General features: G+C 62.6%; 419 protein-coding genes, 14 tRNA genes, 8 pseudogenes and 1 riboswitch (2 of these 442 cut by a window edge). Of the genes and pseudogenes, 244 read left to right on the top strand and 197 right to left on the bottom strand.

All coding sequences use genetic code 11. From position 1 onward, the window contains the following. From FG13_RS09570 to dapC, 5 genes are all read right to left on the bottom strand, one after another. On the bottom strand, nt 1-89 hold the 5' end (the start) of the coding sequence (locus tag FG13_RS09570; RefSeq protein ID WP_035820383.1) for an ArsC family reductase. 268 nt of this gene lie to the left of the window's left edge; only the first 89 of its 357 coding nucleotides appear in the window; the start codon lies at nt 87-89; its stop codon lies beyond the left edge, outside the window. Between the two features lie 330 nt (nt 90-419). Beyond that, nucleotides 420-1,136: a hypothetical protein gene (locus tag FG13_RS28895; RefSeq protein ID WP_051958834.1), complete on the bottom strand. Its 717-nt coding sequence runs from the start codon at nt 1,134-1,136 to the stop codon at nt 420-422. A 109-nt stretch (nt 1,137-1,245) separates the two neighbouring features. Next, entirely contained in the window at nt 1,246-2,793 is a 1,548-nt protein-coding gene (locus tag FG13_RS09560) for an FAD-dependent oxidoreductase (protein ID WP_035820381.1), read from the bottom strand. A 122-nt stretch (nt 2,794-2,915) separates the two neighbouring features. After that, a complete protein-coding gene (gene dapD / locus FG13_RS09555) occupies nt 2,916-3,743 on the bottom strand; it encodes a 2,3,4,5-tetrahydropyridine-2,6-dicarboxylate N-succinyltransferase (RefSeq protein WP_035820379.1) in 828 nt (275 codons plus the stop codon). An 18-nt stretch (nt 3,744-3,761) separates the two neighbouring features. Then, a complete protein-coding gene (gene dapC / locus FG13_RS09550) occupies nt 3,762-4,991 on the bottom strand; it encodes a succinyldiaminopimelate transaminase (protein WP_035820377.1) in 1,230 nt (409 codons plus the stop codon). A gap of 186 nt (nt 4,992-5,177) precedes the next feature. Between dapC and tsaB the strand changes: the two genes are divergently transcribed. The 4 genes from tsaB to FG13_RS09530 are packed head-to-tail and all read left to right on the top strand — an operon-like array spanning nt 5,178 to nt 8,200. Beyond that, nucleotides 5,178-5,903, top strand: coding sequence for a tRNA (adenosine(37)-N6)-threonylcarbamoyltransferase complex dimerization subunit type 1 TsaB (tsaB, locus tag FG13_RS09545; RefSeq protein ID WP_035820375.1), 726 nt, complete (start codon nt 5,178-5,180; stop codon nt 5,901-5,903). Continuing rightward, on the top strand, nt 5,900-6,397 hold the full coding sequence (gene rimI, locus FG13_RS09540; protein ID WP_051958832.1) for a ribosomal protein S18-alanine N-acetyltransferase: 498 nt from the start codon (nt 5,900-5,902) through the stop codon (nt 6,395-6,397). The genes tsaB and rimI overlap by 4 nt, the downstream gene beginning before the upstream one ends. Then, nucleotides 6,394-7,269 carry a uracil-DNA glycosylase gene (locus tag FG13_RS09535; protein WP_035820373.1) on the top strand — a complete coding sequence of 292 codons (876 nt, stop codon included), beginning with the start codon at nt 6,394-6,396 and terminating at the stop codon, nt 7,267-7,269. The genes rimI and FG13_RS09535 overlap by 4 nt, the downstream gene beginning before the upstream one ends. Continuing rightward, the gene (locus tag FG13_RS09530) at nt 7,265-8,200 is read left to right on the top strand and encodes a DUF1853 family protein (protein ID WP_035827780.1); all 936 of its coding nucleotides are present in this window, start codon (nt 7,265-7,267) and stop codon (nt 8,198-8,200) included. Before FG13_RS09535 ends, FG13_RS09530 begins: the two co-directional genes overlap by 5 nt. Nucleotides 8,201-8,262: 62 nt before the next feature. Here the strand turns inward: FG13_RS09530 and lplT are convergent, their stop codons facing one another. Beyond that, nucleotides 8,263-9,525 carry a lysophospholipid transporter LplT gene (lplT, locus tag FG13_RS09525; protein ID WP_035820370.1) on the bottom strand — a complete coding sequence of 421 codons (1,263 nt, stop codon included), beginning with the start codon at nt 9,523-9,525 and terminating at the stop codon, nt 8,263-8,265. 247 nt (nt 9,526-9,772) lie between these two features. Here lplT and alr (FG13_RS09520) point away from each other — a divergent pair, with 247 nt between their 5' ends. From alr (FG13_RS09520) to fliD, 4 genes are all read left to right on the top strand, one after another. Continuing rightward, complete coding sequence (alr, locus tag FG13_RS09520) at nt 9,773-10,864, top strand: alanine racemase (RefSeq protein WP_035820368.1); 1,092 nt, start codon at nt 9,773-9,775, stop codon at nt 10,862-10,864. 79 nt (nt 10,865-10,943) lie between these two features. Beyond that, a complete protein-coding gene (gene radA, locus FG13_RS09515; RefSeq protein WP_035820366.1) occupies nt 10,944-12,320 on the top strand; it encodes a DNA repair protein RadA in 1,377 nt (458 codons plus the stop codon). Nucleotides 12,321-12,451: 131 nt separating this feature from the next. Beyond that, nucleotides 12,452-12,772 carry a PilZ domain-containing protein gene (locus FG13_RS09510; RefSeq protein WP_268747011.1) on the top strand — a complete coding sequence of 107 codons (321 nt, stop codon included), beginning with the start codon at nt 12,452-12,454 and terminating at the stop codon, nt 12,770-12,772. A gap of 229 nt (nt 12,773-13,001) precedes the next feature. Beyond that, entirely contained in the window at nt 13,002-14,387 is a 1,386-nt protein-coding gene (gene fliD / locus FG13_RS09505; RefSeq protein ID WP_035820362.1) for a flagellar filament capping protein FliD, read from the top strand. Here the strand turns inward: fliD and FG13_RS09500 are convergent. Beyond that, nucleotides 14,384-15,184 carry an AraC family transcriptional regulator gene (locus FG13_RS09500; protein WP_035820360.1) on the bottom strand — a complete coding sequence of 267 codons (801 nt, stop codon included), beginning with the start codon at nt 15,182-15,184 and terminating at the stop codon, nt 14,384-14,386. The genes fliD and FG13_RS09500 overlap by 4 nt on opposite strands. A gap of 100 nt (nt 15,185-15,284) precedes the next feature. On the opposite strand from FG13_RS09500, the gene FG13_RS09495 reads away from it, so the two are divergent. Both FG13_RS09495 and rraA read left to right on the top strand, forming a co-directional pair. Beyond that, a complete protein-coding gene (locus tag FG13_RS09495; RefSeq protein WP_051958831.1) occupies nt 15,285-16,520 on the top strand; it encodes an MFS transporter in 1,236 nt (411 codons plus the stop codon). A gap of 32 nt (nt 16,521-16,552) precedes the next feature. Next, complete coding sequence (gene rraA, locus FG13_RS09490) at nt 16,553-17,047, top strand: ribonuclease E activity regulator RraA (protein ID WP_035820358.1); 495 nt, start codon at nt 16,553-16,555, stop codon at nt 17,045-17,047. On the opposite strand, the gene FG13_RS29390 is transcribed toward rraA, so the two are convergent. Beyond that, the gene (locus tag FG13_RS29390; RefSeq protein WP_161784169.1) at nt 17,044-17,250 is read right to left on the bottom strand and encodes a DUF4952 domain-containing protein; all 207 of its coding nucleotides are present in this window, start codon (nt 17,248-17,250) and stop codon (nt 17,044-17,046) included. The two genes, rraA and FG13_RS29390, sit on opposite strands and share 4 nt — an antisense overlap. Continuing rightward, a complete protein-coding gene (locus FG13_RS09485; protein ID WP_035820356.1) occupies nt 17,237-17,620 on the bottom strand; it encodes a MerR family transcriptional regulator in 384 nt (127 codons plus the stop codon). The genes FG13_RS29390 and FG13_RS09485 overlap by 14 nt, the downstream gene beginning before the upstream one ends. Nucleotides 17,621-17,700: 80 nt before the next feature. Between FG13_RS09485 and FG13_RS09480 the strand changes: the two genes are divergently transcribed. Both FG13_RS09480 and FG13_RS09475 read left to right on the top strand, forming a co-directional pair. Next, nucleotides 17,701-18,138 carry a hypothetical protein gene (locus tag FG13_RS09480; RefSeq protein ID WP_051958829.1) on the top strand — a complete coding sequence of 146 codons (438 nt, stop codon included), beginning with the start codon at nt 17,701-17,703 and terminating at the stop codon, nt 18,136-18,138. 102 nt (nt 18,139-18,240) lie between these two features. Then, on the top strand, nt 18,241-20,058 hold the full coding sequence (locus tag FG13_RS09475; RefSeq protein ID WP_081922507.1) for a DUF4153 domain-containing protein: 1,818 nt from the start codon (nt 18,241-18,243) through the stop codon (nt 20,056-20,058). A gap of 266 nt (nt 20,059-20,324) precedes the next feature. Here the strand turns inward: FG13_RS09475 and FG13_RS09470 are convergent. Further along, nucleotides 20,325-21,752 (bottom strand): annotated as a pseudogene (locus FG13_RS09470) (IS1182 family transposase); the annotation flags it as partial. A 284-nt stretch (nt 21,753-22,036) separates the two neighbouring features. Between FG13_RS09470 and FG13_RS29385 the strand changes: the two are divergent. The 3 genes from FG13_RS29385 to FG13_RS09455 are packed head-to-tail and all read left to right on the top strand — an operon-like array spanning nt 22,037 to nt 23,776. Then, nucleotides 22,037-22,588, top strand: a complete 552-nt coding sequence (locus FG13_RS29385; protein WP_081922506.1) for a PAAR domain-containing protein — start codon at nt 22,037-22,039, stop codon at nt 22,586-22,588. Further along, entirely contained in the window at nt 22,585-23,382 is a 798-nt protein-coding gene (locus tag FG13_RS09460) for a hypothetical protein (protein ID WP_152598726.1), read from the top strand. The genes FG13_RS29385 and FG13_RS09460 overlap by 4 nt, the downstream gene beginning before the upstream one ends. A 10-nt stretch (nt 23,383-23,392) precedes the next feature. Continuing rightward, complete coding sequence (locus FG13_RS09455; protein ID WP_051958827.1) at nt 23,393-23,776, top strand: hypothetical protein; 384 nt, start codon at nt 23,393-23,395, stop codon at nt 23,774-23,776. 324 nt (nt 23,777-24,100) lie between these two features. Here the strand turns inward: FG13_RS09455 and FG13_RS09450 are convergent, their stop codons facing one another. Together FG13_RS09450 and FG13_RS09445 are read right to left on the bottom strand one after the other, a co-directional pair. Then, nucleotides 24,101-25,540: an IS1182 family transposase gene (locus FG13_RS09450; protein WP_035820352.1), complete on the bottom strand. Its 1,440-nt coding sequence runs from the start codon at nt 25,538-25,540 to the stop codon at nt 24,101-24,103. Between the two features lie 541 nt (nt 25,541-26,081). Beyond that, entirely contained in the window at nt 26,082-27,299 is a 1,218-nt protein-coding gene (locus FG13_RS09445; protein WP_035820350.1) for an MFS transporter, read from the bottom strand. Nucleotides 27,300-27,358: 59 nt separating this feature from the next. On the opposite strand from FG13_RS09445, the gene FG13_RS09440 reads away from it, so the two are divergent. The 5 genes from FG13_RS09440 (at nt 27,359) to FG13_RS09425 (ending at nt 31,619) form a co-directional block, all read left to right on the top strand. Continuing rightward, on the top strand, nt 27,359-28,354 hold the full coding sequence (locus FG13_RS09440) for an AraC family transcriptional regulator (protein WP_035820348.1): 996 nt from the start codon (nt 27,359-27,361) through the stop codon (nt 28,352-28,354). 192 nt (nt 28,355-28,546) lie between these two features. Further along, nucleotides 28,547-28,858 (top strand): hypothetical protein, encoded by a 312-nt coding sequence (locus tag FG13_RS30005; RefSeq protein ID WP_152598724.1) that lies wholly within the window; start codon nt 28,547-28,549, stop codon nt 28,856-28,858. Between the two features lie 266 nt (nt 28,859-29,124). Beyond that, nucleotides 29,125-29,709: a LysE family translocator gene (locus FG13_RS09435; protein WP_035820345.1), complete on the top strand. Its 585-nt coding sequence runs from the start codon at nt 29,125-29,127 to the stop codon at nt 29,707-29,709. A 10-nt stretch (nt 29,710-29,719) separates the two neighbouring features. After that, nucleotides 29,720-31,162: an aminotransferase-like domain-containing protein gene (locus FG13_RS09430; protein WP_035820342.1), complete on the top strand. Its 1,443-nt coding sequence runs from the start codon at nt 29,720-29,722 to the stop codon at nt 31,160-31,162. A 58-nt stretch (nt 31,163-31,220) separates the two neighbouring features. Next, nucleotides 31,221-31,619 (top strand): VOC family protein, encoded by a 399-nt coding sequence (locus FG13_RS09425; protein WP_035820339.1) that lies wholly within the window; start codon nt 31,221-31,223, stop codon nt 31,617-31,619. 22 nt (nt 31,620-31,641) lie between these two features. Here FG13_RS09425 and motA read toward each other — a convergent pair whose 3' ends face one another. Both motA and FG13_RS09415 read right to left on the bottom strand, forming a co-directional pair. Next, nucleotides 31,642-32,505 (bottom strand): flagellar motor stator protein MotA, encoded by an 864-nt coding sequence (motA, locus tag FG13_RS09420; protein WP_035820336.1) that lies wholly within the window; start codon nt 32,503-32,505, stop codon nt 31,642-31,644. Between the two features lie 42 nt (nt 32,506-32,547). After that, nucleotides 32,548-33,468 (bottom strand): LysR family transcriptional regulator, encoded by a 921-nt coding sequence (locus FG13_RS09415; protein WP_035820333.1) that lies wholly within the window; start codon nt 33,466-33,468, stop codon nt 32,548-32,550. Between the two features lie 97 nt (nt 33,469-33,565). Here FG13_RS09415 and FG13_RS09410 point away from each other — a divergent pair, with 97 nt between their 5' ends. Beyond that, complete coding sequence (locus tag FG13_RS09410) at nt 33,566-34,735, top strand: mandelate racemase/muconate lactonizing enzyme family protein (protein ID WP_035820331.1); 1,170 nt, start codon at nt 33,566-33,568, stop codon at nt 34,733-34,735. Between the two features lie 2 nt (nt 34,736-34,737). On the opposite strand, the gene FG13_RS09405 is transcribed toward FG13_RS09410, so the two are convergent. Next, nucleotides 34,738-35,442, bottom strand: a complete 705-nt coding sequence (locus FG13_RS09405) for a hypothetical protein (protein ID WP_035820327.1) — start codon at nt 35,440-35,442, stop codon at nt 34,738-34,740. A gap of 177 nt (nt 35,443-35,619) precedes the next feature. Here FG13_RS09405 and FG13_RS09400 point away from each other — a divergent pair, with 177 nt between their 5' ends. From FG13_RS09400 to FG13_RS09365, 8 genes are all read left to right on the top strand, one after another. Next, on the top strand, nt 35,620-36,678 hold the full coding sequence (locus FG13_RS09400; RefSeq protein ID WP_200880263.1) for an Lnb N-terminal periplasmic domain-containing protein: 1,059 nt from the start codon (nt 35,620-35,622) through the stop codon (nt 36,676-36,678). 79 nt (nt 36,679-36,757) lie between these two features. Further along, a complete protein-coding gene (locus tag FG13_RS09395; protein WP_035820325.1) occupies nt 36,758-38,011 on the top strand; it encodes a DEAD/DEAH box helicase in 1,254 nt (417 codons plus the stop codon). Between the two features lie 82 nt (nt 38,012-38,093). Next, on the top strand, nt 38,094-38,558 hold the full coding sequence (locus tag FG13_RS09390; protein WP_099400460.1) for a hypothetical protein: 465 nt from the start codon (nt 38,094-38,096) through the stop codon (nt 38,556-38,558). A 149-nt stretch (nt 38,559-38,707) separates the two neighbouring features. Further along, on the top strand, nt 38,708-39,550 hold the full coding sequence (locus FG13_RS09385; RefSeq protein WP_081922504.1) for a response regulator: 843 nt from the start codon (nt 38,708-38,710) through the stop codon (nt 39,548-39,550). Then, nucleotides 39,547-39,879 carry a hypothetical protein gene (locus FG13_RS09380; protein ID WP_035820322.1) on the top strand — a complete coding sequence of 111 codons (333 nt, stop codon included), beginning with the start codon at nt 39,547-39,549 and terminating at the stop codon, nt 39,877-39,879. Before FG13_RS09385 ends, FG13_RS09380 begins: the two co-directional genes overlap by 4 nt. Then, nucleotides 39,876-40,715 carry an HDOD domain-containing protein gene (locus FG13_RS09375; protein ID WP_035820320.1) on the top strand — a complete coding sequence of 280 codons (840 nt, stop codon included), beginning with the start codon at nt 39,876-39,878 and terminating at the stop codon, nt 40,713-40,715. Before FG13_RS09380 ends, FG13_RS09375 begins: the two co-directional genes overlap by 4 nt. A gap of 14 nt (nt 40,716-40,729) precedes the next feature. Continuing rightward, nucleotides 40,730-42,193: an ATP-binding protein gene (locus FG13_RS09370; RefSeq protein WP_081922503.1), complete on the top strand. Its 1,464-nt coding sequence runs from the start codon at nt 40,730-40,732 to the stop codon at nt 42,191-42,193. After that, nucleotides 42,190-43,521, top strand: a complete 1,332-nt coding sequence (locus FG13_RS09365) for an HD domain-containing phosphohydrolase (RefSeq protein WP_051958825.1) — start codon at nt 42,190-42,192, stop codon at nt 43,519-43,521. Before FG13_RS09370 ends, FG13_RS09365 begins: the two co-directional genes overlap by 4 nt. Here the strand turns inward: FG13_RS09365 and FG13_RS09360 are convergent. The 5 genes from FG13_RS09360 to FG13_RS09340 form a co-directional block, all read right to left on the bottom strand. Beyond that, a complete protein-coding gene (locus tag FG13_RS09360; RefSeq protein WP_035820315.1) occupies nt 43,518-44,843 on the bottom strand; it encodes an ATP-binding protein in 1,326 nt (441 codons plus the stop codon). The genes FG13_RS09365 and FG13_RS09360 overlap by 4 nt on opposite strands. Nucleotides 44,844-44,930: 87 nt before the next feature. After that, entirely contained in the window at nt 44,931-45,611 is a 681-nt protein-coding gene (locus tag FG13_RS09355; RefSeq protein ID WP_035820311.1) for a hypothetical protein, read from the bottom strand. Further along, nucleotides 45,608-46,618 (bottom strand): MlaD family protein, encoded by a 1,011-nt coding sequence (locus tag FG13_RS09350; RefSeq protein ID WP_035820309.1) that lies wholly within the window; start codon nt 46,616-46,618, stop codon nt 45,608-45,610. The genes FG13_RS09355 and FG13_RS09350 overlap by 4 nt, the downstream gene beginning before the upstream one ends. 52 nt (nt 46,619-46,670) lie before the next feature. Beyond that, nucleotides 46,671-47,486, bottom strand: coding sequence for an MlaE family ABC transporter permease (locus tag FG13_RS09345; RefSeq protein ID WP_035827750.1), 816 nt, complete (start codon nt 47,484-47,486; stop codon nt 46,671-46,673). A gap of 72 nt (nt 47,487-47,558) precedes the next feature. Beyond that, nucleotides 47,559-48,425: a LysR family transcriptional regulator gene (locus tag FG13_RS09340; RefSeq protein ID WP_035820307.1), complete on the bottom strand. Its 867-nt coding sequence runs from the start codon at nt 48,423-48,425 to the stop codon at nt 47,559-47,561. 115 nt (nt 48,426-48,540) lie between these two features. Between FG13_RS09340 and FG13_RS09335 the strand changes: the two genes are divergently transcribed. Then, complete coding sequence (locus FG13_RS09335) at nt 48,541-49,911, top strand: MFS transporter (RefSeq protein WP_035820305.1); 1,371 nt, start codon at nt 48,541-48,543, stop codon at nt 49,909-49,911. Nucleotides 49,912-49,915: 4 nt separating this feature from the next. Here FG13_RS09335 and ribB read toward each other — a convergent pair whose 3' ends face one another. After that, complete coding sequence (gene ribB, locus FG13_RS09330) at nt 49,916-50,563, bottom strand: 3,4-dihydroxy-2-butanone-4-phosphate synthase (protein WP_035820303.1); 648 nt, start codon at nt 50,561-50,563, stop codon at nt 49,916-49,918. A gap of 95 nt (nt 50,564-50,658) precedes the next feature. Then, nucleotides 50,659-50,809, bottom strand: a riboswitch (FMN riboswitch). A gap of 185 nt (nt 50,810-50,994) precedes the next feature. Between ribB and FG13_RS09325 the strand changes: the two genes are divergently transcribed. From FG13_RS09325 to FG13_RS09305, 5 genes are all read left to right on the top strand, one after another. Further along, on the top strand, nt 50,995-53,838 hold the full coding sequence (locus tag FG13_RS09325) for a M16 family metallopeptidase (protein WP_035820302.1): 2,844 nt from the start codon (nt 50,995-50,997) through the stop codon (nt 53,836-53,838). Between the two features lie 95 nt (nt 53,839-53,933). Continuing rightward, nucleotides 53,934-54,131 carry a hypothetical protein gene (locus FG13_RS09320; protein ID WP_010399555.1) on the top strand — a complete coding sequence of 66 codons (198 nt, stop codon included), beginning with the start codon at nt 53,934-53,936 and terminating at the stop codon, nt 54,129-54,131. Nucleotides 54,132-54,275: 144 nt separating this feature from the next. Then, nucleotides 54,276-55,859 carry a methyl-accepting chemotaxis protein gene (locus FG13_RS09315; protein ID WP_051958823.1) on the top strand — a complete coding sequence of 528 codons (1,584 nt, stop codon included), beginning with the start codon at nt 54,276-54,278 and terminating at the stop codon, nt 55,857-55,859. Between the two features lie 87 nt (nt 55,860-55,946). After that, nucleotides 55,947-56,816, top strand: a complete 870-nt coding sequence (locus tag FG13_RS09310) for a ThiF family adenylyltransferase (RefSeq protein WP_035820300.1) — start codon at nt 55,947-55,949, stop codon at nt 56,814-56,816. Beyond that, nucleotides 56,817-57,926 carry a nitroreductase family protein gene (locus tag FG13_RS09305; RefSeq protein ID WP_035820298.1) on the top strand — a complete coding sequence of 370 codons (1,110 nt, stop codon included), beginning with the start codon at nt 56,817-56,819 and terminating at the stop codon, nt 57,924-57,926. A gap of 14 nt (nt 57,927-57,940) precedes the next feature. Here FG13_RS09305 and FG13_RS09300 read toward each other — a convergent pair whose 3' ends face one another. The 3 genes from FG13_RS09300 to FG13_RS09290 all read right to left on the bottom strand — a co-directional run bounded on the left by FG13_RS09300 (nt 57,941) and on the right by FG13_RS09290 (nt 61,452). Continuing rightward, nucleotides 57,941-58,939 carry an EDSAP-1 family PEP-CTERM protein gene (locus FG13_RS09300; protein ID WP_035820295.1) on the bottom strand — a complete coding sequence of 333 codons (999 nt, stop codon included), beginning with the start codon at nt 58,937-58,939 and terminating at the stop codon, nt 57,941-57,943. Nucleotides 58,940-59,047: 108 nt separating this feature from the next. Continuing rightward, a complete protein-coding gene (locus tag FG13_RS09295) occupies nt 59,048-60,031 on the bottom strand; it encodes an EDSAP-1 family PEP-CTERM protein (RefSeq protein ID WP_035820285.1) in 984 nt (327 codons plus the stop codon). A 188-nt stretch (nt 60,032-60,219) separates the two neighbouring features. Beyond that, nucleotides 60,220-61,452, bottom strand: a complete 1,233-nt coding sequence (locus FG13_RS09290) for a glycosyltransferase (protein WP_051959585.1) — start codon at nt 61,450-61,452, stop codon at nt 60,220-60,222. A gap of 138 nt (nt 61,453-61,590) precedes the next feature. Here FG13_RS09290 and FG13_RS30650 point away from each other — a divergent pair, with 138 nt between their 5' ends. The 4 genes from FG13_RS30650 (at nt 61,591) to FG13_RS09280 (ending at nt 63,185) form a co-directional block, all read left to right on the top strand. Further along, nucleotides 61,591-61,767: a hypothetical protein gene (locus FG13_RS30650; RefSeq protein ID WP_200880262.1), complete on the top strand. Its 177-nt coding sequence runs from the start codon at nt 61,591-61,593 to the stop codon at nt 61,765-61,767. A gap of 240 nt (nt 61,768-62,007) precedes the next feature. Next, nucleotides 62,008-62,145 carry a hypothetical protein gene (locus FG13_RS30645; RefSeq protein WP_176389530.1) on the top strand — a complete coding sequence of 46 codons (138 nt, stop codon included), beginning with the start codon at nt 62,008-62,010 and terminating at the stop codon, nt 62,143-62,145. A gap of 129 nt (nt 62,146-62,274) precedes the next feature. After that, the gene (locus tag FG13_RS09285) at nt 62,275-62,643 is read left to right on the top strand and encodes a hypothetical protein (protein WP_035820282.1); all 369 of its coding nucleotides are present in this window, start codon (nt 62,275-62,277) and stop codon (nt 62,641-62,643) included. An 83-nt stretch (nt 62,644-62,726) separates the two neighbouring features. After that, the gene (locus FG13_RS09280; protein ID WP_034750191.1) at nt 62,727-63,185 is read left to right on the top strand and encodes an acyl-CoA thioesterase; all 459 of its coding nucleotides are present in this window, start codon (nt 62,727-62,729) and stop codon (nt 63,183-63,185) included. Nucleotides 63,186-63,272: 87 nt separating this feature from the next. Here the strand turns inward: FG13_RS09280 and FG13_RS09275 are convergent, their stop codons facing one another. The 5 genes from FG13_RS09275 to FG13_RS09255 form a co-directional block, all read right to left on the bottom strand. Beyond that, nucleotides 63,273-64,679 (bottom strand): DEAD/DEAH box helicase, encoded by a 1,407-nt coding sequence (locus FG13_RS09275; RefSeq protein ID WP_035820280.1) that lies wholly within the window; start codon nt 64,677-64,679, stop codon nt 63,273-63,275. A 380-nt stretch (nt 64,680-65,059) separates the two neighbouring features. Further along, nucleotides 65,060-65,581 carry a helix-turn-helix transcriptional regulator gene (locus FG13_RS09270; RefSeq protein WP_035820278.1) on the bottom strand — a complete coding sequence of 174 codons (522 nt, stop codon included), beginning with the start codon at nt 65,579-65,581 and terminating at the stop codon, nt 65,060-65,062. Nucleotides 65,582-65,586: 5 nt separating this feature from the next. Then, a complete protein-coding gene (locus FG13_RS09265; protein WP_035820277.1) occupies nt 65,587-65,865 on the bottom strand; it encodes a hypothetical protein in 279 nt (92 codons plus the stop codon). A 72-nt stretch (nt 65,866-65,937) separates the two neighbouring features. Next, complete coding sequence (gene fabI / locus FG13_RS09260) at nt 65,938-66,726, bottom strand: enoyl-ACP reductase FabI (protein ID WP_035820275.1); 789 nt, start codon at nt 66,724-66,726, stop codon at nt 65,938-65,940. 100 nt (nt 66,727-66,826) lie between these two features. Further along, nucleotides 66,827-68,239 carry a transglycosylase SLT domain-containing protein gene (locus FG13_RS09255; protein WP_034779271.1) on the bottom strand — a complete coding sequence of 471 codons (1,413 nt, stop codon included), beginning with the start codon at nt 68,237-68,239 and terminating at the stop codon, nt 66,827-66,829. 338 nt (nt 68,240-68,577) lie between these two features. Here FG13_RS09255 and FG13_RS09250 point away from each other — a divergent pair, with 338 nt between their 5' ends. Together FG13_RS09250 and FG13_RS09245 are read left to right on the top strand one after the other, a co-directional pair. After that, entirely contained in the window at nt 68,578-69,150 is a 573-nt protein-coding gene (locus FG13_RS09250) for a DUF1415 domain-containing protein (protein ID WP_035820273.1), read from the top strand. Next, nucleotides 69,150-69,344 carry a DUF1289 domain-containing protein gene (locus FG13_RS09245; RefSeq protein ID WP_035820271.1) on the top strand — a complete coding sequence of 65 codons (195 nt, stop codon included), beginning with the start codon at nt 69,150-69,152 and terminating at the stop codon, nt 69,342-69,344. Before FG13_RS09250 ends, FG13_RS09245 begins: the two co-directional genes overlap by 1 nt. Before the next feature lie 106 nt (nt 69,345-69,450). Here FG13_RS09245 and FG13_RS09240 read toward each other — a convergent pair whose 3' ends face one another. Further along, nucleotides 69,451-69,957, bottom strand: coding sequence for a DUF1993 domain-containing protein (locus FG13_RS09240; RefSeq protein WP_034779265.1), 507 nt, complete (start codon nt 69,955-69,957; stop codon nt 69,451-69,453). 259 nt (nt 69,958-70,216) lie between these two features. Between FG13_RS09240 and FG13_RS09235 the strand changes: the two genes are divergently transcribed. Together FG13_RS09235 and FG13_RS09230 are read left to right on the top strand one after the other, a co-directional pair. Continuing rightward, nucleotides 70,217-73,333 carry an EAL domain-containing protein gene (locus FG13_RS09235; protein WP_035820268.1) on the top strand — a complete coding sequence of 1,039 codons (3,117 nt, stop codon included), beginning with the start codon at nt 70,217-70,219 and terminating at the stop codon, nt 73,331-73,333. Between the two features lie 17 nt (nt 73,334-73,350). Then, nucleotides 73,351-75,624, top strand: a complete 2,274-nt coding sequence (locus FG13_RS09230) for a xanthine dehydrogenase family protein molybdopterin-binding subunit (protein ID WP_035820266.1) — start codon at nt 73,351-73,353, stop codon at nt 75,622-75,624. 6 nt (nt 75,625-75,630) lie between these two features. Here FG13_RS09230 and FG13_RS09225 read toward each other — a convergent pair whose 3' ends face one another. Next, complete coding sequence (locus FG13_RS09225) at nt 75,631-76,059, bottom strand: thioredoxin family protein (protein WP_035820264.1); 429 nt, start codon at nt 76,057-76,059, stop codon at nt 75,631-75,633. A gap of 277 nt (nt 76,060-76,336) precedes the next feature. On the opposite strand from FG13_RS09225, the gene FG13_RS09220 reads away from it, so the two are divergent. Further along, nucleotides 76,337-77,254 (top strand): 23S rRNA (adenine(2030)-N(6))-methyltransferase RlmJ, encoded by a 918-nt coding sequence (locus tag FG13_RS09220; RefSeq protein WP_034749665.1) that lies wholly within the window; start codon nt 76,337-76,339, stop codon nt 77,252-77,254. An 84-nt stretch (nt 77,255-77,338) separates the two neighbouring features. Here FG13_RS09220 and FG13_RS29380 read toward each other — a convergent pair. From FG13_RS29380 to FG13_RS09200, 3 genes are all read right to left on the bottom strand, one after another. Beyond that, nucleotides 77,339-78,705 (bottom strand): IS3 family transposase gene (locus FG13_RS29380; protein WP_425252161.1). Its coding sequence is split into 2 segments (ribosomal slippage): nt 77,339-78,202 and nt 78,205-78,705, totalling 1,365 coding nucleotides; the frame shifts between segments, so codons are not numbered across the junction. Nucleotides 78,706-78,785: 80 nt separating this feature from the next. Next, entirely contained in the window at nt 78,786-79,535 is a 750-nt protein-coding gene (locus tag FG13_RS09205; protein WP_035820257.1) for an SAM-dependent methyltransferase, read from the bottom strand. A gap of 18 nt (nt 79,536-79,553) precedes the next feature. Further along, entirely contained in the window at nt 79,554-80,162 is a 609-nt protein-coding gene (locus tag FG13_RS09200) for a Maf-like protein (protein ID WP_035820255.1), read from the bottom strand. Between the two features lie 22 nt (nt 80,163-80,184). Here FG13_RS09200 and FG13_RS30425 point away from each other — a divergent pair, with 22 nt between their 5' ends. From FG13_RS30425 to FG13_RS09055, 31 genes and pseudogenes are all read left to right on the top strand, one after another. Further along, nucleotides 80,185-80,328 carry a hypothetical protein gene (locus tag FG13_RS30425; RefSeq protein WP_161784168.1) on the top strand — a complete coding sequence of 48 codons (144 nt, stop codon included), beginning with the start codon at nt 80,185-80,187 and terminating at the stop codon, nt 80,326-80,328. Between the two features lie 55 nt (nt 80,329-80,383). Continuing rightward, entirely contained in the window at nt 80,384-80,881 is a 498-nt protein-coding gene (locus FG13_RS09195) for a YceD family protein (protein ID WP_034779242.1), read from the top strand. Nucleotides 80,882-81,083: 202 nt separating this feature from the next. Next, the gene (gene rpmF, locus FG13_RS09190; protein WP_034749653.1) at nt 81,084-81,266 is read left to right on the top strand and encodes a 50S ribosomal protein L32; all 183 of its coding nucleotides are present in this window, start codon (nt 81,084-81,086) and stop codon (nt 81,264-81,266) included. Nucleotides 81,267-81,476: 210 nt separating this feature from the next. Then, nucleotides 81,477-82,544 carry a phosphate acyltransferase PlsX gene (gene plsX, locus FG13_RS09185; protein WP_035820253.1) on the top strand — a complete coding sequence of 356 codons (1,068 nt, stop codon included), beginning with the start codon at nt 81,477-81,479 and terminating at the stop codon, nt 82,542-82,544. Nucleotides 82,545-82,559: 15 nt separating this feature from the next. After that, on the top strand, nt 82,560-83,558 hold the full coding sequence (locus FG13_RS09180) for a beta-ketoacyl-ACP synthase III (RefSeq protein WP_035820251.1): 999 nt from the start codon (nt 82,560-82,562) through the stop codon (nt 83,556-83,558). A 30-nt stretch (nt 83,559-83,588) separates the two neighbouring features. Further along, entirely contained in the window at nt 83,589-84,530 is a 942-nt protein-coding gene (fabD, locus tag FG13_RS09175; protein ID WP_035820249.1) for an ACP S-malonyltransferase, read from the top strand. 49 nt (nt 84,531-84,579) lie between these two features. After that, a complete protein-coding gene (gene fabG, locus FG13_RS09170) occupies nt 84,580-85,323 on the top strand; it encodes a 3-oxoacyl-ACP reductase FabG (RefSeq protein WP_035820245.1) in 744 nt (247 codons plus the stop codon). A gap of 178 nt (nt 85,324-85,501) precedes the next feature. Then, nucleotides 85,502-85,741 (top strand): acyl carrier protein, encoded by a 240-nt coding sequence (acpP, locus tag FG13_RS09165; protein WP_008449912.1) that lies wholly within the window; start codon nt 85,502-85,504, stop codon nt 85,739-85,741. 29 nt (nt 85,742-85,770) lie between these two features. Continuing rightward, the gene (gene fabF / locus FG13_RS09160) at nt 85,771-87,021 is read left to right on the top strand and encodes a beta-ketoacyl-ACP synthase II (protein WP_035820244.1); all 1,251 of its coding nucleotides are present in this window, start codon (nt 85,771-85,773) and stop codon (nt 87,019-87,021) included. Between the two features lie 121 nt (nt 87,022-87,142). Then, nucleotides 87,143-87,670: a hypothetical protein gene (locus FG13_RS09155; RefSeq protein WP_035820243.1), complete on the top strand. Its 528-nt coding sequence runs from the start codon at nt 87,143-87,145 to the stop codon at nt 87,668-87,670. 87 nt (nt 87,671-87,757) lie between these two features. Beyond that, the gene (gene rpoE, locus FG13_RS09150) at nt 87,758-88,360 is read left to right on the top strand and encodes an RNA polymerase sigma factor RpoE (protein WP_077406708.1); all 603 of its coding nucleotides are present in this window, start codon (nt 87,758-87,760) and stop codon (nt 88,358-88,360) included. A 72-nt stretch (nt 88,361-88,432) separates the two neighbouring features. Further along, nucleotides 88,433-88,738, top strand: coding sequence for a sigma-E factor negative regulatory protein (locus FG13_RS09145; RefSeq protein WP_051959584.1), 306 nt, complete (start codon nt 88,433-88,435; stop codon nt 88,736-88,738). Nucleotides 88,739-89,071: 333 nt separating this feature from the next. Then, nucleotides 89,072-90,478, top strand: coding sequence for a DegQ family serine endoprotease (locus FG13_RS09140; RefSeq protein WP_235211835.1), 1,407 nt, complete (start codon nt 89,072-89,074; stop codon nt 90,476-90,478). Between the two features lie 58 nt (nt 90,479-90,536). Then, complete coding sequence (locus FG13_RS09135; RefSeq protein ID WP_035820236.1) at nt 90,537-90,782, top strand: glutaredoxin family protein; 246 nt, start codon at nt 90,537-90,539, stop codon at nt 90,780-90,782. A gap of 318 nt (nt 90,783-91,100) precedes the next feature. Further along, nucleotides 91,101-92,891, top strand: a complete 1,791-nt coding sequence (gene lepA, locus FG13_RS09130; RefSeq protein WP_035820235.1) for a translation elongation factor 4 — start codon at nt 91,101-91,103, stop codon at nt 92,889-92,891. A 3-nt stretch (nt 92,892-92,894) separates the two neighbouring features. Next, on the top strand, nt 92,895-93,812 hold the full coding sequence (gene lepB, locus FG13_RS09125) for a signal peptidase I (protein WP_035820229.1): 918 nt from the start codon (nt 92,895-92,897) through the stop codon (nt 93,810-93,812). Nucleotides 93,813-93,886: 74 nt separating this feature from the next. After that, nucleotides 93,887-94,702 (top strand): ribonuclease III, encoded by an 816-nt coding sequence (gene rnc, locus FG13_RS09120; protein WP_034749615.1) that lies wholly within the window; start codon nt 93,887-93,889, stop codon nt 94,700-94,702. A gap of 1 nt (nt 94,703) precedes the next feature. After that, on the top strand, nt 94,704-95,606 hold the full coding sequence (gene era / locus FG13_RS09115; protein ID WP_034749612.1) for a GTPase Era: 903 nt from the start codon (nt 94,704-94,706) through the stop codon (nt 95,604-95,606). A gap of 28 nt (nt 95,607-95,634) precedes the next feature. Beyond that, on the top strand, nt 95,635-96,483 hold the full coding sequence (gene recO, locus FG13_RS09110; protein ID WP_035820226.1) for a DNA repair protein RecO: 849 nt from the start codon (nt 95,635-95,637) through the stop codon (nt 96,481-96,483). A 42-nt stretch (nt 96,484-96,525) separates the two neighbouring features. Beyond that, the gene (gene pdxJ / locus FG13_RS09105) at nt 96,526-97,287 is read left to right on the top strand and encodes a pyridoxine 5'-phosphate synthase (protein ID WP_035820224.1); all 762 of its coding nucleotides are present in this window, start codon (nt 96,526-96,528) and stop codon (nt 97,285-97,287) included. A 22-nt stretch (nt 97,288-97,309) separates the two neighbouring features. After that, nucleotides 97,310-97,705, top strand: coding sequence for a holo-ACP synthase (gene acpS, locus FG13_RS09100; protein WP_035820223.1), 396 nt, complete (start codon nt 97,310-97,312; stop codon nt 97,703-97,705). Between the two features lie 24 nt (nt 97,706-97,729). Next, entirely contained in the window at nt 97,730-99,610 is a 1,881-nt protein-coding gene (uvrC, locus tag FG13_RS09095; RefSeq protein WP_442905200.1) for an excinuclease ABC subunit UvrC, read from the top strand. Between the two features lie 8 nt (nt 99,611-99,618). Continuing rightward, nucleotides 99,619-99,805 (top strand): annotated as a pseudogene (locus tag FG13_RS31250) (helix-hairpin-helix domain-containing protein); the annotation flags it as partial. A gap of 126 nt (nt 99,806-99,931) precedes the next feature. After that, nucleotides 99,932-100,516, top strand: a complete 585-nt coding sequence (gene pgsA, locus FG13_RS09090; protein WP_034749601.1) for a CDP-diacylglycerol--glycerol-3-phosphate 3-phosphatidyltransferase — start codon at nt 99,932-99,934, stop codon at nt 100,514-100,516. 176 nt (nt 100,517-100,692) lie between these two features. After that, a tRNA-Gly gene (locus tag FG13_RS09085) sits at nt 100,693-100,768 on the top strand. A 92-nt stretch (nt 100,769-100,860) separates the two neighbouring features. Next, a tRNA-Gly gene (locus FG13_RS09080) sits at nt 100,861-100,936 on the top strand. Between the two features lie 71 nt (nt 100,937-101,007). Then, nucleotides 101,008-101,083, top strand: a tRNA-Gly gene (locus tag FG13_RS09075). A 55-nt stretch (nt 101,084-101,138) separates the two neighbouring features. Next, nucleotides 101,139-101,214, top strand: a tRNA-Gly gene (locus FG13_RS09070). Nucleotides 101,215-101,303: 89 nt separating this feature from the next. Beyond that, a tRNA-Gly gene (locus tag FG13_RS09065) sits at nt 101,304-101,379 on the top strand. 42 nt (nt 101,380-101,421) lie between these two features. Beyond that, nucleotides 101,422-101,495: transfer RNA gene (locus FG13_RS09060), tRNA-Cys, on the top strand. Between the two features lie 123 nt (nt 101,496-101,618). Continuing rightward, nucleotides 101,619-102,062, top strand: a complete 444-nt coding sequence (locus FG13_RS09055) for a transposase (protein WP_235211704.1) — start codon at nt 101,619-101,621, stop codon at nt 102,060-102,062. Here the strand turns inward: FG13_RS09055 and FG13_RS28890 are convergent. The 5 genes and pseudogenes from FG13_RS28890 to FG13_RS31245 all read right to left on the bottom strand — a co-directional run. Continuing rightward, nucleotides 102,046-103,098, bottom strand: coding sequence for a S41 family peptidase (locus tag FG13_RS28890; RefSeq protein WP_081922502.1), 1,053 nt, complete (start codon nt 103,096-103,098; stop codon nt 102,046-102,048). The two genes, FG13_RS09055 and FG13_RS28890, sit on opposite strands and share 17 nt — an antisense overlap. Nucleotides 103,099-103,203: 105 nt before the next feature. Next, entirely contained in the window at nt 103,204-103,956 is a 753-nt protein-coding gene (locus FG13_RS09045) for a LytR/AlgR family response regulator transcription factor (protein ID WP_035820222.1), read from the bottom strand. After that, nucleotides 103,956-105,287: a sensor histidine kinase gene (locus FG13_RS28885; RefSeq protein WP_161784167.1), complete on the bottom strand. Its 1,332-nt coding sequence runs from the start codon at nt 105,285-105,287 to the stop codon at nt 103,956-103,958. The genes FG13_RS09045 and FG13_RS28885 overlap by 1 nt, the downstream gene beginning before the upstream one ends. Before the next feature lie 120 nt (nt 105,288-105,407). Continuing rightward, nucleotides 105,408-105,596 (bottom strand): annotated as a pseudogene (locus tag FG13_RS29995) (IS66 family transposase); the annotation flags it as partial. Continuing rightward, nucleotides 105,596-105,691 (bottom strand): annotated as a pseudogene (locus FG13_RS31245) (IS66 family transposase); the annotation flags it as partial. The pseudogenes FG13_RS29995 and FG13_RS31245, both read right to left, overlap by 1 nt. A gap of 240 nt (nt 105,692-105,931) precedes the next feature. On the opposite strand from FG13_RS31245, the gene FG13_RS09030 reads away from it, so the two are divergent. From FG13_RS09030 to FG13_RS09020, 3 genes are all read left to right on the top strand, one after another. Beyond that, nucleotides 105,932-107,419, top strand: a complete 1,488-nt coding sequence (locus FG13_RS09030; RefSeq protein WP_035820220.1) for a SulP family inorganic anion transporter — start codon at nt 105,932-105,934, stop codon at nt 107,417-107,419. Between the two features lie 33 nt (nt 107,420-107,452). Then, entirely contained in the window at nt 107,453-107,905 is a 453-nt protein-coding gene (locus FG13_RS28880; protein ID WP_051958813.1) for a hypothetical protein, read from the top strand. Between the two features lie 71 nt (nt 107,906-107,976). Beyond that, on the top strand, nt 107,977-109,710 hold the full coding sequence (locus FG13_RS09020) for a S41 family peptidase (RefSeq protein ID WP_051958811.1): 1,734 nt from the start codon (nt 107,977-107,979) through the stop codon (nt 109,708-109,710). Nucleotides 109,711-109,732: 22 nt separating this feature from the next. On the opposite strand, the gene FG13_RS09015 is transcribed toward FG13_RS09020, so the two are convergent. Then, entirely contained in the window at nt 109,733-111,445 is a 1,713-nt protein-coding gene (locus FG13_RS09015) for a methyl-accepting chemotaxis protein (protein ID WP_035820218.1), read from the bottom strand. 381 nt (nt 111,446-111,826) lie between these two features. Between FG13_RS09015 and FG13_RS09010 the strand changes: the two genes are divergently transcribed. The 9 genes from FG13_RS09010 to FG13_RS08965 all read left to right on the top strand — a co-directional run bounded on the left by FG13_RS09010 (nt 111,827) and on the right by FG13_RS08965 (nt 124,478). Then, nucleotides 111,827-113,962, top strand: a complete 2,136-nt coding sequence (locus FG13_RS09010; protein ID WP_051958808.1) for a TonB-dependent receptor — start codon at nt 111,827-111,829, stop codon at nt 113,960-113,962. Between the two features lie 269 nt (nt 113,963-114,231). Next, nucleotides 114,232-117,303, top strand: coding sequence for a formate dehydrogenase-N subunit alpha (fdnG, locus tag FG13_RS09000; protein ID WP_081922499.1), 3,072 nt, complete (start codon nt 114,232-114,234; stop codon nt 117,301-117,303). Between the two features lie 13 nt (nt 117,304-117,316). Beyond that, nucleotides 117,317-118,237, top strand: a complete 921-nt coding sequence (gene fdxH, locus FG13_RS08995) for a formate dehydrogenase subunit beta (protein WP_035820208.1) — start codon at nt 117,317-117,319, stop codon at nt 118,235-118,237. Then, nucleotides 118,227-118,898 (top strand): formate dehydrogenase subunit gamma, encoded by a 672-nt coding sequence (locus FG13_RS08990; protein WP_035820206.1) that lies wholly within the window; start codon nt 118,227-118,229, stop codon nt 118,896-118,898. Before fdxH ends, FG13_RS08990 begins: the two co-directional genes overlap by 11 nt. Before the next feature lie 175 nt (nt 118,899-119,073). Beyond that, entirely contained in the window at nt 119,074-120,129 is a 1,056-nt protein-coding gene (gene fdhE / locus FG13_RS08985) for a formate dehydrogenase accessory protein FdhE (protein ID WP_035820204.1), read from the top strand. Continuing rightward, nucleotides 120,126-121,547, top strand: coding sequence for an L-seryl-tRNA(Sec) selenium transferase (gene selA, locus FG13_RS08980; protein WP_035820202.1), 1,422 nt, complete (start codon nt 120,126-120,128; stop codon nt 121,545-121,547). Before fdhE ends, selA begins: the two co-directional genes overlap by 4 nt. After that, nucleotides 121,544-123,499 carry a selenocysteine-specific translation elongation factor gene (gene selB / locus FG13_RS08975; protein WP_035820200.1) on the top strand — a complete coding sequence of 652 codons (1,956 nt, stop codon included), beginning with the start codon at nt 121,544-121,546 and terminating at the stop codon, nt 123,497-123,499. Before selA ends, selB begins: the two co-directional genes overlap by 4 nt. Nucleotides 123,500-123,511: 12 nt before the next feature. Beyond that, nucleotides 123,512-123,607 (top strand) — tRNA-Sec (locus FG13_RS08970). 157 nt (nt 123,608-123,764) lie between these two features. Then, nucleotides 123,765-124,478 (top strand): substrate-binding periplasmic protein, encoded by a 714-nt coding sequence (locus FG13_RS08965; protein ID WP_035820198.1) that lies wholly within the window; start codon nt 123,765-123,767, stop codon nt 124,476-124,478. 8 nt (nt 124,479-124,486) lie between these two features. Here the strand turns inward: FG13_RS08965 and FG13_RS08960 are convergent, their stop codons facing one another. The 7 genes from FG13_RS08960 to fur form a co-directional block, all read right to left on the bottom strand. Beyond that, nucleotides 124,487-125,227 carry a GGDEF domain-containing protein gene (locus FG13_RS08960; protein WP_035820195.1) on the bottom strand — a complete coding sequence of 247 codons (741 nt, stop codon included), beginning with the start codon at nt 125,225-125,227 and terminating at the stop codon, nt 124,487-124,489. Between the two features lie 3 nt (nt 125,228-125,230). Next, complete coding sequence (locus FG13_RS08955) at nt 125,231-125,629, bottom strand: DUF1987 domain-containing protein (protein WP_035820191.1); 399 nt, start codon at nt 125,627-125,629, stop codon at nt 125,231-125,233. A gap of 22 nt (nt 125,630-125,651) precedes the next feature. Continuing rightward, entirely contained in the window at nt 125,652-126,209 is a 558-nt protein-coding gene (locus tag FG13_RS08950; RefSeq protein WP_034756676.1) for a SiaB family protein kinase, read from the bottom strand. Between the two features lie 65 nt (nt 126,210-126,274). Further along, nucleotides 126,275-127,489 (bottom strand): SpoIIE family protein phosphatase, encoded by a 1,215-nt coding sequence (locus tag FG13_RS08945; protein WP_051958807.1) that lies wholly within the window; start codon nt 127,487-127,489, stop codon nt 126,275-126,277. A 172-nt stretch (nt 127,490-127,661) separates the two neighbouring features. Then, the gene (locus FG13_RS08940) at nt 127,662-128,252 is read right to left on the bottom strand and encodes an NAD(P)H-dependent oxidoreductase (RefSeq protein WP_035820186.1); all 591 of its coding nucleotides are present in this window, start codon (nt 128,250-128,252) and stop codon (nt 127,662-127,664) included. 59 nt (nt 128,253-128,311) lie between these two features. Continuing rightward, nucleotides 128,312-128,677 carry a MerR family transcriptional regulator gene (locus tag FG13_RS08935; protein WP_035820183.1) on the bottom strand — a complete coding sequence of 122 codons (366 nt, stop codon included), beginning with the start codon at nt 128,675-128,677 and terminating at the stop codon, nt 128,312-128,314. A 74-nt stretch (nt 128,678-128,751) separates the two neighbouring features. Next, a complete protein-coding gene (gene fur / locus FG13_RS08930; RefSeq protein WP_035820181.1) occupies nt 128,752-129,192 on the bottom strand; it encodes a ferric iron uptake transcriptional regulator in 441 nt (146 codons plus the stop codon). 358 nt (nt 129,193-129,550) lie between these two features. Here fur and FG13_RS08925 point away from each other — a divergent pair, with 358 nt between their 5' ends. Beyond that, nucleotides 129,551-130,168, top strand: coding sequence for an OmpW/AlkL family protein (locus FG13_RS08925; protein ID WP_035820177.1), 618 nt, complete (start codon nt 129,551-129,553; stop codon nt 130,166-130,168). An 89-nt stretch (nt 130,169-130,257) separates the two neighbouring features. On the opposite strand, the gene FG13_RS08920 is transcribed toward FG13_RS08925, so the two are convergent. The 9 genes from FG13_RS08920 to FG13_RS08880 form a co-directional block, all read right to left on the bottom strand. Beyond that, complete coding sequence (locus tag FG13_RS08920) at nt 130,258-131,085, bottom strand: MetQ/NlpA family ABC transporter substrate-binding protein (RefSeq protein WP_035820175.1); 828 nt, start codon at nt 131,083-131,085, stop codon at nt 130,258-130,260. Nucleotides 131,086-131,117: 32 nt separating this feature from the next. Further along, complete coding sequence (locus FG13_RS08915) at nt 131,118-131,792, bottom strand: methionine ABC transporter permease (protein ID WP_035820173.1); 675 nt, start codon at nt 131,790-131,792, stop codon at nt 131,118-131,120. Next, entirely contained in the window at nt 131,785-132,594 is an 810-nt protein-coding gene (locus FG13_RS08910) for a methionine ABC transporter ATP-binding protein (protein WP_035820171.1), read from the bottom strand. The genes FG13_RS08915 and FG13_RS08910 overlap by 8 nt, the downstream gene beginning before the upstream one ends. Nucleotides 132,595-132,779: 185 nt before the next feature. After that, the gene (locus FG13_RS31195) at nt 132,780-133,922 is read right to left on the bottom strand and encodes a TonB family protein (protein WP_081922497.1); all 1,143 of its coding nucleotides are present in this window, start codon (nt 133,920-133,922) and stop codon (nt 132,780-132,782) included. After that, nucleotides 133,922-134,536 carry a biliverdin-producing heme oxygenase gene (locus tag FG13_RS08900; RefSeq protein WP_051958804.1) on the bottom strand — a complete coding sequence of 205 codons (615 nt, stop codon included), beginning with the start codon at nt 134,534-134,536 and terminating at the stop codon, nt 133,922-133,924. The genes FG13_RS31195 and FG13_RS08900 overlap by 1 nt, the downstream gene beginning before the upstream one ends. 35 nt (nt 134,537-134,571) lie before the next feature. Next, nucleotides 134,572-137,499: a TonB-dependent receptor gene (locus tag FG13_RS08895; protein WP_051958802.1), complete on the bottom strand. Its 2,928-nt coding sequence runs from the start codon at nt 137,497-137,499 to the stop codon at nt 134,572-134,574. 106 nt (nt 137,500-137,605) lie between these two features. Beyond that, nucleotides 137,606-138,601 carry a FecR family protein gene (locus FG13_RS08890; protein ID WP_161784166.1) on the bottom strand — a complete coding sequence of 332 codons (996 nt, stop codon included), beginning with the start codon at nt 138,599-138,601 and terminating at the stop codon, nt 137,606-137,608. A gap of 8 nt (nt 138,602-138,609) precedes the next feature. Next, nucleotides 138,610-139,125 carry a sigma-70 family RNA polymerase sigma factor gene (locus FG13_RS08885; RefSeq protein ID WP_035820169.1) on the bottom strand — a complete coding sequence of 172 codons (516 nt, stop codon included), beginning with the start codon at nt 139,123-139,125 and terminating at the stop codon, nt 138,610-138,612. 44 nt (nt 139,126-139,169) lie between these two features. After that, entirely contained in the window at nt 139,170-139,397 is a 228-nt protein-coding gene (locus tag FG13_RS08880) for a hypothetical protein (protein WP_035820168.1), read from the bottom strand. 61 nt (nt 139,398-139,458) lie between these two features. On the opposite strand from FG13_RS08880, the gene FG13_RS08875 reads away from it, so the two are divergent. Further along, nucleotides 139,459-140,025, top strand: coding sequence for a YceI family protein (locus tag FG13_RS08875; RefSeq protein ID WP_035820164.1), 567 nt, complete (start codon nt 139,459-139,461; stop codon nt 140,023-140,025). Nucleotides 140,026-140,157: 132 nt separating this feature from the next. Here FG13_RS08875 and FG13_RS08870 read toward each other — a convergent pair whose 3' ends face one another. After that, a complete protein-coding gene (locus tag FG13_RS08870; protein ID WP_051958798.1) occupies nt 140,158-141,966 on the bottom strand; it encodes an NAD(P)/FAD-dependent oxidoreductase in 1,809 nt (602 codons plus the stop codon). Between the two features lie 143 nt (nt 141,967-142,109). Further along, on the bottom strand, nt 142,110-143,252 hold the full coding sequence (locus FG13_RS08865; protein WP_035820162.1) for a sigma-54-dependent Fis family transcriptional regulator: 1,143 nt from the start codon (nt 143,250-143,252) through the stop codon (nt 142,110-142,112). Nucleotides 143,253-143,477: 225 nt separating this feature from the next. Here FG13_RS08865 and FG13_RS08860 point away from each other — a divergent pair, with 225 nt between their 5' ends. From FG13_RS08860 to FG13_RS08850, 3 genes are all read left to right on the top strand, one after another. Continuing rightward, entirely contained in the window at nt 143,478-144,797 is a 1,320-nt protein-coding gene (locus FG13_RS08860; RefSeq protein ID WP_035820161.1) for a serine hydrolase domain-containing protein, read from the top strand. Between the two features lie 84 nt (nt 144,798-144,881). Next, a complete protein-coding gene (locus FG13_RS08855; RefSeq protein WP_035820159.1) occupies nt 144,882-146,459 on the top strand; it encodes a CHASE2 domain-containing protein in 1,578 nt (525 codons plus the stop codon). Nucleotides 146,460-146,521: 62 nt separating this feature from the next. Then, nucleotides 146,522-146,920 (top strand): GFA family protein, encoded by a 399-nt coding sequence (locus FG13_RS08850; protein WP_051958796.1) that lies wholly within the window; start codon nt 146,522-146,524, stop codon nt 146,918-146,920. A 129-nt stretch (nt 146,921-147,049) separates the two neighbouring features. Here FG13_RS08850 and FG13_RS08845 read toward each other — a convergent pair whose 3' ends face one another. The 3 genes from FG13_RS08845 to FG13_RS08835 are packed head-to-tail and all read right to left on the bottom strand — an operon-like array spanning nt 147,050 to nt 152,270. Further along, on the bottom strand, nt 147,050-149,818 hold the full coding sequence (locus FG13_RS08845; RefSeq protein WP_035820152.1) for an Hsp70 family protein: 2,769 nt from the start codon (nt 149,816-149,818) through the stop codon (nt 147,050-147,052). Nucleotides 149,819-149,820: 2 nt separating this feature from the next. Next, entirely contained in the window at nt 149,821-151,692 is a 1,872-nt protein-coding gene (locus tag FG13_RS08840) for an Hsp70 family protein (RefSeq protein ID WP_035820151.1), read from the bottom strand. Then, nucleotides 151,689-152,270 carry a DUF2760 domain-containing protein gene (locus tag FG13_RS08835; RefSeq protein WP_035820150.1) on the bottom strand — a complete coding sequence of 194 codons (582 nt, stop codon included), beginning with the start codon at nt 152,268-152,270 and terminating at the stop codon, nt 151,689-151,691. Before FG13_RS08835 ends, FG13_RS08840 begins: the two co-directional genes overlap by 4 nt. 265 nt (nt 152,271-152,535) lie before the next feature. Between FG13_RS08835 and FG13_RS08830 the strand changes: the two genes are divergently transcribed. The 7 genes from FG13_RS08830 (at nt 152,536) to urtE (ending at nt 159,698) form a co-directional block, all read left to right on the top strand. Continuing rightward, nucleotides 152,536-153,135, top strand: a complete 600-nt coding sequence (locus FG13_RS08830) for a transglutaminase-like domain-containing protein (protein WP_035827719.1) — start codon at nt 152,536-152,538, stop codon at nt 153,133-153,135. 16 nt (nt 153,136-153,151) lie between these two features. Next, on the top strand, nt 153,152-153,940 hold the full coding sequence (locus tag FG13_RS08825) for a DUF4349 domain-containing protein (protein ID WP_035820149.1): 789 nt from the start codon (nt 153,152-153,154) through the stop codon (nt 153,938-153,940). 198 nt (nt 153,941-154,138) lie between these two features. Beyond that, complete coding sequence (gene urtA / locus FG13_RS08820) at nt 154,139-155,392, top strand: urea ABC transporter substrate-binding protein (protein WP_035820148.1); 1,254 nt, start codon at nt 154,139-154,141, stop codon at nt 155,390-155,392. A 69-nt stretch (nt 155,393-155,461) separates the two neighbouring features. Next, nucleotides 155,462-157,048: an urea ABC transporter permease subunit UrtB gene (urtB, locus tag FG13_RS08815; protein WP_035820143.1), complete on the top strand. Its 1,587-nt coding sequence runs from the start codon at nt 155,462-155,464 to the stop codon at nt 157,046-157,048. Further along, nucleotides 157,045-158,166 carry an urea ABC transporter permease subunit UrtC gene (gene urtC, locus FG13_RS08810; protein WP_035820141.1) on the top strand — a complete coding sequence of 374 codons (1,122 nt, stop codon included), beginning with the start codon at nt 157,045-157,047 and terminating at the stop codon, nt 158,164-158,166. The genes urtB and urtC overlap by 4 nt, the downstream gene beginning before the upstream one ends. After that, nucleotides 158,163-158,993 carry an urea ABC transporter ATP-binding protein UrtD gene (gene urtD, locus FG13_RS08805; RefSeq protein ID WP_035820139.1) on the top strand — a complete coding sequence of 277 codons (831 nt, stop codon included), beginning with the start codon at nt 158,163-158,165 and terminating at the stop codon, nt 158,991-158,993. The genes urtC and urtD overlap by 4 nt, the downstream gene beginning before the upstream one ends. Before the next feature lie 6 nt (nt 158,994-158,999). After that, a complete protein-coding gene (gene urtE / locus FG13_RS08800; RefSeq protein WP_035820137.1) occupies nt 159,000-159,698 on the top strand; it encodes an urea ABC transporter ATP-binding subunit UrtE in 699 nt (232 codons plus the stop codon). 2 nt (nt 159,699-159,700) lie between these two features. Here the strand turns inward: urtE and FG13_RS08795 are convergent, their stop codons facing one another. Together FG13_RS08795 and FG13_RS08790 are read right to left on the bottom strand one after the other, a co-directional pair. Further along, nucleotides 159,701-160,285: a chromate transporter gene (locus FG13_RS08795; RefSeq protein WP_035820135.1), complete on the bottom strand. Its 585-nt coding sequence runs from the start codon at nt 160,283-160,285 to the stop codon at nt 159,701-159,703. Continuing rightward, nucleotides 160,282-160,869 (bottom strand): chromate transporter, encoded by a 588-nt coding sequence (locus FG13_RS08790; protein WP_035820133.1) that lies wholly within the window; start codon nt 160,867-160,869, stop codon nt 160,282-160,284. Before FG13_RS08790 ends, FG13_RS08795 begins: the two co-directional genes overlap by 4 nt. A 245-nt stretch (nt 160,870-161,114) precedes the next feature. Between FG13_RS08790 and FG13_RS08785 the strand changes: the two genes are divergently transcribed. Next, nucleotides 161,115-161,309 (top strand): hypothetical protein, encoded by a 195-nt coding sequence (locus FG13_RS08785; RefSeq protein WP_035827717.1) that lies wholly within the window; start codon nt 161,115-161,117, stop codon nt 161,307-161,309. Between the two features lie 418 nt (nt 161,310-161,727). Here FG13_RS08785 and FG13_RS08780 read toward each other — a convergent pair whose 3' ends face one another. Then, nucleotides 161,728-162,327, bottom strand: coding sequence for a hypothetical protein (locus tag FG13_RS08780; RefSeq protein ID WP_235211703.1), 600 nt, complete (start codon nt 162,325-162,327; stop codon nt 161,728-161,730). A gap of 362 nt (nt 162,328-162,689) precedes the next feature. Beyond that, nucleotides 162,690-163,238, bottom strand: coding sequence for a phosphohydrolase (locus tag FG13_RS08775; RefSeq protein WP_051958793.1), 549 nt, complete (start codon nt 163,236-163,238; stop codon nt 162,690-162,692). Nucleotides 163,239-163,491: 253 nt separating this feature from the next. Here FG13_RS08775 and FG13_RS08770 point away from each other — a divergent pair, with 253 nt between their 5' ends. Both FG13_RS08770 and FG13_RS08765 read left to right on the top strand, forming a co-directional pair. Next, nucleotides 163,492-166,593 carry an NAD(P)-binding protein gene (locus FG13_RS08770; protein ID WP_081922495.1) on the top strand — a complete coding sequence of 1,034 codons (3,102 nt, stop codon included), beginning with the start codon at nt 163,492-163,494 and terminating at the stop codon, nt 166,591-166,593. Continuing rightward, nucleotides 166,590-167,501 carry an alpha/beta hydrolase gene (locus FG13_RS08765; RefSeq protein WP_081922494.1) on the top strand — a complete coding sequence of 304 codons (912 nt, stop codon included), beginning with the start codon at nt 166,590-166,592 and terminating at the stop codon, nt 167,499-167,501. Before FG13_RS08770 ends, FG13_RS08765 begins: the two co-directional genes overlap by 4 nt. On the opposite strand, the gene FG13_RS08760 is transcribed toward FG13_RS08765, so the two are convergent. Next, entirely contained in the window at nt 167,486-170,377 is a 2,892-nt protein-coding gene (locus FG13_RS08760) for a hybrid sensor histidine kinase/response regulator (RefSeq protein ID WP_235211702.1), read from the bottom strand. The genes FG13_RS08765 and FG13_RS08760 overlap by 16 nt on opposite strands. A gap of 155 nt (nt 170,378-170,532) precedes the next feature. Between FG13_RS08760 and FG13_RS08755 the strand changes: the two genes are divergently transcribed. After that, nucleotides 170,533-171,162 (top strand): LysE family translocator, encoded by a 630-nt coding sequence (locus FG13_RS08755; RefSeq protein ID WP_034754929.1) that lies wholly within the window; start codon nt 170,533-170,535, stop codon nt 171,160-171,162. Here FG13_RS08755 and FG13_RS08750 read toward each other — a convergent pair. Both FG13_RS08750 and FG13_RS08745 read right to left on the bottom strand, forming a co-directional pair. After that, a complete protein-coding gene (locus FG13_RS08750) occupies nt 171,125-171,853 on the bottom strand; it encodes a YceI family protein (protein WP_051958788.1) in 729 nt (242 codons plus the stop codon). The two genes, FG13_RS08755 and FG13_RS08750, sit on opposite strands and share 38 nt — an antisense overlap. A gap of 536 nt (nt 171,854-172,389) precedes the next feature. Beyond that, entirely contained in the window at nt 172,390-175,107 is a 2,718-nt protein-coding gene (locus FG13_RS08745; protein ID WP_035827703.1) for a M1 family metallopeptidase, read from the bottom strand. A gap of 253 nt (nt 175,108-175,360) precedes the next feature. Between FG13_RS08745 and FG13_RS08740 the strand changes: the two genes are divergently transcribed. Further along, entirely contained in the window at nt 175,361-175,984 is a 624-nt protein-coding gene (locus tag FG13_RS08740) for a glutathione S-transferase family protein (protein ID WP_035827701.1), read from the top strand. 150 nt (nt 175,985-176,134) lie between these two features. Here the strand turns inward: FG13_RS08740 and FG13_RS08735 are convergent, their stop codons facing one another. The 4 genes from FG13_RS08735 to FG13_RS08720 form a co-directional block, all read right to left on the bottom strand. Next, nucleotides 176,135-178,243 carry a prolyl oligopeptidase family serine peptidase gene (locus tag FG13_RS08735; protein ID WP_035820127.1) on the bottom strand — a complete coding sequence of 703 codons (2,109 nt, stop codon included), beginning with the start codon at nt 178,241-178,243 and terminating at the stop codon, nt 176,135-176,137. A gap of 178 nt (nt 178,244-178,421) precedes the next feature. Beyond that, entirely contained in the window at nt 178,422-179,081 is a 660-nt protein-coding gene (locus FG13_RS08730) for a hypothetical protein (RefSeq protein WP_035820125.1), read from the bottom strand. Next, nucleotides 179,074-179,709, bottom strand: a complete 636-nt coding sequence (locus FG13_RS08725) for a DUF4304 domain-containing protein (protein ID WP_035820123.1) — start codon at nt 179,707-179,709, stop codon at nt 179,074-179,076. The genes FG13_RS08730 and FG13_RS08725 overlap by 8 nt, the downstream gene beginning before the upstream one ends. 114 nt (nt 179,710-179,823) lie before the next feature. After that, nucleotides 179,824-180,234 (bottom strand): RidA family protein, encoded by a 411-nt coding sequence (locus FG13_RS08720; protein ID WP_035820121.1) that lies wholly within the window; start codon nt 180,232-180,234, stop codon nt 179,824-179,826. 127 nt (nt 180,235-180,361) lie between these two features. Between FG13_RS08720 and FG13_RS08715 the strand changes: the two genes are divergently transcribed. Further along, entirely contained in the window at nt 180,362-181,294 is a 933-nt protein-coding gene (locus FG13_RS08715; RefSeq protein ID WP_035820119.1) for a LysR family transcriptional regulator, read from the top strand. On the opposite strand, the gene FG13_RS08710 is transcribed toward FG13_RS08715, so the two are convergent. After that, nucleotides 181,278-182,981 carry a CehA/McbA family metallohydrolase gene (locus FG13_RS08710; RefSeq protein WP_035820115.1) on the bottom strand — a complete coding sequence of 568 codons (1,704 nt, stop codon included), beginning with the start codon at nt 182,979-182,981 and terminating at the stop codon, nt 181,278-181,280. The genes FG13_RS08715 and FG13_RS08710 overlap by 17 nt on opposite strands. A 333-nt stretch (nt 182,982-183,314) precedes the next feature. Here FG13_RS08710 and FG13_RS08705 point away from each other — a divergent pair, with 333 nt between their 5' ends. The 7 genes from FG13_RS08705 (at nt 183,315) to FG13_RS08675 (ending at nt 194,037) form a co-directional block, all read left to right on the top strand. After that, nucleotides 183,315-184,610, top strand: coding sequence for an MFS transporter (locus FG13_RS08705; protein ID WP_035820112.1), 1,296 nt, complete (start codon nt 183,315-183,317; stop codon nt 184,608-184,610). A 10-nt stretch (nt 184,611-184,620) separates the two neighbouring features. After that, entirely contained in the window at nt 184,621-187,173 is a 2,553-nt protein-coding gene (nirB, locus tag FG13_RS08700) for a nitrite reductase large subunit NirB (RefSeq protein ID WP_035820109.1), read from the top strand. 12 nt (nt 187,174-187,185) lie between these two features. Beyond that, nucleotides 187,186-187,539, top strand: a complete 354-nt coding sequence (nirD, locus tag FG13_RS08695; RefSeq protein ID WP_035820104.1) for a nitrite reductase small subunit NirD — start codon at nt 187,186-187,188, stop codon at nt 187,537-187,539. After that, nucleotides 187,536-188,762 carry an NAD(P)/FAD-dependent oxidoreductase gene (locus tag FG13_RS08690; RefSeq protein ID WP_081922493.1) on the top strand — a complete coding sequence of 409 codons (1,227 nt, stop codon included), beginning with the start codon at nt 187,536-187,538 and terminating at the stop codon, nt 188,760-188,762. The genes nirD and FG13_RS08690 overlap by 4 nt, the downstream gene beginning before the upstream one ends. Before the next feature lie 12 nt (nt 188,763-188,774). Then, nucleotides 188,775-191,444 (top strand): nitrate reductase, encoded by a 2,670-nt coding sequence (locus FG13_RS08685; protein ID WP_035820102.1) that lies wholly within the window; start codon nt 188,775-188,777, stop codon nt 191,442-191,444. Nucleotides 191,445-191,506: 62 nt separating this feature from the next. Further along, a complete protein-coding gene (gene cysC, locus FG13_RS08680) occupies nt 191,507-192,037 on the top strand; it encodes an adenylyl-sulfate kinase (protein WP_081922492.1) in 531 nt (176 codons plus the stop codon). Further along, a complete protein-coding gene (locus FG13_RS08675) occupies nt 192,034-194,037 on the top strand; it encodes a diguanylate cyclase domain-containing protein (protein WP_051958784.1) in 2,004 nt (667 codons plus the stop codon). Before cysC ends, FG13_RS08675 begins: the two co-directional genes overlap by 4 nt. Before the next feature lie 3 nt (nt 194,038-194,040). Here the strand turns inward: FG13_RS08675 and FG13_RS08670 are convergent, their stop codons facing one another. The 3 genes from FG13_RS08670 to FG13_RS08660 all read right to left on the bottom strand — a co-directional run bounded on the left by FG13_RS08670 (nt 194,041) and on the right by FG13_RS08660 (nt 196,660). Continuing rightward, a complete protein-coding gene (locus tag FG13_RS08670) occupies nt 194,041-194,958 on the bottom strand; it encodes a pyridoxal-phosphate dependent enzyme (protein WP_035820100.1) in 918 nt (305 codons plus the stop codon). Nucleotides 194,959-195,043: 85 nt separating this feature from the next. Beyond that, nucleotides 195,044-195,547: a MarR family winged helix-turn-helix transcriptional regulator gene (locus FG13_RS08665; protein WP_051958782.1), complete on the bottom strand. Its 504-nt coding sequence runs from the start codon at nt 195,545-195,547 to the stop codon at nt 195,044-195,046. A 354-nt stretch (nt 195,548-195,901) separates the two neighbouring features. Then, a complete protein-coding gene (locus tag FG13_RS08660; RefSeq protein ID WP_200880260.1) occupies nt 195,902-196,660 on the bottom strand; it encodes a DeoR/GlpR family DNA-binding transcription regulator in 759 nt (252 codons plus the stop codon). Between the two features lie 195 nt (nt 196,661-196,855). Between FG13_RS08660 and glpD (FG13_RS08655) the strand changes: the two genes are divergently transcribed. The 8 genes from glpD (FG13_RS08655) (at nt 196,856) to glpK (FG13_RS08620) (ending at nt 206,028) form a co-directional block, all read left to right on the top strand. After that, the gene (glpD, locus tag FG13_RS08655) at nt 196,856-198,412 is read left to right on the top strand and encodes a glycerol-3-phosphate dehydrogenase (RefSeq protein WP_035820098.1); all 1,557 of its coding nucleotides are present in this window, start codon (nt 196,856-196,858) and stop codon (nt 198,410-198,412) included. 74 nt (nt 198,413-198,486) lie between these two features. Further along, nucleotides 198,487-199,581 (top strand): ABC transporter ATP-binding protein, encoded by a 1,095-nt coding sequence (locus FG13_RS08650; RefSeq protein ID WP_035820096.1) that lies wholly within the window; start codon nt 198,487-198,489, stop codon nt 199,579-199,581. Between the two features lies 1 nt (nt 199,582). Then, a complete protein-coding gene (locus FG13_RS08645; protein WP_035820094.1) occupies nt 199,583-200,674 on the top strand; it encodes an ABC transporter ATP-binding protein in 1,092 nt (363 codons plus the stop codon). After that, nucleotides 200,674-201,558, top strand: a complete 885-nt coding sequence (locus FG13_RS08640; RefSeq protein ID WP_034754965.1) for a carbohydrate ABC transporter permease — start codon at nt 200,674-200,676, stop codon at nt 201,556-201,558. The genes FG13_RS08645 and FG13_RS08640 overlap by 1 nt, the downstream gene beginning before the upstream one ends. After that, the gene (locus tag FG13_RS08635) at nt 201,555-202,361 is read left to right on the top strand and encodes a carbohydrate ABC transporter permease (RefSeq protein ID WP_035820093.1); all 807 of its coding nucleotides are present in this window, start codon (nt 201,555-201,557) and stop codon (nt 202,359-202,361) included. Before FG13_RS08640 ends, FG13_RS08635 begins: the two co-directional genes overlap by 4 nt. A gap of 1 nt (nt 202,362) precedes the next feature. Beyond that, on the top strand, nt 202,363-202,665 hold the full coding sequence (locus tag FG13_RS08630) for a DUF2160 domain-containing protein (RefSeq protein ID WP_402718758.1): 303 nt from the start codon (nt 202,363-202,365) through the stop codon (nt 202,663-202,665). Nucleotides 202,666-202,728: 63 nt separating this feature from the next. Continuing rightward, a complete protein-coding gene (locus tag FG13_RS08625) occupies nt 202,729-204,456 on the top strand; it encodes an ABC transporter substrate-binding protein (RefSeq protein WP_034779106.1) in 1,728 nt (575 codons plus the stop codon). A gap of 78 nt (nt 204,457-204,534) precedes the next feature. Next, complete coding sequence (glpK, locus tag FG13_RS08620; RefSeq protein ID WP_035820091.1) at nt 204,535-206,028, top strand: glycerol kinase GlpK; 1,494 nt, start codon at nt 204,535-204,537, stop codon at nt 206,026-206,028. On the opposite strand, the gene FG13_RS29980 is transcribed toward glpK (FG13_RS08620), so the two are convergent. Continuing rightward, complete coding sequence (locus FG13_RS29980) at nt 206,029-208,767, bottom strand: ankyrin repeat domain-containing protein (RefSeq protein WP_051958779.1); 2,739 nt, start codon at nt 208,765-208,767, stop codon at nt 206,029-206,031. It abuts the gene before it with no gap. Nucleotides 208,768-208,973: 206 nt separating this feature from the next. Between FG13_RS29980 and FG13_RS08610 the strand changes: the two genes are divergently transcribed. Then, nucleotides 208,974-209,900 (top strand): viperin family antiviral radical SAM protein, encoded by a 927-nt coding sequence (locus tag FG13_RS08610; RefSeq protein WP_035820089.1) that lies wholly within the window; start codon nt 208,974-208,976, stop codon nt 209,898-209,900. A gap of 118 nt (nt 209,901-210,018) precedes the next feature. Here the strand turns inward: FG13_RS08610 and FG13_RS08605 are convergent, their stop codons facing one another. From FG13_RS08605 to FG13_RS08595, 3 genes are all read right to left on the bottom strand, one after another. Beyond that, nucleotides 210,019-210,555 carry a YdcF family protein gene (locus FG13_RS08605; RefSeq protein ID WP_235211701.1) on the bottom strand — a complete coding sequence of 179 codons (537 nt, stop codon included), beginning with the start codon at nt 210,553-210,555 and terminating at the stop codon, nt 210,019-210,021. Nucleotides 210,556-210,675: 120 nt separating this feature from the next. Beyond that, a complete protein-coding gene (locus FG13_RS08600) occupies nt 210,676-212,289 on the bottom strand; it encodes a restriction endonuclease (RefSeq protein WP_035820086.1) in 1,614 nt (537 codons plus the stop codon). A 380-nt stretch (nt 212,290-212,669) separates the two neighbouring features. Continuing rightward, the gene (locus FG13_RS08595; protein WP_035820085.1) at nt 212,670-213,308 is read right to left on the bottom strand and encodes a cysteine hydrolase family protein; all 639 of its coding nucleotides are present in this window, start codon (nt 213,306-213,308) and stop codon (nt 212,670-212,672) included. Nucleotides 213,309-213,450: 142 nt separating this feature from the next. Here FG13_RS08595 and FG13_RS08590 point away from each other — a divergent pair, with 142 nt between their 5' ends. Beyond that, complete coding sequence (locus FG13_RS08590; protein WP_442905219.1) at nt 213,451-214,413, top strand: GlxA family transcriptional regulator; 963 nt, start codon at nt 213,451-213,453, stop codon at nt 214,411-214,413. Here FG13_RS08590 and FG13_RS28875 read toward each other — a convergent pair. The 3 genes from FG13_RS28875 to FG13_RS08575 form a co-directional block, all read right to left on the bottom strand. Then, entirely contained in the window at nt 214,396-215,256 is an 861-nt protein-coding gene (locus tag FG13_RS28875; RefSeq protein ID WP_051958775.1) for a tetratricopeptide repeat protein, read from the bottom strand. The two genes, FG13_RS08590 and FG13_RS28875, sit on opposite strands and share 18 nt — an antisense overlap. Nucleotides 215,257-215,321: 65 nt before the next feature. Further along, entirely contained in the window at nt 215,322-215,669 is a 348-nt protein-coding gene (locus tag FG13_RS08580) for a hypothetical protein (RefSeq protein ID WP_035820081.1), read from the bottom strand. A gap of 148 nt (nt 215,670-215,817) precedes the next feature. Beyond that, complete coding sequence (locus FG13_RS08575) at nt 215,818-216,318, bottom strand: Lrp/AsnC ligand binding domain-containing protein (RefSeq protein ID WP_034754979.1); 501 nt, start codon at nt 216,316-216,318, stop codon at nt 215,818-215,820. Nucleotides 216,319-216,423: 105 nt separating this feature from the next. Between FG13_RS08575 and FG13_RS08570 the strand changes: the two genes are divergently transcribed. The 13 genes from FG13_RS08570 (at nt 216,424) to FG13_RS08510 (ending at nt 230,118) form a co-directional block, all read left to right on the top strand. Continuing rightward, nucleotides 216,424-217,713 (top strand): D-amino acid dehydrogenase, encoded by a 1,290-nt coding sequence (locus FG13_RS08570; protein ID WP_035820079.1) that lies wholly within the window; start codon nt 216,424-216,426, stop codon nt 217,711-217,713. Between the two features lie 13 nt (nt 217,714-217,726). Then, nucleotides 217,727-218,842: an alanine racemase gene (alr, locus tag FG13_RS08565; RefSeq protein WP_235211700.1), complete on the top strand. Its 1,116-nt coding sequence runs from the start codon at nt 217,727-217,729 to the stop codon at nt 218,840-218,842. Between the two features lie 88 nt (nt 218,843-218,930). Then, nucleotides 218,931-219,488 (top strand): NADPH-dependent FMN reductase, encoded by a 558-nt coding sequence (locus tag FG13_RS08560; protein WP_035820076.1) that lies wholly within the window; start codon nt 218,931-218,933, stop codon nt 219,486-219,488. Nucleotides 219,489-219,630: 142 nt separating this feature from the next. After that, nucleotides 219,631-221,214: a sensor domain-containing diguanylate cyclase gene (locus FG13_RS08555; protein ID WP_035820074.1), complete on the top strand. Its 1,584-nt coding sequence runs from the start codon at nt 219,631-219,633 to the stop codon at nt 221,212-221,214. Between the two features lie 114 nt (nt 221,215-221,328). Continuing rightward, entirely contained in the window at nt 221,329-221,865 is a 537-nt protein-coding gene (locus FG13_RS08550) for a hypothetical protein (RefSeq protein ID WP_035820072.1), read from the top strand. A gap of 41 nt (nt 221,866-221,906) precedes the next feature. Beyond that, a complete protein-coding gene (locus FG13_RS08545) occupies nt 221,907-222,323 on the top strand; it encodes a hypothetical protein (protein WP_035820071.1) in 417 nt (138 codons plus the stop codon). A gap of 127 nt (nt 222,324-222,450) precedes the next feature. Beyond that, a complete protein-coding gene (locus FG13_RS08540) occupies nt 222,451-222,807 on the top strand; it encodes a hypothetical protein (protein ID WP_035820070.1) in 357 nt (118 codons plus the stop codon). Nucleotide 222,808: 1 nt separating this feature from the next. Next, nucleotides 222,809-224,167: a TolC family protein gene (locus tag FG13_RS08535; RefSeq protein WP_035820069.1), complete on the top strand. Its 1,359-nt coding sequence runs from the start codon at nt 222,809-222,811 to the stop codon at nt 224,165-224,167. A 2-nt stretch (nt 224,168-224,169) separates the two neighbouring features. Beyond that, a complete protein-coding gene (locus FG13_RS08530; protein WP_035820068.1) occupies nt 224,170-225,552 on the top strand; it encodes a multicopper oxidase family protein in 1,383 nt (460 codons plus the stop codon). A 165-nt stretch (nt 225,553-225,717) separates the two neighbouring features. Beyond that, nucleotides 225,718-227,373, top strand: coding sequence for a methyl-accepting chemotaxis protein (locus tag FG13_RS31190; RefSeq protein WP_051958773.1), 1,656 nt, complete (start codon nt 225,718-225,720; stop codon nt 227,371-227,373). A gap of 78 nt (nt 227,374-227,451) precedes the next feature. Further along, the gene (locus tag FG13_RS08520) at nt 227,452-228,216 is read left to right on the top strand and encodes a transporter (RefSeq protein WP_235211699.1); all 765 of its coding nucleotides are present in this window, start codon (nt 227,452-227,454) and stop codon (nt 228,214-228,216) included. Between the two features lie 90 nt (nt 228,217-228,306). After that, on the top strand, nt 228,307-228,804 hold the full coding sequence (locus FG13_RS08515) for a hypothetical protein (RefSeq protein ID WP_035820067.1): 498 nt from the start codon (nt 228,307-228,309) through the stop codon (nt 228,802-228,804). Between the two features lie 15 nt (nt 228,805-228,819). Next, nucleotides 228,820-230,118 carry an NAD(P)/FAD-dependent oxidoreductase gene (locus tag FG13_RS08510; protein WP_035820065.1) on the top strand — a complete coding sequence of 433 codons (1,299 nt, stop codon included), beginning with the start codon at nt 228,820-228,822 and terminating at the stop codon, nt 230,116-230,118. A 41-nt stretch (nt 230,119-230,159) separates the two neighbouring features. Here FG13_RS08510 and FG13_RS28870 read toward each other — a convergent pair whose 3' ends face one another. Both FG13_RS28870 and FG13_RS08500 read right to left on the bottom strand, forming a co-directional pair. Then, entirely contained in the window at nt 230,160-230,675 is a 516-nt protein-coding gene (locus FG13_RS28870; RefSeq protein WP_051958772.1) for a DUF6265 family protein, read from the bottom strand. Nucleotides 230,676-230,746: 71 nt separating this feature from the next. Next, entirely contained in the window at nt 230,747-231,460 is a 714-nt protein-coding gene (locus FG13_RS08500) for a sensor histidine kinase (protein ID WP_035820063.1), read from the bottom strand. Between the two features lie 282 nt (nt 231,461-231,742). On the opposite strand from FG13_RS08500, the gene FG13_RS08495 reads away from it, so the two are divergent. Next, a complete protein-coding gene (locus FG13_RS08495) occupies nt 231,743-232,138 on the top strand; it encodes a hypothetical protein (protein ID WP_035820061.1) in 396 nt (131 codons plus the stop codon). A gap of 66 nt (nt 232,139-232,204) precedes the next feature. On the opposite strand, the gene FG13_RS08490 is transcribed toward FG13_RS08495, so the two are convergent. Together FG13_RS08490 and FG13_RS08485 are read right to left on the bottom strand one after the other, a co-directional pair. Next, a complete protein-coding gene (locus FG13_RS08490) occupies nt 232,205-233,188 on the bottom strand; it encodes a GGDEF domain-containing response regulator (protein WP_035820059.1) in 984 nt (327 codons plus the stop codon). 296 nt (nt 233,189-233,484) lie between these two features. Then, nucleotides 233,485-235,986 (bottom strand): hybrid sensor histidine kinase/response regulator, encoded by a 2,502-nt coding sequence (locus tag FG13_RS08485; protein ID WP_035820057.1) that lies wholly within the window; start codon nt 235,984-235,986, stop codon nt 233,485-233,487. A 428-nt stretch (nt 235,987-236,414) separates the two neighbouring features. On the opposite strand from FG13_RS08485, the gene FG13_RS08480 reads away from it, so the two are divergent. The 3 genes from FG13_RS08480 to FG13_RS08470 all read left to right on the top strand — a co-directional run bounded on the left by FG13_RS08480 (nt 236,415) and on the right by FG13_RS08470 (nt 236,805). After that, nucleotides 236,415-236,491: transfer RNA gene (locus FG13_RS08480), tRNA-Arg, on the top strand. Nucleotides 236,492-236,573: 82 nt separating this feature from the next. After that, a tRNA-Arg gene (locus FG13_RS08475) sits at nt 236,574-236,650 on the top strand. Nucleotides 236,651-236,728: 78 nt separating this feature from the next. After that, a tRNA-Arg gene (locus tag FG13_RS08470) sits at nt 236,729-236,805 on the top strand. Nucleotides 236,806-236,874: 69 nt separating this feature from the next. On the opposite strand, the gene FG13_RS08465 is transcribed toward FG13_RS08470, so the two are convergent. Beyond that, on the bottom strand, nt 236,875-238,020 hold the full coding sequence (locus tag FG13_RS08465) for a NosD domain-containing protein (protein ID WP_152598718.1): 1,146 nt from the start codon (nt 238,018-238,020) through the stop codon (nt 236,875-236,877). A 320-nt stretch (nt 238,021-238,340) separates the two neighbouring features. On the opposite strand from FG13_RS08465, the gene FG13_RS08460 reads away from it, so the two are divergent. Beyond that, nucleotides 238,341-238,417: transfer RNA gene (locus tag FG13_RS08460), tRNA-Arg, on the top strand. A 55-nt stretch (nt 238,418-238,472) separates the two neighbouring features. Here the strand turns inward: FG13_RS08460 and FG13_RS08455 are convergent. Further along, complete coding sequence (locus FG13_RS08455; RefSeq protein ID WP_035820053.1) at nt 238,473-239,348, bottom strand: helix-turn-helix domain-containing protein; 876 nt, start codon at nt 239,346-239,348, stop codon at nt 238,473-238,475. Nucleotides 239,349-239,463: 115 nt separating this feature from the next. On the opposite strand from FG13_RS08455, the gene FG13_RS08450 reads away from it, so the two are divergent. Next, complete coding sequence (locus FG13_RS08450) at nt 239,464-240,423, top strand: phytanoyl-CoA dioxygenase family protein (RefSeq protein ID WP_035820052.1); 960 nt, start codon at nt 239,464-239,466, stop codon at nt 240,421-240,423. A gap of 82 nt (nt 240,424-240,505) precedes the next feature. Further along, nucleotides 240,506-241,651, top strand: coding sequence for an alpha-hydroxy acid oxidase (locus FG13_RS08445; protein ID WP_035820051.1), 1,146 nt, complete (start codon nt 240,506-240,508; stop codon nt 241,649-241,651). On the opposite strand, the gene FG13_RS28865 is transcribed toward FG13_RS08445, so the two are convergent. The 3 genes from FG13_RS28865 to FG13_RS08430 are packed head-to-tail and all read right to left on the bottom strand — an operon-like array spanning nt 241,648 to nt 244,667. After that, nucleotides 241,648-242,304: a hypothetical protein gene (locus tag FG13_RS28865; RefSeq protein ID WP_051958769.1), complete on the bottom strand. Its 657-nt coding sequence runs from the start codon at nt 242,302-242,304 to the stop codon at nt 241,648-241,650. The two genes, FG13_RS08445 and FG13_RS28865, sit on opposite strands and share 4 nt — an antisense overlap. Nucleotides 242,305-242,313: 9 nt before the next feature. Further along, nucleotides 242,314-243,075, bottom strand: coding sequence for a CPBP family intramembrane glutamic endopeptidase (locus tag FG13_RS08435; protein WP_161784165.1), 762 nt, complete (start codon nt 243,073-243,075; stop codon nt 242,314-242,316). 8 nt (nt 243,076-243,083) lie between these two features. After that, a complete protein-coding gene (locus tag FG13_RS08430; RefSeq protein WP_051958768.1) occupies nt 243,084-244,667 on the bottom strand; it encodes a GGDEF domain-containing protein in 1,584 nt (527 codons plus the stop codon). 141 nt (nt 244,668-244,808) lie between these two features. Between FG13_RS08430 and FG13_RS08425 the strand changes: the two genes are divergently transcribed. From FG13_RS08425 to FG13_RS08390, 8 genes are all read left to right on the top strand, one after another. Further along, complete coding sequence (locus tag FG13_RS08425; RefSeq protein WP_035820044.1) at nt 244,809-245,372, top strand: GNAT family N-acetyltransferase; 564 nt, start codon at nt 244,809-244,811, stop codon at nt 245,370-245,372. Beyond that, complete coding sequence (locus tag FG13_RS08420) at nt 245,369-245,716, top strand: SMI1/KNR4 family protein (RefSeq protein ID WP_035820042.1); 348 nt, start codon at nt 245,369-245,371, stop codon at nt 245,714-245,716. Before FG13_RS08425 ends, FG13_RS08420 begins: the two co-directional genes overlap by 4 nt. Nucleotides 245,717-245,731: 15 nt before the next feature. Beyond that, nucleotides 245,732-246,268 carry a GNAT family N-acetyltransferase gene (locus tag FG13_RS08415; protein ID WP_035820040.1) on the top strand — a complete coding sequence of 179 codons (537 nt, stop codon included), beginning with the start codon at nt 245,732-245,734 and terminating at the stop codon, nt 246,266-246,268. Next, a complete protein-coding gene (locus FG13_RS08410; protein WP_035820038.1) occupies nt 246,268-246,972 on the top strand; it encodes a response regulator transcription factor in 705 nt (234 codons plus the stop codon). Before FG13_RS08415 ends, FG13_RS08410 begins: the two co-directional genes overlap by 1 nt. Then, on the top strand, nt 246,965-248,188 hold the full coding sequence (locus FG13_RS08405) for a sensor histidine kinase (protein WP_035820036.1): 1,224 nt from the start codon (nt 246,965-246,967) through the stop codon (nt 248,186-248,188). The genes FG13_RS08410 and FG13_RS08405 overlap by 8 nt, the downstream gene beginning before the upstream one ends. 72 nt (nt 248,189-248,260) lie before the next feature. Further along, nucleotides 248,261-249,142 carry an alpha/beta hydrolase family esterase gene (locus tag FG13_RS08400; RefSeq protein ID WP_035820034.1) on the top strand — a complete coding sequence of 294 codons (882 nt, stop codon included), beginning with the start codon at nt 248,261-248,263 and terminating at the stop codon, nt 249,140-249,142. A gap of 89 nt (nt 249,143-249,231) precedes the next feature. Next, a complete protein-coding gene (locus tag FG13_RS08395) occupies nt 249,232-249,696 on the top strand; it encodes a hypothetical protein (RefSeq protein ID WP_035820032.1) in 465 nt (154 codons plus the stop codon). Further along, nucleotides 249,693-250,205, top strand: a complete 513-nt coding sequence (locus tag FG13_RS08390) for a DUF1993 family protein (RefSeq protein ID WP_235211698.1) — start codon at nt 249,693-249,695, stop codon at nt 250,203-250,205. The genes FG13_RS08395 and FG13_RS08390 overlap by 4 nt, the downstream gene beginning before the upstream one ends. 3 nt (nt 250,206-250,208) lie before the next feature. On the opposite strand, the gene FG13_RS08385 is transcribed toward FG13_RS08390, so the two are convergent. From FG13_RS08385 to FG13_RS08375, 3 genes are read right to left on the bottom strand one after another with little or no spacing between them, the layout of a single operon-like run. Beyond that, complete coding sequence (locus FG13_RS08385; RefSeq protein ID WP_035820031.1) at nt 250,209-250,664, bottom strand: hypothetical protein; 456 nt, start codon at nt 250,662-250,664, stop codon at nt 250,209-250,211. Further along, on the bottom strand, nt 250,661-251,638 hold the full coding sequence (locus FG13_RS08380; RefSeq protein ID WP_035820029.1) for a D-2-hydroxyacid dehydrogenase: 978 nt from the start codon (nt 251,636-251,638) through the stop codon (nt 250,661-250,663). Before FG13_RS08380 ends, FG13_RS08385 begins: the two co-directional genes overlap by 4 nt. Continuing rightward, nucleotides 251,635-252,597 carry a LysR family transcriptional regulator gene (locus FG13_RS08375; protein WP_035820028.1) on the bottom strand — a complete coding sequence of 321 codons (963 nt, stop codon included), beginning with the start codon at nt 252,595-252,597 and terminating at the stop codon, nt 251,635-251,637. The genes FG13_RS08380 and FG13_RS08375 overlap by 4 nt, the downstream gene beginning before the upstream one ends. Nucleotides 252,598-252,785: 188 nt before the next feature. On the opposite strand from FG13_RS08375, the gene FG13_RS30415 reads away from it, so the two are divergent. The 6 genes from FG13_RS30415 to FG13_RS08350 all read left to right on the top strand — a co-directional run bounded on the left by FG13_RS30415 (nt 252,786) and on the right by FG13_RS08350 (nt 260,801). Further along, on the top strand, nt 252,786-252,956 hold the full coding sequence (locus tag FG13_RS30415; protein ID WP_161784164.1) for a hypothetical protein: 171 nt from the start codon (nt 252,786-252,788) through the stop codon (nt 252,954-252,956). Beyond that, complete coding sequence (locus FG13_RS08370; RefSeq protein ID WP_051958765.1) at nt 252,953-253,813, top strand: alpha/beta hydrolase; 861 nt, start codon at nt 252,953-252,955, stop codon at nt 253,811-253,813. The genes FG13_RS30415 and FG13_RS08370 overlap by 4 nt, the downstream gene beginning before the upstream one ends. Nucleotides 253,814-254,084: 271 nt before the next feature. Further along, nucleotides 254,085-255,329 carry an efflux RND transporter periplasmic adaptor subunit gene (locus tag FG13_RS08365; RefSeq protein WP_035820026.1) on the top strand — a complete coding sequence of 415 codons (1,245 nt, stop codon included), beginning with the start codon at nt 254,085-254,087 and terminating at the stop codon, nt 255,327-255,329. Between the two features lie 2 nt (nt 255,330-255,331). Continuing rightward, nucleotides 255,332-258,532 carry an efflux RND transporter permease subunit gene (locus tag FG13_RS08360; protein ID WP_035820025.1) on the top strand — a complete coding sequence of 1,067 codons (3,201 nt, stop codon included), beginning with the start codon at nt 255,332-255,334 and terminating at the stop codon, nt 258,530-258,532. A gap of 44 nt (nt 258,533-258,576) precedes the next feature. Further along, nucleotides 258,577-260,022, top strand: a complete 1,446-nt coding sequence (locus tag FG13_RS08355) for an efflux transporter outer membrane subunit (protein ID WP_051959583.1) — start codon at nt 258,577-258,579, stop codon at nt 260,020-260,022. A 221-nt stretch (nt 260,023-260,243) separates the two neighbouring features. After that, entirely contained in the window at nt 260,244-260,801 is a 558-nt protein-coding gene (locus FG13_RS08350) for a fasciclin domain-containing protein (protein ID WP_035820021.1), read from the top strand. A 61-nt stretch (nt 260,802-260,862) separates the two neighbouring features. On the opposite strand, the gene FG13_RS08345 is transcribed toward FG13_RS08350, so the two are convergent. From FG13_RS08345 to FG13_RS08320, 6 genes are all read right to left on the bottom strand, one after another. After that, a complete protein-coding gene (locus tag FG13_RS08345; protein WP_035820019.1) occupies nt 260,863-261,117 on the bottom strand; it encodes a hypothetical protein in 255 nt (84 codons plus the stop codon). Between the two features lie 45 nt (nt 261,118-261,162). After that, nucleotides 261,163-261,504: a hypothetical protein gene (locus tag FG13_RS08340; protein ID WP_035820017.1), complete on the bottom strand. Its 342-nt coding sequence runs from the start codon at nt 261,502-261,504 to the stop codon at nt 261,163-261,165. A 115-nt stretch (nt 261,505-261,619) separates the two neighbouring features. Then, entirely contained in the window at nt 261,620-262,639 is a 1,020-nt protein-coding gene (locus FG13_RS08335) for a serine hydrolase domain-containing protein (RefSeq protein ID WP_081922487.1), read from the bottom strand. A 207-nt stretch (nt 262,640-262,846) separates the two neighbouring features. Beyond that, nucleotides 262,847-263,197: a hypothetical protein gene (locus FG13_RS08330; protein ID WP_035820015.1), complete on the bottom strand. Its 351-nt coding sequence runs from the start codon at nt 263,195-263,197 to the stop codon at nt 262,847-262,849. Nucleotides 263,198-263,235: 38 nt separating this feature from the next. Beyond that, nucleotides 263,236-263,625, bottom strand: coding sequence for a hypothetical protein (locus FG13_RS08325; protein ID WP_035820013.1), 390 nt, complete (start codon nt 263,623-263,625; stop codon nt 263,236-263,238). Between the two features lie 223 nt (nt 263,626-263,848). Next, nucleotides 263,849-264,172, bottom strand: coding sequence for a hypothetical protein (locus FG13_RS08320; protein ID WP_035820011.1), 324 nt, complete (start codon nt 264,170-264,172; stop codon nt 263,849-263,851). Nucleotides 264,173-264,385: 213 nt separating this feature from the next. Between FG13_RS08320 and ligD the strand changes: the two genes are divergently transcribed. Further along, entirely contained in the window at nt 264,386-266,875 is a 2,490-nt protein-coding gene (gene ligD / locus FG13_RS08315; protein WP_035820009.1) for a DNA ligase D, read from the top strand. Here the strand turns inward: ligD and FG13_RS08310 are convergent. The 3 genes from FG13_RS08310 to FG13_RS08300 form a co-directional block, all read right to left on the bottom strand. After that, nucleotides 266,859-269,168 (bottom strand): PAS domain S-box protein, encoded by a 2,310-nt coding sequence (locus FG13_RS08310; protein ID WP_161784163.1) that lies wholly within the window; start codon nt 269,166-269,168, stop codon nt 266,859-266,861. The two genes, ligD and FG13_RS08310, sit on opposite strands and share 17 nt — an antisense overlap. Nucleotides 269,169-269,288: 120 nt before the next feature. Further along, entirely contained in the window at nt 269,289-270,164 is an 876-nt protein-coding gene (ku, locus tag FG13_RS08305) for a non-homologous end joining protein Ku (protein ID WP_035820007.1), read from the bottom strand. A 3-nt stretch (nt 270,165-270,167) separates the two neighbouring features. After that, nucleotides 270,168-271,145, bottom strand: coding sequence for an SDR family oxidoreductase (locus FG13_RS08300; RefSeq protein WP_035820005.1), 978 nt, complete (start codon nt 271,143-271,145; stop codon nt 270,168-270,170). 127 nt (nt 271,146-271,272) lie between these two features. Between FG13_RS08300 and FG13_RS08295 the strand changes: the two genes are divergently transcribed. The 3 genes from FG13_RS08295 (at nt 271,273) to FG13_RS08285 (ending at nt 273,935) form a co-directional block, all read left to right on the top strand. Further along, nucleotides 271,273-271,842, top strand: a complete 570-nt coding sequence (locus FG13_RS08295; protein ID WP_035820003.1) for a TetR/AcrR family transcriptional regulator — start codon at nt 271,273-271,275, stop codon at nt 271,840-271,842. Nucleotides 271,843-271,908: 66 nt separating this feature from the next. Continuing rightward, nucleotides 271,909-273,549 carry a SulP family inorganic anion transporter gene (locus FG13_RS08290; protein WP_035820002.1) on the top strand — a complete coding sequence of 547 codons (1,641 nt, stop codon included), beginning with the start codon at nt 271,909-271,911 and terminating at the stop codon, nt 273,547-273,549. After that, complete coding sequence (locus FG13_RS08285) at nt 273,546-273,935, top strand: Imm1 family immunity protein (RefSeq protein ID WP_035820000.1); 390 nt, start codon at nt 273,546-273,548, stop codon at nt 273,933-273,935. The genes FG13_RS08290 and FG13_RS08285 overlap by 4 nt, the downstream gene beginning before the upstream one ends. Nucleotides 273,936-274,073: 138 nt before the next feature. Here FG13_RS08285 and FG13_RS08280 read toward each other — a convergent pair whose 3' ends face one another. The 7 genes from FG13_RS08280 to tssF all read right to left on the bottom strand — a co-directional run bounded on the left by FG13_RS08280 (nt 274,074) and on the right by tssF (nt 283,292). Next, nucleotides 274,074-274,553, bottom strand: a complete 480-nt coding sequence (locus FG13_RS08280; RefSeq protein ID WP_035819999.1) for a GNAT family N-acetyltransferase — start codon at nt 274,551-274,553, stop codon at nt 274,074-274,076. 72 nt (nt 274,554-274,625) lie between these two features. Further along, nucleotides 274,626-275,753 (bottom strand): T6SS immunity protein Tli4 family protein, encoded by a 1,128-nt coding sequence (locus tag FG13_RS30410; RefSeq protein ID WP_235211697.1) that lies wholly within the window; start codon nt 275,751-275,753, stop codon nt 274,626-274,628. 3 nt (nt 275,754-275,756) lie between these two features. After that, complete coding sequence (locus FG13_RS08270) at nt 275,757-277,610, bottom strand: esterase/lipase family protein (RefSeq protein ID WP_035819996.1); 1,854 nt, start codon at nt 277,608-277,610, stop codon at nt 275,757-275,759. Next, on the bottom strand, nt 277,607-280,201 hold the full coding sequence (locus FG13_RS08265; RefSeq protein WP_035819994.1) for a type VI secretion system Vgr family protein: 2,595 nt from the start codon (nt 280,199-280,201) through the stop codon (nt 277,607-277,609). Before FG13_RS08265 ends, FG13_RS08270 begins: the two co-directional genes overlap by 4 nt. A gap of 12 nt (nt 280,202-280,213) precedes the next feature. Next, nucleotides 280,214-280,501 carry a PAAR domain-containing protein gene (locus tag FG13_RS08260; protein ID WP_402718702.1) on the bottom strand — a complete coding sequence of 96 codons (288 nt, stop codon included), beginning with the start codon at nt 280,499-280,501 and terminating at the stop codon, nt 280,214-280,216. Then, nucleotides 280,498-281,478, bottom strand: a complete 981-nt coding sequence (tssG, locus tag FG13_RS08255; protein ID WP_051958763.1) for a type VI secretion system baseplate subunit TssG — start codon at nt 281,476-281,478, stop codon at nt 280,498-280,500. The genes FG13_RS08260 and tssG overlap by 4 nt, the downstream gene beginning before the upstream one ends. 8 nt (nt 281,479-281,486) lie before the next feature. Further along, nucleotides 281,487-283,292 carry a type VI secretion system baseplate subunit TssF gene (gene tssF, locus FG13_RS08250; protein WP_035819986.1) on the bottom strand — a complete coding sequence of 602 codons (1,806 nt, stop codon included), beginning with the start codon at nt 283,290-283,292 and terminating at the stop codon, nt 281,487-281,489. On the opposite strand from tssF, the gene tssK reads away from it, so the two are divergent. The 12 genes from tssK to FG13_RS08190 all read left to right on the top strand — a co-directional run bounded on the left by tssK (nt 283,239) and on the right by FG13_RS08190 (nt 298,415). Continuing rightward, a complete protein-coding gene (tssK, locus tag FG13_RS08245; RefSeq protein WP_327062288.1) occupies nt 283,239-284,816 on the top strand; it encodes a type VI secretion system baseplate subunit TssK in 1,578 nt (525 codons plus the stop codon). The two genes, tssF and tssK, sit on opposite strands and share 54 nt — an antisense overlap. Before the next feature lie 158 nt (nt 284,817-284,974). Then, on the top strand, nt 284,975-288,052 hold the full coding sequence (locus FG13_RS28860) for a sensor histidine kinase (RefSeq protein WP_081922485.1): 3,078 nt from the start codon (nt 284,975-284,977) through the stop codon (nt 288,050-288,052). Further along, nucleotides 288,049-290,214, top strand: a complete 2,166-nt coding sequence (locus FG13_RS08235) for a sensor histidine kinase (RefSeq protein ID WP_035819984.1) — start codon at nt 288,049-288,051, stop codon at nt 290,212-290,214. Before FG13_RS28860 ends, FG13_RS08235 begins: the two co-directional genes overlap by 4 nt. A gap of 175 nt (nt 290,215-290,389) precedes the next feature. Beyond that, on the top strand, nt 290,390-292,594 hold the full coding sequence (locus tag FG13_RS08230; protein WP_035819982.1) for a two-component system response regulator: 2,205 nt from the start codon (nt 290,390-290,392) through the stop codon (nt 292,592-292,594). 137 nt (nt 292,595-292,731) lie between these two features. Further along, entirely contained in the window at nt 292,732-293,598 is an 867-nt protein-coding gene (locus tag FG13_RS08225) for an urease accessory protein UreD (RefSeq protein ID WP_035827644.1), read from the top strand. Nucleotides 293,599-293,623: 25 nt separating this feature from the next. Beyond that, nucleotides 293,624-293,926, top strand: a complete 303-nt coding sequence (locus tag FG13_RS08220) for an urease subunit gamma (RefSeq protein ID WP_034751936.1) — start codon at nt 293,624-293,626, stop codon at nt 293,924-293,926. Between the two features lie 21 nt (nt 293,927-293,947). After that, complete coding sequence (locus tag FG13_RS08215) at nt 293,948-294,277, top strand: urease subunit beta (RefSeq protein ID WP_035819980.1); 330 nt, start codon at nt 293,948-293,950, stop codon at nt 294,275-294,277. Between the two features lies 1 nt (nt 294,278). Further along, a complete protein-coding gene (ureC, locus tag FG13_RS08210) occupies nt 294,279-295,979 on the top strand; it encodes an urease subunit alpha (protein WP_035819978.1) in 1,701 nt (566 codons plus the stop codon). Between the two features lie 13 nt (nt 295,980-295,992). Next, nucleotides 295,993-296,517: an urease accessory protein UreE gene (gene ureE, locus FG13_RS08205; protein WP_035819976.1), complete on the top strand. Its 525-nt coding sequence runs from the start codon at nt 295,993-295,995 to the stop codon at nt 296,515-296,517. After that, entirely contained in the window at nt 296,517-297,197 is a 681-nt protein-coding gene (locus FG13_RS08200; RefSeq protein WP_035827641.1) for an urease accessory protein UreF, read from the top strand. The genes ureE and FG13_RS08200 overlap by 1 nt, the downstream gene beginning before the upstream one ends. A gap of 22 nt (nt 297,198-297,219) precedes the next feature. Then, nucleotides 297,220-297,858, top strand: coding sequence for an urease accessory protein UreG (ureG, locus tag FG13_RS08195; protein ID WP_035819975.1), 639 nt, complete (start codon nt 297,220-297,222; stop codon nt 297,856-297,858). Continuing rightward, complete coding sequence (locus FG13_RS08190) at nt 297,855-298,415, top strand: HupE/UreJ family protein (protein ID WP_235211696.1); 561 nt, start codon at nt 297,855-297,857, stop codon at nt 298,413-298,415. The genes ureG and FG13_RS08190 overlap by 4 nt, the downstream gene beginning before the upstream one ends. 4 nt (nt 298,416-298,419) lie before the next feature. Here FG13_RS08190 and FG13_RS08185 read toward each other — a convergent pair whose 3' ends face one another. After that, on the bottom strand, nt 298,420-299,031 hold the full coding sequence (locus FG13_RS08185; protein ID WP_035819971.1) for a 1-acyl-sn-glycerol-3-phosphate acyltransferase: 612 nt from the start codon (nt 299,029-299,031) through the stop codon (nt 298,420-298,422). A gap of 249 nt (nt 299,032-299,280) precedes the next feature. On the opposite strand from FG13_RS08185, the gene FG13_RS08180 reads away from it, so the two are divergent. Beyond that, on the top strand, nt 299,281-299,502 hold the full coding sequence (locus tag FG13_RS08180) for a hypothetical protein (protein ID WP_099378736.1): 222 nt from the start codon (nt 299,281-299,283) through the stop codon (nt 299,500-299,502). 174 nt (nt 299,503-299,676) lie between these two features. On the opposite strand, the gene FG13_RS08175 is transcribed toward FG13_RS08180, so the two are convergent. The 5 genes from FG13_RS08175 to FG13_RS08155 all read right to left on the bottom strand — a co-directional run bounded on the left by FG13_RS08175 (nt 299,677) and on the right by FG13_RS08155 (nt 303,555). After that, nucleotides 299,677-300,741, bottom strand: coding sequence for an alkene reductase (locus tag FG13_RS08175; protein WP_035819967.1), 1,065 nt, complete (start codon nt 300,739-300,741; stop codon nt 299,677-299,679). 50 nt (nt 300,742-300,791) lie between these two features. Continuing rightward, nucleotides 300,792-301,088, bottom strand: a complete 297-nt coding sequence (locus FG13_RS08170; protein WP_035819965.1) for an ArsR/SmtB family transcription factor — start codon at nt 301,086-301,088, stop codon at nt 300,792-300,794. A 123-nt stretch (nt 301,089-301,211) separates the two neighbouring features. After that, nucleotides 301,212-302,384: a helix-turn-helix transcriptional regulator gene (locus FG13_RS08165; RefSeq protein WP_035819963.1), complete on the bottom strand. Its 1,173-nt coding sequence runs from the start codon at nt 302,382-302,384 to the stop codon at nt 301,212-301,214. A 68-nt stretch (nt 302,385-302,452) separates the two neighbouring features. After that, nucleotides 302,453-303,028 carry a hypothetical protein gene (locus FG13_RS08160; protein ID WP_035819961.1) on the bottom strand — a complete coding sequence of 192 codons (576 nt, stop codon included), beginning with the start codon at nt 303,026-303,028 and terminating at the stop codon, nt 302,453-302,455. A 164-nt stretch (nt 303,029-303,192) separates the two neighbouring features. Next, nucleotides 303,193-303,555 carry a DUF1304 domain-containing protein gene (locus FG13_RS08155; RefSeq protein ID WP_035819959.1) on the bottom strand — a complete coding sequence of 121 codons (363 nt, stop codon included), beginning with the start codon at nt 303,553-303,555 and terminating at the stop codon, nt 303,193-303,195. Nucleotides 303,556-303,764: 209 nt separating this feature from the next. Between FG13_RS08155 and sugE the strand changes: the two genes are divergently transcribed. Together sugE and FG13_RS08145 are read left to right on the top strand one after the other, a co-directional pair. Then, a complete protein-coding gene (sugE, locus tag FG13_RS08150) occupies nt 303,765-304,085 on the top strand; it encodes a quaternary ammonium compound efflux SMR transporter SugE (RefSeq protein WP_034783172.1) in 321 nt (106 codons plus the stop codon). Nucleotides 304,086-304,108: 23 nt separating this feature from the next. Then, nucleotides 304,109-304,438, top strand: a complete 330-nt coding sequence (locus FG13_RS08145) for an SMR family transporter (protein ID WP_070217979.1) — start codon at nt 304,109-304,111, stop codon at nt 304,436-304,438. Here FG13_RS08145 and FG13_RS08140 read toward each other — a convergent pair whose 3' ends face one another. Continuing rightward, nucleotides 304,439-305,401: a succinylglutamate desuccinylase/aspartoacylase domain-containing protein gene (locus tag FG13_RS08140; RefSeq protein ID WP_081922484.1), complete on the bottom strand. Its 963-nt coding sequence runs from the start codon at nt 305,399-305,401 to the stop codon at nt 304,439-304,441. A gap of 138 nt (nt 305,402-305,539) precedes the next feature. On the opposite strand from FG13_RS08140, the gene FG13_RS08135 reads away from it, so the two are divergent. Continuing rightward, entirely contained in the window at nt 305,540-306,652 is a 1,113-nt protein-coding gene (locus FG13_RS08135) for an acyltransferase family protein (protein WP_035827639.1), read from the top strand. Between the two features lies 1 nt (nt 306,653). On the opposite strand, the gene FG13_RS08130 is transcribed toward FG13_RS08135, so the two are convergent. Then, nucleotides 306,654-307,118 (bottom strand): hypothetical protein, encoded by a 465-nt coding sequence (locus FG13_RS08130; protein WP_035819956.1) that lies wholly within the window; start codon nt 307,116-307,118, stop codon nt 306,654-306,656. Between the two features lie 137 nt (nt 307,119-307,255). On the opposite strand from FG13_RS08130, the gene FG13_RS08125 reads away from it, so the two are divergent. The 12 genes from FG13_RS08125 to FG13_RS08075 all read left to right on the top strand — a co-directional run bounded on the left by FG13_RS08125 (nt 307,256) and on the right by FG13_RS08075 (nt 317,982). After that, nucleotides 307,256-307,332: transfer RNA gene (locus tag FG13_RS08125), tRNA-Val, on the top strand. 63 nt (nt 307,333-307,395) lie between these two features. Beyond that, a tRNA-Val gene (locus FG13_RS08120) sits at nt 307,396-307,472 on the top strand. A 213-nt stretch (nt 307,473-307,685) separates the two neighbouring features. Continuing rightward, nucleotides 307,686-309,593, top strand: coding sequence for a threonine--tRNA ligase (gene thrS, locus FG13_RS08115; protein WP_035827637.1), 1,908 nt, complete (start codon nt 307,686-307,688; stop codon nt 309,591-309,593). A gap of 12 nt (nt 309,594-309,605) precedes the next feature. Then, entirely contained in the window at nt 309,606-310,166 is a 561-nt protein-coding gene (gene infC, locus FG13_RS08110) for a translation initiation factor IF-3 (protein WP_205711303.1), read from the top strand. A gap of 227 nt (nt 310,167-310,393) precedes the next feature. After that, nucleotides 310,394-310,591 carry a 50S ribosomal protein L35 gene (gene rpmI, locus FG13_RS29360; RefSeq protein WP_038493025.1) on the top strand — a complete coding sequence of 66 codons (198 nt, stop codon included), beginning with the start codon at nt 310,394-310,396 and terminating at the stop codon, nt 310,589-310,591. Between the two features lie 26 nt (nt 310,592-310,617). Next, complete coding sequence (gene rplT / locus FG13_RS08105) at nt 310,618-310,977, top strand: 50S ribosomal protein L20 (protein ID WP_010399214.1); 360 nt, start codon at nt 310,618-310,620, stop codon at nt 310,975-310,977. 147 nt (nt 310,978-311,124) lie between these two features. Continuing rightward, nucleotides 311,125-312,141, top strand: coding sequence for a phenylalanine--tRNA ligase subunit alpha (gene pheS, locus FG13_RS08100; RefSeq protein ID WP_034751917.1), 1,017 nt, complete (start codon nt 311,125-311,127; stop codon nt 312,139-312,141). A 78-nt stretch (nt 312,142-312,219) separates the two neighbouring features. After that, a complete protein-coding gene (gene pheT / locus FG13_RS08095) occupies nt 312,220-314,646 on the top strand; it encodes a phenylalanine--tRNA ligase subunit beta (protein WP_035819954.1) in 2,427 nt (808 codons plus the stop codon). Between the two features lie 170 nt (nt 314,647-314,816). After that, entirely contained in the window at nt 314,817-315,164 is a 348-nt protein-coding gene (locus tag FG13_RS08090; protein WP_010399205.1) for an integration host factor subunit alpha, read from the top strand. Between the two features lie 10 nt (nt 315,165-315,174). Beyond that, the gene (locus FG13_RS08085) at nt 315,175-315,579 is read left to right on the top strand and encodes a MerR family transcriptional regulator (RefSeq protein WP_035819952.1); all 405 of its coding nucleotides are present in this window, start codon (nt 315,175-315,177) and stop codon (nt 315,577-315,579) included. Nucleotides 315,580-315,789: 210 nt separating this feature from the next. Continuing rightward, the gene (locus tag FG13_RS08080) at nt 315,790-316,422 is read left to right on the top strand and encodes a response regulator (protein ID WP_034783185.1); all 633 of its coding nucleotides are present in this window, start codon (nt 315,790-315,792) and stop codon (nt 316,420-316,422) included. A gap of 144 nt (nt 316,423-316,566) precedes the next feature. Beyond that, nucleotides 316,567-317,982 (top strand): sensor histidine kinase, encoded by a 1,416-nt coding sequence (locus FG13_RS08075; RefSeq protein WP_035819949.1) that lies wholly within the window; start codon nt 316,567-316,569, stop codon nt 317,980-317,982. 72 nt (nt 317,983-318,054) lie between these two features. On the opposite strand, the gene FG13_RS08070 is transcribed toward FG13_RS08075, so the two are convergent. Both FG13_RS08070 and FG13_RS08065 read right to left on the bottom strand, forming a co-directional pair. Next, the gene (locus FG13_RS08070) at nt 318,055-318,864 is read right to left on the bottom strand and encodes a Crp/Fnr family transcriptional regulator (RefSeq protein ID WP_034783188.1); all 810 of its coding nucleotides are present in this window, start codon (nt 318,862-318,864) and stop codon (nt 318,055-318,057) included. Nucleotides 318,865-319,090: 226 nt separating this feature from the next. Beyond that, nucleotides 319,091-321,148 (bottom strand): methyl-accepting chemotaxis protein, encoded by a 2,058-nt coding sequence (locus tag FG13_RS08065; protein ID WP_035819946.1) that lies wholly within the window; start codon nt 321,146-321,148, stop codon nt 319,091-319,093. Nucleotides 321,149-321,322: 174 nt separating this feature from the next. Here FG13_RS08065 and FG13_RS08060 point away from each other — a divergent pair, with 174 nt between their 5' ends. Beyond that, entirely contained in the window at nt 321,323-322,999 is a 1,677-nt protein-coding gene (locus tag FG13_RS08060) for a peptide chain release factor 3 (protein ID WP_035827636.1), read from the top strand. Between the two features lie 128 nt (nt 323,000-323,127). Here FG13_RS08060 and FG13_RS08055 read toward each other — a convergent pair whose 3' ends face one another. Together FG13_RS08055 and FG13_RS29975 are read right to left on the bottom strand one after the other, a co-directional pair. Next, nucleotides 323,128-325,020 carry a putative bifunctional diguanylate cyclase/phosphodiesterase gene (locus tag FG13_RS08055; protein ID WP_035819944.1) on the bottom strand — a complete coding sequence of 631 codons (1,893 nt, stop codon included), beginning with the start codon at nt 325,018-325,020 and terminating at the stop codon, nt 323,128-323,130. 144 nt (nt 325,021-325,164) lie between these two features. Beyond that, nucleotides 325,165-325,425, bottom strand: a complete 261-nt coding sequence (locus FG13_RS29975; RefSeq protein ID WP_152598717.1) for a hypothetical protein — start codon at nt 325,423-325,425, stop codon at nt 325,165-325,167. 184 nt (nt 325,426-325,609) lie between these two features. Here FG13_RS29975 and rnk point away from each other — a divergent pair, with 184 nt between their 5' ends. Continuing rightward, complete coding sequence (gene rnk / locus FG13_RS08050; protein WP_162835757.1) at nt 325,610-326,017, top strand: nucleoside diphosphate kinase regulator; 408 nt, start codon at nt 325,610-325,612, stop codon at nt 326,015-326,017. Between the two features lie 63 nt (nt 326,018-326,080). Here the strand turns inward: rnk and FG13_RS08045 are convergent, their stop codons facing one another. From FG13_RS08045 to FG13_RS08030, 3 genes are all read right to left on the bottom strand, one after another. Further along, entirely contained in the window at nt 326,081-327,109 is a 1,029-nt protein-coding gene (locus FG13_RS08045; protein ID WP_235211695.1) for a transporter, read from the bottom strand. A gap of 115 nt (nt 327,110-327,224) precedes the next feature. After that, nucleotides 327,225-327,923 (bottom strand): YXWGXW repeat-containing protein, encoded by a 699-nt coding sequence (locus FG13_RS31185; RefSeq protein ID WP_327062287.1) that lies wholly within the window; start codon nt 327,921-327,923, stop codon nt 327,225-327,227. A 189-nt stretch (nt 327,924-328,112) separates the two neighbouring features. Then, nucleotides 328,113-328,349, bottom strand: a complete 237-nt coding sequence (locus tag FG13_RS08030) for a hypothetical protein (RefSeq protein ID WP_035819941.1) — start codon at nt 328,347-328,349, stop codon at nt 328,113-328,115. 343 nt (nt 328,350-328,692) lie between these two features. Between FG13_RS08030 and FG13_RS08025 the strand changes: the two genes are divergently transcribed. The 4 genes from FG13_RS08025 (at nt 328,693) to FG13_RS08010 (ending at nt 334,810) form a co-directional block, all read left to right on the top strand. After that, nucleotides 328,693-331,011, top strand: coding sequence for a hypothetical protein (locus FG13_RS08025; protein ID WP_035819938.1), 2,319 nt, complete (start codon nt 328,693-328,695; stop codon nt 331,009-331,011). A gap of 19 nt (nt 331,012-331,030) precedes the next feature. Beyond that, nucleotides 331,031-333,343, top strand: a complete 2,313-nt coding sequence (locus FG13_RS08020) for an SUMF1/EgtB/PvdO family nonheme iron enzyme (protein WP_035819936.1) — start codon at nt 331,031-331,033, stop codon at nt 333,341-333,343. A 184-nt stretch (nt 333,344-333,527) separates the two neighbouring features. After that, nucleotides 333,528-333,926: an OsmC family protein gene (locus FG13_RS08015; RefSeq protein ID WP_035819934.1), complete on the top strand. Its 399-nt coding sequence runs from the start codon at nt 333,528-333,530 to the stop codon at nt 333,924-333,926. Further along, complete coding sequence (locus FG13_RS08010; protein WP_035819933.1) at nt 333,923-334,810, top strand: pirin family protein; 888 nt, start codon at nt 333,923-333,925, stop codon at nt 334,808-334,810. The genes FG13_RS08015 and FG13_RS08010 overlap by 4 nt, the downstream gene beginning before the upstream one ends. A 9-nt stretch (nt 334,811-334,819) precedes the next feature. On the opposite strand, the gene FG13_RS08005 is transcribed toward FG13_RS08010, so the two are convergent. The 6 genes and pseudogenes from FG13_RS08005 to FG13_RS07980 all read right to left on the bottom strand — a co-directional run bounded on the left by FG13_RS08005 (nt 334,820) and on the right by FG13_RS07980 (nt 342,743). Continuing rightward, nucleotides 334,820-337,297: a TonB-dependent siderophore receptor gene (locus FG13_RS08005; RefSeq protein ID WP_035819931.1), complete on the bottom strand. Its 2,478-nt coding sequence runs from the start codon at nt 337,295-337,297 to the stop codon at nt 334,820-334,822. 128 nt (nt 337,298-337,425) lie between these two features. Then, nucleotides 337,426-338,412 (bottom strand): FecR domain-containing protein, encoded by a 987-nt coding sequence (locus FG13_RS08000; RefSeq protein WP_161784162.1) that lies wholly within the window; start codon nt 338,410-338,412, stop codon nt 337,426-337,428. Beyond that, complete coding sequence (locus FG13_RS07995; protein ID WP_051958758.1) at nt 338,412-338,930, bottom strand: sigma-70 family RNA polymerase sigma factor; 519 nt, start codon at nt 338,928-338,930, stop codon at nt 338,412-338,414. Before FG13_RS07995 ends, FG13_RS08000 begins: the two co-directional genes overlap by 1 nt. 105 nt (nt 338,931-339,035) lie before the next feature. Beyond that, on the bottom strand, nt 339,036-339,638 hold the full coding sequence (locus FG13_RS07990) for a metal-dependent hydrolase (RefSeq protein ID WP_035819929.1): 603 nt from the start codon (nt 339,636-339,638) through the stop codon (nt 339,036-339,038). A gap of 389 nt (nt 339,639-340,027) precedes the next feature. Next, nucleotides 340,028-341,386 carry an FHA domain-containing protein gene (locus FG13_RS07985; protein ID WP_327062286.1) on the bottom strand — a complete coding sequence of 453 codons (1,359 nt, stop codon included), beginning with the start codon at nt 341,384-341,386 and terminating at the stop codon, nt 340,028-340,030. Between the two features lie 467 nt (nt 341,387-341,853). Then, nucleotides 341,854-342,743, bottom strand: a pseudogene (locus tag FG13_RS07980) (class I SAM-dependent methyltransferase). Nucleotides 342,744-342,846: 103 nt separating this feature from the next. Between FG13_RS07980 and FG13_RS07975 the strand changes: the two are divergent. Next, entirely contained in the window at nt 342,847-343,266 is a 420-nt protein-coding gene (locus FG13_RS07975) for a DUF2177 family protein (protein WP_035827623.1), read from the top strand. On the opposite strand, the gene FG13_RS07970 is transcribed toward FG13_RS07975, so the two are convergent. The 3 genes from FG13_RS07970 to FG13_RS07960 all read right to left on the bottom strand — a co-directional run bounded on the left by FG13_RS07970 (nt 343,247) and on the right by FG13_RS07960 (nt 345,438). Further along, nucleotides 343,247-344,197, bottom strand: a complete 951-nt coding sequence (locus FG13_RS07970) for a PP2C family protein-serine/threonine phosphatase (RefSeq protein WP_035819925.1) — start codon at nt 344,195-344,197, stop codon at nt 343,247-343,249. The genes FG13_RS07975 and FG13_RS07970 overlap by 20 nt on opposite strands. Nucleotides 344,198-344,346: 149 nt before the next feature. Beyond that, entirely contained in the window at nt 344,347-344,787 is a 441-nt protein-coding gene (locus FG13_RS07965) for a glycine zipper 2TM domain-containing protein (protein ID WP_035819923.1), read from the bottom strand. 120 nt (nt 344,788-344,907) lie between these two features. Continuing rightward, nucleotides 344,908-345,438: a GNAT family N-acetyltransferase gene (locus FG13_RS07960; RefSeq protein ID WP_035819921.1), complete on the bottom strand. Its 531-nt coding sequence runs from the start codon at nt 345,436-345,438 to the stop codon at nt 344,908-344,910. Nucleotides 345,439-345,611: 173 nt separating this feature from the next. Between FG13_RS07960 and FG13_RS07955 the strand changes: the two genes are divergently transcribed. After that, a complete protein-coding gene (locus FG13_RS07955) occupies nt 345,612-347,060 on the top strand; it encodes a M20/M25/M40 family metallo-hydrolase (protein ID WP_035819919.1) in 1,449 nt (482 codons plus the stop codon). A gap of 6 nt (nt 347,061-347,066) precedes the next feature. Beyond that, nucleotides 347,067-347,972, top strand: a complete 906-nt coding sequence (locus FG13_RS07950) for a LysR family transcriptional regulator (RefSeq protein WP_035819917.1) — start codon at nt 347,067-347,069, stop codon at nt 347,970-347,972. Between the two features lie 19 nt (nt 347,973-347,991). Here FG13_RS07950 and FG13_RS07945 read toward each other — a convergent pair whose 3' ends face one another. The 5 genes from FG13_RS07945 to FG13_RS07925 all read right to left on the bottom strand — a co-directional run bounded on the left by FG13_RS07945 (nt 347,992) and on the right by FG13_RS07925 (nt 356,157). Continuing rightward, nucleotides 347,992-349,431 (bottom strand): efflux transporter outer membrane subunit, encoded by a 1,440-nt coding sequence (locus FG13_RS07945; RefSeq protein WP_081922481.1) that lies wholly within the window; start codon nt 349,429-349,431, stop codon nt 347,992-347,994. Beyond that, on the bottom strand, nt 349,428-352,568 hold the full coding sequence (locus FG13_RS07940; RefSeq protein WP_035819913.1) for an efflux RND transporter permease subunit: 3,141 nt from the start codon (nt 352,566-352,568) through the stop codon (nt 349,428-349,430). The genes FG13_RS07945 and FG13_RS07940 overlap by 4 nt, the downstream gene beginning before the upstream one ends. 9 nt (nt 352,569-352,577) lie before the next feature. Next, on the bottom strand, nt 352,578-353,720 hold the full coding sequence (locus FG13_RS07935; protein ID WP_051958755.1) for an efflux RND transporter periplasmic adaptor subunit: 1,143 nt from the start codon (nt 353,718-353,720) through the stop codon (nt 352,578-352,580). Next, nucleotides 353,717-355,174, bottom strand: a complete 1,458-nt coding sequence (locus tag FG13_RS07930; protein WP_035819911.1) for an MFS transporter — start codon at nt 355,172-355,174, stop codon at nt 353,717-353,719. Before FG13_RS07930 ends, FG13_RS07935 begins: the two co-directional genes overlap by 4 nt. Before the next feature lie 125 nt (nt 355,175-355,299). Then, the gene (locus FG13_RS07925; protein ID WP_035819909.1) at nt 355,300-356,157 is read right to left on the bottom strand and encodes an MBL fold metallo-hydrolase; all 858 of its coding nucleotides are present in this window, start codon (nt 356,155-356,157) and stop codon (nt 355,300-355,302) included. A 166-nt stretch (nt 356,158-356,323) separates the two neighbouring features. Here FG13_RS07925 and FG13_RS07920 point away from each other — a divergent pair, with 166 nt between their 5' ends. Both FG13_RS07920 and FG13_RS07915 read left to right on the top strand, forming a co-directional pair. Next, nucleotides 356,324-356,560, top strand: a complete 237-nt coding sequence (locus tag FG13_RS07920) for a hypothetical protein (protein ID WP_035819907.1) — start codon at nt 356,324-356,326, stop codon at nt 356,558-356,560. A gap of 123 nt (nt 356,561-356,683) precedes the next feature. After that, complete coding sequence (locus tag FG13_RS07915) at nt 356,684-356,932, top strand: hypothetical protein (RefSeq protein ID WP_035819905.1); 249 nt, start codon at nt 356,684-356,686, stop codon at nt 356,930-356,932. A gap of 21 nt (nt 356,933-356,953) precedes the next feature. On the opposite strand, the gene FG13_RS07910 is transcribed toward FG13_RS07915, so the two are convergent. Further along, entirely contained in the window at nt 356,954-357,208 is a 255-nt protein-coding gene (locus FG13_RS07910; RefSeq protein ID WP_152598716.1) for a hypothetical protein, read from the bottom strand. Nucleotides 357,209-357,258: 50 nt separating this feature from the next. Between FG13_RS07910 and prpB the strand changes: the two genes are divergently transcribed. From prpB to FG13_RS07875, 7 genes are all read left to right on the top strand, one after another. Then, nucleotides 357,259-358,146: a methylisocitrate lyase gene (prpB, locus tag FG13_RS07905; protein ID WP_035819901.1), complete on the top strand. Its 888-nt coding sequence runs from the start codon at nt 357,259-357,261 to the stop codon at nt 358,144-358,146. Between the two features lie 80 nt (nt 358,147-358,226). After that, nucleotides 358,227-359,381, top strand: coding sequence for a bifunctional 2-methylcitrate synthase/citrate synthase (prpC, locus tag FG13_RS07900; RefSeq protein ID WP_035819899.1), 1,155 nt, complete (start codon nt 358,227-358,229; stop codon nt 359,379-359,381). A 23-nt stretch (nt 359,382-359,404) separates the two neighbouring features. After that, nucleotides 359,405-361,999, top strand: a complete 2,595-nt coding sequence (gene acnD, locus FG13_RS07895) for a Fe/S-dependent 2-methylisocitrate dehydratase AcnD (protein ID WP_035819897.1) — start codon at nt 359,405-359,407, stop codon at nt 361,997-361,999. A 97-nt stretch (nt 362,000-362,096) separates the two neighbouring features. After that, nucleotides 362,097-363,296 (top strand): 2-methylaconitate cis-trans isomerase PrpF, encoded by a 1,200-nt coding sequence (gene prpF, locus FG13_RS07890; protein ID WP_035819896.1) that lies wholly within the window; start codon nt 362,097-362,099, stop codon nt 363,294-363,296. Between the two features lie 137 nt (nt 363,297-363,433). Next, nucleotides 363,434-364,987, top strand: a complete 1,554-nt coding sequence (locus FG13_RS07885; RefSeq protein ID WP_035819894.1) for an MBOAT family O-acyltransferase — start codon at nt 363,434-363,436, stop codon at nt 364,985-364,987. Nucleotides 364,988-365,003: 16 nt separating this feature from the next. Continuing rightward, the gene (locus FG13_RS07880; protein WP_035819892.1) at nt 365,004-366,230 is read left to right on the top strand and encodes a hypothetical protein; all 1,227 of its coding nucleotides are present in this window, start codon (nt 365,004-365,006) and stop codon (nt 366,228-366,230) included. Between the two features lie 102 nt (nt 366,231-366,332). Further along, complete coding sequence (locus tag FG13_RS07875) at nt 366,333-368,219, top strand: propionate--CoA ligase (RefSeq protein WP_035819890.1); 1,887 nt, start codon at nt 366,333-366,335, stop codon at nt 368,217-368,219. Between the two features lie 44 nt (nt 368,220-368,263). Here the strand turns inward: FG13_RS07875 and FG13_RS07870 are convergent, their stop codons facing one another. Then, entirely contained in the window at nt 368,264-368,977 is a 714-nt protein-coding gene (locus tag FG13_RS07870) for a S24 family peptidase (protein WP_035819889.1), read from the bottom strand. 149 nt (nt 368,978-369,126) lie between these two features. Between FG13_RS07870 and FG13_RS28855 the strand changes: the two genes are divergently transcribed. The 7 genes from FG13_RS28855 (at nt 369,127) to FG13_RS07835 (ending at nt 374,047) form a co-directional block, all read left to right on the top strand. Then, nucleotides 369,127-369,543, top strand: a complete 417-nt coding sequence (locus FG13_RS28855; RefSeq protein WP_051958753.1) for a FeoC-like transcriptional regulator — start codon at nt 369,127-369,129, stop codon at nt 369,541-369,543. An 18-nt stretch (nt 369,544-369,561) separates the two neighbouring features. Further along, nucleotides 369,562-370,104 carry a zinc finger-like domain-containing protein gene (locus tag FG13_RS07860; RefSeq protein ID WP_035819887.1) on the top strand — a complete coding sequence of 181 codons (543 nt, stop codon included), beginning with the start codon at nt 369,562-369,564 and terminating at the stop codon, nt 370,102-370,104. Nucleotides 370,105-370,487: 383 nt separating this feature from the next. Further along, on the top strand, nt 370,488-370,916 hold the full coding sequence (locus tag FG13_RS07855) for a hypothetical protein (protein WP_035819886.1): 429 nt from the start codon (nt 370,488-370,490) through the stop codon (nt 370,914-370,916). 14 nt (nt 370,917-370,930) lie between these two features. Continuing rightward, the gene (locus FG13_RS07850) at nt 370,931-371,428 is read left to right on the top strand and encodes a glycoside hydrolase family 19 protein (RefSeq protein WP_035819884.1); all 498 of its coding nucleotides are present in this window, start codon (nt 370,931-370,933) and stop codon (nt 371,426-371,428) included. Further along, the gene (locus FG13_RS07845; protein WP_035819882.1) at nt 371,425-371,751 is read left to right on the top strand and encodes a hypothetical protein; all 327 of its coding nucleotides are present in this window, start codon (nt 371,425-371,427) and stop codon (nt 371,749-371,751) included. The genes FG13_RS07850 and FG13_RS07845 overlap by 4 nt, the downstream gene beginning before the upstream one ends. A 152-nt stretch (nt 371,752-371,903) precedes the next feature. Continuing rightward, nucleotides 371,904-372,077: a hypothetical protein gene (locus tag FG13_RS30405; protein ID WP_158300023.1), complete on the top strand. Its 174-nt coding sequence runs from the start codon at nt 371,904-371,906 to the stop codon at nt 372,075-372,077. A 470-nt stretch (nt 372,078-372,547) separates the two neighbouring features. Continuing rightward, nucleotides 372,548-374,047 carry a nucleobase:cation symporter-2 family protein gene (locus FG13_RS07835; RefSeq protein ID WP_235211693.1) on the top strand — a complete coding sequence of 500 codons (1,500 nt, stop codon included), beginning with the start codon at nt 372,548-372,550 and terminating at the stop codon, nt 374,045-374,047. A gap of 27 nt (nt 374,048-374,074) precedes the next feature. Here FG13_RS07835 and FG13_RS07830 read toward each other — a convergent pair whose 3' ends face one another. From FG13_RS07830 to FG13_RS07680, 31 genes and pseudogenes are all read right to left on the bottom strand, one after another. Continuing rightward, the gene (locus tag FG13_RS07830; RefSeq protein ID WP_035819879.1) at nt 374,075-379,117 is read right to left on the bottom strand and encodes a diguanylate cyclase domain-containing protein; all 5,043 of its coding nucleotides are present in this window, start codon (nt 379,115-379,117) and stop codon (nt 374,075-374,077) included. A 251-nt stretch (nt 379,118-379,368) separates the two neighbouring features. Further along, entirely contained in the window at nt 379,369-381,636 is a 2,268-nt protein-coding gene (locus FG13_RS07825; protein WP_035819877.1) for a phosphocholine-specific phospholipase C, read from the bottom strand. Nucleotides 381,637-382,110: 474 nt separating this feature from the next. Continuing rightward, a pseudogene (locus tag FG13_RS29970) lies at nt 382,111-382,215 on the bottom strand (IS5/IS1182 family transposase); the annotation flags it as partial. A gap of 478 nt (nt 382,216-382,693) precedes the next feature. After that, nucleotides 382,694-383,809: a DUF3667 domain-containing protein gene (locus FG13_RS07810; RefSeq protein WP_035819872.1), complete on the bottom strand. Its 1,116-nt coding sequence runs from the start codon at nt 383,807-383,809 to the stop codon at nt 382,694-382,696. Between the two features lie 659 nt (nt 383,810-384,468). Then, nucleotides 384,469-384,993 carry a hypothetical protein gene (locus tag FG13_RS07805; protein WP_152598715.1) on the bottom strand — a complete coding sequence of 175 codons (525 nt, stop codon included), beginning with the start codon at nt 384,991-384,993 and terminating at the stop codon, nt 384,469-384,471. Then, nucleotides 384,990-385,514, bottom strand: coding sequence for a glycoside hydrolase family 19 protein (locus FG13_RS07800; RefSeq protein WP_235211692.1), 525 nt, complete (start codon nt 385,512-385,514; stop codon nt 384,990-384,992). Before FG13_RS07800 ends, FG13_RS07805 begins: the two co-directional genes overlap by 4 nt. Then, on the bottom strand, nt 385,511-385,840 hold the full coding sequence (locus FG13_RS07795; RefSeq protein WP_235211691.1) for a hypothetical protein: 330 nt from the start codon (nt 385,838-385,840) through the stop codon (nt 385,511-385,513). Before FG13_RS07795 ends, FG13_RS07800 begins: the two co-directional genes overlap by 4 nt. Nucleotides 385,841-385,992: 152 nt before the next feature. Then, a complete protein-coding gene (locus tag FG13_RS07790) occupies nt 385,993-387,825 on the bottom strand; it encodes a hypothetical protein (protein ID WP_035819864.1) in 1,833 nt (610 codons plus the stop codon). A 96-nt stretch (nt 387,826-387,921) separates the two neighbouring features. After that, on the bottom strand, nt 387,922-390,210 hold the full coding sequence (locus FG13_RS07785; RefSeq protein WP_152598714.1) for a hypothetical protein: 2,289 nt from the start codon (nt 390,208-390,210) through the stop codon (nt 387,922-387,924). Then, complete coding sequence (locus FG13_RS07780) at nt 390,207-391,589, bottom strand: hypothetical protein (protein WP_035819861.1); 1,383 nt, start codon at nt 391,587-391,589, stop codon at nt 390,207-390,209. The genes FG13_RS07785 and FG13_RS07780 overlap by 4 nt, the downstream gene beginning before the upstream one ends. Nucleotides 391,590-391,606: 17 nt before the next feature. Continuing rightward, a complete protein-coding gene (locus FG13_RS07775; RefSeq protein ID WP_152598713.1) occupies nt 391,607-392,314 on the bottom strand; it encodes a DNA transfer protein p32 in 708 nt (235 codons plus the stop codon). A gap of 1 nt (nt 392,315) precedes the next feature. Next, complete coding sequence (locus FG13_RS28850) at nt 392,316-392,786, bottom strand: hypothetical protein (RefSeq protein WP_051958748.1); 471 nt, start codon at nt 392,784-392,786, stop codon at nt 392,316-392,318. Between the two features lie 25 nt (nt 392,787-392,811). Further along, nucleotides 392,812-393,153: a hypothetical protein gene (locus FG13_RS07765; protein ID WP_035819859.1), complete on the bottom strand. Its 342-nt coding sequence runs from the start codon at nt 393,151-393,153 to the stop codon at nt 392,812-392,814. Continuing rightward, nucleotides 393,153-393,572 (bottom strand): hypothetical protein, encoded by a 420-nt coding sequence (locus FG13_RS07760; RefSeq protein WP_035819857.1) that lies wholly within the window; start codon nt 393,570-393,572, stop codon nt 393,153-393,155. Before FG13_RS07760 ends, FG13_RS07765 begins: the two co-directional genes overlap by 1 nt. Next, nucleotides 393,569-394,009: a hypothetical protein gene (locus tag FG13_RS07755; RefSeq protein ID WP_051958746.1), complete on the bottom strand. Its 441-nt coding sequence runs from the start codon at nt 394,007-394,009 to the stop codon at nt 393,569-393,571. The genes FG13_RS07760 and FG13_RS07755 overlap by 4 nt, the downstream gene beginning before the upstream one ends. After that, on the bottom strand, nt 394,006-395,352 hold the full coding sequence (locus FG13_RS07750) for a packaged DNA stabilization protein (protein WP_161784161.1): 1,347 nt from the start codon (nt 395,350-395,352) through the stop codon (nt 394,006-394,008). Before FG13_RS07750 ends, FG13_RS07755 begins: the two co-directional genes overlap by 4 nt. A 68-nt stretch (nt 395,353-395,420) precedes the next feature. Further along, on the bottom strand, nt 395,421-396,077 hold the full coding sequence (locus tag FG13_RS07745) for a hypothetical protein (protein WP_035819855.1): 657 nt from the start codon (nt 396,075-396,077) through the stop codon (nt 395,421-395,423). Next, nucleotides 396,077-396,349 carry a hypothetical protein gene (locus tag FG13_RS07740; protein ID WP_035819853.1) on the bottom strand — a complete coding sequence of 91 codons (273 nt, stop codon included), beginning with the start codon at nt 396,347-396,349 and terminating at the stop codon, nt 396,077-396,079. The genes FG13_RS07745 and FG13_RS07740 overlap by 1 nt, the downstream gene beginning before the upstream one ends. Before the next feature lie 84 nt (nt 396,350-396,433). Continuing rightward, the gene (locus tag FG13_RS07735) at nt 396,434-397,423 is read right to left on the bottom strand and encodes a N4-gp56 family major capsid protein (protein ID WP_035819851.1); all 990 of its coding nucleotides are present in this window, start codon (nt 397,421-397,423) and stop codon (nt 396,434-396,436) included. 33 nt (nt 397,424-397,456) lie between these two features. Further along, nucleotides 397,457-398,239, bottom strand: a complete 783-nt coding sequence (locus tag FG13_RS07730; protein WP_035819849.1) for a hypothetical protein — start codon at nt 398,237-398,239, stop codon at nt 397,457-397,459. Between the two features lie 47 nt (nt 398,240-398,286). Continuing rightward, nucleotides 398,287-398,544, bottom strand: a complete 258-nt coding sequence (locus FG13_RS07725; RefSeq protein WP_035819847.1) for a hypothetical protein — start codon at nt 398,542-398,544, stop codon at nt 398,287-398,289. Beyond that, nucleotides 398,541-400,778, bottom strand: coding sequence for a portal protein (locus FG13_RS07720; protein ID WP_035819845.1), 2,238 nt, complete (start codon nt 400,776-400,778; stop codon nt 398,541-398,543). Before FG13_RS07720 ends, FG13_RS07725 begins: the two co-directional genes overlap by 4 nt. A gap of 11 nt (nt 400,779-400,789) precedes the next feature. Continuing rightward, the gene (locus FG13_RS07715; RefSeq protein WP_235211690.1) at nt 400,790-402,250 is read right to left on the bottom strand and encodes a terminase large subunit domain-containing protein; all 1,461 of its coding nucleotides are present in this window, start codon (nt 402,248-402,250) and stop codon (nt 400,790-400,792) included. Then, nucleotides 402,243-402,821, bottom strand: coding sequence for a hypothetical protein (locus tag FG13_RS07710; protein WP_035819842.1), 579 nt, complete (start codon nt 402,819-402,821; stop codon nt 402,243-402,245). The genes FG13_RS07715 and FG13_RS07710 overlap by 8 nt, the downstream gene beginning before the upstream one ends. Nucleotides 402,822-402,959: 138 nt before the next feature. Further along, nucleotides 402,960-403,298 carry a hypothetical protein gene (locus FG13_RS07705; RefSeq protein ID WP_035819840.1) on the bottom strand — a complete coding sequence of 113 codons (339 nt, stop codon included), beginning with the start codon at nt 403,296-403,298 and terminating at the stop codon, nt 402,960-402,962. 98 nt (nt 403,299-403,396) lie between these two features. After that, nucleotides 403,397-404,464: a tyrosine-type recombinase/integrase gene (locus tag FG13_RS07700; RefSeq protein ID WP_051958744.1), complete on the bottom strand. Its 1,068-nt coding sequence runs from the start codon at nt 404,462-404,464 to the stop codon at nt 403,397-403,399. A 78-nt stretch (nt 404,465-404,542) separates the two neighbouring features. Further along, nucleotides 404,543-405,304 carry a replication protein P gene (locus FG13_RS07695; RefSeq protein WP_152598712.1) on the bottom strand — a complete coding sequence of 254 codons (762 nt, stop codon included), beginning with the start codon at nt 405,302-405,304 and terminating at the stop codon, nt 404,543-404,545. Continuing rightward, the gene (locus FG13_RS30885) at nt 405,301-406,053 is read right to left on the bottom strand and encodes a hypothetical protein (RefSeq protein ID WP_051958739.1); all 753 of its coding nucleotides are present in this window, start codon (nt 406,051-406,053) and stop codon (nt 405,301-405,303) included. Before FG13_RS30885 ends, FG13_RS07695 begins: the two co-directional genes overlap by 4 nt. Continuing rightward, entirely contained in the window at nt 406,053-406,403 is a 351-nt protein-coding gene (locus FG13_RS07685; RefSeq protein WP_035819838.1) for a hypothetical protein, read from the bottom strand. Before FG13_RS07685 ends, FG13_RS30885 begins: the two co-directional genes overlap by 1 nt. Nucleotides 406,404-406,810: 407 nt before the next feature. Beyond that, nucleotides 406,811-407,014: a hypothetical protein gene (locus FG13_RS29960; protein WP_152598711.1), complete on the bottom strand. Its 204-nt coding sequence runs from the start codon at nt 407,012-407,014 to the stop codon at nt 406,811-406,813. 80 nt (nt 407,015-407,094) lie between these two features. Then, on the bottom strand, nt 407,095-407,370 hold the full coding sequence (locus FG13_RS07680; protein ID WP_035819836.1) for a hypothetical protein: 276 nt from the start codon (nt 407,368-407,370) through the stop codon (nt 407,095-407,097). A gap of 118 nt (nt 407,371-407,488) precedes the next feature. Between FG13_RS07680 and FG13_RS07675 the strand changes: the two genes are divergently transcribed. Continuing rightward, nucleotides 407,489-407,746, top strand: a complete 258-nt coding sequence (locus tag FG13_RS07675) for a hypothetical protein (RefSeq protein WP_035819834.1) — start codon at nt 407,489-407,491, stop codon at nt 407,744-407,746. Here the strand turns inward: FG13_RS07675 and FG13_RS07670 are convergent. After that, complete coding sequence (locus tag FG13_RS07670) at nt 407,743-408,246, bottom strand: hypothetical protein (RefSeq protein ID WP_035819832.1); 504 nt, start codon at nt 408,244-408,246, stop codon at nt 407,743-407,745. The two genes, FG13_RS07675 and FG13_RS07670, sit on opposite strands and share 4 nt — an antisense overlap. Further along, nucleotides 408,243-408,614, bottom strand: coding sequence for a transcriptional regulator (locus tag FG13_RS31180; RefSeq protein WP_081922480.1), 372 nt, complete (start codon nt 408,612-408,614; stop codon nt 408,243-408,245). Before FG13_RS31180 ends, FG13_RS07670 begins: the two co-directional genes overlap by 4 nt. A gap of 84 nt (nt 408,615-408,698) precedes the next feature. On the opposite strand from FG13_RS31180, the gene FG13_RS07660 reads away from it, so the two are divergent. The 21 genes from FG13_RS07660 to FG13_RS07575 all read left to right on the top strand — a co-directional run bounded on the left by FG13_RS07660 (nt 408,699) and on the right by FG13_RS07575 (nt 420,066). Then, entirely contained in the window at nt 408,699-409,421 is a 723-nt protein-coding gene (locus FG13_RS07660; protein WP_035819830.1) for a S24 family peptidase, read from the top strand. A 45-nt stretch (nt 409,422-409,466) separates the two neighbouring features. Further along, on the top strand, nt 409,467-409,745 hold the full coding sequence (locus FG13_RS29955; protein ID WP_152598710.1) for a hypothetical protein: 279 nt from the start codon (nt 409,467-409,469) through the stop codon (nt 409,743-409,745). A 69-nt stretch (nt 409,746-409,814) separates the two neighbouring features. After that, on the top strand, nt 409,815-410,102 hold the full coding sequence (locus FG13_RS29950; protein WP_152598709.1) for a hypothetical protein: 288 nt from the start codon (nt 409,815-409,817) through the stop codon (nt 410,100-410,102). 627 nt (nt 410,103-410,729) lie between these two features. Further along, nucleotides 410,730-411,179, top strand: a complete 450-nt coding sequence (locus tag FG13_RS07655; RefSeq protein ID WP_152598708.1) for a DUF1566 domain-containing protein — start codon at nt 410,730-410,732, stop codon at nt 411,177-411,179. Nucleotides 411,180-411,234: 55 nt separating this feature from the next. Continuing rightward, complete coding sequence (locus FG13_RS30875) at nt 411,235-411,867, top strand: DUF1566 domain-containing protein (RefSeq protein WP_235211689.1); 633 nt, start codon at nt 411,235-411,237, stop codon at nt 411,865-411,867. A 30-nt stretch (nt 411,868-411,897) separates the two neighbouring features. Then, nucleotides 411,898-412,236, top strand: a complete 339-nt coding sequence (locus FG13_RS07645) for a hypothetical protein (protein WP_035819828.1) — start codon at nt 411,898-411,900, stop codon at nt 412,234-412,236. Next, nucleotides 412,233-412,427 carry a hypothetical protein gene (locus FG13_RS07640; RefSeq protein ID WP_035819826.1) on the top strand — a complete coding sequence of 65 codons (195 nt, stop codon included), beginning with the start codon at nt 412,233-412,235 and terminating at the stop codon, nt 412,425-412,427. The genes FG13_RS07645 and FG13_RS07640 overlap by 4 nt, the downstream gene beginning before the upstream one ends. Next, nucleotides 412,424-412,561 carry a hypothetical protein gene (locus FG13_RS30635; RefSeq protein WP_200880259.1) on the top strand — a complete coding sequence of 46 codons (138 nt, stop codon included), beginning with the start codon at nt 412,424-412,426 and terminating at the stop codon, nt 412,559-412,561. Before FG13_RS07640 ends, FG13_RS30635 begins: the two co-directional genes overlap by 4 nt. Nucleotides 412,562-412,682: 121 nt before the next feature. Next, nucleotides 412,683-412,871, top strand: a complete 189-nt coding sequence (locus FG13_RS07635; protein ID WP_035819824.1) for a hypothetical protein — start codon at nt 412,683-412,685, stop codon at nt 412,869-412,871. A gap of 19 nt (nt 412,872-412,890) precedes the next feature. Then, entirely contained in the window at nt 412,891-413,505 is a 615-nt protein-coding gene (locus tag FG13_RS07630) for a DUF1566 domain-containing protein (protein ID WP_035827594.1), read from the top strand. A gap of 36 nt (nt 413,506-413,541) precedes the next feature. After that, on the top strand, nt 413,542-413,904 hold the full coding sequence (locus tag FG13_RS07625; RefSeq protein ID WP_035819822.1) for a DUF1566 domain-containing protein: 363 nt from the start codon (nt 413,542-413,544) through the stop codon (nt 413,902-413,904). Between the two features lie 18 nt (nt 413,905-413,922). Then, nucleotides 413,923-414,297 carry a four helix bundle protein gene (locus FG13_RS07620; protein ID WP_035819820.1) on the top strand — a complete coding sequence of 125 codons (375 nt, stop codon included), beginning with the start codon at nt 413,923-413,925 and terminating at the stop codon, nt 414,295-414,297. 197 nt (nt 414,298-414,494) lie between these two features. Next, a complete protein-coding gene (locus tag FG13_RS07615) occupies nt 414,495-415,676 on the top strand; it encodes an RNA-directed DNA polymerase (protein ID WP_235211688.1) in 1,182 nt (393 codons plus the stop codon). After that, the gene (locus FG13_RS07610) at nt 415,673-416,596 is read left to right on the top strand and encodes a DNA cytosine methyltransferase (RefSeq protein WP_235211687.1); all 924 of its coding nucleotides are present in this window, start codon (nt 415,673-415,675) and stop codon (nt 416,594-416,596) included. The genes FG13_RS07615 and FG13_RS07610 overlap by 4 nt, the downstream gene beginning before the upstream one ends. Continuing rightward, a complete protein-coding gene (locus FG13_RS07605) occupies nt 416,593-417,447 on the top strand; it encodes a DNA adenine methylase (RefSeq protein WP_035819814.1) in 855 nt (284 codons plus the stop codon). Before FG13_RS07610 ends, FG13_RS07605 begins: the two co-directional genes overlap by 4 nt. Further along, entirely contained in the window at nt 417,444-417,764 is a 321-nt protein-coding gene (locus tag FG13_RS07600; protein WP_035819812.1) for a hypothetical protein, read from the top strand. Before FG13_RS07605 ends, FG13_RS07600 begins: the two co-directional genes overlap by 4 nt. Further along, complete coding sequence (locus tag FG13_RS07595; RefSeq protein WP_035819810.1) at nt 417,761-418,048, top strand: hypothetical protein; 288 nt, start codon at nt 417,761-417,763, stop codon at nt 418,046-418,048. The genes FG13_RS07600 and FG13_RS07595 overlap by 4 nt, the downstream gene beginning before the upstream one ends. Nucleotides 418,049-418,050: 2 nt before the next feature. Beyond that, a complete protein-coding gene (locus FG13_RS07590) occupies nt 418,051-418,434 on the top strand; it encodes a hypothetical protein (protein WP_035819809.1) in 384 nt (127 codons plus the stop codon). Then, nucleotides 418,434-418,742 carry a DUF4406 domain-containing protein gene (locus FG13_RS07585; RefSeq protein WP_035819807.1) on the top strand — a complete coding sequence of 103 codons (309 nt, stop codon included), beginning with the start codon at nt 418,434-418,436 and terminating at the stop codon, nt 418,740-418,742. The genes FG13_RS07590 and FG13_RS07585 overlap by 1 nt, the downstream gene beginning before the upstream one ends. After that, entirely contained in the window at nt 418,739-418,957 is a 219-nt protein-coding gene (locus FG13_RS07580; RefSeq protein ID WP_035819805.1) for a DUF4224 domain-containing protein, read from the top strand. Before FG13_RS07585 ends, FG13_RS07580 begins: the two co-directional genes overlap by 4 nt. After that, nucleotides 418,957-420,066: a tyrosine-type recombinase/integrase gene (locus tag FG13_RS07575; RefSeq protein ID WP_035819803.1), complete on the top strand. Its 1,110-nt coding sequence runs from the start codon at nt 418,957-418,959 to the stop codon at nt 420,064-420,066. Before FG13_RS07580 ends, FG13_RS07575 begins: the two co-directional genes overlap by 1 nt. Nucleotides 420,067-420,160: 94 nt before the next feature. On the opposite strand, the gene FG13_RS07570 is transcribed toward FG13_RS07575, so the two are convergent. Continuing rightward, nucleotides 420,161-420,247, bottom strand: a tRNA-Leu gene (locus tag FG13_RS07570). A 320-nt stretch (nt 420,248-420,567) separates the two neighbouring features. On the opposite strand from FG13_RS07570, the gene FG13_RS30400 reads away from it, so the two are divergent. After that, entirely contained in the window at nt 420,568-421,341 is a 774-nt protein-coding gene (locus FG13_RS30400) for a hypothetical protein (protein WP_161784160.1), read from the top strand. Between the two features lie 130 nt (nt 421,342-421,471). On the opposite strand, the gene FG13_RS07560 is transcribed toward FG13_RS30400, so the two are convergent. From FG13_RS07560 to FG13_RS30395, 4 genes are all read right to left on the bottom strand, one after another. After that, nucleotides 421,472-423,745, bottom strand: a complete 2,274-nt coding sequence (locus FG13_RS07560) for a TonB-dependent receptor (protein WP_442905199.1) — start codon at nt 423,743-423,745, stop codon at nt 421,472-421,474. A gap of 431 nt (nt 423,746-424,176) precedes the next feature. Continuing rightward, nucleotides 424,177-425,907: a methyl-accepting chemotaxis protein gene (locus FG13_RS31175; RefSeq protein WP_035819798.1), complete on the bottom strand. Its 1,731-nt coding sequence runs from the start codon at nt 425,905-425,907 to the stop codon at nt 424,177-424,179. 327 nt (nt 425,908-426,234) lie between these two features. Then, the gene (locus FG13_RS07550; RefSeq protein ID WP_099403040.1) at nt 426,235-426,447 is read right to left on the bottom strand and encodes a hypothetical protein; all 213 of its coding nucleotides are present in this window, start codon (nt 426,445-426,447) and stop codon (nt 426,235-426,237) included. Nucleotides 426,448-426,609: 162 nt separating this feature from the next. Further along, nucleotides 426,610-426,798, bottom strand: a complete 189-nt coding sequence (locus FG13_RS30395; protein WP_161784159.1) for a hypothetical protein — start codon at nt 426,796-426,798, stop codon at nt 426,610-426,612. On the opposite strand from FG13_RS30395, the gene FG13_RS07545 reads away from it, so the two are divergent. Continuing rightward, nucleotides 426,797-428,056: a polysaccharide deacetylase family protein gene (locus FG13_RS07545; protein ID WP_161784158.1), complete on the top strand. Its 1,260-nt coding sequence runs from the start codon at nt 426,797-426,799 to the stop codon at nt 428,054-428,056. The two genes, FG13_RS30395 and FG13_RS07545, sit on opposite strands and share 2 nt — an antisense overlap. A gap of 29 nt (nt 428,057-428,085) precedes the next feature. Here the strand turns inward: FG13_RS07545 and FG13_RS28840 are convergent, their stop codons facing one another. Together FG13_RS28840 and FG13_RS07535 are read right to left on the bottom strand one after the other, a co-directional pair. After that, nucleotides 428,086-428,589: a DUF2939 domain-containing protein gene (locus tag FG13_RS28840; RefSeq protein WP_161784157.1), complete on the bottom strand. Its 504-nt coding sequence runs from the start codon at nt 428,587-428,589 to the stop codon at nt 428,086-428,088. 124 nt (nt 428,590-428,713) lie between these two features. After that, on the bottom strand, nt 428,714-429,160 hold the full coding sequence (locus FG13_RS07535; protein WP_035819793.1) for a DUF2939 domain-containing protein: 447 nt from the start codon (nt 429,158-429,160) through the stop codon (nt 428,714-428,716). A 112-nt stretch (nt 429,161-429,272) separates the two neighbouring features. On the opposite strand from FG13_RS07535, the gene FG13_RS07530 reads away from it, so the two are divergent. Then, entirely contained in the window at nt 429,273-430,112 is an 840-nt protein-coding gene (locus FG13_RS07530; RefSeq protein WP_035819791.1) for a hypothetical protein, read from the top strand. 15 nt (nt 430,113-430,127) lie between these two features. Next, complete coding sequence (locus FG13_RS07525) at nt 430,128-432,347, top strand: penicillin acylase family protein (RefSeq protein WP_051958733.1); 2,220 nt, start codon at nt 430,128-430,130, stop codon at nt 432,345-432,347. 103 nt (nt 432,348-432,450) lie between these two features. On the opposite strand, the gene FG13_RS07520 is transcribed toward FG13_RS07525, so the two are convergent. Both FG13_RS07520 and FG13_RS07515 read right to left on the bottom strand, forming a co-directional pair. Beyond that, nucleotides 432,451-433,632, bottom strand: a complete 1,182-nt coding sequence (locus FG13_RS07520) for a trans-sulfuration enzyme family protein (protein ID WP_035819789.1) — start codon at nt 433,630-433,632, stop codon at nt 432,451-432,453. Then, entirely contained in the window at nt 433,629-435,020 is a 1,392-nt protein-coding gene (locus FG13_RS07515; RefSeq protein ID WP_442905198.1) for a pyridoxal-phosphate dependent enzyme, read from the bottom strand. The genes FG13_RS07520 and FG13_RS07515 overlap by 4 nt, the downstream gene beginning before the upstream one ends. 290 nt (nt 435,021-435,310) lie before the next feature. On the opposite strand from FG13_RS07515, the gene FG13_RS07510 reads away from it, so the two are divergent. After that, nucleotides 435,311-435,859, top strand: a complete 549-nt coding sequence (locus tag FG13_RS07510; RefSeq protein ID WP_034778598.1) for a thymidine kinase — start codon at nt 435,311-435,313, stop codon at nt 435,857-435,859. A gap of 13 nt (nt 435,860-435,872) precedes the next feature. Here the strand turns inward: FG13_RS07510 and FG13_RS07505 are convergent, their stop codons facing one another. The 6 genes and pseudogenes from FG13_RS07505 to FG13_RS07485 form a co-directional block, all read right to left on the bottom strand. After that, complete coding sequence (locus FG13_RS07505; protein ID WP_035819785.1) at nt 435,873-436,145, bottom strand: putative signal transducing protein; 273 nt, start codon at nt 436,143-436,145, stop codon at nt 435,873-435,875. Between the two features lie 50 nt (nt 436,146-436,195). Next, a pseudogene (locus tag FG13_RS31240) lies at nt 436,196-436,357 on the bottom strand (methyl-accepting chemotaxis protein); the annotation flags it as partial. A gap of 78 nt (nt 436,358-436,435) precedes the next feature. Beyond that, a pseudogene (locus FG13_RS31235) lies at nt 436,436-436,729 on the bottom strand (PoNe immunity protein domain-containing protein); the annotation flags it as partial. 699 nt (nt 436,730-437,428) lie between these two features. After that, on the bottom strand, nt 437,429-438,439 hold the full coding sequence (locus FG13_RS30630; RefSeq protein WP_035819784.1) for a PoNe immunity protein domain-containing protein: 1,011 nt from the start codon (nt 438,437-438,439) through the stop codon (nt 437,429-437,431). Beyond that, nucleotides 438,439-438,738, bottom strand: coding sequence for a hypothetical protein (locus tag FG13_RS07490; protein WP_035819782.1), 300 nt, complete (start codon nt 438,736-438,738; stop codon nt 438,439-438,441). Before FG13_RS07490 ends, FG13_RS30630 begins: the two co-directional genes overlap by 1 nt. Before the next feature lie 442 nt (nt 438,739-439,180). After that, nucleotides 439,181-441,151, bottom strand: coding sequence for a methyl-accepting chemotaxis protein (locus FG13_RS07485; protein WP_035819780.1), 1,971 nt, complete (start codon nt 441,149-441,151; stop codon nt 439,181-439,183). A gap of 521 nt (nt 441,152-441,672) precedes the next feature. On the opposite strand from FG13_RS07485, the gene FG13_RS07480 reads away from it, so the two are divergent. Beyond that, complete coding sequence (locus FG13_RS07480; RefSeq protein WP_035819778.1) at nt 441,673-443,943, top strand: carboxy terminal-processing peptidase; 2,271 nt, start codon at nt 441,673-441,675, stop codon at nt 443,941-443,943. Nucleotides 443,944-444,102: 159 nt separating this feature from the next. Here FG13_RS07480 and FG13_RS07475 read toward each other — a convergent pair whose 3' ends face one another. Then, entirely contained in the window at nt 444,103-445,029 is a 927-nt protein-coding gene (locus FG13_RS07475) for a LysR family transcriptional regulator (RefSeq protein ID WP_051958727.1), read from the bottom strand. A gap of 119 nt (nt 445,030-445,148) precedes the next feature. Here FG13_RS07475 and FG13_RS07470 point away from each other — a divergent pair, with 119 nt between their 5' ends. Beyond that, on the top strand, nt 445,149-446,363 hold the full coding sequence (locus FG13_RS07470) for an MFS transporter (protein ID WP_035819776.1): 1,215 nt from the start codon (nt 445,149-445,151) through the stop codon (nt 446,361-446,363). A gap of 163 nt (nt 446,364-446,526) precedes the next feature. Here the strand turns inward: FG13_RS07470 and FG13_RS07465 are convergent, their stop codons facing one another. Next, on the bottom strand, nt 446,527-447,210 hold the full coding sequence (locus FG13_RS07465) for a pentapeptide repeat-containing protein (protein ID WP_035819774.1): 684 nt from the start codon (nt 447,208-447,210) through the stop codon (nt 446,527-446,529). Between the two features lie 308 nt (nt 447,211-447,518). Between FG13_RS07465 and alaC the strand changes: the two genes are divergently transcribed. Both alaC and FG13_RS31085 read left to right on the top strand, forming a co-directional pair. Next, nucleotides 447,519-448,736, top strand: a complete 1,218-nt coding sequence (gene alaC, locus FG13_RS07460; RefSeq protein ID WP_035819772.1) for an alanine transaminase — start codon at nt 447,519-447,521, stop codon at nt 448,734-448,736. Nucleotides 448,737-449,250: 514 nt separating this feature from the next. Then, nucleotides 449,251-449,379 (top strand): hypothetical protein, encoded by a 129-nt coding sequence (locus tag FG13_RS31085; protein ID WP_258002789.1) that lies wholly within the window; start codon nt 449,251-449,253, stop codon nt 449,377-449,379. Nucleotides 449,380-449,451: 72 nt separating this feature from the next. Here FG13_RS31085 and glpK (FG13_RS07450) read toward each other — a convergent pair whose 3' ends face one another. The 5 genes from glpK (FG13_RS07450) to FG13_RS07430 all read right to left on the bottom strand — a co-directional run. Continuing rightward, complete coding sequence (glpK, locus tag FG13_RS07450) at nt 449,452-450,942, bottom strand: glycerol kinase GlpK (RefSeq protein WP_035819768.1); 1,491 nt, start codon at nt 450,940-450,942, stop codon at nt 449,452-449,454. Further along, nucleotides 450,939-452,498, bottom strand: a complete 1,560-nt coding sequence (glpD, locus tag FG13_RS07445; RefSeq protein ID WP_035819766.1) for a glycerol-3-phosphate dehydrogenase — start codon at nt 452,496-452,498, stop codon at nt 450,939-450,941. Before glpD (FG13_RS07445) ends, glpK (FG13_RS07450) begins: the two co-directional genes overlap by 4 nt. Nucleotides 452,499-452,540: 42 nt before the next feature. Further along, nucleotides 452,541-453,302, bottom strand: a complete 762-nt coding sequence (locus FG13_RS07440; protein WP_035819764.1) for a TSUP family transporter — start codon at nt 453,300-453,302, stop codon at nt 452,541-452,543. A gap of 7 nt (nt 453,303-453,309) precedes the next feature. Next, nucleotides 453,310-455,331, bottom strand: a complete 2,022-nt coding sequence (locus FG13_RS07435; RefSeq protein WP_051958726.1) for an alpha-glucosidase — start codon at nt 455,329-455,331, stop codon at nt 453,310-453,312. 81 nt (nt 455,332-455,412) lie between these two features. After that, nucleotides 455,413-455,905: the 3' portion of a porin gene (locus tag FG13_RS07430; protein ID WP_035819762.1), read on the bottom strand. Its footprint extends 911 nt past the window's final position; only the last 493 of its 1,404 coding nucleotides appear in the window; its start codon lies beyond the right edge, outside the window — the gene reads right to left on this strand; the stop codon is at nt 455,413-455,415.

Genomic DNA, 455,905 nt, shown 5'->3' with positions numbered 1-455,905 from the left:
GTGAAATCGAGTTGTTGCGCGGCCAGCCAGGTGCGGGCCTTTTTGACGGTATCGCAGTTGGGGATACCGTAGAGTGTAATGGTCGTCATGGGTAGGGCTAAGGGGAGTGAATGCGGTTCGCTTGATCGCGGCGCTTGCGCCAGGGAAAAATACGATGTTAGCCGACATTATACAGTCGATGCGCAGTCGATGCGGCAGTGCAACAAGGTTGCATGATCCTGGCAGATTCAGTGCCAGGCGCTGCGGATGCCAAGCGGAAGGTGCCGAAGCGGGCCGCCGCCTGTGGGTGGGGATCGTCGAAGCGGTAGGTGTTCGCCCTGCCGAAATACGGTTCGCCCGTGGCATGGCCGGAGACACGGTACAGCGCTGCGGGCAGTTGCGGCAGACGGGGCAGGCGCAAGGTTGCCACGGTCGCGCGGTTATTCGTCAGCGTAGGCGCGGGCGGCCGCCATCACGGCATCGAGTTTGCCTTTGGCCAGGGCTTCCAGCGGCGACTTGCCGCCCAGCGACAGGCGCGGAGCGATAAAAAAATCCCATTTGGCGGCGCCCGGCAAGTCGCCGAGGATTTTGCTGATTTTTTCCAGGATGTGGCGGTCGTGGCGGGGATCGGCGAAAAATGCCGGATAGACATATTCGCCCGAAGCGCCGCGCAAGGCGAACAGGCGTCTGGCTTTGAGTGCCGCACTGAGCGCCTGCGGCGTGACTTCCAGCCGGGCGCGCAGTTCGGGGCCAGACAGCAAGCTGTGCGAGGCCAGGTCTTTTTGACGCTGCTGCCGCTCCTGCCCTTCCAGGCCGCGCATGAATTGCCGGGTATTGATGTGTCCTGCATGCGCGCCGATATCAGAGGCCCGGTTCAGCTCGCGTTCGGCGACGATATCGAGGTCGCGCCGCATTTGCGCCAGCAGCGCGGGCCGGTCGTCGCGCGGCACGGCGTCCAGCAGCGATGCATAGGCTTCCTGGAACGTATCTTGTGCAATGTTAAAACGCAAGCCCGTGGCATTGGGAGCGAGTGCATCCGCCAGCTGCCTGGCCAGCGAGGGCGCGGCTGGAGCATGCCCGGTGCCGGTGGCGGCCTCATCAATCGTACCGGTGTCGCCATCGCTGACAGGGGAGCGTGTGTTCGATGTGTTCGACATGGCTGTCTCCTTGAAACGCATGTTTCAGCATAGGACACGAAGTCAAACAAAGCAAACAAAGCAAGGAAATTAAATTCCCCACTTTGATTTGCCACAAACCTTGGCTGGCCTACACAGGCCGTGGCGCCGCCTTGCTCGAGTCGGCCGGGCCGAAATGAAGGCCAAGTCGCAAGGCCAGGGCGCGCAGGGCGCCGCTTTCCTGCTGGTGCAGGGCCAGCGCGATATGGCCGTCGGGGCGCACCAGGTAGGCCGCGTCGCGGCCCAGGCCGGCCAGCTTGGCGGCCACGTTATAGGTGTAGCAATGCACGGGCAGTTTCAGCACGCGCGCCTCGTCCAGCAGTTCGGGCGCCGCTTCGCCATAGATGTGCAATTGCCAATCCATGCTGCGCAGAGCCGTAAAATTGTCTTGCGTGCCGTCCGAGAACCAGGGCAGGCGGTCGCCGCCGCGCAGGTATTCCGCATGGCCGGCGGAGAGGGCGCTGTCTTCATAATGGATCTGAATTTGCGACACGGTCTGGAACAGTAAACGGCGCGCGCGCGCGAAGCCCGAGAGGAAGGGCAGCGCGTGCGGCACCAGCCAGCGCCGCAGGAATTGCCCGGCAATGCCTTGCGCGACGATGGCCTGGAAGGCGCGGTCGGTGGTGGCGACGAGCTTGCGGGCAAACACGATGCGCTCGCTTTCATAGGTGTCGAGCAGGGCGTCGTTGCTTTGTCCGCGCAGCTTTTGCGCCAGTTTCCACGCCAGGTTGACGGCGTCGCCCAGGCCCGTGTTCATGCCCTGGCCGCCCACGGGGCTGTGCAGGTGGGCCGCGTCGCCGAGGATGAAGCAGCGCCGTTCGCGAAATTGCGCCGCCACCCGGTGGTGCACTTTATACGTGGAAAACCAGTTGATTTGTTCGACTTGGATGCCCAGCAAGTTTTCCACGTCGCCACGCACATCGTCGAAGACGGGCGCGGGGGCGCCATCGGGGCGGTCGGGCAGGATGCCGATCAGGCGCTGCATGCCGCTGGTGCGCACGGGCAGCATCAGCGCAAATGAGTTCGCGCCCAGGTGGGCGTGCAAATCCGTGTTCTTGCCAGCCACTTGCGCGTCGGCCACGTAATACAGGTGGTCGTAGGTGCCGCCGGAAAAGTCGAAACCGGCGATCTCGCGTACCTTGCTGCGGGCCCCGTCGCAGCCGCAAATATAGTTGAACGTGCAATATTGGCGTTCGCCGTCCTTGAGCAGGATGGCTTGCACTTCGCTATCGTCCTGTGTCCACAGGTCCAGCGCCACGTTCCATTCCACGTGCACGCCGGCCGCCGCCAGCTTGCTGATGAGGAAGCGTTCATGCTCGTCCTGCGGCAGGCTCAGCACAAAAGGGTAGGGGCTCAGCCCTTCGCCGATCTCGCCCAGCGCCAGTTTCACCAGCTCCTCGCCACCTTCATGGATGTGCATGGCATTGATCTTGATGCCCAGGCTGACCAGCTCGTCGGCAAAGCCCAGCTGCTGGTAAAACTCCAGAGTGCGCGCATGCACGGCCATGGCCCGCGACGCCTGCCCGGGACCGCTATTTTTGTCGATGATGCGGCAATCGACGCCATGGCGCGCCAGGCGCAAGGCAAGCATGAGGCCGGTAGGACCGGCGCCGACGATCAGGACGGGAGGTGTATTCATGCCATCCAGTATAGGACAGGATGGGGGATGGCTGCACGACGATTGAAGTTGCCAGTCGGCAATGAAAATGTCCCGCCGAAGCGGGACATTCAGGGTGCTGCGTGCGCCTCGCGGCGGAGTGATTAAATCCCGCGCAGCAACTCGTTGATGCCGGTCTTGGCGCGGGTTTTTGCATCCACGCGCTTGACGATCACGGCGCAGTACAGCGAGTACTTGCCATCTTCCGAAGGCAGGTTGCCCGACACCACGACGGAACCGGCTGGCACGCGGCCGTAGGTCACTTCGCCCGTGGCGCGGTCGTAGATCTTGGTCGACTGGCCGATGTACACGCCCATCGAGATGACCGAGTTTTCTTCGACGATCACGCCTTCGACGATTTCCGAACGGGCGCCGATGAAGCAGTTGTCTTCGATGATGGTCGGGTTCGCTTGCATGGGTTCCAGCACGCCGCCGATGCCGACGCCGCCGGACAGGTGGACGTTCTTGCCGATCTGCGCGCAGGAGCCGACGGTGGCCCAGGTGTCGACCATGGCGCCTTCATCGACGTAGGCGCCGATGTTGACGTAGGACGGCATCAGCACGACGTTCTTGGCGATGAAGCTGCCGCGGCGGGCGACGGCTGGCGGCACCACGCGGAAACCGCCCTTGACGAAGTCTTCCTTGGTGTAATTGGCGAACTTGGTCGGCACCTTGTCGTAGAACTGCATCGTGCCGTCCGACGGCAGGACGACGTTGTCTTCCAGGCGGAACGACAGCAGCACGGCTTTCTTGACCCACTGGTTGACCACCCAGTCGCCCGTGGTTTTTTCGGCCACGCGGATGCTGCCGTTGTCCAGGCCATTGATGACGTGGGAGACGGCGTCGCGCAGTTCGGCCGTGCCGTTGCCTGGATTGATCTCGGCGCGGTTTTCCCAGGCCTGGTCGATGATGGTTTGCAGTTGTTGGCTCATGATGATGTCTTGTTTAATTTAGTTGGTTGATGCGGATGCGGAAAGCTGCTGGCAGAATTTTACTATGCGCAACGCTGCTTCCAGCCCTTCGGCCGTTTCAGCCACCAGGGCCATGCGGATGCGGTTGCGGCCCGGATTGATGCCGTGTGCGTCGCGCGCCAGGTAGCTGCCAGGCAATACCGTCACATTATATTCGGCGTACAGGCGTTGCGCGAATTCGGTGTCGGACAGTCCCGTGCGGCTGACGTCGGCCCACAGGTAGAAGCCGGCGTCCGGCAATTGCACGTCCATCACCGATTGCAGCAGCGGCGTGATGGCGTCGAACTTGGCGCGGTACTTGGCGCGATTTTCCTCGACATGGGTTTCGTCGTTCCAGGCCGCGACGGAGGCCGCCTGCACGGCGGGGCTCATGGCGCCGCCGTGGTAGGTTCGGTAGAGCAGGAATTTTTTCAGTACTTCGGCATCGCCGGCCACAAAGCCCGAGCGCATACCCGGCACGTTCGAACGCTTCGACAGGCTGGAAAACACCACCAGGCGCGCATACGGGCGCTCGATGGTGGACAGGCCCAGCATGTGCGCCGCCTGCAGCGCGCCCAGCGGTGGTGTGTCGCCGTGGTAAATCTCGGAATAGCACTCGTCGGCGGCGATGACGAAATCGTAGCGTTCGGACAGGGCGAACAGGTGTTCCCAGTCCGTCAGAGTCAGCACGGCGCCAGTCGGGTTGCCCGGCGAACACAGGAACAGCAACTTGACCTTTTCCCACACGCTGGCCGGTACGCTGTCGTAGTCGCAGCCGAAATTGCGCGCCGGGTCGGAATTGACGAAATATGGTTCGGCGCCGGCCAGGTAGGCCGCGCCTTCATAGATCTGGTAAAACGGATTCGGGCTGATCACGAGCGAACCGGCCGATGGATCGATCACCGTTTGCGCCAGCGCAAACAGCGCTTCGCGCGAACCGTTCACGGGCAGGATTTGCGTGGCAGGATTGAGCTTTGGGATGCCATAGCGGCGCTCGAGCCAGCCGGCGATGGCGGTACGCAAGGCTTCCGAACCGATGGTGGTCGGATAGCTGGCCAGGCCGTGGATATTGTCGGTCAATGCCTTTTCGATGAACGGCGGCGTCGGGTGCTTGGGTTCACCCATGCCCAGGCTGATGGGCGCATATTCGGGATTGACCGTCACGCCGGCAAACAGCTGGCGCAGCTTTTCAAACGGGTATGGTTGCAGTTTAGCAAGAAGTGGATTCACGGAACGGACCAGGGCAAGAGTGGGGTGATAGTGTCGCGTATGGATTGCCGGGCATGGCGCAATGACGCCGGTCAAGCAATCAGCTTAGCCTTTTATTATAGCCGTCCTCGCGCACGGGCTGTGCAAGTAGGCTGTTGTTGACCTGCACGGCATGCCGCTTCCGGGCCTGGCAAGGTAAAATACGCTATGTCTACCTTACTTCCCACACTGCTTGCTATTGAAACCTCGTCCGAACTCGCCTCCTGCGCCTTGTTGCGCGGCGATGTCGTCCTGTCCCGCGCCTCGTCGGGCGTGCGCACCCATTCCCAGTCCATCTTGCCCATGGTGCAGGAATTGCTGGCCGAAGCGGGCGTGACCCTGGCCGACGTCGACGCCGTCGCCTACGGCTCCGGCCCCGGCTCGTTTACGGGCGTGCGCACGGCTTGCGGCATCGCGCAAGGCCTGGCCTACGGCGCCAATCTGCCCGTCGTTCCCGTCGTCACGCTCGACGCCATGGCCCTCGCGTGCCACCAGCAGCATGGCGCGCAACGCATCGTGACCGTGCTCGACGCCCGCATGAGCGAAGTGTACTGGGCGCAATACGATTACCAGGATGGCTTGCAGATTGTTTCGCCACCGGCCCTGAGCGCGCCGGCCGGCGTGGCGCCGCAAGGCGAGGTCACAGGTTGCGGCAACGGTTTTAGCGCCTATGCCGACGCCCTGGCCGCGCTGCCATGTGCCGCCAGCGCGGACGCGGCCATCATGCCGCACGCCGTGCAAGTGGCGCAGCTGGCGCGCATCGCATTTACTTCCGGGCAGTTCGTGACGGCGGCCGAGGCGCAGCCTTTGTATTTGCGCAACAAGATCGCCTACACGAGTGCGGAACGCCTCGACATGCAGGCCGCCAAGGCCGCTGCGGAGTCGGCGCAATGATGGAAGCGGGCAAGGACAAGGACAGCGCGGCAGGCTGGGACTTGCTGCGCCTCGACTATCAGCCGATGCAGGAAGCGGACCTGTTTGAAGTGCTGGCGCTGGAACAGCGCGTGTATCCGCATCCCTGGACGCACGGCAATTTCGTTGATTCGCTCAAGAGCGGCTACCCGGCCTGGGTGCTGCGCGACGTGGATGGCACCTTGCTTGGCTACTTCTTGCTGATGCTGGTTGTCGACGAGGCGCACTTGCTCAACGTGGCCGTCGAGGGCGCCATCCAGGGCCAGGGCCTGGGCCGCTTCCTGCTGAACCAGTCCTGCGCCTGCGCGCGCCAGCTGGGCATGGAATCGATGTTGCTGGAAGTGCGCCCGTCGAACGTGCGCGCGCTCGACATCTACCAGCGTTATGGATTTGAACAGATCGGCCGGCGCAAGGGATACTATCCGGCCAGTAACTCGCAACGTGAGGACGCCATCGTGATGCGTTATACCTTATGAGCCGCAGCGCCGTTTTCCTCGATGAAATGGGCGTCGGCCCCCTGTGGCGCTTGCGCCAGGGTGCCGCAGCCGAGGCCGTTGATGTCGTCGAAGCTCCCGTGGAGGTGGAAGTTGCCGTGGCGGCGCCTGTGGCAGAAGCCGTGGAAGCCGTGATCGAGGTAGTTGCTGAGGCGGTCGCCGAGGTGCAGGCCGAAGCGCCCGTTGCTGTTGTCGCTACGCCAGCTCCCGCCGCCGAGCCGGACGACACGGCCTGGTTCGACGATGCGCCGCCACCGCCGCCCGTCAAACAGCTGAGCGATGCCGATATCGCCGTCCTCGACTGGGAGGGCTTGACGGCCGCCGTCGCCAAGTGCGCGCGCTGCGATCTGTGCAAGACGCGCAAGGGCGTCGTCATGGGGCGTGGCGACCGCCAGGGTGATTGGTTGATGCTGGCCAGCAGCCCGTCGCGCCTGGAAGAGCGCGAAGGGCGCGCCTTGCCGGGCGAGCAGGGCAAATTGCTCGACAATATGCTGAAAGCCATCGAAGTCGACGCGGGCAGCGGCGTGTACATCACGCACTTGCTGAAATGCCGTCCGCTGGACGAGGCCGGGCAGGAACGCCTACCCACCGAATCGGAGTCCGCCGCCTGCCGCCCGTACTTTGAGCGCGAACTGGCCCTGCTGCAGCCGCGCACCATCGTCACCCTCGGTTCGATGGCCGCCGCCGGCATCAATCCCGGCGAAAAACCCGTGCGCGGCACGGTGCGCCAGCTGGGCAATGCGTCCGTCGTGGCCACCTTCCATCCGGAAATGTTGCTGCAGGACGAGACGGGCAAGGCCAAGGCCCGTGCCTGGGCCGACCTGTGCCTGGCGAAAAGCACGCACGGTGATTGAGGCGGACGTCGGCAGCTTCCAGGCCCGTTTCGAGCGCCGCTGGGGACATTTGACGCATCCTCGCGTGCGCGCGCTGGCCTGGCTGCTCGACTCGCCCGATTTGCTGGACCCGGCCAGCCGCCACTGGGGCGGACGGATTGCCAGCCTCGCGCCCGTCACGCCTGCCTTGGCGGCGTGGCTGGGGGCGCTGCAGGATGACCCGTCGCCGCTCGATGCGGCGCTGGGGCCGAAATTCTATTCCCGCCTGGGCCTGTATGCTGAAAAGCTGCTGGCCTTTTATTTTGAGCAGCATGGACTGTTGCAAGCGCATGGCTTGCAAGTGCAGGTCAACCGCAACGACACGGTGGGTGAATTCGATTTTCTGCTGCATGATGGAGATGGCTTGCTGCACTGGGAATTCGCCACCAAGTTCTACCTGCTTGAAGGCGCGCCCGATCCGGGTGTCTTCAACCACTTGATCGGCCCCAACCTGGCCGATACCCTGGGCTTGAAGATGCGCAAAATTCTCGACAAGCAATTGGCCTTGTCCCGCCATCCTGCTGCGCAAAGCTTGCTGTCGCAGCCCGTGCGCGCGGCGCAGGCGCTGGTCAAGGGCTGGCTGTTCTATGCACCGGGCGCCACGCCCGCCATGGACGGCATTTCCCCGGAACATGGACACGGCTTCTGGTGTACGCCGGCGCAACTGCCGCAGCAGCGCTACGTCGTGCTGCCGCGATTGCAATGGCTGGCGCCATACAAGGGGCGCAATGAGGAAGTGCTGGACGTCGATGCCTTGCGCGCGCGCTTGTTTGATCTGGCGCAACCGGTGATGGTGGCCGCAGTGGATACTATCGAAGGCTGGGAAGTGGAGCGCACGCGCGGTTTTGTCGTGCCCGCTACCTGGATTGAGCAGGCTGCCGCGCGGCGGATTGCCGGCGCGCTACCAGCTTAGGTCCTGTAGGTCGTGTAGGTCGGATTAGCGGCGGCACGCCGCGTAATCCGACACCACCCTAATTAATGTTTCTGCTCGCCAATCAGCGACAGATTGTCGTGCTCCGCCTGGTTCAGCTTGTGCCTGCGCATGATCATGTACATGGTGCCGGCGACGAACAGGCCGAACAGGGTGATGATGATGTTCAGCGGCAGGTGCAGACGGATCATGATGGAGTACACGGCCAGCATGGTGAGAATCGACAGGTTTTCGTTGAAGTTCTGCACGGCGATGGAATGACCTGCGCTCATCAGCACGTGGCCGCGGTGTTGCAGCAGAGCATTCATTGGCACGACGAAGAAGCCGGACAGGGCGCCGATCAGTATCAGCAGCGGGTAGGCGATCCACACGGAATGCACTTGCGTCATCATCATGACGATGACGCCCATGGCGATGCCCAGCGGAATGACTGTCAGCGATTTGCGCAGCGGAATGAAGCGCGCCGACAGTACGGCGCCGGCGGCCACGCCGATGGCGACCACGCCCACCAGGCTGGTCGCCTTGTCGAATGGCATGTTCAACGATTGCTTGGCCCACTCCAGCACGATCAGTTGCAAGGTGGCGCCGGCGCCCCAGAACAGGGTCGTCACGGCCAGGGTGATCTGGCCCAGCTTGTCTTTCCACAGGATGGAATAGCAATTGGCAAAATCGGTAATCAGTTTGATAGGATTGCGTTCCTGGTGCGGATACACGCAGCCCGTGTCGGGAATCTTCAGGTTGGCCAGGGTTGCCAGTACATAAATGCCGACCACCACGCACAGGGCCGCTTCCGTCTTGTTGGTGATGCCCGTGTCGATCAGGGGGAAGTCGAAGGACAGTAGCATGTCGGACACGTGGCCGCTGACGAGTGCGCCGCCCATGACGGTGCCGAGGATGATGGAGGTGACGGTCAAGCCTTCGATCCAGCCATTCGCCGCCACCAGTTTTTCCGGCGGCAGCAGTTCCGTCAGGATGCCGTACTTGGCGGGCGAGTACACGGCCGCGCCAAAACCGACGACGGCGTAGGCCAGCAGCGGGTGTACGTGGAAGAAGACGAGGGCGCAGCCGAAAATCTTGACCATGTTGGCGATGAACATGACCTTGCCTTTTGGCAATGCATCTGCGAAGGCGCCGACAAAAGCGGCCAACAGCACGTAAAACAGCACGAATGACAGTTTGAGCAGTGGCGTGATCCACGCCGGTGATTTCATGGACACCAATAAATCGACGGCGACAAAAAAGAGGGCGTTATCTGCCAGCGAGGAAAAGAACTGCGCCGCCATGATGGTATAAAAACCACGATTCATTCTGGAATGCCTGAAATCATATCTGGCTTGCTTTATACCACGAAAAAACGGCAAACCCCAAGTTTGGAAGGGGCTGCTTTGCATAGTCTTGTCTAAGTGAACCTTAATTATTCTGCCGTAGAAAAATACACATACATGTAAGCATTTTATAAATGATGTCCTCTGCACACGACCGTCGGCGCCTGCCATGTCACCATACGGTGCATCCGGTAAAATACGGCTTTCCCACTCGCCGTACACGACGCATATGCCCAGGCCCCTCATCGCCACCATCCATCTCGATGCCATGCAACACAATCTGGCGCGCGCCCGTGCCGGCGCCCGCGGCGCCAACGTGTGGGCCGTCGTCAAAGCGAATGCCTATGGCCACGGCCTGGAACGGGCCATGCGGGGCTTTGCCGAGGCCGATGGCCTGGCGCTGGTCGAGGTCGATTACGCCGTGCGCTTGCGCGAACTGGGCTGGACCAAGCCCATCTTGCTGCTGGAAGGTTTTTTCGACGCCAGCGATTTGCTGGTCATGGCGCAGCACAAACTGAATGGCAGCGTGCATTGCGAAGAACAGATCGCCATGCTGGCAGCGGCGCGCCTGCCACACGCCATCGATGTGCACCTGAAAATGAACACGGGCATGAATCGCCTGGGCTTCACGCCGGATGCCGTGGCGGGTGCGTATGCGCGCCTGCGCGCCATCCCGCACGTCGGCACGATCACCCTGATGACGCATTTCGCCAATGCGGATGAGGCGGCGCCCACGCGCTTGCCGTTAGAGCAGCAGATGCTGCGTTTTGAAGCGGGCGCGGCCAGCATTGGCACAGCCTTGCCGCGCAGCCTGTGCAATTCGGCCGGCCTGCTGATGCACCATCTGGACAGCGACTGGGTACGTCCCGGCATCATGCTGTATGGCGGCACGCCCAGCGGCGCTCCCGGCGGCACCTCGGCGCAGGCGTTCGGCTTGCTGCCCACCATGACCTTGCGCAGCAGCATCATCGGCATCCAGGATATCGCCGCTGGCGACGTGGTCGGCTATGGCAGCCGTTACGAAGCGGCCGGCAATATCAAGGTGGGCGTGGTGGCATGCGGCTATGCGGATGGCTATCCGCGCCACGCGCCCGAAGGCACGCCGGTGCTGGTCGACGGCGTGCGCACGGGACTCATCGGCAGGGTGTCGATGGACATGCTGATGGTCGATCTGACGCAGGTTCCGGGCGCAAAAGTCGGCAGCGCCGTCACCCTGTGGGGCCAGGGCATGCCGATCGACGAAGTGGCGCTGGCCGCCGGCACCATCGGCTACGAGCTGATGTGCGCACTGGCGCCCCGCGTTCCGGTGATCGAGGCGTGACCTCGCCACCTTGTTTGTATATACTGTGAATCTACTGTATATATAAACAGCATTATTCCTTACCCGGGCAAAGTACACCATGGCAAAAGTCAAGACCGTCTACACCTGCAGCGACTGCGGCGCCGTCAGCAATAAATGGATGGGGCAATGCACCTCGTGCAACCAGTGGAATACCATGGTGGAAAGCCTGCCCGAAACGGGCGGCAACAACCGCTATTCGAATCCGCAGCACATGTCGCTGGCGCAAACGGCGCCCGTGCTGTCGCTCGACGATATCGACGCCATCGACGTGCCCCGTTTCGGCACGGGCATCGAGGAATTCGACCGCGTGCTGGGCGGCGGCATGGTGGCTGGCGGCGTCGTGCTGATCGGCGGCGACCCCGGCATCGGCAAGTCGACCCTGCTGCTGCAGGCGCTGGCCAACATGTCACACCACAAACGCGTGCTGTACGTCAGCGGCGAAGAGTCCGGCGCCCAGATCGCCCTGCGCGCCAAGCGCCTCGTCATCGATGCCAAGGAACTCAAATTGCAGGCCGAGATCCAGCTGGAAAAGATCCTGTCCACCTTGAACGACCTGAAACCGGAAGTGGTGGTGATCGACTCGATCCAGACCGTGTATTCGGATGCGCTCAGCTCGGCGCCCGGTTCCGTGGCGCAAGTGCGCGAATGCGCTGCCCAGCTGACGCGGGCGGCCAAGCAGACGGGCGTGACCATCATCTTAGTCGGCCACGTGACGAAAGAGGGCGCGCTGGCCGGCCCCCGCGTGCTCGAGCACATCGTCGACACGGTGCTGTATTTCGAGGGCGACGCCCATTCCAGCTTCCGCCTGGTGCGCGCCATCAAGAACCGTTTCGGCGCCGTCAACGAACTGGGTGTGTTCGCCATGACGGAAAAGGGCTTGAAGGGAGTGTCGAACCCGTCCGCCCTGTTCCTGTCGCAGCACGATAACCAGGTGCCCGGTTCCTGCGTGATGGTGACGCAGGAGGGCACGCGTCCGCTGCTGGTGGAAATCCAGGCCCTCGTCGACACGAGCCACTTGCCCAATGCGCGCCGCCTGTCCGTCGGCCTGGAGCAGAACCGCCTGGCCATGCTGCTGGCCGTGGCGCACCGCCACGCGGGCATCGCCGCGTTCGACCAGGATGTGTTCATTAATGCCGTCGGCGGCGTGAAAATCACGGAGCCGGCGGCCGACCTGGCCGTGTTGCTGGCGATTAACTCGTCGATGCGCAACAAGCCGCTGCCACGGGGATTGGTTGTGTTTGGCGAGGTGGGTCTGGCCGGCGAAATCCGCCCCGCGCCACGGGGCCAGGAGCGCTTGCGCGAAGCGGCCAAGCTGGGCTTTACCCTGGCCGTGGTGCCGAAGTCGAACTTGCCCAAGCAGGTGATCGAAGGCCTCAAGGTCATCGGCGTCGAGCGCATCGACGAAGCATTCAATAAATTGCGCGATCTGGAGTAACAGTTGGTATGGTTTAAATGCCAAGCTTGAGACAAGTCAAACAAAATTTCCGTTTGGAACTATAATATTTGTCCGATGGATTCACCCAGTGAATCCGCATCGACAATGCATAGTTAGAGAAGCGGAATATAGTGTCAGTTGAGCAAAGGCAGGGCGCACGCAAGATATTGCGTGCCAAGGCAATGTTGGTAATGGATGGCGCGGGTCCCGTGGCGGCGCGCACGCTTGATGTGGGGCCGGGCGGGATGGCGGCCGTCATCGCGGAGCCGGTGCCGACAGGCAAGCATGGCAAGGTGCTGTTCGAGCTGTTTTACGATGGCGCGGCGCACATCATCGAGGCGCGCGTGTCCGTCTCGCACTGCATTTTCAGCAGCGCAGGTTTCAAGGTGGGACTCACTTTTCTGCAACTGGACATGGCCGTCAGCAGCGCCATTTCGAAATTCATGCGCTGAGGAAATCCGGGAGGATGCTGCAGGTGAAATGCGCTAAAATGGTGCATATGGGTTTGCAGTCAGGAAAAACTTGTTCTGTTCGCTGTTTTGATATTCCGGTAATACTGCATAATTATCAACCAGAAGAGGGACGCCGCCGCGCCATGCGCGCCTGCCGTCCGTCTCCAGCGCAGCACGGTCACGACCTGAACCGTGCGCCTTGACCTTACACCCGACGGGAACGCCTACCATGTTTAATTCGACCATCAACAGCAGGGCTTACACCAACAACACGCAGCAGACGACGCAGGGCAATATCTCGGCCGATGTTTATGCGAAGGTGGAGCGCCAGATGCAGTCGCAGAACACGGGCGTCGTCAAGCTCAACGCCAGCCTGGCGCGCGACCAGGCCAAGTTCTCGGGCCTGGGCCAGCTGCAATCGGCGCTGGCAAAATTCCAGACCGTGGCCAAGAACATGGCCGGCAGCGGCTTGGCGACATCGGCCACGTCCAGCGCCAAGGATGTGCTGAGCGCCACCACCACCGACAAGGCCGCCAGCGGCAGCCATGAACTGAACGTCAAGCAACTGGCGCAGGGACAGACCCTGCTCAGCGGCGCGCAGAAATCCTCGAGCGCGCCTATCGGCACCGGTGCGCCCGCGCTGGTCAAGATTGAAGTGGGTTCGGCCGACGGCAAGCAATTTACGCCCGGCAGCGGCAAGATCATTTCGCTGACGATTGACAGCAGCAACAATAGCCTCGACGGCATCGCCGCCGCGCTCAAGCAGCAGGGCATCGACGCCAGCGTGGTCAAGGGTCCCGATGGCTACTCGCTGGCCTTGAACGGCAAGAGCGGCGCCGACAGCAGCATGCGCATCAGCGTGTCCGGCGACGCGGCCGTCAGCAACTTGCTCAGCTATGCGCCCGGCGCCGGCAAGGGCATGCAGCAGACCGCCGCGGCGCAGGACGCGCTGCTGACCGTCGACGGCAAGGAGATCAAGAGCGCCACGAATACCCTGACGACCGCCGTCGAGGGCGCCACCATTGAATTGAAGAAAAAGGGTGTGACGGATCTCGTCATCGCCAAGGACAGCAGCCAGATCGCGACCAACGTGGCCAGCTTCGTCACGGCCTACAATGAACTCAACAGCAAGCTGCAGAGCTTGCAGCAGGGCGACTTGAAGTCCGACACGGCCCTGGGTCAGGTGCGTTCGCAGATGGAGCAAGTACTGCGCACGGCCAGCACGGGCGTGCCATCGTCGGTGCTCGGCAGCGCCGGCGTGACCCTGGGCAAGAGTGGCGAGCTGGTGCTCGACGATAAAAAACTCAAGGCGGCCATCGCGGCCGATCCGGACGCCGTCAGCAAGATGTTTACCAATAACGGCAAGGGTGTGGCGGATCAGTTCGTCAGCAAGATCGGCGAGCTGACGGGCGAAACGAGCATCATCCGCAAGGAAGTGCAGACGGTCGGCAAGGACATCACCACCCTGACCAACAAGAAAGCCGTGCTGGCCAAGGCGCTGACGGCCCAGGCGCAGGCGCTGGTGAAAGCGTATTCGGCGCAGGAACAGATGGGCACGAACTCGGCCTTGCCGGGTTACACGGGCAAGAACTCGCTCTTCGACTTCATGGCCTAAGAGCGCTCGCCCTGGGCAAAGAAGGCTGACGGCGAGCTGCCGAAAGTCTTCTTGAACATGGCGGAAAAGGCCGACTGGCTGGCGTAGCCCAGTTCTTCGGCCACCTGCGACAGCGGCACGCCGCGCGCGATCAGTGGCGCCGCGTGCGCCAGGCGTACCTGCTGGCGCCACTGGCCAAAACTCATGCCCAATTCTCGTTCGAACAACCGCGCCAGGGTACGCTCCGAGGCGCCGACCTGCTGCGCCCAGTGTTCCAGCGTCTGGTTCAAGCCCGGTTTCTCGATCAGGCTGTCGCACAGGGTTTTCAGGCGCTTGTCGCTGGGCAAGGGCACGCGGATGGGATGCGTGGCCGAGCGTTTCAATTCATCGAGGATCAGTTCGGCCAGCAGCGCCTCGCGCGCCGGTTCCTGGCCCGGGTCCAATTGCTCCAGCGCCATGATCAGCTGGCGCAGCAGGTTCGATACTTCCAGCACCTTGCAGTCCTGGCCCGCGAACGGCGCGCGCGCGGCATGGATGCATAGTGGCCGCAAACGGGTTTTTTCCAGTATCGTGACGGCATGCTCCACGTTGGGCGCGATCCAGATGGCGCGCATGGGTGGCAGCACCCAGCTGCTGTTGTTGGCGGTGATGCGCAGCACGCCTTCGAGCGCCATCGTGACCTGCCCCCAAGGATGGCGATGCGGCAAGAGAAATTCATCGGTTTGCAGGTCGCGCGCGACCATCGTCACGGGGATGGTCGCGCTGGGCGCTTCCCGTGGCGGACACATGCGGGTATGGTGGAGGATAGGTACACCCATCAGCTTGGCCTTAATTCGATAAATTATGTCGTTCTGTCGGAAAACAGACGATGGTATTTTGCATACACTTGAGCTTCACCAGTATAAGACAGGGTATGACATGATCACAACTCACTCGGCATCCGAAATTCCCACCTTGCGCAGCGACGCCCGCGTCATCGGCCTGGTGGGGCTGGCGCATGGCGTGTCGCACTTCTACCATTTGATCCTCGCGGCCCTGTTCGTCTGGCTGAAACCGGCCTTCGGCCTGTCGTATGCCGAGCTGGGCCTGCTGATGACGGTGTTCTTCATCATCTCGGGCGTGGGGCAGGCGCTGGCCGGCTTTGTCGTCGACCGCTTCGGCGCCCGTGCCGTGTTGTTTTCCGGCATCTTCTTGCTGGGCGTGTCGGCGCTGGCCCTGTCCACCGCACACAGCTATGCGGCGCTGATGCTGGGTGCCATGCTGGCAGGCATGGGCAACAGCGTGTTCCATCCGGCCGATTACACCATCCTCAACCAGCGCGTGTCGGCGGCCCGCGTGGCTTACGGCTTTTCCGTGCATGGTATCAGCGGCAATATCGGCTGGGCTTTGTCGCCCCTGTTCATGACGTATGTTGCCACCCATTATGACTGGCGGGTGGCGCTGCAATGCGCGGCCGTGCTGCCGTTTGGCGTGCTGTTGATCCTGTTCCTGAACCGCCACGCCATCCGTCCCGAGCCTGTGAAAAAGGCCGCGTCGGGCCAGGCGGCAGGCGGCGAAGGCACCTTGGACTTCCTGCGCCTGCCGGCCGTGTGGATGTGTTTTGCCTTCTTTTTCATTACCGCCATCGCCCTGGGCGGCATCCAGAGCTTTGCCAGTGTGGCTCTCGTCAAACTGTACGGCATGAGCCTGGCGCTGGCCACCAGCGCCTACACGGCCTATATGCTGGCCTCGGCCGTGGGCATGCTGGCCGGCGGCGTGGTGGGTGCGCGCAGCAAGCAGCCGGACCGCAACGTGGCGATCGCCTTTTCCGCCGCCGCGCTGCTGGCCGTGCTGCTGGCCATGGCCGTCGTGCCGGCCTGGGGCGCGGTGGTGCTGATGGGCGCCATCGGCTTGACGTCGGGCGTGGCGGGACCGTCGCGCGACCTGATGATACGCGCGGCCGCGCCGAAAAATGCCACCGGGCGCGTGTATGGCGTCGTGTATTCGGGCCTCGACAGCGGCCTGGCCGTCGGCCCCCTGTTCTTTGGCGCGCTGATGGATGGCGACCATCCGGCCATGCTGTTCGTCTTCATCGGCGTGTTCCAGGCGCTGGCGATTGCCACGGCCGTGGGCGTGGGCGGCAAAACACGTGCCGCGGCGCTGCAAAAGGCATAGAATCGTTGCCATCTGCCACGAAAGGAATTCCCATGACCTTTGCCACCACCGACCTGTGCGACGACTATGCGGCCATGCTGGACGACGGCACCCTGGCCGTGCTGCCGCCCGTGTACCGCGCCTTTGGCCAGCGCGTGCGTTTCAGCGGCCCCGCCACCACCTTGCACGTGTTCGAGGACAACGCCCTCGTGCGCAGCACCCTGGAAACGCCGGGCCAGGGCCATGTGCTGGTGATCGATGGCGGCGGCAGCCTGCGCCGCGCGCTGGTGGGCGGCCAGCTGGGCGTGCTGGCCGAAAGCAACGGCTGGGCCGGCATCGTCGTCGATGGCTGCATCCGCGACAGCGAGGAAATCAATGTCTGCCAGATCGGCGTGCGCGCCCTGGCCACGCATCCGCGCAAGAGCAACAAGACTGGCGCCGGCCAGCGCGACGTGCGCGTGCAGATCAGCGGCGTGGCCGTGCATCCGGGCGACTGGATCTACGCCGATGCGGATGGCATCCTGGTGGCGCGGCAGGAACTCGACTAAGGGCCTGTCCCACCAGGGCAGCGCCGCAGATACGCTTCCGTCTGCTGCGCATGCTTGCCACCGACTTCATGGCGCTCCCTGTTTTGCTGGCAACCCTGGTAGACGAGATACGCGGGTTTCTTGCCCAGCCGGGACAGGAAGTCGCCGCAGGCCAGCTCGGCGCCCAGCAGGTAAAGCCACGGCAGTAATTTAGTGCACTGCACCGGCATCGCCCCGCAATGGACAATCGGCCGCCTGCGGCCCCATACGCAGCACCAGTTCGCCGCGCAATTGCGTCAATCCCGCGATGCGCGCATCGATTTCGCCCAGCTTGCGCGCCAGCGCCGCGCGCAGCAGGTCCGCTGTGGCGGGATCGCCGGCGGCCGCTAGCAGCGGCATGTCCGCCTCGATTTCGGCCAGCGTAAAGCCCAGTTGCTGCGCCGTGCGCAGGTAGCGCAGCCAGTCGGCCGCCTCGGGCGGGTAGTCGCGGTAGCCATTCGCGCCGCGCCGCGCGCGCAGCAAGCCCCGCTTTTCGTAAAAGCGCAGGGTATCGCGGCTCAAGCCCGTCGCCTGCGCCATCTCGCCGATCTGCATGGTATTTCTTTCATAAAATGCTTGACCATGGAGTGTACTCCAAGCTCGATCATGGGGGCTTTCCATAACCAGGAGTTCCCATGTTGACCATTTCCGCCTTCCGCCGCGTGGTGCGCGCCAGCGCCATTTATGATGTGCTCATGATTGCCCCGTTTACCACGCCGTGGACGTTTTTGCTGCTGCGCGAACACTTGAACGCGCTTAACCTGAGCCTGGGCGGCCTGCCGCTGCCCGTCTTCGGACCGTTTCATCTGCTCATCAGCAGCTTGTTTGGCAGCGTGGTGATGGTCTGGTCCGTGCTGCGCATGCTGGACCCGCAGCCGCGTTTCGGCCGCTACGACGCGGCGGCGCGCTACCTGTTTTCCACCTGGATGGCGTGGGCGCTGCTGGAGACGGGCCAGCCTTTGCTGTGGCTGTTCCTCGTGCCGGAACTGGCCTGGGGCCTCGCGCAAAGCCTGCCATTGCGCCGCAGTGAAGACGCGGGGGGAGGGCGTGCGCGTGAATCGCTGTTGAGATGACGATAACGAAATGCAATAATGGCCGTGCTCGCAGTACAGCAATGACTGCAATGAACGACTATTAAGAGGATGATTATGCAGCAGGATGTCGCAGGAAAAAACATGGCGTTGCTCGATCCGGTGGTGGCGCCGCGCATCGCGGTGACGCGCCTGGTGACGGGCCTGCTGCAAGGCTTGCTGCTGTACTGGCTGTACAGCACGGCGCAAGACAAGGTCTGGCCCGCCACGGAAGCCTATCTGCTGGCGCCGCTGATGCTGATCAGCCTGCTGCTACCGATCCTGCTGGTGTCCAGCCTGGGCCACATGTCGGTCAAGCGCATCGGCCTGTGGATGGCGGGTGCGGCCGTCGTGATGGCCGTGCTGGCCTGGCATGACGTGGCGCGCGGCGCCGAGCACGTGATATGGGGCAACTACAAGCCGGGCGCGCCCCTGCGCGTCATTTCCGCCCAGCTGTTCGGTTTTTGCGTCGTGGGTTTTTATATCGCCCACGCGCTGGTGCTGGCCAGCGCCCAGGATGGCCAGCGCATCGCCCGTTATCCTACCTACTTTGAAATCGCCTGGAAGCTCGGTATCCAGCTGCTGTTTTCCCTGCTGTTCGTGCTGGGCCTGTGGCTGGTGCTGTGGCTGGGCGGACAATTGTTCCTGCTCATCAAACTGAGTTTCCTGAAAAAACTGCTGGGCCAGGCCTGGTTCGTGATTCCCGTCATCTGTTTCGCGTTTTCGTTTGCCATCCACATCACGGACGTGCGTCCGTCCATCGTGCGCGGCATCCGCACCTTGCTGCTGGTGCTGCTGTCGTGGCTGATGCCGATCGCCGCCGTGCTCGTCTCCGGTTTCCTGCTGACCTTGCCCTTCATCGGCTTCGAGCGCCTGTGGGCCACGCGCCATGCGGCGTCCGTGCTGCTGGGCATGGCCGGCGTGCTGGTGGTGCTGATCAATGCCGCCTTCCAGAATGGCGAAGTGGGCCATGGCGTGGCGCGCGGCATCCGCCTGGGCACGCGCCTGGCTTGCCTGTTGCTGCCGTGGGTGGTGGGCATCGCCATCTATGCGCTGACCCTGCGCGTGATGTCGCATGGCTGGACGGCCGACCGCCTGATCGCTGCCGCCTGCCTGCTGGTCGCCACCTGCTACGCCGCCGGTTACGCCTGGGCGGCCAGCAAGTATGGCGACTGGTTGCACCTGATCGCCAACGTCAACGTAGCCACCGCCGGCGTCACCCTGCTGGTGCTGTTCGCCCTGTTCTCGCCGCTGGCCGACCCGGCCCGCATTTCCGTGGCCAGCCAGATGGCGCGCCTGGACAGCGGCAAGATCGGCGTGGACAAGTTCGATTTCGAATACCTGCGCTTCCAGGGCGCCCGCTATGGCCAGGCAGCCTTGCAGGAGTTGACGAAACGCACGACGGGGCCAGACGCGGCCATCGTGCGGGCCCGTGCCGAAGCCATGCTCAAGCGCCAGAACCGCCTCGACGAGACGGGGGCGCTGAGCGACGTGTCGATCAACCTGACCCTGCGTCCGGCCACGGCGAAGTTGCCGGAGAGTTTCCTGCGCCAGGACTGGACGCAAGTGAGCCCGGCCTGGCGCTTGCCCGCCTGTTTGAAGCGGGCAGGGCCGCAGTGCGACGCCTACCTGCTCGATTTCGATGGCGATGGCAAGCAGGACGTGCTGCTGATCAGTAATGACCCGCGCGCCTCGTCGGTCTTGCTGGCGGAAAAGGAAGACGGCAGCTGGACCGCGCGCGGACAAATCCCCACCGACGCCCTGCGCTGCAAACCCCTGCGCGAGAAACTGCAGGCGGGCGAATTCCAGCTGGTGCCGCCGAAAGTGCGCGAACTGGAAGTCGACGGCCAGCGCGTGCCGATGACCTTGTATACGCCAGAGGATGAGGTCAGCTGCCCGGATGAGACGGCGCCGGGGCCGTAAATCGCAGGAAGAGGGCTTGCAGCGCCGGGCAGAACCTCTTGCTGCGCTGAAGGCAGTAACTTCGTGCATTGATTTTGACTGTCCGCTTTCGGCTCAGGCTGTGTAAAAACTCAAATATAGCTGCAGGTGGCCGAACTGCGCGTGGTTGCGGCCGTGTCGCGGGTTGACGAGGCGTTAGGAGAGCCGTTTCTGTATTCTGGATTCGGTGACCCATCCACCAAGGTAACTGCTCCAAACAGGCGCTGTAGATCCAGTATAAGAGCATACGCCCTGACAGCCTCCATGATGCCGGCGACACCAAGCAGCGTAATCAATCGCTTGAAGTTATAGGCGAGCACGTGCAGGCTCATTTCCGTCTTCACACGCTCCATTCCTTTCGTCAGGAAGTGCGTCGCCCCCATCCAGGACTTGATGGTCCCGAACGGATGCTCGACCGAGCAACGCCGGATTCGCATAGCATCCGCACTTTGATCAAGCTGTACCTGCATGTCGTCGAGCACATCCTGATGCTCCCAACGTGTCACCCGGCGCTGTTGGCTCGGCGTGCACTTGTCCTTGAGCAGGCAGCCCTTGCAGTTCGAGCTCCAGTAGCGGTTAAGCGCCATGCCCTTTTCAACACTGGCGAAACGCCAGATCAGCGATTGACCAGCCGGGCAACGGTACTCGTTTTTCGCCTGATCGTAGACGAAATCGGCCTTGTCGAATCGACCGTCGGCCCTGGCGTTGGAGGTTTTAGTCGCCGGCACTAGCACCGCAATGCCGGCCTGCTTGCAAGCCAGGATTTCCTCACCCTTGAAGTAGCCGCGATCAGCAATCGCAGTCAGCGAGTTTGCCCCAATTGCAGCACGGGCCTTCTTCGCCATTCCCGACAGTTGATCGCGGTCGCTGCCGATATTGGTTACCTCGTGCTCCACGATCAGGTGATGCTTCGCATCGACCACGGTCTGGACGTTGTACCCGACGATGCCTGAGCCTCGCGTCATCATTGAGCGGGCATCCGGATCGGTTAGCGATATCTGAGTTTCGCCAGTCGCTTCCAGCCTCGCTTCGATTTCCTTGAGGGCAGCCATCTGCGATTTCATGGCTGCAATCTTGTCGTTCAGTCGCGCACTGTGCGCTTGCTTGGTCGCTGGTTCCTGTCTGTCAGCCGTATCAAGTTCTGTGAGATAGCGACCGATGTTGGCCTCAGCTTCTTCCATCCTACGCTTAAGCTTGGCTTGCGTGAAATTGCGATCACTACTATTGACCGCCTTGAACTTGCTGCCATCAATCGCAACGACCGCGTCCGCGAACAGATCCAATTGCTGGCACAGGACGACGAACTGTCGGCAGACATTGCGGATTGCCTTGCCATTGTCCTTGCGGAAGTTCGCGATCGTTTTGAAGTCCGGCGTCAGGCGTTGTGTCAGCCACATCAGTTCGACGTTGCGCTGCGCTTCGCGCTCAAGCCGACGGCTTGATTGGATACGATTGAGGTAACCGTAGATGTAGAGCTTGAGCAGCACGGCGGGGTGATAGGCAGGCCGTCCTGTTATTGCTGGCTGCACACCATCGAAGCCGAGTTCGCCCAGGTCAAGTTGGCCGACAAATACATCGACCACCCGAACCGGATTGTTCTCGGCAACGTAATCGTCCAGCAGTTCAGGCAGCAACGTACCCTGGCCCCGGCATTCACCCTCGATAAATCGTTTCATGTGGCGCTCATATTGATGAGATACTGGCATAACGTTTACCCAACGGCATCCGTTTACACAAAACTGCGTTTTTACACAGCCTGGGCTAAAAGCAGACAGTGGCTGTTCTGCGAGGCGTCTTGCATAAATTATTAAACGATTAACTTTATTGATAAAGTTTTTAGATTCTTGTTTGCAGTTCACAGTAGAGTCAAGATGTCGGGATTTTTTATGTAACAAAGCCTCTCAGGGGGGAGTACGGTTTTCGTGGCGATTCGCTATATTAAAATAGATGTGGAGCTAAAATGGCTGGCGAAATTATAAGGAAGGGAGATCCAACGAGCCACCATGGCATTGTTTTAGAGGGGTCGTTGATGGACATTTGCATGGGCCAGCCCATTGCATTCATCGGCCACAAGGTCCACTGCCCGAGGTGCAAAGGCGACTTTCCAATAGTCGAGGGCGTAATGACAACAACTTTCTACGGCAAGGGTGTCGCCGTCGCTGGCATGAAGACCAGTTGCGGCGCGATACTCATCGCGACGCAGTTCACCGACACTGTCGAGTGGAGCGTGGGCGCATCGGGATCGTCGAGTGCGACTACTGCTGCCAAAGCAGCAGCTGCAGGCGTGATGAACGTCAAGATGTCGAAGCCAGGACCCGATGCAAAGCCGTTCGACGAGCAGTTCGTGCTGTTCAACGAAGAGGAGAGCGTCCTGGCCGAAATGCCCTATACCGTAAAGCTGCCTTCGGGCGAGCTCGTCCGGGGCATCACCGACATCGAAGGACGCACGGAGCGCTACGTCACCGACGCGGCTCAACCGATCGAAATCTACTTGGGACACCACATAGCATGAGCGGACCTCTCGCGACAGCGACCACCAACACAAGGTTAGGCAGCATGCATCGGGTGACGGCTGCCACCCGATATACCAAGTCCTACGACACCACGGGCTGGCTCAAAGTCCAGCTCGAAGCTGACGCGGTGACGGGAAAAAGGACGGACTTCGCATTCATTTGCGAGTTCGTCAAAGTGATCATGGCTGGCGAGAAGGGCGACCGCGCATTCTTCGTTATCAAGGAAGGGGAACACAAGGGCCGGACCGCGAGCATGAAGAAGGAAAACGCTGCGAAGTGCCTAGTTGATGTAAAGCGTGGTTCTGGAGCAAAGCTGGTCGCGACAATGGGAACCTACAAAGAACTCGCATCAAAGCCTCGCCGCGGCCAGATCCACAACCAGCTTGTGTCCACTTTAGAGTTCGACGGGCATAGCGCGATGATTACTTTGGACTCTGACATCCCCTATGTCGAGACCAATCGAGTCAGCCCGTTCTTCAAGCAGCAGCGCCATTCCAAGCCTCTGCCGCGCGGGATCTACCGGATTATGGCACCGCAGTCCGCTAAGGCCGACAAATACACCGCCTTCTACGTTACCGCCCCCGGTGGCAACCCTGATTTGAAATACCATACCGTCTGGTTCCCTATCGAATACGCTCCGAACCACAACAGCAATTTCGTCCATGTAGGTAACGTGTCGGAGGGATGCGTGACGATGTATGATCTGACCCAATGGAACGCGCTCTACCATTATCTGATTTCAAACCGCAGCGACTCGGAGGGGATATATGTCGGCACAGTCACCATCAAATAGAAGTGCCGCCTTGTGCGTGATCTTGGCCTGCGCGATCGCGCCTCGGTGCTTCGCGGACGGCGTTCAACCGATCCAATCAGCCGACCCATTACTGCGTTATCGGACAATCGGCGGCATGCAGGGGATGTATGAAGTCAGGGAAGAGGCCCGCAAATTTCTCAAGCGGCAAACGCCTCCTGCCCGTGGGGAATGGATGGCTTTGATGCCGGACGTGCGGACATTCGTCCCCACCTGCGCCGTCGCCTTTAAGACTCGTTGGGCCGTTGCGTCTGACAACGAGGACGGTAAGCCCGGCGTAATAGTGATTTGTCCGAAGTCGATGGACAAGACATATAAGAAATGGGACGCTTTTGTCGGCGTCGTCTCTTCACCAAAAAACAACGCGCAGAAGTAATACGTTTCCGTTTTGAAAAATCATAAAGTTGTGGCCTGCGGCGATTGTTAAATTCACTCACGCTTCTAGCAGGACTCTAAATTTGCACAGAGTTCCGGTATCGAGCATCGCATCCCGTGACTGGTGTAGAAATAAGGCAACGCGCTTAACCCCGGTGGTGGCATGACTACAGACGCTAGAAAATCACCGTGAAGGCAGCGGCGCGAATGCTGGCAGTCTGCTTTGGGGCCAGGCTGTGTGAAAACCCGAGTTTTTGTATCGGGAGCGGCCGCTCCGTGCAAGCCCCCGATTTTTCCCGACGCGCGAGTCGAAGTTAAAAAGGGCTCACGCCCCCAACAACGCCGCTTTCAGCCCCTGATTTCCCATGATGTTCACCATGCGTTTCAAGTTGTAGGCTAGAACATGTAAGCTCATCTCTGTTTTCACGCGTGGTAACGTTCGAGTTAAAAAATGTGTAGCACCCATCCAAGCTTTTAACGTACCGAATGGATGTTCGACTGTTTGCCGCCTGATTCTCGCGACGTCTCCGTGCTCAGCTATCCGCTTGCTCATCCTATCGAGGGCGTCTTCGTGCTCCCAGCGGGCGATACGGCGATTTGCGCCGGTGGTGCACTGAGATTTCATCAGGCACTTGGGACAAGATGACGACCAGTACTTGTAAAACAGCAGCCCTTTTTCTAGCGTGCTGAATCGTCGGATTGCGCGTTCTCCAGCAGGACATTGGAACTCGTCGCTCTCGGGCAGATATCGGAAGTCGCGTTTATCGAATAGCCCCTTTGCACGATTGCCCGAAGTGAGCGGTTTAGGAACTAATGGCACCATCCCCGATTCCTCGCACGCCAAAATTTCGGGACCGCTGTAATAGCCGCGATCAGCGTACACTTCTAGATGCTTCAGACCGATCACCTCATTGGCTTGCTTTGCCATTGACGCCAGCTGGGCGCGATCATTTCCTATGTTGGTGACTTCATGCGCCACGATCAAGTGGTGCTTTGTGTCGACGGCAGATTGCACGTTGTATCCGACGGTGGCGGTTCCGCGTCCGCTGGTCGACATCGAGCGTGCATCAGGATCAGTCAGCGAAATCTGCTGATCTGGCGTCTGCTTCAATTTCTTGTCGAGCTCACCGAGGCTTTCGATCTGTTCTTTCAGACCTGCGATTTTTTCTTTAATACGCATTACGCGAGTTGCGGGGACAAGCGCAGGATCACGGTCGGCGCGATCAAGCTCGTCCATGTAGCGCTTGATGCTTTCCTCGATCTGCTCAATGCGGGCTTCCAGCTTGTTGTTGGTGAAGTTTCGGTCGCGATTATTTACCGCTTTGAACTTGCTGCCATCGATTGCCACGCTGCTGTCCAAGAAAACATCAAGCCTGCGACATACCTGCACGAATTGGCGGCACACTTTGCAGATGGCGGGGCCGTTATCTTTGCGAAAGTCAGCGATGGTTTTAAAGTCGGGAGATAGCCTCCCGGTCAACCACATCAGTTCGACATTACGCTGCGCCTCACGCTCCAGGCGGCGGCTGGACTGGATTCGATTGAGGTAACCATAGATGTAAATACCAAGGAGAACTGCAGGATGGTAGGACGGGCGACCGGTGCGTGCCGGGTCGGCACCGGCAAAGCCAAGGGTCCTGAGATCAAGCGCTTCAATGAATGCCTGTACAATCCGAACGATATTGTCCTCTGCAACGTAGTCATCCAGATGCTCGGGAAAGAGAACACTCTGGCTGCGGTCGGTTCCCTCGACAAAACGCTTCATCCTGCTCTCCTGATTACGTCAAATGAGCTATTAACGCTTCAGAAAAAATCTCGTTTACATTGGGGTGCGTTTTCACACACTCTGGGGCGGAAGCGGACGATGCTACCGGGGCAAAACGCCACTGGTAGCTTAGGCTTTCCATATCCATGGTTCTTGCAGGATGAAAAACCGAAGGATCGTGTTGAGGGCCTGGCTGTGTTGCCAGGCTCCTGGTGTGAGATCTCGTAGCTGCCTGATCCAACAGAGAGACCGGGTCTGACTTGTCTAGCTCCTACCCGGCAAAGACTTCTGCCGCGCTCAAGCAAAAGCTGGATTTCCTTCGTCATCATGGACGGCGAAGGATGTCATTGCGACTGGGGCAGCCGCGGTAGAGCCCCTGCTTCTGAGCCCTACATCGGCACAGTTGGCTACGACAGCCTAGCCCATCAACTGCTTTGAACGCTCGGTGAGGCAGAGAATATCGTACGCTGGCGGTGGACTGGTCATCAGCGAAAAGCAGTATTTTGATCGCCTGAAGAGCGTCTGGCGAACTCGTGGCGGGTCACTGCGGCAGTTCGACTCGAACTCTTAAAGCGATAACGAGAGCCGCGAACAGCATCACCACGCCAGCAATAATGAAAACGCCTGTCACTCCACCCAACCCGAACATCATGCCACCCAATGCAGCGCCGGCAGCTATTGACGATTGCACCGCAGCGACGACCATGCCGCCGGCTGTCTCCGCTTGATCAGGGACAGCACGGGCTACCCAGTTGGACCAGGCGACTGGTACGCCGCCGAACGCCAGGCCCCACAGAGCGACCAAAAGCATCAGGCCTGTTCCTTCGACTGGCAGTAAGATCATGCCGAATGCCGCCAAGCCCACCAGCGCAGGCATGAGCACTAAAGTAGCACGCAGGCTACGCTCCATTAGCCAGCCGGCCAGCAGCGTGCCAACGAAGTTGGCGACACCAAAACCCAGGAGCATCAGAGACAAACCGTTTACATCGATATGGACAACGCTTTCAAGAGCGGGGCGAATATAGGTGAACAATGCATATTGCCCGGTATGGGCAAGTACGCAGCCCAACATCCCGATCCCAATCCCCGGGCGACGGAGCAATTGCAGTACCGATGTCGTGCGCATCATCGTGCGCGGCGCCATACGGGGCAGCGTGAACAATTGAAACAAAAGTGTCAGCCCTCCGACAGCCGCGGCTGCTATAAATGCACTGCGCCAGCCATATAGTCCCCCCAGGTAGCTGCCCAACGGTACGGAAACGACCGTCCCGATGGCGATGCCGCTGAATATGATGGATAGCGCTCGCGGCACCAACTTTGCCGGCACCAGCCGCATGGCCACGGCTGCCGCCATGCTCCAAAAGCCGCCTAACGCGACGCCCAGAAGAATGCGCATCACCAACAATACTGTCAGGCTTGAGGACAACGCCACCAGCAAATTGGAGGCGATCATCAGCACTGTGAAAGCCAACAAGACGACACGCCGGTCAAAATGACGCGTGAGGCCTGGCACCGACAGCCCGGCGAACATGGCCACGACGGCCGTCACCGTCACTGCCTGACCAGCTAGTGCCTCCGATACACCAAGATCGAAGGCCATCGGGGTCAACAGACTGGCTGGCAGGTACTCCGCCGTCAGTAAACCGAAAACCCCCATGGCCAGTGAAAACACGGCCATCCATGCTGCCGTCGCTGGCTCTGAAACAGACACATCGTTCGCGTTGGGCGTTTGCTTGGTAGCAAAAACATCGTTGTTCATCTCTACAATCCCTAAAACAATCAGAGTCGAAAGTCTAGAGGTAAAATCCAGGATGATCTATGATGGCAACTCCTGATGTTTTGACCAAAACACCTAAAATGAGCAAGCAAAATCAAATTTCCCCATCATCTAATCTCATCAGTGAACTATTGACAGGTATGCGCCTGCGTGGAGTCCAGTACCGCCGTATTCAGACCGGTCCAGCTTTCGGCATAGGCTTTGAAGACAAGCCAGGCCATGCCTACTTCCACTTCCTGGCCGTTGGCACTGCCTTCATATGTACGGATGATGGTGAGTTGCACAAGCTGTCTGCCGGTAGCGCGGTGTTCATGCCTCACGGCAGGAGACATCAGCTTCTGTCGGATGCGGATATTGCATTTCAGGACATCGCAAAGTTCGATGCCGCGCCCCTCGGTGAATCCGTTAGCGGAGTCGACACATGTCCCAGTACGCACCCCATGCCCAGTGCGGTTATTTTTTACGGCTGCATGGAATTCGATCTCGGCGGGATGCAAGGGATCGGCAAGCTGATGCCAACCGTCATGGTGGCTGACACGCAAGCGCAAGGCTATCCTGGCTTACTGCCTGTTCTTGATTCAATGAAGCGTGAAATCTGCGCCGGCCGTATTGGCTTTGCAGGCATTCTGGCTCGCCTGGCGGAGGTCGCGGCAGCAATGATCGTGCGCGGCTGGATTGAATGCGGTTGTGAAAACGCTTCTGGTCTCCTCGCCGCATTGCGGGATCCACGCCTTGCTCTTGCCATATTGGCGCTGCACCGCCAGCCTGGTCGTGAGTGGACAGTTGCACAGTTGGCTGCGGAGTGTTATATCTCTCGCTCTGTCTTCGCGCGACGCTTTGAAACCACCCTCGGCGTGCCGCCCCTGCGCTATGCCACGGAATTGAGAATGCGTCTTGCCACACAATTGCTCACTCATGAAAGAGTGTCCATCGACGTCGTCGCCCGACGCCTTGGCTATACATCTCAAGCCGCGTTCAGTCGTGCTTTCAAGCGCGTCATCGGCAAGCCGCCGGGTGCCTGTCGGCAAATGCTTTGAGCGCTGATCAATCCATTTTTTCAGCGACATTGGCGCGCGAAGTGGCCGAACAGCACGTCGATCAAGCGCATTTCTCGACGATTTGACGCGATTTGTTCGCGCCTTTCTGTAATCAAGACGGACCACGGGATTCAGTGATCTTACAACGCCGGCCGGCCAATACAAGATTGGCATAGGCGAACAGGAAATATCATGTCCATTGCAAGAAAAGGAAGCCGCCGAATTATTGTCGATTCTTTACCATATCGATGGTCGGTCAGTCTGCCCACCTATACACAGGCCATGGGGGAAGCGAATCTGTCTTTCGCAGTGGAATCTGAAAGCGGTGGCCGAACCACCCTTCTGGTGAGAACAGATATCGCACGTCCGGATATTTGGCTGGGTAATTTCACGCGTGCTATCACGCCCTCAGTTGTGGAACACGCTATTCGACAGGCATTGATGAAGGGGTGGTATCCCGGCCAATGTGGAAGCGCCTTTGAAATGACAATTCGACTCGCTTGAGCCCACTGGCAATCCGCCAGTTGCGTTGTGCGCCTGCGGTGGACGCTGAAGTCCGTTATCAATGTTGACAATGCCCTTCGACGCTGTCGGCCGCAACCGGGAAAAAGCAGCGCTTTCCAAATGCTTGTCCGCGCGGGGCTGCCTGTATCGCCGCTGTAGCAGTCGTTCGACTGATACAGCATGTGCCTGTATGCGGCGCCTTGTGTCTTGTCCCTGCCGTGCCGGGCTTCTAGACTGGGGCCTTCTCCACGCTGGGACTGCCTGCCATGACCGAACTCCTGCCCCTGATGAGCTACTGCTTTGTGATGTCCGCCACGCCCGGGCCGAACAACGTCATGCTGGCCACCACCGGCGCCAATTTCGGCTATCGCGGTGCGCTGCCGGTGATCCTCGGCATCCAGGCCGGCATTTTTGTGCAGACCATGCTCATGTGCGTGGGGCTGGGCAGCGTGTTCGTCGCGTATCCGATGGCGCAGCAGGTGCTGCGCATCGCGGGCGCGCTGTACCTGATGTTCCTGGCCTGGAAGCTTGCCGGCGCCTCGGTGGCGGGAATCGGCGCGCCGAAGGCCGTGTCGTTTGCGCAGGCCGCGCTGTTTCAGGCGCTGAATCCCAAGAGCTGGCTCAAGGCGGTCACCATGGCGTCGGTCTTCATGCCTGCGCAGGGCAATATGCTCGCCAACGCGCTGCTGGTGTCGCTGATCGGCACCGTGGTGGGTGCGCCGTGCAACGCCATGTGGGCGCTGTTCGGCGTCTCTATCCGCAGCGTGCTGAAAGCGCCCCGCAACCAGCGCATCTTCAATCTCACGATGGGCGCCATCCTGCTGGTCCTCGCCGTGATGTTTTTACGCTAGACTTCCACCCATGCTCGCCATCGACCGTTCCTCGCCCATCGCCCTGTTCAAGCAGATCGAGGCCGCATTGCGCCTGCAGATCGCGCAACGGATCCTGCCTGGCGGCACCAGGCTGCCGTCGATCCGCCAGCTCGCCACGCAACTCGCGGTCAGCACCAACACCGTGGTGGTGGCGTATGACAGGCTGGTGGCTGCGGGCGTCATCGATACGCATGGTACGACAGGATTTTTCGTCTGCGCCCCCGCCGACGCCAGCCGCGCCATTCCCGACGAGGTGGCGCTGGAAGCGGGCCAGGAGCAGGAGCCGGTCTGGCTGAGCCAGCAAGTCAATGACCAGCGGCCGGGCGTGCTGCTGGCCAGCAGCGGCGCCTTGCCGCCCACCTGGCTGCAGGACGCGCTGCCGGCGGCGGCCGTGCAGCGTGGCCTGGCGCGCAGCGCGGCCGGCATGGCCTCGCGCTGTCCGCCGCAAGGGCTGGCCGAACTGCGCGAGCAGATCGCGCTGATGATGCGCGGCATCGGCATTGCCGCGGACGCCAGCCACATCCTCACCACGTTCGGCGGCACCCATGCCATCGATCTGATCTGCCGCACGTTTCTGCAGCCCGGCGATACGGTGCTGGTGGAAGACCCCGGATACTTCCTGATGTTCGGCAGGCTGCGCCAGGACGGCGTGCGCCTGGTGCCCATCAAGCGCCGCCCCGATGGCCTCGACCTGGACGAACTGGAAGCGGCTTGCCGCGCGCACCGTCCGCGTCTGCTGTTCATGCAGACGGCCTTGCACAATCCCACCGGGTGGAGCAGCAGCGCCGCCAACCTGCACAAGGTGCTGATCATGGCGCAGCAGTACGGCTTCCTGATCGCCGAAGACGACGTGCACGGCCATTTCCAGCCGGGCCACAGCACGCGGCTGGCGTCGTTGTCCGGACTCGATGGCGTGATCTATTATTCGAGTCTGTGCAAGGCGCTGAGCCCGGCCCTGCGCATGGGCTACCTGGGCGCGGCGCCCAACCTGCTCAAGCTGCTGATGCGCACCAAGATCCATTCCATCATGACTTTGCCTGCGCTGAACGAATACGTGCTGCTGGAAGTACTCAAGGCTGGCAACCTGCGCAAGCACCTGGAGCGGCTGCAACGCAAGATCATGGTGGCGCGCAACGCCAGCACGCGGCAACTGAGCGCGGCCGGCGTGCTGTTCGAGCAGCCCGGCGACGCAGGCATTTTCCTGTGGGGCAGCATGCCCGAAGGGCTGGACGTGGACTTGCTGGTGCAGGACGCCTACCGCAACAAGATCCTGCTGATGCGCGGCGCCGCGTTTTCGGCCAACGACACGCCCGACCAGCACATCCGCTTCAACGTCGCCTTCAGCCAGCATCCGCGCGTGAGCGCCTACCTGGAAGAACGCCTGCGCGCGGTGGCTGGCGCGCGCTCCAGCCTGGCCCGCGCCTTTCTTTAGTTTTTATTGGTATTCTGGAGGTACGATTTTTTCGTCAACGTGTGAGCAAGGAAACGCCATGCACAAACAGATCATCCTCAACCTGCCCGTCAAGGACCTGGACACATCCAGGGCCTTCTTTTCCGCCCTTGGCTTTACCTTCGATCCCCGCTTCAGCGGCGAGAACGCGGCGTTCATGAACATCGTCGACGGCAGCATCCAGGCCATGCTGACGACGGAAGCCTTCTTCCAGTCACTGATCGGCAAGCCGGTGGCGAAGGCGAAGGAGGCCAATGAAGTCGTCATTTGCCTCAGTTGCGAAAGCCGGGAAGAGGTGGACGGCCTGATCGCCAAGGCGGCTGCCGCCGGCGGCCGCATACCGCATCCGCCCGAAGACCATGGCTTCATGTATGACCAGGGCTTCGAGGATATCGATGGCCACCTGTGGAACCTGGTCTGGACGGCGCCGGAAGCCTGACGATTGAGGCTAACCGGCCGTATCAGTTCTTCGTGCGCACCTGGCGCACGTGGTTTTCCAGTTCGCTGAACGATGGGCGTTCCGTGGCGGAAATGACCTTGCGGCCGAATTCCACGGCCAGCGCCGGCGCATAGCCGTTCAGGCTGGCCAGCAGGGTCACTTTCACGCACTGGTACATCTTCGCCGTTTCATGGTGCTTGCGGCGCAGCAAGCTGGCCAGCGGCGCGATGAAACCGTAGGCCAGCAGGATGCCGATGAAGGTGCCGACCAGCGCCTGCGCGATCAGCACGCCCAGCTCGGCCGGCGGCAAGCCGACGGAGGCCATCGTGTGCACGACGCCCATGACGGCGGCCACGATGCCGAAGGCGGGCATGGCGTCGGCCAGCTGCGAAATCGTCTGGATCGGCATTTCCGCATCTTCATGGTGCGTCTCGATCTCGTTATCCATCAGATTTTCGATCTGGTAAGCGTCCATATTGCCCGACACCATCAGGCGCAGGTAATCGGTGATGAATTCCAGGATGTGCTCGTCGCCGAGCGTGTACGGGTATTTCACGAAGATGGCGCTGCGGTACGGGTCGTCGATATCGTCCTCGACCGACATCAAGCCTTCCTTGCGGATCTTGCTGAGGATTTCATACATCAGCCCCATCAGCTCCATATAGCGCGCTTTCGTGTATTGCGAGCCGTGGAACAGGGTGGGCAGGGCGGCGAACGTGGCGCGGATGGCCTTGGCGTCATTGCCGACAAAGAAGGTGCCCAGCGCGGCGCCGCCGATCATCAGCAGTTCCAGCGGCTGGAACAGGGCGCCCAAATGCCCCCCCTGCATGGCGAAGCCGCCAAAGACGGAAAACAGCACGACGAGAAATCCGAGTATGACTAGCAAAACCTACTCCTTCATAATATTGCCATATCGCAATATTGTAGTTTAACCTGATTTGGCCGCTGTGGCCGCTTCCGGCTGCAACTGCTCGATGAGAAAATTGATAAAAGCGCGCACTTTGGCGGGCAGCTGGTGGCGGCTCGGGTAGTAGGCGTACAGGTCGGCCGGCGCCAGCGCGTAATCGGCCAGCACCACGCGCAGGCGGCCGCTGTCGAGGTAGCGCGTCAAGTCCCATTCCGAACGCAGCAGGATGCCGTGCCCGTCCAGGGCCCAGCCCAGCACCACGTCGCCATCATTGCTGGCCACCGTGCCGCGCACTTTCACCGTGTGGGTGGCGCGGCCCCGGCTCAAACGCCAGATGCCGTAGGCGTCGTCATTCTGCCGGTGCACGATGCAGCGGTGCTGCGCCAGCTCGTCCGGTGTCTGCGGCGTGCCGTGCGCCTGCAGGTAGGCGGGCGAAGCGCACAGGAAGCGCCGGTTCGACATGATGCGCCGCGCCGACAGCCGCGTGTCGGGCAAGTCGCCGAAGCGGATGCCCAGGTCGTACGCCTGCTCGACCAGGTTGATGGGGCTGTCCGTCAGCTGAAGCTGCACTTCCAACTGCGGGTGGCGCAGGGCGAATTGCGACAGCAGGGGTGCGATCACCGTGCGCCCGAAGCCCAGGGTGGCGTTCACGCGCAGCAGCCCGCGCGGCTGCGCGCTGCCGCTGGCCAGGGATTCTTCCATGGCGCGGATGTCGTCGAGGATTTGGCGCGCCTGTTGCAGATAATTTTCGCCATCGCCCGTCAGGCTGATGCGCCGCGTGCTGCGATTGAGCAAACGCACGCCCAGGCGCTGTTCCATCAGTTGCAATCGCTTGCTGACGGCCGGCGGCGTGATGCCCAGTTCGCGCGCCGTGGCCGACAGGCTGCCCAGCTTGGCCAGCAGCACAAAGAAGGCCATTTCCGTGGTGGCGTCGCTTTTCATTATTAACTTCAAGTGAAGAATGGTTTAAATTGCTATCGATTATACGACTGCGTATCGCGGTTAAGCTGGCGTCACCATTCAAGCACAGGAGACCCGCATGAAAATCGTTGAAATCCGCGAAAAGACCATCCCCATCTCTTCCCCCATCCGCAACGCCTACATCGACTTCACCAAGATGACTCTGAGCCTGGTGGCCGTCGTCACCGACGTGATGCGTGACGGCAAGCCTGTCGTCGGCTACGGCTTCAATTCGAATGGCCGCTACGGCCAGGGCATGCTGATGCGCGAGCGCTTCATCCCGCGCATCCTCGACGCCGATCCCGCCTCGCTCGTCACGGCGGATGGCGGCAACTTTGACCCGCACAAGGTGTGGGACTGCATGTACACGAATGAAAAGCCGGGCGGCCACGGCGAGCGTTCGGTGGCCATCGGCACCATCGACATGGCCATCTGGGACGCCGTGGCGAAGATGGAGAACAAGCCCTTGTTCCAGCTGCTGGCCGAGCGCCATGGCACGGGTGTGCCGGACAAACAGGTCTTCGTGTATGCGGCCGGCGGCTATTACTATCCGGGCCAGAGCTTGAGTGCGCTGCAGGACGAGATGCGCAGCTATATCGACCGCGGCTATACGGTGGTCAAGAAAAAGATCGGCGGCGCTTCGCTGGACGAGGATTTGCGCCGCATCGACGCCATCATGGAAGTGCTGCAGGACGGGCAAAAGCTGTGCGTGGATGCGAACGGCCGCTTCGACCTCGACACGTCGATCGCCTACGCCAAGGCGCTGCGCCAGTACGACCTGTTCTGGTATGAAGAGGCGGGCGACCCGCTCGACTTCGAGCTGCAAGCGACCCTGCGCAGCTATTACGACAAGCCGATGGCGACGGGCGAAAACCTGTTTTCCATGCAGGATGCGCGCAACCTGATCCGCTACGGCGGCATGCGCGCCGACCGCGACTGGCTGCAGTTCGACTGCGCCTTGAGCTACGGCCTGGTGGAATACCTGCGCACGTTGGACATGCTGCAGCAGCACGGCTGGTCGCGCAGCCGCTGCATCCCGCACGGCGGCCACCAGATGTCCCTGAATATCGCGGCCGGCCTGGGCCTGGGCGGCAATGAATCGTATCCCGATCTGTTCCAGCCGTTCGGCGGTTTTCCCGATGGCGTCAAGGTCGAAAACGGCCACATCACCATGCCGGACCTGGTCGGCATCGGCTTCGAGGGCAAGGCGAACCTGTATGCGGAAATGCGCGCGTTGAGCGGACAGTAGGCTCAGGCCGGCGCCTGCCGTTTGGTCTGCGCGGCGGGGCTGGTTTTCTCCCAGCGGAACAGCCACATGATGATCAGCTTGGTCGTGGCGCTGACGCTGGCCAGCAGCAGCAAGGGCCAGCCTGTCGACAGGCCCATGACGCAGGCAAAGAAGATGGTGCTGACATCCATCGCCAGGATGAACTGGCTCATCTTTAACGACACGGCGCCCGTCCTGCCCGAGCGCCAGATCAGGCCGATCTGGTGCGCATAGCCCTGCGCCAGCAGCACGGTGACGGCGACGATCAGGCTTTGCGAGATCACGCGCTTTTCATCCGTGAAGGTAGGGCCGAAGGCCAGGCCCGCCACGCCCGCGCACAGCAGCAGCGCGCACGCCAGCAGCGCATTGCGCGATGCCCGGCTGCGCCGGTCGCGGTAAATCTCGAACAGGATGGCCAGCGCGATCAAGGACGCGATCAGGCGCGGCCAGACGATGTAGTGGTTGAATGGCGTGATCGAATAGCCGTACACAAAAAACGCGCAATACGCGAGGAAGCTGACGGTGAACTGGTTGATGGACAAAATGTCCGTCGTCTTGCCGGCGCCGATGCCGGCATCGCGCTTGCGCTGCCAGATTTTTTGCAGCTGCGACCACAAGCCAAACAGGCTGACGACAATGAAAAGGGAATTGAGGCTGCCGGCGAGGGCGTAGAGGGAAGGGGACGGCAAGGTATCTCCTGGAATGACCAAGGCAGCGCTGCCGTGACAGAGCACCTTGTCTATACATTTTATCTGGATAGCATGCTCTCATGAAACAAATTGGCAGGCAAGCAATGCTGTTGCAGCCTGTTGCATCGAAACCTGTCTGAACTCACCTGTTCCTGAGCTTGCCCTTATAATCAGGGCATGACTTTCTTATCACATCGTGCCCGCTCCGTGCTGGGCACCTTCGGCAAAATGGCCGTTTCCCTGATTCTCTTGTTGACTGCACTGTGGGGCGCGCTGGCGCTGTGGTACCAGCTGTCCGGCGGCACGGCCGCGCAAGGCATCGGCGCGCTGCTGTGGGGTGCGCTGGGCGTGGCCAGCATTGCGCTGTGGTGGATGCGGGGCGACGCGCGCGTGCTGCTGCCGTATGCGGCCGGTTTCCTGCTGCTGCTCGTGTGGTGGAGTTTCATCACGCCGAAACAGCAGCGCGTGTGGGCCGACGACGTGGCGCGCAATGTCACCGGCAAGGTGGCTGGCAATCTCGTCACCCTGGACAATGTGCGCAATTTCGACTGGCGCAGCGATGACGACTACACGGTCAAGTGGGAGCAGCGCAGCTACGACCTCGACGAACTGCGCACGGTGGACACGGCGCTGTCGTACTGGACGGGCCCGTACATTGCGCACACGCTGATCTCGTTCGGCTTTGCGGACGGGCGCTTTTTGACGTTTTCCATCGAGATCCGCAAGGAGAAGGGCGAGAGCTTTTCCGCCATCGGCGGCTTCTTCAAGCATTTCGAGATGAGCCTGATCGCCGCCGACGAGCGCGACATCCTGCGCGTGCGCACGAATGCGCGCGGCGAGGACATGCATCTGTACCGCGTCATGATGCCCAAGGCGGCCATGCGTTCGCTGTTCCTCGCCTACCTGGACGAGGCGCAAGCGCTGAAGAACCAGCCGCGGTTCTATAACACCCTGACGGCCAACTGCACCACCATCGTCTTCGAGATGGTGCGCCGTATCGTGCCTGGCCTGCCGCTCGACTACCGGCTGATGGCCTCGGGCTACCTGGACCGCTACCTGTTCGACGTCAAGGGCCTGGTGCCCGGCCTGAGCTTCCAGCAGCTGCGTATTGGGGGCCACATCACGGCGCGCGCGCGGGCGGCCAACGACGATCCTGATTTTTCGCACGCCATCCGCCGCGGCATGCCGGGCTACGATGAAGCGGGCTTTCCGAGGCTGCAAATGCCACGCCAGTAGCCGTCTGCCTTATACTGTCGCAATTCCGACCGGCCGCCTTTCGCGGCCGGTCTCACTTTACGAATAAAGAAGGCCCGCTATGCCATTTTCCTCACTGGGTCTGATTCCCTCCCTGGTCCGCGCCGTTGACAAGGCCGGCTATGCCGCGCCGACGGCCATCCAGGCAGCCGCCATTCCCGCCATCCTGCGCGGCAGCGACGTGCTGGGCGCGGCCCAGACGGGTTCCGGCAAGACGGCCGCCTACGCGCTGCCGCTGCTGCAGGCGCTGATGGCGCCCGTTTCCGGCCCGCGCCAGGTGCGCGCGCTGATCCTCGTGCCCACGCGCGAACTGGCGGCGCAGGTGGGGCAGACCGTGCACGCGCTGGCCAAGCCGCTGCCGATCAAACTGAAGATTTCCGTGCTGTTCGGCGGCGTATCGATCAACCCGCAGATGATGGATTTGCGCGGCGGCGCCGACATCGTCGTCGCCACGCCGGGCCGCTTGCTGGACCTGGTGCGCCAGAACGCCGTGAAGCTGGGCGGCGTGTCGCTGTGCGTGCTCGACGAGGCCGACCGTTTGCTCGACATGGGTTTTAGCGAGGAAATCAATGCCATCCTGGCGCTGCTGCCGGGCAAGCGGCAAAACCTGTTCTTCTCCGCCACCTTCCCCGACAGCGTGCAGGCGCTGGCCGACAGCTTGCTCAAGGAGCCCGTGCGCATCGAAGTGGCGTCCGAACCGCAGGACAAGCCCGACATCGTGCAGCGCGCCATCACGGTCGACGTGCCGCGCCGCACGCAGCTGCTGCGCTACCTGATCTTGCAGCAGCAGTGGGAGCGCGTGCTGGTCTTTGTCGCCACCAAGTACGCGGCCGAACACGTGGCCGACAAACTGCAGCGCGCCGGCCTGCACGTGGGCGCCTTCCATGGCGAATTCAGCCAGGGTACGCGCAGCCAGCTGCTGGCCGACTTCAAGGCGTGCCGCTTGCAGGTTCTGGTGGCCACCGACGTGGCCGCGCGCGGCATCGACATCGCCGGCTTGCCGGCCGTCGTCAACTATGACTTGCCCCGCTCGGCCGTCGACTACACGCACCGCATCGGCCGCACGGGCCGCGCCGGCGAAAGCGGCACGGCCATCAGTTTCGTGACGGCCGACTCGGAAGCGCATTTCCGCCTGATCGAGAACCGCAACGACTTGCGCATCGTGCGCGAAGTGGTGGCCGGTTTCGAGCCGACGGAATTGCCCGCGCCCGTCAATTCCGTCACCGATACGGTGAATGGCGGCGTGAAGGGCGCGCGCAAGAGCAAGAAGGACAAATTGCGCGAGGCGGCTGCGAAGGCGGCCGAAGGCAATTAAATTCCCCCTTATGTGCGCTAGCCGCTTGAACGGCTGGCCGTCCCGCTTTAAGATGATGTTTCTATAAAGCAAGGGGACGGCAATGCACATGACCTTCATCACGCGCGCGGGCGCTCTGGCTTGCGCGCTGGCGCTGGCCGGTTGCGCCGGCATGGGCGGAAAAAATGACAGCACCGGCATGCAGATGCCGGGCAAGACGCCGGCCGACGCCGCCGTGGCCGCCACCTGGTACAACCCGCCCAGCGAATTTCCCGGCATTTGCCTGACCCAGTTCAAGGATGGCAGCCTGCGTTTCGACGGCGGCTTCGCTTTTTTCAATCCGGGCCGCTGGGCCTACGATGCGGCCACGTCCGAGCTGCGTTTGCAACTGGCGCCGACGCCGTCGCTGGAACTGTCGCATGCGCAAACGGTGCTGCACAAGAACCTGCTGAGGGTCGAGGCCGCCAAAAATACGCTGGTCTACGCCGTGAAGGCCGACACACAAGCCATCGGCCTGGGCGGCTTTGTGTTTTACCGCGACACGCCTTGTCCTGTACAGCGCGGATAAGTGGCGGATAAGTGCCGGATTAGTGTCATACGGGAATATTTAGTCGTATAATTTCAGCGCAAGCTGGCTGCCGCGCAAGATGGTCTCGCGCGGCAAATTCTCCCTCCAGGCAAGCTCCGATATCGCTGCGGCGATGAGAGGATGGTCCGATGGATGTGCACGACGAGCATGACATGCCAGGGACGGCGGTGCCTGCGGCGGCGCCGCGCACCTTGCTGCTGGTCGATGACGAGCCGAATATCCTCGCTTCCCTCAAGCGCCTGCTGCGGCGCGACGGCTACCATATCCTGACGGCCAACGGCGGCCAGGAAGGGCTGGACGTGCTGGCCAGCCACGCCGTCGACGTCATCGTCTCGGACCAGCGCATGCCGGGCATGCTGGGCGCCGACTTCCTGCGCAAGGCCAAGCTGCTGCGCCCGCAAACCATCCGCATCATGCTGTCGGGCTACACCGAGTTGCAGGCCGTCACGGACGCCGTCAACGAGGGCGCCATTTTCAAATTCCTCACCAAGCCCTGGGAAGACCACCAGCTGCGCGAGCATATCGCCGAAGCCTTTCGCCTGAAAGGCATCGACGACGACAATGTGCGCCTCAATGCGCAGCTGCGCGACGCCAACCAGGCGCTGGCGGCCGCCAATGCCGCCATGCAGGCGCTGGTGCGCCAGCAGCAGCACCAGATCAGCCGCGATGAAGTCAGCCTGGGCATCGCGCGCGAATTGCTGCAATTTCTGCCGCTGCCCGTGATCGGGCTTGATGAGGACGGCATGATCGCCTTTATCAACGCGGCGGCAGCCAACCTGTTCGAACGGGGCGCGACCCTGCTGGGCAACGAGGCGGCGATCGTCTTGCCGCAATTGTTCGACGGGCAGGGCGCCCCCCGTCTGGCCGCCATCGATGGCCAGCCGTACGCCGTGGCCGTCCACCCGATGGGCCTGCATTCGCGCTCGCGCGGCAGCCTCGTCACCCTGAGTCGTCATGGAGCAGATACATGAGTGAAAGCGGACGCGAGATTTCCATGGAGCAGGCGCAGGAAGGCATGGTGCTGGCGCAGGCCTTGAACGACGCCAGCGGCGCCGTGCTGCTGGCCCAGGGCGCCACCCTGACAGCGGCGAACCTGACGGCTCTGCGCCGGCGCAATGTGGAGCGCTGCCGCGTCGTCATGGACGAGGTGCTTGACCCTGCCGCGCAGGTGCATGCCGAGCAGGAACGGGTGCGCCGCCTGGAACGGCTGGCCGTGCTATTCCGCGCCACGCCGGCCGATTCCGCCGGGGCCGAACTGCTGGCGCTGCTGCAGCGCTACCGGCAAGGGGGCGCGGCATGACACGGCTCAGTTTTGAACACATCATCCGCCAAATCCAGGAACTGCCTTCGCTGCCGGTGGTGGTGCTGGAACTGCTGTCGAGCATGGACCAGGATGACACGGACGTGCACGTGCTGGCGCAAAAGATCGAGCTGGACCAGGCCCTGGCGGCCAAGACCCTGCGCATCGCCAATTCCTCGTTCTATGGCATGCAATCGAAGGTCACCAGTATTCCGCAAGCCGTTTCCGTGCTGGGCTTTCACAGCATCCGCACCGTCGTCACGGCGTGCGCCCTGACGGGCAGTTTCGCGCCGGTGGCTGGCGGCTTCGATTTCCAGGCCTTCTGGCGCCACTCGCTGGCCACGGCCATTGCCGCGCGCCTGCTGGCGCCGCACTTGCGCGTCAATCCCGAAACGGCGTTCACGGCCGGCCTGCTGCACGACCTGGGCACCCTGGTGCTGGTGACGCGCTTCCCGGCCGAACACGCGCTTGTGCGCAGTTACCGCCAGGCGCACGATTGCCAGATGGCCGAGGCGGAACTGGCCGTCATCGGCATCGATCACGCACAGGTGGGCAGCGCCCTTGCCGCCTACTGGAAGTTTCCCGAGGCGATACAGCAGGCGGTGGCCGACCACCACGCCATCGACCGCCTGGAAGCGGGCGGCCTGCCGCTGGCCGTGCACCTGGCCAATGCCGTCGCCCTGGCGCTCGACCTGGCCGGCGTCGACGATGCGCTGGTGCCGCCCCTGTCGCCGACGGGCTGGCGCAGCATCGCGCTGGACGAGCCCGCCTGGCTGGCGCTGCTGGGGCAAACGGAACACACCTTCGATGAAATGTCGCGGATCATGCTGGCATGAACAGGATAGAGGCCATGGAAACAGATGCAGGGCAGGCGCTGCCGGCCAAGCCGGAACGCCGTCAGGGCGACACCATCGCGCTGTCGGCATTTTTCGACGGCCATCCCGTGGCCACTTTCGCCATCGACACGAATCACGTGGTAACGCACTGGAACAGCGCCTGCGAGCAATTGCTGGGCTTTGCGGCCGCCGAGATGGTCGGCACGCGCGACCACTGGAAGGCGTTTTATCCGCAGCCGCGCGCCTGCCTGGCCGACCTGCTGGTGGCCGACGACATCGCGCTGGGCGAAAATGACCGCTACCTTGGCAAGCTCAAGCGCTCTTCCGTGATCCCCGGCGCTTACGAGGCCGAGGATTTTTTTGCCGATATCGGCCCCGACGGCCACTGGCTGCATTTCACGGCGGCGCCCCTGCGCGATCGCCAGGGACGCCTGGTGGGCGCCATCGAAACCCTGCGCGACGTGAGCGAGCGGCGCCTGGCGGAACTGGCGCTGCGCAAGGCGCACGACAACCTGGAGCACCTGGTGGCCGAGCGCACGGCCCAGCTGGCCGACATGAACGAGCGCCTGGCCGACGACATCCGCCAGCGCCAGATCGCCGATCTGGAATTGCGCGAGCGTAACCTGGCCCTGACGGAATTGAACAGCAAGCTGTCGCTGGCCCAGCAAAAGCTGCTGCAGTCGGAAAAACTGGCCTCGATCGGCCAGCTGGCCGCCGGCGTGGCGCATGAGATCAACAATCCCATCGGCTATGTGTTTTCCAATGTCGGTACCCTGGAAGGCTACCTGGACGACCTGTTCAGCATGCTCGACGCCTACGAGGAAGCCGAGCCGGCCGTCGCCGACCCCGTGGTGGCGGCGCGCCTGCGGGCGCTGCGCGAACAGATCGACCTGGACTTCCTGCGCACCGACATCCCCATGCTGATGGGCGAGTCGAAGGAAGGCATTTCGCGCGTGCGCCGCATCGTGCAGGACCTGAAGGATTTTTCGCGCACGGATGCGCACCAGGAGTGGGTCTGGGCCGACCTGCGCCAGGGCATCAATACCACGCTCAATATCGTGAATAACGAGGTCAAGTACAAGGCCGACGTGGTGCGCGAATATGGCGACATTCCCGATATCGAATGCCAGCCTTCCGAGCTGAACCAGGTGATCATGAACCTGGTCGTCAACGCGGCCCACGCCATGGGCGAGGCGCATGGACGCATCACCCTGCGCACGGGCAGCGACAATGCGACGGAAGTGTGGATCGAGGTCGAGGATACGGGCGGCGGCATCGCGCCCGAGCACCTGTCGCGCATCTTCGACCCCTTCTTTACCACCAAGGCCGTCGGCAAGGGCACGGGGCTGGGCCTGTCGCTGGCCTACACGACGGTGCAGAAACACCATGGCCGCATCGACGTGCGCAGCGTCATCGGCAGCGGCACCACCTTCCGCATCACCTTGCCCGTGCGCCAGGCGCAGGCCGTCGCACCATGACCGAACAGGACAGCATGCATACGAGCACCAGCACCGCGCCGCCCACCATCCTGTGCGTCGACGACGAGCCGAATATCCTGTCGTCGCTGCGGCGGCTGTTCCGCCCGCACGGCTACCGCGTGCTGACGGCCGATGGCGGCGCGGCCGGCCTGGCCCTGCTCGAGAGCGAGACGGTGGACCTGGTCATCTCCGACATGCGCATGCCGCAGATGGACGGTGCCCAGTTCCTGGCCCAGGTGCGCCAGCGCTGGCCCGGCACCATCCGCTTGCTGCTGACCGGCTATGCCGACATCCAGTCCATTCTCGACGCCATCAACCAGGGCGAGATCTACCGCTACGTGACCAAGCCGTGGGACGAGAACGATATCGTGCTGGTGGTGCGCCACGCGCTGGAACGGCGCGCGCTGGAGCAGGAAAAACTGCGCCTCGAAGCGCTGACGGCCAGCCAGAACGTGGAGCTGCAGGCGCTCAACGCCAGCCTGGAAGCGAAGGTGGCCACGCGCACGCAGCAGCTGAAGCAGTCGCACGACGAAGTGCAGGCGGCCAACGAGCGCCTGAAAGCCACGTTCGTGACGACCATCAAGGTGTTTTCCAACCTGATCGAGATGCGTGGCGGCAAGCTGGCCGGCCATGCGCGGCGGGTGGCCGAGCTGTCGCGCAAGCTGGCGCAGGCGCTGGGCCTGGAAGGGCAGGAGGCGCGTGACGTGTTCATCGCGGCCCTGCTCAAGGATATCGGCAAGCTCAGCTTGAGCGACGACGTGCTGGAATTGCCGGCCAGCGCCTGGAATGGCGAGCAGCTGGCCGCCTTCCGCAAGCATCCGCTGCGCGCCGAACAGTTATTGATGGCGCTCGACGAGTTGCGCGCCGTCTCCGTGATCCTGCGCTCGCAGCTCGAGCGCTTCGACGGCGGCGGCTTTCCCGATGGCCTCGTGGGCCTGGCCATTCCCATGGGGGCGCGCATCCTGGCGCTGGCGTCCGACTACGACGGCTTGCAGATCGGCGCGATGGTGCAGCGCAGCCTGCGCGCCGACGAGGCCCGCACCCTGATCTACGACAGCGTCGGCAAGCGCTATGACCCGGCCGTGGTGGCCGCTTTCCGCGGCATCATGGAAGAGACGGAACCGCCGGCGCGCGACCTGACGGTGCTGTCGGGCCAGCTGGAGCCGGGCATGGTGCTGTCGCGCGACCTGATCAGCCGCGATGGCCTGATGCTGCTGGCGGCCGAACACGTGCTGACGGCCCGCGTGATTTCCCAGCTGCTCGACTTCGAAGGCAAGAATGGCGGGCGCCTGAGCATCCGCGTGTACGCGCCGTCGAAAGACGCCTAGGCCTTCGCGGCGCCAGGCGGCTGCAGCGGCAGGTGCACGGTAAAGCGCGTGCCGCGGCCCACTTCCGAGGCCACTTCGATGCGTCCGCCGTGCTTGTTGACGATACCGTACGACAGCGACAGGCCCAGGCCGGTGCCGCTGCCCACGGCCTTGGTGGTGAAGAATGGTTCGAAGATGCGGTTCAGGTGCTCGGGCGCGATGCCGGCGCCCGTGTCGCCGATCTCCACCCACACCCAGTCGCCCGCGTGGCCCGTGCGGATGCTGATCACGCCGTCGCTGCTGATGGCCTGGCCTGCATTGACGAGCAGGTTCATGAAGACCTGGTTCAGCTGCGACGCCAGGCACAGTATCTGCGGCAGCTCGCCATAGTGTTTTTCGATGCGCGCCTTGTATTTCAATTCGTTGGCGACGATATTGAGGGTGCTGTCCAGGCCCGCATGCAGGCTGGCCACTTGCCAGTCCGTCTCGCCCACGTGGGAAAAATCCTTCAGCGCCTGCACGATGTCGCGCACGCGCTTCAAGCCATCCATCGATTCGCGCACCAGGTCGCCGATGTCGTCCTGCAGGAAAGCCAGGTCGGCCTGCGCGCGCACCTGCGCCACTTTTTCGGCCCGGGCCGGGCCGTCGAGCGGCTCGCCCATCGCCGCTTCATACTGGGCGATGACGTCGAACAGGGTGCCGACATAGCCTTGCAGCGAACTCATGTTCGAATTGACGAAGCCGATCGGGTTATTGATTTCATGCGCGATGCCGGCCGCCAGCTGGCCGATGGAGGCCATCTTTTCCGATTGCAGCAGCTGGTCGTGCGCTTCCTGCAACTTGCTGATCAGTAGTTGCTGCTCTTCGCCGCGCGCCTGCAGCATCGCTTCCATGCCCTTGCGTTCCGTGATGTCCGTCAGCGAGCCGATCACCTCGAACGGCACGCCGTGATCGTCGCGCACGAGGCGCAGGCTGTCGTGCATCCACAGATAGCTGCCGTCGCGCACGCGGAAGCGGTATTCGTAGGCGCGCGCGCCTTCGACGAAGATCTGCGCCAGGCTGGAAAAGATGCCGGGCGCATCGTCGGGGTGGATGTGGTCGAACCAGAAATTGGGATCGGCCACCATCTCCTCGGGCTGGTAGCCCAGCACGTTGAGGGCATTGTTGCTGACAAATGTCATCTTGAAGTCGCCGCTGGGCACGGTGCAATAGATGATGGAAGGTGTATTGTCGAGCAGGTATTGCAGGCGCACGGCCGTGGCGGCCGATGCGTCATCGCCAGGCGCCGTCCCGGCATGCCGGCCGGTATCGGGAGTGGAAAGGTCGAAATCCTCGAACTGCATCGTCACACCTCGCTGCCTGCACGGCCTTGATGTCATCCTCGTTCGATTATGCCTGATTCCGCCTGCTTTGGGCCGCCATCTGCGCGCTCAGGGCGCTAGCGGCTGCTCGACGATCGCCATGCGCCGCGCGATGCGCTGCGCCGCCTGCGTGTCGCCCGCCTGTTCGGCGCGCAGGCGCTGCACACCGAGCCAGGCCAGCAGCGGACGGCGCCAGCCCTGGTCCGATGCCGTGGCGACGGCCGTATCGAGCAGCTTCGGCGTGGCGCGGCCAGAGCGCAGCAGCACGCCGGCCGCCACCAGTTGCGACAGCGGGTCCTTGATGGCGGCCACGGCGCTGGCGGCAGCCGTGTCGGAAGCGGCGCCCGCCACGGCACGCTGCGTTTCCGGCAGCAGGGCGACGTCGGCCGCCTGCGCCTTGCCGGCCAGCCAGGCCGCATACGCGCGGTCGGCGGCTGTCGCGTCGGCTTGCAGTGCGTCAAAGCCGGCGCAGTCCTCGAAGGCCAGGCTGGCCAGGCGCGCGGCGCAGCGCAGCAGTTCGATGCGCGCCACGAGGTCAAGCTTGCCCGTGCCGGCGACCTGGCTGCGGGCGCGCCGGAATTCCGTCTGCTCGACCAGGGCATTGCCATTCAAATAGGCCGCTTGAAAGCGTTCGACGGAACTTTGCACATTCATTTTCCAGTCCGGCACGGGCGGGCCGCTGGAGCAGGCGGCGAGCGTGGTGCACAACAATGCGGCCAGGGCGGACAAGGTGAGGTTGCGTTTTCTCATGGCAGTTTGATCTCCGGATTGCGCTTGAACGGCCATTTGCGGTTGATGTCATTGACCAGTTGCTCGACCTTGCGCAGATTGCTTTCCACGTCGGCGCGCAGCGGGCCCAGGTCGGCGGTGGCCGCCTTGGCGTTGGCGCCCACGGCTTGTGCTTCGACCAGCACGGCGTCGACTTTTTTCAGGCTGTTGCGCGTGTCGGCCAGCAGCGCGTTCAGCTGCACGATGGTCGCCTGCGCATCCGTCATCACACCCTTGTCGCCGAAGACGCGCGTATCGGCATTGGCCACCAGGCCATCCGTGCGGCGCGCCAGCTGGTCGGCCGTGATCAGCAGGGCATTGGCCCGCTCGATCAGCAGGCGCGACTGTTTGTCGTCGCCCGTCAGCAAGCCCATGGCGCCGCCCGGACCGCTCAATTTGCCCGTCACGGCCTGCACGTTGCGCATGGTGCCGTCGAGCGCGGAATCGGTGCCCGTCAGGTTGCCCAGGTTGTTGAGCAAGTCCTTGGCGGCGGCCAGCAGGCGGGGGATTTCCGCCGCCATGTCGCCCACCAGCAAGTCGCGCGTGGCGTCGTCGGGCAGCGGCGGGTCCGTCAGGATGCCGCTGTAGGCGCGCAGCTTGGCGCCGCCGACGATGCCCCGTTCCAGGGTGAAGATGGAGCTGGTGCGCAGCCAGTGCGCGTCTTTGCGCGGCACGTCGATGATGACGCGCGCGCGGCCGTCCGGCGCCAGTTCGATGCGCTGCACGCGGCCGATGGGAAAGCCGGAAAAGGTCAGGTCGGCGCCCACGCCGACGCCGTCGGAATCGTCGGCCGTCAGCACCAGCGTTTGCGTGGCTTCGAAGGCGCCGCGCGCATACATCAGGTAGACGACGGAGCCGACCACCAGCACGAACATGAAGACGAGCAGGATGGCCGCCTTCAGTTCGGCGTGGCGCACGGGCGGCGGGGCGGGCAGCACAGCGTCGGGCGCCGTGACGTCGGTCTGGTCGGGATTTTGAGGTTGGCTCATGGCTTCTGGCTCTGGTATGGGTGATTCAAGATTGGCTGGCGGTGGCGGGGCATCAGTAGTAATTGCCCATCAGCGAAGCCACTTCGACCAGCAGGATGACGGAAAACAGGCGCAGCATTTCGGACAGGCCGTGCGCGGCCCACAAACGGTTGCGCCGGCCATGCGGCTCCTCCGGATAGTAGGACGAGGCGAGCGGGATCAGGGCCACGGCAAAGCTGAAGAAGATGACTTTGAGCATCAGGATCAGGGCCACGGCCGGATTGAAGATCTGCCCCACGACGCGTGTGTAGCCTTGCAGCGCCCACGGCGTAAAACCGTAGATGGTGATGTAGGCGAGGATCAGCGAGGTGACGCAGCTGACGATGGCCAGCATCCACACGGCAAAGATGCCGGACATGACGCGCGGAAAGTACTCGCGGCGCAGCAGGTCGACGCCCTGGCGCTGCATGGTATCGAGCATGCCGGACGAGCGCATTTGCGCAAACGCAATGCCGTCGGGCAAGGTGAGGCGCAGCGCGACGAACAGGGCGGCCGTCAGCGGTATCAGTTCCAGCACCAGCACGCGCACCACCATTTCCAGCGCATAGCGCGACAGGCCGTAGCTTTGCGCGCTGACGACGACGATGCGTATCAGCACCAGGCTGACGAGCGCGCAAGCCACGCTGAACCAGACCAGGTTCGGGGCCGTGTTCGTCACGAGGCGGTGCGCGAGGATGGGGCGGTTGTCGCGGTTGTAGCTCGATGGCGACAGGGCCAGCGAAAACACGAGGATGGCGAAATGCAGCATGCGCCACCAGCTGACCAGCCAGGCCATGGTGGCCCGGTGCAGGCGGCGCAGGCTGATGATGAGGGAGACGGATAGGGTCATCATGGCATCTTAACATTGGATGCGTTCGATACAAGCGATTGTCCAGCCGTGCGGCCGTGCACGGCAAGCCCGCTATTCGCCGGCCACGCTCGCAATGATCGCGTCGGCCGCCGCGCGCACGCGGGCAGAACGGTTCAGGTCGGCATGCATGACCAGCCACACGTCGTAGCTTTCCGCCCGCTCGGGCCAGATGCGCACCAGTAGCGGGTCGATGTCGCCCAGGTGGGTGGCCAGCTCGGCCACGCCCAGGCCCGCGCGCGTGGCGTCCTGCAGCATCGCCGCCGAATTGACTTCCATGGCGACGCGGGCATTGGCGACGGACTCGCCGGCGATTTTGTCCCCATGGCGCGGCGTGACGGAATGGTGGTAGATGACGATGTCGTGCCCGGCCAGCGCCGTGCCGTGCACGGGTTCGCCCCGCTCGGCCAGGTAGCTTTTTGACGCGTACAGGCCCAGGCTGCGCTTGACGAGGTGGCGCGAAATGAGGTCCGGGTCGGTGGGGCGCACGCCGCGCACGGCCAGGTCCGCTTCGCGCCGCGTCAGGCTGGCCAATGCCGGCGCCACGTTGAGCACGATGCGGATGTCAGGATGCGCCGCATGCAGCTGCTGCATGGCGCGGATGACGAAATGGCTGGCCATGGTGTCGGTGGTGGCCACGCGTACCAGGCCGGACAGGCGGTTGTCGACGCCCTGCATCTCGCGCTGCAGCTTGTCGGCCGCCCGCTCCATCGCTTCGGCGGCCGTCAGCGCCAGTTCGCCGGCCGGCGTGGGCACGTAGCCCGACGGCGTGCGCAGGAACAGGGTGGCGCCCAGCGAGCCTTCCAGCGCGGCCAGGCGGCGCCCGCAGGTGGCCTGGTCGATGCGCAGCAGGGCGGCCGCGCCGCGCAGGGTGCCGGCCCGGCCGATGGCGAGAAAGATGCGCGCGTTATCCCAGTCCATCCGTTTCCTTGTGATTGGTGATGCATTTTTGCATCAAGGCGCCGATTTTATGCCTGTTTACTGCATTTCGCAACGCTCGCATAATGGCTGCCCCGCTGTCCCTGCAAGGAATTCCATGTCTGCCCCCACACCGCGCCGCGCCAGCGGCTTGATTCTGCTGACCCTGGCCTTCGGCTTCGTCATGGCCATGCTCGACGTCACGGCCGTCAACGTGGCCTTGTCCGATATCGCGCTGGACTTGCGTATTCCGCTGACGGGCCTGGTCTGGGTGGTCGACGGCTACACCTTGACGTTTGCCGCGCTGCTGCTGGCAGGCGGTGCGCTGGCCGATCGCTACGGGCCGAAAGCCGTGTACCAGGGCGGCCTCGGCGTCTTCATTCTCGGTTCGGTGCTGTGCGGCGCCGCGCCCGACGGGCATTTTTTGACGGCCGCGCGCCTGTTGCAGGGGGCGGGCGCGGCCCTGTTCATGCCCAGTTCCCTGAGCCTGTTGACGCACAGCTTTGACGACGAGCGCGAGCGCACGCGCATGCTGGGCGCCTGGTCGGCGCTGGTGGGTGTGGCCGGTGCGTCCGGCCCCCTGATCGGCGGCATCCTCGTGCACCAGTTCGGCTGGCGCAGCATATTCTGGGTGAATGTGCCGCTGGGTGTGCTGGCCATCGTCATGGCGCAAGTGCTCTTGGCGGCGCCGGCGCGCCAGCCGCGCGATTTATCGCTGTTCAGCCATGCGCTGGGCGTGGCGGCGCTGGCGGGTCTCAGTTTTACCTTGATCGAAGGGCCCGTGCTGGGCTGGCTGTCGCCCGGTGTGCTGGCGGCGGGGGCCTTGACGGTATTGTCCGCCGGGCAATTGCTGCGGCGCGAACGCAGCGGCAGCCATCCGCTGTTGCCGCGTGCACTGTTTCACAGCAGCAGCTTTGGCGCGGCCAATGGCGTGGGTTTCCTGATCAATTTCTGCGTGTTTGGCCAGCTGTTCTTATTGAGCCTGTTCCTGCAGCAATCGGGCGGCGCCGACGCCTTGCAGTCGGGCTTGCGCCTGCTGCCCATGATGGCGGCCTACACGGTAGGCAATTTCATGGCGGGAAGCATTGCGGCACGTCATGGCACGCGCTTGCCCATGCTGGCCGGCTTGCTGGTGGGGGCCGTCATGGCCTTGTTGCTGATGGGCTTGCGTCCGGGTACGCCGTTTGCGCTGCTGGCGCTGGGCACGGCCGTCATGAACGTGGCCATCGGCATCGCCATTCCCGCCATGACGGCCACCGTGATGCGGGTGGCCGGCAAGCAGCATGCGAACAGTGCGGCGGCGGCCCTGAATGCGAACCGGCAAATCGGCGCGCTGGTGGGTGTGGCCCTGATCGGCAGCATCCTGCACATGGTGCAGGACTGGTCGCTGCGCTTGCCGCTGGCCTACGCGACGATTGCCGTTGCGTATGGCCTGGCGGCGGGCCTCGTCTACCGGCACGTGCATCTGCCGAAGGCCGTCGCCGCCTGACAGTTTATTGCTCGCGCGTGCTGCGCCATTCCACCAGTTCCTCGATGGTCAGGATCGGCATGCCATGCAGTTCGGCGAAGCGTTCGATATCGTCGCCGCGCATCATGGTGCCATCCGGGTTCATCAGCTCGCACAGCACGGCGGCCGGGTTCAGACCCGCCATGCGCGACAGATCGACGGAGCCTTCCGTGTGGCCACGGCGCTCGAGCACGCCACCGGGCGCGGCGCGCAGGGGAAATACGTGGCCGGGGCGCACCAGGTCGGCTGGCTTCGCATTTGGCGCGATGGCGGCGCGGATGGTGGTGACCCGGTCGGCGGCCGACACGCCTGTCGTGACGCCGTCGCGCGCCTCGATGGACACCGTGAACGGCGTGCCGTAGCGGCTGCCGTTGTCGGACGACATGGGCGGCAATTCCAGCGCGCTGACGACGTCCGTCGGCAGGCACAGGCAGACGATGCCGCTGCATTCGCGGATCAAGAGGGCCATGGTTTCATTCGTGAGTTTCTCGGCAGACAGGATCAGGTCGGCTTCGTTTTCACGGTCGAAATCGTCGAGCAGGATGACGGGAATGCCGGCGCGCATGGCGGCCAGGGCGGATTGGATGCGACCTTCCAGATCGTTGGAAAGCAGGGTATAGCTGTTGACTAACATGGTGAAACGCTCCTCGCATAGGCGAAAAACGCTGCAGGGCAAGCGAATAGACGCAGCCGGCCGCATCGACAGGTCGAGCGGACATCGCGTTTACTGCACATCTTCTTTCATCCGGACTATACCGTCGGCCCCGGAATCACACCGGATCTGCTGACCTTATCAGGCGAAACCTGACAAGCGCTCGCGGGCTTGACCGTTGCCGGTCTTACCGCCGGTGGGGAATCGCACCCCGCCCCGAAGACGTATTGTTGTGCCGGTCCACATGACCGGCGGCAATACTTTAGCACAATTGACAAAAGCTGGCAGGGCACTGTTGAGTTTGTTATTCGGCAAAATTGCCTGGGGAAAGCAGTTTTTCCTAAGCTGTTTTTAATGGCGGAAAGACGATTTCAGTGTAAGGTACGCTTACTGAATCTTACCGTTGAGAATACATGAAGCTGAGTAAATTACGCCTGATCTCGGGCGCCGTCTTGCTGGCGTGCGCCTGCATGGCCCAGGCAGAAATCCGTTTGAGCGATCCCTTGCCGCTGGCACCAGAAGTTACCGTCGGAAAACTGCCGAACGGCTTGACCTATTACATCAAGAAAAATGCCCGTCCTGCGCAGAAAGTGGAATTGCGCCTGGTGGTGAAAGCCGGTTCCATCCTGGAAGATGACGACCAGCAAGGCCTGGCGCATTTCACGGAACACATGGCCTTCAATGGCTCCACGCATTTCAAGCGCAATGAACTGATTTCATACCTGCAATCGATCGGCGTGAAGTTCGGCGCCGACTTGAACGCCTACACGAGCTTTGATGAAACCGTGTACGTGCTGCCGATTCCGACCAACAAGAAGGAAAACCTGGAAAAGGGTTTTCTCGTGCTGGAAGACTGGGCGCATGGTTTGAAATTCAATCCGGCCGACATCAACAGCGAGCGCGGCATCGTGCTGGAAGAGGCGCGCCTGGGCAAGGGCGCCAGCGACCGCATGAACAAGGTGCTGTATCCGAAGCTGCTGAACGGTTCGCGCTACGCGGAACGCATGCCGATCGGCAAGGAGTCCGTGCTGAAAACCTTCAAGCCGGAAGCCATCAAGCGTTTCTACAAGGATTGGTACCGTCCCGACCTGATGGCCGTGGTGGTGGTTGGTGATGTGGAGCCGAAACAGGCTGAAGCGATGATCCGCCAGCATTTCGGCAAGCTGAAAAATCCCGCGAAACCGCGTCCGCGCCTGTATGCGGAAGTGCCGCAGCGCTCGCAAACGGAAGCGCTGGTGATCACGGACAAGGAAGCGCCGGACGACACCGTCTTTATCCGCTACCCGATCCGCGCCGCGCAGGAGCCCGTCACCATCGCCGACTACCGCCGCCAGATGATCGAAAACCTGTACGGGCAAATGCTCAGCGCGCGCATGCAGGAATTGACGCAGCAGGCGAACCCGCCGTTCATCCAGGGCGGCAGCAGCATGGGCAAGCTGGTGCGCGGCTATGAATCGTTCAGCGCGTACGCCTTGCTGGGCAAGGGCGGCGTGCAGCCGGCCGTCGATGCGCTGGTGCAGGAAGACGAGCGGGCGCGCCGCTTCGGTTTCAGCCAGGATGAGCTGGACCGCGCGCGCAAGAACATGCTGCGCAATTACGAGCGCGCATACAGCGAGCGCGACAAGTCCGATTCGGCCGGTTTCGTGGCCGAATACTCGCGCAACTTCCTGGAGCAGGAAGCCATCCCCGGTATCGCCAATGAATTGCTGTACGCGCAGGAACTCTTGCCGCAGGTAACCTTGCAGGAAATCAACGAGACGGTGGCCAAGGTGATTCCCGACCAGCAAAAGAAACTGGTGGTCTTCATGGGCGCCGAGCCGAAGGCGGGCGGTGCGGCCTCGACCGTGCCGACGCAGCAGCAATTGCTCGATGCCGTGGCGAAAGCCGAGCAGCAAACCATCGAGCCGCGCACGGAAAAAGTCCTGGCCAGCAAGCTGATGGATGCGCCGCCGGACGGTGGCAGCATCGTCGCTGAAAAGTTGAACAGCGCCATCGGCGTGACGGAACTGACCCTGGGCAATGGCGTGCGCGTGCTGCTCAAACCGACGGACTTCAAGAATGACCAGGTGCTGATGGGCTCGACGCGCTTCGGCGGCCAGTCGCTGTTCGGCGACGCCGATATCTATAACGCCCGTTACGCCAGCGCCGTGGTCGGCAGCATGGGCCTGAAAGACCTGGCGCCGCTGGACTTGCAAAAAGTCTTGGCCGGCAAGACGGTCAATGTGGGCGCTTCGCTGGGCGAGCTGAGCGAAGGCTTTGGCGGCTCGGCCAGCAGCGCCGACGTGGAAGCCATGCTGCAACTGGTGTATTTGTATTTCAATGACGTACGCAAGGATGCGGGCCTGTACCAGTCCTTCATCGGCAAGCAGCAGGACCTGGCGAAAAACAGCATGGCGCAGCCGGAAGCCGTGTTTTACGATGCCATCCAGCACGCCATGTTTGGCGACAACCCGCGCGTCGATGGCGTGCCGCGCGCGGCCGACTTCGACAAGGTGGGCCTGGACCGTTCGCTGGACATCTTCCGCCAGCGCTTTTCCAGCGCACGCGGCATGACCTTCATCTTCGCGGGCAGCTTCGAGCTCGACAAGATCAAGCCGCTGATCGCCAGCTACCTGGGCACCTTGCCCGTGGCTGACGTGCCGCACGCCTACCGCGACGTGGGCATGCGTCCGGTGACCGGGGTCGTCAAGAAGGATATCTACATGGGCAGCGAGCCGAAAAGCACGATTTCCATCACCTTCAATGGCGACGTGGCGTATTCGGACGAGCAAAAGCTGACACTGCAGGCGCTGGGCGAGGTGCTGAACCTGAAAGTCATCGAAGTGCTGCGCGAAAAGATGAGCATGATCTATGGCGGCGGCTTTGAAACGTCGATGGGCCAGCATCCGTATGGCCATTATTCCGTGGCCTTGAACTTGCCGACGGGACCGGAAAACGTGGACAAGGTGATCGCCGCCGCCTTTGCCGAAATCAACAAGATGAAGACGGACGGGCCATCGGCGGCCGACCTGGAAAAGGTCAAGCTGAACTGGATCACGCGCCAGCAAAAGTCGTTGCGCGAAAACCGCTACTGGATGAGCCAGTTGATGGGTTCGGTGACGCAGGGGCGCGACCCGGCGCACATCCTGCGCTACGAGCAGCGCGTGCGCGCCATCACGCCGCAAGCCGTCAAACTGGCGGCGCAGCGCTACCTGGACATGCACAATTATGTGCAGGTGGTACTGTATCCGGAACGTAAAAACGTTGCAGCCAAGTAATCCTCGTGTTTCATCTGCATGGGCGGCAAGGTGGCGAAGCTGTTAAACTGCCGCTTATTGATGCGATATCGCAATTTAACAAGCAAGGAAATACGATGGCTAAGAAAGAAGAGCTCGATCCGGAAACCCTGGAGTTGATCAACTGGTGTATCGAGGTCGAAGGCTTCCTCGTGGCTGGCGGCGCTACCGTGGCGCAGGCGCAGGACCACATCGAAGAGCAGGTCGAGTGGTTTACCGACCAGTTCTACGACGGCTTGACGCCGGAAGAGGCAGCCAAGGAAGCCTTGGCCTGACCTTTCATCCAGACTTCAGCAAGACATATGCGGGCGGTGCCTGCCGGGCATCAGCCTGGTAGCGCCGCCCGCTTTGCTTTTCTGAAAAGATTTCCACATGGAAATTGTTTATAATTCCACATTTTATTCTTTGCCCAGGCTCCCATGACTCTCCGTTCGCGCATTCTCCTCTTGTGTTTCAGCACCTTGCTGGGCATCGTCCTCATCGCTTCATTCTCCTTGTATTCGCTGCGCCAGACCATGATGGCGGAAAGGGTCGAGCAATTGACTGTGCTGGTGGAACTGGCCAATGCCTCGGTGGAAAAGGCATATGCGCTGGAACAGTCGGGCAAGCTCACGCGTGAGCAGGCCCAGCAGCAGGCCAAGCTGGCCATCGGCAGCTTCGTCAAGGACGAGATGTATTATTTCGTGCGCGATTTCAGCACCGACTTGCTGTATGTGCACCCGAATCCCGCGCGCATCGGCACGCCGCAAAAGAACATGAAGCAGTCGGGCGACCGCTACCGCGTGGCCCTGGCCAACAGTCGCATCGGCCTGGTGCAAGCGGATGGCTCGCGTCCCGGCGTGAAGGACCCGGTGGCAAAGATGTATGCCGTGGTGAAATTTGCGCCGTGGGACTGGCTCATCGGCACGGGCACGTATATCGATGACATCAACCACAAGTTCTGGGCCCAGGCGGGCGTGCTGCTGGCCATCGGCGGCGCGCTGATGGTGGTGGTGGGCGCCCTGGCGGCCCTGATGCTGCGCCGTATCCTGGGCCAGCTCGGCGGCGAACCCGACTATGCGGCAGCCATCGTGGCGCAAATCGCCCAGGGCGACCTGACCACGCACATCGACACGCGTCCCGGCGATACGTCCAGTCTGTTGATGGCCATCAAGGCCATGCGCGACAACCTGGCCCATCTGGTGAGCCAGGTGCGGACCGATGCGGAATCCATTTCCACGGCGTCGGGCGAGATTGCTTCGGGCAACCACGACCTGTCGGCGCGCACGGAGCAGCAGGCGGGATCGCTGGAAGAAACGGCCTCGACCATGGAAGAAATGACCTCGACCGTGCGCCAGAATGCGGACAATGCGCGCCAGGCCAACCAGCTGGCCATTTCTGCATCGCAAGTGGCGACGCAGGCGGGCGGCTTGGTGAGCCAGGTGGTCGACACCATGGGCGCCATCAATGCCTCGTCGAAGAAGATCGGCGACATCATCGCCGTCATCGACGGCATCGCCTTCCAGACGAATATCCTGGCCCTGAATGCGGCCGTGGAAGCGGCGCGGGCGGGCGAGCAGGGCCGTGGTTTCGCCGTTGTCGCCAGCGAAGTGCGCAATCTGGCGCAGCGTTCGGCCGCGGCCGCCAAAGAAATCAAGCAATTGATCGACAGTTCCGCCGAGCAAGTGGGTGCCGGTGAAAAACTGGTGGCGCTGGCGGGCGAGACGATGGAAAAAGTCGTCTCCAGCGTGCAGCACGTGACCGATATCGTGGCCGAGATTTCCTCTGCCAGCGCCGAGCAGAGCGCCGGCATCGAGCAGATCAACCAGGCCATCGTCGAGATGGACAACATGACGCAGCAAAACTCGGCCTTGGTCGAGCAGGCGTCGGCGGCGGCGCAGGCGATGAACGAGCAGGCGGCGGGTCTGGCGCAGATCGTCAGCGTGTTCAAGGTAGGCGCGGTGGCGCCGGCAGCGGCAGCGCTACAGCGCAGCGTGCCTGCGGCGCGGCGCCTGACGCGCTAAGCGCTTTTTTCTGTCATACGGGGAACTTATCCCCGGCTCACCTGTCCAAACTTTTTCGTCCGCAAGGGATGCACAGAAGAGGTGAGCATGACAGACGGTTTTTCGTATCACGCGGCGTTCGCCCGCAACCTGGGCTGGGTCACGCAGGCGGAGCAAAATAGCTTGCGCGGCAAGCGCGTGGCCATCGCCGGCATGGGCGGCGTGGGCGGCGTGCACTTGCTGACCCTGGCGCGGCTGGGTATCGGCGCTTTTCACATCGCCGATTTCGACACCTTCGATATCGCCAACTTCAACCGCCAGGCCGGCGCCATGGTGTCCACCCTGGGCCAGCCCAAGGTGGCCGTGCTGGCGCAGATGGCGCGTGACATCAATCCTGAACTTGAGATTAAACAATTTCCCGACGGCATACACGACAGCAACCTGGCCGAGTTCTTCGCCGGTGTCGACCTGTATGTGGACGGCCTGGATTTTTTCGCCTTCCCCGCGCGCCAGGCCACCTTCGCCACGTGCGCCCGCCTGGGCATCCCCGCCATCACGGCCGCGCCGCTGGGCATGGGCACGGCCGTGCTCAGCTTCATGCCGGGCGGCATGACGTTCGAAGATTATTTTGGCTGGGGCGACTTGCCCGAGGAAGAAAAAGCCCTGCGCTTTCTCGTCGGCCTGGCGCCGGCCGGCTTGCACGCTCCCTACCTGGTCGACCCGTCCGCCATCAACCTGAAAGAGCGGCGCGGGCCGTCGACCATCATGGGCTGCCAGTTGTGCGCAGGCGCGGCCGCCACGGAAGCCTTGAAGATATTGTTAAAGCGGGGCAAGGTGATGGCGGCGCCGCACGGCATGCATTTCGACGCCTATCGCAACAAGCTCGTGCATACCTGGCGTCCCGGCGGTAACCGTCATCCGCTGCAGCGCCTGACGATGGCCATCATCAAGCGGCGCCGCGCGGCGCAGGGGGCATAAATGGCGCAAGCACCGCAGATCGCGCAGATCGATTCTGTGCTGGAAAACATCCTCGACCAGGCGCGCTGGGCCCCCAGCGGCGACAACACGCAGCCGTGGCGCTTTGAAGTCGCGGGCCCGCGCCACGTGGTCGTGCATGGCTTCGATACGCGCAGCCACTGCGTGTACGACCTCGACGGCCATCCCAGCCAGTTGTCGCTCGGTGCCTTGCTCGAAAGCATGGCGCTGGCGGCCAGCAGCCACGGCTTGCGCATGGAGGCGCGCCGGCGCCTGTCGATGCCCGACAACTTGCCCACGTTTGACGTGCACCTGCTCGACAGCCCCGGCATGCCGCCCGATCCGCTGGCGGCCTTCTTGCCGCAGCGCAGCGTGCAGCGGCGCCGGCTCAGCACGCGCCGCTTGCGCGCCAGCGAAAAGGCGGCGCTGGCGGCCAGTTTGCCGCCCGGCTACGGCGTGCAGTGGTTCGAAGGCGGGCGCGCGCGCCTGGCCTGTGCGCGCCTGATGTTCGACAATGCGAAGCTGCGCCTGACCATGCCCGAGGCGCACAAGGTACACCGCGACGTGATCGAATGGGGGGCGCGCTACAGCAGCGACCGCATCCCGGAGCAGGCGCTCGGCGTCGATCCGATGACGGCGCGCCTGATGCGCTGGGTCATGCACAGCTGGCGCCGCGTGGATTTTTTCAATACCTGGCTTGCGGGCACCGTGGCGCCGCGCCTGCAGATGGATTTGCTGCCGGGCCTGTATTGCGGCGCGCATTTCGTGTTGCTGGCCGAGGCGCCGCCGCGCCATATCGACGATTACGTGGCGGCCGGCCGCGCCATGCAGCGTTTCTGGCTGACGGCCACGCAGCTGGGACTGCAGTTGCAGCCGGAGCTGACGCCGCTGATCTTTGCCCGCTATGTGCGCGAACGGCGCACTTTTTCACGCACCGATGGCATGCAGGAAATGGCGCAGGAGCTGGCCGTGCAATGCCAGGCCGTGCTGGGGGCGGCGGCATTTGACCGGGCCGTGTTTCTCGGACGCATAGGCGCGGGGCCGGCCGCCAGTGCGCGCTCGCTGCGCCGTCCGCTGCAGGACTTGCTGGTGGCGCCCGCGGCGGGGCAGTGAGGCGCGCGCCAGCATCAGCGTCTGCGTCGGCGTCGTGGCGCCAGGCAAGCCAGCGCTGCCAGGCCAGCCGCCAATAGCGGCAAGGTGCCGGGCAGCGGCACTGGCGTGACGCCTGGCACGTAGGCCAGTTCGGAACTGTTCAGCATGTTCAACACGAGGGTGTAGTTGCCCGCCGCCAGATTATCCGTGACGGCGCCGTACTGCCCGCCGCACGTCGTGCCGACGCCCGTGCCGGTGGGCGCGCCGCATCCGCTGGGGTCGTAGGTAAACATGCTGCCGCTGGTGAGCGGCGTTTGCGCGTAGCCCGTATTGAGGTTGGCGGCATCGGCCAGTTCGGTGCCGCCCAGGATGCCGGAGCCGAGGTTGCCATCGGGCGCCCAGTTGAAGACGATCTGGCCATTTTCATCGATGATGGTAAATGTCAGCGCCATGTTGGTGGTAGCCGCTGATCCCGTGCCGGCCAGCGCGTCCAGGTACAGCTGCATGAAGGGCAGGGCCTGGAAGTCGAAGGCCAGGGTTGCGCCCGGTTGGCCGACGACGAAATTGACCGTCATCGCGGTGCTGGAGCCATTGCGTCCCGAGGCGTCGGCGCTGCCGCCGCCCGCCAGAAAGGTTTCCGCCGCATTCACCGTATGCGTGCTGGTCGAGCCCGGTGGAAAAGGGGGGATTTGCGAAGTGACGATCTGCGCCTCGCCGCGCGCATACGAGGCGTTGCCCATGCCTTGCCGGGTAAAGTCGTTTTCTCCCTTGGTAACGGCGCCGCGCTTCGCTTGCAGCGCGTCGATCTCGTTGCTGCCGCCATTGATGATGCTGCTGCCGTTGAGCGTGGCGGTGGTGCGCGACAGGTCGATATTGCTGAGCAAGCTGGTGGAACCGGTGGGATTGCTGATGACCAGGCCAAAGACACTGGTGTACGAATAGCCGTAGGCGGCGGCACTGGCAGTGCCGCTGCTGGCCAGCAGCAGAAAAGCTAAGAGGACTGTTGGCAGCCGGGTGCAAGAAAATATAGTCATGAAAATCCTCATCTCCTGATCGGCCGCGTTGTAAGGAAAACCGACAGGTTTGCCACATAAAAAAGGCGAGGAGAGCCCCTCGCCTGTAAGTCCCCCCTGTTGCCTGGTTCAGGCGGCAACCTTGCGGCGGCGGGCATAGCCCAGGCCAGCCAGACCCAGGCCCAGCAAGGCCAGGGTGCCTGGTTCCGGTGTCGCTTGCTGTTTCACCAGATCCACGCTTTCCACCGCATTCAGGGTCAGCGTGTAGTTGCCGGCCGTCAAGGCATTGCTGACGGAGCTGAAATTGCTGCCGCACACCGTGCCGACACCGGTACCCGTGGGCGTGCCGCAGCCGGAAGGGTCGTAGGTGAACAGGTTGCCGCGCGTGAGGAAATTGGTCGCCAGGCTGGTGTTCAGGTTGGCGCCATCGGCGTTTTCAGTGCCGCCGAAGATGCCCGAGCCGATCGCGCCATCGGGCGTCCAGTTGAACACCGTCGCACCGGTCGCATCCGTGATGGTGAAGGTGACGACCAGGTTGGCCGTGGCGGTGGACAGCTGGCCGACCGTGCTTTGCAGGAAGACCTGCATGAAGGGCGAGGCCAGGAAGTCAAAGCTCAAGGTTGCCGTGGGTGAGCCGACGATGAAATCGACGGAAAAGCCCGTGGTCGAGCCGTTGCGCCCGGAGGCATCGGCCGTGCCAGCTGGGCCGTCGAGGTGGGCTTCGGCCACGTTGACGACCTGCGTGGAAGTGGAGCCGGCGGGGAACGAGGGGAATTGCGTGCTGACGATCTGTGCATCGCCACGCGAGTAGTTGCCCAGAGGGCCCTGTTGCGTGAAATCGTTCTCGCCCTTGGTGACCGCGCCGACGTTGGCGCGCGGGGCATCGAGCGAGCCGGAGCCGCCATTGATGACGCTTACGCCATTCAGGGTGGCCGTGCTGCGCGAGATGGTGGTGCTGTTGGCCACCGTGATCTGACCCGTTGGCACGGCGATCACGAGGCCGAAGATGTTGTTGTAGGAATAGCCGTAGGCGCCCGCCTGTGCGCTACCGGCGGCGCACAGCATGGCCAGTGCCGCTGCGGCCGGGAGCAGTTTCAGTTTCGAGAGTTTCATTGTATTCACCTCGTGGTTGAGTGAGTCTGGAAGTCTTGCTTGAGTCCTGTCGGCAGGTGCTCATGGCCAGATCTAAGCGACTTCCATGCCAACGCATGAGGTTCTTTTGAAATCAAGGACTTGGCGTGCTTTTGTTGACGTACTGCAGGTGTTGCCGGACGCTCTGTAAGAAAAACCGACGCCGCCCGTCAAGGCAGGCCGCCTGGTGGCAAAGAGCCCAGCAGGGCGTGCATATGGGGCAGCAAGCGTTGCCCTGGCACATAGTCGCGCATGGCCGTGGCCAGCTGGCGCGCCGCCAACCTGGCTCGGCCATCGTCGAGCATGCGCGTGGCGGCATGGCGCAGGGCGGTTTCCTGGAAGCGGTCGGCGCGCAGCAGCAGGCCGGCACCGGCCCCGGCGATGCCGTGCATGTTGAGGAATTGATCGAGGTTGCTGGCGATGCCGATGACGGGCACGCCCGCCGTCAGCGCCTGCTGGCTGGTGGGGCTGCCGCCGTTGCAGATCACCAGGCTGGCGCGCCGGGCGGCCGCGTCGCCGGGCAGAAAGGGCGCGACATAGGCATTCGGCGGCACGGCGTCGACGCGGATGGTGCCGGCCGTGGCCGCCAGTACGGTGACGGGCAGGGGCGCCAGCGCGCGCAGCACGCGTGGCAGCAATTGCCCCTGGCCGGAGCTGCCCAGGGTGACATAGATGATGGGCCGTCCGCTGCTCAGTTCCGGGCGCTGCCACCAGTCGGGCAAATCAAGCGGCGGCGCCCAGATGACGGCGCCCAGGTAGTCGTGCGTGGCCGGCATGGCTTGCGGCGGAAACAGTTGCGGAATATCCGCGTACAAGGTGCGGTCGGCATCCGTATAGATGCGCCGCAAGTCGCTGCCCAAGGATGGCAGGCCATGGCGGCGGCGCACGCGGTTCAGGGGCACGGCGTGCGAGGCGAAGGCCAGCGGGCGGATCAGGCGGAACAGGGGATCGGCCAGCCAGATGGGCAGCATGCCTGTCAGAGGCAGGCTGGGCACCGTGTAGTGCTGGCGCACCCAGGGACTCCAGTAGGCATTGCTGACGGTAATGTAGGGAATGCGCTGCAGGCGCGCGCTGACCGACAGCGACAGGCGGAAGTCGCCGATCACGAGATCGGGCTGGACGGCATTGAGCAGGCGCAAGTCGTCTTCCACATACGCGTGCAGCGTACTTTCCGTATAGACGGGCTTGCCGTGCGCCAGCGCCTGCAGAAATTGCAGCGATGAAATACTGTCGATGCGCCAGCGCCGGAAGGGCGCTTGCTTGAAGCAAAAGTCATAGCCGTCGGCACAGGCAAAATGCACCTCGTACTTGTCCTCGTCCAGGCCCTGGGCCAGGCTCAGGGGACGGCCGACGTGGGCCAGGGTCACTGCCTCGGCCATAAAGAGGATTTTCTTGCGCGCCATGGAAATCGCTTGCACTCGTAGCTGGAGGGGATGCTTGTCAAGTTGGAGTGGCGCCACGCCGTTTAGTTCCCTGCAGCGTGCCGCTGGCGGGCGCCAGGATTTGGCCGCATCGGCTACAGTGGGGCAAAGGAGGCCACCATGCAGCCACAATTCCATCTTGACCCGTTGCGTGCGCACAGCACGCCCGAACCCGATATGCCGCCACCGCCGGAAGGCGACCCGCTCACGCCGCCGCCGGAACAGCCGCCCCACATTGATCCCGTGCCGGTCGAGGAGCCGACGCCGCCGCCGCCGCCGCCCGTGAAAATGCATTGAGTGGTTTTCGGACCGTTGCACCGCGCCATGGCCTGCGGAGGGGGGACGCGCGCCGCGTTTATTTCCTATCGGAAATGGACTGCGGGGCGGCCGCCGGCGCCACGCCATTTAAACAACAAAAACGTCAATAAATGTTGCCGACTGGATACAAATCAAACGCTAACTGTCGAGTGTCATGCGGCCGTCACGATTCTGTTCTTATAATGAGACATCATAAAAATTCTTGTACAGGAGACCATCGTGGGCAATTCCTTGCATAACAAAATCTACCTGGGCCGGCGGCCTGTGATCACCAGCAAAAACCTTTTGGCGCTGGCGCTGGCGGGCGCCGTGGCGGGTTGCGGCCTGGCCTGGCTGCTGCTGCGCAGCTATAAATAAGGGCTGTCCAGCCCGTCTTTCAGCCATCCGTTCGCCGCGCGGACGGAGACTGATTCACGTTGCCTGTTGCCGATGCGCAGCGGGGCGCGTACCATGGGGGCCGAACACCTGGCCTTTTATGGAAAAGTAATGAAGAACGAGAAATTAACAACCGATGAATATGACGCGCTGGAGCAAGTTGCACGCGGCATCAAGACCGAGCGCCCCAGTGCTTGCGTGGCCCGCAATGCCAAGCGCCTGTCCGGCCTGAAGCTGCTCAGCTATGCACGCGATGGCCGTCTGTCCATCACCGAGAAAGCACAACAACTGTTGTTCCTGCGCCGCTGCATCATGGGGCTGCGCGCTGTCGCCACCGATCCGCTGACCAAGCTGGAGTCGGACGTGGCGTATTTCCTGGGCAAGAAAGCCCACATCGTGGCGCGCGCCGAAGGCGAAGGCCACGACATTTCCGACAAGGGCCGCGAATCGCTGGCCGACATCGACACCCTGGGTCTGTAAGGCTCACAACCGGCCCTCGTGGCCGGTTTTCACATCTTCCCTCACTTTTAATTTCCCCTTTGGAGAACACTTTGGACAGCGCGATGAACTGGTCGGCCCACGAACTGACGATGACGGTCCTGATGACGCCTGATATGGCCAATTTTTCCGGTAACGTGCACGGTGGCACCATCCTGAAATACCTCGACAGCGTCGCCTATGCCTGCGCCAGCCGCTATTCGGGCAGCTATGTGGTGACCTTGTCCGTGGACCAGGTGATGTTCCTGCAGCCTATCCACGTGGGCGAGCTGGTGACGTTCCTCGCGTCGATCAATTACACGGGCACGACATCGATGGAAGTGGGTATCCGCGTGGTGACGGAAAACATCCAGCAGCGCCTGGTGCGCCATGCCAACAGCTGCTATTTCACGATGGTGGCCGTGGACGCCAACCGCAAGCCCGTGGCCGTGCCGCCACTGGTGCTGGAGACGCCGGAGCAGCACGCGCGCTTCGAGCAGGCCAAGCTGCGCAAGCTGTCGCGCCAGAAAGTGTCGAAAAAATAAATGCGGCGGACATGAAAAAACGGCCACCAGAGTGATCTGGTGGCCGTTTTTTATTGCCTGCCGCCTGTGGGCGGCATGGCGCCGTGATTAACGGTCGCCGTAGCTGCGGCGTGCGCCGTCGGTGCTGCGCGGGTTGGAACCTTTGTAGCCGCCGCCGGTGCTCGGTGCGCCGTCTTTGCGTGGTGCGCCTGGCTTGCTGAACGTGCGTTGGCCTGGCTTCGCGCCGCCACGGTTGTCGCCCGGTTTCCAGCCGCCTGGACGGGCGCTCGAACGTGGTGCCGACGCCGTTTTCTTAGGCTCGAAACCTTCGATGACATTGACCGGGATCAATTGCTTGGTGAAGCGTTCGATGCGCTTGACGTTCATGCCTTCAGCGTGGTTCACCAGCGAGATGGCCAGGCCATTGCGGCCAGCGCGGCCGGTACGGCCGATGCGGTGGACGTAGTCTTCCGGGAACTTCGGCAGGTCGTAGTTGAACACGTGGGTGATCGTTGGCACGTCGATACCGCGGGCGGCAACGTCGGTGGCAACCAGCACTTTGACCTGGCCGCGACGCATGCCGTCCAGGGTGCGGTTACGCGCGCCCTGATGCATGTCGCCGTGCAAGGCGGCAGCCGAGAAACCGGCGATGTTCAGACGGTCGGCGATGGTGTCGGCGTCACGCTTGGTGGCGGTGAACACAACAGCCTGGTCCAGCGATTCGTCGCGCAGCAGGTGGTCCAGCAGGCGATTCTTGTGCGACAGGTCGTCGACGAAGTGCACGCGCTGGGTGATGTTTTCATGCTTGTTGCTCGAGCTAGCCACCTGGATGACCAGTGGGTTCTTCGTGATGCGGCGGGCCATGTTGCCAACGACGCCGTCCAGGGTTGCCGAGAACAGCATGGTTTGACGGCCTTCTGGCGTCGCTTCCACGATTTTTTCGATGTCGTCGATGAAACCCATGTCCAGCATGCGGTCGGCTTCGTCCAGCACCAGGATTTCCAGTTGCGAGAAGTCGATCTTGCCCGAATCCATGTGGTCGATCAGACGGCCAGGGGTCGCGACCAGAATCTCAGGGTTCTTGGCCAGCAATTGCATCTGTTTAGGGTAAGGCATGCCGCCCAGAATCGACACAGCCTTGATGCGGCGGATGCCGGTGCTGTACTTGTCGGTATTGGTGGTCACTTGCAGGGCCAGTTCGCGCGTTGGCGTCAGCACCAGCATTTTTGGCTGGGCAGCCTTGAAACGTGGACGCTCGCCGCGGGCGCGCGATGCTTGCATTTCCTGGTTCGGCGTCTTGCCGGCGGCGCTTTGTTCGGCGCTGGCCAGTTTGTGCAGCGATGGCAGCATGAAAGCTGCCGTCTTGCCCGAACCGGTCTGCGACGAGACCAGCAGGTCACGGCCTTCGATCGCGGCTGGAATCGCTTGCGACTGTACCGCGGTTGGCGCGGTGTAGCCCGATTCGGTCAGAGCGGCGATGATGGACGGATGCAGGCCTAAGGATTCAAATGTCATTCTTTTCTTTCGTAAAAATCAGCGTTCTTGCAAAAAGCAGAACGCAAAATAGCAACGCCAACCAAAACGAAATGACTCAACTAAAAAGAAATTTCGGCACAAAAGCTTTGCGCCGGGACGGTGTCAGGTGCGACACACAAGGCGGGAGGGCTTTATAAGCGGCATCCTGTGGATGCGCTAAGGCTTGCGAAGCTGCTAAGTTTGTAGTGCTGGACTGCGGTGTTGCCATCGCTTCAAGGAAACATATTGCAGCGCACAACGACACTATACCGTATTTGATGCCGTTTTGCACGGTCTAAATGGGAAGAAACGACAGTCCTACCACGTTTTGATGATGTTTCCTATGTGAAATCAGTAGGAATACGTAGATTTTGCGCGTTTTAATTGAGCATGGCCACGATGTCGGCGGACAGCGGCGGCGCCTGTCGCGTTTCTCTGGCCAGGTTGATTTGCCGGGTGACCTGTGCCAGTTCGACCAGGCTGCGTTCCAGCTGATACGTTCCCTTGGCATGCAGCCACGCCAGCACGTCGGCCAGGTGCCAGATGGTGGCGCTGCCCTCATGCACGGGCACGGGGAAACTGTGGCGGTATTTGCTCATCAGTTTATGCAGGTTTTGCCGGGACAGGCCGAGTACCTGCGCCACATCGCTCAAGCCCACGAGGTCGGGCGATGCCTCGACCAGCACGGCGTCGGGCACGATGGCTTTGACGTCGGCCAGGGCGCTGAGCAGCGCTTCCCTGGCATTGCTGGCCTCGCGCGTGAATTCCAGCGCCAGGCGCCCCGCTTGCCCGATGCCGACCAGGGCGTCGTCGCAACCGCCGCTGCCGAGGCGCTCGGCCAGCGCGTCGAGATCGGTTTCGTGGTCGGGCAGGCGGTACTTGAGAGTAAAGATGTAATCCATAATTGTTACCCCCTGGGTTTGCGTTGCATGCAGTCGTGGATCAGTTTATTGAAGGTGCAATTGTCGACCACTCGCCGGATCGCCCGCGCGTGGTTGCCGGGATTCTTTGGCGTGCTCCAGATGCAGGCGATGCAGAATTCGCCGCAGCGGCAGCCGTCGTCATTGTAGGGGCAATAGATTTTCCCCCAGGCATGACTGCCGCCCATTTCCACTCTCCAGCCCTGGCTTTCCGCGTGGCGCAGCGCCGCTTCGATTTCTTTCTTCGGATGCGAGGAGCGCGCCATGCGATGCCTCCAATGTAGGTCGATATCAGTCGGTTGTCAAGTGACAACCGATAAATATCGACCATCACCGCATCACTCTACTTCGGGATTGACGGCCATCACTTGCGAAAAGCCGCCATCGACGTAGGTAATCTCGCCCGTGATGCCGGAAGCCAGATCGGACAGCAAGAAGGCGGCCGTGTTGCCCACCTCTTCGATGGTGACGTTGCGCCGCAGCGGGGCGTGCTCGGCCACAAAGCCCAGGAGTTTGCTGAAATCCTTGATGCCGGAAGCGGCCAGGGTCTTGATGGGGCCGGCGGAAATGCCGTTGGTGCGGATGCCGCGCGGACCCAGCGATTCGGCCAGGTAGCGCACGGACGCTTCCAGCGATGCCTTGGCCAGGCCCATGGTGTTGTAGTAGGGCACGGCGCGCACGGCGCCCAGGTAGGTCAGTGTCAGGACCGAGGCGCCCGGATGCAGCAGCGGCAGGGCGGCCTTGGCCATGGCGGGAAAACTGTAGGCGGAAATGTCGTGCGCGATGCGGAAGCTGTCGCGCGACAGGCCGTCGAGGAAGTCGCCGGCGATCGCTTCGCGCGGCGCGAAGCCGATGGCGTGCACCAGGCCGTCCAATTGATCCCAGTGGCGCGCCAGGTCGCTGAAGACGGCGTTGATCTGTTCATCGCTGGACACGTCGCAGTCAAACACCAGTTCGCTGCCGAATTCGGCCGCAAACTCCGTGATGCGCTCCTTGAAGCGTTCGCCCACATACGTGAAGGCGAGGGTGGCGCCTTCGCGGTGGCAAGCCTTGGCGATGCCATAGGCGATGGAGCGGTTCGACAGCAAGCCCGTAATGAGGATTTTTTTGCCTTGCAAGAAAGCCATGACGACTCCTGTCTGGGTGGTGGACGGGTAAGGCGGATGTGCAACCGGCCGCGACAGCAAAGCTGTGGCGGCCGGTGAGGTGCGTCAATAACTCAGGCGATCAGTGACGCGCTTTGGCCCGGCTATTGCCGCCGCCACGCTGGATGCGCGGTTTCACCAGGGAAATTGGCGCGGCTTGCACCTTGCCACCCTTGGCGGCGCGGCGCAGTGCCTTGGCGGCCCGTTCCGGACGGTCCGCTTCCAGCAGCATGGTGGCGCTGTCGGCGATTTCCTGGGTGATGTCCTTGTTCATCGTGGCCGAGGTTTTCGGCACGAGGATGGTGGAGCCGGCGCGCAGGCTGGTGCGCTGGGGAATGTTATTGGCTTGGCGCAGCACGTCGGCCGTGGTGCCGAATTTCGACGCCAGGGTTTCGATGCGTTCACGCGCATTGGTGATCTTGTGCGTCGTCCAGCTCGACAAGGCATGGCCCCATTGCGCCAGATTGGTGGTGAACTTGGCGGCGTTTTCCTGCGGCAACAGAATCTTGGTCTTTTCGCCGCCGATGATGACGGGGCGGTTAAATTGCGGATTCAAGGCCTTGAATTCATCCATCGACAGTTCGGCCAGCTGGGCGGCAACGGTGATGTCGATGTCGCTGGTCTTGTCGATGGCCGTGAAATACGGCTGGTTGTCGACCACGGGCAGGGTCAGGCCGAACTGGGCCGGATTGGCGATGATGTTTTTTACCGCTTGCAGTTTCGGCACGTAGTTGCGCGTTTCGGCCGGCATCAGGTCGGCCAGGCTTTCGAAATCCGTCGGCTTGCCCAGCGCCTGGTTTTTCTTGATGGCGCGCTGCACCGAGCCTTCGCCCCAGTTGTAGGCGGCCAGGGCGAGTTGCCAGTCGCCAAACATGTCATACAGGCGCTGCAGGTACGTCAATGCTGCATCCGTCGAGGCCAGCACACCGCGGCGCTCGTCCTTGAACATGTTTTGCTTGAGGTTGAAATCACGCCCGGTGGCGGGCACGAATTGCCACATGCCGGCCGCATTGGCGCTCGAGAACGCTTGCGGGTTGAAGGCGGACTCGATGAACGGCAGCAGGGCCAGTTCCGTCGGCATGCCGCGCTTTTCCAGTTCCTGCACCACGTGGAAGATGTAGCGCGAGGCGCGCGCCGTGGTGCGGGCGATGTAGTCGGGGCGGGTGGCGTACCAGTTGACGTGGTTCGCCACCAGCTGGTTGTTGATGTCGGGAATTGCATAGCCGCTGCGGATGCGGCCCCAGACGTCGGCTTCGCGCAGCGGATCGGAATTGTCGCTGAGGTTTTTCAGCAGACGGTCGGTCTTTTGCAGGCGGTTGTCGAGGGTGGGGAGTTTCGCCGTGACCTGGGCGGTCATCGGGATCAGGGCGGGTGCGGCGGCGGCGACTGGCGCGTTATCGCTCTCAACACCGGCTTCGTACGCCTGGCTGAGGGCGGGCGCAAGCGCCAGGGCCAACGCCGCCAGGACGGTAGATTTAAAGGAGTTTTCGTGCATAGTGTTCCATTGTTGTCGTCGGAGAAACATCGGACAGACCCATGATTCAGCAGCGAGTGTACGTATATCCACATGCCGGAGTCAAGAATTATGTCAGCATGATGACAGGAAATAAGCGGCAATAAGTCGGAAACGGCTGAGTTTCCATTCGCAAATGCTGTCATTATTGCAAATTTAATTTGCCCAATGCGTGATTCGGCCGCTGTTATAGCATACATGGCGAGAAGGCTGGCGCAAGCCTGGATGGCGCCCGGCATGAGGCTGCGCAAAAGTGCGTACAATTTGGCTTTGGCCGGCCATTCAGCCGCCGGTCGCCATATTGATAGAGAGTCAAGTATATGAACACCCCGCCGCGCCACGACGACGACAACGCCGTCATCATCGCCAATACCGTTGCCTGGCTGGAAAAGGCCGTGATCGGCCTGAACCTGTGCCCGTTCGCCAAGGCCGTGCACGTCAAGAAGCAGATACGCTATGTGGTGTGCGAATCGAGCAATCCCGAAGATCTGCTGGCGATGCTGATGGACGAGCTGCAAACCCTGGCCGACACGGATCCCGAGCAAATCGACACGACCCTGCTGATCCATCCGTACACCCTGAACGATTTCCTCGACTACAACGAGTTTCTTGACGTAGCCGACGCGGCCGTGGAAGACATGCACCTGGCCGGTGAGCTGCAAGTGGCCAGTTTCCACCCGAATTACCAGTTTGCCGAGACGTTCGAGGACGACATCAGCAACTACACCAACCGCTCGCCGTACCCGACCTTGCACCTGCTGCGCGAAGACAGCATCGAGCGCGCCGTCGAGGCCTTCCCGGAAGCGTCGGAGATTTTCGACAAGAATATCGCCACCCTGGAAGCGCTGGGCAACGAAGGCTGGGAAAAGCTCGGCTTGCCGAAGGTGTCCTGATGGGTGACAAGGAATTGCCGCCGCGTCCCGATACGCCCTGCGTGGCAGTGTGCTCGACGACTTTCGATGAAATCTGCCGTGGCTGTGGCCGCAGCGTGGTGGAAGTGGCCCACTGGGTGTCGATGACGGATGAAGAGAAGGAAGTGGTGTGGGTGCGGATACTGGCGCAGGGGTATCCGCGCCGGAATACCTAGCCCACCCAAGGGCAACTGCTGGGGTCAGACCCGACGGGGGAATGCTTCCCAATGGGAATCATTCCGATTCCGAAGGAACTGACCCCGGTACTGTTGACGCCAGCGATTAATAGCTACCGATAAAATCTTTCTTGCCCACTTCGATACCGTTGTGGCGCAGGATGTCGTACGCCGTCGTCGCGTGGAAGAAGAAGTGCGGCAGCGCGTAGTGGAACAGATAGGTCTGGCCCGTGAAGTGCTTGGTCTTTTCGCCGCTGCCGGTGGTGATGGCGCGCGTTTCGCTGCCGTCGATGTCGGCTTGCGGCAGGCTTTCCAGGAAGGCGATGGTTTTCACGATGCGCGCTTTCAGTTCTGCAAAGCTCTGTTCGCTATCTTCATACGGTGGCACGGCCACGCCGGCCAGGCGCGCGCCGCAGCCCTTGGCGAAGTCGGTGGCGATCTGGATCTGGCGCACGAACGGCAGCATGTCCGGGAACAAACGGAATTGCAGAAGGGCGTTCGGGTCGATTTTCTTGTCTTGCGCGTGCGTTTCCGCCTTGTCCAGGATGGCGGCCAGGCTGCCCAGGATCTGTTTGAAGACGGGGATCGAAGCGGAGTAGATGGAGAAGGTCATGGTGGTTCCTCTAGGTAAAGTGGCGCGATGATAGCAAGCCGTGCGTTTTTCTGCTGGCGCCGGTCGGGCGCGCCGGCCCGCGTGTGGTTTTTCCACCCTGTTTATATGACACGAGGACACCGCTGGCGTGTGTTTATTGGTGACTTTCCCCGCTTTTTGCATGCATAATTGCTCCTCATAAAGTTTCTTCCCGCCTGACCACCCGATTCCCCTGTAAAGTCAATGATCGCCCGCCTGATCCCTGTTGCCCTGTTGCCGCATGTTTAATTCACCTTACCAGCGCCTGCGCGCCAGCCTGCGCGTGCTGTACGGCTCGTCGATCTATGGCGCCTTGCTGCTGGTGGTATTTGGCGGCCTCGTCGTGCCCGCCACCTTCGGCAGCTATGTGCTGGTCGGCGTGCATGAGCGCCAGTCGGCGCGCACCAGCCTGAACGAAGCCTTGCAGCGCAATGCCGACATCCTGGCGCTGGGCATGCAGGAGTCGCTGTGGAACATGAATGCGGAATCGGCCCACTCGCTGGTCGAGTCGGTGATGCGCGACCGCTCCGTGCTGCTGGTGAAAGTGCTGGGGCAGGGCGACACGGAATTCATCAGCCTGCAGGCGCCGCAGCGGCCCGTGGGCAATCTGTACCGCGCCGAGCGCGACATCCTCGTGCGCGGCGAACGCATCGGCCACGTCGTCGTCGAGATGGACGATGCGCGCAGCCAGCAGGAGCTGCGCGAAAAGCAGATGGCGTATATCTTCGTGCTGGGCGCGCAACTGGCCGTGTCGATGGCGCTGATCGTGCTGTTCCTGAACCGCCGTCTGCTCAAACCCCTGCGCCGCCTGACGCGTTTTTCCGACCGCCTGTCGCACGGCGATTTCGATACGCCCCTGACCTCGCACAGCAATGACGAACTGGGCCGCCTGACGGCCCAGCTTGAGCAAATGCGCGCGGCCATCGGCCAGCTGTTCGAGGACGTGGGCCAGCGCGAAGAGCGTTTCCGCACCATCGTCACGCAGGTGCCGGGTGCCGTCTTCCGTTACCGGCCCGATGGCCCCATCGATTTCGTCAGCGACGCCATCGAAGACATTTCCGGCTATTCGGCACGCCAGTTCATGCGCGGCACCACGCATGCCTGGGAAGACCTGATCTGCCCGGAAGACCGCCGCGCGCACCGCCGTGCCGTCGGCCAGGCGGTGGCCGAGGTACGGCCGTACGCGCTGGAATACCGCATCTTCGACGCCTTCGGCATCGAGCGCTGGGTGGCCGAGAATGGCCAGCCGCAGGCGGGCGAGCAGGGCGTCACCTGGGTCGACGGCATCATCGCCGACATCAGCCAGCGCAAGCACCACGAGATGCGCATCGAAGCGCTGCTGACGGAGCAGAGCGCGATTCTCGACAACGTGATGTTCGGCGTGATGTTCGTGCGCCACCGCCGCATCATTTCCGTCAACCGCCGCTGCGAGGAACTGTTCGGCTACGACCATGCCGAGATGACGGGCAATTCGACGGCCATCGTGTTTACCAGTTCGTATGATTTCGAGGACGCGGGCGAGCGTCAGTATCCGGCGCTGGCCATGGGTGGCGACTTCAGCGAGGAGCGCCAGTACCAGCGCCGCGACGGCAGCCTGTTCTGGGCGCTGGTGAGCGGCTGCGCGCTCGATCCGCTGCGCCCCAATGAAGGCAGTATCTGGGTGTATGCCGACATCACGGCGCGCAAGGAAGCCGAGGAAAAACTGCGTTTGTCGGCCACCGTGCTCGAACATATCGCCGACGGCGTGATGGTGGTCGATGCCAGCGGCATCATCGTCACCGTCAACCCGGCCTTCACGCAAATCACCGGCTACACCGAAGCCGAAGCGGTGGGCCAGCACTCTTCGCTGACACGCTCGGCGCGCCATGACGCTGCATTCTACGAGGCCATGTGGAACGAATTGAAAGCCAGCGGTTTCTGGCGCGGCGAAATCTGGCACCAGCGCAAGAATGGCGAACTGTACCTGGAATGGCTGACCATCAGCGCCGTGCGCGACGCGCGCGCCGGCACCACGCATTACGTGGGCGTGTTCAGCGATATTACCCTGATCAAGGAGTCGCAGGAAAAGCTCGACCACATGGCCCACCACGATCCGCTGACGGCGCTGCCGAACCGGCTGCTGTTCCACGACCGCCTGCAGCACGCGCTGTTGCGCGCCGCGCGCGACCAGGAGCAGCTGGCCGTACTGTTCATCGACCTGGACCGCTTCAAGAACGTCAATGACACCCTGGGCCACCATGTGGGCGACGAATTACTGCAAAAGGTGGCGGGCCAGCTGGCGGCCCGCCTGCGCGAAGGAGATACGCTGGCGCGCCTGGGCGGCGACGAGTTCATCGTCCTGCTCGAACGCGTCGACGGCGAGTATGGCGCGACGCAGGTGGCGGAAAAGCTGATGACCATGTTCGACCAGCCGTTCACGGTGGCCGATCACGAACTGTTCGTCACCTGCAGCGTGGGCATCAGCCTGTATCCGGATGATGCGCTGGACTTGAACATGTTGATCCGCAATGCCGATGTGGCCATGTACCAGGCCAAGGCGCGCGGGCGCAACGGCTACCGCTTCTATGCGCCGTCGATGACGGGCGAAGGCGTCGAGCGGCTGCGCCTGGAAACCTTTTTGCGCCGCTCGCTGGAAAAGAACGAGATGTTCCTCAATTACCAGCCGCAGGTGGAAATCGACACGGGCCGGCTGGTCGGCGTCGAGGCGCTGGTGCGCTGGAACCATCCTGAACTGGGCCTGGTGCCGCCGGCGCGCTTCATTCCGCTGGCCGAGGACAGCGGCTTCATCAACCAGCTGGGCAAATGGGTGCTCGACGAGGCGTGCCGCCAGATGATGCGCTGGCAGGCGCAGGGCTTGCACGTGCCGAAGATGGCCGTGAATCTGTCGGTAAAACAGTTCGAGCGGGGCAGCATCGCCGGCATGGTGGCCGACATTCTGAAAGAAACGGGGCTGGAACCCCAGCGGCTGCAGCTGGAAGTGACGGAGTCCGTCATCATGAACACGGGCGACGCGCTCGGCTTCATCAACGACTTGCACGCCATCGGCGTGGGCCTGGCCATCGACGATTTCGGCACCGGCTATTCCTCGCTCGCGTATCTGAAACAGCTGCCTGTGCAAACCCTGAAGATCGACCGTTCCTTCATCAAGGATATCTCGACGGACGTCAATGATGAAGCGATTGCGATTGCCATCATCCAGCTGGGCAAGAGCATGCAATTGTCGGTGATCGCCGAAGGCGTCGAGACGGAAGAGCAGGCCGCTTTCCTGCTGCGCCATGGCTGCAAGCTGGCGCAAGGTTATTTTTATAGCCGTCCGGTGCTGGCTCAGGATATGCTGGAGCGCTGGATCGATCACTAACGAATAAAGGGTATCCCATGGCCGCAGAAAAAAACACCTCGCGCCGCCGTTTCCTGCTCGGCGGTCTGGGTCTCGGCGTGGCCGGCGTGGGTGCCCTGGTGCTGGGCTGGGGCGTGCTGCCGCCGCGCCAGCGCCTGCATGGCAGCGCGCCGCTGCCGGTGGCCGATGGCGCCGTGGCGCTGAATGGCTGGCTGGCCGTTCAAATCGACGGCAGCGTCATTCTGGCCATGCCGCGCAGCGAGATGGGGCAGGGCGTGCACACGGCCTTGCCGATGCTGGTGGCCGAGGAACTCGACGTGCCGCTGGCCAGCGTCAAGCTGATCCAGGCGCCCATGGATAAAATCTTCGGCAATGTGGCCATGCTCCAGGATGGCTTGCCATTCCACCCGGACGACCACGGACGCGTCAAAGCGCTGGCCCAGTGGACGGTCGCCAAGGCGGCGCGCGAACTGGGCGTGATCGTCACGGGCGGTTCGTCAAGCGTGAAGGATGGCTGGGGCCCCATGCGCGAGGCGGGAGCGTCGGCCCGCGCCATGCTGGTGGGGGCCGCTGCCGCGCTGTGGCAAGTACCGGCCGCGCAGTGCCGCACGGAAAATGGCGAAGTGCTGCACCCGGATGGCCGGCGCGCCAGCTACGCCAGCCTGGCGCAGCGCGCCGCCGCCATCGATCCGGGCACGCCCGTGCTGAAGTCGCCCAAGGATTTCAAACTGATCGGCCAGCCGGCGCCGCGCCGCGACACGCCATCGAAAGTCAATGGCAGCGCGCGTTTCGGCATCGATGCGCGCCCGCCCGGCATGCTGTACGCGGCCCTGCATCTGCCGCCGCGCCTGGGCGATACCCTGTCCGCCTTCGACGCGGCGCCGGTGCTGGCCATGCCCGGCGTGAAAAAGGTGCTGGACCTGACGCCGCAGCTGGCCCAGCGCAGCGTCTCGTGCGCCGCCGTGGTGGCCGACACCTGGTGGCGCGCCAAGCAGGCGGCCGCCGCCTTGCCGACGCAATGGAAGGCTGGCCCGCAGGCGAATTTGTCCAGCGCCGGCGTGTATGCGGAGTTTGCCCGCCTGTTAGACACTGAAGCCGGTTATGCCTATCACGCCAGTGGCGAAGTGGAAGGTAAAGCCGTGCAGGGCATGCGTCAGGTCAGCGCCGAGTACCGCGCGCCGTTCCTCGCGCATGCCGCCATGGAACCCGTCAACTGCACCGCGCAGGTGAAAAATGGCAAGGTGATGCTGTGGGTCTCGACGCAGGCGCCCGGCATCGCCGTCGACGTGGCGGCGAAAGTGGCCGGCGTCGATGCGAACGATGTGACGATCGAGGTGCTGTTGCTCGGTGGCGGTTTCGGCCGCCGCCTGGAAGTGGACATGATCGCGCAAGCCGTGGCCATTGCGCTGCAGTGCGGTGGCGCGCCGGTGCAGCTGGTGTGGACGCGCGAACAGGATACCAGGCACGATATGTACCGTCCCGCCGCGCTGGCCCGCTTTGCGGCCCGCCTCGACGAGCATGGCCGCATCGCTTCCTGGGACAATAAATCCGTCAGCGGCTCCATCACGCACCAGTTTTTGCAGCGCAATTTCGGCTTGCCCGGCGCTGGCCCGGACAAGACCACGGCGGAAGGCGAATTCGACATGCCGTATGAAATCGCCAACCAGCGCATCGCCCACGTGATCGCCGACAGCCCCGTGCCGATCGGCTACTGGCGCTCGGTGGGCCACTCGCACAACGCGTTCTTCAAGGAAAGCTTTATCGACGAACTGGCGCACGCGGCGGGACAAGACGGCATCGCCTTCCGCCGCGCCATGCTGGTGAAGCATCCGCGCCATTTGGCCGTGCTCGACGCGGCCGTTGCCAGGGCAGGCACTCCGCCGCCCGGCCATGCGCATGGCGTGGCCTTGCACCAGTCGTTCGGCAGCATCGTTGCGCAAGTGGCGCAGGTGTCGGTGGAAAACGGCGAAATCCGCGTGCAGCGCGTGGTGTGCGCCATCGATTGCGGCATCGCCGTCAATCCGAACATCATCGCCCAGCAGATGGAATCGGCCGTGCTGTTCGGCCTGTCGGCGGCGCTGGGCGGCGAGATCACCTTCAAGGAGGGCAAAGTCGAGCAGAGCAATTTCCACGACTATCCCGTGCTGCGCATGGGGCAAACGCCCGAGGTGGAAACCATCATCATCGCCAGCGCGGAACACCCGGAAGGCGTGGGCGAACCCGGTACGCCGCCGATTGCGCCGGCCGTGGCCAACGCCGTGTTCAGTTTGACGGGGAAAAGGCTGCGCAGCCTGCCGCTGCGCCTGAGTTGATTTACATCAAGCCAGGGTGGCGGCCAGTAAATGACGCAGATTGCAGTCGCGTTGCCAGTCGCGCCGTTCCTGCGTGCTGCTGGCCAGCGCCGCCAGTTCGTCCCCGCTGAGCGCTTGCTGCGCCTGCACCATGCGGTGCGCCAGGCCACCGTCGGGCAGCACGGTGCCGAAGAAGGCCACGTTGTCTTCGTGCTGGATCAGCAGGGTGGGGAAGTTGTCGATGTCGAGGTCGCCCACCACGTCGGCCTGGTCTTCGATGTCGATCCAGACGAAGACGGTGTCCGGGTGGCGCGCGGCCAGTTCCTCGAACGTGGCGCGGTAGCTGCCGCAAGTGCCGCACCACAGCGCGCACAGGCAGGCCACCGTCCAGCGCGGGCCGGCCAGGGCTGTGGCGACGTCGGCGCGGTTGTCGGTCGTGAGGGTCAGACTGTGCATGGTCGTATCTATATAGTAGGGCGGATGGGCGCCGGGCGCCCGATGCGCGTATTCTACCGCGCCCGGCGACGCCAGTCCTGGTAATGCATGAGCTTGTTTAGCCGTGTTTTTTGATGCAATCGACCTTTCTGGTGGATAATGCTGGTAATTGCGCGCTGATTACGCTGGTCCATGCTGTTTCCTGGCCCCGCAGCCTGACCCCTCCAGTCTGTTTTCATGCCCTGCCCGGTGTCAGCGCTCCCGCCTTTATTTTTTTTATTATGGAATTAGCCAGCTTATGTTGAGTTACCGCCACGCCTTTCACGCGGGTAATCACGCCGATGTGTTGAAGCATTATGTGCAGATTCAGTTGTTGCAATATCTGAATCAAAAAGATACCGCCTATAGTTATATCGATACCCACTCCGGCGCGGGCGTATATGCGCTCGACGGTGGTTATGCCTCGAAAAATGCCGAGTACGAAACGGGCATCGCGCCCCTGTGGGACCGCACGGACCTGCCGGCCTCGCTGGCCGAGTACATGAAACTGATCAAGGAAATGAATCCGAGCGGCAAGATGCGCTACTACCCGGGTTCGCCGTACTGCGCCGACAAGGTCAGCCGCGAGCAAGACCGTCTGCGCCTGTTCGAGCTGCATCCAGCCGATGCAAAGATTCTGGCCGACAACTTCCGCAAGGTCGAGGCGCATGCGCTGGCCCAGGGCGAGCGTCCTACCGTGCGCGGCAAGCGCGTGCTCATCACCAAGGCAGATGGCTTCCAGAGCCTGAAAGCCCTGCTGCCGCCGCCATCGCGCCGCGCACTGGTGCTGATTGACCCGCCGTATGAAGACAAGATGGATTACCGCAAGGTCAAGGACACCCTGGCCGATGCCCTCGTGCGTTTCCCGTCGGGCATGTATGCCGTCTGGTACCCGGTGCTGCAGCGCATGGAATCGCGCCAGTTCGCCGACAAGCTCAAGCAATTGCCCAGCTCGGACTGGCTGCATGTGACCCTGACGGTCAACACCCCGTCGCCGGACGGTTTTGGCTTGCACAGCAGCGGCATGTTCATTTTGAATCCGCCGTACACGCTGGAGCCGATGTTGCGCGAAGTCATGCCGTACCTGGTGAAGGTATTGGGCCGCGACGATGGCGCGAAGTTCGTATTGGAAACGGGCAAGGGCGGTCAGAAAAATACGGGCACAAGAAGAGTGTAGTCATACTCGGCTTGGTAGCGCCGCAATAAAAAACGCCACGATCATTGAACTGACCCCAAATAGTTGGACGGTTTAGTTTATTTACTAGGTGGACAAGGGCTGAGTTCTGTATTGCACAGGACTCAGCCCTTTTAATTTGAGCTTGATACGCTCGTGATTATAGTAGTGGATGTACTGTTTGATGCCACGCTGCAATTCATCGACACTGCTGAACTTGTTCAGGTAGAAGAACTCCGTCTTGAGCACGGCAAAGAAGCTTTCCATGGCTGCGTTGTCGAGGCAGTTTCCCTTACGGGACATGCTTTGCTCCACACCCTTATCGCGCAGCATTTTCTGGTAAGCAGGCATCCGATATTGCCATCCCTGGTCAGAGTGCAGCATGGGTTTGTCTTTCGCCTTCAGTTTGGCCAGCGCTTTCTGGAGCATCGCGCTCACCAGTTTGAACACGGGCCGCCTGGACGTTTCAAACGCCACGATTTCCCCGTTGTACAGGTCCATCACCGGCGACAGATACAGCTTCTCGCCGGCAACGTTAAACTCCGTCACGTCCGTCACCCATTTCTGATGGGCTGCCTGCGCCTGAAATTGGCGCTGCAAGACATTCGCCGCCGCCTGCCCCACTTCGCCCTTGTACGAGCGATATTTCTTGGGGCGCACCAAGGACCTCAACCCTAACTGGACCATCTGCCTTTGAACGGTCTTATGATTGACCTGCAGGCCCAGCTGCCGAATCGCCAACGTCACGCGCCGATATCCATAACGCCCTTGATGGCGGGCGAAAATGGAACGAATTTGTTGCTTCAGTGCCTGATGCTTGTCGGCTACCTGCGCCACCTTCTGCTGATAGTAAAAGGTGCTGCGCGGCAGGGCCGCGAGCTTGAGCAAGGCCGCCAGCGGAAATTGTTGCCTTAGTTCGCCAACTACTTGCGCTTTTTGCGCGCTGTTGTCTGCTGCTCTTGCTGCTGAACCAAGGCTTTCAACTTTTTTAGATAGGCGTTCTCCATGCGCAAGAAATTCACCTCGGCGAGCAGTTCTTCGCGGCTACGGGTTGCATCATCCACATGGGGTTGAGGCTGGGGCGGTTGAGAAGTGGGCATCTTTGTCGGTCTGCCGCGCTGTCGCGGCTTCAGGGCGTCTATACCACCGCTATGATAGCAGCGCTCCCAGGCAGGGATGCAAGAGGGACTACGGATATTGAATACCGCCGCGGTCTGACGATAGGAGAGCTGGTTGGCCCACATGTGCTCGAGCACCTGCAACCGTCGCTCGGCCGGGTAGTGGCTAAACTTTTTGCTTAAGCCAGCCTGTCCGTGCAGGTTAAATAAATGAAGCCATTGCCGAACCATGGCATGATCCAGACCATGTTGCCGGGCGATTGTTTGGACTCCTGCCTCACCCCGCATGCATTGCTGAACCACATCCAGCTTGAACTGCGTACTATGCTTAGCCATAGAAAAACCCCGAAAGTTGGTGTCCAACTTTCGGGGTTCAGTTCATCATTCGATCGTGGCGTTTTTTTATGGTCGGGAGATTACTGTCCCAGCAACAGGAACACGGTCGGTTTCTTGTGGAAGTCCGGCGCCTTGCCTGCGGCCAATTGTTTTTTCCACTGTCCGCCATTCCACGTCTGCACGCTTTCCGTGTCCAGGCTCAGGTCGGTGGCGACGCAGATCAGGGTCGATGGCGCGCATTGCGCCACGAGGGCTTCCAGCATGGCGGCGTTGCGGTACGGCGTTTCGATGAATAGCTGAGTTTGCTTTTCATTGCGCGAGCGGCTTTCCAGTTCCTTGATGCGCTTGGCGCGCAGGGCGGCGTCCGTGGGCAGGTAGCCGTTGAATGCAAAGCTCTGGCCATTCAAGCCGCTGGCCATCACGGCCAGCAGGATCGACGACGGGCCCACCAGCGGACGCACTTTAATGCCGTGCTGATGCGCCAGGCGCACCAGGTCGGCGCCGGGGTCGGCCACGGCGGGCACGCCCGCTTCCGACACGAGGCCCGCATCGCGTCCCGCCAGCAGGGGCGCCAGCAAGCCGGCCAGCGCTTGCGCCGGGGTATTCACGTTGAGTTCGGAAATCGTGATCTCTTGCAAGGGCTTGGCCAGCGGATGCTGGTTGCCGATCAATTTCAAAAAGGCGCGCGCCGTCTTGGCGTTTTCCGCAACGAAATAATCGAGCTGCGACGTGATCTGCCGTACTTGCTCTGGAATGATGTGGGCCAGCGGGTCGGCCGGGCTGTCGGAGAGGCCGAGGTGGTTGGGAATCAGGTACAGGGTGCCGGTCATATTGTTATTGTCGGTAAATTAAATGGTGAAAAACGTGACGCCCGCCTTGCGCAGCATGCCGGTGAGGGCGATCAGCGGCAAACCGGTGAGGGCGGTCGGGTCGGTGGTGGCGATGCATTCAAGCAGGGCGATGCCCAGGCCTTCGTTCTTGGCGCTGCCGGCGCAATCGTATGGTTGCTCGATGCGCAGGTAGGCGTCCAGCTCGGCGTCGGGCAAGTCGCGCACGGTGACGAGGGTCTGGACGTCTTCCACTTGCGCCACGGGAGGATTCTGGCGGCCGTCGAGCAGGCAAAGTGCCGTGTGGAACACGGTCTGGCGTCCGCGCATGGTTTGCAGTTGCAGCAAGGCATGCGCATGGTTGCCGGGCTTGCCGATCTGCGCGCCGTCCAGGGTGGCGACCTGGTCGGAGCCGATGACGAGGCTGCCGGGGTAGCGGTCGAGCACGGCTTGCGCCTTGGCCTGGGCCAGGCGCAGGGCCGTGGCGCTGGGGCTTTCGCCTGGAAGGGGGCTTTCGTCGAGATCGGGCACGGCCACCTCGAAAGGCAGGCGCAGGCGTTCCAGCAATTCCTTGCGATAGGTCGAACTCGATGCAAGAATCAAGCGCAATGGGGCGGAAGTTGGTATCATTCGGTAGTGGATGGCGGCCGGCATGGCCGCGCTGGTCGATGTCAGTGGAATTTCACGTGGTTCCAAGGCGCAGAGCCCACAACGAGGCTCCATGCGGCATGACGGTGTTGATGAAGTTGTCATGTTGATGGCAATGATTGCGTCAAAAAAGATGCTTAGCCTTTGACTCCGTGCTAAAAACCCTGTTATTATCGCAGGTTTTCCGGGGAAATTTTCTACCAATGAATGCTTTTGTGATCGACGCCTTTGATTTTTGTCGTATCAGCGGGAGCCGCGAGGGTGTAACTCCTGTCGCTGAAATGACCCGGTTGACCAAGGATTGTGCAGATAGTTCCGGCGAGATCGCCTGGAAGATCGTCGGCGGCACCAGCAAGCTGGGCTACCCACAACTGACCTTGTCGGTCAACGGCACCGTTCAGCTGGTTTGCCAGCGCTGCCTGACTCCGTATGCTTACGCAATTGATTCGACGACCACTCTGATGCTGGGCAAGGATGACGAGCACGCGGACGAGATCGAAGAAATCATCAACGATGAATCGATCGACGTGATCGTCGGCAGCCGCAGCATGGATGCCGCGGCCCTGATCGAAGATGAAGCCTTGCTGGCCCTGCCGCAGGTACCCAAACACGACGTCTGCCCCGATACGGCGCAGCTCGATGCTCTCAAGACTGAAAAGAAGTCGCCGTTTGCGGCACTGAAAGACTTGAAGCCAGAATAAAGTAGTAAAGGGGTTTTCCCCATCAAGGAACGTGTCAAACGCGTGTAGTAATCGAGTATGGCAAGTGTAGTGAAATGTAATTGTAATAAACGATGTCGGTCCGGGCTATTTTCGGGTAGTCTTTGCCGCTGGGATACTCGATTCGCATGTATTTGCCAATCGATTGTGCTAAAATTTTAGAACTTATGTATTAGGAGTCATCATGGCAGTTCAACAGAACAAGAAAACCCCTTCCAAGCGCGGCATGCACCGTTCGCACGACTTCCTGGTCGCGCCGCAATTGAGCGTCGAGCCAGTTACCGGCGAAACACACATGCGTCACCATATCAGCCCTAACGGCTTCTATCGTGGCCGTAAAGTGTTGAAGACCAAAAACGACGAGTAATCGACGTTTTTGTTGGGTAAGATGAAAGCGGTGTTGCGTGGTTATTCGGCGTGGCGCCGCTTCTTCTTTTTTATCGGCTGCAATTCATCTTGCGCACCCGTCATTTTGAATCAAGCTTGCTCAGGCGGTGCATGACATGCTGCGCCCTGCATATGCTCCAGTCCGATTCACATCTTGCCGCACGCCCGCAGCGGTATTGAATCAACACAAATGACAATCAAAATTTCTATCGACTGCATGGGCGGAGATCACGGTCCCTCAGTCACTATCCCCGCAGCAATTTCCTTCGTAAAACATGAGCCTGAAGCCGAACTGATCCTTGTTGGATTGGAAGACGTGATCCGTGCCGAACTGAAAAAACATAAAGCCGACACGCATCCGCGCCTGTCGGTATTGCATGCCTCCGAACAAGTTACCATGGACGATCCCCTGGAAGTGGCTCTGCGCCGCAAGAAGGATTCCTCCATGCGCGTGGCCATCGAACAGGTCAAGAGCGGCGTGGCGCAAGCCTCCGTTTCCGCCGGCAATACGGCAGCCCTGATGGCCGTGTCGCGCTACGTACTGAAAACCATGTCCGGCGTCGACCGCCCGGCCATCTGCAGCATCTTGCCGAATCAAAAGAACGGCCCGACCTACATGCTGGACCTGGGCGCGAACGTCGATTGCGAACCGCATCACTTGCACCAGTTCGCCATCATGGGTTCCGTGCTCGTGTCCGCCATGGAAGGTATCGAACGCCCGACGATCGGCTTGCTGAACGTGGGCACGGAAGATATCAAGGGCAATGAAGTGGTGAAACTCACCTCGAAGCTGCTGCAGGCCGACCACGAGCGTGGCGCGCTGAACTTCTACGGCAACGTGGAAGGCAACGATATCTTCAAGGGCACGACCGATATCGTCGTCTGTGACGGTTTTGTCGGCAATGTGACCCTGAAAGCCATCGAAGGCCTGGCGCGCTTCATGAAAGACGTGCTCACTTCCGAATTCAAGCGCAATCCGATTACCATGCTGGGCGCACTGATCGCCCGCGGGGCCCTGAAAGCCATCGGCAACCGCCTGAATCCATCGCGTTACAACGGCGCCAGCCTGCTGGGCTTGCGTGGTCTCGTTTTCAAGAGCCATGGCAGCGCCGATGCCTATTCGTTCGAATGGGCCTTGCGCCGCGCCTTTGATGCGGCAAAAAATGACGTGCAAGCACACCTGGCCAGCCTGATCGCCGAGCTGATGCCGCGCACGCCAGTACCGGACGAACCTACATCAACAAGCTCTACCATTTAGTGGACGGGTATTTGCATGACTGTTTTTAGCAAAACTTACAGCAAAATTATCGGTACCGGCAGCTACTTGCCGGAGAAGCGCGTCACCAACCAGGATTTGACCGAACAGCTCGCCGCCAAGGGCATCGAGACCTCGGATGAATGGATTGTGTCGCGCAGCGGCATTTCGGCGCGCCATTACGCGGCGCCAACGCAAAATTCCTCGGACTTGGGCGTGGAAGCGGCCAAAAAGGCCCTGGAAATGGCCGGCCTGAGCGGCAACGACCTGGACCTGATCATCGTCGCCAGCTCGACCCCCGATTTCTTCGGCAGCTTCCCCAGCACCGCCTGCATCGTGCAAAACAAGCTGGGCATCACGAACAACTGCGCCGCCGTCGACGTGCAAGCCGTCTGCAGCGGTTTCGTGTATGCGGTCGCCACGGCCGACAGCTTCATCCAGTCGGGCATGCATAAAAACGTGCTGGTGATCGGCGCCGAAGTGTTTTCGCGCATCCTCAATTTCGACGACCGCGGCACCTGCGTGCTGTTCGGCGACGGCGCCGGCGCCATCGTCATGACGGCGTCAAAAGAGCCGGGCATCCTGGCCACCAAGCTGCATGCGGACGGCCGCCACTCGAACATCCTCAGCGTACCGGGCAGCCTGGCTGGCGGCGCGCTGGACGGCAGCGCCTTCCTCTACATGGATGGCCCGGCCGTGTTCAAGCTGGCCGTGTCCGTGCTGGAGAAAGTTGCGCACGAAGCCCTGGAGCACGCCAACATGACGTCGGACCAGATCGACTGGCTGATCCCGCACCAGGCGAACATCCGCATCATGAACAGCACGGCCAAGAAACTCGGCTTGCCTTTGGCAAAGATGGTGGTCACCGTCGACCAGCATGGCAACACCTCGGCCGCCTCGATCCCGCTGGCGCTCGACATCGCCGTGCGCGATGGCAGAGTCAAGAAGGGTGACAATGTCATGATGGAAGGCGTGGGCGGCGGCTTTACCTGGGGCGCCGTGCTGGCGCGCATGTAATCCCGCAACAATATTAAAAACGGAGTCACCATGACACAATTTGCATTTGTTTTCCCAGGCCAAGGCTCGCAAGCGATTGCGATGCTCGACGGTTTCGCCGGCAACCCTGTGGTTGCGCAGACCGTCGCCGAAGCGTCGGACGCCCTGCAATTCGACCTGGGCAAGCTGATCGCCGAAGGTCCGAAGGAAGAGCTGGATCTGACCACCAATACGCAACCGGTGATGCTGACGGCGGCCGTGGCCTTTTATCGCGCCTGGCTGGCGGCTGGCGGCCCCGTGCCGACGGTCGTGGCCGGTCACAGTCTCGGTGAATATTCGGCGTTGGTCGCCGCTGGCGTCATCTCGTTCAAGGACGCCGTGCCGCTCGTGCGTTTCCGCGCGCAAGCGATGCAGGAAGCCGTGCCGGTCGGGCAGGGCACGATGGCTGTCGTGCTGGGCCTGTCGGACGACGACGTGCGCGCCGCCTGTGCGGAAGCGGCGGCGGAAAACCCGGCCCTGGTGGTCGAGCCCGTCAATTTCAATGCGCCAGCGCAAGTCGTCATCGCCGGCCATACGGCGGCCGTTGAGCGCGCCTGCGAACTGGCCAAGGCCAAGGGCGCCAAGCGCGCCATGAAACTCCCCGTCTCGGCGCCATTCCACTCGTCGCTGCTGAAGCCCGCATCGGACCGCTTGCGCGAGTATATGGCCGGCTTGACGTTCTCGGCGCCGCAAATCGCCCTGATCAACAACGTCGACGTGGCCATCGTCAACGACGTGGCCGGCATCAAGGATGCGCTCGTGCGCCAGGCGGCCAGCCCCGTGCGCTGGGTGGAAACCATGCAAAAAGTGGCGGCGGACGGCATCACGCAAGTGATCGAATGCGGTCCGGGCAAGGTTCTGATGGGCCTGGCCAAGCGCATCGATCCGGTGCTGGTGGGCGACGCCATCGTCGACCAGGCATCGCTGGAACGCATTTTGACGCAGCTCAAATAAACATCAGATCGCGGCAGCTTGCCTGCCGCGGTTGCTTTTAAGGATACTCATGAATTTAGCAAATCAAGTCGTGCTGGTCACGGGCGCCTCGCGCGGCATCGGCCGCGCCATCGCCACCGAACTGGGCAAGCAGGGTGCCACCGTGGTCGGCACCGCCACCTCGGAAAGCGGCGCGCAAGCCATCACCGATTACCTGGCCGCCGAAGGCGTGGCGGGCAAGGGGCTGGTCCTGAACGTGACCGATGCGGCGCGCTGCGCGGCCGTCGTCGATGAAGTGCAGAAAACCTACGGCAGCCTGTCGATCCTGGTCAACAATGCGGGCATCACGCAAGACCAGTTGGCCATGCGCATGAAGGATGAAGAGTGGGATAGCGTCATTTCCACGAACCTGTCGGCCGTCGGCCGTTTGTCGCGCGCCGTGTTGCGCGGCATGATGAAAGCCAAAACTGGGCGTATCATTAATATCACGTCGGTGGTGGCGTCGTCGGGCAATCCGGGGCAAATGAATTACGCGGCGGCCAAGGCTGGCGTGGAAGGCATGAGCCGCGCCCTGGCGCGCGAAATCGGCAGCCGCAACATTACCGTGAACTGCATCGCGCCGGGCTTCATCGATACCGACATGACCAAGGCCCTGAGCGAAGAGCAGCACGCGGCCCTGTTGACGCAAATTCCCCTGTCCCGCTTGGGCAAACCGGAAGACGTGGCGGCGGCGGTGGCCTTTCTGGCTTCGCCACAAGCGGCATATATCACGGGCACGACCCTGCACGTGAACGGTGGAATGTACATGAATTGATGTGAAAGGTAGACGGGACGGGCGTTTGTGGCATGATTCAACGGTCGTTTTTGTCTATAATCGCATCTTTTAGCAGCAGCTTCGGTCGAATTAGCAGCAGACACCGAAATTAGTATTCGGACGCGCAAACCTGATAAAATGCGCGCACTTTCCGTAACACACACTTTGGAGCCATAACATGTCGGATATCGAACAACGCGTTAAGAAAATCGTCGCTGAGCAACTGGGCGTTGCAGAAGCAGACATCAAAATCGAATCCTCCTTCGTCGACGATCTCGGCGCCGATTCCCTGGACACCGTGGAACTGGTCATGGCCCTGGAAGACGAATTCGAAATGGAAATCCCTGACGAACAAGCTGAAAAAATCACCACCGTGCAACAGGCGATCGACTACGCCACCGCACACGTCAAGGCCTAAGCCTGTCTGACCGACTTCAGGAGAATCGCTTGAGCCGTTCTAAAAACCGTCGTGTTGTTGTCACCGGCCTGGGCTGCGTTTCACCTGTCGGCAATACTATTGCCGAGGCGTGGGGCGCAATCGTTGAAGGTAAATCCGGCATTGCCACGATTACCAAGTTTGATGCACAGCCATTCACCACGCATTTTGCCGGTGAAGTCAAAGGTTTCAATATCGAAGAGTACATCTCCGGTAAGGAAGCCCGCCATATGGATACCTTTATCCATTACGGCATGGCTGCGGGCATCCAGGCGATCCAGGACTCCGGTCTGGAAGTCACCGAAGAAAACGCCGAGCGCATCGGCGTGATCATCGGTTCCGGTATCGGTGGCTTGCCGCTGATCGAAGACACCAAGTCCGAGTACGAAAAGCGCGGTCCGCGCCGTATCTCGCCATTTTTCGTGCCTGCCTCGATCATTAACATGATCTCTGGCAACCTTTCGATCAAATATGGTCTGAAGGGCCCGAACCTGGCGATCGTTACAGCGTGTACCACCGGTCTGCACAGCATCGGTGCCGCAGCGCGCATGATCGAGTACGGCGATGCCGACGTCATGATCGCCGGCGGTGCTGAATCGACCGTGTCGCCACTGGGCCTGGGCGGTTTCGCTTCGGCGCGTGCCTTGTCGACCCGCAACGACGATCCGGCAACGGCATCGCGTCCGTGGGACGCCGACCGCGACGGCTTCGTGCTGGGCGAGGGTGCTGGCGTCATGGTGCTGGAAGAGTACGAGCACGCGGTGGCCCGTGGTGCCAAGATCTATGCCGAAGTGCATGGTTTCGGGATGAGCGCAGATGCTTATCACATGACCTCGCCGCTGGAAGATGGTAGCGGCGGCAGCAAATCGGTGATCGCGGCCCTCGACAACGCAGGCTTGAACCCGGATCAGATTCAATACCTGAACGCGCACGGCACATCGACCCCGCAAGGCGACGTGGCGGAAGTGATGGGCATCAAGCGCACCTTCGGTGATCACGCCAAGCATATTGTCGTCAACTCGACCAAGTCGATGACGGGCCATTTGCTGGGCGGCGCGGGCGGTCTGGAAGCGGTATTTACGGTCCTGGCATTGCACCATCAGGTGTCGCCACCGACCATCAATATCTTCAACCAGGATCCGGCGTGCGATCTCGATTTCTGTGCCAACACGGCGCGTGATATGAAGATCGATTATGCAGTGAAGAATTCGTTCGGCTTCGGCGGAACGAATGGCACGCTGATTTTCGGTAAAGCGAAATAAGCAGGAACTTTCAAGCGCTCGCTACGGTCAAATCGTAGTGAGCGCTGATTCGGCGCCAACGTTCGTTGGCGCCTGAATTTGCCCGGCATGTTGCCGGCGCGCCTTTTTTTTCCCATGAAGTATGTCGATCGCGGTAGCGGCTGTCATTCGCACGCCTGTCTGTTTGCGCCTGTTGCAAGCGGTGCTGGGGCTGTGCGCCTTGCTGGCTGCCTGGCCCTTGAGTGGTGTCTGGCGCAGCCTGCCCGTGCCCGGCCAACTGGTGGGCGGCTATGCGCTGGGCTTGTTTGCAGCCTTGCTGAGTGCGGCTGGCGGCGTGTTTTTGCTGGCCTTGCTGCGCTGGCGCAGAAAGCCGCAGGCGCTTGATATTTCGCCGGTTGGCCAGTTGCGGCTGGCGGTATATCTGGAGCATGGCGGGGTGCCTGGAAGCGGTGCTGCCGGGGTGGCTGAGACGGCTGAGCCGGCTGAGGCGGCGCCGGGGCTGCGCCTGTTGCCGGGCTCGACCTTGTGGCCGTCGCTGCTGGTGCTGTGCCTGGCGGATGCCGCCGGGCGTCGCACGGAAGTGCTGGTACAGCGCGGCGGCAGTTGCGCCGCCTTCCGCCCGCTGGCCGTGGCTTGCCGGGCTATCGCGGCGCGGAACAGGGAAGAATAAAAGTGGGGCGAACACTGAACTTCTTGCAGCGGGCCAACTCTATATCCATACAGGCGCCCACGCTGCATGACTACAGGGACATTGGGCGTGAGGACAGAGCGCGAGTATGATCAGTTACTGGTCGAGCGGGTGCAGGCTGGCGACAAACGGGCATTCGATGTGCTGGTATCGAAATATCAGCGCCGCTTGATGCGTCTTGTGTCGCGGCTGGTGCATGATCCGGCGGAGGCCGAAGATGTGGTGCAGGAAACCTTTATCAAGGCATACCGGGCGCTGCGCCATTTTCGCGGCGAGGCCGCCTTTTATACCTGGCTGTATCGCATTGGCATCAATACGGCCAAGAATTATCTCGTCACGCAGGGGCGGCGCGCCGCCACATCCAGCGATGCCGACGCCGAACAGGCGGAGTCCTTCGATGATGGCAATAAATTGCGAGACAACAATACACCCGAATCGGTGCTGGCCAGCAAGCAGATCGCGGCCACCGTCAATGCGGCCATGGATGTGCTGCCCATCGAGTTGCGCACGGCCATCGTGCTGCGCGAAATCGAGGGCCTGAGCTATGAAGAAATATCGGAAATCATGGCGTGCCCCATCGGCACCGTGCGCAGCCGGATTTTTCGCGCGCGCGAAGTGATCGCGGAGAAATTGAAACCGTTGTTGGACATGCCGATTGACAAGCGCTGGTAATCTGGGGAGTATGAGGCTGGCATGGCTGCGTCCGGTTTCCGCACCGATCCTTTTGAAATGGCAGGACCCATCATGGATACGCATACACGATTGCACGAGACTATTTCCGCCCTGGCCGATGGCGAGCTGGCGGCGAGCGAACTCGAACTGGCTTTTGCTGCCCTCGATACGCCATCGGGGCGGCAGGCCTGGGATGCCTATCGCCATATCGGTGACGTGCTGCGCTCGGAGCAGTACGGCCATGCACTGAGCGCCCACTTCGATGCGCGCATGGCCAGCCGTCTGGCCGCGGAGCCGTCGCCTGAGGGGACAGCTCATGTGGAGCCGTTGCCGCCCCTCGTGCCGCCGGGCGTGGCCGAGCCGCTGGCGCAGCGCTAGCTGTCGCGTTTTCCATCTTATGCCAGGCTTAACATCCTCTTCGCCCCCTTGACACTGGCCTTCGGTACGATTGACACTGTGGGCAGGCAATATCTTGCTTTTGCGATATATTGTTGCTGCCATGCGCGTTGTCAGGTGGGTTTGCCCCTGGATTGCCGTCATGATGGCCAATCATGCGCGCAGGCAATTGCCTGATTCGCGTTTTGATCCGTTTATATATTCGAAAAGATCCTTTCCATGAAAAAAACCATGTGTGCCGCCAGCAAGTCGTTTTCAGTGAAGACGCTTTCCGCTTTATTGTTCGGTACGGCTGGCGTCTTCCTTGCTCCCACCATGCTGGGCCTGGCGCCACAGGCGCAGGCTGCCGTGCCCGCCATAAAACTGCCTGATTTCTCGGATCTGGTCGACGCCGTCGGCCCGGCCGTGGTGAATATCCGCACCACCGAGCGCTTGAAGATGGGCGCCGCCGGAGCTGGCGCGGGCGGCCAGGACGAGCAGGAAATGCAGGAATTCCTGCGCCGCTTCTTTGGCGGCGCCATGCCGACGCCGCGCCAGCAGGCGCCACGCGGCGGCCGCCGCGCCGTGCCGCAGGAGCAGGAAGTGCAGCGCGGCGTCGGTTCCGGCTTCATCATTTCGGCCGATGGCTACGTGCTGAGCAATGCCCACGTGGTCGACGGCGCCGACGAGGTGTACGTGACCCTGACGGACAAGCGCGAATTCAAGGCCAAGGTGATCGGCGCCGATGCGCGCACCGACGTGGCCCTACTGAAAATCGAAGGCGGCAACCTGCCGCGCCTGACCATTGGCGACTCGGACAAGATCCGCGTGGGCGAATGGGTCATCGCCATCGGCTCGCCGTTCAACCTGGAAAACACGGTGACGGCCGGCATCATTTCCGCCAAATCACGCGACACGGGCGACTACTTGCCTCTGATCCAGAGCGACGTGGCCGTCAATCCTGGCAACTCCGGTGGTCCCTTGATCAATATGCGCGGCGAAGTGATCGGCATCAATTCGCAGATCGCCACCTTGTCCGGCGCCTACAATGGCATTTCGTTTGCCGTGCCCATCGATGAAGCCATGCGCGTGGGCGAGCAGCTGAAAAAGACGGGCAAGGTCGTGCGCGGACGCATCGGCGTGCAGATCGGCGAAGTGAGCAAGGACGTGGCGGAATCGCTGGGCTTGCCGAACGCCAAGGGCGCGCAAGTATCGATGGTGGAACCGGGCGGCCCGGCCGACAAGGCGGGCATCAAGCCGGGCGACATCATCCTGAAATTCAACGGCGCCCAGATCGAGCGTTCATCCGACCTGCCGCGCCTGGTTGGCGGCGCCGCCGTCAACGGCAAATCCACGATCACCGTCTGGCGCAAGGGTGCGCAGCAGGATGTTCCCGTCACCGTCGTCGAGCTCGAAAGCGAGAAAGCGGCGAAGAAGGGCGCCAAGGAGCCGGAAGCGCAAGCCGTCAATGCGCTGGGGCTGAAGGTCAGCGACGTGCCGGCCGCCAAGAAGCAGGAATTGAAGATCGACGCGGGCGTGCTGGTCGACGATGCCGATGGCGTGGCGGCCCAGGCCGGCCTTCAGCCTGGCGATGTGATCTTGCAGTTGAACAACGTTGCCGTGAAAGACGCCAAGCAGTTCAACGCCCTGGTCGCCAAGCTCGATCCGAAGAAGACGTCGGCCGTGCTGGTGCGCCGTGGCGACGTGGCGCAATTCGTTTCGCTGCGTCCGTCGGCGAAGTAAAATTTGGGGTCAGACCCGTCGGGTCTGACCCCAGCCTTCTTTTGCGCCGCCACAAAAAATGCACTTCACCCTCTATTCCCGCAGTTATTGCCACCTTTGCCAGGACATGCTCGACGCCTTGCTCCTGCTGCAGCCGCCCGGAAAACCGTTCACGGTGGACGTGATCGACATCGATGCGTCGCCCGACGCTTCGCTGCTGGCCCGTTTCGATGAGCTGGTGCCGGTGCTGTTTGGCGATCTGGCGCAGCCCGAGCTATGCCATTATTTCCTCGACGAAGCGGCCGTGCGGCGCCGCCTGGCATAGCTTAAATGTCAATATTGACACTGCATTGCACCATTCTGGTGCCGAAAACCGCCGAAAATGTCGGCTTGCCCCCGTGCCGGCCTCATAAGACGGGCTTTCTACTCTGAAATCCGGTAAAATGGGGAGGTCGAAAAAGCTACTGTCCGAGGCAGCAGCTTCTGTCGCTTCAAAAGCGCTCGCCTGGGCATGCAGATGTCCTGCCCGGAGCGCTTTTTTTCATCATGAGTGGGGCGCCCGGTTTTGGCCCTGTTTGGCCCGAGCATGATCCCCATGATTCCTGTTAAAGCAGTGTCGTCAACTTCGCACTTATATTAGTTAATGAACAACATACGCAACTTCTCCATCATCGCCCATATTGACCACGGTAAATCGACCCTGGCTGACCGCATCATTCAATTGTGCGGCGGCTTGTCCGACCGCGAGATGGAGGCGCAGGTGCTCGATTCGATGGATCTGGAGCGCGAGCGCGGCATTACCATCAAGGCGCAAACGGCGGCCTTGCACTACAAGGCGCGCGATGGCCAGATCTACAACCTGAACCTGATCGATACGCCGGGCCACGTCGACTTCAGCTATGAAGTGTCGCGCTCGCTGTCGGCGTGCGAAGGCGCGCTGCTGGTCGTTGACGCGTCGCAAGGCGTGGAAGCGCAAACAGTGGCCAACTGCTACACGGCGCTGGACCTGGGCGTGGAAGTGGTGCCCGTCCTGAACAAGATCGACTTGCCGAACGCGGACCCTCCGAACGCCATTGCCGAGATCGAAGACGTGATCGGCATCGACGCGGCCGACGCCGTGCATTGCTCGGCCAAGACGGGCTTCGGCGTGCTGGACGTGCTCGAACAACTGATCGTCAAGGTACCGCCGCCGAAGGGCGATCCGGACGCGCCGCTGCAGGCGCTGATCGTCGACTCCTGGTATGACGCCTATGTGGGCGTGGTCATGCTGGTGCGCGTGGTCAACGGCACCCTGAAACCGAAAGACAAGATCCGCCTGATGGCCACCGATTCGGTTCAGCTGGTGGAAGACATCGGCGTGTTTTCGCCCCGTTCGCAATCCTTGCCGCAATTGTCGGCAGGCCAGGTGGGTTTCATCATCGCCGGCATCAAGGAATTGAAAGCGGCGAAAGTGGGCGACACCGTCACCCTGGCCGGCCGTCCTGCCGCCGCGCCATTGCCTGGCTTCAAGGAAGTGCAGCCGCAAGTGTTCGCCGGCCTGTTCCCTGTGGAAGCGAACCAGTACGACGCGCTGCGCGACTCGCTGGAAAAGCTGAAATTGAACGACGCGGCCCTGATGTACGAGCCGGAAGTGTCGCAGGCGCTGGGCTTCGGCTTCCGCTGCGGTTTCCTGGGCTTGCTGCACATGGAAATCGTGCAGGAGCGCCTCGAACGCGAATTCGACATGGACCTGATCACCACGGCGCCAACCGTGGTGTACGAAGTGATCCAGCGCGACGGCACCATGATCAACGTCGACAATCCATCGAAGATGCCCGATCCGTCGCGCATCGAGGAAGTGCGCGAGCCTATCGTCACGGTCAATCTGTACATGCCGCAGGAATACGTGGGCTCCGTGATTACCTTGTGTATCGGCAAGCGCGGCATCCAGATGGACATGAGCTACCACGGCCGCCAGGTCAAGCTCGTGTATGAAATGCCGATGGCCGAGATCGTGCTGGACTTCTTCGACCGTCTGAAATCGACGTCGCGCGGCTATGCCTCGATGGATTACGAGTTCAAGGAATACCGCGCGGCCGACGTGGTCAAGGTCGACATGCTGATCAACAGCGAAAAAGTCGATGCGCTGGCCATCATCGTCCACCGTTCGAATAGTCAGTACCGTGGCCGCCAGGTGGCCGCCAAGATGCGCGAACTGATCCCGCGCCAGATGTTCGACGTGGCGATTCAGGCGACCATCGGCGCCAACATCATTTCGCGCGAGAACGTGAAAGCCTTGCGCAAGAACGTGCTGGCCAAGTGCTATGGCGGCGACATCAGCCGCAAGAAAAAATTGCTGGAAAAACAAAAAGCGGGTAAGAAACGCATGAAGCAAGTGGGTTCCGTGGAGATCCCGCAAGAGGCATTCCTGGCAATTTTACAAGTGGATGGTTAATCAATGAACCTGCAAGTGATTTTAGGAAATTTCGCTTTAATCCTGTTCGTGCTGATGGTGTTGACGGGCCTGGTCTGGTGCCTGGATGTGTTTTATCTGTCCAAGCAGCGCCGCAAGGCGGCCGACCGCGCTCTGGCTGAATTCGATGCGCGCCAGTCCAAGCTGGCCGCCGAGGGCATCAAGTCCGATGCGGGCGGCAGCCGCGCCAGCATCGAGGCGGCCCTGTTGCGTCAGCCGACCTGGGTCGAGTATTCGGGCAGTTTCTTCCCCGTCATCGCTCTCGTGTTCTGCCTGCGCTCGTTCCTGTATGAGCCATTCAAGATCCCGTCGAGCTCGATGGTGCCGACCTTGCTGGTGGGCGATCTGATCCTGGTCAACAAGTTTACTTATGGCATTCGTTTGCCGATCGTCAACAAGCGCATCATTGAAGTCAACGATCCGCAGCGCGGCGACGTGATGGTGTTCAAGTACCCGAAAGATATGTCGCAAGACTATATCAAGCGCGTGATCGGTGTGCCCGGTGATAAAATCACCTATGAAAACAAGCGCTTGACGGTCAATGGCAAGGAAGTCGCCTACACCCCGCTGGACGACTATCTGGATGATGAAAGCACTGTTTACCACAAGCAGCTGGAAGAAAACCTGACGGGCGTGAGCCACCGCATCCTTAACGACGAGCCTGCTCCTACGTTGAATTTGCGCGAAGTGAAGGATTTCCCGCACAAGGATGCGTGCAACTACAAAGAAGACGGTTTTACGTGTGTAGTGCCACAAGGCAATTACTTCATGATGGGCGACAACCGCGACAATAGCGCGGACAGCCGCTACTGGGGCTTCGTGCCGAACGAGAACATCGTCGGCAAGGCTTTCCTGGTGTGGATGAACTTCAGCAATCCGAAAAGAGTGGGCGGCATACACTAAGCCGTCCCTATGGCTGCCGCGCCGATTCCCCGCGCGGCGGCCAGCCGAATTACTCAGATGACACAGAAACAACAATGAATCTTCAGTTATTGCAAACCCGTTTAGGCTATACGTTCCAGGATGCTGGCCTGTTGCAGCAAGCCTTGACGCATCGTAGCCACAGCAGTTTGCATAACGAGCGGCTGGAATTTCTCGGCGACTCCATCCTCAACTGCGTGGTCGCGTCCATCCTGTATGAACGCTTCAAGTCCATCGACGAGGGCGATTTGTCGCGTCTGCGCGCCAATCTGGTGAAACAGCAGTCGCTGTATGAAATCGCGCAAAAGCTGGAATTGTCGCAATTTTTGCGCCTGGGCGAAGGCGAACTCAAATCGGGCGGTTTCCGCCGCCCATCGATCCTTGCCGACACCCTCGAAGCCTTGCTGGGCGCGATTTTCCTCGACACGGGTTTTGACGCCGCCAGCACGGTGATCCGCGCCTTCTACATTCCCATCCTCGACTCGGTCGACCCGCAAACCCTGGGCAAGGATGCCAAGACCCTGCTGCAGGAGTTTTTGCAAAGCAAGAAAATTTCGCTGCCACAGTACAATGTGGTGGCCACCCACGGCGCCGCCCACAGCCAGGAATTCGAGATCGAATGCCTGGTGCCAAAATTGAATATCCAGGTCTACGGTCGTGGCGGAAGCCGCCGCGCCGGTGAGCAAGCCGCCGCCAAACTGGCGCTGGACGTGGCCGAGCAGGCGTTGTTGAAGTCGCCTGCCGCCAGCCGCAAGCCGAAACCGCGCGCCGCCCAGCTCAAGCTGGCCGGCATTGCCACCATCCAGAGCGACGACGCGCAAGCCCCGGCTGCCCCGGCGATCGCCGCTCACACTAAACAGAATCGACACTAGCATGACAGCCACCAAAATGCCCGACAACTTCCGCTGTGGCTATATCGCCATCGTGGGCCGCCCCAACGTGGGCAAATCGACCCTGATGAACGTGCTGATCGGCGCGAAGGTCAGCATCACTTCGCGCAAGGCGCAAACGACGCGCCACCGCATCACGGGCATCCAGACGGTGCCGGACGCGCAATTCATCTACGTCGACACGCCTGGCTTCCAGACGCGCCACTCGAACGCGCTGAACAAGACGCTGAACAAGACCGTGACGAACACCCTGATTTCATCGGACGTGATTTTGTACGTGATCGAGGCGGGCACGTTCGGCCCGGCCGACCAGCAAGTGATGGACCTGCTGCCGAAGGAAGTGCCGTGCATCCTCGTCATCAACAAATCCGACCGCGTGAAAGACAAGGCCGTGCTGCTGCCGTTCGCGCAAAAGATTGCCGCCATGCGCGACTTCGCCGCCATCGTGCCTGTTTCCGCCAAGCTGCATTTCCAACTGGAAGGCTTGCAGAACGAGATCAAGCGCTTCTTGCCGGAAAACCAGCCGATCTTTGGCCCGGACGACATCACGGACCGCAGCGAGAAATTCCTCGCCTCGGAAATCGTGCGCGAAAAACTGTTCCGCTTCGTGGGCGACGAACTGCCGTACACGAGCACCGTGCTGATCGAGAAATTCGAGCAGGAAGGCGACCTGCGCCGCGTGTTTGCCGCCATCCTGGTCGAGCGCGATACCCATAAATCCATGATCATCGGTAACAAGGGCGCACGCCTGAAGGAAGTCTCCACCCAGGCCCGCCTGGATATGGAAAAGCTGTTCGGCGGCCCCGTGTACCTGGAAATCTGGGTCAAGGTCAAGTCGGGCTGGGCCGACAACGAGGCGGGCTTGCGCGCCTACGGCTACGAGTAATCCGCAACCCGGGGGCGACGCCACACGCATGAGCACCACCACGCCAGCGCTGCACCATCCTGCGCCAGCCGCCTCTGCTGCATCTGCGCCGGTCCCTACGCCGGCGGCCATCGCGCCGCCGGCCGCACCTTCCACAGCGCCCCGGCGCAGCCGTCCGCCCGCGCGCGACGGCCGCATCACGGGACAGCCAGCCTTCGTGCTGCACAGCTATCCGCATAAAGAAACCAGCCTCATCGTCGATGTGTTTACACGCGAATACGGCCGCATCGCGCTCGTCGCCAAGGGCGCCAAGCGGCCCCATTCGCAGTTGCGCGGCGTGCTGCAGACGTTCCAGCCGCTGCAGGCGGGCTGGACGGGCAAGTCCGAGCTGCGCATCCTGACGGGCGCCGAGTGGGTGGGTGGCATGCTGCCGCTGGAGAAAACTGCGCTGCTGTGCGGTTTTTACCTGAACGAATTGCTGGTGAAACTGCTGGCGCGCGACGATCCGCATCCTGTCCTGTTCGACCACTACGTTGCCACCTTGAATCAACTGGCGCACAATGAGCCGCCGCCCATCGTGCTGCGCAAGTTCGAGCGCGCCTTGCTCAAGGAAACGGGCGTGGCGGCCGACTTGACGCGCTGCACGGGCACGCGCCAGGCCGTCGATGCGGGGCAGGTGTACGTGGTTGACCCGGAACGCGGGCCGCGCCCGGCGCGCGCCAGCGATGCCTGGCCCAAGATCACGGGCAAGACCCTGCTCGACATGGAGCGCGAAGATTATCTTGACGTGGCCACGCAGGCGCAAAGCAAGCTGCTGATGCGCTTTTTGCTGGCCCATCAACTGGGCGGCGCCACCTTGAATACGCGCCAGATACTGATCGATTTAATGCAGCTGTAGCGGCGGTTTGCCGCACGACAGCACTTTACGGATACCATCACTATGAGCTTTTTGCAGCCTTCCGGCCCCGTCATCGACCTGGGCGTCAATATCGACCACGTGGCCACCTTGCGCAATGCGCGCGGCACCGCCTATCCGGACCCGGTCCGCGCGGCCCTGCTGGCCGAGCAGGCCGGCGCCGACGCCATCACCCTGCATCTGCGCGAAGACCGCCGCCACATCAAGGATGCGGACGTCATCGCCATCGCACCGCAGTTGCTCACGCGCATGAACCTGGAAGCGGCCGTCACGGCCGAGATGATCGATTTCGCCTGCCGCATCAAGCCGGCGGACGTTTGCCTGGTACCGGAAAAACGCACGGAAGTGACGACCGAAGGGGGCCTGGACGTGGTGCGCTACTTCAAGGAAGTGCAGGCGGCGGTGAAACAATTGCAAGGCGAGGGCATCCGCGTGAGCTTGTTCATCGATGCGGACGAGCAGCAGATCGCCGCCGCCGCCGAGCTCGGCGCGCCCGTGATCGAGCTGCACACGGGCCGCTATGCCGATACGCAAGGTGCCGAGCAGCTGGCGGAGCTGGAGCGCATCAAGGCCGGCGTGCTGTTCGGCGTGGGCCGCGGTTTGAAGGTCAATGCGGGCCACGGCTTGCATTACACCAATGTGCAGGCCATCGCCGCCATTCCCGATATTGCTGAATTGAACATCGGCCACGCCATCGTCGCGCACGCCGTGTTTGTCGGCTGGGAAAACGCCGTGCGCGAAATGAAGGCCATCATGGTGGCTACGCGCCTCGGGCACAGGGCCTGATAACAGATAGCAAGGAGGCAGCATGATCTACGGCATCGGCACCGATATCTGCAAGATACCCCGCATCGAGGCGGCGTTGGCGCTTCATGGCGAGCGTTTCGCCAAAAAAATACTGGGACCGCAGGAGCTGGAAAAATTCCGCGCCCGCAGCGCCAGGAATGCCGTGCGCGGCGTGCGCTTCCTCGCCACGCGCTTCGCGGCAAAAGAGGCGTTTTCCAAGGCCATCGGCCTGGGCTTGCGCATGCCGATGACCTGGCCCGCCGCGCAGATGCTGAACCATCCCAGCGGCAAGCCGATGATCGTCTGCAGCGGCGTGCTGGCCGAGTTCATGGCCGCAAACCGGCTGAGCGCGCAAGTGACCATCAGCGATGAAGAAGAATATGCGGTCGCGTTCGTGATCGTGGAGCAAGCAGGGTAACTATAAGTGCGCAATGAGCCAGCAATGACCGAAGCAAGCCCTGAACCTTTCTTGGCGGAGACGCCGCCCGACCCGCGCGCGCAGGTGCTGGCCACGGTCGCCAAGCTGCCGAACCTGCCCGGCGTGTACCGCTATTTCGACGCCGCCGACAAGGTGCTGTACGTCGGCAAGGCGCGCGACCTGAAAAAGCGCGTCTCCAGCTACTTCCAGAAAAACCTGGCCAGCCCCCGCATCGCCATGATGGTCGAGCGCATCGCGCGCCTGGAAACGACCGTCACGCACAGCGAGGCGGAAGCCCTGATCCTGGAAAACAACCTGATCAAGGCGCTGCAACCGCGCTACAACATCCTGTTCCGCGATGACAAATCGTATCCGTATCTGAAAATCACCAACGGCGATGCGCCGCGCATGGTGTATTACCGGGGCGCGGTGGACAAGAAAAACCAGTATTTCGGGCCGTTCCCCAGTTCCTGGGCCGTCAAGGAATCGATGCAGATCCTGCAAAAGGTGTTCCTCATCCGCACCTGCGAGGATAGCGTCTATGCGAACCGCACGCGGCCGTGCCTGCTGCACCAGATCGGCCGCTGCAGCGCGCCGTGCGTGGACTTGATCAGCAAGGAAGACTATAAAAACGATGTGGAAAACGCGGCGCGCTTCCTGCGCGGGCGCCAGAGCGAAGTGCTGGCCGACCTGGAAAAGAAGATGCACGCGTTTGCCGCCGAGCTGAAGTTCGAGCAGGCCGTGGTGGTGCGCAACCAGATCGCCTCGCTGTCGCGCGTGCTGCACCAGCAAAGCATGGAAACGACGGGCGACGCCGACGTCGACATTATCGCCGTGCTGGTGCAGGGCGGGCGCGCCTGCGTCAATCTGGCCATGGTGCGCGGCGGACGCCACCTGGGCGACCGCGCCTATTTCCCCAGCCAGCTCAGCGATGCGGCGGCGATTGCCGAGGAAGCCATCGAGGTGGAAGTGCTGGCCGCCTTCCTGGCCCAGCACTACACGGAAAAATTCATCCCCGGCACCCTGATCCTGAATATCGAATTCGACCAGCCAGCCCTGATGGTGGCGCTGATGGAGCAGTGCGGCCACCGCATCAACCTGATCTTCCAGCCGCAGGGGCAGCGCCGCCAGTGGCTGGAGATGGCGCAGAAGGGCGCCGAGATTTCGCTGGCGCGCTTGTTGTCCGAGCAGGGCTCGCAGCAGTCGCGCACGCGCGCGCTGGCCGAAGCGCTGCGCCTGGAAACGGAAGACCTCGACAGCCTGCGCGTGGAGTGTTTCGACATCAGCCACACGCAGGGCGAGGCGACGCAGGCGTCGTGCGTCGTGTTCCACCATCACGCCATGCAGAATGGCGAGTACCGGCGCTACAACATCAACGACATCACGCCGGGCGACGATTACGCGGCCATGCGCCAGGTCCTGATGCGCCGCTATGAAAAAGTGGCGAATGGCGATGGCGTGATGCCCGACGTGGTCTTGATCGACGGCGGCAAGGGGCAGATCGAAATGGCGCGCCAGGTGTTCGCCGAGCTGGGTCTCGATATCAGCCTGATCGTCGGCGTGGCCAAGGGGGAAGGGCGCAGGGTAGGCCTGGAAACCCTGCTGTTCGTCGATGGCCGCGCGGCGCAGGAACTGGGCAAGGAATCGGCGGCCCTGATGCTGATCGCGCAAATCCGCGATGAGGCGCACCGCTTTGCGATTACCGGCATGCGCGCCAAGCGGGCCAAGACGCGCCAGACGTCGCGCTTGGAAGAAATCGAAGGCATAGGCGCCAAGCGCCGGCAGAAACTGCTGTCGCGCTTTGGCGGCTTGCGCGGCGTGGTCGATGCCAGCGTCGAGGATCTGATGTCGGTGGAGGGGATTTCGACTCAACTTGCGGAAGAGATATATAAGCAGTTGCATTAATGCTCGAACGGGCGCGCCAGACCTCGCGCCTGGAAGAGATCGAAAGGGGCACAATGCGGCGCCAAGCGCCGCCAAAAACTGCTGTCGCGCTTTGGCGGCTTGCGCGGCGTGGTCGATGCCAGCGTCGAGGATCTGATGTCGGTGGAGGGAATTTCGACCCAGCTGGCGGAAGAGATTTACAAGCAGTTGCATTGATGGATGGGTGTCCGGTCCGGTGCTGCGGCAACCGGACTAGGCTAATACCCCTGGGCCATGTAGACTAGTGGCGCTTTCTTCATACTTTCTTCATATTCAATTTACCCGTTGGCCGATTGCTCCCTTATGCCTTTTAATATTCCCATCCTTTTGACGTGGCTGCGCGTGGCCCTGATACCGCTCGTCGTCGGCGTGTTTTATTTGCCGCCGTCGATGTTGCTGCATGGCGACCAGAACCTGGTTGCCACCCTGGTCTTTATCGTTGCCGCCGTGACCGACTGGTTCGATGGTTTCCTCGCGCGGCGCTGGAACCAGACCTCGGCCTTCGGCGCCTTCCTCGACCCCGTGGCCGACAAGTTGATGGTGGCGGGCGCCTTGCTGGTGCTGGTGCAACTGGACCGCGTCAATGCCGTGCTGGCCTTCATCATCATCGGCCGTGAAATCACGATTTCCGCGCTGCGCGAATGGATGGCGCAGATCGGCGCATCGAAATCGGTAGCCGTCAGCTCGATCGGCAAGATCAAGACGGCCGCGCAAATGACGGCCATTCCCTTGCTGCTGTACCACGAAGTGATTTTCGGCGCGATCGACACCCACGTGTGGGGCGAGAAGCTGCTGTGGATCGCCTGCGTGCTGACCGTGTGGTCGATGTTCTATTACTTGCGCCTGGCATGGCCGCTGATCAAGGAAAAAGCGGGTAACCTGCATTAGGGCGGGTGGGGCTTGATGGTGTTGGGCTGGCGTTCTTTCAGCCCAAACGCAAGAGCTGGGGTCAGACCCGACGGGACTCGGCGTCCCCGTCTGACCCAAATATTTTGCAAAAGACCAGATATTGCCCGTTGACAGCCCCTGTAATCCCTCTATAATGCTGGCCTGTTGTTGATGACGCGGGAGTAGCTCAGTTGGTAGAGCGCAACCTTGCCAAGGTTGAGGTCGAGAGTTCGAGACTCTTCTCCCGCTCCAGTTTTCTGGATCGTGTCATAGGTAAAAACAGCGAATGCAGTAAAAAGTAGTACTGGCGATGTAGTAGAGCTTCTGATACAATGTTGTCCACTGCGGGAGTAGCTCAGTTGGTAGAGCGCAACCTTGCCAAGGTTGAGGTCGAGAGTTCGAGACTCTTCTCCCGCTCCAGTGAATACTGGATCAGCAGTAAAGCAGCACTGGTAAACGGTAGCAAAAAGCAGTAAAATAGCGGTTCGTATGCGGGAGTAGCTCAGTTGGTAGAGCGCAACCTTGCCAAGGTTGAGGTCGAGAGTTCGAGACTCTTCTCCCGCTCCAGCGAAAGCTGAAGCAGTACAGCAAGATGGCAGTAGCAGAAAATAGAAGCTCCAATGCGGGAGTAGCTCAGTTGGTAGAGCGCAACCTTGCCAAGGTTGAGGTCGAGAGTTCGAGACTCTTCTCCCGCTCCAGAATTCTAAAGGGAAGCTAAGCTGGCTTCCTTTTTTTATCCGCTGCAAAGTAGTCATGCAGCGTGATTAAGCGGTAATCAAGCTCCAATGCGGGAGTAGCTCAGTTGGTAGAGCGCAACCTTGCCAAGGTTGAGGTCGAGAGTTCGAGACTCTTCTCCCGCTCCAGTTTTCAAGGTGGGCCGCAAGGCGCACCCTAGCAGTTCCTCTGGCGAGGTAGCAAAGAGGTTATGCAGCGGCCTGCAAAGCCGTTTAGACGGGTTCGATTCCCGTCCTCGCCTCCAGATGAAAAAAATAGCCCACTTTCGAGTGGGCTATTTTTTTATCCGTGCATTTGCCTGACTTTTGCTGTCAGCGTTTTCCCCGCGCCGTCTGGATGGCCTGACCACCGTCATCCATGATCGAATTTGGGCACAACATTTATGCCCATAAATTATGATTATAGTCACAAATTTCAACCGATCATTTCGGCGAATACGCGCGGCCATTATCGGCAGCGCTCGTTGGAGTTCAAGCGCGCGTTGGCGGCGTTGCCGCTCGAACCGGGCGTCTCGGTCGCTCGCATCGCGCGCGAACACGGCGTCAACGCCAACCAGGTATTCATCTGGCGCAGCCTCTATCAACTAGGACTCCTCGGCGTGCCTGCGTTGATGCGCGACGATGGCCTCTTGCCGGTGGTGCTGGCGCGCACTGCGCCGGCGCCGGCACCGGGCAACGCCACCATCGATGTGGGCCGGACGATCATGCTTGAGCTGGGCCAAGTCCAAGTGCGCATCGAAGGCCAGCCCGACGTGACAAATATGAACTTCGCCCCCGGCATATCGACCATAGTTTTTAGTGATCCTTGGTAGCACGTGGTGCGCCCCCATGAACTTGTCGCTGCATCAAAACTTTAGCCGCCGCGAGCGCATCGTTCACCTTTGCCGCTACATCCGGAGTGACGCCCGTGCCCTCCCAGTTTGTATGGGTAATTGAGTTGATCGGACGCTTGCTTGGGATAAAGATAGCAAAATGCTCGCTGAGACGATATGGCCGCGAAGCGTTGGCGCCACCCCAAGTGCGCTCCCCGATCACCTTGGCGCGTTTCAGCGCCTGCATTTGGTACGCGAATGATTCGGCGGCGGACTTAGTATCGGGGCCTGCCAAGATGAAGACCGGTTTCTTGCCCCCATAGCGTTTGCCGTCGAGCTTATCCTGCGTCCAATACTGCGTGGTGATACCGGTCGCACGTTCCCAGATGTCGTTGAGGCGGGTGCGCCCGTCAACAAGATAACTGATCAGTAGCGCCACTGAGTCTTCCCCGCCACCGCCGTTGTTGCGCAGATCGATGATGAGGCCATCGGTGTTAGCGAGTTTATTCATCGCTGCGGCAAACTTGTCGGATACGAGGAAAACCGGCCCGAATGAGGAAATCTCCAGGTAGCCGATATTGGGACTAAGATGATCCACCTTTTCCACGCCAAGGTTTGATGCAAGAACCCTTTCAAGCACGGCAGGCGGCACTTGTTTTTCCCATTCCGCCCGCGTCTGTGGCGGCGGCGGCATTGCATCATCGGGCGGCACCGGGTGGGCACTGACATCGATGAACATATGCTTGTCGTGGATAACGCCATCAATGTCATCGAATAGCTGTTTGGCGAGTTGTTGACCATCCGTGACCCTATCGTACTTGCCCTCGCGCTGATGCTGGCGCAAGACAAGCTCGACTTGTTTGGCTTTGTCTGGAAAAACGTAGTGGGCATTGAGCTTGGCAATCAGCGTATCGATGACCTCCAACCGGACTGCCGGATTGACCTCCACTGTCGGCGCCACCGGGGGTGTGGCTGCGATTGCCCCTGTCACGGTCAGCAATAACAAAGCCAGGGAGACTCTCCATTTATTTTTCATTATTGTCCTTTTTTAATATGTTGTAATGATTTACTGCGAACTGAACCAACAAATCCGCCGTCGTCACGCAGGCGGCCAATCGGCAGGGCGGCTTTAAGATCCCTGCTACATCTGGCGGAACTGCTTGGCAAATCCCTCACTAACGGTCAAGCGCTCGGTCCGGCCTTTCAGGATGACCTCCAGCCCAGGGCCGCTGCGCACCCCGGATTCAATGCGTTCAATCCGGTCAATGGCCTGCAGATTGACGACGGCACTGCGGTGGATTTGCGTGAACAACTGCGGGTCCAGTTGATCGAGCAGGGACTTGAGAGGCAAGCGAATCAGCGAATCGCCGTTGTCCGTCACCACCCGCGTGTATTTTTCGTTCGACTGGAAGTACAGCACTTCGCTCACCATCACCAGCCGCACCGAATTGCCGCTTGAGGCCTTGATCCACTTGAGGTACACCGGTACGCTCTCCTGTTCAAAGAGCTGTTCCCACACGGCCGGCGGCGGGCTAGCGGCCGTGCGCGACTTCAGACGGCGGATCGTCTGCAGCAGGCGTGAGGTCGTCACCGGCTTGACCAGATAGTCGGACGCGCCGGCATCGAAAGCGGCCAAGGCATAGTCCGCATACGCTGTAACGAACACTACCTGGCACGACTCGGGAATATGGCGCGCCACCTCCATGCCGTTCAGGCCGGGCATCTGTATGTCCAGGAATACGATGTCCGGTTTCAGCATGTCGATGCTTGCCACCGCGTCGATGCCGTTTTCGACCTGGCCGGCGATTTGCAGTTCGGGCCACAAGGCATGCAGCTGGTCCACCAGCTCCGCCCTTAGCAGAGGCTCGTCCTCGACGATCAGAGCGCTTGGCATCAGGCGTGGCTCCCGACAATAGGCACCGTCAACACTGCGCATACGCCTTGTCCGTCGCCTGGCTCCACAAAAAGGCTAGCCTTCCGTCCATATAGCAGCAGCAAGCGCTCTGTAATATTCGCCAATCCCGTTCCTTGCCCGGATTGTTCGGTCAAGCCGACCCCGTCGTCGACAACAGACACGCTCAGCAGCCCGTCCGTGCTGTCTCTTTCGTGCCTTGCGCTGATGGTAATCAGGCCCGGTCGGCTGGCCCGCTCCAAACCGTGTTTGACGGCGTTCTCCACAAGCGAGATCAGCATCGCCGGCGGGAATGGCAGGCTGCGCAATTCCTCGGCCACTTCGACAGCGTAGCGCAGGCGCGTGCCCATGCGGATGCGCATCACCGCCAGGTAGTCGCTAACAAGATCCATTTCTCGTCCCAGGGTCGAGGACACCGAGCGCATATCGGGCATCGCGTTTTGCAGGTAGCCGACCAGATGGTCGAGCATCTCTTGCGCGGCCATCTGGTCGGTGCGGATCAGATACTTGAGATTTGCCAGGGTATTGAACAGGAAGTGCGGCTCTACCTGGGCCTGCAAGGCTGAAAGGCGTGCCTGCAGAGAGGTGCGTTCCAGCTCGCGCTCACGCCGAGCCGCATTTAGCGCGCTTGCATGGCGCGCGAGTTGCTGGTGCAGTTGGGTAGACACCATCTCGGCAGTCTTTAGCGACTCACCTTGCTGGATCGCGAACCAGGCCAGGCCCGGTCTGCAGCGCAGCTCAATGTCGCAACTGGGGCCCAAATCGGACGATATTCTCACCTCGACATGGCGCCCCAGCGCCAACGGGCGCCAGCGACCCAGCACGATCCGGCCCTTGAAAGGGTCGTGAAAAAACGCAGGCGGACCGGAGTAGCCAAGTGCCGTGCCGAGCGCCAGCCCTGACAGGGACTCGGTGCACAGGTCAAAGGTGGTGTAGGGATTGAACGGCGCATGGATGTGACGCGTAACCAAGGACGCCATCGCCTCGACGCTCAGCGCCTTGCCCTCTTCGCCCAGCCGCGCTAGAAAGCCGCGTGCGATCCCATTCGACATCAGCGCGAGCCAGACCATCACCGCCGCTACAACACCGCTAACAATGTACGGAGTCAGCTTGCGGGTCTCCATTTCGCCCGGCGCCGCCGGGGCGTGGTTTAGCCAGAGCGGCAGCAGCGCGATCGCCAGCGACAGGAACAAGAGTGAACCGGCGTTTAAGCGCAGCGCCGACTGCAGCAAGTAGCGGCGCACAAGGTGGCGGTCGTGCTTGACTTCCGATACGGGAGGCGCGTTGAATGGCAAAAATGGGGGAGATCTCATCAAATTCCTTGTGTTTAACTCGCCCACCATTCTAGCGGCACGGATGCCCGTGTCTTCTCTCATGCGACGAATGCCTGCAAATCGCGGAGGAAGCCGGCGTTGGCGGGATGGACGCCGACTGGCCGTACCGGTCAGCGAATAGATGGCGGCGGCACGGTCAGCGTCCGCAAACAAATAGTTGTGGCGGCCAATAGCAACGCCACGCAGGGCACGCTCGGCGGGGGAGTTGTCGATGTCGATAGCGCCATCATCGCAGTAGCGTGTCAGAGCCGGCCATGGCTTGGGCGAGTACAGGATGGCTGCCGGGGTTCCAGGTCCACGCCCTCGCGTGCATGGATCGCGCTCTGGCGGTAGAGCGGCAAGTGGTCGGCGAATTTCTCCACCAGGACATGTGCCAGCAAACCGGTGCAGGGCCGACGCTTACCTTTTGCCGGCTGCGCATCTTGTATAATGCCGGCAAGCTCAGCTGCGCCGCCTGGCGCCTTATGAAACTTCCCCTTTCCGCCATACCCATGTAGTCACTGACGACTTTCCTGCTCCGTTCGACCTCAGCGCAGCTTTTCTGTGACGCCCGCTGGCATGGCTGCGCCTGATGATTGCCCATCAGGCCGGCATTTTCCTGTTCCGACTTTGGATACGACTTGATGATCAACGCAACTTTTCGGGATGAGTGGTTCTCGAACATACAAAAAAATGTCTTGGCCGGCCTGACCACCTCGTTTGCCCTGGTGCCTGAATGCATCGCCTTCGCTCTGGTGGCGCAATTGAATCCCCTGATGGGCCTGTATGGCGCCTTCATCATTTGCGCCTTCACGGCCATCTTTGGCGGGCGCCCCGGCATGATTTCGGGCGCCGCCGGTTCCATGGCCGTCGTCATCGTGGCGCTGGTGGCCCAGCATGGCGTGCAATACCTGCTGGCGACCGTGGTGCTGAGCGGCATCATCATGGCGCTGTTCGGCATCTTGCGTCTTGGGAAATTGATCCGCATGGTGCCCTACCCGGTGATGCTGGGCTTTGTGAATGGCCTGGCCATCGTCATCGCCATGGCCCAGCTGGAGCATTTTCGGCAAGCCACGCCGCAAGGAGAAACCTGGCTGCAAGGCACGCCCTTGCTTGTGATGGCTGGGCTGGTGCTGCTCACCATGGCCATCGTGTACGTGCTGCCGCGCCTGACAAAAGCCGTGCCGCCCGCGCTGGTGGCCATCCTGGGAGTGGGCGTGCTCAGTCATTTCCTGCACCTGCCCACGCGCACCCTGGGCGACCTCGCACATATCGCCGGCGGCTTGCCGGCCCTGCATTGGCCCACCGTGCCGCTGGACATGGCCACCTTGCACATCATCTTCCCGTATGCGGCGCTGATGGCCATGGTGGGCTTGCTGGAAACTTTGCTCACTTTTAATCTCACCGATGAGATGACTGAAACGCGGGGCCAGCCTAACCGCGAATGCATCGCCCTGGGCGCGTCGAACGTCGTTTCTGGCCTGTTTGGCGGCATGGGCGGCTGCGCCATGATCGGGCAGACGATGATCAATTTGAGCTCGGGCGGCCGCTCGCGCCTGTCGGGCGTGACGGCCGGCGTGATGATTTTATTGTTCATCCTGTTTCTGTCGCCGCTGATCGAACGCATCCCGCTGGCCGCTCTGGTCGGCGTGATGTTCGTCGTGGCGCAGCAGACGTTTGCCTGGGGTTCCTTGCGCGTGCTGGGCAAGGTGCCCTTGCACGATGCGCTGGTGATCGTTGCCGTGACGGTGATCACCGTGTTCACGGACCTGGCGATGGCCGTGCTGTGCGGCATCGTCATCGCCGCCTTGAATTTTGCCTGGCAGCATGCGCGCGACATGCGTGCCGACATCGATGACAGCAGTACTGGCGTGCGCGTCTACCTGCCGCATGGCACCCTGTTTTTTGCTTCCACCACGCACTTCCTGGAACTGTTCCAGACAGCGGCCGACCCGGCCCGCGTCATCCTCGATTGCCGGCACCTGCACATGGCCGATCACTCGGCCATCGCCGCCATCGAATCCCTGTATGAACGCTATGACAAGGCCGGCAAGCACCTGCAGGTGACGCATCTGTCGGCCCGCAACCAGGCCTTGCTGCAGCGGGCCGGAGTCGATGTGGGCGTGGCGTAAAATAGGACATTGTTGAAAGTCTGTGGAGTGTGCATGCTGTCGAACGAACAAGAAGAATTACTGGAACAAAGCCAGGCGGATTTCGATGCCTACTATGACGCGCTGGGCGCGTCACTGGTGAATTTCGTCGAGCGCCTGGGCATTCAGCCGGCGCACGAAGTGCTGACCAATGCGGCCGAATACCTGCCGTACATCGATGCTGCCATGCGCACCATCGTCATCCGCGACGAGAGCTGGCAGTGGGTGAAAACCATGCTGGGCTACTTTATCGGCGAATACTTCGTGCAGGGCCATGCGGGCTGCTGGTATGTGGAAACGCGGGCGGAATCGCCGCATTTTTGCCGTATCATGGTGGGCGGCTTCGAGCATGGCTTGCCGCTGGACGCGGCCATCGATCCGGAACAACTGGCGCTCGATTTCCTGGCGCAAGCGGTGCCGCGCGAGCTGGCCACCCTGGTCGCGGATGCGCAAGCGCGCCTGAGCTGAATGGCTGTCGTAACCCCTGTCAAGGAAGCTGGATGAAATGGATACCCTGTCTGAGACTGGCGCGCTGGTGCATGCCAGCCATTGCCTTTCTGTTCGTCGCTACGGCGCCGCCGGCTTTTTCGCAGGATGGCCGCCACACCGCGTTTGAAACGGATCACGCCTTCGATGCCGGCTCGCGCATCGCGCTCGATGCCGTGACGCCGGCACAAGTCGACAACCTCGCCGTGCTTGGCAAGGTATGGGGCTTCCTGAAATACCATCACCCCTTGATCACCGCAGGCGGGCGGCAGTGGGACTACGAACTCCTGCGTGTCATGCCGAAAATGCTGGACGCGCCCGACAGGGCGGCGGGCGATGCCGTGCTGCGGGACTGGATCGCCGGTCTGGGGCCGCTTGCCGGCTGCGACCCTTGTGCCGTCCCGGCGCAGGGTGAGCTGCATCTGCGTCCCGCGCTGCAATGGATGGATGATGCGAGCTTGCTGGGCGCGGGCTTGCGCGCCGATCTGCGGTACATTTATCTGCACCGGCCGGCGTCGGCCAGCCAGTTTTATCTGCGCATGCAGGAGCAGGTGGGCAATCCCGTTTTTGAACATGAACCAGCCTATCCGGACCTGGCGCTGCCCGATGCCGGCTTTCAGTTGCTGGCCTTGTTTCGCTTCTGGAATATCATCGAATACTGGGCGCCCTACCGCGATCTGACAGGGGAAAACTGGGATGACGTTTTGCGCCAGTCGCTGCCGCGCATCGCGCTGGCCAGGGACCGCGCCAGTTATCAGCTGGAAATGATGGCGGTGATCGCGCGCCTGCACGATACCCATACTAATCTGTGGAGTTCGATGCACGTGCGTCCGCCTGTGGGGCAATGCCGGCTGCCAGTCAAGCTACGCTTCATCGGCACCAGCGCGGTGGTGGTGGGTTACCGGGAAGCCGAAGCCGGGGCGGCGACGCGCTTGCAGGTCGGCGATGTCATTGACAGCGTCGATGGCGTGCCGGTGGCGCAACTGGTCGCCACCTGGCGGCCCCACTATGCGGCATCGAATGAGGCGGCGCGCTTGCGCGACATGGCGGGCAGGCTGACGGCTGGCGCCTGCGGTGCAATCCGGCTGCAGGTGCGCCGCGGCCAGCAGGCTGTGGAATTGACGGCGCAGCGCGTGCCAGCCGGGCGGCAAGCGGGCCGGCAAGCGGGTCCGGACACGCATGACAGGGAAGGGGGAACGTTCCAGCGCCTGGGCGACGATATCGCCTACCTCAAGCTGTCGAGCCTCAAGCGGGCCGACGTGGCGGCGCATATGGCAGCGGCGGCAGGCAGCCGCGGCCTGATTATCGATCTACGCAATTACCCGCGCGAGTTTGTCGTCTTTGCCCTGGGTGCTTACCTGGTCGAGCGGCCCACGGCGTTTGCCCGCTTTACCAAGGGCGACCTTGGCAACCCCGGCGCCTTCCACTGGACCCAGCCTGTGGCTTTGTACCCGCAAGCGCCGCGCTATGCGGGCAAGGTCATGCTGCTGGTCGATGAAGTGAGCCAGAGCCAGGCCGAATACACGGCCATGGCCTTGCGCGTGGCGCCGCGCGCGAAGGTGGTCGGCAGCACCACGGCTGGCGCGGATGGCAATATTTCGACGTTTTCGCTGCCCGGCGGCTTGAGCACCCTGATCAGCGGCATCGGCGTGTTTTATCCGGACCGGCGCCCCACGCAGCGCGTGGGCATCATTCCCGATATCGAGGTCAGGCCCACGCTTGCCGGCATACGGGCCGGGCGCGACGAGGTGCTGGAGGCAGCCATTGCCGAGATACGCCGGCAATAGCTGTTCTTGCTGTTGACGCGGATTAAAACTCTTCCCACTCGCCTTCGGCCGGCGCCGCCGCCTTGCCGCTGTTACGCATCACGGGCAGGCGCAGGGCAGGGGTGGAGGCCTTGCGGGCTGGCGCGGCAGGGGCTGTCGCCGCCGGCGCGCTGCGCTGTGCGGTTTTCACGCTGAAACGGTCGGTGGCCGCCGCATTGGCGTCGAGGCGGAAGACGCTGACCACTTGCGCCAGTTCGCTCGCCTGTTCCTGCATCGCTTCGGCCGCTGCCGACGCTTCTTCCACCAGAGCCGCATTCTGCTGGGTCACTTGATCCATTTCGGAAATGGCCTGGTTGACTTGCTCGATGCCCGCGCTCTGTTCTTCGCTGGCGTTGCTGATCTCGCTCATGATGGAGGTCACGAAGCCGATGCTTTGCACGATTTCTTCCATCGTCTTGCCTGCCTTGTCGACCAGGTCCGTGCCCACGTCGACTTTTTGCACGGAGTCGTCGATCAAGCCCTTGATCTCTTTCGCCGCCGCTGCCGAACGCTGCGCCAGGTTGCGCACTTCCGTGGCGACCACGGCAAAGCCGCGGCCCTGTTCGCCGGCGCGTGCCGCTTCCACGGCCGCGTTCAGGGCGAGGATGTTGGTCTGGAAGGCGATGCCGTCGATGACGGAAATGATGTCGACGATTTTCTTCGACGAGGTATTGATCTCGCCCATGGTGGCGACCACTTCGGCCACCACGGCGCCGCCGCGGCTGGCGATGCCGGCTGCGTCGCCGGCCAGTTTATTCGCCTGGCGCGCGTTGTCGGCATTCTGTTTCACGGTCGAGGTCAGTTCTTCCATCGACGAGGCCGTTTCTTCCAGTGAACTGGCTTGCTGCTCCGTGCGCGACGACAGGTCCTGGTTGCCGGCGGCGATTTCCGCGGACGCCGTGGCGATGGTGTCGGTGCCGCTGCGTACTTGTCCCACGATGCCGACGAGGCTGTCGTTCATGGTTTTCAGGGCGTGCATCAGCTGGCCCGTTTCATCGCGGCCTTGCGCCGTGATGACGCTGCTCAGGTCGCCCGCTGCCACGGTTTCCGCCACTTTCACGGCGGCGCGGATGGGGCCGGTGATCGAACGCGTGATCCACCAGGCGAAACCGATGCCCATCAGCACAGCCAGCACGCCCATGGTGATCAGGAAAACGCGGGTGCCGCTGTAGGCTTCGATGATGCTGTTGCCGACGCCGTCGGCGGCCTTGATCTGCATGCCGGCAAAGCGTTTCACTTCGGCCAGGTAAGCCACGGTGATCGGTGCGACTTCCTTGTCGAACACGATCTTGGCGCCTGCCATGTCGCCGTCGGCCTTCATCTTGAAGGCGCGCGCGCGCGTCGTCACGTAGTCGGTGCGCACCTTGCGCACGACCTTGAATTGCTCGATCACGGCCGGGTTGAGCAAGGACGCGATGATGTCATCCTGCAGCTTGCTGGAACGCTCCGCATCGACTTTCAAGTCTTCCTCGATCTTGGCGCGCACGACGGGATCGGTGATTTCAAACGAGGCGACGCCGCGTACGCTGTTGAGTTCAATGATCTTCGACCATTCGGCCACCATGCGCTGGTTCTTGATGCTGGTATTGATGAGGCGGTAAGTCAGGTCGCTGGCCGTTTGCATGCGCACGAGGGCGGTGACGGTCAAGGCGGCAAGCAACAGCAATACGACAGCAAAGCCGACGCCAAGGCGGCTGCCGATGTTCAGGTTTTTCATGTAATTCCTAACAGTTTAATAGTCATGATCGCCGCCGCCAGCAGGGGCGGACAGGCGCCGCAAGGCGCAGGGGATCGGGGTCTTCGGGTGCCGCGGATTGCATTGCGGCGCGCCGCGCTGTGCACGGCGTTGGAGGTAAAGCAAGGGGTGTGGCGGCGTGGGGAGCCGCTAACCAGCAAGCCGCAAGTATAGCATTGACGCAGAGAAATAGTTTTTCAAAGCAATTTTAATTATTTTTTGATATTGATTTCCTGTTGTGTTTTTACATCAAGTACCTAGCCCATAAGTACTATCACTTACAGTAACCCTTACTTTAGGCATCACTCGCTGATAAAATACTAATGATAATCATTCGTATTAAAACATCGACCAGGGAATTGTATGCAGCAACAGCGCAAGCCAGGATGTAAACCGATCACCATCGCCGTACTGGGCGCCTTGACCTTCGGCGCCACGCCATTGGCAAGCTGGGCACAGGAAAGCTTGCCCGCCGTCACCGTGACGGCGTCGAAGGACAAGGAAGGCTATGTCGCCGCCACCTCGGCCAGCGGCACCAAGACGGAAATGGCCTTGCGCGACGTGCCGCAGACGATCAACGTGGTGCCGGCCGCCGTCATCCGCGACCAGAACGCCATGTCGATCCAGGACATCATGAAGAATATCCCTGGCGTGGGCTTGTCGACGGGCGACGGCCAGCGCGACCAGGTATTCATCCGCGGCTTCACGGCCATCGGCGACCAGTTCGTCGACGGCTTCCGCGATGACGCCCTGTATTTCCGCGACCTGTCGAACGTGGAGCGCCTGGAAGTGATCAAGGGACCGGCCGCCGTGCTGTACGGCCGCGGTTCCTCGGGTGGCCTGGTCAACCGCATCACCAAAAAACCGGGTATCGATATCACGGACCTGGCCCTGAGCCTGACGAACACAAAAGGGCGCCGCGGCGAAGTCGACGTGGGCCGCGTGGGCGAGACGGTGGACTGGCGCTTTACGGGCGCGCGCGAGTTGTCGGACAGCTATCGCGACCAGCAATTCATCAACCGCACGGCGCTGTCGCCTTCCGTGGCCATCCGCCTGTCCAGCGCCACCAAACTGCTGCTGCAGGGCGATTACCTGGAAGACCGCCGCCTGACGGACTTCGGCATCCCGTCCTACCACGGCCGCCCGGTCGCCGTCGATGCGGGCACTTATTACGGCGCCGCCAATGCGCGCGATGCGGACTTCAGCCAGTCGCGCGTGGTCTCCACGGCCGCCACCCTGACGCACAAGTTCAGCGACAGCTTGTCGCTGCGCAATGCCTTCCGCTATTACGATTACCACCTGGACCGCAACAACACGAATATTTCCGGCAACGTCAACGAAGTCAAGGGCACGATGAGCCTGGGCCACGCCAAGCTCAACCGCGACGAGAGCGGCTGGTTCAACCAGACGGAACTGACGCAAAAGCTGGTCACGGGCACCTTGCGCCATGAAGTGCTGTACGGCGCCGAATTCGGCAAGCAAAACAAGGATGCGTCGAGCTGGGCCTCGACCGCGGTGGCGTCGAACGTATCGATCTTCCATCCCGTCCTGCCGCAGGTCAGCCGCAGCAAGCTGGGCGCGCGCGGCGATACCTTCGGTACCTATGACACGGCCGCCGCCTACGTGCAGGACGCCATCAGCTTCAGCGATGAGTGGAAGGCGCTGGCCGGCCTGCGCTATGACCGCTACAAGCAGCAGTCGCGCCTGGCCAATGCGCTTGGCGTGACGACGGCGGATTTGTCGCGCACGGATTCGGCCTACAGCCCCCGCGCGGGCCTCGTCTGGCAACCGAGCGCCGTGCAATCGTACTACGCGTCGTGGAGCCGCTCGTTCCAGCCGAGCGGCGAAAACTTCGCCCTGGCCGCCAACAATGCCGACCTGGCGCCGGAAACCACGCGCAACACGGAAGTGGGCGCCAAGTACGATCTGTGGGGCGGCCGCGCCAACGCCACCGTGTCGCTGTTCCGCCTGGAGCGCGACAATATCAAGAGCAGCGAACCGATCACGAACCGCATCATTCCCATCGGCACGCAGCGCACGGATGGCCTGGAACTGACCTTCAACGCGGACTTGCACGATGGCTGGAAAATGATGGCCGGCTACGCTTACCTGGACGCCACCATCACGGACTCCATCGCCAAGGACACGAGCGTGAGTGCGGCTGGCTCCGTTGACGTCAAAGGCAAGCGCGCCACCCTGACGGCACGCAACATGGCCAATGTGTGGCTGACGAAAGACCTGGGCCACGGCTTCACCGTGGGCGGCGGCGCGAATGCCGTCGGCAGCCGTTTCGCCAATGCCGGCAACACGGTGGTCTTGCCCGGCTACGTGACGGCCGACGCCATGGCCGCATACCGCACAGGCCGCTATGAAGTGCAGCTGAACATCAACAATATCGGCGACACGCGCTACATCGTGTCGGGCCACGGTTCCAGCCCGAACCTGAGCTTGCCGGGCGCGCCGCGCAATGTGGCGCTGACCTTGCGCTACAGTCTGTAATTTTTGTCACTCCTCACAACCCGCTCGCGAGCGGGTTTTTTTCATGGACGGGCGCTGCGCCGGGCAGGCTCGTATTGATTAGAGGAACTGTTCGGTACCGATAAAATAATGTTGACTATGTGCAATTTTTTAGGGCGGACTGAGCCTTGACTGAGTTTGAGGGGTAAAATAGTGTCATACGGCACAGGCATGGTGCTTATATCTTAGTGATATGACACGACCACGACGCCGTATGACTTTTTATTTACTCACATCATAGAGGCCTGAATATGGTTCAGATGTCCAGGCGCCAGTTCCTTCGGGTAACTGGCGCGACCATTGCTGGTTCCAGCCTCGCCCTGCTCGGTTTCGCACCGGGCCAGGCGATGGCGGAAGTGCGGCAATACAAGCTGTCTCGCACGACCGAGACACGCAATACCTGTCCCTACTGTTCGGTAGGATGCGGCGTCCTGCTGTATGGACTGGGCGATGGCGCGAAAAACGCCGTCTCCAGCATCATCCACGTGGAAGGCGATGCCGATCACCCGGTGAACCGCGGCACCCTGTGCCCGAAAGGCGCCAGCCTGGTCGACTTCATCCACAGCCCGAACCGCCTGAAAGTGCCCGAGTACCGCGCGCCGGGCGGCACGGAATGGCAACCGATTTCCTGGGATGTGGCGCTCGACAAGATCGCGCGCCTGATGAAGGATGACCGTGACGCCAACCTGATCGAAAAGAATGCCGACGGCAAGACCGTCAACCGCTGGCTCTCCACCGGCATGCTTGCCGCGTCCGCCGGCAGCAACGAGGTCGGGTATCTGACCCACAAGACAGTGCGCAGCATGGGGATGCTGACCTTTGATAATCAGGCGCGTGTATGACACGGACCGACGGTGGCAGGTCTTGCCCCGACGTTTGGCCGTGGCGCGATGACGAATCATTGGGTCGATATCAAGAATGCCGACGTGATCCTGGTCATGGGCGGCAATGCAGCAGAAGCACATCCTTGCGGATTCAAATGGGTAACGGAAGCGAAGGCGCATAACAAGGCCAAGCTGATCGTTGTCGATCCGCGTTTTACCCGTACCGCATCCGTGGCAGATTACTACTGCGCCACGCGTACCGGCACGGACATCGTCTTCCTCGGCGCGATCATCAATTATCTGCTGACGAACGACAAGATCCAGCATGAGTACGTGCGCAACTACACGGACATGCCCTTCATCGTGCGCGAAGACTATGCGTTCGAAGATGGCCTGTTCTCGGGTTTCGACAAGGAAAAAGGCAAGTACACCAACAAGGCCACCTGGGATTACGAGATCGGCGAAGACGGCTATGCCAAGGTCGACCCGACCCTGGAACACCCGCGCTGCGTCTACCAGATGATGAAGAAGCACTACGCGCGCTACACGACCGAAATGGTCGAACGTACGTGCGGCGTGTCGGCCGACAAGTTCCACAAAGTGGCGGAAGCCCTGGCTTCGACCGCTGTGCCGGGACGCGCCGGTACCATCCTGTACGCGCTGGGCTGGACGCACCACTCGACGGGTGCGCAAACCATCCGCACGGGCGCCATGGTGCAACTGTTGCTGGGCAATATGGGCATCGCGGGCGGCGGCATGAACGCCTTGCGCGGCCACTCGAATATCCAGGGCTTGACCGATCTGGGCCTGATGTCGAATCTGTTGCCGGGTTATATGACCTTGCCGAACGAGGCCGAGCAGGATTTCGATGGCTATATCGCCGCGCGCGCCACCAAGCCGCTGCGGCCGAACCAGCTCAGCTACTGGAGCAATTACCGCAAATTCCACGTCAGCTTCATGAAGACGTGGTGGGGTGATTTCGCCACGGCCGAGAACAACTACGCCTTCGACTACCTGCCCAAGCTCGACAAGCCGTATGACTTGATGCAAGCCATCGAGAATATGCACCAAGGCAAGATGACGGGCTATATCTGCCAGGGCTTCAACGTGCTGGCGTCCGCGCCGAACAAGCAGAAGGTGACGGAAGCGCTGTCGAAGCTGAAGTTCCTCGTCATCATGGATCCGCTGGCCGTGGAAACGGGCGAATTCTGGAAGGCGCACGGGCAGTACCACGAAGTCGATCCGACCAAGATCATGACGGAAGTGTTCCGCTTGCCGACCAGCTGCTTCGCCGAAGAACGCGGTTCGCTCGTGAGTTCCTCGCGCGTCTTGCAGTGGCACTGGCAGGCGGCCGAACCGCCGGGCCAGGCGCGCAGCGACCTGGAGATCATGTCGGGCCTGTTCCTGCGCATGCGCAGCATGTACCAGAAAGAGGGCGGCAAGTTTCCCGATCCGATTCTCAACCTGACGTGGAATTATGCGCAGCCGCATAACCCGCAGCCGGAAGAAATCGCCCGCGAATTCAACGGCAAGGCGCTGGTTGACTTGTATGATCTCAAGGATCCGACCAAGCTGCTGGTGAAAAAGGGCGAGCAGCTGGCCTCGTTTGCGCAATTGCGCGACGACGGCACGACCACCAGCGGTTGCTGGATATTCGCCGGCAGCTGGACGCAGGCGGGCAACCAGATGGGACGGCGCGACAACAGCGACCCGACCGGCATCGGCCAGACCCTGGGCTGGGCCTGGGCGTGGCCTGCGAACCGCCGCGTGCTGTACAACCGCGCTTCGTGCGACTTGAAGGGCAAGCCTTTCGACCCGACCCGCAAGCTCATCGAGTGGAATGGCACGAACTGGAGCGGGGCCGATATTCCCGACTTCAAGGTCGACGAACCGCCGGAAAACGGCATGGGTCCGTTCATCATGCTGGGCGAGGGCGTGGCGCGCTTCTTTGCGCGCGGCGCCATGGCCGAAGGACCGTTCCCCGAGCATTACGAGCCGTTCGAAAATCCGCTGGGCTACAACCCCATGCATCCGAAAAACCCGCAAGCGACCAGCAATCCGGCCGCGCGCGTGTTCGCCGATGACCGGAAAATGTTCGGCACGCATGAGGAATATCCGCACGTGGCCACCAGCTACCGCCTGACCGAGCATTTCCATTACTGGACCAAGCATGCGCGCCTGAATGCCATCATCCAGCCGCAGCAATTCGTCGAAATCGGCGAAGAGCTGGCCAAGAGCATCGGCGTCGTTGCCGGTGGCGAAGTGCGCGTCAGTTCCAAGCGGGGTCACATCATCGCCAAGGCCGTCGTCACCAAGCGCATCAAGGCGTTGACGATCGAGGGCAAGCAGGTGCATACCGTGGGCCTGCCGCTGCACTGGGGCTTTACGGGCGTGGCCAAGCCGGGGTATCTGATCAATACCCTGACGCCGGGCGTGGGGGATGCGAATTCGCAAACGCCGGAATTCAAGTCCTTCCTCGTGAAGGTGGAAAAAGCATGATGGGAGCTCAATAATGGCACTGCAATCCTTAGATATCCGGCGCCTGTCGGCGACCACGGTGACCCCGCCGCAAGCGCGCAGCCCGGTGACGGGCACCGTGGCCAAGCTGATCGATGTGTCGAAATGCATCGGCTGCAAGGCTTGCCAGACGGCGTGCATGGAATGGAACGACTTGCGTGACGAAGTCGGCGAAAACCATGGCACCTATGACAATCCGACGGATCTGACGCCGCAATCGTGGACGGTGATGCGTTTTGCCGAACACGAAAACAACGACGGCAACCTCGAATGGCTGATCCGCAAGGATGGCTGCATGCACTGCGAGGATCCGGGCTGTCTGAAAGCCTGTCCGGCGCCGGGCGCCATCGTGCAGTACACGAACGGCATCGTGGATTTCCACCAGGAAAACTGCATCGGTTGCGGCTACTGCGTGGCCGGCTGTCCTTTCGACGTGCCCCGCATTTCGAAAAAGGACGACCGCGCCTACAAGTGCACCCTGTGTTCGGACCGCGTCGCCGTGGGCCAGGAACCGGCCTGCGTGAAAACGTGTCCGACGGGCGCCATCGTGTTCGGCACCAAGGAAGACATGAAGGTGCATGCGGAAGAGCGCATCGTCGACCTGAAGTCGCGCGGTTTCGAAAACGCGGGCCTGTACGATCCGCTGGGCGTGGGTGGCACGCACGTGATGTACGTGCTGCACCATGCCGACAAGCCGAAGCTGTATTCGAACTTGCCGGAACGCCCGCGCATCAGCCCGATGGTGGGCTTCTGGAAGGGCTGGTCCAAGCCGCTGGCGGTGGCCGGCATGGCCGCCACGGCGCTGGCAGGCCTGTTCCATTACACGCGTGTCGGTCCGAACGAAGTGAGCAAGGATGAAGAGCACGAAGCGCTGGAAGAGGCCAAGCGCATCCGGGAGGAACAGCATGAAGCATAGTGAACTTCACGATGGCAAGCTGCGCGACAAGGATGGCAATCCCTTGATCGAACGCTACAACCCCAACGAGCGCACGAATCACTGGGTGACCGCCATCACCTTCGTCATGCTGGCCCTGTCCGGGCTGGCCATGTTCCATCCGTCGATGGCGTGGCTGGCGAATCTGTTTGGCGGCGGGCAATGGACGCGCATTTTGCATCCGTTTGCCGGCCTGGTGATGTTTGTCTCGTTCGCGATCCTCGTGGTGCGCTTCTGGCACCACAACAAGTTCGAGGACGGCGACAAGCAGTGGCTGAAACAGATGGACGACGTGCTCAATAACCGCGAAGACAAGCTTCCAAAGATCGGCAAATACAATGCCGGCCAGAAGATCCTGTTCTTCGTGCTGCTGGCCAGCATGATCGGCTTGCTGCTGTCGGGCGTCGTGATCTGGCGCGCGTATTTCGCGTTCTATTTCCCGATCGACGTGGTGCGCTTTGCCGCCTTGCTGCATGCCGGTTGCGCGTTTGCCATCATCTGCGCCATCATCGTGCACATCTACGCGGCCCTGTGGGTCAAGGGCTCGATCGGCGCCATGGTGCGCGGCACCGTCACCTACGGCTGGGCGCGCAAGCATCATCCGAAGTGGTTTGAATCGGTGGTGCGTAATACGAGAAAGTAGGCAGTAGGGTAGGTCGGCTTAGCTTCGCGTAAGCCGACATGCTCCGCCGCCGGCGTTTTCGTATGCCAGGGCCAGTCCCCCAGGACTGGCCCCTTTCTTTTTATCGATTAAAATACTTTGACAGCACAGCCAAATCCGCTGGCTCTGCCTTGCCTTTTTTGATGGGAAAACTCCATTGGTACAACGCATTCTTCAGCCAGGCGAAATCGAAGGCCTGGACCACAACGCGATTCCGCGCCTGCTGCTGCCGCAGCCTGACAGCCTGTTTACGGCGCGCGCCTTGCGCTTGCGCGAACTGGCGCAGGGTAAGATCAAGGGCATCCCCGTCGACGCGGGCATGCAGGGCTACCTGGTGCTGATGGCCGCGCTGGCCGACGCGCAAGCGGTCGTGGTGGGAAAACTGGCGCCCGGCGCCGTGCCTGCCGCCGACCCCGACGCGCTGCGCCGCGCCATCCAGCACCGCATGCCCGTGCTGCCCGTCAGCGGCGCCCGTCCACCCGTCTGGCGCGACATCTTTGCCAGCCTGCTCGATGAATTGGCCGCCACGGCCGCAAGCCAGCCGGCCCTGTCGGGCGGCCTGACGCAGGTGCTGGCGCAATTGCGCGCGCTCGACGCGCCAGCGCTGGACGCCTGCGCCGACGCCGTGCTCGATGAAAACGGCGACAACCTCAATCCCATGCATGCGCCGTTCGTCGCGGCCGCGCTGCAAATTTTGTGGTCGGTGTCGGCCAGCCAATTGCGCGCCGCGCGCGTGCCGGACCTGGAAACGGGCACCCTGTGCCCCGTCTGCGGTTCGCACCCCGTCGCCAGCGTGATCCGCATCGGCGGCCAGTCGCAAGGTTACCGCTACCTGCACTGCGGCATTTGCGAAAGCGAATGGCATATGGTGCGCGTCAAGTGCTCGACCTGCGAACAGAATGGCAAGATCGCCTACCAGGGCCTGGACGCGGCCGACGCAAAGCCGTTCGACCCGGTGACGGCGAAGGACGACAAATTGCCCAACAAGGCGAACGATCCGAAAAAAGTGGCGCGCGCGGAAACCTGCGACGATTGCCATACGTATCGCAAGGTCTTCAACCAGGAGCACGACTACAACGTCGAACCGCTGGCCGACGACCTGGCCAGCCTGATGCTCGACCTGCTGGTGGGCGAAGCGGGCTACCAGCGCGCCAGCGGCAACCCGCTGCTGTGGCTGGGGAAGAATGAAAACAGCGAGGGCCAGCAGTCATGACGACGGGGCAAACCGTGCGCCTGCCGTCGGTAGACCGCATCCTGGGCGACGCGGCTTGCCTGGCCCTGATCGCGCGCTATGGCCGCGTGCAGACCCTGGCCTGCGCGCGCGCCGTGCTGGCCGAACTGCGCACGGCCATGCTGGCCGGTGCAGGGTTTGGTGAATGCGGCGAGGAGGGCGCATCGATTGCCGCCATCGCCGCGCAAATGGATGAACGGCTGCAGGCGCAAGCGCGCCCGCAGCTGCGCGCCGTGTTCAACCTGACGGGCACCGTGCTGCACACAAACCTGGGCCGCGCGCTGCTGCCCGATACGGCCGTGCAAGCCGTGGTGGAAGCGTTGCAGTGGCCGATGAACCTGGAATTCGACCTGGAGACGGGCAAGCGCGGCGACCGCGACGACCTGGTCGAGGAACTGCTGCGCGAACTGACGGGGGCCGAAGCGGCCACCATCGTCAACAACAATGCGGCCGCCGTGCTGCTGATGCTCAACACCCTGGCGCAGAACAAGGAGGTCGTCGTCTCGCGCGGCGAGCTGGTGGAAATCGGCGGCGCCTTCCGCATCCCCGATGTGATGACGCGCGCGGGCGCCGTGCTGCGTGAAGTGGGCAGCACGAATCGCACGCACCTGGCCGACTATGCGAACGGGATCAATGAACATACCAGCCTGCTGATGAAGGTCCACTGCAGCAATTACGCGATCACCGGTTTCACGAAAAGTGTGGAGCTGGACGAACTGGTGCCGCTGGCGGCAAAACATGCCATTCCCACGGCGGTGGACCTGGGCAGCGGTACCCTGGTCGACCTGGCGCAATACGGGCTGCCGCATGAAACGACGGTGCGCGAAACCATCGAAGCGGGCGCCGACCTGGTGACCTTCAGCGGCGACAAGCTGCTCGGTGGTCCGCAATGCGGCGTCATCGTCGGGCGTGCCGATCTGATCGCGAAGATCAAGCGCAACCCGCTGAAACGCGCACTGCGGGTCGGCAAGCTGACCCTGGCCGCCCTGGCGCCCGTGCTGCAGCTGTACCGCGCGCCGGACTTGCTGGCCGAACGTTTGAGCACCTTGCGTTTGCTGACGCGTCCCGCTTGCGCCATGCGCGCGCAGGCGCAAACCCTGCTGCCGTTGCTGCAAAGCGTACTTGGTGCCGAATATGTGGTCACCGCCGAAGCCATGAAAAGCCAGATCGGCAGCGGCGCCTTGCCCGTCGACCAGCTGCCCAGCTTTGGCCTGGCCATCCGCAGCGCGCCTGGCTCGCGTCTGAGCAATCCCTTGGGCGTGCTGGAACAGCGTTTGCGCGCCTTGCCGTGCCCCGTGATCGGGCGCATCGGGCAAGACACCCTGTGGCTCGATCTGCGCTGCCTGGAAGCGGCGCACGAGACGGCCTTCATCGCGCAGCTCGCCGAGTTGTCCGCATGATCGTCGGCACCGCGGGCCATATCGACCATGGCAAGACGACCCTCACGCGCGCATTGACGGGCGTGCACACGGACCGCCTGAAGGAAGAGCAGGCGCGCGGCATTTCGATAGAACTTGGCTACGCCTATCTGCCGCTGGCGGATGGCACCGTGCTGGGCGTGATCGACGTGCCCGGTCACGAAAAATTCATCCGCACCATGGCCTCCGGCGTGACGGGCATCGATTTTGCCCTGCTCGTGGTGGCGGCAGACGACGGCATCATGCCGCAGACGCACGAACACCTGGCCATCTTGCAGCTGCTGGGCGTGACGCGCGGCGCCGTGGCGCTGACCAAGATCGACCGCGCCGACGGCGCCCGCGTGGCGCAGGTGGAGGCGGACATCGAAGCGCTGCTGGCCGGCACGCCGCTGGCGGGCAGCCCGATCTTTCCCACGGCCGCCAATCGCGACGACGATGCCGGCGTGGCCGCCTTGCTGGCGCACCTGACGCAGGTGGCGCGCAGCCTGCCGCAGCGCGACGAGCGGCGCCTGTTCCGCCTCGGCGTGGACCGCGTGTTCACCTTGTCGGGGCAGGGCACCATCGTCACCGGCACGGCGCTGGCGGGATGCGTACAGGTGGGCGAAATGCTGCAGCTGGCGCCCGGCGATGCACAGGCGCGCGTGCGCAGTATCCATGCGCAGAACCGCGCAGCCGGGGCGGGCATGGCGGGCCAGAGATTGGCGCTGAACCTGGCCGGCATCGACCGCGAACGCATCGAGCGGGGCAACTGGATCGTCGCGCCCGCGCTGGCACAGTGTTCCGAACGCCTCGATGTGGAACTGACCCTGCTGCCAGACGCCGGCGTGCAGCTGAAAGCCTGGTCGCCGCTGCACGTGCACCTGGGTGCGGCGCACCAGCTGGCGCGCGCCGTCATGCTCGATGGCGAAACCCTGTCGCCCGGGCAGACGGGAAGAGTACAGCTGGTGTTCGACGCTCCCATGCACGGCGTGCCGGGCGACCGCTTCGTCGTGCGCAATGCGCAAGCGACGCAGACGGTGGGCGGCGGCATGGTGCTCGATCCCTTCGGCCCCGCGCGCAAGCGCCGCAGTCCGGCCAGGCTGGCGTGGCTCGACGCGCTGGCCGCGTTCATCGCACACGGTGACTATGCGGCCCTGCTGGCGCAAAGTCCGCTGGGGCTGCGCGAATCGCTGCTGGTGCGCCTGTCCCTGCTGCCGGCGGCGGCCCTGGCGCTGCTGCCGGACACGCGGCGCATCGCCCTGCGCGGTGGCGACGCCCTGTTGCTGGCGCCGGCCGCGCTGCTGGCGCTGGAAGCGCGCGTGCTGGCAGCATTGGAAGCCTTCCATGCGCGCGCCCCCGACGAGGCGGGGCCGGAACTGTGGCGCCTGAAGCGCATCGTCGACGCGGAGATGGAAGACGCCTTGTGGTGCCATCTGGTCGAAGGCTTGCTGGCACGTGGCGAGATCCTCGCGCGCGGCGCCAGCCTGCACTTGCCGACGCACAGCGTGGAACTGACGCCGCAGGAGCAGGCGGTGGCCGAACCCTTGCTGGCCGCGTTGGAGCAGGGGCGCTTCGATCCACCGTGGACGCGCGACCTGGCGCGCGGCTTCGGCCTGGCCGAGGACGAGACGCGCAAGCTGTTACGCAAACTCGCCAAGGCAGGGCAGATCAGCCAGGTCGTGCACGACCTGTTCTACCATCCGTCGGCCCTGGCCGAGCTGGCGCAACTGGTGCGCGCCCTGGCCGAAAAAGCGGAGCTGGACGAGGGCCTGGCGCCCGGTTCCGGCGCCGTGGGCGCGGCCACCTTCCGCGACGCCAGCGGCCTGGGCCGCAAGCGGGCGATCCAGGTCTTGGAATTCTTTGACCGCGTCGGTTATACTCGCCGTGTTGGCAATGGGCATCTATTACGCCCGCAAGCGCTGTGGTCCTATACGGCAGCCTTGCCCAGCAGCTAGCTCAGGCACCGTGGAAAGCACACTCATCCGGTGATGTGGCCGGGCTTCAAACCCGGTGGAGGGCGTCAGACGTTCTCCCGTAGGTTCGACTCCTACTGTTTTCCGCCAGTTACTTTCCTCCCATCCCCTTCCGCATGGCGTTCTCCCGGCGTTGGCCTGTTGCCACGTTGTGGAAAATAAATGGTTTAACTGGCAATATGCGGCGATGCCAGGGTGAGCCGATGGTAACATCGGCTTCAATCCCCTGTAGCAGATGAAAGCAAGCATGAAACAAGCAAGCATGGCGTGGCTGCTGGCAGTGGCGCTGCTGATGCCGGCGCTGGCCGCGGCGGTAGACGTGCGCATCGTCGGCGAACATTTGCCGCCGTCGAGCATGATGGAAGGCAATGTCGTCGTGGGACGGGAAACGCTCAAGGTGCGCGACATCATGGCGCGCGCCGGTCTTTCCTACCGCATCGAATTGTTGCCGTGGAAGCGCGCGTACGCGCAGGCGCTGCGCGAGCCTGATACCTGCATCTTTTCCACCAGCCGCACGCAGGAGCGCGAAGCGCAATTTCGCTGGATCGGCCCCCTCAACGAAGCGGAATGGATACTGTATGGTCTGGCCGAGCGGCACCTGGCGCTGCGCACGCTGGCCGATGCGCGCGGCCTGGTGATTGGCACGGTGCTGGGCGACGCGCGCGACGATTACCTGCGCCAGCGCGGCATGAACGTGGCGCCCGTGACGCAGGAGTGGCTCAATCCGCAAAAGCTGCTGCTCGGGCGCATAGACCTGTGGGCTGTGGGCCTGGCGGTGGGCAGCAAGCCTTTCGTCGGCAAGGAGTGGGAGGGCAAGGTGGTGCCGCTGTTGACTTTTAACCGCGTGCAGACTTACCTCGCCTGCAACAAGCAATTACCCGAGGCGCAGGTGGCGGCCATGCAGCGCGCTGCGGCTGCCATGCGCCGCGACGGCAGCATGGCGCGCGAACATATCCGCTGAGGCCCGCTTCAGCTTTCCAGCCACTGGCGCACGCAGTTGCGTCCTTCGCGCTTGGCCTGGTACAGGGCCTGGTCGGCATGGCTGTAGGCCGTTTCGAATGGCGTGCCGGCGCGGTTCCAGCTCAGGCCCACGCTGACGGTGATGGCGCGCGTGATGGGTGCCGCATGGCGCTGGCGGCCGACGGTCTCGCAGATGCGCTGCGCCACTTGCGCCGCGTCGTCGCGCGAAGAGGTGGGCCAGACGACGGAAAACTCTTCGCCGCCGACCCGGCCGATGGCCGTCTCCTGTCCCAATAGCCCCTTCAGGCAGTCCACCACGGCCTGGATCACGCCGTCGCCGGCCGGGTGGCCGAAGTCGTCGTTGACCTGCTTGAACAGGTCGATGTCGAGCACGATCAGCGCCATGTCGCCCTGCGCCAGGCAGCGCGAGGCGTGGTCGATCACGGCGCCGCGGTTCAGGGCGCCCGTCAGCGGATCGTGCGTGGCGCGGTATTCGAGCTGGCCGGCCAGGGTTTGCAACTGGCGGTTCAGCAGATGCATGTCGCGCTCGGCGCGGTCGCTGCGGCCGATCAGGCGCCGCGTCTCGCGCATCAGCCGCTCGTAGTGGATGATCAGTTCACCGAGCACGCGCCGCTGTTCCGCGCCCGGCGCGCTGGCGTCGGCGTGCATGCGGCGCGCGGCAGCCAGGGCCGCCGCTTCCACGGTGAACAGGTCTGGCTCCAGTCCAGCCTCGGAGAGGGCGGCGCGCATGCCCTAGCTGCCCTGCACGGGATGGTCGCGGAAGTCCAGCGCCGTAAAGTCCTGCTGCAGCTCCTGGCCGAATTCCAGGATGGTGTCGTCATCCTCGTCGTGATACCAGTTCAGGCGCACCTGGTTGCCATCGACGGCCGCCTGGTTCAGGGTGTCGAACAGGGTAAACAGCATCTTCGTGCTGGAACTGTTGAAATAGGCCAGCGAGACGTTGACGGTGATGGCCGCCTCGCGGCAGCCTTCCAGGTAGGCGCGCACGGCGGTGATCAGCGGGCCATAGAAGGCGGCCGCGTTTTCCGGATACGACTCGCCCTTGATCGACAGGGTGTGCTGCTCGAAACGGAAGTCGATTTCGGGCGAACTCGGGGTCGCGGCGATGAACAGTGGTGACGGTAATTGCATATACTTTCCTGAGTCGGCTCTTTCAAATGATGGCTTTGATGCAGAAGATGGTGTGGCCTGGTTCCTGGGGATCCTGGACGAATTCGAATTCCAGCGGCTCGCTGGCGTCGCGCGCCATGGTGAGAAAACCCAGGCCCGCGCCCTTGCTGTCGGCCGGCGCTTCCTCGCGCAGGGCCTTTTTATACGCGAGGCGGATTTCTTCCATCGTCATGGTGTGCAGCGGTTCCAGGCGGGCGCGGATCTGCGCCACGTTGTCCGTCGAGACGGGGTTGGCGCACAGCAGGAAAAAGCTGTCGCCGCGCGTGCCGATGCAAAACGAGCCGCGCCGCATCTGCTGGTCCAGCTGCGCATCGGGCGTCAGGCTGTCGGCGGAATAATGCATGATGTTTTGCGACATCTCGATGAACGAGGAAAAGATGCGCCGCCGCGTGGGCCCGGCCGCGCCGGCCGTATCGAGGCGCGCCTTGATGGTTTCGGAAATGGCGTTCACCACGTGCTGCGAGAAATAGCCCACGTAAAAAAAGATGATGTTGCGCTTGCGTGCCACATCCCAAAACTCGTTGAATTCTTCGTACAGCACGTCCGTGCTCCTGGCTAGCCGGTGACCCGGTTTCTTGTTGATAAGGTGGCGCGATGGCGCCAAAACTACAGGCGGAAACAGAAAAAGGTCAGGTCGTCGCGGCGCGGCTGTTTTCCCTGCCACGCGGCGCTGTCCTGCAGCAGGGCCGCCGCCACGTCGCCGGCGGGAGCGTCGCGCCGCGCCAGCAGCTGCTCGCGCATGCGGCGCTTGCCGTAGGCGATGTCGCGCGCACCACCGATCTGGTCGAGCAAGCCGTCGGTGGTGAGGAACAGCAGGCTGCCGGCGGGAATGGCCAGCGTCTCGTTGTGCCAGCAGTAGCCGGCCGGCGTGTCGACATAGCCCACGCCCATGCGCGCGCCGTCGATGGCGCGCACGCTCTCCTCGCCCGGCGCGACCACGTGCAGCGCCAGTTTCGCGCCCGCGAAACGCAGGCTGGCGCTAGCCGTGTCGTAGCACAGGAAGGCGCAATCCATGCCGTCGTTCGAGCCGGCGTGGCCAGCGTTGTCGCTGCCGGCGCCGTCCTGGCCCAGCAGGGTTTTGATGGAGCGGCTGACGGCGCCGATCAGGGCGGCCGGATCGTGCGGTCCCAGTTCGCGCAAGGCCTGGCTCAGGGCCGACGAGGCGATCAGGGTCATGAAGGCGCCCGGCACGCCGTGGCCGGTGCAGTCGGCGATGGCGGCGAACCAGCCGCCCGCATGGCGTTCGAAGAAGTAGAAGTCGCCGCCGACGACGTCGCGCGGCTGCCATTCCAGATGGGCGTCGGGCAGGGTGGCGCGCAATTCCGCATCGGAGGTGCGCAGCAGGGCGCGCTGGATCACGCTGGCGTAATCGATGCTGTGCATGATCTGCCGGTTCTTTTCGGCCTGCATGGTGGCCACCACGTTCATCAGCTGCAAGCCGAAGCCCACGCCGGCCAGCGCGCCATCGGCGGTGATGATGAAGCCGTCGGCCAGCGCCTTCTCGCCCGCTTCCACGGCGCGGAAGGTGAGGTCTTCAATGCTCATGGCGCCGTCGACGATCAGCGGCTCCTTGTCCATGAAGGCGATGCAGCTCTTCTTGCCGTACACCTCGTGATAAAAGGGCTTGGACATTTGCGACATGAAGATGTTGCGGCTGATCAAGCCGATGGGACGCTGCTGCTCCGTGACGGGCAGGCTCATCATGTCGCGCCGTTCCGTAAATAGTTCCAGCACGGCGAAATTGCTGGCGTCGGCCTGCACGGATTCCGTGGGGATGCACAGGTCAGCCGCCACGGACGTGCGATAACGGGGAAGATGCAATCGAGAAGCGTTGAACTCCACAGCGGCTACCTTTACATGACGATCGGACCCTTGTTGTCGCAACAGCAAGGCGACTGACAAACAGGCAATATCATCATGGTAGCCTTGGAATGTGACGGCTTGATTACCAGCTTGTCAAAACCGTATGCATGATGGCTACATGGCAAGCAACTTACAGGCGCCGGGCCAGCGCCTGTGCTTGTTCCAGCCAGCGCGCTCGCTGCGCTGCGGTGGAATCGATCATGGGACCAAAGCTGGCCACCTTGACGGGCTTGACGCCGCAAAATTCCAGGGTCGTCTTGCGCAGCTGGTGAATGCCGGGCATGTGGTAGACCCAGCGGAAATACCAGGGCGGCGTATCCATCGCCACCAGCAGCTGGGCCGTGCGGCCTTTCAGTAACTGCGCCGGGAAAGCCTTGCCCGGGCGATACTTGAAGGCAAAGCCGGGCAGGAAGATGCGGTCGACGAAGCCTTTCAGCAGGGCCGGCGCGCCGCCCCACCAGATCGGGTAGGCGAAGACCAGGTGTTCGGCCCAGCTGATGGCTTCCTGCGCGGCCAGCAAGTCCGCTTCCAGCGGCTGCACCTGGCGGTAGCCTTCATGCAGGTTCTGGTCAAAGTCCAGCTGGCCCAGGCGCAGCTCACGCACCGTGTGGCCTGCGCTGCGGGCCGTGGCGGCGTAGGCATCGGCCAGGGCGGCGCAAAAGCTGTCGCTGGACGGGTGGCCGAGGAGTATCAAAATGCGCTTGGGTGTCGTCGTGGTCATGATGCAGGCTGTCCATTAAAGAAGAGCTTGCATGCTAAAGCCTGCCCCTAGTGACAGAGTCAAGCGGCCTTTTGCAGACGCTGCTGCGCCAGGCAGTCGTGGATTTCCGTGTCGATGTCGGCCAGTTGCGCGTCGAGCTGGCGCAGGCGGGCGATATCCAGCTGTATCTGTGTGCGCTTGTCAGCGATGTGCTGCGACAGGGCGGCCCAGTCGGTATCGTCGCCGGCCAGGATGGGCAGCAGTTCGGCCAGGCGGAAGCCCAGGGCCTGCGCCTGGCGTATCAATTTGACTTGCGCCAGGTCTTGCTGCGTGTAGACGCGATAGGCGCCCGAACGGCGCACATCGCCAAGCAAGCCCAGCGCTTCATAGTGGCGCAAGGCCTTGGGCGAGGTGCCCGCCAGGCGGGCGATTTCTCCGATGTACATGCTTCTTCCTTGTTGAACTGCGGCGCACGCAGTGTAGCGCAGGTGGCTTGCCAGGCGCTACCTTGCGCGCTGCCTCAGGAGGGCTTACGCGGCGGCACTTTTTTGGCAGTGCACTCGGCGCAGGTGCCGTACAGCGACAGCGCGTGCTCGTGCAGCACGAAGCCCCGCTCGGCGGCGATCTCGTTCTGGCGCAGTTCGATGCCTTCGTCGACGAATTCATCGACCTTGCCGCAACCCGTGCAGACCAGATGGTCGTGGTGCTGGCCTTCGTTCAGTTCGAAGACGGCGTGGCCCGATTCGAAATGGCGGCGAAACAGAATGCCCGCTTCGGCAAACTGCATCAGCACGCGGTAGATGGTGGCCAGGCCCACGTCGATTTTTTCGGCCAGCAAGAGTTTGTAGACATCGTCCGCACTCAGGTGCTTGATCGTGCCTTCTTGAAACAGCTGCAGAATCCGCAAGCGGGGGATGGTCACTTTCAAGCCCGATTCACGCAGTTCCCTCAATATATCCATGTCTCCCATTCCTTTTTGTAGTCGCCTAGCGAGGTCATTCATTATATCGCAAATGATAATAATTACTATTCTCATTTGTATCGTGTGAAGTGGAAATATTATGCTGCGCAGGGAGGTGGCAATCCAGTGACATCGGCGCAAGTGGCGATTGCGTGGCGGGCAACTTGCGTCAGCATGGCGTGCCGACATGGCAGTCGTGCATGCGGTCACGCTGCAATGCCGCATTTTCTTGATCTGGGCAAAGGAAAAAATGCGTCTAATGATGCCATCTAGCACTATTTGATGTGGATCAAAGTTTTTGTTGCACTGCACTCTTAGACTTCGCAGCGTTACTTAACGACAAAAAGAGGGAACTAGAATGAAAAAGTCCGCAACTGCAGCAGCAATCGTCCTGGCCGCCATCGGCGCATTCGCCGGCAACGCAATGGCACAGGAAAGCCCATGGCTGGTCCGTGCGCGCGCCGTGCATATCGATCCGGCCAACAAATCCACGCCGGTCTTTGGCGCTGGCGCATCGGATACGATACATGTCAGCAGCAAGACGATTCCCGAAATTGATATTTCGTATTTCTTCACCCCGAACATCGCTGCCGAGCTGATCCTGACGTATCCGCAAAAGCATGACGTCACCCTGTCCGGCACGAAGATCGGCAGCTTCAAGCATTTGCCACCGACCCTGTCGCTGCAATACCACTTCATGCCTGAAAAACAGTTCAGCCCTTACGTGGGTGCCGGCGTGAACTACACGAATATCTCGGACGTGAAATTGCTGAATGGCGCCGGCCGCCTGGAACATGACAGCTGGGGCTTCTCGCTGCAAGCTGGCGTCGACTACAAGCTGGACAAAAACTGGTCGCTGAACTTCGACATCAAGAAAGTGCAGATCCGCAGCGACGTACTGGCTGCTGGCGCCAAGATCAGCGAAGTCAAGGTTGATCCTGTCCTGATCGGTGTCGGTGTCGGCTACCGTTTCTAAGCATTGATCGACTGCGCCTCCGCGGCGCGGACAATAAAAAAGACGGCCAGGTGTGAACCTGGCCGTCTTTTTGCATTCCATGCGCCGTCTTATTTTTTCAGCGTCTTTTCCAGCGCCAGCTGGTAGTCCGTCTTTTCGTAGCCGGCCAAATACTTGTTCGTCGCGTCGAGGAAGGCGCGCGAGCGGTAGGCCGCTTCCAGGTCCTTGACCCATGGCTTGGCCTTGTCGGCCGTGCGGATGGCGACCAGGTTGATGTAGCTGTCCGAGATCTTTTCCACGGCGAGGGCCGACGTCAGCTTCATGCCGGCGGCCAGGGCGAAGTTACCGTTGACGAAAGCGAAGTCGGCGTCCGCCAGCGAACGTGGCAGTTGCGCCGCTTCCAGCGGCACCAGTTTCAGCTTCTTCGGGTTGTCCAGCACGTCGCGTTCGGACGCGCGCAGCGGGTCGACGTTCGGTTTGAGCTTGATCCAGCCCATCTTGGCCAGCATCACCAGCGCGCGCGCCTGGTTGGTCGGATCGTTCGGCATGGTGATGGTGGCGCCGTTCTTGACGTCCGCTAGGGACTTCTGCTTGCCGCCGTACAGGCCGATCGGCATGGTCGGCACGGTGATCAGGGAGCTCAGTGGCAGCTTGTTATCGGTGGCGAACTTGGTCAGATACACGATGTGCTGGAACACGTTGGCGTCCAGCGAACCTTCGGCCAGCGCGTAGTTCGGCTGCACGTAGTCGTTGAATTCGACGATCTTGACCTTGTAGCCCTGTTTTTCCAGGATGGGCTTGATGCCCAGCTTCAGCTGGTCCGAATACGGGCCGGAGCTGGTGCCGATGACGAGTTCTTTCGGGTCCTTGGCGTGGGCGGCGGTGGCGAAGGCCAGGCTGGCGGCGGCCAGGAGCAGGTTGCGGCGAATATGGTTCATGCTTTTCCTTGTACTGAAATACTGAAGATGAATTAACGTTTGTCGAGGCGCTTGGCGATGCGCGTGCCGGCGAACTGGATGGTTTGCACCAGCACGATCAGGATGGCCACGGTGGCGACCATGATGTCCGTCTCGAAGCGGTAGTAGCCGTAGCGGATGGCCAGGTCGCCTATGCCGCCGCCGCCCACCACGCCGGCCACGGCCGAATACGACAGGAAGCTGATCGACAGCACGGTCAGGGCCAGCACGAGGCCGGAGCGCGCTTCCACCAGCAGCACGCGGAAGATGATTTGCATCTCGGACGCGCCCATGGCGTGCGCCGCCTCGATCACGCCGCGCGGCACTTCGCGCAGATTCTGTTCCACCAGGCGCGCCAGGTAGGGAATGGCGGCGAACGAAAGCGGCACGGCAGCGGCCAGCGGGCCGATCGAGGTGCCCGCGATGATGCGCGTAAACGGCGTCAGGGCGACCAGCAAAATGATGAAGGGGAAGCTGCGCACGGTGTTTACCAGCCAGCCGAGGATCATCGACAGCGGACGGTTTTCCAGCGACTGGCCTTCCGAGACGAGGAACAGCAGGATGCCCAGCGGGCCGCCGATCAGGATGGCGGCCGTCAGTCCAATGCCCAGCATGGTCATGGTCTGGCCCAGCGCCACCCAGATTTCCGGCAGCAGGTTGATGACGTTATTGATCGATTCTTCAAACATGTGTTGCATCCTTCCATGCGGTGGCTTCAAACGCCTCGGTGCCGTAATACGCCAGCTCGCGCCCCAGCGCCGTCTTGCGCGGGGTGGCCGTGTCGCTCAACTCGAATTGTTCGGCGATGGCGCCGTTTTCCACGACGGCGACCCTGTTGCAGATGGCGCCCAGGACCGACAGCTCATGGCTGACGATGACGATGGTCACGCCAAGGCGCGCATTGATGTCGCGCAGGGTGTCGAGCAGGGCGCGCGTCGTTTCCGCGTCCAGCGCGGACGTCGGCTCGTCGCACAGCAGCACGTCGGGGTGGCTGGCCAGCGCGCGGGCGATTGCCACGCGCTGCTTTTGCCCGCCGGACAATTGCGCCGGGTAGCTGTGCAGCTTGTCGGACAGGCCCACCAGCGCGAGGCATTCCTCGACCCTGGCGGCGATGTCCTCGCCCTTGGTCGTGCCATGGATTTTCAGGGGGAAGGCGACGTTGTCGAAGACGCTGGCGTTTTGCAGCAGATTGAACTGCTGGAAAATCATGCCGATATTCTGGCGCGCGTCGCGCAATTCGCTCTTGCCCAGGCGCGTCAGTTCGCGTCCGGCCACGGTAATGGTGCCGCTGTCAGGGCGCTCGAGCAGGTTAATCAGGCGCAGCAAGGTCGATTTGCCGGCGCCGCTCTTGCCGATCAGGCCGAAAATATCACCGGGATAGACTTCCAGCGTGACCGATTTGACCGCGTGGAATTGTTCGCCTTTGGGCAGCGCGAAGGTCTTGTTTGCGCCATCGATGCGAATCACCGGCGTACGGTGTGGTGTGGTCATGCAGTGTTTCCTTTTTTATTGGACCGTGACAGGCGCGCTTGCAGGGGCCAAATCGCCCGGCCTGTTACGTCGGTTGCGTAGTATACCTCCGATCGTGTTATTACTCCTACGACAGAATCTTGCTTTGAATATGCAAATAATGTCTATATGGGTGTTTGGCGAGAGTAAACGCGGTTTTTACGCGATCAGCCGATGGAAAATTCGACGGGAATCGATAATTCCAGCGGGTCCGGCCGTTCCTTGGGAATGCGCGGCAGCGGCGCCGCCCGTTGCAAAGTGTCGAGCGCGGCCTGATCCAGTGCTGCGGAACCGGAACTGCGCTCGATGGCGGCCGCCAGCACCTGGCCATCGCGGTCGATGCGGCAGCGCAGATACACGACGCCCTGTTCCTGCTTCGCGCGCGACGCCGTCGGATAGCGGCGGAAGCGCTCCATGCGCGCCAAAACCTTGCCTTCCCAGCTAGATACGCCGCTGCGCAGCTCCTGCGGCGCGGGCGGCAGCGCAGGCGAGGGCGGCGCCGCCGCGATGGATGGCGCCGCCGCCGGTGCCGGCGTCACGGGGGCATGGCGCACCTCGACAACGGCTGCGATGCTCTCGGCTTGCGTCGGCATGGGCGCTGCCTCTGGCTGCGGCAGCACGAATTGTCTGATGGCCGGCGCTGCCTTTTTGGCAATGGCGGCGGATGGCGCGGCGGCTGCGCTGACCCGTTCAGCAAGATTCTGCTCCAAAGGTCGCGGCGGGGCAGCGGCCGGCAAGTACAGCATGGCCGGTTGCGCGGAGTCGGGCGCGATGGCCAGCACGGGGGCCGCCGGCGCGCGCTGGTACACGGCCCAGCCCAGCAGGGCGCCATGCATGGCGAAGACGGTGGCGATGCTCAGCGGCTTGTGCCAGTCCGCCGGCGGCGTCTTTTCTGGCGCAGGCGCCGGCCCTTCCGGGCGGCGCAGCAGGTAAATGATGACGGCGATTTCCATCGTTGCCACGAGGACGATGACCCACCAGGGCGGATGGCCGAGGCACATGGCGACAAAGCCGATGGCCATGCCCAGGCAAGCGAGGACCTTGCCGCGGCGTGACACGGCGCGGTGTTCGCGCCACTGGCGCAGCGGCGCGCCGAAGCGCGGGTGGTGCAGCAGCCAGTGCTCCAGGCGCGGCGAGGCGCGGCTGAAGCACGCCAGCGCCAGGATCAGGAAGATCGTCGTCGGCATGACTGGCAGCATGGCGCCGATCACGCCCAGCGCCACCATCAGCATGCCGGCGCCCGTCCACGCCCAGCGGCGCAGGCGTGCCGTGTGCGCTTCCGCGCCGGCCTGGATGACTGGCTCCTCCATCAGGCGCACGCCTCCACGTGGCCATGCATGCGCAGGAAGGCGGCGCGCGCGCCATCGATCACGCGCGCTTCACCGTCATCGTCAAGCACGGCCGTATCGAGCACGGAGGTAAACTCGCGCCAGTGGCGCGCGCGTCCGTCCGGATGGCCGGCCAGGTGGCGCGCCCCATGGTGTTCATCGAGGCCGATTTTGCCGGCCAGCTTATACAGGATGGCCGCGCCCAGCTTCGAGCCTTCGCTCACGTACAGCCAGCCCAGCGCCGTGGCCAGGTCCAGTTGCGCGTCGAACGGCGGCGTGGCCGCATCGGCCGGCAATGCTGTCTCGAGGTCGCGCAGGTCGGCCGCGATGCTGTCGTAACGGCGGCGCTGCTCCAGGTCCGGCAGCAGGGCGGCCAGCTGCGCGTTGTCGTACAGCGCGTCGACGTCGCGCAGGAACGCGTACTGCGCCTGCAGGAAGCGCGCGTAATTGTCGCGGCTGGAAAACGGCGCGCTGGCCATGATGCGCTGGTCCAGCAATTCGTGGGTGGCCATGGTGTCGGCTTTCAGGCGCTGGCTGCGGGTCGGGGCCGCGTTGGTCGGAACGGCGTTCAAAGTGGTGTCGCTTGCTGCATGCATGGAATATCTGCTCTCTATTATAAGGATGAATCAAATCAGAAACGAAGGCCAAGCGTTACGCGCGCCGTGCGGCCCGGTCCCGGCATCAGGCTCAGGGTCAGCGGATCGAGGTAGTAGCGGTCCGTCAGGTTGTCCATCGCCACGTCGACGGTGGCGTTGGGCGTGATCTTGTAGCTGGCGAACAGGTCGGCCAGGGTGTAGGCCTGCGTCAGCACCTGCGGCGAGGTGCCCGTCCACGACTGCCACACGGCCTTGTCGTCCTGGCGCGCCAGCGGGTGGCCGACGTGCGTCAGGCGCGTGCCGACGGTGAGTTTTTCCTGCAGCCAGCGCGTGCCCAGGGTCAGGTTGGCGCTCAGCTTGGGCTGGATATGGTTGCTGACATACGAGCTGGAAAAGCCGATGGGCGAGCAGTCTGGCGTGTTCCAGATCTCCGATTGCCACTTGCTGGCCTTGCGCAAATAGGCCGCCGTGGCCGCGTCGCAGATCAGGGTCTTGCGGTTCCAGGTGCCGGAAAAGTCGGCAAACACGCTACCCCGGTCATATGACGACTGCAGTTCGACGCCCGAGACGCTGTATTTGTCCGTGTTCGCCATCGAGAAATTCTGCGCGTGGGCCGGCAAGTCGGGAATCGGGCGGCGCGTGATGTAGCCGTGCGTGACGTTGTCGAAATACGCAAGGCGCAGGCGCAGCTTGTCGGCGGCGCTCCACACGCCATCCTTGACCAAGCTCACGCCGATCTCGCGGTTGTGGCTGCGCTCGGCGTTCAGGGGCGACGAATAGGTGGCCGAGAAGCCCATCGTCGATTCATACAGGCTGGGCATGCGCAAGCCGCGCGCGTCGCGTAAAAACACGCTGACGCTGTCGGACAGGCGCGCCGTCAGCGCAAACGTGGGCGCAAAACCGTGGTCCTTGCGGCGGATCGGCTTGCTGTAGGTGAACAGGCCGGGGATGGCGTCGCGGAAGACATAGTCGTTGCCGCTCCAGTTGGCGACCTGCGAGACGTCCAGCGGCGCCGGTTCTTCGCCATAGCGTTCCACCATGCCGCCCACCAGCGCGGGATTGGTGGCGGGCGTGAACTGGCCCTGCGCATCCTGGTACCATTTCGCGTCGCCGAGCTGGCCGCCGTTCTTGTCCCACATGGTGACCCATTGCCAGCCCTGCGGCTGGTATTGCTGTTCCGCGCGGCGGTTGCGGTCGCGCGAGTCGAAGCGCTGGAAGCGTCCGCCCGCCTCGACCGTCAGCCAGTCGCGCGCCTGCCACTGCAGCGAGGCGAACACGCTTTGCTCGTGGCGCTTGCCGTTGCGCAGGGTGTGGTTGGCATTCAGGTCGTCGTCGAGGATGGCCACGCTGTCGGCCGGGCCGATATCCTCGTTCTGCAGGGACAGGCCGTAATCGAGCTTGAGCGCGCCCATGCCGGTGGCGAAGCGCGAGGTGTTCGTCAGGTCGGCGCCAACGCGGCGCGCCTGGTTCTTCGCCAGGTACAGCACTTCCACGCACTCCTTGCATTCATGGTCGCCCGGATTGGTCTTGCCTTCCAGCGGATTGCTGAAGATGTCGCCGTTGCGCGACTTGCTCTGCATGTCCGTCAGCCACAGGTTGGCCTTCAGGTCGATCAATTGCTGGCCTTCCGGTTTCCACTCGTAGCGCGCCGTCAGCGCGTTGGTGCGCACCTGGCTCGGGTCCCACTGGGGAATGCTGCCGGTGCTGTTGCGGTAGATTTGCGAGGGCATGATTTCGCCATAGCTGCTGTCGAAATAGCGGTAACCCAGCTCCAGCTTCTGTTCGTGCGGCAGGCGCAGGTTGGCTTTCAGCAGGGCCGAGGTGGTGCGGTTGGCCGTGTTCAGCACTTCGTCGCCCTTCTTGAAGAACTGCGTCACGCCATTGTCGTCGCCCCATTCATTGAGCATTTGATAGCGTTCGAAGCCCCGTGTGCCGGAAAAATAATTGCCGATGCTGCGCTGGCTGATGGCGGCCACCAGGTCGTAGTCATCCTGGCGCGTGGCCACGGCGATGCTGCCAAAACCGCTGCGCGGGTTGTCCAGCTTGTTGCGCTGCGTGCGCGGCGTGCTGCCGAAATCGGCGGGCGCCGAGACGCTGTTGTCCTGGATGCCGCCGCGCAGGCGCACGCCCGTGCGTTGGCCTGGTCGCAAAATGTCTTCAGGGCGCAGCGTCTGCATGCTGACCATGCCGCCGATGGCGCCCGCGCCTTGCGCCGACAGGTTCGGACCCTTGTCGATGCGGATGGCGCTGATCAGGTCCGGGTCGATGTAGCTGCGGTCGGCGATGCCCGCGTAGCCGCGGTAGACGGTCGATGATTGCAGGCTGCCGTCGATCAGCACGGGCACGCGGCCCTGGCCCTGCATGCCGCGCACGTTGACGTCGACGGCGCCGCTGTTGCGGCTGTCGCCTACCTGCACACCGGCCACGCCCTTGAAGATGTCGGCTGGCGAGGTGCCGCGGAAGCGTTCGATCTGCTCGCGCCCGATGTACACGGAGGCGGCCGGCGTCAGGTAGGGCAGGTCGGCCGGATCCGTGTCGTCCGCTTCGAACATGCCGCTGCCGCCCTGGCCATTCACGCGCAGGGTGCCGATCTGCACGGCGCCGGCAGCGGCGGGCGCGGGCGCGCTGATGATGATGGTCGTGCCGCCCTGCAGCTGCGCTTGCAGGCCGCTGCCGGCCAGCAGCTGGCGCAGCGCCTCGGGCAGCGAGTGCCGGCCTTGCAGCGGCGCGCTGTGGCGTCCCTGCGTCAGGCGCGCGTCGGCCAGCAGCACCATGCCGGCCTGGCGCGCCAGTTCGTTCAGCGCGCGGTTCAACGGCTGCGCGGGAATCTGCCATTCCACCTGCGCCACCGGCGCGGCGGCGGCATGCATGGCGGGCGTGGCAAAGGCCAGGCCGATGGCCAGGAAGAGAGGGGACAGGCGGGGAGACAGGCGGGCGTGCAGGGGAGGGCGCGGCGGATTCATATGCAGGTTTTTCCTATGGTGATGTGGTGGTCCTTCATAGTTAAAACGAATGAGTCTCATTTACCCTGACGTGCGGATGGATTTTATTTCGCGTCATGGGGATAAATCAGCGGGCGACGATATGCAGCTTGCCGTCCCGGTGCACCACGCGCACGTGCAAGGCCAGCGGCAGGGCGGCGGCAAATTGCGCCGGCAGCGTCGCGTCGAAGCTGCCGTTCAGGCGCAGGCCGGCCAGCGCCGGATCGCCGAGCACAAGGCCCGTATCGCCATAGCGCTCGAATTCGGCCAGCGCTTCGGCCAGGGTGGCGTCTTCGAAATCGAGGCGCCCCGCACGCCAGTTGCCCACCGCTTGCGCGTTGACCCTGGCCAGCGCCGTCACGCCCTGGGGCGTGACGGTGACCGTGTCGCCCGCCTGCAGCACTTCGGCATGCGCGCCGGCTTCGCTTTCCACACGCACCGTGCCTTGCGCCACGCTCACCTGTGTCGTCGCGCCCACGTGGCGCACTGAAAAATGCGTGCCCAGCACCGTCGCCGTGGCCTCTCCCGCGATGACCTGGAACGGACGCGCAGGGTCGGCGTGGACATGGAACATGGCCTGGCCGCGCAGCAGGCGCACGCTGCGCCGGTCGCGGTACAGGGCCACGTCGACGGCGCTGCCGCTATCGAGTTCGATGCGGCTGCCGTCGGGCAGGACTTGCGTGGCGAACTGGCCGCGCGCCGTGCTGTAATCGTGCTGGAAGCCCGGTTGCTGCCAATGGCTGGCCAGCGGCCAGGCCAGCAGGCCGCACAGCAGCAGACAGCCGCCGGCCAGTGCGCCGCGTGGCGGGAAGGAGGCTGCCTGGCGCAGCCGCCGCAGCAGCGATGACGGCGCGCCCGCCGCCGGGGCAGGCTGGCTGAAGGCCGCCACGCGCTGCGCCGGCAGGCTGGCCAGCAGCGCATCGGTGCGGGCCAGCGCCTGCCAGGCTTGCTGGTGGCGCGCGTCGGCGGCCAGCCATGCGTCCAGCGCCGCCAGTTCGTGCGCGGCCAGGCCCGCGTCGTGGCGCAGCAGCCATTGCGCCGCCAGGAAATCGATGTCGTCGGCTGTCGTGTCTTGTGATGTCATGCGCTGTTTCATAGCGTATCCCGCTCGGGCATGCCTTTTTTACAGGCGAGCATGCCGTTGATGATGTGTTTTTCCACCATGTTGACGGAGATGCCCATCTGGGCGGCGATCTCGATCTGGCTCAGGCCATCGAACTTGTACAGCGCGAACGCCTGGCGGCAGCGCGGCGGCAGGGCGTCGATGATGGCCAGCAGGCGCTCCATGGTTTGCCGGTCGTGCAGCCGTTGTTCGGGTTCGTCGGCGCGTGGCGCGCGCAGCTGGAAATGGGGCGTGTCGATGTCGTCGTGGGGGCGGCGCTGGTGCAAGCGCTGTTCGTCGATGGCGATGTTCTTTGCCGTCACGTACAGCAGCGCGCGCTGGCCGCTATCGGGCGCCGCGCCGCTGTGCAGGGCAGGTGCGCCGCCGAGCGGCTCGCGCGCCAGGATGCGGGCGTAGGCTTCCTGCACCACGTCCTGCGCCTTGTCGCGGCAGCCGGTGGAGCGCGAAATCAAGCGCAGCAATTCCTGGTAATAGCGTTCAAGCACCGCGCGTTTCCTCGTTATCAAAGCCGGCAATGATAGCAAGCCCTTCAAATAATAACAAGAATCATTCTCATCTGATGCTTTATTCGAGGTGCTGGATAACGCTGGATATTTTTGGCAATGCAGACAATAATCGGCAGCAGAAGGCGCTGTCGCGGAGCGTATTGCCCGCTATTATCGATTTTATCGATGCTAACTAGGTATATTTTCCGTTTTACATCGATCTTCATGCCATGCATAATCTGTTGCAACTGAAGCCAGACAATCAGCCGCATGCGCCCCCGCCTGCAGCTGCTTGCGGTTTTGACATCCTCCACTTTCTATCAGGAACCTACAATGAAAAAACTGCTCGCTTTTATCGCCGCCGCCGGCTTCTCGCTGTCCGCTGTTGCCGCGCCTGAAGTCTATGTCATCGATGGCAGCCACACTTTCCCCCGTTTCGAGTACACCCACATGGGCTTCTCGACGCAGCAAAGCCGTTTCAATAACACCACCGGCAAGGTCACCCTGGACCGCGCCGCCAAGACGGGCGCCGTCGAAGTGCTGATCGACACCAAGTCCGTCGACACGGGTTCGACCCTGTTCAACTCGCACATCCAAGGCGAAGACTTCCTCGACACGGCCAAGTATCCTGTCGCCACCTACAAATCGACCAAGTTCAATTTCGATGGCGACAAGCTGGCCTCCGTCGACGGCAACCTGACCCTGAAAGGCGTGACCAAGCCAGTCACCCTGACCGTCACCTCGTTCACCTGCGCACCGCACCCGATGCTGAAAAAAGACGCTTGCGGCGCCAACGCCACGGCCAAGATCAAGCGCTCGGAATTCAACGCCGGCAAATATGCGCCAGCGGTCAGCGATGATGTGACGTTGACGTTTGCCATCGAAGCCATCAAGCAGTAATTTTTAAACCCGACATCTGCACTGCCGGGGTCGGACCCTGAGGGTCCGACCCCAGTTTTTGCTCTTGGGTTGAAGCTGAAAAAAACGGCGGGCAAATAGCCCGCCGTTTTTTTTTCGTCCAGGTAGTCGACATCACGCCAGGTGATGCACCTCCTGCTGCCCATACACGGGCGTGTTCAACCCTTCCATGCGCGCCTTCAGCTGCAGCGACAGGTACTGGGAATAGTGGCGCGACTGGTGCAGATTACCGCCGTGGAACCACAGCGCCTGCTGCTGCGTGGGCTTCCACATATTGCGCTGTTCGCCCTCCCACGGGCCAGGGTCTTTCGTCGTGGACGAACCCAATCCCCACACCTTGCCCACTTTATTCGCCACTTCCGGCGAGATCAGGTCGGCCGCCCAGCCATTCATGGAGCCGTAGCCGGTGGCGTACACCACCAGGTCGGCCGGCAGTTCCGTACCGTCCGACAGCACGATGGAATGGGCCTTCAATTCCTGCACGCCGACGCCGCTTTTCAGCTTGATCTTGCCGTCGGCGACCAGCTCGGAGGCGCCCACGTCGATGTAGTAGCCGGAGCCGCGGCGCAGGTATTTCATGAACAGGCCGGAATCGTCGTCGCCAAAGTCCAGCATGAAGCCCCGTTCTTCCAGGCGCTGGTAAAAATCCGCATCGCGCTCGCGGATGGCCTTGAAGACGGGCTTCTGGAAGTCGGCCAGGATTTTGTACGGAATCGAGGCGAACGTCAGGTCGGCCTTGGCGGTCGTCATGCCGGCGGCCAGCGCCCGTTCCGAATACAGGTCGCCCAGCGCCAGCTCCATCAGGGAATCGGACTTGACGATGTGCGTCGACGAGCGCTGCACCATGGTCACGTCCACGCCCGCTTCCCACAGTGCGGCGCAGATATCGTGCGCGGAATTGTTCGCGCCGATGACGACCACCTTCTTGCCCACATACGCGTCCGTACCCGGATGCTGCGACGAATGCTGCTGCTCGCCCTGGAACACGTCCATGCCCTTGAACTTCGGCATGTTCGCCTTGCCCGACATGCCGGTGGCCAGCACCAGCTGCTTCGGTTTCAGGGTGACGGGCTGGCCATCGCGCAGCACTTGCACCGTCCACTCGCCGGTGGCTGCGTCAAAGCTGGCCGATTCGCATGAGGTCGAGCCCCAGTAATTGAGCTCCATCACCTTGGTGTACATCTCCAGCCAGTCGCCGACCTTGTCCTTCGGCGTGAAGACGGGCCAGTTGTCGGGAAACGGGATATACGGCATGTGGTCGTACCAGACGGGGTCGTGCAGGCACAGGGACTTGTAGCGCTTGCGCCAGCTGTCGCCGGGTCGCGCGTTTTTCTCGATGATGATGGTGGGGACATTGAGCTGGCGCAGCCGCGCGCCGAGCGCGATCCCGCCCTGGCCGCCGCCGATGATGACGCAGTAGGGCTGGCGCGTATAGCCCAGTTCCGTCGCTTCCTGCTCGCGCTGTTCCAGCCAGCTGCTGCGATTCGTGCGCGCGCCGTGTTCCGCACCCATGGGCCGCCGGCCGCCCTTGGCTTCCTCAAAACCCTTCAATTCGCTCATGGTGGTGAGCAGGGTCCAGATCTTGCCGTCGCGGATGCGGATGAAGCCCACGCCGCGCGCCGCGTTCGTTTCCACCGTGATCCAGCTTTGCAGCACGCCGCCGGCTTCCACCGCATGTTCGCCATCGGCGATGCGGATGGAGAGCGGCTGCACGGCGCCCAGCTGGGCGGCCAGCATGGTGGCGATCTGCTCGCGGCCTTCCAGCGTTTTCAGGTTCCAGGTAAACAGCACCAGGTCGCGCCAGTAGCCATCCTGTTCGAACAGTTGCGCGGCGCCCGTGCCGTCGCTGGCGCGAAGACAGCCTTCGAGCTGTTCCAGGATGCCGGCCACGGCCAGGTCGTGCGGGTTGTTATCGGTTTGCATCGTGTCTCCTCCAAGTCTGCTGACTTTATGATGGGATGCGGCTGTGTTGCCGCTGACGATGTTGTAACACTGGCGTTCCGGCGCCGCATTGCGCAGCGCAGCATGGCGGCTATTGAGACGGAAGTCTCAGCGCGTTTGGCGCATCATTGCCGGTGCGGCGCCACGATGTGCAGCTGCTTGAGGCGCCGGTACAGGGTGGCGCGCGAGATGCCGAGCATGGCGGCTGCCTGCAGCGGGCGCCATTTGGCGGCGTTCATGGCGTGGACGATGCGTGTGCGTTCGGCCAGTTCCGGCGCCGTGTAGGCCACCACGTCTTGCGCGGCGGGCGCCTCGCGCATCGCGCGCGGACGCGCCTTGGCCGGTCGCAGCGGCGCGCGCACGCGGGCGTGCAGCCAGGTGCTGCCGCCGGCCAGGCGCAAGGACAGCAGACTGTGTCCCGCGCGCGCATCGAACAGCCGCTCGGCGCGCACTTCCAGCACTTCGCCGACAGGACGCGGCAGGGCGTCCAGGCCCCCGATGACGTCGCGCGCGCAGCGGTTGGCGGCGACGATGTCGCCATGTTCGTCGATCGCCAGCAGCATCTCCGGCTGCACTTCCACGAAGTGGCGGTTGCGGTGCGCCAGCAGGATGCAGCAATGGCTGTAGGATTTGAGAAAAAAACCGTCCTCGATCAGGGTCGCGCCTTGCCGCACCAGTTGTTTCACCAGGCGCTGGCTGTCGCGCGCGTCGGGCGAGTTCAAGGCCGACGCATCGAGCACGCCGATCAAGTCGCCGTGCGGCGAAAAAATCGGCGCCGCGCTGCAGGTCAGGCCCGTGAACGCGGCGCGAAAATGGTCGGTCTTGTGCACGGTGATGGCTTCATGGTCGAGCAGCACGGAGGCGATGCCGCACGTGCCTTCCTCTTCTTCCGACCAGCACGAACCGGGGTACAGGCCCGCCTTCTTGAAATCCTTGCGCTGGTCCGTGTCGACCACGTAATCGATGGTCACGCCGCGCGCATTGGCGAGGATGACGCAGTAACCCGCTTCGCGCACCATGGCGTGCAGACGCGGCAGACACTGGCCCGTGGAGCGCAAAAAATCTTCCTCGGACTGCTGGATGGCGCGCAGTTCGGCGCCCGTCAGGATGCGCGGCCCAGTGGTGGACGCCGGGTCGAGCCGGTAGTCGTCCAGCGAGCGCCGGTACGACGACGCCAGCCTGGCCGTATCGGCCCCTGGGTTGACGATGCGTCCGGCGATCAGGTCGCGCACGCGGTCGATATGGCTGGTCTGGCGGACGTAGGGCATGGCGCTCTCCAGTGTCTCGTGTCTGTTTTTATGGTGTCTCCGTTTTTAGCACGAAGCGCGGGGCCGCGCATCCTGCGCTGCAGCATGGCGCGCGCGTGAGACGTTCGTCTCAGCGCGTGGCCCGCACAATAGGATGCCGTAGGACAAGATAAAAAGTTTCTCTGTTAGCATGCATCGCATGAAGCGAGCGCCGTTGCCGGCGCCAGCCATGACAGGAGAAGACGCATGACGACATTGCCACCCATCCGCCGCCGGGCCCTGGCCGCAGCCTGCCTGGCGCTGGCCGCCGGCGCCCATGCGGCAGCGCCATTGTCGGCCGCTGACAGCGATCCGGCCGCATTGCAATGGATGGTGGGCGCGCCGCCGCCGGCCGATAAAATCATCCGCTTCGACGATGGCAGCTATTTCAATTTTCCGCAGCTGCGCTGGAGCGTGTCGCACTTCCGCCAGCTGATGCCGACGGCGGCGGTGTCGCGCGGTTTGACCGCGCCCGTGCCTTTGCCGCGCGCGCTGCGCAACGATATCGACAGCCTGCGCTTCACGCCCTTGGGCGCGAAGGACACGATGACGTGGGAGCAGTCGCTGGGCGCCAATTACACGGACGGCATCGTCGTACTGCACCGGGGGCGCATCGTGTATGAACGCTATTTCGGCGTGTTGAAGGAGGGCGGCCAGCATGGCGCCATGTCGGTAACGAAGTCCGTGATGGGCACCATCGGCGCGGCCCTGGTGGCCGAAGGCAAGCTCGATCCAGCCAAGAAAGTGGCCGAGTATGTGCCGGAACTGGCGAAGTCCGCGTTTGGCGACGCCACCGTGCGCCAGGTGCTCGACATGACCACGGGCCTGAAATTCAGCGAAGATTACGCCGACCCGAAAGCGGAAGTGTGGCAGCACGCGGCTGCCGGAAGCCCGCTGCCCAAGCCCAAGGATTACACGGGCCCGCGCAGCTATTTCGAGTACCTGCAAACGGTGCGGCATGAGGGAAAACATGGCGAGGGCTTTGGCTACCGCACGGTCAACTCCGACGTGCTGGGCTGGATCATCGCCCGTGTCACGGGGCAGAACGTCAATGCGTACTTGTCCGAGCATGTGTGGCAAAAGCTGGGCGCCGAGCAGGATGCCTACATGACGGTCGATTCGACGGGCACGCCGTTTGCCGGCGGCGGCTTGAATGCGGGCTTGCGCGACCTGGCCCGCTTCGGCGAAATGCTGCGCAACGGTGGCCGCTACAACGGCCAGCAGATTTTGCCCAAGGCGGCCGTCGAGGATATCCGCCGTGGCGGCGACAAGCAGCTGTTCGCCAAGGGCGGCTACGATTTGCTCAAGGGCTGGAGCTACCGCGACATGTGGTGGGTCACGCATAACGAGCATGGCGCCTACATGGCGCGCGGCGTGCACGGCCAGCGCATCTACATCGACCCGAAGGCGGAAATGGTGATCGTGCGTTTCGCCTCCACGCCGACGGCCGCCAATGCGGCTAACGACCCGACCACCACGCCAGCCTTCGAAGCGCTGGGCAAGCTGCTGCTGGCCAGGCCGCAGTAGGCTGCCGGTTTGACCCGTGCCAGTTGTGCGGCGAAACGGGCACAACTGCAATACACTATCCTTTCGTCATTATTTGTTGCTTGAATGATATTCCTGCAGCGCACGCAAGGGGAACGCACCGTGGAAACCAGCCAGCCGGATCAACCGCGCCCGCCACTCTGGCGGCGCCTGCTGTGGCCGGCCGTCCAGCTTGGCTCGGCCTTCAAGCTGACGGGCACGCATCTGCTGCACCACGTGATCGGCGCCAGCCTGATCGCCGCGCTGATGCTGGCGCTGGAAGGGTTGCACGTGCTCGAATGGCTCGATGCGGCCATGCTGCGGGCCAGCGCGGCGCAGGAACAGCTGCTGGACCGTGGCAAGGACCCGGGCGCCGCTTACCGGCCCGGCATCATCGAAATCGACCAGCCCGCGTTCGAACAGGTCTTCGACGAGCGCGAACCGCTGGAACGTTCGCGCCTGGAGCAATTGATTGCCAGCGCCGCCGCGCGCGGCAGCAAGGTGCTGGCCATCGACCTGGACCTGGCGCCGGCCGTGTATGAACAGCACAAGGCGGGCGAGCGGCCGCTGGACCGCCTGCTTGACCGGCTGGCCGCCGATGGCCGGCAACTGGTGCTGATCCTGCCCGAACAATCGGACCGCAACGCCAACCTGCCGTGGATACGCGCGCGCTGCGCGGCCGGCATCCACTTTGCCAGCCCGCGTATCCGCGAACGCATGGGCGCCGTCACGCGCATCGAGCTGAAAAGCCCCGTGCTGGCGGCCGTGGCTTTCGAGCTGGCGCATGGCGCCGACGAGCAGGAGCAGAAGCAGCCCATGCCGGCCGCCCTGTCCGAGCAAAAGGAAGTGGTGGCGCTGGCCGGCCGCGTGTGCCAGCTGGCGCGGCGCACGGACAGCGAAAAGACATTGGCGCGCTGGGCGTTCGAACCCGTCATCCGCGGCGACGCCAAGGCGGCGGCCGAACAGAACGCCGTCACTGCGCCGTTTCACCCGGCCGCCGTGGCGCCGCAATTCCTGAACCCTACGCGCACGCGCGTCAAACTGATCGATGGCCAGGCTGGCATGGATGCCGGGGCGCTGCGCAAGAACGTCGTGTATATCGGCAGCACGTATGACGTGCGCGACCGCTACACGACGGCCGAAGGCGAGCAGGCCGGCCTGCACTTGCATGCGGCCGCTCACACCTCGCTGGGCATCGGCACGGCCGATGTCAACAAATATGCGGTGTTCGTGGCCGATATCGTCATCGGCGTGCTGCTGGGCTGCCTGTTCGGCGGCCTGTGGACCCTGTACGGCCGCGCCGAACTGGCCATCGACCGGCGCATGGAAGACCACGATGTCAGCCGCCTGCACCGCATGGGGACCCTGGCGGAATTCTATGGCATCCGTTTGATACTGGTGCTGGTGTGGGCCTCGCCGTTTGCCATCGGCGCGCTGGCCATCTACCTGTCGCGCGGCTTGCTCGAGCAGGGCTGGTGGGTCAATCCCGGCCCGCTGATCGCCGGCATGTTCCTGCACGCGATGTCGCTGCGCGACGAAGCCCACCATCCGCACGAGGAAGTGCCTGGCCTGTCCGTGTGGGCACAGCTGCGCCGCACGCATCCGGGCATCGTGCTGGTGCAGGCGCCGCTGGCGGTGATGCTGTTGATCGTCGCCCTGATTTAGCGCAAACCGTGGCGCCGCAGCGGCGCTAAACTGGGCGCCTTTTTCATTTGCGGGAGGATGCCATGCTGAGCGGAGGATGTTTATGCGGCGACGTGCGCTACGAAGCGGGCACGGGCGCCTTCCATGAAACGGCCTGCCATTGCTCGATGTGCCGCCGCGCGTCGGGCGCGCCGTTTGTCGCCTGGTTCAGCGTGCCGAGGGCGAATTTTCGCTGGCTGCGGGGACAGGCCACGCCCTATGCTTCCAGCGAGCACTGCACGCGTAGTTTTTGCCCCCGCTGCGGCACGCAGCTGACGTTCGAGGACGGGCGCGACCCGGACGAGGTCGGGCTGACCACTGGCAGTCTCGATGAGCCAGGGCGCTTGCCGCCGCACAGCCATATCTATACGGACACGCAACTGGCGTGGGTGAAATTGGCCGATGGCTTGCCGCGGTATCGCGGGGCGCGTAGCGAGGGGTAAATGGCTTGTGGCAAGTAGGTCGGATTAGTGGGGGCCGCCGAGGCCGCAAGCGCGTAATCCGACAGGTGCTGCCGGCGATGTTGTCGGATTACGCCCTCCGGGCTAATCCGACCTACGTGATCAATGATGTCAGCCTATCAGCTTCAACCCCGGCGGCAGCGCCTCGCCCAGTATGCGGCGGGTAACAGCTTCGTCCAGCTGCGTCACTTCGCTGACCATCGCCTGCCACAGGGGCGGGGCGCCGACGGCTTTCAGGCGGGCGAGGATGGTGGTGCGCAGCGCGTCGCCGATGTCGCGCGAGCGGTCGCCCGTCATGCGCGCCAGGTGGGTGGCGGCAAACGCCGCCGGTTCCGTCTTTTTCCAGTCCAGCGCCAGCAGCACGTGCAGCCAGTCGGCCACGGTGGCGCTGTCGACCACTTCATGCGCGCTGCCGTGGAAAGGCTGGCGCGCGCCGACCCTGGCCAGCGCCCACAGCGTGTTCGTGTCCGCCGCTTCGCCCTTTTTATCAGCTTTCTGCAGCCGCTTGATCAGCCACGCGCCCACTTCGGCCTTGTAGGCGCCGGGGATGCGCTCGAGCGAGGCGCCCAGGCGCAGCATGTCGTCGTCGCTGCCGTTCACCAGCGTGACGGGGCGGCTGCCGCGCTGGGCCGCATCGGCTTGCAGGTTGAAGGCGAAGTCGTCGAGCAGGCGCAGTTGCTGCTCCGTGCTCAAGCCGCCGGCCACGCGGCGCCACAGGGTCCACCATTCGGCGCATACCTGGTTGTCCTTGTGGTGCTGCACGCCCGCGTCGAACATGGCCCACAGCTGCTCGATGCGCCACGGGTCGAGCGCATCGCCATAGCCGGGCCGCAAACAGTAGCCGGCCAGGTTCAGCCACACCCGCTCATGTTCGGCGGAGCGGCGCCGGCCACGGGCGCGCAGCAGCAAGGCGTCGAACAGCTGGCGCAGCAGGGGAGTGTCCCAGCTTTCTCGCCCGCCCAGTCCCCGTTCCAGGTGCTGGCGCAGCTGGCGCACTTCCTTGGTGTCGACCTTTTGCCCCTTGCCGCCGAAGATGCGCTCGATCTTGTCGACCGCTTCCTTGATGCGTGGCGAAACGGCTTGAGCCTCGCCATCGCTTTGCTCTTCCTTACCAGCCCGCAGCTGGAATTCCAGCAGCCAGCGCTGGTTCGCATCGGCTTCGGCCACACAGTGCACTTCCAGGGTGCCCACTTCCGTCATCACGGTTGCCAGCTGCACGGTGATGTCGCGCTTGTCGCCGCTTTCCGCTTGCAGCACGCTGGCCAGCGGCGGCAGGCGCAGGTATTCTCCGGCGTCCAGGTCGACGATCTCGCCCAGCTTGGGCGGCGTGCCCGCCTCAAAGAGGGACGTGGCCAGGTGAAAGCGCACGGGCCGACCCAGGCGCAGCGCGAACAGGCGCTCCGTCAGGCGGATCTCTTCGCCGCTGGCGCTGCCACGGGGCAGGATGCAGACGGCGCGCTTGTCCTTGCCCGCCTCGCCCAGCACGAGGAAATAGCTGCGCGGCGAGCCGCCGCCGATGCGCGGTGCCTGGCCACGCCGCGCCAGCGCGTAGGCGACGGCGCCACGGGCCACGGCCACGTCGGGATTGTCGTTATGCAGGATGGTCAGGGGCTGACCCCGCCAGTGCGCCATGGTTTCTGCCAGGCGGCGCGCCAGCGCGTCGGCGCGGAACACGCCGCCGTTCAGCAGCAGGGTATCGGGCAGTGCCCCTTGATGCTGTTGCAGAAAGCTGGCCAGGTGGCGCGTGATGGCCGCATCCTGCGCATACGGCAGGCCGAATTCGACGATGCCCGCGCGGCCTTTTTTCGCTGTCTCTGTGAGTTCCACCTTCGGGAAGAAGCCGTCGACCACCATGGCCGCCACCTCCTCGCGCGTGACGTCGGCGGAACGGCTGGCGCCAATCAGGCGCGAGCCTGCACCCAGCAGGGTGACGGTGGCCTTGTCGGGTGCGTCGCTGGAGAGCAGCAATTCCTTGGCGGCGCGGCAGCGCTCCATCAGCTGCGACAAGCGCGCGGCCGATAGCTTCATGCCGCCTTCGCTGCCAGCGGCCATGCGCGTTTCCACCAGGTGGGCCAGCGCCAGGTCCATATTGTCGCCGCCCAGTATCAAGTGGTTACCCACGCTGCTGCGCGTGAGCTGCGGTTCGCCGTCGTCATCGAAGGCGACATCGATCAGGCTGAAATCCGTGGTGCCGCCGCCCACGTCGCAGACTAAAATGCGGCGCGTGTCGGCCAGGTCGTCGCGCAGGGTGGCGCGCCGGCGCTGCAGGTAATCATAAAAAGCGGCCTGCGGTTCTTCCACCAGCCGCACCGTGGGCAAGCCCGCCATGCGGGCCGCTTCCAGCGTGAGTGCGCGCGCACCCTCGTCGAACGAGGCGGGAATGGTCAGCACCAGTTCCTGATCTTCGAGCGGAGAATCGGGGAAGCGGTGATGCCACGCGGCGCGCACATACGCGAGATAGCTGGCGCTGGCAGCTACAGGCGACACCTTGGCCACGTCTGCATCGGCGCCCCACGGCAGGATGGGTGCCTGGCGGTCCACGTTTGCATGCGACAGCCAGCTCTTCGCGCTGGAAACGAGCCGGCCCGGCACCTGGGCGCCGAGCTGGCGCGCCAGGGCGCCCAGCACGGCATGTTCCAGGTCTTGCTGTGGCCACGGCAGCTGCAAGTCGCCCGCCGCCAGTTCGCCGGCGGCGGGGTGGTAGCGCAGGGACGGCAGCAGGGGGCGTGCGCCCACTTCGCCTGGCGCGACCAGCTGCTCGATGGCGAACAGATTTATTTCAGCCTGCGCATCATTGGCTTTGGCATAGGCGACCACCGTGTTGGTGGTGCCCAGGTCGATGCCGACCAGGAAGGCCGGCTGCACCTTCGCGCCGCGCATGCTTATGGTTGCGGCGTGCCGCGCACGTCGAATTCCACTTTCCAGCGCTCGGCACCGTCAGGGGACACGGCCAGCAGTTCCAGGGTGCCCGCTTCCGTCACGCGCGCGTGCAGTTTGACCTGCACCACGTCGCCGGCCGACCGGCCTTCGGCGGACAAGGTCGCCTGGATTTCGCTCAGTTCCTGCAATTCATCGGGACCCCAGAAGTCGAGCAAGTTGCCGATCTGGTCGTTGCGGCGCGTGGACGAGGCGAAGAAGCGGAAGTGCACGGGTTCACCCACGACGAGGCCGAATTGCTGGCCCGGCAGTTCCAGTTCGCTGCCTTCTTCCATGCCGAACGGCGCCACGCACAGGGCCTGGATCGGCGGTTCCATGCCGGGGATGGCCGGCATGGCCGATTCGATGGCGACATAAAAGGCGCTGGCCGTGCCGCCGCGTATGCGCACGCCATGGCCGCGCCGCACGTAGCTGTAATAGGCCGCGCCGCGCGCGACGGCCAGGTCCAGGTCGGCCCCGGCCAGCATGCGCGCCGGTTCCGCGCCTTCCATGTACAGCCAGTCGTTGACGGTCGCCATGATGCGCTGGACCAGCAAGTCGGATTTGAAGACGCCGCCGTTGAACAGCACGGCCGTCGGGTGCAAGAAGCTGGCGCCGTCCGCCTGGCGGCCCGCAAAGCCTTCCAGTTCGCTGGTGGCCGCCACTTGCCGGCCCAGGAAGGCGGCCAGGTGGCGCGTGATGGCCGCGTCCTGCGCATACGGCAAGCCCAGTTGCGTCAGGCCGGCGCGCGTGCGCACGGCAGGGCGGCTCGATGCTTCGACCTGCGGGAAGAAACCGTCGAGGATGAAGGTGGATACTTCCGCGCGCGTGAGTTCCGTGCGGATGGAGCCGCCGATCAGTTTCGAGCCGCGGCTCGGCACGACGATCGGCGCCGTTTCCATGCCGCTGTCGGCCAGCAGGCTTTCCTTGGCGCTGCGGCAGCCATAAGTGAGCGCGCGCATTTGCCAGGCGTCGAGCTGGGTGCCGTTGGCGGCCAGCTTGCGCGCCACCAGGTGGGCCAGCGCCAGATCCATATTGTCGCCGCCGAGCAGGATGTGTTCACCGACTGCCACGCGATGCGGTTCCAGCACGCCGTCGCGTTCGAGCACGGCGATCAGCGAAAAGTCGCTGGTGCCGCCGCCCACGTCGACGACCAGGATGATGTCGCCCGGCTTGACTTCCTTGCGCCAGCGGCCTTCGCTGGTCTGGATCCAGCTGTACAGGGCCGCTTGCGGCTCTTCCAGCAAGGTCAATGAGGTGTAGCCGGCCGCCTGCGCCGCTTCCATCGTCAGCTCGCGCGCGGCCGGGTCGAACGAGGCGGGAATCGTCACGGTGATTTCCTGCTGCGCGAACGGCGCTTGCGGGTGGGCGTTGTCCCAGGCCTGGCGCAAGTGCGTCAGGTAGCGCGTGGCGGCCGTGATGGGCGAAATGCGCGCCACTTCGGCCGGCGCGTCGTTCGGCAGGATGGCTGCGCGGCGGTCCACGCCCGGGTGGCACAACCAGCTTTTCGCGCTCGACACCAGACGGATCGGCGTGGTGGCGCCTCGGCTGCGGGCCATTTCGCCGACGACGAACGGCGCTTCGGCTTCCTCGGTAACCCAGGGCAGGGCCAGGTCGCCCGCCGCCACTTCATCGGCGTGCGGCAGATAGACGAACGACGGCAGCAAGGAAAGCTCTTCGACGGTGCCCGGCGCCGACAGTTGCGGCACTTTCAGCACGCCGTGGCTGGATTGCTCGCCGTCGCTCTCGACCAGGTTCACATACGACAGGGCGCTGTGGGTGGTGCCCAGGTCGATGCCGATGGCGTAGCGCGGGGTGTTGTTCGTTGTGTCGTTCACAGTTCCACCTCGGCCGGTGCCAGGATGGCGGCGTCGTGCTGCTCGCTCAGTTTCGGCAGGCGCACGCTGGACGCGCGCCAGCCACGATGGCTCAATGTACCCGTGAATGGCGCTGAACCGACGACGTTGCCCGTCAGGCGTACTTGCGCGCTGTCAAAACCCTCTTGCAGGACGATGCGGCTGCCCTCGGCTTCCTGGCGCACGGCCTCGATGGTGAAGTATTCGCGCATGACCTTGGCGCAGCCTTCATGCACGACGCGGGCGGCAGCACCGATGTCGGCATCGGCATGGCTGCCCAGGTTTTCCTGGGTGAAGTCGATCAATCGCGCTTCGCGTTGCAGCAGGGCCAGCAATTGCAGGGCGGCGTCTGGCGTCGCTTCTTTCAAAATGATGGGTGCGGCGGCTGGCGTCGGCACGGGCGCTGGCGCAGGTGCCACTGGCGCGACGGGAGCGGCTTCGGGCAGGGACAGCTTTTCCACGCGGGCCGCATAGGCGGCGTCCGACAGGGTGCTGAAGAAGGCGCCGAAGGCCAGCGGGACACGGCGCCAGAACGATGGGTGGGACGATGATGTGCTCATAGGGAACTCGTTTCTCTGATCTGTAGGGAGGCGTCGGCGGCGCGCCCGGTGGCGGGGCCGCTTCGCAGGGCAGTGCATGTGCCGGGTCTATATGGCCGGCTGCGTTTGCCCGCATGATACCAGCTACCGGGCCGGCGCCAAAGTCGCCGCCCCCCGCGCAGAGAGCCTGACGCGTGGATTTTCTTTGTTCCTGCGCAAGGAAACGCTCGATTTCATGCTGTTTCGTCTAGAATCGCGCATTATCTTTTTGCATGACCTGGATGCCATGTCTACCGACTTTTCCATCTATCTAGCCAGCAGCCTGTATATCGACAGCGACCATCCGGCCGTGCGCGCCAAGGCAGCCGCATTGGCGGCAGGCGCGGTGGGCCACGCCGCCATCGCGGCCCGCTGCTTTGCCTTTGTGCGCGACGAGGTGGCCCACAGCTGGGACTACCAGCGCAATCCCGTCACTTGCCGCGCTTCCGACGTCTTGCAGCATGGCACGGGCTATTGCTATGCGAAGAGCCATTTGCTGGCCGCGCTGCTGCGCGCCAACGGCATTCCTGCCGGCCTGTGCTACCAGCGCCTGGCCGTCGGCGAAGTGGGGCCGCCGTTTTGTCTGCATGGCTTGAATGCCGTGTATCTGCAGGACTTCGGCTGGTACCGCATCGATGCGCGTGGCAACAAGCCCGGCGTCGATGCCGCCTTCACGCCGCCGCGCGAGCAGCTGGCCTTTCCCGTGCTGGCGCCCGAGGAACGCGACTTGCCGGAAATCTGGGCGGAACCGCTGCCGCAGGTGGTGGCGTCCCTGACCGGCCATGCGACGGTGCAGGACGTGGCGGCGCACTTGCCCGATATTGAATTGTTGCCTCTGCAAAAATAATCCAAAGAAAGAAACCATGAAAAAAATCTGTATTGGCCTGATCGGCCTGATGTTGCTGGCCGGTTGCGGCAGCAAGGGCGAGAGCGGCGGGCAGTCGAGCGCCGCGCGCCTTGAGGGCAAGGAAAAGGGCAGCGAGTTTCTTGCCTATGAACATAATGTCAGCGTCGATACGAATGAGGCGCAAGTGCGGCCCCTGTATGAAAAGGTGGTCGCCGCCTGCAAGGCCGACACGGAAAACGGCTGCTTGCTGCTCGATTCCAGCGTCGACAGCGGCCGCTATGTGCATGCGCGCATCAGCATGCGCGCCAAGCCGGCTGGCATCAAGAAGCTCGTCGCGCTGGTCACGGCCGAAGGCGACGTCACCAGCCAGGGCACCAAGGTGGAAGACCTGGGCCGTCCTGTGCTCGATAGCAAGAAACGCCTGGAAATGCTCAAGCAATATCAGGCGCAATTGCAAGACCTGGAAAAGCGTTCAGGCACGAACGTCGATGCCCTGATCAAGGTGAGCAAGGAACTGGCCACCGTGCAAGTGGAGCTGGAGCAGGCGACGGCGGCCAATGCGCTGTTGATGCAGCGCATCGACACGGATTTGCTGAACGTCGTCATCAGTGCTGAAGGCAAGCAATCGTTCTGGCGGCCCGTCAAGCGCGCGCTGGGCAATTTCACGGAAAACCTGTCGGAAGGCGTGGCCAACGCCATCACGGCCATGGCGTACATTCTGCCGTGGCTGATCGCTTTTGTGCTGCTGTTCCCGCTGGGACGCAAGGGCTGGCGCCGCCTGCGTGGAGCGCCGCGCAAGGATTGATGCCGGAATTGTTGCGTCCGGCGCACCGTTTTACGGCAATTTGAAACCTGGCTGCACAGTCCTTGTGCAGCCAGGTTTTTTTTCGTGCGGCAAAAGCCGCGTGCACCATGGCGGACACCTGCTGGTGCTGGCATGCATTCTGCTTTAACAACATCGTATGCCCAGCTTTGATCCCACGAACCCATCACAGGAGTCCCCATGTCACGACGCATCATCCTGAAAGCGGCCGCCGCCGGCGCCCTGGCCCTGGCCACGTCCACTTATATGCAGGCAGCCCTGGCCGCCGATACGATCAAGGTGGGCATTTTGCACTCGCTGTCGGGCACCATGGCCATTTCCGAAACGTCGCTCAAGGATGTGGCGCTGATGACGATTGCCGAAATCAATGCCAAGGGTGGCGTGCTGGGCAAGAAGCTGGAAGCCGTCGTCGTCGATCCGGCGTCGAACTGGCCTTTGTTCGCGGAAAAAGCGCGCCAACTGGTGGCGCAGGATAATGTAGCTGTCGTGTTTGGCTGCTGGACGTCCGTGTCGCGCAAGTCGGTTTTACCCGTGTTCAAGGAACTCAACAGTCTGCTGTTTTACCCGGTGCAATATGAGGGCGAGGAGCTGGAAAAGAACGTGTTTTATACGGGCGCGGCACCGAACCAGCAGGCGATTCCCGCCGTCGAATACCTGATGAGCAAGGATGGCGGCGGCGCCAAGCGCTTCGTGCTGCTGGGCACGGATTACGTGTATCCGCGCACCACCAACAAGATCCTGCGCGCCTTCCTGAAAAGCAAGGGCGTCAAGGATAGCGATATCAGCGAGGTCTACACGCCGTTCGGCCATGCCGACTATCAAACCATCGTCGCCAACATCAAGAAGTTTTCCACGGGCGGCAAGACGGCCGTCATTTCCACCATCAATGGCGATTCGAACGTGCCGTTCTACAAGGAACTGGGTAATGCCGGCTTGAAAGCCACGGACGTGCCCGTCGTCGCGTTTTCCGTGGGCGAGGAAGAGTTGCGCGGCATCGATACCAAGCCCTTGCTTGGCCACTTGGCGGCGTGGAATTATTTCGAGTCCGTCAAGAATCCCGTGAATACGGCCTTCATCAAGCAGTGGAAAGCCTATGCTGTGGCGCAAAAGCTGCCGAACGCGGGTTCGGTCGTGACGAACGACCCGATGGAAGCGACCTATGTCGGCATCCACATGTGGGCGCAAGCCGTGGAAAAAGCCAAGTCGACCGATACCGACAAGGTGATCGCCGCCATGGCCGGCCAGAGCGTCAAGGCGCCGTCGGGCTTCACCCTGACCATGGATGCGACCAATCACCACCTGCACAAGCCCGTGATGATCGGCGAGATCAAGGCTGATGGGCAATTCAATGTCGTGTGGAAAACCAAGGAACCGATACGCGCCCAGCCGTGGAGCCCGTTCATCAAGGGCAATGAGGGCAAACAAAAGCTGTAAAGAGCCACGCCAGCGCCATCGGGCAATGCGTCCGGTGGTGCCGACCATCAACGCTTTTCCGGGATATCAATGAGGCTATTCACATCGCTGCTGGTCTTCGCCTGCCTGTGCCTGTCATCCATGGCCCAGGCCGCCATCGATCCATCCTTGCTCAAACCGCTGGCCGGCGACGACCCCGATGCCAGGGTCGCCGCCGTCGCCCAGATCGCCGCCCTGGCCACGCCCGAGGCTGCCAAGGTGCTGCAAGCCTTGCAGGACGATCAGTTATATGCCGCGCCCGACGGCAAGGTGTATATCGTCGATGGCGAGCAGGCGGTTGACCCCGCAAGCGGCCAGAACGTGCCGATGCCGGAAGGCATCGATGGCGTGATGGTCAACAACCGCTTGCGCTCGGCCGTGGCGGGCGCTCTCTCGGGGTTGAAGCTGCTGGCTTCCGAGCGGAGCACGCGCCTGGCTGCCGCGCAAGCCTTGCAAAAGGCGGTCGATCCCGCGCAAATCCCCTTGATCCGCACGGCGCTGGGGCGGGAAAACGATGCTGAAATTAAACAACTATTGCAAGTGCTGATCGCCAGCGCCAACCTGCATGCGCCCGATGCGGCCACACGCAAGCAAGCTGTGCAGGCGCTGGCCGGCAGCAGCGATGCCCGGCTGCTGCCCGTGCTGCAAGCCATGCTGGACAAAGGGGGCGAGCCCGACGAAGCCGTGCAGCTGGCCGCCATCGAGACTATGCGCCAGATCAAGGGACGAGTGGCGCGCATGGAATTCGCTGGCAATGTGTTTTACGGCATCTCTCTGGGCAGCGTGCTGCTGCTGGCCGCCTTGGGGCTGGCCATCACGTTTGGCTTGATGGGCATCATTAACATGGCGCATGGCGAATTGCTGATGATAGGCGCTTACACGACGTATCTGTGCCAGCTGTTCTTCCGCAACTTCCTGCCTGGCCTGCAGGATGCGTACCTGCTGGCGGCGCTACCGGCCGCCTTCCTCGTCGCCGGGCTGGTGGGCGTGGCGCTCGAGCGCACGGTGATCCGCTGGCTGTACGGGCGGCCGCTGGAAACCCTGCTGGCCACCTGGGGCATTAGCCTGATCCTCATGCAGGCCGTGCGCACGATCTTTGGCGCGCAAAACGTGGAAGTGGCCAATCCGGCCTGGATGTCGGGCGGCGTCACCGTGCTGGGCGGCCTCGTGCTGCCGTATAACCGCCTCGCCATCATCGGCTTTGCCGTCGTTGTCGTGGTGGCCGTGTGGTTGATTTTGAACAAGACACGCCTGGGCCTGTTCGTGCGGGCCGTCACGCAAAACCGCCGCATGGCCGATTGCGTAGGCGTGGCCACGGGCAAGGTCGACATGCTGACCTTCGGCCTCGGTTCCGGCATCGCGGGCCTGGGTGGCGTGGCCTTGTCGCAGCTGGGCAATGTGGGACCGGACCTGGGCCAAAGCTACATCGTCGATTCCTTCATGGTGGTGGTGCTCGGTGGCGTGGGCCAACTGGCCGGCACCGTGATCGCCGCGCTGGGCCTGGGTGAAGTGAACAAATTCCTCGAACCGGTGGCGGGCGCCGTGCTGGCGAAGATCGCCATTCTCGTGTTCATCATCATTTTCATCCAGCGCCGGCCGCAGGGCCTGTTTGCCATGAAGGGACGCAGCGTCGAATGACTACCTCCTATCCGATAAAGCAGGGCCTGTTCACGCGGCCCGTCTGGCTGGCCATTGCCGCCTGCACGCTGCTGGCAGCGCTATTGCCGATGTTTAATCTGACGTTTGCCGAAGGCCATGCGCTGCACGTGTCCGCCTACACGGTGGCGCTGGTGGGCAAGTTCATGTGTTACGCGCTGGCCGCGCTGGCGCTGGACCTCGTCTGGGGCTACACGGGCATCCTGTCCCTGGGCCATGGCGTGTTCTTTGCGCTGGGCGCGTATGCGCACGGCATGTATCTGATGCGCGCCATCGGCGACCAGGGCCAGTACCACAGCAGCTTGCCCGATTTCATGGTCTTTCTCGACTGGAAAACCTACCCTTGGTACTGGGCGTTCACGGAACATTTCTGGTATTGCATGGCGCTCGTCGTGCTGGTGCCCGGCGTGCTGGCGTTTGTCTTCGGTTATTTTGCGTTTCGCTCGCGCATCAAGGGCGTGTATTTTTCCATCATCACGCAAGCGATGACGTATGCCTTCATGCTCTTGTTCTTCCGCAATGACACAGGCTTTGGCGGCAACAACGGTTTCACGGATTTTAAGACGATATTGGGCCATAGCATCACGGCGCCCGCCACCCGGGCCGTGCTGTTCCTGCTGACCCTGGCCTTCCTGCTGGCCGCCTTGATCGGCGCGCGCGCCATCGTCCGCTCGAAACTGGGCCGGGTGCTGCAGGGCGTGCGTGACAGCGAAGCGCGCTTGATGTTCCTCGGCTACAACCCGCTGTGGTTCAAGCTGTTCGTCTGGACCTTGTCGGCCGTGCTGTGCGGCATCGCCGGCGCCCTGTACGTGCCGCAAGTGGGCATTATCAACCCGTCCGAAATGTCACCGGCCAATTCCATCGAAATGGTCGTGTGGGTGGCCGTCGGCGGACGGGGCACACTGATCGGTCCCATGCTGGGCGCCTTCACCGTCAATGGCTTGAAAAGCTGGTTCACGGCCGCCTTGCCGGAACTGTGGTTGTTCGCGCTGGGGCTGCTGTTCATCGTCGTGACCCTGTTCATGCAGCAGGGCATGCTCGGTGTGTTGAGCAAGCTCAAACGCAAAAAAACGGCCGTCGTGGCAGAGGAGGCCGCATGAGCATCCGCATGTTGCCCGGCATGGCCAGCACCGAGGCTGGCGCCACGTATTCGCGCGTGAAAGGCGAGGGCCTCGATACGACGCATGGCGCGATTTTGTACCTCGAAGACATCAGCGTGTCGTTCGACGGCTTCAAGGCCATCAACAAGCTGAGTCTCGATATTTCCGTGGGCGAATTGCGCTGCATCATCGGCCCTAACGGGGCCGGCAAGACGACGATGATGGATGTGATCACCGGCAAGACGCGGCCCACGTCCGGCACGGCCTGGTTTGGCCAGACCATGAACCTGGCCACCATGACGGAAGCGCAAATCGCCCACGCTGGCATTGGCCGCAAGTTCCAGCGCCCCACCGTGTTCGAGCAGCACACGGTGTTCGACAACCTGGAACTGGCGATGAAAATGGACAAGCGCGTGGCGCCCACCCTGTTTGCGCGTTTAAGCTCGGAGCAGGCAGGCAAGATCGAAGCGATATTGCGCTTGATCCGCCTCAACGGCCAGGAAGCGCGGCCGGCCGGCTTGCTGTCGCACGGGCAAAAGCAGTGGCTGGAAATCGGCATGCTTTTGATGCAGGAGCCGCAGCTGATTCTATTGGACGAACCCGTGGCCGGCATGTCGGATGCGGAAACGGCACGCACGGCGGAATTGCTCAATGAATTGCGCGGCAAGCATTCCATCATGGTGGTCGAGCACGACATGGGTTTTGTGACGGACATTGCCCAGCAAGGCATCGTCACCGTGTTGCATGAGGGTTCCGTGCTGGCGCAGGGCCGCATGGACGAAGTGCAGGCCGACGAGCGCGTCATCGAAGTCTATCTGGGAAGGTGAACACATATGCTGGAAGTCGAGCAATTGAATCAATACTATGGTTCCTCGCACACCTTGCGCGGCATCAACCTGTCGGCGCGCAAGGGCGAATGCCTGGCCTTGCTGGGCAGGAATGGCGTGGGCAAGACGACCTTGTTGAAATGCCTGATGGGCGTGCTGCCCGTGGCGCAGGGCACGGTGGTGTTCCAGGGGCGCGACATCACGAAACTGACGCCGCATGCGCGGGCCAAGCTGGGCATCGCCTACGTGCCGCAGGGGCGCGACATCTTTGTGCGCCTGACGGTCGAGGAAAACTTGCTGATGGGTATGGCGAGCAAGCGGGGCAGGCAAGCGTCGCGCATCGATCCCCACGTGTATGAACTGTTTCCGGTGCTCAAAGAGATGCTGCAGCGGCGCGGCGGAGATTTGTCTGGTGGGCAACAGCAGCAGCTGGCCATCGCCCGCGCCCTGCTGGCCGAGCCGCAATTAATCATCTTCGACGAGCCGACGGAGGGTATTCAGCCCTCCGTCATCAAGGATATCGGCCGCGTCATTTCCTTGTTGAAACAGCGCGGCGACATGGCCATCGTGCTGTGCGAACAGTATTTTGATTTCGCCCGCGAGCTGGCCGACGAATTCATCGTCCTGTCGCGCGGCAGCGTCGTCGCCAGCGGACCGGCGGCGCAGATGGATGGCGACGACGTGAAGCGGCACCTGGCCGTGTAAGGTCAGACGAGCTGGAACCAGCCTAGCACGGCCCCTGCCGCCAGCAGCCACAGCAAATGGATCTTCGTGCGCCAGATGATGAGGCCAGCCACGATGGACAGGCTCCACAGGGGCCAGTCGGTGCGGATGTCATGGTTGGCGCCGCCCAAAATCATGCCCGTGGAAATCAGGAGGGCGACGACGATGGGCGCCATGCCTTGCTTGAAGGCGCGCACGGGGAGCAGGTCGCGGTTGCGGTAGCCCCACTGGGCCGCCACGTAGGTGAGGGTGGTGCTGGGCAGCATGATGCCCACCATGGTGATGAACACGCCCAGGTAGGCGGCCGTGTAGCTGCCCGCGTTCATGCCCACGTTCCAGCCCATCAGGGCGACGAACAGCACGTTCGGGCCCGGCGCGGCCTGGGCGATGGCGATCGACTCGTTGAATTGCGCCTGCGTCAGCCAGCCATGCTGTTCGACGAGGAAGCGGTGCATTTCGGAAGTGGTGGAAATGGCGCCGCCGATCGACATCAGCGACAGCATCAGGTAGTGGCCGAACAGGTTCAGCCAGTCGCCCGTGCTCAACACCAGTTGCAAGGGCGGATTCATGCTGACAGCTTTCGATAGGTGAGCAGGCAGCCGATGCCGCCCAGGCCCAGCAGGATGTACAGCAGGGGCCAGCGCAAGATCGCCACCATCAGCACGCCCAGCACGGTGATGGACAAGGTCAGCCACAGGGGCAGCGGATGCTTGGTCAGCGCGGTCGCCAGTTTCACGCCCGTGGCGGCGATCATGCCGGCCGACACGGCCGCCATGCCGCGCAAGGCGCCCGCCATCTGCGGATTGTCGCCAAAGCGCGTGTACAGCACACCCAGCACCAGCACGATGATGAGGGGCGCGGCCAGCATGCCGGCCAGCGCCGTCAGCGCGCCCTTCAAGCCGAAATAGCGCCCGCCCATCATCAGCGACAGGTTGACGACATTTGGCCCGGGCATGATTTGCGCCACGGCCCAGTCTTCCAGGAATTCTTCCTGCGTCAGCCAGCGCTTGCGCTCGACCATCTCGCGCTGGATCACGGCCAGCACGCCGCCAAAGCCTTGCAGGGCCAGCCAGGTGAACGAGAAGAACAGGTCGGCAAGCGAAGCGGGTTGCGGACGGGGCTGGTCGGGCGGAAGGGAGGAGGGTGAGGGCATAGCTGATTATCGCCGTGGCCGTTCGCGCTTGTCCATCGCTTTCGGCAGCGCTTGTGCCTGCAAGAAAAAAACCGTGGCTCATGTTTCCCTGCCATTGACATCGAGAGTTTATCGGCAATACTTTTAGCGGCAACACGAGCACTGTCCCTTTCCGCGCTGTCGCGGTTCGCACCGCTACGCCGTCTCCCCCTCCGTCCCCTTCGCAGGAGTTGTCCATCATGCCTCATTCCACAGAAACGCTGCATATGCCTGCCATACCAGTGGTGCGCCATGTGCGCGTCGACCAGAAGATGTGCGATATCGTCAATCTGGGCATTGCCGTGCAGGCCGCCTTCAGCACCTTGTGCGCGCTGGAATACCTGAAGTCATACAATGTCGCCCCCGAACTGATCGAGCGGGTGCTGCTGCACCCGGAGCAGCGCCGCCAGAGCCTGCATTGAATATCCGCACGGCAACTGTGTTGCCGGTAGCGTTAGCCTCGTGTTGTCGGTTTGATCATTACGGCTCAGTTATGCACAAATGATGGGATAACGAAATTGACGAAATAATTTTCCCGTGATTATGTGTGAGTTTATAAGTGTTTGATTTTAATGGATTTTATTTTTGCTGTTTGATTGGGCAGTTTATTGAAAGCCGCATGGGCTGTGGCTTTGAAGGCTGTCAATAGGCCCTTATCCACAAAGATATCCACAGTCCGTGTGGATATCTGAAAAAGCGCTTAACAATCCGCCACTTAGGAAATTAGCGCCGCTCAGCACACGCCATCGGCGGGAAAAAGGGGCCAAAATGGGGCATGCCGCAAGCCTGTATGCCTATCCAGTGTTCTTGTTTTTTATGACTGAAAGTAGCGGCCGATGCTCAGGGCGTGCCGCCGGCCGGCGCCGCTGGCGTGTTGCCGCACTGGGCCAGGGCGGCGGCCAGTTCGGCGACCTGCTGCTCCGCTTCGCGCAAGGTGGCGTAGGTGCGCAGCGAGGCGATCACGGTGGTAAACAACTTGCGCGTGGTGAGGTCGGTCTTGCACCAGAAATCGTTGATGTCGTAGTCGATGATGATGCGATGCTCGAGCGCCTGGCCGGGCTGGCCCGTGCGCAGGATGATGCGCACGGCGCTGTTGTGCAATTCTTCGCGGACCTGGCGCGCCACTTGCAGGCCGGCATCCTGGGTTTCCATGATCACATCGAGCAGCACGACGGCGATATCGGGCGTGCCGCGCAGCAAGCTGAGGGCCTCGGCACCTGAATACGCGTGCAAAAAGCTCAGCCGGCGCCCCTGGAAGCTGGCCTGGCTGAGGGCGAACTTGGTGACCACATGCACGTCGACATCGTCATCAACGATCAGCACGCGCCATGGCGCCGCGGTGGCAGGCTCTGCCGTCGCGTCTGTCCGTTCCAGCGGCTCATCGACCAGCCAGTCCGGTTCGTCCGCCCCCTTGGCGGCGCTATCACTATCCATGTTCATGCGTTTATCCACCGTTGATCGTGCTCGCTACTCCACACTATGCCAGTCTGCGGGGTTTGTCAAAACAATGCGGTTCAAGCAAGACGCCGTGTCGCCAGGAATGCTTATGCACAGAAAAATATATTTTCATGGTGGCAGAGTAAGTTTGCTCAAGCGCAAATTCATGATTGCAAGTCATTGATTTCATTGGGGTAAAAAATTGCCTGTGAAATCAGCAAATTGTTGAAACCCGCATCAGTACTGGTGTTGCAGCTTGTCAAGAGGGGCTTATCAACAACTTTATCCACAGTTGCTGTGGATATCTAAAAAAGCCGTGCAAAAACCGGGGCTTAGCGCCCGTTCGTGCGGCAAGGTGCCAGCATTCATGCGGCGAGGCCAAGTCCGCTCAACCGGGCAAACGCGTGCAGGAAGCGCTGCTTGGCTTCGGCCGGACCCATGGCTTCGATTATACCGGGCAAGGGGGCGATGCCGTCAAGGTAAGCCCAGCGCTCGGCCGAGTGCGGCATCAGGTCGCGCTTTTCTGTCGCCAGCGCGATCAGGTCGGCCTGCTTGATGGGCGCGTAATCGGAAAAGTCCAGGCCATAGGTGGCGGCGATGATGGCGCTGACCTTGTCTTCCAACACGGCAAACTCCGGCAGCAGCACTTTCAAGGGTTTCACCATGTCGCCCAGGTAGGCTTCGGCCGCGTCGTGCAGCAGGGCGGCCAGGCGCAAATGGGGGGGCACCAGTTCGGCGACGATCAGGCTGTGCTGGGCGACCGAGTAAAACACTTGCGTCTGTCCATTGAAGCGGCACTGGTAAGCGAGGCCGTGGGCGATGTCCTCGATGGCGACCTTGTCGATATGCGGGCGTAAGGGATAAAAACGGTTGCCTGAATAAGTGGAAACGTAGTCGGTGGTAATCATTGCCATGGCATGGTGCTCGTAACGCTCAAGATGCTTCATCGTACACCCGATGGCATGGACTTGCCCCGGCCGACGTGCGCAGGCAGCTTTCCGGATGAGCCTATGCATCTTGGCAAATCCTTTAATTTATTTCATATCATTCATTGATCTTTCTCAAATACACTGTAGAAATCTTGTTTGACTGAAACTTAAAGGGGACAGGGCAATGACGGCGACACCTTCGGCAAGACCTTCGTATATCTATCAGGGCGGTTCGGTGATGATGCATTCGCCACTGCAATTGAAACAGTCGGAAATGTACGGCTATTTCGTCCGGGGCGACCTGGCGAAACTGCAAGCGACCGTGAATACCACCCTGAACCAGGTGGCGGGCAGCAAGATGACCCTGAAAGCCCTGTCGCCGTATGTGATGCTGACCTTTACGCGTGTCAACCATGCGGACTCCGCCAATCCCGTTGACCAGGCCAAGGGCTGGATCACGGAAGTCGACATCGTCACCTGGATCATGGTCGGCCAGATGGATGAACAGGGCAAGCTCGCGCATGTCTATTGGTACCCGTGCCATATTTTCGTCGATGACGCGATGGCCCTGATTAACGGGCGCGAACTGTTTGGCTATCCGAAATACCTGTGCGACTACGAAATTCCCGCCGCCGGCAGCGAGCCGCTGCGCTGCTCCGTGGCCGCCAAGGGCTTCCAGCATTTTTCGCCGGAAACAAAACTGGCGCTGCACCCGTTGCTGGAAGTCAACGCTACCGTGCAGACGGGGCCGCACAAACCCGTCAACAGTTTCCTGGAACTCATCGAGCAGGCGTTCCAGATTTTCCTCTCCATCCCGGATTTCTTCGACATGGACCAGGCCGGTTGGGCCGATATTCTGTCCTTGCTGCGCAACCCGCGCATCGACCAGATTTTCCTTAAACAATTCCCCGACAGCGCGGGCGTGAAAGCCGTGTACCAGGCCCTCGTGGCCGCGCCGGCCGAGATCAACCGCCTGCACAGCGCGCGCCTGCTCGGCTATGAATACGAATGTACCTTGCACGCGTTCGACAGCTTCCCGCTGGACCAGACCCTGGGATTGCAACTGGGGCCGCAGGCGGCGATTTTGCCGTTCAATGTGAACTTCGATTTCACGGCCATGCCGGGCGAGGAACTGGTCGACAATTCCCGCATCGCACCGGAAAAGATCGCCATCCTCGGCGGCGGCGTGGCGGCCATGACCACCGCGTATTATTTGACGAACCAGCCGGGCTGGCAAAACCGGCACGCCATCACCGTCTACCAGCTGGGCTGGCGCCTGGGCGGCAAGGGCGCCAGCGGGCGCAATGCGCAAGTGGGCCAGCGCATCGAGGAGCACGGCTTGCACATCTGGTTCGGCTTCTACGCGAACGCTTTCAAGATGATCAAGGAAGCGTATGCCAGCCTGGAGCGTCCGCCCGGTGCGCCGCTGGCCACCTGGCGCGACGCTTTCAAGCAACACGATTACGTGGCCTTGTCGGAAGACGTCAAGGGCAAGTGGCGCAACTGGTCCATCGTCTTTCCCACCTTGCCGGGCGAGCCGGGCGAGGGCGGCGAAGACGTCACCCTGTGGCAGATGGCCATCGCCATGGTGGGCTGGATCGAGCAGTGGATACGCCAGATCCGGCAAGTGGCGGACGCCGACGCGCGCATCGAGCGTGCCAGTGCCAGCGCCAGCGCCTCGCAGGGAGAGGGCGTGTGGCCGGGCTGGCTGCGCCGCCTGGCCGATGAAGTGGTGGGGCAGGCCGATGAACTGGGGCTGGACGTGGGCTTGTCCGTGGGCGCCCTGGCGGCCTTGGTGGCGGACCTGGCGCCCGACTCCACGCGCCACGACCAGGCGCGCCACCAGCTGCTGGCCAGCACCCTGAACGGCATTCGCGCGTGGCTGCGCCTGCGCTACCGTGCCCTGATCGATGGCGACGATGAATTGCGCCGCCTGTTCATTTGCCTGGACCTGGGCATCACGGTCATGAAGGGCATGTTCGAGGATGGCGTGTTCAAGCACGGCTTTGACGTCATCAACGACATCGACTTCCGTGCCTGGCTGCGAAAACATGGCGGCGACGAGCAGTTCAGCGTCAACTCGGCGCCCGTGCGCGGCTTTTACGACCTGGTGTTTGCCTACGAGGGCGGCGATTTCTCCAAGCCGAACATCGAGGCGGGGACGCTCTTGCGCTCGATGGCGCGCATCGGCCTGGCCTACAAGGGCGGCATCATGTTCAAGATGCAGGCCGGCATGGGCGACACGATTTTCACGCCGCTGTACGAAGTGCTGAAGAAAAGGGGCGTGGAATTCAAATTCTTCCAGCGTGTGGAAGAACTGGTGCCGGGCGCGGGCGACATAGCCAGCATCCGCATCACGCAGCAGGTGCAATTGAAGGACTCCGCCGCCGGCTACGCGCCGCTGGTGGACGTGAAAGGCCTGGCCTGCTGGCCCAGCGCGCCCGACTACACGCAAATCGAACCGGCCCAGGCCGCGCTGCTGCAGGCGCAGGACGTCAACCTGGAATCGTACTGGAGCGGCTGGCCGCAGCAGTACCAGCAGGCGTTCGGCCGCGCGCTGCCCGCCACGGTCTTGAAGAAGGGCGTCGATTTCGACAAGGTGGTGTTCGGCATTTCCATCGGCTCGCTGCAAGCCCTGTGTCCGCAATTGCTGGCGCAAAGCCCGGCCCTGCAACTGGCGGCCGACAAGGTAAAAACCGTCGCCACGCAGGCCTATCAGGTCTGGCTCAACAAGAACCTGGCGCAGATGGGCTGGACCACGCAGCCGAAGGGCCAGCAACCGGTGCTGTCGGCCTTCACGGAGCCATACGACACATGGGCGCCGATGGACCAGTTATTGGCGCACGAAGACTGGCCGGCGGGGCTGGAGCCGAAAAACGTCTCCTACTTTTGCAGCGCCTTCCCCGTCGACAGCTACCCGCCCGTCACCGACACGGATTTCCCGGCCCGCTGCGCGGCCAGGGCGAAGCAGGGCGCCGTGCACCAGCTGGAGCGCGAGATCGGCGCGCTGTGGCCCGAGGCGGGCGCGCCGGGCGCGTTTCCGTGGCAATGGCTGGTCGACGCAAAAGAGGGGGCGGGGCCGGCCCGCTTCGACAGCCAGTACTGGCGCGCCAACGTCGACCCGTCCGAGCGTTACGTGATGTCGGTGGTGGGCAGCACCCAGTACCGGCTGGCCACCGACCAGTCGGGCTTTTCCAACCTGTTCCTGACGGGCGACTGGATCAAGACGGGCCTCAACGCGGGCTGCGTCGAGGCGGCCGTGATGGCGGGCATGCAGACGTCGCGCGCCATGACGGGCTATCCGGCCGTGATCCAGGGCGAGACGGATTTCAAGGCATGAAACGCCTGATGCTGGTATGCCTGGTCCTGCTCCACCTGCACGCGGGCGCCGCGCCACCCGGCGCACTATTCCTGTGGCCCGGCGCGCCGCCCGGTGGCGCGGCGCCGGGGCCGCAGCACGACAGCGCCAAAGGCTCCATCACGCAGGTGGAACAACCGTATCTGATCGCGCACCGCCCGGCGCAGCCGAACGGTATCGCCATGCTCGTGGTCAGCGGCGGCGGCTATGCGCATATCGAGGCGGGCAAGGAGAGCGGCCCCGCCGCCAACTGGCTGCAGGCGCACGGCGTCACGGCGTTTGAACTCGTGTACCGTTTGCCACGCGAAGGCGGTGGGGTGGCCGCGCCATTCCAGGATGGCCAGCGGGCCATGCGCGTGATCCGTGCGCGCGCGGCCGAATGGGGCATCGACCCGGCGCGCATCGGCATGCTGGGTTTTTCCGCCGGCGCGCACCTGGCCGGCATGACGGCCGTCCTGCCGGACGCGCCCCGCTATGCGCCTGTCGATGCGATGGATGGCGTCTCCGCGCGGCCCGATTTTGCCGTGCTGCTGTACCCCGTGCTGACCATGCAGCGTCCATTCGACACGACGCATGCGAAAAAGCAGCTGCTGGGCGCCCATCCCGCGCAGGCGGCGCGCGACGCCTTGTCGGTGGAATTGCACGTCGAGGCGCGCACGCCGCCCACCTTCATCGCGCAGGCCCTCGACGACCGCGTGTCGCCGCCCGAAAACAGTACATTAATGGCGGCCGCCCTGCGCCGCGCGGGCGTGCCCGTCGAGCTGCACCAGTTCCAGCACGGCGGCCATGGCTGGGGCCTGGGCAAGCCGGGCAGCGAACCGGCCGCCTGGCCACAACTGCTGCTGGCGTGGCTGCAGGCGCAGGGCTGGATGGCTCAGCCTGCGGGCTGAGCTTCCAGGTCGCGCCGCGCCGAATCGAGCGCCGCCTGCAGCTGCGGCAGGAACTGCTCCACGTTGTCGAGCTGGCCGTTCGACGCCAGGGTTTCCATCTGGTGGCACAGGCCGTGCAGGGTGGGGCGGCTCAGGTAGCCGGCGCTGCCCTTCAAGGCGTGGAAGGCGGCAGCGGCGGCGCTGGCGTTGCCATCGCGTACGGCGTGGCAGGCCAGGTCCAGGCGCCGTGGCGCTTCCGTCAGGAACGCTTGCGCGATGCGTTGCAAGTGCTGCGGCGACAGGCCTGCCAGCGGCAAAATGTGCACGGGCGTCGTCATGGGATCGGCCGGTGCGGGCGGCTCGTCGTTGGCGTCGTCCAGGCCGAACTGACGCGCCAGGGCGTCATCTTCGACGGGCGCGGCCGGCGGCAGCGCTTGGCCGCGCGCCAGCAGCAGGTCGATGAGGGCGTCGATTTTTTCGAACAGCAGCGCTTCGTCGACGGGTTTGCTGAGGAAATCGTCCATGCCGCAAGCCAGATAGCGTTGCCGGTCATGTTCGCTGGCGTTGGCCGTCAGCGCGAGGATGGGGATGTGCGCGTCGGGAATGGGGAATTGCGCGTTGCCGCCGTCGCGGATCAGGCGCGCGGCCTGCTCGCCATCCATCAGCGGCATGCGGCCATCCATCAGCACGCAATCGTAGGGTTCCGTGCCCAGCGCGCGCAGCGCCTGCTCGCCGTTTTCCACGATGGTCACGGCATGCCCCATGCTTTCGAGCAGGGTGCCGATGATGATCTGGTTGGTGCGCACGTCTTCGGCGCACAGGATGCGCAGGCGGCAGGCGTGGCGCGCCTGGCGTGCCGGCCGGCGCGCGTCGGCCGCCGGCGCGCTGCCCGGCGTCAGCGGCAAGGTGAAATGGAAGCGTGAGCCGATGCCGACCCGGCTTTCCACGCCGATCGTGCCTTGCATCAGTTCGACCAGTTCCTTGCAGATGGCCAGGCCCAGGCCCGTGCCGCCGTAGCGGCGCGTGGTGGAGTGGTCGGCCTGCTCGAATTTCTGGAACAGGCGCGGCAAGGTGTCCGCGTCGATGCCGGTACCCGTATCGCTGATGATGAATTCGATCTCGCTGCGCCCGTCGTGGCGCGGCGGCGTGCGGGCGCGCCGCACTTCCAGCAGCACTTCGCCATTGGCCGTGAATTTCAGCGCATTCCCCAGCAGGTTGATGAGGATTTGCCGCAGGCGCGTGGGGTCGGCGCGCACGTAGCGCGGCAGGTCCAGCGCCAGTTCGCGGCGCAGCAGCAGGCTCTTGGCGTCGGCCTGGCCCTGCACGATGCCGGCCGCGTCGCCGATCAGCGCCAGCAGGTCGAAGTCCACGGTTTCCAGGGTCAGCTTGCCCGCGTCGATCTTCGAGAAATCGAGGATGTCGTTGAGGATGGTCAGGAGCGACACGCCATTGTGCAGGCCGATGCGCAGGTATTCCTGCGTGCGGCCACGCACGGACTGGTCGCGCAGGGCGAATTTCAGCATGCCGATCACGCCGGCCAGCGGCGTGCGGATGTCGTGGCTCATGGCGGACAGAAAATCGATGCGGTGGCGGCTGACCACTTCCGCGTGCTCCTTGGCCTTCAGCAGGGCGTCGTTGCTGAGGGTGAGCGCCAGGGTGCGTTCCTGCACCCGCTGTTCCAGGTTGTTGCGCAGCAATCGGATCTGGTCGGCCAGGGCAAAGGCCAGCAGCAAGCCATCAAACGTGCCGCCGAGCAGGGTGACCAGCTGGGCGTTGGCCACCATGGCCGGCATCAGGCCCAGGTTGGCCGGCAGGATCAGAAAGCCGGGCAGCATCAGGGCGACGAAGGCCAGCACGAAGAAGCGCGCCGGCTGGTAGCCGCGGCACCAGACGACGATGCCGCAGATCAGCGCCAGCAGCATCCAGATGCTGATGGCGATGGTGGCCAGGGTGTGCGCATACGACAGGGCGAAGAAGCAGCTGGGCAGCAGCAGCAAGGGCAGCACCAGGTTGACCTTGCTGATGCGGTACAGCAGGGGCGAGTAGTCGCGCAGGCGCAGGAAATGCATGTAGAACAGGGTGCTGAAGACGGGCAGCAGGAAAAACGGCACGTAATGGAGCTGCAGCCAATGCCAGTCGAACAGGTCGGCAAAGACGTGGAAAGTCATGGCCCAGGCCAGGCCATAGGTCAGCACGTACAGCGCGTAATAGGCCGAGGCTTTTTCCAGGGTGATGGAAAAGATGAAAAAATTGAACAGGCCCAGCGCCAGCAGGGCGCCGATGGAGGCCACCATCAGGAAGTTTTCCTTGCCCACCAGCTTGCGGTAGTCCTGCTGCGTCTTCACGCCGAACAGGGGCGCGCGCGCGTAATACGGGCTGGAAAAGCGGATCAGGATGTCATACGTGGCGCCCGGCGCCAGCTGCACGTTCCTGCCGTAGTGCAACAAATACTCGTGCGGGCGCTGGTAGCCCGTCAGCAAGGTCCGCGGCGCCGTGTGCGGTCCGGGGCCATACACGTGCAGGTCGACCAGGTCGATCAGGGTGTCGTTCGGGTCGATGACCCAGGCCGTTTCGCTGCTGTCGTTGCGCACCTGCGCATGCAGCCAGTAGGCGCCGCCGAGCAGGTCGACCTGTTCGGCCGGACGCTGGCGCGCCAGCCAGGCGGGCAGGGCGGCCGCATCGGCAGGCGCGGCGTCACCGCCGGCGAGAAACAGTTGTCCACCGTTACCCAGATGCTGGATGCCTTGCTTGCTCAGGGGTAAGGGATCCGCCTGCGCCGCGCCCGCCAGGCCCAGCAGGCCGAGCAGCAGGCCGAGCAGCAGCGGCCAGCCGCATAGCCAGGCGCTGGCGCGGGAGCTGGAAGCGCGGTGGCAGGGAGGGAGCGGGTGGGCTGGCATCGATGGGTTGGGTAATGGTCGCGCGGAAACCGGCGGCAACGCCGTTTGCTGTGGAGTACCCATTTTAATCGACTCTCGGTGACATACGGCAATTTCATGTCCTGCCGGCATGGCGTCCGCTCCGGTATCATGGCGCCTTTGCCCGCGAGATATTCATGCTCAGTCCCGACCAGTTCCTGGCCTTCCTGGCCGCCGCCGTTTTGATCACCGCCAGTCCCGGTCCCGACAACCTGATGGTGCTGGGCGTGGGCATGTCGCGCGGACGCCGCCAGGGCATGGCGTTCGGCCTGGGCTGCGCCCTTGGCTGCCTCACGCACACGGTGCTGGCGACCATCGGCGTGTCGGCCCTGCTGGCCGCCTCGCCCACGGCATTTACGGCGCTGAAAGTGGCTGGCGGGCTATATCTGGTGTGGCTGGGCATCGGCGCCTTGCGTAGCCGCGGCGGCGCCAGAGTCGATGGCGCGGCGGCCTTGCCCGACGAATCCTTGCTGCGCCTGTTCGGCAAGGGATTGTTTGCCAACAGTATCAATCCGAAAGTCGTGCTGTTTTTCCTGTCGTTCCTGCCGCAGTTTATCGTCGCGGGCCAGGGCAATGCCAGCTGGCAGACGGCGCAGCTGGGCCTGGTCTTCACGGCGCAGGCTTGCGTGCTGTTTGGCCTGCTCGGCTATTTTTCCGGCGCCGTCGGCCTGTGGCTCAACCGCCGCCCGCGCGCCGGCCTGTGGCTGGACCGGGTGGCCGGCACGATTTTCATCGGCCTGGGCTTGCGCCTGATCCTGGCGCGCTGAGCTCTTGCCGGGCGGTAATGCGAAACGCCAGCTCCATCTGATCCTGCACGGCCATGGCGCCACCCAGGACGGCGAACGGCACGATGCCGAAGTCGCTCTGTTTTAATAGCAGGCTGCCGCTGGCCTGCAGGCGGCGGCCATCGACCGTTTGCTCGATGCGCACCGGCAGCCGCAGCGTGCGTGTCACGCCATGAAGGGTGATGTCGGCCTCGAACACCTCCTTGTCGCCCGTGCGCCGGGCGTCGATGCTCACCCACGGATAGCGTTCCGCCTCGAGCACGCGCACCAGCATGTTGTGGCGCGTGCCGGCGATGGCGTCGGCCGACGGCGCCGTCGTCAGGCCGGCGGCCTGGCGCAGGCTTGCTTCATCCACGCTCATTGCGTCGAGCCGGAAGCGGAACTGCGCGCGTCCCAGCGCGGGCGCCACCACGCCTTGCAGGCTGCGGCTGGCCACCACGTGGTCATGCCCGAGCCGCGCCAGCGCGCCGCCACGGCGCACGGTGATGGTCAGCAGCGATTCTTCGGGCGCGATGTGCAGCAGCTGCACGCCTTGTCGCTGCCACGCTGGCGCGGGCATGGCGGCAGGGGGGGCAGGAGTGGAAGCCGGGGCAGGGGCGGGCGGCAAGGGCGTGCAAGCGGCCAGCATGGCGCAGGCAAGCAGAAAAACGGTGCGAAGGTGCAGTCTGAACATGGGGCGGCAGGAACAAGGGCGATGGGGGAATGGTACGCGATCCACGCAGCGGCGCGCGTGCAATGTTAGAGCTACGTCATAAGGCGGTCATATGGCGCTGTTATGATGCTTTCGTTGGCACACAGCATGCGGTGCGCAAGTCACTACGTTCCGGGAGCGATAGGATGCAGGCATGACTCAACAGCTTAGCCGGTGAGCTCAACCATCGGCACCAGACAGGCTGGCGCAGCGTGAAATTGCTGCGATGGCAAGGCATGCGGGGTAAAAGCGGGAAAATACGGGGGCTTTAATGAAGTCCTAAGCCTGCCCGAGGGAAGGACTGGCATAGTGGATACATGGCGCACGGAAACCCCGGGCGCAAGGTTGCCGGACACCTCAATGACCGGCACGATTTCCACTTTTTCATGTGTTTTCCGTTTTATCCCTGCGCTCTGATACAGCGTTTCAACCGGCTACCGCACTTTGCGAAGCCGGTTTTTTTTGCCTGCGATTTCTTCCTCCCGACGCCAGGCGCCGGGAGGTTGGTTGCTCCCCTGTTAACCCGTTTGCTTCGCCAGCCACGCGTCGACGGCAGGCAGGCGCTCGGCGCGCACCTTGATGCGGTACTTGATGCCGGCCACGGAACTGTCGGCGTCGCCGCGCGCGCTGGCCGGCAGGTTGGCCTGTGCATACGCTTCCAGCTTGGCGATCATGTCCGGCTGCGCCGAACCGGCCGCCAGGCGCGGGAAGTAGCGGCTGCGCGAGCTGGCGTCGATGCGCGCATTGACTTGCTCCAGGTGCGCCAGCGCGAAGTCGAAGGCCAGTTCCGGATGCGTGCGCGACACGCGCGAGATCATGGCAGGGCTGTTGGTTACGCCCGGTTCATCCGTCAGCGCCAGCGCCAGTGCGCGCTGCGCCAGGGCCGCATCGTCGGTCGACGCCAGCAAGTCGTACAGCTGGTTCTTGACCAGCGGCGTCTTTTCCTGCTGCGCCTTGGCGTGCAGCTGCTCCCAGGTGGCGGCGTCCGCATGCTGGGCCACGACGCCCAGGATGGTGCGGCGCAGCGGCGCGGGCATGGCGGACGGATTTTGCTCACCTGCCTGTTCGCTGGCTGCGTAGCGGCGGCGCGCTTCCGCGATCACGCCCGGTTCGCCCATGTCGCCGAGGATGGCAATCAGACGCCCGCGCAGGGTTGCCACGCTCGACGCTTCGCCGGCGCGCGCTTCCCAGCCCGTCTGCGCCATCATCGGCGCCAGGCGCGCCATGGCGAAGCGGCCGAAAGCCTGCTGGCGCGCTTTGCTTTCCACGCTCTCGCCCGCGTACTGTTCATACAGGCTGTTCAGCGAAGCGGCCACCCGGCCCAGCACTTGCGGATCGGCCGACAGCGGCGTGGCTTTCACCAGTTCCAGGAAGCCGGCCGGGTCCTGCAAGCCCGCCATGCCCAGCGACTGGCTGTCCGCCAGCAAGCCCAGCTGGTCGATCGGCGCCAGGCGCGCGAAGCTGCCCGCCAGCGCGCGCGTGCCGGCTGGCGCGTACAGGGTGCGGTAGTAGCCGCTCTGGCCCGCGTTCACCAGCAGGGCGCCGCAGCCTGGCACGTTCAGGGTCGCCTTGCCATCCTTGAGCACCACCTTGGCCAGCTTGCCGTTGCCGACCGTCGAGGCGATCACCGGCACTTTCCACGACAGCGGCTTCTTGTCCGGCTGGTCCTTGGAAAACTCCGTTTGCGTCAAGGTCACGCGCGTACTGCCCTTGCTGCACACGGCGTCGCTCACGGTGACCATCGGCACGCCCGGCTGCAGGGTGAAATCATGGGCGATGGCGCTGACGGGCTTGCCGGCGGCCGCATCGACTTCGCGCCACAGGTCGTCCGACACCGTATTGCCATACGCATGCTTGCGCATGTAGCTGCGCACGGCCGTGCGCCACGTGTCGGCGCCCACATACGCTTCGAGCATGCGGATCACCGCTTCGCCCTTCTGGTAGGTGATGCCGTCGAAGGCCTGGCTGGCTTGTTCCACGGTGGCGATGCGCTGCACCACCGGGTGCGTGGTGCGCAGCGCATCCTGGCTCATGGCCGATTCGCGCCCGCCGACGTTGGACAGGGCCGTGTTCCACTCGGGGTGCAGACGCTCCGTCGTGCGGCTTTCCATCCACGACGCAAAGCCTTCGTTGAGCCACAGGTCGTCCCACCAGCGCATGGTGACCAGGTCGCCGAACCACTGGTGCGCCATTTCATGCGACAGGGTGGTGTAGATGTTTTCCTTGTCGGTCTGCGTCGAGATGGTCGGGTCGAGCAGCAGGCCGTATTCGAAGGTGAAGACGGCGCCCCAGTTTTCCATGGCGCCGAAGAACTGGCTGCGGCCCGGCGCGGCGATGTTATCGAGCTTGGGCAGCGGGTAGCGCACGCCGAAATAATCGTTGTATTCGCGCAGCAGGGCGGCTGATTCGTCGAGCGCGAAGCGGCTTTGCGCCAGCGCGCCTTTCTTCGTGATGACGCCTATTTCCGTGCCGTCGCTCATGGCCGTGGCGCGCTCGAAGTCGCCCAGGCCGAAGAACAGCAGATACGTCGACATGCGCGGCGTGGTGGCGAAGCGCACGTGCTTGGTGCCATTGCCCAGGTCCTCGCTGCTGGCGATCGGCATGTTGCCGACGGCCATCTGGCTGCTCGGGACGATCACGTCCAGCGCGAAGGTGGCTTTGTAGTCCGGTTCATCCCATGATGGCAGCATGCTGCGCGCATCCGAATTCTCGAACTGCGTGTACAGCGCGCGCTGGCGTCCTTGCGGCGTGTCGTAGTCGAGCGAGAACAGGCCCGTCGCCTGCGTGCCGATCTTGCCGCTGTAGTCGATGCGCAACAGGTACTCGCCCTTGGCCAGCGGCTGGGCGAAATGCACGGTGGCCGTCTGCTTGTCCGCATCGATATCGATCTTGCGCATCACCTGCTTGCTGCCGCCCGCGCCTTCGATGGCGGCGCCGGAAAACGCCAGGTTCAGGGCATTGAAGGTGATGCTGCTGGTCGGCGCGTCGACGGCGACCTTGATGGCGGCTGCGCCCTTGAAGGTCGAGGCGGCGGCATCCGGCGTGATCGACAGCGCATAGTGCAAGGGCGTGACGCCGCGCGGCAGCTGCGTGGTGGTGCCGAGGGCGTGGCTGGCCGAGGCGTATTTGGCGGCGGGGGCGGCGTGGCCCGTGGTAAAGGCGGTGACGGCGGTCAGTGCCAGGACGGCGGCGGCCAGTTGGCTGCGGCGGAAACGCGGAGTCGGTGTGCGATGCATGGTATGCCCTTCGTTCATGGGTAAAACGCCCGCCAGCCGGGTAGGCCGCGAGCGTGGATGGCGGTAGCGGGACATCGCTGAACTGACAGCCAGCGTTCCCGTACAGCAATCTAAGTGGAAACGGGGGCAAAGTCAACGCGCCAGGGATGCCGCACCATGGCGGTGCGCTGGTATGATGGGCGCCTGGCTGCATTGCCACAGGCTGGTGCCGCAGCCGATAGTCCAACACCATAACGAGACGAGACCCAAGCACATGAAACTGACCATCAGCCCCCGCACGCCCAATCCGCGCCGCGTCACCATGTTCATCGCCGAGAAGGGCATCACCGGCATCGAGGAAGTGGCGCTCGACCTGATGGCGGGCCAGCACCGCGATCCCGCCTTCCTGGCGAAAAACCCGCTGGGCCGTGTGCCCGTGCTGGAGCTGGACGATGGGCGCGTGCTGACCGAGACGCGCGCCATCTGCACTTACCTGGAAGGCTTGCAGCCGCAGCCGAACCTGATGGGCGAAGGCTTTGAAGAGCGTGCCTTCATTGAAATGGCCGACCGCCGCGTGGAACTGCATTTGTTCAGCGCCGCCGCCAATTGGGTGCGCCACGGCCATCCGGCCCTGGTGGCGCTGGAAAATCCGCAGTTTCCCGACTTCGCCACGGCGCAGGCGGGCAAGCTGCGCGAGACGGCGCAATGGCTGGACCAGGTGCTGGCGCAGCAGCCGTACATCGCCGGCGAGCGTTTCACGATTGCCGACATCACGGCCTTCTGCGCCCTGGAATTCGCGCGCGGGCTGATGAAGTACCGGCCCGGCGCGGAAGGGTTACAGAACCTGCAGGCTTACCGCGACCGCATCGCGGAACGCCCCAGCGCGCAGGCGAAGTAAGGATATTTTGGCACCGGCCCAAGTCAACAATGTTTGTCGGGTTACGCCCGGTGGGCTAACCCGACCTACGGCTTTGAAGACCGATATGCCGGGCAGGTCGGATTAGCGGGGCCGCCGAGGCGCGTGAGCGCGTAATCCGACACCACCACTTTACTTCAGCTGCTCCAGCAGGAAGGTGTAGGTCAGCGCCCACATCAGCGCCTGCTGGTCGTTGTTGGCCGCGCCCGCATGGCCGCCTTCCGTGTTTTCCCAGTACAGCACGTCGTGGCCTTGCTCTTCCATCTTCGCCACCATCTTGCGCGCATGGCCGGGGTGGACCCGGTCGTCGCGCGTCGAGGTGGTAAATAGCACGCGCGGATATTTCTTGTCCTTGAAGACGTTCTGGTACGGCGAGTACTTGCTGATGTAAGCCCATTGCTCCGCCACGTCCGGGTCGCCGTATTCTCCCATCCACGAGGCGCCCGCCAGCATCTTGTTATAGCGGCGCATGTCGAGCAGCGGCACCTGGCTGACGACGGCGTTGAACAGGTCGGGACGCTGCACCAGCACGGCGCCCGTCAGCAGGCCGCCATTGCTGCCGCCCATGATGCCCAGGTGGCGCGGGCTGGTGACCTTGCGCTTGATCAGATCCTGCGCCACCGAGATGAAATCGTCATACGCGCGCTGGCGGTTTTCCTTCAGCGCCGCCTGGTGCCAGCGGGGACCGAACTCGCCGCCGCCGCGGATATTCGCCAGCACGTACACGCCGCCTTTTTCCAGCCACGCCACGCCCGTGGTGCCGCTGTAGCTCGGTTTGAGCGACACTTCGAAGCCGCCATAGCCATACAGCACCGTGGGGTTGCTGCCATCGAACTTGGTCTTCTTGCCCATGATGGCGAAATACGGCACCTTGGTGCCATCCTTCGACGTCGATTCGAACTGCTCCACCTTGTACGGCGCCGCGTCGTAGTAGGCGGGCAGCGACTTGATTTTCGTGCGCTTGTCGCTTTGCGCCGTGGCCAGGTAGAGGGTGGTCGGGTTGAGGAAGTCGGTCACCGTCAGGAAGTACTGGTCCGATTCGACCGGGTCGAGCGCGCTGACGGCCAGGGTGCCCAGCTTCGGCGCATCGACGGCGCGGCGCTGCCACTTGCCGTTCACGTGGCGCAGTTCCGTCAGGCGGTTTTTCACTTTGTCCAGGGTGGTCACGAGGATGGCCGACTTGGTCGCCGTGACATTGTCCAGCGACGACGTGGCCGTGGGCGCGTACAGCACTTCCAGTTCCTGCTTGCCTTGCATGAAGGCCTTGAAATCCGTGGCCAGCAAGGAGCCTTGCACATAGGTCTTGCCATTGACCTTCCAGTCCGAGCGCAGGGTGATGACCAGCTGGTCGCGCACGGTGAAGGCCGTGGAGTCGTCCGGTTTCGGCACTTTTTTCAATTCGGCGCCGTCGCGCAGGAACATTTCGCCGCTATAGAAATCGATTTGCCGCTCGATGAACTGGTGTTCGTGGCCGGGCGTGAAATCCTTGTAGGCGCCGACGCTCAGGTCGTCGGGCTTGGCTTCATACAGCGTTTGCGCCTGCGCCAGCGGCGTGCCGCGCTGCCACTGCTTGATGATGCGCGGGTAGCCGGAGCTGGTCATCGAGCCGGGGCCGAAATCGGTGGAGACGAACAGGGTATCCTGGTCGATCCAGCTGGCGCTGCCTTTCGCTTCGGGCAGGGTGAAGCCGCCGTCGACAAAGGCGCGCTTGGCCACGTCGTATTCGCGCACCACCTTGGCGTCGCCGCCGCCGCGCGACAGGGAAATGAGGCAGCGTTCGCCCTTCGGATACAGGCAGGAGGCGCCGCCCCAGACCCAGTTTTCACTCTCGCCGGCGGCCAGCTGGTCGAGGTCGATCACGGTTTCCCAGGCGGGTTCGGCCAATTGATACTGCGCCAGCGTGGTGCGGCGCCAGATGCCGCGCACGTGCTGGGCATCGCGCCAGAAGTTGTAGTAAAACTCGCCTTCCTTGCTGACGTAGGGAATGCGTTCCTTCGAGTTGAGGATGGTCTTCAGGCGCGCCTGCAGGGCCGGGAAGCCGGGCTGGGCTTCCAGCTCTTTGGTGGCGACGGCGTTGTGTTGCCTGACCCAGGCCAGCGGCTTGTCGCCGAGGACTTCTTCCAGCCACAAATGGGGATCGGCCGGAGCAGCGGCGGCGGGGGAAGGAGCTTGCGCATGGGCAATGCCCGCTGCGGCCAGGCCGAGCAGCATGCTGCCGGCGAGAGTGCGATATGACGACATAGAGGGTTCCTGGTTGGTCCGATGGAGGCCGCGTTGCAGGCAAAACGGCGCATCCATGGTGCCATGGATTGCTGCGGGGAACCAGTGTCTATGAACGACTATTTTAAAAATAACATGTTTTTCAAATATTGTTTGCTGGAATAGAGTCAGGCCGCAGAATCTGCGGCGTGTTGCGCCCTCAAGGGGCGCCAGGCCCGAGCAATGCACTCACTGTGAGCCGCGTCCTGTCGACATCGCCGCCGTCAGGGTGATAAATCCACAATGTATCGTTGTCGCGGCTGTCGATGAACAGGATGCGCGTGGCTTCCTCGCCGATGGCCAGGCAAGCTGCCAGCTCGGCAGGACTGAACGGTGCCGCCTGCTTCGAACCAGTTCCCGCCGCTTGCGCCAGGGCCAGCGCAAAGCCTGCCAGCTGCCGGACTGCCAGATAGCTGCTTCCATCCACATCGACGTCCTGACACAGCTGGTCCAGGCTGTACAGCGTGAAGTGATCTTCATCCGTGAAAATCGCCACATCGGAACGCGATTTTCCACTGCGCAGGTGCTCGAGATAGGCCAGGGGCAGGGCCACTTTTTCCCTTGCCAGCAATTTTTCCAGCTGCTTGCCGCTTTTCTTCGCTACCCGCGCGGCCTTCGGCGCGACCGCCTCGCAAGCCTGCGCCGTCCAGGCGACGGGATTGAACTGGAACATCCTTGCACATGCGGGGCAGTGCAGGAACATGAAGGTCATTTTTTTGGCGATAGCCGTTGTTAAAAACGCGCCATCCGCGGCATCCATTGCGCTGGGGGCGAAGCGGCGCCCGCAGTCGCCGTCGTAGGGGCACGTGATTTCAGGCATGGACGTATTTCTCCATGCGCAAAGCGATTTCCTCTTTTTCTTGCGGATAAGATGCCTTGGGGTTTCTTTCCCAGTAGGCAATGCCTTCGTTCAAGGCCCACAAGGCTTGTTCCTGCTTGCCGGCCATCAGATAAAAGTCGCAGGCCCTGGCATGCGAGTCGTGCGTTTCAACCAGGGCCAGGGCCGCATTTTCCCAGTTGGAATGGTGGTCTAGCCAGGGAAGGGCCAACTCCAGCAGATTGTCCCGCAGGCAGGCCATGACTGTTGCCCGATGGGCCGGATCGACGAGCTGGTGTTCTTTGTCCTGTTTGCCATCGATGACAGGGAATTGCCAGTTTTTGATATTCCAGTCCGCCACCTCGCCAACGATATTGTTGACAGGTTCATAGCCGTAACGGGCCTTGTGCCAGCTTGTACAGGCTCTGGACGAGACCTGATAGTGGCTCCAGAATGCTGCGCAGACATCCTCTTCGTTATGGCGGTTGGCCTGGAAATGGATGGCCTGGACGAATTCGTCCTGTGCGCGCTTGAAGGTCAGCTGGCTAGGCGAGAACTTGAAGCCAGCTGCGCTCAGCGGCTCCAGCAAGAATTCTTCAATATTGGCGATGATCAGCGCTTTTGGTTTCATTCCATTTCCTGGCATGGGTTGGCGGCGTTGCCATGTTGCCATAGGTCAGTGCCAGCAAACCTAGCGGCGGGCAATCGTGCGAGCGAAAACCTGCCGCTATTTCTCCTGCGCGCCTCAAGGCGCAAGGTGGTGGCCAGGCAGCTTCGCCACCACCTTGATTTCGAACTGGAAACCATACAGCCACGTCACGCCCACGGCCGTGACCGTCGGGTGCGGCGCCTGGCCCCAATACTCTGCCTGCACGATATCCCAGATGCGCTGGAAGTTAGCCTGCGGGTCGACGATAAAAATGGTCACGTCCTGCACGTCGTCGAAAGTGCAGCCGGCGGCTTGCAAGATGGCGTTCAGGTTGTCGAAGGCGCGCCGGACCTGGGCCTCGATACCGGGTTCGGGCGAGCCGTCTTCGCGGCTGCCGACCTGGCCGGAGACAAACAGCAGGCCGTTGGCGCGCACGGCGGGCGAATAACGGTTCTGTTCATACAGGGCCTGGCGGCCCGGAGGGAATACGACGTCGCGTTTCATCAGTTTTCCTTTTTGATGCAGCGAAGTTGCTGCCTGGAGAACACTTTATCTGCTGCCGGCCTGCTGATAAAGCGGCCAGAATCGTCTGCACTGTTTGTATAATCCAAACAATCGAATGGCTGAGGTGCGGATGGACAGGTTTGATGCGATGAAGGCGTTCGTGCGGGTGGTCGAGACAGGCAGTTTTACGCGGGCTGCCGCGACCTTGCACATGAGCCGCACCACGGTGACGCAGCTGGTGCAGCAGCTCGAGGCGCGGCTGCGCCTGAAACTGCTGAACCGCACCACGCGCAAGGTCAATGTGACGGCCGATGGCGCCGCCTACTACGAGCGCATCGTGCAGGTGCTCGATACCCTGGAAGAAATCGAAACGAGCTTGCCGCACGCCGCCGCCTTGCCGCGGGGCCAGTTGCGGGTGGACGTGCCCAGTCCGCTCGCCGCCTTGCTGCTGGTGCCGGCGCTGCCCGGGTTTCATGCGCTGTATCCCGATATTGTGCTCGACATGGGCGCCAGCGACCGCATGGTCGACGTGATCGCCGACAATGTCGATTGCGTGATACGCGGCGGTGCCATCACCGACCAGTCGCTGATGGCGCGCAAGCTCGCCGACTTGCCGCTGGGCGTGTATGCGGCGCCAGCCTACCTGGAACGGGTGGGCACGCCCTTGCATCCGCTGGACTTGCAGGACAGCGCGCACCGCATCGTGCGCTTTCGCTGGGGGCGCAGCGGCAACGGCTTTCCCTACGTGATGCACCGCGAGGGCCAGAGCGTCAAAATCCATGGCCAGTACGTGCTGTCGATCGACGACGGCAACGCCTACCTGGCGGCCGGGGTGGCGGGGCTGGGCGTGCTGTGGCTGCCCGATTATATGGCGCGCCCGCACGTGGCCAGGGGCGAGCTGCTGCCGCTGTTCGAAGCATGGACGGTCGATCCCATGCCGCTCTATCTCGCCTATCCGCCGAATCGCCATGTCAGCAAGAAACTGCGCGTCTTTATCGACTGGGTGGCCGAACTGATGGCCCAGAATGCCGCCCGTCCTGCCGCCATCACGGCAACTGATTGACCCACACGGGTGCCGACCAGACGATGTTGCCATCGTCCTGCGTCAGGCGCGCGTAATAGAAATGGGGGCCGGGCGCGGGCGTGACGGTGAGCTCGGCCTGGTCCGAGATGGGGGTAACGGAACCGTTGCCGCCCGGTACGCCGTGGAAGATGGCGACGTCGGCCGCTTGCCGTCCCGCGCTGTTGCTGAAGCTGGTGGCCAGGTGCAGGGGGCCGCGGTTGTCGAAGCGCTCGCCCATCAGCTTGCCATTCGCCGTGAACAGCAGTTGTGCGTGCTTGTCCATGGTGGCGTAGACGCGGCGCGCGCGCAGCGCGTCGAGGAAACCGTCGCGTGACACGGGCGTGCCGGCGGCCGGGCTGGCCACCAGCACGGCCGTGCGGTTGCCATACGAGGCGCCCCAGTTGGCGCAGTGGTTGTCCTGGTTGCTGCTGAAAGCCACGTGGTAGCCGGCCGCCAGGGCCCGGTTGCAGGCTGCCTCGTAATTGCTGCGCCGGTTTTCCGTTTCCTCGTCATTCGTGGAAAACGCGGACGTGTTCATGACTTCGCACAGCACCATGGCCGCGTCGCCGTCCGGCGTGTAGCCGAGCGGCTGGCCGTTGACGAGAAACTGGCCTGTATAGGCGGGATGGTTGAACTGGCCGATCCAGCCCCGTTCGCGCATCAAGCTGTACAGGCCCGCGTAATCGCCCTTCGGCGTTTCCACGTCGGCCAGCAATTCGCCCAGGGCATTGCGTTCCCAGCCCAGCAATTGCTCGCTATTGAAAATGTTCAGGTGGCCGCCCTTGTTGATGACGCCCCATTCCATGCCGTACAGGGCCAGAAAGCCGGGGTGGGCGGCCGAATACGCGGCCGCTTCGGCCAGCCCCGTCTGGTACAGGGCTGTCGCTTCGGCGGCAGTGGCAGCGGCGTTGGTGCCGTCCGAGCCGTCGTACATGTGATTGTGCTCGGATGTCAGCAGGGCGTCGAGTCCGTGTTCTTGCGCATATTTATAGGCATCGATGGGGCCGAAGGGCGCCGTTTGCGGGTCTTGCGCGCCACGGCAGGCGTCGAGCGCCGCGCCGCCGTCGCTGTGGCGCGTCTGGCTATGCAGGTTGGCGTAGACGATGCGGTAGGCGGGCTGGCCTTCCAGGCTGGGCAGTTGTTGCAGGCCGGCCTGGAAGGCGGGTACCCTGGGCGCCGTGCTGGCGCCACGCTTCACCTGGACGTGCCATTGCTGTTCCACCTGCGCTTGCTGCGGCGTGCCGGCATCGGCCACGGCCAGCAGGCGCAGTTCGTACAAGCCTTCCGGCGCCAGCACGCGCCGTTCGCGCGCATCGGCGTCGGCGCGGCCATCCCAGGGCAAGTTCACGCTTTTGCCTTTGGTCCCCACCTGTTCCGTGCCCGACCAGCGCCGCAGCACGGCCCCTTGCGGCCCCGGGCCGGACAAGGTCAGGCTCCAGCGCACGGCATGGCTGCGCCCTTCGTCGGGATAGGCGAGGCGCAGGACAAATGTGCGCGCCTGCGTGACCCGCTCGCCGCGCGCGGCGTGGAAGGGCGCGACGACGGTGGCATCGAGCTCGCTGTGTTCCTTCGGCTCTTGCGCGGCGGCAGTGTTGCTCCATGTTATGAGCAGCAGCCCGGCACACGCACATGCCAGCCATGGCGGCCAAGGTGGCCTTAAGCGTCGTCGTCGCAGTGTCTTGACCATCGTGGCCTCCCGCTACTGCTTCAGATGTGGTTTAGACAAGAAATGCCACGTACTGGTTCCCGCATGCACCAGCAAGTGGCGTGCTTGCACCGTGATTGGCCATGATCTGGCGCAAACCTCGTATCGATAAGGGCGTTTGCCCGTGCGGCAAGCTGGCACGGCGCTTGCTACACAAGAGTTACGGATCAACGGCGATCCCCTGAATAAACGCACAACGGTCCAACGACGGACCACATGGACAACGGCGTCCGCCCAGGCTGATTTTTCATCGGCGGGGGCGGGCGCCGTTTTTGTTTGCATTTTTGTTATTTTCGGGATACTTCGGGAACCTATATGGCCAGCCAAAAAGCAACGCGCATCGCGCTCTTCTCCCTCGCCACGCCGCCCATGCGCGCATTCCACCTGACGTGGATGGCATTCTTCGTGTGTTTCTTCGCCTGGTTCGCCTGCGCTCCCCTGATGCCGGTCATCAAGGGCGAGTTCGGCCTTTCCTTGGCGCAAGTGGCCAACATCAATATCGCGGCCGTCGCCATCACCATCCTCGTGCGTCTGATCGTCGGGCCCTTGTGCGACCGCTACGGCCCGCGCAAGACCTACACGGGCTTGCTGCTGCTGGGCGCCATTCCCGTGCTGGGCGTGGCCGCTTCGCAAAGCTATGAAAGCTTTCTGTTCTTCCGCCTGGGCATCGGCGCCGTCGGCGCCAGCTTTGTCATCACGCAATATCACACCTCCGTGATGTTCGCCCCGCGTGTTGTCGGCACGGCCAACGCGGCGGCCGCCGGCTGGGGCAATGCGGGCGGCGGTGCGGCGCAGGCGCTGATGCCCCTGCTGCTGGGCGCCGTAGTCATGCTGGGCGTGTCCGAATCGCTGGGCTGGCGCGTGGCCCTGCTGGTGCCGGGCGTGCTGATGCTGGTGATGGCCGTTCTCTACTGGCGCTATACGCAGGATTGCCCTGAAGGGAATTACTCGGACTTGCGCGCCGCAGGCACCGCCATCGAGGGTGGTAAAAAGGGGGGCTGGGACAGCTTCAAGGCGGCCAGTTCCAACTACCGCGTCTGGCTGCTGTTCGTCACCTACGGGGCCTGCTTCGGCATCGAAATCTTCATCCACAATATCGCCGCCGTGTACTACGTCGACCATTTCGGCCTGTCCCTGAAATCGGCCGGCCTGGCCGCCGGCAGCTTCGGCTTGCTGGCGCTGTTTGCCCGCGCCTTGGGCGGCTGGATGTCGGATAAATTGGCCCTGCGCGGCAACCTGAACAGCCGCGTCACCCTGCTGTTCATGCTGATGATCGGCGAAGGCGTGGGCCTGCTGTGGTTTGCCAAGGTCGATAGCGTCACCTGGGCCGTCATCGCCATGCTGGTCTTCGGCCTGTTCACTCACATGGCGTGCGGCGCGACCTACGCGCTGGTGCCTTTCATCGACAGCAAGGCCCTGGGCGGCGTGGCCGGCATCATCGGCGCGGGCGGCAACGTGGGCGCCGTGGCGGCCGGATTCCTGATGAAGGGCACGGGCGACATCCGCCAGACCCTGATCATCCTGAGCGCCTTGGTCGTGATCTCGGCCCTGTGCGCCATCGCCGTGCGCTTTACCCGTGCAGCGGCCGAACCGAACATGGCCGCGGCCTGAGGAGACAAGCATGAACCACCCCTTGAACATCGTCGTCCTTGGCCATGGCATGGTCGGACACAAATTCCTTGAACGCCTGGCGCTGGAAAACAACACGCGCCTGTCCGTGACGGTCTTGTGCGAAGAGCCGCGCCCCGCCTACGACAGGGTGCACCTGTCCGAATTTTTCAGCGGCAAATCGGCGGAAGACCTGTCCCTGGTGGCGCCCGGCTTCTTCGACAAGGGCAACGTCGTCCTGAAGCTCAATGCGCGCGCCGTGTCCATCGACCGCGCGGCCAAAACCGTCACGGCCAGCACCGGTGAAGTGCTGGCCTACGACAAGCTGGTGTTCGCCACCGGCTCGACGCCGTTCGTGCCGCCGCTGCCGGGCAAGGATAGAGATGGCTGCTTCGTCTACCGCACCATCGAAGACCTGGAAGCCATGCTGGCCTGGGGTGGAAAGTCCACCACGGGCGTGGTGATCGGCGGGGGATTGCTGGGCCTCGAATGCGCGAAAGCCTTGCGCGATTTGAAGCTCGACACCCACGTGGTGGAATTCGCGCCGCGCCTGATGGCCGTGCAGGTCGACGAAGGCGGCGCGCGCGTCCTGCGCCGCAAGATCGAAGAGCTGGGCGTGACCGTGCACACGCAAAAGAACACCTTGGCCATCGTCGATGGCGAGGCTGCCACGCACCGCATGCAGTTCGCCGACGGCAGCCACCTGGAAGCGGACATGATCGTCTTCTCGGCCGGCATCCGCCCGCGCGATGAATTGGCGCGCGCCTGCGGCCTGGAGGTGGGGCCACGCGGCGGCATCGCCATCGACGACAGCTGCGTCACGTCCGACCCGGATATTTACGCGATCGGCGAATGCGCGCTGTGGGGCGGCCTGGTCTTCGGCCTGGTGGCGCCAGGCTACGAAATGGCCCGCATCGCGGCGCGCCACCTGTTGCAGGAAGAGGGCGAAGCCACGTTCAAGGGCGCCGACATGAGCACCAAGCTCAAACTGATGGGCGTGGACGTGGCCAGCCTGGGCGACCCGCACGGCAATGCGCCGGGCAGCCGCTCCTACCAGTTCATGGATGAACGCAAGCAGATCTACAAGAAAATCGTCGTCTCCGATTGCGGCAAATATCTGCTGGGCGGCGTGATGGTGGGCGACGCCAGCGAATATGGCACCTTGCTGCAGATGATGCTCAATAAAATCGAGCTGCCCGAATTCCCCGAATTTCTCATTTTGCCGCAGGCCGACGGCCAGCAAAAGGTCGGCCTGGGCGTGGACGCCTTGCCCGAGTCGGCGCAAATCTGCTCGTGCAACGACGTGTCGAAGGGCGCGCTGTGCGCGGCCGTCGCCGATGGCGCCACCACCATAGCTGCCCTGAAAAGCTGCACGAAGGCCGGCACCGCGTGCGGCGGCTGCGTGCCTTTGGTCACGCAGATCATGAAGGCGGAAATGCAGAAGCAGGGCCTGGCCGTCAACAACCACGTGTGCGAGCACTTTGCGTACTCGCGCCAGGAATTGCACCACCTGGTCCGCGTGGGCAAAATCCGCAGCTTCGGCGAACTCCTGGGCGCGCATGGCCAGGGCCTTGGTTGCGACGTGTGCAAACCCGTGGCGGCGAATATCCTCGCTTCGTGCTGGAACGATTTCGTGCTGTCGCCCGTGCACGCCAGCCTGCAGGACAGTAACGATTACTTCCTCGGCAATATCCAGAAGGATGGCACGTACTCGGTGGTGCCGCGCATGCCGGGCGGCGAAGTGACGGCCGACGGCTTGATCGCCGTGGGCATGGTGGCGAAAAAATATGGTCTCTACACGAAAATCACGGGCGGCCAGCGGGTCGACCTGTTCGGCGCAAGAGTCGACCAGTTGCCGGCCATCTGGGAAGAACTGATCGCGGCCGGCTTCGAGTCGGGCCACGCCTACGGCAAGTCGCTGCGCACGGTGAAATCGTGCGTCGGCTCCACCTGGTGCCGCTATGGCGTGGCCGACAGCGTGGGCTTTGCCATCCAGCTGGAAAACCGCTACAAGGGCTTGCGCACGCCGCACAAGATCAAGTTCGGCGTCTCCGGCTGCACGCGCGAATGCGCCGAGGCGCAGGGCAAGGACATCGGCCTGATCGCCACGGAAAAGGGCTGGAATTTGTACGTGTGCGGCAATGGCGGCATGAAGCCGCGCCATGCGGAACTGATCGCCTCCGATCTTGATGAAGCCACGCTGGTGCGCTATGTCGACCGCTTCCTGATGTTTTACGTGCGCACGGCCGACCGCCTGCAACGCACCAGCGTATGGCGCGACAACCTGGAAGGCGGTCTCGATTATCTCAAGCGCGTCATCATCGACGACAGCCTGGGCATGGCGGCGGAACTGGAAGCGGACATGCAGCACGTGGTCGACACCTACGCCTGCGAGTGGAAGGAAGCCGTGTCCAACCCCGCCGTGCGCCAGCGCTTCCGCCACTTCGTCAATAGCGAGAAGAACGATGAAAACGTGGTGTTCGTCGAAGAGCGGGGCCAGATCCGGCCCGCCACCGAGATGGAACGCCGCAGCACCGTGATCCCCATCCTTGCCGTGGAGGCTTGAGCCATGAATGCGATGAATGAACTTTCCGGCGCCAGCGCCGACAACTGGGTCGCCATCTGCCCCTTGGCCGACATCGTGCCCGACACGGGCGTGTGTGCGCTGCTGAATGGGCGCCACGTGGCCGTCTTCCGCGTCGGCGATGCGGCACCGCGCGTGTACGCCATCGACAATGTCGACCCGAACGCGGGCGCTTCCGTCCTCTCGCGGGGTCTCGTCGGCAGCATCGGCGAGCGCGTCGTGGTGGCCTCGCCCATCTACAAGCAGCACTTCGACCTGGCCAGCGGCGAGTGCATCGAAGCGCCCGAGCATTCCGTCGCTGCGTGGCCCGCGCGCGTGTTTGCCGACATGGTGTGGGTGGCCATATGAACACCGCCGCGCGGCCGTCTTTAGTCGTGGTTGGCAACGGCATGGCCGGCATGCGCACGGTCGAGGAACTGTTGAAACTCGCGCCGGACCTGTACGACATCACCGTATTCGGCGCCGAACCGCACGGCAATTACAACCGCATCCTGCTCTCCCCGGTGCTGGCCGGCGAAAAGTCGGTGGACGACATCATGCTGCACACGCGCGACTGGTATGCGCACAACGGCATCACCCTGCACGCGGGCGACCCCGTGGTGCGCATCGACCGCAAGGCGCGCACCGTGCAATCGCTGTCGGGCATCACGGTTGCCTATGATCGCCTGCTGCTGGCCACCGGTTCCACGCCCTTCATCGTGCCCGTGCCGGGCCACGAACTGCCCGGCGTGATCGGTTTTCGTGACATCAGCGACGTCGATACCATGCTGCAGGCGGCGCGCACGCACCGCCACGCGGTGGTCATCGGCGGCGGCTTGCTGGGACTGGAAGCGGCCAACGGCTTGCAGCGCCAGGGCATGGACGTCACCGTCGTGCACATGAGCGGCGCCCTGATGAACCAGCAGCTCGATGCGCCCGCGTCGATGCTGCTGAAAGCGGCGCTGGAAGCGCGCGGCCTGCGGTTTTTGATGCAGGCGCAAACGGCTGAAATTGTCGGCACCGACCGCGTGCAGGGCGTGCGCTTTGCCGATGGCACGTCGATCCCCGCCGACCTGGTGGTGATGACGGCCGGCGTGCGCCCCAACATCGCCCTGGCGCAAGCGGCCGGCTTGCACTGCGAACGGGCCATCGTCGTCGACGACTGCCTGCAAAGCTACGACCCGCGCGTGTACGCCGTGGGCGAATGCGTGCAGCACCGGCGCGCCACCTTCGGCCTGGTCGCGCCGATCTGGGAACAGGCGCGCGTGTGCGGCGCGCACCTGGCCGGCGCGGGCCACCGCCGCTACGTGCAGCAAGCCAGCGCCACCAAACTGAAAGTGACGGGCATCGACCTGTATTCGGCCGGCGACATCATCGGCGGCGAGGGCAGCGAAGACCTGGTGCTGCGCGATCCGCGCCGCGGCGTCTACAAGCGCCTGGTGGTGCAGGGCAACCGCCTGGCTGGCGCCGTGCTGTATGGCGACGTGCAGGACGGTCCCTGGTATTTCGACCTGATCCAGCAGCGCCGCGACATCAGCAAGCTGCGCGCCCATTTATTGTTTGGCCAGGCGCTGTGCGCCCAGGCCGCCTGACAGGACCTCCCCATGACAAGCTGCACGCCCGTAAAAACCACTTGCCCGTATTGCGGCGTCGGCTGCGGCGTGGAAGCGACACGCCTGCCCGACGGCGCCATCCGCATCGCCGGCGACACCAACCATCCGGCCAACCAGGGCCGCCTGTGCGTGAAAGGCTCGGCCCTGGGCGACACCCTGGACCTCGACAACCGTTTGCTGCAGCCGCAGGTGCGCGTCGATGGCGTCCTGCGGCGCGCTTCCTGGGATGCCGCGCTGGACCAAGTGGCCGGCGGCCTGCGCGCCATCATCAACGAGCACGGCCCCGACGCCGTGGCCCTGTATGTCTCGGGCCAGCTGCTGACGGAAGACTATTACGTCGCCAATAAATTCATGAAGGGCTATGTGGGCAGCGCGAATATCGACACCAATTCGCGCCTGTGCATGTCGTCGGCCGTGGCGGGACACAAGCGCGCGTTCGGCGAGGATATCGTGCCGGGCTGCTATGAAGACCTGGAACTGGCGGACATGGTGGTGCTGGTGGGCTCGAACACGGCCTGGTGCCACCCGATCCTGTTCCAGCGCATCACGCGTATCAAGGAAAGCCGGCCGCACATGAAACTGGTGGTGATCGACCCGCGCCGCACGGCCACCTGCGAGCTGGCCGATTTGCACCTGCCCGTGAAACCGGGCACCGACGTGTGGCTGTTCAACGGTTTGCTGTGCTATCTGGCGAAGGAGGGCGTGATCGCCGATGATTTCGTCACGCGGCACAGTTCGGGTCTCGACGAGGCGCTGGCGGCCGCCCACGTGGACTGCGGCGATCCCTTGCAGGTGGCGGCCATCTGCAAGGTCGACCCGCAAGCCTTGCTGGCGTTCTACCAGGCGTTTGCCGCCACGCGCAAGGTGGTCACGGCCTTTTCGCAGGGCGTGAACCAGTCGTCCTCCGGCACGGACAAGGTCAACAGCATCATCAACTGCCATCTGGCGACGGGGCGCATCGGCCAGCCCGGCATGGGACCGTTTTCCCTCACGGGCCAGCCGAATGCCATGGGCGGGCGCGAAGTGGGCGGCCTGGCCAATATGCTGGCGGCGCACCTGGATCTCGAAAAACCGCTGCACCGCGAGGCCGTGCAAACCTTCTGGGACTCGCCGCGCATCGCCAGCCAGCCTGGCCTGAAGGCGGTCGACCTGTTCCACGCCATCGAGGCGGGTAAAGTGAAAGCCGTGTGGATCATCGCCACCAATCCCCTGGTCAGCATGCCGGACGCCGACCAGGTGCGCCGCGCGCTGGCCAGGTGTGAACTGGTGGTGGTGTCGGACATCAGCGCCGGGTCGGACACGAACGCGCATGCCGACGTGCTGCTGCCAGCCCTGGGCTGGGGTGAAAAGGATGGCACGGTGACCAATTCCGAGCGGCGCATCTCGCGCCAGCGGGCCTTTTTGCCGGCGCCCGGCGAAGCGCGCGCCGACTGGGACGTGCTGTGCGACGTGGCGCGGCGCATGGGCTATGCCGGCTTCGATTTCACGTCGCCGCAAGCCATCTTCGATGAACATGTGCGCCTGTCCGCTTTCCGCAACGACGGGGCCACAAAGCGCCTGTTCAATCTGTCGAACCTGGTGGCGCTGAGCGCAGCGCAATACGATGCCCTGGCGCCGCAGCAGTGGCCGCAGGATCAGGCGCGCCTGTTCGGCGATGGCCGCTTCGCGCATGCCGATGGGCGCGCGCGTTTCGTGGCGACGGCGCCGCGCGCGCCGCGCAACATGCCCGACGAGGACTATCCACTCATCCTGAATACGGGCCGGGTGCGCGACCAGTGGCACACGATGACGCGCACGGGCAAGGCGGCCAAACTGTCGGGCCACGTCGCCGAAGCATTCATCGACCTCCACCCGCAGGATGCGCTGCTGTACAGCGTGCGCGAAGGCGAGCTGGCGCGCATCACCAGCGCCTGGGGCGCGATGGTGGCGCGCGTCGTGCATGGCGGCGGCATCGCGCGCGGCCAGGTCTTCGTGCCGATCCACTGGAGCGACGCGAATGCGTCCGATGCGCGCGTGGGCGCCGTCGTCAACCCGGTCGTCGACCCCGTCTCGGGCGAACCCGAATTCAAGCATACGCCCGTGCGCATCGAGCAGTTCCGCGTGCACTGGCATGCGTTTGTGCTCAGCCGCACGCCCTTGAATCTGGACGGCGTGGCGCACTGGACGCGCATCCAGGGCGAGCAGTTCCTGCGCTACGAACTGGCCGGCCGCCAGCGTATCGAGGATCTGGGCGCCTGGGCGCGCGCGCTGCTCGGCGTCACGGACGACAATGCCGACTGGCTCGATTACGCGGACGCCAGCGCCGGCGTGTACCGCGCCGTGCACCTGGACGAGGGACGCATCGCGCAATGCGTGTATGTCTCGCCGCGTCCCGACCTGCCGTCGCGCAGCTGGCTGGCGGGCCTGTTCGCGCACGCGCAAATGGATGCGGCGGACCGCGCCGGCGTGCTGCTGGGCCAGCCTATCGGCAAGGGCGTCGACGCCGGTCCCACCGTGTGTTCGTGCTTTGGCGTGGGGCGCAACACCATTTGCGCCGCGATTCAGGAGCAAAAACTGACGACGACGGCGCAGGTGACGGCCTGCGTCAAGGCGGGCGGCAATTGCGGCTCCTGCGTGCCCGAGATACGACAGTTGCTGCTGGAGGCGCGCAGCGCAGCCTGATAATCTGTCCTTTCCTGCGCGGCTTTGTTATATTGCCAGCTCTACAAAAGAGAGGCAGTGTGATGACAGCAGGACAACACCCCACGGTCTGGCTGACGGGCTTGAGCGGCGCCGGAAAATCCAGTATCGCCGAGGCGCTGGCGCGCCGGCTCAAGGTGCAGGGCCGCGCCGTGACGGTGCTTGACGGCGACCAGCTGCGCCATGGCTTGAACCGCGACCTCGGTTTTACGCCCGAAGACCGGCATGAAAACATCCGCCGCACGGCCGAAGTGGCGCGCCTGATGAACGGGGCAGGCTTGATCGTCATCGCCGCCTTCATCTCGCCCAGCCGCGCCGACCGGGCCATGGCCGCCGCCATCATCGGCGCGGCGCATTTCATCGAAGTCCACGTCAGCACGCCGCTGGCCGTGTGCGAGGCGCGCGACGTCAAGGGCCTGTACGCGAAGGCGCGCGCGGGGCGGATCGCTGAATTCACGGGTGTGTCGGCCCCCTATGAAGCGCCGCTGGCCGCCGCGCTGACCCTGGATACGGGCACCCTGGCGCTGGAAGAATCGGTCGAGCGCCTGTGCCGGCATTTGCAGCAGCTGCCGTGACGACCTGGCGCACATGGCTGCGCCGGCGCCTGCCCGCCAGTCTGAAGGCGCGCATGAGCGTGGTCGTCTTCCTGCTCGTGCTGGGCGCGGTGGCCTCGCTGGCGCTGGCCACCCTGGCCGTGGCCGAGCGCGGCATGCGCGACGTGACGGGGCGCCAGCAGTACGTCTCGCTGTCCAGCGCCGCCGTCTTCATCGATGAAGAACTCGACGCGAAGCGCAATGTGCTGCGCGCGATGGCCGACAGCCTGGCGGCCGGCGGCGCGCACGACGGCGCCAGCCTGCAGCGTTTCCTGGCCGCGCAAACGGTGCTGGGCAAGGAGTTTTATTCGGCCGGCGTGGTCGGCCTCGACGGCGTCGTCCTGGCCAGCGTGAGTCCCTTCAAGCCGCAGGCGGGGCTGAACGTGAAGGGCCGTCCTTACTTTGAACAGACGCTGGCGACGCGGCGCTCGGTGATTTCCGCGCCGCTCAACGGCAGCATTTCCGGCATGCCCATCGTGGTGGTGACGCAGCCCGTGTTCGACGCGCAGGGCGGCGTGCGCTATGTGCTGGCGGCCAGCGTCAACTTGCGCCAGCCCGATTTCCTGGGCCGGCTGGGCGCCCTCAAGCCGGGCCCGGGCGGCTACCTGTACATCATGACCAGCACCGGCGTGATCGTCGAGCATCCCGACAAGTCGCGCATCATGCAGCATATCGAAGCGCACGGCCCCGTCAGCGTGCCCACGCGGCGCGCCATGCAGGGCTTCGAGGGCTGGCTGACGGGCACCACCACGCAAGGCGTCGATGCGCTGTTTGCCTACCACCGCATCGCCTCGACGGGCTGGATACTGGCGTCCGTGTATCCGATGCGCGACGCGTTCGCGCCGCTGCACGCGATCCGCAGCAAGATTCTGCTGGCCGCCGTGCTGCTGGCGGCGCTGGCGGGCCTGGCCGGCTGGCGCGTGGTACTGCGCCTGTTGCAGCCTTTGGCGCGCTTGCGCCACCAGGTGCATGAGATCCGTCGCCATCGCCTGGGGATCGACGTGCTGCAAATCGAGCGGCGCGACGAGATCGGCGACTTGAGCCGCGATTTCTATTCGCTGGTGGCCGAGCGTGAAATCGCCGAGGCGCAGACGCGCGACAGCGAGCGGCGTTTGAAACTGCTGACGGACCATGTGCCCGTGGTGATCGTCTACATCGACCGCGAGCACCGCTATCAGTTCATCAACGCGACGTTTGAAAAATGGTTCGGCAGGTCGCGGCAGGAGAGCATGATGCAGTCGATCCGCGACGTGCTGGGCGAGGAAGCCTACCAGCTGCGCGAGGAGTACCTGCTGCGCGCCTTCGCGGGCGAGGAAGTCGAGTATGAATTCTCCATCGGCGGCGAGGGCGATGCCGGCCAGCGCGCCTTCCAGACCAGCTACGTGCCCGACGTGGGCGAGAGCGGCGCGGTGGAAGGCGTGTATGGCCTGATCCACGAAATCACCAAGACCAAGGCGGTGCACACGGCGCTGCAGTTTGCCGCCGCCACCGACACCCTGACGGGCATCGCCAACCGGCGCCGCTTCGACGAGCAACTGGCGCAAAGCATGCAGCGCACGCGGGCCGCGCGCGCGCCGATGGCGCTGGCCTATCTCGACATCGACCGCTTCAAGGCCATCAACGACAGCCTGGGACACAAGGCGGGCGACGAGGTGCTGAAGGAATTCGCCGCGCGCCTGGTGCGCAGCGTGCGCGCCAGCGATCTGGTGGCGCGCCTGGCCGGCGATGAATTCGTGATCATTCTCGAAGGCGTGAACGGCGCGGCCGAAGTGCGCCAGGTCGGCGCCAAGATCATCGACGCCATCCGCCAGCCGTTCGCGCTGGCCAGCGGCCCGCTGGCGGTGACGACCAGCATCGGCATGGCCATCTTCCGCGAAGGCGCGCTGACGCCGGCGCAGCTGCTGGACCTGGCCGACCAGGCTTTGTATGCCGCCAAGGGGCAGGGCCGCGATGGCGTGGCCCTGCTCGAGGCGGCGCCTTAGCTGCTACAGAGTGGCAGTCCAGTGGTCGAGCTGCTGCGTGGTGGCCGTCACGCCGCCGCAGACGATGACGAGCACATTGCGGTAGGGCGCCAGTGCCGGCGCCTTGCCGTAGACGGCGGCCAGCGCCGCGCCGCAGGCCGGCTCCACCACCAGGCGCTGGTCGGTGATGAAGCGTTGGCAGGCGTCGACGGCGGCCCGGTCCGACACCACCACGCTGTGCAGCGGGCGCGTCTGGCTGATGGCAAACGCCTGCGCGCAGACCTGGCGCGCGGCCAGCGAGGTGGCGATGCTCGTCACGGCCGGCAGGGCCACGTGTTCGCGCGCAGCCACGGCGGCCGCCAGCGAGGCCGCGCCTTGCGTTTCCACGGCCACGATGGCCACGTCATCCCAGCCGTTGCGCTGCAAGCCTTCGGCCACGCCGGCCAGCAGGCCGCCGCCGCCCACCGACAGCACCACCGCGTCCGGCTTCAGGCCTGCGGTGGCCACTTCATCGATCATGCCGGCGTGCCCCTGCCACAGCAGCGGATCGTCGAATGGGTGCAAAAAGGCGTCTTGCGGCGTGAGCATCGATTGGGCCAGCGCGTTCGCTTCCTGCCACGCGGCGCCGTGCACGATCACTTTGGCGCCTTCCTGCGCGATCAGGGCCTTGGCCCGTTCGCTGGTCGTTTCCGGTACGACGACGATGACGGGAATGCCCAGCTGGCGTCCCGCATAGGCGACGGCGATGCCGGCATTGCCGCCGGAAGAGGAGATGAAACGGCTGGCGCCGCGCCGCGCGTATTCTTCGCAGGCGAGGCCGATGCCGCGGATTTTGAAGGAGCCGGGCGGTTGCAAGGCTTCGAGCTTGAGCCAGATGGCGCGTTCGCTGTGCAGGCTCAGGGCGCGCGAGTTGAGCAAGGGAGTTTCGATGTGCAGGGCCATGCGTGTTCCTGGTAAACAGTCAGGCCAGCATCATAGCCGAAGCGCCCGCGCCAGCGTGTCACCCTTGCCGCGTGTGTTACTGCTGTCAGTTCAGGGGCGCGCTCTTGAGCTGGTGCGTGCGCGCCACTTCCTTCATCGCTTCGAGCAGGTCGTCGCGCAGCTGGCGCGGCAGCTTGCCGAAGAATTCCTCGTCGTTCTGGTCGGCCATCCCGGCCAGCACGGGCACCAGCGCCTCGCCTTCCGTGGTCAGCTCGATCGAGTGCTGGCGGCGGTCGGCCAGCAGGATCGATTTGCTGACCATGCCCTTGCTTTCCAGACGGTCGATCAGTTTCGAGACGGCGCCCTTGCTCATGCCGGACACTTGCGCCAGTACCGTGGGCGAGGTGCAGCCCAGGCGGAACATTTCGCGCAGCACCACCCATTCGGAAACCGTCACGCCATTGGCTTCGGCTTTCTTCTGGAAGCTGTGGGAAACGTGGTTGGAAACGAAACGCAGCCAGTAACCGAGGTGGGCTTCCAGCTCGCTGACGGGGACGCTGTTGGGATGGGCGGCTTGCGGCATGGCGGCCGTTTCAAAATTATGGCTCATTTCTTTTCCTTCACTGGGCGGCGTTGCCGGCATGGTTAAGGCCTTCACGCTTGCTGTCGAGTGGTTTGTTTGGGAACTATCATCGTGCTTGAGGTAGTTTTAACACTGTTTTCACAGGAAATCACTTACCGGCAAGAGTTTTTCCTTTTTTCTTGCTCTGGATAGATAAAAAGCAATAACAAGCCAATAATCGTATTGCCGGAGAGGAAGATTAAAAAAATAACTCTTGTTGCATCAATGGTAACAGCATTTTTGCCGAATTGATAAATATTTCATATCATTGCGTGTGCTTGCCCACACACGGCGTATTGCCCGCGCGACAGTGCGAGGTTTTCATGCAGAAACGTGGCCCGCTCAGGCCAGCACCACCTTCACACCCGCTTCGCGCAATACTTCGGCAAAGCGGGGCGGCGGCGGCGCCTCCGTAAACAAGACGTCGATTTGCGCCAGGTCGGCCAGCCGCACCAGCGCCTTGCGGCCGAATTTGTGCTGGTCGGCCACGAGCCATACTTCGCGCGATTGCTCGATGATGGCTTGCGCCACCTTCACTTCGCGCGCATCGAAGTCGCGCAGGCTGCCGTCTTCGTCGATGCTGGAAATGCCGATGATGCCGATGTCGACCTTGAACTGGCGGATGAAGTCGATCGTCGCTTCGCCGACGATGCCGCGGTCCCGCCCGCGCACCACGCCGCCGGCCACGATGACTTCGCAGGCGGCGTTGTCGGCCAGGATGGCGGCCACGTTCAGGTTGTTCGTCACCACGTGCAAACCCGTGTGCCGGCCCAGCGCGCGCGCCACTTCCTCGGTCGTCGTGCCGATATTGATCAGCAGCGAACAGCCGTGCGGTACTTGCGCGGCGACGGCGGCGGCGATGCGCCGCTTGGCGTCGCTGTTGAACACTTGCCGCTGGCTGTAATCGATGTTTTCCACGGACGAGGGCAAGCCGACGCCGCCGTGGTAGCGGGCCAGCAGGCGCGCTTCTTCCATCTGCTTGACGTCGCGGCGCACGGTTTGCGGCGTCACGTCCAGCTGCTGGGCCAGCTCTTCGACAGACATGGTGACCTTCTGGCGCACCACTTCGAGCAGGCGGCGCTGGCGGGGATTCAAAATCATGGGATTGTCTCTTTAAAAATCACAAAACGAACAAAAACGAACAAATAGTGATAAAAATATGTTGCTATCGATTCGCAATCTGGCGTATCTTATCCATATTGCATTCGAATTACATCTGTATTGATCTTAACGACAGTCGCCGGCGATGCCTAGTCTTTCCTCGCCAGCCTTTCCCCCGACAGACACGGAGTCCCGATGGCCGCAGCACAGCAGGGTATGGAGACAGCGATGGCATGCGACGTGCTGGTGGTGGGCGGCGGCATCAATGGCGCCGGCATCGCGCGCGACGCGGCGGGCCGCGGCCTGTCCGTGCTGCTGTGCGAAAAGGACGACCTGGCCGCGCACACTTCATCGGCATCGACCAAGCTGATACATGGCGGCCTGCGCTACCTCGAATACTATGAATTTGGCCTCGTGCGCAAGGCGCTGATCGAGCGCGAAGTGCTGCTGCGCTCGGCGCCGCACATCATGTGGCCCTTGCGCTTCGTCATGCCGCACGCCAAGGGCCAGCGTCCGGCCTGGCTGATACGCGCCGGCCTGTTCCTCTACGACATGCTGGCGAAGCGGGAAATCCTGCCGGCCTCCAGTGGCATCGACCTGACCCGCCACGCGGCCGGCACACCCTTGAAACCCGAGTTCAAGCGCGGCTTCGTGTATTCCGACGGCTGGGTTGACGACGCGCGCCTGGTGGTGCTGAACGCCATCGACGCGGCGGACAAGGGCGCGCACGTGCTGACGCGCACGCGCTGCACGATGCTGACGCGTGAAGGCGAGGGGGAGGGCGCTTCCTGGCTGGCCACCTTGCAAGATACCGATGGGAAGCAAACGACCGTGCGGGCGCGCAGCGTCGTCAATGCGGCCGGGCCGTGGACGGCCGAGTTCCTGCAGCAGGCGGCGCCCGGTGGACAGGGACGCCATTTGCGCCTGATCAAGGGTAGCCATATCGTCGTCAAGCGCCTGTTCGAGCATGATCACGCGTATATCTTCCAGCATCCGGATGGGCGCATCGTGTTTGCCATTCCGTATGAGCACGATTTCACCCTGATCGGCACCACCGACCTCGACTACCAAGGCGACCGTGGCAAGGTGGAAATCGATGACGAGGAAATTCGTTACTTGTGCGAGCTTTCCAGTTACTATTTCAGCAAGCCCATCGTGCCGGCCGACGTGGTGTGGACGTATGCGGGCGTGCGTCCGCTGGTGGAAGACGCGGCAGCGGACGCCAAGGCCGTCACGCGCGATTACCGCTTCGAACTGGACCGGGAAGGTGCGCCGCTGCTGAGTGTTTTCGGCGGCAAGATCACCACGTTTCGCAAGCTGGCCGAGGAAGCGATGGACATGCTGGCGCCCTTGCTGGGCAATACGCTGCCGGCCTGGACAGCCAGCGCCTGCCTGCCTGGCGGCGACGTGTACGGCAGCGCGCCGCAGAACCGGTCCGTGCGCGAGTTCGGCCAGTTCGTGCAAGGCTTGCAGCGTGAGTATGCGTGGCTGCCGGCGGCGCTGGTGGCGCGCTATGCACGCGCCTACGGCACGCGCATCCACGTGCTGCTGGCCGGGCGGGCGGACGTGGCGGCCATGGGCGAGGAAATCGCCGCCGGCCTGTACGCGGCGGAAGTCGATTATGTGCGGCGCCATGAATGGGCCGTCAGCGCGGCCGACATCCTGTGGCGGCGCTCGAAGCTGGGCCTGCACCTGCCGCGCGAGACGGCGGACACGCTCGATGCCTGGCTGTTGCAGCATCCGTTGTCATAAGTAGCACCCGTTGGCGACCGCGCCCCGCAGAGGGTGCGGCGAAGAATAAGAAACCATCACTGGAGGAGAAGCGCGTGCAACTGGTACTGGACAAGATCAGCAGGAAGCAGGGGGCTGACGACTTTTTATATCCGATGTCGCTGGCCTTGGTGCCGGGCGCCATCAACGTCTTGCTGGGCACCACGCGTGCCGGCAAGACGACCCTGATGCGCGTGATGGCGGGCCTGGACAAGCCCAGCGGGGGCACCGTGACGGCCGATGGCGTCGATGTGACGGGCGTGCCCGTCAGCAAACGCAACCTGGCCATGGTGTACCAGCAATTCATCAACTATCCGGCCTTCACCGTCTACGACAATATCGCTTCGCCCTTGCGCCTGCGCAAGGAACCCGAGGAACAGATACGTACCAAGGTGCTGGCGCTGGCCGAGCGCCTGCACATCACGCCCTACCTGCAGCGCACGCCCGGAGAATTGTCGGGCGGACAGCAGCAGCGTACGGCGCTGGGGCGCGCGCTGATCAAGGATGCGTCCTTGCTGCTGCTCGACGAGCCGCTTGTCAACCTCGACTATAAGCTGCGCGAGGAATTGCGCCGCGAATTGACGGAACTGTTTTCCAGCGGCAGCACGACGGTCGTGTACGCCACCACGGAACCGCTGGAAGCGCTGCAGCTGGGCGGCCACGTGGCCGTGCTGCACGAGGGACGTTTGCTGCAGCAGGGGCCGACTCTGGACGTCTTCAACGCGCCCAATTCCATCGACGTGGCGCGCACCTTCAGCGACCCTCCCATCAATCTGATCCCCGCCCGCGTCGATGCTGCCGGCGTGGCGCAGGCGGCCGACGGCCTGTCGATACACTTGAGCGGCGCGCAGCGCGCCCGTCTGGGCGACAGCACGGAGGTGATCCTCGGCGTGCGCGCGCATAGCCTGCATTTGTCGCCGCAGTCCGATGGCGACGTGGCCATCGCAGCTACGGTGGATCTGGCCGAAATCAGCGGCTCGGAAACCTATGTGCATGCGCGCCGTGGCGACCTGGCCCTGGTGGCGCAGCTCGGTGGCGTGCACAACCTGGAGATCGGCAGCGCCTGCACCGTGTATTGCCAGCCGCATGCCTTGCTGATCTTCGCGCAAGACGGCGGGCTGCTGTTTGCTCCTGTGCAAGGAGGGACATGACATGGCGCGCATCGAACTGGTCGACCTGGCCCACGCCTACAAACCCAATCCTTCCGCACCCGCCGACTATGCGCTGCGGCCCATGAGCATGGCGTGGCATGACGGCGGCGCCTACGCCTTGCTGGGGCCGTCCGGCTGCGGCAAGACGACCTTGCTCAATATTATTTCCGGCCTGGTCAAGCCGTCGCATGGCAAGGTGCTGTTCGACGGCAAGGACGTCACGCAACTGCCGACCGAGGCGAGGAATATCGCGCAAGTGTTCCAGTTTCCCGTCATTTACGACACCATGACCGTGCACGACAACCTGGCGTTTCCGCTGCGCAATCGCGGCTGGAAAGAGATCGAGGTGAAAAAGCGCGTGCAGCAGGTGGCGCAGATGCTGGAATTGACGGGCGACTTGAAGCTGCGCGCCAGCGGCTTGTCCGTGGATGCCAAGCAAAAGATTTCGCTGGGCCGGGGCCTCGTGCGCCCCGACGTGGCGGCCGTGCTGTTCGACGAACCGCTGACGGTGATCGACCCGCATCTGAAATGGCTGCTGCGCAGAAAGTTGAAGGAAATCCACCACGAACTGAAATTGTCCCTGATCTACGTCACGCACGACCAAGTGGAAGCGCTGACCTTTGCCGACCAGGTGGTCGTCATGACGCAGGGCGAAGTGGTGCAGACGGGCAGTGCGCAAGCCCTGTTCGAGGAACCGGAACACACCTTTGTCGGCTACTTCATCGGTAATCCTGGCATGAACTTGCTCGACTGCACCCTGGACGACGGCGGCGTGCGCGTGGCGGGGCAACTGCTGGCCGTATCTGCTGCCGCGCGCGCGGCGCTGTCTGGCGCGCAAGGGAAAATCACGGTGGGCGTGCGGCCGGAGTTCGTCGAATGCCTGAAAGCGGGCGAGGGGAATGATCATTGCCTCGACGCGACGGTCACGGCCGTGCGCAACATGGGCACGCATTACCTGGCGGAATTCCAGCTGGGTAGCGCGACGGTGGCGGCCAAGCTGCGCGCCATCGATGCCGTCGCCGGAGATGCTGTGCGGCTGCGTTTTCCGCCGCAACGCACCTTGTTTTATGTCAACGATAAGCGGGTGGCCTGATGATACATAACGGTAAAACCGACAACAACCGCCGCGCCTGGCTATTGATCCTGCCCGTGCTGCTGTGCGTGGCCTTTTCCGCCATCCTGCCCCTGATGACGGTGGTGAACTATTCCGTGCAGGATATCCTGAGCCCCACGCAAAAGGTCTTCGTGGGCACCGAATGGTTCCGCATGGTCATGCTGGACGGCGACTTGCACAGCGCCTTGCTGCGCCAGCTGCTGTTTTCCGGCTCCGTGCTGGCCATCCAGATTCCGCTGGGAATTTTGATTGCCCTGTGCATGCCGGCCGACGGCTGGAAGGCGTCCCTCGCCTTGGTGCTGATCGCGCTGCCCCTCTTGATTCCCTGGAACGTCGTGGGCACCATCTGGCAAATCTTTGGCCGCGGCGACATCGGCCTGATGGGCTACACCTTGAACCAGCTGGGCTTTGACTACAATTACAACGGCAATTCGCTCGACGCGTGGCTGACGGTGATGGTGATGGATATCTGGCACTGGACGCCGCTCGTCGTGCTGCTGTGCTATGCGGGTCTGCGCGCCATTCCCGACGCGTATTACCAGGCGGCGCGCATCGACGGCGCCTCGCGTCTGGCCGTGTTCCGCTACATCCAGCTGCCGAAACTGCGTAATGTGCTGATGATCGCCGTCTTGCTGCGCTTCATGGACAGTTTCATGATCTACACGGAACCGTTCGTGCTGACGGGCGGCGGACCGGGCAACGCCACCACGTTCCTGTCGCAATACCTGACGCAAAAGGCCGTGGGCCAGTTCGACCTGGGGCCGGCATCCGCGTTTTCCCTGATCTATTTCCTCATCATCCTGCTGTTCTGCTTTGTGCTGTACACGTGGATGCAGAGAGTCGGCACGGGAGACCAGAAATGATGCACAAGAAAATGAGCAGCGCCATCCTCGTCGTCTTCCTGCTGGCGTCATTGTTGCCCATCTACTGGATGCTCAACATGTCGCTCAAGACCAACGAGGAAATCGTGGGCGTGCTGAGCCTGTGGCCGCAGCAACTGACGTTCGCCAACTACCACACGATTTTTACCGACCGCTCCTGGTACAGCGGCTACATCAATTCCATGATCTACGTGGCCTTGAACATGGTCATGTCGGTCACGGTCGCCTTGCCGGCAGCTTATGCCTTCTCGCGCTACAACTTTGTCGGTGACAAGCATTTGTTCTTCTGGCTCTTGACCAACCGCATGACGCCGCCCGCCGTCTTTCTCGTGCCGTTCTTCCAGCTGTATTCCACCGTTGGTCTGATGGATATGCACCTGGCCGTGGCGCTGGCGCACATGGTCTTCAACGTGCCGCTGGCCGTGTGGATACTGGAAGGTTTCATGTCCGGCGTGCCGAAGGAAATCGACGAGACGGCGTATATCGACGGCTACAGTTTCCCGCGCTTCTTCATCCGCATCTTCTTGCCGATGATTAAGTCGGGCGTGGGCGTGACGGCCTTCTTCTGCTTCATGTTCAGCTGGGTGGAATTGCTGCTGGCGCGCACCTTGACTTCCGTCAATGCCAAGCCGATTGCCGCCACCATGACGCGCACGGTGTCGGCGGCCGGTATGGACTGGGGCGTGCTGGCGGCGGCCGGGGTGCTGACCATCGTGCCTGGCGCGCTGGTGATCTGGTTCGTGCGGCATTACATTGCCAAGGGTTTCGCGATGGGGAGGGTGTGACATGGAAAATACCGATAGCACAGCCAGCCTGTTCGGCTGGATGGCGTGGACGCCGGAAGTGGCCATCTTCTTCATTTGCATCGGCTTGATGCTGGCCGGCATGACGGTGTGGCAAATCCGTTCGCCCAGCATAGCACGCAAGGGCTTCTTGCCCATGCCGACCACGCGCGGCGACCGCCTGTTCATCGGCTTGCTGACGGCCGCGTATGTCAACCTGGCGTGGGCGGGGTTCACGGAAATGCAGCAGGCGATTGGTGCCGGCATCAGTTTTGTAGTGTTGTTAGTGGTAATGCGTTGGGGATAAGTCGTAGATGAGAACACTGGCCCGCTATCGCAGGCCAGATGACAACTAAAAAGGAGATTCACGATGAAATTGAAGTTCACGGTCTTCGCGGCTGCGGCCATGCTCGTGTCGAATGCGGCCCTGGCCGACGCCAAGCAGGCGCAAACCTGGATCGACAAGGAATTCCAGCCATCCAGCCTGAGCAAGCAGCAACAGCTTGCTGAAATGAAATGGTTCATCGATGCGGCGGCCAAGCTGAAAGCCAAGGGCATCAAGGAAATTTCTGTTGTTTCGGAAACCATCGACACCCACGTCTACGAATCGAAGACCCTGGCCAAGGCCTTCGAGGAAATCACGGGCATCAAGGTGCGCCACGACATCATCCAGGAAGGCGACGTGGTGGAAAAGCTGCAGACCTCGATGCAGTCCGGCAAGAGCATCTATGACGGCTGGATTTCCGACTCCGACCTGATCGGCACCCACTACCGCTATGGCGCCGTCGAGCCACTGTCCGACTACATGGCCGCCAAGGGCAAGGAATTTACCAATCCCGGCCTGGACCTGAAAGATTTCATCGGCATCAGTTTCACCACGGCGCCGGACGGCAAGGTGTATCAGCTGCCTGATCAGCAGTTCGCCAACCTGTACTGGTTCCGCGCCGACTGGTTTGCGCGCAAGGATTTGCAAGCCAAGTTCAAGGCCAAGTATGGCTACGAGCTGGGCGTGCCGCAAAACTGGTCCGCCTATGAAGACATCGCCGACTTTTTTACCAATGACGTGAAGGAACTGGACGGCAAGAAAGTCTATGGCCACATGGATTACGGCAAGAAAGATCCATCGCTGGGCTGGCGCTTCACCGATGCGTGGCTGTCGATGGCTGGCGCGGCCGACAAGGGCATTCCGAACGGCATGCCTGTCGATGAGTGGGGCATCAAGGTGGCGGCTGACAAGTGCACGCCCGTGGGCGCGTCGATGTCGCGTGGCGGCGCCACCAATTCGCCGGCGGCCGTCTTTGCGCTGACGAAATATATCGACTGGATGAAGAAATACGCGCCGCCGCAGGCGAACGGCATGAATTTCTCGGAATCGGGCCCCGTGCCGGCGCAGGGCGAAATCGCCCAGCAAATCTTCTGGTACACGGCATTTACGGCCGGCATGACGAAACCAGGCTTGCCAGTGGTGAACAAGGATGGCACGCCAAAATGGCGTATGGCGCCGTCGCCGCACGGTCCGTACTGGAAAGAGGGCATGCAGAACGGCTACCAGGACGTCGGTTCCTGGTTCCTGTTCAAGTCCACGCCCGATGACCGCAAGGCGGCCGCCTGGCTGTACGCGCAATTCGTTACGTCGAAAACCGTGTCGCTGAAGAAATCGATTGTCGGCCTGACCTTCATCCGCGATTCCGACATCCGCCACGATTATTTTACGAAGCACGCGAACGAGTACGGCGGCTTGATCGAGTTCTACCGCAGCCCCGCCCGCGTAGCGTGGACGCCGACCGGCAACAACGTGCCCGACTATCCGAAGCTGGCGCAGCTGTGGTGGAAGAACGTGGCCACGGCCATCACGGCGGAAAAAACGCCGCAAGCGGCCATGGATAATCTGGCGGAGGAAATGGACCAGGTCATGGCGCGCTTGCAGCGGGCCGGCATGAAGGCCTGCGCGCCCAAGCTTAATCCGAAAGTTGATCCGAACCAGTACCTGTCGGACCAGCATGCTCCATGGAAAAAGCTGGCGAATGAAAAGCCGAAGGGTGAAACGATTGCCTACGACAAGCTGCTGCAAGCCTGGAAAGAAGGCAAGGTAAGGTAAACTGCCTGCGCTGTCCTGAGGGCACGGAGTGAATCCGCTCCGTGCCTGTTTTTACCCGCTTTTCCGCACCACCAGACAATGACCAAATACATACTTGCTTTAGATCAGGGCACCACCAGTTCGCGCGCCATCCTGTTCGACCATGCGGGCCGGCCGCACGCCAGCGCGCAGCGCGAATTTCGCCAGATTTTCCCGCAGCCGGGCTGGGTCGAGCATGACGCGAACGAAATCTGGGCCTCGCAAGAGGGCGTGCTGCAGCAGGTCTTGCGCGACAGCGGCGTGGCGGCTTCCGACGTGGCCGCCATCGGCGTGACCAACCAGCGTGAAACGACGGTGCTGTGGGACCGCGCCACGGGCGAACCCGTCGCCAACGCCATCGTCTGGCAAGACCGCAGAAATGCCGCCTATTGCGAGCAACTGGTCGAGCAGGGCAAGGCGGACCTGATCCAGCAAAAGACGGGCCTCGTGCTGGACGCCTATTTTTCCGCTACCAAACTCAAATGGTTGCTCGACAATGTTGCCGGCGCCCGCGTGCGCGCCGAACGGGGCGAGCTGGCCTTCGGCACCGTCGACAGCTGGCTGATCTACAAGATGAGCGGCGCTCACTTGACGGATACGAGCAACGCGGCGCGCACCATGCTGTTCAATATCCACACCCTGCAATGGGACACGGACTTGCTGGCGCTGCTGGGCATTCCCGCTTCCCTGCTGCCCGATGTCGTACCATCGAGCGGCGTGGCCGCGCATACGCACGTTGATCTGCTGGGCGTGTCCGTGCCGATCGCCGGCATCGCGGGCGACCAGCAGGCCGCCACGTTCGGCCAGGCATGTCTGAAGCCGGGCATGGCCAAGAATACCTACGGCACGGGTTGCTTCATGCTGATGAACGTGGGCAAGCGCCCCCTGCCATCGAAAAACCGGCTGTTGACGACGGTGGGCTGGAGCCTGGGCGCTGGCAGCGACAAGACCGATTATTTGCTGGAAGGCAGCGCCTTTATCGCCGGCGCTGCCGTGCAATGGATGCGCGACGGCATCGGCATCATCCGCGACTCGTCCGAAGTGGAAGCGCTGGCCACCAGCGTGCCCGATTCGGGCGGCCTGGTCTTCGTGCCCGCGTTCGCGGGCCTGGGCGCGCCGTACTGGGATCCGTACGCGCGCGGCACCCTGATCGGTATCACGCGCGGCACGGGCAAGGCGCATATCGCGCGCGCGGCATTGGAGGGCGTGGCGTACCAGAACGTGGACGTCTTGTCCGCCATGCAGGATGATGCGGGCATTGCGCTATCCGAATTGCGCGTCGACGGCGGCGCGGCCCGCAACGACATGCTGATGCAATTCCAGGCCGACATATTAAATGTGCCCGTGGTGCGCCCCGTGGTGACGGAAACGACGGCCCTGGGCGCCGCTTATTTGGCGGGCCTGGCCGTGGGTTTCTGGGATTCGCAGGAAGAAATCGCCGCCCAATGGCAGGTGGGACGCCGTTTCGAGCCTCAGATGGCGGCCGATGAACGCTTGAGCCGGCTGCACAAGTGGCAGCGGGCCGTGGAACGCTCGCGCGACTGGAGCGAGTGATTAGCTGGCATTTTTCCTTTTGCCGAGCTGATCATCGCGTGCAGTGTCTGTCAGCATTGCAATAATTTGATCGAAATCCTGTTTTGATCCAATGCTGCGCCTATGGTGTGTTGCCATCATGTTCCGGAAGCCTGGCAAGTCAATCATTATCTTTTTTGCCAATTCCAGCGGTGTCTGGTGAAACGAGTTTTCCTTTGCTACGAGGTGTGCATGATGTTCGATCAAAAGGGATACGATGTCGGCATACCCCATGCGCACGGCAGTATGGAGCGCGGTGTTTCCCTCGTCGTAAGTGCCTTTGAGCGTGTCCGCCTGATGTGTCAACAGCATGGAAACACAGTGTTTTGAGCGGGCAGTAACCGCGGCATGCAAGACGGTGCGGCCCAGGAAATCCTGGGCATTGATATCGGCACCAGCAGTCAGGAACAGCAGAATCAGTTGCTCGTCACTTGCATCGGCCGCCATCATCAAGGGCGTCTGTCCTTTGAAGTCTGCAATGTTGACCTGTTTGGGCCATGCTTCGGTCAACAGATGAATGGCATGGCGCCAATGGGCCACCAACTTTTCCACCTTGCTTATTTCGCCTTGCAGATCGGAAGAGACTGCGGCACGCAGCATGGGCAGCTGTTTTGCAAAGCCTCCGTGCATCTTCAACCATGCCATGAGCACGGTGTTGCTGCGCACTTCACGCAGAGTGCCTTGTCTGAACGTTTTGGCATGCTGTTTCATCCACTGTTTCAAGGCATCCCAGTTACCTTCGATGATGACAGGAAGCGCTTCTTGGATGAATGCCTCCGCCTGTTTTTTTGCCAATGGCTGCACGCTCTCCATGCCAGGATAGGGCTTGTAAAGGTCGTCCCAGAAATACTCCGACGCCCATACGGCGGTGTCTTCCAGTGATGTCAGCTGCCCCTGAAACATGCCATAGGCAAGCATATTGCGATGGTATTTTTCGTGGTTGGCAGGAATTAGGCCCAGATTGGCAACTTCGATGGCAAACGCATCCCTGGCGATTTCACCGCGCAGTGTGCCGAAGTTTCCATCGTTGCAAGCGTCGAGTGCTGCCCGCATCAGCTTTGCCGCATCGTCGAACGCGTTTTGCGCCAGCAGGTGCTTGGCGCGGTACTGCAGCAAGGGCGCCTTCCATGTCGTATGGCCAGCGCTGGTTTCGGCATCTGCTAGGAGCGCTTCCACCTGTTGCCGGACATCGCTTGGCCTGTTCGTGTGAGGGCAATTCAACAGCTCGGCCAGTTCCAGGACGATCGCGCCAACCATTTCCGCCGGCGTTGCCGCCAATTCCCGCAACCGTTGCATCGCCAGCAACCTGGTTTTTGCAGGGGAAGTGGTCGATTTGGCAACGCGGCTGACGACGGCATAGCTGGTTTCACTCTGGAGCGCCCGCCAAGGTGAGGCGGTGCGGACCCGCTCCAGCAAGGAGTGTAATCGCATGTTTTCTTCATGCTCTTCCTTCAACCGCCGGCATTTGCTTGCGATAAGGGTTGTGGCAGTGTGCATGTCGAGTGCGACGAGGTCTTCCAGGGCATCGCCATCAGCGAGTTTCGCGAACCGGCGCGTCAGCAGGTCGGCCACGGGGAGATGCCCCTCGTTTTTAATGGAAGGCAAGATCGAGAGAAAGATGTCCGCCTTGTCCCAAGGGGCCAGCCGTGATTCGAACAGGATGTCTTCCTCATCTTGCGTGTCGGAATTTTTCCAAGCATCAACAGTCAGATTGTAGACGGTGCCGAAGATTCCCGCCAATTGCAGCAGCTTGTTCTGAGACGGGTCCGTACAAGTGGCCTGTACGCCCGGGCAGAGGAACTTCAGCAATCTGATGTATCCATCCTGCACCATGCGGGCGACCCGCAGTCGCTGCCGGATCATGGCCATGCCTGGCTTTGCATAGCGTGTCAACAGTGCCTGCACGAAAAGCTGTTTCTCCTCATCGGTGGCCGATTCATCCATGACAGCTTCAATCCGCCCCGGCTGTGTCATCGGAATCTGATCGCGAAGGTCGTCCGCAGATAAATTTCTGAATTGAATGAAGGCGAGGGCCGCTTCAAACTTGGCTTCGTCAGCAAGATCTTCTGCAAGTTCAAATACGCCTTTGAACACCAGTTTGGCGCCGTCAGAGAAGTATCCATTGATCGAATTGACGCGCGGGATAGATGCGTTTTTCCAGTTGTGCAAGTTCCTGACGATGGAGTCCTTGTCGGTATTGCCGTCACCAGGCAATCCTGTCCCGACGCCTGCCTTGCCGATGGAACAGTCCAGCAGGTCGATGAGCCAGTCGACAACGTGAGGCACAGGCAGCTCCATTGTTCCCGTGGTGATATTGACGTGAGGCAAGAACCAGAATGCTCCGCCTGGCATTCCCTTGTCGAACGCGCCGTCGAGATTCCAGAACGCGATTCTGCGGGCCAGGTTTGGAACATAGCAGTATCCGAGAAGATGCCATACCACTTGGCGCTGGTCTGCATTCGAGGTCCATGTGTTGAGTTCAACAGCCTTGTGGTACCCCTCCCATTCGCTCATTCCCAGGACCGCATCTCGGCAAGCTGCAGCATCCATATCCAGGCTATTAAAGATGGCGCCACAAATGTCGGCCGCCATGTCCTTGTGGTTTTTGTTGCGCATGCCGAGATTGGCGAATTTGTCCTTGACCTTGCTTGAATAGGGAACTAAATCAAGGCTTTGATGGATTTCAAGTAACAGCGCTTCAAAGCTAGGGATGGTTGCCATTGTGTTTTTGCTTTCATTGGTTTGATTGCAATAATGTTCCCACGTTGCTCGTGCCGGTGTCACGGAAACTTCTCGTCCCCACCCCCTCTTTTCCATGGATATCGCTGTAAATGTCAAATCCCGAGGGGGAGGGGGCGGGATCTTTCATGGTTTTTGAGTAACTTTCTGGGTATCAGTGAGGACTGATCAAACAACCGGAGTGTGCCGTGAGCCTTACCCCCACCAGTTCCGTACGCGAACTCGTCGTCAATTGGCATGTTACCGAAGTGTGTAATTATGGCTGCCGCTATTGCTATGCAAAGTGGGACGATGGCGGTTCGACGCAGGAGTTGATACACGATGGCGCTGCCATCAAGGCATTGGTCGAGGAGGTGGGACGTTTTTTTAAACCTGGCAATTCGGGCAACCCGCTGTGGACCGGCATGCATTGGACCTCGCTGCGGCTCAATCTCGCTGGCGGGGAACCTTTGCTGTATGCAGAGAAAGCGCTGGACGTCATCCGGCATGCCCGGCGATTGGGTCTTGAGACCTCCATTATCAGTAATGGCAGTCGTCTGACGCCTGCCTTGATGCAAGCACTGGCCCCCCATCTTGCGATATTGGGGCTGAGCCTGGACTCCTCGGAAGCGAAGACCAATCTGGGTATCGGACGGGTTGACCGCCAGTTGCGCACGCTGTCGATGCCTGAATTGCTTGGCATGATTGCTGTGGGCCGGCAGATCAATCCCCTGCTTAGGCTAAAGATCAATACTGTCGTCAACGCATTGAACTGGCAAGAAGACATGAGCAACTTGATTGGCAGCCTGGCGCCGGAGAAATGGAAAATCCTGCGCATGCTACCCAAAATTACGGATGACCTGGCCTTGTCTGACGCGCAATTTGACACCTTTGTCCGGCGCCATGCCCACCTTGATCATGGCGTCCGTGTGGAGGATAACGCCGACATGACCGAGTCCTATTTGATGATAGACCCCTATGGCCGCTTCTTTCAGAACATACCTGGGGAAAAAGGCTATCGATATAGCGATTCCATTCTCGACGTCGGTGCCGCCAGGGCATTTTCCCAGATCAATGTGTCGGCGACGAAGTTTTGTTCCCGCTACACAGGCGAGTTGGCTGATCTGAAAGCATGAAATGGCCGCCCGCCCTTTTGCCACCGTTGTTGTTCTGGCACAGGGCTGATGATCATCCTGGCTGGCCATGTCCGTCCCTGCCAGCGCCCGTTGGCAGGCAGGCCGCAGTAGCGCCTATTTATGGCCGCGCAAAATACACGGCATAACCCACCGTTTCGCGCGGCACCGAGTACAGGTCGCGCAGCTCGAAGTAGGGCGCGTGCACGTTGCCGCTGACGCTGATGCCGGCCCGTTGCAACGCCAGCCGGAAGCGGGGCACGTGAAAGTATTGCGTGGCGACCATGGCCGTCTTCCAGCCGTGCTGGCGCATGAGAAGCGCCGCGTTGCGCGCCGTGGCGTCCGTCGTCCAGCCTTGATTATCCTCAAGGATGGCGCTGGCAGGCACGCCGCGCGACTGCAGGTAGCGGGCCATAGCTGCGGCCTCGTCAAAACCTTCCTTGCCCGTCGCCCCGCTGACGAGAATGCGCGGCGCCCTGTGTTCCTGGAACTGCTTGAGCGCCGCGTCGAGCCGCGCCTGCAGGCGGGGGCTGGGCGTGCCGTCGGGCAGGATCGTATTGCCGGGCACGACGATCACGTCGGCGGGGGCCGGCTTGTCGTTGAGTCCATCGAGCACCAGGGCCGCCGTGGCCAGCAGGAAAACAGCAAGAGCGCTCAAGCTCAGGAGTATGATTTTTCGCATCGTTGATGATGAAACTTGTAGTGGACGCATCATACGCGTCCACTCCTGCATGTGTCAGTTCTGCAGGCGCGGTAAATGGCCAAGTAAAGTTGCAATTTAGCTTAGCGGGACAATCCTGGCATTCAAATCGGCGTGCTCACGCAACAGGTACAGCAAAGCTGAGCCGTCTATCAGTTCGATCGGCTTATCAGATGAAAAAACATAGGCATCGGGTCCATAGCGGCTGGTCGTAACCAATATGCCTTTGTTCGCACCTTCATTCAGCATGGTTCCGTACAAATCGCGAACGGCGCTCACGCCAACCGCATCCTTATATCGTTTGGCCTGGATGACCACCTTGCCACCCAACACAGGACGGATATCAAATGCCACGGCGTCTACACCACCGTCGCGCGAACCGCGGGTGAGCTTGGTTTCGAGTCCCATTTTGCTGAACAAATTGGCGACCAGGTCTTCAAATTGCGATGGGCTTAGTTCGAGCAAGTTGGAGCGGTTTTCCAACTCGTTCAAGGAATTGCCCTGCACAATGAAGCGCTTGTCGACCATGTTGAATTCGATGATAGGTTTGACCGCGAGCAGTTCCTCGGGACGGGGTGAAACATGGGCGCCCAAGGTGCGCAAGCATGCAACGGGATGCGCCCGCTGCAAATTTATGGCAAGAAACGTGTCACGCGCCGTACGCACTGAAATAACGGGCACGCGGATGTCATGGCCCGTTGCGGGGTCATGGGTATCAATGATTCCCGTAAAGGCGAGTACTTTGATTGCCGATGCCTGATCCGATTCAATCAGTTCATGCATGGTGCGCAAGGCGATTTCAGCGATCAGTCGCCGGTAAATATCCTGAATTTCCGATGGCTTGCGGATCTTTGATTCGATGCTGTCCTTGCTTTTGACGTAGCGAAATTCGCTTGTCGTGGGCACGATGGAAATCAAGGGCAACTCATATTCGACAGCCAGTGTGCCATTCAAAGCGTCATAGGCGACGCGAAATTCCTGGGGAAAGTCGTTCAGTGGGTATTCTGATCTGGATAGCACCATGTCGCAATAGGTGACCACGGCATCGCAGTCGTGCGAGAAATATTCCGCCTTGAACTGATCAATTGCACTGTTCCTTTCGGCTTGGCCAGCATGGAAGGCCGCTTTTCGCGCATCGTATTCGCGACGTTCTTGATCTTTGAAAAATTGTTTGGCGATTTCCTGGATACTGAAAGCGATTAACTGCCGGTGATAGTTTTCTGTTGAATTTTTTATTTTTAGTTCATGACGTTTCGCTACATGGGGCATGAATGCTGACCATGAAGGAGGCGGGTGGTGCAGAACTTCCTCCGGAGCGGAGGTGCTGAATAAACGGGGGGATATTTCAAACGGGGCGAATTTTTCTGTTGGCCGAAGACTGTCGAAACTGATCGTATCGTCGACATCAAGGGTATGGGCCAGCACGCCGCGCAAACCAGCGAGGCAATCCTCAATCTCTTCATTCTTGTCTGCGACCTCCTGTTGCCTCAAATCCAGATAGTCGATCTTTGCCTGCTTTTCTGCCGCCTTTGTATCGCGCATCGATTGCGCAGCAGCCATGCGTTCGTGGCGTTCATGAACCCGCCGTATCGTGGCTGCGCCTCGTGCTTGTCTTGCTTGCTCTCTCTCGGCAGCTGCGATAGCTCTGCTCGTGGCACGGATGAAACCTTCCAATCCAGAGCGTCGGCCCATGTCATATCCCTAGTTCATTGTGGTAATAATAGAATACCGCAAGAAAGTTTTTATCTGGACAATAAATTGATATTCCCAAGTAATCATTGCATTTTTACCATATGCCCAGGAGCCCGCGAGGTTAACTAGGTGTATCTGCATTCAAAATGGATGAAGCGATTCCACCCAAAGACCCTGGCCTGCGATCAGGAATGACCTCCGGATGGATATCCTCATCGGCCGCGATGACATCCGTGGCCCGTTCCAGCTCAATAGCCTGAACCGTCCCACCATGGTGATCAACCGCCGCAGCGGCGTGATCACGGTAGATGGCATGTTCAGCGGGTGCAGCGACGCCGATGGCTGGCACCGGCGCTTTTTACTTCCGCACGCCTCCGTGCTTATGCACCGGCCGCCTTGCGCGCGCGCTGGTTCGACAGATAAATATTGTCTATTTCCAGCGGCTTGCCCTCGCGCACGGCATTGAGCCAGTCCTGCGTGCTGGCGACGGCGGCAAAGTTCGAATGGAATACGGCGCTGAACACGCGGTGGATTTCCTCGGCGCTGGCCGTGCCGCCCGCGTTTGCGTAGGGCAGGGTGCCGGTGGCGTCCTGCAGGAACTCGACTTGCAAGCCGTCGTGCGCGGCGTGGTAGATGGTGGCGGCGTCGCAGTTGTGTGTCATGTAGCCGATCACGCTCAAGGTGTCGATGCCGTGGCTATCGAGCCAGGCGCGCAGATCCGTGCCCGCAAAGGCGCTGCCCATGCTCTTGTTGATGCGGTGGTCGGCGGCAAAGGAGGCCACTTGCGGATGCAGCTGCCAGCCGTCGCTGCCTTTGGCGAAGATGGGTGAGGCTTCCGGCGCATCGTGCTGGACGACGATCACGGGCACGCCGGCGGCGCGGGCGGCGGCCATGGCGGTGACGATATTCGGCAACGAGATGTCGACGGACGGGTATTCGATGGGCATGTCGCCCGTGAAGTATTCATTTTGCACGTCGATGACGAGCAGGGCGCGGCGTGGTGCGGTAGTGTTGGACATGCGTGACTCCTGAATGGTTGAAATGGGAAGGACTTCCCCGATACAGCCATTGTCAAGCCGCGCGATGCAAATAAAAAGTGGCCCGAAGGCCTGTGTGCGATAAAATCGGGCCATGACTACTTCTCTTGCTCATGCCGCTCCTCTGACGGTAGCCGTGATCGCCTTTGACGGCATGACGCCATTTCACCTGTCCGTGCCTTGCCTCGTGTTTGGCGCCCAGACGGACGAGGCCGATCTGCCGCCTTTCCACGTGCGCGTGTGCGCGGCCGATCCCGCGCCCTTGCGCACGGCGGCCGGTTTCGGCATCACGCCCGAGTTCGGCCTGGAAGGACTGGATGGGGCCGATATCGTCATCATGCCGGCCTGGCACGACGATTGCCGCGATGCGGCGGCGGCGCTGGTCGCGGCGTTGCAGGCGGCCAGCCGGCGCGGCGCGCGCATGGTGGGCCTGTGCCTGGGCGCGTTTCCCCTGGCGCAGGCGGGCTTGTTGGATGGCAAGAGCGCGGCCACGCACTGGGGCATGGCGGACCGGCTGGCGGCCCGCTATCCCAAGGTCAGGGTGGACCGGGAAGTACTGTACGTGGACGATGGCGCCGTGCTGACGTCTGCCGGCGTGGCGGCCGGCCTCGATTGCTGCCTGTATCTGCTGCGCCAGCTGGCGGGCGCCGAAGTGGCGAACCGGGTGGCGCGCCGGTTGCTGGTGGCGCCGCACCGCCAGGGCGGGCAGGCGCAATTTATCGCGCGTCCCTTGCCCGTGTCCGGCAGCGAAGGGCGCTTTGCCGAGGTGCTGGCCAGCGTGACGGCCAGCCTGGGCCAGGCGCACAGCATCGACGCGCTGGCCGAACGGGCCGCCATGAGCCGGCGCAATTTCACGCGCCACTTCCGCCAGGCGACGGGCACGTCGTTCAAGCAGTGGCTGCTGAACCAGCGCCTGGCGCATGCGCAAGGCTTGCTGGAAAAGAGCGCGGCCTCGATCGACGTCGTGGCGCAAGAGGCCGGCTTCGGCACGGCCCTGTCGCTGCGCCAGCATTTCCGTACCAGTCTGCAGACATCGCCCTCGGCCTATCGCAAGCTGTTCCGGCAGCAGCTAGGCCAGGTCGCCTGACCATAGCGTGGCAGGGTCGCGGCTGCCCTGCGGCAGCATCGCGCTGACGGCGATTTGCCGCCCGATGAAAGCGGTGGCATCGAAGCCATAGCGTTCCTGGAAAGACACGGTTTCCGCGCTCATCAATTCGGCATACGTTTGCATCAGGGTCGAGGCGCCAACATGGTTGTCTTGCGCCAGGTAGCTGGCGATGGCGGTCATTAGCACGGGGTAATCGGCATTCTCCTTGCTGCCGCCAAAGTGGAACGACAATTGCCCGCAGGCGCGCCAGATGGGGTCAATTTCCCCGTCCGGCACCGGCTGCGCGCGCAGCCATTGCAAGGCTTTCAGGGGCGGGCCGCCAAAGGACGGTGGCGAAATGATGGCCTGGATGGCCACCTTGATGGCATCATCGGTTCTTCCCGCGCGCACGTACTGGCCATGCAGCAAGGCCAGCGCGTCCGTATATTCGGGCACGATGGCCAGCGCCGCTTCCAGCAGGGCGATGGCCGCCTCCGGCTTGCGCTGCGCGATCTGTTCCTTGGCTTCCAGGAAGGCGGCGCGCGGCGAGGCGGGGTCGTCGGCCAGGGTTGGCGTGCCGACATACTCGTCTTCCGCTGCCGCGTGGGCTTGCAGGAAGGCCGCCAGGCTGGAAAAGTGCGGCTGGATGCGCCACTCGTCGTGCCAGGTTTCGACGACGATCGGTTCGGACGCTTCGCGGCCGATGGGCCAGTACAGGCCGAAGGTGTCGCCATTGCCCAGCGCGCCTTCAGAGAAGGGAATAAAACCGAGCGGTGGATACGCTGTCGTGTGTTGCCAGTCTTGTTCCGCCGAGATATGGGCGAGGCTTGCGGGTAATTGCATGGAGGCACCGGAGGATAAAACGCCAGTGTAGAACAAGAGGACGCGGTGGGCGCGTCCGCATGGGCTTACTCGCGCGGCTCGTGGATGCGGAATTTCTTGACGATACCGGCCTGGTCGAACATGACGGCCACTTCGCGCGTGCCTTTTTCGCCCAGCAAGGGAATCAGGCGCGTCACCTTGGGCGCTTGCAACTGATTCTTGTAGACCCAGACTTCATAGCCGGGGTCGAAGCTGACGACGGTGGCGTTGCCCAGGGCCGCGTCGAGGTCGAGGCGGGTGGTCTTGCCGACCTTGATGTTCTGATAGATGGCGCCATTGTCCGGCGCGCGGTTGACTTTGTATTCACTGGCGGTGCACATGGCCACGGCCAGTCCCGCGAGGCAGGAAGCTGCCAGTTTTATCAATGTGTTCATACGGACTCCCAATGTGCATCACTGCTTCCAATCTCAGAGGGGACGGGCGTGATGTCAGGAGGGCAGTGTGCTTGTGTCGCCCCGAATGTGCTACAAGATTATACAAAGGCGCACGAATCGATGCCTTTGGTGCCGGCTGGCGGTACTTTTACCGGCTCTGCAATACGTCGGTCGACAGCGCCAGGGTTTCCTTGATTTCTTCCATCACCACATAGCTTTTCGATTGCGCGGCGCCCGGCAGCTGCAGCAGCATGTCGCCCAGCAGTTTGCGGTACTCGGCCATTTCATGGATGCGCGCCTTGATCAGGTAATCGAAGTCGCCCGATACCAGGTGGCATTCCTGCACCTCGGGAATTTGCAGCACTTCGCGGCGGAATTGCTCGAAGGCGGACGCGGATTTTTGATTGAGCGTAATCTCTACAAAGACCAGCAGCTTGGCACCCAGCGCGGCCGGGTTCACCTTGGCATGGTAACCCGTGATGACGCCGTCGCGCTCCATGCGCTTGACCCGCTCGATGCAGGGCGTGATGGACAGTCCCACCTGTTCACCGAGGTCTTTCATCGAGATGCGGCCATCCTGTTGCAGGATGCGCAGGATGTGGCGGTCCAGCTTGTCGAGGCCACGTGCCGATTCTTTAAGGATTCTCATGATTTATTGCTGAATATCTCGATTTATACGTGAACAAATACTGGCTCTTTCCCAATATGATAGCGGTTAATCTGGCGTCAGCCTAAAAAATATAATGAGGAAACTATGCGTATCGTGATTCTGGGTAGCGGCGTCATCGGCGTCACCAGTGCTTACTATCTGGCCAAGGCAGGACATGAGGTGACCGTCATCGACCGCCAGCCGGGCCCGGCACTGGAAACCAGCTTCGCGAATGCGGGGCAAATCTCGCCCGGCTACGCTTCGCCATGGGCTGCGCCCGGCATTCCCCTGAAAGCCGTGAAGTGGATGATGCAGCGCCACGCGCCGCTGGCCATCTCGCTCGACGGCAGCGCCGCCCAGCTCAAATGGATGTGGCAGATGTTGCGTAATTGCACACCGGAAGCGTATGCCGTGAACAAGGAACGCATGGTGCGCCTGGCCGAATACAGCCGCGACTGCTTCAAGGTGCTGCGCGCCGAGGCCGGCATCACCTATGAAGGCCGCCAGCAAGGCACGATGCAATTGTTCCGCACGGAAAAGCAATACAACGATGCCGCCAAGGATATCGAAGTATTGAAAGATGCGGGTGTGCCGTATGAAGTACTGCAGCGCAACGAGTTGTCGCGCGCCGAGCCGGCACTCGAAGCCGTCAAGGATAAACTGTTCGGCGGCTTGCGCCTGCCCAACGATGAAACGGGCGATTGCCAGCTGTTTACCACGCGCCTGTCCGAGATGGCGGAGGCGCTGGGCGTGAAGTTCCGCTATGGCGTGTCCATCGACGCGCTGCTGACGCAAGGTGATGAAATCGCTGGCGTGCAATGCGGCGCGGAAATCGTCAAGGCCGATTCCTATGTCGTGGCGCTCGGTTCCTACTCGACGGGCTTCATGAAGCCGCTGCTGGATATTCCCGTGTATCCATTGAAGGGCTATTCGATCACCGTGCCTATCGTCAACGCGGCCAAGGCGCCCGTATCGACCATCCTCGATGAAACCTATAAAATTGCCGTGACGCGTTTCGACGACCGCATCCGCGTGGGCGGCATGGCGGAAATCGCCGGCTACAACCTGAACCTGAACCCGCGCCGCCGCGAAACCCTGGAAATGGTCGTCAACGACCTGTTCCCCGGCGGCGGCAACACGGCGGAAGCGACTTTCTGGACGGGGCTGCGCCCGATGACGCCGGACGGCACGCCGATCGTCGGCCGCACGCCGCTGCGCAACCTGTTCCTCAACACGGGTCACGGCACCCTGGGCTGGACCATGTCCTGCGGCTCGGCGCAATTGCTGGCCGACCTGATGTCGTCGAAAAAGCCGGCCATCCTGGCCGACGACCTGTCCGTCAGCCGCTACAGCGGCGCGCAGGGCCAGGGCAAACTGCAACACGCGGCGGCCTGAGATGGCGGCCAGCATGCCTCCAAAGGAACGTAGCGGCGCCATCCTGACGGTGGACCTGGATGCCGTGCGCGCCAACTACCGCTTGCTGCGCGACAAGGCGCACCCGGCCGCCTGCTCGGCCGTCGTGAAATCCGACGCGTATGGCCTGGGCGCCGCGCAAGTGGGCGCGGCCCTGTATGAAGAAGGTTGCCGGCACTTTTTTGTGGCGCACCTGGAAGAGGGCATCAGCCTGCGCCCGCACGTGGCGCCGGACGCGGCCATCTTCGTGCTGCACGGCCCGCCCGTCGGCACGGAAGGCGAATTCACGGCCCATGGCCTGATTCCCGTGCTCAACAGCGAGCCGCAGGTGGCCGGCTGGCGCGCGCATGCGAAGGCGCTGGGCAAAACCTTGGAAGCGAATGTGCAGGTCGACACGGGCATGTCGCGCATGGGTCTGTCGCCGGGGGAAGTCGACGCCTGGCTGCTGGACCCGCACTTTCTCGACGGCATCAAGGTGCGCTACATCATGAGCCATCTGGCGTGCGCCGACGAACGCGGCAACCCCATGAATGGCGAGCAGCTGGCCCGTTTCATCGCCATCCGCGCCCGTTTGCCGCAGTACCGCGCCAGCCTGGCCAATTCCTCGGGCATCTTCTTGTCGCCCGATTATCACTTTGACCTGGTGCGCCCCGGCGCCGCCCTGTACGGCATCGGGCCGCAGGGCGGCGAACCGAATCCCCTGCGCTCCGTGGTGCGCCTGCAAGGCAAGGTGCTGCAGACGCGCATGATCGCCGCCGGCGACCACGTGGGCTACAGCCGCCGCTACACGGCCAGCGAGCCGCGCCAGGTGGCGACGGTGTCCGTCGGCTATGCCGATGGCTGGCTGCGCAGCATGAGCAACCAGGGCCTGGCCATCGTCGACGGCGTGAAAGTGCCGCAGATCGGCGCCATCTCGATGGATTCCATCACGCTCGACGTGAGCGCCATCGCCGAAGAGCGCGTCGCGCCGGGCAGCCTGGTCGACCTGATCTGCGCCGAACACCCGGTCGACGCCGTCGCGGCCATGGCCAATACCATCGGCTACGAGGTACTGACCAATTTGGGCGGGCGTTACTACCGCGAGTACCAAGGGCTTGCCGGCGCACGTTAAGCAGCGCGAAACCGATGATTGTGTGGCAAGATAGCCCTGGCGTGAGCTTCACTCCAGGGCTTTCTATTAACCAAGATCGGGGATTTATATGAGTCAATATAACGTTGCTATCATCGTCGGCAGCCTGCGCAAGGATTCCTTCAACCGCAAGCTGGCCGATGCGCTCGTCAAGCTGGCGCCGCCCGAGTTTTCCTTCAAGCACATCGACATCGGCGACTTGCCGCTGTACAACCAGGATGACGATGGGGCGCAGTCCGAGCAGGTGCTGCGCCTCAAATCCGACATTTCCGCTTCGCAAGCCTTGCTCTTCCTCACCCCCGAATACAACCGCTCGATCCCCGGCGTGCTGAAAAACGCCCTCGACCACGGTTCGCGTCCGTATGGCCAGAGCGTGTGGGGCGGCAAGCCGGGCGCCGTGCTGGGCGTTTCCGTCGGCGCCACGGGCACGGCCCTGGCGCAGCAGCATTTGCGCAATGTGCTGTCCTACCTGGACGTGCCGCTGCTGAACCAGCCTGAAATGTTTATCCAGGCCAAGGACGGCCTGTTCGACGAACATGGCGGCATCGGACCGGCCAGCCTGGGCTTTTTCCAGGGCTGGATGCAGCGTTACGTGGATTGGGTTCGCAAGCACGCCATCCACGCTTGATGTAGGTCAAAGCGGCAGCGCTCTGCGTTGCCGCTTGTACACTTTCTTTGATCATGGATGCCAAGATTTCAATATTGGCACGGGCCTCTCGGTATAATGCGCTCTTTCTTTAGCGCAATACTTTCCAAATCTTGCCGACCCCATGTGGACTAAACCTGTTCTGCGCATGAATTTGCGCCGTTTGATCGTGCTCGTGGCCTTTGCCAGCGCCCTGGTGTCCCTGGCCAATACCTTCTATGCCAGCTACAGCGTGCAGCGCCAGCTGCTGATCGACACCACCCTGGAAGCGAACCACGCCTACGCGAGCAAGTTGGCGAGCACGGCCGAGGATTTCCTGCAGTCGGCGCGCCAGCAGCTGGCCTACAGCGCCGGCAGCCTGCCATCGCGCCTGGGCGACGAGCAATGGCTGACGGACGAGGCACAGCGCCTGCGCCTGCAAACGAACAGTTTCAATTCCGTGCTCATCGTCAATGCGGACGGCAAGGTGCTGGGCGTGTCGCCGGAAACGCTGGCCCTGAAAAACCGCACGCTCGATTCGGCCGGCGCCGTGCAGGCGCTGCGCGAACGGCGTCCGCTGGTGACACAATCCTATGTATCGTCTGCCGGCAACCTGGTGGTCTTCATTTCGCATCCCATCGTTGGCAAGGATGGCCGCTACCTCGGCTATGTGGGAGGCAGCATTTACCTGAAACAGAAAAACATCCTGTACACCATGCTGGGCCAGCATTACTACCGCGATGGCTCCTACCTGTACGTGGTTGACCGGAACCGGCGCCTGCTGTACCACCCGGACCCCGAACGCCTGGGCGACGTGGCCGGCAAGAATGACGTCATCGACACCATCATCGCGCAGCAGGGCGGCGGCAACCGGCGCATGCACAACAGCCTGGGCGTGGACATGCTGGCCGGCTACGCCATCATGCCGTCGACGGGCTGGGGCATCGTGGCGCAGCGCCCCACGGCCATGACCCTGGCCCCGTTGAACCAGCTGATGGCCAATACGGTGTGGCATTCGCTGCCGATCGCCTTGCTGAGCCTGCCATTCATCTGGTGGCTGGCCAGCCTGATTTCGCGGCCGCTGGTGCAACTGGCCGAGGGCGCGCGGCGCATGGATGCGCCCGGCACGGCCGAGCACATCGGCGCCATCCGCGCCTGGTATGTGGAGGCGGCGCAGATCAAGAGGGCCTTGCTGAAGGGCTTGGCATTGCTGCAGAACAAGATCGGCAAGCTGAAGACCGATGTGGAGACGGATCCGCTGACGGGCCTGTCGAACCGGCGCGGCATGGCGGCGGCGCTCGATGCGTGGCAGGCGCAGGCGCGGCCGTTCTCCGTCGTCGCCATCGACATCGACCATTTCAAGCAAGTCAACGACCGCTGGGGCCATGCCGTGGGCGACGAAGTCATCCTGCGACTGGCGCAGCTGATGCGCTCCTGTTCGCGCGATGCCGACGTGCTGTGCCGTACGGGCGGCGATGAATTCATCATGCTGCTGCCCGACGCCGACCTGGACGTGGCCATGCAGGTGGCCGAACGTTTGCGCGCCAAGGTGGCCGCCGCCGTGATTCCCGGCGCGGGCTTTGTCACGGTATCGCTGGGCGTCGTGTCGTCGGAACAGGAGGCGGGCAAGGTGGGCGGTGCGGACGCCGTGCTGCTGGCAGCCGATGCGGCCCTGTACGTGGCCAAGGAAAACGGGCGCAATTGCGTGGGCATCACGGAGCCGGCCTGATAAACTGATCCGCTGTTTTCTGTCGCATCTGAGCCTGTCCGGGTTGCCCGCCAGCGCTTACCATGTGACCCTGATCAAGTACAACGAGGACAAGGGGATGGCAGGGGTGGATGAATGACGTTTGAGCAAGAACTTGGCATCCGCTGCGAAGTCGCTGGACAGCCGCACCCGCTGGCCTATCTGGGCTGCCGCGGACTCAACTATGGCCAGCATAGTGTGCTGCCGCTGCATCCGTTCCGCCTGAGCGTGCCGGAAACGGCGCTGGCGCCCCTGCTCGACGAGCCGTTCAACAGTTTTATTCAGACTTGCCGCGAGGATGACCTGCAGGACGAGGAAAGCGACTTGCCCGAGCTGATGCAGGCCGGCTATCCCGACATCACGGCCATGCTGGCGGGCCACCGGCCGCTGCTGGCCGACATGCTGTACGACTTCATGATCAGCGATTTGATGGACGCGATCGGGCGAGCCAGCGGCTACCGGAACCAGGTTCCACGCTACTGGGGCGACGTGGAGGCGGCGGACAACCGCGCGTATTTCATCGTCAATAAAGTGGAGACAATCTCCTTCGCCGACGGCCAGGTCATATTCGAAGGGCAGGGCTACTACGGTGTCTACGTCATCTGGCTGACGCACGGCTACCGGCGCAAATAGGGACTTGACCTTCCTCATGTGGGAAGGTTTATAGTTGTGCCATGAACCGTGCCTTTTTCCGCTTTCTCGCCCGCTCGCTGCTCTGGCTGCTGGCCGTCACGCTGCCCTTGCAGGGCTTTGCGTCGGCCATGCGCAGCTGCTGCGTGGGCGAGCTGGCGGTCGCCGTCACCGTCACGGCTGTCGCAATCGAGGCGCCCACGTGCCACGACATGGCCGACATGCAAATGGCGGACCAGCCGATGAAAATGGCCATGGACGATGGCGGCGCCACGCATCACGGCCACGATTGCAGCAACCATGGCGCCTGCACCGTGGGCGCCACGGCGCCGCCCGGCATGCCGGCCTTGCACGCCTTGACCCTGCGCGCGCCGCTTCCGGCGCTGGCGCCCGATTCCCTGTTCGCCGGGCATATACCGTCTGGTCCCGAACGTCCCCCGAGAAGCACACGCTCCGCCTGACCGCCCATTGAACCTGGCGGTGCCGCCGTCGCACGTCCCTGCAGCTTGTATCGTGCACCTCGTACCGGCCGCGCCAGCGTTCCAGTCGCGCGCCCGCCGCGCCATACCCTGTCATTCAAGGAATACCATGAAATATCTGTTCAGCCTTGCGCTGGCTGTGCTGCCGCTGGCCGCCGCAGCGCAGTCCCCGTCCGCCCCGCAAGAGGCGCAAGCATCCGTGCCGGCCACCACTTACCGTTCCGCCTTTGCCGGCTACCGCCCCGCCGCCGAGGAAGACGCCACGCCCGACCAGACCTGGCGCGCCGTCAACGACAAAGTCGGCAAGGCCGGCGGCCACATGGGCATGATGAAAATGGATGGCCACAAGATGGATGGCCACAAGATGGAAGGGCACAAGATGCCGATGGCCCAGCCCAACCCCAGCCCCAAGCCGGATGCCAAACCTGCCCCGCAACATCAGCACCACCAGCATGAAGGACACTGACATGGCCCGTTTCACACAATCAACTTGCCTGACGCCGCTGGCCCTGGCGGCCGTCTTGCTGCTGAGCGGTTGCGCCAGCTTCAGCCAGGATGGCGGCATGCGGACGGTGTCCACGCTGGCCGACGTCCGCACGGGCGCCCCCGCGGCGCTGGCCGGCGAGGGGGGCGAGGAAAAACTGGCTGCCTTGCTGGCCCAGCCCCTGGACGCCGACAGCGCCGTGCGCATCGCCCTGATGAACAACCACGGCATGAAGGTGGCGCTGGCCGAACTGGGCGCGTCCGAAGCGGACCTGGTGCAGGCGGGCCGCTTGCGCAATCCCGGCCTGTCGTTCGGCCGCTCGCACGGCAGCCACGGCAACGAAATCGACCGCGGCGTCAGCTTCGACCTGGCCGGCCTGCTGACCATGCCGATGCGCTTGAACATCGAGCGGGGCCGTTTCGAACAAGCCAAGCTGCAAGCCGCCAGCAGCGCCGTGCAACTGGCGGCCGACACCCGTCGTGCCTACTTCAATGCGGTCGCCGCCGTGCAGACGGAACAGTTCATGCAACGCGCGCTGCTGTCGGCCGAGGCGGGTGCGGAACTGGCCACGCGCTTGCGGCAGGCGGGCAACTGGAGCCGCCTCGACCAGGCGCGCCAGCAAGTGTTTTACGCGGACGCCGTCAGCGACCTGGCCCGTGCGCGCCACCAGGCATTGGTGACGCGCGAGCACCTGACGCGCTTGCTGGGCCTGTGGGGCAAGCAGACCAGTTTTACTTTGCCGCCGCGCCTGCCCGACTTGCCAGCCCAGGCGGAGGAGGCGGGCAATATCGAGGCGCAGGCGATGGAGCAGCGCCTCGACGTGCAAAGCGCGAAACTCGACGCGCACGCCACGGCCAGCGCGCTGGGCTTGTCGAAGGTGACGGGTTTCGTCAACGTGCTCGACGTGGGCTACACCAACAAGAGCAGCAGCGAGGCACCGCGCGAAAACGGCTATGAAGTATCGCTGGAACTGCCCCTGTTCGACTGGGGTTCGGCGCGCAATGCCAAGGCGCAAGCGCTGTATGAACAGTCGCTGCAGCGCACGGCGGGCACGGCCGTACGGGCCCGCTCGGAAGTGCGCGAGGCGTATTCCAGCTACCGCACGGCCTACGACCTGGCGCGCCACTACCGCGATGAGGTCGTGCCGCTGCGCAAGACGATCTCGCATGAAGTGCTGCTGCGTTACAACGGCATGCTGGCCAGCGTGTTCGAACTGCTGGCCGATGCGCGCGAGCAGGTGGCCAGCGTGAACGGCGCCATCGAGACCCAGCGCGATTTCTGGATCGCCCAAACAACATTGCAGTCGGCCATCAATGGCAGCGGCCCAGCCGAGAAGGAATAATGATGATTACACGTAGAAACTTTTTCATGAATGCGGGCGCCGTCGCCCTGAGTGCGGCCGCTGTCAGCCGAGTCGGTGCGGCCTCGTTGCCGGAAGCCGTCAGCATGGCCGGCGCCGACACCAAGGCGCCGCCACCACCGCCGAACGGGCGTCCATACAATCCCGTCGTCACCCTGAATGGCTGGTCCTTGCCCTGGCGCATGAACAACAACGTCAAGGAATTCCATCTGGTGGCCGAACCCGTCGTGCGCGAACTGGCGCCCGGCATGATGGCCAATTTGTGGGGCTACAACGGCCAGTCGCCAGGTCCGACGATTGAAGTGGTGGAGGGCGACCGCGTGCGCATCTTTGTCACGAATAAATTGCCGGAACATACGAGCGTGCACTGGCACGGCCAGCGCTTGCCGAACGGCATGGATGGCGTCACGGGCCTGACCCAGCCCGGCATCGCCCCCGGTAAAACTTTTGTGTATGAATTCGTCGCCAAGCGCCCCGGCACCTTTATGTACCACCCGCATGCCGATGAAATGACGCAAATGGCCATGGGCATGATGGGTTTCTGGGTGACGCATCCGAAAGACCCGAACTTCATGAAGGTGGACCGCGATTTCGTCTTCTTGCTCAGCAACTATGACATCGATCCGGGCAGCTACACGCCAAAGATCATGACAATGACGGATTTCAATCTGTTCACCTTCAACAGTCGCGTCTTCCCCGGCATCGACCCCATGGTCGTGCGCCAGGGCGACAAGGTGCGCGTGCGCGTGGGCAATCTGACGATGACGAATCACCCGATCCACATGCATGGCCATGAATTCGAGGTGACGGGCACGGACGGCGGCTGGACACGCCCCGAATCGCGCTGGCCCGAAGTGACGACGGACGTGGCCGTTGGCCAGATGCGCGCCGTGGAGTTTACCGCCACGGACCTCGGTGACTGGGCTTTCCACTGCCACAAGTCGCACCACACGATGAATGCCATGGGGCACGACGTGCCGACCATGATCGGCGTCGACCACCAGGGCGTGGCCGCGAAGATCAACCAGCTCGTGCCCGGCTACATGGTGATGGGCGAGCGGGGCATGGCCGACATGGGCGACATGCAGATGCCGATCCCCGACAATACCCTGCCGATGATGGCCGGCGACGGCCCCTTTGGCGCCATCGGCATGGGCGGCATGTTTACGACAGTCAAGGTGCGCAAGGACCAGAAACCGGGCGACTACCGCGATCCGGGCTGGTACAAGCACCCGGCCGGCAGCGTGGCTTATGAATGGACGGGCGCCTTGCCGGAACCCGTGCGCGGCCAGGGTGTGGGCAAGCTGCCGGCCAAGGGTGGCGTGGAAATGACGGTGCGCAAGCCAGGCGGGCACAGCGGGCATTGACGCTCCCGCCCCTCGGGGCTTGCTAACACGGCAAGCTCCGGGGCATGTTGCTTTAAATCAAGGAATTGTTGCTTAGTGACAATCCGAGCATTTTAGTGGCCGTTTTTTCCTTATATTCAAGTCATACGCTTAAATTATTGGCTATCGTCTTGTCTAGGAGGAAACATGTTGAATCAAATGAAAGTGGGGACGCGCCTGCTTGCGGCCTTCTTTTGCGTGGCGCTGATGGGGGCCGTCGTGGCCGGCATCGGCATCTTCAACATGGGCAAGATCGACACCATGGCGGGGCAGATGTACAACCATGAGTTGCTGGGGCTGTCGTACATCAAGGAAGCCAATATCGCCCTGATCAAGGTGGGCCGCGCGCGCAGCAATTTCCTGCTGGCGACCACCAGCGAAGAGCGCGCGGGGCGCCAGGCCGATATCGCCAAATACCTGGAAGAGAACAAGAGCAACCTGGCCAAGGCCCAGCCGCTGTTCGTCACGCCCGCCGCCAAGGAGCTGTTTGCCCGCTTCGCCACCGTTGAGGCCGAGTATGTGAGCACCTTGCAGCAGTCGCTGGCGCTGGCGGCGGCCGAGCCGCTGGCGCAGCGCAGCGCGCAGCTGACGGCGCTGCTGGCCAAGACGCGCCAGCATGCGGACGAGCTCGACGGCGTGCTCGATAAATTGTCATTGCAGAAGGAAGCGCGGGCCAAGGCGGCGGCCGAGCAGGCATCCGGCGTGTACCAGGCCAGCCGCAGTTTCATGATCGCGCTGGTGCTGGGCAGCGTGGCGGCCGGCCTGGCGCTGGGGGCGCTGATCACGCGCGGACTGACGCGCCAGCTCGGTGGCGAACCGGCGTATGCCGTCCGGATCGCCGGCGCCATCGCCGAGGGCGACCTTACCGTCGACATCCGCACGGCCAGCCACGACAGCGCCAGCCTGCTGTTTGCCATGAAAACCATGCGTGACAAACTGGTGGGCATCGTCAGCCAGGTGCGTTCGGGCACGGACACCATCAATACGGCCTCGGGTGAAATCGCCCAGGGCAACCTCGACTTGTCGTCCCGCACGGAAGAGCAGGCCAGTTCTCTGGAAGAAACGGCGTCGTCGATGGAGCAGCTGACGTCGGCCGTGCGGCAGAATGCGGACAATGCGCGCCAGGCCAATGCGCTGGCCGGCGCCGCATCCGACGTGGCAGGCAAGGGCGGCGCCGTGGTGGGGCAGGTGGTGCAGACGATGGAGTCGATCAATGCCTCGTCGCGCAAGATCGTCGACATCATCAGCGTCATCGACAGCATCGCCTTCCAGACGAATATCCTCGCCTTGAACGCGGCCGTGGAAGCGGCCAGGGCGGGCGAGGAAGGGCGCGGTTTCGCCGTTGTCGCGTCCGAAGTGCGCAACCTGGCGCAACGTTCTGCCAGTGCCGCCAAGGAAATCAAGACCCTGATCGGCGACTCCGTCGAGCAGGTGGAGATCGGTTCCAGACTCGTGCATGACGCGGGCAAGACGATGGATGAAGTGGTCGCCAGCGTGCGCCAGGTGGCCGACATCATGCAGGAAATCACGGCCGCCAGCGCCGAGCAAAGCGCCGGCATCGAGCAAGTCAACCAGGCCGTGCTGCAAATGGACCAGGTGACGCAGCAAAACGCGGCCCTGGTGGAAGAGGCGGCCGCGGCCGCCGAATCGCTGCAGGACCAGGCGCAGACCCTGACGGAACTGGTGGGCGTGTTCCGCTTGCATGCCCAGGCGCAACAGATGGCCGTGCCGGCGGCCAGCAACGTCACGCCGCTGCGCCGCTCAGCGCCGGCCGCCAGGCAGGACGTGCGGCGCCTGGCCTGAAACGGGGCTAGCTCGGGCGTAATCGGCGCGGCGGTGGTAGGCTGTCGCTATTGCGCGTTTACTACTTCCGGGTCTTTCATGTTATTTCCCCGCTTGCTTTGCTTATCCCTGCTGCTGTCCCTGATGCCCCTGGCGCAGGCGCAGCAGGGCGATCCCGTGCTGCCTTACCGTCCTTCCGTGGCCAGTCCCGCCCAGTTGCCCGTGCCGGGCCAGCTGGAATTCGAGGCGGGCGGCCTGCTGTCGAAAACGGATGACACGCGGCGCGCCAGTCTGCCATATACCTTCAAACTGGCGTTCACGCCCGAATGGGGCGTGCTGCTCGAAGGCGAGGGTGTGGTGCGCGCACGCGATGACACGGGCCGGCGCGACACGGGCGTGGGCGATACGACGGTCGTGCTCAAGCGCGCCTTTTTGCTCGACAGCGCCACGGCGCTGGGCCTGGAACTGGGCTGGAAGTTGCCCACAGCCAAAGACAGCATCGGCAGCGGCAAGAGCGACGTGTCGCTCAATGGCATTTTCAGCCGCGACTTGGGCGCCGTGCACCTGGACGCCAACCTGAGCGCCACGCGCCTGGGGGCCTCCGACCCGGCGACGGGCCGGGTGCAAGCGGGCTGGGCGACCTCCTTTTCCACGCCCGTCAGCGAGCGCTGGGGCGCCACGGCGGAAGTATCGGGCACGCGCCTGCGCGGCGCGCCGGCCACGGCGCAATTGCTGCTGGCCGCCACCTACACCCCCACGCCACGGCTGGCCATCGACATCGGCATGGCGCGCGGCTTGACGGCGGCGTCGCCGGACTGGTCGCTGTTCAGCGGCCTGGTCGTGCCCTTGGGCAAGCTGTGGTGAGATTGCGACGAGATTCCTTATGTGTCCTTGCGAACAAACAGTTGGTCACACAAGGTCTACAATGACGGCATAACTAAAAGGAGTGTCACCATGAAAACCCTGATTCTTGCTGCTGTCTTGCTGTCGGCAACCACCGCCGCCGTCGCCCAGGTCGGCGTCTCCGTCACCGTCGGCCAGCCAGGCTTTTACGGACGTCTCGACATCGGCGACTATCCCGCGCCGCAATTGATCTATGCCCAGCCCGTCATTGTGCAGCGCCCGCAATACTATTCGGCCCGTCCGATCTACCTGCGCGTGCCGCCTGGCCATGCCAAACACTGGTCCAAGCACTGCCGCAAGTATAATGCCTGTAACCAAGAGGTATATTTCGTTCAAGATAGTTGGTATAACAATCAATATGTGCCCCGTTACCGCCAGCAGCATGGCGACCATGGCCGTCCCGATTACGGCGACCGCGGCCGTCATGACAACAAGCATGACAAGCACTTTGACAAGCATGATGACAAGCGCGACAAGCATGACAACAAGCCGGGCAAAGGCCATGGCAATGGCAATGGTCACGGCAACGGCAACGGGCACAGGGATTAATAAACAGGAGGATCTTTGCATAGTAAAATCGTTATCGTAGGGGGAGGTGCAGGCGGCCTGGAGCTGGCCTGCAAACTCAGCCGCAAGCTCGGCGCCGGCCAGGTCACCCTGGTCGACAGCCGCCTGTACCATATCTGGAAGCCGTCGCTCCATGAAGTGGCGGCCGGCACCCTGGACATTCATCAAGAGGGCCTGTCGTACCAGATGCTGGCGCACGACAATGGTTTTACCTATGTCTATGGTCCTTTGATCGCGCTCGACGCCGCCTCGAACAGCCTCACCGTGGGCGCCATCGCCACGGACAAGGATGAGCAGCTCTTGCCACAGCGCACCGTCAGCTACGACCAGCTGGTGCTGGCCGTGGGCAGCACTTCGAATTACTTCGGCGTGCCCGGCGCCAAGGAAAACACGATTTCCCTGAATGCCACGGAAGACGCCGAACGTTTCCGTCTGACACTGCTGAAGCTGCTGGCCATGGCCGAGCAGCGCCAGGGCGACGCGGGCCATCCCGGCGTCGACATCGTCATCATTGGCGGCGGCGCCACGGGCGTGGAACTGGCGGCCGAATTGCGCGAAGCGAGTGGCGTGTATGCGGCGTATGGTTTCCAAAATCTCAACGCCATCAAGGATGTGCGCATCACCCTGCTCGAAGGGGCGCCGCGCATTCTGGCGCCGCTGCCCGAGCGCGTCTCGATTGCCGCCTCGAAACTGCTGCACCAGCATGGCATCAGCGTGGTGACCGATACGCGCGTCACCACGATCGAAGCCGACAAGGTGACGGTAGCCAGCGGCACCAGCTATGCGGCCGACATCTGCGTGTGGGCCGCCGGCATCCGCGCGCCGGAATTTCTGGCCACCCTGGGTTTGCCGACCAATCGCGCCGGCCAGCTGGAAGTGACGGGCATGCTCAATGTGCAGGGCCACGCGAATATCTTCGCGCTGGGCGACTGCGCCGCCTGCACGGGGCCCGATGGCAAGCTGGTGCCGCCGCGCGCCCAGGCCGCCCATCAGCAAGCCGATTACCTGCTGAAAACTTTCCTGCTGCAAGCCAAGGGCAAGCCGCCGCAAACCAAGCCCTATGAATACCTGGACTACGGTTCGCTCGTGTCGTTCGGCCGCACCACCTCGGTCGGCACCCTGATGGGTTCGCTGAAGGGCCTGAGCTGGTTCGTCGAAGGCTTTGTCGCGCGCATGATGTATGTCAGCCTGCACCTGATGCACCATAACGCCGTGCTGGGCAGCGTGCGCACGGCCGTCATGGCCATGGGCCGTTTCCTGATCAAGCGCAGCACGCCGCAGGTCAAGCTGCACTAAGCCGTTGCTATTCCATCAAAAAGGGGCCGCGAGGCCCCTTTTCATTTGCTGCGCGTGACGGGTGCCGCTTCGCAGCGGCCCCGCGTCATGGGGAAGTCGATGGTGGTGAGTTTGCCCTTCAAGGTGCCGCTAATGCTGGCATGCAAGATGCGCTCGCTGTCGTGGCGGTAGTTGATGCGGCTGGGGAAGTCATTGTCCAGGTTGGCGAAGATGAATTCATTCGGCTTGTCCTGGCGCAGCAGGTTGAAGGTCACGGGCGGCTGGCCCGACGGCTGCACGATGTAGGCCAGCTGGCCCGGGTCGGTGAGGCGGATCTGCACGAATTCAAAGGCCGTCGTCTTGCCGCCCTTGACGGTGCGGCTGGTGCCGAGGAGGGTGCCGCCAGCGGCCGTGCTCCATTGTTCTCCGGAGCCGGGCTTGGCGCCGTCGACGTTCCAGCAGCCGGCCAGCCAGGCCAGCTTGTCCACGGTTTCCGGCGGCGGCACGGCCTTGTCGGCGGCCTGGGCGGCGCCCGTGGCCAGCAGCGCTGCCAGCAGAGTGGGGATGAGTCCTTGCATGCGGTCTCCTGTCGTCGAATCGTGCTGCGGTTCGGGGTGCCCCGGCAGTGTTCTGGCCGATGCGGCCTGGACTATTCTTTTGGGGTAATGCGCGGCAAGACCACGGTCAGGGCCGTGCCGCCTTGCGGATTGGCTGCCAGGCTCAGGGTGCCTCCCAGGTAATGCACGCGCTCGCGCACGGCGCGCAGGCCATGCTTGCTCATTTCGACGGGTTCGCTCGCTGGCAGCCCCACGCCGTCATCCTTGACGGTCATCATCAGCGCCTCGTCATTGTCATCGATGATGATGTCCACCTGCGTGGCGTGGGCGTGCGCGGCGATGTTGCCGAGCGCTTCTTCCAGGGTGCGCAGCAGGGCCACGCCCACGTTGCGCGGGCAAATCAGTTCATCTTCTGGCAGGCTGCAGCGCACGGCGATCTTGTGCTGTTCGGCAAATTGCGCGGCCAGCTCGCCCAGCGCCACATTCACGCCGAGAAACTCGAGCTTGTCGTTCCACAGCTTCATCTGCATCTGGCGGTTGGTTTCGATCACATTCAGCAGCAATTGCTTCATGGTCGCCGCGCGGTCGAGCAAGGCCGCTTCCTGCGGCATCTTTTGCGTCAGCAGCGACAAGTGCATGGTCAGGGCCGTCAGCGAAGAGCCGAGGCTGTCATGCAGCTGGCGCGACAGGGCGCGCCGTTCATTGTCCCAGCTGGTGTTGACATGACCGAGCAACTCGCTGAGATCGGCGGCGCGTTCCGCATCGGCCTGGGCCGTTTCCTTGATCGGATCTGTTTGTGCGGACATAGCGCCCCGTGAATGGTGAAAGGTGAGGACCAAATTCAAGTTGTGGATCATACATGAGGATTTCATCACGGGGCGCATGGATGGAAAATTTCTGTCTTTTCGGCAATTTTAATCTCCTTCCATCATTTTTATGTGATAGACAATATTATCGTTTGCGCCAGCAGCTACCGTTCCTGCCGTTACGTACGGCTGCGCACATACCGGGGCGCTCTACGCTGCCATAGTGGGGCTGTGCCTCCCCCATGCAGCACTGGCCCGCTTACCGAAACGAAAGGACATGCCATGAATATCGATACCATCGTCGACAAGGAATACCTCGACAAAAGCTTCCGCGACATCGTCAATGCGCCCATCAGTGCCCTGCGCGGCGTCAGCCCGAAGGACGCCAAGGCCTTGCAGCAAGCGTTTGGCGTGACCACCGTGCGCGAATTGTCCAACCTCAATTTCGTCAAATGGGCCAGCGCGCTGGCCATCCTGGCCGATGAAGAGGGCATGAGCGGCGAAGAGCGGGCCAAGGAAGAATTGCTCGACGACGCCGTGGAAATGACCTTCCCCGCCAGCGACCCGATCTCCGTCGATGCCGGCATCACGCGCATCGAAGTGCCGCCGGAAACCGTTGATGCGCAAACGGACCACCAGCATGCGGGCCAGCATGAGGCAGCCGCTGGCAAGAAATAAGATGGCCCATGCATAAAAAAACCGGCTTGCCGGTTTTTTTTATGTGCTGCGGGGCGCAAAGTCAGGTCAGGCGATCGACGGAATGCTGCTTTTCTGCATGTTGACCTGCGACGCGATCACTTCGTGCGGCGTGCAGCAAAAGCGGTTCTTGCCGGCGCGCTTGGCTTCATACAGGGCCGTGTCGGCCGCACCGAGCAGGGATTCGACGGTGCTGGCGTCGTCCGGGTAGATGGCGATGCCGATGCTGGTCGACAGGCGCAGGGTCAGGTCGTTGATGAAATACGGTTCGGAAATGACTTCGATCAGCTTGGCCGCCGGTTCGCGCGCGTCGCCCTTGCCGGCCAGGTTGCCCAGCACGATGACGAATTCATCGCCGCCGATGCGCGCCACCGTGTCTTCCTTGCGCGACGCGCCCACCAGGCGTGCCGCCACCATTTTCAGGATGTCGTCGCCATAGCCGTGGCCGTAGCTGTCGTTGATGGCCTTGAAGCCGTCCAGGTCCAGGTACAGGATGGCCGATTTGCCGCGGCTGCGGGCCGATTGCTGCAAGGTATGCTCGATGCGGTCTTCCAGCAGACGCCGGTTCGGCAAGCCCGTCAGCGGATCGTGCAGCGCCAGTTCCTGCTGCTGCTTGCTGTATTGCGCCAGTTCCTTGTACAGCAGGCGCACTTCCAGCATGTTGTGGATGCGTTTGTGCACTTCCATCAGGTCGAAGGGCTTGCTGATGAAGTCGCGCGCGCCCGCTTCCAGGGCGGCGATCTTGAAACTCGGTTGCGCCGTCAGGGCCAGCACGGGCAGGTAGCCGCCGTGTTCGATTTCCTTCAAGCCTTTCATGACCTGGAAACCATTGAGTTCCGGCATTTGCAGATCCAGCAAGATCAGGTCGTAGCAATGCTCCCGGTGCAGGGGGCAGACCTGTGCCGGCCGCATGGTGGCCGTGACGTCGGTGTAGCCGGCATCGCGCAGGATTTCCAGCATCAGGTCAACATTGTCGGGGGAATCATCGACGACCAAAATTTTGGCTTTCAAAATCTCATCTTGGCTGGGCATGTAGGGTCTCGGTTATACGGTCTATGCAACACGGGCTTTTACCGCAGCCAGGGGCTGGCGGCGGTCGGATGATAGTAGCGCCTTGCAACAAGATAGGGCGCACAACAGCGCATGAGCTCGCTTCTGTCGTCCTCGCCGGCCAAGGTCGCCGTCTCCAGCCTGCCGTGCAGGTGTGCTTCTGCATTTCAGTGTAGCAAACTTCAGCATAGTTGCTTGTAGGACAGTGCCGCGTCTGAAAGTAGGAAGGCTAACCCATGAAAATAGTCATTTTGTACTGCACTATGTATTTCTTTGCATCATCTTTTTAGGGGGGGTGTTTTGCGCTCCGTGGCAGCGTGCGCAGCGGCCAGTTGCGCCACGGCCGTCACCAGCTCGGCCGGGTCAAGCGGTTTCGAGACCCAGGCCTGGAAGCCGCTGGCCAACGCCCGCTGGCGATCCTGCGGTTGCGCGAACGCCGTCAGCGCCAGCGCGGGCAGCCGCGCCATATCGGGGGAAGGGTGTGCGCGCACTTGCGCCAGCAAGTCGAAACCGTCGGCGTCGGGCATGCCGATATCGCTGATCAGCACATCGGGGTGCACCTGGTCCAGCAGTTGCAGCGCTTGCGCCACGCTGCCGGCGCCGTGTACCTCGGCGTTGTTGTCGCGCAAGATGCGTTCCGTCAGTTCGCGCGCATCGGCTTCGTCATCGACCAGCAGCACCGTGACGCCGCGCAAGTCGTGGCTGGCGGACGGGGCGTTGCCCGCCTGGCGCGCGGCAGCGGCGGGCGTCCCCAGCGGCAGGCGCACGGTAAAGCTGGCGCCCTGCATGTCGCCGGCGCTGCTGACGGCGACCGTGCCGCCATGCTGCTCCACCAGGTGCTTGACGATCGCCAGTCCCAGCCCCAGGCCGCCGTGCCGGCGCGTGGTCGAGGCGTCGGCCTGGCGGAAGCGGTCGAATACGTGGGGCAGGAAGTCTTTCTTGATGCCGACGCCGTTGTCGGCCACCGTGATGGCCAGGCGCGATGCTTCGCGGCGCACGCCGATATCGACCCGGCCCCCTTGCGGCGTGAACTTCAGGGCATTCGACAGCAGGTTCCAGATCACTTGCTGAATACGGCTGGGGTCGCCCGTGATGTTGCCCGCATCGCTGGCGATGCTGCTGTGGATGGCGATGTGCTTGGCGTCGGCCGCCGGGCGCAGGGTTTCGATGGCCGAGGCGATGATGCTGGCGGGCGCGAGGGTTTGCAGGTCGAGCAATACCTTGTCGGAGGTAATGCGGCTCATGTCGAGCAAGTCTTCGATCAGCTGCGCCTGTGCGCGCGCATTGCGTTCGATGCTTTGCAGACCGCGGTGCAGGTCGGCCTGGTCGCGCGTGCCGCGCCGCAGCACCTGAGCCCAGCCGAGGATGGCCGACAGCGGCGTGCGCAGTTCATGCGACAGGGTGGCGAGAAAATCGTCTTTCAGCTGGTTCGTGCGCTCGGCCTCGGCGCGCGCCTCGCGTTCGCTGTCGAGCAGCACCTTGCGCTCTTCGGCGGCGCGCGTGGCGGCCGCGTACAGGCGCGTATTGTCGAGCGCGACGGCGGCCTGGGCCGCGATGGCCGAGACGATGCCTTCGCTGCGCGCGCTGAACATGCCCGCCTGCGGATGGCCCAGCAGCAAGCGTCCCAGCATCAGGCCCGAGCGCGAGCTGACGGGCAGGCTCAGGCAACTGCGCAGCGGCGGTGCGCCGTCGGCGCTGGCGTCGGGCGCGGCCAGCAAGTCGTTCTGCCGCATGGCCGGTCCCTGGCGCAGTTCCGTGGCGATGGCCTCGGCCTGGTACAGGCTGATGCCGTTGACGGCGCGCGCCGACGGCAGGGGGGCGGCGCCGTCGTGAAGCTCGCCCGCATCGTCATAATAGAAGGCGCCGAAGCGCGCGCCGCTGATGCGCGTGGCGGCATCGACGGTTTCCTGCAGCAGGGCCGGCAAGTCCAGGGTGCCGGCCAGAGCCGCGCCCGTGTTGTTGAGCAACTCGAGCACGCGCGTTTCATCGCGCAAGGCTTCCTGCGCGCGCTTGACCTGGTCGACGTCGGTGCTCGTGCCGAACCAGCGCAGCAACTGGCCACCGCGGTCGCGCACGGGATTGGCGCGCGTCAGGAACCAGCGGTACTGGCCGTCGGCGCCGCGGATGGGAAATTCCATTTCAAAGGGCGTGCCGTCGCGCAAGGCGGCCTTCCATGCGTGCAGCATGGGCGGCAAATGCTGCGCGTCATAGGCGATGCTCCAGCCGTCGCCCGCCATCTGTTCGGCGCTGGTGCCGGTGTAGTCGTGCCAGCGCTGGTTGTACCAGGCAATGGTGCCGTCGAAGCTGGCGATCCAGGCCAGTTGCGGGATGGAATTGGCCAGTGCGCGCAAGTCTTCCTCGCTGTGGCGCAAGCTTTCCTCGGTTGCCTTGCGCTGGCTGATGTCCTGGATGTACGTGGTCAAGCCGTCAATGGAAGGAAAGATGCGCACTTCCAGCCAGCGCCCCAGCGGCGGATACAGCAGTTCGAAACTGCAGCTGTGCTGTTGCGCCATGGCGCGCCGGTACTGCGTTTCCAGCTCGGTACCCTGCAAGGCGGGACAGGCTTGCCACAAATTGTTGCCTGCCAGGCTGGCGCCAGGCGGACGCTGCGGTACAAGCATGTCGGCGCCGCGCGTATTGATATAACGGATGGTCCAGTCGCGGTCGAGCAGGCAGAAGCCGTCGGTGATGCCTTCCAGCAAGTTGGCCAGGCGCTCGTCGGAGAGGCTCAGTGGCGCTGATGGAGGCAGCAGATCTTGCGTGCGGTCAGGCTTGGCCATCGGAAATCCTGCAACAGTGAGTCTGCCGCACGGGCTCTTGCCTCGCCGGGCCGCCGCCGCTCAGCTCAGTTAAATGGATCATGTTGGTCAATGCCCGCCGTCATGAATTGGGGAGGCACAAGCGCCCCTGTCTGGCTGGTATTGTAGCCCCAAGCGGCGCGGCGCCTCCGCACGCTTGCGCGCCGCTTGCAGATAGCACTGGACAGGCTGGAAAGCAGTCCCTATAATCCCGCTTCTTTCGAGACAGCAACTTCTCGATTCGCTGGAGGCTCCTGTGAAAGCGGAAGTGTCCATCGATAAAAAGGCGTGAGCTTTTTGGCAGTGACAAGGTAGTCGATCTTGCGGGGCGGTATTGCTGCAAAATCAGCTAAGCGATTGAAAAATCGAACTTTTCAAAGCGAAATGAATACGCTATAATGTTTGCCTGCGCGGCTGTAGCTCAGCTGGATAGAGTACTTGGCTACGAACCAAGGGGTCGTGGGTTCAATTCCTGCCAGCCGCACCAGAATACTGAAAATCAGGCTTTGCCTGGTTTTGCTGTACCAAGTTTCACCTCCATGTTGTTGATGGAATGTTGTAGAAGTTTTGCGGCTGTAGCTCAGCTGGATAGAGTACTTGGCTACGAACCAAGGGGTCGTGGGTTCAATTCCTGCCAGCCGCACCAGTATTGCCAAGATGGAGTTCGCTTCATCTTGATGAAAGTTTCAAGCTTCGCGCCGTCCGGCGAAGTGTGTCAGAGTTTGCGGCTGTAGCTCAGCTGGATAGAGTACTTGGCTACGAACCAAGGGGTCGTGGGTTCAATTCCTGCCAGCCGCACCAGTATCAGCAGTAAAGAAAAACCCGGAAAGTTCGCTTTCCGGGTTTTTTGCATTTCCGCCCGCGTCGTGCTTATGGCACGACATTGACCAGGTTGGACAGGCTCAGGATTTTACCCAGTGTCGCGCTATTCGCGCTGTGGCTGGGGTCCCTGTTAAGCGACAGGAATTTCCCTTCGTAATTCGAGATGCTGAGCGCCCCCGACATCATGCCGCCCGTCGTCAGCAAGGTCCCCAGCACCGTCGTGTACTTGCCCGCATTGCCCGGCACGCCGCCACCGACGAAGCTGCCTTCGTAAATGCTGCTGCTGATGATGGTATTGCTGTAGGTATTTGCTTTCAGGTTGATGCCATATTGCACCTGCTCGAAACGTGGCGCGATGATCGTGTTGTGGCTGAAATGGTCGACATCGATGCCATTGAGCAGGCTTTCGAAGCCGATGTTGTAGAACTTGTTGCCGTTGAAGTAATCCGTCTGGTTCGGGCCTTTCTCTGCCCGCAAGCCCGTTTCGCCAGCGATGCGGCCACCTGTGAACGTGTTTTCATTGACCCAGTTCTTGCTGCCCGTGCTTTCCGTCGTCAGGTAGATGCCCACCGCGTTCTGGTACAGATAATTGAATTGCACCTTGTTGTACTGGGACCCCTTGGCGCTGCCATCGCCCGTAACCTTGATGCCATTTCTGAATCCCTCGATCCAGCGTGCATTCAGATTGGTATTGCTGGCATTGAGCAGGGTGACGCCCGAGCCGCTGTAGCTGCTGTAATCGGGCGTGGCGCTGGTCCAGCTCAGGCCGACGACTTTTTCCAGGTACACATCGTGCGTGTTTTCAACGATGAGGCCGTCGCCTGGGCCGAAAAACAGGGTGCCCAGCGACGTCAGGCGGATGCGCTTGTTCGCGGGCAGGCGCAGCGCGCCCTGGAATTTGTACTCGCCGGCATCGATCACCAGTTCCTGGCCGGATTTCAGCTTGCCGATGGCGGCGGTGACGGCCGGGGTATTGTTGTTCGATGCTTCCGACAAGCCGAACCATTTCGCGTGCAAGGCGCCGCTGTAGGCGCGCTTGTACAGTTTGTTGCCGCTGAGAATGACCGTGGCGCCGTCGGCATCGGTGGCGGAACCGGTGCCGGACAGGTAAAACAGGCCTTCGCGGCCCGTATCCGAGATGAACACCACGGGCGGCGGCGCCGCATCGCCTTGCAAGGCGCTGATGCTCATCATGGTCTGGGCGTGTACGGCTGGCGTCGCAAAGATTGCGGCGAAGGCGCATGCCGTTGCGAATGTGGAGAAGGTAAAGGTGGGGCGCATTATTTCCTCTGCATGGATGGATGGGACGGTTGGAATCTGTTTGATTATCTTAAATATAATACTATTAAATAACAGTGTTATATTTAGATGCTTAAAAAATATTTTCCGTATGCCAGCCAGTCGGTGCAGGTCGCGCGCGCTGTCGCGGCGCCTGGGTAGTGGTATCTCAATTGTGAAATATCGCGGCGGCGCCCTTTGCCATTCTGCAAAGCCCTGCTATAATCTGGTCTTAGGCGGCTGTAGCTCAGCTGGATAGAGTACTTGGCTACGAACCAAGGGGTCGTGGGTTCAATTCCTGCCAGCCGCACCAGAATATTGGGGGTCAGATTGTAAAATCTGATCCCCTTTTTCGTTTCCGAATGGATTTACGCTGTGCCTGTGGCGCCGCGCCGGTATTGCAGGCGAAACGCGCGCGGCGTGACGTGCCTGGCGGCGCGGAACTGGCGGTTGAAATGCGCGAGGTTGCGGTAGCCCGCCTCTTGCGCGATGACGGCGATGGCAAGATTGCTTTCGATTAGCTGTTGGCAGGCGCGGCCGATGCGCAGCCGCGCCAGGTATTCGCCCGGCGTGCAATGCGCGTGGCGCTTGAAACAGCGATGAAACGCGCCCAGCGACAGGGCCGCCCGCCGCGCCAGGGTTTCCAGGGCGATCTCTTCCCGGAAATGCGCGTGCATGTAGTCCAGCACGATAGCCATGCGCTGTTGCTGCCCATCGGCATGCACCGGCGCCAGCGCTTCCGACGCCAGCGGCTGCGCACTGCCATCGCCGGCCAGGTCCAGCAGCACGTCGAGCAGCAGCGGCAGGCGCTGCGGCACGGGCAGTTCATTGAGTTGCAGCAACCTGGCCGCGCTGCGGGCGCTCGTTGCCGGCGAAAAATGCAGGGCGGGGCCGGCGCGGCGCGCCAGTTGCCGCAAGCTGTGCAATTCCGGAAAGCAGGCGACCAGCTGCTCCACCCATTCCAGCGAAAACCACACGACGACGGCCAGCATCGGTTGCGTGCTGTCGATGCGCTCGCTGGCCGACCACGTGTGCGGCAAATTCGGCCCCAGCAGCACCAGGTCGCCCGGTTCGAAGTCGCCCAGGTGGTCGCCGATGTAGCGTTGTCCCCGCGCATTGACCGTCAGGGTCAGCTCGAACTGCGGGTGGTAGTGCCAGAGGAAGGGAATGGCCTCGAGTTCGCGCCACAGCAAGCCCCAGGAGTGGCCCGTCGGTATCGTGACTTGTTCGAATAAAGGCGTCATTGTGACGTTTTGAGGTGGTGGATAGTCAGGATAGTATCAGTATTGGTTGCTGCGCACGCATTTTACGCGGCAATGTCGCAGCACAATCTGTCTCACACCAACACAGGAGACAGCGATGCAAGAAGACCGATACCAATACGGCGAAGACCGTCCCGGCAACCCGTCCGTGGCCTACACGGAACAGACCCAGTTGCGCGACATCCGGAAACAGCTGCCCCTGCGCGTGCTGTCCGACAGCGACTTTTTGCACTGGCAAACCTACGGTTACGTCATCGTCAAGGATGCCGTGTCGCCGCAACAGGTGCGCCGCACAACCGATTTCTTGTGGGAATTTCAAGGACTCGACCAGCATGACCCCGCCACCTGGAACCAGGACCAGTTGCGTGACCACGCGATGAAAGAGCTCAACGGTTCCGGCATGGTCGAGGCCTATCACAACCAGACCCTGTGGGATAACCGCCAGACCCAGCGCGTGTACGACGCCTTTGTCGACATCTGGGACCGTCAGGATTTGTGGGTGACCATCGACCGCGCCAACCTGAACACGCCGAACAATGGCAAGCGCAAGTTTGGCGGCTTCATCCACTGGGATGCCGATACGACGCTCGACCCGTTGCCCGTCAACGTGCAGGGCGTGCTGGCCCTGTCCGACACCTCGCCCGAGAGCGGCGGTTTTCAATGCTATCCGGAATTGTTCAACAACCTGCTGGCGTGGCGCAAGACCGTGCCGCTGGACCGCAACCCGTGGCAGCCGGACCTGGCGACGGTGCCGTACCCGATGGAATTCATCGCCATGAAGAAAGGGGAGTTGTTGATCTTTAATAGCTTGCTGGCGCACGGCATCCGCCCGAACACGTCGACGGACCAGGTGCGCCTGGCGCAATATATTTCCTTTACGCCCGCCCAGGAAGATAATCAATCCCTGCGCGACTGGCGGGTGCAAAGCTGGCGCGAGCGCAGCGCGCCGCAAGGCTATGCGTTTCCCGGCGACCCCGAGGAAAAGGAAAAGCTGCGCTATCCGCAGGCGCAGTTGACGGCGCTGGGCGAGAAGATCCTCGGCGCGCGCGACTGGTAAGTGTGACGGCATTGCCTGCCGGATAGACAATTGCAGGCAAATGCACGATCATGGTTCGACTTGCCATCGACCGAGGAAAAGCATGAGTATCATCACCTGCATCGAAGACTTGCGCGTGCTGGCCCAGAAACGGGTGCCGCGCATGTTTTACGACTACGCCGATTCCGGTTCCTGGACGGAATCGACGTACCGCGCCAACAACAGCGATTTCGCGAAGATCAAATTCCGCCAGCGCGTGGCCGTCAACCTGGAAAACCGCAGCCTGGCTTCGACCATGGTGGGCCAGCACGTGTCGATGCCGGTGGCCCTGTCGCCCACGGGTTTGACGGGCATGCAGCATGCCGATGGCGAAATTCTTGCGGCCCAGGCGGCCGAGCGCTTCGGCGTGCCGTTCACTCTGTCGACCATGAGCATTTGCTCGATCGAGGACGTGGCGGCAAACACGACGAAACCGTTCTGGTTCCAGCTGTACGTGATGAAGGACCGCGAATTCATCAACCGCCTGATCGACCGCGCCAAGGCGGCGAAATGCGGCGCGCTGGTATTGACCCTGGACTTGCAGGTGCTGGGCCAGCGCCACAAGGACTTGCGCAACGGCCTGTCGGCGCCGCCGAAACTGACGATTCCGAATATCCTCAACATGGCCACCAAGCCGCGCTGGGTGGCCGGCATGCTGGGCACGAAACGGCGTGGCTTCGGCAACATCGTTGGCCACGCCACGTCCGTCTCCGACATGTCGTCCTTGTCGGCCTGGACGCAGCAGCAGTTTGACCTGAGCCTGTCGTGGGCGGACGTGGAATGGATCAAGCAGCGCTGGGGCGGCAAACTCATCATCAAGGGCATCATGGACCCGGAAGACGCGCGCCTGGCCGTGGCAAGCGGCGCCGATGCGCTGATCGTCTCGAACCACGGCGGGCGCCAGCTCGACGGCGCGCAATCGTCGATCGAAGCCTTGCCGGCCATCGTCGACGCCGTCGGCAGCCAGATCGAAGTGCACATGGACGGCGGCATCCGCTCGGGCCAGGACGTGATCAAGGCCGTGGCCCTGGGTGCGAAAGGCGTGTACATCGGCCGCCCGTTTTTATACGGCCTGGGCGCCATGGGCGGGCCGGGCGTGACCAAATGCCTGGATATCATCCGCAACGAACTGGACTTGACGATGGCCTTTTGCGGCTTGCGCGACTTGCAGCAGGTGGATAAAAAGATCCTGCTGCCAGGGACGTTTTAAGCGGAGGCTGGCGCCAGCCTTTCCCACGGCTCGCGGAACGTGGCCGCATCGAGCGGCCGCGCATGCGGGTCGCCGGGCTGGAACAGGCCGCCGCTCAGCATATCCTGGATGGCGCCCGTGAAACCGCCATATGCGGCGCGGCCCCACTGGCGTTGCGTGCGGGCGAAGACGACGGCGTCTTGCTGCGCGGCCAGTTGCGCCAGGGATAGGCGCAGGGCGGCGGCCGCATCCGGTCCCATGTTCGTGGCGATGGCGCACACCAGGCGCTGGCTGAACTGCAATGTCTTGCCCGCCCGGCCCAGCAGCGATTCGTTGGCCAGGGCGAGGAAAAGATCGGGCGCCTGGTCGTCTTTTTCGCAGGTCGTCCACGAGGGTGCCCAGGCTTCCAGGCTCATAAAGCGCGCTTCCGTCGTGTCCGGCGTGTGCGTCCACCTGGCGTGCGATTTGCCGTCCCAGCCCAGGCGGCCAAAGGCAATCGGCTTGCCCTTGGGATTGTATTGATGGCTGCGCACGCCGGCCTTGCCCCGCGCCTGCGCGATCAGGCCATCGAGGCTGGTGGCAAACGGCGTCCACTGCGCCGCCTCCCACAGCGGCGCCGCACCGGGCGCGGCCAGCAGCAGGAAGACCTCGTAGTCACGTGAAAAAAACGCCATGCAGATTCCTTATGCTTGCAACAAGGCCGCCCGCTGGCTGGGACGCAGCAAGTAGACGCCGTACAGGCACAAGGGCAGCACGGCCAGCAGGGCGATGTACGGCAAGATGGACGCGCCGTCTTCGGCCGGGTTGGGCAAGGTGGCCGTCACCAGCGCGTAATCCCACAGTCCATGCACGAGCACCATCGGCCAGATGGAGCGGGTGCGCAGGCGGATGGCCGCATAGCCGACGCCTTGCAGGGTGGCGGCCACGGCTTGCCACAAGGCGCCGCTGACGTCGCCCGTGGCCAGGCCGTTGGCCGTATGGGCCAGGCCGAACAGCGCCGAGGACATCAGGACGGCGGGCCAGACGGCGTAGCGGTCCAGCATGCCCTGCAGCAAGATGGCGCGGAACATCAGTTCTTCCGAGATGGCCACCAGCGCCGCATTGCAAGCGACGATCAGCAGCACGCGCGGCTGCGGCCAGCCGCCGGCCCAGGCCAGCAACAGCATCAGCAGCGCATACAGCAGGGGCGGCGAGACGAGCCACACTGTTTTCCATGGCTGCGGCGCGCACAGGCCCGCTGCGCGCGGCCGGTTTGACGCCAGCAGCAGCGCCAGCGCGAACAGGGCGGCCAGCGCCCACGACAGGCCGATACGGCCGGTGACGGCTGCGCCCGGCAAGGCGTAGCCGGCCGCTTCCAGCCAGCGGCCGCCCATGCTCAAGCCCAGCCAGACGGCCAGTGCGATGAGGGCGACCGGCAAGGTGAGGGCGATTCTTTTCCTGGACATGGTCGGCCTCATGCTGCTGGTACGCCGCCGCTGACGCGGTTGCGGCCCGTGTTTTTCGACTGGTACAGCAAGGCGTCGGCTTCGCGTATCAGCTCGCTGCTCTCCGTGGGGCGGTCTTGGCCGGGCTGCAGCGTGGCCACGCCCAGGCTGACGGTCACGACACCGTTCGCGCTGGCCGCGTGGGGGATTTGCAGCGCTTCCACGGCTGCCCGGATGGCTTGCGCGACTTCCAGCGCGCCCGCCGCGCCGGTGCCAGGCATGATGACGGCGAACTCTTCGCCGCCGTAGCGGGCCGCCAGGTCTTCGGCCCGGCCGACGCTGCGCGCCACGGCGCCGGAAACCGCCTGCAGGCATGCGTCGCCCGCCACGTGGCCATATTGATCGTTGAATTTCTTGAAGAAATCCACGTCGAGCATGATCAGCGATACCGCGTGCCCGCTGCGCTGGGCGCGCTTGAGTTCATGCGCCAGGGTCTCGTCGAAACAGCGGCGGTTGGCCAGCCCCGTCAAGCCGTCCTGCGCCGCCCGCGCGGCCAGGTCGGCGTTGGCGTGCCGCAGCTCCGTCGTGGCCACGCGCAGGCTCGCTTCGATACGGTCGCGTACGGCAATCTGCCGCATCAGCTTGCGGAACAGGTAGATCAGCGCCGCGCCTGCCGCCAGCGACGCCAGCACGATTTGCATGCTCAAGCGCTGCCACTCGGCGAAGATGTCTTCCTTCGACAAGCCTGCCGCCACGATGACGGGAAAGCGTTCCAGGTGGCGATAGCTGTACAGCCGCTCGATTTCGTCCACCTTTGCCGTCATCATGGCTGTGCCCACGGGCCCTTTTTCGCGGTAGGCGCGCAAGAGTGCGCCCGACGAAATATCCATGCCGATGACATTGGGCTGGAACGGCCGGCGGTAGATCAAGGTGCCGTCGTCGAGGGCAAAGAACGCCGTGCCCGTTTTACCCAGGTTGAGGCTGTCGTAGATGCGTTCGAAAGAGGTCAGCCCCAGGGTGACCAGCACCACGCCGGCAAAGGAAGCGTCCGCCGATTCCACCCGGCGCGACACGGGCAAGACCCATTGTCCGCTCGATTTGCTGCGCACGGGCGCGCTGATGCGGCTGCCCAGCTGCGCATGCGTCTGGTGATACGTAAAGTAATCGCGGTCCGCATTGTTGCCGTCCTGCCCGGCGCCGGACGAGCTGGCCAGCCAGTCTCCGCGGCTGTCGAAAATGAAGACGCCGGCAATTTCCACGATATTTTTCGATAGCTGCTGCAGATGCGACTGCAACCGCTCGCCGGTCGCGTCATTATTGCCTTCGTTGCGGATGTGCTCGCTAATATCTTCCAGCATCGCATCGGCAATTTCCAGTTCCATGTACGCTTGCGTCGCCAGGCCGCGCGCCATGTTTTCCGTTGCCGTGCTGGCCTCGCGCAGGCGGACCGCATGCGAAGACCAGACGATCCAGATGGTCATGCCTAGCAGCATGGCGCACATGCAAAAGAAGGCGATGCTGGCCCAGACGATCACCGGCCGCTTGTGCCGGCTCAAGACCTCTGGCTGCGCCGCGATGGCGTCGGTACGTGCTGCGTCCTTTACTGCGTGCATAGGCGAATCATCAAGTTGCATCAATGATATGGTCGAAAATATTGCCATAGTACATTAAAAGCAGCATCACAAAATTGCCACATCGTTATAGTTGCATGGAATAATAAGCATCACCCCTTTTGAACCCTGGATTGGAGTTGCATGGCCTACACGAAAACCCTCACCACTGAACGCCTGATCCTGCGCAAGCCGCAGCCATCGGATGAGGCGGCCCTGTTCGCCGTGCATGCCGATCCCGAAGTGATGCGCTATTTCAGCGAACCACCGTGGACCGATGCCAGCCGCGCCGCGCGCCAGATTGCCGAGGACAGCGCCGCTTTCGAGAAAGAGGAATTCTTCCGCTTCGCCGTCGAGCTGAAGGCGACGGGCGAATACCTGGGCAGCTGCAGCCTGTTTTCCGAGCACCGCCAGAACCGCCGCGCCGAAATCGGCTACGCGCTGGGCCGTCCGTACTGGGGCAAGGGCTATATGCACGAAGCCTTGTCGGCGCTGCTGGAATACGCGTTCATCGAGCGCGACCTGAACCGCCTGGAAGCCGATATCGACCCGCTCAACGCCGGCTCGGCCAGTGCCCTGGAACGCCAGGGTTTCAACAGGGAAGGTTTCCTGCCTGAACGCTGGATCGTCGGCGGCCACGTCAGCGATTCGGCCCTGTATGGCTTGCTGCGGCGTACGTGGGAAGCGCGGCGCAAGGGCGCCGCGTGAGCCAGCAGGAAGTCGAAGCGATCGAGCGCTGGCTGGGCCACGCCTTGCCGGCGCACTACCGGCGCTTTCTCGACGACTGGCAAGAGGAGATGCGCGGCGAGCAGGTATTGCTGTATGGCGTGGAAAGCTTGCGGGAACGCAATGAAACGTATGAGACGCAGCAATTTTGCCCCGGCTACATGACCATCGGCGACGACAGCGGCGGGCGGGCCGTCATGCTGGCACTCGATGGCGCCGACCGTGCCGTCTACCTGGTGGGGCATGGCTCGATGCAGCGTGACGATTTCGAGCTGGCCGCCGATGATTTCGCATCCTGGCTGGCCGCCGATTGCCCGCTCGCCTGAGTAGGATGCAAAGCAATGAAAGCTGCTGATTTACCCGTTTCCGGCCATTCCCTGGTGACCTTGCGCCACCTGGAACGTAGCGACGCGCCCGCCTGGTATGCCTACCTGGCCGACCCTGTTGTCGTGGAACACACGAGCTGGAACTTGCGTTGCGTCGACGATCTGCAGGCCAATTTTGATGACTATGCGTCGTCTCAGCCAGCGTCGTCCATCCGCCTGGCCGTGGTGCTGCGCGAGGGCGGCCAGCTGGTGGGCACGATCGGCTTCAATGCCATTTCCCCGCAGCATCGCACGGCGGAAATCGCCTACGACCTGGCACCCGCCGTCTGGGGGCAGGGCGTGGCCGCGTCCATCGCCGCGTCCGTCGTGGAGTGGGGCTTCCAGCACCTTGGCTTCCTGCGTATCCAGGCGACCGTGCTCGATAGCAATGAACGTTCGCTCCGCGTGCTGGAACGCTGCGCTTTCGAGCGGGAAGGCTATCTGCGCTGCTACCGGCAAATTCGCGGAAGATCCGGCAATTTCTGGCTGTATGCGCGCATCGCCGGCGTGTGATGAATAAACTTTCCTTGAGCATACTGCTGGTGGAAGACCACCTGGCCATCGCGCGCCAGGTGCTCGACTTCCTCGACGGCCTGGGCTGGCAAACGGACCATGCGGGCACGGGCGCGCTGGCTGTGCAATTGGCCACGCGCAACAGCTATGACGTCGTGCTGCTGGACCTGAACCTGCCTGACCTCGATGGCTTGCAAGTGTGCCGCGCCATCAAGGCGGGGGCGCCCAGCAATGTGCCGATTTTGATGCTGACGGCGCGCGACTCTTATGAAGACAAGGCGCGCGGTTTTCGCGATGGCGCCGATGATTACCTGACCAAGCCGTTCGACTTGCGCGAAGTGGCCTTGCGCTGCGAAGCGCTGGCGCGCCGGCAGCAGCTGCATGTGCACCAGGAAATGCGCGTGGGCCCCTTCACCTTGCAGACGCGCGCAGGGCGCGCCTTGCTCGGCGACGTACCGCTGCCGCTGACGCAGACGGGTTTTAAAATCTTGCTGCTGCTGTGCCGCGAGCACCCGCACGCCGTGTCGCGCTCGGCCCTGTTGCAACAGTTATGGGGCAGCCAGCCGCCCGACAGTGACGCCCTGAAATCGCACATCTACGCGCTGCGCAAGCAACTGGAGCTGGTCGGCGGCGCGGGCGTGCTGGTGACCATACCGCAACTGGGCTACCGCCTTGCCTTCGATGCGGCGGCCAGCGATGGCTAAGTCGATCCGGCAGCGTTTGTTCGCCGCCCTGGCCGGCTTCACCATCCTGCTGTGCCTGTGCTACACGGGCCTGGCGCTGGTGATCGCATACGTGACAGAAGACATGCTGGTGCAGCGCCTGCTCGAGCGCGAAGCGGCGGCCGTCAGCATGCGCTGGCAGCAGCACGGCAAGCTTACGCCTTCGGGCAGCGACCTCATCACGGTTTATGGCGGCTACCTTGACTTACCTCAAACGGTGCGTGCGCAAGTGCCGCCGTCTGCCCCGCGCGGCGAAGTGTTTACCGAGACGGGCCAGCATTATCACGTGCTGGCGCTGGACCTCGTAGCCGCTGGCCAGCCGCAGCGCAGCTATCTGCTGGCCGACGTGGCGCCCGTGCTGGTGGTGTCGCGTCTGACGCGGGAAGTGGGAGGTGTCGTCGCTGGCGTGGCCTTGACGCTGATCGCCCTGGCCTTGCTGCTCGCGTACTGGCTGGCGCGGCGCCTGGTGCTGCCCTTGCAGCGCCTGGCCCGGGAAGCACGCCAGCTGGCGCCCGGCGGCGCCGTGCATTTCAGCGAGCGCGACCGCCCCGACGAGATCGGTTTCCTGGCGCGCCGCCTGGAAACCACCTTTGCCGAACTGCAGGCGGTGTTGCAACGCGAACAGACATTCACCCGCGACGTCAGCCATGAATTGCGCACGCCGCTGACCCTGATGCACAACACCCTGGCGCTGGCCAAGGCGCAGCCCCTGGGCGGGCGGGAACAGGCGCAGCTGCGGCAATCCACGGACGAAATGCGCGCCACCATCGACGTGCTGTTCGCGCTGGCACGGGCCGAGCAACTGCCCGGCGAAGTGGTGGAATTGCGCGGCTGCATCGAGCAATGCCTGCTGCGCCTGCTCGACGAGCATCCCTGGGATGCCAGCCTGCTGACCCTGGACTTGCCCGAGCGGCTGGACGTGGTTGCTGACCCGCAACTGGTCATGTTGCTCATCAATAATTGCCTGGCGAATGCCCTGTTCCATGGCGGTCCAGATTGCCGCATCAGCATTGCGTTTGCGCAAGGTTGCCTGAGCATCGACAATACCGTGCCGCCGGGACAGCCTCGGCGCGTCCACGGCTTCGCGCATGGCCAGAACCTGCTGCTGCGCCTGGCACAAGCCATGCGCTGGGACATTGTTTTCCACCCCGGCGCGACGCGCTACCGTGTCGCCATCGTTCCTGCTCCGGCGCCATAAAGTCAGCGGATTTCACCGCGATTTCACCTGCCCCTGCTTATGCTGGCTGCTCTTTGACTTGAAGGGAAGCCCATGAAAATCGCCATCAGCCTGTTGCTCCTGTCCTGCCTGTCCACGCCCGTGCTGGCCCAGGTGCAATCGTTGCAGCACAAGGAAGACAAGCGCCGCTACATCGTCTACACGCCGCCGTCTTACCAAAGCCAGCCGCAGCAAGCCTTTCCCGTCGTCTTCAATTTCCATGGCGGCGGCATGAGCATGGCGGAACAAATGCTGTACACGCAGATGAACAGGACGGCCGAGCGGCACCAGTTCATCGTTGTGTATCCGCAAGGTATCAAGCAGGACTGGAACGTGGGTTTCGGCATGGATTACCTGGCGGGCACGGACGACGTCGGTTTTACGCAAGCGATATTGAGTAAACTCAAGCAGGATTACCGCATCGATGACAAAAGGATCTATGCGACGGGCCTGTCGCGCGGCGGTTTCTTCGCCCTGCGCCTGGCGGCCGAGCTGCCGCAGCAGTTCGCCGCCGTCGCCTCGGTGGGCGCGCCCATGCCGGAACCCGTGGTGCAGCATCACCAGAAAACGGACAAGGTTGGCATGCTGTTGATACAGGGCACGGCCGACAAGGTCGTGCTGTTTGAGGGCAAGGCCGCCAGCTACCTGTCCGCCCAAGGCTCCTTCGATTACTGGCGCAGGCACAACGGCATCGATGGCGCCATGCCGCAGCCGCGCCTGATGCCTGGTCCCGCTGGCGACGCCACGCAAGTGAGCTGGCTGGAGCAGGGGAGTGGTGCTGGCAGCGCCAGCGTGGCCTTGCTCAGCGTCAAGGACGGCGGCCACACGTGGCCGGGTGCCGATGCCTTCAATATCGGCCTGCCCATCGGCAAGACCACGCGCGCCATCGATGCGAATGAGGTGATGTGGGCGTTTTTCAGCCGCCATCGCCGTTGACGCCATGCTAGGATGGCGGCACATGGCGTAACCATCAGGCAACAGGAAGGGCAGGCACAGTGGGATTATCAACAGCAGGTATCGCGGCCATGGCCGAGGCAATCTTCGCCAAGCCCGGCGCGGCCGTGGCGCAGGCCTATTCGGAGGCGGAACGGGAAACGCTGCATTTCCACTCGCCTGCCGAGCTGTGCGCGTATGCGGCCAGGCTGGAAGCGGAAGGGGCTAGCGACGTGCTCCTGGCCGTGCATTACCAGGACATGGCCGGGCACTTCGCCCCGCGCCGCATCGCGCTCGACCCGGCCCAGTGCGGTGGCCTCACGTATCGTTATGTGTGCGAAGGCTGGGGCGTCATCCGCGTGTACCTGCGCTTGTCTAGCGGCAAGGGCCTGGACTCGCATGTGAGCGTCAACTCGCAGAAGCGCGCGGAAAAATGGCAGCGCCATTACCCGGCATTCGGCCCGGCCGACGCCTGGGATTGGGCCGCCGTGGGCCGCCATGAACGCCGGCTGATCCGCGTGCTGAAGACGGTTGCCGCGCAGGAAGGCTTGGCATGACGGACGCGATGCACATCAATCCCGTCACCATCTTTTACCGTTCGCTGGCGCAGCTTTCCGCCATGCTCGACAAGACCGGCACCGCGCCGCAACTGCTGGCGGCGCGCCTGCACCCGGACATGCTGCCATTCGCCCAGCAAGTGCGCGCGGCCGTGAGCTTTTCCCTGCGCGGCTGCTGCCCGCTGGCGGGGCTGGACGTGGCCGATTTCAGCGCCGCCGCCAGCCTGCAGGAACAGATCGCGCAGACCATGCGCTACCTCAAGGACATTCCGGTGGAACGTTTTGACGGGCCGCTTGACCGCATCTGCCGCGACCGCGCCGGCTTTGCCGACATCGCGCTGCCCGCCGACGAGTATTTGAATTTATATATCCTGCCGAATTTCTACTTTCACTTCAGCATGGCGTATGCGATCGCCCGCAGCCAGGGAGCCAGCATCGGCAAGGGCGATTTCGACGGTTATCACGCGTACGCGCCGGGATTTTCATTCGAGACGCCGGCCGCATCGTAAGAACTACAGTCCCGCTTCCTTCCAGGACGCCAAACCGAGCCGTTTCAATAATCGGCCCGACAGCCCGCAACTCCAGCAACTGATCTGGATTTGCCGCTGCCGCGCCGGGTCCGCATGCCAGGCTTGCCCGGCGTAATCGAGCAGGGCGTCGCTAAGCGGGGAGGCGTCGGCTGTCGCAGGCAGGCGCGACATCAGTTCGAACACGCCGTACGGCGTCTCCTTGATCTGCAGCAAACCGGCCAGCAAGGCGCGCAGCAAGGCGCCGTCGATGCTGGTGCTGGCTTGTGTGAACCGTTGCTGCCAGCTCAGGCCGCGCTGCTGCCACAGTTGCAGCAGTGCCGGCACGTGGTCCATCCGCAGCTGACCGATCAGCTCGTCTGCTTCCTGAAACAGGTCGAGGCGGTCGTAGTCCTCGTCGTCGCCGCACAGCAGTTCATCGAGTTCCTGCAAGACGCTCATGCCACCACGTTCGTGGGCGCACCGCGTTCGAACGCTTCCACGTTGCCGATCAGGATGTCCGCCAGCTTTTGCATGGCCTCGCCGCTGGCCCAGGCCGTGTGCGGCGTGAGGATGAAGTTGGGCAGGCGTAAGTTCAACAACGGGTTGTCGGGCAGCGGCGGCTCCTTCGAGAGCACGTCGAAACCGGCGCCGGCGATCACGCCGTTCGTCAATGCATCGGCCAGCGCCGCTTCATCGACGAGGCCGCCCCGCGCCGTGTTGATCAACAGCGACGTCGGCTGCATGCGCGCCAGCTCTTTTTCTCCGATGATGTTGCGCGTGGTGTCCGTCAAGGGCAGGTGCAGGCTGAGCACGTCGGACGTGGCCAGCAATTCGTCAAAACTCACTTGCGTCACGCCGTCCTCATCGACAGGTGAACGGTTGTGGACTTGCACTTGCATGCCGAAGGCGCGTCCCAGCTGTGCCACGGACTTGCCCAGCGCGCCGTAGCCGAGCAAACCCAAACGGCTGCCGGCCAGGTCGCGGATCGGGTGGCCGAACAGGCAGAAGCGTTCCGACGCCTGCCACAGGCCCGCTTCCACGTCCGCGCGGTAGGCCACCAGCTGGCGGCGCAGGGCCAGCATCAGGGCCAGGGTGTGTTCGGGCACGGTGGCGCGCGCATAGTCGCGGATATTCGCCACGACGATGCCCCGCTCGCGGCAGGCGGCCAGGTCGACAATATCCGTGCCGGTGGCGGCCACGGCGATCATCTGGAGCCTGGGCAATTGCGCCAGCTCGGCTGCGCGCAGCGGCACCTTGTTCGTGATGGCGATGCTGGCGCCTTGCAGGCGAGCCACCGTCTGTTCGCTGCCCCTGGTGTGCGCATGCTCTTCCCAGCTGTGCGCGAAGGCGGGCGGACGCACGTTGGCGATCAGGCTGTCGCGGTCGAGAAAGACGATGCGGTGCGGATGCGGCGATGTGCTTGCTGCTGTCATGGCTGGGCCTCGGTCAGGGTGGCACGCGGGCTCGGGCTGGTGTTTCTGCCCTTGAGCTGCGTGGCCGGGTGATTGGTAAACATATCGGCGACCCATTCGACAAACACGCGCACCTTGGCGGACAGATGGCGGTTCGGCGGATAGATCACGTGGATGGGCAGCGGGTCGGATTCCCATTCGCCAAGCAATTCCACCATTTTGCCCTGTTCTATCAGCGGCGCAAGCATGAAATGCGTCATTTGCACGATGCCCAGGCCCGCCAGGCCGGCGGCCGAGTAGGCATTTGAATCGTTCAGGGCGATATGGCTGGGCATGGCAACCTGGATGCGTTCGCCGGCGCGCGTGAAATCCCAGTCAAACGTTTTGCCGGTCTTGGCGGAGAAAAAATTCACGCCCCGGTGGCGGGACAGGTCGTCCGGATGCAGCGGCGTGCCGTGGTGCGCCAGGTAGCCGGGCGAGGCGCAGGTCATGAAATGCAGCACGCCGACCCGGCGCGCGATCAGGTTCAGGTCGCCCAATTCGCCGCCGCGCACGGCGCAGTCGACGCCTTCCTCGATCAGGTCGACGGGACGGTCGCTGCAACCGAGTTCCAGCGAAATGTCCGGGTAGCGGGCAAAAAAATCGGGCAGGGCAGGGATGATCAGTTCGCTGGCCAGGGCCGTGGGCGCATCCACGCGCAGCCGTCCGCTGGGGCTCAATCGCGTGCGCGACAGCGATTCCTCGGCCTCGCGCACGTCGGACAGGATGCGCACGCAGCGTTCGTAATAGGCGGCGCCGTCGGACGTGATGCTGACGTGGCGCGTGGTGCGGTTGAGCAACTTGACCGACAGGCTCGCTTCCAGCGACTGGATCAGGGTCGACACGGTGGCTTTCGGCAGCTGCATGTTTTCCGCCGCGCGCGTAAAGCCGCCCGCATCGACGACTTGGATGAAAACTTCCATGGCTTGCAGCTTGTTCACTTGAATTCCTATCACTTTATTCGTGATTATTCAGAATCCTGAACAATCAATTCGTCATTGCACTCTTTATCAGATTGTAGATCAAGTCTATAGTTGTTGTACTGCAGCATAAATGTGATGCCGCAGGCAGTACAACAGGAGAGATCATGGGTCATCGGAATGGAATCTTTGCAGTGCTCGCTCTCGCTATGAGCTCGCTCGCTCTGGCCGCGATGGTATCGACGGATGCATACTCGATGGCGGCGCAAAGCGAAGCCAGCGGGTATAGCGCCCTGACCCATGAAGTGGGCGGCGCCGCCCTGTTGTGCCTGAACGACACGGTACTCGATGTTGCGGTGCAGCCGGTGGTGGCGCAATGAGCGTTGCCGACACCGCGGCCGAACTGGCACCTGGCCAGGCGCTGAAGATACGCGACATTCAGGTGCAGGGCGCGCAGGATGCGCTCGGCGCGCGTGTCTACACGGCCGGCGTGCCGGGCGCCAGGCAGTCGAGCTTGATCGTCTTCTTCCATGGCGGCGGCTTTGTCGCCGGCGACCTGGACGACGCGGACGACTTCCTGCGCTGCCTCGTGCTGAGCAACCCCGACCACGTGGTGCTGGCCGCGAACTACACCTTGGCGAAGGTGCGGCCATTCCCTGCCGCCGTGGAAGACGCGCATGCCGTGCTGCTGTGGGCAAAAAAGAACAAGTCCAAGCTGGGCTGGACGGGCAAGCAGATGGTGGTGTCGGGCATTGAAGCGGGCGCCAACCTGGCCGCCGTGTGCGCCATGATGTCGCGCGACCGGGGCGGACCGCCCCTCGCGGGCCAGGTGCTGATCATGCCCATGCTCGACCCCGGCCTGTCGACCTGCTCGATGCGCAACTTGCCGACCTGTCCTGACCTGGCGGAAGTGGCGGACCAGTGCGCCGCCGCCTACCGCGGCTACCTGCCGAATGCCGCTGACCGTACCCATCCGTACGCGTCGCCATTGCAGTCGAGCCGCCTGAAGAACCTGCCGCCGGCGCTCATCCTGTCCAGTGAAGACGACCCATTGCGCGACGAGGCTGAACAATACGGCAGCAAACTGATCGCCTGCGGCATCAAGACCACCGTGCGGCGCATGGCCGCCGCGCCGCTGCAAGACGCTACCGCCCGCAACGAGTGCGCCTGCAAGGTGCAGGTATTGAGTGAAATCGCCAGCTTTGTCGCTGGACTGGGGCAGGAGCCCGAGTCATGACGCCGCCATCCGCGGCACCGCAAAAAAACTTACACTAATCAGTTTACTTTTTGAGTTTCGGTTGCTACACTATGCAGTGTAGTTCCCATCTTGCCTGAGTTGTGCGCTCGCACAGCCAGCTTTGTCGTCCCCGTCCGCTTTTAAACAGCTGGCGGCCTGTTTACCTTTGATCGAGCGCCGTCGGGCGCCATGGCACCACCATTCACTTTTTCAGTTGGGTTGCTTCCTGCCGCCCATACCATTAGAAATTTTCATAAAACAGGGAAATAAAATGAAAAACGTTCAACAATTTTCCACTCTGCTGAAGCCCCTGGCTGCCTCGCTCGCGCTGGCCGGACTGGTGGCCGTGAGCCTGGCTGGCTGCGATTCGGCCAATAGCAAGGTGCCCGACGCGCCAGCGGCCGGCGGCCCGCCCATCTCGGCCGCCGCCGTCGTTGAAAAACAGATCACGGAAACGCAGGAATTCTCGGGCCGCCTGGAAGCGATCGAGCGCGTGGAAATCCGCTCGAGAGTCGGCGGCTTCATTACCGCCGTCAACTTCAAGCCGGGCAGCGAAGTGAAAAAGGGCGACGTGCTGTTCGTCATCGATCCGCGCCCATTCCAGGCTGAAGTGTCGCGCGCCGAAGGCACGGCGGCCTCGGCCCGCGCCAAGGCGGAACTGGCCAAGCTGGAACTGTCGCGCGCTGAAAAGCTGCTGGCTGAAAAAGCCATCGCCCAGCGCGAATTCGACGAAAAAGCGTCGGGCCTGAAAGAGCTGGACGCGAATGCACGCTCGGCGCAAGCCGCGTATGAAGCGGCCAGGCTGAACCTGTCGTACACGCAGGTGCAGGCGCCGATCAGCGGCCGCGTCAGCAAGGCGGAAATCACCGTCGGCAACCTGATCGACGCTTCCGCCATCCTCACTTCCGTGGTGTCGACGGACCGCATCTACGCCAGCTTCGACGGCGATGAAGATACGTATCTGCGCGTGGCCGGCACGGCGCAAAAGGGCACGCCCGTCACCGTCAAGGTCGGCCTGGCCAACGAAACGGGTTTCCCGCACGAAGGCAAGCTCGAATTCGTCGACAACCAGCTCGACCCGGCCACTGGCAGCGTGCGCATGCGCGCCACCTTCGCCAACGCCGAGCGCCAGCTGGTGCCTGGCCTGTTCGCGCGCATCCAGCTCGACGGCGGCAACGGCCCGCAGGCGCAAAGCACGGCGCTGCTGATCAGCGACCGCGCCGTCGGCACGGATCAGAGCCGCAAATACGTCTACGTGGTGGGCGCCGACAACAAGGCCGAATACCGCGCCGTCAAGCTGGGCCCGACCTCGGACGGCTTGCGCGTGGTGCGCGAAGGCTTGAAAGCGGGCGAGAAGATCGTCGTCAACGGCTTGCAGCGCGTGCGCCCCGGCGCCCCGGTGACGCCGCAGATGGTGGCCATGGATTTCGATCCGACCGCGCCTGCCGCTCCCGCAAAACCTGAAGCAAAAGACGCCAAGATCGCCGCGAAAGCAGCATCGACTTCCAAGGAATAAACATGAACTTTTCCCGCTTTTTCATCGACAAGCCGATTTTCGCGGCGGTGCTGTCGATCGTCATATTCGTGGCCGGGCTGCTGTCGATTTTCGGCCTGCCCATTTCCGAATATCCCGACGTCGTGCCGCCATCCGTGGTGGTGCGCGCGCAATACCCGGGCGCCAACCCGAAAGTGATCGCCGAAACCGTGGCCGCGCCGCTCGAAGAGCAGATCAACGGTGTCGAGAACATGCTCTACATGTCCTCGCAAAACACGTCCGATGGCGCGATGATGCTGACCGTGACCTTCAAGATCGGCACCAACGTCGAGCAGGCTGAAACGCAGGTGCAGAACCGCGTGCAGCGCGCCTTGCCGCGCCTGCCCGAGGAAGTGCGCCAGATCGGCGTGACGACGGTGAAATCGTCGCCGAATCTGACCATGGTGGTGCACCTGGTCTCGCCAAACAAGCGCTATGACGACATGTACCTGCGTAACTACGCGGTGCTGAACGTCAAGGACCAGCTGGCCCGTTTGCCCGGCATGGGCGACATCCAGATCTTCGGCGCCGGCGACTACGCCATGCGCATCTGGCTCGATCCGCAAAAGGTGGCGGCGCGCGGCATGACGGCCAATGACGTCGTCGACGCGATCCGCGAGCAGAACGTGCAGGTGGCCGCCGGTGTGATCGGCGCCTCGCCAGCGAAGAACTCGGACTTCCAGCTGACCGTCAATACCCAGGGCCGTCTGCAGACGCCCGAGGAATTTGGCGCCATCATCGTGCGCACGAATGCCGACGGCGCCGTGACGCACCTGAAGGACGTGGCGCGCGTGGAAATGGGCGCCAACAGCTACTCGCTGCGTTCGCTGCTGAACAATAATCCGGCCGTCGGCATGGGTATTTTCGAAGCGCCGAACGCCAACGCGCTGCAACTGTCTTCCGACGTGCGCTCCAAGATGGACGAACTGAAAAAAGACTTCCCGCAAGGCGTGGAATACCGCATCGAGTACGACCCGACGCAGTTCGTGCGTTCGTCCATCGAAGCCGTGATCCATACCCTGCTCGAAGCGATCGCCCTGGTGGTGCTGGTGGTGATCATCTTCCTGCAAACCTGGCGCGCATCGATCATTCCGCTGCTGGCCGTTCCCGTCTCCATCGTCGGCACCTTTGCCGTGATGCTGGGCTTTGGCTTCTCGATCAACACGCTGTCGCTGTTCGGCCTCGTGCTGGCCATCGGTATCGTCGTCGATGACGCCATCGTGGTGGTGGAAAACGTCGAGCGCAATATCGAGGAAGGCTTGTCGCCGCGCGACGCCACCATCCAGGCCATGAAAGAGGTCAGCGGTCCTATCGTCGCCATCGCCCTGGTGCTGTGCGCCGTGTTCGTGCCGATCGCCTTCGTGCCAGGTTTGTCGGGCGAGTTCTATCGCCAGTTCGCGCTGACCATCGCCATTTCGACCGTGATCTCCGCTTTCAGCTCGCTGACCCTGGCGCCAGCCCTGTCGGCCGCGCTGCTCAAACCGCACGATGCGCCGAAAGACGCACTGACGCGCGGCATGGACATGGTCTTCGGCCGCTTCTTCGCCTGGTTCAACCGCTTCTTCGGCCGCGCTTCGCACCGCTATGAGGCTGGCGTAAAAGGCGTGTTGGGCCGCAAGAGCGCTTCGCTGGGCGTGTATGCGCTGCTGGTCGTTGCCGCCATCTTCACCTTCAAGTCCGTGCCGGCCGGTTTCGTGCCAGCGCAGGACAAGCAATACCTGGTGGGCTTTGCGCAATTGCCTGACGCCGCCTCGCTGGACCGCACGGAAGATGTCGTGCGCCGCATGTCCGACGTCATCAAGTCGGTGCCTGGCGTCGAATCGACCATCGCCTTCCCCGGCCTGTCGATCAACGACTTTACCAATGCGCCGAACGCCGGTATCGTCTTCGCCACCCTGAAACCGTTTGACGAGCGTACCAGCAAGGAATTGTCGGGCGGCGCCATCGCGGCCGAGATCAACAAGCGCCTGGGCGGTATCCAGGACGCCTTCATCATGGTCTTCCCGCCACCGCCGGTCAACGGCCTCGGCACCATCGGCGGCTTCAAGATGATGATCGAAGACCGCGGCAACCTCGGTTACGACGCGCTGTACAACGCCACCCAGGCACTGGCCGCGAAAGCGTACCAGACACCGGAACTGGCGGGCGTGTTCTCGGGCTACCAGATCAACGTGCCGCAGCTGTTCGCCGACGTCGACCGCGTGAAAGCCAAGCAGATGGGCGTGCAGCTGCAAACGATTTACCAGACCTTGCAGATCAACCTCGGTTCGCTGTACGTCAACGACTTCAATCAGTTTGGCCGTACCTACCAGGTGCGCGTGCAGGCCGATGCGGCGTTCCGTTCGCATGCGCAGGATATCGCGCAACTGAAGGTACGCAATGACAAGGGCGAGATGATCCCGCTGTCGTCGCTGATGCGCGTCAAGGACAGCTATGGCCCGGACCGCGTGCAGCGCTACAACGCGTATGCCGCAGCCGACTTCAATGGCGGTGCAGCCCCTGGCGTATCGAGCGGCCAGGCGCAAGCGGCGCTGGAACGCATCGCCAAGGAAGTGCTGCCGCAGGGGATTTCGTATGAATGGACGGAGCTGACCTACCAGGACATCTTGTCCGGCAATACGATGATCTATGTCTTCCCGCTGTGCGTGCTGCTGGTGTTCCTGGTGCTCGCCGCCCAGTACGAAAGCTGGACATTGCCGCTGGCCGTGATTCTGATCGTGCCGATGTCGATCCTCTGCGCGCTGTTGGGCGTGAAACTGACCGGCGGCGACAACAACGTGTTTACCCAGATCGCGCTGTTCGTGCTGGTGGGGCTGGCGTCGAAGAATGCGATTCTGATCGTGGAATTTGCCCGCGAACTGGAAGAGCATGGCCGTACCGTCGTGCAAGCGGCGCTGGAAGCGTGCCGTCTGCGTCTGCGTCCGATTCTGATGACGTCGATCGCCTTCATCATGGGCGTGGTGCCTCTGGTGTTCTCGAACGGCGCCGGTTCGGAAATGCGCCATGCGATGGGCGTGGCGGTCTTCGCAGGCATGCTGGGCGTGACTTTCTTCGGCCTGTTCCTGACGCCCGTGTTCTACGTTCTGCTGCGCACCCTGGCGCAGCGTTTTGAGAAAAAACCAGCCACCGCTGCCGCCAAGCCTGTCGCCGCGCCAGCGCTGGACCTGGAAGGAGATATATATTGAAAACCAAGGAAATCATCTGGCGCGTCAAGCCCGTCTTGAGCGCCATGGCCGCCGCAGTCCTGCTGGCCGCCTGCGCGGCGCCGGAGTTCAAGCAGCCGCAGATCGAGACGCCGGCCGCGTTCAAGGAAGCGCAAACCTTGCCTGCCGTGCAGACGGCAGCCGATGGCACGCGCTGGAAACAGGGCGTACCTGCCGAGCGCCAGGCGCGCGGCGAGTGGTGGCTGACCTTCAATGATCCGGCTTTGACTGGCTTGATCAACGAAGCCACGCAAGCCAATGCCAACCTGGCCGTCGCCGCCGCCCGCGTCAAGCAGGCGAGGGCGATTGCCGGCATCGCCGAAGCGGACCGCATCCCGCAAGTGGGCGTGAACGTGGGCGGCCAGCGCAACCGCGCTTCCGCCGTGTCGCTCGGCTTGCCGAACGGCGCGCCGGTGGCGGCGACCAACGTCTACCAGGCCAACCTGACGGCCAGCTACGAAGTCGATCTGTTCGGCAGGGTGGCAGCTAACGTCAGCGCCTCGCGCAGCGATGCGCTGGCCGTGGAAGCGACTTACCGCTCGGTGCTGCTGTCCTTGCAGGCCGATGTGGCGCAAACGTACTTCCAGCTGCGCGCCACGGATGCCGAACTGGCGACACTGGAACAGACGGTGCGCCTGCGCGAGGAAAGCGTGCATGTGAACCAGCGCCGCTATGACCTGGGCGACATCGGCGAGTTCGATCTGTCGCGTGCCCGCACGGAGCTGTCGACCACGCGCGCCGAAGCCATCGGCCTGCAGCGCCAGCGCGCCACCAGCGAGCATGCGCTGGCCGTCCTGCTGGGTAAACCTGCCGCCAGCTTCACGGCGACCGTTAACCCGCTGCAGGATAGCGGCTTCCTGCCTGTGATTCCGGCCGGCATGCCGTCGTCCCTGCTGGAGCGCCGTCCCGACATCGCGTCGGCGCAGCGCACCATGGAAGCGTCGAATGCGCGCATCGGCGTGGCGAAATCGGCCATGTTCCCTGCCTTGAGCCTGAATGCTTCCGGCGGCGGCGCATCCGATACCTTCTCGGACATCTTCAAGTGGAGCAGCCGCTCCTGGCTGCTGGGCGCTTTGATGTCGATGCCGATCATCGACGGTGGCCGCAACAAGGCAGCCGTGAGCCGCAGCGAAGCGCAGTTGGAAGAATCGGTGGCGACGTATCGCCAGAGCGTGCTGGTGGCCTTCGCCGAGGTGGAAGACAACCTGGCCGGCTTGCGCATCCTGTCTGGCCAGACGCAGCAGATCGACGAAGCCGTCGTCTCGGCGCGCCGCTCGGCCGACCTGGCGCAAAAGCTGTACGATGCGGGCCGTTCCAGCTATCTGGACCTGCTCGACGCGCAGCGCAACCTGGCGGCCATCGAGCGTAATGCCGTGCAGCTGCGCGGCAACCGCGCCGTCACCACGGTGGCGCTGATCCGCGCCCTGGGCGGCGGCTGGGGCGAAACGGAGCCACAGGTCGCGGCCAACTAGTTTCCTGCCTTCGGCGATAAGCCTGTCGAAAACGGCGTCGTGCTTTGCACGGCGCCGTTTTTTTATGCTTGCGTAGGTCGGCTTAGCGCATAGCGCGTAAGCCGACACCACCCGCGTCCTCAATCAAGGCCAGACCAAAAAAATAAATTGAATCCAATCCCCGACCCACCACGTAAATACTCCTGCAATCACGCAAACGCCGTCATCCAGGAGATACCATCATGCGCACCTTCGTTCCCGCAGCACTGTTCATCACATCCATGCTGGCCGCCAGCGCCCCGTTTGCCGCCGACATGGCGACCATGGTCGGTGGCCAGAGCATGTATCCGTCCAAGGACATCGTTGACAACGCCGTCAATTCGGCCGACCACACGACACTGGTCGCTGCCGTCAAGGCGGCCGGCCTGGTCGATACCCTGAAAGGCAAGGGCCCATTTACCGTGTTCGCGCCGACGAATGCGGCCTTCGGCAAGCTGCCGGCCGGCACCGTCGAGACCCTGGTCAAGCCGGAAAACAAGGCGACCCTGACGAAAATCCTCACCTACCACGTGGTGCCCGGCAAATACGACTTCAAGGCGCTGGCCAGGGAAATCAAGATGCACGATGGTAAAGCCACCTTGCCCACGGCCAGCGGCGGCAAGCTGATGTTCGCCATGAACGGCATGCACAACATCGTGGTGATGGACGAGGGCGGCAACAGCGCCAACATCAGTACCTATGACGTGTACCAGTCGAATGGCGTGATCAATGTGATCGACTCGGTGCTGATGCCAAAATAAGCGAACACGGACGAAAAAAAAGACAGGGAAAACCCTGTCTTTTTCATGTATGCCGCCGTGATTACTTGGCTGGCGTTGCTGGTTCTGCAGGTGTGGCCGGTGCGGCTTTTTCTGCAGGAGCGGCTTTCTTCGCCTTGTGATGCTTGGCTTTCTTGTGCGCCGCTGGCTTGACGGCGGCTGCCGGCGCTTCGGCCTTGGCTGCCGGTGTCGCTGCGACGGCAGGCGTTGCTGGCGTGGCGGCAGGAGCGGCAGGCGTCTGGGCGAAAGCGGCGGTGGCGAACAGGCTGGCGATCAGGGTGGCGATGACTTTTTTCATGATGAGATCCTTGGTGTTTTTTCGGGTTGATGCAATGAGAGTGAATTACTTGGCTGCTGCAGGTGCGGCTTCAGCGGTGGCCGATGCCAGCTTTTCGTCAGCCTTGGCCTTGGTTTTCTTGGCCTTGTGATGTGCCTTGGCTTTCGTGGTGGCCGCTTCCGCTTTGGCGCTGGCCACTTCCGTTTTCGCGGCGACGACTGCTTTCGCTTCTTTGGCATCCGCTTTGACGACGGCTTGCGCTTCCTTGGCGTCCGCTTTCACGACGGCCTTGGTGTGGGCCGCTTCCACTTTGGCGGGTACCGAAGCTGCCGCAGGTGCTGCCGGGGTTTGGGCGAAGGCTGCGGTTGCGAACAGGCCGGCGATCAGGGTAGCAATTACTTTTTTCATGGTGCAGTCCTCAGTGGTGGTTTGTCTGGTATGTCTGTTGGTGCCGGGATGATTCCCGTATCACTGAGCATAAAACGCGCCCCCGGACGCATGCGTTGACGGTCATTACAAACGCTTACATCTGCGTGGCATCCGCTTTCAGAATCGCCTTCAGGATGTCTTCCGAACGGCGCTGTCCATAAGGCTTGCCATACGCGCTGGAGGCGATGCTGACCACCATGCGGCGCGCGGGTATCACGTAGATTTTGTTGCCGCCATTGCCCGAAGCGAAATGCACGGCGATCTTTTGTCCTGCGATGTCCTGCGTCTTCGCATACCAGAAATAGCCGTAGCTGTCGGCATAGCGGTCCACGGCGCCGATGGCCACGCGCGGCGCCAGCGCGGCCTTGATCCAGGCACTGTCGATCACCGTCTTGCCGTCAACTACGCCGTCGTCAAGCACCATCTGGCCGATTTTCGCCGTGTCACGCGCGCGCAGCGACAGATTGCCCTGTCCCTTCGGATGGTTGGCCACGTCGCGGCCCCAGCTCCAGCGCGTGATGCCCAGTGGCGCGAACAGCGCCTTGGCGGCGACATCTTCCAGGTCGGCGCCGCTGGCGTTTTCCACCACGCGTCCGGCGACGTACGACCCCAGCGAGTTGTAGCGGTAGATGCTGCCCGGCTTTGTTGCAGCCGGCACGCCGCGCACGAAGGCGGCGGGGTCGGACGCTTCATCGAGCTTGTCTTCATTGCCCGGCGACTGCTCGTCTTCATCGAAGGCGGCCAGGCCCGAGCGCATGGTCAGCAAGTCGTCGAGGAGCACTTTGCCCGCCGGGCTGCCGGCGACTTCGGGCCAGTAGTCGCCCACCGTTTTTGTTGTCGCCAGCTGGCCGCGCGCCACGGCCGCGCCCACCAGCAGGGCGGTGATGCTCTTGCCGGCCGAGCGGATGTCGTGCAGGGTATCGGCCGTCTCGCCGTTGTAATAGCGCTCGGCCACGACGGCGCCATCGCGCAGCACGACGACGGCGCGCAAGTCGCCATGGCTGTCGCCGTCCTGGGCTTGCAGGACGTGCGCGACGGTGGCGGGGGTGTCTTGGGCGCTGGCCGCGCAAGGCAGGCACAGGGCGGTAATCAGGAGCAAGGGCAGGTGGCGCATGGGATAGGCTTCGCGGCGATGGTCGGAGTGCCAGTGTCCCTCATGTGCTTCGTTTTGTCGCGTGCAAGCTGGCCTGTTCGATGAAGTTTGCATGAAGGCGCGGTGGAAGAGCACCATGCAAAAAGGACAGCCGAAGCTGTCCCTGGTACTCGACGTGGTCACGCTAGCGCAGACCCGGCGGACGCGCTCGCGTGACGTTGTTCGGGCTTACTTTGCCGGCGTGGCAGCAACTGCCGCGTCTGCTTTGGCTGCATCCGCTTTCACCTTGGCCTTGGTCGCCTTGTGATGTGCCTTGGCCTTGGTGGCTTTGGCGTCGGCCTTGGCGCTGGCGACATCGGCTTTCGCATCGGCGGCGGCAACTGCTTCTTTCGCGTCGGCTTTCACGACAGCCTTGGTTTCCTTGGCTTCAGCCTTGGCCACGGCTTTCGTGTGGGCCGCTTCCGCTTTGGCAGGAGCCGATGCTGCCGATGCTGCTGATGCTGCCGGAGCGGCAGGGGTTTGAGCGAAGGCAGCGGTAGCGAACAGGCCGGCGATGAGGGTGGCGATAACTTTTTTCATTGTAGTTCCTGGCGAGTGGTAAGGGATGGTGTGGGGGATTACTTGGCTGCGGCTGGTGCCGCTACCGGTGCTGGAGCAGGTGTAGATGCTGCAGCGGTGGCCGAGGCCAGTTTTGCATCGGCCTTGGCCTTGGTGTGCTTGGCTTTGTGGTGTGCCTTGGCTTTCGTAGTGGCCGCTTCCGCTTTGGCGCTGGCGACGTCCGTTTTGGCGGCAACGACTGCTTTCGCTTCTTTGGCATCGGCTTTGACGACGGCTTGCGCTTCCTTGGCGTCCGCTTTCACGACGGCCTTGGTGTGGGCCGCTTCCACTTTCGCCGGTACTGGAGCTGCCGGAGCGGCCGCAGGTGCTGCCGGGGTTTGGGCGAAGGCTGCAGTTGCGAACAGGCCGGCGATCAGGGTAGCGCTCAGGTTGAAAATGCTTTTTTTCATGGTGCAGTCCTCAGTGGTGGTTTGTCTGGTATGTCTGTTGGTGGCGGGATGATTCCCGTGTCACTGAGCAGAAAACGCGGCCCGGAAGGTTACGGTTGACCTTGTTTACACTTTCTTACAATCATGTGATTTAAGCGACGTTAATGAAAGAAGAAAGCGTGAAAATGCAAAAAAGACAGCCGAAGCTGTCTTTTTTGTGTGGCGCAAAAAACGCGCTGGGGGATTATTTGACTGCTGCTGGGGTCGCTTCTGCCTTGTCTTCGGCGGCTTTTGCCTTGGCCTTGGTGGCTTTGTGATGGGCCTTGGCTTTGGTGACTTTGGCGTCGGCCTTGGCGCTGGCGACATCGGCTTTCGCATCGGCGACGACGGCGGCTTCCTTGACATCGGCTTTGACTACGGCCTTGGTTTCCTTGGCTTCCGCTTTGGCCACTTCCTTGGTGTGCTTGGCTTCGGCCTTGACAGGCGCGGCTGGCGTTTGAGCAAAGGCTGCGGTAGCGAACAAGCCGGCGATCAGAGTAGCAGTCAGGTTGACAATGCGTTTTTTCATGATGCAGTTCCTCGAGAAGTGGGGTTGTAGTTCAGGAGATGTATTTCCCCTGTCACTGAGGCAAAAACGCGCCGTACGGCAATAGCGTTGACAGCGATTCGATCTAATTACAAACACTTACATTTGCCGGGGCAGGCACTCTGTTAGCTGGCGTACCGCGCCAGGGGCCGCAGCGGCCTAGACTCAAGGCCATCGTTACCGCATGGGTCCGCCATGAAAGCCGCCTTGAAAACCTATCAAGCCAAGCGCAATTTCGCCGTCACGCCCGAGCCTGCGGAGGGCGGCGAGGAAGCGGGCGAGGCGCTCACCTTCGTCATCCAGAAGCACTGGGCCAGCCGTCTGCACTATGATTTTCGCCTGGAACTCGATGGCACGATGAAAAGCTGGGCCGTGCCGAAAGGGCCCAGCTACGACCCGCGCGACAAACGCATGGCCGTGCAGGTGGAAGACCATCCCATTGCATATGCGAGCTTTGAAGGCACGATCCCCGAAAAACAGTATGGCGCGGGCAAGGTCATCATCTGGGATAAAGGAACGTGGCAGCCCCAGCCGGCCACGCCCGATGCGCGCAAGGCGCTGGCGGCCGGCGAACTGAAATTCACCTTGCATGGCCACAAGATGCATGGCAAGTGGGTGCTGGTGCGCATGAAGGGTAAGGGCGACAAACGCAGCGAAAAGCAGCCTGCCTGGCTGCTGATCAAGGAAAAAGACGACGATGCCCGTCCGGCAGCGGAGTTTTCTGTCGTGGACGAGTTCCCCGACAGCGTCAAGCACAAGGCCATGCCCAAGCGCAAGGTGGCCGCCGCGCCGCCTGATGCCGATTTGCCCGCCACCCTGTCGCCCCAGCTGGCCACCCTCGTCGATGCGCCGCCGCCGGATGCGCAAGACTGGATTTTCGAGGTGAAATTCGACGGCTACCGCATCCTCGCGCGTTGCGATGGCGAGCAGGTCAGCTTGATGACGCGCAATGGCAACGACTGGACGGCGAAACTGCCGAAGCTGCGGCGATCGCTGGAAAAACTGGGCTTGCCACCAGGCTGGTATGACGGTGAAATCGTCGTCAACGACGCCGGCGGCCACCCGGATTTCGGCGCCTTGCAGCGCGCGTTCGATGCGGAAACGAGCAGCGAGATTGTGTATTACCTGTTTGACGTGCCGTATTTCGATGGCCACGATCTGCGGGGCCAGCCTGTCGAGGCGCGCAGGGCGCTGCTGCAACAGTTGCTGCAGAGCTTGCCCGCGTCGCCCCTGGTGCGCCTCAGCGACGCGCTCGACGCCGCACCGCAGCGGCTGCTGGCCCACGCCTGCCGGCTGGGACTGGAAGGGGTGATCGGCAAGCGGCGCGGTTCACCCTACGTCACGCGCCGCTCGGGCGACTGGATCAAGCTCAAATGCGGCTTGCGCCAGGAATTCGTCATCGGCGGCTATACGGCGCCGCAGGGCGCGCGCGAAGGAATCGGTTCGCTGTTGCTGGGCGTGCATGATGCGCAGGGCAAGCTGCGCTATGCGGGCAATGTGGGCAGCGGCTTTGACGATGCGGCCTTGCGCGACTTGCGGCGCCGCCTCGACGCGTTGGCCATCGAAACGAGTCCGTTTGAAGGCAAGGCGGGCGGCGTGCGCCAGCCTATCTGGGTCCAGCCGCAGCTGGTGGCCGAAGTGAGTTTTGCGCAATGGACCAGTGGCGGGGCCGTGCGCCACGCCGTGTTTCACGGCTTGCGCGAGGATAAACAGCCGGCCGCCATCGTGCGCGAGCGGGCGCGGCACATCGACAGGGAGAAGACCATGGAGAGCAAACCCATGCCGGACAGCGTCTTGCCGGCCAGTTTCAAGGTCAGCCATGCGGACCGGGTGATCGACAAGGACAGCGGCGCCAGGAAGATCGACCTGGTGTGCTATTACGCGCTGGTGGGCAAGTTGATGCTCGCGCATTTGCGCGGCCGGCCCGTGTCGCTGGTGCGCGCGCCGGCCGGCGTCGGTGGCGAGCTGTTTTTCCAGAAGCATGCCGATACGTCGACCATGCCCGGCGTCAGACAGCTCGATACACGGCTGGACCCGGAACACCCGCCCATGCTGGAAGTAGCCAGCCAGCAGGGGCTGCTGTCGGCGGCGCAGTGGAATGTGGTGGAATTTCACACGCAAAACGCGCTGGCCCGCGCCTACGACACGCCGAATCGCCTGGTGTTCGACCTGGATCCGGGCAAGGGCGTGGCCTGGCCCGCCATCCGCGAGGCGGCCGTGCTGCTGCGCGCCTTTCTGACGGAGCTGGGCTTGCCCGCCTGGCTGAAAACCAGCGGCGGCAAGGGCTTGCACGTGGTCGTGCCGATCCGGCCCAAGCACGATTGGGGCACGGTCAAGGCGTTTTCGCAAGCCATCGTGGCGCACATGGCGCAGCTCATTCCGCAGCGCTTCGTTTTGAAAAGCGGGCCGAGCAACCGCGTCGGCAAGATTTTCATCGATTATTTGCGCAATGGCCGGGGCGCCACCACCGTGTGCGCGTGGTCGGCCCGCACGCGTTCGGGGCTGGGCATTTCCGTGCCGCTGGCCTGGGAAGAGCTCGACGAACTGACGGCGGGCGACCAGTGGAATGTGGGCAATGTCCACAGCCGTCTCGATGTTGGCAACACACCGTGGGATGGCTATGCGCGCAGCGCGAAAGGCCTCGACTCTGCCATGAAAAAGCTGGCCTTTACGCCTCCGGCTTGAACGGCAGGACGGCGCGCGCCAGTTGCAGCGCTTCTTCGATGGCCGCGTTGAGCAGGGTGATCTCGACGGGCTTGGTCAGGTAGCGGAAAAAGCCCGCGGCCAGGCCATGCCGGATATCGCCCTTCATGGCATTGGCCGTCAGGGCGATGACGGGGATGTGCGCGGTGCGCGCATCGTTGCGCAGGATGCGTTGCGCCTGGTTGCCATTCATGCCGGGCAAGTTGATGTCCATCAGGATGACATCGGGGCGGCGCTCCAGCGCCAGCGCGATGCCCTGGCGGGCGTCGGTGGCCGAGATCATGCGCAGGTGGGGCAGGAAGCTGACGATGTCTTCCACCAGGCGCAGGCTGGCCGGATTGTCTTCCACGTACAGCAGCAGTGCCTGCCCGCCGTCCTCGTCCCCGGCGTCGCCGGCATGCTCGGGCAGGTATTCCGCTTCCGTCTGCCCGGCGGGCGGCGCGGCCATGGTATCGAGTTCGATCCAGAACACGCTGCCCACGCCGACGCAGCTGTGCACGCCCATATTGCCGCCCATCAGCTCGACCAGGCGCTGGGTGACGACCAGGCCGATGCCCGTGCCTTCCTCGCTGCCCGCCTCCTGTCCCAGGCGGTTAAACGGCTGGAACAGTTCCGCCAGTTGCGCCTCGTCCAATCCCTTGCCCGTGTCGCGGATGGCGATGCGCACGCGTTGCGGCCCGGGCTGCGAAATTTCCAGTTCCACCTTGCCGGCAGGGCGGTTGTACTTGATGGCGTTTGATAGCAGGTTCAGCAGCACTTGCTTGAGACGCGTATGGTCGGCCCTGAGCGTCAGCGGCTCGCAGGCGGGAAAGACGAGGAGGATCTGGCGCTGCTGCGCCTGCTCTTCCACCATCACGCGCACTTCCTCGATCAGCGCGGGCAGCGTCACCGCTTCCATCGACAGGCTCAGGCTGCCTGATTCGATCTTCGCCAGGTCGAGGATTTCATTGATCAGAGTAAGCAGGTGACGGCCCGAGGTGACGATGTTTTGCACGAAGGCGCGCTTTTGCGGCACGGTCGCAGGCAGGGCTTCGTTGGCCAGCAGCTGGGCAAAGCCGAGGATGGCGTTCAGCGGCGTACGCAATTCATGCGACATGCTGGTGAGAAAGCGGTCCTTCGCCTGGCTGGCCCGCTCGAGTTCGATTTTCTGTTCGTTGAGCGTGCGTTCGATGCGCTTGCGCTCCGTGATGTCGCGGATGGCCGACGAGACCAGCACGCCTTCGTCCGTTTCCAGCGGCGACAGGCTGATTTCGACGGGAAACTCGGTGCCATCGCGGCGCAAACCGTACAGTTCCAGGCCTGCGCCCATGGAGCGGGCGCGCGGCGCCGCGGAAAAGGACTGGCGGTGGTGCGGATGGTCGTGTGCATAGCGGGCCGGGATCAGCACTTCCACATTGCGCCCCAGCAACTCCGCGCGCGAGTAGCCGAACAGGCGTTCCGTCTGCGAATTGACGAGCACGATCTCGCCATCGCCGTTGACGATGACGATGGCGTCCGGCGCCGATTCGAGCAGGCCGCGGAACTTCTGCTCGGCCCGGCGGCGGTCGCTGACGTCGCGGATGGCGCTGATGACGAAGGTGCCGATCTCCGTCTGGATCGGCGACAGGCTGATTTCGACGGGGAACTCGACGTTGTCCTTGCGCAAGCCCAGCAATTCCAGGTCGGCGCCCATGGTGCGCGTGCGCGGCTGGTCGAAATAGCGCGAGCGGTGCGCCACGTGCGAATGGCGCAGGCGTTGCGGCAGCAGGCTATCGATTTGCCTGCCGCTCAATTCGCCTTCCGCATAGCCGAACAGGCGCTGCGCCTGCTGGTTGGCCAGCACGATGGCGCCCGTGGCATTGACCATGATGACGCTGTCCGGCGTCGATTCGAACAGCACGCGGTAGCGCACGTCGACGAACTGGGCGTCGCGCGCCGCCTTCAGCAAGGTCGTGTCCTTCATGGTGGAAATCAGGTAGCGGGCACCGTCCGGCGCCGCGTGGGCGGCCTGGCATGCCACGTCGACATAGATGAGTTCACCATCCTTGCGTCGCCGCAGCGATTCGCGGTCGTAGCTGCCGTGCAAGGTCAGCTGCTCGTCGATCTGCGGGTCTGCCTCGGCCTGTCCTGGCAGCGAGATCAGTTCCCACAGCTGGTGGCCCAGCGCTTCGTCGCTGGCATAGCCGAAAATGCGCTGCGCCCCGGCCGTCCAGCGCACGACGGCATGCTCTTCGTTCGTGATGACAACGCCGCCAGGGGCGCCGTTGAGGATAAGCTGATCTAACTCGGCATCCATTTTTTCCCGCACGCATGACAGGGCTTGCCGGGCGGCAGGCCTGTGCATAACGTAGCGAGAAGCTTGATCAAAGTCAATTCATTTATATGATGCAAGGTTCTCCTGGTTGCGAAGCGTACTTCAGGCCGCCTTGCGCCTGGCGGGTGCCGGTTTGCGCGCGGTGGACGCGGCCGCACGCTTGCGTGGCGCGGCGGCCGGCGCTTTCTTGCCCAGGCTTTGCTGCAGCAGAGCCACCAGATCGATGACGTTGCTGTCTTGCTCTTCTGCCGGTTCGGGCGCGGGCGGCGTGATGGTCTTGGTCTGTTTGGCCTTGATTTTCTTTTTGACCAGCGCCAGCACGTCTTCGCGGTAGCTGTCGTGATATTGCCCGGGTTCCCACGCTTCGCTCATGCCTTCGACCAGCGACAGGGCCATCTTGAGTTCCTTGTCGGAAATCCCGGCCGCCTTCAGGCTGCTGCCGGGCAAGTCCAGGTCATCCGTGGGACGGAGCTCATCGGCGTAGCGCAGGGTGTTGAGCACGATGGCGTCGCCCACGCACACGAGCGCGCACAAATGCTGCTTGGTGCGCATGACCACGCTGGCGATCCCCACTTTATTGGCCTTGCGCAAGGTCTCGCGCAGCAAGGCATAGACTTTCTCGCCGCCCTTGGCGGGCAGCAAATAATATGGGTGCTCGTAAAAGGTCAGCGGCACCTCAAGCGCATCGACGAAGGCCAGTATGTCGATGGTTTGCGTGGCCTTCACATTGGCTTGCCGTAAATCTTCCTCGGACAGCACCACGTACTCGTCCGTCTTGTATTCATAGCCCTTGATGATGTCGTCCCACTCGACTTCCTTGCCCGTCTGCTTGTTGTAGCGCTTGTAGCCGATGGGGGCGAAGTCGCGCCGGTCCAGCATGGACAAGTCCAGTTCATGGTCGAGGCTGGCGGAAATCAGCTCGACGGGGATGTGCACAAGGCCGAAGCTGATGGCGCCTTTCCACAGTGCGCGCGCCATCGCTTATTCCCCCACGCTGCCGGTGACGGGCAGGACGATGCCGCTGATGTAGCTGGAGCAGGCGGGCGAGGCCAGGAAGACGTAAGCGGGCGACAGTTCTTCCGGCTGGGCCGGGCGGCGCATGTCCGTATCCTGGCCGAATTTCTGGATGTCCTCGGGCGATTTATCGGCCGGGTTGAGCGGCGTCCAGACGGGTCCGGGCGCGATGGCGTTGACGCGGATACCCTTGTCGAGCAAGTTGCCGGCCAGCGCCATGGTAAATGCATGGATGGCGCCCTTGGTGGTGGAATAGTCGAGCAAGTGCTTCGAGCCTTGCAAGCCCGTCACGGAGCCCGTATTGATGATGGACGCGCCACGCTGCAAATGGGGCAGCACGGCCTTGGCCATGTGGAAGTAACCATAGACATTGGTTTTCATGGTGAGGTCGAAGCGTTCCTCGCTCAGGTCCAGCAAGGATTCCGCATGTTCCTGGAAGGCGGCGTTGTTGACCAGCACGTCGATATGCGTGAATTTATCGAGCACCTGGCTGACGGCGTCCTGGCAAAAGCCCTGGTCGCGCACGTCGCCGGCAATCAAGAGGCAGCTCTGGCCTTCCGCTTCCACATAGCGCTTGGTTTCGTGGGCGTCCGCGTGTTCGTTCAGGTAAATGATGGCGACATCGGCCCCTTCGCGCGCGTACAGCACGGCCACGGCGCGGCCGATGCCGGAATCGCCGCCCGTGATGATGGCCACCATGCCGGCCAGCTTGCCGCTGCCGCAATAGTCGGGCGCCAGGAAGCGTGGTTGCAACTGCATCTGCCCTTCGATGCCTGGCTTGTCCAGATGCTGGGCGGGCAGGGGCGGGGCAGGCTGGCTGCGGTGGCCCGTCTGCACGGGTGGCTGGCTTTTCTGCTCGGCGGGTTTGGCGGTATCACGTTGATCCTGCTCTTGCTGGATGCTGCGCTGCAAGTTACCGGCGGACTGGTCCTTGTTCTCGTTCATGCTGGCCTCCCTGGAAACGAAGGTTCAGTATCGACGCGGCATCCGCATCAAACGGTGCGCTTGCTAACAGAGTGGCGCAAATGGATGCAAAGTTATATGATGATTGACATAAATATGGGAGGGCAGCATGAAGGTAAGCAGGGAACAGGCGGCGCTGAACCGCGAGCGCATCGTCGAGGTGGCGGCCAGATTATTCCGCGAAAAGGGCTATGACGGCATCGGTGTGGCCGACCTGATGAAGAACGCGGGCCTCACGCACGGCGGCTTCTATGGCCATTTCGCGTCCAAGGAAGACTTGATGATCGAGGCGTGCCAGCATGCCCTGGAGAAATCGCTGGAAGGCTGGCGGACAAAGGTCGCCAGCGATCCGCAGCAGGCGCTGCCCGCCATCGTCGGCAGCTATCTGACCACCCGGCACCGCGACCAGCCCGGCGGTGGTTGCCCGGCGGCGGCCATGGGCGTCGACGTGGCGCGCATGTCGCCCGGCGCGCGTCCCGCGTTTACGAAGGCGACGCGGCAGCAGTTCGCGCTGCTGGAAGGTTTGCTGCCCGACGGCGCGCCGGAAGAGCTGCGCCAGCAGGCCATTTCCACGTTTGCCGCCATGGTGGGCGCCATGGTGTTGGCCCGTTCCGTCGATGACGAAGCCCTGTCGGCGGAAATCCTCGATGTCGTGAAGGCGCAATTGCTGCAAGAGTAAGCACGTCCCCCTGTCAGCCGGCCGCGTCGCATGATAGGCTTCGGTTTTCAGATTTTGGGATCATCCATGCTGCTCTGGCTCAGGCAATACCGGCGTCCTCTGTTGGCCGGAGACATTACTGCCGGTATCGTCGTCGCCATGATGATGGTGCCGCAAGGCATGGCTTACGCCCTGGTGGCGGGCTTGCCGCCCGTGGTGGGCATCTACGCCAGCATCCTGCCGCCTGTGCTGTACGCCTTGTTCGGCAGCAGCATGACGCAATCGGTGGGTCCCATGGCCATCGTTTCCCTGATGACGGCCGCCGCCCTGGCGCCGCTGGCCGATCCCGGCTCCTCGCTGTATATCGTGCTGGCCGCTCAGCTGGCCTTCATCAGCGGCCTCGTCCTGCTGCTGTGCGGCGTGCTGCGCCTGGGTTTCATGGCCAGTTTTTTGTCGCGTCCCGTGATCAGCGGTTTCAGCAATGGCGCCGCGATCCTGATCATCTGGGGGCAGATCACGCCCTTGCTGGGCGCGACGCTTCCCCACTGGCACACGCCCAGCCTCGTGCTGGGACTCTCCGGCCTGCTGTTCCTGTGGCTGGCCAAGCGCTATCTGTCGCGCCTGCTGCAGCGCTGCGGCCTGAACCAGGTGGCGGCCGACGTGGGTGCGCGCCTGGCGCCGATGGCGCTGGTGCTGGCCGGCATCGCGTTGGTCGCCTATGGCGGCCTGGAAGCGATGGGCGTGCAGACGACGGGCCACGTGCCCAGCGGCTTGCCCGGCCTGAACCTGGCCACCTCTGGCGCCCATTGGCGCACCCTGCTGTCGCCGGCACTGCTGATCGCCTTCATCATCTTCCTGATGAGCATGTCCGCCGCCCAGACCCTGGCGCAAAAACGGGGAGAAAAGCTGCATACGAACCGCGAACTGCTGGGCCTGGGCGCGGCCAACGTGGCCAGCGCGTTGTCGGGCGGCTTCCCCGTCACGGGCTCCATTTCGCGCTCGGCCGTCAACTTCCAGGCGGGCGCGAATACGCCCCTGGCCAGCATCATCACGGCTGGCCTGCTGGCGATGGCGCTGGTGGCGCCCACGGGCTGGCTGGCGCTGCTGCCGCTGCCCGTGCTGGCGGCTACCATCATCTTTGCCGTGTCCAGCCTGCTGGACTGGGATACCTTGAAACTGTCGTGGCGCTACGACCGCAGCGATGCACTGGCGCTGCTGGCGACCACGGCCGGCGTGCTGGTGCTGGGCGTGGAAGCGGGCGTCGTGATCGGCGTGCTGTTGTCGATGGGCACCCTGATCTGGCGCGCCAGCCGCCCGCACATCGCCGTGCTGGGGCGTATCCCGAATAGCGAGCACTTCCGCAACGTGGAGCGCTATGAAGCGCAAACCCTGCCCGAGGTCTTGCTGCTGCGCATCGATGCGGGCTTGTTCTTCGGCAACGTCGAAGCCGTCACGGAAAGGGTGGAAGACGAGTTGCGCGGCCACCCGACGGCGCGCCACCTGGTGCTGGTGCTGTCGGCCGTCAACCAGATCGACAGCACGGCCTTGCTGGGCTTGATCGAGCTCAACAGCACGCTGAGCAAGCGCGACATCAGCCTGAACCTGGCCGAAGTGAAGGGCCCCGTGATGGACCGCTTGCGCCAGAGCAGCCTGCTGCACGACCTCAGCGGCAAGCTGTATCTGAGCACGGCGCTGGCCATGGATGACTTGAACGGAGAAAAAGCATGACGATGGAATTGAATCTGCATGGCGAGCCACGTGTGGTCGATAGCGTGCCCGCGCTGGAGCAGGCGCTGCTAGACGCGCGTGCGCTGGCCCAGTGCGAACTGTGGCTGACCATGGCCACGGATGCCGAGCAGGGTGCGGCCCTGTGCATGCTGCGCAATGGTGGCAATGCCTGGCTGATGTATCTGTCGGGTCAGGACGAGCTGAGCTTTCACTCCTTGGGCGACGAAGAGGAAGCGGGGGAATGCAGCTACCTGCTGTCCAATGGCCAGGTGGATGTGTATCCGGAAGCGTGGTGCGTGGACGTGGACTTATGCCAGCAGGCTTTCATCGCATTCTTCAAGACAGGCGGCGCGCAGCCGGCCGGCATCGCGTGGGAAGCGGATTGAGATGCTGCAAATATGAATAATCAGAAAGAACGCTTCGACGCCTGGTAGGGCGGCTCGTCCACCTGCCTGATCGCGAAACTGTAGCAATGCCTGGCCGCCTGGCCGAGTCCGAAGCTGCTGTGGCAGACGACTGACCGCTCAGGCCACCGTCAGTTGCTTTTCCATCGCCACGCTGGCCAGGCTGATGCCGCTGGGGTGCGCATACGCCTCCTCGCGCAAAGCCGTAAAGCCGGCAGCCGCGTAAAACGGCACGGCGTTCAGCGACGCGGACAGATGCAGCTGCGCAATGCCGCGCCCGCGCGCCAGCTGCTCCAGCGCCGCCAGCAGGCGCTTGCCGATGCCGAGTCCCGCGCGCGCGGGATCGACAAAGACAGCGTCTACTTCATGTTTATCCACATTCAGCATGGCGTAGCCGGCAATGGCCTCGTCCTGCATCGCCACGATGCCGCCACCCGCAGCCAGCATGGCGGCATACGCTGGCGGTACAGGCGAGGCCGTCCACACAGTAATTTGCTCCGGCGCATAATGCGTGGCGCAACCGACGCGCACGGCCACCGTGCGCAGAGCCCACAGGGCGTCGATGTCAAGGGGCAGGGCGGGGCGCAGGGTGATGGGCATGGACGCTTTCGGGGCAAAAGGATCATGCTAGCGCAATGGCCGGCATGGCGCCAGCATGAGCTGATCCAGCTGTCACTGCGCCGGCTTGTCGGGATCGATATAGTACGAACCCGGCGGCGCACCCGGCACTTTCACCCGGAACTTCAAGCCGGACAGCAGCTTGTCCCACAAGGCGATGGCCTCCTCGTCGGTCAGTGACGCGGCTTCGGCGGCGCCGACCATGTTGTGGGCGACCTTGGTGTACATGGATGCCTCCAATACCGCTGGATAGGCGATATCGCGCGGCGTACCCACCAGTGTCCATTCAAAATCATGCACGCCATCGGTACGCCGTATCAACGATTCCTCGCCATGCCAGTGCTGCACGTCACGCTTGCCCTCGCGTAGCAGAGTACGAGGAGGGTAGTTCTTGCCTTGCTGGTCTTTTGCTTCCTGGATACGAGCAAGTAATGATAATTTCCCACGTACTTTTGCATCATATTCAGCAGGAGGATAGTCGCCGTATGCATTTTTATTCGCAGTGATGGAAAAAGTCACGTCTGGAAAGCTGGGGAAATACAGGCCTGCATCCGCCATTTCCTGGCTATCATATTTGTTGTCACTCATAAAACCATTTTTGACGCAATAACCAGGTTCCTTGGGAACTTCATTTTCATCGCGCAGACGTAGGCTATTAGCGCGGACCATTTGATTTCCTATGGAATCTGCTATTGTTTCACCTTTTCGTGTTGATCCGTCAAGAATGAATATATGGTTTCCTTTTGTGATGTAGGTCTTGAAGATTAAACGCCCACCTTCTTTGGAAAATTCTCCATCATAGTATTGAAGTTGCCAGCTATTTTCTATTGGACCTTTTCCATTGTATGTAATTTCAGAGGTTGGGTCATTTTTTTTTATTTTTTCAATTTCTTCTGCAATGCGTTCGTTTTTTTCTGTCACTCCGCCTGGTATGGTTTTAATTTCTGAAAGAATTGTTGTTCCTCCTGATATGAGTTGTGCTTCTTGCGGGACCTCTAGAGCATAGCGCCCGAAGCATACAATTTTTGTTTTTAAAAATAGTGTTTCCAGGCGTTTGCTGAGTTTGAGATTTTCAGGCATTATGATCTCCTTGGCTGAATTTTTTTTCGCGTAGGCGGATAGGAATCCCATCGCAATAACTGTGATCGTGAGAAAAATTGTTTTCTTTATCTTGTTATTCATGGATTAATCCCATTTTGCCGTCTTGGCAATTTGTACGATGGAATACAGCATGGATGCCATTACATTTGTATCGGCATAGCTGTTCTGGTGGTCATAACCATTCGCTTCCGCCATGCCATGTACGAAAAGTGTGCCTGTGATGTGCCGTGCAGAACGGTCTGACGGTACCGTCCCATCACCGCGCGCACTGGCTGGCTGTAGCTTTAATTTTAAGTTTTTTCCTCCGGCCTGGACGAGGAGTTGGCCCTTGCTATCATCTTCAAGTAATTTCCATTTTTCAGGTAGCGGCTCAAATTTATTCCACGGATCGTTAGAGCCGCTGTAAAGGCCGTCAATTAATTTAAATACGACATCGCCGTAACTTAAAAAATTTCGGGAAGCACAATAGCTTGCATAAGTGTTTTTGTGAAAATTTTTCTCTATGGACGATAGAAATTTTGAAGCGTATTTTATTCTCTCCATTGTTCTTTCTATACCCCCGCCTTTTTCATAAGTGAGGTCGGCGGGGTTTACCCATTTAGGATTGATTAGCCTCCACCACGCATTGGCTGGTTGAAGGTAAATGCTTTCCAGTGCAGTTGCCTTATCGCGAGGCCAGCTCCATAAAACTTTATCCTGTGTATCTACAATTTTCAGCCAATTCTGGCCATATGCTGCACCTGGCAACATTTCCAGTGGCGCTGGTGCATTTGCCAGAATGGCGGTGGCATGTACACCGTTGATGCCCAGAATTTTGGCTTCTATTTCTGCTATAGAACCTTCTCTTTCCTGAAAGCCAAAACGCATGCGTTTATATGCCCCCGCGGCACCAATGGTTGGCATCACATTGTGATAAATGCCCAGAATTTTCACATCTTTATCATCAAGCATCTTCCCATAGCTGGGGTGTATCAATGCACGGGCCAGCAAGCCCCCCATGCTATGCGTGACGATGATGACTTCGTTACATTTGAATCCGCGTTCCTGGTAGCCTTTGACCAGGCCGCGCAGTCGCTCTGCAATAGTGACGGCGGATACCCCATTGCTCTTGATAAAGTTGTAGCCCATCGCATGCACTGGGTACCAGCAAGGAGAAATTTTCTTTAAATCGCTGACGGTAATGGCTTTACCAGATGACGCGCCAAAATTTGTTGGATCTTGCAAAAGCAGTGCGCCAAGGCCACTTGTTTGACGCCAGACAGGATGTGGCTTACCGTCGGAAATCATATTATTGAGATGCAATTCGGCTGCCCGCAACATTGTTCCGTACGCACCAGCAAATAACACTTCACTCCATCCTCGCCAACGGGCTATTTGTGCTGGGCTTTGATACGAGCAGGCTTTACCTTGATTCGGACGTGTTGTTGTCGCGATCCTGTTGGTTCCCATTAAAGGAGGAATGGGTGTAAAACTGTCGGGCACATTTTGATGCCGCGCATCTGCAGCCTTGGTTTCCGCACCATCCGGATCAAAACGACTGTTGCTTTCGGTGTAATGGTAGTACTCGACTTCGGTTTCATTGGGATCAAACACCAATTGACGCTGCCGTGGCGACGCACTTGTGAACCAGCCACCCAAGCCGTTGCCTGTCAGGACAGCCGTCTTGCCTCCCGCACCCATCATATCGTCCGGCCGCCAGGCCCGATTGTCCGGACGGCCCAATTCTTCCTGGCGAACCTTGCTCATCCTTAGATTGCTACCCATCACGCCTGGCAGGAAAATGACAGGAATTACCTTTCCTGGCGGTAGGGTGACGTCATGTCGGGCGGTATCTTTTGTTTCCGTCATCGAAACAGCGAGTTCTGCCCAGCCTCCTACGCCTTGACCAAACTTCTCAGGATGATTGCCGCGGTTATTCAAGTCATCACATTTGCTCATGGCAGTTCTCCCTTATAGCGAATGATGTAACTATCCATGCCGGTGGATTTTTGAAGTTGCGTGGAACCGTCCTCCGCGCTTTTGCCGGCCATGTTGCCGTCATCGCGCAGGATTTCAAAAGCAACGCCAACAGCCGGCGTATCGTCGGCATTCACCAGCAACACTTCCTGATCAAAACTGCTGTGTGGCCGTTCATTCAACTCCTGCGACACGCTCTTCGGCGCCAGGGTTTCCAGGTTGCCGTTGAAGAGCACGGGGGAAGAGGTGAAGAATTGCACCTTGTCGCTGATTTCCAGCATGTGGTTGGCGCCGTGCAGGCGTACGCCTTTCTTGCCCTTGATGTTGACCCAGTCCGCTTCGCTGATCAGCGACAGCACTTTCCGGGCGAGGATTTCCACCTCGTCGCTGTGCGCCTGGATGGACACCTTGCCGCTGGCGGCGATCAGTTTCATGCCGGCCTTGTGCACGAACAGGCTGAAGGTGTTGGCGATGCTGGCAAACATGCTGTCGCCGCTGGCGAGTGAAATATGCTTGCTGCTGCTGAGCGCCACATGCTCGCTGGCGGCCAGGTGGATGGATTGGGCCGTGCTCAGCTCGATGCCGGCCGGACTGGCCAGCAGCAAATGCGCTTCGGACAGCTCGGGAAAATCGCCGCCGGCGCCTTTGATGGCGGCGTTTTGCCGCTGGATGGACTCGGCCACGGCGCCTTGCTGTGCTGCGCTGTCTTGCGCACCCGCGTCGACGGCCATGCCGGCCAAGCCTTGCTGCAGCTGGCGTGCCTGCGCCAGGCGGGCCTGTGTTTCGTCGAGCTGTTTGACTGATCCCGTTCCTGTTGATGTTTCTGTGGTGATCAGCATGCCTTTGGCTGCGCGCAAGGCGCCCCAGGCGCTGCTGGCCAATTCAAAACCGACGCCGCGCGCTTCCTTGCGGCCGGCGTTGTCGTCGATGCGGGTGATGCTGCCCAATGAAAGCCGGCTATCCTGGTGCTCGCTGCGCAGCTGCGCCTGGATCGCGCCCTTGGTATCGTCGAGCACCAGATGGTTGGCGCTGCGCGCGCCCAGTTCGCGGCTGCGCAAGCCGGACAGGGCGCGCTGCTGCGGCAGCTGCCACGGCGGCGGATTGGCGCTGTTGTAGACCACGCCGATGACGATGGGATGGTCGATATTGCCGTCCTGGAATTGCACGACGACTTCCTGGCCCACGCGCGGCAAGGCGATCTGTCCCATTTGCGGACCCGCCATCGGCATCATGACTCGTATCCATGGCGAGCTGCGCTCATCGAATTCACCCAGGCGGTCCCAGTGAAATTGCAGGCGGATGCGTCCCAGCGCATCGGTATGGATTTCCTCCCCGGCCGGCCCGACCACCAGCGCCGTCTGCACACCCGCAACCACGCACGGCGTGCTGTTATAGCCGCGTCCCGGGCGCCAGCGGATGTCCCGGCGCACGCACACCAGTTTGTTCGCATAGTGCGAAGGCGCGCTGGGGCCAATCTGATAATTATTGCTGGCGCTATGCTCGGCTGACAAAATCAGGTATTCGCGTTCGGCGATGCTGTCCGGGCGCTCCTGGCCCGGCTGATAGCGTTTTTCCTCGGCACTGAAATGGCCATCGAGCCGGAAACAAAGGCCGGGCTGCGCGCCACGGTGATTGCCTGCCGCCTCGAAATACTGGCGCAAATGGTCGCTTTCTTCCATGCGGCGCTGTGCCAGAGACTCCCCATCATCGACATTCTTATAACCATAGGCGCCCGTGTTTTCGTACAGTTCGTGGGCAAATACATCACCCTGGCGATTCAGGGAGTAGCCGCTGGCAAGGCGTGGCTGGGGATTTTTATAGTCGAAACTGGCCAGTGTCATTTGCCCGGAGCCGATCCGGCGCACGGCTTGCCACTGTTGCAAGCCATCGTCTTCCATGGAGCCCGATTCGGAGTGGAAGCGCATGGCGCCGTCGCCGGCCGCCGTGGCGATCATGTCAGCCAGGGTGCTGTTGTCTGCGAGCCAAAGCGTATGGCCATCGGCGCGGTGTTCGTACCAGTAATGCCAGCCCAGCGCCTCCCAGCGCCGGTGCAGGTGGTTGTAGTCGGTTTCATTGTGCTGATTGGCGCAGGTGATTTGCGGGTCGTCGCCGTGGATGCTGGTTTTCCAGTCGCGCTGTTCGTAGTGGGCAAAGGTCGTTTCGGTCAGCTGCATCACGCTTTGGCCATGAAAGGACACATTGTCCTGGCGCAGCCGGGCGAAGGCCAGCCATGGTTGCAGCACCATGCGGTACCACGCAAAGCCGCCGTCGGCGCGCAGCAGGCAAAACTCGCCCACATAGCCATTAAAGTAGCGCAGCGTGCCATCGTCGCGCACCATGGAAATGGTCGCCATGCGGCCCAGCATGGCCTTGAGCGCGATGTGCGCATCATCGGACAGCAGTTCGGCCTCGAAACGGAAGTCGCGCGACACCTCTTCCGTACCGCTCAGCGAATTGACCAGCAGGATGGCGCCATCCGGTCCATCTGCATGGGGGAAGTCGATTTTCAGCAGGCGCCGTTCTTGCGCGGCGAGGTCGAAAGCCGACAGTGCCGCGTGGATGCTTGCATGCATGGCCTGCCTCCGTTAAAGCGATGTGATCAGATGGGCGCCACAGGCGGTGGCATCGCCGTCATAGGCGTAGGGCTTGCCCATGTGTTTTGCGCCGGCGCCATCGGGCGTGATGGCAAAGCTGCCCTTGCACTTTGGGCAGAACGTGGTGTCATCGGCCAGCGCCGCCGTCTTCCCCATCACGGTAGTACCGGACGATGCGCTGGTGACCTTGCCGCCGTGATCGGTTGCGTCTCCGAGCCGGATGACGCCGCGTCCCGCATGTTTCATGCTTGCCTCGCTTTCCAGGGATGAACTGCTCAAGCCAGCTGCAGCAGATAACGCACTTCCGCGCCGCGGACCTTGTTTTGTGCTGTCTGCAAGAACGTCGTCCAGCCCAGGCGCCGTCTTTCTGACGGGTTGGCGCTCAGGAGCAGGGGGGTAATACATGGCGGACTCAGTATCAGCCGCACTTCATATTGCAAGTCCGGTACGCCAAACAGCGCCAGCATCTTTGCCAGCGCCGCCGCGCCTGCACTGCGCGGCAGGAAGCGTTGCAGGCCAGCGGGATCGAGCGGGCCGATATGCAGGCAGACGCGCATGTCCTGGCGCCACAGCCGCAGGCCAAGCGTTGCGCCGCGCGCCAGGGTAAAGTTGACGCTGCCGAGCAGGCTGCGGCGGTTTCTTTCCAGATAGTCCCAGCCACCGACAAATTGCTGCACGGTGACGGGGACGCCGCAGTATTCGGCCAGCACGGGTCCAATCGCTTGCGCGGAGACGGGGCGGCAGCGCAGCAGACCCGCGTACCAGGCCGCGACGTCCTGCGTCACGGCATCAGCTTCGCCGCCCGGCGGCAGCGCAGCGCGCCGCACGCCGGCCAGTGCCGTCAGCAAAGGCAGTTGTACATCTGTGGCCTGGGTCTGCAGCGTGGATTCCAGCCGATACTTTTCCCACGCCTGGTAATACAGCGTGAGCATGCGGTGCGAAAAGATATCGAGGAAGGCCGAGACGCCAGCGTCTTTGCTCGACAAGCGGTAGGCGGCGATGCGCTCCGAGTGGTGCAAGGGCAAGGTGCCGCCGACGCCCAGAAAACGCATGAACGTCGGTATCAGGATCAGCTGTTCATTCTCGTCGAGCGAGAGCTGTTCGATTTCACTGGCGGGAAAACTCAGCGACAAGCTGTTCTTGAAGCGCAACACCTGGCCGAAGGCTTGCGCATGGGACACGTTCTGACTACGTAGCCAGCACAGCAGAATGCGCACCGCCTGCACGAACTGGTAGCGGTAGGGCTCGGTCAGCAAGTGATGTATTACACCAGATTCTGCAGGCCGCTTCTTGGTTTGCATCGGATCAGCTCCTCTCCGCTTTGCCCTGACAGCACCACCAGTTCGATGAAACTGTTGATTTGCACATACAGCCCAAGGAAGTGATCGATCACCTGCACAAACAGGTGCATGCTGGTGCCGACGAACGCCTCCTCGTCCAGCGTGATGCGCACTTCCACGCCATGCGCCAGCGAGGTGCCGCGCTTGTGCCGCAGCCATGTCGTGGTCGGCGAATGCGCCAGCGCGACGATGCCGCCGATCTGGCGTTGCGAGCTTGCCGATTGAGACTGGTCATACAGCGTCAGCATTTCGCGCAGCGCCGGCAGACCATCCTGGACCAGCGCGTGATGATTCAGCGTCAGGTGCGAAATCAGGCGCCAGTGCAGGCCCGCGCCCTGTGAAAAGCGTCGCGGCTGGCTGGGGCGTCGCAGCATGTGCAGTGCGGGTCCGCCGCCGCACGGTTGCAAGTCTCCTTGCGGCTGGCCGTATTTGAGCGACAGCGGAAGGTCGCGGTTGCTGCACGTCAGCGACAGCGACAAGCTGGCTTTTTCGTTGATCAAGGGATTGAAGTCGCTGTCGACCAGCGTGATTTTCTTTTCGTGGCCAGGACTGTTGATGGCCAAAGCCATGTCGTGGCGCACGACCCAGTAGTGTCCTTGTTGCGCCGTCCCTTCGCCATGGCGCAGGCTGTACAGTGGGCGAAATTCGGTCAGCGTGCTTTCGCCTCCCCGTTGGCGCAGCAAACGCACCGCATCGACAGTGACGACTTCGTAGCCATGGGCATGGGTCGCATGGGCCAGCACGGAGTAGTCGGTTTTCTGCTGGGTGACGGCGATCGGCACGCCTTCCTGGCGGAAGAGATTGACGGCAGGACTGCAGCCCAGCCTCAAGTTGTCGCTGGAAATGCTCGACAGCATGCGCGCCGCAGCGCAATCGGGGCGCAAACCGGCCATGCACAGATGCAGGGTAAAGCGCTGGCAACCAGGCGGCAGGGCCGCACTCAGCGCCGCGATATCGATGTCGAAGAAATTGAATTTTTCCGGATACGCAAAATATTCGCTCAGGATGCGGTAGGCCGGCTGCGAGCGGGCACCGAAAGGTATCAAGGCATCCGTGTCGGCGAAGCCGACGGGCGTCAACGGCACGGCGGGTAAAGCCATCCATTGCACCGCGTCGATGGACACAAAAGCGCAGACTGCATGCAGGAACAAGGCATCGCGCAAGGCGGCGGAAAAAGAAGCTTCGCCATCGATGAAAACGCGCAGTGACGCGGGCGCCGCGTCAAGATGCCGGATGCCGATGTTCAGCGAGGAACTGGCTGATACGGGCAGGCGCACGCCTGGCGGCGGCTTGATCATCGCATCGAAAACCGTGCTTTCCAGTACCGATGCGCCTGTCGTCATGGCGTAGACCGTCTTGAAGCGGCAGCGCACGCCGCGCACAGGCGTGGCGTCCATTTCGCTGCCGGCCGGCAGTTGCGCTACACCCGTTCCAGCGGCCGGGGCGCACTGGTGCACGATGGTGCACGATGGAAAGGGACGCAGATAATGCGGGAACAGGGCTTCGAACAAGGCTTCGGTAAATTGCGGATAGTCGTCATCGAGCCGTTTCGAGATGCGTGCCGCCAGCATGGCCACCGATTCGATCAAGTGTTCGACGTGCGGATCTTCGCAAGACTCGCCGGACATGTGCAATTTGCCGGCGATTCTCGGATAGCGTTCGGCAAACTCACGGCAATGTCGCCGCAGCATCACCAGCTCGCGTTCGAAATACGGCAGCAAGTCCTCCATCTCGATCTTTCCTGTGTCTTCACGCGGAATGGCCAGTATCCGAGCGTTTGCTCCAAGGTAAATTGCGTTTGCGCAATAATTGAGCAGGGTTGCTGCGCAACATCAAGGACTTTCAAGCTGGCAACATCAGACTGGCAAAGCAGCATGATTCCAACGGTCAATATGGAGAACGCCATGACATTGCCATCCAAATTACTGTGGTCCGAGGGGCTGGCCATTGGCCCCCAGCAATTCCAGCAACTGGACCGCTACCATGAAGCGCGCCTGCAACGTCTGGCCTCACTCATCAATCCACATTTATGGGGCGTGCATGGCGTCAGCTGGAATGCGGATGCACTGGCCAACAATAGCCTGCGGGCGGACGCCATGTCGCTCGTCTTTCAGGATGGCGAACTGTTTGACGCGCCGCTTGGCGATGTCTTGCCCGGTGCGGTTGACCTGTCCAAGCTGCCTTCCAGCGAACATAGTTTTACGTTTTATGCCGCGCTGCCCGCGCTGCAGGCACACGGCGGCAATGTGAGCGCTGCCGGCGCGCGCTATGTCCAGGCGGATATCGAAACCCCGGATCTGTACAGCGAGGCAGTCAGCATCGACGTGGCTTACCTGAAGAAACGCGTGTATCTGCTGTCGCAACTGGATCCCCTGAACGATTACCTTGCCATTCCGGTGATCCGTTTGTACCGCGCCGGCAATGGCGGCTTTGAAATCGATGCCTCCTTCATTGCGCCGGGCCTGAGCGTCAGCGCCGAGCCTTCGCTGCAGAAAATGCTCGAGTCGCTGATCGACCGCATGGGCGCGAAAATCGAGGCGCTATACAGCCGCCACCGTCAGCCCGGCAAAAATACGGTGGAATTTCATGGCGGGGATGTCTCCTCGTTCTGGATGCTCAACACCTTGAGCACGGCCAGCGCCACGCTCAGTCATTGCGCCAGTTACCGGCGCCACCACCCCGTATATTTGTTTGAAAAACTGATGGCGTTGGCCGGCGGCTTGATGACGTTTTCGAAAAAATACACATTGAGCGACTTGCCGGCGTATTGTCACGACGACGCGGCTCCCGGTTTTGGCAAGCTCGATGGCATCATCCGCGACCTGATCGATACGGTGCTCCTGTCGCGTTACTTCCCGATTGCATTGTCCAACGACACGCAACAGAACACCCACTATCACGGCTTGCTCGATGCCAAGCGGATTGACCGCCAGACCGAACTCTGTCTTGCTGTAAACGCCGATATGCCGGCGCTGGAACTGGTTGCCACGGTACCGTTGCAGTTCAAAATATCCTCTCCGGACAATATCGAACTATTGCTTGGCCGGGCACTTCCGGGGGCCGAGTTGCGCCATATGGCCCAGGTTCCTTCAGAAGTGCCGGTGCGGCCCAATACGTATTACTTTTCGATCGACAACAAAGGCAGTATTTATGACAGCATGATCAAGGCTCAGGCGATTGCGATTTATGTGCCATCCGGGATAAAAGGGCTGAAGCTGGAACTGTTCGGTATCAGTGGCGCCGCCGCGCAATGATGGTGGGTGTTGCGAGCGGGTTTCTTGTCAAAAGATTGCCCTAAGCAATAGACTTGCCCCTGCAGTTGACGTTATCATGTTTTTGTAAGTGTCGGTGGCTGAGCAGTCGGCGCCTGGTTGAAACATGGTGACAGCGAGAGTGAGCATGGGCATGGCGAATGATGCGTGATGTGCCTGGCGGCGGGATGGGCAGGGCAGCGGTGCGCCGCTGCGGCCGCGCATTGCTGCTGGCGTTGTGTGTTGCCGCGGCCCCTGCCGCCGTGCCGGCTGCGACGCCGGCCACGGCCACGATCGCTGCGGCGCCGCACCAGGGGCAGCGCGTGCTGTTTCTCAACGCTTACGATTACGGCCGCGCCGGCGTGGAATCGTACACGCGCACCTATGTGGCCGCCATGGCCGCCGCAGGCCTGGCCAGCGAAGACATCATGGTCGAGCACCTGAACCTCAATACCCAGGGCGACCCGGCGCTGCGCAACGAGATGCGGGATTTGTTGCTTTTAAGATACACACAGATGATGGGGCGCAAGGCCGACCTGATCATCGCCATGCAGCAGCCGGCGCTCGATTTTTTGCTGTCCGACCTGGCGCCGCTGGCGCGCGGCGTGCCCGTGCTGGCGATTAACACCTCTGGCAAGGCTTTGCCGGCCGGCAGCCCGCTGGCCATCTGGCAGCAAAAGGCGAACGTCGATTTTCCCGGTACCCTGGCGCAAGCGATGGCGCTGTTCCCGGAAACGAAAACCATCGTCATGGCCGTCGGCGCCAGCGAGGCCGACCAGGCCTTGAAGCGCGGCATGCAGCAGGCGGCGCAGGCGTGGCAGGGCAAGGTGGCCATGCGCTATCTCGATGACCTGACCCTGGAGCAGATGCGCGTGGCCGTGGCGCACCTGCCCGCCGATACGCTGCTAGTGACCGGCAACGTCAACCGCGACGTGGACGGCGCCATCGCCACGCCGGTGCAGTTTGCCGGCGAACTGGCGCGGCTGGCGAATGTGCCCGCCTTCGGCATGTACAACACGAACGTGGGAAAAGGCATCATCGGCGGCTCCATCCTGCACATCGAAGGCGCCGCGCAGCAGGTGGCGCAGATGTCGCTGGCCGTGTTGGCCGGCAAGGCGCCTGCCGCGCCGGGCGCCTTGCTGCCGCCCGTCCGTCCGGTGCCCATGTATGACTGGGCACAGCTGCAGCGCTGGGATGCGGACTTCAGCCGGCTGCCGCCGCACACCCTGTTCTTCAACCGCCCGCCGCAGCTGTGGCACGAACACCGCGTCGCCGTGCTCTCGGTTGGCGCCGTGTTTCTCGCCATGGCGTGCATGCTGAGCGCCCTGCTGCTGCAGCGCCGCCGTCTGCGCCGCGCCGAGAGCGACGCGCGCGAAAGCGAGCAGCGCTTCCGCATTCTCGTCGAACATGCGCCGGAAGCCATCGTCGTGTATGACCTGGACCTGGACCGCTTCATCGATGCCAACAGCAGCGCGCAGCGCATGCTGGGCATGTCGCGCGAAGCGCTGCTGGCGCGTGGGCCGTTCGACCTGTACACGGGCGAGCAGCCCGATGGCCTGCCGCTGGGACTGATGATGGAAGAGCACCTGCGCCGCGTCATGCTCGGTGAACCGATCCTCGTTGAACGCAATGTGCGGCGCGCCGACGGCAGCATCTTCCCCTGCGAAGTGCGGCTGGTGCGCTTGCCGATGGAAGGGCGGCGCCTGGTGCGCAGCGGCATCGTCGACATTTCCGAGCGCAAGCACAGCGAGCAGGAATTGCTCGGCTACCGCGACCACCTGGAAGAACTGGTGCAGCAGCGCACGGCGGCCCTGTCGGTGGCCGTCACCGAGGCCGAATCGGCGAATCGCGCGAAAAGCGTCTTCCTGGCCAACATGAGCCACGAACTGCGCACGCCCTTGAATTCCGTGATCGGTTTTTCGCAGATGATGGCCGATTCGAGCAGCATGTTCGAGGAAGAAAAGCATAACCTGGCCATCATCAACCGCGCCGGCCACCATTTGCTCACCTTGATCAACGACATCCTTGAATTGTCGAAAATCGAAGCGGGCCGCATGCAGCTGCAAACGGGACCCGTGGACTTGAATGGCTTGCTCGACGAGGTGCTCGAGATGGTGCGCATGCGATCGAGCGACCAGGGCATCGCGCTGCAGATCGAACGTTCCGGCGTGCCGCCGCTGGTGCGCCTCGACGGCGCCAAGCTGCGCCAGGTGCTGCTCAATTTGCTGTCGAACGCGCTCAAGTTCATCGAGCAGGGCAGCGTGACCCTGTCGCTGGCGTGCCAGATGGCAGAAGGCGGGCAGGTGGCGCTGGCGTTTGCCGTGCGCGATACGGGCAGCGGCATTGCGCAAGCGGATCTGGAACGCATCTTTGAACCGTTCGTGCAGGCCGACAGCGCCGTGGCGCAAGCCGGCACGGGACTGGGGCTGACCATTTCGCGCGAATTCGTGCGCCTGATGGGCGGCGAACTGCGCGTCGAATCGACCCTGGGGGCCGGCTCCGTGTTCCACTTCGACTTGCGCGCGCCCTGCGTGCAATGCCCTGCCGCCGCGCCTCTGGCGCCGGGCCGCGTGGCGCGCCTGCCGCCGGGCCAGCGCGGGCGCATGGTGCTGCTGGTCGATGATGATGACAACTGCCGCAAGCTGCTGGCCGGCTTGCTGGCGCCGCTGGGCTTCCAGCTGCGCGAAGCGGCGGGCGGCGTGCAGGCGCAAGCCATGCTGGCGGCGCAGCGCTACGACATCGTGCTGAGCGACTGGCGCATGCCCGACATGGATGGACTGGCGCTGACGCGCTGGCTGCGCGCGCAGCCGGCGCTGGTGCAGCCGCGCCTGGTGATCATGACCGCTTCCGCCTTCGAAGAAGAAAAGCAGGAGGCGCTGGCGGCCGGCGCCGACGGCTTCCTGCGCAAGCCGATCGAGCAGGAACACCTGTTCGCCATGCTGGAGCAGCAACTGGGTGTGCGCTTTCAGCGCACCGCCGGCGCGCCGCCGCGCGTACCGGCGCCGGCCTTTGATTTGCAGCAGGCGCTGGGCCAGCTGGGTGCAGCCGAGCGGCAGGCGCTGCTCGAATCCGTGCAAGCCCTCGATTTGCGGCGCAGCGCCATCGTGCTGGCCGGCGTGGCGACGGGCCTGCCGCAGCTGTCCGCGCACGTCGCCGCCATGCTGGAACAGCACCAGTACCAGCCGCTGTGCGCCTTGCTGACGCAGCTGGCCAGCGAACCGCAGGGCGAAGACGCATGACTTTTCACGCACCCAAAGGCGCGCGCCTGGGCAGCGTGTCCATCGTGCTGGCCGTCAGCGTGGCGCTGACCTGCGTCGTCACCGCGCTGCTGCTGGTGTTTGCCGTGCTGTTTTACCAGTCCGAACGCGAGCAGCGCTGGCAGCAGCTGCATCGCAGTCTGGCCGTGAGCGCGGACCAGCTGGCCGTGGCCATCGAACTGCCCTTGTGGAATCTCGATGAAAAGCAGATGCAGGCCATCATGCGCAGCATGCTGGGCAAGCGCGACCTGGTGGCCAGTTCCCTCACGCCGGGCATCGGCAAGGAAGCGCTGGTCCTGCGCCGCACGGCGGCCGGCGCCATCGAGAGCTTTTCCTCGCTTGTCGCGGAGCCGGGCTGGCTGGTGCAGCGGCGCCCCGTGACGATGGGCGGACAAGTCATCGGCAGCGTGGCCGTGTATGCCACGCCGGCCCTGCTGCACGCGCAGCTGCGGCAGCGCGCGCTGGGCATCGGCGCCATGATCGTGGCGCTTGACGTCATCCTGGTGGCCAGCATCTGGCTGCTCATGTGGTGCCTGATGCTCAAGCCGTTGAAGGCCATCGGCCAGTATGCGGCCGGTGTCGAGGCGGGGCAGGGAGAAGCATTCGGCACGCAGCCGAAAGCGTGGTTCCTGGGCGAACTGCGCACCTTGTACCGCTCCATCCGCGACATGGTGGCGCTGCTCGACAGCCGCTACCGCGCCCTGCAGCGCAGCGAGGAGCGCGTGCAGATGGCGACGGGCGCGGCCAGCATCGGCATCTGGGACTGGAGCGTCAGCAGCGACGCATTGCAATGGGATGAACAGATGTACGCGCAGTTCAAGGCCGATGCGGCCAGCAGCATGTCGCCGGCGGCGATCTGGCGCGCGGCGCTGGTGCCGGACGACGTGCCGGCGGCCAAGGAGGCCCTGCGCGCCGCGCTGGGCGCCGGCCAGGCCTTCACGCACGAGTACCGCATCCTGTGGCCCGATGGCGCCATCCGCTACATCAAGGCCGATGCCGTGATCTTCCGCGATGGGCGCGGCTTGCCGATGCGCCTGGTGGGCTCGAACTACGACATCACGGCGCACCGCGAGGCCGAACTGGAACTGCTGCGCCACCGCCACCACCTGGAAGAACTGGTGGCCGAGCGCACGAGCGCCCTGTCGGTGGCCGTCAGCCAGGCGCAGGCCGCGAACCGCGCCAAGAGCACCTTCCTGGCGAACATGAGCCATGAACTGCGCACGCCCTTGAATTCCGTGATCGGTTTTTCGCGCCTGATGGCCGCCTCGCCCAACATGCAGGACGATGAAAAGCGCAACCTGGCCATCATCCACCGCTCCGGCAATCATTTGCTCACCCTGATCAATGAAATCCTCGAACTGTCGAAGGGCGAGGCGGGGCACCTGCAGGCGCAGACGGCCGTGGTGGCGCTGGCGCCCCTGTTGCAGGAGGTGATGGACATGCTGGGCATGCGCGCCGAGCAGCAGGGGCTGGCCCTGCGCCTCGATTGTGCGGACCTGCCGGCGGCGGTGCTGCTCGACGCGACGCGCCTGCGCCAGGTACTGCTGAATCTGATGTCGAATGCCGTCAAGTTCGCCGGCGGCGGCGAGGTCACCCTGTGCGTGCGCGGCGAGCGGCGCGATGGCGGGCTATGGATGCTGTCGTTCGCCGTCAGCGATACGGGCATCGGCATTGCGCCGGAAGACCAGCAGCGCATTTTTGAGCCCTTCGTGCAGGCCGACAGCGCGGGACCGAAGGATGGCACGGGCCTGGGTCTGGCCATTTCGCGCGAGTTCGTGCAGTTGATGAAAGGCGAACTGACGGTCGAATCGACGCCGGGGCAGGGCGCCACCTTCCGTTTCAGCATACCCGCGCAGGCGGCGCAGGCGCCACTGCAGGCTCCCGCGCCGCCGGCCATGCCGGCGCAGGCGGCAGTGCTGCCGGCACTGCAGGCGCAAGACTTGCTGCTGCTGACGGGAGAAGAGCGCGCCGCCTTGCTGGTGGCGCTGCGCGAATTGAACCTGGCCAGGGTGGCGCAGCTGCTGGCGGCCCTGCCGGCGGCAGCGGCGCCGTTGCTGGTGCCGCTGCAGGCCATGCTAGACCAGCACCAGTACCGTCAGCTGTGCGTCTTGCTGGAGAGCGAGGGCGCGCTGGCGCATACTTGAAAGTGTGGGCTGACAACATCGGATTCGCTGAAAAGACGGACTAAGTGCCGTGGATGGATGGTGCTAAATTGCAATAAAGATTATGATGATAGTACGTAGTTCATCGCAAAAGAAATGTCTTGTCCAGCGTGGCAACCGACCGCCGCGCCTCATCCAAAGCTGAGAGAACTGCTACATGCACCGCGATTTTTCGGAAGTGAATTCGAAGGGCGAAGTACTGATCGTTGAAGATACGCCGGCTTCGCTGAAGCTGTTGAGCGACTTGCTGGGCGGCGCCGGTTATGCCGTGCGCCAGGCGCCGAACGGTGAACTGGCCCTGTGGACGGCCCAGGCGCGTCCGCCCGAGCTGATCCTGCTCGACGTGCGCATGCCCGGTCTCGACGGTTTTGAAGTCTGTCGCCGTCTGAAGGAGATACCGTCCCTGCGCCAGGTGCCGGTGATCTTCCTGTCGGCCCAGTACGATACGGACGACAAGGTGCGCGGCTTTGCGCTGGGCGCCGTCGATTTCATCGCCAAGCCCTTCCAGGCCGAGGAAATCCTGGCCCGTACCGATGCGCACGTGCGCCTGGCGCGGGCGCAGCTGCAGCTGGCGCAGGAGCGCGCCAACCTGGAGCGGCGAGTGGCCGAACGCACGGCGGAACTGGAGCAGGTGGCCAGCACCCTGGCGCGCGAAGTGCAGATCCGCCGCGCCAATGAAGAATTGCTGCGCCTGTCCGGCCAGGTCTTCGAAGCGACCCAGGACGCCATTTTGATCACCGATGCGGCTGGCGTCATCGTCACCGCCAATCCCGCTTTTACCCGCATCACCGGCTACGCGGCGCAGGAAGTGGTGGGCACGGACATCATGCGCCTGCACGCCGAATACACGGGCGAAGCGGTGCTGCTGGCCCTGCGCCAGGGCTTGCGCAGCAGCGGCTGCTGGTCGGGCGAGGTGCAGACGCGGCGCAAGAGCGGCGACACCTACCCCTGTCTGCTCAGCGTGTCTACCGTGCATGGCCCGGACGGCGCCGTCGTCAACTACGTGGGCGTCTTCCTCGACATCAGCGAGCGCAAGGCCGAGCAGCACCTGATCGATTTCCTGTCCTACCACGACGCGCTGACGGGCTTGCCGAACCGCGTGTTGCTGCGCGAGCGTTTCGAACAGGCGCGCGCCAACGCCGTGCGCGACGGCCAGCAAGTGGTGCTGATGTGCCTGGACCTGGACCGCTTCAAGAACATCAACGATTCGCACGGCCAGGCCGTGGGCGACAAGGCGCTGCAAGTGGTGGCGCGTTTCCTCTCCGGCTGCGTGCGCGAGGGCGACACCGTGGTGCGCCAGGGCGGCGACGAGTTCCAGATCCTGCTGCAGGACGATGCCCTGCTGGGCCGCACCTTGGCGCTGGCGCAAACCATCCTGGCCGGCTTGCGCGAAGAGCTCAATGTCGATGGCGAGCGCCTGGCCCTGACGACCAGCATCGGCATCGCCATGTGCCCGGCCGACGGCGACAGCCTCGACGACGTGCTGCGCCACGCCGACACGGCCCTGGTGCGGGCCAAGGAAATGGGACGCGACCATTACGCCTTCTTCACGGAACGCATGGGCAGCGATATCCGCGCCCGCCTGGCGATGCAGCAGCAGCTGCGCGGCGCCATCTGCCGCGACGAATTCGCAGTGCATTACCAGCCGCAGATGTGCTTGCGCACGGGCGCCTTGCTGGGCGCGGAAGCCTTGCTGCGCTGGGATAATCCGGTGCTGGGCAAGGTGCCGCCAGGCCTGTTCATCGCGCTGGCCGAGGAATACGGCTTGATCACGGCCATCGGCGAATGGGTGCTCGAAAGCGTCTGCGCGCAGATCCGCGCCTGGCACGACGCGGGCCTGGGCAGCATCAAGGTGGCCGTCAACCTGTCCGGCAAACAGTTCGCGCAGGACCGCACGGTGCCGTTCGTCGAGGCGGTCTTGCGCAAATACGCCATCGCGCCCGCCTGCCTCGGCATCGAAATCACGGAAAGCACGGTGATGGGCGATCCGGACAAGGCCGTGGCGGCCCTCACGCGCCTGAAGGATATCGGCGTGGGCATTTCGCTCGACGACTTCGGCACCGGCTATTCCAGCCTGGGCTACCTGAAGCGTTTCCCCATCGACGTGCTGAAGATCGACAAATCCTTCGTCGACGACGTCACCACCAGCAGCAGCGACGCGGCCATCGCCCGCTCCGTTATCTCGCTGGCGCACAACCTCGACATGCGCGTCATCGCCGAAGGCGTGGAAACGCGCGAACAGGTCGACTTCCTGACGGAACACGGCTGCGACGAAATGCAGGGCTATTATTTCAGCCGGCCCCTGGCCGCCGAAGCCTTCACGGCCTTGCTGCGTGAACGGCGTACGCTGGCCGTGGCGTAAGAGACAGGCACTGCGGTGCGGCCGATGCACCATGCCGGTGCATCCGCTGCAGCGCGGTGCACGATTCTCACTTTTCCTTCCCTTGACGCTGGCATATATCCTGCTTAGGTAATCGCTTATTTACGCGATTGCCCCGCATGCCAGACAGCACCCGTTCCGTCACGCCTTTACCAGCCAGCGCCCACGGCGCCTGGCAGGCGCATTTGCGCCTGGGCTTTGCGCTGCACGATGGCGTCAGCCGCCTCGTCGAGCGCACGCACAGCGGCCCCCTGCGCGTGCAAAAGCCCCTGTACCCGGAAGGCGACGCCGTCTGCCACGCCATCATCATTCATCCACCGGGCGGCGTCGTGGGCGGCGACCAGCTGGCCGTCGACGCCACGGTGGGCGAGGGCGCGCGCGCCTTGCTCACGTCGCCGGGCGCCGCCAAGTGGTACCGCGCGAACGGCCATGTCTCGGGCCAGCACATCGTGCTGCGCGCCGGCAGCGGCGCGGCCATCGAGTGGCTGCCGCAGGAAAGCATCTTCTTCGACCAGGCCTGCGTGCGCCTGCGCCACGAAGTGGAACTGGCACCCGACGCCCGCTACATCGGCTGCGACATCGTCTGCCTGGGCCGCAGCGCCTCGGGCGAAGTTTTCAACACGGGCAGCATCGATCAGCAGGTGCGGATCCGCCGCGGCGGCAAGCTGCTGTGGTGGGAGCAGGGCGTGCTGGCGGCCGGCGGCGCGCTGATGGCCAGCCCGCTGGGCCTGGGGGGACACACCGTGTGCGCCACCCTGATCGCCATCGGCACGCCCGTTTCTGCCGCCGTGCTGGCGGCCGTGCGCGAGATCGCCGTGCCGGCCGGCGCCGCGTTTGGCGCCACGCACATGAAATCGCTGGTGGTGGTGCGCCTGCTGTGCGGCGACAGCGAGGCGGCACGCCGCGTCATGCTGGCCGCCTGGCAGCTGCTGCGCCCCGCCATGCTGGGACGCGACGCCGTCGTGCCCCGCATCTGGAACACTTGAACAGGAAAGAAGCACAAGGAAAAACATGGACCTGACTCCCCGCGAAAAAGACAAGCTGCTCATTTTTACGGCTGCATTGCTGGCCGAACGGCGCCTGGCGCGCGGCTTGAAATTGAACTATCCGGAAGCGGTGGCCCTGATCAGCGCCGCCATCATGGAAGGCGCGCGCGATGGCAAGTCGGTGGCGCAGCTGATGTCGGACGGGACAAAAATTCTGTCGCGCGCCGACGTCATGGACGGCATCGCCGAGATGATCCCCGACATTCAGGTGGAAGCGACCTTCCCCGATGGCAGCAAGCTGGTGACCGTGCACCACCCGATACCGTAGTCTTTTGAGAAGGAGTCCCTCATGACCCCAGGCGAATACCAATTGGAAGAAGGCGAAATCAGCTTGAATGCCGGGCGCGCCACGGCCACCGTGGTGGTGGCCAACCGGGGCGACCGGCCGATCCAGGTCGGCTCGCACTTCCACTTTTTTGAAGTCAACCCGGCGCTGGCCTTCGAGCGCTGGCGCGCCTACGGCATGCGCCTCAATATCACGGCCGGCACCGCCGTGCGCTTCGAGCCGGGCCAGCAGCGCACCGTGGAACTGGTGGCGCTGGCGGGCGAGCGCAAGGTCTACGGCTTCAATGGCGCAGTGATGGGCGAACTGCAAGACACACCACCGGGAAAGGATTGAGATGGCCAGCATTCCCCGCAGCGCATATGCCGAGATGTTCGGCCCCACCAGGGGCGACCGCATCCGCCTGGCCGACACGGAACTGTTCATCGAGATCGAGCATGACTATGCGATCTACGGCGAAGAGGTGAAATTCGGCGGCGGCAAGGTGATCCGCGACGGCATGGGCCAGTCGCAGCGTTGCGCGGCCGAAGTGATGGACACCGTCATCACGAATGCCGTCATCCTCGACCACTGGGGCATCGTCAAAGCCGACATCGGTCTGAAAAACGGCCTGATCTTCGGCATCGGCAAGGCGGGCAATCCGGATATCCAGCCCGGCGTGACCCTGGCCATCGGCGGCGCCACGGAAATCATCGCCGGCGAAGGCCTGATCGTCACGGCCGGCGGCGTAGACACCCACATTCACTTCATTTGCCCGCAGCAGATCGAGGAAGCCCTGATGAGCGGCGTGACCACCATGCTGGGCGGCGGCACGGGACCGGCCGTGGGCACGGCCGCCACCACCTGCACGCCGGGACCGTGGCACTTGCACGCCATGCTGGCGGCGGCCGACGCCTTTCCGATGAACCTGGGTTTCATGGGCAAGGGTAACGTCAGCCTGCCGCTGCCGCTGGAAGAACAGGTGCGCGCGGGTGCCATCGGCCTGAAACTGCACGAAGACTGGGGCAGCACACCGGCCGCCATCGACAATTGCCTGTCGGTGGCCGACCGCATGGATATCCAGGTGGCGCTGCACAGCGATACCCTCAACGAGGGCGGCTTCCTTGAGCACACCCTGGCCGCGTTCAAGGACCGCACCATCCACACGTTTCACACGGAAGGGGCGGGCGGCGGCCATGCGCCCGACATCATCGCCGCCGTGGGCCAGGCCAACGTGCTGCCTTCGTCGACCAATCCCACGCGCCCATTCACCGTCAACACGCTCGACGAACACCTGGACATGCTGATGGTGTGCCACCACCTGGACCCGGCGATTGCCGAAGACGTGGCGTTTGCCGAGTCGCGCATCCGCCGCGAAACCATCGCCGCGGAAGATATTTTGCACGACATCGGCGCCATCTCGATGATGTCGTCCGACTCGCAAGCGATGGGCAGAGTCGGCGAAGTGATCATGCGCACCTGGCAGACGGCGCACAAGATGAAGGTGCAGCGGGGACCGCTGGCGCCCGACACGGCGCGCAGCGACAATTTCCGCGCCAAGCGCTACATCGCCAAGTACACGATCAACTCGGCCATCACGCATGGCATTTCGCACGTGGTCGGGTCCATCGAGGCGGGCAAGATCGCCGACATCGTGCTGTGGAAGCCGGCCTTTTTCGGCGTCAAGCCGTCGATGATTTTAAAGGGCGGCATGATCGCGGCCGCGCAGATGGGCGACCCGAACGCGTCGATTCCCACGCCGCAGCCCGTGCACTACCGCATGATGTTCGGCGCCTTCGGCGGCGGCCTGAAAAAGTCGTTTACGTTTGTCTCGCAGGCGGCCTACGACCTCGATATCGGGCATCAGCTGAAACTGAATAAATCCGTCATCGCCGTGAAGAACATGCGCGGCTTGCGCAAGGCGGACATGATCCACAACAGCGCCACGCCGCACATGGAAGTGGACCCGGAAACCTACGCCGTGCGCGCCGACGGCCAGCTGCTCGTGTGCGAAGCGGCCGCCGTGCTGCCGATGGCGCAGCGCTATTTTCTATTTTAAGCGGGAGACAAGCATGCTGACTTTGCATACCAAACTGGGAGCGGACGATGACCGCGCGCCCTTCGCGCAACTCGTGCTGCCTTACGACCAGCGCGAAAAATGCCGGCTGCGCGCCGTACTGTCGAATGGCGACGACGTGGCCGTATTCACCGTGCGCGGCACGGTGCTGCGCGACGGCGAGCGCATGACGGGGCCTGATGGCCAGGTGGTGCGGATCGTCGCCGCGCGCGAACCGACCTATCTGGTGCGCTGCGAGGACGCGCATACCCTGCTACGCTGCGCTTTTCACTTGGGGAACCGCCACACGCAGGCGCAGGTGGGCGATGGCTTTTTGCGCATCCGCAAGGACGTGGTACTGAAGGAGATGCTGGAAGGCTTGCAGGCGAGCGTGACGGAAGAAAGCGCGCCGTTCGAACCGGAGGCGGGCGCGTATGGCGGCGGCCATGGCCACCACGACGGCCACGGCCAGCACTTGCTGGCGCCCGTGCCGCTGCGGCAGAAAATCCACCGTCCCGGCGATGTGCCAGGCGCTGCATGATGCAGGCGTCGGCCCTGCTGCACCTGCTGCAGTTCGCCAGCCCGGCCCTGCCGATCGGCGCCTACAGTTATTCGCAGGGGCTGGAAGCGGCGCTCGAATCCGGCCTGGTGCACGACGCGGCCACGGCGCGCGCGTGGATCGCCGAGCATCTGGCCCAGGTGGTGGCGCGCTGGGAAGCACCGCTGTGCTGGCGCTTGATGCAAGCGTTTGAAGAACAGGATTTGTGCGCCGTGCAGCGCTGGAGCGAGCGCTTCATCGCTTCGCGCGACACGGCGGAATTTCGCGCCGAGACCATCCAGATGGGATATTCATTGACCAAATTGCTGGCCGAGCTGGGCGTGGCCGATGGCGTGCTGATCGACATGTTGCAGGGTCAGCCCGAAGTGGCCCTGCCCACCGCGTATGCCTGCGCCGTGGCGGCGCTGGCCATTCCCCGCGAAGAGGCGCTGCTGGCCATGCTGTTCGCCTGGGCGGAAAACCAGGTGCTCGTCTGCGTGAAATCCGTGCCGCTGGGACAGGTGGCGGGTCAGCGTTTGCTGCTGTCGCTGCGTCCGGATCTGGAGGCGGCGGCGCTGACGGCGCAAACCTTACCAGACGACGAGATGGGCAACTGGGCGCCCGGCCTGTCGCTGCTGTCGATGCGGCACGAAGTGCAGTACAGCCGGCTGTACCGTTCCTGAAAATTTTATGAGAGAGCAAAAAATGACATCGATTACCTCCAATCCCCTGCGCGTGGGTATCGGCGGCCCCGTCGGATCGGGCAAGACTGCCCTGTGCGAAATGCTGTGCAAGGGCATGCGCGAGCGCTACGACATGGCCGTCATCACGAATGACATCTACACCAAGGAAGACATGGAAATCCTGCTGCGCGCGAATGCCTTGCCGGCCGAGCGCCTGATGGGCGTGGAGACGGGCGGCTGCCCGCACACGGCCATCCGCGAAGACGCGTCCATCAACCTGGAAGCGATCGCGCGCATGCAGGCAGATTTTCCGAATCTCGATTTGATCCTGGTCGAATCCGGCGGGGACAATCTGGCCGCCACCTTCAGCCCGGAATTGTCGGACCTGACGATTTACGTGATTGACGTGGCCGGTGGCGAAAAAATCCCGCGCAAGGGCGGGCCCGGCATCACGCGCTCCGACTTGTTGATCATTAACAAGACGGACCTGGCGCCATACGTGGGCGCCAACCTGGACATCATGGCGCAGGACGCCAAGCGCATGCGCGGCGAACGCCCGTTCGTATTTACCAACCTGCGCAGCGGCGACGGCGTGCAGGTCGTCATCGATTTTATCCGTGAGCAAGGTTTGCTCGATCAACCAGGCAAGGAGCTGCAATGACTGCAAGACTGATGACAAAAACGGCCGCCGTGGCTGCCCTGTGCCTGCTGGCTTTGCCGGCCATGGCCCACCCCGGTCATGGCGAGAGCGTGGGCTTCCTGGCCGGTTTCGCCCATCCGTTTACGGGCATCGACCATTTGCTGGCCATGCTGGGCGTGGGCATCTGGGGCGGCCAGCAGCGTCGCAGTCTGGGCCAGAGCGCCACGTTTCTCGGCATGATGCTGCTTGGCGCGCTGGCCGGCATGGTCGGATTGACGGTGCCCGGGCTGGAAACGGGCATCGCCGCCACGGTGGCGCTGGTGGGACTGGCCATCGCGCTGGCGCTGGCCTTGCCGAACTGGCTCGGCATGGGACTGGTGGGCCTGTTCGCCTTGGCACATGGCAATGCGCATGGCCAGGAATTGCCGGCCGCCTCGGCCGCCTGCGGCTTCATGCTGGCTTCGGCTATTCTGCTGGTCGCGGGACGGTTCACCGGCCAGGTACTGGCCGAGCGCATGCTGCGCGTGGCCGGCGTGGCCTTGACGGCCGCCGGCGTGGTGTTGATGGGACTTGCTTAATCGTTTAAGCGCCGGGGCGCTTGTCGGACAGCACGATGGGCGCCGCCTTTTCCGGGTGCAAGCCCTGATGGCCCGCATACACGGCGGCAATGGCGGCCATGTCGGCGTCCTTGTCGCCAGTCAGATATAAATGGTCGACGACGCCCAGCACCTTGTTCGGGTAGTCGATGTAGACCAGCAACAGCGGCACCTTGGCGGCCACGGCCAGGTGATAAAAGCCGCTTTTCCAGTTCGGACGGTAGCTGCGCGTCGCTTCCGGCGTGATGGCCAGCCAGTACCAGTCGGCGGCCAGCATGCGTTCCGCCTGGCGCTGGATCGTGCCGCTGGTGGTGCTGCGGTCGACGGGTTCGCCGCCCAGATAGCGCAGCACCTTGCCCATGGGGCCGCGGAACAGGGTATCCTTGGCCAGCCAGCGGAAGGGCAGGGACAGCGCCCATTTACCGAACAGGCCCACCATGAAATCCCAGTTGGACGTGTGCGGGTAGACGACGGCGATGCCGCGCGGCCCCGGCAGGGGGCGAAAGCGCAGGCGCCAGCCGAACAGCTGCAGCACGCGCAGCGCGCAGCGCTGGCGCCAGGTCGGCAAGTCGCCCGCTTGTACAAATAAATCGTCCATTGATACCCTTCAGTGACACTGTTCTTGATCGGATGGCGCTGGTGGCCATTTTCCTTGAAGCAAAATTCTGCGCAGGCATTCTATACGGGGCTGGCGATGGCGACAAGCAGCCGAGGCCGCTATTCATGCGGTGTCGGGGCGCTTGCTACCGCTATTTTAACGATGCTTGACCTCTGTGTCGGGCACTAAATGCGCACGATGTGGTCAAAACTTGATGCAGTGTTGATCCACTCGACAGGGAGCCATGGCATGAAAAACAGTATCGACGAGGTCAATGGGGAGAAGGTGCGAACGGACAAAGTGATGGCCGAGCTCGTTGAGCGGGGCGTTGCTTTCCATCACGCCCTGGGACGGACGGTGGCGACGGCCTATTTGCGCGAGCACGCGGTGCCGGTCGAAGTGATACGCCGTGTCTTCAGCAGCGTGCAGGCGCGCCGTCCGGCCCGGCCGGCACGGCGCCGATGGCGTTGAACTGAAGATAGGGGAACGGCGGCGTACATAAGGCCGAATAAAGTGAGGCGGCGGGCGCCGCGATCATCACGCAGTTAATGCGTTGGTATCGTTGCGCCCGCCGCCAGGGAGATGGGCAGCGCGGTGCCGCCCAAGGGGCTTGCAGGATGCCGTTCAGCTTGCCGTTCAGGCTGCTTAAGCCTGTGCCGCCAGTGCCGGGTAGTCCGTGTAGCCGCTCGCATCGGGTGCGTACAGGGTGTCCGGGTTCAGCGGATTCAAGGGCGCGTCGCTGTGCAGGCGTACAGGCAGGTCCGGGTTGGCGATGAACCACAGGCCAAAGGCCACGGCATCGGCTTCGCCTTTGGCCAGCAGGGTTGCGGCCGCTGTCTTGTCCATTTTTTCATTGGCAATGTAGACGCCGCCGAATTCCTGTTTCAGGTACGGGCCCAGGCGGTCTTCGCCCAGGGCTTCACGGGCGCAGATGAAGGCGATGCCGCGCTTGCCCAGTTCGCGGGCCACGTAGCCGAAGGTGGCGTGCGGGTCGGAATCGCCCATATCGTGCGCATCGCGGCGCGGCGCCAGGTGCATGCCGACCTTGTCCGCGCCCCATACTTCGATGCACGCGTCCGTCACTTCCAGCATCAAACGGGCGCGGTTTGCTATCGATCCGCCGTAGTTGTCGGTGCGCAAGTTGGTGCTGTCTTGCAGGAACTGGTCGAGCAGATAGCCATTCGCGCCGTGGATTTCCACGCCGTCGAAACCGGCTTTTTTCGCATTTTCCGCGCCAAGGCGGTAGGCCGCGACGATGCCGGGAATCTCTTCCGTGTCCAGCGCGCGCGGCGTGACGAATTCCTGTTTCGGGCGCAGCAGGCTCACATGACCGGCAGGCTTGACGGCGCTGGGCGCGACGGGCAAGTCGCCATCGAGGAAGACGGGCGCGGAAATGCGGCCCACATGCCACAGTTGCAGCACGATCAGGCCGCCCGCGTCATGCACGGCCTCGGTGATGTGTTTCCAGCCTTCCACCTGTTCCTCGGACCAGATGCCCGGCGTGTCGGCGTAGCCCACGCCTTGCGGCGTGACGGCCGTCGCTTCCGAGATGATCATGCCGGCCGAAGCGCGCTGCGTGTAGTACTCGGCCATCAGGGCGTTGGGCACGCGGCCCGGATTGCCGGCGCGCGAACGCGTCAGCGGCGCCATGATGATGCGGTTTTTCAGTTGCAGGCTGCCGATGGTGATGGGGTCGAATAAAGTTGCCATGATTGTTGTCTTTCCTGTCGAGAGTGCCGCGCGCGGCGATGTGGATGCTGTTACAAACCTTGCTGCATGTGGTCGAGAAAGGCCTGGATAGTGTCTTCATTGCGGCTGAAGAAGCTCCATTGGCCCACCTTGGTGGCTGAAATCAGGCCTGCTTTCTGCAAGCTGGCCAGGTGCGCCGACACCGTCGATTGCGACAGGTTCAGGCGCCGGTCGATCAGGCCGGCGCACACGCCCAGGTGCAGCGGGTGGTCCTGCTCCTGGAAATACTGTTCCGGCTCCTTCAGCCATTGCAAAATCTGCCTGCGCACCGGATTGGCCAGCGCCTTGTGGATGGCGTCGATATCCATGTTGTTTCTCCTCAATACATAATTCGCTTTTCAGCGATGTATATATCGTTTTTCCTAAATTCTAATATCGTGATTCTACGATATAAATGAAAAGCGTGCCGGCGGCGCGCGTTGTTGAAGGGTTCAGGCGGGAAGGGGATTGCGCTGCAGCACGGCCGGGCCTGTCAACACGATGCGCACCAGGTCCACCTGGCGCTGGGCGCCGGCCTTGGCGGTGGCGCTCTTGATTTGCGTGCGCGCCGTGTGGATGGAAATGCGCTGGCGTTCGGCGTATTCCTGCAGGGAGTAGCCGTTAACGAGCGCTTCCGTCAGGCGCGCCTCGGCCACCGTCATGCCATAGAAATTGCGCAGGGTGGCGGCCAGGGAGGTGATCAAGTCGCTGCTGTCGCTGAGGAAGACGGCGATGGCGCTGGCCGAGCCGAACGGGCTGTGCCAGGAGGGCAGGGGCGTGACGCGCAGGCGCAGCTGTTCGCCCGTCAAGCCGTTCAGGTTGAGTACGCCGCCGGGGCCGCCTGCCGCCGTCGTACCCGTTTGGGCCGCCTCGTGCAGCATGCGCCGCAGCGCGCCGTTGTCCGCTTCGCGCGGGCAATACAGGGGCGCGCCTTCGCGCAGTTGCAGCAACCGCGTCGAAGCCGTCATGGCCAGCGCCCGCTCGTTGGCGTACAGCAATTGCGACGTGGCGTCGAGCAACAGCACGCCAAACGGCAGCAATTCCAGCACCTGGGTGGAACTCCGGGACAGCACTTCCAGCCGGCGCAGCTTGCGCTGCAGGGCAAAGGCTGTTTGCAAATGCGGCATCAGGCTGCGGATCAGCGCCAGCTCGCCCGCCTCGTAGGCGCCCGCCTGCTCGCGGCGCACCACGGTGACATTGGTGGAGCGCTCGGCGCGCAATTCGACGATGGCTGCCGCCGTATAAAAGATGTCTTGCGGGCGCAGCCAGTCCGCCCAGTACTCGGTTTTCTTCAGGCAATGGTCGGGAAACAGCATGGAACCGGTGACGACGGCGCCTTCGCGGTGCAGGGTGGCGTCTTCCAGCCACACATTGCGCGCGCCGTAATAGCTGGCAAAGCTGGCCATGGCGTCCGATTCGAAGCCATACGTGGCGGACAGGCCGCTGCCCGGCAGCTGGACGTCGACCGAGCGGTTGCTGAAATCATTGGCCCAGATCAAACCCGCGTGCGATTTCAGTTGTTGCGCGAAGGCGGCGAGGAATTGCGACCAGGCGCCATGCCGTGTGGCAGCTTCATAGATCAGGGTAATCAGTGCCTGGCTGGCGACGGCGAGCGATGGCGTCATGGGCGATCCTCATGCGGCAAGCGGTGGACAAGATCGCGGGCGGCGTTTGCTGCGGCCGCCCGGCTTCCTTAACGCGATTCCAGCCAGCTTTTGCCACCGGAGGTGCACGTGCTGAGGCTGGCATACTGGCTGATATAGTTATAACCGCTGCCGCAGCCGCCTTCGCCGGATTTGACGGGGCCGTAGCAAGCACCTTCATAGCTGAGCTTACCACTGACAGTGGTGCTTTTGACACAGAAATTGTAATTGCTGGCCGTGGTGTTGTTGGGCAAGGTGGGGCCATTGTTTTGCCCGCAACCGAGTTCCTTGCTCACGCTGCGCGCGTAGTCGACCATTTTCTGGTAAGTGCCGCTGTAGTAGGCATCGGCCTTGGCTTTTTCTCCCTGCTTGCAGGCGGCGACCACGCTGTCGTAGCCGGAATCGGCCTGGGCGTAGTTGCCCGAGACCTGGATGCCGCAGGCGCTGGCCTGTTTGCGTTCCGTATCGCTGATCAGATTGCTGTACTGGCAAGTGGACGAAGTGCCGCCGCTGGCACTGGTGGAGCCGCTGCCCGAACTGGTGCCGTCGCTGCCGCCGCCACCGCAGGCGGACAGCATCAGGCAGCCGAGCAAAGTGACGGCAAAGGTGGTTGGATGTGCTTGCATGATTTCCCCTGTGGACTGTGACTTGCCACCATGTGTCTGGTGGTATCTTTTTTATTGCTACAAGGAATTGTATCGGGCATGTTTTTTGGAAACATCACCCATTTGGGGTATGCGCAGGCGGCAGGGAGCGAGGCAGGGCGGCCGGCTGGCCGCCCCGGCAGGGATCAGGCGAAGTGGAACAGCAGCAAGGCGATGACGGCAGGTACCGTTTGCAGGTAAAGGATGCGCGTCATGACGGTGGCCGCGCCCCACACGCCGGCCACGGCGATGCACGCCAGGCCGAACACGGTGAACGCATGGGCAATCGCCGCGTCCGGGTGAAAAAAGCCCAGCGCCAGCGCCGCCACGAGAAAGCCGTTGTAGCAACCCTGGTTCGACATGGCGGGACGCACGATCTCCGCCTTTTCCTTCGACAGGCCAAACACCTTGCGTCCGCGCGCATCGAACAAGACGGTTTCCAGCAGCACGATGTAGACGTGCAGCAGCAGGATAAGGGCGGTAAGGATTTGGGCCAGAAGTAGCATCATTGTTCCCGAGAGTGAATGGATGCAGCAATTATGCTGCCATTAGCATGTTTTTTGGCAACTTTCGACTGGAGCGGCCGCACTAGAAAAAATGTTCTGGCCGCAAGATTTTTCACCCAATGGTATACTTTTGCCTTTGCTCCTGTGGGGACGACCCCGCTCGATGTGGGGGCTGTATGGTGGGGACGACCCTGCCGCCTCGGGAGAAAAGTATGGCGTGGATCATTCTGGTATTGGCGGGCTTGCTGGAAATCGGCTGGGCCATCGGCCTCAAATACAGTGCCGGCTTTACCCGCCTCGTGCCATCCGTATTGACCGCCATTTCCATGCTGGGCAGCGTGGTGATGCTGGGTCTGGCCCTGCGCACCTTGCCGTTGGGCACGGCCTACGCCATCTGGACGGGCATCGGTACCGTCGGCACGGCCATCTTCGGCATCATGGTGCTGGGCGAACCGGCCAGCGCCGCGCGCATCGCCTGCATCGCCCTGATCGTGTCGGGCATCCTGGGCTTGAAACTGCTCAGCCCTCAATAAAGGATGCCAGCATGAGTCTTGCCATGACGTATTTCTACCTGGCCATCGCCATCATCGCCGAGGTGATCGCCACCAGCGCCTTGAAGGCGTCCGAGGGTTTCAGCCGATTGTGGCCCAGTGTCATCACCGTGGTCGGCTACAGCATCGCCTTCTGGTGCTTGTCCTTGACCTTGAAGGTCATTCCTACCGGTATTGTCTACGCAATCTGGTCCGGCGTGGGCATCGTGCTCATTTCCGCCGTCGGCTGGTTCTGGTTCAAGCAAAGCCTCGACACGCCGGCCCTGATCGGCCTGGGGCTGATCATTGCCGGCGTGCTCGTGATTAACCTGTTTTCAAAATCCGTCGGGCATTAATCAAAAGCTGCTGGCCACCCGCGCCAGGTAATACCACTCGGCATTGGCTTGCGCATTGACGTCCGGGAACAGGATGTAGGCGTCGAATTCGGCCGTCACGGGCGTGCCGTCCGCGCGCACGCCGATCTGGTCGCCCTGTTTGACCTTGTCAAAGCTGGACCAGGTCTTGATGAAGCGGTCGCCCGCATCGAGCTTGTCGTGCACGACGACCATGTTCAGCGCTTCCATGTCGGCATCGGCGATCGGATTCGGCTGCGGCGCATCGATGAAACCGAGGAAAGCCAGGGTGTTCATGATGGCGCGGTAGGCCACATCCGGCGCGGCCGGGTCCGCGTGCTGGCCGCATTCCAGGGTCAAGGCGTAGCCGCCCGTCGAGCGCATGTATTCCGTCGTGCCCACGCCATAGCGCAACACCATGCCGACCTGGTCGCTGCTGCCCAGACGGCGCTGTACGCCGGCGCCATACGTTTGCAGCCAGCCATCGACGAAGCGGCGCACGCCCAGGCGGCGCGCCAGCGCGCGTTCCTTGTCTTCATGTTGAAATGGTTGCAGCGGTCCATCGTTGTTGCGCGGACCCACCATGACGAAAGGCTGACTGTCCGCATTGAACGAGTGCAAGTCGAGCAGCACGTCGTGCTGGCCCAGCAGCGGGCACAGCCAGTTGGCGATGCGGTCTTCGAAATCCTGAGGATTGTCGTTCGGGAACAGGTTGCGGTTCAGGTTGCGGTCGCCGCTGCGCACGCCCTTGGCATAGGCCAGCGGGTTGGTGATGGGCACGAAGGTGACGCTGCCGGCCACGATGGAGAGGGCGCCGCTGTCGAGTTCAGCCATCGCGCGTTGAATACCCTTGGTGCCGCAGGTTTCATTGCCGTGCACGGCGCCGGTGACGATCAGGCGCGGGCCGCTGCCCTGGCCCGTGTAGTTGATGGACTTGAAGTGGAGTGCGCTGCTCATGCTGGACATATCCTATGCTGTTGCGGGAAGGGAAAGCGGGGTCGGCATATTTTAGCGGGATTCGCCGTGGACGCCTGTAAAAATGTGGCCATGGCAGCGTGTGGCGTGGCATGATCGGCGCCACCGTTGTTTTCCCTTGCCGATTCCATGCCGTCTTCTTCATCTTCTTTCCGCCTGTATGGCCTCGACACCTTGCGCGCGCTGGCCATCGTGCTTGTCTTCATGAACCATTATTTGCTGTTCGTCAGCGAGGGCGGGGCGTTTGGCTTCTGGGGAGAAATCGGCTGGGTGGGCGTGGACCTGTTCTTTGCCCTCAGCGGCTACCTGATCGGCAACCAGATCTTTGCGGCCTTGCGCAGCGAGCACGGCTTTTCCTTGCCGCGTTTCTATGCGCGGCGCTTCCTGCGCACCTTGCCCAGTTTTTATGCCGTGCTGGCCCTGTATTACCTGTGGCCCGCGTTTCGCGGCGATAGCGCGCTATTGCCTCTGTGGAAATTCCTGACCTTTACGCAAAACATCAACCTGACGCCGGGCACGGCGTTTTCCCATGCCTGGTCGCTGTGCGTGGAAGAGCAGTTCTATGTGCTGCTGCCGGCCGTGGCGCTGCTGATCGCCGCTTGCCGTAGGTCTCTGCTGTGGGCGTGGCTGGCCGTGGCCGCCAGCTTTATCGTCGGCATGCTGGTGCGCGCTTATCTGTGGGATGAGTATGTGCACCTGCCGCGCGGCGGCCTCGGTTATTACAAGTACATTTACTATGCCTCGTGGTGCCGCTTCGACGAACTGGTGGCGGGCGTGGCGCTCGCGCTGCTGAAAAGCCACCATCCGGCGGCCTGGTCGCGCCTGACGTCTTACGGCAACCGCAGCTTGCTGGCGGGAATCGTTGCTACGGCGCTGATGTTTTATGTGTTTCTCACCGACCACTACGGCTATGGGGTAACGGTGTTCGGCTATCCGGCTCTAGCGGCCAGCTTTACCTTGTTGCTGATCGCGGCGCTCAGTCCCGCCAGTGTCTTGTATCAGCTGCGCGTGCCGGGCGCGGCCAGCCTGGCTCTGTGGTCATATGCGATTTATTTGCTGCACAAGCAGTTGTGCATCCTGCTGCGTCCGATCTTGCAGGATATCGGTTACGGGCCGGATAGCCTGGGTGCCATGCTGGTGATGATTATGTTGAGCATTGCCACGGGCTGGCTCCTATATAGATTGGTGGAAACGCCATTCATGCGCCTGCGGGCGCGCTACGTTCCCGCCAATCACGTTTGATCTACATATCGATGACGTCCAGTCCCCGTGGCGTGCCGACCAGCAATTCCAGAATCGCATGCACGCGCAGATTCGTGTCTTCGTGCTCCGTGTTATAGATCAGGGCGCGCAGGCCAGGCACGGCTTCCGTGATGTGGTCGCTGGCGTAGGCATTGATCAATAACAAGACCAGGTCCGTGGCGCCCGCGCCGGGCTGGCGCCGCAGCCGGTCGTGGATCACGTTCAGCAGCGCGCGCTGCATGCGTGGCGTGGGATTGGTGATGTAGGCGAAGACGCTCGGCGTGTTGGCGATGGCCGCGCAGATGCGCCGTTCGATCTCGTCGGGCTTCACGTCGGAGGCGATATCGAAATACGCGGCTTCCCAGCGCGTGCGTGCGTAGGGATGATTGAGCGGGAAGGAGTCGGCCGTTTCAAAACCGCAGATGCGGCTCAGGGTTTTCAGCCAGGCTAATATAGTGGAGTTCATGCCGCGATTCTAGCGGCATTCAAGGCGCTGCGGGCTCCCTCTATATAAAGGGAGCTGACGCCCGGAGAACTGATTAAAGTTTCCTGTAAAACAGCCCTTGTCATTCTGGGAAAGCCTCTCTATAATGCTGGTCTTCGGGGCGGTTAGTTCAGCTGGTTAGAATACTTGGTCGACATCCAAGGGGTCGGGGATTCGAATTCCTCACCGCCCACCAGAATTTGGCAGTAGATGGTTTTAAAGGCGATTGCTGATGCAGTAATCGATAAAAAAGTTTTACGGGCGGTTAGTTCAGCTGGTTAGAATACTTGGTCGACATCCAAGGGGTCGGGGATTCGAATTCCTCACCGCCCACCAGAATGCAGTTAGAGAGAAAGGGTAAACCGGTTATGACACCGCGAACTACTACCAAGCTTTGGGAGTGACGCTAGTCGAACGGGTTTCCTTTGTCTCAAGAAAGTGAAAAACGCGGCTAGTCCGCGTTTTTTTGCGTCTGCGTTTTCCTTTCAGTTTTTCAGTCCACACCACATTGCAGTTTTACCTGGCGCCAGCGCCGATATGGAGATCAATATGCTTACAATCCGACTTCCCGATGGTTCCGCCCGTCAATTCGACGGCCCGGTCACCGTGGCCCAGGTTGCGGCCAATATTGGTACCGGCCTGGCCAAGGCTGCCCTGGCCGGCAAGGTCGACGGCAAGCTGGTCGACACCTCCTATCTGATCGGGCAAGACGCGGAACTGGCGATTGTGACGGACAAGGATGCCGATGGTCTGGAAGTGATCCGCCACTCGACGGCCCACTTGCTGGCGTATGCCGTCAAGGAATTGTTCCCGGATGCACAGGTGACCATCGGTCCCGTGATCGACAACGGCTTCTACTATGACTTCGCCTACAAGCGTCCGTTCACGCCGGAAGATCTGGTCGCGATCGAAAAGAAAATGGCCGAGCTGGCCAAGAAGGACGAGCAAGTCACGCGCAAGGTGGTCGCGCGCGACGAAGCCATCGAATACTTCAAGGGTATCGGCGAAGCCTACAAGGCTGAACTGATCGGCTCGATCCCGGCCGACCAGGAAGTGTCGCTGTATTCCGAAGGCAAGTTCACGGACTTGTGCCGCGGTCCTCATGTGCCGTCGACGGGCAAGCTGAAAGTGTTCAAGCTGATGAAGCTGGCCGGCGCCTACTGGCGCGGCGACTCGAAAAACGAGATGCTGCAGCGTATCTATGGCACGGCCTGGGCCAAGAAGGAAGATCAGGAACTGTACTTGCACAACCTGGAAGAGGCGGAAAAGCGCGATCACCGCAAATTGGGCAAGCAGCTCGATTTCTTCCATTTCCAGGAGGAAGCGCCGGGCTTGATTTTCTGGCACCCGAAAGGCTGGTCGATCTGGCAGCAGGTCGAGCAATACATGCGTAATGTGTATCAGGTCAACGGTTACCAGGAAGTCAAGGCGCCGCAAATTCTCGACCGTGGCCTGTGGGAAAAAACCGGTCACTGGGACAATTACCGCGAAAACATGTTCATCACGGAATCGGAAAATCGCGCCTATGCGCTCAAGCCGATGAATTGCCCTGGCCATATCCAGATTTTCAACAATGGCATGCGCAGCTACCGCGACTTGCCACTGCGCTACGGCGAGTTCGGCCAATGCCACCGCAACGAGCCGTCGGGTGCCTTGCACGGCATGATGCGCGTGCGCGGCTTTACGCAGGATGATGGTCACATTTTCTGCCTGGAAGAGCAGATCGCCGGCGAAGTGACGGCCTTCCACCAGCAGGCGATGGATGTGTACACGGCTTTCGGCTTCACGAATATCGATGTGAAACTGGCTTTGCGCCCCGATAACCGCATCGGCACGGAAGAGTCGTGGGATTTCGCCGAGGAATCCCTGCGTTCGGCCTTGCGCGCTTGCGGCGTGGAATGGACGGAATTGCCGGGCGAGGGTGCGTTCTACGGTCCGAAGATCGAGTATCACCTGAAGGACAGCCTGGGCCGCGCATGGCAAGTGGGCACCGTGCAGATCGACCCGTCGATGCCGGGCCGCCTGGGTGCCGAATACGTAGCCGTGGACAACACGCGCCAGGTGCCGATCATGCTGCACCGCGCGATCGTCGGTTCGCTGGAACGTTTTATCGGCATCCTGATCGAACACTATGCGGGCGCCATGCCCTTGTGGTTGTCGCCGGTGCAAGTGTCGGTGTTGAATATTTCCGACGCTCAAGCCGACTATGTACAGGAAGTTACAACAAAACTGCGCAAAGCGGGGCTGCGCGTACAGGCTGATTTGCGTAACGAGAAGATTACCTATAAAATACGTGAACATTCCGTACAAAAATTGCCTTACATCTTAGTAATTGGCGACAAAGAGCGGGATGCGAATACAGTGGCCGTGCGGGCGCGGGGCAATGTCGATCTGGGCGTCATGTCCGTCGATGCCCTGATTGAGCGACTCAAACATGAAGTCGACACCAAGGCCTGACGAGGAAACTCGCTGCACGACCGTCTTACAAGATTTTTAAAGGAAATTACAATAGCTACTGACAAGTCACATCGCATCAATGGCGAAATCACTGCCCCTGAAATGCGTTTAAGCGGGGTCGATAACGAGCCACTCGGTATCGTAAGTTTGGCTGAAGCCTTCCGCCTGGCGGAAGAGGCAAACGTCGACCTGGTGGAAATTGCGCCTACCGCGCAGCCACCGGTGTGCCGTTTGATGGACTACGGCAAATTTAAGTATTCGGAGCAAAAGAAAGCTCACGAAGCCAAATTGAAGCAAAAGATCATCCTCGTGAAGGAAGTCAAATTCCGTCCGGGGACTGATGATGGTGACTACAATATCAAGTTGCGTAATCTCATCAAGTTCCTCGAAGATGGCGATAAAACCAAGATCACCTTGCGTTTCCGCGGTCGTGAGATGGCGCATCAGGATATTGGCTTCCGTATGCTGGAACGTCTGAAAGCCGATCTGGAGCCGTATGGCCAGGTCGAGCAGTTCCCGAAGATGGAAGGTCGCCAAATGATCATGGTTCTTTCGCCTAAGAAGAAGAAGTAAGCTACAATAGCGTTTTACTGTGGATCGACGTGGTTTGTGCCTGCATGGGCGCGACACCAGATTCCAGGCAGAATTTGCGCGGCCCGGTCAGCAATGCCCGGGCCGCGTGAACTGTAGTGGACTCGCATCCGCTGCACAACATGTGAAAGCAGGCATCTAAGCGCAGCGTCGTGTTGCCACCTGCAATCCTGTTATAAATGGAGCTGTCCGTAAGAGGACAGATTGCTATGCCTAAAATGAAGACCAAAAGCTCCGCGAAAAAACGTTTTCGCGTGCGTCCAGGTGGAACAGTCAAGTCGGGTCACGCGTTCAAACGCCACATCCTGACCAAGAAAACCACCAAAAACAAACGTCAGTTGCGCGGTACCCGTAACATCAACGCATCGGATGTCACATCCGTCATGCGCATGATGCCGACTGCTTAATCTCACACTCAATTTAAGGAGTTACTATGCCTAGAGTAAAACGTGGGGTTACAGCTCGTGCCCGTCATAAGAAGATTCTTGTTCAAGCTAAAGGCTACCGTGGTCGCCGCAGCCGTGTATACCGTGTTGCCAAGCAAGCAGTTATGCGCGCTGGCCAATACGCTTACCGCGATCGCCGCAACAAGAAGCGCGTTTTCCGCCGCCTGTGGATCGCTCGTATCAACGCCGCTTCCCGTGAGCATGGCGTAACGTACAGCGTATTCATGAACGGCTTGAAAAAAGCAAATATCGAACTGGACCGTAAAGTCCTGGCCGATATGGCTGTGATGGACAAGCCAGCATTCGCTGCGATTGTCAACGCAGTTAAAGCAAAAATCGCTGCGTAAGCATCGGTCATTGCACAACGTCATCCGTAGGGTGACGTTATAAAGAGCGGGGCAGGGGTTTTAACACCTTATGCCCCGTTTCCGTTTTTGATTGTTGGGTTCTAGATTACTAAATCCAGGATTGATTTCCAAAACAGGAAAAGCCGCATGAACTCCCTAGAAGAACTCGTCGTCTCGGCCCAGGCTGACTTTATCGCCGCCGCAGACGCTGCCGCACTTGAAAACGCCAAAGCCCGCTACCTGGGCAAGACTGGCCAGATTACTGAAATGATGAAGGGCCTGGGCAAACTGGATCCGGACGCGCGCAAGGCGCAAGGCGCCCTGATCAACGCCGTCAAAGTGCAGATCGAAGACGCGCTGACGGCGCGCCGTGATGCATTGGCCGATGCCCAGATGCAAGGTCGTCTGAACGCCGAAGCGATCGACGTGACCCTGCCAGGCCGTGGCCGCATGCCCGGCGGCATCCATCCAGTGATGCGCACGTGGGAACGTGTCGAGGAAATCTTCCGTTCCATCGGTTTCGACGTGGCCGACGGCCCCGAAATCGAGAACGACTGGACCAACTTCACGGCGCTCAACAGCCCGGAAAACCATCCAGCCCGTTCCATGCAAGACACCTTCTACATCGATGGCAACGACACCGATGGCAAGCCCTTGCTGCTGCGCACGCACACGAGCCCGATGCAGGTGCGTTATGCGCGCACGCACACGCCGCCGATCAAGGTCATCGCGCCGGGCCGCACCTACCGCGTCGACAGCGACGCCACCCATTCGCCGATGTTCCACCAGGTCGAAGGCCTGTGGATCGCCGAAGACATCAGCTTTGCCGACCTGAAGGGCGTGTACCTGAACTTCGTCAAGGCCTTCTTTGAAACGGACGACCTGCAAGTGCGCTTCCGCCCGTCGTACTTCCCGTTCACGGAACCGTCGGCCGAGATCGACATCGCCTTTGGCTCCGGTCCCTTGAAGGGCCGCTGGCTGGAAGTGTCGGGCGCCGGCCAGGTACATCCGACCGTGGTGAAAAACTTCGGCCTCGATCCCGAGAAATTCATCGGTTTTGCTTTCGGCTCCGGCCTGGAACGCTTGACGATGCTGCGCTACGGCATCAACGACCTGCGCCTGTTTTATGAAGGCGACTTGCGTTTCCTGAAGCAGTTCAACTAAGCATTGTTCCGTTTGATTCATGGCGCTTGAGCGCCTGTGCGCTCGCGCTGTGAGCTTTGACCCTTTGAAGGCTTGATTATGCAATTTTCCGAAAACTGGCTCCGTACCATGGTCGATCCGAAGATGACTTCGGACGAACTGGCCCATCTGCTGACCATGTCCGGTCTCGAAGTCGAGGACGTCGATCCTGTCGCGCCCCCGTTCTCGAACGTGGTGGTGGGCCTGGTCCTGGAGATGGAAAAACATCCGAATGCGGACCGCCTGAATGTATGCCAGGTCGATGTCGGCACGGGCACCATGCTCAACATCGTTTGCGGCGCGCCGAACGTGCGTCCTGGCTTGAAAGTCGTCTGCGCCATGGCCGGCGCCGTGCTGCCGCCTGGCGCCGATGGCAAGCCGTTTGAAATCAAGGTGGGCCAGCTGCGCGGTGTCGAGTCGCAAGGCATGCTGTGCTCCGCGCGCGAATTGAAATTGTCGGAAGAAAACGCCGGCCTGATGGAATTACCGGACGACGCGCCGATCGGCCAGAATTTCCGTGATTACTTTGCGCTCAACGACTTGAAATTCACCATCAAGTTGACGCCGAACAAGGCAGACTGCCTGTCCGTGCTGGGCGTGGCGCGCGAAGTATCTGCACTCACGGGCGTGCCCCTGAATGCGCCGCAATTCCGTACCGTACCGGTTTCCAGCGATGAAATCCTGCCCGTGAAAGTCAGCGCGCCGGACCTGTGCGGCCGTTTCACGGGCCGCGTCATCCGCGGCTTGAATGCCAAGGCGGCCACGCCGGACTGGATGAAGCAGCGCCTCGAGCGCAGCGGCCAGCGTCCGCTGTCGGCCCTGGTGGATATTTCCAACTATGTCATGCTGGAACTGGGCCGTCCTAGCCACGTGTTTGACCTGGCCAAGATCCATGGCAGCCTCGACGTGCGTTGGGGCAAGGCGGGCGAATCCGTCAAGCTGTTGAATGGCAACACCATCGCCGTCGACGAGTGGATCGGCGTCATTGCCGACGAGCAGGAAATCGAATCGCTGGCCGGCATCATGGGCGGCGACGCCAGTTCCGTGTCGGACGATACGGACAGCATCTACCTGGAAGCGGCATTCTGGTGGCCAAACGCCATTCAAGGCCGCGCGCGCCGTCTGAATTTCTCGACCGATGCGGCGCACCGCTTCGAGCGCGGCGTCGATTTCGCCACCAACGTCGAGCACATCGAGCGCATCACGGCCCTGATCGTGGAAATCTGCGGCACGCCAGCGACCACCGTCGGCCCCGTCGACGATCACGTGGTGAACTTGCCGCAACGCCAGCCCGTGTCGATGCGCACGGCGCGCGCGCAAAAAGTCATCGGCGTGCCGCTCAATGATGAGCTGATCGCCGATATCTTCACGCGCCTTGCTCTGCCATTCACTTTGCTTGATGGCGTGTTTTCCGTGACGTCGCCCAGCTACCGTTTCGACATCGAGATCGAGGAAGATCTGATCGAGGAAGTGGCGCGCGTGTACGGCTTTGAAAACATCCCGACCTTGCCGCCCGTGGCCGCGAACGTGATGCAGATTGCACCGGAAAATACCCGCTCCTTGTTTGCGGTACGTCATGAGCTGGCCGACCTGGGCTTCCAGGAAGTGGTTAACATGAGCTTTGTCGATACGGCATGGGAGCGCGATTTCTCGGGTAACACGAACCCGATCAAATTGCAGAACCCGATCGCCAGCCAGATGAGCGTGATGCGTTCCTCGCTGATCGGCAGCCTGATCGCGAACGTGCGTTACAACCTGAACCGCAAGACGAACCGCGTGCGCATCTTCGAAGTGGGCGCCATCTACCAGCGCGACGACAGCGTGGAAAACGGCCCGTTGTCGGTGGCTGGCTACGCCCAGCCGAAGCGCGTGGCCGCCATGGCCTACGGCGCGGTCGCCGACGAGCAGTGGGGCCAGCCTGCACGCACGGTCGACTTCTTCGACGTGAAGGCGGACCTGGAAGCGCTGTTCGCGCCGCTGGTCTTGCGTTTCACCAAGGCGGAACACCCGGCCCTGCATCCGGGCCGTTCGGCCAACGTGGAACTCGATGGCAAGGTCATCGGTTTCATCGGCGAATTGCACCCGCGCTGGATGCAAAAGTACGACTTGCCGCTGGCGCCCGTGCTGTTTGAAGTCGACGCCGCTGCCTTGACGCAACGCATCGTGCCCGCGTACCAGGAAATCTCGAAATTCCCTGGCGCCAGCCGCGACTTGGCCGTGGTCGTCAAGCAATCGGTGGCGGTGCAGGATCTGCTCGACAGCTTCCACGCCGCAGCCAAGGCAAGCCCGGCAGCGCGTATCGTGCAAGCCATTGTTTTATTTGATGAATATCGTGGAAAAGGTCTGGAAGCGGATGAAAAAAGCCTTGCTTTCCGGATTAGCTTGCAAGATACTCAAAACACCCTGCAAGACGATGTCGTCGATGGCCTGATGGCTGTCCTGATCGATGCCGCCAAGCAGGGCCACGACGCGAAACTGCGTTCGTAATTACCGGACTGGCCGTCGCCTTGCGTGACGGCCTTTCCGTCGTCAACAGTAGACGAGCTTGCCATATGGCGGGCTCGGGCGCACAGAAAAGGCAGGGCAGGAAAATTAATAACAGCGACGTTGATTCCGCCGTACTGCAGTCCGCACTGGCCGCAGATCTGCATCGGGCCATGCTGGTTGCCAAAGTGCGCCAGGAAGCGGAAAAAGATTTACCCACCTTGACCAAGGCGGAACTGGCCGAACTGTTGTTCGAGCAAGTGGGCCTGAACAAGCGCGAAGCGAAGGATATGGTCGAGACGTTCTTTGACGAAATCCGCAACGCGCTCGAGCGTGGCGAGGCCGTCAAGCTGTCCGGTTTCGGCAATTTCCAGTTGCGCGACAAGCCGCAGCGGCCGGGCCGCAACCCGAAGACGGGCGAAGAGATTCCCATCACGGCGCGCCGTGTCGTGACCTTCCATGCGAGCCAGAAGCTGAAAAGCATGGTCGAAGAGACCAGTCCGCTGGCACGTGCTGCCTGAGTGAGTGGCGATGAACGAGCGCATCAGTAAAACCGAGTTGATCGCCTTGCCGCCCATTCCGGCGAAACGCTATTTCACGATCGGCGAAGTGAGCGAGTTGTGCGGCGTCAAACCGCACGTATTGCGCTACTGGGAGCAGGAGTTTTCCCAGCTCAAACCGGTCAAACGACGTGGTAACCGCCGTTATTACCAGCACCACGAGGTGCTGCTGATACGCCGCATCCGCGAATTGCTGTATGAGCAGGGCTTTACCATCAGCGGCGCGCGCAACAAGCTCGACAGTCGTGGCGCCTCGCATGCCATCGCCGACGAGCTGCCTGTACTGCCGGCCATGCCCGTCGTGCCGCAGGAAGCGCCGCTGGACCGCGCGTGGATACGCCATGAATTAATTGCGATTTTAAACTTGCTAAAATAAGATTTGTACCAATATAGGTGGGGTTGTCCGGCCGCGGTTGACCAAGTTGACTATACTGCATGGGTGCTCCGTCCTGGCGCTGACGCTACCGTACGGCACGCCATATTTTGAATATAATGTTAATGTTGCGTTTTTGTTAGTGACGCTGAACCGGAGCAGCGTTCAGGTTCCGGTAGTCTTTCCCAGGCCAGGAAAATTTAAGGGGAAACAATGATACGCGTTGCCATTTGTGATGATCACCAAATAGTACGAGCTGGATTCAAACAGATTTTTTCGTCGTCAAGCGACTTCAGTGTGGTGGCGGAAGCCGGTACCGGGCGCGAAGCGCTCGATATCGCCCGCCGCGAAATTTGCGATGTATTGCTGCTCGATATAGCCATGCCCGATCAGAGCGGCATCGATACCTTGCGCACGATCCGCCAGGGCCAGCCGGAATTGCCCGTGCTGATCCTCAGCGGCTATCCCGCGCAGCAGTATGCGCTGAACCTGTTCAAGATGGGCGCGAATGGCTATCTGAACAAGGAATGCGAAGCCGACGAGTTGATGACGGCCGTGCGCACCGTATTCCAGGGGCGCCGCTACGTCAGTTCCACCGTCGGTGAATTGCTGGCGCAATCGTTCGACCGCGACACGAATGCCGCCTTGCATACGGAATTGTCGGACCGCGAGTTCCAGGTCTTCCTGCGCCTGGCGCGCGGCGCCACGGTGTCCGATATCGGCGTGGCCTTGTCGCTGAGCATCAAGACGGTGAGTACTTACCGTACGCGCATCATGGAAAAAATGGGCTTGCAATCGAACAGCGACTTGACCTATTACGCAATGAAAAACAATTTGCTTGACTAGCGTTGCGGTGCGATCATGGAAACATGATCGCTCAGCCCGCTGGCCAGCACGACTTGTGCAGTGCAGCAGTTTGTGGCGAGGACTATAATTGGCCGGCGCCGGCGCTCTCTCCCGCGCCGAACCTTGCTAAGGATGCACATCAGGATGTATTTCACCGCTGAACCGGCCCCGAATCACCGCCTGCCCCTCTACAAGACGATCCTGTGCGTGACGTGCGCCTTGCTGCTTGTACTCAATGGTTTCAGTCTCTATCATAATCTGCAGTCGCTGAAGGGCACGAACGCCTTGCTCAGCCAGAGCGCCCGCGTGGCGGACCGCCTGCAGTATTTGAACGTGCTCGTGCTCGATGCGGAAAGCAGCTTGCGCGGCTATTTCATTTCCGGCTCCGAAACCTATCTGGGGCCGTCGAAGACGGCCACCACCGAAATCGAAAACGAATTCAACGAGTTGCAAACCTTGCTCGCGGGCAGTCCCACCCAGCTGAAAAACCTGGGCCAGCTGAAAACCTTGATCCGTCGCAAGATGTCGATGCTGCAAGAGTCGATCGAGGTCTACAAGCAGGGCGGGTTGGCCGAGATCGTCAACATTTCCCGTGTCACCGATGACCGCGCCACCATGGACGAGATCCGCCTGCAGGTGGTGATCATGACGCGCGAACAGAATGAAGCGCTGTCGTCCGGCAGCGCCGCCTTCTACCATGAGTACCAGAAAGCCGTGCTGCTCGGCATCGGCATCAATGCCCTGGCCATTCTCGTGCTGATCATGTTTTACCAGCTGGTGCGGCGCAGTTTCCAGAACCGCGCGGCCGTCGAGTATGCATTGCAAAATGCCAACGACAACCTGGAATCGACGGTCAGCAAGCGTACGGAGCAGTTATCCGTGCTGTCGCGCCATTTGATCAGCGTCAATGAAGTGGAAAAGGCACGCCTGGCGCGCGAATTGCACGATGAGCTGGGCGCCAACCTGACCTCGATCAGCATGGACCTGGGCGCCGTCACGCAGCAACTGGCGCACACGCAGCCGGAACTGGCCACGCAGTTGCGCCGCGCCAAGGCCACCTTGCTGGAAACGGTGGAACTGAAGCGCCGCATCGTGGAAGACCTGCGCCCCAGCCTGCTGGACAATCTGGGCCTGTGCGCCGCCATCGAAAGCTATTGCGAGGATTTTACGCGCATGAGTTCGGTGCGCTGCGAAACGGACGTGGCCATCAATATCGACAACCGCGAAGCCACCCTGACGATTGCCCTGTTCCGTATCGTGCAGGAATCGCTGACGAATATCATGAAATATGCGCGCGCCGGCATGGTCAGCGTGACCTTGAAACGCAACGAACACGGCCTGGTGCTGCGCGTGATCGACGACGGCATCGGCATCACGGAAGACGCGCTGCAAAAACCCATGTCGCACGGCTTGCTGGGCATGCGCGAGCGGGCTTTGTTGCTGGGCGGCACCCTCACCGTGCGCCAGGGACCGGAAGGCAAGGGGACCTGCGTGGAAGCCGTGATTCCTTTGCCGCTGACGCCGGAACCGGAAGACATCGATGCGGATATCGAAGCGTAATTTTCTTTGAGATAAAAAAATGGCCGGGCATGCAGCCCGGCCATTTTTTTATCTGTTCAGCTCAGCAGCGGTTCAGCAGCGTGACACGTCACGCAGCAAGCGGTCGTATTCCGTCTTGGCGACCTTGTAGCATTCGCCCGCATAGCACTCCAGGCCGGCGCGGTCCAGCACCGTGATATTGCCGCGGCGATAGTGGATCAAGCCTTCTTCCTGCAACTTGCCCGCGGCGGCCGTGATGCTTTCGCGGCGCACGCCCAGCATGATGGAAATCAGCTCTTGCGTGACTTTCAATTCGTTCGATGGCGAACGGTCCAGGCGGTCCAGCAGCCAGCGGCACAGCTTTTGCTCGATCGAGCTGTGGCGACCGCCAACGGCGTTCTGCGCCATTTGCGCAAACAGGGCGTTGGTGTAGCGCATCAGCAGCTGGGGCAGGGCGCCGCCTTGATTGAAGGCATCGCGCAAGCTTTGCGTTTTCAGGCGGTAGCCGTAGCCGGCGCTTTGCACGACGGCCGTGCACATGGCGCGCTCGCCTGCCAGCAGCGAGGCACCGGCCACGCCTTCATGGCCGACGACGGCGATTTCCGTCGTCGCGCCGTCTTCCATTACATACAGCAAGGAAATGATGGCGGTGGTAGGGAAGTAGCTGTATTCCAGGTTGTTACCGTAGGCATACAATTCCTTGCCGAAAGGCAGTTCCACCAGTTCCAGGTCTTCGAACAGCGATTCGAGGGCGGCGCGCGGCAGGGCGGCCAGCAATTCATTCTGTTGTGCACTGCTGAGACTAACCCGCGACGCAAGCTTGATTTCCCGACCCGCCGCCGGCATGGCGCGCGGCAGCAACTGGTTCTTCTGGACCGGGGCGATAAGTTGAGTATGGCTCATAGTATTCCTCACAGGCTTTTTACATCGGAGTGCGACTGCCGCGTTGCTGGTCAAAAAAAACTCTCGTACCCAGGTGGTAACGGCGTTTTTTTCAACCGCGCGGTGCAGATCGCGATGTAGCTACTTTAAAAGCTTATGTAAGTGGCGAACATAAGATTAGCAGTCGCCACCTTGTAGTCTCTTTTGAGGCGAAATTGTAGTCCTTGTCCTACGCGCACACTTTTGACTAGCTAGCCTTGCGCCGTTCCGCGCGATTTTGTGATATGACGCGCGGTTTATTGGCGCTCCACAGGCCGGCCGGCCGCACGCTGGGCAAGCCGTCGCGCATGCTTGCTGCGGGCGCCGGGCGCGCACTTGGCATCTCGTGCTCCCCCAGGCGGAAGCGGCTGACTGCTTGCGTCAGCGCCTCGCCTTCCTGGTGCAGGCGCTGCGAACCGGCGCGGGCCTCGTCGACCAGGCCCGCGTTCTGGCGCGTCATGTCGTCGATTTGCGCCAGCGCCTGGTTGATGCGGGCGATCTCGCCATTCTGCTCGGCGCCGGCGCTGCTGATGCGCCCGATGACGACGGCCACCTGCTGCACGGCGTCGACGACTTGCCGCATGGTGTTGCCGGCGGCATTGACGAGGTCGCCGCCTGCATCGACGGTGGCGACCGAATCGCCGATCAGGCGCTTGATTTCCAGCGCCGCCTCGTTCGAGCGCTGCGCCAGGCTGCGCACCTCGGAGGCGACCACGGCGAAGCCGCGCCCCTGCTCGCCGGCTCTGGCCGCTTCGACGGCCGCGTTCAGGGCCAGGATATTCGTCTGGAAGGCGATGCCGTTGATGACACCGATGATGTCGACGATCTTGTGCGAGCTGGCCTTGATCGAGGCCATGGTGTCGACCACGGCGCCCACGGTTTGCCCGCCGCGCAGTGCCACGTCGGCCGCCGTCGCCACCAGGGTGCGGCCCTGTCCTACGTGGGCTTCGTTGCGGCCGACGGTGGCCGTCAGCTCGCGCATCGAGTCGACGGTGGCGCCCAGTGCGTCCGCCTGCGTGGCCGTATGGCCGGACAGGGCCGCGTTGCCCTGGGCGATGTCGGCGCCGGCGGCTGCGATGACGGCCGCGCCGCCGCGGATTTCCTGCACCAGCGTGGCCAGGCCATGCGTCATGGCGCCGAAGTCGCGCACCAGGTCGCCGATTTCATCGTGCGCCTGCGAGGTGATGCGCTGCGACAGGTCGCCCGCCGCTGCCGCGCCGACGGCCACGCGCAATTGCTTCACGTCGCGCGCGAAGGCGGCATAGAAGCCCGCGCACAGGTAGGCGGCGGCCAGCAGCACCAGCAGCATGGCGGCCAGGATCAGGGCGCGGCGCGCCTCGTCGCGGGCGATGCGCTGCGCCAGCAATCCGTCCAGCGCGGTGGCCGACGCGCCCGAGAGCGCGTGCAGGGCGTCGATCGCCTGCATGCCGGCCGCGTGGAATTGCGCGCCCGAGGTCTGGTCGTAGGAATTCGTCACTTCGTTTTTCGTGCGTTCGAGGAAGGCCAGCGCGGCCGGCACGGCTTTCAGGGACGGCAGCAGGCTGGCGCGCAAGGCCGGCTTGGCGGCGATGATTTCGTCAAAGCGGGCCGGCAGGCGTTCCAGTTCGTGGCGCGCGATCAGGGCGTTGGCGTTGACGAGTTGATCTTCATTCGCCTCGAACAGGCCCGTGTCGATGTAGGCGGCACCGCGCCCGGCGATGTCGGACAGGCTTTCGGCCAGGTCGGGCAGGGTGGCCGTGAAGACTGCGCTCAGGTGGTTGGCGCCCGCGTCCGGGTCCAGGCTCAGGTGCGAACGGTCGGCCACCAGCTGGCCCAGTTTGGCTGCCTGGCGCAACAGCGCCGTGTGCGCCGCGTAGCTGTCACGCGCCGCGAGGCCCGTCTGTCGGCCCAGCAGGGCTTGCCACTGCTTGCTCAGCTCGGCCGCCTGGGGCAGGTCGGCGCCCGCCGGCAAGCGCGCCAGGGCGGCCAGCGTGGCCGTGATGCGTGCATTGGCGGCCGTGTTGTCCATGCCCGCCTTGCCGCTCAGGCGCAAGTGTTCGAGGCCGCGCCGCTGCTGCAGCAGGCGCGTGCCTTCTTGCAGCTGGTGCACATAGGCCACGCCCCGCTGTGCATCCTGCGCCTGGGCCAGCGACTTGCCCAGCTCCGAGATCAGCAGGGTGGTCGCCAGCACCAAAGGCAGCAAAAAGACCAGGCAGACAAGCATGAATTTGGGCAGCAGGCGCAGGCGCTGCATGAGTCGGATGGCGGGGGTGAGGAGCATTTTCATCGGGTTTCCAGGGTAGGGTGACAACATTTCTGCAGTGCAATGTTGCCTGCGGATTGTGACCCCTTGATGAAGTGGCCAATTTTGCCGTTCGCCAGAGTGAAGCAGTTCACACGGAAGGCCGATCCTTCTGTAAAATCGAGGGTTTTTTGCGAGGGCCATATTATGGTCACCAATATGGCCAACGAGAACGACATCAACACCCCCGATTCCAGCGACAATGCGGACAGCGCCGCAGCGTCAGTGAGCAGCAAGGCGCCGGCCGTGATCGCGCGCGAAGTGCAGCGCCGCCGCACCTTCGGCATCATTTCCCACCCGGATGCCGGTAAAACCACCTTGACGGAAAAACTGCTGCTGTTCTCGGGAGCGATCCAGATGGCCGGTACCGTCAAGGCGCGTAAATCGGGCCGTCACGCGACGTCGGACTGGATGGAGATCGAGAAGCAGCGCGGCATTTCCGTCGCTTCCTCGGTGATGCAGTTCGAATTCCGCGACCACGTCGTCAACCTGCTCGACACCCCGGGTCACCAGGACTTCTCGGAAGATACCTACCGCGTGCTGACGGCGGTCGACTCGGCGCTGATGGTGATCGATGCAGCCAAGGGCGTGGAAGCGCAGACGATCAAGCTGCTGGCCGTGTGCCGCATGCGCAATACGCCGATCGTCACCTTCATGAACAAGATGGACCGCGAGACGCGCGATCCGCTGGATCTGCTCGACGAACTCGAATCGGTGCTGAAGATTCAATGCGCGCCCGTCACCTGGCCTATCGGCATGGGCAAGAACTTCCGCGGCGTGTACCACCTGCTGAACGACGAGATCATGCTGTTCAAGGCTGGCGAAGAGAAGGCCGACGGCGCCTTTGAAATCATCAAGGGCATCGACAACCCGCGCCTGCAGGAGATGTTCCCGCTCGAGATGGATCAGCTGCGCATGGAAGTGGAACTGGTGCATGGCGCGTCGAACCCGTTCAACCTCGAAGAATTCCTGTCCGGCGTGCAGACGCCTGTGTTCTTCGGTTCGGCCATCAACAACTTCGGCGTGCGCGAGATTCTGTCCGCGCTGGTCGACTGGGCGCCGGCGCCGCGCGAGCGCGATGCGACCGTGCGTTCGGTGGCCCCGTCCGAGCAGCCGTTTACCGGTTTCGTCTTCAAGATCCAGGCGAACATGGATCCGGCCCACCGCGACCGCATCGCCTTTTTGCGCGTGTGTTCGGGACGTTTCGAGCGCGGCATGAAGGTCAAGCACTTGCGCCTGGGGCGCGAGATCAAGGTGTCGAACGTGGTGACCTTCATGGCATCGTCGCGCGAACAGGTGGAAGAAGCGTACGCGGGCGACATCATCGGCTTGCCGAACCACGGCAACATGCAGATCGGCGACAGTTTTTCCGAAGGCGAGATGCTGACGTTTACGGGCATTCCGTACTTCGCGCCAGACTTCTTCCGCTCTGTGCGCATCCGTAATCCCTTGAAAATCAAGCAGTTGCACAAGGGCTTGCAGCAGCTGGGCGAAGAGGGCGCGGTGCAGGTCTTCAAACCGGTGCAGGGCGGCGAACTGGTACTGGGCGCCGTCGGCGTGCTGCAGTTCGAAGTGGTGGCCAGCCGCTTGCTCAACGAGTATGGCGTCGACGCCGTGTTCGAAGGCACCAGCATCAGCAGCGCGCGCTGGGTCAGCTGCGACGACAAGCGCATCCTGCAGGACTTTGAAAACGCGCTGGGCCACAACGTGGCCTACGATGCGGCCGGCAACATGGCTTACCTGGCCACTTCGGGCGTGAACCTGCGCCTGACGGAAGAGCGCTGGCCGAAATTGACGTTCCATGCGACGCGCGAGCATTCGGCGAAATTGGCTTGATGTAGCGTAGTGGTGTCGGATTACGCGCTGCGCGCTAATCCGACCTACGCCGACTACCTGTTCATGGTGTGGTGCTGTAGGTCGGATTAGGCCAACGGCCGTAATCCGACACCATCGTTGGCACCAACTCAAGCCGGCAAAATCGTGCGCGTACTCCAGTCGCGCCGCTCCAGCAGCAATGCCGTCAACTGCGCCGCCGTCATCGGGCGCGCGAAGAAAAAGCCCTGCACGTTGTCGCAGCCGGCCTTTCTCAAAAACTCCACCTGCTGCAAAGTTTCCACCCCTTCGGCCACCACTTTCAGGTGCAGGCTGTGCGCCATGGCGATGATGGCCGTGACGATGGCTTCGCCCTCGCCGGGCAGGTCGTGCACGAAGCTGCGGTCGATTTTCAACTGGTCGATGGGCAGGCGCTGCAGGTACGACATCGATGAATAGCCGGTGCCGAAATCGTCGATCGACAGGTGGATGCCCGCTTCCTGCAGGCGCCGCATCAGTTCCACGTTGGCGTGGACATTGTCCATCAAGACGCCCTCCGTGATTTCCAGCTCCAGCAAGCCATGCGGCAGCTGCGTTTCGTCGAGGATGGCGCGGATATCGTCCATCAGTCCCGGGTCGCGCGCCTGGCAGGCCGACAGGTTGACGGCCACGTGTTCGAGCGAATCGAGCAGGCCCGCCTTGCACCACAGGGCCGCCTGGCGGCAGGCGCTTTGCAGCACCCAGCGTCCCAGGTCGACGATGATGCCGCTTTCCTCGGCCACGGGGATGAATTCGGCGGGGCTCAACTGGCCCATGTCGCGGCAGTTCCAGCGTATCAGCGCTTCCACGCCGACGATGCGCCCGCTGCGCAAGTCGATCTGCGGCTGGTAGTGCAAATACAGTTCCTCGTTCTGCAGAGCCTTGCGCAGGTTCGCTTCCATGCGCAGGCGGCGCTGCGCGCGCAATTCCATTTCGGCCTTGAAGACGGCGTAGCGGTTCTTGCCCTGGTGCTTGGCGTGGTACATGGCCGTATCGGCATTGCGCGTCAGGGTGGCCACGTCCTGCGCGTCGAACGGATACAGGCTCACGCCGATGCTGGCGCTGACATACAGCTGGTGGCCTTCGAGGTCGAACGGCGCGGCCAGCACGGCCAGGATCTTGCGCGCCACGCTGGCCATTTCCGAGGCGTCGTCGGCCGGTTCGACGATGACGACGAATTCATCGCCGCCGATGCGGCAGATGATGTCGGTGCCGCGCAGGATGGCCACCAGGCGGTCGGATACGAGCTTGAGCAACTGGTCGCCGCAGTGGTGGCCCAGCGTATCGTTGACGACCTTGAAGTTATCCAGATCCAGCAGCAGCAGGCCCACGCTGCTATCCTGGCGGTCGGCGCGCGCCAGCGCGTAAGCCAGGGCGTCGTTGAATTCATGGCGGTTCGGCAGCTGCGTGACCGGGTCGACGTGGGCCAGATAGTGCAAATGGCTTTCCGCATGCTGGGCGGCCGTGCGCGTGCGGCGCACCATCAGGAAGGTCAGGCCGAATGCGCACAGGCAGACGAGCAGGGTGAAGGCGGCAAATTGCGCCAGGCTGGCGTACAGCGGCGCCAGGCTGGCGCGCAGGTACAGCGCGCCGCCGCCCGGCAAGGTCGTCAAGACGGCGGCGCTGCCGTCCAGGTAATCGAGGTGCAGGCCGTTGCGCGGCGCCGCCGGTGCGGTATCGGCGCCGCTGCGGGCGTAGCGGGCAAACGGCGCGCCATAGGGACTGTAAAGTATTGCTTGCCGGACATGCGGGGCGGCGGCGAGGGAGGCGAGCAGTTGTTGCGCCGCAAGACGATTGTCCTGGCGCATGGCCTGGCTGGCGGCGGGCGCCAGCATGTCGGCCTGGATTTGCAGGTTACGCTGCAAGGATGCCTGGAGGGCAAACAACTGGAAGAGGATCAGCAGCAGGCTGGCCATGGCCAGCATGGCCGCCGCGGCCAGCAAGTTCAGCCTGGCAATCCGGTCGCCGCGCAATTGCGCCGACGGCAGCATCAATGGCGTCATCATGACGCTCCCTCCTGCCGGCCCCGCTTGCCGCCGCCCCGTGTAATCCCGCCTCGCCCTGCCATACTTTGCGTTCCAGTCTGATGAAAACCGAAGTGAGCCGGAACTCTCAACGTGTTGCCAAGTGTTGCTAAGGCCGACATATTGTCATTTTGCAGCGTGAAAGTACAGGGCGCGCGGCAATTTTGTGTGCATGCGGCGGGCCGGTGGCAGCAGGCAAGGCGACAAAACAGGCGGAAAAGGCAGGGCGTGTCTTTCTAATAATAATGCTGGCTGAATTTTAATCCTTTTTTTGCCAGCCGGTTTTTTCTCTAAAAACATGCTGACAGTAAACAAAATGCCATGAAGAATAACTTCAGTATCCCAAGATATCCGGATGCGGATTAACTTTTTGTCCGTATCGTCCATTGCAAGTCATTGATTTTAATAAATTTTAATGGAGAATGCGAGAACGCTATGGCCTTGCTCCGCGAGTTCGTCCATAATCCGCTGATGATGGACGTTCTGATGCTGTTTGTTTTGTCTCGCGCGGCCACGCAAGATGCCGCCAGCAAAACCGGACGTCGCCCTAATGATCAATAGTGAGGATATCTTGGAAAAAAAACCAAAAATTATTTTGTCGTCACAAGACCTGGAACGACTGGAAGCGTTGTTGTATGCCTTGGGTAATAACTTATCGCCGGACAAGGCCGCCTTGCTCGACGAGCTGGGCCGCGCCGAGGTGCTCGAGCCGCAAGAGATCCCCCCGACCGTCGTGACGATGAATTCCACCGTGCGCTTCACGGTGGAAAACAAGGAGGAATTCTGCCTGACGCTCGTGTATCCGAAGGATGTGGAAGGCCAGGCCGACCGCATTTCCGTGCTGGCGCCCGTCGGCAGCGCGCTGCTGGGCCTGTCCGTTGGCGACAGCATCGCCTGGCCCATGCCGGGCGGCGTGGTGAAGGTCAAGATCGAGGAAATCGTCTATCAGCCTGAGCGGGCTGGCGAATACCATCGCTAATCGTAGCAAGCAGTGACGGCGGACGGCGCCTGCCGTTCGCCTGCCAGGCCGTGTTTCCGATAGTTAACTATTGCGTTGCACGCGCACCACCAGCCATCCCGCCACCACCGTGAACGTGACGATGATGGCGACGATGATCCAGAAGCCCTGCGGATGCTGGGCCAGCGGAATTCCCCCCACATTCATGCCCAGCATGCCGGCGATGATATTGATCGGCAAGGCCAGCACGGTCACGATGGTCAGCACGAACAGGCTGCGGCTGTTTTCCTCGTTGACGCTGGCGGCGATCTCCTCCTGCAGCAGCTTGATGCGTTCCTGCAAGGACGACATATCGCTGAGCACGACGGAAAACTCCTCCGTCGACTGGCGCAGTTCCAGGCTGTCCAGTTCCGACACCCACGATGGCGGGCGTTGCAGCAGGCGGAACAGGGCGGCCGGTTCCGGCGCCAGCAGGCGCTGCAGCCGCACCAGCACGCGCCGCATGCCGCCCAGGTCTGCGCGTTTCGGCACCAGGCGCCCGGCCAGCAAGTGGTCTTCGATATCGTCGACCCGCGCCACGGCGTCGCGCACGATGTTGACCAGCACGTCGGCCTGGTCGCGCAGCAGATGGATCAGCAATTCCACCGACGAGCGGATCGGCTCGTGGTTCTTGATGACGGCCTGGCGCAGGCGCTCGATCGACTGCAACGGTGCGCGGCGCGCCGTGATGACGAGGTTTTGCGCCACGCTGGCCCACATGGTGGAAATGTCGGACGCTTCGAACGAGAAATTGTGCACCACATCGTTGACCACGGCGATCAGGGTGTTTTCCGCCTGCTCGATGCGCGTCGAGCGCGAACCCTGGTGCAGGGTTTCATAGAATTCGTCGGCCAGCTGCGTATGCGTCATCAGCCATTTTTCGCTGGCCGCATGCGACAGATTGAAATGCAGCCAGACGAATTCCTGCGCCGGCCGCGCCGCGCCATCGGCCAGCCAGGCCAGCGCGGCCGTCGAGTCGAGCGCCAGCGGCTGCGGCTCGCGGCCAAACAGGAAGCCCCAGACCAGGCCCGAGGTGTCCGAGCCGTAGGTAAAACCGGCAGTTTCCATCGCCATCGTGAATCTTTCTCGCGCAGTGTGATTGATCGTCGCGCGATGTTAATACACGGATGTGTCGGGAAAATGACAAGGCCACCGCGATGGGTGGCCTTGTCCTGACTACAGATGCGTATTAATTGCGGCGCGGGTTGTCGGGCCGGCGGTCGTCGCGGTTCGGAACCCCGTCGCCATCGCGGTCGTGGCGGTTGCCATTGTCGCGGTCATAGCGGTTGGGGATGCCGTCGCGGTCGCGGTCACCGTTCGGGCCGCGTGGCGACCAGCGGCCTTGCTCCATCTGCCAGCGGCCATCGCGCTGGTTCCAGGCGGGCGGCGCATACACGTAGCCGGGGCGTTCGGCGATCCACACGCCTGGCGTCCAGGCGTAGCGCTGGCCGCGCCATTCCCAGTGTCCTGGCGCCCAGGCGTAGCCGTGGCGCGCGCGCGGGATGGCTTCGCGGCGCGGTGGCGGCGGGGCGATGCGGATGTCGTCATAGCGCACGGGCTGCACTTGCGCGGCAACCCAGCCGCCGCGGTCCAGGCGCCAGCGGTTGTTCTCTTGTATCCAGGCGGCGCGGCGGTAGTGGTTGCCACCCCGTTCGCGCAGCCATTCGCCATTGTTCCAGACATGGCGCTGGCCATCCCAGTTCCAGTAGCCGGGCGCCCAGACATAGCCGGCGCGCGGCGCTGGCACGCTTTCAAACCGTGGCGGAGGCGGCGCGTTGCCGATGACAATGCTGACGCCGAGCTGATTCTGTGCCATGGCTTGCGCGGGCAGGAAGGCCGCGGTGCTGATGGCAAGCATGGCTGCTGCGTAGAGTGTGACGGGTTTCATGATGTGCTCCATTTCGGTGATTGCTTGAAATGGACTATAGGCGCTTGCAGGCGGGCGGATCGCCTTTGATTCAACTTATTACAATTGACACAATGCTGTGTGTCCGTGTATCCGTGGCGGATACAAATGGCGGCCTGGCGCGGCGGATTTCACATTGGCGCCAGGCGGCGTGGTGTCAGCATCGTTGGCTCACAGGGTGCTGGCGGTGGCGTTGCCCAGCAAGGCTTGCCGTTCCTCGATCAGCGAGATTTTCTTTTCCTGTTCCGTCAGGCGCTTGGCGCTGACGACGACGACGGGGATGGCGCTCGCTTGCGCCACATCAGTCGCTTTGGCAGCCGATGGCTGCATGAAGCTGACGTAGCTGGCGCCGCAGGCGATGGCGACGGCGACGGTAAAGATGGCTTCCATGTTTTTTAACGTTTTCATGATGGTTCCTTTCGGGTGGCGGGTGGGTATGCATGTACTGTAGCCAGGCGCGGGCCGGCGCGCCATGCAGATGCGACCAGCCGTGGTTTTGGCGGGATGGCCTGCAAAAAAACGGCGCTGAAATGCCTGCGCGCGGCGCTGGCGGGCGACCGCATGAATTGAGGCCTAATTCGCCCTGTATCCGTGCATATGAATGCAATTGCCCTATGGCATTATCTGATGCTGCGCCGTTTCGTGCACGCTCGGCGCGCGGCAGGTGCTGCGCCAGCTGTGCTGCTAGAATCGGCATGGCAGCCGTGTTGCGCACACTTGCGCGCACAATCATTCTCATCAGGAGTCACACATGTTCCAATTGTTTGGTTTTGGCGGCGCCCGCTGCCCGCGCTGCGAGCACAAGAACGGCGCTGCCGCCGGCTATTGCGCGCAATGCGGCTTGTCGCTGGGGGCACCCGACAGCGACGCGGTGCTGCATGCCAATCAATGGCATCTTGCTGATGGGCAACTTGCCCTGTTCTTCGGCGTGCGCGAACTGTCCTCGCTGTTCGGCAGCGCCGCGCGCCGCCTGCAGGTGCCCGCCGAGTCGCGCGCCTGGATCGTGCAATCGGACGCTTTCACCTTGATACCGGCTGGCGACTACGACAGCGCCGCCTTCTTTGCGCGCCTGCCCGCGCTGCTGCCGGCGCGTCCGGCCGAAGTGCTGATCGCGCGCGCCGACGCCGTCAGCCTGGAATTCGACTTGCCCGGCCTGGCCAGCACGGAGCGGCTGGACGTCGCCGCGTCCCTGCGCGTCGACATCGCGCTGGGCCAGCCCGATGCGTTCGCGCGCCAGTTCATGCGCGCGCCTGGCGCCGTCACGCGCGCCCACCTGCACGCCTTGCTGCTGCCGTCCGTGCGCCAGATCGCGCTGGAATTCATCGGCAGCCGCGCGCTGCGCGAGATGGATGCGAATGCGGACCTGCGGCCCGAATTGAACGAACGCCTGCAATCGGCCCTGACGCAGCGCCTGGCGCCCAGCGGCCTGGCCGTGGCGCGCGTGGAAACGCTCAGCCTGCGCCACGACAAGCGCGAGGGCGGCGGCGATGCGGCCATCGGCACCCTGTGGCTGGGCGGCGTGCCGGCGCAGGAACTGGAGCAGCACAGCCTGGAACGCATGAAGCAGCTCGACCAGTTGTACGACGAGGAAGAGTGGCAGCGCATCCGCCGCGAGGAACTGGCGGCGCGCCACGCGCACCGCCGCGCCGAATTGCAGCAGGATGCGACGGTGGAAAAGGCGGAACTGAACCACCAGGAAGCGGAGCGCCTGCAAGCGCTGCGCGGGCGCCAGATCGACCTGTACGGCCGCATCCTGGAAGCGAAATCGCGGCGCCAGGCGCTCGACCATGGCGCCGCGCTGGCGCTGGGCGAGCTGGAACAGGAACTGGCGCAAAAAGGCGCACAGCGCGCCGATGAAGCGGCCAACTGGGAACACGTGCGGGCGCTGGCCGCCATCAAGATGCGCAGCGAACTGGAACTGTCGCAGCTGCACGGACGCGAACAGATCCAGCTGGCGCAGCAGCGCTTTACGCACCAGGTCCATTTGCAGTCGATCGCGCAGCAAGTGGAAAGCGCACTGCTGATCGACGACGAGACGGGCCGCCGCACCCAGCTGGCGCGCCTGCGTCAGGCGGAAGCGGATGCGGCCCAGCGCGAGGCGCAGCTGGAGGCCGAGCAGCACCAGGCCGCGTGGCAGGGCCTGATGCTGGCGAATGCGGCGCGCAAGCGCGAGGCCGAGCGGGTACAGGAGTGGGAAGACCAGATGCAGCTGGCGCGCCAGCGCGAACTGCTGCGCGCCGAGGCGCACAAGGATGAAGCGGCCCAGGTGCAGGCGACGGAAATCGCGGAAAAAGTGGCGGCGCTGCGGCGCGGTGGCGCGCGCGAAGACGCCATCGCGCAGCAGGAAAAACTGCTGCGCACCATCGAGGCCGACGGCGTGCACGCGCGCCAGCTGCAGCAGCAAACGCAGCTGGCGCAGCTCGACGCGCTGGCCATCGAGGAACAGCGCCAGCAGCTGCGCCAGCTGGAACAGGAAGCGCAATGGCAGCGCGACTTGCTGGCCATGGCGCAGCAGCGCGAAAGCGATTACGCGCGCTGGAAAGGTGAATACGAAGCCTTGCTGGCGCAACAGGCGCATGCGGCCGAACTGGCGCGCATCGACATCGACCGCATCGAGAAAATCGGCTCCCTGAGCGACACGGGCAAGGTGGCCATGGCCGCCGGGCAGAATGCAAGCGCGCTGGCGCAAGTGCTGAAAACGCAGCTGCAGGCGGGCATGAGCGCCGAACAGATCCACGCGCTGGCCGCGCTGGCGGCGGCCGAGAACAGCGTCGCGCCGCTGGACGCCATGCGCATGGCGCAGGACAGCGTGGCGCAGGAGCGCAGCTATCTGGAAGGCCAGGCGGAACGCGAACGGCGCCAGCAGCTGGACTTGATCAACCTGCAAAATGCGGCGCACGCGCATGGCCTGTCGGCGCAGGCGCAGCTGGGCGTGGCCGTGGCGCAGGCGTTGCAGCCGGGTGCCGCCGCCGCAGCGGCGCCGGCCCGCTGCAAGAACGGCCATGCGCAGCGCGCGGGCCATCCGGAAGATAAATTCTGCGCCGCCTGCGGCGTCGCCCTGCAGCCTTGATGGAAGCGTTTCACTCCAGATGATGCAAAAAGCACGAGACAAGCTGCGGGAACTGCGCGCCCTCCATGACGACGGGCTGCTCAGCGAGCAGGAATTTGAACGCCGCAAGAACGCCATCCTCGACGCCGAGTACGCGCCGCCAGGCGCCGCGCCTGTGGCCGCGCCGCTACCCGTGCGCCAGGGTACGGAACTGGGCTTCATGAAGGGCCAGGAAATCGGCCCGCAAAACCGCCGCTACCGGCTTGAACGACTGATCGGCACGGGCGGCATGGGGCAGGTGTGGCAAGCCACCGACCTGGCCACGCACGCGGAGCTGGGCAGCAGTGAAATGGTGGCGCTGAAGATTTTGCCGCCGCAGCTGACGCAAAGCGCCACGCACGCCAAGCTGCTGATCGAGGAAGCGACGCAGGCGCGCAAACTCGCACATGAAAACATCGTGCGCGTCTACGAGTGGGCGCAGGATCCGGCCACGGCCAGCTATTTCATCATCATGGAATGCCTCGATGGCGAAGACCTCGAGCACTATCTGGCGCGTACGGGCGCGCTGCCCCTGTCCACGGTGCAGGAACTGCTGCAGCCGGTGGCCGAAGCGCTGTCGTATGCGTGGGAAAAGCACAAGCTGGTGCACCGCGACCTCAAGCCGGGTAATGTCTTCCTGACGGCGAAGGGCGACGTCAAATTGCTCGACTACGGCATCGCCTCGCGGGTGCGCAATGCGGACAGCAGCCTGGCGCTGGAGCTGCCGAACGCGGGCACGCACGGCTACCGGGCGCCCGAGGCTGGCGCCAACCAGCGCCAGCCCAGCCCGCGCCTGGACGTGTATGCGGTGGCCGTGATGATCTATCAGATGCTCGAAGGGCGCATGCCGTTCGACGACACGCGCAGCGCCAGCCATTTGCCGTCCGCGCCGCAAGCGCTCAACGCGCAGCAGTGGCAAGTCTTGCAGAACGGTTTTTCGCTGACGCCGGAACTGCGGCCCCAATCCGTGCAAGCCTTGCTGGAAAGCCTGGAGCGCGCCGCTGGGCCGTCGCCCGAAGAACTGGCGGAACAGGCGCGCCAGCAGCAGGCGCGCCTGGCGCAGCAACAACGGCAGGCGGCGCTGGCCGCCGAACAGGCCCGCGAGGAAGAACTCAAGCGGGCCCGCATACGCCAGGAAGAACTGGATCAGCGCCGCAAGGCGGAAATCCAGGCGGCCGCGCTGGAAAAGCAGCGCCAGGACAAACTGCGCCGCGAGCAGGAGGCGCAGCGCCATTTCGAAGCGGAAGAGGCGCGCAAGCTGCGCAAGGAAGCGCTGCGCGGCCAGTTGCGCGCGCGCCGCGAAGCCGATGCCGCCACGGCCTTGCAGGAACACCAGGAATTGCAGCGCAAGGCCATCGTCGCCAAGGCGGAAGCGGCCTACCGCGCGGAGCAGGAACGCGCGCGCCGCGAAGAGGCCAGCCGCGCCGCGACCGCAGCCGTCCCTGCGTCGGAATCCGCGCCAGCGCAGGAAACGGAACACGCGGAACCGGTGGCCAATGCCGAAGGCATCTTGCGCGATGACTTTCTCGATGGCGCGGGACAGGGCCCGGAACTGGTGCTCATTCCCAGCGGCCGTTTCCAGATGGGCGCGCACGAGACGGAACACAAGGCCGCCATCCAGGCCGGCTCGCAGCAGTCCTGGCTCGAACGCGAGATGCCGCAGCACTGGGTCGGCATCGAGCGCCCGTTCGCGCTGGCGCGCCACCCTGTCAGCGTGGGCGAATGGCGCGCCTTCGTCAAGGCGACCGGCTGGGCGGGCGGATCGGAAACGGACTGGGACAATCCCGGTTTCGTGCAAACCGACCTGCACCCGGTGGTCGGCGTGAGCTGGAATGACGCGCAGCTGTACCTGGCGTGGATGAGCGAACGCACGGGCCGGCGGTACCGCCTGCCCAGCGAAGCGGAATGGGAGTACGCATGCCGCGCCGGCACGCGCACGGCCTTCAACGTGGGCGACACGATCAGCACCGAGCAAGCCAACTACGACGGCCTGTACGTGTACAACGGCGGCCCGCGCGGCGTGTACCGGGGCGGCACCACGCCGCTGGGTACGTTTGCGCCGAATTCCTGGGGCCTGTTCGACATGCATGGCAATGTGTGGGAATGGGTGCAGGACGTGGTGCACGACAATTACGACGGCGCGCCCGTCGACGGCAGCGCGTGGGAAGAGGGCGCCGACAGCAGCCGGCGCATCCTGCGCGGCGGCTCGTGGCTGTACCACCCGCGCTATTTGCGCTCGGCCCTGCGCAACGGCTTTTCCACGGTGCTGTCGAACGACATCGTGGGCTTCAGGGTGGCGCGCACGCTCGACTGACTCATTATCATATCGGTCATCTTGAGGGATGCTGCATGCACCTTGACCGTGCCGGAGCGTCCATCGTCTTCGCCGGCCCACCGATGCCCTGTTCCGTATCGAATGATCAGGTAGTGGAGCGGCAGGCTGCGCAAAGCGGGCAAACGGTGTAAATTGTGGCTTTCCAAACGCACCCAGGAACGCCATGACCATCAAAGCCATCCGCGACCAGTCGCAAGCCATGCGCCACATCGTGCACGTGCGCGATCACATCATTTCCGCCGACGCCTCGGTGGCCGAAGGGGGCGGCGACGCCGGCCCTTCGCCGCACGACCTGTACGACGCGGCCCTGTCGGCCTGCAAGGCGCTCACCGTCGTCTGGTACGCCAAACACAAGGGCATCCCCCTGGAGCACGTGGAAGTGTCGACCGAGCGCGACGCCAGCGAAGAGCGCAAGGGCGTGTACCGCCTGGCCACCACCCTGCACCTGACGGGCGAGTTGACGGAGGCGCAGCGCCAGGAATTGCTGTCGGCCGCCGGTAAATGCCCGATCCACAAGCTGATGACGGCCGTCACCACGGAAATCACCACGGTGCTGGCATGAGCGCGGCCATCCTGAAAAGCCACGAAAAGGACCTGGGCGGCGGCTTCGTCGTGCGGCGTTTGCTGCCTTCCGCCGTCAAACAGGCCGTCGGCCCCTTCATTTTCTTTGACCATTTCGGCCCCATCGACGTGGCGCCCGACGCCAACCACGACGTGCGCCCGCATCCGCATATCGGCCTGGCTACCGTCACCTACCTGTTCGAGGGCGCGATCGACCACCGCGACAGCATCGGTTCGTACCAGCGCATCGAGCCGGGCGCCATCAACTGGATGACGGCCGGGCGCGGCATCGTGCATTCGGAACGCACGCCACAGGACCTGGCGGGCCAGCCGCACCGCACGCACGGCTTGCAGCTGTGGGCCGCGCTGCCGAAGGCGCACGAAGAGGATGAACCGAGTTTCACGCATACGCCGCAGGCCGACATTCCCGTCGTGCTGCTCGATGGCGCCGTAGTGAAGGTGTTGATCGGCACGGCCTTTGGCCAGACCTCGCCCGTGCGCACCTACATGCAGACGGTGTACCTGGACGTGGCGCTGCAGGCGGGGCGCGAGTTGCGCCTGGAAGGCTTGCCGCCGGAAGCGGCGATTTATCCGATCAGCGGGGATGTGCTGGTCGATGGCGTGGCGCTCGTGCCGCACACCATGGCCTTGCTGAAAGCTGGTGCCGCGCCCGTGGTGACGGCAGGCGGCGGCCCGGTGCAGTTCGTGGTGATCGGCGGCGAGCCGCTGGACGGCCACCGCTTCCTGTTCTGGAACTTCGTCTCGTCGAGCAAGGAGCGATTGTCGCAGGCGGCCGACGACTGGACCGCCCAGCGCATGGGCAGCGTGCCGGGCGAGACGGAATTCATACCGCTGCCGAAGGCGCCATTGCGTCCTCCGGCATAAGCGTTTCGTTTAGAAACGCGCGCGCAAGGTCAGTTGCGCCTTGCGCGGCTCGCCATAGAAATTGCCCCACGCCGGCGCGCTCACCGTCTGGTAGTAGCGCTTGTCGAGCAAGTTCGTCACGGACAGCGACGCCGTCCAGTTGCGGTCGATCTGGTAGGCGGCGCGCGCGCTCCACAAGGCATACGCGCCTTGCGCCACCTTCACGTCGCGCGTCGTGCGCGAGCTCTCCGTCTGGAAGTTCACGCCGCCGCCCACGCTCCACTTCTGCAAGGCGCCGGGCAGGCGGTAGTCGCTCCACGCGCGCAGCATGTGGCGCGGCGAGTAGGTACTGGCGAACATCACGCCTGCGTCCGACGTCTGCTCCAGGTATTTGAAGTTGTTCAGGGTGTAGCCGGCGAACAGCTGCCAGCCCGGCGTCACTTTGCCGCTGATTTCCGCATCGACGCCTTCGCTGCGCACCTTGCCGGTCGAGAAATAGCACTCCGTGCCGCTGGTGCAGATATTGACCAGATCGGCCTCGGCGCGGTTGCGCTGTTCGATGCGGAACAGCGCCAGCGAGGTATTGACCTTGCCATCGAACAGTTCACCTTTCACGCCCACCTCCAGGTTGCGCCCTTTCAGCGGCTCAAGCAGGGCGCCTTCGGCCGTGCGCTGGTTTTGCGGCTGGAAGATGTCGGAGACGCTGGCGTAGCCGGACCAGCGCTTGTCGAACGCGTAAATGACGCCGCCATACGGCGTGACGACGCCGTTTTCGCGGGACGGATCGAGATACACCTCGCCCGTGTCGCGGTACACGCTGGTCGATTTGTAGTTTGATACGCGCGCGCCCGCCACCACGGTGAGCGGGTCGATGACGCTGAATCGGGCCACGCCATAGGCACCCGTCTGCGTCATGGTGGTCAGGCTGTGGCCGCCGCCATATTGTTCCTTGCGTATCCAGGCATCGCTCGGTTCCGCCACGCCGTGATTCGGTTGCAGCGCGCTATTGGGCAGCAGCATCTTGGCCAGGCTGTAATCGCTGTCGCTTTCCAGCCGGTTCGTGCTGATGCCGGCGCTGAAGCCGTGGCGGCGGCCGAAGGCATTGAATTTGCCATCGAGCGACAGGTCGAGTCCCTTGTTGGTGGTGCCGTAGTCGAACACGCCCGCGTACATCATCATGCCGGCCATGGTGGCGGGATTGAGCGCGCCCAGGTTGAACATGTATTTCACGTCATGCTGTTCGCGCGTGTAGTTGGCGCTGGCCTTGAGCGACCAGTCGGCATCGAAGCGGTGTTCGAATTCGGCGAAGGCGGCCGTCTGGCGGCTGTCCCAGCGGTTCCAGTCCGCGCCCAGGTAGGTCGAACGGGGCAGTTTCGGGTCGCTGCCATCGAGGTGGCGGGGCATGCCGGAGAAAAACGGCGTCGACTTCAGTTTCTCGTAGCTGGCGCCCGTTGTCAGCTTGCTGCCCGGCGCCAGGTCGAATTCCAGCACGCCGTACAGCACGTCGGTGCGGCTGTCGGCCACGTCATAAAAATAATCGCGCTGGTCGTGCGCGGCCACGACGCGGCCGCGGATGCTGCCCGACTCGTTCAAGGGGCCGGTGACGTCGACTTCGCCGCGCACGTCGTTCCAGCGGCCCGCGCTGAGCGCCAGTTGCACCTGCTTTTCCGCCAGCGGGCGCTTGCGCACCATGTTGATGGCGGCGCCCGGCGAACCCGTGCCCTGCAACAGGCCCGTGGCGCCGCGCACGATTTCGACGCGATCGAGCATGGCCGTGTTGCTGGTAAAACTGTTCGCCTGCGGGTAGAACATGGCGCGGTTGACGCCATCGAACTGGTAGGTGTCGACCATGAAGCCGCGCGAATACACATAGCGTCCGCCCATGGGACTGTCGTACATGGTGATGCCGGTGGTGTTGGCCAGCACGGCGTCGATGGTGTTGAGGTTCTGGTCGTCCATCTTCTGGCGCGTGACGACGCTGACGGATAGCGGAATTTCGCGCAGGGTTTGCACGCCCTTGCCGACGGTGACGGCGCGCGCCGCATACGAGTTGCTGTGCTCACTGACGGGGTCGCGCTCCATGCTCGCGCTGACGGTCACGGGCGCCATGGTCTTTTCCGTGCCGGCCGCCGCTGCGGACGCTGGCGCCGCCTGGCGCAGCACATAGGCGCCGTTCGGCAGCTGCACGGCTTCCAGGCCGCTGCCGGCCAGCACCTGGGCAAAACCCTGGCCGACATTGAAGCTGCCGCGCACGCCCGGCGAGCGCAGGCCGCGTGTCTGCGCGGGATCGGTCGACAGGCTGACGCCGGCGGCGACGGCAAAATCGTTCAGGGCCGTGGCCAGCGGGCCAGCTGGCACGGCGTAGGCTTGCGGTGCTGCAGCGGCAGCCTGGCCTTGCGCCAGGACGGGTGCTGCGACAAAGGCGGCGGGGGCGGCGCACGCCATGGCGAGGACGGCCAGGCGGATGGCGCGCGCGGCGGGATGGAGGACGGGGGTGGTCAGCTGCATGCTCGGTCTTTCTGCTCTAAAGGGATAAGAATTGGCGTGTGAATCGGCTACGTGAATTGGCTACTTAACTAGGAAGCCGAAGCAGCGCAGCGAAACACCAACCCCTGGCGCAAAAAAACTGAAAATAATTACGTGGAGCGGGCCGCCACCGTGGCCCAGTAGCGCGTGAAGTACGTCACTTGCAGCCCGTGCGAGGCGCACAGGCTTTCCAGCACGGCGTCGATATCGTCGAGGCGGTAGGTGCCCGTGACGGGGCGGCGCGCCACTTTGGTGTCGCAGACGAGACGCCCGCGCCGGTAGCGCGCCAGTTCCGCAACCAGTTGTTGCAGGGGCCAGTCGGCCGCCACCAGCATGCCGCGCAGCCAGCTGTCCTGGTGCGCAGGCATGGTCTGCACGTCATCCGCGCCAGTTGCGCTGAAGCGTAACTGCTGTCCAGCTTCCAGGCGCCGCACGGCATCCGGGCGCGCCGCGCAGCGCACTTCCACGGCATGTTCGTAGACGCTGACGGTGCTGCCATCGCCATCGCCATCGCCATCGCCATCGCAGCGCACGCCGAAGCGCGTGCCGAGCGCGCGGATCACGCCGTGCGGCGTGTCGACGAGGAAGGGGCGCGGGTCGGGCGCCGTCGTGATCATGATTTCGCCATGATGCAGGCGGATGCGGCGGTGCGTGGCGCTGTAAGCGACATCCAGGGCGCTATCCGTATTCACTTCCAGGCGCCCGCCATCGGCCAGGGTGACGTGGCGGCGCTGGCCCGGCGCCGTGCGCAAGGACGCCGTCAGGGCTTGCCATGGGTCCGATTGCAGGCCCGCCTGGCCCAGCGCGATGCCGCCGCCGGCTGCCACCAGCAGCGCGAGTATCTTGGCGGCCGCGCGCCGGCGCTGCTGCGCCGCCTGCAGGGCGGGAATCGCCAGTGCTGCCGGTATCGCGCCCAACTGGCCGTCCATGCGCTGCAGCAGCTCCCAGGCCCGTTCATGTTCTGCGCTGGCGTCGCGCCATGCCTGCAGCGCTGCCGGGTCGGCGCCGCCGCACTGGAGCTCCACATGCCAGTGGGCGGCGGCGGCCAGCACCTTGCGGGGGATAGGCGACGAAGGGGAGGCGGATGCGGCGAACATCAGGCGGCCGCCAGCATCAGGCATTCCGTGTAGGCGCGCACCAGGTGCTTTTTCACGGTGGGCAGGGAGACGCCGAGGCGCCGGCTGATGTCGACATAACTGAGCTCCTCGATCTGCGCCAGCAGGAAGATGGCCCGCGTGCGCGCACCCAGGCCGTCGAGCAGGCGGTCGATGGCGAGCAGGGTTTCGATGATGATGGCATGCGTTTCGGCGCTGATCGTCGTCGGCTCGGCTTGCTGCGCCAGCGCTTCCAGGTAGGCTTGCTCCAGCGCCTGGCGCCGGTAGCGGTCGATCAGCAGGCCGCGCGCAATCGTCGCCAGGTAGCCGCGCGGCTCGCGCAGGGGCGCCAGCGGTGTCACCTCGCGCTTGCCCAGCAGGCGTAAAAACGTGTCCTGTGCCAGGTCGGCCGCCTCGGCGCGGTTGCCCAGCTTGCCGCGCAGCCAGCCATACAGCCAGCCGTGGTGCTCGCTGTACAGTGTTTTCAGGTGGACGGCATGGACGGGACTGACGGTGCTCACTGCGTTCTCCAGGCAAAGGAAGGGCTGGGCTGACGGAACGCGGGGTGCCGGCTGGCTGGGCTGTTTGAGAATGATACTCATTATCACATTGCCATGCGGCCGGCGTCAATTGGCGTCGCCGCCCAGGCGCCAGCGCAGCTGCCATTGTTGCAGATTTGCCCAGGCTTGCTGCAGGGCAGCGGCGGACCAGTGCAGCAGGCTATCGAACGCCAGGACGGTGCGCTGCCAGTGGATGCCATCGAAAAACACGTGGTCGGCCACGATGGTGGCGGCCAGCCAGGCGGCGATGATGACGATGATGTCGTGGCGGCCGCTCTTCCACCAGCGCAGCGAGTGGCGGCGGAAGATCCACGGCACGCCCAGCGGATTGGGCCAGTCGGCCAGCAAATGCATGATGCCGCCGGCGGCAAAGCCGAACAGGGGCGGCGCCCACAAGTGGTGCGGCAATTGCAAATAGGTGTAGACGAGCAGGGCGATCCAGGCCAGGCCCCAGTGCGTCCACGTGCGGTGCGTGATCCACAGCCGGTGCGTGCGCGCCCACCAGGCCACTTCCAGCCAGTCCGGCGCCGTGCCGCCCAGCGCGCCCATGACAAAGGCGAGCATGCTCAGCACTTGGTAGGGGCCACCGGCGCCAGCGTGTGCGACCAGGGCCGCGGCGATCACGCCGGCAGCCCAACCGGTCGCATGATGCGCTTTGTTGGAAGCCATAGAAAATGTAAAACGCCATGCGTGGCGTTGTGTGAAATGCAGGGGATATTAACTGGATGAATATACAGTATTCAAGGGCGTGGAGGGGTGCTATTTGCAGAATATCTGCTGATAATTTGTTAAATTGTGTGTCGGGAGAGCTTGATCAGCGGACTCGGCAACTCATGCCGGGCTGTTAATTATGTTGTGCGGCTGATAATGTAATCGGCGCAGGGCGCGCTATGCTGAAAGCAGTCCTGTGTTTTAAAGAGGTGTCGCCATGAAAATCCCGCGCGAATTGCAGATTCCCGCCCTCGTGTTTTCGCTGGAAGCGGTATTTATTATCGGGCTGTCGCTGATTTTCCTGGTGCTAGTACCGCGCTAGCGGTCAGGTGTCAGGAGGCGTTGTATCAGGCAGTTTGCATGGCGCTATCGCACAGCGCCGCGCCTTCGGTGCGGATGATCCAGCATTCGGGATACGGTTCGCTGGCGAAGCGGTTATGGCGCGCAAAGCCGCTGAGCTTGTCGAGCGCGGTGGCGGGAGCCAGCGCCGTTTCCTTGCCGCTGGCCGTATCGATGTGCCAGAAACCACCGTTGCGGTGGAAGAGCACGGGCAGGCAGCTGGCCTGCGGCGTGGCAAGGTGGCTTGCCGGCGCAGGCTGGGTGTCGGGCAGCAACAGGTAAAAACACTCGGCGCGGGCGCCGTGGTCGATGCGGTGCAAGATCACGCCATGCGCAAGCAGGGCCGTGACGCTGAGCACGACGATGCCCTTGATGCTGGCAGACAATTCAATGCGCATGCCCAGGCGCAGGGCGACGGGCTTGTGTTTGCCGGGCCACACGCCGTCGAGCAGCAGGCCGTAGCGCGACACATCCTCGATTTCAAAGCCTTGCTGGCCGCGCCGGATAATGGCGTGGCGGCCCGACAGGCGGCGCGTCAAGCCATTATTGTCCTGGCCGTCGGGACTGAAATGGCTGAGCAGTACATCGGCTTCCGGGTCGACCAGCTCAAAACGCCCCAGCATGCATTCTTCCAGCGCGAACAGGCGGATCTGGCGCTGCTCTCCCGCTTCCGGCGCCGCATTGACGAGGCAGGCGGCCTGGCTCGGGTGCGGATGGCAGTGGCTGGCGGCGGGCAGGTCGACCTCGATCAACTCCTCGTCCCAGGCAATCGTGGTAAACCCCATGTCGATCTTGCCTTGCGGCGCCGATAAATCCACGTGGGCAATGCCGGCATTGCGCGCCGTCACGTCGAGGTTGCAGCCGTCGCCGCCCGTCACGCGGGCAATCGACGCGTCGTCGGCCATCACGCGCACGTTCTTGTGGGTGCTGAGGAAGATCTGGTGGATCTCCGTCAGCGTGGCGTCGCGGCGCGGCACGAGGATGACAAACGTGCACACCCATTTCTGTGCCACGGCGCCATCGACGTGGCTGTGCACTTCCACTTCAATCTGGTATTGCCCGTGTTCCTTGTTGCGCGAGGAAAACTCGACAAATACGGGACGCCAGTCGCCGCGCGTGGTGCGCACGAAATCATGCTGCACGTGGCCGCGCGGGATCAGGTCCGAGCGCAAGCGCAAGGTCAGCTGCGGCGCGCAGGCGGCGCTCATGCCGCGCAATTCCATTTTCAGGGTTTGCCGTCCGCCCGCCGCACGGGGATCGAAGCCGCTGATGTGCAGGTGGGCTTGCGCGGGCTGGTAAGCTGATGGCACCGTTGGCGGCGCAACGGGCGCTGGCGTGAACGCCGGGGTGGCGGTAGAGGCCCCCACGGAGCGGCTTACCGTTTGAATGGCAGCATCGCGAATAACGGCATCGCGAATAACAGCATCGCGAATATCATGTGCAGAGACGTGCGGAAGCGCCGTTGCCGATGGCTCGGAACGGGCGCTGCGCTGTGCGGTCAACAGGTCGTAGCTGCTGGGGGCAGTCGTCGCTTGCGGGTGGTTGCCCGCGCAGACTGTTTCCCCAGGCAAGACCCAGAACGTACAGTGCGGGTGCTCCGGGTTGCTGCATTTTTTCATGACATTCTGACTCGAATCGAGCGGGGACATTCTGCCCTCTGTTATACATGAGAGCTTACGCGCTTTTGCGCCCGCTTGGCAACATTCGTGGCGCGGGAATGTGCTCTTTTTGCCCAAATTCATGTCCTTGGTCACACCTTGCCATGTATGCCATGGAAACTATTGCTCAAAAACACATTTTATGTCTTTCTGGATATGTTATTTTGCCATGATACTCAGTCGCGCCGTTTGCTGACGATGACTTCCAGATACTCGCCCGGCACCACCAGCGAATGGGCGCCAGCCGTATTCAGGCGCTCCAGCATGGCGAGCAGTTCCTGTTCCAGCGCCCCGGCGCCAGCCGTGTCCAGCGCGGCAAAGGCTTTGTGGACGGGGCCGTAAAAATCGCGGAACACTTGCAGCCAGTGTTGGGCGGAAGCGTAGCGGAAATTGAAGACCTTGCCTTGGCCATGCACCTGCTCGGCCCCACGGCCGAACAGGTCGCGCACATACGCTTCTTCGCCCCAGCGGGCCGGCGACGCCACGCCTGCCGGGGCGGCACATACTTGCCTATGGTCTTGAAGAGTTGCCCGACAAAGCCGTCCGGCGTCCAGTTGGCCATGCCGATGCGCCCGCCGGGCCGCAGCACGCGCAGCATTTCGCTGGCCGCGCGCCGGTGGTCGGGTGCGAACATGACGCCAAAGGTCGACAGTGCCGCGTCGAAACTGGCGTCGGCGAAGGGCAGGGCTTCGGCGTCGGCCACGCGGAAGGTCACGGCCAGCCCTTCCGCCTCGGCGCGCGCGCGGCCCTTGTCCAGCAGCGCCGGCACGTAATCGGTGGAGACGACACGGGCAAAGCGGCGCGCCGCCGCCAGGGTGGCGTTGCCATTGCCGGCGGCGATGTCGATGACGTCTTCCCCGGCGCGGATGTCGGCGGCCTCGGCCAGCGATTCCCCGACCGGCTGCAGGGTCACGCCGATGACGGCGAAGTCGCCGCTGGCCCAGCCGGCTTGCTGGCGCTGCTTGATGGCGGCGTAGTCGGGCGCGCCGCCCTGCGGTGATGGGATGGTGTTGCTCACGGCGTGCTCCTGACGTTGGAGAGGTCTATCCTTCAGACCGCGCGCCATGGGCATGGTTCAATTTAAACCAGGCCGCCGTGAGCGTGGCGGCGTTTTGCATTATGCTGGCGCAACCGTTGCCCCCAACACCGTTTGATGCCGAAAGATGACCATGCCCGTCCAACGTCCGCTCCAGCTTGCCATTGCGTATGGCGCCACCTTGTGCGTGTTCCTGGCCATCGACGCCCTGTGGCTGGCGGTGCTGATGAAGCCCGTGTACGCCGCGGCGCTGGGGCCGCTGCTGGCGGAGTCCCCCCGCTGGGTGCCGGCCGTGCTGTTTTACCTGCTGTACGTGGCGGGGCTGCTGGTCTTTGCCATTTTGCCTGGCTTGCGTGCGCGCCGCGGGCGCACGGCGGCGGCGCTGGGCGCGCTGCTCGGGCTGCTTGCCTACGGCACCTATGATTTGAGCAACTATGCGACCTTGCGCGACTGGCCGCTGGCCTTGACGGCGATCGACATGGTCTGGGGCAGCGTCTTGTCGGCCGTGTCGGCAACGGCCGGCTACCTGGCCGCTAGCCGCCTGGGACGGTGAACGCCGCCTCGAAGCGCAGCGCCACCATGGTAATGTTGTCGCTATGTAAACCTGTTGGCGGATCGGAGAGGAAATCGTCGAACAGGGCGCTGACGGCCTGTGCCGCAGTCTTGCCGGCACACAAGGCGGGCCAGCGGGCCGTCAGGGCCAGCGGCTCCTCGCACGCCCAAAAACCATCGCTGGCCAGCAGATAGTGGGCGCCGGGGCGCACGCGCAGCACGCGGCGGTCGCCCAGATGCGCGAGGAAAGGCGGCAGGGTGGCCGCGTCGAGGCCGATCAAGGGCTTGTCGAGCTGCAAGCTGTCGCTGATGGCGTTGCCCAAAATAAATGCCTGCGAGATCTGCGGATGGTGCTCGCCATGCACGGCGGCACGCCAGCGCGGCTCGTCGAGCGCCCCGCGCATGGCGTACACGGTGGCCGGCACGTGGTCGACGGTGAGGATACTGGCCACCCCGTCGGCAATTTCATACAGGCGCGAATCGCCCACGTGATACAGCAGCGGCGCCTCGCCGGGCGGCACTTCCAGCAAGGTCAGGGTGGTGCCGGGCGGACGCGCCTGGGCTGGCGCGGTCCTGGCGAAGGTGTCCTGCAAGCGCGTGTGCAATCCGTCGAGCCTGGCTGCCAGGCTGGCCGTGTCGAGACAGGCGGGCATGGCCAGCAAGCCTTGCACGGCCGCTTCCGCCGCTTCGCGCCCAAGGCCGTGGCCGCCCATGCCGTCAAGCACGGCGGCGCGCACATGGCCGCGCGTCCAGCCCGGCACCTGGCAGTGGAATGGCGCCTGCCGCGACAGGCAGACGGCGTGGCCGCTGGCATCGATCAGCAGGAAGTTGTCCTGGTTTTCGCGGCGCGGCAGGGGACCGGCACCCACGCTGCTGCCGGCGGCGGCGTCGAGCCAGGGGCCGAAGTCGAGCTCGTCTTTAATTAAATGCATCGGTTGGTGCGGTCCAGGCGGCCAGCAATGTTGATCATAGGACACAGCTTAGCCGATATTGTGCGGGGGTGATACCTTGCATATTCATAAAAAAAACCTGCGGCAGCAGGCTGGCGCAGGTTTTGCATGGTGCGGGTGCAGGGCGGTGCTTAACGGCGATGGCCCCAGCCGTGACCGTGGCCACGGTCGTAATAGTCGCGGCGGCCATGGTCGCGGTAATAGCCGCGGCCCGGTTGCACGTAGACGACGGCCGGCGGGCCGTAGTAGCGCGGTGGCGGCGCGTAATACACCGGCTGCGGGGCAGGGGCGTAGTACACGGGCTGCGGCGCCGGCGCGTAATAGGTTTCGCGGTAGCCGCCGCGATAGCCGCCACGGTCGTAATAGCGGTCATTCGTGCTGATGCTGTTGCCGACGGCTGCGCCCAGCACGCCACCGACGATCGCGCCATTGCGCCCGCCGGTGCTGTTGCCAATGGCCGCCCCGACAACGGCGCCTGCAACGGTATTGAAGTCGCGGTCACCGGCGACTGCGGCCGAAGACACAGCCACTGCCGCTACCATTACCGCACCCAGGAGTTTCTTGTTCAACATGGCATTTCCTTCCATTCCGGCGAGATCACAATGATCTGCATGAAGTGGACTATATCTGCTGCCGCACGCTTGTTCCATGTCTAATACAACTTATTACAATCGCGCCCTGGCCGTAACAAGTCAGCGCTGGCGCGCCTGCCATTCGGGACGCAGCAGGCTGTACATTTTGACATCGCGCATCACGCCATTGATAAAGAAGGCCTGGCGCAGCAAGCCTTCCTGGGTAAAGCCGTTCTTTTGCGCGATGCGCTCGGAACCGATGTTCAGCGGGTCCATCAGCAGCTCCAGGCGGTGATACGGATAGGCGTTGAACAGGTAGTCGACCACCAGGCGCGTCGCTTCGCTGATGTAGCCGCGTCCGTCCCGCTGCCGGTCGAACAGGCGGTAGCCGATCTCGCGCGAGGCTGGCGTGCGGCTCTTGAAGTGCGTGATCGTGCCGATGATGTGCTGTGATTGGTCTTCGATGAGGAACAGTTCGCTGTCCTCCGTCACAAATCCCGTTTGCAGGAAGTCGCGCCGCATGGCCTCGGGCGACTTGAACTGCATCGAGAAAAACTCGCCGCGCGACGGCAGGTCGTTGACGAGGGAGATATAGGTATTCAGGTCGGCGGCCTGCAAATGCCGGACGGTACAGAGTGTTCCCTTGAGCATGGCGGTTTCCGGTAGCGATCACGATCTCGATGGTAATCGACTCCGGGGGGACAGGCAATCGATCCCGTAAAAGTTGCTGCAATGACAGAATAAATACGCTATCGTAGAAAAAGTCGCGCCTTGCCCATGGCCACGGCGTACCCGCTTCGACCTCGTTGACTGGATTTGAACACATGCACAGCATCCTGACTGGCGCGCCACTGCGCCGTTCCGCTTTATCCCTTGCCCTGGGCTGCATCGTCAGCGCCGGCGCCTTTGCGGCCGCACCTGGCAATACGCCGCAAGCGCTGGCGCAGGTGCGCGACACGGCGCTGCAAAGCGATTGGGCATATGCCCGCCTGGCCGACATGACGGATCTGATCGGCCCGCGCCTGTCCGGTTCCGCCGGCGCCGCCGCCGCCGTGCAGCAGGTGGCCGAGACCATGCGCCAGCTGGGCGCCACCGTCACCTTGCAGCCCGTGAAAGTGCCGCACTGGGTGCGCGGCGTGGAAACGGCGGAAATCGTCGATTACGCGGGCCGTCCGCAGGGCGTCAGCCAGCGCGTGGTGCTCACCGCCCTGGGCGGCTCCGGCGCCACGCCGGCCGCCGGCCTGACGGCGCCCGTGATCATCGTCAAAAGCCTGGAAGAACTCAAGGCCCGCGCGGCGCAAGTGAAGGGCGCCATCGTGCTGATCGACACGCCGTTCGACCAGGAGATGGCCGAACGTGGCCTGGCCGGCGTCACCTATGGCCAGGGTTCGCGCTCGCGTTTCCTGGGACCGAAGGCGGCGGCCGACCTGGGCGCGGCCGCCGCGCTGGTGCGATCGGTCGGCGGCGCCGACTTCCGCATTCCGCACGCGGGCGCCACGGGCCTCGACGAGAATAAACGCATCCCGGCCGCCGCCGTCACGGTGGAAGACGCCTTGCTGATGGGCCGCCTGGCCGCGCGCGGTCCGATAAAAATGCACCTGACCCTGACGCCGCAAAACCTGCCGGAAGCGGACAGCTATAACGTCATCGCCGACTGGCCGGGCACGGACAAGGCCGACGAAGTGGTGGTGGTGTCGGGCCACCTTGATTCCTGGGACCTGGCGACGGGTGCACATGACGACGGCGCCGGCGTGGTGGCGGCCATGGGCGTGGTGGAAACCCTGAAAAAGCTCGACTACCGCCCGCGCCGCACCATCCGCGTGATCGCCTGGATGAACGAGGAAAATGGCGGACGGGGCGGCCAGGCCTATTTCGAGGCCCACAAGCAGGCGCTCGGTAAACAATACGCGGCCATCGAGATGGACAGCGGCGCTGGCCGTCCGTTCGGCATCCTCGCCAGCGTGGGGCCGAAGTCGGAAAAACTGTTCGCGCCCCTGCGTGCGGCCCTGCTGCCGATGGGCGCACATGCCTTCACGCGCCGCGACGCGCTGGGCACGGGCGACTTGCACCGCCTGGAAACGGGCGGCGTGCCCAGTTTCGAGCCGCTGGTCGACAGCCACAGTTACTTCCACTACCACCACACGGCGGCCGACACGCTGGACAAGGTCGACCCGGATAACCTCAAGCGCAACGTGGCGCTGATGTCGTCGCTGGCCTGGTTCCTGGCCAATATCGACGGCGAGATCGGCCGCGCGCCGGAGCAGGGCGAGTAAGCGCCTATGTCGCTACCCGATCTGAACCTGTTGATCACCCTCGATGCGCTGCTGGCCGAAGGCAGCGTCACGCGGGCCGCGCGGCGCTTGCGCCTGAGTCCATCGGCCATGAGCCGCGCCCTGGCGCGCCTTCGCGAGACGACCGGCGATCCGCTGCTGGTGCGTGCCGGCCGTGAACTGGTGCCCACGCCGCGCGCGCTGGAGCTGCGCGCAAGAGTTGGGTCCCTGTTAGGCGAGGTGCTGGGCGTGCTGGGGCCGGCGCAGCAGCTCGATCCGCGCCAGCTGGAGCAGACATTCACGCTACGTGCGAGCGACGGTTTCGTGGAAAATTTCGGCCCGGCGCTGCTCGCGCATATCGGCGCGCAAGCGCCTGGCGTGCGCCTGCGCTTCGTGCAAAAGGTCGACCGTGAAAGCGTGCAGCTGCGCGAGGGCAGCGTCGACCTGGAAACGGGCGTGATCGGCAGTCTCACCAGCCCGGAAGTGCGCACGCGCAGGCTGTTCGGCGACCGTTTCGTGGGCGTCGTGCGCAGCGGCCATGCGCTGGCGCAAGGCGACATCAGCGCCGAGCGCTATGCGGCCGGCCAGCATGTGCTGGTGGCGCGGCGCGACCAGGATACTGGGCCGATGGACGACGCGCTGGCCGCCCTGGGACTGCAGCGCACGATCGCCAGTATCGTCGGCGGCTTTACGGCCGCGCTGGCGCTGGCCGCCGGCTCCGACCTGATCGCCACCGTGCCGGAACGGCATACGGGCAATCTGCGCGCCGGCATGTTCAGCTTTGCGCTGCCGCTGCGCATGCCGGATCTGACGGTGTCGCTGATGTGGCATCCGCGCATGGATGCCGACCCCGCCCACCGCTGGCTGCGCGGCTGCGTGGTCGACGCCTGCGCCGGCCAGATCGGCGCCGTTTGACGCCGCCGGCGCCTGTCTTCTAGCGCTGCACCGGTCCGTCGAAGCCGCCCGCCATCGCCGTGTAGCCATGGGCCGTGGCGATGGCCACGTCGCGGTGGGCCGTCACCAGCTGCTCCTGCGTGGCCAGCGCGATGCGCTCCGCTTCGAGCACGCCGAGCAGGCTTTCCGCGCCTTCCTGGTAACGCACCCTGGCCAGGCGCGCGCTGTCCTGCGCCAGCTGGTGCGCCTCGCGCAGTGCCGCATGGCGGCTGCGCAGCTGCACCCATTGCGCGATGGCGCTGTCGGTTTCTTCCAGCGCCAGCGCCAGCGCCTTGTCGAAGCCGGCCTGCGCGGCCAGCACGTCGGCGCCGGCCGCGCGGGCGCGGGCGCGGCGCGTGCCGCCATCGAACAGCGGCAGGGTAAAGGCGGCGCCCGCATGCCAGCGCGCCGCGTCGCCGCCATGCCAGTCGCCGGCCACGCCGGAGGCGCCGAACAGCGCGCCCAGGCTGATGCGCGGGAAGCGCTCGGCGATGGCCGCGCCTTCGCGCGCACTGGCCGCCGCCAGCGCGCGTTCGGCCGCGCGCACGTCGGGCCGGCGCAGCAGCAGGTGGGCCGGTTCGTCCGTCAGCAGGGTTTGCGGCAGCGCCAGCGGCATCGGCTGGTCGAGCGCCGCCAGTTCCGGCGCATCGAGCCGCTGCCCCGTGAGGGTCGCCAGGCGGTTGCGCGCCGCGCGCTCATCAAAGTTCAGGCTGGGCAGGCGGGCGCTGGCCAGGCGCATCTGCGCCTCGGCGCGCATGCGTTCGGCCGGCGCGGCGCGGCCCGCGCTTTCGCGCTCGCGCACCAGCCGCAAGGTGCCGGACTGGTTGGCTAATTGTTCTTCCAGGCTGGCGCGCATCTGCTGCGCGCCGCGCAGCGTCAGGTAGGCGTCCACCACCTGCGCCAGGATCAGGCGCCGCACGTCGTCGCGCACGGCGGCGCGTTCCTCCGTCGTGGCCTCGGCCGCTGCGATGCTGTGGCGCACGCGGCCGAACAGGTCGAGTTCCCAGCTGAAGACGGCGTTCCACTGCACCGGCGAGGCGATGTGCGGCTGGCCGTCGCGGCTCCCGATCGCCGCCAGGCGCGCGCGCCCGGCCTGGACATCGAGGTCCGCCGCCGGCAGGCGGGCGCCGCGCGCCGCTTGCACAAATTCGCTGGCGCTGGCCAGGCGCGCGGCGGCGATGCGCACGTCGTCATTGTCGTGCCAGGCGCGTTGCACTAATTGTTCCAGCCTGGCGTCGCCCAGTGCTTGCCACCACAGCGCTGGCGGCGCGCCGGCCTGCAGCTCCGGTGCGCCGGCGGCCGAGGGCAGGACCGGCAGCCGCGCAGTATCGAGCGCCCGCGTCGCCGTGGGCGTGCCGACGCTGCAGCCGGCCAGGGCCAGCAGCGTGGCCGCCAGCAGCGGCGCGGCGCGGCGCGTGTTCAAGTGAATCATGCGGCTCATGCGGCTTCTCCCAGCGCGACCGTGCGTGCGGCGGGCGCCGCGCGGCGCCGGCTCAGCAAGGTGAAAAACAACGGTGTAAACAACAGGCCGGACACGGTCACGCCCAGCATGCCGGCGAAGACGGCCGTGCCCATCGACTGGCGCATTTCCGCGCCCGCGCCGGAAGACAGCATCAGCGGTATCGCGCCCAGCAAAAAGGCCAGCGACGTCATGAGGATGGGCCGCAGGCGCGTGCGGGCGGCGGCGATGGCCGCCTCGCGCGCATCGGCGCCGGCCGCCATCGCCTGGCGCGCGAATTCGACGATCAGGATGGCATTCTTGGCCGCCAGGCCGATCAGCACCACGATGCTGATCTGCGTCAGCACGTTGTTGTCCAGGCCGCGCCACGACACGCCGACCAGCGTGGCCAGCACGCAGCTGGGCACGATCAGCACGACGGACAGGGGCAGCAGCCAGCTTTCAAACAGGGCCGCCAGCAGCAGATATACGAGCAGCACGGCCAGGCCCAGCACCATGCCGGTGCTGCCGCCCGCGTGCTTTTCCTGCAGCGCCAGTTCCGTCCACTCGTAGTCGAAGCCGTCCGGCAGGCGGGCCTTGAGCAGTTCTTCCATCGCGGCGATGGTCTGCCCCGTCGAGTAGCCAGCCTTGGTGCTGCCCTGGATTTCGGCCGCTGGATACAGGTTGTAGCGCGGCACGCGGAATGGCGCCGTGCCTTCGCTGAAGGCGGCCACGCTGCCCAGCGGGACCATGTCGCCGTTGGCGGCGCGCGTCTTCAGGGCTGCCAGGTCGGCCACGCTGCGCCGGTAGGGCGCGTCCGCCTGGGCGGTGACGCGCCACACCCGGCCCATCAGGTTCATGTCGTTGACGAACACGGGCGCCATGTAGCTTTGCAAGGTTTCGTTGAGGCGCAGCAGCGGCACGCCCAGGTATTCGGCCTTGGTGCGGTCCAGTTCAACCTTGATCTGCGGACTCATGGCGTTGAACGGCGTGAAGGCGCCCGTTACCGAGGGCAGCGTGCCCGCTTCCTCGACGATGGCGCGCGCGGCCGCCTGCAAGGCTTGCGGTCCCAGGCCTGCCGTGTCGCGCAGCATCAGCTTGAAGCCGCCGCCCGTGCCGATGCCGCGCACGGACGGTGGCGGTATCACCATCACGCGCGCCGCGCTGATGGGCGCCAGCCTGGCGCGCATGGCGCCCAGCATGGCCGGGCCGTCCAGGCCATCGCTGGCGCGCGCGCCGAAGTCCTTGAACATGGTGAAGATGACGGCCGTGTTGGGCGCGGACGTAAACGTGGCGCCATCCGTGCCGACGAAGGCGGCCGTGTGGGCCACGCCGGGGTGGCTCAACAGGCGGGCCGTGGCGTCCTGCACCACTTCGCTGGTGCGCGCCAGGGTCGAACCGGCCGGCAGCTGGATCGAGACGATGGCGTAGCCGCGGTCCAGCTGCGGCACGAAACCGCGCGGCGTCGCGTCCAGGCGCCACAGGGTCAGGCCCGCCAGCAGCAAGTACACGGGCAGCATCAGCCAGCGCCGCGAGAGGATGCGCCCCGTCAGCCGCACGTAGCCGTCTGTCAGGCGGGAAAAGCCGCGGTTGAAAATGCGCATCCAGCGCGCGCCCAGGCTGTTGGCATCGTGCCGCGGCTTGAGCAGCAGCGCGGCCAGGGCCGGCGACAGCGTCAGCGACACCAGCGCCGAGATCACGGTGGAGGCGGCGATGGTGACGGCGAACTGGCGGTAGAACATGCCGGAGATGCCGTCGATGAAGGCCGTCGGCACGAAGACCGCCACCAGCACCAGCGCGATGGCGACCAGGGCGAAGCCCACTTCGTCCATGCTGCGCTGCGCCGCGGCGACGGGACTCATGCCGTCCTCCATGTGCCGCTCGACGTTTTCCACCACCACGATGGCGTCATCGACGACGATGCCGATCGCCAGCACCAGGCCAAACAATGACAGGGTATTGAGGCTATAGCCCATCGCCGCCAGCACGCTGAAGGTGCCGACGAGGGACACGGGAATGGCCAGGATGGGAATGATGGCGGCGCGCCACGAGCCGAGGAACAGCAGCATGGCCAGGCACACCAGCAGGGCCGCCTCGAAGATGGTGTCGCGCACCTTGTCGATCGAAGAGCGGATGAATTCAGTCGGATTGTAATAGCTGTGGTAGGCGACGTCTTGCGGGAAGTCGGCTTCCATTTTTGCCAGCAGCTCCAGCACGCGGTCGCCCGTGGCCAGCGCGTTTGAGCCGGGCAGCAGGCTGATGCTCAGCGCGATGGCCGTGCGCTTGTCGACGAAGCCGCTTTCCGTGTAATCCTGTGCGCCCATCTCGACGCGCGCCACGTCGCGCAGGCGCACCACGCCGCCGCCGGCATGGGCGGCCACGACGATGGCTTCGAATTCGGCCACGTCGCGCAGGCGGCTTTGCGCCTGCACCTGTACCTGGAAGGCGCCGTCGCTGCCGCCGGGCGGCTGGTTCAATACGCCGGCGGCGACCTGGGAATTGGCTTGCCGCACGGCCGCAATCACTTCCTGCGCCGTCAACCCCAGCGAGGCCACGCGCGCCGGGTCGAGCCAGATGCGCATCGAGAAGTCGCGCGCGCCGCGCGTGTAGATGTCTCCCACGCCTTCGACGCGGGCCAGCTTGTCCTTGATGGCCGTGCCGATGAAGTTGGAAATGTACTGCTGGTCGCGCGTGCCTTTGGGTGAATCGAACAGCACCACCATCAGCTGGTCGGGCGATGCCTTCTTGACGGCCAGGCCCAGCCGACGCACGGCATCGGGCAGGCGCGCTTCGGCTACCGCCACGCGGTTCTGCACCAGCGACTGGGCCTGTTCGACGTTGGTGCCCGCCTTGAACACCACGCTGATGGTCAGCTTGCCATCGCCCACCGATTGCGAGGACAGGTAGAGCATGCCGTCGACGCCGTTGATCTCCTGTTCGATCGGCGCGGCGACGGTGTCGGCGATTTCCTGCGCCGAGGCGCCCGGGTAGCTGGCCTTCACGGTCACCGTGGGCGGCACGATCTCGGGAAACTCCGAGATCGGCAGACGCATGGCCGACACCGCGCCCACCAGGGTGATCAGGATCGACAGCACGATGGCAAACACGGGACGGCGGATGAAAAATCGGGAAAAACGCATGCTCTCTCCTTATGCGCCGTTGGCGCGCGCAGCGGCCACCAGCACCTGGTCGCCCGGGCGCACCTTGGCCGCGCCGGAGACGATGACTTTATCGTGCGGTCCGAGGCCGGACAGCACGATCTGCTTGTCGCCCTGCAGGCCGCCCAGTTCCAGCTTGCGCGGCGCCACCTTGCCCGCCGCGTCCACGACGAACACCATTTTTGTATTCTGGTCGCTGAGGATGGCGGCGTCGGGCACCAGCAGGCGCTGCTGCGCCGCGCCGACGGGGATGCGCACGCGGGCAAAGCTGCCCGGCATGATGGCGCGGTTGGCGTTGGCCAGGCTGGCGCGCAGGCGCACGGTGCCCGAACGGGCGCTGATTTCGTTGTCGACAAAGTCGACGCTGGCATCCTGCGCGGGGCCGCCGCCGTCGAATGCCAGTTGCACCTTCGATGGCAGTTTGCTTTGCTGGTGCAGGCGCTGGAAATCCGCTTCCGACAGGTCGACCATGGCGCGCACGGGGCTGTGCGCGACGATGGTGGTCAGCACGCCGCTTTGCGCCGCGCCGCCGGCCACGTAGTTGCCGACATCGACGCGGCGGTCCGACACCGTGCCGGCGATGGGCGCGCGCATGGTGGTAAAAGACAGTTCCAGTTCGGCGCTGCGCAATTCCGCCTGGCTCAGCATGACGGCCGCCTGCGCGCCTTCCAGTTCGCCGCGCGCCCGTTCCAGCTCCTCGGTGCTGGCCGCGCCCGTTTGCTGCAGCCGGCTGCTGCGCTCGAACTGGGCCGTGGCCAGCTTGCTGCGTGCATTGGCCTGGGCCAGGCCGGCCCGGGCACGGTCGCGCGCCGCCGCGAAGGGGCGCGGGTCGATGACGAACAGCGCATCGCCGGCCTTGACCTGCTGGCCGTCGCGAAAGACGATCTGCTGCAAATAGCCGGACACGCGCGAGCGCACTTCCACGCGCTGCGACGGTTCGATGCGGCCCGTGTAGTCGAGGGTCGCCTGCACCATCGACGATTCGGGCAGCGCCACGGACACGGTGGCCTTGGGCGGCGGGCCGCCAGGCGCGGCCTGGGAACGGCCGCAGCCGGATAACGTGGCGCCGCAGGCCAGGGCCAGCAGCAGTAACAGCGGGACGGGCAGGGACGGGATCGGACGGGGGCGCATCATGCGGGGTCTCCAGAAGGCGTGGGTGGCTTGGCCAGGGCGCGGCCGAGCGCGAAAATGGCCAGCGCGGCGAGCACCAGCGCGCTGGCGACGGCAAAGGTGGCGTGCATGCCGCCGACCATGGCGGCTGGCGGAGCACTGGCGATATCGCTGGTGCCAGCAGCGAAGACGGCGCCCATCACGGAGGCGCCCGTGACGAGGCCCAGATTGCGCGACAGATTGAGCATGCCGGAGATGACGCCGCGCTGCTCTGGAACGATATCGACCATCACGGCCGTATTGTTGGCTGCCTGGAACAGCGCATAGCTGGCCGTCAGCAGCATGATCGGGACGACGTAGCCGGCAATGCCCAGGCTGGCGGGCAGCAGGGCCAGCGCCAGGCAGGCGAAGGCCGCGCCGCACAGGCCCGCGCCGCCCATGCGCTGCGCGCCGTAGCGGTCCACCAGCCAGCCGGACGGCACGCCGCAGAACGCCGCCACCAGCGGCCCGGCCGCCAGCACCATGCCGGTGGCGGCCGTGCCCAGGCCCAGGCCGCGCGCCAGATAGAAGGGGCCGACCACCAGGGTGGACATCATCACCGTCGAGACCAGCATGCTGGTCGCCAGGCCGGCGCTGAGCACGGGCGCGCGCAGCATGGCCAGGCGTATCAGCGGCGCCGGCGCCTTCAGTTCGACGCGGACGAACAGGATGGCGCCGACGCAGGCGGCCAGCAGCAGCGCGACGTTGCGCACGCTGAAATGGCCGCGGCCCACGGTCATCGCCAGCGCATAGGCGCACAGGGTCAGGGCCAGCAGCACGGTGCCGCGGTGGTCGAAGACGGGACGCTTGGCGTTGGCGCCGCGCTGGTCGGCTGGCAGAAAGCGCCAGGCCAGCAGCAGCGCCACGCCGGCCAGCGGCACGTTGACGAGGAAAATGGCTTGCCAGCCGAAGTGCGCGATCAGCAGGCCGCCCAGCGCGGGGCCAAGCGTGGTGCCGACGGCCGACATGGTGCCGAGCAGGCCCATGGCGCTGCCCGTTCTGGCCTTGGGCACGGTGCTGCCGACAAAGGCCATGGTCAGCGCCATCATGACGGACGCGCCCAGGCCCTGCAGGGCGCGCGCGGCAACCAGCAGCCACAAGGTGGGCGCCAGGGCACACAGGATGGAGGCGACGGCAAACAAGGCGATGCCGGCCAGCAGCAGGCGGCGCCGGCCAAGCAGGTCGCCAAGGCGGCCCACGCTGACGATCAGCGCGGTGATGGCCAGCAGATAGGCCAGCACGATCCATTGCACATCCTGGAACGGTGCCTGCAGGGCCCTGGCCATGTCGGGCAAGCCCACGTTGGCGATGCTGGTACCCAGCGCGGGCAGCAGCATCGCCAGGGACAGGCTGGCAAGCGCGCCGCGCACGGGGCGCGTGGCGCTACCGGCTTCGGTGGCTTGCTGGTCGGGTGGAGCGGGTTTTGAAGGTGCTTGCATGGCGTGGTGGATCCTCGAATAGGGTCACCACATGGTACTGAGGGATCTGGCATGGCGGAAGACGCATCATTTGCATTGTGTTATTGCGTTTGACGCCATGTGAACGGAAGGACTACATCGCCAGGCTAGATCGCGTTCAGCGGTATTTTGAGGTAGCGCACGCCGTTGTCTTCCGGCTCGGGCAGCTTGCCCGCATTGATGTTGACCTGGATGGCGGGCAGGATCAAGGTCGGCATGTCGAGGGTGGCGTCGCGGCTGGTGCGCATGGCCACGAATTGTTCTTCCGTGATGCCGTCGCGCAAGTGGATGTTGCTGGCCCGTTGTTCCGCCACCGTCACCTCCCAGCGCGCCTCGCGGCCGTTGGGCGGGTAGTCGTGGCACATGAACAGCCGCGTTTGCGGCGGCAGCGACAGCAATCGTTGCGCGGAGCGGTACAAGAGGGAGGCCGAGCCGCCGGGAAAATCGCAGCGGGCCGAGCCCACGTCCGGCATGAACAGGGTGTCGCCGACGAAGACGGCGTCGCCGATCTGGTACGCCAGGTCGGCCGGCGTGTGGCCGGGCACGTGCAGTGCGCGTACTTCCAGCTTGCCGATATGAAACACCTGGTCGGGCGCGAACAGCTGGTCGAACTGCGAGCCGTCGGCCCTGGCGCCGTCCTGGTGGTAGACGGCCGCGAACGCCTGTTGCACCGTCTGGATGGCGGCGCCGATGGCCACGTCGCCGCCCAGCTGCTGCTGCAGGTAGGGCGCGGCGGACAAGTGGTCGGCATGCGCATGGGTTTCCAGCAGCCAGCGGCACTGCAAGCCGTGTTCGCGCACGAAAGCGATCACCTTGTCGGCCGAGGCGGTCGAGGTGCGGCCCGCCTTGGGGTCGTAGTCGAGCACGGAATCGATGATGGCGCAGTCGCGGCCATCGGCTTCGTAGACAACATAGGTGACGGTGGCGGTGGCGGGGTCGAAGAAAGCTTGGATTTGTGGAGTCATCACGGCGGCAAGGGACGGGCAAGGGAAAGGCATTATATCGTCAGAGTTGGCTAAAAAAATGCTGCAAATCGACATTTAACATGCGAAAAACAGATAAGCGTCCGTCACAGTCGTGCGCACCCTGGCGCTTGCAGCATGGTAACCTCATTCTTCCAAGGAGGAATTCATGAACGATATCACTGCACGCAGCGAACACTACCGCGGTTTTACGATTTCCGTGACCCCGCAAAAGGACAACGACGATTTATGGGATTTTACCTACCGCCTGCGGCGCGAAGGTGAACCCGAGGCGCAGGCGATCACGCGCAGCCGCACCCTGGGCGGCTATGCGGCGCCCGAGACGGCTTGCACGGCTGGCCTGGAAGTGGCCAGGACGGAAGTGGATAATCTGCTGCGCCCTTGAGCGAGCGTAAATCGTTTAGCCCGAAACTGCGCCTGACTACGGCTGGCGCGTGAAACACGTCGCTGCCAGTCGCGCTTCATGCTACGATTTCCACTATTGAGTCAGTCACCAAGGAGGCACCCCATGGATAGCAGTTCTAAAATTCACTATAAAGGCTGGGAAATCGTTCCCCTGGCCGTGCCCACCACCGACGGCAAATGGTCGGCCAGTTGCGATATCGAACGCGCCACCGTGGAAGGCCTGGAAGTATTCGAAGGCTCGACCATGCAATTCGTGCGCGACGACGAGGAGGGCGCCATTGCCGCCGCCTGCGAAGAAGCCGTGCGCCAGATCGACAACATCATCGCCAATCCGCTGGTGCGGCTGGCCTAGTTTTAGCTCCTAATATCACTCTCAGCCGGCGCCCGCCGGCTTTTTTTCATCCGCGCTGTTTTCCTGTCTGTTGCATGTTTCATTCAATGTTTCAAAATGAATTGATTGAAACAAATGTGAAACGTTGTTGACGCCAAACGTGACATCGCTGTTCCCTCGCGTGACAGCCACGCTGCGCGGCCCCCACAGCCGTTTGCCCACCTTTTCGCTCTGCGACAACGGGTTTTTCCACTGGTCGAAGGGGCCTGGCACGGCATTTGCAATACTTATGCTCATAGCCACTCCGTGAAACATTCGGGACCATCCGAAACCCATAAGGTGAACACATGACTCAATACTCCGCAGGTGCCGCATTCCGCAAGGCCGTCCAGGAAGAATCCCCGTTGCAAGTCGTCGGCGCCATCAACGCCAACCACGCCTTGCTGGCCAAGCGCGCCGGTTACAAGGCCATCTACCTGTCCGGCGGCGGCGTCGCGGCCGGCTCGCTGGGCTTGCCTGACCTGGGCATTTCCAGCCTGGACGATGTGCTGACCGACATCCGCCGCATCACCGACGTGTGCGACCTGCCGCTGCTGGTCGACGCCGACACGGGTTTCGGTTCGTCCGCATTCAACGTGGCGCGCACCGTGAAATCGATGATCAAGTTCGGCGCGGCCGGCCTGCACATTGAAGACCAAGTGGGCGCCAAGCGCTGCGGCCACCGTCCTGGCAAGGAAATCGTGAGCAAGGAAGAAATGGTCGACCGCATCAAGGCGGCCGTCGATGCGCGCACGGACCCGAACTTCGTCATCATGGCGCGCACCGATGCGCTGGCAGTCGATGGCCTGGAATCGGCACTGGAACGCGCCGTCGCCTGCGTCGAAGCGGGCGCCGACATGATCTTCCCGGAAGCCATCACGGATCTGGACATGTACGCCACCTTCGCCAAGGCCGTCAACGTGCCTATCCTGGCCAACATCACGGAATTCGGTTCCACGCCGCTGTTCACGCTGGACGAATTGCGCAGCGCGCACGTGGGCCTGGCGCTGTATCCGCTGTCCGCTTTCCGCGCCATGAACAAGGCGGCGGAAAACGTGTACCAGGCGCTGCGCCGCGACGGCACGCAAAAGAACGTCGTCGACACCATGCAGACGCGCATGGAGCTGTATGAATCGATCAATTACCATGACTTCGAACAAAAGCTCGACGCGCTGTTCGCCGCGCAAAAGAAATAAGCAGAAATAAGCAAGAAGCAGGGGCCGCATGCCGGCCCCGCAGTGATGCAACCGAGACTAGTCAATTTTTGGAGAAATCAATGAACGCACCGCAAGCCGCCACTTTCAAGCCTAAAAAATCCGTCGCCCTGTCCGGCGTCACCGCCGGCAACACGGCGCTGTGCTCGGTCGGCAAGACCGGCAACGATTTGCATTACCGCGGCTATGACATCCTGGACGTGGCCGACAGCTGCGAGTTCGAGGAAATCGCCTATCTGCTGGTGCACGGCAAGCTGCCGACGTCCGCCGAACTGAAAGGCTACAAGGCCAAATTGAAATCGCTGCGCGGCTTGCCGTCGGCCGTGAAGCTGGCGCTGGAAGCGCTGCCCGCCGCCGCCCACCCGATGGACGTGATGCGCACAGGCGTGTCCGTGCTGGGCTGCACCTTGCCGGAAAAAGACGACCATAACGCGCCGGGCGCGCGCGACATCGCCGACCGCCTGATGGCGTCGTTCGGCTCCATGCTGCTGTACTGGTACCACTACAGCCATAACGGCAAGCGCATCGAAGTGGAAACGGACGACGACTCGATCGGCGGCCACTTCCTGCACCTGCTGCATGGCGAAAAACCGTCGGCGTCGTGGGAAAAAGCCATGCACACGTCGCTGATCCTGTACGCGGAACACGAATTCAATGCCTCGACCTTCACCAGCCGCGTCATCGCCGGCACGGGTTCGGACATCCACTCGGCCATCACGGGCGCCATCGGCGCGCTGCGCGGTCCGAAACACGGCGGCGCGAATGAAGTGGCGCTGGAGATCCAGAAACGCTACGACAACCCGGACGAAGCGGAAGCCGATATCCGCGAGCGCGTCGCCAACAAGGAAGTGGTGATCGGCTTCGGCCACCCCGTCTACACGATTTCCGATCCGCGCAACGTCGTCATCAAGGAAGTGGCCCGTTCGCTGTCGCAGGAAGCCGGTTCCACGAAAATGTTCGACATCGCCGAGCGCCTGGAATCGGTCATGTGGGAAATCAAGAACATGTTCCCGAACCTGGACTGGTTCTCGGCCGTGTCCTACCACATGATGGGCGTGCCGACGGCGATGTTTACGCCGCTGTTCGTCATCTCGCGCACCTCGGGCTGGGCCGCCCACATCATCGAACAGCGCATCGACAACAAGATCATCCGCCCGAGCGCCAACTACGTGGGCCCGGAAGATCTGGAATTCGTGCCGATCAAGGACCGCAAATAATGAGTACTGCATTGACTACCCCGATGAATACCTTGCACCGCAAGCCCTTGCCGGGCACCCAGCTAGACTACTTCGACACGCGCGCCGCCGTCGATGCGATCCAGCCAGGCGCCTACGCCACCTTGCCCTACACCTCGCGCGTACTGGCGGAAAACCTGGTGCGCCGCTGCGACCCGGCGACATTGAATGCTTCGCTGAGCCAGTTCATCGAACGCCGGCGCGACCTCGATTTCCCGTGGTTCCCCGCGCGCGTCGTCTGCCATGACATCCTGGGCCAGACGGCCCTGGTCGACCTGGCCGGCTTGCGCGACGCCATCGCGGCCCAGGGCGGCGACCCGGCCCTGGTCAACCCGGTGGTGCCGACGCAGCTGGTGGTCGACCACTCGCTGGCCGTCGAATGCGGCGGTTTCGACCCCGACGCCTTCGCCAAGAACCGCGCCATCGAAGACCGCCGCAACGAAGACCGTTTCGACTTCATCGACTGGACCAAGAAAGCCTTTAAAAACGTCGACGTGATCCCGCCGGGTAACGGCATCCTGCACCAGATTAACCTCGAGCGCATGTCGCCCGTGATCCAGGTGCAGAACGGCGTGGCCTATCCCGACACCCTGGTGGGCACGGATTCGCATACGCCGATGGTCGACGCGCTGGGCGTGATCGCCATCGGCGTGGGCGGCCTGGAAGCGGAAAGCGTGATGCTGGGCCGCGCCTCGTGGATGCGTTTGCCCGACATCATCGGCGTCAAGCTGACGGGCAAACCGCAGCCTGGCATCACGGCTACCGATACCGTGCTGGCGCTGACGGAGTTCCTGCGCAAGCAGAAGGTCGTCTCGTCCTACCTGGAATTTTTTGGCGAAGGCGCATCGCACCTGACCCTGGGCGACCGCGCCACGATTTCCAACATGGCGCCGGAATTTGGCGCCACGGCCGCCATGTTCTACATCGACGCGCAAACCATCAAGTATTTGAAACTGACGGGCCGCGACGACGAACTGGTGAAACTGGTGGAGCTGTACGCCAAAGAGACGGGCCTGTGGGCCGACAGCCTGGTCGACGCGCAGTACGAGCGCGTATTGACGTTTGACCTGTCGTCCGTGGTGCGCAATATCGCCGGGCCGTCGAATCCGCACAACCGCGTACCGACGTCGGAACTGGCCGCGCGCGGCATTTCCGGCGTGGTGGAAAACGAGCCGGGCAAGATGCCGGACGGCGCCGTCATCATCGCGGCCATTACCAGCTGCACCAACACGAACAACCCGCGCAACATGATCGCCGCCGGCCTGATCGCGCGCAATGCGAACCGCCTCGGTTTGACCCGTAAACCTTGGGTGAAATCGTCGCTGGCGCCCGGCTCGAAAACCGTGGAACTGTATCTGCAGGAAGCGGGCCTGATGCCGGAGCTCGAAACACTGGGCTTTGGCGTCGTGGCTTTCGCCTGCACTTCGTGCAACGGCATGTCGGGCGCGCTCGACCCCGTGATCCAGGATGAAGTGGTGTCGCGCGACCTGTACGCCACGGCTGTCCTGTCGGGCAACCGCAACTTCGACGGCCGCATCCACCCGTACGCGAAGCAGGCTTTCCTCGCCTCGCCGCCGCTGGTGGTGGCCTACGCGATCGCCGGCACCATCCGCTTCGATATCGAGAAGGATGTGCTGGGGATTGACGCGGACGGCAAGCCGATTTTGCTGAAGGATATCTGGCCGTCCGACGAGGAAATCGACGCCATCGTCGCCTCCAGCGTCAAGCCGGAGCAGTTCCGCAAGGTGTACATTCCGATGTTTGCCGCGCAGGCGGACGACGGCGTCAAGGTCAGCCCCCTGTACGACTGGCGTCCGCAGACGACGTATATCCGCCGTCCGCCGTACTGGGAAGGCGCGCTGGCTGGCGCGCGGCCATTGAAGGGCATGCGTCCGCTGGCCGTTTTGGGCGACAACATCACCACCGACCATCTGTCGCCATCGAACGCCATCATGCTCGATAGCGCGGCCGGCGAATACCTGGCGAAAATGGGTTTACCGGAAGAAGACTTCAATTCCTACGCCACGCACCGGGGCGACCATCTGACGGCGCAACGCGCCACGTTTGCCAACCCGACCCTGAAAAACGAGATGGTCATCGAGGACGGCAAAGTCAAAGCCGGTTCGCTCACGCGCATCGAGCCGGAAGGCACGATCTCGCGCATGTGGGAAGCCATCGAGGTGTACATGGAGCGCAAGCAGCCATTGATCATCATCGCCGGCGCCGACTATGGCCAGGGTTCCTCGCGCGACTGGGCCGCCAAGGGCGTGCGCCTGGCCGGCGTGGAAGCCATCGTGGCCGAAGGCTTCGAACGCATCCACCGCACCAACCTGGTGGGCATGGGCGTCTTGCCGCTGGAATTCCTCCCCGGCGTGAACCGCAAGACCCTGGGCCTGGACGGCAGCGAAACCTATGACGTCGTCGGCGAGCGCACGCCGCTCTCCACTTTGACCCTCGTCATCCACCGCAAGAACGGCGAAACGGTGCAAGTGCCTGTCACTTGCCGCCTCGATACGGCGGAAGAGGTGTCGATCTATGAGGCCGGCGGTGTCTTGCAGCGGTTCGCGCAGGATTTCCTCGAGTCGTCCAAGGCAGCGTAAACCAGGGGTCAGACCCGCCGGGTCTGACCCCAGCTTTGTGTTGCGGGGAGGCTGTCGTCCTCGCAGCGCAGGCAAAGAACTTCTGCGGAAATATACAATGACCCACACCCCCCAAATCAAAATCCCCGCCACCTACATGCGCGGCGGCACCAGCAAGGGCGTGTTCTTCCGCCTGCAGGATTTGCCGGCCAGCGCGCAAGTGCCGGGCGCCGCACGCGATGCGCTGCTGCTGCGCGTGATCGGCAGCCCCGACCCGTACGGCAAGCAGATCGACGGCATGGGCGGCGCCACCTCGAGCACCAGCAAGACGGTGATCCTGGCGAAAAGCAGCAAGCTTGAGCACGACGTCGACTACCTGTTCGGCCAGGTCTCCATCGACAAACCCTTTGTCGACTGGAGCGGCAATTGCGGCAACCTGTCGGCCGCCGTTGGCTCGTTCGCCATCGCCAGCGGGCTGGTGGACGTCGCCCGCGTGCCGGCAAACGGCATCGCCACGGTGCGCATCTGGCAAGCCAATATCGGCAAAACCATCATCGCCCACGTCCCCATGACCAACGGCGAAGTACAGGAAACGGGCGACTTCGAACTCGATGGCGTGACCTTCCCGGCCGCCGAAGTAAAACTGGAATTCATTGATCCGGCCGCGGACGAAGAGGGCGGCGACGGTAGCACCTCTGCCATGTTCCCCACGGGCAACCTGGTCGACGACCTCGACGTGCCCGGCATCGGCGTGTTGAAAGTCACGATGATCAACGCCGGCATCCCGACGATTTTTGTCGACGCGGACGCCATCGGCTACACGGGCACGGAGCTGCAGGACGCCATCAATGGCGATCTGGCCGCACTGGCCCGCTTCGAGACCATCCGCGCGCATGGCGCCCTGCGCATGGGTTTGATATCCCACCTCGATGAAGCGGCGAAGCGCCAGCACACGCCGAAAGTGGCGTTTGTCGCCAAGCCGGCCGGCTATGTGTCATCCAGCGGGAAAAACGTGGCAGCGGGCGAGATCGACCTGCTGGTGCGCGCGCTGTCCATGGGCAAGCTGCACCACGCCATGATGGGCACGGCCGCTGTCGCCATCGGCACGGCGGCGGCCATCCCCGGCACACTGGTCAATCTGGCGGCGGGCGGCGGTCCCCGCAACTCGGTGCGCTTCGGCCACCCGTCCGGCACCCTGATGGTGGGCGCGGAAGCGGCGCTGGCCGATGGCGTCTGGAGCGTCACCAAGGCCATCATGAGCCGCAGCGCGCGCGTGCTGATGGAAGGCGTGGTGCGCATACCCGGCGACGCGTTTTAAAGCCAAACAGGCGAATGCGCATGCAGATCAGTTGATATTTCTGCTAGCAAAGAAACTGAGCGACAAGGAAAATGGGGGAGCGTCAGCCGCGATGCGCATGCGGTGGCGCACTCCCATGCTTCCTGACTGGTGAACAGATGCTATTTAACTCCTACGTCTTCCTGTTTGCATATCTGCCCGTCACGCTGGCCGGTTTTTTCATTCTGGGACGACGCAGCCGCTTATGGGCCGCCGCCTGGCTGGCCGGCGCCTCGCTGTTTTTCTACGGCTGGTGGGACTACCGCTACCTGCCGCTGCTGCTCGGCTCCATCGTCTTCAATTATGGCTGCGCCACCGTGCTGGGGCCGGGACGCAGCCGCCACCGCAAGGGCCTGTTGATCGCGGCCATCGCCGCCAACCTGGGCCTGCTCGCCTATTACAAATATGCGGGTTTCTTCGTTGCCAGCCTGGCGCAATTGCTGGCGCAGCCCATGCCCATCCTGCACGTGGTGCTGCCGATCGGGATTTCGTTTTTTACGTTTACCCAGATCGCCTTCCTGGTCGATACCTACCAGGGCAAGGCGCAGGAAAGCCGTTTTGTCCACTATCTGCTGTTCGTCACGTATTTCCCCCACCTGATTGCCGGCCCGGTGCTGCACCACAAGGAGATGATGCCGCAGTTTGCGGACCGGCGCATCTTCCGCCTTTCGGGCAGGAATGTGGCCATCGGCTCGACGATTTTCATCATCGGACTGGCCAAGAAAGTACTGGTGGCCGATAACATCGGCCCGTACGCGGCGCCCTTATTCAGCGATCCGGCCGCGCCATCGCTGCTGGCCGCCTGGGGCGGGGTATTGGCGTACGCGTTTCAGCTGTACTTCGATTTCTCCGGCTATTCCGACATGGCCATCGGCTTGTCGCGATTATTTGGCGTGCGCCTGCCCTTGAACTTCGACTCGCCCTACAAAGCGCGCAATATCGCGCAATTCTGGCGCCGCTGGCACATGACCCTGTCGCGCTTCCTGCGCGATTACCTGTATATCCCGCTGGGCGGCAAGCGCTGCGGGCCCGTGCGTCACTACCTGAACCTGATGATCACCATGGTGCTGGGCGGCCTGTGGCATGGCGCCGGGTGGAATTTCATCGTCTGGGGATTCCTGCACGGCGCTTATCTGGCTATTCACAAGGGCTGGAGCGAGGTTGCGCGGCGCCTGCATCTGCCGCTCGATAGCCGGACGTGGAAGATCGTCGCCACCGTCATCACCTTTGCCGCCGTCTGCGTTGCCTGGGTCTTTTTCCGCGCACCGGACATGGCGACGTCATGGGCTATCCTGCAGGGCATGGCGGGTGGCAACGGCATTGCCATACCCGACGCGCTGGCCAGCCGCGTGCCTGCGCTGCAGCGCTTGCTGGAAACGGTGGGCGTGACGTTTTACCTGGGCGAAGGCTTCCAGTTCGTCAAAACCTGGGTGTGGATAGGCATTGCGGCGCTGCTCGCCTTCGCCTTTCCGAACACGCAGCAGATCATGCGCCGCTGTACCCCGGCGCTGGATTTTCAGCGTGCCAGCACGGCAGGAGCGGCAGGTCCCCACATGGCGCGCCTGCTGACGTGGCGTGCTTCGCCGGCGTGGGCGGCGGCCATCGCGCTGCTGGCGCTGGCGAGCATCCTGGCCCTGAACCAGCCCGCCGATTTCCTGTATTTCCAGTTTTGACGGGGGAGCGCTGAAAATGAGCAGACCTTCTTATGCCCGTTATCTGTCCATCCTCACGCTGGTGCTGCTGTCCTGCGCCTGCCTGGTATGCGCCTTTGTGTACATCGTCGACCCCTACAATTTATATGGCGTGGCAAGGCGCGAAAACTTCAACGCCGTCAAGCCTGGCCTGGAACGCTACCAGAGCCAGATCAAGCACGAACACGCGCTGCGCTTGCGGCCGCGCTTCATCATCCTGGGCAACTCGCGCGCCGAGATCGGCTTCGATCCGCGTGCCGCTGCATTTGGCGCAATGCAGGGCGCTGGCTACAACATGGGAATTCCCGGCACGGGGATGGCGACGGCCATCAGCCAGTTCGGGCGGCTGACCCAGGCTGGCATCAAGCCGGGGACGGTGATCGTGGGCCTTGAATTCATCGATTTTCTGAAGCCGGCCATCGCGCCGCCGGCGCGCGCAGAGGCGCCGTCCAGCCATCTTCCTGGATTTTGGTGTTTCGACACCTTGTTTTCTCTGGCCTCGGTCAAGGACGCCGTGAAGACGCCGCTTATCCAGCATGACAAGGCGGCGTTCACCATCGAGCCAAGCGGCCTCAATCCCGCGCTGGACTATGGCGCACATGCGGTCCGCGATGGCTATGACAAGGTATTCAGGCATCGGGCGCAGAAAAGCGCCGCCCGATTTGTCACCATGTCGAAAACCGATTTTGCTGACGGCGATTTTCAATCGCTGCACGAGTTCTTGCTGGCGATGTCGGCCACGCAGGCCGAAATCAAGCTGGTGATCTATCCCTACCACGCGCAGATGCTCACCCTGTTCGAAGGAGCAGGCCTGTGGCCCCTGTTCGAAGAGTGGAAACAGCAGGTGGTGCAGGAAGTGGCGGCAGTAAAGGAAAAGAACCCTTCCGCCAGCATCAGCGTGACCGATTTCAGCGGCTTTGGCCCTTACAACTGCGAGCCTATCCCCACGCAACAACAGCGCCACGCCAGCACGCGCTGGTACTGGGAAGCAGGGCACTTCAAGAAGGCACTGGGCGACATCGTCATGCAGCGCGTCATGACGCACAAGGACGGTGCGCCGGGCGATGGCCAGTTCGGCATGCCGCTGACCAGCGCCACCTTGGCGGCGAATCGCGACAGGATTGCCGCCGAGCGCCGCGCTTGCGAGGCGGCGCAGCCAGCGATGTTCGCTTTCTCGAAAAAACTGTTTGAAAAATCTTTGGAGAGGGCATCCATACGCAGATAAAGGAAGAAAGACCCAGGTGGATGCTACACAAATAGTAAACATAACGTGGCCAGGCCAGTTCGCCCAAGCCCGATACCAGATTGCACGCATACCGGAGGAGACATGAATTTCGCAGCATTTTATCAACGCTCGATCGACACGCCAGAGGCTTTCTGGCGCGAGGAAGCGGACAAGATCGACTGGAACGCCCCGTTTTCGCAAGTGCTCGATTATTCGCGCCCACCGTTCGCCAAGTGGTTCGTCGGCGGCACCACGAATTTGTGCCACAACGCCGTTGACCGCTGGGTGGACAGCCAGGGCGATGCCGCCGCGCTGATCGCCATTTCCACCGAAACGAACACGGAGCGCAGCTACAGCTTTCGCGAGCTGCAGCGCGAGGTGGAGCGCTGCGCCGCCATGTTGCTGTCGCTGGGCGTGGTCAAGGGCGACCGCGTCCTGATCTACATGCCGATGATCGCCGAGGCGGCGTTCGCCATGCTCGCTTGCGCCCGTATCGGCGCCGTGCATTCCGTGGTGTTCGGCGGCTTTGCCGCCAACAGCCTGGCCAGCCGCATCGACGATGCGCAGCCCAAGCTGGTGTTTTCCGCCGATGCCGGTTCGCGCAATGGCAAGGCGATTGCCTACAAGCCGCTGCTCGACGAAGCCATCCGCATCGCCGCGCACAAGCCGCGGCAGGTGCTGCTGGTCGACCGCCACCTGGTGCAGATGGAACTGACGCCGGGCCGCGACGTCGATTACGCGACACTGCGCGAGCGGCATCTGGATGCGCGGGTACCCGTCACCTGGCTCGAATCGAATGAACCGTCGTACGTGCTGTACACCTCGGGCACGACGGGTAAGCCGAAGGGCGTGCAGCGCGACGTGGGCGGCTACGCGGTGGCGCTGGCGTCGTCGATGCAGTACAACTTCTGCGGCAAGCCCGGCGAAACCTTCTTTTCCACCTCGGATATCGGCTGGGTGGTGGGCCATTCCTACATCGTGTACGGTCCGCTGATCGCTGGCATGGCCACCATCCTGTACGAGGGTTTGCCTACCTGTCCCGATGCAGGCATCTGGTGGAGCATCGTCGAGAAATACAAGGTCACGCGCATGTTCTCGGCGCCGACTGCCATCCGCGTGCTGCGCAAGCACCCGGTGGAACTGATGCGCAAATACGACCTGTCGTCATTGAAGGCGCTGTACCTGGCGGGCGAGCCGCTCGATGAAACTACCTCGCAATGGATCGCCGATGAACTGAAAGTGGACATCATCGACAACTACTGGCAGACGGAGACGGGCTGGCCGATCCTCTCGGTGGCAAAAGGCGTGGCCGACACGCCGACGCGCCTGGGCAGCCCCGGCCTGGCCATGTACGGCTACCAGGTCAGGCTGCTCAATGAAGCGACGGGCGAGGAGTGCGGCGCGAACGAGAAGGGCGTGCTGGTGCTGGAAGGCCCGCTGCCGCCGGGCTGCATGCAGACGGTGTACGGCGACGATGCGCGTTTCGTCGACACCTACTGGTCCACTTTCAGCGGCCGGCAAGTGTATTCCACGTTTGACTGGGGCGTGCGCGATGCGGATGGCTATTACTTTATTCTGGGCCGCACGGACGACGTGATCAACGTGGCCGGCCACCGCCTGGGCACGCGCGAAATCGAGGAAAGCATCACCAGCCATCCGAACGTGTCGGAAGTGGCGGTGGTGGGCGTGGAGGACAAGCTCAAAGGCCAGGTGGCGATGGCGTTCGTGATCCTGAAGGATCCGCAGGGTTTCGACAGCGTTGAAGCGAAAGCGATGCTGGAGCGCGAAGTGATGGCCGTCGTCGACCGCCAGCTGGGCGCCGTGGCGCGGCCCGCGCGCGTGCTGTTCGTGGCGCAGTTGCCGAAGACGCGTTCGGGTAAGCTGCTGCGCCGTTCGATCCAGGCCATCTGCGAAGGGCGCAGCCCGGGCGACCTGACGTCGATGGATGATCCGGCCGCGCTGCAGCAGATTCAGGTAGCGCTGGCATAAGCGCCATGACGAGCGCAAAGTTTATCAATCGATAAACTTTGCGTTCAAATGCGGTCGCTTTCCTTGCGCACGACCCTGCCCACGATCAGGCATTCATTGCCGCGGCACAGTTTGCGGTGGTATTTGCGCTGGTCGGGGTTGTCCGACGTCAGCCACCATTCGCCGATATCGCGCGCCATGCGTTTGACCACCGGTTCGCCTTCATAGTTGATGGCGAATACCACGCCATCGGCCGGCCGGCTGTCGGCCGTATTGATGATCACCACGTCGTCCTCGTACAGCGCCGGCTCCATGCTCTCGCCCTTGACCTTGATCGCCACCAGTTTTTCAGGGTGGTAGCCATTGCGCTCGACCCAGCTGCGCGGCACGCTGATGGTGCTGCCGTCGTGCGTTTCCGGTTCGATGGCAAAGCCCGTGATGCCGGCCGACAGGCGCAATTTCACCTTGCGGATCGGATAAAAGCGTTCATCCTCGCCATCTTCCACGACCACGGGCTGCGCACCGGCCAGCGCGCGCGCGGCCATGGCCGCCTGGTCGGGCGCCGCGCCCTGGTCGAAGTACATGCTGTCCAACTGCAGATCCGCTTCCAGCTTGCGCGCGATCTTTTCGCTGAAGGCGCGGCCCTCGCGGTAGCTGGGCGAGAGGATTTGCGAGATGCGCGCCTCGCTCCAGCCGCTGACGTCGGAAATTTTCTTGCGCGTGTTGTCGTAATGCTCGCGGATCAGGGCCAGCAGGCGATCGCGTCTGTATTGATACATATTCATCTCCACATTAAACCTGAAATTTACCGTTTGATAAATTACCAAATGCTTGACTTTAACATTAGCGATTGATAAAGTCCACTCGTTGCCTGTCGCAAACGCACTACAGCGTCTGCCGGTTGGCGGCACCACGGGAGGTCAGGCAGATGTTGAACAGCAGTCAATTGGTTGAAAGCAGGGCGGCGCCACGGCAGGGGCGCCAGTTACAGGGACGCAGCAAGAAGTCGCAGCTGCACATCGCCCGCATCGCGCAGTACATACGCGAGCAGGGCCAGGCCAGCGCGGCGCAGTTGTCCGCCTTGCTGGGACTCGATGCGGGCACCATGAGCCGCTATTTGCGCCACATGTGCGGCATGGGGCAGATTCATCTGGCGCAGCGGCATTGCACGGAGCCGGGACGCCAGCGGCCCGCCCTGTATGCGCTGGGCGAGCAGGAGGACGAGGTCGATGGCTGGGCCGAGCTGCCGCCGCAAGTGCGCCGCACGGCCAGCTGGGCACGCGGCACGGCCAGCCGCGATCCGCTGGTGGCGGCCCTGTTTGGCCCGGCCCAGAATAACGATTAGTATCAACGAGGAGATATCATGGGATTCGCAGAAAAATTCATCGCATCGCTGTCGTCGCAGAACCTGCGCGACGATGCCGTCCACCACGACCTGGATGTCATCGCCGCCGCCGCGCTGGCCGGCGACATGGGCGCCTTGCTGTGCCGCGTCAAGTATGCGGACGGCACCGTCAGCCGCCTGTTTGAAGGCAATGCCGGCAATCTCGCGCAGTTGCTGCGCGCCTGGACGGCGGCCGTGACGCACAAAGGCCGCGAGCGGCGCTGGGTCAAGGCGAACACTGCCTGGGATGCGCAGGCCGCCAATACCTTGTACCGCCGCGTGGCCGAAGCGTCGCTCGCGCATTGGCTCGACAGCAAATGCAAGGTCTGCCACGGCACGGGCGTCGTCGCCGCCATGCAGGCCGGCGCGCCTGTCGTTTGCAAGGCGTGCCACGGTGGGGGCGAAGCGGCCATCAGCTGTTCCGGCGGCTTCGAGCTCGAACGCATCAAGGATATGGTCAGCGAACTGGAAGGCATCTTCCAGTCGCACAGCGCCCGCGCCATGCGCCGCCTCGGTCACTGAAAATTTTTTTGCAATATGCCTGGCAATGAAAAAAACGCCCCTACAATAGAGTCTCGATCACGCAGCAACAGCAACACAGCCAATACCGCAGTACACCACATGCTTCTCCACTCGTAATAGACGCGCTTTCGGCGCGACACCGATAGGGGAAATCAGCGCAGCGAACGGCCTTCATGGCCCCTTCGCCCACTATCCATCCGGCATGGCCTCGCGCCATCCGGACGCCAGCCCGCCGCCTCGCCGCGTGCGGGTTTGTTCATTTCCCCACCTGCATAAATACTGTTTCACTCTTTCCTGGAAATGTAACGGCGATGCTCGTGCTGTCGGCCTCTGATATTCCTCCCTAGCTGCGCATCCTCACTCCCACCACCTGAAAGGCAATCATGGCCCTCGAAACCACCGCCGCCGGCGGCGCATTGATCAAACTGTTTGGCGTGCCCGTGCTGGCCGGCGCCGCCGCCACGTCGCTGGGCTTCATGTTCATGTGGCCCCAATCCACCAAGGAGGCATTTATTCGTTTTTGTTCCAGCATCATCATTTCCACCTTTCTCGGCCCCGTGCTGGTGGCTGCCGTGCTGTCGTGGTGGCCCAGCCTGTTCGACAGCGCGAAAACCGTGGCGGGCCTGTATGGCGGCGACCCGGCCACGGGTTTCTTGTTCATCGCCGCGCCCGTGATGGTGGCGGCCGGCTTGCCTGCCTGGTGGGTGCTGGGCGCTTGCGTGCGCTGGTTCGACAAACGGCGCGGCAAGGATATCGGCGAACTGGCGGCCGATGCGGCCGCTGCCGTCAAGGATGTGCGGGGCATGCTGTGACAGGCGCCCAATTGATGCAGATCATGCCGTTGGCCGGCCGCCGCGCTACGCTGTTCCTGGCGCCCTTGAATGCGGCGATGTCCGAGTTCGATATTGATACGCCGCTGCGCCGGGCGTCGTTCCTGGCGCAGGTGGGCCATGAATCGGGACAGTTGCGCTATGTGCGCGAGCTGGCCAGCGGCGCGGCTTATGAGGGGAGGGCGGATCTGGGTAATGTGATCGCTGGCGATGGCGTGCGTTTCAAGGGCCGCGGTTTGCTGCAGGTGACGGGACGCGCCAATTATGCGGCGTGCGGCGTGGCGCTGGGCCTGGATTTGCTGGCGGCGCCGCAGTTGCTGGAGGCGGCGACTTTCGCTTGCCGATCGGCGGGCTGGTTCTGGCAATCGCGCGGCTTGAATCGACTGGCCGACGCGGGTGATCAGGAACGGGTGACGCGCCGCATCAACGGTGGCGTGAACGGCCTGGCCGAGCGCCTGGCCTTGTATGCGGCTGCGCGCAAGGTGCTGGCATGAAGCCGTCGTTGTTTGTGCTGGCCATGCTGGTGCTGCTGGGCGCCGCCGTGTTTTGCGCGCAACGCTGGGGACATGAGGCGGGTCTTGCCGCGTGCGCGGCGCAAGTGCAGGAGGTGGAGGGGCTGTTGCGGCGCCAGAACCAGGCGCTCAATGCGATGCGGGAGGAGGGCGCGCGCCGGTCGGCGCGGGTAGGGCAGGCATTGGCCAGTGCGCAGGCCGGGCAGGCAGAGGCGCAAGCGGCAGCGGCGCGCATCCTGGCGCTGCAGCCCGAAGGCGACGCCTGCCGTGCCGCCGAAGCGCTGATCGCCAGTGAAATGCCATGAGGCCGCTGAGCGAACGTGAGAGTGAGAGTGGGCGGAGTGTGCGGTGGCGGGCAAGGAGGCGCAGTATCAAGTGCGCCGCCGAGCTATTGCTGGTGAGTTTATTGACCGGCTGCGCGGCATGGGCGCCGGCATCACAGGCGGAAGTTTGGCCGGTGAGCGCGCCTTGCCTGGTCACGCGCCCAGTCGCGCCCGCCTTGCCGGCGGTGCCGTCCCACGGCATCTTCGAGCAAGTGCAAGCCTTGCTGGCGCGCGAGCAATTGCGTGCCGCCCATGTGCGGCAGCTGGAAGCGCTGCTCGATGCCTGCTCCGGGGCTAATAACTCCTGACAACGCTTGATTGCGCCTGACAACACCGTGGCAGGTGGAAGGAGGGCACGGCCCCCGGTTTGCTCAGGAAGCGCCACTGCACGAAGTATGTGGCGTTGAAGCGGTGAGCGTCGCGGGCCGCGCATGACGACGCGCAGCCGGTTTTGACAGGCGATCCTGGATTCACCCATCAGTCACCAATGGCCTGCCAGCGCTGCCGCCGTTTGCCGCCTTCTGGTGCAGGCGCGGGGCGGCATGCGAGAAAACGGTGCATCCATCGCCCAATTGCTTGATCTCTGGTGAATTTCGGCACAATTTCTGTATACAATCCACCTGGCACGATGCGTGCATGGCATACCTTGGTCGTCCCATTCAAGGAGCTTCGCATGCCTCATCCGCCGCCACTGTGTTCCTGTCGTCCCGTTTCTCTCTTGCTTTTCCCTTTCACCTGCGCCCATCCGGGCCGCGGCAACCCAGGAAATGGAGCGTAAATGGCCACTCCCCGATTGAAATCGATCCACCGCAGCGTGCCTGGCGCCACGCCTGCCGCGCCATCGCCCGTCGATGAAATCCTGCCTGCCGGCAAGCTGTTTACCTTGGGCTTGCAGCACGTGCTCGTCATGTATGCGGGCGCCATCGCCGTGCCGCTGATCGTCGGCCGCGCCCTCAAGCTGCCGCCCGAGCAGGTGGCTGCATTGATCAGTGCGGACCTGTTCTGCTGCGGCCTCGTGACCCTGATCCAGTCCCTCGGGATAGGCAAGTACTTCGGCATCCGCCTGCCCGTCATGATGGGCGTCACCTTTGCCGCCGTCAGTCCCATGCTGGCGATGGCGAACATTCCCGCCCTGGGCATCACGGGCATCTTTGGCGCCGTGATCGGCGCCGGCGTCGTTTCCATGCTGATCGCTCCCTTCATCAGCCGGCTGCTGGCCCTGTTTCCGCCCGTGGTCACGGGCAGCATCATCGCCGTGATCGGCGTGTCGCTGATGCGCGTGGGCGTGAACTGGGCCATGGGCGGGCCGCCCGCCATGGCGCAGATTGCCGATCCCGCCTTCCTCAAGATGGCCGCTGCCGCCACGGCGGCGGGCTTGCCGGCGCCGCTTGGCCCCGTGCCCCTGATCGCCAATCCCGGCTACGGCGCGCTGGACAACATGGGCATCGCTTTCTTCGTGCTGGCCGTCATTTTGCTGGTGGCGAAGTATGGCCGCGGTTTCCTGTCGAATATTGCGGTATTGATCGGCATCATCGCCGGCACGGCGCTGTCGTTTGCACTGGGCAAGGCTGATTTTGCCAAGGTGGCCAGCGCCAAGGCCTTTGCCATCGTCACGCCGTTCCAGTTCGGCATGCCGACCTTCGACGTGGTTGCCATCATCACCATGAGCCTGGTGATGATCGTCGTCATGATCGAGTCGCTGGGCATGTTTCTGGCGCTGGGAGAAATGACGGACAAGCGCATCACGCAGGCCGACATCAGCCGCGGCCTGCGCGTCGATGGCCTGGGTACCCTGATCGGCGGCATCTTCAACACTTTTCCGTACACCTCGTTCTCGCAAAACGTGGGCCTGGTGGGCGTGACGGGCGTGCGCAGCCGCTGGGTCTGCGTGGCGGCCGGCCTCATCCTGCTCGTCATGGGCGTGATCCCGAAGATCGCGCAGACGGCCGAAGCCGTGCCGGCGTTCGTGCTGGGCGGGGCAGGGCTGGTGATGTTCGGCATGGTCGCCGCCACCGGCATCCGCATCCTGGCCGGCGTCGACTACAAGAGCAACCGCAACAACCTGTTTATCGTGGCCCTGTCGATCGGCTTCGGCATGCTGCCGCTGGTGGCGGAACAGTACGCGCAGCACATGCCCAAGGCCCTGTCGCCGTTGTTGCACAGCGGCATCCTGCTGGCCGCCATCGTCGCCGTGCTGCTTAACCTGTTCTTCAATGGCCTGGCGTCGCAGGAAAGGGCACGGGAGCAGGCGCGCGAGAACAGCCATGGCAGCGAGTAAGGCGCCGCCCGGTGCCATGAATGCGGGTTAGCCGGGCGGCAGAATCCTCAGCACCACGCAATTGCGTCCCGCATCCTTGGCCTGGTACAGGGCGGCATCGGCCAGGCGCAGCAGCGCGTCCGGATCGGCGGCGCCCGGCGCCGACTGCACCGCGATGCCGACGCTGATCGTCACCTGTTGCGCGTCCGTGCTCGCGTGGACGATGTCCAGATCTTCGATGGCGCGCCGCAGCGCTTCGCCGATCTGGCGCGCTTCGTCCTCGCCCGTGTTTGGCAGCACGATCGAAAACTCTTCGCCGCCGTAGCGTGCCGTCAGGTCGCCCGCGCGCCGCATGCCGGCCGCCAGCGCCTGCGCGACCCGGATCAGGCATGCGTCGCCCGCCTGGTGGCCATGCCGGTCGTTGAACAGCTTGAAGTAGTCGACGTCGAGCATGATGACGGCAAGCGGCTGGCCAAGGCGCGTGGCGCGCGCGCATTCGGTGCGCAGCACGTCGTCAAAATGGCGCCGGTTCGACAGGCCCGTCAAGCCGTCGGTGATGGACAGGGTCGCCAGCTTGCGGTTGGCGTCTTGCAGCTGTTCCGTGCGCTCGGCAACGCGCCGTTCGAGGCTGTCATGCAACCTGGCGCTGGAGATCGAGATCATCGCCTGCGCGCCGAGCATGCGCAGGAACGCGACGCGTTCTTCCGTGAACGAGGCGTCGGCCAGCCGGTTCTCGAAGTACAGGATGCCGTCGATCTGCCCGCCGTGCCGGATCGGCAGGCACATGACGGCGCGCGGCAGGTGCGACTGCACGTACGGGTCGGCGGCAAAGCGCGAGGCGCCCGTGATGCAGTCTTCGATCACCTCCGCGCCAGTGCGGATGACGTAGCGCAGCAGCGACAGCGGGAATTGCGGGTCGCTGGCGGCGTTCAGGTCGAGCTGGCGCGCTTGCAGCACGGTGACGCCATCGCCATCGATATTGGCTTCCAGCCGATAGCTGCCTTCGGACAGCAGCAGCAGGCGCGCCACCTGCCCGCCGGCGTTTTCGCACACGATGGCAATGAGGCGTGTCAGCACGTTGCGCAGGCCGACTTCGTTCGACAGGATTTGGGCCGCCTTCAGCAGCGACACCAGGTCGAGCGCCGAACTGCCGTGCGTGTGGGAGACGGAATACCGCTGCGTGCCGCGGCCCTCCATCCTTGACAGCAGCGCGGTATGGGCCTCGCGCAGCTGCGCCACCTTGCCCTCCGCGCCCCACTGGCCATAATGCGCGATGGCGTCCCGGATGAAGACGGCGGCCACGCGCGGTTGTCCCTGCTCGCACCAGCATTCGCCGCATAGTTCATTGCCCAGCGCTTGCATGTTGACGTAGCCCGCGAGCGCCGCGGCGTCGATCGCCTGCTGGTAAAGGCGCGTGGCCAGTTGCAGGTCGTCCTGGTCGCGTGCCATTTCTGCCATCACCAGCAGATGTTTGGCGGCGCTATTGTCCGAGCCTTGCCTGGCCCACGCGGCAAGGTTCTCCTGCAGCGTGCCGATCATGGCCAGCATGGCGCCTGCGTCGGGACGTGCAGGAGCGCGCCGCAATGCGCGGATCAGGATCAGCGCGGCGTAGAAGCTGCATTCGGCAACCTTGGCCTGGCCGCGCATGATCTGCGTGACCATGCCGAGCTGGCCGGCCAGCTGTTCGGCGTCGGCGCTGTCGAACAGGTAGGCGTTGCGGATCTTCCCTTGCAGGAAGTAGGCGCGGTACAGCTGCGAGTCGCCATATTGTGCGAGGAAGCGCGCCTCGCTGAAGGTGGCATCGTCGTAGCTGTCGTGACGGGGCAGGAGTCCCATCAGGCATTTGATTGGCTGGACCGCGGCGGCGACGCAGCAATCGGCCATCGCCTGCTGGCCGTTGGCGCGCATCAGCGCCAGGTCGTGCCCGATGTCGTGCATCAGGTGCGGCAGGTAGTCGCCAAGGATGATGCGGTCGGTGGCGCGCACGGCCGTCACCACACCGACCTGCACGAAATCGGCGATTTCCAGCGCCCAGCCAAACGCCTCTTCGTACAGGGCGTCGGAGCTGCGCAGCGGCTGCGTCCAGTGGTTGCTGAGCGCGCCGAACATCAGGCCCGTGAGCGTGCGCGTCTGCAGATTGGCACGGCGCCTGGCCAGCGCCATCGCCATCGCGCCAAAGTCGTAGCCGCGTGCGATGTCGCCGCTGTACAGCGCCAGCATCATCGCGTAGCCGACATAGGCGACGGCGCTGAAATCGCTGTTCCCCCGCTGCATGGACAGGCGCGTCATCGACACCACCATCAGCGCGCTGAGATCCTGCTGGCCGGCGTAGTAGCTGGCCATCCACAGGCCCTGCATCATCTGCATCGCGGCCACCGCCTCCGGTTCGCACATGTCGGCCGCCGCCAGCAAGGTCTCGGGCGCCTGCGCGCCAGGCTGGCGCCCGATGTCGGCGAGGATATCGGCGAAGCGCGCCTTCATGTGCGCCACATCGTGCGGAATGTCGATGCCCAGCTGCGCCAGGCCGTCGCGCTGCACGGCGATGGCGTCGAGCAGGCGGCCCTGTAATTGATACTGGTGCGCCTGGATGGCAATGCAGCGCGCTTGCAGCAAGGGGTTCAGGGCGCGGGCGCGCACCACTGGATAGATCGCCTCGGCGGCGTCGAACTGGCCACACAGGTAGGCCGCTTCGGCCGCGCCCAGCTGCAGATCGAGCCAGAGCCCGGCGTGGATGCTCCATGCGTCCGCCGGCAGCAGGTCGAGACCGATTCGCATGTGCTCGAGGGTGGACTGGAACGCGGCGGAGCGCCTTGCCTTGACGCCGGCCTGGAGATTGAGCATCGCCAGCTGCACGCGCTCGTCCGCATCGTCAATCAGCGCGCGACCGGTGTTGAGCTGCTCGACGATGTCAAACAGCGTCTCGTCCTGGCGCTCCGGCGGCGTATGCCGCAGCAGCAAGCGGCCGATCAGAAGATGGTTGGCCACGCGCGTACCGGCATCGGCGACCAGGTAGGCTGCCTGCTGCACCCGGTCGTGCAGGAAGCGGTAGCTGACGCCGCTGTTGCCAGCAGCGGTGTCGCCATTGACGTATTTATAGCGTTCGTCGAGCGGCTGGATCAATCCCGCCCTGAGCGCCGGCCACAGGTCTTGCTGCGTTTGTCGCGCTGTGCGGTCCACCGTCAGGGTGAGCGTGTCGAGCGTGAAGCGGTTGCCGCTGGAGGCGGCCAGTTGCAGCAGGTGCTGGGTGATTGCCGGCAGGCGGCGGATTTTTTCCAGCAGCACCTCGACCACGTTGTCGGTGTATCTGGCCTGTTCGATCGCGGGCAAGTCCCAGTCCCAGCAATCGTCGGCGGGCCGGTAGCGCAGGTGGCCCGATTCGTTGAGCGCAGCGAGGAACTGGTTGAGGAAAAACGGATTGCCGGCCGTCTTGCGGTAGCAAATGCTGGTCAGCGGCGCGCAGGCGTGGGCCGGCACGCGCACGCTGGCCGAGACCATTTGCGCCACCTGCGGCTCGGTCAGTGCGCTCAGTAACAGCGTCGACAGGCGTACATCACGGGCGAGCAGCTTGTCGCGCAGCCCGATGAGCGGATGCGCGGCGCCCACCTCGTTGTCGCGGTACGCGCCGATGAACAGCAGGCAGCTCTTGTCGCAGGAGACCATCAGCAGCTCGATCATCCGCAAGGTGGCCGCATCGGCCCATTGCAGGTCGTCGAGGAACAGTACCAGAGGATGCCCGGCGCAGGCGAAGACTTCGACGAAGCGGGGGAAGAGGCGGTCCAGGCGCCACTGGACCTGTGCCGGCGCCGATGCGGGCATCGCGTCGGTGGCGCCGACGATCAGGGCCAGCTGGGGAATCAGCTCGACGATCACGCCCACGCCGCTGCCCAGGGCCAGGTGCAGTTTTGCGGACCACTGCCGCAGCGTTTCCTCGGGCTGGCCGAGCAACTGGCGCACCAGTCCCTGGAAGGCCTGGATCAGCGAGGCATACGGCACGTCGCGCTGGAGCTGGTCGAATTTCCCGGACAGGAAGCAGCCGCGCCGGGCGATGATGGGCTTTTGCACTTCGTTGATGACCGCCGACTTGCCGATGCCCGAATGGCCGGCCACCAGCAGCATCTCGCACCTGCCCGTGCTACTGCGCTCAAACGCCGCCAGCAGCGCGGCGATGGCATCTTCGCGCCCATGCAGCGTTTGCGGCACCAGGAAGCGGCCGTTGTGGTCGGACAGCTTGAGCGCCTGCGTGGGCTTTTTCGCGCGGCACGCTGCGAGGTCGCTGCGCAGGCCTTGCAGGCTCTGGTAACGCTGATCGGCATTTTTTTCCAGCAGTCGCTGGATGATCGGCAGCAGCTGGCCGGGCAAGCTTGCCAGCGCAGGGTGCGACCAGTCGGGACTGCGCGCAATGTGGCAATGCACGAGTTCCATCTCGTCGCCTGCCTCGAACGGCGCCTGGCCGGTCAGCAATTCGTACAAGGTGGCGCCCAGCGCATAGAAATCGGCGCGCCAGTCGACCCTGCGGTTCATGCGCCCGGTCTGTTCCGGCGCCATGTAGCGCAGCGTGCCTTCGAGGGTCTGGAGGCTGACGATGCCATGGCTTTCGTAGGGCAGTTCACAGGCGATACCGAAATCGATCAGCTGCAGCAGGCGCCGCTCGCCATTCCACACCAGATTGGAGGGATTGATGTCCTTGTGGATCACGCCCTGGCGATGGACCTCGTCCAGCGCGGCGCACAGTTGCAGCGCGATGTCGAAAAAATCGTCCAGCGCCAACGCGGGTTGCGACGGCGTGCTGCGCGCCGCCACCTGTGCGCGCAATAGCTGGTCGAGCGCCAGGCCGCCGGTATCTTCCTGCAGCATCGTCCAGTGCCCGCCGTGCAGCTGCAGCGCCAGCGGACGCGCCACGCCAGGATGGCGGCAGCGGCGCGCGATCGCGTACTCGCGCTTGAACTGCGCCAGCTGCTGGAAGGAGGGGAACTGCTGATTCGGCATCTTGGCGATCAGCGCCGTGCCATCGGCCGCCCTGGCGCGGTAAACCCGCGAACGGGCGCCGCTGTGTAGCTGTTTGATGATTTCGTGGTCGAAAACGGAGCGCATGGGCTGGGCTTGGCGGTACACAGACGGTTGCGGGAGCCTTGAGGCGCACAATTCGAAGTCTTACTTCGTTGCAAGTATTATATCAGCAGGGGGCCGTGGGGGAGGGGGAAGGGTGATGGGGTTTGTTGTAAAAATGCCAGTGGAAGCAGGCGAGTGCGGGCGCGGGAATGGCGCGGGGTGACGGGAGGGTGCTGCGGCGCATCGGGTGAACGGTGCGCCGCAGCCTTATCGATTCAGGAGCGGTTTTTGAGTTATGCGCGTCCCAGGGTTGGGTCGCTTACAGAATCCTTGCCATTCTCGATTCGCCCCGCGACGCGGCGCCGGAAAGTTTTCTGAGTATTGCAGGTGACCGAGAAGTCATACCAGTTGCCGCTGTCGGCCAACGACCAGTGAAAGGATCCCACCTCACCGGCGGCTACCTCGATGGTCCACGGGCCATCGCTTCGATATGCTTCCGCCGATATTGTGAACAAGCAACGCGCGCTGCTTTTGTTATGCAGTTTGAGCGCGAGTTCAGCGGGGCTGCACGTCATGTAGCAGGCCTGAATTTCCGGGCCTCTGGTATCCCCCTGTTCCTTGAGGTCGCCGACAAAGTGGCGATGAAAGCCGTTGGGGCCAAGCACCCACAGGCGATACGAACCGGTATCGGACGCCACTTCCCAGCTGCCCTCCAGCGTCTTGCCTGCCTCTACGACGTAGCGCCGCGGGATCCGGTCCAGATGCAACTCGTCATACACGTGGAACACTGCGCCGGCCTGGTTGCTGCTGTCGTTGGCAAACACCAGCGTCACTTTCTTTGCGCCGGAATCGGCGCGAGCCGTTACGTGCAATACATAAGGCAGGGCGCGCGATGGACGGGTGCCACTCGCCTGCACCGGTAACTTGGCTGTGGTGGACGCCAATGGTCTCGCCAGTGCGCGCGCCTTGCCCTGGCTCAGCGCCAGCGCATCGACCTCCGCTTTGCTGCCGTGTCCGCTGAGCGTTGGCAACGCCCCCGCATTCGGGTTGACAAAATTAAAGCAAGAGCTCAGGTCACCGCAGACGGCACGCCGGTAAGCGCTGATCTGCGGCTCGAGGACGCCGAATCGCTTCTCGAGAAATTGCAGTACCGAAGTATGGTCGAAGACCTGCGAATTGACCCAGCCGCCACGGCTCCACGGTGAAACGATCCACATCGGCACACGCAGCCCCGGTCCGTACGGCCGGCCATCAACGCCGGGTTGAACAGTGGTCGCCGGCTTGTAATTGTGATATTCGACCGCGATGTCGGCCTTGTTGAGCGTGGTGGCGCCTGCGACGCTGCCGTCAGGATTGAGCGATGGCGCGCACGGCGGAGGCAGGTGGTCGAAGAAGCCGTCGTTCTCGTCATAGTTAATCAGCAGCACGGTCTTGCTCCACACTTCCGGATTCGCCGTGAGCGCATCGAGAACCTGCTGGATATACCAGCCGCCTTGGGCAGGGCTGGAGTAGCCAGGATGCTCGCTGTAGGCCGAAGGTGCAATGATCCAGGACACGGCGGGCAGCTTGCCGTTGTTGATGTCTTCACGGAAGGTTTCCAGGAAGCCGTGAGGCATGGTGTTGTGAAATCCCTTGGCCAACGGACTGAGGGCGTCGTCGATGCTGGCGTCATAGAATGGGCCGGCGCGGGTGACATCCTGGCTGATGTCGGTGGAGGAAACATGGCGTGGACGGCGACTGGCAGGCAGCTTTTCAATGTCGGCGCGCCAGTGGCGAAAACTTGTCATCTCGTTGCAACCAAAGTTGTCGACCAGGCTTTGATACACCTTCCAGCGCACCCCGGCCTTTTCCAGGCGGTCCGCATACGTCGTCCAGGTCCATCCCTCACTCGACGGCCCGATGTTGTTGCCGTCGTTGTACTGATTGTTGAGTACCGCGATCTCGACTTTTTTGCCATCGATAGGACCGCGGCCATTGGGGCCGTTTGTGCCAGTAAAATAGAACAAGCGGTTCGCAATTGTCCCCGTGTGCATGCCGCAGTGATAGTGGTCGCAGACGGTAAAGGCATCGGCCAGCGCGCGTTGGAACGGGACTTCCGCAGTATCGAAATATCCCATGGAAAGGGGACCCTTGGAGTCTGGCCAACGATTCATCCGGCCGTGGTCCCACGCCGCCTGCGAGTCGCCCCATGTGTGCGGTGTGCTGCCGGCGCGTTGCGCGTTGCCCTTGGTTTCATCAAGGCGGAAGGGGATATACGTTCCTGCGGCCTTTGACTGGGTATGGGTCTGGTACATGATGCTGGACCCGTTCGGCGAGGGCGCGACGAATCGGTCACCGTATCCCCTGACGCCCTTGAAGGTGCCAAAGTGGCTATCGAATGAGCGGTTTTCCATCATGATCATGACGACATGCTGAACATCATTGATCGTTCCCGTGACGTTATTGGCTTCGATCGCCAGGGCGCGCCGGATCGCTGGCGGGAATGCGGACAAGGCGGCAAGAGATGCCATCGTGCCGAACGAATTACGCAGGAACTGGCGTTTGGAATTGTTTGTGAACATGGAGGAGTGGCCGCAGGTAGCGATGTTGGGTGGATGGGTGATCAGGTGGCAAAGGGGGCCTGGCGATCACCACCTCAGGGCGTGGGAGCACATTGCGACTTCTCGCACGCGGATGGAGGCGGGCTGGGGCTCAGAGTCGGAGCTGCAGCCGAAGTTCCACCGCCACAGGCTGCCAATGTGCATAGCCATGACAGGGATAAAACGAGCCGGAGGCGGTTACGCGGCAGACGCAAGGATGGGGAGGCTGTTTTCATTTGGGTAGGCAAAAGGTTAATTGCAAACGCAACGACCTGCCTGAGTGTGCCGCATGATCACCCAGTCTTGGTCACTGTCGCCGGTTTGTTCAAGGGAGTTCGACTGCGATACCCTGAACCAGGGAAGCGCTGATCAATTTTCTTTCTTGGCGAGGCTCACGTCTCAAAGGGGGGCGAACGGCGAGCCGATCCAGCGCAACTGCTGGCGCGCGATGCTGGGCAACTTGCCCCAAGGGGGCTCGATGTTGATCATGGACAGGACGCGGTCGCGTCGGATCAGCTTTTTCTTGGCGGGGGATTCAAGGTCGGAAAAGCTCTTTTGCATGATCGATGGCTGCCTGGGAGAGTGTTTATATTGTCTCAGATGAATGCGCCGCAGGGAATGGCGGCTGTTGAATTAATCAGTGCTTCTTGATGAAACTGAATGAACTCTCTAAATCTCTCCCAGGAAAATGAATGGGTGGAGCAGTTGCACAAAAGCCTGGCATGGGGGGGGCTGAGCAAAACGTGCGCGGCGGTGCGCATTCAAGTGAAACAGCGGCGCCGGCTCTCCATGCACATCATTGCTGTGTCATGCATGGAGTTTATTCGCCCTGTAATCGATGATGTTGATTAAAAGCAGTTCTTCAGCGCACAGGCGGGGAAGGTGCGCAATGAGCGACTATGTCCACAATATCGGCACGGTTCTCTTCGCCGAGGTGTTGGCCACTGCATTGATGTCTGTACCCTGAGTATCATTTATCTTCATACCCTTGATCATTGCCGGGTATTGCGACCTCAGGACATGGCCCGACCTTGTGACGTTAGTGCATGCTCTTCATTAACACCAGGACGAGGAACACGCCAAGCACGAGGTTGGCCGCCAGCAGCAACATGCAAGTGCGCCACAGTGCGCCCCATTTGCCCAGGTTGTAGGTGCCGCGTAGCTGCAGAAACATGTGCAGGGGCGGCGCCAGGCACACGAGCAATGCGATCAGCCAGCCCTGGTTGAGCATCGCTAGCGGTATCAGCACGGTAAACAGCAAGGACATGAAGCACAGCGAGTACAGCACGAAGACAGCATGGTCGTACATGGCCACGCCTGGCTTCCAGAAAAACATCAGCCACACGAAGGGCAGCGAGATCGGGATCAGCAGGAACGAGAACTTGTAGGCCGTGTTCTTGAACTTGTAAAACGCCAGTTCGGGATTCTCTGCGGCGTGATGAAAGCTTTTTTCCAGCTCCGGAAACATGGCGTTGGGATTGGGCGGGCTGGACGCGATCCTGGCGGCAGTCTTGTCGAACCAACCTGGCTCTGTCAGCTCAAGTGCTTCCTCGGCGGTCGCTTTTTCGGGCGACACGACGTGCAGCAGGCGTTGCTCGGCTTCGTGGTGCAGCTTGCGCGAAACGGCCAGCGCCTTCTCGACACCAGCGACGCCGATATCGGCCTTGCGGGCCTCCTCCAGCGCCAGCTCATTGCGCTCGACCTTGAGCTTGGCGGACGCGGCGTGTTTGGTCAGCGAGGCGATATTGGCGTCGCGGGTCAGCAGCTTGCCGCCGCCGAACGAGGTGGCGAAGAAGGTCAGGAACACCATGAACAGGAACAGCGCGAGCGGCGAAACATAGTTCTTGCGCTGCCCGTCGATGTAGCGGCGCGTCAGACGGCCAGGAAAGGCCACCAGCAGCGGGATCGTCTTCCAGCCCTTGGCGTCGAAGTGCAGGATGCCGTGCACGACTTCTTCGGCCAGGTGCAGCAACGAATGGTGGACGTGGGCCGACTGGCCGCAGGCCTGGCAAAACGCGCCGCCCAGCGGCGCCTGGCAGTTGGCGCAGTTCGCAACGTGCGCGGCACTGGCCGGCTGCGGCGTTTTATCGTCCTCAACCTCGCTGGCCGCCACACCTGCCATCGCCAGGGCGCCGACCGCTTTCAGCTCACTCATCGTGCAACTCCCACCAGGAAAATGGCTGATTGTGCAACAAGGCGCCTGTATGTTCAAGTAATACTGGCAAAAACGGCAGTCGGTACGCTGCCGGCCAGTGCCGCAGCGGCTGGCATCGCCAAGGCCATCGAGCAGAGGGCGAGAGGAGGCGAGAGTCAGATCCAGCAATAACAGCGAGGGTCAGGTCCGACAATCGGACAAAAACCTAACAGCTTTGCGCTTCAAAGCAGGGGGAATTCTGCGACGCCAGTTCTATAAAAGCTGAGGCCGTGTCCAAATATCAGACCTGACCCTGGATGTGCTAGACCTGACCCTGGATGTGCTGGATGTGCGATGCAATATATTCGCCATCGTCGAGGCAAGCTGGTGAAGCCCACAAAGTAGGCTCTGGTGATTCATTGCGGAAAAGACTGTATTTTGCGGAAAAAACATCGCAAAAAAATAGTGGTCACTATCGCCGAAAAAGGCATGTGCGCTGGTGCCCGGAGCCGGAATCGAACCGGCACGCCCTTACAGGCGGGAGATTTTAAGTCAGGCGTGAAAACGTTTAAAATCAAACACTTAAGGTCAATTTTGTTTCCGCAATTATTTTTCTTTGCTGCCTTGAAACCCGCATGGATGCTGATGCAAACCTGCCTTTGCGGAAAAGATTTTCTGCCTTATTGTGCTGGGAAGTTGCTTTTTACGAACGCCTGGCAGGCCCTTCCTGTCGCGGCAACTTCCTCCGTCTGCAGGATCAAGGCTTGAATATCTCGCGCCACAGCGTCAGGAAGTAACCCGCTGGCGGAATCGGCTGCAGCGCCTCCTTCGGGGCCACTGGCACCGGCCGGGGCGGTAGGTCCAGCACTTGCACAGAAGGCGGGCTTGCGCATGCGCTCAGCAGCAGCAAGGCGAGCGCGCACATTATTGATTTCGTCATCGTAGACTTTCTTAATGGCTGCCACTTTGGCGGCCTGTTGCCTGGCTTGCGCCAGGTTCTCGGCAGCGCGCTGCGCCACCGCCTTTGTTTCCGCTGCCGCGCGGGACTCCTTGTCTGCATCCCACAGCGCCTGCACGGTCGCCCGACCTTGGGCGACACCCTGCGCACGCTGGTAAAGCATGCCGGAGCCGGCCAGCACGCACAGCAGCAATGCGCCGTACAGCCATCCAGGGACCTTGCCTGCTAATTTAGTCAGCGCGATCACGCCAGCACCTTGCGGGCTTCCCGGTACAAGGCCAGGCGCTCGGCCAAGCCGTTCACGCCACCGTTGATGCGGCGCGTCACACGTTCCTGGTCGCCAGCATCAGCCAGGGCATTCAGGCCGTGCATCTGCCAAAACCAGCCCGCCGAGCGGCAGGCGTTGACGGTCTGCTCGAGCAGCTCGGGCTGAGCCAGCAGATCCAAGCTCAGCGCCATGCCGCATGCAGCGTAATTGGCGCGGCCGGTCACCTGCAGCAGGCCACGTCCACGGAAGCGCACGCCGTCGCCGCGCTGCGTGTTGCCGAGGTCGGCGCGCCCCTCGTAGGCCTGGCCGCTGGCCAGCTCACGCACATAGCGCAGCTGGCCAGACTCGTGCCCGACCTGGGACAGGAACGATGCCTGGCGCGCCGGCGTCGTGACGCCGAATTCCAGCATGGCGGCGTTTAGTGGCGCCAGGAAGGAGGCCGCGCGCGAGCGCGCCAGCGGCATGATGGCCAGCAACTGGACCAGCGAGACGGCGCTCACAGGCCGCCCCGCACATCCTTGACCACGGCGGCCGCGTCGCGCACCAGCTCGCCGATGTCCTTGTCCTTGCGATTGTCGAGCCAGCGCACCGTGGCGCCCAATACCCACCAAGCGGGCAGGCCGGCGGCCACCATCAGCGGCGCGGCGATGAATAGGAAGCCCAGCGCCGGGTCGCTGCCGTACAGCACGGCGACGGCGCGCGCGCTGTCGAACAAGCCCGGCATCCAGTTGCGCACGACCACGACCAAGGCCGGGCCCATCAAGGCGGAAAAGAGAATGGTGACGAAGAAGCGCACGCCCGCTTCCTTGGCGGTTTTTGGCCACATGAACATGAATCCCAGTGAGGTTGCGGCAGCGCCGGCCAGGACCGGGATGCCAAAAATTTTTATCAATGCGCCGCCGGCGGCGGTCGTTTCGAGGGCCATAAATGCACTTTCAAGAGGGTGGGAAGGGTAAAACTGAAGGCTGGCCAATCTAATTACGTCATGGTTTGCTGGATCAAGCCATGCAGATACTGGTAGGAATAGACCAGCTTGGCGCCGGCGGGGAGGCTGGCATTTGTGACATTGATATTGCTTGCGTTCCCTTGCGACACCGCCATAACGGGTAGTCCGGCAGTGTTCTGTAAAATGTTGCTTACTATCAGGTTGGCGTTAATCACATTGTCAGTCAGGCCGGAAATGCAGAGATACACCCCTTGCCATTGGTAGCCGGAGGGTGCATGCACGACGGAAATGGTCAGAATGGCACTGTCCTGCATGTACGGCCGGCGCACCCCGGCGAAATAGGGCAGGGAAAACGGCGCGCCGAGGGCCGCAGAGGAAATTGTGGAACTTGTGTTGTCCGCAAGATAAATTTGTCCTACGCCTGGCTGATTGTAGAACTCGCGGCAGTGAATCATCGACCCCTTCAAGAACTTCCCTTGATTGAAGTTCCAGGCAACAAGGGCGCCTTGATGGAACACATTTGCGCCAGTGGCAAGAGTCAAGAGGTTGCTTGCCGAGCCCTGGGTTTCGGCGGTGATGTTCCCGACGATAGGCATCTGTGTTGAATCGTTCTGGATGAAAATCCCATTGGGATTGAAATTCCAGATAGTCCCATCCATCGGGGCCATGTACGGAACGGCATTTGCGGTCACCCAGATGGCTGGACCCGAAGTCGGGCCGAGATTGCCCTTGAAATCCCTAACCCCCGTGCTGCGGAATGAAGGATCCCCGGCACCAATGGAGTATTTCATCCAAGTTTTCACCGAAACGTCAAAATAGGCTTCATGCAGTACCCAGCCCTCGGTGAACGAGCCGGCCTTGAGGTTGTAGGCATGAGCGCAGATTGCCAGATTGTAGAAGTGCCAACCCCGCAAGTTGAAAAAGCAGACGCCGTTGTTTCGCACGCCCTCATTACTGGCCGTCCGGGTAATGCCGTCAAGGCGGATGCCCTGCCAGTCGCAGGTTGGAAGCTGGCCTGATCCGCCAGTGGTGTAGAAGGTGACGAGCGTCTGGATGTTGCCCTTCACGATGAATTGTTCTGCGCCGTCCGTAATCATGGGCGGAAGGTAGTCACCAACCGGAACTTGCCAGCCGCTGCCCGTCACCAGGTAAGAGCCGGACGCTCCGTAGACGGCATGCTGGTTGACCGCGCCCGCCGTCAGCATGTACAAGGTCCAGCGATTCAGCGCGTCAGTATCATCCGCAACACCATCGCCAACGGCTCCAAACTGCCGCTGGCTCACTAGGCCGCCGCGCACCAAGAGCCAGCGGCCGGCACCGCCCAGGGCAGCAATTACGGTGCCGCCGTTGATCGCCAGCGCCGAGCTGGCGTCGTAGCGGTAGTTGCCGCCTCCGCCATCACCGGCAACGAAATAGCCAGTGACAAAGGCATGGATATTTTTCGTTACATCGAGCGCTGACAGCGCCGCAATTGAAGATACTACCCGGCCAATCCGGTTTGTCAAAAACTGATCAAGGCGCTCTGAACCGTAGCCGATCAATGACGCACCGGTTGCTTGATCCAGATCCCTACGCAGGGCGTCGACAATAGATTGAGAACTCTCAATGTTGTCGACGTCGTATATGACATTCCCAAGGGCGTCTTTCAGGATGATCCGGTAGGTACCGGAGCCGAACATCACCACCTCACCACGAGCATTTACCAGGGTTGGGTTTGTGTTTGCTATGGTCAGCGCGACATCTTGATAGGTGGCTTTTGGCGTCAGCGTGCCCGCGGCGTACGTGAAGATTTGCCCGCCAATCAAGGGATTCCAGTTTGCATCCTGGAACAACTGCTTCGGCTGGGGGAGGAGGCTGCCTGCCATGGACGTTCCAATAAAAAAAGCCCGCTAAGTAGCGGGCGTTTGTCGATGTACCGCACGGGGCGGGAGGTATTTTTGGTGCGGCGATGGCCACCGGGGTTACTGGCGGTCGCCTGGTGTTAGCGGCGCCGCGCGATAAACTGTCGGTGCCGCTTTGTCGATCAGCCGGTTGGTGGCCGTACCGATACGCGTGGGTTGCTGCAGTTGCAGATAGCGGCCGAGCGCGTCGTGCAACAGTTGCGGGTCGGCCAGCAGGGCGTCCAGCTGGGCCGCCTTGCTTTGCTTGGCCGTGTTGCGCATCGAGTCGAGGATGGGGCCGGAGAATGCGCGCACGCCGGGGATGCGGTGCGCCATGAAGTCCACCACCGGGCTATCGAGCAGGCCAAGGCTCATGGCGCTTTGCACATTCTGTGCCGTATTGGAGCCTGTAGCACGGCCGAGGTTTTCGGCAAGATATGCCGCTTGCACTTCATCGTTGATCTGCTTCAGCATGGCGTTCTCGGCTGGGTCAAAGGTCTCGCGCAGCGCACCAGATCGCCCCGACAGCCAGTTGTCCAATTTGCTTGCGCTCAGGGTGCCCATCTGGTCGGTCTGCCGGGCAGCATCGGTGATGGCGTAGTTCTTTAGGCCAGCCAGCAGTTTCGGGCTGTCGCCGACCAGGCGCTTGAAGCTGGCAGCGTCTTCTACCTGAGAGCGGCCGGCGTTGAAGAACTTTCCGGCCAGCTCGGCGCCCTGGGCCGATGCCTGGCTATCGCTGCCGTCGCGGAACATGTTCACCTGCGGGCCGGTGCTGAAGCGCTGCTTCTTGGCGATGTAGGCATCAAGCGCCTCGCGGTAGCGGCGCATCATCGCCGGCGGGAAGTTTTCCACGTCCTTGACGCCGGCGCCTGAGCCGACCTTGAGCAAGTGATCGTCGATTTCCGCGATCGCCTGCTCGATGGCCGTGCTCTCGGCATTGGCGCCGGTGCGGCCGCCTTTGATGTCCCGCGCGGCGTTGCCCATCGATGAGCGCAGGTTTTGCAGCTCCCGGTAGGAAACGCCCTGGCGCGGCATGCCCGGCACCACCTGCTGCGACAGCGCATTGCCATCGGCACCCAAGATGCGGCTTTTGATAATTTCGTCCGGCGTGCCCATCCCGGCGGCGGTCAGGCCATCAGCCTCCTTGAGTAGGGCGTTGAATTTGTTGCCCATGCCGACCGTACCCGGGCCCAGGAATTTATCGGACAGCATATTGAAGCGCTCGACCGGCAACAAGAACGACGAAGTACCGCCCGGATCGATGGTTTCCGGCGCAAACAGTTGGTTGACGCGCATGCTGTCCGCCTTGTAGGCCGGGCGGGCGAACTGCTCGACCGCGTTGCCGACGTTTTCGGCGGCCTGCTGCACGGAGCCCGTTACCGGTGAAATGCCGTTCAGCGCGGCGATGCGGGCCGCATTGTTTTCGGTCTGGCGGTTCACCAGGTTGAAATTGCTGTTGTTCTTGAGCGTGCGCTGCAGCTGGCTCACACCCGGCTGTTGCACGATTTCCGGCACCGTAGCGCGCGCGCCCGTGATTGAAGGCGCCGTTCTTGCCGCCAGGGTACCGCGCAGGGCTTGCGCCGCCTGCGGCGTGCCATCGCCAGTAGCATTGAGAACCGTCTGCGCCAGTTGTACCTGCGGCGGCGTACGCAGCGCATTGATGCCCTTGCCGGCGATGCCCATCGCCTTGCCGACCGCTGCGAAGGTCGGCGGTAGCGCAGCACCGATCAAGCCGCCATATACCGCGTCATCCGGATTAGCCAGGCCTGCGGCGGCGGCGCCAGTGATGCCGCCGCCGGCCATGCGGATGCCCATGTTGGCCGCGCGCGCGCCGAGGCTGGCGGCGGCCGGCAGGGTGCCGGCGCGCATGCCGCCGGTAGCCACCGCATTGATCAGGGGCGCGGCGCCGGGCGCAATGACGCGCACGCCGTTGGCCAACACGCCGCCTACTCCAGCCGTGCCTGCAATCTCGCCAGCCAGCTTGCCGGCGCCGTACGTAGTGGTTTCCGGCTCGGCACCCATCATGCGCAGCCCTTCGTCGATTTTGCGGCGGCGCTCGCGGTTACCGGCGAGCGACAGGCCTTTGCCTTGGCGCGCGTCCTGGATCATGTCGTAGGGCGCAACGATAGTCGCGCCAATCGAGCCGGCGCCGCGCACAAAGCCGGCAGCCGTATTACCAATGCCCTGGACGAGGTCTTGTGCTGCCTGCTTGCCCGCGGCGCGATTGTAGTCTGCCATAGTGGGTTCGGAAGGGGGGGCATCTACAGGCATCGACTGAATATGGGTCGCCAGCTTCTTGGCGCCTTCAACGTCGCCGGCTTTGTCGGCATTGCGCAGCGCTGTGTAAAGCTCTTCACGGGTTGCCATCATTTGCCTCCATATTTCTTGAGCAATGCATCGATGTCAGATGGTGCGCTGCTAGCGGGCGGTGCTACTGGGTTTGGAACGGTGGCGGCTTCCTTCTTGTAATTAAAGCGGGTTTTGGCATCTTTGCGGCCGGTCGACAATTCGTATTGCTGCTCCAGATTGTCCTTTTGTGCTGACATCAGATGCAGATAGCCGCCGATCACCCCCTTCAGCTGCTTTGGGGTTTTGGCGTTGTCAAGCAAGTGCGACAGCTCTTGTCGCTCTTCCACCCCACCGCCGCCGGCCACAATCGATTTCAAGACCTCTTTCGCCACAATGCCTTTCACAGCGTCAAAGTTCGTCGGCGCCGTGCTGCCGGTGTTCTGCGCCACCGTGTTGGCGATCTTGTTGGCCAGCGGGACATTGCCGTTACCCAGCGCGTCGACCAATTGATCCAGTTGCGACAGATGGTCAGTTGCGGTCGAAAAGGAACGAATCGAATTGCCGGGCGTGCCGGTGGAGAAATCACGCATCGCCTTTTGCTTTGCGTCGTACTCTGTCGCGTCGAAATTGGGGTATTTCGCGTTCACCCGATCCATCAGGTTGGCAATTTTCGGATTGCGAAGCGCATAGCCGGTCGGCGCCTTCATGCGGCCTTGGCCGATTGCATCAACGGACGACTCCGAAAGGTCGGACGGCGCGTTGCCTTCTTCTTTGCTCTTATCGAAAGTCAGTCGTTCGCGCGCCGTGCGGGCGCTGCTGTCGGCGGAGTAGCGCGAGCTTTGGGCCGATAGGCGGGCATTCGCATCCGGCGTGGTCTGCTTGATTAATTGCTCGGCACCCAGCTGGCTTTCCATTTTCCATTGCTGGAATTTTTGTGGATCGGTCGGGATTCTCGCCAGCGCCTGTTCCAGCGTGCCGCCGTAGGCAACAATCGGCGCAAGGCGCGGATCACTGTGCAGGGACGATACCCATGCGGCCGCCTGCTGAGGGTCATTGATCGTATTGAGTGCATCGCGATGCTGCTGTGATGCCAGATTAATCGCCTTGGCCTGGGTTTCCGCCGTCTGCGCCTTGATATGGTCGGTATCCGCGCCGACCTTGCCGATATCTGCCGTGGCCTTCAGGCGTTCCTGGAACTGCTTGCCGTACGCAAGGCCGCGCGTACCATAACCTTGGGTAGCCAGTCCGCGTACAACGTCATCGCCGCTTTTGCCATCGGCTAGCAACTGCGACAGCGAGTTCTCGCCGGCACGCTCGCGCTGACTGTCAGCGAAGGTCATGTCGGCCAGCCGGTTCTGGTTGCGAGTCTGGTACAACTGGGCCAGCTTGTTCTGGGTGTCAATCGGGCTATCGAGCTGCACGCCGCGGCCCTGCAGAATGATGCTTGGGTCAAGTGCCATATTTTTATTCTCCGATTTTAAGGCGAGTAGCCGGTGCCGTAGTAGTCAAAATTTCCGGTCTGGTTGGTAGCCCCTTCCGTCACGCCGCTGCCCGTTCTGCCGTTGAGTAGCTGGTTTTGCGTGTACCAGTTGGTTGCCTGCCCCAGGCTATTGGTCAAGGCATTCCCGTTCGCCACGTAGCCAGATGCGCGCGCATTACCGGCGCCCAGCTGGTTCTGTGCCACGCCAGACGCTGTGTTCAAGCCGGAGGATGTATTCACGTTTGACGCGGTCTGGCCGATGCCGGCAATGCTGGCCAGGCGGTTCTTGTTGGTGGCGTCGCGATTGAAGGCATCGTTAAACTTGGTGCTGGCGTAATCGTTGTTGTACTGGCTGGCCGCTTTCAGCGCTGCGCCGGACAGCAGGCCACCGCGCGCGGCGGCGCTATTCGTGACGCCCTTCATGCCTTCGGTCAGGCCGAACTGGTAGCCAGGCTCGCTCTGCAAGTCCGCGCCAGTAAAATCCTTCATGCCAGCCAATTTATTCACGGCCGTTACGCCGGCATCGTAGAATGGCTTGTTGTCGTCGCGCGACTGGTTGTACATCGCCCATTGTGTATCGTTCGCCTGATTTACCGCAGAAGTCTGTGCCTTGCTTGCCTTGCTTGCTGATTTAGAGCCAATCACAGCGCTGCCTACAGCAGCACCGGCAACAAGCCAGGCGCCTGCCGAGATTCCGAAAGACATGTTATTTCTCCTTCATGGCTGATGCGTTCGCCAACTGGCGATTGCCGAGCAACTCGGCATTCTTCGATGTGGTGTAGCGCTCGACCAGCACATCGAGGCCGGTCTCATCATCGGGATTCGGGTGGAAGGTTGTCCATACCGCCTCTTCGATCACGTGCACGGCGTTCTTGGTGCCGGGCGACGAAATGAATGTCGCTGGAGCGGCCAGTTCGATTACACCCTCCGGACGCATTACCTGAATTCGACCCTTCGACAAGATCGTGATGTGCTGAGTTTTATGTACCGCACCGGTGATCACAGTGCCGGCAGGGATAGTCATTTCGCGGGCATACATGCCAGTCGCGAAGAAATGGCGCACTGGACAATCTACCTGTGGCATGGTGAGCAACTGAGCTTCCAGTTGATTTATCCTGGCACGCATCACCGTTGTGGCAATACTGGAAGCGTAATTTTTGACAGGCTGTATTTTCATGGCCATCCTAGTAAGTAGGTCTCGATCACGAGTAATACGCCCCGGAAATGGCTTGCACGTTGACCACGTTGGCCGTGCTGGCGAATCCCTGCAGGAAGTCGCCTGCCTTCATCATTGGGACTTGCACGTCGACGTAGTCGTTGGCCGAGATGGACTTGGCGGGGAAGAAGTTGTTGGTGACGCCGTTCGCGCCCGCCAACGGCACGCTGTAGAGCGTTACTGCCACAGCCGCGGCGCTGGTGTTGGTCAGGCGCAGGATGCCGTTGCGCAGCAGCATCGATGCCACTGCAGCCGGCACCGTCAGGATGGTGGCCGCCGCCGCCGTCAGCAGCACTGGCTCGAACAGCTTGTTGTATTGCATTGCCATCAGGTAACTCCGTTTTCAAGGGTTGCGACGCGTCGCGCCAGTTCATTGCCGCTGAAGCGGCTTGCTTGTAGTTCCGCCTGCAGGTCGTCGATGGTGCGCAGCAGGCCGGACAGCGCGATATCGCTGCGCTCGAGCGCGGCCTGCTGGTCGTCCAGCCGGCGCAACAGGTCGTTGTTCGATGGCGGCAGGTTGTCTTGCTCCACCTCCAGGATGGACAGCATCACTTGCGCGGCCGCCACCAGGATGACGAGGTTGTCGACGATGGGTACCAGGGCGCTCGTTTGCTCGGTCAGCTGGGGCAGCGTGGTGCCGCCAGTTTCTGAGCCGACCTGGCGTACCAGATGGCGCACTGCGTCGACAAACACACGGTCGAAGCCTGCGGCCAGGAGGGCCGACTCGCTGATCTTGACGATGCTCATGCGTTATCGCTCCAGTTGGCCTTGATCAGTCGATTGGACATGCCATATTCGAACAACTGGTTGGTGCCATAGTCGTGGCACACCAACTGCTTTCCGGCCATGCCATAGTTTCTCCGTTTGAAATCGCACAAGAAGATGGGCATCTTTTCAGGGTAGTCTTTGTCGCTGGCAGGTCGCGTACGGCGCATGACAAGAACCGATCCATTGGGGCTGATCGCCAAGCATTCGGCGAACCAGCGGCGCAAGGGCGTATCTTTCACTCTCTGCCACGTCTCCCACTCGACTACGTTTTGAAAGACGCCGGCGCGCTCTTCAACCTTCAAAACGCAATCCGGCATGAGATTGCTGGCCCACACGGCGCGCGACATGCCCGTATAGAGCAGCTCATCGCACATCAAATTGAAAACCTCTTTATGCATCGGAGGGTGCTGGCTCATGAGGTGCCTGCCTTCAGGTCGAGGAACGCGCCTTGAAGCACGATCTTGGCGTTGGCCGTGGTGGAGACTTCAAACACCCGGTCGCGGCCGCTGCCGAGCCGGTTGAAATCGGGCTTGTTCCGGTATTCACCCACCTTGCCGAGCGACTTGGTCAGCGTCGACGACCAGGTCTTGCCGCCGTCGTCCGACCAGCGCATCCACACTTGCGGATCTGGCTCGCTGTCGTTGCCGACACCGGCCTCCATGTCCAGCGTCAGTTTGCTGAAAAACTGGCGCACGCCGCTGGTGGTCAGGTGCTGGAAGCTCTTGGTTCGCCGGATCGGCGCGCCGTTGTCGGTGTAGGTGTCGAGGTCGAGCTCGTAGATATTGCCGTTTTCCCAATCGCCGACCAGGTGCTTGCGCTTGTAGACCACGTGGCAGTTGTCACGCACGCGGCCGAGCTGGTTGCGCTCGTCGCGGTAGGCGCGCTCGTGCCACAGGCTGGTGGCTGAGTCAAAGGCCCAGGTCTTGCCTGCCGTTGGAAAGCTGAGCACGTAGAAGCTATGGCCGCCTTGCTGGTAGCTGTAGGCCTGCGCGTCATCGATGCGGCTGTACAGGCGCATTTCCTCTTCCAGGGCATGCGTGCTGATGCGGCCTGGCTGATAGCCGTTGGCGCGCCACACCATGCCGTCGCCGCGCTCATCGCTGCCCAGCCAGAACAGCGAGTTGTCCATTTTGCATACCGAATTGGCTGCGGCGCAGCCGGTTTCCATCGTGGCGCCGCTGATGCGCTCAAACGGGAAGGTGGCGCCAGAGGCGCCGAAGACCTCAATCGACTCGGTACCGAAGAACCAGATTTCGTTGTGGTCCTTGATCTGGCGCAGTAGCACGTCGGGCACCGATTCGGCGCTGGCGAAGTCGAGCGGGTCGAGTGTCAGGTCGAGCGCGCCGGTAATATAGAACTGCTGCGTGCCTGGCTTGTTGAAAATCAGGAAGCTGTTGAGGATTTCCACAAAATCGGCGCCATACCAGCCCGCACCAGCCATCGCACCCACCGCCAGGGTGGTCAAGTTGACCGTGGGAGCGGTGGTAGTGCCATCCACGAACACGGCGGACACGCCGTTGTCGGCCGCGCTGACCTGTCCGGATGCGGAGCCGAGCGCCGCCATGCGGGTCCAGGCGTTGGCGGTGTAGCGGTAAAGTTCACCACCGCGCACGCCGTACAGGTCGCCATTGCTGGCTTGGTACAGGCTGCGCACGCCGCCGCTGCCGGGGATGGTCGACCACAGCTTGCGCCCGGGCGTGCCGTAGAACGTGGTGGGCGCGGTGGCGTCTGGAACGTTCGTTTCCGGGTATAGGTTCACGCAGCGCTGGGCGTTGGCTAGCAGCGATCGCGCCGTGTAGGACGCGGAGGTGAGCAGGATGCGGGCCATCAGCCGCACACTCCAAAGCTGATCGGCGCGCTTTCGGTGGCGTAGGCCAGGGCCAGGCCGCGGCGCGCAAGGAAACGCCGCTCGATATCCTGCCGGTCGCCGAGATTCACGCCGAACTTGATCGACACGTCGTTCGCGATCCACAGGCCGAGCAGGCCCAGCCACGTTTGAGCGACGTCGGGCATGGCGCCAAGCGCCGCGTCGATGCCGATAGCCTGGTAGGTCATCGACAGTCCCGGATTGGCGGCCGGTACTGGCCACAGATAACCCACGCCATTGGCCGCGATGTAGATCTTTTTCGGCCTGGCGGCGACGTAGTCGGGTTGCTGAATCGCGTCGTAATCCACTTTTGGGATCACCTGCAGATCGATGTTGGCGTTGTCGGCAGTGTAGGACACGACCGGCACGCCGAAATAGTCGACTGGCATGGCCACTTGCGCCGGGGTGCCAGCCGACCAGGCCAGCACCACTGGAGCGGCCGTGATCTTTGGCCACGACAGGCCGTGAATCGGGAGTTCCTTGATGATGTTTTGCAGCGCGTTCATGCACACGGTGTAGTCATCGGGCGCTGCCGTCTGGCCGGCGCCGATCACACCGACGATCTGCAAGGCGTCGGTGATGGCATCCTGCGCCGTCAAGGTCCAGGTGGTGGACATTAGGCGGGCATGGCGCTGTAGGCGAAGCGTGGGATGCGCACGGGGCGCTCGGTGCCATCTTCGGCCTTGATCGTCGTTTCGACCACGGCGTGCTTCAGGCATTCCAGGAAGGCTTCCGAAATGGTAACTTCCTTATCGCGCTGGATCAGGATCTGCTTGAAGTTGTGCACCAATGGCACGTCGCCCTTGTCGGTGGCATCCTCGCCACTGTGGATGGTGACTTTGAACATTTTCGGCGCTGGGGCGGCTTTTTCTTTTTCGAGGGTGGACATTGCATTGCTCCATAAAAAATGCCCGCCGGTTTAACGGCGGGCATTCTGGGGTGGGAAACACTGCAGCAGCGCTGCAGCCGGGTATTACAGCGACGCGGCCGATTCCAGGCGGATCATCCAGCTATCGTTCAGGATCTTGGTCGTGGTGGTGGCTTTCCAGCCCACGGTGGAGCGCTGCTCCAGTGGGTCGGCGGTGCCGGCCGAGCCCAGCGCCTTGACGTAGGTCGACATGGCGTTACCGGACAGCGGGCAGACGCCATAGGAGTTGTCTGCCAGGATCAACGTGACGTACACGTCGAAATTGGTGCCGTTGTTTTTGTACAGCGCCGTGCCAGCCGCGCCGCCGCCCGCAAAAATCTTGCAGTTGGTCGACGAGATGAAGCGGATATTCTTGTAGGCGCCGATTTCATCTTCCAGCACGCCTTCCTGGCTGCCGTAGTCGGAAACGGAGCGGTAACCGGCGATTTGCTCCAGGTCGAATTCCACGTCAGGGTGCACCAGAGCGATGAAGGCCTTGCGCACCGAGCCCGTGCCCACTTTGTCGGTCGGCATGACGCCTTCCTTGATGAACTTGGCGTTTTGCACCTTCAGAAAGCGAATCGCCTTGTCCAGGTCGCCCGCCGAGATCTTCACCGCGACGGTGGCGCGCGATGCCACGCCATTGGCGTAGGCGACGTTGGTGCCGGCCACCATGACGTCACGGCGTGCCTGGTCGATGGTGGTGCCCGCCTGGTCGCCCAGCACATCGGTGGCTTCGGTCACAACCGCATCCTGGTTGGTCATCGAGACCAGGTCGGACAGGGTGATGAAGTCGCCGTACTGCGCAAGCGTGGCCAGCAGGTCGGTCACGGCCAGACTGGAACCGGCAGGGGTGACGCCTTCGGTCAACGGCGTCGAGGCCACGGCCAGCTGCGAATAGCGGCGGAACTTGATCTGATTGCCGTTGCGGGTTGCAATCGGGCGCTTTTGTCCGAAGCGGCCATGCACTTCGGCAGGCTGCGCGCGTGCCAGCAGGTTGCGGTCGTAAAACGCCTGGACGCCTGGTGGCACCTGGGTGATGGTGGTGGTTGCCATATCGTGAAGCTCCTATTGGTTTGTGGCTATCGATTAATAGCCTTTGACGCGCCTTACCTCTTTGGCAAAATCCGCGTCGCTCATGTTTTGAATGCGCTGAACGGCTTCCAAGTCAGGGCTGGCCGTGGTGCGTGTTGCACCGCTACTTGCCCCTGGAACGCTCATCGCCGACTTTTCCGCCTGCTTGGCCGATTCGATGGCAAACCGCTTGCCAACCTGCCGCTCGGCGAACGCTACTTTTTCTGCTGTGATCTCACGAATGACCGCCAGCGGGTCGCTCCAGGCTTCGCCCATGGCGTCACGCTTGGCCACCAGGGCCGCTTCCAGCTCTGGATCGATGGTGGTGTCGAAGATTCCCGGGTGGGCCGCCGCCACGATCGATTGCCAGTCTTGCTGCTGGCGTTGCGCCTGTTGCGCCGGCGCCGGGTCGCTCGTCACATACTTGATGGCCTCGGCCAGTTCCGGGTTTTCTTCCAGAATGGCCGGGCGGCTGGCTTCGCGCTGCGCCTGCTGGCGTTCGCGCTCGATCTCGGCCAGGCGCTGGCTGTTCCTGGTGCCCCAGGCTTGCGTATCCTTCAGCGCCTTTTCGGTCTTTGCCAGCCGGGTGCGCAGCTCTTCCAGGCTTTCGACGGCAGGCTGCTCGGTACCGGCCGGGGCCGGGACAGCCGCTGCTGGCGTTTGGGGCGTTTCGACAACTGCAGGCGTGGTTGTGACTTCGGTAGTGGTGCCGGTCGTGCCGGCGGCCGCCGCGTCAAGTTGGGCTGCTGCTGCATCGTAGTCCCTCTGGTATTGCTGCTGGGCTGTGAGATCGGTCATTGGTATTCCTCGTTGCTGGGTCTGCCTGATGGGCGGATAGTCCGTTGTTAAGCCGCGTCCGGATCGGATAGTGCGGCGCTGATGTGGTCACGCTCATGCTGCAGCGCGGCCGGTAATTCCAGTAGGTCGCGCAGCGCCTTGATGGCGCCGCGTGTCTGTTCGTTGTTTTCTCCGATCAACTGCGCGGTCTTGTCATCGATACGCTGCTGGATTTCCTGCGCCACGCGCGGCCAGCAATCCCCCATCGCGGCCAGAGTGCCGTTCAGATAGCCCAGCCGGGCCTCCAGCGTCACTTCGGCCGTCATTGGGCGCCCTCAGGCGTAAAAAAACCGCCAGTTGGCGGTTCATTTGGGTCTGGCATGATCGTCGGTGGCGCGCCCTGGTATTCGCCCGGCGCATTGTCATCGGGCAGGGGCGCTGCCTCGAGCGCTCCAGGTTGGGTCTCGGGCTCAGCCTGAACCAGTGGTTCGCCCGGGGGCATGCCGCCCGCACCTTGGTCGTCTTCCTGTACGGCCGGCGCACCAGGAACCTGTGGCACTTCCATCTGCGCAGCCGTTGCCTGATGCTGTTCGATGACCAACTCGATGCCGAATTCTTGCGCCAGTACCTGTGCAATTTGCGCTGGCATGGTCGGGTAGATCAACTTCAGGCGGTCGGTCTCTGCGCGGTAGCGGTCCAGCAGCAGTTTTTGGTTGTCGACTTCCTTGCTGTCGCTCAGATCGTTGTATTTCTCGCCAATCTCCTTGAGCGACGCCTCCAGCATCTGCACGTGCTGCTCGGCCTGCTCCATTTTTTGCTTGACCTGCGGCGGCACCTTGTCGCCGTCCTCTTCCTTCAGGATCGGGCTTTCCTTTCCGATTTCCATGCAGTGCCACGTTTGCTCGAGCAGCTCGCGGGCATCGATCAGCGCGGCTGTGGCCGGGTTGCCCATGGCCCAGTCGGCGAAAGCGCGCAGCTTGTTGATCAGGATTTCCTTTTGCATGAAGCTGGACGTTCCGGTTGCCTGCCAGTCCATGAACGACGTCTTTCCGAAGCGTTTGATCTCGGCCCACGCCTGCGCGGCCTCATCACCGTGGATTTTCTGGACGGTTTCCACCTCCAGATACTTCAGGTTCCAGTTGATGATGCTCTCGACGATAGGCTCGATCCAATTGGCATCAATGTTCTGGATCACTTCCTTGATCGGCAACGAGGAGGCGGACATGATCATGCTGATGCCGGCCGCCGTCTTGTTCAGGTTGCGCGAGTCGTCGCCCTGGGTGTACTTGGTGATGCCGGTGTCATCGTCGCTAAACTGTTCGGACATGCGGATTACGTCGAGCCATCCGCCGGTGATGTCCTCTTCCTTGTGGTCGATGATGGCGTTGGCGCGCTCTTCGGCGGACAGGCCTGCCTTCATCTGAAACACCTTGCCGGGATATTTCTTGAAGTCCTCGGTAGGCAGGAACTTGCTGCGGTCGACGCTTTTGGTGCCCAGCAGGGCCATGCCTTTGCCTTCCATGAACAGACGGAAAGCGGCGTTCACGGTTTTCTGATGGGCGGCGTTATTGTCCGCTACGCCCACACCCCAAATCTCATGATCTACTTCCTCGTAGCAGCACGACAGCGCGGGCGTCTTGTCGCCGTACGGGCTTTCGCTGACCTTGACCACCACGCCACCGGCCATGATGACGATCACGTTGACCATCTCGCCAGTGTCGATATCGCTGGCGTTCGGGTCGATGGCACGCATCGAGCTGCGCGGCACCTTGCCGAAGAAGCGCGCCACCTTGATGCGGCCATTCTTGTTCCAGAACTCCACATTGCCACGCATCTGGCCAGCGATCTCGGAACCCGTCTCGCTGCCGTTGTTGCTCGCGCCTTGCAGTGCCTGGGCGATATTCCGGTACGACTTGTCGGCACGCCAAGAGGCGACAGTGTGCGGGCTTTCCATTGTCACCCAGAAAATGCCAAGGCCATCGCAGATATTGCGCGCCTCCGGATCAGGATAGGCGTCCAGCGTGCTGCCCAGTTCAAAGTATGGGAAGTCGTACTCGTACTTCTCTTCTTTGATCTGCGTGTAGCCGCTGGAATTGTCGGCCACGGTCTCGGTCAGCGTTTCCTTGCGCACGAATGGCCCGTACACGAAGCCGGTACCGTAGGTGGCCAACGTGTTCACGCCGGTCTTGATCATCTGGCGGAACTTCATGCGCTCCAGCTGCTCGGTGACGATGTCCTCAACGACGTCGGCGAATTTGGCCAGCGTCTCGTTGGTCGGGTTCGTGTCGAAGGGCAGCTCGCCGTTGCCGAACAACGCGTCGTTGATCTTGGCACGGCTGGCGCGCACCTTGTTGCGTGTCGAGCCGATGAACAGGCCTGCGGCCTTCTTGGCGCGCGCTGCGCCCGTGCCGCTGGTGTCGTCGGCGCGCGGGATGCGCATCACGTCCTGGTAGCACTCCAGCAGCTTGAGTTCCTGCGGCTTGCGCGCGCGCTCCCACTCCATCAGGCGCTCTTCCAGCAGGTTGCCGAGGGCGCTGGTGGATTGGACTGCTTCGGTCATGGGTAGGTGCCTTAAAAGTAAAAACCGTTGGAATCCGGCATTTGTTGCTCGATTTCGACGGAGAATTCCGCCTCTTTCCTGCTGATGCCGTAGCGGCGCATCATCCAGGCGTAGCGCGTGGCCGCCATCAGGTCATCGGCCAGCTTGACGACCTTGCCGTCCTTGCGGTGATACATGCGGAATTCCTCAAACCATTCCGTCAGGTGGCTGAATACCTTGAACTTCTTGAGCTGCATGCGCTGCAGCATGTCCTGCAAGCCCGCCTCGACGCCATTGGTGCCATCGGGGAAGGTGGCGCGCTCTGGCATCATCTGCATGCCGGTCTTCTTGTACTGCGCAGCCAACTGCTCGCCGCTGCCTTTGTCGTGCTGCAAGCCGTCGTGCGGCCAGGCGATCGGTAGCCACTTCGGCCACTCCTTCAGGGACATCGCGAACATCTGCGGCGTCTGCTCTTTCTGGCGGTGGCACTCGGTCACGTAGAAGGTGTCCGTATCGCGATCCCAGGCGACCTTGACGCCTGCGCTCGGGTGATCCCAGCCAAAGTCCATGCCGCCCAGCTGCGCCCAGTGCGCCGGGATCGGGAAGGCTTCGACCTTCAAGGACTCTTCGTCAATCGGGAAAATGCGGCCCGATCCCAGTGTCGGAATACCCTTGGTGCGCGCGTCACGCTCATGCGCCGGGTAGCTGGCGATGATCGCCTCGCGCTGCTCCGGCGTGTAATGCTCCGCGTCGTGAATGGTCATCGTTGTCACATGCGTGCCTGGCGATTTATCCAGCAGGAAGCGTTTGACTACCGTCGACATACCTTGCAATGGGGTGAAGGTCATCAGCAGCATGCCATTGGTCGCGTTCGTGCGCGTCAGGCCTTCGAGGTAAATATCTTCCGGCGGCTCTTCGTCCGGCCAGAAGAAATCCAGCGTCTCACCCTGGAATTTCTCGCGGCCCTGGTCATACGACTTGAAGCCGATCAGGCTCTCGCCGGCCTGCACGTCGCCACCACCGCCGAAACGCACCACCACGGTATCGATGGCATCGGCCACACCGCGCTTGAGCGACTTGGACTTGATCGCATCCTTTGGGATCGATCCGGTACCGATGGCATTGATACGGCCGCACATGACACGCTGCACGGTATCGCGCGTGGCCTCACTGGTAACGCCGGCGGCCCAGCCGACCACCGGCTTGGCAAACACGCGCCCGGGCCAGTCATTCGGGTAGCGGCCGGTCAAGTGCATCGCGCTTTCAAAACCAGCCGACCAGGTCTTGCCCAGCTGGTTGCCTGCGATCAGCAGGCGCTCGCGGTGCGTTTTGCCAGCGGCGTGAAACTCGGCTTGCTTTGCATAGGCCTGGTAGTTCGCCAGCTTGTTCTCGCTGCTATAGCGGCGCTTCAACTTCAACAACTCCAGCGCGCGGCGGCGCTGATCGGGACTCAGCCTGGCGATGTTGATGCCAGACAGATCGATGTCAGCCACCGCCACTGCTCAGCAACAGGGCCAGCTCCTGGTCCACATCTTCTTGCGACTGCGGCGCTTCGGGCGGCTGGCCACGGCTCAATGCCGCCAGGCGACCGGGCATCTCGCCCGATATGTTCGCCAGCTTCTGTAGAGCGGCGAACGATTCGAGCTGCGCCCTGGTCTTCATCGGATCCACTTCATCGACGAGCTCGAGCTGCTGGTTGGCCATGCGCGACAGGCGGTGCGATGACGCGGCGCTGATTTCGGCAGCCGACGCCAGGTGCTCGCTGGTGTTCGTCAGCTTTCGCGCCAGGTCCGAAACGATCTGCTGCTTGGCAAACGGCAATGCGCCGAGCTGTTCGGCAAAATGCTTTGCCTTCGCATCGACCTCAACCTTCATTTCAGCTAGAGCCTGCAACGATTTCACGGCTTTTTTCGGTTCGGCTTTATTCGGCTTTATTCTTCGGCGTAATGACGATTCGTTGATGCCGAGTTCCTTGGCCAGCGCGTTGATCGAGACGCCGTCGACCAGGTGGCGCCGCTCGACCTCGATCCACTGGTCATCGGTCAGCGACGATTTGCGACCCATAACCAGTTCTCCTATGAAAAAACACGCGCAGAATGCAAAAAGCCCGCGACCATTTCTGGTAGCAGGCTTTATTTCCGGGCGCACGAACCCCCGACAGGTCGAAATATACGCGGCTTTTTTCTTGGTTGCAACCCCTTTTCAGCAGGCGATGCGGCTTTTTAGCAGCGAAAACAACGATTCAATGGCGAGATCGAACACCACTTCAAAGTCCGCGCGCCAGGCGTTGAACGTGTTCAGTCCATAGTGCGAAAGCACGGCTGTGCGCTGCAAAACCGGGAGTTCCCACACGGCAGAATCGACCGCGCGCACTATGAGCTTGTCCACTTCGACCTCGATATCCTCGATGGAATGGATGCGGGCGTCGGGCGCGCCCACGCACTCGCGTCGTGCCCCTTCGCCGACGGCGCCGCCGACGCTCATGCATTCCGCCCAGCGGTCGAGCATGCCTTTGATGCTGTCGTAGTGTTCTTGGCGCATTAAATTTCCCATTTTCAGTCTGTTTTTAATTGCACCTTCCGCCATTTTTGGAGGCGGTGCGCTGGATTTGTACCGATGACTACCGATAATCGTGCTATTCAGGATTCATGCGGGTCTGCGGGTCGGCCTTCGCCACTTTCTCGCCCATCGTCATATTTCATTCGCAAAGCCATCCGCTCTTGAGCCAGCACCACGGTGTCGAGGTTCTTTTCCAGATACGCCATGGTGGTGAGTGCATTTTTATGCCGCATCACCTTCCGGATGGTCTGGATCGGCACGCCTGATTCGGACAGCAGGGTGGCGAAGCTGCCGCGCAGGCGGTGCGGCGTGATGCCCTTGGTCTTGCAGTGGGCATTGGCAGTGGCGATCGGCCTGCGGGCGAAGCCGGGCGGCTGCTGACTGCCATCTTTGCGCGCCGTGATCAGGCCTTCGCTCTGGCGCCGCGGCTGCAAGTAGTCGACCAGCCAGGCGGGCATCGGCACCGGCTCGGCTTCTTTGCCCTTGGTGATGCCGGGCGTGTAGGTGCGACGTTCCCAGTCGATCCATTCCCAGCGCGCGCTGGCCGCCTCGCTTTCGCGCAGGCCCAGGCCGAACATGAAGCGGATGGCGGTGGAAACGGCAGGGGAGCGGCGGCCGGCGCCGTCGATGGCATCGAGCCACTGCATGGCCACGTCGAGCGGCAGGATTTTGCGGGGGCGTTTCTGCGTGCTGAGCATGGCCACATTCCATGGCCGGCGGACCAGCATGCCCTGCGACACGGCCCAATTCGTCACCAGCCGCATCACGCGCAGCCAGTGGTTCGCCGTGGCCGGCTCGCGCGTGGCCAGGTGCTCGTTGCGGGCCAGCTCGATATGGCGCGCAGTGATCTCGCTGACGAGCAAGTCACCCAGGTCGTACAGGTGCAGGCGGTAGCAGGTGCTGACGCTGCGCACGTGGGCGGCGCTCGACACCGGGCCGCGCACCAGCAGCCACTCAGCGAACAGCGCGCGCAGCGTCGGTACCGGCTTGCCGCCGTTCGTGCGCACCACTTCTTCATCGTAGGCGCGACTGGCTACCGCTTCGGCGCGGGCCTTGGCGCGTTCGCGCGTGCTGCGCTGAACGCGGCTGCCGGCCACCTGGAAGCGGTAGTGCCAGATTTTCTTGACCTTGAACAGGGCGAATGTCATGGGTGCCACCGGAATTGTTGAGTGCGAATTTTCATCTTGTGGCTTCCTTTTGGGCTGATAAACGGGTTGGCAATGGCGTTACGCCAGGCCGAGTACTTCCTTCGCATTCGCGATCTGCACCGCATAAAGCGTCTTGTCTCCGGCATCCACGCGCTGCATGATCCGGCGCGCCCAGCGCAAATGATCGAAGTCACGCGGCTTGGCGGCCTTGTTCACACCCATAGCATCGAGCTCGCGCAACATGCGCGCGGCGTCCTCTTTCGACAGATTGGCCAGGCCTGGTGCGGGAAGTGCGGCAGCCGGCGCCGGGATAGCAGCCCACTCGCTTCGCGCCATCTGCGCTTTCAGGGCGGCGGCCCAGCGGTCTTTTACCTGTCCGTACGATTGCGTCATCAAGTCGCGCGACAGCAGCATGGCGGCCCAGTAGATCGCCGGATGCGACCATACGCCGACCTCACCCTTGCGGCGCGCCTGGATACCTTCGACGGCTTCGTGATAGGCCGGCACTGGATCGGCGGATGGCTTGCAGGCCTGGATGAATTCGGCGCAGGAGGGCGGCTTTTGGTAACGGACACGGCATGCCTTGAGGCCAACTGCCACATCTTCGGGCGTGATTCCCTCATCTTCGAAGGCCTCGACCCACGACTCGGCCCAGTTGTCGATCGCCTGCTGGCTGGCAAAATTGGCGCTCCACCAGTGCGGATAGGCGCCATCAAGCCGGTTGTACAGGTGGTCGATCATCGAAATGCCGAGCCGCGGGTGCGGGTCGAACCACTTCGAATATGGCCGCGTGGTTGGCTCTGCGAGTGCGCCATCTGCCATGCCGGTTAGCGCGCTCATGCTGATGGCCCTGGTGGCGGCCGGTTGCGGTTGACGTGCGCGGTAGGGTCAAACTTCGGTGGGCGGCCGGCGCCAGGGCCAGGCAGAGCACGCTCATTGCGCACCCAGTTGCGCCAAGTGGCCGCCCAGTCCGCCTTGCGGCCCTTGGCGCCGGGTTGAGCGATCCAGTAGTCGCGGAAACGCTGGGCGGTCGTCTCGGCCGACAGGTCAGGGCGCTCGGTTTTGCAAAATGCAGCGTCAGCATCCGTTGGTACCCAGTCGGCAGGCAACCGCGAAGCGGGTGCAGTTGCCTCTGCTCTTGACCTTGCTTTTGTAGTTAACTTCTTCTCTTCTCTTTTCTTCTCTTCTCTAGCTAACGCTGGTGTAACGTTCTCAGCGTTACATGTAGCGTTACTCGGGGCGTCAGTACGGAAATTTGCCACGCGTTTTGCTGTTTGCGCGCGCCCTTTTGCGGTTGCGCCATTGTGTTTTTCGAAGTTTGGCAGCATCAAACCGGCGCCGGTTTCCACCAGCCATGTGACGTCGATCATCGCTTGAGCGAACCCGGTGGCCCCCGCGATACGATCAAGTAACGCACATGTAACGCCGTCAGCGTTACCATTTACCGTTTGCTGGTCGAACCAGCGCCAGATGCGAAACAGTTTCCCGACTGTCAAATCCGGGTCATCCCAGCCCATGCGCGCAGTGATCGCGAAGACCTCGGGCTTATCCGGCGTGGAGCATTCCAACTTGAGCCATTCGCCTGCCATCACGCCACCTCGCCGGTATCGGATCGGCTGGGGCGGCGCACAACCGTAACTGGCTGTGGCTCACTCGGGCCGCGATGGTGGGCAGTGGCCACGCTGCAGACGCAGGCGGCTGGCTTGGCCTGCAATGCCTGGCGTGTCGATGTCTTGATGGTGTAGGTGATGTTGTTGAGCTCGATGTGGGCCAGCAGCAAGCCGGCGAAGTGCTTGCGCATGCAGGGTTCCATGCCAGGCTCTTCGATGTCCAGGCCGGCGCGCTCGCAGATCTGATAGAAGGTGCCAGGGCCGGCCAGCAGCGCTTGCAGCACCAGGTAAGGACGGGAGCCGACATATGGCATTAAGCGCGCCGTCATGGCCGCACCTGCGCAGCCTGGGGCTTCATCGAAAACGCGGAGTATGTTATTCTTGGCATGTTCGTTTTAAGTAAGAGTTTTAGGAAGCCCGCCTTGTCCGCGGGCTTTTTTTCGTTCGCGATTACAGCGCCTGCTGGTAAAGCGCTTCTCCCAGGTTTAATCCAGGTACTTTTCTACCCATACGGCTGCCATGAGAAACGGGACGGCTATAACGGCAACAAGCACCAACAGCCACCATGGGGATTCAGGATCCATAATTTCCATTGCAATCGTGTGTCGCCCAGATCGGTGGGCGACTACCCGTGTTTCGTGCGCCTGGTTGCGCTGCATCTGAGGCACTTTTGAGGCAGCGCAGACCTGATACCTATCTACGCTGCCATCCTGTAGCTGTCGGGGGCTGTTTCCCGCTACGGCGGCGGGTCGGACGTGTTCATGTATTTGTCCGCCGCCTCGCGCATCTTGTTGGTGTCGCGATGCAACCGCGAACCAGCCTTAATTTTCGTGGGCCCATCCGGCTGGGCCTTGGCCGCCAGGTTGGCCCGGTCGCTCTTGCGCCACACGCACACTGCGTGCAGCGCGTAATCCGCTGCCGTCGCTCCTCTCTTCTTCATCCTGCGCCTCTTCTTTCTGGGCTGGCTCCACTGGCCGGCCTATCGGTCTGATTTCGTACATTGGCTCTGCCTCTATTCCGTTAAACCCGATAGTGCGCGCGCGGCTTGACACCATAGCTTTGCGTACCAGGGAACAACAGGGCCCTGTTGTTCCCGTAACTGGGCCCTTCAGATGCCTGGCGATAACGCCTACTATTACGTTGCTGTGTTGCCCAGCTGATCAACAAAGCGCGAGCCTTACTGCTCCGGGTGATGCCAGCCAGGGCGCACTCGCGGTGAATGCTGCTGGCCTCATCGGCGTGCAGAACGGTTTTCAGTACGCTGCTGCGGCTGGCCTTCGGGGTAATGCGTTTCATAGTTTTCCTTTTAAAAGTGGATCTGGACTACGGGTGGTGCGGTGCTGCAAATGGGCGGGAGTTGCCAATGTGATAAATTGCTGTTTCCACACATCAATCAAACAAAAGGGCAAACCCCATGGACAAACAACTACGAGAACAACTGTATGAAATCGAAGGGCGTTTGGCGGCCTATCACCAGGTGCTGCATGCCATCTGCCTATCCTTACCAAAGCTTCAGGCTGATGCTGTCAGCGCCGTGCTCGAAGAGGTTGAAAAACAATCTTTAGCACTGTCGCCGCCAAGTGAACGAATTCACACACATTTGGCGAACGAGAATCTGGATCAATTAAAGGCAGCACTGGCAGAACCCATTCGGATAGGCGAGGCCGATTAAAGGCGAAGCTTCCGCAGCCGTTCGCGAGATTCCATCTCGGCCTCAACTGCTTTGTCCATATGCGGGCCTAGGGTGGAGATTTTTTCAGCCATGGATTTCGGTGTCGAGGGTGCGCATGCTGGGGCGGCGACGTCACCGGTCACCGGCTTCGGTACGGCCGTGAAGGCATCCAGGCCGGCGCGGAATGCGATAGCCGCAGCTTGGGCAGAGCTCGATGGGCTGGTACGCCCAAAGGCTTCACTGGCCTGGCAGATCACCTGCGTCAGGATCACCACCAGAGCGTCACGGTCACGGTCCGGTGGAGGAGCGTTGGAAGAGCAGGCGCCGAACTGGTAGCCGGCTTGGCTGCCAGTGATATCTTCCGGGCGCGGCGGGTTCGCCAGGTGCGTCCGGCTCGAACCGAAGGGCATGCCCTCCACCTTGATCAGCACGCCGAACAGCTTGGCGACCAGGTGGACGGGGAGGACGCGCCAGCGCGCATGGGTGGTGGTGTGGTTCATGGTTTTTCCTTTGGATCGAGCGACGGCGGGATGGCGGGCAGCACGACGCTGTGCGCCGGGACGGTGTCCAGGATGTTGGTGGGGGAGGGGGGCTGGCGGCCGGCGTGGCCGGGAGCGGGCAGCGGGTCGGTGGCGCGGCGCTGGGCGGGCTCGACGACCAACTCGGGCCAGATTCTATGCCAGTCGTTAGGCCGCAGATCTTGCCGCCTGACAATTCCTCCAGTGACTTGCTCGATTTCAACACACCGCTCTGGCGGCACCGGCCTGGACTCGCTCGCCCATTGACTGATGAGGACCGGCGTAATGGACAGTTTGGCAGCAAGGTCACGCTGCGCGCCGCGAGCTTTGACGTATTCGAGTAATTTCATATGACGACTATAGCAATTTGCTTTTGCGTGGTCAATAGCAAAATGCACATTCCAAGGAGAAGCGATTTGCTATTAAATGAATGCATGGCAACCTCAAAAGAACTTCGCATCGAAAACCTTCGCACTCTTATCAAAGAGTTCAAGACGGCCGACGCTGTCGCCCAGCTCGCTGCGACGGCACCCATGTACCTAAGCCAAATACTGAATGGCGTAGCATCTTCGGCTGGAAAACCGCGCGGAGTGGGGGATGCACTAGCGCGAAAGCTGGAGGCTGGTTGCTCAAAGCCAGTTGGATGGATGGATCAACCACATACCGAGCAGCTTGCAAGTAAGGATGAGCAAAGAGCACAGCAATCAAATGTCGAAAAAAATAAATCGGAAGTAATAGAAATCCCGCAGTACACCGATATTGGAGGTGGTATGGGCGGCGGGGTGACATTGCGCGACCAACCTGGGGCTATCCAAGGTTGGCACGTCACGCCCGAATGGGTTAGCAAGAACATTAAGAGCCATAGCGGGGCTGGGAATTTATGCATCGTCACCGGTTTTGGTAACTCAATGCAGCCGCTCTATAACCCTGGCGATCCGCTTATCATTGATCGAGGCATTAAGTCGGTCGAGGCGGATGCAACCTATTTTTTCCGCGTCGGAGAGGAAGGGTTTATAAAGATTTTGCAGCGCATCCCAGGAGAGGGAATTCGCGTAATTTCGAAAAACAAAGACTATGAAACCTGGACCATTAAGCCTGGTATGGATTTTGAAGTGTTCGGTCAGGTGCTCAAGGCTTGGTGCGGAACGGACGTTTAAGCATAGCGATGCGCTGGATGCTAAACATAGAGGGCAGGAAGCGTCATGACTAAATTATTCATAGCAATCGTGGTGATTTTTATCTCGGGGTGTGCCGCGCAAACCGGGGTCATATCTACCGGGCAAGATTCATACATGATCCTTAACCAAGGTACCGGGTTCTGGGTATCGCCAAGCACCTTGGTTGCAAATGCCACACGCGAAGCTGGCAATCATTGCAGTAACCAGCGCAAACAACTGGATATTCTCTCGACGCAAGAGCGTCCTTTTGGACTGCGACCTGGCGCCTACCCCGAGGGTGAGATTCGTTTCGCTTGTAAGTAAAAATACCCGCCCATGCCGACGCAGAAAGACGCAACGGCACCTCAACATGCCAATAAATAGATGATCAAAATGAAACTAATCGCCACGCTTCCGATTATTGCCTTGCTGGCAGCCTGTCAGTCTGTCAGTGATGTTGTCCCAGCTGGGCAAGACACCTATCTAGTCGGCGCCACTGTACGTGGCGGCATGACCTCAGATGCCGAGGTAACAGCCATAAGTATCCGGCGTGGAAACGAATTTTGCGCCGCCAAAGGCCAGCGCTTTGAAGTGATGAATGCTACAAACTCAGGAACGCAGGGATGGACACCACAGCAGTCTCAAGTGATGTTCCGTTGTGTGGGCTCACAAGGGAATTGATACAAACACCCCCCCATACTTCCGTATGGGGGGGCAAAACGGCACATCATCATGCCGCATCATGGAGTTGCAATGAAAATAAAAATTATCCTGGCAGTAGCAGTACTCGCCGGCTGCACATCGACATCTGGCATTCTCAAGTCTGGGCCTGACACGTTTACTGTAGTCGCTACAGCATCGCCTGGCGCAGGTGGCGCGACTACAGCCAAGAAATCCGTATATGACCAAGCGAATGCTGAATGCACAAAAATCGGCGCGTCAGTCGAAATCGTTACAGAGCACGCAACAGCTCCAAGCTGGACTGACGGAATGTATACGATCGATCTGGCATTTAAGTGTAGGAAGGCAGTATGAGATATACCGCTACTCCCTCTAACTAGACGAAACGGCACGCAATAATTTCTTGCTAGTTTTCTACCTCACCCCTTCAGTTAGCCCGCCCAGCGCGGGTATTTTTTCGTCCGAAGATTCCAGCTGAGAGTCTGGGTTTTACACAAACAACAAATAAATGCAAATTGCTATTGCGCGACTAAAAGCAAATTGCTATAGTTATCCGTATTGGGCCGCTGCATATACACATATACGTATGTGCCGCCCTACAAACAACGCCACAATACGGAGTCCACGATGACGAGCACCGCCGCCACACCTTCCACCACCAGCACCACAGCGGCCGATTTCGGCAGCCAGTCCTTCATCCCGCCAGCGTTCCAGCCTGGCTTCATTCCTGCCGCCATCGGCGCCGCTTTTGCCAGTGGCATCTATGCCGGCATCATCCGCGGCGTTGATGGTGGTCCCGATCAGCACCTGGTGCTGGTTGACGGGGAGGGCGTTGATTTGTCCTGGGAGGCCGCCGGCGCCTGGGCCGAGTCCGTGGGCGGTTCGCTGCCGACGCGCGCCGAGCAGGCGCTGCTGTTCTCCAACCTGAAAGAACAGTTCAAGTCGGACTGGTACTGGTCTGGTGCGCAGGCCGGCCCCTCTACCGCGTGGCTTCAGGGTTTCGGCAATGGCGCCCAGGACGACGACGACCGCTCGTACGAGGGCCGCGCCCGCGCCGTCCGCAGATTGCCAATTTAATCCTTTATCAATTTCCTTTTCGTCCCGACCACGACATCCCATCACGGAGCCACTCATGACCAGCAATGCCGCCACGCCTTGCGCCACCCCAGGCGCTGCCATCCCCCTCGCTACCTGCTCCCTTTGCCATCGCTCAGTCGATGCCAACAGCAACGCCCGTGCTGACACTATCGTCAGCGGCTTGCTCGACGCCGAATTGTGGCCGGTCGATAGCGAGCTGATCGCCGAGATCCGCGCCATGTTCCTGGCCCACTGGGGCATGGACAAGGGGCAGGCCGATGCGCGGATGTCGCGCCTCCATTACAGCTCGGCGGCCGCTTTGGTACCCGTGGCAGGGCCTGGCGCCATCGGCAGTGCCTACGCTGGCGGTATCTATGCTGGGATCATGCGCGGCGTCGACGGTGCGCCTGACGAGCACCTCGTGCTGATGTCAGGTCAAGCCGAGGGCGTGAACTGGGACGCGGCATGCGCCTGGGCCAAGTCGATTGGTGGAGAGCTGCCAAGCCGTCGCGAACAGCGCTTGCTGTTCATCAACTTAAAAGATGAATTCAAGGCTGAGTGGTACTGGTCCGGTGAGCAGGCCGGCCCCTCTAACGCGTGGTATCAGTATTTCGACCTTGGCAACCAGGGCTACTACCACCGCTCGTACGAGGGCCGCGCCCGCGCCGTCCGCAGATTACCAATTTAATCCTTTATCCATTTCAGCATGAGATCCGCCATGACTCTCGAAAACATTGCCTCAGCGTTGCCTGGAAATGCGCAAAGCTCTCCGCCGGACCGCGTGCGGCGCGTTTCTCTCGCAATGCCAAGTAAGGCGCTCTGCCTCGTTGGTGCCACCTACAGCCTGGCCAATGGCCGTGGCGAACGGATTGCAATGGTTTCGGTTGTGCCTCAGGGGCTTGGCGCCACGCGTACTGCCGCCGCTCGCATGGCGTACTCGTCGGAAATGGCCGGGGTAATGCGCGCCGCCAGCTTGGACTACGAGTTGTCTGGCACGGTGTCGTCGGAAACGGTCAGTTTGATGCGTCGGTTGCTCGAAGATATAGGTGCGTCATGAGTTCCCCGGACTTGCTGTTGATGATTCGGCACTGCGCCGCTGATGCGCACGCAAAGGAAGCAAGTGATGTGGATGCGCGTGCGCACGCTTTCATCGCTGCCTTGTCGGGCGCGTTGGAGCAGCACGATGCCATTGGTGCAGAAATGGTGTTTTCAATTCTGAGCATGCCCCCAAAAGGAAGTACCAAATGATGGCCTTCACCGTCACCGTGCGCAGCGCAGGCCGCTTTCTGACCTATCCGGCCATCGGCAGCGACAGCTGCGCCGTGCACATGGCCGCCCTGGACCGATTCGGCGTCTGTTCCATCACCGTCAAACCAGCGTAAGGAATTGCCATGCGCAAGATGATCACCCTGTTGCACATGTATCGCCACTTCCGGCGCCTTGGCGCTGGCCTGTTTGGCGCCGCCGTCAAGGCTGTGCGTGTCTACCAGACTGGATTCTGATATGCCGCGCGCCGATCCGGACCGCGCCGCGCTGGAGATTGCGCACCACGCGCTGCAAACCACTATGTCGCTCGACGACATGCTGAAGCAGCGTCACTACGAACTGATTTTGAAATGCCTTGCCCGCCGGCACATGCAGCGCCGCGGACGTATTGATGTGAAGAAGCTGCAAGCCAATGATCACGACTGATTTTAACCACGAGGAAACCATGGATATCAACACCCCAGCAGCACTTGCAAATACCCCGGGCGCCATTGGCGCCGCATTTGGCGGCGGCTTCTTCGCTGGCCTGATCAAAGTCGATGGCAAAGCATTCGCCCTGGTCGTGTCGCCAAAGCTGTTCGGTGAGTTCAAGGGGCGCTGGATCGCATCAGATGAGAGCGTGCCGGGCGCCGAGGACTATGCCGATGGTCTGGCCAACACGAACGCCATGGCCGCCGCTGGCAGCGAGCTGGCCAAGGCCGTGCGCGGTAGCGTCATCGAAGGCTTTGATGACTGGTACATCCCAGCCCGCGACGAGTTGGAACTGATCTACCGCAACCTCAAACCGACGACTTGGAAAAACTCCGCATCGTTCCGTGACGGCGAAAACCCGAGCAGCATGCCTATGGGGCGGCACTACACGGAAGAGCGGCCGACGCAGACCGGCGTAGCCGACTTCCGTGAAGGCGGCGCACAGGCGCTGGATGCGGTCTGGCACTGGTCCAGCACGCAGGCCGGCCCCTCTATCGCGTGGGGTCAGAGTTTCTACTATGGCTACCAGGGCCTCTACTACCGCTCGTACGAGGGCCGCGCCCGCGCCGTCCGCAGATTACCAATTTAATCCTTCATAAATTTCTTTCAACTTCGAAAGCCCATCATGAGCAAACAACAATTTATGGCCGAGAACCTGCAGAAAGGCGAGATCTATGCCGGACTGATCCTCGGCAAGGACGGCGCCGCCGACTATCACCTGTTCCTGCAACCAGGCGCCGCAACTGGCGTGAATTGGCAAGCAGCCATGGACTGGGCCAAGAAGCTCGGCCACAGCCTTCCTACACGCGCCGAGCAGGCGCTGCTGTTCGCCAATCTGAAGCACGAGTTCGAGCCGCGCTATTACTGGTCCAGCGAGCAGGCCGGCCCCTCTTACGCGTGGCTTCAGCATTTCAACGATGGCATCCAGCTCACCAACTACCGCTCGTACGAGGGCCGCGCCCGCGCCGTCCACAGATTAGAAATTTAACCATTTAACCATTTCAACATGGCCAACCATACCGACCTGCCGATTTCCAAAGTTGCCTACGACCTGCTGGTCGTGGCGACCGACCTGACCAAAAATATGCCCCGCGACTTCAAGGCATCGGTCGGCAAGGAAATCCGCGACGAGTGCGTGCGCTTGACGGTGCTGATCTTCCGCGCGAACGTCGCGGGCGACAAAACACCGTACCTCGACAAGCTGATCGAGCGCGCGCAGGTGATCGAGCTGCTGTTCCGGCTTTCCAAGGACTTGCGCTTTATCTCCGTCGCACAGTATGCGCGGGCCATCGCACTGACCAGCATGATCGGCAAGCAGGCCGGCGGCTGGAAGAAATACACCGCATCGTCGCCTGCATCTTCCCGGTCAAGGCCGGGTTGACTGTGCGAATTTTTTAATCTGGTCGTGCCGCTGGCTCACAAGGCCACCGCTATGCGCATCACAGTAACCACTTGGCGGTGTCCAGGCAGGCCTGGCGCAGTTTCTCCACTGATCGGCATGGCCTTCGGTGGGGCGACGTAGATAGCACGAATTGACGCAGGCCGGCCCCTCTAACGCGTGGAATCAGAATTTCAACAATGGCAACCAGAACAACAACAACCGCTCGTACGAGGGCCGCGCCCGCGCCGTCCGCAGATCATCCCGATGCGGACTTCACGCTCGAGCAGCTGGCCGTCGCGTATTTCGACTGCCGCCGAAGCAAGCGCAATACCCCCAGCGCCCTGGTGTTTGAGCAGCACCTGGAGCGCAACCTGATCAATCTTTTCGACGACCTGCAGGACGGCTCGTACGCGCCTGGCCAGTCGATCTGCTTCGTCGTCACGCGCCCGAAAGCGCGCGAGGTGTGGGCGGCCGACTTCCGCGACCGTGTCGTGCACCACCTGCTGTATAACAAAATCTCACCACGCTTCTACGCCTCGTTCATCAAGGATACCTGCGCCTGCATCCCTGGGCGCGGCACGATGTACGCGGCCAAGCGGCTTGAATCGAAGATCCGCAGCGTCACGCAGAACTGGGTCCGGCCTGCCTTTTACCTGAAATGCGACCTGGCCAACTTCTTCGTCGCCATCGACAAGGACGTGCTGCGCGGGCAGATTGCCGCGCGCGTCAGCGAGCCTTGGTGGCGGCGCCTGGCTGAAACGATCCTGTTCCATGACCCGCGCGAGAACTACCAGCTGCGCGGCGCGCCTGAGCTGCTGGCGCGCGTGCCAGCGCATAAACGCCTGATCAATCAGCCGGCACACCTGGGCCTGCCGATTGGGAACTTGTCGAGCCAGTTCTTCGCCAACATCTACCTCGATGCGCTGGACCAGCATGCGAAGCACCGGATCGGCGCCCGGCATTACATCCGCTACGTCGACGACTTCCTGCTGCTGCACGAATCGCCGCAGTGGCTGGGCGCGGCGCTGGCCAACATAAATGAGTTCCTGCCGCGCGTGCTGCACGCCAACCTGAACCCCACCAAAACCATCTTGCAACCTATCGCGCGCGGGGTGGATTTCGTCGGCCAAGTCATCAAGCCCTGGCACAGCCGCACGCGACGCCGCACCGTGCGCGAGGCGACTAGCCGTGTTGCTGGCATCCCGGCGACAGACGTGTTCGCGGCGGCCAACAGCTATTTCGGCCTGCTGCGCCAGGCGGACAGCAGCCATGCTGATCGTGCGGCGCTGGCGCGCGCAGTGATGCGGCGCGGGCATTGCGTCAACGGAGCGCTTACCAAAATCTACCGAAAATCAGTATTAAACGGACGGGAAAAATGAAAAAGATGACAGCAATCGACCTGTTCGCCGGCCTTGGTGGTTTCAGCGCCGGCGCCGAAATGGCAGGTATCGACGTGGTATGGGCAGGCAACCACTGGCCGGCTGCCGTGGAGATTCACGCCGCCAACCATCCTGGCGCGCGGCATGCATGCCAGGACTTACAACAAACCAACTGGCGCGACGTTCCAGCGCACGACATCATGCTGGCGTCGCCTTGCTGTCAGGGGCACAGCAAGGCACGCGGCAAACTCAACGGCAATCCGCAGCACGATGACAGTCGTTCGACGGCCTGGGCACCGGTGTCCGCTGTGGAATACCATCGGCCGTATTTATTCTGGATCGAGAATGTCCCAGGCTTCCTGAATTGGGTGCTGTACCCAGCCTGGTGCGCCGCGATGCATGCGCTTGGCTATGCATTGACGCCAATGATTATCGATGCAGCCGACCACGACGTGCCGCAACACCGGGAGCGACTGTTTATTGCGGGCGTGCGCGCCAAGCATCCGCTAGAGATCAAGATGCGCCGGCGCGAGCATGTGCCGGCCAGCTCGTTCGTGGACTTCGAGGCCGGCAACTGGCAGCCGATCGAGAAACCAGGTAGGGCTGCCAACACACTGGCGCGCATCGCGGCCGGCCGTGCTCAACATGGTGACCGCTTCATATCAAGCTACTACGGCGCCGAGCGCGGTGGCCGATCAATCTCGCGCCCAATCGGAACGATCACCACGCGCGACCGCCACGCAATTATTGATGGCGATCGGATGCGTATGCTGTCCATCCCCGAAGCCACGGCCGCCATGTCGTTCCCGCCTGGTTATATCCTGCCGCCGGTCCCGAAACTGGCCATGCACATGCTCGGCAATGCGGTCGCTCCGAAGGTGGCGCGCGATGTGCTGACCGCGATGCTGGAGGCGGCATGACAATAGTGATCAATCCCGCGCTTCGGTACCACGGCGCCAAATTTCGGCTTGCACCATGGATCCTGTCGTTCTTTCCTGAGCACATATGCTATGTCGAGCCATTCGGCGGTGCGGCCGGCGTGCTGCTGCAGAAGCCCCGCGTGTACGCCGAGGTGTACAACGATCTCGATTCGGTAGTGGTGAATTTTTTTGCCGTGCTGCGCGATCCGATACTGCGCCAGCAACTGATCGAAGCTCTGGTGTGCACGCCGTACGCGCGCGTCGAGTTCGAGCAGGCGTGGCTACCGACAGCCGACCAGGTCGAACTGGCGCGTCGCCTTTGTATCCGGGCTCAGATGGGCTTCGGCAGCGCCGGCGCCACCAAGGGCCACATCGGGTTCCGCATCGACACCAAACGCGAGTACGGGACCGCGCAGCACCTTTGGGCCACCTATCCCGCGTCGATCGCAGCAGCTGGCCAGCGAATGTCCGGCGTGCTTATTGAAAACAGGCCGGCGCTGGACGTAATGCAGCAGCATGACAGCCCGGGCACGCTGCATTTCGTCGACCCGCCGTACATGCACGAAACCAGGGTGATGACCGGCAGCCGGCGTACATACAACCACGAGTTGACGAACCTTGACCATGTCGAGCTGCTCGAAGGCCTGCTCGAGCTGGAAGGTTTCGTGGTCATCAGTGGCTATGACTCGCCGCTGTATCGATCCCGCCTCACTGGTTGGGCCTGCTACACGACGAAGTCACGTATCAGCGCCGGGCGCGGAACGGCCATCCGTGAGGAAATGGTCTGGTTGAATCCGCGCTGCGCCGCCGCACTCGATCGGGAAGCAGTACAGGGAAGGATGTTTGCATGACACAGCTTGCGTTGTTTGAAACCCCGCAGCGCGACGGCCGCGTCGTGCGCTGGGAATTAGCATTTTCCAGCGGGGTCGAGGCCGCCGTAATGGCGGCCTTCGAAGGCCGCCCGAATGAGTGGCTGCGCTTCAGGGACTTCAAAAAAATAACTGAAAAATACCAGATCAGCTTTTGCTTTGGTCATGTTCTTGGCAAGCTCAGCCAGCAAGGCAAGATTATTGCCAAGAACATTTATTACGGCTCTGATCATCCGGGAAAGTCAGGTTATTTCGGCTACGACACCATGTATATGCTTGAAAAAGGACCTGCGTCATGACGAAGTGCATCACCAGCGACCACTGGCGCGGCGACCGGGACGAGCCGATCAACCCGGACACTGTCCGCTACAAGGCCCATGAGGCGACAGCGCCCAGCTGCGAGGGCTGCCTGTTCGAGCGCTCCGTCGGCGTGTGCTCCACCGCCGCGGCGCTGGCTGTGGCCAACGACCAGCCGGACTGCGACGACCGTTCGCCGGGCGGCATGACCTACATCTACGTGCTGGACCGCAGCGACCCGCGCCAGCTCGACCTGATCAAGACGCTGCAATCAACTGGAAAATGACTATGAAGAATGAAAATCAAGGTGGCGACAACGTGATACAGGCATTCTCCAAGCCTGAGCTACCAGCACAAACCATTACCGTGGCCGCGCAGCCGCCAGGCAAGAAAATGTTCTGCCAGCATGCGCGGCTGAGCATCGACGCGCACGAACGGCTGATTGCTTGCGCCGACTGCGGTCAGGTGCTGGATCCATTCCAGTTCCTGCATCAGAACGCGATGACGCTGCAGCGCGCTTGGCAGGACCATGCGTATGTCAAACAGGAGTTGGGGGAAATGCAGGACCGCGTCAGCAGCCTGAAAAAGGAAGAGCAGCGCCTGCGGGCCATGGTCAAGCGTCTTAGCGAGAAGACCGGCACTGTCGACGTTCGTGGGAAGGGGGTGCTTTGATGCGCGTGTATATCGCGGGGCCCATGACCGGCCATCCTGAATTCAACTATCCGGCGTTTCACCGGGCGGCAGTGCTGCTGCGCGCCGCCGGCCACGTCGTGATCAACCCAGCTGAGAACCCGGCGCCGGCATGCGGCAGCTGGCTCGGCTACATGCGCATGAGCGTGGCCCAGGTGGCCAGCGTCGACTGTCTGGTGATGCTACCTGGTTGGCCGTTCAGCAAGGGCGCGCGCATTGAATTTATCTTGGCTAAGCTACTTGGCTTAGTCACTTACTCACTGAAGAGGAAAGGAAAAATCCCGCTATGAGCGCGACATTCCTTGAGCAGAGTGAAATATTCGAATTGACTGGGCGAAAGCTTAAAAGCCTACAAGTCCAGGCGTTGCGGCAGATGGGTGTGCCGTTTTTTATCAATGCCATCGGCCGGCCTGTGGTGACGCGCACGGCAATCGAGGGCAAGGCCGCGCAGGCGGTACCATCAGAAAAAGGCGCCTGGGTACCTCCTGGGCTGCGAAGGAAATAATGAGTGGAGTTCCAAGCAAAAACAAGAATCTGCCTGTCGGTATGCGAGCGCGGCATCGAGGGAAGGCGACGTACTATTTCCTCGATGCCGGCGGAAAGCCAAGGAAAGAAATTCCACTCGGGAAGGATTACGTTGAGGCGATACGCAAATGGGGGCAGCTGACTATTAGCACGGTGCCTTCAGCGGCCCGGCCGACGTTCAGCATGGTGGCCAATCGCTACATCAGCCAGGTGATGCTCAAAAAACATCCTGAAACACAGCGCAAAAACATGAATGAATTGGCACAGCTGCGCGCATTTTTCGATGACCCCAATGAACCGATGGAGTCAATACGGCCGGCAATGGTGCGGCAGTACATGGAATGGCGGACAGCCGGCATCGTAGCGGCTATTCGGGTCAAGCATGCTGCGCTCGCTGCGAAAGGCAAGGCGGTACCGGAAATGACGGGCAGGGAGGGGCAAGTTGCTGCAAACCGAGACAAGGCACTGTTGTCGCATATTTGGAATTTTGCCAGGGGTGCTGGTTTGACCGATCTGGCCAATCCATGCGCTGGCATTGCTGGATACAAGGAGGAGGGCCGCGATGTTTACATCGATGATGAGGTATTGGCGGCCGTGTATGCCGCGGCCTCGCCGGGCCTGCAGGATATTCTGGATCTTGCCTACCTGGTGGGACAGCGGCCAGCCGATACGCTGAAGCTAAGCCGGTCTGATATACGTGATGGCGCCATCGAGTTGAGGCAGAACAAGACGCGCCAGAAGCTGCGGGTTGAAATCTCGGGAGAGTTGGCCGTGGTGATGCAGCGCATCGAGGCACGCAAAGCCCAGGGGATCAGCCTTATCAACAACCAGGATGGGCTGCGCATGACCAAATTTATGTTGCGCACGGCTTTTGAGAATGCGCGCGACTTGGCGGCCATTGCCAATCCGTTGCTAGAAAAGGCAATTCGGAAGTTTCAATTCAGGGATTTACGCGCCAAGGCAGGTACGGATACGGATGAAAAACACGGTATTAATGCAGCCCAAGAGCTGCTGGGGCACTCCACAACAACCATGACGGCACAATATATTCGCCATCGTCGAGGCAAGCTGGTGAAGCCCACAAAGTAGGCTCTGGTGATTCATTGCGGAAAAGACTGTATTTTGCGGAAAAAATAAATCGCAAAAAAATAGTGGTTACTATCACTGAAAAAGGCATGTGCGCTGGTGCCCGGAGCCGGAATCGAACCGGCACGCCCTTACAGGCGGGAGATTTTAAGTCTCCAGTGTCTACCAGTTTCACCATCCGGGCAGCGCGGCGAGATTCTAGCACAAGTGATGCCCATTGCACCATCTTGAACTCCCGCTGCCCTAACCGGCGATCCAGGCCTTGCCTGGCCATTGCCTTATGCCACCGCCGCCTTGATGGGCATGGGCCAGAAGCCTGTCTGGCCTGATTCATTGTTTTCCGTTTCGCTTTTGGCTCCCGCTGCTTGCAGCGCCTGGGGCTATTTGGCGTTGTCCACTGAAAGGAGGTGCGTCGATGCGTGCGTAGTCAGGCGCGCGCGGTTGTTGTTCATTTGAAGTCGTTTCTTGCTTGGCAATCTGTCGTTAACTTAAAAGAGGAATACCATGGCACGTTCAGTAAAAGAATTGATTGAAAATACGCGTTCGGCACAGGCGAACAAGACTTTGCAGTCCTACCTCGACGGTGGTGGCAATTTCGTATATGGCACTGGCTACAATATGTACCAGCGCGGCAGCACGGTGAATGGCTTGATACAGTCGGGTACGATCTACATCGATGAAAGCGGCATCGCCGCCGCTGCCGCCAAGCGCGGCGTGCCGGTCGATCAGATCCTGACGGAAGTGTATATCCATGAATTGGGGCATTACGTGTATCGCCGCGACGACGCCGTGCCAGTCGCTCCCGAGGCGAAGGAAAACTGGTGCTATCAGCGCGAAGGGGAAGCGGCGGTATTTGGTTTTCAGGTTGCCATGGAAGCGTATCAGCAAGGTATTTCACTCAGCGTGGCAGGCACGAATTCCAATCCTGACCTGTATGCCACCATGCTGGCGATACATTACAGCCTGAGTATTTTTGATCCCAAGTCCAACCAGTATCTCGCCGCGATGATTGCGGCGGCGGGACGCGAGTTTGCCAAAGATCCGAAGTACAGCGAATACTGCAAAGCGCTTGCGAAAACTCAGCTGGGCGCTCCGCCGCCTTATCAGATTCCCGGTGCATATGGCGAAGGTGGTACCGGTGGTACCGGTGGCACCGGTGGCACCGGTGGCGGTGGCGGCGGTGGTGGTAGCGGAGGTGGCAGCGGCGGCGGCGGCCCCAATCCCGGCGGTACCGTCACGGTGCCCAAGAATCCCAATGTCGAGATGATCCCTGGCTAAGAGCCTGTGGCGGCGGAGGCATTCATCCGCCGCCACAGGCTCCAGGTAATGGCGTCGCCGCGCAAGAAAGCCGTCCGGTGAATGCCGGGCGGCTGTGTCATGCCAGAACGGCGCTACACGTTCAAAGCCATCAGAACGTCGCCTTGAACTGCACCCCATACGTGCGCGGTTCGTTGATGATGCCCGTCAGGTTGTCGAAATCGATGGCGCCCAGCGACTGGATCTGGTTGGTGATGTTGCGCCCGTACGCGGAGAGTTCATAGCGGTCCCATTTGTAGCCGACGCGCAAGCCGCCTTCCAGCAGTTCCTTGGCCTTGTATTCCTTCGCTTCATACAGGAAGAAGTTGTAGCTGGTGCGGTAGGCCCAGTCCGTGTAGGCATAGAACTCGCCATTGGCGAGGGGAATGCTGTATTTCAGGGTGAAGTTGGTTTGCCATTCCGGCGCGCGCGGCAGCGGGTTGCCGTCGATGTAGGCGGTGCCGCGGAAAGGGCCGACAGGGTCGGTGACGGTGCAGCCGCTGGCCGGATTGTTCAGCGCATTGCCGCAGCTTTGCACGAACAGCTTCTTGTCCTGGATTTCCGTGTGGTTATAGCTGCCGCCCAGGGTCATGCTGAGCGAATCGCTGAGGTTCGCCTGAAAATCGAGTTCCACGCCACGGCCCGTGGCCTTGTCGGCGTTGATCAGCTGGTTCATGTTGACGGCGCCGCTGCCGGCCGTCAGCTGCTTGTCCTTGACGCGGTACTGGAACACGGCCAGGCTCAGGCGCGCGCGCTTGTCGAACAGGTCCTGCTTGATGCCGGCCTCGACGGACAGGGCTTTCTCGGCGCCTGCGAACGAAGGGCGGTCGGCCAGGCCGTTCAGGCGTCCCTGCATCGATGGTGCGCGGTAGCCGGTGGCGATGCGCGCGTAGGCGTTCGTTTCCGGCGTCAGCACATAGGTGCCGCTCAAGTCCCAGCTGATGTTGTGCGACGTGTCGTTCAGCTTGAAGGGGCCGGCCGTGGTCGCCTCTACCCGCTTGGCCGAGAAATCCTTCTTGTCGGTCGTGTAGCGCAGGCCGGCGCGCAGTTTCAGGGCGTCCGAGACCGTGTAGTTGAGCGAGCCGAAGGCCGCGTACGACTTCGAGCTCTGGTTTTGCGTGGCATAGAACGGGCTTTGCGGGTTGCCGGGCGCCAGGCTGTTGAAGCCGATGCTGTCGATCTGGATATCTTCCTTGAAGTAGAACAGGCCGCCTATCCATTGCAGCGGGCCGCGGGCAGACGATTCGGCGCGGAATTCCTGTGAAATCTGCTTGTGGTTGGGAATCACGTCGGCCGTTTCCACGACGAAGGGGATGAAGCCGGGCCCCATCGGTGGCGCATACACGGCGCCATAGCCGCCGTCGACGTCGGCGCGGCTGAAGAAATCGAGTTTTTCGTAGCCGGTGATCGAATGCAGGGTGACGCCGGGCAAGTCCCATTTCAGGCGCATGCTGCCACCCTTGGTTTTCAGGTGCTGGCGGTTGATGCCGTCGGTCGGATAGTTATCGTAATCAAAGCCGTCGACCAGGTCGTTCGTGCCTTGTTTCAGGATATTCGCGCGGAACAAGGTGGCCGTGCCGTCGAGGTTGCGCGCATGCACATTGAACAGGGCCGTGAAATCGCGCGTAGGCTTGACCAGCACCTGCAGGCGGGCGGCGCTGTCTTCATAGCCTTCGAAGTCGCGCGTGCCGGTGGGGCGCGGGTTGTGCACGCGGTCGTCGCGGCGCTGCGTCTGGCCGGAAAAGCGCAGGGCGACCGTGTCGCTGACGGGCACGTTGAAAGCGCCTTCCAGGTTCTTCATGCCATCCTTGCCAAAGCCGCCGCTCAGGTAGCCTTCCGTCTTGAAGACGGGTTTGGCGGAATCGAACTTGATCACGCCGGCTGGCGAGTTGCGGCCGAACAAGGTGCCTTGCGGGCCGCGCAGCACTTCGACCTGATCCACGTCAAACACGGGAAAACCTTTCAGCATGGCATTTTCCTGCACCACGTCGTCCATCACCAGGCCCACCGGCTGCGAGGCGTTCAAGTCGAAGTCGGTATTGCCCAGGCCGCGAATGTAGAAGCGGGGGAAGGTGCGGCCGTAATCCGATTCGACGGAGACGCTGGGCGAGCGGCTGTTGAGGAAGCGGACGTCGGCGCCGCCGGCCGTCAGGGTGTCGAGCTTGTCGCCTTTCAGGGTGGCGATGGACATGGGCACGTCCTTGATGTTTTCCGCGCGCCGCTGCGCCGTCACGATCACCGTTTCCAGCTGGCCAGGGCCGGCCTGCGCTGCCGGGGCGGCAGGCGCCGGGACGCCGTCCTGCGCCATCGCCTGCAGGGGAAAGGCGGCAGTGATTGCCAGGGCAAGCAAGGTGTGGCGTAGTGGGCTGGAATGCGGTGTCATCATGAAACGGCTCCTGTCGGTCGAGGTTGTTGGGGCACTGCCAGCTGGCGCTGGCCAGCTGGATGAAAAATTATGCTAGCACGGAAAGTTTTGCTATTCATGCCATTTCCCATTGACGACTATTCATATCCGTTTCGACTGAATACACGAATAAAATCGTATTTGTCGTCAATATCTGGCGGGTGCATAGTGGAGTGCCGGCAGGCTCGTGCGAGCGCAACAGCGGCCAGGCATGGCGGCAGTTTGTCCTGCGGGAACGCAAAAAGCGGGATGGTTTTTGCCGTGCTGCGCGTGGCTGGACATTGAAAATACAACAGCTGCCGCGTTTTTTTTCGAAACGGGCGTGTTGTTGCAGCGCTACAGGGGACGGCGCCGTTTGCGGCGATCCCCTGTGCGCGTAAAGCGGGGCATGCGGGGCCGCATGCCCGATCAGCTTAAAACTCTTCCCAATCGCCGGCCGTCACGGCTTCCGCTTGCGCCGTGCGGTGTTTTGCGGGCGTGGCCTGGCGCTTGACGGTGCTGCTGGCCTGTGCCGGTACCAGGCGCAGGGGCTTGTGGCTGGCGCGCGGTGGAGCATGGGCTGGCGCGGGCGCCGCCACATGGCTGTCGTGCGTCTTGAAGATGCTCACGGTTTGCACCAGGTGGCTGGCCTGGTCGCGCAGGGATTCGGCCGCCGCCGCCGCTTCTTCCACCAGCGACGCGTTTTGTTGCGTGACGCTATCCATCTGTGTCACCGCCTGATTGATCTGCTCGATCCCGGTGGACTGTTCCTGGCTGGCCACCGTGATTTCAGCGATGATGTTGCTGACGCGGGCGACACTGGCGACCACCTCGGACATCGTCGTGCCCGCTTGCGCCGCCAGCCTGGCGCCCGCATCGACGCGGCTGACGGAATCGTCGATCAGCGTCTTGATTTCCTTGGCCGCGCTGGCGCTGCGCTGGGCCAGGCCGCGCACTTCGGTGGCGACGACGGCAAAGCCGCGTCCCTGTTCGCCGGCACGCGCCGCTTCCACTGCGGCATTCAGGGCCAGGATATTGGTCTGGAAGGCGATGCCGTCGATGACGCTGATGATGTCGACAATCTTGCGCGACGATTCGCTGATCAGGTCCATGGTGCCCATCACTTGTCCCACCACGGCGCCGCCCTTGCTGGCGACGTCCGATGCGGTGGTGGCCAGTACATTGGCTTCACGGGCATTTTCCGCATTCTTGCGCACGGTGCTGGTGAGTTCTTCCATCGAGGAAGCGGTTTCTTCCAGTGAACTGGCTTGCTGTTCCGTGCGCAGCGACAGATCGCTATTGCCGGTGGAAATTTCCTCGGCGGCAAGGGCCACCGTGTTGGAATCCTGGCGCACGGAGGACACTACCGTGGTCAGCGACGCCTGCATGCGCTGCAGCGCCGACAGCACGCTGACGCTATCGTGCGGTGCGACGCTGAGTTGGCCGGTCAGGTCGCCGGCGGCAAGCAGGCTGACGGCGTCGCACAACTGCTTCGGTTCCGCGCCCAGCGCCTTGAGCAGGCTGCGCGTGATGAGCCAGCCCGCCAGGGCCGCCAGCACGATGGACAGCAGGCTGGCGCCGATGAGGATATTCCTGTTGAGAATGTAGTGCTCTTTGTCTTCCTGCAAGATGACGGCGGAGTGCTTGTCCGTCAGGGCGAAATACTCATCGCTGGCGGCGACCAGGGCGGCCAGCAGCGGGCGGCACTCCTCGTTCATCTTGACGATGGCTTGTTCGGTTTTCTTTTGCAGCGCCAGGTCGACGATGCCCAGCGCCACGGGAGCATAGCGCTTTTCGATGCTGTCGATCTTGTTGATGATGGCGCGCACCTCGTCCGATACCTCCGGCTGCTGTGCCAGCTGCAGCAAATGCTGCATGTTCCTGACGACATCGGCGTGTGCCTGCAAGACTTGTTTGCGTTCGATTTCCAGGTCTTCCGGCTTGGTGACGAGCACCAGGTTCCTGGCCGCCACGGCGCGCATGTCGATCGCGTCACGCACGCGGTGCGCAGTATTGGCGCGCGCCGTGATGCCGTTGACATACTGGTCAAAGCCGGCGTTGAAGGTGGAAAAACTCCGTACGGACAGGATCGAGATGCCGATGAGGAAAAAGACCAGCAGGCCGAAAGCCAGAGTGAGCTGGGTGCGTACGGTGAATTTATCCATGATGTCTCTCCCAAAAATACGTGTTGAAGATTAGAAAGGGGGCGTGCGTGGGACGGGTGCAGGCGCTTGCCTGGCAGCGGGTGGTGCCCTACGCAGTGCTTCTCTATCCAGAACACGGATTCGTGGTGTGAGGATGGTGTTACTTAAAAACCGATTTCAATAATTTATTTGTTTTATTTATTAAATTCATTGTTGCACAAAAAATTCAGCAGATCAATCAGATTTTGCGTGCCAAAAAACAACTTTTTGACGGGCAAGGTTTGTCCCCGTGCCGCCGGACCGGGCGCGGGAGAGCGTCCGGAACCTGCAACTGCGCCGCCAGTGCTTTCAGATGGGAAATGCACCCGCGCCCGACACATTCAGGCAGGCGACCTTGTCGCTGGAGAAATACTTGATTTGTCCCAGGCCGATGGCGTAGCAGCCGTCGCTGAGCGGGGAAATGGGGCCGGTGAGTTTTTCACCGCTGACCAGGGTCACCACCCAGGGCGTGGTGGCCGGTTTGCCCGCGTGGGTCAATGCGTGTTGTACCAGGTCCGACATGCTGCCTCCGATGGAAATCAAAGCTTGATGATAGCAGGGCTGGAGTAGCCTATCCTTGTGTGCGCGGGCCTGTAGCGCGGGTACAACCAAGGCTGCTGTGGGCGTCATAAAATATTTGCAATTATTGTGTCCATAATTACAATGATTTGGTATAGTTGATAATTACTCGAGGAAAGAAATCCTGCGAGAAATAATATATTTCTTATATCTTTTCTGTTGCAGGGTGTGCATTTCATCGGCCGCCAGGCACAGTCTCTCTGAAAGCCGCACCATGTCCAGCCAGTACCATGATGCACCGCCCCGCTTTTCCATGCCCCCGCCGCCGGTTACCAATACGCCGCTGGAATTCATGCCCACGCACGATCTGTCGTTCTGGGACAGCGATGTGACGCCGGGCTGCACGGTGTCGCTCGATGCCGCCGTGTCGTTCAAGGATGGCTACCCCTCCTTGCGCATCGACCTGCCTGCCGGATTGCCTGCCGGTACCGTCGTGAAAGTCGGAACGACAGGCGCTGCCGGCAAGGGCCAGCCGCGCATCCCGTTCAAATGGGATTTGCAACGCTTTTCCTTCGCCCTGCGCTCGACGAATGCCGCCATCATGCAGACGGGTGGCATGATTTACCTCGGGAACAGCGATTACAGCAGTTTCTGGTCCGGCTTCCTGAATGCCTTGCATTACGGCGGTTCCGCCGCCACTGACACAGTGATGTTCGTCGACAATGCGTGGTGGGTGCCCAAGCTGGCCACGCCGCTCGATTGCGAGGGCACGCCCACGGCACAAAACCTGTCGCGCGGGAAATTTACCGTGCAGCTGACCGCCGCCACCACGCAGCCGGAAACGATCTGGCTGGGCATGCTTGCGGCGTTGCCGAAGCGTAAATTGCCCACCGTCATCTTGTCCTTTGATGATGGTTATGCCTCCTGGGATACGTATCTGATGGAGCGGCTGAAATATTATGACTTGCCCGCTTCGTTTGCCATCGTCACGTCGCTGCTGGGGAAATCTGATTACATGTCGGCCGAGCGCATGAAGGCGCGTTTCGACGATCCGTCGCGCCTGTTCGACTTTACCCTGCACCAGAGCGTGCACGACAATGTGGCGGTACAGGGTTCGGCCCAGTACGTCACGGCGCTGCAGGTGGGGCGCGACCAGATGCGCGCGGCCGGTATCGGCGGCGATGGGCCATCGCACCATGCGTGGGTCGAATCGTTGTGGACCAATACGGCCATCGACGCCATGCGCGCCGCCGGTTTTCTGTCAGCGCGCGGCGCCGGCTATACGGCAGAGCGAGGCTTTGACCAGGTGTTTTTCTCCGGCAATGACAAGGATGCGTACATCCTCAATACGTCCATGGTCAACCTGACAAACGACGCCAGCTTTGCGCAAGTCCAAGCGGCGATCCAGGCGGCGGTGGACGACGGCAGCTTTGTGTTTGTCAACGGCCACGATATCGTCAGGACGCCAGCGTCCGACTACCAGACTTCGTATGCTGTCATCGATGAATTGCTGGCATGGCTGGCGGGGCAAGTGGCTGCCGGGGAGTTGCAAGTGGTGTCGCATAGCCGCTGGTTTGCCGATACGACGGGCAGGGTGACGGACCGTCGCTGATCGCCGCGGAAGAAGGCTGCGCCGGCGCCTTACGCGTCGGCCAGCAAGTTCTTCGGCAGGGCCACCGACACCAGTTTCCAGCGCCACAGGCCGTCGCGTGTCAGGGTCAGTTCGCCGATATGGCTTTTGCTGTGGGCGCGCTGCACCACGACGCTGTCCCAGGAGGTGTAGCGCAGTTTGTAGTCGGGTTTGGTGTTGCGCTTGCGGCCGCTGATGTCGCTGACCTTGGCGATCGGCTTTTCGTAGCGGTCATTGAGTTTCATCAAGGCGACGATGCCTTCGGGCATCAGCATGGTATCGAGCAAGGGGTCGATGACGTCGGGGCTGATGTCGTCGGCCACTTCGGGCGCCGAGAACAGGGTGTGCAGTTGTTGCCCCAGGCTGCCGCGCAGCTGGGGCAGGTCGATATGCGCAGCCAGGGCCTGGCTATCCTCGTCCATGGTCGCCGCGCGGATCTCGTTCATGGTGAAATACGGGCTGCCATAGAAGGCGCCGGCCAGCGCGACCAGTGCCACTACAGCGAGAAGCATCATTCTTTTCATCGTGCAATCTCTCGGATGCCTGGCGATCCGTGCGCCTGAAGTGTTGGCATTCTACATAATATTTCCAAAAGTCAACATAGTGGTTTAGGTAAGTGTTGTTTTAGATCAAGTTTCGTCAGAGTAATTCTGGCGGCAAGGTAATGTCCGTCAGTTTCCAGTCCCAGATGCCATGGCGGCGCAGCAAAAACTGGCTGGCGGCGGGGCCGGCGCCGCTGCGCCGCAGCACCACTTCATTCCACGAGCGGTACACCATGCCAAAGTCGTGGCGCTTGCCGTCCGCCCCCTGCTTGCCGTGCAATATCAATACCGTGATGCCGGGCGGCGAGACGATGGTATCGAGCATTTCCTTGAAATCGTCTTCGCTGGCCGTTTCGCCGGCCGCCCGCAACTGGCGCGCCACGCTGGCGCGCACGGCGGGCAAGTCGGCATGCTGCGCCAGGGTTTCCAGGCGCACGGATTTCGCCGCGATGCTGATGCGGTACATGGCGATGTAGGGGCTGACCCAGGTGAAGCCGATGGCGGCAACGCTAAAAATGATCGCGGTGGCGTACTTTCTTTTCATGGTCCGTGTTTTTGTATGAGCTGTGCCGCCGTGATTTTACCCGGCCAGCGGTGCCGGATGGTGTAGCATTCGTGCCGGCGCGGACCATCGCGCCGCAATATTGAGGACAACCATGAATATCACTATCAATCAGGTGCTGCAGTCGTATATCGACCCGCTCACCGCCAGCGAGTACGCGGCGCTCGAGCGCAGCCTGCTGGCCGAAGGCTGCCGCGATGCGCTGGTGCTGTGGAACGACGTGCTGATCGACGGGCATAACCGCTACGCCATCTGCCGCCAGCACGGCATCGAATTCAAGACCATCCAGAACACCAGCTTTACCTCGCTCGACGACGTCATGCTGTGGATGATCGACAATCACCTGGCGCGCCGCAGCGTGTCGGACTTCCAGCGCGGCGTGCTGGCCCTGCGCAAGAAGGAAATCGTCGCCGCGCGCAGCCCGGCGCCCGTCAGCGCGCAGGATGCGCCGGAAGGTGAAAACGCGCCCAAGCCACCCATGAGCACGCGCGAAGAAGTGGCCAAGGCGGCGCGCTTGAGCAGCAACCAGATCAGCCAGATCGAGAAAATCCAGAAGGCGGCATCGCCGGAACTGGTGCAAGCCGTCCGTTCGGGCACGATCTCCATCAACGCGGCGGCCACCGTGGCGTCCCTGCCGCCGGAAGAGCAGGTGGCGGCTGTCGCCGGTGGCAAAAAATTGCTGCGCCAGGCGGCCAAGGAAATCCGCGAACAGCGCGCCGCCACGCGCACGCCGCGCGAGCCGAAGGCACCCCACGTGTCGCAGGACACGCCGGAGACGGGCAACGAGCCATGGGCGGACAACGCGGCCCAGGCGCCGTCCGAAGCGGAACGCCTGCGCGGCGAGATCGCCAGCCTGAAACAGCGGGTGGCGCAGTTGCAGGCGGAAAACGTGGAACTCAACCAGCGGATTGCAACCCTCATCGACGCATCCTGATTAGTGGAGTAGTGCATGCCAGCTCGCCGTGCCCTGTTTGCCGCCATCGCCTGCGGCGCCGTTGCCGTTCCCCCGGTGCTGGCCGCGCCCGCCGTTTCTGTCACGGACATGGCCCGCTGGCAGGCGCAGGCGACTAATGTCAGTATCGCGCGCGATACCTGGGGCATTCCTCACGTGACGGGCAAGACGGATGCCGATGCCGTCTTTGGCCTGATGTATGCGCAGGCCGAAGACGATTTCCCGCGCGTGGAACGCAATTACATCAACGCCATGGGGCGGCTGGCGGAAGTGGAGGGCGAACGGGAACTGTACCGCGACCTGCGCATGAAGCTTTTCATCGACCCGCTTGCGCTGCAGGCGCAGTACCGCGCCAGCCCGCCGTGGCTGCGCAAGTTGATGGATGCGTTTGCCGATGGCCTGAATTTTTACCTGGCCACGCATCCGCACGTCAAACCAAAGCTGATCACGCATTTCGAGCCGTGGATGGCCCTGAGCTTCAGCGAGGGCAGCATCGGCGGCGATATCGAATCGATCAACCTGGCGCAGCTCGAAGCGTTTTATGGCCAGCAGGCCAGGCCGGCCGCCGTGGCGCTGGCCAGCGTGGAAACCGGGTTGGCGTCTGGACTGGAGCCAGAGCCGAGTGGCTCGAACGGCTTCGCCATCGCGCCCGCCATCACGAAAAATGGCCACGCGCTCTTGATGATCAACCCGCATACCTCGTTCTACTTCCGCCCTGAAGTGCAGGTCACCAGCGGCGAAGGCTTGAACGCGTATGGCGCCGTCACCTGGGGCCAGTTCTTCGTCTACCAGGGTTTTAACGAGCGCCTGGGCTGGATGCATACCTCGGGCGGCGGCGACGTCATCGACGAATATCTGGAAAGCATCGTCGACCACGATGGCGCCTGGTTCTACCGCTATGACGGCGGCCTGCGCCCCTTGAAAGCCGTGCCGATGATCTTGCCCTACAAACTGGCCGATGGTGGCATGGGCTCGAAAACCATCACCGTCTATTACAGCCATCACGGCCCGATCGTGCGCGCGCAGGACGGTAAATGGGTGGCCGTGCGCCTGATGAACGAACCGTTGAAGGCGCTCGTACAATCGTACACGCGCACCAAGGCCCGCGATTACGCAGCGTTCTACCAGACCATGGAACTGCGCACGAATTCGTCGAACAATACAGTGTATGCGGATGCGGACGGCAATATCGCCTACTTTCACGGCAATTTCATCCCCGTGCGCGACCCGCGCTTCAACTGGAAGCAGCCCGTCGACGGCAGCGACCCGGCCACGGAATGGAAAGGGCTGCACACGGTGGCGCAAACCATCACCCTGTTCAACCCGCAGAATGGCTGGATACAGAACACGAACAACTGGCCGTATTCGGCGGCCGGCGCCAACAGCCCGCGCCAGGGTGATTACCCCGCCTACATGTCCGTGTACGGCGAAAACGCGCGCGGCCTGCACGCCGTCAAGGTCTTTCGAAATAAAACAGGTTTTACCCTCGACAGCCTGATCGCCGCCTCGTATGACAGCGAATTGACGGCGTTCGAAGCGCTGTTGCCGCCGCTGTTTTCCGCATACGATGCATTGCCGGAGAACTCTGCGCAAAAGCTGGCGCTGGCCGACAAGGTGGCCTTGCTGCGAACCTGGGACTGGCGCTATGCGCTGACGTCCACCGCCACCTCGCTGGCCGTGTTCTGGGGCCAGGAGCTGGCCGAACTGACAGGGAAACAGGCGCGCGAACAGGGCGTGCCCGTGGTGGACTTCATGGCAACAGACAAGGTCACGGCGGACCAACGGCTGGCTGCCCTTGCGACGGCGGCGGATAAACTGCAGCGCGACTTCGGCAACTGGCAAACGCCGTGGGGCGAGATCAACCGCTTCCAGCGCCTGACGGGCGACGTGGTGCAGCCGTTCGACGATGTGCAACCAAGTTTGCCCGTGCCTTATGCGTCAGGCAACTGGGGCGCGCTGGCCGCGTATGGACAGAGCAGCAAGAGCACCACGCGACGGATCTATGGCGAGCGTGGCAACAGCTTTGTCGCGGCCGTGGAATTCGGTCCGCGCATCAAAGCCAAAAGCATCCTCGCCGGCGGCCAGAGCGGCGACCCGAAGTCGCCGCACTTCAAGGACCAGGCGGCGATGTATGCACGCGGCGAATTCAAGGACGTGCTGTTTTATCCCGAGGATGTGGCCAGGCACCTGGAGCGCAGGTATCGGCCGGGGGAGTGAGGTTTGTGGTGTGTCGGATTACGCCCTTGCGGGCTAATCCGACCTACCGCCCTCGGCATACCGTAGGTCGGATTAGCGCAGCGTAATCCGACAAATCACCCCCTCAAATCGCATCAAGCGCCGTGCGCAAGTCATGCCGCAGGTCTTCGATGTCCTCGATGCCCACGGACAGCCGGATCAAGCCATCGCCGATGCCCAGCTTGGCCCGCTGCTCGGCCGGGATGCTGGCATGCGTCATCAGGGCCGGATGCTCGATCAGGCTTTCCACGCCGCCCAGGCTTTCGGCCAGGGCGAATACTTCGCAGCGCTCGAGGAAGCGGCGCGCACCGGCCAGGTCCGTATCGAGGTCGATCGAGATGATGCCGCCGAAACCATCCATCTGGCGCCGTGCCAGTGCGTGCTGCGGGTGCGAGGCCAGGCCAGGATAGAAGACTTTTTTTACTTCCTTTTGCTGCTCCAGCCACTGCGCCAGCGCCAGGGCGCTTTCGCAATGGCGCTGCATGCGGATGGCCAGGGTTTTCACGCCGCGCAAGGCTAAAAAGCTGTCGAACGGGCCGGCAATCGCGCCCACCGAGTTTTGCAAAAAGCCCAGCTGCTCGCGCCATTCGGCCTGGCGTTCTTCCGCACCGACGATGGCGATGCCGCCGATGATGTCCGAGTGCCCGTTCAAGTATTTGGTGGTCGAATGGACGACGATGTCGAAGCCGTGTTCCAGCGGGCGCTGCACCAGCGGGCTGGCGAAGGTGTTGTCGGCCACGGCGATGATGCCCCGCGCGCGGCAGATGTCCGCAATCGCGCGCAAGTCGGCCAATTTCAGCATGGGGTTGGTGGGCGTTTCCACCCACACCATCTTCGTTTCCGGGCGCAGCGCGGCCAGCAGATTCTCGGGATTGGTCAAATCCACATACGTGAATTCGTGCCCGGCCGAGCGGCGGCGCACGCGCTCGAATAAACGGTAGGTGCCGCCGTACATATCGTCGCCGGCGACGATATGGCTGCCCGCATCCAGCAATTCCAGCACGGAGGAAATAGCGGCCAGGCCCGAGGCAAACGCGAACGCCGTGCTGCCGCCTTCCAGGTCGGCCACGCAGCGCTCGAGCGCCCAGCGCGTGGGATTGTGCGAGCGGCCATAATCGAGGCCCTTGTGCACGCCGGGGCTGTCCTGCACGAAGGTGGAGGTGGCGTAAATGGGTGGCATGATGGCGCCCGTCGACGGGTCGGGCGACTGGCCGGCGTGGATGACACGCGTGGCGAGATGGCTCTTGCGGGTGGTTTCCTGGCTCAAGATAGTGTCCTGCGTAAGTGGTTGAGAAGGTCGAAGCGGGTGATCAGGCCATAGAAGGCGGTATCGTCGGCGACGACGGCCGTCAAGCCCCGGTCCAGGGTGGCGCGCAGGGCGGACAAGCCGCTGGACGGCGCCAGGGTTTCGATCTGCGTCGTCATGGTGGCGCCCACCAGACCGGCGAAATGCGCGGCGTCGCTGGAGACGTGCAGCAGCAAGTCCGATTCGTCAAGAATGCCGACCAGCTGGCCGCCGTCGATGACGGGCAACTGGGCCAGGTCGCTCGAGCGCATGCGGTTGAAGGCCGTGAGCAGGGTGTCGCCAGGCGCCACGCTGACGACGTCGCCCTCGTCATAGCGGCGTCCGATCAGGTCGCGCAAGTCGCCCGACACGGCCCGTTGCAACAGGCCCTGGTCGCGCATCCAGCCGTCGTTGTAGACTTTGGATAGATAGCGCGTGCCCGTGTCGCAGACAAAGGTGACAACGCGCTTTGGCGTCGTCTGTTCGCGGCAGTATTTGAGGGCGGCCGCCAGCAGGGTGCCGGTGGACGAACCACCTAAAATGCCTTCGGCAAGCAGCAAGGCGCGCGCGGAATCAAAACTTTCCTGGTCCGTGATGGTGTAGGCTTTTTTCACGCTGTCCATGTCGGCGATCGACGGGATAAAATCTTCGCCGATGCCTTCCACGGCCCACGAGCCGCTCGTGTCCGACACTTTGCCCGTGTCGATGTATTCGGTGAGGATGGAGCCTTGCGGGTCGGCCAGCACGAATTCCAGCTTCGGCTGCGCCTTGCGGAAGTAGCGCGTCAGGCCCGTCAGGGTGCCGGACGAGCCGACGCCGACGACGATGGCGTCCACGTCATGGCCGCTCTGCTCCCAGATTTCAGGGGCCGTTGTCGTTTCGTGGGCCAGCGGATTGGCGGGATTGTTGAACTGGTCGGCAAAGAAGGCACCCGGCAGTTCGCGCGCCAGGCGCGCCGCGTAATCCTGGTAGTACTCGGGATGGCCCTTGCCCACGTCCGAGCGCGTGGTGTGCACTTCGGCGCCCAGGGCTTTCAGGTGCAGCACTTTTTCCGTCGACATCTTGTCTGGTACGACGAGGATGACGCGGTAGCCCTTGATGCGGCCAACCAGGGCCAGGCCGATGCCGGTATTGCCGGCCGTCGCCTCGACGATGGTGCCGCCCGGCTGCAAGCTGCCGTCGGCTTCGGCCGCTTCGATGATGGACAGGCCGATGCGGTCCTTGATGGAACCGCCGGGATTTTGTGATTCCAGTTTCAGGAACAGCTGGCATAGGCCCGTGTCGAGCCTGGTCACTTCGACCAGCGGGGTATTGCCGATCAGCTTGTATAGCGCTGGCGGCTGGGGTGGGGATGGCATTCGATCATTCATGGTGGCTCCTGTCAGAGAAACAACGGCTCCGGATTGTGTCCCGAGCCGCCTTCCGTGCCGCGCAGTGTAGGCGGGTGGGCGAGTGCGGCGAACGAATGTTTATATGCTTGCATATGCGCCGTTCGCATATCGGCTGCAAGGTTCGCGATGCGAGTATGCGCCGTTTTTAGCCCGCTTGCCGCGCCAATGGCACGACTATTAAGCTGCCGCAAGCGCGCCATTGCGATTTATAATCACGCCTCGAAAAGATACTAAATAGTATTGAAATTACTCAGACAGGGCAGGCGGCAGTGGCAAAACTTTATTTCCGGTATTCCGCGATGAACGCGGGCAAGTCGACGGCCTTGTTGCAGGTCGCGCACAACTATGAAGAGCAGGGCCAACAGGTACGCCTGTACACGGCCGCCATCGACAGCCGCTACGGCGTAGGACGTGTCACGTCGCGCCTGGGCCCGCAGCGCCAGGTCGATATCTTCCATGCCGACACGAATTTCCTCAATGACATTCCGCAAGTGGCCTGTTTGCTGGTGGACGAAGCGCAATTTCTCAGCACGGCCCAGGTGCAGCAACTGCACCAGCTGGCGCAAGTGAAGGGCGTGCCCGTCATCTGCTACGGCTTGCGCACGGATTTCAAGGGCGAACCGTTCCCCGGCTCGGCCTACCTGCTGGCGCTGGCCGACGATATCGAAGAATTGAAGAATATTTGCACTTGCGGCAAGAAAGCCACGATGAACATCCGCGTGGATGAACAGGGCCGCCGCATCAAGGAAGGCGAGCAGATCAGCATAGGCGGCAATGAGAGTTACCGCCAGGCTTGCGGGCGCTGTTTTTACTCGTAAATCTACTCGTAAATTAATCGGCGACGGGCGCGCCCACATCGGCATCGTCCGCCAGCGCCAGATCGCCCCGCTCGAAGGCTGCCAGTATCTCATTGGCGCGCGCCACATCGTGCTCGCGCACCAGCACGCGGGCGCCGCCGATGGCGGCTGCCAGCAGCATGTCGGCCTGCATGTGCTGGTCGTCCGTCAGCAGCACGTCGATGCCGGCCGCTGCCAGGCAGCCGCGGATGACGTGGGCATCCGTGGGGATCATCAGCCGGGCAATCAAAACATAGTCGTCGTGCATGGTTTCTCCTGGGCGGTGGATTCTGCCCCATCTTAGCACCCGGACTGCACTTACAGCTTGAACACGCCCACCACCTGGTTCAGCTCCTGCGCCTGCTCCTGCAAGGCGTCGGCGGCCGCGGCCACTTCTTCCACCAGGGCCGCGTTCTGCTGGGTCACCTGGTCCATCTGGGCGATGGCATGGTTGACTTGCTCGATGCCGCTGCGCAGTTCCCCGTCTGCTTGCGCTGGTGCGCTTGAGCCGTTTGGATTGTTTCGTTGAGTTCTGGCGAAATCCACCAGATCCCCTGGATAGAATTGCGCGTCGCGGTAGCTGTGGTCGTCAATATCGAGCAGGTAAGTGATGGCGGCTGCCTCCCAGGACCAGTATCCCATGAAGCTTGTGCCTCGGGTATGGCTGTCGTGGTAGGGTTCGCGACGGCTGGCGTGGTACCAGTCGTCCAGATATCCGGCCATCAATTCGCTGCGCTTTTCCTTGGGCGCCGCGAAAATCTTCAGCGTCTTGAAGTAAGGCAGGTGGCGGGTGCATTCGTCCGGCGGCGTGCCGCGCTCAGATAGGTAGAAAGCGAGCAAGCGTTCCAGCATACCGTCACGCCGCGGGTTGTGATAGTCGAGAAGGGCTGGCAAACGAGGCAACAAATGCCCCCAGCCAAGCAGGATGCCAAGGCAGACTAAACGGTTTGCTTGGTCGAAGCCTTCACCAAGAAGAGGAAGGTGGGCGACATAGGTTTCACGTCCCCTCGGGGTGGCGTCGTATGCCTTGTCATATTTGGCATATTCTTCCCAGTATTCCAATACCTTCGGATAAAATTCGCTTATCTCACTAATCGCATGTCCGGCGCTGTAGGCCGTGGCAAGATAATTAATGCCTTCCCAAGCACGACGGCGAGTCGCCACCATGAAATTTTCAGCAGGTATTTTTTTTAGTACTTCCGGAGGCTGTTGAAACGATTTATTTAATATTTCAAACGTATCAAGTGCGCCATTAAAATTTTCTTCATAGGTATCAAAATCAAGCAATGATTCACGTTTGCTTATTTTGAACTCTTCCTGGGTAAGTGTTTTATGCATTTTTATTTTTCGAGTATTTTTTCGGCAAGTTGAAAATAAACTGAATGTCATGGCTCACGCCCTTTGATTTGTGTGTTCGCGCAGCAGTTTGTCGAGGCGAACGTGGCCGGCGCCATCAAATAGGCTCCTCGTGCACGAATTAGGAGCCACCTCCGCCATAGAATTCAAAAAATATCCAGCTCTCCGTTGCCCTCCAGCTTTTCAATGTCCGTTTCAAGATTCCATGTATCGCCACACCGTCCAGCCATACGCGGAACCAAGGTCGAGCATCGTTTCGCCTTGCTCATAGAATTTTGTCTGTGGCGCAATATCGAGCGCCTCCCACATGCCGGCTTTGGGACACGGTTCGCCCGCGTTCGCGCGCAGTTCCCCGTCTGCCTGCGCCGGTGCGCTTGAGCCGTTTGGATTGTTTCGTTGAGTTCTGGCGAAATCCACCAGATCCCCTGGATAGAATTGCGCGTCGCGGTAGCTGTGGTCGTCAATATCGAGCAGGTAAGTGATGGCGGCTGCCTCCCAGGACCAGTATCCCATGAAGCTTGTGCCTCGGGTATGGCTGTCGTGGTAGGGTTCGCGACGGCTGGCGTGGTACCAGTCGTCCAGATATCCGGCCATCAATTCGCTGCGCTTTTCCTTGGGCGCCGCGAAAATCTTCAGCGTCTTGAAGTAAGGCAGGTGGCGGGTGCATTCGTCCGGCGGCGTGCCGCGCTCAGATAGGTAGAAAGCGAGCAAGCGTTCCAGCATACCGTCACGCCGCGGGTTGTGATAGTCGAGAAGCGCTGGCAGACGAGGCAACAAATGCCCCCAGCCAAGCAGGATGCCAAGGCAGACTAAACGGTTTGCCTGGTCAAAGCCTTCGCCAAGAAGAGGAAGGTGGGCGACATAGGTTTCACGTCCCTCCGGGGTGGCGTCGTATGCCTTGTCATATTTGGCATATTCTTCCCAGTATTCCAGCGCGGTAGGGTAGAAGGAGCGGAGAACGGCCAAGGACACTCCTGCGGAATAATATATTGACAGTAAATTTATAGAATTCCACGCTCTTGACTGTGTCATCATCATTAACTGTGCGGCGTCTTTATCTGCCATCCACTCCGAATTTTTCATATTTCGACCGACTCGAGGAATCCTTATTGTCAAGTCCTGTGCCAGGTCAAGATATGTCGCGTAGTCAAAAAGAGATTCTCGCTTCTTTTGCAAAAATTCAGTCAATGAGAAAATATTGTTCATCACATTATTTTATCTGGCAGGTTAATCAATAGCTGAATATCATGGGTCGCCCCCTTCGATTTTTCGTGTTTACTTAATTGACGACCTGTCACCAGCGATATCCAGCGCTGATAGGGGCAATTTCTTTCGCCTTCTCTGGAATCGGTAATCAGGCCTTCCTCGCCACGCAGGCATTCGAGCAGCAGTTTGTCGGGGCCGAGCGGGGTCGTCAGCCGTAAGAGGCGGGTGGTTTGCGTGAAACCGCCCGGCATGGCGTGCGGGCTGGATGCCTGGGGCTGTGAGTCTGTCGGCTGTGACATCTGGCAATACTCCCGTGTGCGGTACGCTAGGTTGCAATGCAAATTAAGTAATATTTATTTTGTGGCATTACACCTTGGATGAGGCCGTTGCGCAAGCGTGATTCAATTGAAATGTCAATTAATTCAAGGCGAGTTCGTGGCGAATGAATGGCTGTGCTTGCTGGTCTTGCACAGCCAGGGCTTTAGGCTTTACTTGTATGCGGCGTTCGTTACCCGCTTGCTTGCATATGTATGATGTGCCGCTGTCTATCCGCCACTGGACGCAGGCGACAGAAGGCTGTCGCCGTCCATTGTGAGAAGCAATGATTTTACGAAAGAAGTAGGTGCATTGGCGCATGCGTGACACCTTGCGTGAGGGGGCGCCGGGTTGCCATTGAAGAGCGCCATGGCAGCACATCGCCCGGCTGCGTTGATTCACGTCATCCTGACACCCGGATTGCACTTACAGCTTGAACACGCCCACCACCTGGTTCAGCTCCTGCGCCTGCTCCTGCAGGGCGTCGGCGGCCGCGGCCGCTTCTTCCACGAGGGCCGCGTTTTGCTGCGTCGCCTGGTCCATCTGGGCGATGGCCTGGTTGACTTGCTCGATGCCGCTGCGCTGCTCTTCGCTGGCCTGCGCGATCTCGGCCATGATGGTGCTCACTTGCTGCACGCTGGCCACCACGGTCTCCATGGTGGCGCTGGCCTGGCTCACCTGGGCGTGGCCCAGGTCCACCGTGCTGGCGGACGCCTGGATCAAATCCTTGATGTCTTTCGCCGCGGCCGTCGAGCGCTGCGCCAGAGTGCGCACCTCGGTGGCGACGACGGCAAAGCCGCGTCCCTGTTCGCCGGCCCTGGCCGCTTCCACGGCCGCGTTCAAGGCCAGGATATTCGTCTGGAAGGCGATGCCGTCGATGACGCCGATGATGTCGGCGATCTTGCCCGAGGAACTGCGGATGGCGTCCATGGTGCTGGCCACCTGCGCCACGGCGGCGCCGCCCGTCGCGGCCAGGCTGGACGAGTCGTGCGCCAGCCGGCTTGCCTGCTGCGCATGATCGACGTTCTGGCGCACGGTGGAACTGAGTTCCTCCATCGAGGCGGCCGTCTCTTCCAGCGAACTGGCTTGCTGCTCCGTGCGGCTCGACAAGTCCAGGTTGCCGCTGGCGATTTCACCGGAGGCCGTGGCGATCTGCCCGGCGCTGCCGCGCACATTGCTGACCACTTGCGACAGGTTGTCGCTGATGCGGTTCATGGCCAGCAGCAGGCGCCCGATTTCGTCCAGGCTGGTCGTGTCGAGGTGCACCGTCAGGTCGCCGGCGGCGATTTGCGCGGCGGCCGTTTCAGCGGCGGCCAGCGGACGCGACACGAGGGTGCGCACCAGCCAGTACAGCAGCAGGGCGAAGACGAGCAGGGCGATGAAGCCGGAAACGGCCAGCTGGTTGCGCATCTGGCGCGCTTCCAGGGTGATCTCGTCCGTGAACGTGCCGCCCGCGATGATCCATTGCCAATCCTTGAACTGGCGGTAATACAGCTGCTTTTCGCGCGCGCTGGCAGCCGTTTCACCGGGCGCCGTCCACGTATAGCGCATGGCGCCGTCTTTTTGCGCCAGCATGTCCTGGATGAACAGGCGTCCGTCGCTGGCCTTGAACTCGAGCGCGCTCTTGCCTTCGCTGTTCGGATGCAGCACCAGATGGCCGTAATTGGCGCCTGGCGCCGTGTCGACGATATAGATGTAGCCCGTCTGACCGATCTTGACCTGGCGAATCTTCTCTTTCAGCATGGCCAGATTCTTGCTGATGTCCAGGCCGATGAACAGCACGCCCACCACTTTGCCGCCTGCGTCGCGCACGGGGTCATATTGCGTGATGTATTGCTTGCCAAACAAAGTGGCCATGCCAACGAAGCGCTGGCCCGCGCGCAGCGGCGCATAGCTGGGGTGGTTGTGATCGAGCTGGGTGCCGATGGCCCGTTCGCCATCCTGTTTTTTCAGCGAGGTGCTGATGCGCACGAATTCATCGCCGTTGGCGGCAAAAATGGTGGCGATCACGCCCGTTTGCGCCGTGTAGCGGTCGACCAGGGCCGTGTCGAGGTTGAGCACCTTGCCGCCGTTGGCCAGGGCTGGCGTGGCCTTTCCTGCCACGGCCACCATGGCGCCCGTGTCGACCGTGAACGGGCCGGGAAATTCGGCCGCGAACAGGCGCGCGAAGCTGGCCGCCTCATTGACCATGGCGGTATGAAACACTTGCGTGGTCGTCATGACGCTATTGAGTTCGCTGGTGACGGCCGCTTCGGCGCGCTGTTCCAGTGCAGTCGAGGTGCGGATGCTGATCAAGGTCGTCAGGCTGGCGAGGATCAGGCTGACGAGGGCAAAGGTGAAAATGGTGATCTTGCCGCCGACACTCCAGTGGCGAGGGGAGAACGAAATTGTAGGCATAGTTTGAGTCTGGCAAAGGGTAATCAGCTCGGCCATTCCTGGTCATGACATGACACGCGGGGAGGGGATCTGGTGGGAATACTGTTGAAACGAAGGCGCACCGGCTGTGGGAGCTGCGCATGCGCAAGCTGGATTTCAGGGCGCGATGATAGCATGTTGCTTGCGTTTTGTTACTAAGTGTTTCCCGCAGGAATCATTTTTTTCGCATAAAAACATCATCCGCATCAAGGATTGTAAAAATAGCCTGTTGACTTTTTTGATTTCAATCATGGTCTTTGATATTCGTCGCTGACGGGTGATGCAATTTTTGTCACGAATGTTTCACTTTGTAATGAATGAGACGCCGCCCTTAATTCGCGTTTAAGCTTCCGGGAAGAAACTGATATTCCATGGGAGACTGCCAGGCCGTATCCTGTAGAATAATATGCAGACCAGTCGTGTATTCCCCTTACTGTCTTGCTGGCTGGCGCATGCATAGCTGCGCCGCCTGGAATTGATTCAACTAATTTTCGGAGAAGCCGATGAAGAAGCAAATGATGCTGGTCACCCTGGTGCTTGCCCTGTCAGCGAACGCTGGCGCAGCCCAGACGGACAAGAGCGCCGCTCCTCCGCTACCCATGAAGCCGCTGGCCCAGCAAACGCAGGCCGCCTTGTGGGCATCGCGCGTATTGACACGCGTCCATTACAAGGCCATGCCGCTCGACGACGCCATGTCGGAGAAAATCTTCGACCGTTACTTCAAGTCGCTGGACGCGGAAAAACTGTTTTTCGTGCAGGCTGACGTTGACCGTTTCGCGCCGCTGCGCACCAGGCTCGATGACGCCATCATCAATGAAGACCTGACGGCGCCGTTTGCCATCTACAACCTGTACCAGCAGCGTTTCGACGAGCGCATGGCGTATGCGCGTGAATTGCTGAAAACCAAGTTCGACTTTACGGCCGACGAGAGCTACCAGCTCGACCGCGAAAAGGCCGCCTGGCCGAAGAACGACGAGGAAGTGCGCGACCTGTGGCGCAAGCGCGTCAAGAACGACTGGCTGCGCCTGAAACTGGCGGGCAAGGAAGACAAGGCCATCCGCGAGACGCTGGACAAGCGCTATGAAAGCTACACCACCCGTGCGCGCAAGCTCAACAGCGAAGACGTGTTCCAGATCTTCATGAACTCGTATGCCATGTCGATCGAACCGCATACCAATTACCTGGGCCCGCGCGCCTCGGATAACTTCGACATTGCCATGCGGCTGTCGCTCGAAGGCATCGGCGCCGTGCTGCAGACGCGCGACGAATACACGGTGGTGCGCGAAGTCGTGCCGGGCAGCCCGGCCGGTTTGTCGGGCAAGCTGAAGGTGGGCGACCGCATCGTCGGCGTGGGGCAGGGCGAAAGCGGCCCCATCACCGAAGTGCTGGGCATGCGCATCGACGACGTGGTGCAGCTGATCCGCGGCGCCAAGGATTCCGTGGTGCGCCTCGACATCCTGCCGGCCGACGCCGGCCCGGACGCCAAGCACGTGGTCCTGCCGCTGGTACGCAAGAAAATCAGCATGGAAGAGCAGGCGGCGAAGAAATCGATCATCGAAGTGCGCGACAACGGCGTCAAGCGCCGCATCGGCGTCATTTCCCTGCCGACGTTCTACCAGGACTTCGAAGCGCGCCGCCGTGGCGACAAGGACTTTAAAAGCGCCACGCGCGACGTCACCCGCTTGCTGGGCGAGTTGAAGAAGGACAAGGTCGACAACGTCCTCATTGACTTGCGCAACAACGGCGGCGGTTCGCTGAACGAAGCCGTCGAACTGACGGGCCTGTTCATCGACAAGGGTCCTGTCGTGATGCAGCGCAATGCCGAAGGCAAGGTCGAAGTGGAAAGCGATACGAATGCCGGCCTGGCCTGGGATGGCCCGATGGGCGTGCTGATCAACCGCGGCTCGGCGTCGGCTTCCGAAATTTTCGCCGCCGCCGTGCAGGATTACGGCCGTGGCGTCATCATCGGCGAAGGCAGCTTCGGCAAGGGCACGGTGCAGACCCTGTTCAACCTCGACCGTTTCGGCGGCAGCGAGAAAGCCCGTTTCGGCGAGCTGAAAATGACCATCGCCCAGTTCTTCCGCATCAATGGCGGCACCACGCAATTGCGCGGCGTCACGCCTGACATCAAGCTGCCGGCCATGTCGGACGCGGAAAACTTCGGCGAATCGAGCTATGACAATGCCCTGCCATGGGTGGCCGTCAAGCCGGCATCGTACATGCCGACGGGCGACCTGAAGGAGATCGTGCCGCTGCTGGACAAGAAGCATGACGCGCGCGTGGCCAAGGACAAGGATTTCCAGTACTTGCTCGATGACATCGCCCTCGTCGTCAAGCAGCGCAAGGAAAACCAGATTTCGCTCAATGAAACCGTGCGCCGCAAGGAGCGCGATGCCCAGGAAGCGCGCGCCAAGGCCCGTGAAAAGCGCCTGATCGCGCAGATTTCGAATCCTGCCGACGACCTGGTGGTAATTCCTGATCCGAAAGACGTGCTGAAGGGCGCGAAAGCGGCCAACAAGACGGCCAAGCAGATCGCCGCCGTGAAGGGCGCCTTGCGCACCGACGACGGCTTGCAGGGTGACGAACGGGCCCTGAGCGCCGAACTGGACGCCGAAACGGCCGCGAAGAGCGCCAAGGACGTGCTGCTGAACGAAGCGGCGCGCATCCTGGCCGACGAAGTGGCGCTGATCAAGGCCGATACCCGCCTGGCGTCCAAGGTCTTGCCGTATGCCGCGGATGTCAAGGCGACACCGGTGGCGGCGACATCGAAGTAATCAACGTGGAGTAAGGGGGAGTTATCTGTTTCGCGTATTTCTATCATTCCAACAATCAATTGGATTGATATGCCGCGATGCAGCATAATGCACTTGTCTCCTCTATTCTCCTCCAAGAAAATAGATTCAGCCCGCTCTCGTAGCGGGCTTTTTTTTGCCTCAGATTTTGTGCGTGGGCAGTTGCACGTCGGAGTGGGCAGCCAGCAGGGCCGTCAGCCAACCGGCAAACGCCTGCAGCTTGGGCGTGGCCAGCCGGCCTTGCGGCGTCAGCAGCGACATGGGCATGGGTGTGGGCAAGCAGTCGGGCAGCACGGCCACCAGGGCGCCGCTGTCGAGGTGCGCGCGTACCTGGTACATGGCCGCCTGCGCCACACCCAGCCCTTGCAGCGCGCAAGCGACGCTGGCGTCCGCGTCGTTGACGGCGATGGGGCCGGCCATCTGCACGCGCACCACTTCCTTGCCTTGTTGGAAATCCCAGTCGAAGGCGCGTCCCGTGCGGCCCGAGTAATGCATGATGCCCCGGTGCGCCGCCAGGTCGGCCAGGGTGTGCGGCGTGCCATGTTGCGCCAGGTAAGCAGGGGACGCGCATGTGACGAAGCGCATCAGGCCGACCTGCTTGCCGATGAAGGCGGAATCCTGCAAGGTGCCCACGCGCAAGGCGCAATCGATGCCTTCCTGCGTCAGGTCGACCAGGCGGTCCGTCAGGCTCAGCTGCAATTGCACGTCCGGCCAGGCGGCGTGAAATTGCGCGATATGGGGAATGATCAGGCGCCGGCCCACCGTGTTGGGCAGGTTGATGCGTAGCAAGCCGCGCGGTTTTTTCGCATCCGGACCACGGAAGGCCAGTTCCGCCGTGTCGACGGCTTTCAGGATCTCGATGCAGTGGCGAAAATATTCCGCCCCTTCCGGCGTCAGCGACAGGCGGCGCGTCGTGCGCTGCAGCAGCTGCGTGCCCAGGTAGGCTTCCAGCTTTTGCAGGGTGGCCGTCAGCGCGGCGCGCGGCAAATTCAGGGTTTCGGCCGCCTTGGAAAAACTGTTGGCCTCGACGATGCGCACGAAGGTTTGCATGGCCTTGATCTTGTCCATGGGATAGCTTCCGTTTAATTGTTCATCTTATGCGAAAAGTATAAGTGGATTATGCCCTAATTATCTTTGCCTCAGCTTTGCCTAGAATGGCAACATCCCTATCGAACCGAGGAAACAACATGAACAAGGCCTCACCGTCTGCTCCCCACGACATTTCACCCGCCATGGTGCTGCTGCTGGCCATCGCTTCCGGCCTGATCGTGGCCAATCTGTATTACGCGCAAACACTCGTCGGGCCCATCAGTGCTTCGACGGGCCTGTCGGCCAAGGCGGCCGGGCTGATCGTGACCCTGACGCAAGTCGGCTATACCCTGGGCCTGCTGTTTGTCGTGCCGCTGGGCGACTTGCTGGAAAACCGCCGCCTGATCGTCACGGCCTTGCTGGTGACGGCCACGGCCCTCGTGGCGGCGGCCCTCTCCACGGGCGCCATCGTTTTTCTCGCCGCCGCGCTGGCCATCGGCCTCGGTTCCGTGGCGGCGCAAGTGATCGTGCCGTTTGCCGCCCACCTGTCGCAGGAAGCGACGCGGGGGCAGACGGTGGGCAAGGTGGTCAGCGGTTTGTTGCTGGGCATCATGCTGGCCCGTCCCGTGGCCTCGCTGGTGGCTGCCCATGCCAGCTGGCACGTGGTGTTTGGCGGCGCCGCCGTGCTGATGGTATTGCTGGCGCTGGTGCTGCGCCGCGCCTTGCCCGTGCGCCAGCCCGTGTCGAGCATGAAATATCCGGCCCTGATGGCCTCGCTGTGGCATTTGCTGCTGGGTACGCCAGTGCTGCGCCGCCGCGCCGCCTATCATGCCGGTCTGTTTGGCGCCTTCAGCCTGTTCTGGACCGTCACGCCGCTGGTGCTGTCCAGCCCCGCGTTCGGCCTGTCGCAAACGGGTATCGCCATCTTTGCCCTGGTTGGCATGGCTGGCGCCGTCGCCTCGCCCATCGCCGGCCGCCTGGCCGATGCGGGCCACACCTTGCCGGCCACGGCCGCCGCGCTGGCGCTGGGCATCGTCGCCTTTGCCTTGCCGATGTTTGCGCCGGAATCGAAACATGTGGCGCTGGGGCTGCTCGTGGTCGCCTCCATCGTGCTCGACATGGGCGTAGCGGCCAACCTGGTGCTGGGCCAGCGCGCCATCTTCAGCCTCGGCGCTGAAGTGCGGGGCCGCCTGAACGGCCTGTATTTCGCGCTGTTCTTCGCCGGCGGCGCGGCCGGCTCGGCCATCGGCGCCTGGGTGTATGCGAGCTATGGCTGGCAAGCGACCTTGCTGACTGGCATGGCGTTTCCGGGCCTGGCCCTGCTGGTGTGGCTGGGAGAATTTTTACCGCAGGCCACGCGCCGTGCGGCTTGAAACCCTGATGCCGCCTCATTATCACTAATGGATATTTCTATCATCATGAAGATAAAGTGGCGTGATATGCCGCGATGCCGCAAGATGCACTTGTCTCCTCTATCTCCTCCAAGGAAATAGATTCAGCCCGCTTCCATAGCGGGCTTTTTTTTGTCTGTTCAGATTAAATCACCACCAGGTCGAGCGCGCGCATGAAGTTGGCCGCCTGCGCATGCGTGATGACGGCGCCTTTCAGTAGCGCCGCTTCGCTCAATTTGAAACCGTCGATATCGGCGCCGCGCAAGTCCGCACCCTGGAACTTCGCAAGTTTGATGGTGGCATTGCGCAGGCTGCCGCCTTCGAAGACGGCCTCGCGGAAGTCGCAGCCGGCCAGGTAGGCGTCGGAAAAATCGAGCTGTTTTAAGGTCGCCTTGCGGAACGAAAAGCCGCGCAAGTCGGCGCCTACCAGCAGGCTGTCTTCGAAGGTGAGACCCAGGTGCGCCACTTCCTCGAACGAAGCGCCCGTCAGCTTGCAGCCGCGGTAGGTGGCCGAGGCCAGCTTGGCGCGCCGCCATTTCGTGTTGTTCAGGTCGCAGCCTTCGAACGTGGCATCGACGGCGTCGACGGATTCGAAATCGGCGCTGCCCGCGCGGCAGCGGCGCCAGGTGCTGCGTGCCAGTTTGCTGGCGAACAAGTTGGTGTCGGCAAAGGTGCAGCGTTCAAACGTGCAGCCCTGCAGATCGAGGCGCGACAAGTCTTCGCCGTCGAACGCGCAATCGATGAAGTGGTGCACTGATTGGGCCAGTTGCTGCTCGATGCCGGCGCGGTCCAGGGTCATGCTGCTTACTGCGGTGTCGTGTGTTGCCATCCGTCTCATTCCTAAAGTAAAAACAGGGGAGGGATGGCGCGGCGGGAAAATGCACGAACCAGAACACCTCCCCGGCTGGTGGTACAGTCAGAGGTCAGCGCCGTGGGTCCGCGTGGGCGGGAGCATGCCGGACTGTGCCGGGCACTTACCGGGTTACCAACCGGTGCGCTCATTTTCGATCAGCCTGCATTGTAACGGCTTGACTGCACACTTGCCAGTTCTTGCGAAGCCGGGTTAGTATCGTTGCAGGCACACGCATTGTGCCAACGTCGCTCGGACGGATCCGGGCGCTTACGTATAGAGATACCATGACCGACAGCCAAGCTCCGCGCAGCTTTTCGCGCATCAATCGCCTTCCCCCCTACGTTTTCAATATCACCGCCGAACTCAAGATGGCCGCGCGCCGCCGTGGCGAGGACATCATCGACATGTCGATGGGCAATCCCGATGGCGCCACGCCGGCCCACATCGTGGACAAGCTGGTCGAAACGGTCAAACGCCCCGACACGCACGGCTATTCCGCGTCAAAAGGCATCCCCCGCCTGCGCCGCGCCATTGCCCACTGGTACAAGAAGCGCTACGAGGTCGACATCGACCCGGACAGCGAAGCCATCGTCACCATTGGCTCGAAAGAGGGCCTGGCCCACTTGATGCTGGCGACACTCGACCGTGGCGACACGGTGCTGGTACCGAATCCCAGCTATCCGATCCACATCTGGGGCGCCGTGATCGCGGGCGCCGACATCCGCTCCGTGCGCATGGGGCCGGGCGTGGATTTCTTTGCCGAACTGGAACGGGCGATCCGCGAAAGCTATCCGAAACCGAAGATGATGGTGCTGGGCTTCCCATCCAACCCGACGGCGCAATGCGTGGAGCTGGAATTCTTCGAGCGGGTCGTCGCGCTGGCGAAACAGCACAATATTCTGGTGGTGCATGACCTGGCGTATGCCGACATCACTTTCGATGGCTGGAAGGCGCCGTCCATCATGCAGGTACCGGGCGCGCGCGACGTGGCCGTCGAGTTTTTCACCATGTCGAAAAGCTACAACATGGCGGGCTGGCGCATCGGTTTCATGGTGGGCAACGCAGAACTGGTGGCGGCCCTGGCGCGCATCAAGAGTTACCACGACTACGGCAGTTTTACCCCGGTGCAAGTGGCGGCCATCGCCGCGCTGGAAGGCGACCAGAGCTGCGTGACGGACATCTGCGCCCAATACCAGCGCCGCCGCGACGTGCTGGTGAAAGGCTTGCATGAAGCGGGCTGGATGGTGGAAAAACCGAAGGCCTCCATGTACATCTGGGCGCATATTCCGGAAGCGTATCGCCACCTGGGTTCGCTGGAGTTCGCCAAGCTGCTGCTGCAAAAAGCCAAGGTCAGCGTCTCGCCCGGCATCGGCTTCGGCGAATACGGCGATGAATACGTGCGCTTCGCCCTGATCGAAAACGAGGCGCGGGTGCGGCAGGCGCTACGCGGCATCAAGAATATGTTGCGTTCTGGCGACGGGAAAATGGAGTCGGCAGCATAAAAGTTGCCACATGGAATGCTTCGTTGCCCTTAATATCACTGCTGCGTATTTCTGACATCACGAATATAAAGTGGTTTTATATGCTGCAACGCGGCATCATGCATCTGTCTCCTCTATCTTCCTCCAAGGAAATAGATTCAGCCCGCTCCCGCAGCGGGCTTTTTTTTGCTGTGCGCTCCTGGCGTCACAAGACAGCCTCCACATGACTTTTATCAAAGTCCACCTCGCTGGTCACTGCCACCATTTGACGTTGCACGTGTTGTCGCGTACTCCCTCTGGCTGGTGGTCGCCGTGCTGATATTTCATGCGCTGATAGCGGCAGCAGGGCCCGTTTTTCCGACGAAAAAGTGCGGCTTCACCGGGTGCTTGAAAACGCTGCGCCACTACCGCGTGCTGCTTGCCTCGGCGATTCTCGCCATCGCGGCCGGGTGGTTATACTCGGACATTCACTTGACAACACAGGGATAAGGTGACTAGCCTGAAGTACAGGGAATTAAGTACAAGGAGTTCGATCATGGCGCGATTGGTACATCAATTCTTGCAAGATGAAGAGCGCAGCCGCAACCTGGTCGCGGCGGTCGGCATGGGGGCGGGCGTGATACTGCTTACCTTGTCGATACTTAATACTTTTCTGGCCCGTTAATTTGCCCAGCTTGCCAGGCGTCGCCGCCGCCCGCAGGCGGCGTGTCGACATGCTGGCTACTGCAAGCGTTCGCTATCCCTCCCCATTTCCCGTAAACCGCCGCACCGCCACCTCCCACTGCTGCATCAGGCTGGCAGCCTGGTCGCGTCCGATGGTGGGCAGGAAGGTTCTTTCCGCGCGCCAGTGCGATGCCAGCTCTTCCACGCCACGGTACTGGCCGATGGCCAGGCCCGCCAGATAGGCGGCGCCCAGGGCCGTCGTTTCGATTACTTTCGGGCGCACCACGGGAATGCCCAGCAGGTCCGCCTGGAATTGCAGCAGCAGGTTGTTGGCGCAGGCGCCGCCGTCCACGCGCAGTTCCGTGATCGGTGCTTGCGCATCGCGCGTCATGGCGCCCAGCAGGGCGGCGCTCTGGAAGGCGATCGCTTCCAATGCCGCGCGGGCGATGTGGCCCACCGTGCTGCCGCGGCTCAGGCCCAGGATGGCGCCTTTCGCCGACGGCACCCAGTACGGTGCACCGAGTCCCGTAAACGACGGTACGAAGACCACGCCGCCCGAATCGGGCACGGAAGCGGCCAGGCCTTCCGCTTCGCCCGCGTGGCCGATGGCGCCGAGGCCGTCGCGCAGCCACTGCACCACGGCGCCGCCGATGAAGACGCTGCCTTCGAGCGCATATGTCGGCTGCGCGCCCACCTGACAGGCGGCCGTGCTGATCAATCCATGCTGCGACTGCGCGCACTGCTCGCCAGTATTGAGCAGCAGGAAGCAGCCCGTGCCATAGGTATTCTTGGCCATGCCCGGCGTAAAACAGGTCTGGCCGAACAGCGCCGCCTGCTGGTCGCCGGCGATGCCGCCGATGATGACCGGGCTGCCCAGCACCTCGGCATCCGTTTCGCCATACACGTGGCTCGATGGGTGGACGGATGGCAGCAGGCTGGCGGGAATGCCCAGCCAGTCGAGCAGCTGCGCATCCCAGCAGCCTTCATGCAGATTCCACAGCATGGTGCGCGAAGCGTTGGTGACGTCGCTCACGTGCAGGCGGCCGCCCGTCATCTTCCACGCCAGCCACGTATCGATGGTGCCGAAGGCCAGTTCGCCGCGCATGGCTCGCGCGCGGGCGCCGGGAACGGCGTCGAGTATCCAGCGCAGCTTGGTGCCGGAAAAATACGGGTCGAGCACCAGGCCCGTTTTCGCGTGGATGGCACCGGCCAGGCCCCGCGCGCGCAAGTCCTCGCACAGCGCTTCCGTGCGCCGGTCTTGCCAGACGATGGCGTTATAGACGGGTTCGCCCGTGGCGCGATCCCATACCACGGTCGTTTCGCGCTGGTTGGTGATGCCCAGCGCGCCCAGGGCATCGGCTTTCAGGCCTGTCTTGGCCAGCACTTCGCGGCAGGTATCGATCTGGCTGTGCCAGATCTCCATCGGATCGTGTTCGATCCAGCCCGGCTGCGGGAAGAGCTGGCGGAACTCGCGCTGCGCCACGGCGACGATGGCGCCTGCTTCATCGAAGACCATGCTGCGCGAGCTGGAGGTGCCCTGGTCGAGAGCCAGCAAATACGTCATGCCGCCACCTCTTGCGCCAGATGGGCTGCCAGCCACTGCTGCAGGCGCGCCACATCGGCCGGCGCGCAGCGCAAGCCCAGCTTGCTGCGCCGCCACAGGATGTCGTCGCTGCTCCTGGCCCATTCCACCTCGATCAGATAGCACGCTTCGGCCTCGTACAGGCCGGGCGCCAGCTGCTCACCCAGGTCGGCCATCGAAGTGGCGCCCGTCAGCAGGCGCGTGGCGCGGCTGCCGTAGGCGCGCGCATAGCGGCGCGCCAGCGTGGGCGGCAGCCAGGCGTGCTCGCGCTGGAAGTGGGCGAGAAAAGCGTCGAAATCATGGCTGTCCACCAGACGATTCGGCTGCTGCAGATCGCCGCCGGGCAGGGGCGCTTCGGCCGTCCACGCCGCGGCCGTATTGTCCAGCAGGGGCGCCAGCAAGCCCAGTGCTTCCTCGGCCAGCTTGCGGTAGGTGGTGATCTTGCCGCCCCAGATATTGAGCAGCGGCGCGCCCGTTGCCGCCTCGCCGCGCGCCACTTCCAGCAGGTAGTCGCGCGTGACGGCCGACGCGTTCTGCGCGCTGTCGTCGAGCAGCGGGCGCACGCCCGAATACGTCCACACGACGTCGGCGGGAGAAATCTCGCGCTTGAAATAGCGGTTCGCGGCCTGGCACAGGTAATCGATTTCCATCTGGCTGATTTTGACCTGGCTGACCTCTCCCTTGTATTCCTCGTCCGTGGTGCCGATCAGGGTAAAGTCATCCTGGTAGGGGATGGCGAAGATGATGCGCTGGTCCGGGTTCTGGAAGATGTAGGCGTTCGGATGCTCGAACAGGCGCGGCACGATGATGTGGCTGCCCTTGATCAGTCGCAGCCCCTGCGTCTTGCCGCCGCCGGCCGCGCCGGCAAATTGCGCCGTCCACGGTCCCGCCGCGTTGACGATGGCACGCGCGCGCAGCGTCTTGCGCTGGCCGTCCCCGGCTTGCAGGGTGGCTTGCCAGGCGCCGCCATCGCGGCGCGCGTCGATGCAGGCCGTGCGCGTGAGGATGTGCGCGCCGTGTTCCTGCGCGTCGAGCGCGTTGAGCACCACCAGGCGCGCATCGTCGACCCAGCCGTCGGAGTACACGAAGCCCTTGCGGTAGCCGGCCTTCAGCGGTTCACCCGCCGCGTGCTTGTCCAGCGCGATGCCTTGCGAGGCGGGCAAAAAGGCCCGCTTGGCCAGGTGGTCGTACAGGAACAGGCCCGCGCGTATCATCCAGGCGGGGCGCTGCGCGGCGTCGTGCGGCATGACGAAGCGCATCGGCCACATGATGTGGGGCGCGGCGCGCAGCAGCACTTCGCGTTCCTGCAGCGCCTTGCGCACCAGTTTGAATTCATAGTATTCGAGGTAGCGCAGGCCGCCGTGTATCAGCTTGGTGGACGCGGACGAGGTGTGCTGCGCCAGGTCGTGCTGTTCGCACAGCACCACGCGCAAGCCGCGGCCGGCCGCGTCGCGCGCGATGCCGGCGCCATTGATGCCGCCGCCGACGACGAGCAGGTCGCAGTCGGCGGGCAGGGAGGAAAAGCGGGAAGCGGACATGGAAGGTTCGTCTTGTAAAAGTAAAAGGGAAAAGGCGCCGCCTCAGGCAAGCAGCGACAGTACGGGCGGCAGCACGAGGGCCAGGCCGGCGATCAGCAGCAGCACAAAGACGGCGCGGCGCACGTGTTCGATGGGCAGGCGCGAAGGATGGCGGCGCGCCAGCCACGTCAGGCCCATCACCAGCGGCAAGGCTTCGAGCGTCAGCCACAGGGCCGTCATGCTGAACTGGCCGTGCGCCAGCACGAGGGCCAGGCGCAGCACGGCATTCGCGGCAAACAGCACGATCAGCGAGTGGCGGATCATGTCGGCAGGCCATGGCTGGCGGTACAGGTGGTACACCATGGGCGGGCCGGCGCTGGCGAACAGGCCGCCCATCACGCCGGACACGCCGCTGAAAAACAGGAAGGCGGGCAGGCCGGATTGTTGTGCACGCGCGCTGGCGCGCAGCACCAGCATGAAGGCGCAGACGACGATGGCGCAGCCGAGCAGGAAGCGCAGCAGGCTTACTTGCTGCGCGCTGAACCAGCCCAGCAGGGCCACGCCCGCGCCCACGCCCAGCTGGCTGACGGCCAGCGATGGGCCGAACACGGGCCAGGCCAGCTGCGGACGCGTGCGGCCAAACGTGATGGCCGCATTCACCAGCACCAGCACGCTGACCACGTTGGCGACGTCACCCAGGCTGGCCAGGTGCAGCACGGCCGTCAGGCCCAGCAGGATCAGGCCGAAGGCAAAACCCGTCAGGTTCTGCGCCACGCTGGCCAGCGCCACGCAGGCCAGGAACAGCAGGTGCGACGCCACGCTCATGCCAGGCTCATTTCGCCAGCGACAGGAAGAAGTCCTGCTGCGCGCAGCCGCGCCGCACGAAGACGGGCGGTTGGCCCAAAGGCGCATCGACTTCCACGCGCTGGCCGCCTTCGAAGGCGGCGCCGCTCCACAGGTGGATCCAGGCGTCGCCCTTCGGCAGGTAGGCGCTCCAGCGCGCAGCGCCGGCCGCGTGCACGGGCGCCACCAGCAGGTCGGGGCCGAACAGGTACTGGTCCTGGATGGCGTAGGTGGCGCGGTCGTGTTCATAGTGCAGGAACAGTGGGCGCTGCAGCGGCAGGCCGCGCGCCACGGCGTCTTCGGCCAGGGCGCGGATGGTGGGCGCCAGCGCCACGTGCAGCCGCGTCATGCGGGCAAAGTGGCGGAACACGTCTTCATCCTGGTAGAACTGGAAGTTCTCGTCGGGACGGTTGCCTTCGTGCGTGCGCATCATCGACGTAAACACGGCCATTTCCGTCCAGCGCTGGAACAGTTCGGCTGTGCGCAGGTTGCCGAACAAGCTCGTATAGCCGCCGATGTCGCTGTGGTGGTAGGCGTTGCCCAAGAGGCCGGACGACAGGGCGCCGCAGATCACCGTCTGCAAGCCGTCGTGGCGGCTGAAGTCGACCGACTGGTCGCCCGCCCACAGCAGCGGGCAGTGCGCCTGCACGCCCGTGTAGCCGGCGCGCATGAAGAAGGTGGCGTCGCCCGTCTTGCCGGCCCGCTCGATGGCGCGCGCATTGACTTCGGCCCACAGGGTCGGCCACGCGTTGTGCATCAGGCGCGCGTCCGCGCCATTGTGCAGGCGCAGGTCGATCGGCAGGTATTCGCCGAAATCGGCCATCCAGCCGGACAGGCCGAAATCGAGCATTTCCTGGCGCAGGATGCGTTCCTCGAACCACAGCGCGGCGGCCGGGTTGGTGAAGTCGACGACGCCGCAATCGAATTCGCCGAAGTCGACCAGGTAGGCGCCGCCATCGATGGCGGTCGCCAAAAAGCCCTGCTGCAGCGCTTCCTGGTACAGGGTGCCGTCGTTGCACAGGTAGGGATTGACGTAGCCGAGGAAGCGGATGTCCTGTTTGGCCAGGTCGGCGATCCAGTTCTTCAGGTCAGGGTAGCGCTGCGGCTGCCAGCGCCAGTCCCAGAACAAACGCTTGCCGAACGAGGTCTGACGCAAGCCCACCCAGTCTTCGCACCACAGGGCGCTGACGGGCAATCCGTGTTCCTGCGCCTGCGCCAGGATGGCGCGCGCGTGCTTCTCGCCGCCTTTCAGGCCCAGCATGGCGCCATTCTGCAGCCAGGCTGGCAAGTGCGGCTGGCGGCCGAAGCGCTGCGAGACGACGCCGACCAGGTCGGCGAAGGTCTCGGCCAGCATGAATTCCAGGCGCTCGGGCATGGCCCAGAATTGCAGCTCGTGGAAATCGGGCTGGCGGAAATCGAAGTCCGCATACGCCGTCGTTTCCGCGTGCAGGCAGTAGCGCTGCGACGAGATGAAGCTCGGCTGCGGGTAATTCGTGTGATAGTAGTCGCCGCCCGATTTGGACGTCACGTCCGCCTGCCACGTCAGATGCGTCGACTTGTCGCGGCCCACACCCGGCTCCGACGTCCACAGGGGGAAGTGGCGTCCGCGCAGGTCGAAGTACGACATCTGCTCGCCGCAGCCCCAGACGTGTTCATCCTGTTCCGCCGGCAGGCGCAGCCACAGCCGGTTCCAGCCCGGCGCCGCATAGCGCACCACCAGGTGCACGCCATGCGGGGTCGCTTGCACGGCCAGCACCAGTTGCGCAGCGTCTCCCGCATGGAGCGCGAAGCTCAGGGTAGTGGCGCCATCGGCCTCGGTGACGGCCAGCGCGCGCAGGGCGCTGCGCTCCTCGACGTAATCCTCGATCTCGAAGTTACCGCGGTACATTTCCATGCTTTCGCGGCCCTGGCCGACGAACACGCATGGCGCAGCGGCGCTGTGGCGCAGCAGCAAGCGGCCGGCGCAGCGCAGGGCGATGCTGTCATTTTCCTGGTGTAGTGTGTACTGCATGACGATCAACTCCTGTGAAAACCGGCCGCCGCATGGTAGGGAGCAGGGCGGGCCGGCGGTGCATCAACAATTAAGCACTAATTAAAAGACGAGGAACATGCCGGCGGTCAGTTCGACGGGGCTGTAGCCGAAGTAGTTATTGTCCCCCCGGAACTGCAATACGCCCAGCTTGGCATGGCTGTTGTTGGCGATGCGCGTGGCGTACGCGTAGAACGACAGGGTAGGCTGGAAGTTGTACAGATAGCCCAGCGAGTAGGCCGTCGATTTTGGCTTGCCCACGCCATCGCCCGTGTTCGTGCCGAACGCGCCTTTGGCGTTGACGCCGTCATAGCTGATGTGCGCCAGGCTGCCCTCGATGCGGTGCTTGCCAAGGTCATACGCGCCCGACACGCCGAAGGCGTCGGCCGCATAGCCGCCCGCGTTCGACACGCGGTAGGACGTGTAGGAGCCACCCAAGGTAAAGTCGTTCCACTTGTAGCGCGCGCCGACGATGTCCGTGACCTGGTTGCGCTTGATGAAGTTCGGCGTGCCGGCCGTGCTGATGTCGTTGCTCTGCTGGTAATCCATGTGCGCA

Source organism: Janthinobacterium sp. RA13 (assembly GCF_000745325.1).
GTDB lineage: Bacteria > Pseudomonadota > Gammaproteobacteria > Burkholderiales > Burkholderiaceae_D > Janthinobacterium > Janthinobacterium rivuli.
The sequence above is the reverse complement of the archived record's forward strand: the minus strand, read 5'-3'. Positions and strand labels throughout refer to the sequence as shown.

Coding starts and splice junctions, on each gene's coding strand:
- FG13_RS09200 (WP_035820255.1), bottom strand. CDS start 80,162: ATGATACCAACTTCCGCCCCATTGCGCTTGATTCTTGCATCGAGTTCG.
- FG13_RS07915 (WP_035819905.1), top strand. CDS start 356,684: ATGGATAGCAGTTCTAAAATTCACTATAAAGGCTGGGAAATCGTTCCC.
- FG13_RS08670 (WP_035820100.1), bottom strand. CDS start 194,958: ATGGCCCTGCACATCGAAACTCCCTTGCTCAACTCGCGCGCCCTGAGC.
- FG13_RS08600 (WP_035820086.1), bottom strand. CDS start 212,289: ATGGGCCGACGCTCTGGATTGGAAGGTTTCATCCGTGCCACGAGCAGA.
- FG13_RS28850 (WP_051958748.1), bottom strand. CDS start 392,786: ATGAAAATACAGCCTGTCAAAAATTACGCTTCCAGTATTGCCACAACG.
- FG13_RS07600 (WP_035819812.1), top strand. CDS start 417,444: ATGACACAGCTTGCGTTGTTTGAAACCCCGCAGCGCGACGGCCGCGTC.
- FG13_RS07935 (WP_051958755.1), bottom strand. CDS start 353,720: ATGATGCGCCCCCGTCCGATCCCGTCCCTGCCCGTCCCGCTGTTACTG.
- FG13_RS08350 (WP_035820021.1), top strand. CDS start 260,244: ATGCGCACCTTCGTTCCCGCAGCACTGTTCATCACATCCATGCTGGCC.
- FG13_RS08550 (WP_035820072.1), top strand. CDS start 221,329: ATGACGTTTGAGCAAGAACTTGGCATCCGCTGCGAAGTCGCTGGACAG.
- FG13_RS08060 (WP_035827636.1), top strand. CDS start 321,323: ATGGCCAACGAGAACGACATCAACACCCCCGATTCCAGCGACAATGCG.
- FG13_RS07440 (WP_035819764.1), bottom strand. CDS start 453,302: ATGAGCGTGGCGTCGCACCTGCTGTTCCTGGCCTGCGTGGCGCTGGCC.
- FG13_RS28895 (WP_051958834.1), bottom strand. CDS start 1,136: ATGTCGAACACATCGAACACACGCTCCCCTGTCAGCGATGGCGACACC.
- FG13_RS08745 (WP_035827703.1), bottom strand. CDS start 175,107: ATGCATCGCACACCGACTCCGCGTTTCCGCCGCAGCCAACTGGCCGCC.
- FG13_RS08465 (WP_152598718.1), bottom strand. CDS start 238,020: ATGATGAGCATCAGCGCCTTGCAAGGCGATGCGGCGCCGCCGCCCGTG.
- FG13_RS07470 (WP_035819776.1), top strand. CDS start 445,149: ATGAACAAGGCCTCACCGTCTGCTCCCCACGACATTTCACCCGCCATG.
- FG13_RS07595 (WP_035819810.1), top strand. CDS start 417,761: ATGACGAAGTGCATCACCAGCGACCACTGGCGCGGCGACCGGGACGAG.
- FG13_RS09365 (WP_051958825.1), top strand. CDS start 42,190: ATGACCGAACAGGACAGCATGCATACGAGCACCAGCACCGCGCCGCCC.
- FG13_RS07920 (WP_035819907.1), top strand. CDS start 356,324: ATGAACGATATCACTGCACGCAGCGAACACTACCGCGGTTTTACGATT.
- FG13_RS08145 (WP_070217979.1), top strand. CDS start 304,109: ATGACGTATTTCTACCTGGCCATCGCCATCATCGCCGAGGTGATCGCC.
- FG13_RS09385 (WP_081922504.1), top strand. CDS start 38,708: ATGGATGTGCACGACGAGCATGACATGCCAGGGACGGCGGTGCCTGCG.
- FG13_RS09295 (WP_035820285.1), bottom strand. CDS start 60,031: ATGAAACTCTCGAAACTGAAACTGCTCCCGGCCGCAGCGGCACTGGCC.
- FG13_RS08630 (WP_402718758.1), top strand. CDS start 202,363: ATGGAAAATACCGATAGCACAGCCAGCCTGTTCGGCTGGATGGCGTGG.
- ureE (WP_035819976.1), top strand. CDS start 295,993: ATGCTGACTTTGCATACCAAACTGGGAGCGGACGATGACCGCGCGCCC.
- FG13_RS31180 (WP_081922480.1), bottom strand. CDS start 408,614: ATGAAATTACTCGAATACGTCAAAGCTCGCGGCGCGCAGCGTGACCTT.
- FG13_RS08390 (WP_235211698.1), top strand. CDS start 249,693: ATGACGGACGCGATGCACATCAATCCCGTCACCATCTTTTACCGTTCG.
- fur (WP_035820181.1), bottom strand. CDS start 129,192: ATGGATATATTGAGGGAACTGCGTGAATCGGGCTTGAAAGTGACCATC.
- urtE (WP_035820137.1), top strand. CDS start 159,000: ATGCTGGAAGTCGAGCAATTGAATCAATACTATGGTTCCTCGCACACC.
- FG13_RS09155 (WP_035820243.1), top strand. CDS start 87,143: ATGTCGATCGCGGTAGCGGCTGTCATTCGCACGCCTGTCTGTTTGCGC.
- FG13_RS08220 (WP_034751936.1), top strand. CDS start 293,624: ATGGACCTGACTCCCCGCGAAAAAGACAAGCTGCTCATTTTTACGGCT.
- FG13_RS07505 (WP_035819785.1), bottom strand. CDS start 436,145: ATGCACGACGACTATGTTTTGATTGCCCGGCTGATGATCCCCACGGAT.
- FG13_RS31085 (WP_258002789.1), top strand. CDS start 449,251: ATGGCGCGATTGGTACATCAATTCTTGCAAGATGAAGAGCGCAGCCGC.
- FG13_RS09320 (WP_010399555.1), top strand. CDS start 53,934: ATGGCTAAGAAAGAAGAGCTCGATCCGGAAACCCTGGAGTTGATCAAC.
- FG13_RS07580 (WP_035819805.1), top strand. CDS start 418,739: ATGAGCGCGACATTCCTTGAGCAGAGTGAAATATTCGAATTGACTGGG.
- FG13_RS08265 (WP_035819994.1), bottom strand. CDS start 280,201: ATGCATGCAAGCATCCACGCGGCACTGTCGGCTTTCGACCTCGCCGCG.
- FG13_RS08780 (WP_235211703.1), bottom strand. CDS start 162,327: ATGAACATGGATAGTGATAGCGCCGCCAAGGGGGCGGACGAACCGGAC.
- FG13_RS08010 (WP_035819933.1), top strand. CDS start 333,923: ATGAGCGCGGCCATCCTGAAAAGCCACGAAAAGGACCTGGGCGGCGGC.
- FG13_RS07765 (WP_035819859.1), bottom strand. CDS start 393,153: ATGGCAATGCAATACAACAAGCTGTTCGAGCCAGTGCTGCTGACGGCG.
- sugE (WP_034783172.1), top strand. CDS start 303,765: ATGGCGTGGATCATTCTGGTATTGGCGGGCTTGCTGGAAATCGGCTGG.
- ureG (WP_035819975.1), top strand. CDS start 297,220: ATGACATCGATTACCTCCAATCCCCTGCGCGTGGGTATCGGCGGCCCC.
- FG13_RS09390 (WP_099400460.1), top strand. CDS start 38,094: ATGCACATGACCTTCATCACGCGCGCGGGCGCTCTGGCTTGCGCGCTG.
- FG13_RS08405 (WP_035820036.1), top strand. CDS start 246,965: ATGGCTAAGTCGATCCGGCAGCGTTTGTTCGCCGCCCTGGCCGGCTTC.
- FG13_RS09245 (WP_035820271.1), top strand. CDS start 69,150: ATGGGTGACAAGGAATTGCCGCCGCGTCCCGATACGCCCTGCGTGGCA.
- FG13_RS30410 (WP_235211697.1), bottom strand. CDS start 275,753: ATGAATAACAAGATAAAGAAAACAATTTTTCTCACGATCACAGTTATT.
- FG13_RS08890 (WP_161784166.1), bottom strand. CDS start 138,601: ATGACATCACAAGACACGACAGCCGACGACATCGATTTCCTGGCGGCG.
- FG13_RS08900 (WP_051958804.1), bottom strand. CDS start 134,536: ATGCATGCAGCAAGCGACACCACTTTGAACGCCGTTCCGACCAACGCG.
- FG13_RS07645 (WP_035819828.1), top strand. CDS start 411,898: ATGACTCTCGAAAACATTGCCTCAGCGTTGCCTGGAAATGCGCAAAGC.
- FG13_RS08380 (WP_035820029.1), bottom strand. CDS start 251,638: ATGACAGCAGCAAGCACATCGCCGCATCCGCACCGCATCGTCTTTCTC.
- acpS (WP_035820223.1), top strand. CDS start 97,310: ATGATCTACGGCATCGGCACCGATATCTGCAAGATACCCCGCATCGAG.
- FG13_RS07930 (WP_035819911.1), bottom strand. CDS start 355,174: ATGCAAGCACCTTCAAAACCCGCTCCACCCGACCAGCAAGCCACCGAA.
- FG13_RS08645 (WP_035820094.1), top strand. CDS start 199,583: ATGGCGCGCATCGAACTGGTCGACCTGGCCCACGCCTACAAACCCAAT.
- FG13_RS09445 (WP_035820350.1), bottom strand. CDS start 27,299: ATGAACAACGATGTTTTTGCTACCAAGCAAACGCCCAACGCGAACGAT.
- FG13_RS08560 (WP_035820076.1), top strand. CDS start 218,931: ATGAGTCAATATAACGTTGCTATCATCGTCGGCAGCCTGCGCAAGGAT.
- alaC (WP_035819772.1), top strand. CDS start 447,519: ATGACCGACAGCCAAGCTCCGCGCAGCTTTTCGCGCATCAATCGCCTT.
- prpB (WP_035819901.1), top strand. CDS start 357,259: ATGACTCAATACTCCGCAGGTGCCGCATTCCGCAAGGCCGTCCAGGAA.
- FG13_RS08775 (WP_051958793.1), bottom strand. CDS start 163,238: ATGGCAATGATTACCACCGACTACGTTTCCACTTATTCAGGCAACCGT.
- FG13_RS07560 (WP_442905199.1), bottom strand. CDS start 423,745: ATGATGACACCGCATTCCAGCCCACTACGCCACACCTTGCTTGCCCTG.
- FG13_RS09440 (WP_035820348.1), top strand. CDS start 27,359: ATGATGGCAACTCCTGATGTTTTGACCAAAACACCTAAAATGAGCAAG.
- FG13_RS08595 (WP_035820085.1), bottom strand. CDS start 213,308: ATGTCCAACACTACCGCACCACGCCGCGCCCTGCTCGTCATCGACGTG.
- FG13_RS08325 (WP_035820013.1), bottom strand. CDS start 263,625: ATGAAAAAAAGCATTTTCAACCTGAGCGCTACCCTGATCGCCGGCCTG.
- lplT (WP_035820370.1), bottom strand. CDS start 9,525: ATGAATCGTGGTTTTTATACCATCATGGCGGCGCAGTTCTTTTCCTCG.
- FG13_RS08280 (WP_035819999.1), bottom strand. CDS start 274,553: ATGCCCATCACCCTGCGCCCCGCCCTGCCCCTTGACATCGACGCCCTG.
- nirD (WP_035820104.1), top strand. CDS start 187,186: ATGAATGAACTTTCCGGCGCCAGCGCCGACAACTGGGTCGCCATCTGC.
- FG13_RS28890 (WP_081922502.1), bottom strand. CDS start 103,098: ATGAAAAATAAATGGAGAGTCTCCCTGGCTTTGTTATTGCTGACCGTG.
- FG13_RS08055 (WP_035819944.1), bottom strand. CDS start 325,020: ATGATGACGCCATTGATGCTGCCGTCGGCGCAATTGCGCGGCGACCGG.
- FG13_RS29950 (WP_152598709.1), top strand. CDS start 409,815: ATGAAACTAATCGCCACGCTTCCGATTATTGCCTTGCTGGCAGCCTGT.
- FG13_RS08410 (WP_035820038.1), top strand. CDS start 246,268: ATGAATAAACTTTCCTTGAGCATACTGCTGGTGGAAGACCACCTGGCC.
- FG13_RS31185 (WP_327062287.1), bottom strand. CDS start 327,923: ATGAAACCCGTCACACTCTACGCAGCAGCCATGCTTGCCATCAGCACC.
- rimI (WP_051958832.1), top strand. CDS start 5,900: ATGATGGAAGCGGGCAAGGACAAGGACAGCGCGGCAGGCTGGGACTTG.
- pheS (WP_034751917.1), top strand. CDS start 311,125: ATGAACTCCCTAGAAGAACTCGTCGTCTCGGCCCAGGCTGACTTTATC.
- FG13_RS08365 (WP_035820026.1), top strand. CDS start 254,085: ATGAAAAACGTTCAACAATTTTCCACTCTGCTGAAGCCCCTGGCTGCC.
- FG13_RS08130 (WP_035819956.1), bottom strand. CDS start 307,118: ATGAACTCCACTATATTAGCCTGGCTGAAAACCCTGAGCCGCATCTGC.
- FG13_RS08665 (WP_051958782.1), bottom strand. CDS start 195,547: ATGAGCCATAATTTTGAAACGGCCGCCATGCCGCAAGCCGCCCATCCC.
- glpD (WP_035819766.1), bottom strand. CDS start 452,498: ATGTCCGCTTCCCGCTTTTCCTCCCTGCCCGCCGACTGCGACCTGCTC.
- FG13_RS08660 (WP_200880260.1), bottom strand. CDS start 196,660: ATGATTTTGAATCCCCGCCAGCGCCGCCTGCTCGAAGTGGTGCGCCAG.
- rraA (WP_035820358.1), top strand. CDS start 16,553: ATGACCTTTGCCACCACCGACCTGTGCGACGACTATGCGGCCATGCTG.
- alr (WP_035820368.1), top strand. CDS start 9,773: ATGCCCAGGCCCCTCATCGCCACCATCCATCTCGATGCCATGCAACAC.
- FG13_RS07970 (WP_035819925.1), bottom strand. CDS start 344,197: ATGCATTTAATTAAAGACGAGCTCGACTTCGGCCCCTGGCTCGACGCC.
- FG13_RS07485 (WP_035819780.1), bottom strand. CDS start 441,151: ATGCCTACAATTTCGTTCTCCCCTCGCCACTGGAGTGTCGGCGGCAAG.
- FG13_RS09370 (WP_081922503.1), top strand. CDS start 40,730: ATGGAAACAGATGCAGGGCAGGCGCTGCCGGCCAAGCCGGAACGCCGT.
- FG13_RS08580 (WP_035820081.1), bottom strand. CDS start 215,669: ATGAACACATTGATAAAACTGGCAGCTTCCTGCCTCGCGGGACTGGCC.
- rplT (WP_010399214.1), top strand. CDS start 310,618: ATGCCTAGAGTAAAACGTGGGGTTACAGCTCGTGCCCGTCATAAGAAG.
- FG13_RS08955 (WP_035820191.1), bottom strand. CDS start 125,629: ATGCAATTACCGTCACCACTGTTCATCGCCGCGACCCCGAGTTCGCCC.
- FG13_RS08170 (WP_035819965.1), bottom strand. CDS start 301,088: ATGGATATCGACGCCATCCACAAGGCGCTGGCCAATCCGGTGCGCAGG.
- fabD (WP_035820249.1), top strand. CDS start 83,589: ATGACACAATTTGCATTTGTTTTCCCAGGCCAAGGCTCGCAAGCGATT.
- FG13_RS30630 (WP_035819784.1), bottom strand. CDS start 438,439: ATGAACAATATTTTCTCATTGACTGAATTTTTGCAAAAGAAGCGAGAA.
- recO (WP_035820226.1), top strand. CDS start 95,635: ATGAGCACCACCACGCCAGCGCTGCACCATCCTGCGCCAGCCGCCTCT.
- alr (WP_235211700.1), top strand. CDS start 217,727: ATGCCTCCAAAGGAACGTAGCGGCGCCATCCTGACGGTGGACCTGGAT.
- FG13_RS09270 (WP_035820278.1), bottom strand. CDS start 65,581: ATGGATTACATCTTTACTCTCAAGTACCGCCTGCCCGACCACGAAACC.
- FG13_RS09375 (WP_035820320.1), top strand. CDS start 39,876: ATGACACGGCTCAGTTTTGAACACATCATCCGCCAAATCCAGGAACTG.
- fliD (WP_035820362.1), top strand. CDS start 13,002: ATGTTTAATTCGACCATCAACAGCAGGGCTTACACCAACAACACGCAG.
- glpK (WP_035820091.1), top strand. CDS start 204,535: ATGACCAAATACATACTTGCTTTAGATCAGGGCACCACCAGTTCGCGC.
- tsaB (WP_035820375.1), top strand. CDS start 5,178: ATGTCTACCTTACTTCCCACACTGCTTGCTATTGAAACCTCGTCCGAA.
- FG13_RS08385 (WP_035820031.1), bottom strand. CDS start 250,664: ATGAGCGTCTTGCAGGAACTCGATGAACTGCTGTGCGGCGACGACGAG.
- FG13_RS08760 (WP_235211702.1), bottom strand. CDS start 170,377: ATGCCAGCCCACCCGCTCCCTCCCTGCCACCGCGCTTCCAGCTCCCGC.
- tssK (WP_327062288.1), top strand. CDS start 283,239: ATGTCGCCGCAGCATCACCAGCTCGCGTTCGAAATACGGCAGCAAGTC.
- FG13_RS09340 (WP_035820307.1), bottom strand. CDS start 48,425: ATGGACTGGGATAACGCGCGCATCTTTCTCGCCATCGGCCGGGCCGGC.
- FG13_RS08025 (WP_035819938.1), top strand. CDS start 328,693: ATGTTCCAATTGTTTGGTTTTGGCGGCGCCCGCTGCCCGCGCTGCGAG.
- FG13_RS09230 (WP_035820266.1), top strand. CDS start 73,351: ATGGCCGCAGAAAAAAACACCTCGCGCCGCCGTTTCCTGCTCGGCGGT.
- FG13_RS29960 (WP_152598711.1), bottom strand. CDS start 407,014: ATGAAGAAGAGAGGAGCGACGGCAGCGGATTACGCGCTGCACGCAGTG.
- FG13_RS08785 (WP_035827717.1), top strand. CDS start 161,115: ATGCCTGCCATACCAGTGGTGCGCCATGTGCGCGTCGACCAGAAGATG.
- FG13_RS07525 (WP_051958733.1), top strand. CDS start 430,128: ATGCCAGCTCGCCGTGCCCTGTTTGCCGCCATCGCCTGCGGCGCCGTT.
- FG13_RS07990 (WP_035819929.1), bottom strand. CDS start 339,638: ATGGCTTCCAACAAAGCGCATCATGCGACCGGTTGGGCTGCCGGCGTG.
- FG13_RS08395 (WP_035820032.1), top strand. CDS start 249,232: ATGGCCGAGGCAATCTTCGCCAAGCCCGGCGCGGCCGTGGCGCAGGCC.
- FG13_RS08215 (WP_035819980.1), top strand. CDS start 293,948: ATGACCCCAGGCGAATACCAATTGGAAGAAGGCGAAATCAGCTTGAAT.
- FG13_RS09355 (WP_035820311.1), bottom strand. CDS start 45,611: ATGAGAAAACGCAACCTCACCTTGTCCGCCCTGGCCGCATTGTTGTGC.
- FG13_RS08285 (WP_035820000.1), top strand. CDS start 273,546: ATGACGATGGAATTGAATCTGCATGGCGAGCCACGTGTGGTCGATAGC.
- FG13_RS08705 (WP_035820112.1), top strand. CDS start 183,315: ATGGCCAGCCAAAAAGCAACGCGCATCGCGCTCTTCTCCCTCGCCACG.
- FG13_RS08845 (WP_035820152.1), bottom strand. CDS start 149,818: ATGCGCGGCGCGAAGGTGCAGCCGGCCTTCCTGGTCGGCATCGACCTG.
- FG13_RS09305 (WP_035820298.1), top strand. CDS start 56,817: ATGGCGCAAGCACCGCAGATCGCGCAGATCGATTCTGTGCTGGAAAAC.
- lepA (WP_035820235.1), top strand. CDS start 91,101: ATGAACAACATACGCAACTTCTCCATCATCGCCCATATTGACCACGGT.
- fabI (WP_035820275.1), bottom strand. CDS start 66,726: ATGGCTTTCTTGCAAGGCAAAAAAATCCTCATTACGGGCTTGCTGTCG.
- FG13_RS07955 (WP_035819919.1), top strand. CDS start 345,612: ATGCACAGCATCCTGACTGGCGCGCCACTGCGCCGTTCCGCTTTATCC.
- FG13_RS07605 (WP_035819814.1), top strand. CDS start 416,593: ATGACAATAGTGATCAATCCCGCGCTTCGGTACCACGGCGCCAAATTT.
- FG13_RS07670 (WP_035819832.1), bottom strand. CDS start 408,246: ATGAACCACACCACCACCCATGCGCGCTGGCGCGTCCTCCCCGTCCAC.
- FG13_RS09240 (WP_034779265.1), bottom strand. CDS start 69,957: ATGACCTTCTCCATCTACTCCGCTTCGATCCCCGTCTTCAAACAGATC.
- FG13_RS08535 (WP_035820069.1), top strand. CDS start 222,809: ATGGCCCGTTTCACACAATCAACTTGCCTGACGCCGCTGGCCCTGGCG.
- lepB (WP_035820229.1), top strand. CDS start 92,895: ATGAACCTGCAAGTGATTTTAGGAAATTTCGCTTTAATCCTGTTCGTG.
- FG13_RS07475 (WP_051958727.1), bottom strand. CDS start 445,029: ATGGACAAGATCAAGGCCATGCAAACCTTCGTGCGCATCGTCGAGGCC.
- FG13_RS08730 (WP_035820125.1), bottom strand. CDS start 179,081: ATGCCTGAAATCACGTGCCCCTACGACGGCGACTGCGGGCGCCGCTTC.
- FG13_RS08030 (WP_035819941.1), bottom strand. CDS start 328,349: ATGAAAACGTTAAAAAACATGGAAGCCATCTTTACCGTCGCCGTCGCC.
- FG13_RS07655 (WP_152598708.1), top strand. CDS start 410,730: ATGACGAGCACCGCCGCCACACCTTCCACCACCAGCACCACAGCGGCC.
- FG13_RS08870 (WP_051958798.1), bottom strand. CDS start 141,966: ATGCAAACCGATAACAACCCGCACGACCTGGCCGTGGCCGGCATCCTG.
- FG13_RS08085 (WP_035819952.1), top strand. CDS start 315,175: ATGAACGAGCGCATCAGTAAAACCGAGTTGATCGCCTTGCCGCCCATT.
- FG13_RS09345 (WP_035827750.1), bottom strand. CDS start 47,486: ATGACCCTATCCGTCTCCCTCATCATCAGCCTGCGCCGCCTGCACCGG.
- FG13_RS07850 (WP_035819884.1), top strand. CDS start 370,931: ATGCAGATCATGCCGTTGGCCGGCCGCCGCGCTACGCTGTTCCTGGCG.
- uvrC (WP_442905200.1), top strand. CDS start 97,730: ATGACCGAAGCAAGCCCTGAACCTTTCTTGGCGGAGACGCCGCCCGAC.
- FG13_RS08295 (WP_035820003.1), top strand. CDS start 271,273: ATGAAGGTAAGCAGGGAACAGGCGGCGCTGAACCGCGAGCGCATCGTC.
- FG13_RS08300 (WP_035820005.1), bottom strand. CDS start 271,145: ATGAACGAGAACAAGGACCAGTCCGCCGGTAACTTGCAGCGCAGCATC.
- FG13_RS08530 (WP_035820068.1), top strand. CDS start 224,170: ATGATTACACGTAGAAACTTTTTCATGAATGCGGGCGCCGTCGCCCTG.
- FG13_RS08875 (WP_035820164.1), top strand. CDS start 139,459: ATGAAAAAACTGCTCGCTTTTATCGCCGCCGCCGGCTTCTCGCTGTCC.
- FG13_RS29955 (WP_152598710.1), top strand. CDS start 409,467: ATGACTAAATTATTCATAGCAATCGTGGTGATTTTTATCTCGGGGTGT.
- FG13_RS08755 (WP_034754929.1), top strand. CDS start 170,533: ATGCTCAGTCCCGACCAGTTCCTGGCCTTCCTGGCCGCCGCCGTTTTG.
- pheT (WP_035819954.1), top strand. CDS start 312,220: ATGCAATTTTCCGAAAACTGGCTCCGTACCATGGTCGATCCGAAGATG.
- FG13_RS08290 (WP_035820002.1), top strand. CDS start 271,909: ATGCTGCTCTGGCTCAGGCAATACCGGCGTCCTCTGTTGGCCGGAGAC.
- FG13_RS09145 (WP_051959584.1), top strand. CDS start 88,433: ATGGATACGCATACACGATTGCACGAGACTATTTCCGCCCTGGCCGAT.
- FG13_RS07910 (WP_152598716.1), bottom strand. CDS start 357,208: ATGAGCATAAGTATTGCAAATGCCGTGCCAGGCCCCTTCGACCAGTGG.
- FG13_RS29980 (WP_051958779.1), bottom strand. CDS start 208,767: ATGGCAACCATCCCTAGCTTTGAAGCGCTGTTACTTGAAATCCATCAA.
- FG13_RS07735 (WP_035819851.1), bottom strand. CDS start 397,423: ATGGCAACCACCACCATCACCCAGGTGCCACCAGGCGTCCAGGCGTTT.
- glpK (WP_035819768.1), bottom strand. CDS start 450,942: ATGACGTATTTGCTGGCTCTCGACCAGGGCACCTCCAGCTCGCGCAGC.
- FG13_RS09535 (WP_035820373.1), top strand. CDS start 6,394: ATGAGCCGCAGCGCCGTTTTCCTCGATGAAATGGGCGTCGGCCCCCTG.
- FG13_RS30875 (WP_235211689.1), top strand. CDS start 411,235: ATGACCAGCAATGCCGCCACGCCTTGCGCCACCCCAGGCGCTGCCATC.
- pdxJ (WP_035820224.1), top strand. CDS start 96,526: ATGAGCTTTTTGCAGCCTTCCGGCCCCGTCATCGACCTGGGCGTCAAT.
- tssF (WP_035819986.1), bottom strand. CDS start 283,292: ATGGAGGACTTGCTGCCGTATTTCGAACGCGAGCTGGTGATGCTGCGG.
- FG13_RS09015 (WP_035820218.1), bottom strand. CDS start 111,445: ATGAAAAACCTGAACATCGGCAGCCGCCTTGGCGTCGGCTTTGCTGTC.
- FG13_RS09460 (WP_152598726.1), top strand. CDS start 22,585: ATGAGCGGACCTCTCGCGACAGCGACCACCAACACAAGGTTAGGCAGC.
- glpD (WP_035820098.1), top strand. CDS start 196,856: ATGGCCGCAGCACAGCAGGGTATGGAGACAGCGATGGCATGCGACGTG.
- FG13_RS07435 (WP_051958726.1), bottom strand. CDS start 455,331: ATGCAGTACACACTACACCAGGAAAATGACAGCATCGCCCTGCGCTGC.
- FG13_RS08625 (WP_034779106.1), top strand. CDS start 202,729: ATGAAATTGAAGTTCACGGTCTTCGCGGCTGCGGCCATGCTCGTGTCG.
- FG13_RS07730 (WP_035819849.1), bottom strand. CDS start 398,239: ATGACCGATCTCACAGCCCAGCAGCAATACCAGAGGGACTACGATGCA.
- FG13_RS09485 (WP_035820356.1), bottom strand. CDS start 17,620: ATGCAGATCGGCGAGATGGCGCAGGCGACGGGCTTGAGCCGCGATACC.
- FG13_RS07630 (WP_035827594.1), top strand. CDS start 412,891: ATGGATATCAACACCCCAGCAGCACTTGCAAATACCCCGGGCGCCATT.
- FG13_RS08310 (WP_161784163.1), bottom strand. CDS start 269,168: ATGGATGCCGAGTTAGATCAGCTTATCCTCAACGGCGCCCCTGGCGGC.
- FG13_RS07515 (WP_442905198.1), bottom strand. CDS start 435,020: ATGAATGATCGAATGCCATCCCCACCCCAGCCGCCAGCGCTATACAAG.
- urtB (WP_035820143.1), top strand. CDS start 155,462: ATGAGGCTATTCACATCGCTGCTGGTCTTCGCCTGCCTGTGCCTGTCA.
- FG13_RS28840 (WP_161784157.1), bottom strand. CDS start 428,589: ATGATGCTTCTCGCTGTAGTGGCACTGGTCGCGCTGGCCGGCGCCTTC.
- FG13_RS09425 (WP_035820339.1), top strand. CDS start 31,221: ATGCACAAACAGATCATCCTCAACCTGCCCGTCAAGGACCTGGACACA.
- FG13_RS31175 (WP_035819798.1), bottom strand. CDS start 425,907: ATGGATAAATTCACCGTACGCACCCAGCTCACTCTGGCTTTCGGCCTG.
- FG13_RS07575 (WP_035819803.1), top strand. CDS start 418,957: ATGAGTGGAGTTCCAAGCAAAAACAAGAATCTGCCTGTCGGTATGCGA.
- FG13_RS08435 (WP_161784165.1), bottom strand. CDS start 243,075: ATGTCCAGGAAAAGAATCGCCCTCACCTTGCCGGTCGCCCTCATCGCA.
- FG13_RS30650 (WP_200880262.1), top strand. CDS start 61,591: ATGCAGCCACAATTCCATCTTGACCCGTTGCGTGCGCACAGCACGCCC.
- FG13_RS08915 (WP_035820173.1), bottom strand. CDS start 131,792: ATGTTTGAAGAATCGATCAATAACGTCATCAACCTGCTGCCGGAAATC.
- FG13_RS08770 (WP_081922495.1), top strand. CDS start 163,492: ATGATGCATTCGCCACTGCAATTGAAACAGTCGGAAATGTACGGCTAT.
- FG13_RS07880 (WP_035819892.1), top strand. CDS start 365,004: ATGAGCAGACCTTCTTATGCCCGTTATCTGTCCATCCTCACGCTGGTG.
- FG13_RS30425 (WP_161784168.1), top strand. CDS start 80,185: ATGGCCGCGCTGGTCGATGTCAGTGGAATTTCACGTGGTTCCAAGGCG.
- FG13_RS08635 (WP_035820093.1), top strand. CDS start 201,555: ATGATGCACAAGAAAATGAGCAGCGCCATCCTCGTCGTCTTCCTGCTG.
- FG13_RS07795 (WP_235211691.1), bottom strand. CDS start 385,840: ATGTGGCCAAAAACCGCCAAGGAAGCGGGCGTGCGCTTCTTCGTCACC.
- FG13_RS09280 (WP_034750191.1), top strand. CDS start 62,727: ATGAACTGGTCGGCCCACGAACTGACGATGACGGTCCTGATGACGCCT.
- FG13_RS09450 (WP_035820352.1), bottom strand. CDS start 25,540: ATGAAGCGTTTTGTCGAGGGAACCGACCGCAGCCAGAGTGTTCTCTTT.
- FG13_RS08865 (WP_035820162.1), bottom strand. CDS start 143,252: ATGCCCTACGTCCGCCAGACCAGCCATATCGACCGCGTGCGCGACCTG.
- FG13_RS09235 (WP_035820268.1), top strand. CDS start 70,217: ATGTTTAATTCACCTTACCAGCGCCTGCGCGCCAGCCTGCGCGTGCTG.
- FG13_RS08020 (WP_035819936.1), top strand. CDS start 331,031: ATGATGCAAAAAGCACGAGACAAGCTGCGGGAACTGCGCGCCCTCCAT.
- ku (WP_035820007.1), bottom strand. CDS start 270,164: ATGGCGCGCGCACTGTGGAAAGGCGCCATCAGCTTCGGCCTTGTGCAC.
- FG13_RS08200 (WP_035827641.1), top strand. CDS start 296,517: ATGCAGGCGTCGGCCCTGCTGCACCTGCTGCAGTTCGCCAGCCCGGCC.
- FG13_RS07725 (WP_035819847.1), bottom strand. CDS start 398,544: ATGACGGCCGAAGTGACGCTGGAGGCCCGGCTGGGCTATCTGAACGGC.
- FG13_RS08540 (WP_035820070.1), top strand. CDS start 222,451: ATGAAATATCTGTTCAGCCTTGCGCTGGCTGTGCTGCCGCTGGCCGCC.
- FG13_RS08940 (WP_035820186.1), bottom strand. CDS start 128,252: ATGACCACGACGACACCCAAGCGCATTTTGATACTCCTCGGCCACCCG.
- FG13_RS09045 (WP_035820222.1), bottom strand. CDS start 103,956: ATGCCAAGCGCTCTGATCGTCGAGGACGAGCCTCTGCTAAGGGCGGAG.
- FG13_RS08880 (WP_035820168.1), bottom strand. CDS start 139,397: ATGCGGCTGATTGTCTGGCTTCAGTTGCAACAGATTATGCATGGCATG.
- FG13_RS08520 (WP_235211699.1), top strand. CDS start 227,452: ATGTTATTTCCCCGCTTGCTTTGCTTATCCCTGCTGCTGTCCCTGATG.
- FG13_RS08135 (WP_035827639.1), top strand. CDS start 305,540: ATGCCGTCTTCTTCATCTTCTTTCCGCCTGTATGGCCTCGACACCTTG.
- FG13_RS09020 (WP_051958811.1), top strand. CDS start 107,977: ATGCCAGCCATTGCCTTTCTGTTCGTCGCTACGGCGCCGCCGGCTTTT.
- FG13_RS08320 (WP_035820011.1), bottom strand. CDS start 264,172: ATGAAAAAACGCATTGTCAACCTGACTGCTACTCTGATCGCCGGCTTG.
- FG13_RS08545 (WP_035820071.1), top strand. CDS start 221,907: ATGAACCGTGCCTTTTTCCGCTTTCTCGCCCGCTCGCTGCTCTGGCTG.
- FG13_RS09265 (WP_035820277.1), bottom strand. CDS start 65,865: ATGGCGCGCTCCTCGCATCCGAAGAAAGAAATCGAAGCGGCGCTGCGC.
- FG13_RS08490 (WP_035820059.1), bottom strand. CDS start 233,188: ATGCCCAGCCAAGATGAGATTTTGAAAGCCAAAATTTTGGTCGTCGAT.
- FG13_RS08360 (WP_035820025.1), top strand. CDS start 255,332: ATGAACTTTTCCCGCTTTTTCATCGACAAGCCGATTTTCGCGGCGGTG.
- fabG (WP_035820245.1), top strand. CDS start 84,580: ATGAATTTAGCAAATCAAGTCGTGCTGGTCACGGGCGCCTCGCGCGGC.
- FG13_RS08340 (WP_035820017.1), bottom strand. CDS start 261,504: ATGAAAAAAGTAATTGCTACCCTGATCGCCGGCCTGTTCGCAACCGCA.
- FG13_RS07845 (WP_035819882.1), top strand. CDS start 371,425: ATGAAGCCGTCGTTGTTTGTGCTGGCCATGCTGGTGCTGCTGGGCGCC.
- FG13_RS09225 (WP_035820264.1), bottom strand. CDS start 76,059: ATGCACAGTCTGACCCTCACGACCGACAACCGCGCCGACGTCGCCACA.
- FG13_RS08230 (WP_035819982.1), top strand. CDS start 290,390: ATGCACCGCGATTTTTCGGAAGTGAATTCGAAGGGCGAAGTACTGATC.
- FG13_RS08750 (WP_051958788.1), bottom strand. CDS start 171,853: ATGTTCAGACTGCACCTTCGCACCGTTTTTCTGCTTGCCTGCGCCATG.
- FG13_RS07925 (WP_035819909.1), bottom strand. CDS start 356,157: ATGACTCCACAAATCCAAGCTTTCTTCGACCCCGCCACCGCCACCGTC.
- FG13_RS08850 (WP_051958796.1), top strand. CDS start 146,522: ATGCTGAGCGGAGGATGTTTATGCGGCGACGTGCGCTACGAAGCGGGC.
- FG13_RS30415 (WP_161784164.1), top strand. CDS start 252,786: ATGAGCTCGCTCGCTCTGGCCGCGATGGTATCGACGGATGCATACTCG.
- FG13_RS08965 (WP_035820198.1), top strand. CDS start 123,765: ATGAAACAAGCAAGCATGGCGTGGCTGCTGGCAGTGGCGCTGCTGATG.
- FG13_RS28865 (WP_051958769.1), bottom strand. CDS start 242,304: ATGGCGTTTTTTTCACGTGACTACGAGGTCTTCCTGCTGCTGGCCGCG.
- FG13_RS08640 (WP_034754965.1), top strand. CDS start 200,674: ATGATACATAACGGTAAAACCGACAACAACCGCCGCGCCTGGCTATTG.
- FG13_RS30395 (WP_161784159.1), bottom strand. CDS start 426,798: ATGAATTCCAGCGGCGTATTGGTAACCGGCGGCGGGGGCATGGAAAAG.
- FG13_RS08830 (WP_035827719.1), top strand. CDS start 152,536: ATGTCTACCGACTTTTCCATCTATCTAGCCAGCAGCCTGTATATCGAC.
- FG13_RS08455 (WP_035820053.1), bottom strand. CDS start 239,348: ATGACGCCTTTATTCGAACAAGTCACGATACCGACGGGCCACTCCTGG.
- FG13_RS07940 (WP_035819913.1), bottom strand. CDS start 352,568: ATGCGTTTTTCCCGATTTTTCATCCGCCGTCCCGTGTTTGCCATCGTG.
- FG13_RS08345 (WP_035820019.1), bottom strand. CDS start 261,117: ATGAAAAAAGTCATCGCCACCCTGATCGCCAGCCTGTTCGCCACCGCC.
- FG13_RS08960 (WP_035820195.1), bottom strand. CDS start 125,227: ATGCGCGCCGCCCTCTCCGAGGCTGGACTGGAGCCAGACCTGTTCACC.
- FG13_RS08225 (WP_035827644.1), top strand. CDS start 292,732: ATGCCAGACAGCACCCGTTCCGTCACGCCTTTACCAGCCAGCGCCCAC.
- acpP (WP_008449912.1), top strand. CDS start 85,502: ATGTCGGATATCGAACAACGCGTTAAGAAAATCGTCGCTGAGCAACTG.
- FG13_RS09315 (WP_051958823.1), top strand. CDS start 54,276: ATGACTCTCCGTTCGCGCATTCTCCTCTTGTGTTTCAGCACCTTGCTG.
- FG13_RS08185 (WP_035819971.1), bottom strand. CDS start 299,031: ATGGACGATTTATTTGTACAAGCGGGCGACTTGCCGACCTGGCGCCAG.
- FG13_RS07615 (WP_235211688.1), top strand. CDS start 414,495: ATGGCAACCAGAACAACAACAACCGCTCGTACGAGGGCCGCGCCCGCG.
- FG13_RS08415 (WP_035820040.1), top strand. CDS start 245,732: ATGAAAGCTGCTGATTTACCCGTTTCCGGCCATTCCCTGGTGACCTTG.
- FG13_RS08450 (WP_035820052.1), top strand. CDS start 239,464: ATGCAAGAAGACCGATACCAATACGGCGAAGACCGTCCCGGCAACCCG.
- era (WP_034749612.1), top strand. CDS start 94,704: ATGACAGCCACCAAAATGCCCGACAACTTCCGCTGTGGCTATATCGCC.
- FG13_RS07550 (WP_099403040.1), bottom strand. CDS start 426,447: ATGTCGGACCTGGTACAACACGCATTGACCCACGCGGGCAAACCGGCC.
- FG13_RS09275 (WP_035820280.1), bottom strand. CDS start 64,679: ATGACATTTGAATCCTTAGGCCTGCATCCGTCCATCATCGCCGCTCTG.
- FG13_RS08270 (WP_035819996.1), bottom strand. CDS start 277,610: ATGAGCAAATGTGATGACTTGAATAACCGCGGCAATCATCCTGAGAAG.
- FG13_RS08155 (WP_035819959.1), bottom strand. CDS start 303,555: ATGATGCTACTTCTGGCCCAAATCCTTACCGCCCTTATCCTGCTGCTG.
- FG13_RS28875 (WP_051958775.1), bottom strand. CDS start 215,256: ATGCAATTACCCGCAAGCCTCGCCCATATCTCGGCGGAACAAGACTGG.
- FG13_RS07870 (WP_035819889.1), bottom strand. CDS start 368,977: ATGTATCAATACAGACGCGATCGCCTGCTGGCCCTGATCCGCGAGCAT.
- FG13_RS07825 (WP_035819877.1), bottom strand. CDS start 381,636: ATGTTCACAAACAATTCCAAACGCCAGTTCCTGCGTAATTCGTTCGGC.
- FG13_RS08555 (WP_035820074.1), top strand. CDS start 219,631: ATGTGGACTAAACCTGTTCTGCGCATGAATTTGCGCCGTTTGATCGTG.
- FG13_RS31190 (WP_051958773.1), top strand. CDS start 225,718: ATGTTGAATCAAATGAAAGTGGGGACGCGCCTGCTTGCGGCCTTCTTT.
- FG13_RS08485 (WP_035820057.1), bottom strand. CDS start 235,986: ATGGCCAAGCCTGACCGCACGCAAGATCTGCTGCCTCCATCAGCGCCA.
- FG13_RS08855 (WP_035820159.1), top strand. CDS start 144,882: ATGATATTCCTGCAGCGCACGCAAGGGGAACGCACCGTGGAAACCAGC.
- FG13_RS08835 (WP_035820150.1), bottom strand. CDS start 152,270: ATGAGCACATCATCGTCCCACCCATCGTTCTGGCGCCGTGTCCCGCTG.
- FG13_RS09380 (WP_035820322.1), top strand. CDS start 39,547: ATGAGTGAAAGCGGACGCGAGATTTCCATGGAGCAGGCGCAGGAAGGC.
- FG13_RS07535 (WP_035819793.1), bottom strand. CDS start 429,160: ATGAAAAGAAAGTACGCCACCGCGATCATTTTTAGCGTTGCCGCCATC.
- FG13_RS09205 (WP_035820257.1), bottom strand. CDS start 79,535: ATGACCGGCACCCTGTACCTGATTCCCAACCACCTCGGCCTCTCCGAC.
- FG13_RS09300 (WP_035820295.1), bottom strand. CDS start 58,939: ATGACTATATTTTCTTGCACCCGGCTGCCAACAGTCCTCTTAGCTTTT.
- FG13_RS08990 (WP_035820206.1), top strand. CDS start 118,227: ATGAAGCATAGTGAACTTCACGATGGCAAGCTGCGCGACAAGGATGGC.
- FG13_RS08005 (WP_035819931.1), bottom strand. CDS start 337,297: ATGCAGCTGACCACCCCCGTCCTCCATCCCGCCGCGCGCGCCATCCGC.
- selB (WP_035820200.1), top strand. CDS start 121,544: ATGATCGTCGGCACCGCGGGCCATATCGACCATGGCAAGACGACCCTC.
- selA (WP_035820202.1), top strand. CDS start 120,126: ATGACGACGGGGCAAACCGTGCGCCTGCCGTCGGTAGACCGCATCCTG.
- FG13_RS28885 (WP_161784167.1), bottom strand. CDS start 105,287: ATGAGATCTCCCCCATTTTTGCCATTCAACGCGCCTCCCGTATCGGAA.
- FG13_RS28880 (WP_051958813.1), top strand. CDS start 107,453: ATGCTGTCGAACGAACAAGAAGAATTACTGGAACAAAGCCAGGCGGAT.
- FG13_RS09180 (WP_035820251.1), top strand. CDS start 82,560: ATGACTGTTTTTAGCAAAACTTACAGCAAAATTATCGGTACCGGCAGC.
- FG13_RS09560 (WP_035820381.1), bottom strand. CDS start 2,793: ATGAATACACCTCCCGTCCTGATCGTCGGCGCCGGTCCTACCGGCCTC.
- FG13_RS08175 (WP_035819967.1), bottom strand. CDS start 300,741: ATGGCAACTTTATTCGACCCCATCACCATCGGCAGCCTGCAACTGAAA.
- FG13_RS30005 (WP_152598724.1), top strand. CDS start 28,547: ATGTCCATTGCAAGAAAAGGAAGCCGCCGAATTATTGTCGATTCTTTA.
- FG13_RS07790 (WP_035819864.1), bottom strand. CDS start 387,825: ATGGCAGGCAGCCTCCTCCCCCAGCCGAAGCAGTTGTTCCAGGATGCA.
- FG13_RS07705 (WP_035819840.1), bottom strand. CDS start 403,298: ATGCGCCAAGAACACTACGACAGCATCAAAGGCATGCTCGACCGCTGG.
- FG13_RS09415 (WP_035820333.1), bottom strand. CDS start 33,468: ATGAAAAGCGACGCCACCACGGAAATGGCCTTCTTTGTGCTGCTGGCC.
- FG13_RS08495 (WP_035820061.1), top strand. CDS start 231,743: ATGAATATCGATACCATCGTCGACAAGGAATACCTCGACAAAAGCTTC.
- FG13_RS07960 (WP_035819921.1), bottom strand. CDS start 345,438: ATGCTCAAGGGAACACTCTGTACCGTCCGGCATTTGCAGGCCGCCGAC.
- FG13_RS08690 (WP_081922493.1), top strand. CDS start 187,536: ATGAACACCGCCGCGCGGCCGTCTTTAGTCGTGGTTGGCAACGGCATG.
- FG13_RS07965 (WP_035819923.1), bottom strand. CDS start 344,787: ATGTTGAACAAGAAACTCCTGGGTGCGGTAATGGTAGCGGCAGTGGCT.
- FG13_RS08370 (WP_051958765.1), top strand. CDS start 252,953: ATGAGCGTTGCCGACACCGCGGCCGAACTGGCACCTGGCCAGGCGCTG.
- FG13_RS09195 (WP_034779242.1), top strand. CDS start 80,384: ATGAATGCTTTTGTGATCGACGCCTTTGATTTTTGTCGTATCAGCGGG.
- FG13_RS09010 (WP_051958808.1), top strand. CDS start 111,827: ATGCAGCAACAGCGCAAGCCAGGATGTAAACCGATCACCATCGCCGTA.
- FG13_RS07830 (WP_035819879.1), bottom strand. CDS start 379,117: ATGCGCTCCGTTTTCGACCACGAAATCATCAAACAGCTACACAGCGGC.
- FG13_RS09495 (WP_051958831.1), top strand. CDS start 15,285: ATGATCACAACTCACTCGGCATCCGAAATTCCCACCTTGCGCAGCGAC.
- FG13_RS07950 (WP_035819917.1), top strand. CDS start 347,067: ATGTCGCTACCCGATCTGAACCTGTTGATCACCCTCGATGCGCTGCTG.
- FG13_RS07530 (WP_035819791.1), top strand. CDS start 429,273: ATGAATATCACTATCAATCAGGTGCTGCAGTCGTATATCGACCCGCTC.
- FG13_RS09410 (WP_035820331.1), top strand. CDS start 33,566: ATGAAAATCGTTGAAATCCGCGAAAAGACCATCCCCATCTCTTCCCCC.
- FG13_RS07660 (WP_035819830.1), top strand. CDS start 408,699: ATGGCAACCTCAAAAGAACTTCGCATCGAAAACCTTCGCACTCTTATC.
- FG13_RS07710 (WP_035819842.1), bottom strand. CDS start 402,821: ATGGGTCGCAAATCGTCGCTGACCGATGACCAGTGGATCGAGGTCGAG.
- FG13_RS07675 (WP_035819834.1), top strand. CDS start 407,489: ATGGACAAACAACTACGAGAACAACTGTATGAAATCGAAGGGCGTTTG.
- FG13_RS09435 (WP_035820345.1), top strand. CDS start 29,125: ATGACCGAACTCCTGCCCCTGATGAGCTACTGCTTTGTGATGTCCGCC.
- FG13_RS07810 (WP_035819872.1), bottom strand. CDS start 383,809: ATGAGTGAGCTGAAAGCGGTCGGCGCCCTGGCGATGGCAGGTGTGGCG.
- FG13_RS07785 (WP_152598714.1), bottom strand. CDS start 390,210: ATGATGGCAACCCGTGAAGAGCTTTACACAGCGCTGCGCAATGCCGAC.
- FG13_RS09350 (WP_035820309.1), bottom strand. CDS start 46,618: ATGAGCCAACCTCAAAATCCCGACCAGACCGACGTCACGGCGCCCGAC.
- FG13_RS09290 (WP_051959585.1), bottom strand. CDS start 61,452: ATGGCGCGCAAGAAAATCCTCTTTATGGCCGAGGCAGTGACCCTGGCC.
- FG13_RS31195 (WP_081922497.1), bottom strand. CDS start 133,922: ATGGAGGAGCCAGTCATCCAGGCCGGCGCGGAAGCGCACACGGCACGC.
- FG13_RS08045 (WP_235211695.1), bottom strand. CDS start 327,109: ATGGCGATGGAAACTGCCGGTTTTACCTACGGCTCGGACACCTCGGGC.
- FG13_RS07625 (WP_035819822.1), top strand. CDS start 413,542: ATGAGCAAACAACAATTTATGGCCGAGAACCTGCAGAAAGGCGAGATC.
- cysC (WP_081922492.1), top strand. CDS start 191,507: ATGACAGCAGGACAACACCCCACGGTCTGGCTGACGGGCTTGAGCGGC.
- FG13_RS08070 (WP_034783188.1), bottom strand. CDS start 318,864: ATGAGCCATACTCAACTTATCGCCCCGGTCCAGAAGAACCAGTTGCTG.
- FG13_RS08235 (WP_035819984.1), top strand. CDS start 288,049: ATGACTTTTCACGCACCCAAAGGCGCGCGCCTGGGCAGCGTGTCCATC.
- FG13_RS07695 (WP_152598712.1), bottom strand. CDS start 405,304: ATGAGCGCGCTAACCGGCATGGCAGATGGCGCACTCGCAGAGCCAACC.
- FG13_RS07720 (WP_035819845.1), bottom strand. CDS start 400,778: ATGACCGAAGCAGTCCAATCCACCAGCGCCCTCGGCAACCTGCTGGAA.
- FG13_RS08765 (WP_081922494.1), top strand. CDS start 166,590: ATGAAACGCCTGATGCTGGTATGCCTGGTCCTGCTCCACCTGCACGCG.
- FG13_RS07780 (WP_035819861.1), bottom strand. CDS start 391,589: ATGGCACTTGACCCAAGCATCATTCTGCAGGGCCGCGGCGTGCAGCTC.
- FG13_RS07610 (WP_235211687.1), top strand. CDS start 415,673: ATGAAAAAGATGACAGCAATCGACCTGTTCGCCGGCCTTGGTGGTTTC.
- FG13_RS08140 (WP_081922484.1), bottom strand. CDS start 305,401: ATGTCCAGCATGAGCAGCGCACTCCACTTCAAGTCCATCAACTACACG.
- FG13_RS08725 (WP_035820123.1), bottom strand. CDS start 179,709: ATGAAACCAAAAGCGCTGATCATCGCCAATATTGAAGAATTCTTGCTG.
- thrS (WP_035827637.1), top strand. CDS start 307,686: ATGCTTACAATCCGACTTCCCGATGGTTCCGCCCGTCAATTCGACGGC.
- FG13_RS09310 (WP_035820300.1), top strand. CDS start 55,947: ATGACAGACGGTTTTTCGTATCACGCGGCGTTCGCCCGCAACCTGGGC.
- FG13_RS28860 (WP_081922485.1), top strand. CDS start 284,975: ATGATGCGTGATGTGCCTGGCGGCGGGATGGGCAGGGCAGCGGTGCGC.
- FG13_RS08190 (WP_235211696.1), top strand. CDS start 297,855: ATGACTGCAAGACTGATGACAAAAACGGCCGCCGTGGCTGCCCTGTGC.
- ureC (WP_035819978.1), top strand. CDS start 294,279: ATGGCCAGCATTCCCCGCAGCGCATATGCCGAGATGTTCGGCCCCACC.
- FG13_RS07885 (WP_035819894.1), top strand. CDS start 363,434: ATGCTATTTAACTCCTACGTCTTCCTGTTTGCATATCTGCCCGTCACG.
- FG13_RS09030 (WP_035820220.1), top strand. CDS start 105,932: ATGATCAACGCAACTTTTCGGGATGAGTGGTTCTCGAACATACAAAAA.
- FG13_RS07585 (WP_035819807.1), top strand. CDS start 418,434: ATGCGCGTGTATATCGCGGGGCCCATGACCGGCCATCCTGAATTCAAC.
- FG13_RS08090 (WP_010399205.1), top strand. CDS start 314,817: ATGCTGGTTGCCAAAGTGCGCCAGGAAGCGGAAAAAGATTTACCCACC.
- FG13_RS09395 (WP_035820325.1), top strand. CDS start 36,758: ATGCCATTTTCCTCACTGGGTCTGATTCCCTCCCTGGTCCGCGCCGTT.
- FG13_RS08080 (WP_034783185.1), top strand. CDS start 315,790: ATGATACGCGTTGCCATTTGTGATGATCACCAAATAGTACGAGCTGGA.
- FG13_RS08570 (WP_035820079.1), top strand. CDS start 216,424: ATGCGTATCGTGATTCTGGGTAGCGGCGTCATCGGCGTCACCAGTGCT.
- fdxH (WP_035820208.1), top strand. CDS start 117,317: ATGGCACTGCAATCCTTAGATATCCGGCGCCTGTCGGCGACCACGGTG.
- FG13_RS07545 (WP_161784158.1), top strand. CDS start 426,797: ATGCCCACGCACGATCTGTCGTTCTGGGACAGCGATGTGACGCCGGGC.
- FG13_RS07745 (WP_035819855.1), bottom strand. CDS start 396,077: ATGTCCACCACCTGGACCTTGACGGCGCAGGATGCCATCACCGACGCC.
- FG13_RS07620 (WP_035819820.1), top strand. CDS start 413,923: ATGGCCAACCATACCGACCTGCCGATTTCCAAAGTTGCCTACGACCTG.
- FG13_RS07640 (WP_035819826.1), top strand. CDS start 412,233: ATGAGTTCCCCGGACTTGCTGTTGATGATTCGGCACTGCGCCGCTGAT.
- FG13_RS07635 (WP_035819824.1), top strand. CDS start 412,683: ATGCCGCGCGCCGATCCGGACCGCGCCGCGCTGGAGATTGCGCACCAC.
- FG13_RS09335 (WP_035820305.1), top strand. CDS start 48,541: ATGTCTGCCCCCACACCGCGCCGCGCCAGCGGCTTGATTCTGCTGACC.
- FG13_RS08335 (WP_081922487.1), bottom strand. CDS start 262,639: ATGCGCCACCTGCCCTTGCTCCTGATTACCGCCCTGTGCCTGCCTTGC.
- FG13_RS08400 (WP_035820034.1), top strand. CDS start 248,261: ATGAAAATCGCCATCAGCCTGTTGCTCCTGTCCTGCCTGTCCACGCCC.
- FG13_RS07740 (WP_035819853.1), bottom strand. CDS start 396,349: ATGTCCACCCTCGAAAAAGAAAAAGCCGCCCCAGCGCCGAAAATGTTC.
- FG13_RS29975 (WP_152598717.1), bottom strand. CDS start 325,425: ATGGACGATACGGACAAAAAGTTAATCCGCATCCGGATATCTTGGGAT.
- FG13_RS08935 (WP_035820183.1), bottom strand. CDS start 128,677: ATGTACATCGGAGAAATCGCCCGCCTGGCGGGCACCTCGCCCAAGGCC.
- FG13_RS08015 (WP_035819934.1), top strand. CDS start 333,528: ATGACCATCAAAGCCATCCGCGACCAGTCGCAAGCCATGCGCCACATC.
- FG13_RS08895 (WP_051958802.1), bottom strand. CDS start 137,499: ATGAATCCGCCGCGCCCTCCCCTGCACGCCCGCCTGTCTCCCCGCCTG.
- FG13_RS09220 (WP_034749665.1), top strand. CDS start 76,337: ATGTTGAGTTACCGCCACGCCTTTCACGCGGGTAATCACGCCGATGTG.
- FG13_RS08825 (WP_035820149.1), top strand. CDS start 153,152: ATGAAAAAAATCTGTATTGGCCTGATCGGCCTGATGTTGCTGGCCGGT.
- FG13_RS08330 (WP_035820015.1), bottom strand. CDS start 263,197: ATGAAAAAAGTTATCGCCACCCTCATCGCCGGCCTGTTCGCTACCGCT.
- rpmI (WP_038493025.1), top strand. CDS start 310,394: ATGCCTAAAATGAAGACCAAAAGCTCCGCGAAAAAACGTTTTCGCGTG.
- FG13_RS08925 (WP_035820177.1), top strand. CDS start 129,551: ATGAAAAAGTCCGCAACTGCAGCAGCAATCGTCCTGGCCGCCATCGGC.
- nirB (WP_035820109.1), top strand. CDS start 184,621: ATGAACCACCCCTTGAACATCGTCGTCCTTGGCCATGGCATGGTCGGA.
- rpmF (WP_034749653.1), top strand. CDS start 81,084: ATGGCAGTTCAACAGAACAAGAAAACCCCTTCCAAGCGCGGCATGCAC.
- FG13_RS08685 (WP_035820102.1), top strand. CDS start 188,775: ATGACAAGCTGCACGCCCGTAAAAACCACTTGCCCGTATTGCGGCGTC.
- FG13_RS07755 (WP_051958746.1), bottom strand. CDS start 394,009: ATGAGCCAGCACCCTCCGATGCATAAAGAGGTTTTCAATTTGATGTGC.
- FG13_RS07490 (WP_035819782.1), bottom strand. CDS start 438,738: ATGTCACAGCCGACAGACTCACAGCCCCAGGCATCCAGCCCGCACGCC.
- FG13_RS09360 (WP_035820315.1), bottom strand. CDS start 44,843: ATGCAGTTCGAGGATTTCGACCTTTCCACTCCCGATACCGGCCGGCAT.
- radA (WP_035820366.1), top strand. CDS start 10,944: ATGGCAAAAGTCAAGACCGTCTACACCTGCAGCGACTGCGGCGCCGTC.
- rnc (WP_034749615.1), top strand. CDS start 93,887: ATGAATCTTCAGTTATTGCAAACCCGTTTAGGCTATACGTTCCAGGAT.
- FG13_RS28855 (WP_051958753.1), top strand. CDS start 369,127: ATGTTGAACAGCAGTCAATTGGTTGAAAGCAGGGCGGCGCCACGGCAG.
- FG13_RS07835 (WP_235211693.1), top strand. CDS start 372,548: ATGGCCACTCCCCGATTGAAATCGATCCACCGCAGCGTGCCTGGCGCC.
- FG13_RS30400 (WP_161784160.1), top strand. CDS start 420,568: ATGGCACGTTCAGTAAAAGAATTGATTGAAAATACGCGTTCGGCACAG.
- FG13_RS07975 (WP_035827623.1), top strand. CDS start 342,847: ATGCCCGTCCAACGTCCGCTCCAGCTTGCCATTGCGTATGGCGCCACC.
- FG13_RS07860 (WP_035819887.1), top strand. CDS start 369,562: ATGGGATTCGCAGAAAAATTCATCGCATCGCTGTCGTCGCAGAACCTG.
- prpC (WP_035819899.1), top strand. CDS start 358,227: ATGAACGCACCGCAAGCCGCCACTTTCAAGCCTAAAAAATCCGTCGCC.
- FG13_RS28870 (WP_051958772.1), bottom strand. CDS start 230,675: ATGCAAGGACTCATCCCCACTCTGCTGGCAGCGCTGCTGGCCACGGGC.
- FG13_RS07875 (WP_035819890.1), top strand. CDS start 366,333: ATGAATTTCGCAGCATTTTATCAACGCTCGATCGACACGCCAGAGGCT.
- FG13_RS09475 (WP_081922507.1), top strand. CDS start 18,241: ATGGCGTTGCTCGATCCGGTGGTGGCGCCGCGCATCGCGGTGACGCGC.
- FG13_RS09325 (WP_035820302.1), top strand. CDS start 50,995: ATGAAGCTGAGTAAATTACGCCTGATCTCGGGCGCCGTCTTGCTGGCG.
- FG13_RS08165 (WP_035819963.1), bottom strand. CDS start 302,384: ATGACGCCATCGCTCGCCGTCGCCAGCCAGGCACTGATTACCCTGATC.
- FG13_RS07680 (WP_035819836.1), bottom strand. CDS start 407,370: ATGAAACGCATTACCCCGAAGGCCAGCCGCAGCAGCGTACTGAAAACC.
- FG13_RS09255 (WP_034779271.1), bottom strand. CDS start 68,239: ATGCACGAAAACTCCTTTAAATCTACCGTCCTGGCGGCGTTGGCCCTG.
- FG13_RS08075 (WP_035819949.1), top strand. CDS start 316,567: ATGTATTTCACCGCTGAACCGGCCCCGAATCACCGCCTGCCCCTCTAC.
- FG13_RS07775 (WP_152598713.1), bottom strand. CDS start 392,314: ATGTCTTTCGGAATCTCGGCAGGCGCCTGGCTTGTTGCCGGTGCTGCT.
- FG13_RS07480 (WP_035819778.1), top strand. CDS start 441,673: ATGAAGAAGCAAATGATGCTGGTCACCCTGGTGCTTGCCCTGTCAGCG.
- FG13_RS29385 (WP_081922506.1), top strand. CDS start 22,037: ATGGCTGGCGAAATTATAAGGAAGGGAGATCCAACGAGCCACCATGGC.
- FG13_RS08910 (WP_035820171.1), bottom strand. CDS start 132,594: ATGACCACACCACACCGTACGCCGGTGATTCGCATCGATGGCGCAAAC.
- acnD (WP_035819897.1), top strand. CDS start 359,405: ATGAATACCTTGCACCGCAAGCCCTTGCCGGGCACCCAGCTAGACTAC.
- FG13_RS08795 (WP_035820135.1), bottom strand. CDS start 160,285: ATGAATCCGCCCTTGCAACTGGTGTTGAGCACGGGCGACTGGCTGAAC.
- prpF (WP_035819896.1), top strand. CDS start 362,097: ATGACCCACACCCCCCAAATCAAAATCCCCGCCACCTACATGCGCGGC.
- FG13_RS09135 (WP_035820236.1), top strand. CDS start 90,537: ATGCACTTCACCCTCTATTCCCGCAGTTATTGCCACCTTTGCCAGGAC.
- FG13_RS09400 (WP_200880263.1), top strand. CDS start 35,620: ATGACTTTCTTATCACATCGTGCCCGCTCCGTGCTGGGCACCTTCGGC.
- FG13_RS09480 (WP_051958829.1), top strand. CDS start 17,701: ATGTTGACCATTTCCGCCTTCCGCCGCGTGGTGCGCGCCAGCGCCATT.
- FG13_RS09430 (WP_035820342.1), top strand. CDS start 29,720: ATGCTCGCCATCGACCGTTCCTCGCCCATCGCCCTGTTCAAGCAGATC.
- FG13_RS30885 (WP_051958739.1), bottom strand. CDS start 406,053: ATGGCAGGCGAATGGCTCAAGTTGGAATGCTCCACGCCGGATAAGCCC.
- FG13_RS09500 (WP_035820360.1), bottom strand. CDS start 15,184: ATGGGTGTACCTATCCTCCACCATACCCGCATGTGTCCGCCACGGGAA.
- FG13_RS08500 (WP_035820063.1), bottom strand. CDS start 231,460: ATGTCCGCACAAACAGATCCGATCAAGGAAACGGCCCAGGCCGATGCG.
- ligD (WP_035820009.1), top strand. CDS start 264,386: ATGAAAGCCGCCTTGAAAACCTATCAAGCCAAGCGCAATTTCGCCGTC.
- FG13_RS08790 (WP_035820133.1), bottom strand. CDS start 160,869: ATGCCCTCACCCTCCTCCCTTCCGCCCGACCAGCCCCGTCCGCAACCC.
- urtC (WP_035820141.1), top strand. CDS start 157,045: ATGACTACCTCCTATCCGATAAAGCAGGGCCTGTTCACGCGGCCCGTC.
- FG13_RS08735 (WP_035820127.1), bottom strand. CDS start 178,243: ATGTCGTCATATCGCACTCTCGCCGGCAGCATGCTGCTCGGCCTGGCC.
- FG13_RS07855 (WP_035819886.1), top strand. CDS start 370,488: ATGGCCCTCGAAACCACCGCCGCCGGCGGCGCATTGATCAAACTGTTT.
- FG13_RS07700 (WP_051958744.1), bottom strand. CDS start 404,464: ATGACATTCGCCCTGTTCAAGGTCAAGAAAATCTGGCACTACCGCTTC.
- FG13_RS07945 (WP_081922481.1), bottom strand. CDS start 349,431: ATGAGCCGCATGATTCACTTGAACACGCGCCGCGCCGCGCCGCTGCTG.
- ribB (WP_035820303.1), bottom strand. CDS start 50,563: ATGTTAGTCAACAGCTATACCCTGCTTTCCAACGATCTGGAAGGTCGC.
- FG13_RS07760 (WP_035819857.1), bottom strand. CDS start 393,572: ATGAGCATCGTCAAGATCAGCGAGTCGGCCCTCCTGGCCGCAGGCTTC.
- FG13_RS08920 (WP_035820175.1), bottom strand. CDS start 131,085: ATGAACCATATTCGCCGCAACCTGCTCCTGGCCGCCGCCAGCCTGGCC.
- FG13_RS07685 (WP_035819838.1), bottom strand. CDS start 406,403: ATGACGGCGCGCTTAATGCCATATGTCGGCTCCCGTCCTTACCTGGTG.
- FG13_RS08860 (WP_035820161.1), top strand. CDS start 143,478: ATGACGACATTGCCACCCATCCGCCGCCGGGCCCTGGCCGCAGCCTGC.
- FG13_RS08740 (WP_035827701.1), top strand. CDS start 175,361: ATGAAACTGACCATCAGCCCCCGCACGCCCAATCCGCGCCGCGTCACC.
- FG13_RS08180 (WP_099378736.1), top strand. CDS start 299,281: ATGAAAAACAGTATCGACGAGGTCAATGGGGAGAAGGTGCGAACGGAC.
- FG13_RS08000 (WP_161784162.1), bottom strand. CDS start 338,412: ATGTTCGCCGCATCCGCCTCCCCTTCGTCGCCTATCCCCCGCAAGGTG.
- pgsA (WP_034749601.1), top strand. CDS start 99,932: ATGCCTTTTAATATTCCCATCCTTTTGACGTGGCTGCGCGTGGCCCTG.
- FG13_RS30635 (WP_200880259.1), top strand. CDS start 412,424: ATGATGGCCTTCACCGTCACCGTGCGCAGCGCAGGCCGCTTTCTGACC.
- FG13_RS08430 (WP_051958768.1), bottom strand. CDS start 244,667: ATGCACGCAGTAAAGGACGCAGCACGTACCGACGCCATCGCGGCGCAG.
- FG13_RS09250 (WP_035820273.1), top strand. CDS start 68,578: ATGAACACCCCGCCGCGCCACGACGACGACAACGCCGTCATCATCGCC.
- FG13_RS08065 (WP_035819946.1), bottom strand. CDS start 321,148: ATGAAAATGCTCCTCACCCCCGCCATCCGACTCATGCAGCGCCTGCGC.
- urtD (WP_035820139.1), top strand. CDS start 158,163: ATGAGCATCCGCATGTTGCCCGGCATGGCCAGCACCGAGGCTGGCGCC.
- FG13_RS08355 (WP_051959583.1), top strand. CDS start 258,577: ATGGCCGCCGCAGTCCTGCTGGCCGCCTGCGCGGCGCCGGAGTTCAAG.
- FG13_RS08445 (WP_035820051.1), top strand. CDS start 240,506: ATGAGTATCATCACCTGCATCGAAGACTTGCGCGTGCTGGCCCAGAAA.
- FG13_RS08575 (WP_034754979.1), bottom strand. CDS start 216,318: ATGAGAATCCTTAAAGAATCGGCACGTGGCCTCGACAAGCTGGACCGC.
- FG13_RS07590 (WP_035819809.1), top strand. CDS start 418,051: ATGAAGAATGAAAATCAAGGTGGCGACAACGTGATACAGGCATTCTCC.
- FG13_RS09140 (WP_235211835.1), top strand. CDS start 89,072: ATGCTGGGCCTGGCGCCACAGGCGCAGGCTGCCGTGCCCGCCATAAAA.
- FG13_RS08715 (WP_035820119.1), top strand. CDS start 180,362: ATGGACAGGTTTGATGCGATGAAGGCGTTCGTGCGGGTGGTCGAGACA.
- dapD (WP_035820379.1), bottom strand. CDS start 3,743: ATGAGCCAACAACTGCAAACCATCATCGACCAGGCCTGGGAAAACCGC.
- plsX (WP_035820253.1), top strand. CDS start 81,477: ATGACAATCAAAATTTCTATCGACTGCATGGGCGGAGATCACGGTCCC.
- FG13_RS08425 (WP_035820044.1), top strand. CDS start 244,809: ATGGCCTACACGAAAACCCTCACCACTGAACGCCTGATCCTGCGCAAG.
- FG13_RS08710 (WP_035820115.1), bottom strand. CDS start 182,981: ATGGTCAAGACACTGCGACGACGACGCTTAAGGCCACCTTGGCCGCCA.
- FG13_RS08515 (WP_035820067.1), top strand. CDS start 228,307: ATGAAAACCCTGATTCTTGCTGCTGTCTTGCTGTCGGCAACCACCGCC.
- FG13_RS07465 (WP_035819774.1), bottom strand. CDS start 447,210: ATGGCAACACACGACACCGCAGTAAGCAGCATGACCCTGGACCGCGCC.
- FG13_RS09285 (WP_035820282.1), top strand. CDS start 62,275: ATGAAGAACGAGAAATTAACAACCGATGAATATGACGCGCTGGAGCAA.
- urtA (WP_035820148.1), top strand. CDS start 154,139: ATGTCACGACGCATCATCCTGAAAGCGGCCGCCGCCGGCGCCCTGGCC.
- FG13_RS08160 (WP_035819961.1), bottom strand. CDS start 303,028: ATGCAAGCACATCCAACCACCTTTGCCGTCACTTTGCTCGGCTGCCTG.